The organism is Leclercia sp. GHBNCSD (assembly GCF_055805075.1).
This window is the reverse complement of sequence record NZ_JBQVYO010000001.1, coordinates 1,832,796-2,294,168: the sequence shown is the minus strand read 5'-3', so window position 1 is coordinate 2,294,168 and position 461,373 is coordinate 1,832,796. Positions and strand designations below refer to the sequence as shown.

At 56.4% G+C, this 461,373-nt stretch carries 413 protein-coding genes, 11 tRNA genes, 9 rRNA genes, 5 pseudogenes, 1 riboswitch and 1 other annotated feature (1 of these 440 cut by a window edge); of the genes and pseudogenes, 211 read left to right on the top strand and 227 right to left on the bottom strand.

Going from position 1 to position 461,373, the window contains the following annotated elements:
* Window positions 1-61, bottom strand: the beginning of a protein-coding gene (locus tag ACT3IC_RS11065; RefSeq protein WP_103177367.1) for a DUF2500 domain-containing protein. Its footprint begins 299 nt before the window's first position; 61 of the gene's 360 nt are visible here — the first part of the coding sequence; its start codon is at window positions 59-61; its stop codon lies beyond the left edge, outside the window.
* Between the two features lie 127 nt (window positions 62-188).
* Between ACT3IC_RS11065 and ACT3IC_RS11060 the strand changes: the two genes are divergently transcribed.
* Window positions 189-815, top strand: a complete 627-nt coding sequence (locus ACT3IC_RS11060) for a lysoplasmalogenase (RefSeq protein ID WP_103177368.1) — start codon at window positions 189-191, stop codon at window positions 813-815.
* Between the two features lie 72 nt (window positions 816-887).
* Entirely contained in the window at window positions 888-3,074 is a 2,187-nt protein-coding gene (zntA, locus tag ACT3IC_RS11055; protein WP_473477438.1) for a Zn(II)/Cd(II)/Pb(II) translocating P-type ATPase ZntA, read from the top strand.
* A gap of 81 nt (window positions 3,075-3,155) precedes the next feature.
* Here zntA and ACT3IC_RS11050 read toward each other — a convergent pair whose 3' ends face one another.
* The 4 genes from ACT3IC_RS11050 to tusA form a co-directional block, all read right to left on the bottom strand.
* A complete protein-coding gene (locus ACT3IC_RS11050) occupies window positions 3,156-4,442 on the bottom strand; it encodes a TRAP transporter large permease (RefSeq protein WP_103177370.1) in 1,287 nt (428 codons plus the stop codon).
* A 10-nt stretch (window positions 4,443-4,452) separates the two neighbouring features.
* A complete protein-coding gene (locus tag ACT3IC_RS11045; RefSeq protein WP_103177371.1) occupies window positions 4,453-4,962 on the bottom strand; it encodes a TRAP transporter small permease in 510 nt (169 codons plus the stop codon).
* A 12-nt stretch (window positions 4,963-4,974) separates the two neighbouring features.
* Window positions 4,975-5,946 carry a TRAP transporter substrate-binding protein gene (locus ACT3IC_RS11040; protein ID WP_159340205.1) on the bottom strand — a complete coding sequence of 324 codons (972 nt, stop codon included), beginning with the start codon at window positions 5,944-5,946 and terminating at the stop codon, window positions 4,975-4,977.
* Between the two features lie 259 nt (window positions 5,947-6,205).
* The gene (gene tusA, locus ACT3IC_RS11035; protein WP_103177373.1) at window positions 6,206-6,448 is read right to left on the bottom strand and encodes a sulfurtransferase TusA; all 243 of its coding nucleotides are present in this window, start codon (window positions 6,446-6,448) and stop codon (window positions 6,206-6,208) included.
* A 315-nt stretch (window positions 6,449-6,763) separates the two neighbouring features.
* Between tusA and ACT3IC_RS11030 the strand changes: the two genes are divergently transcribed.
* A complete protein-coding gene (locus tag ACT3IC_RS11030; protein WP_103177374.1) occupies window positions 6,764-7,429 on the top strand; it encodes a 7-cyano-7-deazaguanine/7-aminomethyl-7-deazaguanine transporter in 666 nt (221 codons plus the stop codon).
* 72 nt (window positions 7,430-7,501) lie between these two features.
* A complete protein-coding gene (locus ACT3IC_RS11025) occupies window positions 7,502-8,059 on the top strand; it encodes a DcrB family lipoprotein (protein WP_103177375.1) in 558 nt (185 codons plus the stop codon).
* Window positions 8,060-8,063: 4 nt separating this feature from the next.
* On the opposite strand, the pseudogene ACT3IC_RS11020 reads toward ACT3IC_RS11025, so the two are convergent.
* Window positions 8,064-9,303, bottom strand: a pseudogene (locus tag ACT3IC_RS11020) (MFS transporter).
* 108 nt (window positions 9,304-9,411) lie between these two features.
* On the opposite strand from ACT3IC_RS11020, the gene ACT3IC_RS11015 reads away from it, so the two are divergent.
* From ACT3IC_RS11015 to acpT, 19 genes are all read left to right on the top strand, one after another.
* On the top strand, window positions 9,412-10,485 hold the full coding sequence (locus tag ACT3IC_RS11015) for an AI-2E family transporter (RefSeq protein ID WP_103177377.1): 1,074 nt from the start codon (window positions 9,412-9,414) through the stop codon (window positions 10,483-10,485).
* Window positions 10,486-10,583: 98 nt separating this feature from the next.
* A complete protein-coding gene (locus ACT3IC_RS11010; RefSeq protein WP_159340204.1) occupies window positions 10,584-11,648 on the top strand; it encodes a methyltransferase in 1,065 nt (354 codons plus the stop codon).
* Window positions 11,649-11,705: 57 nt separating this feature from the next.
* The gene (locus ACT3IC_RS11005) at window positions 11,706-12,428 is read left to right on the top strand and encodes a beta-ketoacyl synthase chain length factor (protein WP_159340203.1); all 723 of its coding nucleotides are present in this window, start codon (window positions 11,706-11,708) and stop codon (window positions 12,426-12,428) included.
* Window positions 12,425-13,240, top strand: a complete 816-nt coding sequence (locus ACT3IC_RS11000) for a lysophospholipid acyltransferase family protein (RefSeq protein WP_231736567.1) — start codon at window positions 12,425-12,427, stop codon at window positions 13,238-13,240. The genes ACT3IC_RS11005 and ACT3IC_RS11000 overlap by 4 nt, the downstream gene beginning before the upstream one ends.
* Window positions 13,221-13,478 carry a phosphopantetheine-binding protein gene (locus ACT3IC_RS10995; protein ID WP_106995276.1) on the top strand — a complete coding sequence of 86 codons (258 nt, stop codon included), beginning with the start codon at window positions 13,221-13,223 and terminating at the stop codon, window positions 13,476-13,478. The genes ACT3IC_RS11000 and ACT3IC_RS10995 overlap by 20 nt, the downstream gene beginning before the upstream one ends.
* Before the next feature lie 12 nt (window positions 13,479-13,490).
* Window positions 13,491-13,745 carry an acyl carrier protein gene (locus ACT3IC_RS10990; RefSeq protein WP_156655328.1) on the top strand — a complete coding sequence of 85 codons (255 nt, stop codon included), beginning with the start codon at window positions 13,491-13,493 and terminating at the stop codon, window positions 13,743-13,745.
* A gap of 6 nt (window positions 13,746-13,751) precedes the next feature.
* On the top strand, window positions 13,752-14,327 hold the full coding sequence (locus ACT3IC_RS10985) for a COG4648 family protein (protein ID WP_156655329.1): 576 nt from the start codon (window positions 13,752-13,754) through the stop codon (window positions 14,325-14,327).
* Window positions 14,320-15,678, top strand: coding sequence for an AMP-binding protein (locus ACT3IC_RS10980; RefSeq protein ID WP_473477431.1), 1,359 nt, complete (start codon window positions 14,320-14,322; stop codon window positions 15,676-15,678). Before ACT3IC_RS10985 ends, ACT3IC_RS10980 begins: the two co-directional genes overlap by 8 nt.
* On the top strand, window positions 15,665-16,018 hold the full coding sequence (locus tag ACT3IC_RS10975; RefSeq protein ID WP_156655331.1) for an ApeI family dehydratase: 354 nt from the start codon (window positions 15,665-15,667) through the stop codon (window positions 16,016-16,018). Before ACT3IC_RS10980 ends, ACT3IC_RS10975 begins: the two co-directional genes overlap by 14 nt.
* The gene (locus ACT3IC_RS10970) at window positions 16,009-17,700 is read left to right on the top strand and encodes a glycosyltransferase family 2 protein (protein WP_473477428.1); all 1,692 of its coding nucleotides are present in this window, start codon (window positions 16,009-16,011) and stop codon (window positions 17,698-17,700) included. The genes ACT3IC_RS10975 and ACT3IC_RS10970 overlap by 10 nt, the downstream gene beginning before the upstream one ends.
* 3 nt (window positions 17,701-17,703) lie before the next feature.
* Complete coding sequence (locus ACT3IC_RS10965) at window positions 17,704-18,126, top strand: acyl-CoA thioesterase (RefSeq protein ID WP_156655333.1); 423 nt, start codon at window positions 17,704-17,706, stop codon at window positions 18,124-18,126.
* The gene (locus tag ACT3IC_RS10960) at window positions 18,123-18,728 is read left to right on the top strand and encodes a LolA family protein (protein ID WP_159340200.1); all 606 of its coding nucleotides are present in this window, start codon (window positions 18,123-18,125) and stop codon (window positions 18,726-18,728) included. Before ACT3IC_RS10965 ends, ACT3IC_RS10960 begins: the two co-directional genes overlap by 4 nt.
* Window positions 18,697-21,012 (top strand): MMPL family transporter, encoded by a 2,316-nt coding sequence (locus ACT3IC_RS10955; RefSeq protein ID WP_159340199.1) that lies wholly within the window; start codon window positions 18,697-18,699, stop codon window positions 21,010-21,012. The genes ACT3IC_RS10960 and ACT3IC_RS10955 overlap by 32 nt, the downstream gene beginning before the upstream one ends.
* Window positions 21,013-21,014: 2 nt before the next feature.
* Window positions 21,015-21,596, top strand: coding sequence for a DUF3261 domain-containing protein (locus ACT3IC_RS10950; protein ID WP_156655518.1), 582 nt, complete (start codon window positions 21,015-21,017; stop codon window positions 21,594-21,596).
* Between the two features lies 1 nt (window position 21,597).
* Window positions 21,598-22,764, top strand: coding sequence for a beta-ketoacyl-[acyl-carrier-protein] synthase family protein (locus ACT3IC_RS10945; protein WP_156655336.1), 1,167 nt, complete (start codon window positions 21,598-21,600; stop codon window positions 22,762-22,764).
* A complete protein-coding gene (locus ACT3IC_RS10940) occupies window positions 22,761-23,234 on the top strand; it encodes a hotdog family protein (RefSeq protein WP_156655337.1) in 474 nt (157 codons plus the stop codon). The genes ACT3IC_RS10945 and ACT3IC_RS10940 overlap by 4 nt, the downstream gene beginning before the upstream one ends.
* Complete coding sequence (locus ACT3IC_RS10935; RefSeq protein ID WP_156655338.1) at window positions 23,231-23,962, top strand: 3-ketoacyl-ACP reductase FabG2; 732 nt, start codon at window positions 23,231-23,233, stop codon at window positions 23,960-23,962. The genes ACT3IC_RS10940 and ACT3IC_RS10935 overlap by 4 nt, the downstream gene beginning before the upstream one ends.
* Window positions 23,959-25,188: a beta-ketoacyl-ACP synthase gene (locus tag ACT3IC_RS10930; protein WP_159340197.1), complete on the top strand. Its 1,230-nt coding sequence runs from the start codon at window positions 23,959-23,961 to the stop codon at window positions 25,186-25,188. The genes ACT3IC_RS10935 and ACT3IC_RS10930 overlap by 4 nt, the downstream gene beginning before the upstream one ends.
* A 2-nt stretch (window positions 25,189-25,190) precedes the next feature.
* The gene (gene acpT, locus ACT3IC_RS10925) at window positions 25,191-25,772 is read left to right on the top strand and encodes a 4'-phosphopantetheinyl transferase AcpT (RefSeq protein ID WP_103177378.1); all 582 of its coding nucleotides are present in this window, start codon (window positions 25,191-25,193) and stop codon (window positions 25,770-25,772) included.
* Window positions 25,773-25,777: 5 nt separating this feature from the next.
* On the opposite strand, the gene ACT3IC_RS10920 is transcribed toward acpT, so the two are convergent.
* Window positions 25,778-26,284 (bottom strand): phenolic acid decarboxylase, encoded by a 507-nt coding sequence (locus ACT3IC_RS10920; RefSeq protein WP_103177379.1) that lies wholly within the window; start codon window positions 26,282-26,284, stop codon window positions 25,778-25,780.
* 99 nt (window positions 26,285-26,383) lie between these two features.
* Here ACT3IC_RS10920 and ACT3IC_RS10915 point away from each other — a divergent pair, with 99 nt between their 5' ends.
* The 3 genes from ACT3IC_RS10915 to ACT3IC_RS10905 all read left to right on the top strand — a co-directional run bounded on the left by ACT3IC_RS10915 (window position 26,384) and on the right by ACT3IC_RS10905 (window position 28,850).
* Complete coding sequence (locus tag ACT3IC_RS10915) at window positions 26,384-27,250, top strand: LysR family transcriptional regulator (RefSeq protein WP_103177380.1); 867 nt, start codon at window positions 26,384-26,386, stop codon at window positions 27,248-27,250.
* A gap of 48 nt (window positions 27,251-27,298) precedes the next feature.
* A complete protein-coding gene (locus tag ACT3IC_RS10910) occupies window positions 27,299-28,093 on the top strand; it encodes an SDR family NAD(P)-dependent oxidoreductase (RefSeq protein ID WP_103177381.1) in 795 nt (264 codons plus the stop codon).
* Window positions 28,094-28,187: 94 nt separating this feature from the next.
* On the top strand, window positions 28,188-28,850 hold the full coding sequence (locus ACT3IC_RS10905) for an HAD family hydrolase (protein ID WP_103177382.1): 663 nt from the start codon (window positions 28,188-28,190) through the stop codon (window positions 28,848-28,850).
* A gap of 53 nt (window positions 28,851-28,903) precedes the next feature.
* Here ACT3IC_RS10905 and ACT3IC_RS10900 read toward each other — a convergent pair whose 3' ends face one another.
* From ACT3IC_RS10900 to ACT3IC_RS10890, 3 genes are all read right to left on the bottom strand, one after another.
* Complete coding sequence (locus ACT3IC_RS10900) at window positions 28,904-29,929, bottom strand: TerC/Alx family metal homeostasis membrane protein (RefSeq protein ID WP_103177383.1); 1,026 nt, start codon at window positions 29,927-29,929, stop codon at window positions 28,904-28,906.
* A 158-nt stretch (window positions 29,930-30,087) separates the two neighbouring features.
* Complete coding sequence (locus ACT3IC_RS10895) at window positions 30,088-30,486, bottom strand: ion channel (protein WP_103177384.1); 399 nt, start codon at window positions 30,484-30,486, stop codon at window positions 30,088-30,090.
* A gap of 127 nt (window positions 30,487-30,613) precedes the next feature.
* Window positions 30,614-31,807 carry a BaiN/RdsA family NAD(P)/FAD-dependent oxidoreductase gene (locus ACT3IC_RS10890; RefSeq protein WP_159340196.1) on the bottom strand — a complete coding sequence of 398 codons (1,194 nt, stop codon included), beginning with the start codon at window positions 31,805-31,807 and terminating at the stop codon, window positions 30,614-30,616.
* Between the two features lie 230 nt (window positions 31,808-32,037).
* Between ACT3IC_RS10890 and pitA the strand changes: the two genes are divergently transcribed.
* The 3 genes from pitA to ACT3IC_RS10875 all read left to right on the top strand — a co-directional run bounded on the left by pitA (window position 32,038) and on the right by ACT3IC_RS10875 (window position 34,491).
* Window positions 32,038-33,534, top strand: coding sequence for an inorganic phosphate transporter PitA (gene pitA, locus ACT3IC_RS10885; protein WP_103177385.1), 1,497 nt, complete (start codon window positions 32,038-32,040; stop codon window positions 33,532-33,534).
* Between the two features lie 176 nt (window positions 33,535-33,710).
* Window positions 33,711-34,100, top strand: coding sequence for a polymorphic toxin type 44 domain-containing protein (locus ACT3IC_RS10880; RefSeq protein WP_201304749.1), 390 nt, complete (start codon window positions 33,711-33,713; stop codon window positions 34,098-34,100).
* Window positions 34,078-34,491, top strand: a complete 414-nt coding sequence (locus tag ACT3IC_RS10875) for a hypothetical protein (protein ID WP_159340195.1) — start codon at window positions 34,078-34,080, stop codon at window positions 34,489-34,491. Before ACT3IC_RS10880 ends, ACT3IC_RS10875 begins: the two co-directional genes overlap by 23 nt.
* A 38-nt stretch (window positions 34,492-34,529) precedes the next feature.
* Here ACT3IC_RS10875 and uspB read toward each other — a convergent pair whose 3' ends face one another.
* Entirely contained in the window at window positions 34,530-34,865 is a 336-nt protein-coding gene (gene uspB, locus ACT3IC_RS10870) for a universal stress protein UspB (RefSeq protein ID WP_032615027.1), read from the bottom strand.
* Window positions 34,866-35,150: 285 nt separating this feature from the next.
* On the opposite strand from uspB, the gene uspA reads away from it, so the two are divergent.
* Complete coding sequence (gene uspA / locus ACT3IC_RS10865; protein WP_103177386.1) at window positions 35,151-35,588, top strand: universal stress protein UspA; 438 nt, start codon at window positions 35,151-35,153, stop codon at window positions 35,586-35,588.
* A gap of 54 nt (window positions 35,589-35,642) precedes the next feature.
* Here the strand turns inward: uspA and rsmJ are convergent, their stop codons facing one another.
* Window positions 35,643-36,395 (bottom strand): 16S rRNA (guanine(1516)-N(2))-methyltransferase RsmJ, encoded by a 753-nt coding sequence (gene rsmJ, locus ACT3IC_RS10860; RefSeq protein WP_159340194.1) that lies wholly within the window; start codon window positions 36,393-36,395, stop codon window positions 35,643-35,645.
* Window positions 36,396-36,402: 7 nt separating this feature from the next.
* On the bottom strand, window positions 36,403-38,445 hold the full coding sequence (prlC, locus tag ACT3IC_RS10855) for an oligopeptidase A (protein ID WP_103181001.1): 2,043 nt from the start codon (window positions 38,443-38,445) through the stop codon (window positions 36,403-36,405).
* A 203-nt stretch (window positions 38,446-38,648) separates the two neighbouring features.
* Here prlC and ACT3IC_RS10850 point away from each other — a divergent pair, with 203 nt between their 5' ends.
* The 3 genes from ACT3IC_RS10850 (at window position 38,649) to ACT3IC_RS10840 (ending at window position 41,386) form a co-directional block, all read left to right on the top strand.
* Window positions 38,649-39,491: a 23S rRNA (adenine(2030)-N(6))-methyltransferase RlmJ gene (locus ACT3IC_RS10850; protein ID WP_103177388.1), complete on the top strand. Its 843-nt coding sequence runs from the start codon at window positions 38,649-38,651 to the stop codon at window positions 39,489-39,491.
* Between the two features lie 70 nt (window positions 39,492-39,561).
* A complete protein-coding gene (gene gorA / locus ACT3IC_RS10845; protein ID WP_103177389.1) occupies window positions 39,562-40,914 on the top strand; it encodes a glutathione-disulfide reductase in 1,353 nt (450 codons plus the stop codon).
* 202 nt (window positions 40,915-41,116) lie between these two features.
* The gene (locus ACT3IC_RS10840; protein ID WP_103177390.1) at window positions 41,117-41,386 is read left to right on the top strand and encodes a monooxygenase; all 270 of its coding nucleotides are present in this window, start codon (window positions 41,117-41,119) and stop codon (window positions 41,384-41,386) included.
* Window positions 41,387-41,402: 16 nt separating this feature from the next.
* Here ACT3IC_RS10840 and ACT3IC_RS10835 read toward each other — a convergent pair whose 3' ends face one another.
* Complete coding sequence (locus ACT3IC_RS10835) at window positions 41,403-41,807, bottom strand: hypothetical protein (RefSeq protein WP_103177391.1); 405 nt, start codon at window positions 41,805-41,807, stop codon at window positions 41,403-41,405.
* Window positions 41,808-41,997: 190 nt separating this feature from the next.
* Between ACT3IC_RS10835 and ACT3IC_RS10830 the strand changes: the two genes are divergently transcribed.
* Entirely contained in the window at window positions 41,998-42,720 is a 723-nt protein-coding gene (locus ACT3IC_RS10830; RefSeq protein WP_103177392.1) for a hypothetical protein, read from the top strand.
* Between the two features lie 238 nt (window positions 42,721-42,958).
* On the top strand, window positions 42,959-44,608 hold the full coding sequence (locus tag ACT3IC_RS10825) for an alpha,alpha-trehalase (RefSeq protein ID WP_103177393.1): 1,650 nt from the start codon (window positions 42,959-42,961) through the stop codon (window positions 44,606-44,608).
* 12 nt (window positions 44,609-44,620) lie between these two features.
* On the opposite strand, the gene ACT3IC_RS10820 is transcribed toward ACT3IC_RS10825, so the two are convergent.
* A complete protein-coding gene (locus tag ACT3IC_RS10820; RefSeq protein ID WP_103177394.1) occupies window positions 44,621-46,219 on the bottom strand; it encodes an STY4199 family HEPN domain-containing protein in 1,599 nt (532 codons plus the stop codon).
* 151 nt (window positions 46,220-46,370) lie between these two features.
* Between ACT3IC_RS10820 and ACT3IC_RS10815 the strand changes: the two genes are divergently transcribed.
* A complete protein-coding gene (locus tag ACT3IC_RS10815) occupies window positions 46,371-46,895 on the top strand; it encodes a GNAT family N-acetyltransferase (RefSeq protein WP_473477416.1) in 525 nt (174 codons plus the stop codon).
* Between the two features lie 32 nt (window positions 46,896-46,927).
* Here the strand turns inward: ACT3IC_RS10815 and ACT3IC_RS10810 are convergent, their stop codons facing one another.
* Window positions 46,928-47,686, bottom strand: a complete 759-nt coding sequence (locus ACT3IC_RS10810) for an SDR family NAD(P)-dependent oxidoreductase (RefSeq protein WP_473477413.1) — start codon at window positions 47,684-47,686, stop codon at window positions 46,928-46,930.
* 119 nt (window positions 47,687-47,805) lie between these two features.
* Between ACT3IC_RS10810 and ACT3IC_RS10805 the strand changes: the two genes are divergently transcribed.
* The 3 genes from ACT3IC_RS10805 to ACT3IC_RS10795 all read left to right on the top strand — a co-directional run bounded on the left by ACT3IC_RS10805 (window position 47,806) and on the right by ACT3IC_RS10795 (window position 51,394).
* Window positions 47,806-48,705, top strand: coding sequence for a LysR family transcriptional regulator (locus tag ACT3IC_RS10805; RefSeq protein ID WP_103177397.1), 900 nt, complete (start codon window positions 47,806-47,808; stop codon window positions 48,703-48,705).
* A gap of 53 nt (window positions 48,706-48,758) precedes the next feature.
* Window positions 48,759-49,799: an inner membrane protein YhjD gene (gene yhjD / locus ACT3IC_RS10800; RefSeq protein ID WP_371816542.1), complete on the top strand. Its 1,041-nt coding sequence runs from the start codon at window positions 48,759-48,761 to the stop codon at window positions 49,797-49,799.
* A 272-nt stretch (window positions 49,800-50,071) separates the two neighbouring features.
* Window positions 50,072-51,394: an MFS transporter gene (locus ACT3IC_RS10795; protein WP_103177399.1), complete on the top strand. Its 1,323-nt coding sequence runs from the start codon at window positions 50,072-50,074 to the stop codon at window positions 51,392-51,394.
* A 68-nt stretch (window positions 51,395-51,462) separates the two neighbouring features.
* On the opposite strand, the gene ACT3IC_RS10790 is transcribed toward ACT3IC_RS10795, so the two are convergent.
* Both ACT3IC_RS10790 and pdeH read right to left on the bottom strand, forming a co-directional pair.
* Entirely contained in the window at window positions 51,463-53,502 is a 2,040-nt protein-coding gene (locus ACT3IC_RS10790; protein ID WP_156655344.1) for an AsmA family protein, read from the bottom strand.
* A 121-nt stretch (window positions 53,503-53,623) separates the two neighbouring features.
* Window positions 53,624-54,394, bottom strand: a complete 771-nt coding sequence (gene pdeH / locus ACT3IC_RS10785; protein ID WP_103177401.1) for a cyclic-guanylate-specific phosphodiesterase — start codon at window positions 54,392-54,394, stop codon at window positions 53,624-53,626.
* 232 nt (window positions 54,395-54,626) lie between these two features.
* Between pdeH and kdgK the strand changes: the two genes are divergently transcribed.
* Window positions 54,627-55,556, top strand: a complete 930-nt coding sequence (gene kdgK / locus ACT3IC_RS10780) for a 2-dehydro-3-deoxygluconokinase (RefSeq protein ID WP_103824715.1) — start codon at window positions 54,627-54,629, stop codon at window positions 55,554-55,556.
* A gap of 60 nt (window positions 55,557-55,616) precedes the next feature.
* Here the strand turns inward: kdgK and ACT3IC_RS10775 are convergent.
* The 13 genes and pseudogenes from ACT3IC_RS10775 to pepQ form a co-directional block, all read right to left on the bottom strand.
* Window positions 55,617-57,029, bottom strand: a pseudogene (locus ACT3IC_RS10775) (M16 family metallopeptidase); the annotation flags it as partial.
* A 225-nt stretch (window positions 57,030-57,254) separates the two neighbouring features.
* Window positions 57,255-58,541: a C4-dicarboxylate transporter DctC gene (dctA, locus tag ACT3IC_RS10770; RefSeq protein WP_114316450.1), complete on the bottom strand. Its 1,287-nt coding sequence runs from the start codon at window positions 58,539-58,541 to the stop codon at window positions 57,255-57,257.
* A 158-nt stretch (window positions 58,542-58,699) separates the two neighbouring features.
* Window positions 58,700-60,706, bottom strand: a complete 2,007-nt coding sequence (gene hmsP / locus ACT3IC_RS10765) for a biofilm formation regulator HmsP (protein ID WP_210406389.1) — start codon at window positions 60,704-60,706, stop codon at window positions 58,700-58,702.
* A 186-nt stretch (window positions 60,707-60,892) separates the two neighbouring features.
* The gene (gene birA / locus ACT3IC_RS10760) at window positions 60,893-61,855 is read right to left on the bottom strand and encodes a bifunctional biotin--[acetyl-CoA-carboxylase] ligase/biotin operon repressor BirA (RefSeq protein ID WP_156655347.1); all 963 of its coding nucleotides are present in this window, start codon (window positions 61,853-61,855) and stop codon (window positions 60,893-60,895) included.
* On the bottom strand, window positions 61,852-62,880 hold the full coding sequence (murB, locus tag ACT3IC_RS10755; protein WP_325941895.1) for a UDP-N-acetylmuramate dehydrogenase: 1,029 nt from the start codon (window positions 62,878-62,880) through the stop codon (window positions 61,852-61,854). Before murB ends, birA begins: the two co-directional genes overlap by 4 nt.
* A gap of 136 nt (window positions 62,881-63,016) precedes the next feature.
* Window positions 63,017-63,132 (bottom strand): 5S ribosomal RNA (rrf, locus tag ACT3IC_RS10750).
* Window positions 63,133-63,327: 195 nt separating this feature from the next.
* Window positions 63,328-66,231 (bottom strand): 23S ribosomal RNA (locus tag ACT3IC_RS10745).
* A gap of 209 nt (window positions 66,232-66,440) precedes the next feature.
* Window positions 66,441-66,515: transfer RNA gene (locus ACT3IC_RS10740), tRNA-Glu, on the bottom strand.
* 87 nt (window positions 66,516-66,602) lie between these two features.
* A 16S ribosomal RNA gene (locus ACT3IC_RS10735) occupies window positions 66,603-68,142 on the bottom strand.
* Together the 16S, 23S and 5S rRNA genes with 1 tRNA gene alongside form the textbook arrangement of a ribosomal RNA operon.
* A 377-nt stretch (window positions 68,143-68,519) precedes the next feature.
* Complete coding sequence (hemG, locus tag ACT3IC_RS10730; protein ID WP_103177408.1) at window positions 68,520-69,062, bottom strand: menaquinone-dependent protoporphyrinogen IX dehydrogenase; 543 nt, start codon at window positions 69,060-69,062, stop codon at window positions 68,520-68,522.
* Window positions 69,063-69,073: 11 nt separating this feature from the next.
* Window positions 69,074-70,525, bottom strand: a complete 1,452-nt coding sequence (gene trkH, locus ACT3IC_RS10725; RefSeq protein WP_103177409.1) for a Trk system potassium transporter TrkH — start codon at window positions 70,523-70,525, stop codon at window positions 69,074-69,076.
* A gap of 40 nt (window positions 70,526-70,565) precedes the next feature.
* Window positions 70,566-71,180, bottom strand: coding sequence for an IMPACT family protein (locus ACT3IC_RS10720; protein WP_263950163.1), 615 nt, complete (start codon window positions 71,178-71,180; stop codon window positions 70,566-70,568).
* Entirely contained in the window at window positions 71,180-72,511 is a 1,332-nt protein-coding gene (gene pepQ / locus ACT3IC_RS10715; RefSeq protein WP_103825363.1) for a Xaa-Pro dipeptidase, read from the bottom strand. The genes ACT3IC_RS10720 and pepQ overlap by 1 nt, the downstream gene beginning before the upstream one ends.
* A gap of 187 nt (window positions 72,512-72,698) precedes the next feature.
* Here pepQ and fadB point away from each other — a divergent pair, with 187 nt between their 5' ends.
* Entirely contained in the window at window positions 72,699-74,888 is a 2,190-nt protein-coding gene (gene fadB, locus ACT3IC_RS10710) for a fatty acid oxidation complex subunit alpha FadB (RefSeq protein ID WP_473478909.1), read from the top strand.
* A 9-nt stretch (window positions 74,889-74,897) separates the two neighbouring features.
* Window positions 74,898-76,061 carry an acetyl-CoA C-acyltransferase FadA gene (gene fadA / locus ACT3IC_RS10705; RefSeq protein WP_336997053.1) on the top strand — a complete coding sequence of 388 codons (1,164 nt, stop codon included), beginning with the start codon at window positions 74,898-74,900 and terminating at the stop codon, window positions 76,059-76,061.
* Between the two features lie 183 nt (window positions 76,062-76,244).
* On the opposite strand, the gene fre is transcribed toward fadA, so the two are convergent.
* Window positions 76,245-76,946, bottom strand: coding sequence for an NAD(P)H-flavin reductase (gene fre / locus ACT3IC_RS10700; protein ID WP_103825360.1), 702 nt, complete (start codon window positions 76,944-76,946; stop codon window positions 76,245-76,247).
* 43 nt (window positions 76,947-76,989) lie between these two features.
* Complete coding sequence (gene ubiD / locus ACT3IC_RS10695; protein ID WP_159340433.1) at window positions 76,990-78,474, bottom strand: 4-hydroxy-3-polyprenylbenzoate decarboxylase; 1,485 nt, start codon at window positions 78,472-78,474, stop codon at window positions 76,990-76,992.
* A gap of 183 nt (window positions 78,475-78,657) precedes the next feature.
* On the opposite strand from ubiD, the gene rfaH reads away from it, so the two are divergent.
* Window positions 78,658-79,149 carry a transcription/translation regulatory transformer protein RfaH gene (rfaH, locus tag ACT3IC_RS10690; RefSeq protein ID WP_103177417.1) on the top strand — a complete coding sequence of 164 codons (492 nt, stop codon included), beginning with the start codon at window positions 78,658-78,660 and terminating at the stop codon, window positions 79,147-79,149.
* Here rfaH and tatD read toward each other — a convergent pair.
* The 9 genes from tatD to udp all read right to left on the bottom strand — a co-directional run bounded on the left by tatD (window position 79,146) and on the right by udp (window position 87,013).
* Window positions 79,146-79,928 carry a 3'-5' ssDNA/RNA exonuclease TatD gene (gene tatD / locus ACT3IC_RS10685; RefSeq protein WP_103177418.1) on the bottom strand — a complete coding sequence of 261 codons (783 nt, stop codon included), beginning with the start codon at window positions 79,926-79,928 and terminating at the stop codon, window positions 79,146-79,148. The two genes, rfaH and tatD, sit on opposite strands and share 4 nt — an antisense overlap.
* Window positions 79,929-79,969: 41 nt before the next feature.
* The gene (tatC, locus tag ACT3IC_RS10680; RefSeq protein ID WP_103177419.1) at window positions 79,970-80,722 is read right to left on the bottom strand and encodes a Sec-independent protein translocase subunit TatC; all 753 of its coding nucleotides are present in this window, start codon (window positions 80,720-80,722) and stop codon (window positions 79,970-79,972) included.
* A gap of 2 nt (window positions 80,723-80,724) precedes the next feature.
* Window positions 80,725-81,252, bottom strand: a complete 528-nt coding sequence (tatB, locus tag ACT3IC_RS10675; protein WP_103177420.1) for a Sec-independent protein translocase protein TatB — start codon at window positions 81,250-81,252, stop codon at window positions 80,725-80,727.
* 3 nt (window positions 81,253-81,255) lie between these two features.
* On the bottom strand, window positions 81,256-81,510 hold the full coding sequence (gene tatA, locus ACT3IC_RS10670) for a Sec-independent protein translocase subunit TatA (protein WP_103177421.1): 255 nt from the start codon (window positions 81,508-81,510) through the stop codon (window positions 81,256-81,258).
* 76 nt (window positions 81,511-81,586) lie between these two features.
* Window positions 81,587-83,227: a ubiquinone biosynthesis regulatory protein kinase UbiB gene (gene ubiB, locus ACT3IC_RS10665; RefSeq protein ID WP_103177422.1), complete on the bottom strand. Its 1,641-nt coding sequence runs from the start codon at window positions 83,225-83,227 to the stop codon at window positions 81,587-81,589.
* Window positions 83,224-83,829, bottom strand: coding sequence for a ubiquinone biosynthesis protein UbiJ (gene ubiJ, locus ACT3IC_RS10660; protein WP_103177423.1), 606 nt, complete (start codon window positions 83,827-83,829; stop codon window positions 83,224-83,226). The genes ubiB and ubiJ overlap by 4 nt, the downstream gene beginning before the upstream one ends.
* Before the next feature lie 13 nt (window positions 83,830-83,842).
* On the bottom strand, window positions 83,843-84,598 hold the full coding sequence (gene ubiE, locus ACT3IC_RS10655) for a bifunctional demethylmenaquinone methyltransferase/2-methoxy-6-polyprenyl-1,4-benzoquinol methylase UbiE (RefSeq protein WP_103177424.1): 756 nt from the start codon (window positions 84,596-84,598) through the stop codon (window positions 83,843-83,845).
* A gap of 89 nt (window positions 84,599-84,687) precedes the next feature.
* Window positions 84,688-86,112, bottom strand: coding sequence for a DNA recombination protein RmuC (gene rmuC, locus ACT3IC_RS10650; RefSeq protein ID WP_103177425.1), 1,425 nt, complete (start codon window positions 86,110-86,112; stop codon window positions 84,688-84,690).
* Window positions 86,113-86,251: 139 nt separating this feature from the next.
* On the bottom strand, window positions 86,252-87,013 hold the full coding sequence (gene udp, locus ACT3IC_RS10645) for a uridine phosphorylase (protein WP_045417628.1): 762 nt from the start codon (window positions 87,011-87,013) through the stop codon (window positions 86,252-86,254).
* Between the two features lie 251 nt (window positions 87,014-87,264).
* Between udp and ACT3IC_RS10640 the strand changes: the two genes are divergently transcribed.
* From ACT3IC_RS10640 to ACT3IC_RS10625, 4 genes and pseudogenes are all read left to right on the top strand, one after another.
* Window positions 87,265-88,068, top strand: coding sequence for a dienelactone hydrolase family protein (locus ACT3IC_RS10640; protein WP_103177426.1), 804 nt, complete (start codon window positions 87,265-87,267; stop codon window positions 88,066-88,068).
* 243 nt (window positions 88,069-88,311) lie between these two features.
* Window positions 88,312-88,809: pseudogene (locus tag ACT3IC_RS10635) on the top strand (Hcp family type VI secretion system effector).
* Complete coding sequence (locus ACT3IC_RS10630; RefSeq protein ID WP_103177428.1) at window positions 88,806-89,174, top strand: tlde1 domain-containing protein; 369 nt, start codon at window positions 88,806-88,808, stop codon at window positions 89,172-89,174. The pseudogene ACT3IC_RS10635 and the gene ACT3IC_RS10630 overlap by 4 nt, the downstream one beginning before the upstream one ends.
* Window positions 89,174-89,617 carry a Shiga toxin A subunit gene (locus ACT3IC_RS10625; RefSeq protein WP_214422507.1) on the top strand — a complete coding sequence of 148 codons (444 nt, stop codon included), beginning with the start codon at window positions 89,174-89,176 and terminating at the stop codon, window positions 89,615-89,617. The genes ACT3IC_RS10630 and ACT3IC_RS10625 overlap by 1 nt, the downstream gene beginning before the upstream one ends.
* Before the next feature lie 63 nt (window positions 89,618-89,680).
* Here the strand turns inward: ACT3IC_RS10625 and metE are convergent, their stop codons facing one another.
* Entirely contained in the window at window positions 89,681-91,942 is a 2,262-nt protein-coding gene (gene metE / locus ACT3IC_RS10620) for a 5-methyltetrahydropteroyltriglutamate--homocysteine S-methyltransferase (RefSeq protein WP_159340427.1), read from the bottom strand.
* Between the two features lie 117 nt (window positions 91,943-92,059).
* On the opposite strand from metE, the gene metR reads away from it, so the two are divergent.
* Complete coding sequence (gene metR / locus ACT3IC_RS10615) at window positions 92,060-93,013, top strand: HTH-type transcriptional regulator MetR (protein ID WP_156240006.1); 954 nt, start codon at window positions 92,060-92,062, stop codon at window positions 93,011-93,013.
* On the opposite strand, the gene ACT3IC_RS10610 is transcribed toward metR, so the two are convergent.
* The 3 genes from ACT3IC_RS10610 to pldB all read right to left on the bottom strand — a co-directional run bounded on the left by ACT3IC_RS10610 (window position 92,901) and on the right by pldB (window position 95,701).
* Window positions 92,901-93,800, bottom strand: a complete 900-nt coding sequence (locus ACT3IC_RS10610) for a carboxylate/amino acid/amine transporter (protein ID WP_103177432.1) — start codon at window positions 93,798-93,800, stop codon at window positions 92,901-92,903. The two genes, metR and ACT3IC_RS10610, sit on opposite strands and share 113 nt — an antisense overlap.
* Before the next feature lie 82 nt (window positions 93,801-93,882).
* Window positions 93,883-94,683, bottom strand: a complete 801-nt coding sequence (gene yigL / locus ACT3IC_RS10605) for a sugar/pyridoxal phosphate phosphatase YigL (protein WP_103177433.1) — start codon at window positions 94,681-94,683, stop codon at window positions 93,883-93,885.
* Window positions 94,684-94,708: 25 nt separating this feature from the next.
* Window positions 94,709-95,701, bottom strand: a complete 993-nt coding sequence (gene pldB, locus ACT3IC_RS10600; RefSeq protein ID WP_103177434.1) for a lysophospholipase L2 — start codon at window positions 95,699-95,701, stop codon at window positions 94,709-94,711.
* A gap of 109 nt (window positions 95,702-95,810) precedes the next feature.
* Between pldB and rhtB the strand changes: the two genes are divergently transcribed.
* Window positions 95,811-96,431: a homoserine/homoserine lactone efflux protein gene (rhtB, locus tag ACT3IC_RS10595; RefSeq protein ID WP_103177435.1), complete on the top strand. Its 621-nt coding sequence runs from the start codon at window positions 95,811-95,813 to the stop codon at window positions 96,429-96,431.
* Here the strand turns inward: rhtB and rhtC are convergent.
* From rhtC to pldA, 3 genes are all read right to left on the bottom strand, one after another.
* Window positions 96,428-97,048: a threonine export protein RhtC gene (rhtC, locus tag ACT3IC_RS10590; RefSeq protein WP_103177436.1), complete on the bottom strand. Its 621-nt coding sequence runs from the start codon at window positions 97,046-97,048 to the stop codon at window positions 96,428-96,430. The genes rhtB and rhtC overlap by 4 nt on opposite strands.
* A 61-nt stretch (window positions 97,049-97,109) precedes the next feature.
* Window positions 97,110-98,939 carry an ATP-dependent DNA helicase RecQ gene (gene recQ, locus ACT3IC_RS10585; protein WP_103825341.1) on the bottom strand — a complete coding sequence of 610 codons (1,830 nt, stop codon included), beginning with the start codon at window positions 98,937-98,939 and terminating at the stop codon, window positions 97,110-97,112.
* A 91-nt stretch (window positions 98,940-99,030) separates the two neighbouring features.
* Window positions 99,031-99,891, bottom strand: a complete 861-nt coding sequence (pldA, locus tag ACT3IC_RS10580) for a phospholipase A (RefSeq protein ID WP_103177438.1) — start codon at window positions 99,889-99,891, stop codon at window positions 99,031-99,033.
* 156 nt (window positions 99,892-100,047) lie between these two features.
* Between pldA and yigI the strand changes: the two genes are divergently transcribed.
* Both yigI and rarD read left to right on the top strand, forming a co-directional pair.
* Entirely contained in the window at window positions 100,048-100,515 is a 468-nt protein-coding gene (gene yigI / locus ACT3IC_RS10575) for an acyl-CoA thioesterase YigI (protein WP_103177439.1), read from the top strand.
* A gap of 51 nt (window positions 100,516-100,566) precedes the next feature.
* A complete protein-coding gene (rarD, locus tag ACT3IC_RS10570) occupies window positions 100,567-101,463 on the top strand; it encodes an EamA family transporter RarD (protein WP_114316424.1) in 897 nt (298 codons plus the stop codon).
* Between the two features lie 90 nt (window positions 101,464-101,553).
* Here rarD and corA read toward each other — a convergent pair whose 3' ends face one another.
* From corA to lptM, 8 genes are all read right to left on the bottom strand, one after another.
* Window positions 101,554-102,504, bottom strand: coding sequence for a magnesium/cobalt transporter CorA (gene corA / locus ACT3IC_RS10565; protein WP_039031208.1), 951 nt, complete (start codon window positions 102,502-102,504; stop codon window positions 101,554-101,556).
* Window positions 102,505-102,652: 148 nt separating this feature from the next.
* A complete protein-coding gene (gene ysgD, locus ACT3IC_RS10560) occupies window positions 102,653-102,709 on the bottom strand; it encodes a YsgD/CorL family protein (RefSeq protein WP_212743980.1) in 57 nt (18 codons plus the stop codon).
* A 149-nt stretch (window positions 102,710-102,858) separates the two neighbouring features.
* Window positions 102,859-105,021, bottom strand: a complete 2,163-nt coding sequence (gene uvrD / locus ACT3IC_RS10555; RefSeq protein WP_473477392.1) for a DNA helicase II — start codon at window positions 105,019-105,021, stop codon at window positions 102,859-102,861.
* 107 nt (window positions 105,022-105,128) lie between these two features.
* Entirely contained in the window at window positions 105,129-105,845 is a 717-nt protein-coding gene (gene yigB, locus ACT3IC_RS10550) for a 5-amino-6-(5-phospho-D-ribitylamino)uracil phosphatase YigB (protein ID WP_103177442.1), read from the bottom strand.
* Window positions 105,845-106,747 (bottom strand): tyrosine recombinase XerC, encoded by a 903-nt coding sequence (gene xerC, locus ACT3IC_RS10545; RefSeq protein ID WP_156655353.1) that lies wholly within the window; start codon window positions 106,745-106,747, stop codon window positions 105,845-105,847. The genes yigB and xerC overlap by 1 nt, the downstream gene beginning before the upstream one ends.
* Window positions 106,744-107,451, bottom strand: coding sequence for a DUF484 domain-containing protein (locus ACT3IC_RS10540; protein WP_103177444.1), 708 nt, complete (start codon window positions 107,449-107,451; stop codon window positions 106,744-106,746). Before ACT3IC_RS10540 ends, xerC begins: the two co-directional genes overlap by 4 nt.
* Complete coding sequence (dapF, locus tag ACT3IC_RS10535; protein WP_114388254.1) at window positions 107,448-108,272, bottom strand: diaminopimelate epimerase; 825 nt, start codon at window positions 108,270-108,272, stop codon at window positions 107,448-107,450. Before dapF ends, ACT3IC_RS10540 begins: the two co-directional genes overlap by 4 nt.
* Before the next feature lie 32 nt (window positions 108,273-108,304).
* A complete protein-coding gene (lptM, locus tag ACT3IC_RS10530; RefSeq protein ID WP_103177446.1) occupies window positions 108,305-108,508 on the bottom strand; it encodes an LPS translocon maturation chaperone LptM in 204 nt (67 codons plus the stop codon).
* A 136-nt stretch (window positions 108,509-108,644) separates the two neighbouring features.
* Here lptM and cyaY point away from each other — a divergent pair, with 136 nt between their 5' ends.
* Entirely contained in the window at window positions 108,645-108,965 is a 321-nt protein-coding gene (gene cyaY, locus ACT3IC_RS10525) for an iron donor protein CyaY (protein ID WP_103177447.1), read from the top strand.
* A 91-nt stretch (window positions 108,966-109,056) separates the two neighbouring features.
* Here the strand turns inward: cyaY and cyaA are convergent, their stop codons facing one another.
* Window positions 109,057-111,603: a class I adenylate cyclase gene (gene cyaA / locus ACT3IC_RS10520; RefSeq protein WP_159340426.1), complete on the bottom strand. Its 2,547-nt coding sequence runs from the start codon at window positions 111,601-111,603 to the stop codon at window positions 109,057-109,059.
* Between the two features lie 345 nt (window positions 111,604-111,948).
* On the opposite strand from cyaA, the gene hemC reads away from it, so the two are divergent.
* From hemC to ACT3IC_RS10495, 5 genes are all read left to right on the top strand, one after another.
* Window positions 111,949-112,890 (top strand): hydroxymethylbilane synthase, encoded by a 942-nt coding sequence (gene hemC / locus ACT3IC_RS10515; RefSeq protein ID WP_103177450.1) that lies wholly within the window; start codon window positions 111,949-111,951, stop codon window positions 112,888-112,890.
* On the top strand, window positions 112,887-113,627 hold the full coding sequence (hemD, locus tag ACT3IC_RS10510) for a uroporphyrinogen-III synthase (protein ID WP_159340425.1): 741 nt from the start codon (window positions 112,887-112,889) through the stop codon (window positions 113,625-113,627). The genes hemC and hemD overlap by 4 nt, the downstream gene beginning before the upstream one ends.
* A 22-nt stretch (window positions 113,628-113,649) precedes the next feature.
* A complete protein-coding gene (gene hemX / locus ACT3IC_RS10505) occupies window positions 113,650-114,828 on the top strand; it encodes a uroporphyrinogen-III C-methyltransferase (RefSeq protein WP_159340424.1) in 1,179 nt (392 codons plus the stop codon).
* A gap of 2 nt (window positions 114,829-114,830) precedes the next feature.
* Complete coding sequence (gene hemY / locus ACT3IC_RS10500; protein ID WP_103825327.1) at window positions 114,831-116,030, top strand: protoheme IX biogenesis protein HemY; 1,200 nt, start codon at window positions 114,831-114,833, stop codon at window positions 116,028-116,030.
* Between the two features lie 159 nt (window positions 116,031-116,189).
* Window positions 116,190-117,395 (top strand): MFS transporter, encoded by a 1,206-nt coding sequence (locus ACT3IC_RS10495; RefSeq protein ID WP_473477383.1) that lies wholly within the window; start codon window positions 116,190-116,192, stop codon window positions 117,393-117,395.
* Window positions 117,396-117,896: 501 nt separating this feature from the next.
* Here ACT3IC_RS10495 and ACT3IC_RS10490 read toward each other — a convergent pair.
* The 17 genes from ACT3IC_RS10490 to trxA form a co-directional block, all read right to left on the bottom strand.
* Window positions 117,897-117,973, bottom strand: a tRNA-Pro gene (locus ACT3IC_RS10490).
* A gap of 44 nt (window positions 117,974-118,017) precedes the next feature.
* Window positions 118,018-118,103, bottom strand: a tRNA-Leu gene (locus ACT3IC_RS10485).
* Between the two features lie 21 nt (window positions 118,104-118,124).
* Window positions 118,125-118,200 (bottom strand) — tRNA-His (locus ACT3IC_RS10480).
* A 74-nt stretch (window positions 118,201-118,274) separates the two neighbouring features.
* Window positions 118,275-118,351, bottom strand: a tRNA-Arg gene (locus ACT3IC_RS10475).
* 105 nt (window positions 118,352-118,456) lie between these two features.
* Window positions 118,457-119,839, bottom strand: coding sequence for a bifunctional threonine/serine APC transporter ThrP (gene thrP / locus ACT3IC_RS10470; RefSeq protein WP_103177455.1), 1,383 nt, complete (start codon window positions 119,837-119,839; stop codon window positions 118,457-118,459).
* Window positions 119,840-120,107: 268 nt separating this feature from the next.
* Window positions 120,108-120,848, bottom strand: a complete 741-nt coding sequence (wecG, locus tag ACT3IC_RS10465; RefSeq protein ID WP_159340422.1) for a lipopolysaccharide N-acetylmannosaminouronosyltransferase — start codon at window positions 120,846-120,848, stop codon at window positions 120,108-120,110.
* Window positions 120,849-120,860: 12 nt separating this feature from the next.
* Window positions 120,861-122,213 (bottom strand): ECA oligosaccharide polymerase, encoded by a 1,353-nt coding sequence (wzyE, locus tag ACT3IC_RS10460; RefSeq protein ID WP_103177457.1) that lies wholly within the window; start codon window positions 122,211-122,213, stop codon window positions 120,861-120,863.
* Window positions 122,210-123,289 carry a TDP-N-acetylfucosamine:lipid II N-acetylfucosaminyltransferase gene (locus ACT3IC_RS10455; protein ID WP_473477380.1) on the bottom strand — a complete coding sequence of 360 codons (1,080 nt, stop codon included), beginning with the start codon at window positions 123,287-123,289 and terminating at the stop codon, window positions 122,210-122,212. Before ACT3IC_RS10455 ends, wzyE begins: the two co-directional genes overlap by 4 nt.
* Window positions 123,286-124,536, bottom strand: a complete 1,251-nt coding sequence (wzxE, locus tag ACT3IC_RS10450; protein ID WP_214422512.1) for a lipid III flippase WzxE — start codon at window positions 124,534-124,536, stop codon at window positions 123,286-123,288. Before wzxE ends, ACT3IC_RS10455 begins: the two co-directional genes overlap by 4 nt.
* A gap of 1 nt (window position 124,537) precedes the next feature.
* Window positions 124,538-125,668, bottom strand: a complete 1,131-nt coding sequence (gene rffA / locus ACT3IC_RS10445) for a dTDP-4-amino-4,6-dideoxygalactose transaminase (RefSeq protein WP_420193853.1) — start codon at window positions 125,666-125,668, stop codon at window positions 124,538-124,540.
* Window positions 125,669-125,672: 4 nt separating this feature from the next.
* Window positions 125,673-126,350: a dTDP-4-amino-4,6-dideoxy-D-galactose acyltransferase gene (gene rffC / locus ACT3IC_RS10440; protein ID WP_473477376.1), complete on the bottom strand. Its 678-nt coding sequence runs from the start codon at window positions 126,348-126,350 to the stop codon at window positions 125,673-125,675.
* Window positions 126,347-127,609: a UDP-N-acetyl-D-mannosamine dehydrogenase gene (gene wecC, locus ACT3IC_RS10435; protein WP_473477373.1), complete on the bottom strand. Its 1,263-nt coding sequence runs from the start codon at window positions 127,607-127,609 to the stop codon at window positions 126,347-126,349. The genes rffC and wecC overlap by 4 nt, the downstream gene beginning before the upstream one ends.
* Window positions 127,606-128,736, bottom strand: coding sequence for a non-hydrolyzing UDP-N-acetylglucosamine 2-epimerase (wecB, locus tag ACT3IC_RS10430; RefSeq protein WP_103177463.1), 1,131 nt, complete (start codon window positions 128,734-128,736; stop codon window positions 127,606-127,608). Before wecB ends, wecC begins: the two co-directional genes overlap by 4 nt.
* Before the next feature lie 57 nt (window positions 128,737-128,793).
* Window positions 128,794-129,840, bottom strand: coding sequence for an ECA polysaccharide chain length modulation protein (gene wzzE / locus ACT3IC_RS10425; protein WP_473477370.1), 1,047 nt, complete (start codon window positions 129,838-129,840; stop codon window positions 128,794-128,796).
* Window positions 129,841-129,852: 12 nt separating this feature from the next.
* Complete coding sequence (wecA, locus tag ACT3IC_RS10420) at window positions 129,853-130,956, bottom strand: UDP-N-acetylglucosamine--undecaprenyl-phosphate N-acetylglucosaminephosphotransferase (RefSeq protein WP_103177465.1); 1,104 nt, start codon at window positions 130,954-130,956, stop codon at window positions 129,853-129,855.
* Between the two features lie 240 nt (window positions 130,957-131,196).
* A complete protein-coding gene (gene rho / locus ACT3IC_RS10415; protein ID WP_001054528.1) occupies window positions 131,197-132,456 on the bottom strand; it encodes a transcription termination factor Rho in 1,260 nt (419 codons plus the stop codon).
* Between the two features lie 337 nt (window positions 132,457-132,793).
* Window positions 132,794-133,123: a thioredoxin TrxA gene (trxA, locus tag ACT3IC_RS10410; protein ID WP_006179218.1), complete on the bottom strand. Its 330-nt coding sequence runs from the start codon at window positions 133,121-133,123 to the stop codon at window positions 132,794-132,796.
* 144 nt (window positions 133,124-133,267) lie between these two features.
* On the opposite strand from trxA, the gene rhlB reads away from it, so the two are divergent.
* Together rhlB and gppA are read left to right on the top strand one after the other, a co-directional pair.
* Window positions 133,268-134,533 carry an ATP-dependent RNA helicase RhlB gene (rhlB, locus tag ACT3IC_RS10405; protein ID WP_103177466.1) on the top strand — a complete coding sequence of 422 codons (1,266 nt, stop codon included), beginning with the start codon at window positions 133,268-133,270 and terminating at the stop codon, window positions 134,531-134,533.
* 4 nt (window positions 134,534-134,537) lie between these two features.
* Window positions 134,538-136,022, top strand: a complete 1,485-nt coding sequence (gppA, locus tag ACT3IC_RS10400) for a guanosine-5'-triphosphate,3'-diphosphate diphosphatase (RefSeq protein ID WP_473477366.1) — start codon at window positions 134,538-134,540, stop codon at window positions 136,020-136,022.
* Window positions 136,023-136,067: 45 nt separating this feature from the next.
* On the opposite strand, the gene rep is transcribed toward gppA, so the two are convergent.
* Window positions 136,068-138,089, bottom strand: coding sequence for a DNA helicase Rep (gene rep / locus ACT3IC_RS10395; RefSeq protein WP_180210060.1), 2,022 nt, complete (start codon window positions 138,087-138,089; stop codon window positions 136,068-136,070).
* A 112-nt stretch (window positions 138,090-138,201) separates the two neighbouring features.
* Here rep and ppiC (ACT3IC_RS10390) point away from each other — a divergent pair, with 112 nt between their 5' ends.
* Both ppiC (ACT3IC_RS10390) and ppiC (ACT3IC_RS10385) read left to right on the top strand, forming a co-directional pair.
* Window positions 138,202-138,483, top strand: coding sequence for a peptidylprolyl isomerase PpiC (ppiC, locus tag ACT3IC_RS10390; RefSeq protein ID WP_103825311.1), 282 nt, complete (start codon window positions 138,202-138,204; stop codon window positions 138,481-138,483).
* A gap of 49 nt (window positions 138,484-138,532) precedes the next feature.
* The gene (gene ppiC / locus ACT3IC_RS10385; RefSeq protein ID WP_008501570.1) at window positions 138,533-138,814 is read left to right on the top strand and encodes a peptidylprolyl isomerase PpiC; all 282 of its coding nucleotides are present in this window, start codon (window positions 138,533-138,535) and stop codon (window positions 138,812-138,814) included.
* A gap of 86 nt (window positions 138,815-138,900) precedes the next feature.
* Here the strand turns inward: ppiC (ACT3IC_RS10385) and ilvC are convergent, their stop codons facing one another.
* Window positions 138,901-140,376 carry a ketol-acid reductoisomerase gene (ilvC, locus tag ACT3IC_RS10380; RefSeq protein WP_156655362.1) on the bottom strand — a complete coding sequence of 492 codons (1,476 nt, stop codon included), beginning with the start codon at window positions 140,374-140,376 and terminating at the stop codon, window positions 138,901-138,903.
* Window positions 140,377-140,527: 151 nt separating this feature from the next.
* Between ilvC and ilvY the strand changes: the two genes are divergently transcribed.
* A complete protein-coding gene (ilvY, locus tag ACT3IC_RS10375) occupies window positions 140,528-141,418 on the top strand; it encodes an HTH-type transcriptional activator IlvY (RefSeq protein WP_103181002.1) in 891 nt (296 codons plus the stop codon).
* Here the strand turns inward: ilvY and ilvA are convergent.
* From ilvA to ilvL, 7 genes are all read right to left on the bottom strand, one after another.
* Window positions 141,415-142,959: a threonine ammonia-lyase, biosynthetic gene (ilvA, locus tag ACT3IC_RS10370; protein WP_473478906.1), complete on the bottom strand. Its 1,545-nt coding sequence runs from the start codon at window positions 142,957-142,959 to the stop codon at window positions 141,415-141,417. The two genes, ilvY and ilvA, sit on opposite strands and share 4 nt — an antisense overlap.
* Window positions 142,960-142,961: 2 nt before the next feature.
* Window positions 142,962-144,812 (bottom strand): dihydroxy-acid dehydratase, encoded by a 1,851-nt coding sequence (gene ilvD, locus ACT3IC_RS10365; protein ID WP_103177471.1) that lies wholly within the window; start codon window positions 144,810-144,812, stop codon window positions 142,962-142,964.
* 60 nt (window positions 144,813-144,872) lie between these two features.
* Window positions 144,873-145,802: a branched-chain-amino-acid transaminase gene (gene ilvE / locus ACT3IC_RS10360; RefSeq protein WP_103177472.1), complete on the bottom strand. Its 930-nt coding sequence runs from the start codon at window positions 145,800-145,802 to the stop codon at window positions 144,873-144,875.
* A 16-nt stretch (window positions 145,803-145,818) separates the two neighbouring features.
* Complete coding sequence (gene ilvM / locus ACT3IC_RS10355; RefSeq protein ID WP_473477361.1) at window positions 145,819-146,088, bottom strand: acetolactate synthase 2 small subunit; 270 nt, start codon at window positions 146,086-146,088, stop codon at window positions 145,819-145,821.
* A complete protein-coding gene (ilvG, locus tag ACT3IC_RS10350) occupies window positions 146,085-147,731 on the bottom strand; it encodes an acetolactate synthase 2 catalytic subunit (RefSeq protein ID WP_103177474.1) in 1,647 nt (548 codons plus the stop codon). Before ilvG ends, ilvM begins: the two co-directional genes overlap by 4 nt.
* A 2-nt stretch (window positions 147,732-147,733) precedes the next feature.
* Window positions 147,734-147,784 (bottom strand): peptide IlvX, encoded by a 51-nt coding sequence (gene ilvX, locus ACT3IC_RS10345; RefSeq protein ID WP_197090613.1) that lies wholly within the window; start codon window positions 147,782-147,784, stop codon window positions 147,734-147,736.
* Window positions 147,785-147,870: 86 nt separating this feature from the next.
* Window positions 147,871-147,969 carry an ilv operon leader peptide gene (gene ilvL, locus ACT3IC_RS10340; RefSeq protein ID WP_001311244.1) on the bottom strand — a complete coding sequence of 33 codons (99 nt, stop codon included), beginning with the start codon at window positions 147,967-147,969 and terminating at the stop codon, window positions 147,871-147,873.
* Between the two features lie 342 nt (window positions 147,970-148,311).
* Between ilvL and ACT3IC_RS10335 the strand changes: the two genes are divergently transcribed.
* A complete protein-coding gene (locus ACT3IC_RS10335; RefSeq protein ID WP_159340420.1) occupies window positions 148,312-149,832 on the top strand; it encodes a YifB family Mg chelatase-like AAA ATPase in 1,521 nt (506 codons plus the stop codon).
* A gap of 25 nt (window positions 149,833-149,857) precedes the next feature.
* Here the strand turns inward: ACT3IC_RS10335 and ACT3IC_RS10330 are convergent, their stop codons facing one another.
* A complete protein-coding gene (locus ACT3IC_RS10330) occupies window positions 149,858-150,196 on the bottom strand; it encodes a MaoP family protein (RefSeq protein ID WP_039031246.1) in 339 nt (112 codons plus the stop codon).
* Between the two features lie 118 nt (window positions 150,197-150,314).
* On the opposite strand from ACT3IC_RS10330, the gene hdfR reads away from it, so the two are divergent.
* On the top strand, window positions 150,315-151,136 hold the full coding sequence (gene hdfR / locus ACT3IC_RS10325) for an HTH-type transcriptional regulator HdfR (RefSeq protein ID WP_156655365.1): 822 nt from the start codon (window positions 150,315-150,317) through the stop codon (window positions 151,134-151,136).
* Between the two features lie 100 nt (window positions 151,137-151,236).
* Here hdfR and ACT3IC_RS10320 read toward each other — a convergent pair.
* The 8 genes from ACT3IC_RS10320 to btuB all read right to left on the bottom strand — a co-directional run bounded on the left by ACT3IC_RS10320 (window position 151,237) and on the right by btuB (window position 159,520).
* A tRNA-Trp gene (locus tag ACT3IC_RS10320) sits at window positions 151,237-151,312 on the bottom strand.
* 50 nt (window positions 151,313-151,362) lie between these two features.
* Window positions 151,363-151,439, bottom strand: a tRNA-Asp gene (locus ACT3IC_RS10315).
* A 55-nt stretch (window positions 151,440-151,494) separates the two neighbouring features.
* Window positions 151,495-151,610: ribosomal RNA gene (rrf, locus tag ACT3IC_RS10310) — 5S ribosomal RNA — on the bottom strand.
* Between the two features lie 64 nt (window positions 151,611-151,674).
* Window positions 151,675-154,578, bottom strand: a 23S ribosomal RNA gene (locus tag ACT3IC_RS10305).
* A gap of 209 nt (window positions 154,579-154,787) precedes the next feature.
* Window positions 154,788-154,862 (bottom strand) — tRNA-Glu (locus ACT3IC_RS10300).
* Between the two features lie 87 nt (window positions 154,863-154,949).
* A 16S ribosomal RNA gene (locus ACT3IC_RS10295) occupies window positions 154,950-156,489 on the bottom strand.
* Window positions 156,490-156,870: 381 nt separating this feature from the next.
* On the bottom strand, window positions 156,871-157,722 hold the full coding sequence (gene murI, locus ACT3IC_RS10290) for a glutamate racemase (RefSeq protein ID WP_103177477.1): 852 nt from the start codon (window positions 157,720-157,722) through the stop codon (window positions 156,871-156,873).
* The gene (gene btuB, locus ACT3IC_RS10285) at window positions 157,667-159,520 is read right to left on the bottom strand and encodes a TonB-dependent vitamin B12 receptor BtuB (protein ID WP_159340315.1); all 1,854 of its coding nucleotides are present in this window, start codon (window positions 159,518-159,520) and stop codon (window positions 157,667-157,669) included. The genes murI and btuB overlap by 56 nt, the downstream gene beginning before the upstream one ends.
* A 66-nt stretch (window positions 159,521-159,586) precedes the next feature.
* Window positions 159,587-159,761: riboswitch (cobalamin riboswitch) on the bottom strand.
* A 103-nt stretch (window positions 159,762-159,864) separates the two neighbouring features.
* Here btuB and trmA point away from each other — a divergent pair.
* Complete coding sequence (gene trmA, locus ACT3IC_RS10280; protein ID WP_214422517.1) at window positions 159,865-160,971, top strand: tRNA (uridine(54)-C5)-methyltransferase TrmA; 1,107 nt, start codon at window positions 159,865-159,867, stop codon at window positions 160,969-160,971.
* A 78-nt stretch (window positions 160,972-161,049) separates the two neighbouring features.
* On the opposite strand, the gene ACT3IC_RS10275 is transcribed toward trmA, so the two are convergent.
* Both ACT3IC_RS10275 and fabR read right to left on the bottom strand, forming a co-directional pair.
* Window positions 161,050-161,409 (bottom strand): YijD family membrane protein, encoded by a 360-nt coding sequence (locus ACT3IC_RS10275; protein WP_103177480.1) that lies wholly within the window; start codon window positions 161,407-161,409, stop codon window positions 161,050-161,052.
* A 10-nt stretch (window positions 161,410-161,419) separates the two neighbouring features.
* Entirely contained in the window at window positions 161,420-162,058 is a 639-nt protein-coding gene (gene fabR / locus ACT3IC_RS10270) for an HTH-type transcriptional repressor FabR (protein ID WP_032615233.1), read from the bottom strand.
* Window positions 162,059-162,254: 196 nt separating this feature from the next.
* Here fabR and sthA point away from each other — a divergent pair, with 196 nt between their 5' ends.
* Window positions 162,255-163,655, top strand: a complete 1,401-nt coding sequence (sthA, locus tag ACT3IC_RS10265; RefSeq protein ID WP_103177481.1) for a Si-specific NAD(P)(+) transhydrogenase — start codon at window positions 162,255-162,257, stop codon at window positions 163,653-163,655.
* Here sthA and oxyR read toward each other — a convergent pair.
* The 4 genes from oxyR to argC all read right to left on the bottom strand — a co-directional run bounded on the left by oxyR (window position 163,638) and on the right by argC (window position 168,083).
* Complete coding sequence (gene oxyR, locus ACT3IC_RS10260) at window positions 163,638-164,555, bottom strand: DNA-binding transcriptional regulator OxyR (RefSeq protein WP_103177482.1); 918 nt, start codon at window positions 164,553-164,555, stop codon at window positions 163,638-163,640. The genes sthA and oxyR overlap by 18 nt on opposite strands.
* Window positions 164,556-164,847: 292 nt before the next feature.
* The gene (argH, locus tag ACT3IC_RS10255) at window positions 164,848-166,221 is read right to left on the bottom strand and encodes an argininosuccinate lyase (protein ID WP_103177483.1); all 1,374 of its coding nucleotides are present in this window, start codon (window positions 166,219-166,221) and stop codon (window positions 164,848-164,850) included.
* A 74-nt stretch (window positions 166,222-166,295) separates the two neighbouring features.
* Window positions 166,296-167,072, bottom strand: a complete 777-nt coding sequence (gene argB / locus ACT3IC_RS10250) for an acetylglutamate kinase (RefSeq protein ID WP_103177484.1) — start codon at window positions 167,070-167,072, stop codon at window positions 166,296-166,298.
* 6 nt (window positions 167,073-167,078) lie between these two features.
* Entirely contained in the window at window positions 167,079-168,083 is a 1,005-nt protein-coding gene (argC, locus tag ACT3IC_RS10245) for an N-acetyl-gamma-glutamyl-phosphate reductase (RefSeq protein ID WP_473477351.1), read from the bottom strand.
* An 88-nt stretch (window positions 168,084-168,171) separates the two neighbouring features.
* On the opposite strand from argC, the gene argE reads away from it, so the two are divergent.
* The 3 genes from argE to ACT3IC_RS10230 all read left to right on the top strand — a co-directional run bounded on the left by argE (window position 168,172) and on the right by ACT3IC_RS10230 (window position 173,166).
* Window positions 168,172-169,323, top strand: a complete 1,152-nt coding sequence (gene argE / locus ACT3IC_RS10240; RefSeq protein ID WP_103177486.1) for an acetylornithine deacetylase — start codon at window positions 168,172-168,174, stop codon at window positions 169,321-169,323.
* 247 nt (window positions 169,324-169,570) lie between these two features.
* Window positions 169,571-172,222 carry a phosphoenolpyruvate carboxylase gene (ppc, locus tag ACT3IC_RS10235; protein ID WP_103177487.1) on the top strand — a complete coding sequence of 884 codons (2,652 nt, stop codon included), beginning with the start codon at window positions 169,571-169,573 and terminating at the stop codon, window positions 172,220-172,222.
* A 95-nt stretch (window positions 172,223-172,317) separates the two neighbouring features.
* Complete coding sequence (locus ACT3IC_RS10230) at window positions 172,318-173,166, top strand: helix-turn-helix transcriptional regulator (protein ID WP_103177488.1); 849 nt, start codon at window positions 172,318-172,320, stop codon at window positions 173,164-173,166.
* On the opposite strand, the gene ACT3IC_RS10225 is transcribed toward ACT3IC_RS10230, so the two are convergent.
* Genes ACT3IC_RS10225 through ACT3IC_RS10205 form a run of 5 tightly spaced genes read right to left on the bottom strand, consistent with a single transcriptional unit; the run spans window position 173,153 to window position 178,116 of the window.
* Window positions 173,153-173,500 (bottom strand): PTS fructose-like transporter subunit IIB, encoded by a 348-nt coding sequence (locus tag ACT3IC_RS10225; protein WP_371816563.1) that lies wholly within the window; start codon window positions 173,498-173,500, stop codon window positions 173,153-173,155. The genes ACT3IC_RS10230 and ACT3IC_RS10225 overlap by 14 nt on opposite strands.
* A gap of 11 nt (window positions 173,501-173,511) precedes the next feature.
* Complete coding sequence (locus tag ACT3IC_RS10220; protein WP_159340312.1) at window positions 173,512-174,387, bottom strand: [formate-C-acetyltransferase]-activating enzyme; 876 nt, start codon at window positions 174,385-174,387, stop codon at window positions 173,512-173,514.
* Window positions 174,353-176,650: a formate C-acetyltransferase gene (locus tag ACT3IC_RS10215; protein ID WP_159340311.1), complete on the bottom strand. Its 2,298-nt coding sequence runs from the start codon at window positions 176,648-176,650 to the stop codon at window positions 174,353-174,355. Before ACT3IC_RS10215 ends, ACT3IC_RS10220 begins: the two co-directional genes overlap by 35 nt.
* A 51-nt stretch (window positions 176,651-176,701) precedes the next feature.
* A complete protein-coding gene (locus ACT3IC_RS10210) occupies window positions 176,702-177,022 on the bottom strand; it encodes a PTS fructose-like transporter subunit IIB (RefSeq protein WP_103177492.1) in 321 nt (106 codons plus the stop codon).
* Between the two features lie 14 nt (window positions 177,023-177,036).
* A complete protein-coding gene (locus tag ACT3IC_RS10205; protein ID WP_263950145.1) occupies window positions 177,037-178,116 on the bottom strand; it encodes a PTS fructose transporter subunit EIIC in 1,080 nt (359 codons plus the stop codon).
* A gap of 314 nt (window positions 178,117-178,430) precedes the next feature.
* On the opposite strand from ACT3IC_RS10205, the gene ptsP reads away from it, so the two are divergent.
* Genes ptsP through gldA form a run of 3 tightly spaced genes read left to right on the top strand, consistent with a single transcriptional unit; the run spans window position 178,431 to window position 182,725 of the window.
* Window positions 178,431-180,932, top strand: a complete 2,502-nt coding sequence (gene ptsP, locus ACT3IC_RS10200; RefSeq protein WP_473477346.1) for a phosphoenolpyruvate--protein phosphotransferase — start codon at window positions 178,431-178,433, stop codon at window positions 180,930-180,932.
* 14 nt (window positions 180,933-180,946) lie between these two features.
* A complete protein-coding gene (gene fsa / locus ACT3IC_RS10195) occupies window positions 180,947-181,609 on the top strand; it encodes a fructose-6-phosphate aldolase (protein ID WP_156240032.1) in 663 nt (220 codons plus the stop codon).
* Between the two features lie 12 nt (window positions 181,610-181,621).
* Window positions 181,622-182,725 carry a bifunctional L-1,2-propanediol dehydrogenase/glycerol dehydrogenase gene (gldA, locus tag ACT3IC_RS10190; protein ID WP_159340308.1) on the top strand — a complete coding sequence of 368 codons (1,104 nt, stop codon included), beginning with the start codon at window positions 181,622-181,624 and terminating at the stop codon, window positions 182,723-182,725.
* Between the two features lie 111 nt (window positions 182,726-182,836).
* Here the strand turns inward: gldA and katG are convergent, their stop codons facing one another.
* The 4 genes from katG to metB all read right to left on the bottom strand — a co-directional run bounded on the left by katG (window position 182,837) and on the right by metB (window position 189,846).
* Entirely contained in the window at window positions 182,837-185,008 is a 2,172-nt protein-coding gene (katG, locus tag ACT3IC_RS10185) for a catalase/peroxidase HPI (protein ID WP_159340307.1), read from the bottom strand.
* A gap of 144 nt (window positions 185,009-185,152) precedes the next feature.
* The gene (gene metF, locus ACT3IC_RS10180; RefSeq protein ID WP_032615268.1) at window positions 185,153-186,043 is read right to left on the bottom strand and encodes a methylenetetrahydrofolate reductase; all 891 of its coding nucleotides are present in this window, start codon (window positions 186,041-186,043) and stop codon (window positions 185,153-185,155) included.
* A gap of 207 nt (window positions 186,044-186,250) precedes the next feature.
* The gene (locus ACT3IC_RS10175) at window positions 186,251-188,683 is read right to left on the bottom strand and encodes a bifunctional aspartate kinase/homoserine dehydrogenase II (RefSeq protein ID WP_159340306.1); all 2,433 of its coding nucleotides are present in this window, start codon (window positions 188,681-188,683) and stop codon (window positions 186,251-186,253) included.
* Between the two features lie 2 nt (window positions 188,684-188,685).
* A complete protein-coding gene (metB, locus tag ACT3IC_RS10170) occupies window positions 188,686-189,846 on the bottom strand; it encodes a cystathionine gamma-synthase (protein ID WP_159340305.1) in 1,161 nt (386 codons plus the stop codon).
* A 278-nt stretch (window positions 189,847-190,124) separates the two neighbouring features.
* Between metB and metJ the strand changes: the two genes are divergently transcribed.
* Window positions 190,125-190,442 carry a met regulon transcriptional regulator MetJ gene (gene metJ / locus ACT3IC_RS10165; protein ID WP_015966498.1) on the top strand — a complete coding sequence of 106 codons (318 nt, stop codon included), beginning with the start codon at window positions 190,125-190,127 and terminating at the stop codon, window positions 190,440-190,442.
* A 48-nt stretch (window positions 190,443-190,490) separates the two neighbouring features.
* On the opposite strand, the gene rpmE is transcribed toward metJ, so the two are convergent.
* Window positions 190,491-190,703, bottom strand: a complete 213-nt coding sequence (gene rpmE, locus ACT3IC_RS10160; protein ID WP_103177500.1) for a 50S ribosomal protein L31 — start codon at window positions 190,701-190,703, stop codon at window positions 190,491-190,493.
* A gap of 201 nt (window positions 190,704-190,904) precedes the next feature.
* Here rpmE and priA point away from each other — a divergent pair, with 201 nt between their 5' ends.
* From priA to rraA, 7 genes are all read left to right on the top strand, one after another.
* Window positions 190,905-193,100 carry a primosomal protein N' gene (gene priA, locus ACT3IC_RS10155; protein WP_473477339.1) on the top strand — a complete coding sequence of 732 codons (2,196 nt, stop codon included), beginning with the start codon at window positions 190,905-190,907 and terminating at the stop codon, window positions 193,098-193,100.
* A 134-nt stretch (window positions 193,101-193,234) separates the two neighbouring features.
* Window positions 193,235-194,260 (top strand): DNA-binding transcriptional regulator CytR, encoded by a 1,026-nt coding sequence (gene cytR / locus ACT3IC_RS10150; protein WP_103177502.1) that lies wholly within the window; start codon window positions 193,235-193,237, stop codon window positions 194,258-194,260.
* A gap of 93 nt (window positions 194,261-194,353) precedes the next feature.
* Window positions 194,354-195,355, top strand: coding sequence for a cell division protein FtsN (gene ftsN, locus ACT3IC_RS10145; protein WP_159340303.1), 1,002 nt, complete (start codon window positions 194,354-194,356; stop codon window positions 195,353-195,355).
* Between the two features lie 94 nt (window positions 195,356-195,449).
* Window positions 195,450-195,980, top strand: a complete 531-nt coding sequence (gene hslV / locus ACT3IC_RS10140; protein WP_032615282.1) for an ATP-dependent protease subunit HslV — start codon at window positions 195,450-195,452, stop codon at window positions 195,978-195,980.
* 9 nt (window positions 195,981-195,989) lie between these two features.
* Complete coding sequence (gene hslU, locus ACT3IC_RS10135) at window positions 195,990-197,321, top strand: HslU--HslV peptidase ATPase subunit (RefSeq protein ID WP_103177504.1); 1,332 nt, start codon at window positions 195,990-195,992, stop codon at window positions 197,319-197,321.
* Between the two features lie 64 nt (window positions 197,322-197,385).
* Window positions 197,386-198,312, top strand: coding sequence for a 1,4-dihydroxy-2-naphthoate polyprenyltransferase (gene menA / locus ACT3IC_RS10130; protein WP_103177505.1), 927 nt, complete (start codon window positions 197,386-197,388; stop codon window positions 198,310-198,312).
* Between the two features lie 91 nt (window positions 198,313-198,403).
* The gene (gene rraA / locus ACT3IC_RS10125) at window positions 198,404-198,889 is read left to right on the top strand and encodes a ribonuclease E activity regulator RraA (RefSeq protein ID WP_103177506.1); all 486 of its coding nucleotides are present in this window, start codon (window positions 198,404-198,406) and stop codon (window positions 198,887-198,889) included.
* Window positions 198,890-198,924: 35 nt separating this feature from the next.
* Here the strand turns inward: rraA and ACT3IC_RS10120 are convergent, their stop codons facing one another.
* From ACT3IC_RS10120 to zapB, 3 genes are all read right to left on the bottom strand, one after another.
* A complete protein-coding gene (locus tag ACT3IC_RS10120; protein WP_473477334.1) occupies window positions 198,925-199,251 on the bottom strand; it encodes a hypothetical protein in 327 nt (108 codons plus the stop codon).
* 59 nt (window positions 199,252-199,310) lie between these two features.
* A complete protein-coding gene (locus tag ACT3IC_RS10115; RefSeq protein ID WP_103177508.1) occupies window positions 199,311-199,979 on the bottom strand; it encodes a hypothetical protein in 669 nt (222 codons plus the stop codon).
* 92 nt (window positions 199,980-200,071) lie between these two features.
* Window positions 200,072-200,311: a septal ring assembly protein ZapB gene (gene zapB / locus ACT3IC_RS10110; protein WP_103177509.1), complete on the bottom strand. Its 240-nt coding sequence runs from the start codon at window positions 200,309-200,311 to the stop codon at window positions 200,072-200,074.
* 402 nt (window positions 200,312-200,713) lie between these two features.
* Between zapB and ACT3IC_RS10105 the strand changes: the two genes are divergently transcribed.
* From ACT3IC_RS10105 to fpr, 4 genes are all read left to right on the top strand, one after another.
* Window positions 200,714-201,559, top strand: a complete 846-nt coding sequence (locus ACT3IC_RS10105; protein ID WP_103177510.1) for an MIP/aquaporin family protein — start codon at window positions 200,714-200,716, stop codon at window positions 201,557-201,559.
* 21 nt (window positions 201,560-201,580) lie between these two features.
* Window positions 201,581-203,092: a glycerol kinase GlpK gene (gene glpK, locus ACT3IC_RS10100; RefSeq protein ID WP_103177511.1), complete on the top strand. Its 1,512-nt coding sequence runs from the start codon at window positions 201,581-201,583 to the stop codon at window positions 203,090-203,092.
* Between the two features lie 96 nt (window positions 203,093-203,188).
* Complete coding sequence (glpX, locus tag ACT3IC_RS10095; protein WP_103177512.1) at window positions 203,189-204,199, top strand: class II fructose-bisphosphatase; 1,011 nt, start codon at window positions 203,189-203,191, stop codon at window positions 204,197-204,199.
* A gap of 96 nt (window positions 204,200-204,295) precedes the next feature.
* Window positions 204,296-205,042, top strand: coding sequence for a ferredoxin--NADP(+) reductase (gene fpr, locus ACT3IC_RS10090; RefSeq protein WP_159340301.1), 747 nt, complete (start codon window positions 204,296-204,298; stop codon window positions 205,040-205,042).
* Here fpr and ACT3IC_RS10085 read toward each other — a convergent pair whose 3' ends face one another.
* Entirely contained in the window at window positions 205,043-205,462 is a 420-nt protein-coding gene (locus ACT3IC_RS10085; RefSeq protein ID WP_159340300.1) for a DUF805 domain-containing protein, read from the bottom strand.
* A gap of 113 nt (window positions 205,463-205,575) precedes the next feature.
* Between ACT3IC_RS10085 and ACT3IC_RS10080 the strand changes: the two genes are divergently transcribed.
* Both ACT3IC_RS10080 and tpiA read left to right on the top strand, forming a co-directional pair.
* The gene (locus ACT3IC_RS10080; protein ID WP_103177515.1) at window positions 205,576-206,172 is read left to right on the top strand and encodes a DUF1454 family protein; all 597 of its coding nucleotides are present in this window, start codon (window positions 205,576-205,578) and stop codon (window positions 206,170-206,172) included.
* Between the two features lie 110 nt (window positions 206,173-206,282).
* Window positions 206,283-207,050 carry a triose-phosphate isomerase gene (gene tpiA, locus ACT3IC_RS10075; protein WP_103177516.1) on the top strand — a complete coding sequence of 256 codons (768 nt, stop codon included), beginning with the start codon at window positions 206,283-206,285 and terminating at the stop codon, window positions 207,048-207,050.
* Window positions 207,051-207,131: 81 nt separating this feature from the next.
* On the opposite strand, the gene ACT3IC_RS10070 is transcribed toward tpiA, so the two are convergent.
* The 6 genes from ACT3IC_RS10070 to cpxP form a co-directional block, all read right to left on the bottom strand.
* Complete coding sequence (locus ACT3IC_RS10070) at window positions 207,132-208,436, bottom strand: SLC13 family permease (RefSeq protein WP_103177517.1); 1,305 nt, start codon at window positions 208,434-208,436, stop codon at window positions 207,132-207,134.
* Between the two features lie 58 nt (window positions 208,437-208,494).
* Window positions 208,495-209,253 (bottom strand): CDP-diacylglycerol diphosphatase, encoded by a 759-nt coding sequence (locus ACT3IC_RS10065; RefSeq protein ID WP_103177518.1) that lies wholly within the window; start codon window positions 209,251-209,253, stop codon window positions 208,495-208,497.
* Window positions 209,254-209,363: 110 nt separating this feature from the next.
* Complete coding sequence (locus ACT3IC_RS10060; protein WP_103177519.1) at window positions 209,364-210,353, bottom strand: sulfate ABC transporter substrate-binding protein; 990 nt, start codon at window positions 210,351-210,353, stop codon at window positions 209,364-209,366.
* Between the two features lie 214 nt (window positions 210,354-210,567).
* Entirely contained in the window at window positions 210,568-211,530 is a 963-nt protein-coding gene (pfkA, locus tag ACT3IC_RS10055) for a 6-phosphofructokinase (protein WP_103177520.1), read from the bottom strand.
* Between the two features lie 175 nt (window positions 211,531-211,705).
* Window positions 211,706-212,611: a CDF family cation-efflux transporter FieF gene (gene fieF / locus ACT3IC_RS10050; protein ID WP_103177521.1), complete on the bottom strand. Its 906-nt coding sequence runs from the start codon at window positions 212,609-212,611 to the stop codon at window positions 211,706-211,708.
* A 153-nt stretch (window positions 212,612-212,764) separates the two neighbouring features.
* Window positions 212,765-213,265, bottom strand: a complete 501-nt coding sequence (gene cpxP, locus ACT3IC_RS10045) for a cell-envelope stress modulator CpxP (RefSeq protein WP_103177522.1) — start codon at window positions 213,263-213,265, stop codon at window positions 212,765-212,767.
* Between the two features lie 150 nt (window positions 213,266-213,415).
* Between cpxP and cpxR the strand changes: the two genes are divergently transcribed.
* Window positions 213,416-214,114: an envelope stress response regulator transcription factor CpxR gene (gene cpxR, locus ACT3IC_RS10040; protein WP_039032144.1), complete on the top strand. Its 699-nt coding sequence runs from the start codon at window positions 213,416-213,418 to the stop codon at window positions 214,112-214,114.
* On the top strand, window positions 214,111-215,484 hold the full coding sequence (cpxA, locus tag ACT3IC_RS10035; RefSeq protein WP_103177523.1) for an envelope stress sensor histidine kinase CpxA: 1,374 nt from the start codon (window positions 214,111-214,113) through the stop codon (window positions 215,482-215,484). The genes cpxR and cpxA overlap by 4 nt, the downstream gene beginning before the upstream one ends.
* Window positions 215,485-215,517: 33 nt before the next feature.
* On the opposite strand, the gene yiiM is transcribed toward cpxA, so the two are convergent.
* The 4 genes from yiiM to rhaS (ACT3IC_RS10015) form a co-directional block, all read right to left on the bottom strand.
* On the bottom strand, window positions 215,518-216,201 hold the full coding sequence (yiiM, locus tag ACT3IC_RS10030; RefSeq protein ID WP_103177524.1) for a 6-hydroxyaminopurine reductase: 684 nt from the start codon (window positions 216,199-216,201) through the stop codon (window positions 215,518-215,520).
* Window positions 216,202-216,267: 66 nt separating this feature from the next.
* The gene (sodA, locus tag ACT3IC_RS10025; RefSeq protein ID WP_103177525.1) at window positions 216,268-216,888 is read right to left on the bottom strand and encodes a superoxide dismutase [Mn]; all 621 of its coding nucleotides are present in this window, start codon (window positions 216,886-216,888) and stop codon (window positions 216,268-216,270) included.
* A 185-nt stretch (window positions 216,889-217,073) separates the two neighbouring features.
* Window positions 217,074-217,922, bottom strand: coding sequence for an HTH-type transcriptional activator RhaR (rhaR, locus tag ACT3IC_RS10020; RefSeq protein ID WP_103177526.1), 849 nt, complete (start codon window positions 217,920-217,922; stop codon window positions 217,074-217,076).
* Between the two features lie 73 nt (window positions 217,923-217,995).
* A complete protein-coding gene (gene rhaS / locus ACT3IC_RS10015) occupies window positions 217,996-218,832 on the bottom strand; it encodes an HTH-type transcriptional activator RhaS (RefSeq protein ID WP_103177527.1) in 837 nt (278 codons plus the stop codon).
* Window positions 218,833-219,132: 300 nt separating this feature from the next.
* On the opposite strand from rhaS (ACT3IC_RS10015), the gene rhaB reads away from it, so the two are divergent.
* The 9 genes from rhaB (at window position 219,133) to rhaM (ending at window position 228,959) form a co-directional block, all read left to right on the top strand.
* Complete coding sequence (rhaB, locus tag ACT3IC_RS10010; RefSeq protein ID WP_290567611.1) at window positions 219,133-220,602, top strand: rhamnulokinase; 1,470 nt, start codon at window positions 219,133-219,135, stop codon at window positions 220,600-220,602.
* Entirely contained in the window at window positions 220,599-221,858 is a 1,260-nt protein-coding gene (rhaA, locus tag ACT3IC_RS10005) for an L-rhamnose isomerase (RefSeq protein WP_159340296.1), read from the top strand. The genes rhaB and rhaA overlap by 4 nt, the downstream gene beginning before the upstream one ends.
* A 96-nt stretch (window positions 221,859-221,954) precedes the next feature.
* Window positions 221,955-222,785 carry a rhamnulose-1-phosphate aldolase gene (gene rhaD, locus ACT3IC_RS10000; protein ID WP_103177530.1) on the top strand — a complete coding sequence of 277 codons (831 nt, stop codon included), beginning with the start codon at window positions 221,955-221,957 and terminating at the stop codon, window positions 222,783-222,785.
* Between the two features lie 81 nt (window positions 222,786-222,866).
* The gene (gene rhaS, locus ACT3IC_RS09995) at window positions 222,867-223,853 is read left to right on the top strand and encodes a rhamnose ABC transporter substrate-binding protein (RefSeq protein WP_103177531.1); all 987 of its coding nucleotides are present in this window, start codon (window positions 222,867-222,869) and stop codon (window positions 223,851-223,853) included.
* A gap of 68 nt (window positions 223,854-223,921) precedes the next feature.
* The gene (locus ACT3IC_RS09990) at window positions 223,922-225,424 is read left to right on the top strand and encodes a sugar ABC transporter ATP-binding protein (protein ID WP_325941980.1); all 1,503 of its coding nucleotides are present in this window, start codon (window positions 223,922-223,924) and stop codon (window positions 225,422-225,424) included.
* Window positions 225,424-226,428: an ABC transporter permease gene (locus tag ACT3IC_RS09985; RefSeq protein WP_103177533.1), complete on the top strand. Its 1,005-nt coding sequence runs from the start codon at window positions 225,424-225,426 to the stop codon at window positions 226,426-226,428. The genes ACT3IC_RS09990 and ACT3IC_RS09985 overlap by 1 nt, the downstream gene beginning before the upstream one ends.
* Window positions 226,425-227,429 (top strand): ABC transporter permease, encoded by a 1,005-nt coding sequence (locus ACT3IC_RS09980; protein ID WP_103177534.1) that lies wholly within the window; start codon window positions 226,425-226,427, stop codon window positions 227,427-227,429. Before ACT3IC_RS09985 ends, ACT3IC_RS09980 begins: the two co-directional genes overlap by 4 nt.
* 70 nt (window positions 227,430-227,499) lie before the next feature.
* Window positions 227,500-228,648, top strand: coding sequence for a lactaldehyde reductase (gene fucO / locus ACT3IC_RS09975; RefSeq protein WP_103177535.1), 1,149 nt, complete (start codon window positions 227,500-227,502; stop codon window positions 228,646-228,648).
* Entirely contained in the window at window positions 228,645-228,959 is a 315-nt protein-coding gene (gene rhaM / locus ACT3IC_RS09970) for an L-rhamnose mutarotase (RefSeq protein ID WP_103177536.1), read from the top strand. The genes fucO and rhaM overlap by 4 nt, the downstream gene beginning before the upstream one ends.
* Here rhaM and ACT3IC_RS09965 read toward each other — a convergent pair.
* The 4 genes from ACT3IC_RS09965 to ACT3IC_RS09950 form a co-directional block, all read right to left on the bottom strand.
* On the bottom strand, window positions 228,947-230,221 hold the full coding sequence (locus tag ACT3IC_RS09965; protein ID WP_114388311.1) for an MFS transporter: 1,275 nt from the start codon (window positions 230,219-230,221) through the stop codon (window positions 228,947-228,949). The genes rhaM and ACT3IC_RS09965 overlap by 13 nt on opposite strands.
* A gap of 44 nt (window positions 230,222-230,265) precedes the next feature.
* Entirely contained in the window at window positions 230,266-232,389 is a 2,124-nt protein-coding gene (locus ACT3IC_RS09960) for an alpha-galactosidase (protein WP_473477317.1), read from the bottom strand.
* A gap of 104 nt (window positions 232,390-232,493) precedes the next feature.
* Complete coding sequence (locus ACT3IC_RS09955; RefSeq protein ID WP_103177539.1) at window positions 232,494-233,489, bottom strand: LacI family DNA-binding transcriptional regulator; 996 nt, start codon at window positions 233,487-233,489, stop codon at window positions 232,494-232,496.
* A 19-nt stretch (window positions 233,490-233,508) separates the two neighbouring features.
* The gene (locus tag ACT3IC_RS09950) at window positions 233,509-234,057 is read right to left on the bottom strand and encodes a helix-turn-helix domain-containing protein (protein WP_103177540.1); all 549 of its coding nucleotides are present in this window, start codon (window positions 234,055-234,057) and stop codon (window positions 233,509-233,511) included.
* 103 nt (window positions 234,058-234,160) lie between these two features.
* On the opposite strand from ACT3IC_RS09950, the gene ACT3IC_RS09945 reads away from it, so the two are divergent.
* Window positions 234,161-234,820: an AzlC family ABC transporter permease gene (locus ACT3IC_RS09945; RefSeq protein ID WP_103177541.1), complete on the top strand. Its 660-nt coding sequence runs from the start codon at window positions 234,161-234,163 to the stop codon at window positions 234,818-234,820.
* Complete coding sequence (locus ACT3IC_RS09940) at window positions 234,820-235,143, top strand: AzlD domain-containing protein (protein WP_103177542.1); 324 nt, start codon at window positions 234,820-234,822, stop codon at window positions 235,141-235,143. Before ACT3IC_RS09945 ends, ACT3IC_RS09940 begins: the two co-directional genes overlap by 1 nt.
* A 41-nt stretch (window positions 235,144-235,184) precedes the next feature.
* Here ACT3IC_RS09940 and ACT3IC_RS09935 read toward each other — a convergent pair whose 3' ends face one another.
* Window positions 235,185-235,397, bottom strand: coding sequence for a YdgH/BhsA/McbA family protein (locus ACT3IC_RS09935; protein ID WP_103177543.1), 213 nt, complete (start codon window positions 235,395-235,397; stop codon window positions 235,185-235,187).
* A gap of 114 nt (window positions 235,398-235,511) precedes the next feature.
* Window positions 235,512-236,312 (bottom strand): formate dehydrogenase accessory sulfurtransferase FdhD, encoded by an 801-nt coding sequence (fdhD, locus tag ACT3IC_RS09930; protein WP_270094519.1) that lies wholly within the window; start codon window positions 236,310-236,312, stop codon window positions 235,512-235,514.
* 439 nt (window positions 236,313-236,751) lie between these two features.
* Between fdhD and fdnG the strand changes: the two genes are divergently transcribed.
* The 11 genes and pseudogenes from fdnG (at window position 236,752) to ACT3IC_RS09875 (ending at window position 256,316) form a co-directional block, all read left to right on the top strand.
* On the top strand, window positions 236,752-239,802 hold the full coding sequence (fdnG, locus tag ACT3IC_RS09925) for a formate dehydrogenase-N subunit alpha (protein ID WP_139156309.1): 3,051 nt from the start codon (window positions 236,752-236,754) through the stop codon (window positions 239,800-239,802).
* Between the two features lie 12 nt (window positions 239,803-239,814).
* Window positions 239,815-240,717 (top strand): formate dehydrogenase subunit beta, encoded by a 903-nt coding sequence (gene fdxH, locus ACT3IC_RS09920; RefSeq protein WP_103177556.1) that lies wholly within the window; start codon window positions 239,815-239,817, stop codon window positions 240,715-240,717.
* Window positions 240,714-241,349, top strand: a complete 636-nt coding sequence (gene fdoI, locus ACT3IC_RS09915; RefSeq protein WP_103177557.1) for a formate dehydrogenase cytochrome b556 subunit — start codon at window positions 240,714-240,716, stop codon at window positions 241,347-241,349. The genes fdxH and fdoI overlap by 4 nt, the downstream gene beginning before the upstream one ends.
* On the top strand, window positions 241,346-242,275 hold the full coding sequence (gene fdhE, locus ACT3IC_RS09910; RefSeq protein WP_156655390.1) for a formate dehydrogenase accessory protein FdhE: 930 nt from the start codon (window positions 241,346-241,348) through the stop codon (window positions 242,273-242,275). The genes fdoI and fdhE overlap by 4 nt, the downstream gene beginning before the upstream one ends.
* A gap of 159 nt (window positions 242,276-242,434) precedes the next feature.
* Window positions 242,435-244,120 (top strand): ShlB/FhaC/HecB family hemolysin secretion/activation protein, encoded by a 1,686-nt coding sequence (locus ACT3IC_RS09905; RefSeq protein ID WP_159340291.1) that lies wholly within the window; start codon window positions 242,435-242,437, stop codon window positions 244,118-244,120.
* Between the two features lie 2 nt (window positions 244,121-244,122).
* On the top strand, window positions 244,123-244,635 hold the full coding sequence (locus ACT3IC_RS09900; RefSeq protein ID WP_159340316.1) for a toxin-activating lysine-acyltransferase: 513 nt from the start codon (window positions 244,123-244,125) through the stop codon (window positions 244,633-244,635).
* A gap of 19 nt (window positions 244,636-244,654) precedes the next feature.
* Complete coding sequence (locus ACT3IC_RS09895) at window positions 244,655-253,186, top strand: hemagglutinin repeat-containing protein (RefSeq protein ID WP_473477310.1); 8,532 nt, start codon at window positions 244,655-244,657, stop codon at window positions 253,184-253,186.
* A 332-nt stretch (window positions 253,187-253,518) separates the two neighbouring features.
* Window positions 253,519-254,013, top strand: a complete 495-nt coding sequence (locus tag ACT3IC_RS09890) for a DUF2569 domain-containing protein (RefSeq protein WP_156655394.1) — start codon at window positions 253,519-253,521, stop codon at window positions 254,011-254,013.
* Between the two features lie 63 nt (window positions 254,014-254,076).
* Window positions 254,077-254,404 (top strand): annotated as a pseudogene (locus tag ACT3IC_RS09885) (VENN motif pre-toxin domain-containing protein); the annotation flags it as partial.
* A 238-nt stretch (window positions 254,405-254,642) separates the two neighbouring features.
* On the top strand, window positions 254,643-255,593 hold the full coding sequence (locus ACT3IC_RS09880) for an alpha/beta hydrolase (protein ID WP_473477306.1): 951 nt from the start codon (window positions 254,643-254,645) through the stop codon (window positions 255,591-255,593).
* Between the two features lie 162 nt (window positions 255,594-255,755).
* Entirely contained in the window at window positions 255,756-256,316 is a 561-nt protein-coding gene (locus ACT3IC_RS09875) for an Ail/Lom family outer membrane beta-barrel protein (RefSeq protein WP_103177562.1), read from the top strand.
* Between the two features lie 68 nt (window positions 256,317-256,384).
* Here the strand turns inward: ACT3IC_RS09875 and fabY are convergent, their stop codons facing one another.
* The 6 genes from fabY to ACT3IC_RS09845 form a co-directional block, all read right to left on the bottom strand.
* Window positions 256,385-257,326: a fatty acid biosynthesis protein FabY gene (gene fabY / locus ACT3IC_RS09870; protein WP_032615389.1), complete on the bottom strand. Its 942-nt coding sequence runs from the start codon at window positions 257,324-257,326 to the stop codon at window positions 256,385-256,387.
* Between the two features lie 44 nt (window positions 257,327-257,370).
* Window positions 257,371-257,808 carry a D-aminoacyl-tRNA deacylase gene (gene dtd / locus ACT3IC_RS09865; RefSeq protein ID WP_103177564.1) on the bottom strand — a complete coding sequence of 146 codons (438 nt, stop codon included), beginning with the start codon at window positions 257,806-257,808 and terminating at the stop codon, window positions 257,371-257,373.
* A complete protein-coding gene (locus tag ACT3IC_RS09860; RefSeq protein ID WP_114316354.1) occupies window positions 257,805-258,686 on the bottom strand; it encodes a virulence factor BrkB family protein in 882 nt (293 codons plus the stop codon). The genes dtd and ACT3IC_RS09860 overlap by 4 nt, the downstream gene beginning before the upstream one ends.
* Window positions 258,680-259,279, bottom strand: a complete 600-nt coding sequence (yihX, locus tag ACT3IC_RS09855) for a glucose-1-phosphatase (protein ID WP_180210423.1) — start codon at window positions 259,277-259,279, stop codon at window positions 258,680-258,682. Before yihX ends, ACT3IC_RS09860 begins: the two co-directional genes overlap by 7 nt.
* A gap of 119 nt (window positions 259,280-259,398) precedes the next feature.
* On the bottom strand, window positions 259,399-260,199 hold the full coding sequence (locus ACT3IC_RS09850) for a DeoR/GlpR family DNA-binding transcription regulator (RefSeq protein WP_156655399.1): 801 nt from the start codon (window positions 260,197-260,199) through the stop codon (window positions 259,399-259,401).
* 34 nt (window positions 260,200-260,233) lie between these two features.
* Window positions 260,234-261,130, bottom strand: coding sequence for a sugar kinase (locus ACT3IC_RS09845; protein WP_156655400.1), 897 nt, complete (start codon window positions 261,128-261,130; stop codon window positions 260,234-260,236).
* A 155-nt stretch (window positions 261,131-261,285) separates the two neighbouring features.
* On the opposite strand from ACT3IC_RS09845, the gene yihU reads away from it, so the two are divergent.
* The 7 genes from yihU to ompL all read left to right on the top strand — a co-directional run bounded on the left by yihU (window position 261,286) and on the right by ompL (window position 270,024).
* Window positions 261,286-262,176 carry a sulfolactaldehyde 3-reductase gene (yihU, locus tag ACT3IC_RS09840; protein ID WP_159340287.1) on the top strand — a complete coding sequence of 297 codons (891 nt, stop codon included), beginning with the start codon at window positions 261,286-261,288 and terminating at the stop codon, window positions 262,174-262,176.
* Window positions 262,177-262,193: 17 nt separating this feature from the next.
* Window positions 262,194-263,069: a sulfofructosephosphate aldolase gene (gene yihT / locus ACT3IC_RS09835; protein ID WP_180210425.1), complete on the top strand. Its 876-nt coding sequence runs from the start codon at window positions 262,194-262,196 to the stop codon at window positions 263,067-263,069.
* A gap of 14 nt (window positions 263,070-263,083) precedes the next feature.
* On the top strand, window positions 263,084-264,325 hold the full coding sequence (gene yihS / locus ACT3IC_RS09830; RefSeq protein ID WP_159340286.1) for a sulfoquinovose isomerase: 1,242 nt from the start codon (window positions 263,084-263,086) through the stop codon (window positions 264,323-264,325).
* 17 nt (window positions 264,326-264,342) lie between these two features.
* Complete coding sequence (locus ACT3IC_RS09825) at window positions 264,343-266,367, top strand: alpha-glucosidase (protein WP_420193781.1); 2,025 nt, start codon at window positions 264,343-264,345, stop codon at window positions 266,365-266,367.
* A gap of 45 nt (window positions 266,368-266,412) precedes the next feature.
* Window positions 266,413-267,795, top strand: coding sequence for an MFS transporter (locus tag ACT3IC_RS09820; RefSeq protein WP_103177573.1), 1,383 nt, complete (start codon window positions 266,413-266,415; stop codon window positions 267,793-267,795).
* 42 nt (window positions 267,796-267,837) lie between these two features.
* Window positions 267,838-269,262, top strand: coding sequence for an MFS transporter (locus ACT3IC_RS09815; RefSeq protein ID WP_156655409.1), 1,425 nt, complete (start codon window positions 267,838-267,840; stop codon window positions 269,260-269,262).
* Window positions 269,263-269,337: 75 nt separating this feature from the next.
* Window positions 269,338-270,024 (top strand): porin OmpL, encoded by a 687-nt coding sequence (ompL, locus tag ACT3IC_RS09810; protein ID WP_159340284.1) that lies wholly within the window; start codon window positions 269,338-269,340, stop codon window positions 270,022-270,024.
* Between the two features lie 79 nt (window positions 270,025-270,103).
* On the opposite strand, the gene typA is transcribed toward ompL, so the two are convergent.
* A complete protein-coding gene (typA, locus tag ACT3IC_RS09805) occupies window positions 270,104-271,927 on the bottom strand; it encodes a ribosome-dependent GTPase TypA (protein WP_103177576.1) in 1,824 nt (607 codons plus the stop codon).
* Window positions 271,928-272,315: 388 nt separating this feature from the next.
* On the opposite strand from typA, the gene glnA reads away from it, so the two are divergent.
* The 4 genes from glnA to ACT3IC_RS09785 all read left to right on the top strand — a co-directional run bounded on the left by glnA (window position 272,316) and on the right by ACT3IC_RS09785 (window position 276,620).
* Window positions 272,316-273,725 carry a glutamate--ammonia ligase gene (gene glnA, locus ACT3IC_RS09800; protein WP_103177577.1) on the top strand — a complete coding sequence of 470 codons (1,410 nt, stop codon included), beginning with the start codon at window positions 272,316-272,318 and terminating at the stop codon, window positions 273,723-273,725.
* A 188-nt stretch (window positions 273,726-273,913) separates the two neighbouring features.
* Window positions 273,914-274,963, top strand: coding sequence for a nitrogen regulation protein NR(II) (gene glnL / locus ACT3IC_RS09795; protein ID WP_103177578.1), 1,050 nt, complete (start codon window positions 273,914-273,916; stop codon window positions 274,961-274,963).
* An 11-nt stretch (window positions 274,964-274,974) separates the two neighbouring features.
* Window positions 274,975-276,387: a nitrogen regulation protein NR(I) gene (glnG, locus tag ACT3IC_RS09790; RefSeq protein ID WP_103177579.1), complete on the top strand. Its 1,413-nt coding sequence runs from the start codon at window positions 274,975-274,977 to the stop codon at window positions 276,385-276,387.
* Window positions 276,388-276,497: 110 nt separating this feature from the next.
* Window positions 276,498-276,620 (top strand): YshB family small membrane protein, encoded by a 123-nt coding sequence (locus ACT3IC_RS09785; RefSeq protein ID WP_139156310.1) that lies wholly within the window; start codon window positions 276,498-276,500, stop codon window positions 276,618-276,620.
* A gap of 74 nt (window positions 276,621-276,694) precedes the next feature.
* On the opposite strand, the gene hemN is transcribed toward ACT3IC_RS09785, so the two are convergent.
* Window positions 276,695-278,068 (bottom strand): oxygen-independent coproporphyrinogen III oxidase, encoded by a 1,374-nt coding sequence (gene hemN / locus ACT3IC_RS09780; RefSeq protein ID WP_473477298.1) that lies wholly within the window; start codon window positions 278,066-278,068, stop codon window positions 276,695-276,697.
* Window positions 278,069-278,256: 188 nt separating this feature from the next.
* Window positions 278,257-278,769, bottom strand: a complete 513-nt coding sequence (gene yihI / locus ACT3IC_RS09775) for a Der GTPase-activating protein YihI (protein ID WP_103177582.1) — start codon at window positions 278,767-278,769, stop codon at window positions 278,257-278,259.
* Window positions 278,770-279,350: 581 nt separating this feature from the next.
* Here yihI and yihA point away from each other — a divergent pair.
* Window positions 279,351-279,977 (top strand): ribosome biogenesis GTP-binding protein YihA/YsxC, encoded by a 627-nt coding sequence (yihA, locus tag ACT3IC_RS09770; RefSeq protein WP_103177583.1) that lies wholly within the window; start codon window positions 279,351-279,353, stop codon window positions 279,975-279,977.
* Between the two features lie 99 nt (window positions 279,978-280,076).
* On the opposite strand, the gene spfP is transcribed toward yihA, so the two are convergent.
* Together spfP and polA are read right to left on the bottom strand one after the other, a co-directional pair.
* Window positions 280,077-280,124 carry a small protein SpfP gene (spfP, locus tag ACT3IC_RS09765; RefSeq protein WP_071892919.1) on the bottom strand — a complete coding sequence of 16 codons (48 nt, stop codon included), beginning with the start codon at window positions 280,122-280,124 and terminating at the stop codon, window positions 280,077-280,079.
* Window positions 280,125-280,289: 165 nt separating this feature from the next.
* Entirely contained in the window at window positions 280,290-283,082 is a 2,793-nt protein-coding gene (gene polA / locus ACT3IC_RS09760; protein WP_473477294.1) for a DNA polymerase I, read from the bottom strand.
* 436 nt (window positions 283,083-283,518) lie between these two features.
* Here polA and ACT3IC_RS09755 point away from each other — a divergent pair, with 436 nt between their 5' ends.
* Window positions 283,519-284,427, top strand: a complete 909-nt coding sequence (locus ACT3IC_RS09755) for an acyltransferase (RefSeq protein WP_159340282.1) — start codon at window positions 283,519-283,521, stop codon at window positions 284,425-284,427.
* A gap of 15 nt (window positions 284,428-284,442) precedes the next feature.
* On the opposite strand, the gene dsbA is transcribed toward ACT3IC_RS09755, so the two are convergent.
* The 3 genes from dsbA to ACT3IC_RS09740 all read right to left on the bottom strand — a co-directional run bounded on the left by dsbA (window position 284,443) and on the right by ACT3IC_RS09740 (window position 286,425).
* Window positions 284,443-285,066: a thiol:disulfide interchange protein DsbA gene (dsbA, locus tag ACT3IC_RS09750; RefSeq protein ID WP_159340281.1), complete on the bottom strand. Its 624-nt coding sequence runs from the start codon at window positions 285,064-285,066 to the stop codon at window positions 284,443-284,445.
* 27 nt (window positions 285,067-285,093) lie between these two features.
* Window positions 285,094-286,080 carry a serine/threonine protein kinase gene (locus tag ACT3IC_RS09745; RefSeq protein WP_473477290.1) on the bottom strand — a complete coding sequence of 329 codons (987 nt, stop codon included), beginning with the start codon at window positions 286,078-286,080 and terminating at the stop codon, window positions 285,094-285,096.
* A gap of 75 nt (window positions 286,081-286,155) precedes the next feature.
* Window positions 286,156-286,425, bottom strand: a complete 270-nt coding sequence (locus ACT3IC_RS09740) for a YihD family protein (RefSeq protein WP_039032193.1) — start codon at window positions 286,423-286,425, stop codon at window positions 286,156-286,158.
* A 68-nt stretch (window positions 286,426-286,493) separates the two neighbouring features.
* Between ACT3IC_RS09740 and mobA the strand changes: the two genes are divergently transcribed.
* Window positions 286,494-287,078, top strand: a complete 585-nt coding sequence (mobA, locus tag ACT3IC_RS09735; protein WP_103177588.1) for a molybdenum cofactor guanylyltransferase MobA — start codon at window positions 286,494-286,496, stop codon at window positions 287,076-287,078.
* Complete coding sequence (mobB, locus tag ACT3IC_RS09730; protein WP_103177589.1) at window positions 287,075-287,581, top strand: molybdopterin-guanine dinucleotide biosynthesis protein MobB; 507 nt, start codon at window positions 287,075-287,077, stop codon at window positions 287,579-287,581. Before mobA ends, mobB begins: the two co-directional genes overlap by 4 nt.
* Before the next feature lie 88 nt (window positions 287,582-287,669).
* On the opposite strand, the gene rrf (ACT3IC_RS09725) is transcribed toward mobB, so the two are convergent.
* The 5 genes from rrf (ACT3IC_RS09725) to ACT3IC_RS09705 form a co-directional block, all read right to left on the bottom strand.
* Window positions 287,670-287,785: ribosomal RNA gene (gene rrf, locus ACT3IC_RS09725) — 5S ribosomal RNA — on the bottom strand.
* A 196-nt stretch (window positions 287,786-287,981) separates the two neighbouring features.
* Window positions 287,982-290,885, bottom strand: a 23S ribosomal RNA gene (locus tag ACT3IC_RS09720).
* A gap of 167 nt (window positions 290,886-291,052) precedes the next feature.
* Window positions 291,053-291,128 (bottom strand) — tRNA-Ala (locus ACT3IC_RS09715).
* Window positions 291,129-291,164: 36 nt separating this feature from the next.
* Window positions 291,165-291,241 (bottom strand) — tRNA-Ile (locus ACT3IC_RS09710).
* Between the two features lie 70 nt (window positions 291,242-291,311).
* Window positions 291,312-292,851 (bottom strand): 16S ribosomal RNA (locus ACT3IC_RS09705).
* A 478-nt stretch (window positions 292,852-293,329) separates the two neighbouring features.
* On the opposite strand from ACT3IC_RS09705, the gene ACT3IC_RS09700 reads away from it, so the two are divergent.
* Complete coding sequence (locus ACT3IC_RS09700) at window positions 293,330-294,022, top strand: FadR/GntR family transcriptional regulator (protein WP_103791332.1); 693 nt, start codon at window positions 293,330-293,332, stop codon at window positions 294,020-294,022.
* Window positions 294,023-294,042: 20 nt separating this feature from the next.
* Window positions 294,043-295,470 (top strand): multidrug transporter subunit MdtD, encoded by a 1,428-nt coding sequence (mdtD, locus tag ACT3IC_RS09695; RefSeq protein ID WP_159340386.1) that lies wholly within the window; start codon window positions 294,043-294,045, stop codon window positions 295,468-295,470.
* Here the strand turns inward: mdtD and rbsR are convergent.
* The 7 genes from rbsR to kup form a co-directional block, all read right to left on the bottom strand.
* On the bottom strand, window positions 295,436-296,428 hold the full coding sequence (rbsR, locus tag ACT3IC_RS09690) for a ribose operon transcriptional repressor RbsR (protein WP_103177593.1): 993 nt from the start codon (window positions 296,426-296,428) through the stop codon (window positions 295,436-295,438). The two genes, mdtD and rbsR, sit on opposite strands and share 35 nt — an antisense overlap.
* A 3-nt stretch (window positions 296,429-296,431) precedes the next feature.
* Entirely contained in the window at window positions 296,432-297,361 is a 930-nt protein-coding gene (rbsK, locus tag ACT3IC_RS09685) for a ribokinase (RefSeq protein ID WP_103177594.1), read from the bottom strand.
* 107 nt (window positions 297,362-297,468) lie between these two features.
* Window positions 297,469-298,359, bottom strand: a complete 891-nt coding sequence (rbsB, locus tag ACT3IC_RS09680; protein WP_032615470.1) for a ribose ABC transporter substrate-binding protein RbsB — start codon at window positions 298,357-298,359, stop codon at window positions 297,469-297,471.
* A 27-nt stretch (window positions 298,360-298,386) separates the two neighbouring features.
* On the bottom strand, window positions 298,387-299,352 hold the full coding sequence (gene rbsC / locus ACT3IC_RS09675) for a ribose ABC transporter permease (RefSeq protein WP_103177595.1): 966 nt from the start codon (window positions 299,350-299,352) through the stop codon (window positions 298,387-298,389).
* Between the two features lie 4 nt (window positions 299,353-299,356).
* Window positions 299,357-300,862 (bottom strand): ribose ABC transporter ATP-binding protein RbsA, encoded by a 1,506-nt coding sequence (gene rbsA, locus ACT3IC_RS09670; protein ID WP_103177596.1) that lies wholly within the window; start codon window positions 300,860-300,862, stop codon window positions 299,357-299,359.
* 7 nt (window positions 300,863-300,869) lie between these two features.
* On the bottom strand, window positions 300,870-301,289 hold the full coding sequence (rbsD, locus tag ACT3IC_RS09665) for a D-ribose pyranase (protein ID WP_103177597.1): 420 nt from the start codon (window positions 301,287-301,289) through the stop codon (window positions 300,870-300,872).
* Between the two features lie 196 nt (window positions 301,290-301,485).
* A complete protein-coding gene (gene kup, locus ACT3IC_RS09660) occupies window positions 301,486-303,354 on the bottom strand; it encodes a low affinity potassium transporter Kup (protein ID WP_473477284.1) in 1,869 nt (622 codons plus the stop codon).
* A 223-nt stretch (window positions 303,355-303,577) separates the two neighbouring features.
* Here kup and ravA point away from each other — a divergent pair, with 223 nt between their 5' ends.
* Both ravA and viaA read left to right on the top strand, forming a co-directional pair.
* A complete protein-coding gene (gene ravA / locus ACT3IC_RS09655) occupies window positions 303,578-305,074 on the top strand; it encodes an ATPase RavA (RefSeq protein ID WP_103177599.1) in 1,497 nt (498 codons plus the stop codon).
* A complete protein-coding gene (gene viaA, locus ACT3IC_RS09650; RefSeq protein ID WP_103824227.1) occupies window positions 305,068-306,519 on the top strand; it encodes an ATPase RavA stimulator ViaA in 1,452 nt (483 codons plus the stop codon). The genes ravA and viaA overlap by 7 nt, the downstream gene beginning before the upstream one ends.
* Here the strand turns inward: viaA and asnA are convergent, their stop codons facing one another.
* Window positions 306,520-307,512, bottom strand: a complete 993-nt coding sequence (gene asnA / locus ACT3IC_RS09645; protein WP_103177601.1) for an aspartate--ammonia ligase — start codon at window positions 307,510-307,512, stop codon at window positions 306,520-306,522.
* Between the two features lie 150 nt (window positions 307,513-307,662).
* Here asnA and asnC point away from each other — a divergent pair, with 150 nt between their 5' ends.
* The 13 genes from asnC to ACT3IC_RS09580 all read left to right on the top strand — a co-directional run bounded on the left by asnC (window position 307,663) and on the right by ACT3IC_RS09580 (window position 319,155).
* Window positions 307,663-308,121: a transcriptional regulator AsnC gene (gene asnC / locus ACT3IC_RS09640; protein ID WP_032615488.1), complete on the top strand. Its 459-nt coding sequence runs from the start codon at window positions 307,663-307,665 to the stop codon at window positions 308,119-308,121.
* 90 nt (window positions 308,122-308,211) lie between these two features.
* Window positions 308,212-308,661 carry an FMN-binding protein MioC gene (gene mioC, locus ACT3IC_RS09635; RefSeq protein WP_103177602.1) on the top strand — a complete coding sequence of 150 codons (450 nt, stop codon included), beginning with the start codon at window positions 308,212-308,214 and terminating at the stop codon, window positions 308,659-308,661.
* 373 nt (window positions 308,662-309,034) lie between these two features.
* Complete coding sequence (gene mnmG, locus ACT3IC_RS09630; RefSeq protein WP_103177603.1) at window positions 309,035-310,924, top strand: tRNA uridine-5-carboxymethylaminomethyl(34) synthesis enzyme MnmG; 1,890 nt, start codon at window positions 309,035-309,037, stop codon at window positions 310,922-310,924.
* A gap of 105 nt (window positions 310,925-311,029) precedes the next feature.
* On the top strand, window positions 311,030-311,653 hold the full coding sequence (rsmG, locus tag ACT3IC_RS09625) for a 16S rRNA (guanine(527)-N(7))-methyltransferase RsmG (RefSeq protein WP_103177604.1): 624 nt from the start codon (window positions 311,030-311,032) through the stop codon (window positions 311,651-311,653).
* Between the two features lie 615 nt (window positions 311,654-312,268).
* Entirely contained in the window at window positions 312,269-312,649 is a 381-nt protein-coding gene (atpI, locus tag ACT3IC_RS09620; protein WP_103181004.1) for a F0F1 ATP synthase subunit I, read from the top strand.
* Between the two features lie 8 nt (window positions 312,650-312,657).
* The gene (gene atpB, locus ACT3IC_RS09615; protein ID WP_103177605.1) at window positions 312,658-313,473 is read left to right on the top strand and encodes a F0F1 ATP synthase subunit A; all 816 of its coding nucleotides are present in this window, start codon (window positions 312,658-312,660) and stop codon (window positions 313,471-313,473) included.
* Between the two features lie 49 nt (window positions 313,474-313,522).
* Window positions 313,523-313,762 carry a F0F1 ATP synthase subunit C gene (gene atpE / locus ACT3IC_RS09610; RefSeq protein ID WP_000429386.1) on the top strand — a complete coding sequence of 80 codons (240 nt, stop codon included), beginning with the start codon at window positions 313,523-313,525 and terminating at the stop codon, window positions 313,760-313,762.
* 52 nt (window positions 313,763-313,814) lie between these two features.
* Window positions 313,815-314,285, top strand: coding sequence for a F0F1 ATP synthase subunit B (gene atpF, locus ACT3IC_RS09605; protein ID WP_032615498.1), 471 nt, complete (start codon window positions 313,815-313,817; stop codon window positions 314,283-314,285).
* Window positions 314,286-314,299: 14 nt separating this feature from the next.
* Window positions 314,300-314,833 carry a F0F1 ATP synthase subunit delta gene (atpH, locus tag ACT3IC_RS09600; protein ID WP_103177606.1) on the top strand — a complete coding sequence of 178 codons (534 nt, stop codon included), beginning with the start codon at window positions 314,300-314,302 and terminating at the stop codon, window positions 314,831-314,833.
* Between the two features lie 12 nt (window positions 314,834-314,845).
* Window positions 314,846-316,387: a F0F1 ATP synthase subunit alpha gene (atpA, locus tag ACT3IC_RS09595; RefSeq protein ID WP_103177607.1), complete on the top strand. Its 1,542-nt coding sequence runs from the start codon at window positions 314,846-314,848 to the stop codon at window positions 316,385-316,387.
* A 50-nt stretch (window positions 316,388-316,437) separates the two neighbouring features.
* Entirely contained in the window at window positions 316,438-317,301 is an 864-nt protein-coding gene (gene atpG / locus ACT3IC_RS09590; protein WP_103177608.1) for a F0F1 ATP synthase subunit gamma, read from the top strand.
* A 31-nt stretch (window positions 317,302-317,332) separates the two neighbouring features.
* Window positions 317,333-318,715, top strand: coding sequence for a F0F1 ATP synthase subunit beta (atpD, locus tag ACT3IC_RS09585; RefSeq protein WP_103177609.1), 1,383 nt, complete (start codon window positions 317,333-317,335; stop codon window positions 318,713-318,715).
* Window positions 318,716-318,735: 20 nt separating this feature from the next.
* Entirely contained in the window at window positions 318,736-319,155 is a 420-nt protein-coding gene (locus ACT3IC_RS09580) for a F0F1 ATP synthase subunit epsilon (protein ID WP_039032217.1), read from the top strand.
* Between the two features lie 340 nt (window positions 319,156-319,495).
* Here the strand turns inward: ACT3IC_RS09580 and ACT3IC_RS09575 are convergent, their stop codons facing one another.
* Window positions 319,496-321,586 carry a right-handed parallel beta-helix repeat-containing protein gene (locus tag ACT3IC_RS09575; protein WP_156655419.1) on the bottom strand — a complete coding sequence of 697 codons (2,091 nt, stop codon included), beginning with the start codon at window positions 321,584-321,586 and terminating at the stop codon, window positions 319,496-319,498.
* A gap of 343 nt (window positions 321,587-321,929) precedes the next feature.
* Between ACT3IC_RS09575 and glmU the strand changes: the two genes are divergently transcribed.
* From glmU to ACT3IC_RS09535, 8 genes are all read left to right on the top strand, one after another.
* Window positions 321,930-323,300, top strand: a complete 1,371-nt coding sequence (gene glmU / locus ACT3IC_RS09570) for a bifunctional UDP-N-acetylglucosamine diphosphorylase/glucosamine-1-phosphate N-acetyltransferase GlmU (RefSeq protein WP_103177611.1) — start codon at window positions 321,930-321,932, stop codon at window positions 323,298-323,300.
* Between the two features lie 179 nt (window positions 323,301-323,479).
* Window positions 323,480-325,309: a glutamine--fructose-6-phosphate transaminase (isomerizing) gene (glmS, locus tag ACT3IC_RS09565; protein ID WP_103177612.1), complete on the top strand. Its 1,830-nt coding sequence runs from the start codon at window positions 323,480-323,482 to the stop codon at window positions 325,307-325,309.
* A gap of 322 nt (window positions 325,310-325,631) precedes the next feature.
* On the top strand, window positions 325,632-326,672 hold the full coding sequence (pstS, locus tag ACT3IC_RS09560) for a phosphate ABC transporter substrate-binding protein PstS (protein ID WP_103824239.1): 1,041 nt from the start codon (window positions 325,632-325,634) through the stop codon (window positions 326,670-326,672).
* Window positions 326,673-326,800: 128 nt separating this feature from the next.
* Complete coding sequence (gene pstC / locus ACT3IC_RS09555) at window positions 326,801-327,760, top strand: phosphate ABC transporter permease PstC (RefSeq protein ID WP_103177614.1); 960 nt, start codon at window positions 326,801-326,803, stop codon at window positions 327,758-327,760.
* The gene (gene pstA, locus ACT3IC_RS09550) at window positions 327,760-328,650 is read left to right on the top strand and encodes a phosphate ABC transporter permease PstA (RefSeq protein ID WP_103177615.1); all 891 of its coding nucleotides are present in this window, start codon (window positions 327,760-327,762) and stop codon (window positions 328,648-328,650) included. Before pstC ends, pstA begins: the two co-directional genes overlap by 1 nt.
* Window positions 328,651-328,697: 47 nt before the next feature.
* Entirely contained in the window at window positions 328,698-329,471 is a 774-nt protein-coding gene (pstB, locus tag ACT3IC_RS09545; protein WP_103177616.1) for a phosphate ABC transporter ATP-binding protein PstB, read from the top strand.
* 14 nt (window positions 329,472-329,485) lie between these two features.
* Window positions 329,486-330,211: a phosphate signaling complex protein PhoU gene (gene phoU, locus ACT3IC_RS09540; protein WP_103177617.1), complete on the top strand. Its 726-nt coding sequence runs from the start codon at window positions 329,486-329,488 to the stop codon at window positions 330,209-330,211.
* A gap of 157 nt (window positions 330,212-330,368) precedes the next feature.
* Entirely contained in the window at window positions 330,369-331,517 is a 1,149-nt protein-coding gene (locus ACT3IC_RS09535; RefSeq protein ID WP_412531202.1) for an esterase, read from the top strand.
* A gap of 36 nt (window positions 331,518-331,553) precedes the next feature.
* Here the strand turns inward: ACT3IC_RS09535 and yieH are convergent, their stop codons facing one another.
* Window positions 331,554-332,219: a 6-phosphogluconate phosphatase gene (gene yieH, locus ACT3IC_RS09530; protein WP_103177619.1), complete on the bottom strand. Its 666-nt coding sequence runs from the start codon at window positions 332,217-332,219 to the stop codon at window positions 331,554-331,556.
* A 168-nt stretch (window positions 332,220-332,387) separates the two neighbouring features.
* Between yieH and adeP the strand changes: the two genes are divergently transcribed.
* Window positions 332,388-333,722, top strand: coding sequence for an adenine permease AdeP (adeP, locus tag ACT3IC_RS09525; RefSeq protein WP_139156311.1), 1,335 nt, complete (start codon window positions 332,388-332,390; stop codon window positions 333,720-333,722).
* A gap of 49 nt (window positions 333,723-333,771) precedes the next feature.
* Here the strand turns inward: adeP and ACT3IC_RS09520 are convergent, their stop codons facing one another.
* The 13 genes and pseudogenes from ACT3IC_RS09520 to ACT3IC_RS09460 form a co-directional block, all read right to left on the bottom strand.
* Window positions 333,772-334,338 (bottom strand): NADPH-dependent FMN reductase, encoded by a 567-nt coding sequence (locus ACT3IC_RS09520; protein ID WP_103177621.1) that lies wholly within the window; start codon window positions 334,336-334,338, stop codon window positions 333,772-333,774.
* Between the two features lie 38 nt (window positions 334,339-334,376).
* Entirely contained in the window at window positions 334,377-335,123 is a 747-nt protein-coding gene (locus ACT3IC_RS09515) for a 4'-phosphopantetheinyl transferase family protein (protein ID WP_103177622.1), read from the bottom strand.
* Between the two features lie 143 nt (window positions 335,124-335,266).
* Window positions 335,267-336,229: an HTH-type transcriptional regulator YidZ gene (yidZ, locus tag ACT3IC_RS09510; protein WP_473477271.1), complete on the bottom strand. Its 963-nt coding sequence runs from the start codon at window positions 336,227-336,229 to the stop codon at window positions 335,267-335,269.
* Window positions 336,198-337,373 (bottom strand): MFS transporter, encoded by a 1,176-nt coding sequence (locus ACT3IC_RS09505; RefSeq protein WP_103177624.1) that lies wholly within the window; start codon window positions 337,371-337,373, stop codon window positions 336,198-336,200. Before ACT3IC_RS09505 ends, yidZ begins: the two co-directional genes overlap by 32 nt.
* A 132-nt stretch (window positions 337,374-337,505) precedes the next feature.
* The gene (tnaB, locus tag ACT3IC_RS09500) at window positions 337,506-338,762 is read right to left on the bottom strand and encodes a low affinity tryptophan permease TnaB (protein ID WP_473477268.1); all 1,257 of its coding nucleotides are present in this window, start codon (window positions 338,760-338,762) and stop codon (window positions 337,506-337,508) included.
* Between the two features lie 90 nt (window positions 338,763-338,852).
* On the bottom strand, window positions 338,853-340,268 hold the full coding sequence (gene tnaA, locus ACT3IC_RS09495) for a tryptophanase (protein WP_103177626.1): 1,416 nt from the start codon (window positions 340,266-340,268) through the stop codon (window positions 338,853-338,855).
* Window positions 340,269-340,496: 228 nt separating this feature from the next.
* Window positions 340,497-340,571, bottom strand: a complete 75-nt coding sequence (gene tnaC / locus ACT3IC_RS09490; protein ID WP_103181005.1) for a tryptophanase leader peptide — start codon at window positions 340,569-340,571, stop codon at window positions 340,497-340,499.
* Between the two features lie 198 nt (window positions 340,572-340,769).
* Entirely contained in the window at window positions 340,770-342,134 is a 1,365-nt protein-coding gene (gene mnmE, locus ACT3IC_RS09485; protein WP_103177627.1) for a tRNA uridine-5-carboxymethylaminomethyl(34) synthesis GTPase MnmE, read from the bottom strand.
* 74 nt (window positions 342,135-342,208) lie between these two features.
* Window positions 342,209-343,852, bottom strand: coding sequence for a membrane protein insertase YidC (yidC, locus tag ACT3IC_RS09480; protein WP_103177628.1), 1,644 nt, complete (start codon window positions 343,850-343,852; stop codon window positions 342,209-342,211).
* A gap of 2 nt (window positions 343,853-343,854) precedes the next feature.
* Window positions 343,855-344,112 carry a membrane protein insertion efficiency factor YidD gene (gene yidD, locus ACT3IC_RS09475; RefSeq protein ID WP_072036746.1) on the bottom strand — a complete coding sequence of 86 codons (258 nt, stop codon included), beginning with the start codon at window positions 344,110-344,112 and terminating at the stop codon, window positions 343,855-343,857.
* Window positions 344,076-344,435: a ribonuclease P protein component gene (rnpA, locus tag ACT3IC_RS09470; protein ID WP_014072458.1), complete on the bottom strand. Its 360-nt coding sequence runs from the start codon at window positions 344,433-344,435 to the stop codon at window positions 344,076-344,078. The genes yidD and rnpA overlap by 37 nt, the downstream gene beginning before the upstream one ends.
* A gap of 16 nt (window positions 344,436-344,451) precedes the next feature.
* Window positions 344,452-344,592: a 50S ribosomal protein L34 gene (gene rpmH / locus ACT3IC_RS09465; protein ID WP_003849659.1), complete on the bottom strand. Its 141-nt coding sequence runs from the start codon at window positions 344,590-344,592 to the stop codon at window positions 344,452-344,454.
* 230 nt (window positions 344,593-344,822) lie between these two features.
* Window positions 344,823-344,873, bottom strand: a pseudogene (locus tag ACT3IC_RS09460) (hypothetical protein); the annotation flags it as partial.
* Window positions 344,874-345,195: 322 nt separating this feature from the next.
* On the opposite strand from ACT3IC_RS09460, the gene dnaA reads away from it, so the two are divergent.
* The 11 genes from dnaA to ACT3IC_RS09405 all read left to right on the top strand — a co-directional run bounded on the left by dnaA (window position 345,196) and on the right by ACT3IC_RS09405 (window position 358,485).
* Window positions 345,196-346,596: a chromosomal replication initiator protein DnaA gene (gene dnaA / locus ACT3IC_RS09455; protein ID WP_103177629.1), complete on the top strand. Its 1,401-nt coding sequence runs from the start codon at window positions 345,196-345,198 to the stop codon at window positions 346,594-346,596.
* A gap of 4 nt (window positions 346,597-346,600) precedes the next feature.
* Window positions 346,601-347,704: a DNA polymerase III subunit beta gene (gene dnaN, locus ACT3IC_RS09450; RefSeq protein WP_103177630.1), complete on the top strand. Its 1,104-nt coding sequence runs from the start codon at window positions 346,601-346,603 to the stop codon at window positions 347,702-347,704.
* Entirely contained in the window at window positions 347,704-348,777 is a 1,074-nt protein-coding gene (gene recF, locus ACT3IC_RS09445) for a DNA replication/repair protein RecF (protein WP_159340382.1), read from the top strand. The genes dnaN and recF overlap by 1 nt, the downstream gene beginning before the upstream one ends.
* 28 nt (window positions 348,778-348,805) lie before the next feature.
* Window positions 348,806-351,217 (top strand): DNA topoisomerase (ATP-hydrolyzing) subunit B, encoded by a 2,412-nt coding sequence (gene gyrB, locus ACT3IC_RS09440; protein WP_103177632.1) that lies wholly within the window; start codon window positions 348,806-348,808, stop codon window positions 351,215-351,217.
* 193 nt (window positions 351,218-351,410) lie between these two features.
* Entirely contained in the window at window positions 351,411-352,223 is an 813-nt protein-coding gene (gene yidA, locus ACT3IC_RS09435) for a sugar-phosphatase (RefSeq protein WP_156653641.1), read from the top strand.
* 250 nt (window positions 352,224-352,473) lie between these two features.
* Window positions 352,474-353,163 carry a D-galactonate utilization transcriptional regulator DgoR gene (gene dgoR, locus ACT3IC_RS09430; protein ID WP_103177634.1) on the top strand — a complete coding sequence of 230 codons (690 nt, stop codon included), beginning with the start codon at window positions 352,474-352,476 and terminating at the stop codon, window positions 353,161-353,163.
* Complete coding sequence (locus tag ACT3IC_RS09425; RefSeq protein WP_103177635.1) at window positions 353,160-354,038, top strand: 2-dehydro-3-deoxygalactonokinase; 879 nt, start codon at window positions 353,160-353,162, stop codon at window positions 354,036-354,038. Before dgoR ends, ACT3IC_RS09425 begins: the two co-directional genes overlap by 4 nt.
* Entirely contained in the window at window positions 354,022-354,639 is a 618-nt protein-coding gene (locus tag ACT3IC_RS09420) for a 2-dehydro-3-deoxy-6-phosphogalactonate aldolase (protein WP_159340381.1), read from the top strand. Before ACT3IC_RS09425 ends, ACT3IC_RS09420 begins: the two co-directional genes overlap by 17 nt.
* Complete coding sequence (gene dgoD, locus ACT3IC_RS09415) at window positions 354,636-355,784, top strand: galactonate dehydratase (RefSeq protein WP_103177637.1); 1,149 nt, start codon at window positions 354,636-354,638, stop codon at window positions 355,782-355,784. The genes ACT3IC_RS09420 and dgoD overlap by 4 nt, the downstream gene beginning before the upstream one ends.
* 85 nt (window positions 355,785-355,869) lie before the next feature.
* Window positions 355,870-357,207 (top strand): MFS transporter, encoded by a 1,338-nt coding sequence (locus tag ACT3IC_RS09410; protein WP_159340380.1) that lies wholly within the window; start codon window positions 355,870-355,872, stop codon window positions 357,205-357,207.
* A gap of 51 nt (window positions 357,208-357,258) precedes the next feature.
* A complete protein-coding gene (locus ACT3IC_RS09405; RefSeq protein ID WP_473477259.1) occupies window positions 357,259-358,485 on the top strand; it encodes a DUF3748 domain-containing protein in 1,227 nt (408 codons plus the stop codon).
* Here ACT3IC_RS09405 and ACT3IC_RS09400 read toward each other — a convergent pair whose 3' ends face one another.
* Entirely contained in the window at window positions 358,486-358,818 is a 333-nt protein-coding gene (locus ACT3IC_RS09400) for a YceK/YidQ family lipoprotein (RefSeq protein ID WP_103177639.1), read from the bottom strand.
* Window positions 358,819-359,062: 244 nt separating this feature from the next.
* Window positions 359,063-359,136, top strand: a sequence feature (ROSE (Repression Of Heat Shock gene Expression) occurs in the 5'-region of heat shock genes and acts as an RNA thermometer to modulate expression.).
* Between ACT3IC_RS09400 and ibpA the strand changes: the two genes are divergently transcribed.
* The 3 genes from ibpA to ACT3IC_RS09385 all read left to right on the top strand — a co-directional run bounded on the left by ibpA (window position 359,130) and on the right by ACT3IC_RS09385 (window position 361,956).
* Complete coding sequence (gene ibpA / locus ACT3IC_RS09395) at window positions 359,130-359,540, top strand: small heat shock chaperone IbpA (RefSeq protein WP_032615564.1); 411 nt, start codon at window positions 359,130-359,132, stop codon at window positions 359,538-359,540. It overlaps the preceding feature by 7 nt.
* Before the next feature lie 137 nt (window positions 359,541-359,677).
* Window positions 359,678-360,106, top strand: a complete 429-nt coding sequence (ibpB, locus tag ACT3IC_RS09390; RefSeq protein WP_103177640.1) for a small heat shock chaperone IbpB — start codon at window positions 359,678-359,680, stop codon at window positions 360,104-360,106.
* A 188-nt stretch (window positions 360,107-360,294) separates the two neighbouring features.
* Window positions 360,295-361,956 carry a putative transporter gene (locus tag ACT3IC_RS09385; protein ID WP_156653644.1) on the top strand — a complete coding sequence of 554 codons (1,662 nt, stop codon included), beginning with the start codon at window positions 360,295-360,297 and terminating at the stop codon, window positions 361,954-361,956.
* Here ACT3IC_RS09385 and ACT3IC_RS09380 read toward each other — a convergent pair.
* Genes ACT3IC_RS09380 through ACT3IC_RS09370 form a run of 3 tightly spaced genes read right to left on the bottom strand, consistent with a single transcriptional unit; the run spans window position 361,953 to window position 365,124 of the window.
* A complete protein-coding gene (locus ACT3IC_RS09380; protein WP_473477254.1) occupies window positions 361,953-363,437 on the bottom strand; it encodes a sulfatase in 1,485 nt (494 codons plus the stop codon). The genes ACT3IC_RS09385 and ACT3IC_RS09380 overlap by 4 nt on opposite strands.
* A gap of 9 nt (window positions 363,438-363,446) precedes the next feature.
* Window positions 363,447-363,770, bottom strand: coding sequence for a PTS sugar transporter subunit IIB (locus ACT3IC_RS09375; protein ID WP_103177643.1), 324 nt, complete (start codon window positions 363,768-363,770; stop codon window positions 363,447-363,449).
* A gap of 28 nt (window positions 363,771-363,798) precedes the next feature.
* Window positions 363,799-365,124, bottom strand: a complete 1,326-nt coding sequence (locus tag ACT3IC_RS09370; RefSeq protein WP_103181006.1) for a PTS sugar transporter subunit IIC — start codon at window positions 365,122-365,124, stop codon at window positions 363,799-363,801.
* Between the two features lie 477 nt (window positions 365,125-365,601).
* Here ACT3IC_RS09370 and ACT3IC_RS09365 point away from each other — a divergent pair, with 477 nt between their 5' ends.
* The 4 genes from ACT3IC_RS09365 to ACT3IC_RS09350 all read left to right on the top strand — a co-directional run bounded on the left by ACT3IC_RS09365 (window position 365,602) and on the right by ACT3IC_RS09350 (window position 368,998).
* Window positions 365,602-367,017 carry an aryl-sulfate sulfotransferase gene (locus tag ACT3IC_RS09365; protein ID WP_325941850.1) on the top strand — a complete coding sequence of 472 codons (1,416 nt, stop codon included), beginning with the start codon at window positions 365,602-365,604 and terminating at the stop codon, window positions 367,015-367,017.
* A 181-nt stretch (window positions 367,018-367,198) separates the two neighbouring features.
* Complete coding sequence (locus ACT3IC_RS09360; protein WP_103177645.1) at window positions 367,199-367,546, top strand: YidH family protein; 348 nt, start codon at window positions 367,199-367,201, stop codon at window positions 367,544-367,546.
* Window positions 367,536-367,898, top strand: coding sequence for a DUF202 domain-containing protein (locus ACT3IC_RS09355; protein ID WP_103177646.1), 363 nt, complete (start codon window positions 367,536-367,538; stop codon window positions 367,896-367,898). Before ACT3IC_RS09360 ends, ACT3IC_RS09355 begins: the two co-directional genes overlap by 11 nt.
* A complete protein-coding gene (locus tag ACT3IC_RS09350; RefSeq protein WP_473477250.1) occupies window positions 367,895-368,998 on the top strand; it encodes an anaerobic sulfatase maturase in 1,104 nt (367 codons plus the stop codon). The genes ACT3IC_RS09355 and ACT3IC_RS09350 overlap by 4 nt, the downstream gene beginning before the upstream one ends.
* A gap of 1 nt (window position 368,999) precedes the next feature.
* Here ACT3IC_RS09350 and dsdA read toward each other — a convergent pair whose 3' ends face one another.
* From dsdA to tisB, 4 genes are all read right to left on the bottom strand, one after another.
* Complete coding sequence (dsdA, locus tag ACT3IC_RS09345) at window positions 369,000-370,298, bottom strand: D-serine ammonia-lyase (RefSeq protein WP_473477247.1); 1,299 nt, start codon at window positions 370,296-370,298, stop codon at window positions 369,000-369,002.
* 62 nt (window positions 370,299-370,360) lie between these two features.
* Window positions 370,361-371,545 carry a multidrug efflux MFS transporter EmrD gene (emrD, locus tag ACT3IC_RS09340; RefSeq protein ID WP_473477244.1) on the bottom strand — a complete coding sequence of 395 codons (1,185 nt, stop codon included), beginning with the start codon at window positions 371,543-371,545 and terminating at the stop codon, window positions 370,361-370,363.
* 186 nt (window positions 371,546-371,731) lie between these two features.
* On the bottom strand, window positions 371,732-372,178 hold the full coding sequence (locus tag ACT3IC_RS09335) for a GNAT family N-acetyltransferase (protein WP_473477241.1): 447 nt from the start codon (window positions 372,176-372,178) through the stop codon (window positions 371,732-371,734).
* Between the two features lie 73 nt (window positions 372,179-372,251).
* Complete coding sequence (gene tisB, locus ACT3IC_RS09330; RefSeq protein ID WP_039032257.1) at window positions 372,252-372,341, bottom strand: type I toxin-antitoxin system toxin TisB; 90 nt, start codon at window positions 372,339-372,341, stop codon at window positions 372,252-372,254.
* Between the two features lie 524 nt (window positions 372,342-372,865).
* Between tisB and ivbL the strand changes: the two genes are divergently transcribed.
* From ivbL to ilvN, 3 genes are all read left to right on the top strand, one after another.
* A complete protein-coding gene (gene ivbL, locus ACT3IC_RS09325; protein WP_103177650.1) occupies window positions 372,866-372,964 on the top strand; it encodes an ilvB operon leader peptide IvbL in 99 nt (32 codons plus the stop codon).
* A 107-nt stretch (window positions 372,965-373,071) separates the two neighbouring features.
* Window positions 373,072-374,760: an acetolactate synthase large subunit gene (ilvB, locus tag ACT3IC_RS09320; RefSeq protein WP_156653651.1), complete on the top strand. Its 1,689-nt coding sequence runs from the start codon at window positions 373,072-373,074 to the stop codon at window positions 374,758-374,760.
* Between the two features lie 3 nt (window positions 374,761-374,763).
* Window positions 374,764-375,051 (top strand): acetolactate synthase small subunit, encoded by a 288-nt coding sequence (gene ilvN / locus ACT3IC_RS09315; protein WP_039032259.1) that lies wholly within the window; start codon window positions 374,764-374,766, stop codon window positions 375,049-375,051.
* A gap of 1 nt (window position 375,052) precedes the next feature.
* Here the strand turns inward: ilvN and ACT3IC_RS09310 are convergent, their stop codons facing one another.
* Entirely contained in the window at window positions 375,053-375,844 is a 792-nt protein-coding gene (locus ACT3IC_RS09310; RefSeq protein WP_263950111.1) for a DeoR family transcriptional regulator, read from the bottom strand.
* A 323-nt stretch (window positions 375,845-376,167) separates the two neighbouring features.
* Here ACT3IC_RS09310 and rbsK (ACT3IC_RS09305) point away from each other — a divergent pair, with 323 nt between their 5' ends.
* From rbsK (ACT3IC_RS09305) to ACT3IC_RS09270, 8 genes are all read left to right on the top strand, one after another.
* Complete coding sequence (gene rbsK, locus ACT3IC_RS09305; protein ID WP_103177653.1) at window positions 376,168-377,088, top strand: ribokinase; 921 nt, start codon at window positions 376,168-376,170, stop codon at window positions 377,086-377,088.
* Window positions 377,089-377,117: 29 nt separating this feature from the next.
* Entirely contained in the window at window positions 377,118-378,434 is a 1,317-nt protein-coding gene (fucP, locus tag ACT3IC_RS09300) for an L-fucose:H+ symporter permease (protein ID WP_473477237.1), read from the top strand.
* A gap of 11 nt (window positions 378,435-378,445) precedes the next feature.
* Window positions 378,446-379,456, top strand: coding sequence for an aldose 1-epimerase family protein (locus ACT3IC_RS09295; protein WP_473477234.1), 1,011 nt, complete (start codon window positions 378,446-378,448; stop codon window positions 379,454-379,456).
* Window positions 379,457-379,538: 82 nt separating this feature from the next.
* Window positions 379,539-380,129, top strand: a complete 591-nt coding sequence (uhpA, locus tag ACT3IC_RS09290) for a transcriptional regulator UhpA (protein ID WP_263950109.1) — start codon at window positions 379,539-379,541, stop codon at window positions 380,127-380,129.
* Window positions 380,129-381,634, top strand: a complete 1,506-nt coding sequence (gene uhpB, locus ACT3IC_RS09285) for a signal transduction histidine-protein kinase/phosphatase UhpB (protein ID WP_103177657.1) — start codon at window positions 380,129-380,131, stop codon at window positions 381,632-381,634. The genes uhpA and uhpB overlap by 1 nt, the downstream gene beginning before the upstream one ends.
* On the top strand, window positions 381,627-382,946 hold the full coding sequence (gene uhpC / locus ACT3IC_RS09280) for an MFS transporter family glucose-6-phosphate receptor UhpC (RefSeq protein ID WP_473477231.1): 1,320 nt from the start codon (window positions 381,627-381,629) through the stop codon (window positions 382,944-382,946). Before uhpB ends, uhpC begins: the two co-directional genes overlap by 8 nt.
* Before the next feature lie 140 nt (window positions 382,947-383,086).
* Window positions 383,087-384,478: a hexose-6-phosphate:phosphate antiporter gene (gene uhpT / locus ACT3IC_RS09275; protein ID WP_103177659.1), complete on the top strand. Its 1,392-nt coding sequence runs from the start codon at window positions 383,087-383,089 to the stop codon at window positions 384,476-384,478.
* Between the two features lie 162 nt (window positions 384,479-384,640).
* Window positions 384,641-385,645 (top strand): alpha/beta fold hydrolase, encoded by a 1,005-nt coding sequence (locus ACT3IC_RS09270; RefSeq protein ID WP_473477228.1) that lies wholly within the window; start codon window positions 384,641-384,643, stop codon window positions 385,643-385,645.
* On the opposite strand, the gene ACT3IC_RS09265 is transcribed toward ACT3IC_RS09270, so the two are convergent.
* On the bottom strand, window positions 385,633-386,535 hold the full coding sequence (locus ACT3IC_RS09265) for a LysR family transcriptional regulator (protein ID WP_103177661.1): 903 nt from the start codon (window positions 386,533-386,535) through the stop codon (window positions 385,633-385,635). The two genes, ACT3IC_RS09270 and ACT3IC_RS09265, sit on opposite strands and share 13 nt — an antisense overlap.
* A gap of 100 nt (window positions 386,536-386,635) precedes the next feature.
* Between ACT3IC_RS09265 and ACT3IC_RS09260 the strand changes: the two genes are divergently transcribed.
* The 3 genes from ACT3IC_RS09260 to nepI all read left to right on the top strand — a co-directional run bounded on the left by ACT3IC_RS09260 (window position 386,636) and on the right by nepI (window position 388,967).
* Complete coding sequence (locus ACT3IC_RS09260; RefSeq protein WP_103177662.1) at window positions 386,636-387,088, top strand: DUF1198 domain-containing protein; 453 nt, start codon at window positions 386,636-386,638, stop codon at window positions 387,086-387,088.
* Between the two features lie 96 nt (window positions 387,089-387,184).
* Window positions 387,185-387,712, top strand: coding sequence for an SRPBCC domain-containing protein (locus tag ACT3IC_RS09255; protein ID WP_103177663.1), 528 nt, complete (start codon window positions 387,185-387,187; stop codon window positions 387,710-387,712).
* A gap of 64 nt (window positions 387,713-387,776) precedes the next feature.
* The gene (nepI, locus tag ACT3IC_RS09250; RefSeq protein WP_156653656.1) at window positions 387,777-388,967 is read left to right on the top strand and encodes a purine ribonucleoside efflux pump NepI; all 1,191 of its coding nucleotides are present in this window, start codon (window positions 387,777-387,779) and stop codon (window positions 388,965-388,967) included.
* A 37-nt stretch (window positions 388,968-389,004) separates the two neighbouring features.
* On the opposite strand, the gene ACT3IC_RS09245 is transcribed toward nepI, so the two are convergent.
* The 6 genes from ACT3IC_RS09245 to ACT3IC_RS09220 all read right to left on the bottom strand — a co-directional run bounded on the left by ACT3IC_RS09245 (window position 389,005) and on the right by ACT3IC_RS09220 (window position 394,955).
* Entirely contained in the window at window positions 389,005-389,910 is a 906-nt protein-coding gene (locus ACT3IC_RS09245; protein ID WP_103177665.1) for a DMT family transporter, read from the bottom strand.
* A gap of 132 nt (window positions 389,911-390,042) precedes the next feature.
* Window positions 390,043-391,422, bottom strand: coding sequence for a carbohydrate porin (locus ACT3IC_RS09240; RefSeq protein ID WP_473477224.1), 1,380 nt, complete (start codon window positions 391,420-391,422; stop codon window positions 390,043-390,045).
* Window positions 391,423-391,585: 163 nt separating this feature from the next.
* Window positions 391,586-391,888 (bottom strand): PTS lactose/cellobiose transporter subunit IIA, encoded by a 303-nt coding sequence (locus ACT3IC_RS09235; RefSeq protein WP_072250852.1) that lies wholly within the window; start codon window positions 391,886-391,888, stop codon window positions 391,586-391,588.
* An 11-nt stretch (window positions 391,889-391,899) separates the two neighbouring features.
* Window positions 391,900-393,285 carry a glycoside hydrolase family 1 protein gene (locus ACT3IC_RS09230; RefSeq protein WP_103177667.1) on the bottom strand — a complete coding sequence of 462 codons (1,386 nt, stop codon included), beginning with the start codon at window positions 393,283-393,285 and terminating at the stop codon, window positions 391,900-391,902.
* A gap of 17 nt (window positions 393,286-393,302) precedes the next feature.
* Window positions 393,303-394,628 carry a PTS sugar transporter subunit IIC gene (locus tag ACT3IC_RS09225; protein WP_103177668.1) on the bottom strand — a complete coding sequence of 442 codons (1,326 nt, stop codon included), beginning with the start codon at window positions 394,626-394,628 and terminating at the stop codon, window positions 393,303-393,305.
* 12 nt (window positions 394,629-394,640) lie between these two features.
* Window positions 394,641-394,955: a PTS sugar transporter subunit IIB gene (locus tag ACT3IC_RS09220; protein ID WP_103177669.1), complete on the bottom strand. Its 315-nt coding sequence runs from the start codon at window positions 394,953-394,955 to the stop codon at window positions 394,641-394,643.
* A 294-nt stretch (window positions 394,956-395,249) separates the two neighbouring features.
* On the opposite strand from ACT3IC_RS09220, the gene ACT3IC_RS09215 reads away from it, so the two are divergent.
* The gene (locus tag ACT3IC_RS09215; protein ID WP_103177670.1) at window positions 395,250-396,197 is read left to right on the top strand and encodes a LacI family DNA-binding transcriptional regulator; all 948 of its coding nucleotides are present in this window, start codon (window positions 395,250-395,252) and stop codon (window positions 396,195-396,197) included.
* 36 nt (window positions 396,198-396,233) lie between these two features.
* Here the strand turns inward: ACT3IC_RS09215 and ACT3IC_RS09210 are convergent, their stop codons facing one another.
* The gene (locus ACT3IC_RS09210; protein ID WP_103177671.1) at window positions 396,234-396,530 is read right to left on the bottom strand and encodes a YicS family protein; all 297 of its coding nucleotides are present in this window, start codon (window positions 396,528-396,530) and stop codon (window positions 396,234-396,236) included.
* Window positions 396,531-396,852: 322 nt separating this feature from the next.
* On the opposite strand from ACT3IC_RS09210, the gene ACT3IC_RS09205 reads away from it, so the two are divergent.
* Entirely contained in the window at window positions 396,853-397,272 is a 420-nt protein-coding gene (locus ACT3IC_RS09205) for a GNAT family N-acetyltransferase (protein ID WP_103177672.1), read from the top strand.
* Here ACT3IC_RS09205 and ACT3IC_RS09200 read toward each other — a convergent pair.
* Window positions 397,269-397,928, bottom strand: coding sequence for a TetR/AcrR family transcriptional regulator (locus ACT3IC_RS09200; RefSeq protein ID WP_156653660.1), 660 nt, complete (start codon window positions 397,926-397,928; stop codon window positions 397,269-397,271). The genes ACT3IC_RS09205 and ACT3IC_RS09200 overlap by 4 nt on opposite strands.
* Before the next feature lie 78 nt (window positions 397,929-398,006).
* Here ACT3IC_RS09200 and ACT3IC_RS09195 point away from each other — a divergent pair, with 78 nt between their 5' ends.
* The 6 genes from ACT3IC_RS09195 (at window position 398,007) to ACT3IC_RS09170 (ending at window position 403,179) form a co-directional block, all read left to right on the top strand.
* Window positions 398,007-399,506: an MDR family MFS transporter gene (locus ACT3IC_RS09195; protein WP_156653661.1), complete on the top strand. Its 1,500-nt coding sequence runs from the start codon at window positions 398,007-398,009 to the stop codon at window positions 399,504-399,506.
* Window positions 399,507-399,623: 117 nt separating this feature from the next.
* Window positions 399,624-399,884, top strand: a complete 261-nt coding sequence (locus tag ACT3IC_RS09190) for an antitoxin (protein WP_156653662.1) — start codon at window positions 399,624-399,626, stop codon at window positions 399,882-399,884.
* 3 nt (window positions 399,885-399,887) lie between these two features.
* Window positions 399,888-400,286, top strand: a complete 399-nt coding sequence (locus ACT3IC_RS09185; protein WP_263950106.1) for a type II toxin-antitoxin system VapC family toxin — start codon at window positions 399,888-399,890, stop codon at window positions 400,284-400,286.
* A 194-nt stretch (window positions 400,287-400,480) separates the two neighbouring features.
* Entirely contained in the window at window positions 400,481-401,284 is an 804-nt protein-coding gene (gene nlpA / locus ACT3IC_RS09180; RefSeq protein WP_263950105.1) for a lipoprotein NlpA, read from the top strand.
* Between the two features lie 127 nt (window positions 401,285-401,411).
* Window positions 401,412-402,191 carry an MBL fold metallo-hydrolase gene (locus tag ACT3IC_RS09175; RefSeq protein ID WP_214421461.1) on the top strand — a complete coding sequence of 260 codons (780 nt, stop codon included), beginning with the start codon at window positions 401,412-401,414 and terminating at the stop codon, window positions 402,189-402,191.
* A 25-nt stretch (window positions 402,192-402,216) separates the two neighbouring features.
* Window positions 402,217-403,179, top strand: a complete 963-nt coding sequence (locus ACT3IC_RS09170) for a GlxA family transcriptional regulator (protein ID WP_214421462.1) — start codon at window positions 402,217-402,219, stop codon at window positions 403,177-403,179.
* Window positions 403,180-403,198: 19 nt separating this feature from the next.
* On the opposite strand, the gene ACT3IC_RS09165 is transcribed toward ACT3IC_RS09170, so the two are convergent.
* From ACT3IC_RS09165 to ACT3IC_RS09150, 4 genes are all read right to left on the bottom strand, one after another.
* Window positions 403,199-404,287: an AAA family ATPase gene (locus tag ACT3IC_RS09165; RefSeq protein ID WP_159340366.1), complete on the bottom strand. Its 1,089-nt coding sequence runs from the start codon at window positions 404,285-404,287 to the stop codon at window positions 403,199-403,201.
* A 144-nt stretch (window positions 404,288-404,431) separates the two neighbouring features.
* The gene (locus ACT3IC_RS09160; RefSeq protein ID WP_103177681.1) at window positions 404,432-405,391 is read right to left on the bottom strand and encodes a YbgA family protein; all 960 of its coding nucleotides are present in this window, start codon (window positions 405,389-405,391) and stop codon (window positions 404,432-404,434) included.
* 102 nt (window positions 405,392-405,493) lie between these two features.
* Window positions 405,494-405,904 carry a hydroxyisourate hydrolase gene (uraH, locus tag ACT3IC_RS09155; RefSeq protein ID WP_114385495.1) on the bottom strand — a complete coding sequence of 137 codons (411 nt, stop codon included), beginning with the start codon at window positions 405,902-405,904 and terminating at the stop codon, window positions 405,494-405,496.
* 96 nt (window positions 405,905-406,000) lie between these two features.
* The gene (locus tag ACT3IC_RS09150) at window positions 406,001-406,729 is read right to left on the bottom strand and encodes a MerR family transcriptional regulator (protein WP_473477218.1); all 729 of its coding nucleotides are present in this window, start codon (window positions 406,727-406,729) and stop codon (window positions 406,001-406,003) included.
* Between the two features lie 117 nt (window positions 406,730-406,846).
* Here ACT3IC_RS09150 and ACT3IC_RS09145 point away from each other — a divergent pair, with 117 nt between their 5' ends.
* Window positions 406,847-407,371, top strand: a complete 525-nt coding sequence (locus ACT3IC_RS09145; RefSeq protein ID WP_103177683.1) for a lipocalin family protein — start codon at window positions 406,847-406,849, stop codon at window positions 407,369-407,371.
* A gap of 94 nt (window positions 407,372-407,465) precedes the next feature.
* Here ACT3IC_RS09145 and ACT3IC_RS09140 read toward each other — a convergent pair whose 3' ends face one another.
* Window positions 407,466-407,765: a helix-turn-helix domain-containing protein gene (locus ACT3IC_RS09140; RefSeq protein WP_103177684.1), complete on the bottom strand. Its 300-nt coding sequence runs from the start codon at window positions 407,763-407,765 to the stop codon at window positions 407,466-407,468.
* Window positions 407,762-408,112 (bottom strand): type II toxin-antitoxin system RelE/ParE family toxin, encoded by a 351-nt coding sequence (locus ACT3IC_RS09135; protein ID WP_103177685.1) that lies wholly within the window; start codon window positions 408,110-408,112, stop codon window positions 407,762-407,764. The genes ACT3IC_RS09140 and ACT3IC_RS09135 overlap by 4 nt, the downstream gene beginning before the upstream one ends.
* A gap of 110 nt (window positions 408,113-408,222) precedes the next feature.
* Between ACT3IC_RS09135 and ACT3IC_RS09130 the strand changes: the two genes are divergently transcribed.
* Window positions 408,223-408,660 carry an acetyltransferase gene (locus ACT3IC_RS09130; protein ID WP_263950102.1) on the top strand — a complete coding sequence of 146 codons (438 nt, stop codon included), beginning with the start codon at window positions 408,223-408,225 and terminating at the stop codon, window positions 408,658-408,660.
* Between the two features lie 72 nt (window positions 408,661-408,732).
* Here the strand turns inward: ACT3IC_RS09130 and ACT3IC_RS09125 are convergent, their stop codons facing one another.
* Both ACT3IC_RS09125 and ACT3IC_RS09120 read right to left on the bottom strand, forming a co-directional pair.
* Window positions 408,733-409,344, bottom strand: coding sequence for a hypothetical protein (locus tag ACT3IC_RS09125; protein ID WP_473477213.1), 612 nt, complete (start codon window positions 409,342-409,344; stop codon window positions 408,733-408,735).
* A 238-nt stretch (window positions 409,345-409,582) separates the two neighbouring features.
* Entirely contained in the window at window positions 409,583-409,870 is a 288-nt protein-coding gene (locus tag ACT3IC_RS09120; protein WP_473477210.1) for a SymE family type I addiction module toxin, read from the bottom strand.
* Between the two features lie 124 nt (window positions 409,871-409,994).
* Here ACT3IC_RS09120 and ACT3IC_RS09115 point away from each other — a divergent pair, with 124 nt between their 5' ends.
* Window positions 409,995-410,186, top strand: a complete 192-nt coding sequence (locus ACT3IC_RS09115; protein ID WP_263950099.1) for a toxin-antitoxin system HicB family antitoxin — start codon at window positions 409,995-409,997, stop codon at window positions 410,184-410,186.
* A gap of 13 nt (window positions 410,187-410,199) precedes the next feature.
* On the opposite strand, the gene ACT3IC_RS09110 is transcribed toward ACT3IC_RS09115, so the two are convergent.
* A complete protein-coding gene (locus ACT3IC_RS09110; RefSeq protein WP_473477207.1) occupies window positions 410,200-411,057 on the bottom strand; it encodes a BrxR family transcriptional regulator in 858 nt (285 codons plus the stop codon).
* A gap of 179 nt (window positions 411,058-411,236) precedes the next feature.
* Here ACT3IC_RS09110 and ACT3IC_RS09105 point away from each other — a divergent pair, with 179 nt between their 5' ends.
* A complete protein-coding gene (locus tag ACT3IC_RS09105; RefSeq protein WP_164725120.1) occupies window positions 411,237-411,407 on the top strand; it encodes a hypothetical protein in 171 nt (56 codons plus the stop codon).
* Between the two features lie 359 nt (window positions 411,408-411,766).
* On the opposite strand, the gene ACT3IC_RS09100 is transcribed toward ACT3IC_RS09105, so the two are convergent.
* A tRNA-Sec gene (locus ACT3IC_RS09100) sits at window positions 411,767-411,861 on the bottom strand.
* A 282-nt stretch (window positions 411,862-412,143) separates the two neighbouring features.
* On the opposite strand from ACT3IC_RS09100, the gene ACT3IC_RS09095 reads away from it, so the two are divergent.
* Both ACT3IC_RS09095 and yicI read left to right on the top strand, forming a co-directional pair.
* The gene (locus tag ACT3IC_RS09095; RefSeq protein WP_473477204.1) at window positions 412,144-413,538 is read left to right on the top strand and encodes a glycoside-pentoside-hexuronide family transporter; all 1,395 of its coding nucleotides are present in this window, start codon (window positions 412,144-412,146) and stop codon (window positions 413,536-413,538) included.
* A 12-nt stretch (window positions 413,539-413,550) separates the two neighbouring features.
* Window positions 413,551-415,869, top strand: a complete 2,319-nt coding sequence (gene yicI / locus ACT3IC_RS09090) for an alpha-xylosidase (RefSeq protein WP_473477201.1) — start codon at window positions 413,551-413,553, stop codon at window positions 415,867-415,869.
* Window positions 415,870-416,325: 456 nt separating this feature from the next.
* Here the strand turns inward: yicI and ACT3IC_RS09085 are convergent, their stop codons facing one another.
* A complete protein-coding gene (locus ACT3IC_RS09085; protein ID WP_473477198.1) occupies window positions 416,326-418,026 on the bottom strand; it encodes an AsmA family protein in 1,701 nt (566 codons plus the stop codon).
* A gap of 119 nt (window positions 418,027-418,145) precedes the next feature.
* Window positions 418,146-419,537: a nucleobase:cation symporter-2 family protein gene (locus ACT3IC_RS09080; protein WP_159340418.1), complete on the bottom strand. Its 1,392-nt coding sequence runs from the start codon at window positions 419,535-419,537 to the stop codon at window positions 418,146-418,148.
* A gap of 225 nt (window positions 419,538-419,762) precedes the next feature.
* On the opposite strand from ACT3IC_RS09080, the gene gltS reads away from it, so the two are divergent.
* Window positions 419,763-420,965: a sodium/glutamate symporter gene (gltS, locus tag ACT3IC_RS09075; protein ID WP_156653678.1), complete on the top strand. Its 1,203-nt coding sequence runs from the start codon at window positions 419,763-419,765 to the stop codon at window positions 420,963-420,965.
* Here the strand turns inward: gltS and recG are convergent, their stop codons facing one another.
* Genes recG through gmk form a run of 5 tightly spaced genes read right to left on the bottom strand, consistent with a single transcriptional unit; the run spans window position 420,966 to window position 426,829 of the window.
* The gene (recG, locus tag ACT3IC_RS09070) at window positions 420,966-423,047 is read right to left on the bottom strand and encodes an ATP-dependent DNA helicase RecG (protein WP_159340417.1); all 2,082 of its coding nucleotides are present in this window, start codon (window positions 423,045-423,047) and stop codon (window positions 420,966-420,968) included. It abuts the gene before it with no gap.
* Window positions 423,048-423,050: 3 nt separating this feature from the next.
* Window positions 423,051-423,740, bottom strand: coding sequence for a tRNA (guanosine(18)-2'-O)-methyltransferase TrmH (trmH, locus tag ACT3IC_RS09065; protein ID WP_159340416.1), 690 nt, complete (start codon window positions 423,738-423,740; stop codon window positions 423,051-423,053).
* Between the two features lie 4 nt (window positions 423,741-423,744).
* A complete protein-coding gene (gene spoT, locus ACT3IC_RS09060; protein ID WP_103177696.1) occupies window positions 423,745-425,856 on the bottom strand; it encodes a bifunctional GTP diphosphokinase/guanosine-3',5'-bis pyrophosphate 3'-pyrophosphohydrolase in 2,112 nt (703 codons plus the stop codon).
* 19 nt (window positions 425,857-425,875) lie between these two features.
* Entirely contained in the window at window positions 425,876-426,151 is a 276-nt protein-coding gene (gene rpoZ / locus ACT3IC_RS09055; RefSeq protein WP_039030179.1) for a DNA-directed RNA polymerase subunit omega, read from the bottom strand.
* 54 nt (window positions 426,152-426,205) lie between these two features.
* Entirely contained in the window at window positions 426,206-426,829 is a 624-nt protein-coding gene (gene gmk / locus ACT3IC_RS09050; protein WP_103177697.1) for a guanylate kinase, read from the bottom strand.
* Window positions 426,830-427,079: 250 nt separating this feature from the next.
* Between gmk and ligB the strand changes: the two genes are divergently transcribed.
* Window positions 427,080-428,750, top strand: coding sequence for an NAD-dependent DNA ligase LigB (ligB, locus tag ACT3IC_RS09045; RefSeq protein ID WP_473477192.1), 1,671 nt, complete (start codon window positions 427,080-427,082; stop codon window positions 428,748-428,750).
* On the opposite strand, the gene ACT3IC_RS09040 is transcribed toward ligB, so the two are convergent.
* The 3 genes from ACT3IC_RS09040 to ACT3IC_RS09030 form a co-directional block, all read right to left on the bottom strand.
* Entirely contained in the window at window positions 428,747-429,364 is a 618-nt protein-coding gene (locus ACT3IC_RS09040; protein ID WP_103177699.1) for a trimeric intracellular cation channel family protein, read from the bottom strand. The genes ligB and ACT3IC_RS09040 overlap by 4 nt on opposite strands.
* Before the next feature lie 165 nt (window positions 429,365-429,529).
* Complete coding sequence (locus ACT3IC_RS09035) at window positions 429,530-431,467, bottom strand: acyltransferase family protein (RefSeq protein ID WP_473477189.1); 1,938 nt, start codon at window positions 431,465-431,467, stop codon at window positions 429,530-429,532.
* A 173-nt stretch (window positions 431,468-431,640) separates the two neighbouring features.
* Window positions 431,641-432,504 (bottom strand): YicC/YloC family endoribonuclease, encoded by an 864-nt coding sequence (locus tag ACT3IC_RS09030; protein ID WP_103177713.1) that lies wholly within the window; start codon window positions 432,502-432,504, stop codon window positions 431,641-431,643.
* 125 nt (window positions 432,505-432,629) lie between these two features.
* Between ACT3IC_RS09030 and rph the strand changes: the two genes are divergently transcribed.
* Window positions 432,630-433,346 (top strand): ribonuclease PH, encoded by a 717-nt coding sequence (rph, locus tag ACT3IC_RS09025; protein WP_103177714.1) that lies wholly within the window; start codon window positions 432,630-432,632, stop codon window positions 433,344-433,346.
* Window positions 433,347-433,413: 67 nt separating this feature from the next.
* Window positions 433,414-434,055 (top strand): orotate phosphoribosyltransferase, encoded by a 642-nt coding sequence (gene pyrE / locus ACT3IC_RS09020; protein WP_103177715.1) that lies wholly within the window; start codon window positions 433,414-433,416, stop codon window positions 434,053-434,055.
* 70 nt (window positions 434,056-434,125) lie between these two features.
* On the opposite strand, the gene slmA is transcribed toward pyrE, so the two are convergent.
* The 3 genes from slmA to coaBC form a co-directional block, all read right to left on the bottom strand.
* Complete coding sequence (slmA, locus tag ACT3IC_RS09015; RefSeq protein ID WP_103177716.1) at window positions 434,126-434,722, bottom strand: nucleoid occlusion factor SlmA; 597 nt, start codon at window positions 434,720-434,722, stop codon at window positions 434,126-434,128.
* A gap of 116 nt (window positions 434,723-434,838) precedes the next feature.
* Window positions 434,839-435,297, bottom strand: coding sequence for a dUTP diphosphatase (dut, locus tag ACT3IC_RS09010; protein WP_168191994.1), 459 nt, complete (start codon window positions 435,295-435,297; stop codon window positions 434,839-434,841).
* Window positions 435,275-436,486 carry a bifunctional phosphopantothenoylcysteine decarboxylase/phosphopantothenate--cysteine ligase CoaBC gene (gene coaBC / locus ACT3IC_RS09005; protein ID WP_156655424.1) on the bottom strand — a complete coding sequence of 404 codons (1,212 nt, stop codon included), beginning with the start codon at window positions 436,484-436,486 and terminating at the stop codon, window positions 435,275-435,277. The genes dut and coaBC overlap by 23 nt, the downstream gene beginning before the upstream one ends.
* 174 nt (window positions 436,487-436,660) lie before the next feature.
* On the opposite strand from coaBC, the gene radC reads away from it, so the two are divergent.
* The 4 genes from radC to mutM all read left to right on the top strand — a co-directional run bounded on the left by radC (window position 436,661) and on the right by mutM (window position 438,853).
* Entirely contained in the window at window positions 436,661-437,326 is a 666-nt protein-coding gene (gene radC / locus ACT3IC_RS09000) for a RadC family protein (RefSeq protein WP_473477185.1), read from the top strand.
* A 218-nt stretch (window positions 437,327-437,544) separates the two neighbouring features.
* Window positions 437,545-437,781: a 50S ribosomal protein L28 gene (rpmB, locus tag ACT3IC_RS08995; RefSeq protein ID WP_002436699.1), complete on the top strand. Its 237-nt coding sequence runs from the start codon at window positions 437,545-437,547 to the stop codon at window positions 437,779-437,781.
* A gap of 22 nt (window positions 437,782-437,803) precedes the next feature.
* Window positions 437,804-437,971 (top strand): 50S ribosomal protein L33, encoded by a 168-nt coding sequence (gene rpmG, locus ACT3IC_RS08990; RefSeq protein WP_013094893.1) that lies wholly within the window; start codon window positions 437,804-437,806, stop codon window positions 437,969-437,971.
* A 72-nt stretch (window positions 437,972-438,043) separates the two neighbouring features.
* Entirely contained in the window at window positions 438,044-438,853 is an 810-nt protein-coding gene (gene mutM, locus ACT3IC_RS08985; RefSeq protein ID WP_214421470.1) for a bifunctional DNA-formamidopyrimidine glycosylase/DNA-(apurinic or apyrimidinic site) lyase, read from the top strand.
* A gap of 40 nt (window positions 438,854-438,893) precedes the next feature.
* Here the strand turns inward: mutM and coaD are convergent, their stop codons facing one another.
* The 7 genes from coaD to ACT3IC_RS08950 form a co-directional block, all read right to left on the bottom strand.
* Window positions 438,894-439,373 carry a pantetheine-phosphate adenylyltransferase gene (gene coaD / locus ACT3IC_RS08980; protein ID WP_103177719.1) on the bottom strand — a complete coding sequence of 160 codons (480 nt, stop codon included), beginning with the start codon at window positions 439,371-439,373 and terminating at the stop codon, window positions 438,894-438,896.
* A 3-nt stretch (window positions 439,374-439,376) separates the two neighbouring features.
* Complete coding sequence (locus ACT3IC_RS08975; RefSeq protein ID WP_473477181.1) at window positions 439,377-440,147, bottom strand: glycosyltransferase family 2 protein; 771 nt, start codon at window positions 440,145-440,147, stop codon at window positions 439,377-439,379.
* A complete protein-coding gene (gene waaA / locus ACT3IC_RS08970; RefSeq protein ID WP_103181012.1) occupies window positions 440,147-441,421 on the bottom strand; it encodes a lipid IV(A) 3-deoxy-D-manno-octulosonic acid transferase in 1,275 nt (424 codons plus the stop codon). The genes ACT3IC_RS08975 and waaA overlap by 1 nt, the downstream gene beginning before the upstream one ends.
* A 154-nt stretch (window positions 441,422-441,575) precedes the next feature.
* On the bottom strand, window positions 441,576-443,210 hold the full coding sequence (locus ACT3IC_RS08965; RefSeq protein WP_159340410.1) for a sulfatase-like hydrolase/transferase: 1,635 nt from the start codon (window positions 443,208-443,210) through the stop codon (window positions 441,576-441,578).
* 18 nt (window positions 443,211-443,228) lie between these two features.
* Entirely contained in the window at window positions 443,229-444,200 is a 972-nt protein-coding gene (locus tag ACT3IC_RS08960; protein ID WP_103177722.1) for a glycosyltransferase, read from the bottom strand.
* Window positions 444,201-444,208: 8 nt separating this feature from the next.
* The gene (locus ACT3IC_RS08955; protein WP_103177723.1) at window positions 444,209-445,192 is read right to left on the bottom strand and encodes a glycosyltransferase; all 984 of its coding nucleotides are present in this window, start codon (window positions 445,190-445,192) and stop codon (window positions 444,209-444,211) included.
* A gap of 124 nt (window positions 445,193-445,316) precedes the next feature.
* Window positions 445,317-446,687, bottom strand: coding sequence for an O-antigen ligase family protein (locus tag ACT3IC_RS08950; RefSeq protein ID WP_159340409.1), 1,371 nt, complete (start codon window positions 446,685-446,687; stop codon window positions 445,317-445,319).
* A gap of 256 nt (window positions 446,688-446,943) precedes the next feature.
* Between ACT3IC_RS08950 and ACT3IC_RS08945 the strand changes: the two genes are divergently transcribed.
* Window positions 446,944-448,047, top strand: a complete 1,104-nt coding sequence (locus tag ACT3IC_RS08945) for a glycosyltransferase family 4 protein (protein WP_103177725.1) — start codon at window positions 446,944-446,946, stop codon at window positions 448,045-448,047.
* Here ACT3IC_RS08945 and ACT3IC_RS08940 read toward each other — a convergent pair.
* The 5 genes from ACT3IC_RS08940 to rfaD are packed head-to-tail and all read right to left on the bottom strand — an operon-like array spanning window position 448,026 to window position 453,196.
* Complete coding sequence (locus tag ACT3IC_RS08940) at window positions 448,026-449,135, bottom strand: glycosyltransferase family 4 protein (RefSeq protein ID WP_103177726.1); 1,110 nt, start codon at window positions 449,133-449,135, stop codon at window positions 448,026-448,028. The genes ACT3IC_RS08945 and ACT3IC_RS08940 overlap by 22 nt on opposite strands.
* Window positions 449,132-450,235 (bottom strand): putative lipopolysaccharide heptosyltransferase III, encoded by a 1,104-nt coding sequence (gene rfaQ, locus ACT3IC_RS08935; RefSeq protein ID WP_103177727.1) that lies wholly within the window; start codon window positions 450,233-450,235, stop codon window positions 449,132-449,134. The genes ACT3IC_RS08940 and rfaQ overlap by 4 nt, the downstream gene beginning before the upstream one ends.
* Window positions 450,228-451,211 (bottom strand): lipopolysaccharide heptosyltransferase RfaC, encoded by a 984-nt coding sequence (gene rfaC, locus ACT3IC_RS08930; RefSeq protein WP_103177728.1) that lies wholly within the window; start codon window positions 451,209-451,211, stop codon window positions 450,228-450,230. Before rfaC ends, rfaQ begins: the two co-directional genes overlap by 8 nt.
* Window positions 451,212-451,214: 3 nt before the next feature.
* Window positions 451,215-452,261, bottom strand: coding sequence for an ADP-heptose--LPS heptosyltransferase RfaF (gene rfaF, locus ACT3IC_RS08925; protein WP_103177729.1), 1,047 nt, complete (start codon window positions 452,259-452,261; stop codon window positions 451,215-451,217).
* Between the two features lie 2 nt (window positions 452,262-452,263).
* On the bottom strand, window positions 452,264-453,196 hold the full coding sequence (gene rfaD, locus ACT3IC_RS08920; RefSeq protein ID WP_103177730.1) for an ADP-glyceromanno-heptose 6-epimerase: 933 nt from the start codon (window positions 453,194-453,196) through the stop codon (window positions 452,264-452,266).
* A 215-nt stretch (window positions 453,197-453,411) separates the two neighbouring features.
* On the opposite strand from rfaD, the gene kbl reads away from it, so the two are divergent.
* The 3 genes from kbl (at window position 453,412) to ACT3IC_RS08905 (ending at window position 456,586) form a co-directional block, all read left to right on the top strand.
* Window positions 453,412-454,608, top strand: a complete 1,197-nt coding sequence (gene kbl / locus ACT3IC_RS08915) for a glycine C-acetyltransferase (RefSeq protein ID WP_159340408.1) — start codon at window positions 453,412-453,414, stop codon at window positions 454,606-454,608.
* A 9-nt stretch (window positions 454,609-454,617) separates the two neighbouring features.
* Window positions 454,618-455,643 carry an L-threonine 3-dehydrogenase gene (gene tdh, locus ACT3IC_RS08910; protein WP_103177732.1) on the top strand — a complete coding sequence of 342 codons (1,026 nt, stop codon included), beginning with the start codon at window positions 454,618-454,620 and terminating at the stop codon, window positions 455,641-455,643.
* A 139-nt stretch (window positions 455,644-455,782) separates the two neighbouring features.
* Window positions 455,783-456,586 carry a glycosyltransferase family 2 protein gene (locus ACT3IC_RS08905; protein ID WP_473477176.1) on the top strand — a complete coding sequence of 268 codons (804 nt, stop codon included), beginning with the start codon at window positions 455,783-455,785 and terminating at the stop codon, window positions 456,584-456,586.
* Between the two features lie 21 nt (window positions 456,587-456,607).
* Here the strand turns inward: ACT3IC_RS08905 and ACT3IC_RS08900 are convergent, their stop codons facing one another.
* The 3 genes from ACT3IC_RS08900 to gpmM are packed head-to-tail and all read right to left on the bottom strand — an operon-like array spanning window position 456,608 to window position 460,396.
* A complete protein-coding gene (locus ACT3IC_RS08900) occupies window positions 456,608-457,552 on the bottom strand; it encodes a divergent polysaccharide deacetylase family protein (protein WP_103177734.1) in 945 nt (314 codons plus the stop codon).
* Between the two features lie 3 nt (window positions 457,553-457,555).
* Window positions 457,556-458,839 (bottom strand): murein hydrolase activator EnvC, encoded by a 1,284-nt coding sequence (envC, locus tag ACT3IC_RS08895; RefSeq protein WP_103177735.1) that lies wholly within the window; start codon window positions 458,837-458,839, stop codon window positions 457,556-457,558.
* Between the two features lie 9 nt (window positions 458,840-458,848).
* Window positions 458,849-460,396, bottom strand: coding sequence for a 2,3-bisphosphoglycerate-independent phosphoglycerate mutase (gene gpmM, locus ACT3IC_RS08890; protein ID WP_156653693.1), 1,548 nt, complete (start codon window positions 460,394-460,396; stop codon window positions 458,849-458,851).
* 248 nt (window positions 460,397-460,644) lie between these two features.
* On the opposite strand from gpmM, the gene ACT3IC_RS08885 reads away from it, so the two are divergent.
* On the top strand, window positions 460,645-461,076 hold the full coding sequence (locus ACT3IC_RS08885; RefSeq protein ID WP_103177737.1) for a rhodanese-like domain-containing protein: 432 nt from the start codon (window positions 460,645-460,647) through the stop codon (window positions 461,074-461,076).
* Window positions 461,077-461,090: 14 nt separating this feature from the next.
* The gene (grxC, locus tag ACT3IC_RS08880) at window positions 461,091-461,342 is read left to right on the top strand and encodes a glutaredoxin 3 (protein ID WP_103177738.1); all 252 of its coding nucleotides are present in this window, start codon (window positions 461,091-461,093) and stop codon (window positions 461,340-461,342) included.
* Window positions 461,343-461,373 lie beyond the last annotated feature (31 nt).

Genomic DNA, 461,373 nt, shown 5'->3' with positions numbered 1-461,373 from the left:
ATGACGCGGCAACGACGATAATTGCCAGAACGATAATAAAAAAGAGCGGCATCTTGCTCATTAGACAATCCTTAAGACCAGGCTGAAATCAGGATAGCGTGCCACGCTGTGCATTGCTATTGGCCCGTCTGCACCACTACACTGAAGTGAAACTGTTTATTCAACAATAACAGATACAGGGACTTAATATGCTTTGGTCATTTATCGCTGTCTGTTTCTCCGCATGGCTGTATGTCGATGCGTCCTACCGCGGCCCTGCCTGGCAGCGCTGGCTGTTTAAACCCGTCACCCTCCTGCTGCTACTGCTGCTGGCCTGGCAGGCGCCGATGTTCAACGCCATCAGCTATCTGGTGCTCGCAGGGCTCTGCGCATCGCTGGTGGGCGATGCCCTGACCCTGCTGCCGCGCCAGCGCCTGCTCTATGCCGTGGGGGCGTTTTTCTTATCGCATCTGCTCTACACCATCTATTTCGCCAGCCAGATGACGCTCTCCTTCTTCTGGCCGCTGCCGCTGGCGCTGCTGGTCGTTGGCGCGGTGCTGATAGCGGTGGTCTGGACGCGTCTGGAGGAGATGCGCTGGCCAATCTGTACGTTTATCGCCATGACGCTGGTGATGGTGTGGCTGGCGGGCGAGCTGTGGTTCTTCCGTCCGACGGCCCCGGCGCTGTCGGCCTTTGTGGGGGCCACGCTCCTGCTGCTGAGCAATATTGTCTGGCTGGGCAGTCATTACCGTCGCCGTTTCCGCGCCGATAATGCCATTGCCGCCGCCTGCTATTTTGCCGGGCACTTCCTGATCGTGCGTTCGCTCTATATTTAACGCTTGACTCTGGAGTCGACTCCAGAGTGTATGCTGCGGTTAATGAGAAAATTATCATTGCCGGAGAGTGCCATGTCGACTCCAGAAACACCGAAAAAAGTGCCGCAGTTCGCGGCGCTTAAACTCGCCCCCCTTCCTGCTAAAGAGGCCTGTTGTAGCGTGGATCACACTCCACCGCAGGCCGAAACCGTGCTGCCTGCCGAGGGCGAGCGTTACAGCTGGGTGGTCAATGGCATGGACTGCGCCGCCTGCGCGCGCAAAGTGGAAAACGCCGTTCGCCAGGTGGCGGGGGTGAACCATGTCCAGGTGCTGTTTGCCACGCAAAAGCTGCTGGTTGATGCCGCAAGCAACGTCAGCGGCCAGGTCGAGGCCGCGGTAGTGAAGGCAGGCTACACGCTGCGCAATGAAAACGCGCCGGTCGAAAAATCCTCCATGCTGCGCGATAACCTCCCGCTCCTCACGCTGATAGTGTTGATGGCCCTGAGCTGGGGTCTGGCGCAGGTTAACCCTCCCCTGGGCAATATCGCCTTTATCGCCACCACGCTGGTCGGGCTCTGGCCGGTGGCCCGTCAGGCGCTGCGTCTGATGAAGAGCGGCAGTTGGTTCGCCATTGAGACGCTGATGAGCGTCGCCGCCATCGGGGCGCTGTTTATCGGTGCCACGGCGGAAGCGGCGATGGTGCTGCTGCTGTTTTTAACCGGCGAACGGCTGGAGGGCTGGGCGGCGAGCCGGGCGCGCAAAGGGGTGAGCGCGCTGATGGCGCTGAAACCGGAAACCGCCACGCAGATAATCAACGGCGAGCGCAAAACGGTGCCCATTGCCGGGCTGCGCCCGGGGGATGTGATCGAAGTCGCCGCTGGTGGACGCCTGCCCGCCGACGGGACGCTGCTTACCGCCGCCGCCAGCTTTGATGAAAGCGCCCTCACCGGCGAGTCCATCCCGGTCGAGCGCACCGCGGGTGAAAAGGTGCTAGCGGGAGCCACCAGCGTCGATCGTCTGGTCGAGCTGACGGTCTTGTCGGAGCCGGGCGAGAGCGCCATCGACCGCATCCTGAAGCTGATTGAAGAGGCGGAAGCGCGCCGCGCCCCGGTGGAGCGCTTCATCGACCGCTTCAGCCGCCTCTATACCCCGGTGATTATGCTCATCGCCCTGCTGGTTGCCGTAGTGCCGCCGCTGCTGTTCAGCGCGCCCTGGGAGGGCTGGATCTACAAGGGGCTGACCCTGCTGCTGATTGGCTGTCCATGTGCGCTGGTGATCTCGACGCCAGCGGCGATCACCTCCGGGCTGGCAGCCGCAGCGCGACGTGGCGCGTTGATTAAGGGCGGCGCGGCGCTGGAGCAGCTGGCGCAGGTGCAGCGGGTGGCCTTCGATAAAACCGGTACCCTGACGGTCGGCAAACCTCAGGTGACGGGCATTTATCCGCTCGACAGCGGCGAAAACGACCTGCTGGCGCTGGCGGCGGCGGTAGAGCAGGGTTCCACCCACCCGCTGGCGCAGGCGATTGTGCGTGAAGCAAAAGCCCGCGGGCTGACGATTGCGGCGGCGACCGCGCAGCGGGCGCTAATGGGCTCCGGGATTGAAGCCGAGGTCGCGGGCAGTAAAGTGCTGATTTGCGCCGCGGATAAATTCCCTGCCCCGCACCTGGCGGTGCAAACCACTACCCTGGAGCAGGCCGGACAGACGGTGGTGACGGTGGTTCAGGAGGGCGTGGCCAAGGGACTTATTACGCTGCGCGACACCCTACGGGATGATGCGAAAGAGGCCGTGCAGGCCCTGCATCAACTGGGGATCAAAGGTGTGATTCTCACCGGGGATAACCCGCGCGCCGCCGCGGCCATTGCCGGCGAACTGGGGCTGGATTTCCGGGCGGGGCTGCTGCCCGCCGATAAAGTGCAGGCGGTGACGGCGCTGAATGACACCGCGCCGCTGGCGATGGTAGGAGACGGTATTAACGACGCCCCGGCAATGAAGGCGGCAACCCTTGGCATTGCAATGGGCAGTGGCACCGATGTGGCGCTGGAGACCGCCGACGCGGCCCTCACCCACAACCGCCTGAGCGGGCTGGCGCAGATGATCAGCCTCGCGCGCGCCACCCGCGCCAATATCCGGCAGAATATTACTATCGCGCTGGGGTTGAAGGGAATTTTTCTGGTGACCACCCTGCTGGGCATGACGGGATTATGGCTGGCAGTGCTGGCGGATACCGGGGCGACGGTGCTGGTGACGGCCAACGCGCTGCGGTTATTGCGCCAGAGGTAAAAAAAAGCCCAGTGGCGGCTGCGCCTTACCGGGCCTACGATTTTCCAGGCCGGGCAAGCGCAGCGCCGCCCGGCCCCATCGTTACTGCATTCCCAACGTGTGCGGCAACCACAGCGATATTGCCGGAATGTAGGTCACCATCCCTAACACTATCAGCAGCATGGCATAGAACGGCAGCATCTCCTTCACTACGGCTTCGATCTTCTGCTTGCTCACCGCGCTGGCGACAAACAGCACCGATCCTACCGGCGGGGTAATCAGGCCGATCCCGAGGTTAACCATCATGATCATGCCGAAGTGCACCGGATCGATACCCAGGGCGTTGGTCACCGGCAGCAGGACCGGCGTCAGGATCAGGATGATCGGCGCCATGTCCATCAGGGTGCCAATCAGCAGCAGCATGATGTTGAGGTACATCAGAATGACGTACTTGTTATCCGACAGCGACGTAAAGAATGCGGTGATGCGCATCGGCAGCTGCATGTAGGTCATCACCGCGCCAAAGGCCGCGGCAAAGCCAATCAGGATCATCACGATGGTGACCGTTTTGACCGTGCGGCACATCAGCTTCGGCAGCTCGTTCCACTTATAGTCGCGATAGATAAACATGGTGACAAAGAAGGCCCACAGGCAGGCGACCGCCGCAGACTCCGTTGCGGTAAAGATACCCGACAGGATCCCGCCGAGAATAATCACCACCGTCATCAGGCCCCACAGCGCATCCAGCATGGTTTTTAACGCCTGCTTGAACGGAATGCGCTCCCCTTTCGGGTAGCCGCGCTTGCGCGCGAAGCATAAACAGAGCGCCATCAGCCCCATGCCCAGCAGCAGACCCGGCAGTACGCCCGCGATAAACAGCGTGGCGATAGAGACCGTGCCGCCTGCCGCCAGGGAGTAGATCACCGAGTTGTGGCTCGGCGGGATCAGAATCGCCTGCACCGAGCCGCTGGCGGTGACCGCCGCCGCATATTCGCGCGGATAGCCCTTCTTCTCCATCTCCGGGATCATCACGGTCCCGATGGAGGCGGTATCCGCCACCGAGGAGCCGGAAATAGCGCCGAAAAAGGTCGAAGCGACGATATTCACCAGCGACAGCCCGCCGCGAATAAAGCCGACAAAGATATAGGCGAAGTTAACCAGCCGCCGGGCAATGCCCCCTTCCGCCATGATCGCCCCCGCGAGGATAAAGAACGGGATCGCCAGCAGGGTAAATTTGTTCACCCCGCTGGTGATTTGGATCATTAATGCTTCCAGCGGCAGATCAATCCACAGCGCGCCAGCCACGGCGCTTAAGCCGACGGCAAAGGCCACCGGCATCCCCAGCGCCAGCAGAATGGCGAGGGTGAATAACAAAACAAAGGCATCCATTGTTCACCCCTTAACTGTGGTTGCCGATCAGCACGACCGGGCGACTTTCCTGAGAGCCAAACAGCAGGCGCTCAAGCACAAACAGGATCAAAATCGCCGACCCCACCGGCAGCGGCAGATAACTTTCGCCGGAGGTCAGGATCGGAAACTCCGCGACCGGCTGGTCCCAGAGTTCAATGCACAGCAGGTAGCTGTACCAGAACATGATGCCGGAGATGACCAGCATCAGCAGATCCACCACCCGTGCGCAGACCGTTTTCAGTGAGTCTGGCAATCTGTCTGTGAGCATGTTCACCGCAATATGTGAGCCGGCGCGGTAGCTCACCGCCGCGCCGATAAAGGTGAACGTCACCATGCAGATAATGGCAATCGGCTCCGGCCACGACTCACCGCGGTTGAGTACGTAGCGCGAAAAGATGCCAATCGGGATAACGATGGTCATCACCAGCAGCGACAGCCCGGCAATGGCCATCGCCAGCAGGTAGAGACGGTCCATCCATTTCAGATAGAGTTCGGACATAAATACTCCGGCTTACTTAACGTCAGCGATGGCTTTCATCAGATCCTGATGTTTTTCACCATACTGGGCGCGCACCGGCTCGGTCGCTTTGACGAACACCGCCTTATCGATGTCATGGAACTGCACGCCGCCCGCCTTCATCTTCGCCAGCGCTTCGTCGTTGTAGGCCTGCCACAGCTTACGCTGCTCCATCTGCGCTTCACGGGCCAGGGTCTTAATTTTTTCCTGCTCGTCGGCGCTCAGCTTGTCCCACTTCATTTTGGAGTAGAGCAGCATTTCCGGAGTGATAAAGTGGCCGCTCAGGGTGTAGTTTTTGGCCACCGGCATGTAGTTGTGGGCGATATAGGTCGGTGGGTTATTCTCAGCGCCGTCGATAACGCCGGTCTGCATGCCGCTGTAGACTTCACTTACCCCCATCGCCACCGAGTTGGCGCCCATATCTTTCAACGTCGCCAGCGCCACCGGGCTGCCCTGAACGCGGATTTTCTTACCTTTCAAATCTTCCGGTTTAACAATCGGATCTTTGGTGATCAGGTTACGGGTGCCGGAGTCCATCCAGCCGAGGAAGACCAGCTTCGATTTCGGGTTCGCCGTCAGTTTTTCGCCGATCTGCTTACCGATGTCGCCGTCGATCACTTTGTGCATATGGTCTTCATCGCGGAATACATACGGCAGGGTAAAGACTTCGATATCCGGCAGGATGGCCGCAACCGGCGCCATGGAGACGCGGATCATATCGATGGCGCCCATCTGCGCCTGCTCAATCATCTGCTTTTCATCACCCAGTACGCCGCCAGGGAAGACTTTGATCTCCAGCTTGCCGTCGGTTTGTTGTTTAAGTTTTTCACCCATATGCTCCACCGCCACCACGTTCGGGTAGCCTTCAGGATGCACATCAGCAGCTTTAATGGTTTGAGCAGAGACAGAGGCAGCAAAAGCAGACAGACACAGAGCGGCCAGCAACGGCTTGATGGTCGTTTTCATTGAGTCAACTCCAGGGTATGAGGTAAGCGTTGGAACGGCGTTTTAGTTTTCAGCTTCAAAACTAGCCTAAGGCCTGGAAAACGAGGGTGAAGCGCCTCACAAAAAAGCGCTAAAATTTGAAACAATGGTTCAAATTGGTGATGGAGTTCAAACGAATGGCCTTTCAGGCCCGTGCAGGAGGGCGTGCCGGAGGGCGGCTACGCCTTACCCGGCCTACGCGTAGGCCCGTGCAAGCGCAGCGCCGCCGGGCAAAATGGCATTAGCCTTTGCGGATCAGATAGCGATAGGGCAGCGAGGCGGTTTCCTGTGCCAGCAGCTCATGTTCCATAAAGGTACAAAAGCCGGGAATATCGCGGGTGGTGGCCGGATCGTCGGCAATAATTAATAGCGTCTCGCCGGTTTGCATCGTGCGCACGGTTTTGCGCACCATCATCACCGGTTCCGGGCAGCGCAGGCCCTGGGCGTCAAGAGTATGGTCTGGGCTGGAAAACAGATCGGTCATCGTCGTCTCGTTCAGATAAAAAACGGCAGTAGTTTACGCCCCAGACCGGGCAAAGCAAACCAGGTTAACGATTGCGTAAAAATTAGCCGTTGCAAAGCACAATGAAAGCAGTATGATGCGGCCGGTTTTCAGAATCTGTTCCAACAGGCGTTATTGTTGAAGCCAGTCTGGAGACGGACAGCGCGCAAAAACCGGAGCGTACATAGAGTACGTGAGGATTTTGAGCACTGCCCGGATTCAGAATGGCGAATAAAATAGCCTGATGGCCAGATTCATATTGGGTTCCCTCACCCCAACTTATAAAAAGGTCACAATATGACGCAGTTCTCTCAATCGCAGCGCGTAAAAGCGTTGTTCTGGCTTTCGCTTTTCCATCTGCTGGTGATTACCTCCAGTAACTACCTGGTACAGCTGCCGATCTCCATTTTTGGTTTTCATACCACCTGGGGCGCGTTCAGTTTCCCGTTTATCTTCCTTGCGACCGATCTTACCGTCCGTATCTTTGGCGCACCGCTCGCCCGACGCATTATTTTTGCCGTCATGCTTCCGGCGCTGTTTGTGTCGTACGGGATCTCCTCGCTGTTCTATATGGGAAGCTGGCAGGGCTTTGAGGCGCTGACGCACTTTAACCTTTTTGTCGCCCGTATCGCCGCCGCCAGCTTTATGGCCTATGCGCTTGGGCAGATCCTCGACGTGCATGTCTTTAACCGCCTGCGCCAGAACCATCTCTGGTGGATGGCGCCGACCGCCTCCACGCTGTTTGGCAACGTCAGCGATACGCTGGCCTTTTTCTTTATCGCCTTCTGGCGCAGCCCGGATGCGTTTATGGCCGAACACTGGATGGAAATTGCCCTCGTGGATTACGCCTTCAAGGTGCTTATCAGCCTGGTCTTCTTCCTGCCGATGTACGGCGTACTGCTGAATATGTTGCTGAAAAGATTCGAGGATAAATCTGAAATTTCAGCATTACGGGCAGGTTAAAGGTTCCCCTGAACAGTTGTGATAAGATGGATTGATGCGCCGTTATGGCCGTTTATCGAAAGGAAGAATGTAATGCGCAATCTGGTTAAATATGTCGGGATTGGCCTGCTGGTGATGGGGCTTGCCGCTTGTGATAACAGCGACACGAAAGCACCTGCTCAGGCTGCGTCTGCGGAAAGCAACGCCACGGGTCAGCCGGTCAGCCTGATGGATGGCAAACTCAGTTTCTCACTGCCCGCGGATATGACCGATCAGAGCGGCAAGCTGGGTACGCAGGCGAACAATATGCACGTCTATTCCGATGCCACCGGGCAGAAAGCGGTGATTGTGATCGTCGGCGACGACACCAGTGAAGACCTGGGCGTGCTGGCGAAACGTCTGGAAGATCAGCAGCGCAGCCGCGACCCGCAGCTGCAGGTGGTCACCAACAAAGCCATCGATCTGAAAGGCCACACCCTGCAACAGCTGGACAGCATTATCTCTGCCAAAGGCCAGACCGCTTACTCATCCGTGGTGCTGGGTAAAGTGGACAACAAGCTGCTGACCCTGCAGATCACGCTGCCTGCTGACGACCAGCAGAAAGCGCAAACTGCCGCAGAGAACATCATCAATACCCTGGTGATTCAGTAAGTCATCACGATGAAATGGCCTCCTCCGGAGGCCATTTTTTTAGCCGCCACGTCAGCAGTAACGCCACCGCCACCAACCCCGCCGCCGCCAGATAGATAACCGGTACCCCGGCCCACGCCATCACCAGCCCGGCCAGCGGCCCGGTCACCCCCAGCGACATATCCATAAACACCGTATAGGTCGCCAGCGCCGCCCCCTGGTTCTGCTGCGGTACCGCTTTGACCGCCACCACCCCCAGCGCCGGGAAGACCAGCGAGAAGCCTGCCCCCGCAAGGAACACCCCGATCCGCGCCATCCACGGCGCCTCAGCGATGCCGGTCAGCAGCAGGCCGAGGATCTCAACGCTAAAGCAGATCATCGCCACGTTCAGTCCGCCCAGCCGGTTGATGCCGTTGGGGAACAGCAGGCGGGTGCCGACGAAGGCGCAGCTAAAGAGCGTCAGCGCGAAGGCCGCGCCGTCCCAGCCTTTATCGGCGTAAAACAGCGTAATGAAAGTGGCGATAACCCCAAAACCTGCCGAACCGAGCGCCAGCGCCATGCCGTAGGGCCAGACGCGCCCCAGCACCGTGCGAAACGGCATCGGCTTGCCTTTGCTGGCCTTCACTTTCGGACGTGGCAGGGCGAAGAGGATCGCCAGCAACGCCACCCCCATAATGGTCAACGCCAGCCCGCTCAGGCCGGTGTAGCGATAGCAGAGCACGCCAAGGGGCGCGCCCATCGCCATTGCGCCATAGGTGACGATGCCGTTCCAGGAGATCACCCGCCCGATGTGCGAAGCTCCCACTACCCCCACGCCCCACAGCGTTGAGCCCGTTCCGGCAAGGCTTTGTCCGATGCCTAAGATCACCCGGCCAAAACAGAGCAGCGCCAGGCTGACCACCGGCCAGGCGCTGGTCAGCCCGGCCAGGAAATAGCTCACCCCGCTCAGGAAGCAGCCGCACAGCCCCAGCACCACAATGCTCTTGGGCCCGAACAGATCGGCATAGCGCCCGGCATAGGGGCGGCTTAACAGGGTGGCGAAGTATTGCAGGCTGATGACCAGACCCGCCCAGAAGGCGCTAAAGCCCATAATGTCATGCACATAGCCCGGCAGGACGGCAAGCGGCAGGCCGATGGTCAGGTAGCTGGCAAAGTTGAAAATCACGACGGAAACAATACGCAGGTTGAGGCGCAATCCACTCAGTGCCGGTTCGGCGGCAGGTTCGGGCATCAGGTTCACCAGAATTTTTACAACAGTGTTTCACTATTACCACGCCAGGGAGAGAAATGCAGCAGCGACTTTAAGATTAACGGCGTCAGCCGAAGCGCTGCGGGCGCACTACACTTAGGAGCATCTTATAAGAGGAATAATCATGATAATCACGCCGCCCGATAAAACGGGTCTTCCACCCGCTGATAAAGCGGGTCTCCATATTTTAATGAAGCTGGCCTGTCTGGTGGTGATCCTGGCAGGCATTCACGCCGCAGCAGATATTCTCGTTCAGCTATTGCTGGCGCTCTTTTTCGCCATCGTCCTTAACCCCCTCGTCACCTGGTTTTTGCGCCGGGGGGTAAGCCGCCCTGTTGCCATCACCATTGTGGTGGTGGTAATGCTGATTGGACTGACGGCGCTGTTTGGGGTGCTGGCGGCCTCGCTCAATGAATTTGCCGCCATGCTGCCGAAATACAACAAAGAGCTGACGCGCAAGATTGTCGATCTGCAGCAAATGTTCCCGTTCCTCAACCTGCACATCTCCCCGGAGCGGATGCTGAGACGGATGGACTCGGAAAAGGTGATGACCTTTGCCACCGCGCTGATGACTCAGCTTTCCGGGGCGATGGCCAGCATTTTGCTGCTGGTGATGACCGTGGTCTTTATGCTGTTTGAAGTGCGCCACGTGCCGTACAAGATGCGTTTTGCCCTCAATAATCCGCAGATCCATATCGCCGGTTTACACCGCGCCCTGAAGGGCGTGTCGCACTACCTGGCGCTGAAAACGCTGCTGAGTTTGTGGACCGGGGCCATTGTCTGGCTGGGGCTGACGCTGCTGGGGGTGCAGTTTGCCCTGATGTGGGGCGTGCTGGCCTTCCTGCTGAACTATGTGCCTAATATCGGCGCGGTGATCTCCGCCGTACCGCCGATGATCCAGGCGTTCCTGTTCAACGGTTTTTACGAATGCATGATGGTGGGGGCGCTATTCCTTATCGTCCACATGGTGCTGGGCAATATCGTTGAGCCGCGAATGATGGGCCACCGGCTGGGAATGTCCACTCTGGTGGTCTTCCTGTCGTTATTGATCTGGGGCTGGTTGCTCGGCCCGGTGGGGATGTTACTTTCCGTGCCGCTCACCAGCGTCTGTAAGATCTGGATGGAGACCACCCGGGGCGGCAGCAAACTGGCGATCCTGCTTGGGCCAGGCAGACCAAAAAGCAGGCTGCCGGGATAGCGTCTCCCCTTTTAGCGCGCGCGGTGCGGTAAACTTATACGTCGGGTCAGCAATGGCCCGACGTTCTCTGTTCTAACCGGCGAAAGGTGACGTAATTCATGTACGAGAAGGACACGCTCAGCGCGCTTGAGGCCATCACCGAAGCGCAACGCATCGCGTTTGCCCCCATGCTGTTTCAGACCGCGCGCTGTCTGCGTCATTTCGGGGTGCTCGCCTTGCTGGACAAACAGGGCCAGCACGGCGCGACGCTTGACGAGATCGTCGCTAACTGCACGCTCAGTGAGTATGGCGCGGGCGTGCTGCTGGATATGGGATTAAGCGGACGGATCGTGACCCGCAGCGACGGACGTTATTATCTGGCTAAAATCGGCCACTACCTGCTGCATGACAGCATGACCCGGGTCAACATGGATTTCACCCAGGACGTATGCTACCAGGGACTGTTTCACCTTGCCGATTCTCTGCAAGGGGAAAAGCCGGCGGGACTGACGGTCTTTGGCGACTGGCCAACCATCTATCCGGCCCTCTCTGCCCTGCCCGAGCAGGCACAGCGGAGCTGGTTTGCTTTCGATCACTTCTATTCCGACGGCGCATTCGACGCCGCCCTGCCCCTTATATTCGCAAGCAGGCCGACAAAATTGTACGATGTCGGCGGCAATACGGGTAAATGGGCGCTACGCTGCTGTAGATACGATGAAAATGTCGCCGTTACGCTGCTCGATTTGCCGCAGCAAATTGCACTGGCCCAGGAAAATATCGCAAAAGCAGGATTATCTCATCGTATTGAGTTCCATCCTGTCGATATGCTTAGCGACGCTGAACTGCCGGATGACGCGGATGTCTGGTGGATGAGCCAGTTTCTGGACTGCTTCTCTCCCGATCAGATTGTGACCCTGCTAAGCAACGTGGCGAAGGTGATGAAGCCGGGTGCCCGCCTGTGCATTCTGGAGCTGTTCTGGGATGCGCAGCGATTCGAAGCGGCCGCCTTCAGCCTGAACGCCACCTCGCTCTATTTCACCTGTATGGCGAACGGCAACAGCCGTTTTTACAGCGCAGAAAAATTTTATCACTATCTGGAAAAAGCAGGATTCCGGGTAGAAGAGCGGCATGACAATCTCGGGGTGGGCCACACCTTATTGATTTGCCAGAAATATGAACAGTAACGCCGCCTGAGTGACAGGGGCGTGACCGGATGACGGGTTTATCGCGGACGCGCGCAGATGAAATTTGCACTTAACATTCTCGACTGGCAAGCCAGAGCGCCAGGCCTTTGCGATGCCAGTCAGTGGCAGGCATGGTCACAGGGCTCGCACGCCATCGATCCCGCCGCGCCGCAGGCAAAACTGTCCGAACTGCCGATGATGACCGCCCGCCGCCTCAGCTCTGGCAGCAAGCTGGCGGTGGAGTGCGGAATGGCGATGGTGCGCAAGCACGCCATTGACGCCGTGGTCTACACCAGCCGTCACGGTGAGCTGGAGCGAAACTACCGCCTTCTGCATGCGCTGGCGACCGGACAGGATCTCTCCCCCACCGATTTCGCCATGTCGGTGCACAACTCCGCGGTGGGGAATCTCACCATCGCCGCGCGTCAGCCGATCGTCTCGTCGTCCCTCTCCGCCGGAATGGATACCTTCCAGCAGGGTCTCATTGAGGTGCTGAGCCTGCTGCATGCCGGGTATAAGCGGCTGTTAATGGTCGATTTCGACGGCACCCTGCCCGATTTTTACCGCCCCGCGCTGCCGGAACAGATGCCAGGCTGGCCCTATGCTCTGGCGCTGGTCATTGAAGCCGGCAACAGCCTGCGCTGTGAAACCCGCGCCGCCCGTTATCCGGACGAACTCCCGCTGCCGCAGAGCCTGCTGTTCCTGCGCCACTACCTGCGCGACGATGCGCAGTTTGACGTGCCCGGCGAGCGCCTGCTGTGGCAGTGGACGCGGGCATGAGAGCGATTAAGGCGGCGTGTGGCCGCGGCTGGCGATTGGTGATGACCGGCCTGTGCTTCGTGCTGTTTGGCGTGGGCGGACTGCTGCTGTCGCTGGTGTGGTTCAATCTGTTGAACCTGGTGCAGCGCGATCGCGCCCGTCGCCGTCGCCTCGCCCGCCGCAGCATCGCCGCCAGCTTCCGCACCTTTTTAACCGTGGCGCGCGCCCTGGGCGTGCTCGATTACCGTTTCGATAACCTTGAGGTCCTGCGCCAGGAGCGCGGCTGCCTGGTGGTGGCGAATCATCCGACGCTTATCGACTACGTGCTTATCGCCTCGGTGATGCCGGAAACCGACTGTCTGGTGAAAGGCGCTCTGCTGCGGAACCCCTTTCTCAGCGGTGCGATCCGGGCTGCGGATTACCTGATCAACAGCGAAGCCGATACGCTCTTAAGCGCCTGTCAGCAGCGGCTGGGCCAGGGCGACACCCTGCTGATTTTCCCGGAAGGGACGCGTACGCAGGTGGGAAAAGCCATGACGTTGCAGCGCGGGGCGGCGAATATTGCCGTGCGGTGCGCCAGCGATCTGCGGGTGGTACTTATCCACTGCAGTGAGCATCTGCTCGATAAACAGAGCCAGTGGTATGACATACCGCCAGACAAGCCCTTTTTTACGGTTGATGTCCGTGAGCGGGTGAATATTGATGATTTTTACGATGCGGCAGTCCACGAGCCCGCGCTGGCGGCCCGACAGCTCAACCGGCACCTGCAGCATCGCTTAACATCCGGTCTCAAATCTTTGTCAGGAATGAATGATGCAAGCGCTCTACCTTGAAATTAAAAATCTAATTATTACCACCCTCAATCTGGACGAATTGACCGCAGAGGATATCGATACGGATGCCGCGCTGTTTGGCGATGGGTTGGGCCTTGACTCAATCGATGCCCTTGAGCTGGGCCTGGCGGTAAAAAACCAGTACGGCGTGGTGCTGTCTGCGGAAAGCGAAGAGATGCGCCAGCACTTCTACTCCGTTGCCACGCTGGCCTCTTTCATCACTGCCCAACGCGCCTGAGACTGAACTGAAATGACGACTGAACACAAATCCGTTTACCAGGAAGTGACTTCCCTTCTGATCACCCTGTTTGAAGTCGCCCCCGAGGATATAACGCCGCAGGCGCGACTGTATGAGGATCTGGAGCTGGACAGCATCGACGCCGTCGACATGGTGGTTCACCTGCAGAAGCGAACCGGCGCCCGTATCAAGCCGGACACCTTCAAGTCGGTGCGTACCGTGCAGGACGTGGTGGATGCGGTAGAAAAACTGCTGGGCGAAGCGTAACGCATCATGCGTGGCGGAAAGTCATTTCCGGTCATCCCGCTGCTGACGGGATTAATGCTGCTCGGCTGGCCCTTCCTGGTGGGCTTTGGGCTGGCGCACAACAGGCTGCACTGGCTGCTGCCGCTGATGGCCGTCCTGCTGCTGTGCCGTTTTAACCAGGCGCGGCGCAACGCCGGGCCGCTGCGCTATGTGATCCAGAGCGTGGCCCTGGTGGGCATCCTCCTCTGTGCGGCAAGCTATCTGCTGAACGCGCACCACTGGCTGCTGCTCTATCCGGTGGTGGTGAACCTGGCCATGCTGGCGGTGTTTGGCGGCTCGCTCTGGACGACGATGCCAATAGTGGAGCGGCTGGCGCGCCTGCGCGACCCCCATCTTCCCCCTGCTGGTGTGCGCTACACCCGCGTCGTGACGCGGGTATGGTGCGGCTTTTTCATTTTTAACGGCAGCGTGGCGCTGTTCACCGTGTTGCATGGGGATATGCGGCTCTGGACGCTGTGGAACGGCATGATCGCCTACATCCTGATGGGAACGTTAATGGCAAGCGAGTGGCTGGTACGTCAGCGGATGATGAAAGATGCATAACCCCCTGCCGCTGAGCCAGTGGCTGAACGCTCCCCGTCCGGACGACACCCCTGTCGCCTGGTCCGGCGATTATCGCTGGACGCTCGGGGAGTTACGCCACGACGTCATCACCCTGACGGCCTCTTTACAACAGCAGGAAGGTGAGCGCTGGGCGCTCTGCTTCGAGGACTGCTATCTGTTTATCGTCGCCCTGCTGGCAACGCTGCATGCGGGCAAAACGCCGGTGCTGCCCGGACACAGCCGGGAATCGCTGCTGGAAGAGCAACAGGCGCTGTTCAGCGGCGTGCTGAGCGACAGGACGCTGAACATCCGCGGCCCGCTGCAGGTGATCGGCTCTGCCCGCCGCCGTGCCGCCGCCTTTACGCCGCTGCCGGACATCGGGAATACCCGCGCTATCGAGCTGTTCACCTCCGGCTCGACCGGAAAGCCTGAGCGTATTATCAAGACCATCGCCCAGCTCGATGGCGAAGCCCGCCTGCTGGCAGCCCGCTTTGGTGCGCGGCTGCACGGTTGCGCTGTCGTCTCCTCGGTGGTGCCGCAGCATCTCTACGGCCTGACGTTTCGCATTGTGCTGCCGATGGCGCTGGGGATGGCGCTGCACACGGCGATGCTCACCCATGCCGAGCAGCTGGCGGCGCTCGATCCCACACAGCGCTACCTGTTTATTAGCAGCCCGGCATTTCTGAAGCGGCTCGATCCTGCCCTCACCCCGCCGCCCGTCGCGGTGTTAGTTTCGGCCGGGGGTGTACTGGCGTGGCCGTCGGTCTGCGATACCCACCGCTGGCTGGGATGCTGGCCGGATGAAATTTACGGCAGCAGCGAAACCGGGGTTCTCGCCTGGCGCTATCGCCAGGCAGAGGCAAACCTCTGGCAGCCCTTCCCTGGCGTCACCTTTCACCGCGATAATGAGGCCCTGCGCGTCACCTCGCCGCTTACGGATGCGGACGGCGTGCTGCTCGACGATATTCTGCACTTCGGGGATAACGGTCAGTTCAGCCTCGTCGGCCGCCGGGGCCGGGTGGTGAAAATCGAAGAGAAGCGCATTTCGCTCAATGAGATCGAACAGCGTCTGCTGGCGCTGGAGGGCATCTACGAAGCGGCGGCGCTGCCTGTCACCCGCGGTGGGCGGCAGGGGATTGGCGTCCTGCTGGTTCTGAGCGACACCGCGCGTCAGCAGCTGCACCAGCGCGGCAGTAAAGCGCAGATCCTCGCCTGGCGACGCGCCCTGCGCCCCTGGCTCGAACCGGTCGCGGTACCCCGCTACTGGCGCATTCTTGATGAAATGCCGGTGAACAGTATGAACAAGCGTGTCTATGCGCAGCTACAGGAGTTATTTGATGAACATCCCTGAGATCGGGCGCCACCAGGCACAGCCTCAGCACCTTGAGATCGTCCTGCATCTCGATCCGGCGCTGTTCTGGTTCCAGGGCCATTTTGCCGTGCAGCCGCTGCTGCCGGGAGTTGCCCAGGTGGACTGGGTGATGCACTACGCCACCACGCTGCTGGCGCCGGAATACCGTTTTCACACTATTCAGCACGTGAAGTTTCAGGCGCCGCTGCTGCCGGAGGCCACCGTGACGCTGGTTCTCGACTGGAACGCGGCGCGCCAGATGCTCACTTTTAGCTATCTGCGGCACGACGGCGAGCTGCGCCACACCGCCAGCAGCGGGAAGATTCGCTTATGCCGTTAACCTTCCGCCCCTGCATCCTCATCCCCTGCTATAACCACGGGGCGATGATGGCAAGCGTGCTGGCCCGCCTGGCGCCGTTTCAGCTGCCGGTGATTGTGGTGGACGACGGCAGCGACGCCAGCACCCGTCAGGCACTGGATCGCCTGGCCGCCGACAATGCGCAGGTAACGCTGGTGCGGCTGACCCACAACAGCGGCAAGGGCGCGGCGGTGATCCGCGGGCTGAAGGTCTGCGCCGGAGCCGGTTTTAGCCATGCGGTACAGGTGGACGCCGACGGCCAGCACGCGCTGGAGGACATTCCCCGGCTGCTGGCGCTGGCCGAACGCCACCCGACAGCGCTTATCTCCGGCCAGCCGCTCTTTGATGATTCGATCCCCCGCTCGCGGCTGTATGGCCGCTGGGTCACTCACGTCTGGGTCTGGATCGAAACGCTCTCATTGCAGCTCAAAGACAGCATGTGCGGCTTTCGGGTCTACCCGGTGGAGGCCACGCTCCAGCTGGCAAACCGCGTCTCCCTCGGTAAGCGAATGGATTTTGACACCGAAGTGATGGTGCGCCTCTACTGGCAGGGCAATACCAGCTATTTTCTGCCCACCCGGGTGACCTACCCTGAGAATGGCCTCTCCCATTTCGATGCCCTGAACGATAACCTGCGCATCTCCTGGATGCATACCCGGCTGTTCCTCGGCATGCTACCGCGTATCCCTTCCCTGCTGTTACGCCCTCGCCGCCAGCACTGGGCGCAGCAGCAGGAGGTCAAAGGTCTCTACGGCATGCGCCTGATGCTGCGGGTCTGGCAGCTGCTTGGCCGCCGGGCGTTTACCCTCCTGCTCTGGCCGGTGATTACCGTCTACTGGCTGACCGCCCGTCCGGCGCGGCAGGCCTCCCGGCAGTGGATCGCCCGGGTCAGTGAGACGCTGGCGAGACGCCAGCAGCCAAAACCTGCGCGCCTGAACAGCTTTTTCCACTTCCTGCGCTTCGGCAACGCCATGCTGGATAAGGTCGCCAGCTGGCAGGGCGAACTCAAACTGGACCGGGACGTGCTATTTGCGCCCGGCGCACGGGAAAAACTCGATCTGACGTCGCCGCAGGGCAAACTGCTACTGGCCTCCCATCTGGGTGACGTTGAAGCGTGCCGCGCCCTGGCCCAGCTTAAAGGGGGCAAAACCATCAACGCGCTGGTGTTCAGCGATAACGCCCAGCGTTTCAAACAGATTATGCAGGAGATGGCGCCCCAGGCCGGGCTGAACCTGATACCGGTGACCGATATTGGCCCGGAAACGGCCATCCTGCTGAAAGAGAAGATCGATCGCGGGGAATGGGTGGCGATCGTTGGAGATCGGATCGCCGTCGATCCGCAGCGCGGCGGAAACTGGCGCGTGGTATGGAGCGATTTTATGGGCCAGCCCGCGCCGTTCCCCGAGGGGCCCTTTGTCCTCGCCTCGCTGATGCGCTGCCCGGTGGTGCTGATCTTCGCCCTGCGCCAGCAGCAGAAGCTGCATATCCACTGCGAAGACTTTGCCGATCCGCTGCTGTTACCGCGCAGCGAGCGCCAGCAGGCGTTACAGCAGACCGTCGACCGTTATGCCCAACGGCTGGAGCACTTTGCGCTGCAGGCTCCGCTCGACTGGTTTAATTTTTTCGATTTCTGGCGTCTGCCGGATGCCCACGAGAAGGAGTAAAGGGTGCTGACCGATCCGCGCTTTACCACTGAAGTAGAGCTGACCGTACCGTTTCACGACGTCGATATGATGGGCGTGGTCTGGCACGGCAACTATTTTCGCTACTTTGAGATAGCCCGCGAGGCGCTGCTCAACCAGTTCGATTATGGCTATCGCCAGATGAAAGCCTCTGGCTATCTCTGGCCGGTGGTGGATACCCGGGTGAAGTACCGCGATGTCCTCACCTTTGAGCAGCGCATCCGCGTCCGGGCCCATATCGAAGAGTTCGAGAACCGCCTGCGCATCGCCTACCAGATTTTTGACGCCACCAGCGGCAAGCGGACCACCACCGGCTACACCATTCAGGTGGCGGTGGAGGAGCAGAGCCGCGAGCTCTGTTTTGTTAGCCCGCCAGTGCTGTTTGAGCGCATGGGAGTGACGCCATGAAGTGGTTACCCCTGCTTGCCCTGCTGGTCAGCCCCTGGGTCAGCGCCGTGACGCTGGATGAATTACAGCAGCGCTTTACCGAACAGCCGGTGGTGCGTGCCCACTTTGAGCAGCTCCGCACCATTAAAGATCTGCCCCAGCCCCTGCGTTCGAACGGCGAAATGCTGATCGCCCGGGATAACGGCCTGCTGTGGGAGCAAAAAGCGCCCTTCCCGATGACCCTGCTGCTGGACGACAACCGGATGGTACAGACCATTAACGGCCAGCCGCCGCAGATCATCACCGCCGATAATAACCCGCAGATGTTCCAGTTCAACCACCTGCTGCGCGCCCTGTTCCAGGCGGATCGCAAGGTGCTGGAGGAGAACTTCCGTATCGACTTTAAGGATCTCGGCAATGGCCGCTGGTCGCTGGTGTTGACCCCGATCACTACGCCGCTGGACAAGATTTTCACCTCACTCGATCTGGGCGGTGAGACCTATCTGGAGTCCATTGTGCTGAACGACAGGCAGGGCGACCGCACCGATATTACCCTTTCCCGCCACCAGCTCACGCCCGCCAGCCTGACCGATGACGAACGCCAACGCTTTGCCGCCCCGTAATGGCCGCCGCCCGGCGCTGATATGGGGAATAATCTGCCTGGCACTGCTGGCGGTACTGCTGACGCTGTTACCCGGGGCGCGGCTGAACAGCAGCGTGCTGGCGATGCTGCCCAAACAGAGCCTGGGCGCCATTCCCCCCGCCCTGAACGACGGTTTTATCCAGCGACTTGACCGCCAGCTGGTGTGGCTGGTCAGCCCCGGTAACGCGCCCGATCCGCAGGTGGCGCAGCAGTGGCTGAGCCTGTTGCAGACATCCGGTTCCCTGCACGCGGTAAAAGGGCCGATGGACGCCGCCGGGCAAAAAGCCTGGGGCGACTTCTTCTGGCAGCATCGTAACGGCCTGATCGACCCTGCCACCCGTGCGCGGCTGCAAAACGGCGGCGAGGCGCAGGCCCAGTGGATTTTGTCCCAGCTTTACTCCGCTTTCTCTGGCGTCAGCGGCAAAGAGCTGCAAAACGACCCGCTGATGCTGATGCGCGGCTCGCAGCTTTCCCTTGCCCAAAACAGCCAGAAACTGCGGCTGATGGACGGCTGGCTGGTAACGAAAGATGAGGCGGGCAATTACTGGTATCTGCTGCACGGCGAGCTGGCCGGTTCGTCGTTCGATATGCAGCAGACCCACCGGCTGGTGACCACGCTTCACGATCTCGAAGGCCAGTTGAAAACGCGTTATCCCCGGGCGCAGCTGCTGTCGCGCGGGACGGTGTTTTATAGTGACTACGCCAGCCAGCAGGCGAAACGGGACGTCTCCACGCTGGGCGTTGCTACCCTCCTGGGCGTGATAGGGCTGATTGTGGCGGTGTTCCGCTCCCTGCGCCCGCTCCTGCTGTGCCTGCTCTCTATCGCTATCGGCGCACTGGCGGGCACGGTGGCGACCCTGCTGCTGTTTGGCGAACTGCATCTGATGACCCTGGTGATGAGTATGGGCATCATCGGCATCTCGGCGGATTACACGCTTTATTACCTGACCGAGCGAATGGTGCACGGCAGGGAACAGTCGCCGTGGCAAAGCCTGGCAAAAGTGCGCAATGCCCTGCTGCTGGCGTTGTTCACCACCGTGGCGGCCTATTTCATCATGATGCTGGCACCCTTCCCGGGTATCCGCCAGATGGCGGTCTTTGCCGCCGCGGGCCTGAGCGGTGCCTGTCTGACGGTGATCTTCTGGCATCCGTGGCTGTGTCGCGGCTTACCGGTGCGCCCGGTGCCGATGAAAACCCTGATGCTGCGCTGGCTGGCGGCCTGGCGCGATAAACGCCTGTCGGTGGGCCTGCCGGTGGCGCTGGCGGTTATCGCCCTTGCGGGGATCGCGACGCTGCGGGTGGACGATGATATCGCCCAGCTTCAGGCCCTGCCGCAGGCGATTCTCGCCCAGGAGAAAGCCATTACCGCCCTGACCGGCCAGCGGGTCGATCAAAAATGGTTCGTGGTCCATGGCGACTCGGCCCAGCAGACCCTGGAGCGGCTGGAGGCGTTTACCCCGGCGCTGGGTCAGGCGCAGCAGGCGGGCGAGCTGACCGCCTGGCGTAGCCTGCCGCTGAACTCGCTGGCGCAACAGGCGCGCGATCTGGCCCTGCTGCACAAGGCGGCGCCGGCGGTGACCGGGGTGCTGCAAAGCGCAGGGCTGACCACCGTGTCGCCGGATCTGCGTCCAATGCCGGTGGGGGTTGATGCCTGGCTTGCCAGTCCGGCCAGTGAAGGGTGGCGTCTGCTGTGGCTCACGCTGCCCGGCGGCGAGAGCGGCGTGCTGGTGCCGGTGGATGGGGTGAAAAACAGCCCGGCGCTGGGCAAACTGGCGGAGCAATATCCCGGCGTGGTATGGGTCGATCGCAAGGCCCGTTTTGACAGCCTGTTTGCCCTCTACCGCACCCTGCTGACCGGCCTGCTGGCGGTGGCGCTGGCAACAATCGCCTGTGGCGCGATGCTACGCCTCGGCTGGCGCAAGGGATTGATCACCCTGGTGCCCTCCCTGCTGTCGCTGGGCTGTGGCCTGGCCGCGCTGGCGGCTACGGGCCATCCGGTTAACCTGTTTTCACTCCTGGCGCTGGTGCTGGTCCTCGGCATCGGGATCAACTACACGCTATTCTTCAACAACCCGCGCGGCACGCCGTTAACCTCCCTGCTCGCCATCACCCTGTCGATGATGACCACCCTGCTGACCCTCGGCATGCTGGTCTTCAGCACCACCCAGGCCATCGGCAGCTTCGGGATTGTGCTGGTCAGCGGCATTTTCACCGCCTTTCTGCTGGCTCCGCTGGCGATGCCGGACAAAAATGAGAGACCATGATGATGACCCCTTTTTATCGCGCCGCCCTTCTGATCGGCGCGCTGCTGCTGGCCGGTTGCAGCCATACAGCCCAGAAGCGTGACGATACCCGCCCACAGGCGTGGCTCCAGCCGGGTACCCGGGTGACGCTGCCGCCGCCGGGCATTACCCCGGCGCTCAGTTCCCAGCAGCTGTTGACCGCCAGCGTGAACGGCAATACCCAGTCGCTGCTGGTGATGCTGAACGCCGATGGGCAGAAAGTGACCCTCGCGGGACTCTCGTCGGTGGGGATCCGTTTGTTCCTCGCCACCTATAATGAAACGGGCATCCATACTGAACAGTCGATTGTTGCGCCAGCGCTTCCTCCGGCCAGCCAGGTGCTGGCGGACGTAATGCTTAGCCACTGGCCCCTCGACGCCTGGCTGCCGCAGTTGCCTAAAGGCTGGACGTTGAAGGATAAAGGCGACCGGCGTGAGCTGCGCAATGGTGACGGCAAGCTGGTGACGGAGATTATCTACCTGCAGCGCAAAGGCAAGCGCATGCCGATTAGCATCGAACAGCACGTGTTCCACTACCACATCACCATTCAATATCTGGATGACTGAGATGATCTACATTTCTGCCGTTGGCCTGCTCAACGCCCTGGGCAACGCACCTGATGAGATTGCCGCCAACCTGACGCGCGGCGTGGCGCCCGGCATGCGGCTGCGCAGCGGCTGGTTACCGGGTCAGGAGGCGGTGCTGGGGGGTGTCGATGCCGAACTGCCCGCGATCCCGGACCGCTTTGCCCGCCACCGCTCGCGTAATAATCAGCTTCTGCTGGCGGCGCTGGCGCAGATCCAGCCTGCGGTGGACGAGGCCATTGCCCGCTACGGTCGCGACCGGGTGGCGGTGGTGCTCGGCACCAGCACCTCCGGGCTCGATGAGGGCGACACGCATGTGCGCCTGTCGATGGCCGGCGAAGCGAGTCCCCACTGGCGCTACGCGCAGCAGGAGCTGGGCGATCCGTCGCGCTTTCTGGCGAACTGGCTGGATCTTGACGGCCCGGCCTGGACGCTCTCGACCGCCTGCTCCTCCAGCGCGCGGGCGATGATAAGCGGACGTCGGCTGATTGATTCCGGGCTGGTGGATGTCGCGCTTGTCGGCGGCGCCGATACGCTGAGCCGGATGCCGGTAAACGGTTTTAACAGCCTCGAATCCCTTTCCACCACCTTGTGCGAGCCCTTTGGCCGCGACCGCCGGGGGATCACCATTGGCGAAGCGGCGGCGCTGATGCTGCTCACCCGGGAGCCGCAGCCGGTGGCGCTGCTGGGCAGCGGCGAGTCGAGCGATGCGTACCATATTTCTGCCCCCCATCCGCAGGGCGAAGGGGCCATTAACGCCATTAACCAGGCGCTACACGACGCCGGAATGACGCCGGATGACGTGGGCTACATCAATCTGCACGGCACGGCGACGCCGCTCAATGACCAGATCGAATCCCGGGTGATCCACGACCTGTTTGGCGAGGCGGTGCCCTGCAGTTCAACCAAGCACCTGACCGGGCATACGCTGGGCGCGGCGGGGATCACCGAGGCGGCGCTGAGCTGGCTGATTTTAACCCGCGGCCTGCCCCTGCCCGCCCAGGATTTCAGCCGCTATGCGCCGGATCTGACCCTTGCACCCTGCGGCGTGCTGCATCAGCCAGGGACGCTGCAAAAACCGGTGATTTTGTCTAATTCGTTCGCCTTTGGCGGCAATAACGCCAGTATTCTGCTCGGGAGAGTGTCATGAGCTATTTATTACCGGCAGACTACCTGCCCCACGATGCCCCCATGCTGCTGCTGGAATCGGTCGAGAGCGTCAGCGCCGACACCGCCGTCTGTCGGGTCAGCGTCACGCCCGAGGGGGTGCTGGCGCCATTTTTGAATACCGAGGGCGATCTACCGGGCTGGTACGCCCTTGAGCTGATGGCCCAGACCGTTGGCATCTGGTCTGGCTGGCACCGTGAACAGAAGGGCCAGGAGAGCAGTTCGCTCGGCATGATACTGGGCGCGCGGGAGCTGGTCTGTGCCGCGGGGCGCTTTCCGGCCCGTAGCGTGTTAACCATCACCGCCACGCTGCTGATGGAAGATGAGCGCTTCAGCAGCTTCGAGTGCCTCATCACCGCCCATGGCGACACGCTGGCGACCGGGCGCGTCAATACCTTCCAGCCCAGCCAGCAGGAGCTGGCATCACTGTTTAAACCAGGAGTGAATCCATGAGTCGTTCTGTTCTGGTCACCGGCGCCAGCAAAGGCATTGGCCGGGCTATCGCCCTTAAACTGGCCGCGGACGGGTTTACCGTCGGCGTGCATTACCACCGCGACGCCGCAGGTGCCGGGGCCACCCTGGAGGCGATCGAACAGGCCGGCGGAAACGGGCGTCTGCTGGCGTTTGACGTGGGCGACCGGGCGCAGTGCCGTGAGGTGCTGGAGGAGGATATGGCGACGCATGGCCCCTGGTATGGCCTGGTAAGTAACGCCGGCATCGCCCGGGATGGCGCGTTTCCGGCGCTCAGCGACGAGGACTGGGACAGCGTGATCCACACTAACCTCGACAGCTTTTACAACGTCATTCATCCCTGCATGATGCCCATGATCGCTGCCCGTCAGGGTGGACGGATTATTACGCTGTCGTCGGTTTCCGGGGTGATGGGCAACCGCGGCCAGGTGAACTACAGCGCGGCCAAAGCCGGCATCATCGGCGCCACCAAAGCCCTGGCGGTGGAGCTGGCGAAGCGCAAAATCACCGTCAACTGCATCGCGCCTGGGCTGATTGATACCGGAATGATCGAGATGGAAGAGGCCGCGCTGAAAGAGGCGATGGCCGCGATCCCGATGAAACGGATGGGTCAGGCGGACGAGGTGGCCGGGCTTGCCAGCTACCTGATGTCGGATATCGCGGGCTATGTGACCCGCCAGGTTATCTCCATTAACGGGGGAATGTTATGACGCGTCGGGTGGTGATCACAGGCATGGGCGGCGTCACCGCCTTTGGGGAAACGTGGGCATCGGTTGCTGCCCGCTTACGTGAATACAAAAACGCGGTGCGCAGGATGCCGGAGTGGACGGTCTATGACGGCCTGCACACCCTGCTGGCCGCGCCGATCGATGATTTTACCCTGCCGGATCACTACATCCGCAAGCGCATCCGCGCCATGGGTCGCGTGTCGCTGCTGTCGACCCGCGCCACCGAACTGGCCCTGGCGCAGGCGGGGCTGCTTGACGATCCGATTCTTACCCAGGGTGAAACCGGCATTGCCTATGGCTCGTCCACCGGCAGCACCGGCCCGGTCAGCGAATTCGCCACCATGCTCACCGAGAAGCACACCAACAACATCACCGGCACCACCTACGTGCAGATGATGCCCCACACCACGGCGGTGAACACCGGCCTGTTCTTCGGCCTGCGCGGGCGGGTGATCCCCACCTCCAGCGCCTGTACCTCCGGCAGCCAGGCGATTGGCTATGCCTGGGAAGCCATCCGCCACGGTTATCAGACGGTGATGGTGGCAGGCGGTGCCGAAGAGCTTTGCCCGTCGGAAGCGGCGGTGTTCGATACCCTTTTCGCCACCAGCCAGCGCAACGACGCGCCGGATGCCACCCCCTCACCCTTTGATGTGCAACGCGACGGGCTGGTGATTGGTGAAGGGGCAGGTACCCTGATTCTGGAAGAGCTGGAGCATGCGAAGGCGCGCGGCGCCACCATCTACGGCGAAATTGTCGGTTTCGCCACCAACTGCGACGCGTCGCATATCACCCAGCCGCAGCGGGAAACTATGCAGATCTGCATGGAGAAGTCGCTGAAGATTGCCGGGCTGAGCCCGCAGGATATGGGCTATATTTCGGCGCACGGCACCGCCACCGACCGGGGCGATATCGCCGAAAGTCTGGCCACCGCCGCGGTGTTCGGCGACAGTGTGCCAATTTCATCGTTAAAGAGCTATTTCGGCCATACCCTGGGGGCCTGTGGCGCGCTGGAGGCGTGGATGAGCCTGCAGATGATGCGTGAGGGCTGGTTCGCCCCGACCATCAATTTAAGAGAACCGGACGAGCAATGCGGCACGTTAGATTATATTATGGGTGAAGCCCGTCACATTGACTGCGAATATATTCAAAGTAATAACTTCGCGTTCGGCGGCATTAATACTTCCATAATCATTAAACGCTGGGCGTGACTATGTACCAGTTTCTTCTGGGAAAGATTTCTACCCTCAGCGCTGACTCTCTGGCGTCAGCGCTTTCTGAGCAGGCGCCGCAGGGCGCGCGCCGACTCCCCTGGCTGGCTGGCCGGGCGCTGCTCGCCCGGGCCTTATCGCCCGCCCCGGTACCGGAAATTGTCTTCGGTGAACAGGGCAAACCGGCCTTCGTCGATGCCAGACCCTATTGGTTTAACCTGAGCCACAGCGGGGACGATATCGCCCTGCTGTTAAGCGACGAAGGCGAAGTGGGCTGCGATATCGAAGTGATCCGTCCGCGGGATAACTGGCAGGCGCTGGCTAACGCCGTCTTTAGCCTCGCCGAACATGATGAGCTGGAGCGGGAGGCACCTGAGGCAAAACTGTCGGCCTTCTGGCGCATCTGGACGCGTAAAGAGGCGATCGTCAAACAGCGCGGCGGCAGCGCCTGGCAGATTGTCAGTATCGACAGCACCTTAAGATCGGCGCTCTGCGTCAGCCACTTTCAGCGCGGCGAACTCAGCCTTGCGGTCTGTACGCCAACGCCCTTCACCCTCCATAACGGCGCACTTCAGCTTCTGTAACCCGCTTATTTCAAATTATTCGGAAAGTCTGCCGGCAGCTCGCTGGCAGCACAGTCAATGACAGCATCGTTATTGGCACCGCAGTCGCGCACAAAGGTAATGGTGGCGAACTCATCAATGACCTCGGTTGGGTAGGCCGGGCCCGCCTCGCGATAAGAGACCATCAGCGGAATATGATCGTTCTGGAAGCAGACGGTTTTTTCCGGGTTATTCATCACCCAACGCGGGAAGAAGATCGTGCCGTGGAACAGCTTGTCGCCGAGGTTCACAATCAGGCTCACATCGGTACCGGTCGGTTCAGTCCACGAAATTTTATAAATACTCTCGCCCACACGAACGATATAAGCCTGCTGATCTTTTACCCAACGGTTTGCCACGATCCCGCTATGAATACGGTAGTCGAGCGTCTGCTCGTTTTTGACATAAATTTCGTAGTTCCAGCCGTTATCGTAGGTATATACCAAATGTTTGCCGACGAAACCGCTCAAATCATGTTTATCAAACTGGCTCATAATCTTTCTCCTCTGTTTTAATGAACCCATCTTACGCCTGCAAAAATTGGATGAATAACGCTATGATTTAATCAAATTCATCCAAAAATTAGATTATTTATGCACAAAACTACCCTTGAGCAGTGGTCGCTGCTGGAACGCGTCGTTGAGTTGGGCAGCTTTGCCCGCGCCGCAGAGGAGACGCATCGCAGCCAATCTTCCGTCAGTTATAACCTGGCATTGTTGCAGGAGCGGCTGGGCGTGGCGCTTCTGGTCCAGGTGGGGCGTAAGGCGGTGCTGACCCCGGAAGGAGAGCTGCTGTTAAATCAGGTCAAACCGCTGCTAAACGCCTTTACCCTGCTGGAGACGCGCGCCACGACGCTACGCAACGGGATGCGTACCCGACTGGATGTGGTGGTGGACAGCATTTTCCCTCGCCGTCATCTGTTTGCCATTCTGCGCCAGTTTCAACAGCGCTATCCGCAAACCGAGGTGCATCTGACCGAAATACTTGAGAACACCGGCGAGGCGCTGGCCCAGAGCGAAGCCGACGTGATGGTGCTAACCCGCCGCCAGGATGTGACCGGGCGCGGCGAGTGGTTGATGAATATCGACTTTGTCGCCGTGGCGCATCGGGAACATCCGCTGTTTGAACACGACACGCCGCTCACTGATGAAATGCTACGCTCCTGGCCACTCATCCAGATCGCCGGGCAGAACTACGCCGCGCCTCCCGGCGGCGAAGCCTGGACCTTCTCCACCATCGACGCCGCTATCGATGCGGTGATGTATCAGGTGGGGTATGGCTGGCTGCCGGAAGAGCGAATTCAGCAACAGCTGGAAACCGGTGTGCTAAAAACGGTGCCCCTGAGCCACGGCACGCGCCGTGCTACACCGCTGCATCTGATTGTAAAACGCACGCTCGCCCCGCTCGACGAACAGGTGGAAACCTTACTGCACCTCTTCAGCCAGCCGTCGCAAAGGTGAACTGCTACGCTTAATGGTCTGAACTTCAAATATGACAAGGAGCAGACCGTGAAAATCGATCTTACGGGAAAAGTGGCGTTAGTGACCGCCTCCACAGGCGGCATTGGCTTCGCCATTGCCAGAGGGCTGGCGGAGAGCGGTGCAGAGGTGATTGTTAACGGACGCAGCGTCGACTCGGTCAACCGGGGCATCCAGCAGCTGCAGCAGCAGATACCGGGCGTTCAGGTGCGGGCTGCCATTGCCGACCTCAGTTCGCAGGAAGGGGTGGATGCTCTGCTCCGGGTCGCTTCGGGCGTCGATATCCTCGTCAACAATGCCGGGATCTACGGCCCTCAGGATTTTTACGCTACCGACGACGAGACCTGGAATCACTACTGGCAAACCAACGTGATGTCCGGTGTACGGCTATCGCGCGCCCTGCTGCCCGGCATGGTGCAAAAAGGCTGGGGCCGGGTGGTCTTTATCTCCTCCGAGTCGGCCTGCAATATTCCGGCGGACATGATCCACTATGGGGTCACCAAAACCGCCCAGCTCTCTCTGGCGCGCGGTCTGGCAAAGTTTGTCGCCGGGAGTGGCGTCACCGTGAACAGCGTCCTGCCTGGCCCGACGATGTCGGACGGCTTTGCTGAGATGATGAAAGACGAAATAGAGAAAACCGGCAAGTCCCTGGAGACGCTGGCAAAAGAGTTCGTGATGGCCAATCGCCCAAGCTCGGTGATCCAGCGAGCCGCCACGGTAGACGAAGTGGCGAACATGGTGGTTTACGTCTGTTCCCAGCAGGCATCCGCCACCTCCGGCGCGGCGCTGCGCGTGGATGGCGGCGTGGTGGACGATATTATCTAGCGCTGCCGATGGCTACCCGTCCGCTGGCGGGTGGCATCTGACGCTAAAGCAGGTAAACTGAGGACAGAATGTGAATTTACGCTAAGACTCTGTTATGACCAATATGATTGCCGATGAGGCGATGGCAAAATCCAGCGTCCTCTCCGTGTTCGACTTTGATGGCACGCTGACCCATCACGACAGCTTTATCCCCTTCTTACGCTTTGCGTTCGGTAAGCGCTACTTTGCCGGTCGCCTGGTGCGGATGGCCTTGCCCACCATTCACTGCGTACGCCGCAAGCTGACCCGTGATGAACTGAAAGAGGTGCTGATCAAAACCTTCCTGACCGGCGTGGATGAGCACTGGCTGCGTGAGCAGGCAGAGCGGTTCTGCGAAAAGTACTGGGATAAACTGATGCGCCCCCAGGGGGTGCTGGCGGTGGCGGCGGAAGTCAACTCCGGCGCGGAAGTGACCATCTGCTCTGCCTCGCCGGCGCTGGTGTTGCAGCCATGGGCCGACAAGCTCGGCATTAAGCTTATCGGTACCCAACTGGAGGTGAAAGAGGGCAAGCTGACCGGGCGGATCACCGGCCATAACTGCCGCTGTGCGCAGAAGGTGGCCCGGCTGGAGAGCGTGTACGGCAGCCTGACCAATTACCACGTGCGCGCCTGGGGCGACACCCGGGGCGACCACGAGCTGCTGGCGGCGGCGCAGGATCCGCACTGGCGCCATTTCCATCCGCCGCGCGCGCGCCGCAATTCACCGATCAAGCCGTAAAAGATGCCGGGTGTTGTAGGCCCGGCAAGCGTAGCGCCGCCGGGCAAAATCCGTCAGGCTTCCCGTTTCCCCGGGAAGAGCAGGCTCGCCAGAATCCCCGCTGCCAGTACGCCCAACACCACCAACAGACTCGCCGTAGCGCCGATACCGTAGCCGTGGTGCCAGAAGTGATCCGTCGCGTTCAGACCGAGCTTAAAGGCGACGAAGAAGAGCAGCGCGATCACCGCTTTCTCCAGATGCACCAGATACTGCTTCAGCGCCTCCAGCACGAAGTAGAGGGTACGCAGGCCGAGGATGGCGAACATCATGGCGCTGTAGATAATCAGCGGCTCGCGGCTGACGGCGATGATCGCCGGCACCGAGTCAAAGGCGAACATCACGTCTGACAGCTCCACCACCGCCACACAGAGCAGCAGCGGCGTGGCATAGCGCTTCGCCTTCTTCACCCGTCCCACCATCACATCCTGGTTTTCAGGCTTGGCCAGCTCGGCATCCACCTCTTTCTGGCTGAGAAGAAACGCGTTACCGGTGATTTTTGGCCAGATCGGATAGAAGCGTTTTACCGCGCGGTAGGCCAGATGCTGGGAGTAATCCTCAATCTCGTCCTGCTCTTCGCCGCGTTTAAGCATCATCACCGCCGTCCAGGCCACAATCAGGGCAAAGACCACTTCAACGTATGGCCCCAGGCTCAGCAGGCTGGTGCCGATGGCGACGAAGATCCCGCGGAAGACAATCGCGCCAATCACCCCCCAGTAGAGCACCCGGTGACGATACTGATCCGGCACGCCAAACCAGGCGAAGATCGCCATCATCACGAAGAGGTTATCAACGGAGAGCACCTCTTCCAGGGCGTAACCGGTGAGGAACAGGCTCGCCACTTCGGCGCCGTGATGCACGTAAAGGAACCCGGCGAACGCCATCGCCATCATCACCCAGAAGAGAGACCAGAGTGAGGCGCTTTTTAGTGAGATCGGTTTGTCATGGCGATGCATGAAGAGGTCGATAAACATCGCCCCGACAGCCATAACCACAAAAACAACAACGGTTTCCGTCGGGAAACCGAGATGAGCAGAGGACATAGACAACCCTTTTTGAAGACAAAATACACACCATGCAGACTGGCGAGGCCAGTAAAGAAAAAAAAGGGACCGTTTACCGGCTTCTCCCCTTAAAACGCATAACCCTGCGTGAGGGAGTGTACTTTACCTCACATTGCGGAGGTTCTGCCATCGGCGCTTTACTGGCTCATGCCGCGCAGCCGCTGCAGGACGGCCACCAGCACCGCCACCGACCAGCCAACCATCAGCGCGCCAACCAGCCCTTCCACTCCGCCAGTCAGTCGCCAGTGTTCCGGCAACGTGACGTCGCCATATCCCACTGTAGCGTAGCTGACCAGCGAGAAATAGAAGCTGGTGTTCCAGTCATTAAACGCGCCGACATAGCGATAAAAAACGGCAAACAGGCTGGCTTCAAGCAGATGGGCAAACAGGGCAGTCATGATGATAACGATATTGCGGAACACCACGCGCATCACCGATTCCACATTCAGGTTGATGAATTTCAGGATAAAAAACATCCATGTGGAATGAATGATCACCGTCAGGTTGATCAAAATAATAATGCTCACAAGCTGCATATCACACTCTCTGAAAGGTAACGCAATACGCCCTGCTCAGCTGAACAGGGCGTAAAATAGCGGAACGTTTGAGATGCAGTGTAGCGGATGGGGGCGAAGTACAGGGTGCAATAGTTGCGCCGGAATACTACCTTTCGGCCAGCGCCTCTGCACAGGCCCAGGCGCTGGCCCACGCCCACTGGAAGTTATAGCCACCCAGCCAGCCGGTAACGTCCATGACTTCGCCGATAAAATAGAGTCCAGGCACGTTGCGGACCTCCATGGTGCGCGAAGAGAGTTCGTTAGTGTCCACACCCCCCAGCGTCACTTCCGCGGTGCGATAACCTTCGGTGCCGTTGGGTTGTACGCGCCAGGCGCTTAAGGTTTCGACCAGCGCCTGCTGATCGCGGCTGTTGAGCTGCTTGAGTGACACATCAGGAATTTGCCCCAGCTGCTGCAGGCACTCCACCAGCCGTTTCGGCAGCTGTATCGCCAGGGTGTTTTTCAGGCTCTGGTTAGGGTGCGCCGCACGCTGCTCATTGAGGAAGCTCTCCAGATCGCAATCCGGCACTAAATTGATGGTGACGAACTCACCCGGCTGCCAGTAGCTGGAGATTTGCAGCACCGCCGGGCCGGAGAGGCCACGATGGGTGAACAGCAGATTCTCCCGAAACACCGTACCGTCTTCGGCGGTAATCACCGACGGCACCGACACGCCGGAGAGGGTCTGCAGCTGTTCCAGCAGCGGCTTATGCAGGGTGAATGGCACCAGTCCGGCACGGGTCGGGAGTACCTTCAGCCCAAACTGCTCGGCAATTTTATAGCCAAACGGCGTGGCACCCAGCCCCGGCATGGAGAGCCCGCCGCTGGCGATCACCAGCTTATCTGCGCACACGGTTTCGCCATTAAGCTGCAGCGTGTAACCTGCCTCATCACGCGCCACATCCAGCACTTCGCTGCGAAGTCGCAGGGTAACCTGACCTTTTTCACACTCCGCCACCAGCATATCGACGATTTGTTGCGCGGAATCGTCGCAAAATAATTGCCCCAGCGTTTTCTCATGCCAGGCGATACCATGTTTACCGACGAGGTCGATGAAGTCCCACTGGGTGTAGCGCGCTAACGCAGATTTGCAAAAATGACGGTTCTGGCTCAGATAGGCCGTAGGTTCGATATAAAGATTAGTAAAGTTGCAGCGGCCCCCACCAGACATCAGGATTTTACGACCTGGCTTTTTGCCGTTATCGAGCAGCAGAACCCGGCGTCCTGCCTGTCCGGCCATCGCCGCACAGAATAAACCCGCCGCACCTGCGCCAATAATGATGGCATCGTACTTTTCCACGTCTCGATCCTCCCGGTTTTCAGGGCGCGAATTGTAAAGTTTCCTCAAGAAACGCACCAGCGTAAAAATCTGTAATTTCATGCATTTCTTTGAAATTTAAAAAGTAATTCTTTTGCTGCTACGCTTATGTCAGTAAGCAAATCAAAAAAAGGCTATATTTCACTTTGCCCGTTGCGCATTTGTCCTGGATAATGCGCCGCGTTCATGTCCTCAAAATGGCGTAACGTCCTATGCTACATTTGTTTGCTGGCCTGGATTTCCATACCGGGCTTTTACTTTTGCTTGCTCTGGCCTTTGTATTGTTCTACGAAGCGATTAACGGCTTCCACGATACTGCAAACGCAGTGGCAACGGTTATCTACACCCGGGCATTACGATCGCAAGTTGCGGTGGTGATGGCTGCAGTGTTTAACTTCTTTGGCGTTCTTCTTGGAGGTCTGAGCGTAGCCTACGCCATTGTGCATATGCTGCCAACGGATCTGCTGTTGAATGTCAGCTCTGGTCATGGTCTCGCCATGGTCTTCTCCCTGCTGTTTGCTGCAATTATCTGGAACCTCGGTACCTGGTATTTCGGCCTGCCAGCATCCAGTTCCCACACGCTGATCGGCGCTATCATCGGTATTGGTTTAACCAATGCGCTGATGACCGGTACGTCTGTGGTGGACGCCCTGAACATCCCTAAAGTTCTGGGTATTTTCGGTTCACTGATTATCTCCCCGATTGTCGGTCTGGTTGTGGCGGGTGGCTTGATCTTCCTGCTGCGTCGTTACTGGAGCGGTACGAAAAAACGTGCCCGTATCCACCTGACGCCGGCCGAGCGTGAAAAGAAAGACGGTAAGAAGAAGCCGCCATTCTGGACGCGTATCGCCCTGATCATCTCTGCTATCGGCGTGGCTTTCTCGCACGGCGCTAACGATGGTCAGAAAGGCATTGGTCTGGTGATGCTGGTGCTGATCGGCGTGGCCCCGGCGGGCTTCGTGGTGAATATGAATGCGTCCGGTTACGAAATTACCCGTACCCGTGACGCCATCAACAACGTCGAGACCTATTTCCAGCAGCGTCCTGACCTGCTGAAGAAAGCGACCGGCGTTGACCAGCTGATCCCTTCTCCGGAAGCGGGCGCGACCCAACCGGCGGAGTTCCATTGCCATCCGGCTAATGCGATCAGCGCCCTGGAGCGCGCAAAAGGCATGCTGACGGACGTTGAAAGCTACGACAAGCTCTCCGTAGAGCAGCGTGGCCAGATGCGCCGCATCATGCTGTGCATCTCCGACGTCACCGACAAAGTTTCTAAGCTGCCTGAAGTCTCTGCCGACGACAAACGTCTGCTGAAGAAGCTGAAAGTCGACATGCTGAACACCATCGAGTACGCACCGATCTGGATCATCATGGCGGTCGCGCTGGCGCTGGGTCTCGGTACGATGATCGGCTGGCGTCGCGTGGCGACAACCATCGGCGAGAAGATCGGTAAGAAAGGCATGACCTATGCCCAGGGGATGTCCGCTCAGATGACGGCGGCAGTCTCTATCGGTCTGGCCAGCTACACCGGTATGCCGGTATCCACTACCCACGTTCTCTCTTCGTCCGTGGCGGGTACCATGCTGGTTGATGGCGGCGGTCTGCAACGCAAAACCGTGACCAGCATTCTGATGGCCTGGGTATTTACCCTGCCGGCATCGATTCTGCTGTCCGGCTGTCTGTACTGGATCTCCCTGCAATTCCTGTAATCGCAGGCAGGTTACGCGAAGAGCGGGTCAGGTAACTGGCCCGCTTTTTTTATGGGTGCGATTTAAGCTTATTCCATTGTTAATATAAGGAAAATCTGAACATTTTTTGTTCACTCCGTTGACAGGGAAATCATTATCATGCCGGGTGCAATTAATTATCATGCAATGGAGAATGTATGGCTTCTGTACCTACCCCTGGGCCCGGCTCAATCGTCATCGTTAACAATATGCGCGAAGCGCGTCGACATGGCATGTCGCGCAATATGGCAACGCCTTCTACCTATTATTGGTTTTATCAAAAGGTCAGAAATGGTGGGCCATGGGACTACAAAAAATTCGATCCGTACTACGCAGCATTTGGTAATTTCAATTTCGGGGCTGCCGGTACGGCTGCAGGTATTCCTGCAAATATCCTCCTGATGGGCGCGGGATGGGCTCAGGGGCGTGCGGGTACATCGAAAGCTGAATGGGGAAAATGGTATGAAAAGCCCCCTTACGGAGATGATCCGACAGACCAGCGCAATATCAGAGAAGGAATAGAATATGCCATTCAAAACGGCTATTAAATGGACCCACCGGTTTGTCACGCTTGCGCTACTAATTCTGGTCTTAGGGTTCATGTGGCTAAACCACCAGCCCGATCCGCGAAAGGGTGATGAACTGCAAAGGATTTATAAATTATCTGACAGCGTCTGGCTCTATATGACGGTTAACGATAAGGGTGGTGCAACGGTACCCATAATCTACCGTTACTATCTGTCAAAAGAGATACGCGGGGAAAAGAGGGACATTATTCGAAAGCTTGCCATGCGCGTTCCGGTACTTGAGGGAACAGGCACAATCACTGATGCCAGCATAGGGAGTAACGGCGAAGTGAACATCTCCTACAGTGGGAAAATATTCTCAGTGCAGAAAGATATCTCAAACCTTCGGTTTACGGTTTTACCCGATAAGTGACAAAAGGAAGGCGAGGTTTGACCCGCCTTCCTCTGCGCTCAATGCCAGATGAGGAGAGCAATCATGCTCACCACCACCAGGCCGCACAGTGCGCTGGTCAGGATGAACTGACGACGCAGGCGCTCACAGCGACGGATAAACTCATCATCATGATGATCGCGATAACGCTGGGCGTAGATATACCACACCAGGCGCATCTGTTTGCTGGGCTGCCCGTGCGAGGTAAAGAATCCCCCGCCGTCCACATATTGATAAAGCAACGGATCGCAGCCACGAAGTACCACTAATAGCGCGCGCAAGGATGAGAAATAACGCGCCATATTTACAATGCAAACCACACATAACGCCCAAAACAATGCGACGGTGCTAATCATACTTCCTCCCCGGCGTCCGCCCTCGAAGCAACGCTTCGGGACTACCGCACCCCAATGCCCTGACAGACGGTTCAGTGATAGAGAGACTCAAAAGCCGATCGGCTTCACATTTTATTATCCGAACGGCTTATTCAATAGTGTAGGAGATCCGTTAATTTTTTTGCCACAAGGTTAATCGTTATCAACACCAATGCTTGAAAATTTTGTTTAACTGGGCCGTAATGAAAGCAGGTAGACGACTGCTACACGCATTGGTCATCGATAACTTAAGGAAGGAGTAACACTATGGCTTATAAACATATTCTGATCGCTGTTGACCTCTCCCCGGAGAGCAAAGTGCTGGTTGATAAAGCGGTATCCATGGCGCGTCCGTACAATGCGAAAGTTTCCTTAATTCATGTGGACGTAAACTACTCCGATCTCTATACCGGCCTGATCGATGTGAATCTGGGGGATATGCAGAAGCGTATCTCCGAAGAGACCCACCATGCACTGACCGAGCTTTCCACCAATGCGGGCTATCCGATCACCGAAACCCTGAGCGGCAGCGGCGACCTGGGCCAGGTGCTGGTCGATGCGATTAAGAAATACGATATGGATCTGGTGGTCTGCGGCCATCATCAGGACTTCTGGAGCAAGCTGATGTCATCCGCCCGTCAGCTGATTAACACCGTACACGTTGATATGCTGATTGTGCCGCTGCGCGACGAAGACGACGAGTAAGGCGGGATTGCCTGAATGTAGGCCGGGTAAGGCGAAGCCGCCACCCGGCTTTTTTTATTCCGGGGTACCGGAATAGATATCAAACCGGTGCCCTTTGGTCACCACCGCATTGGTCGTCGCAACCTCCGCCAGTGGCGGCGCGTAATCCGGGCGCTTCACCACCACGCGCTTCGTAGCCAGCAGACGCGCAGGCGCCAGCAGGCCATCCGCATCGAGATCCGGCCCCACCAGCGACTGAAACACCCGCATCTCTTTCTTCACCAGCGCGCTTTTCTGCTTATGCGGGAACATCGGGTCGAGATAGACCACCTGCGGGCGTGGGGTGATATCGGTCAGCGCCGTCAGGCTTGAGGCGTGGATCAGCTGTAACCTCTCCTGCAACCAGCCGCCGATTTCCGGATCGGCATAGCCACGGGTCAGGCCGTCATCCAGCAGCGCGGCCACCACCGGATTGCGCTCCAGCATCCGCACACGACAGCCTACCGAGGCCAGCACAAAAGCGTCGCGCCCGAGTCCCGCCGTGGCATCCACCACGTCCGGCAGGTAGCTGCCCTTAATCCCGACCGCTTTGGCCACCGCTTCGCCGCGTCCGCCGCCAAACTTGCGCCGGTGCGCCATCGCCCCACCAACAAAATCGACGAAAATGCCGCCGAGTTTGGGCTCGTCGCGCTTGCGCAGCTCCAGATGGTCCGGGGTCATCACTAGCGCCATCAGGTTTTCTTCATCGTGCTCCAGCCCCCAGCGGGCGGCAAGAACAGATAAGGCGCCATCTCCGGCGCCTGTTTCATCTACTAAGCAGATTTTCACGAATCAACTAACCCTTGATCCCGTAATGCTCCAGCATCGCATCCAGCTGCGGTTCGCGGCCACGGAAGCGTTTGAACAACTCCATTGGCTCTTCAGAACCGCCGCGGGTCAGGATGTTATCCAGGAATGACTGACCGGTTTCGCGGTTGAAAATCCCCTCTTCCTCGAAGCGGGAGTAGGCGTCTGCCGCCAGCACGTCTGCCCACAGGTAGCTGTAGTAGCCCGCCGCATAGCCGCCCGCAAAGATATGGCTGAACGCGTGCGGGAAGCGTCCCCAGGCCGGGCCTGGAATAAGGGCAACCTGCTTTTTGATCTCCGCCAGGGTTTCGAGGACCTTCGCCCCCTGCTCCGGGCTGAACTCCGCATGCAGACGGAAATCGAACAGACCGAACTCCAGTTGGCGCAGGATAAACATTGCCGCCTGGTAGTTTTTCGCTTCCAGCATCTTATCCAGCAGCGCTTTTGGCAGCGGCTCGCCGGTCTCATAGTGGCCGGAGATAAACGCCAGCGCGTCCGGCTCCCAGCACCAGTTTTCCATAAACTGGCTCGGCAGCTCCACGGCATCCCACGGTACACCGCTGATACCGGCAACGCCTGCCGCTTCAATGCGGGTCAGCATGTGGTGCAGACCGTGGCCGAATTCGTGGAACAGAGTGATCACTTCGTCATGGGTGAACAACGCAGGTTTGCCGTTAACCGGACGGTTGAAGTTACAGGTCAGATAAGCAACCGGCTTTTGCAGCGAGCCATCCGCTTTACGCATCTGCCCTACGCAGTCATCCATCCAGGCGCCGCCGCGTTTATTTTCGCGGGCGTAGAGGTCGAGATAGAAGCTGCCGCGCAGTTCGTTCTGGTCGTCGTACAGTTCGAAGAAGCGCACGTCGTCGTGCCACACTTCCACATCGTTGCGCTCTTTGGCGGTGATGCCGTAAATGCGTTTCACCACTTCGAACAGGCCGTTAACGGCTTTGTTTTCCGGGAAGTACGGACGCAGCTGCTCATCGCTGATGCTGTAGAGATGCTGCTTCTGTTTCTCGCTGTAATACGCGATATCCCACGGCTGCAGCTCATCGACGCCGAATTCCGCTTTGGCAAAGGCGCGCAGCTGGGCCAGCTCTTTCTCGCCCTGAGGACGAGCGCGTTTGGCCAGATCGGTTAAGAAATCGAGTACCTGCTGCGGGTTTTCGGCCATTTTGGTAGCAAGAGATTTATCTGCGTAGCTGTCAAAGCCCAGCAGCTGCGCCAGCTCGTGACGCAAGGCAAGAATTTCCGCCATCACCGGGGTGTTATCCCACTTCCCGGCGTTCGGGCCTTGATCGGACGCGCGGGTGCTGTAGGCGCGATACATCTCTTCACGCAGGGCCTGGTTATCGCAGTAGGTCATTACCGGCAGATAGCTCGGGATATCCAGCGTCAACAGATAACCGTCCTGCTCTTTCGCTTCGGCTTGCGCTTTTGCTGCCGCCAGGGCGCTTTCCGGCATGCCAGCCAGCTCCGCTTCGTCGGTAATCAGCTTCGTCCAGCCCATGGTGGCATCCAGCACGTTATTGCTGTACTGGTTGCCCAGCTCAGACAGGCGCGTCGCGATTTCGCCGTAGCGCTGCTGCTTCTCTTTTGCCAGACCAATGCCCGACAGTTCAAAATCGCGCAGCGCGTTATCGACAGCCTTTTTCTGCGCGATATTCAGCGTCGCATAGTGATCGCCCTCGCGCAGGTCGCGGTACGCTTTGTAGAGCCCTTCGTGCTGCCCGACCCAGGTGCTGTACTCCGACAGCAGGGGCAGGGTTTGTTCGTAGGCCTCACGCAGTTCCGGGCTGTTTTTCACCGAGTTCAGGTGGCTGACCGGGGAAAAGATGCGGCCGAGCACATCATCCACTTCCGCCAGCGGCTGACACAGGTTTTCCCAGGTATAAGGGGCGCCATGCGCTACCACGCTCTCAACGGCGGCACGGCAATCGTCCAGTGCTTTGGTGACAGCGGGAACAACATGTTCAGGCAAAATGGAGGAAAACGGTGGCAACGAAAAAGGCGTCAGTAATGGATTGGTCATAAGCACTGTCCTGTTAAATGAGTGAATGAAGCGCGCATCCTGCGCGAGCATATTGTTTCCAGGATGGGGTTAAGTGTAGTGAATTTCAATGGCTGAGGTGACAGAAAAACAGCCGCCGCGACGGTGCGTGCCGGGCCTGCGGGTAATCTGTGCCGTTCTGCTGTAAACTGTGCTCAATCGACATTATCGGAACATATCTACCCATGCTCAGTTATCGCCACAGCTTTCACGCGGGCAACCACGCCGACGTTCTTAAACACACCGTACAGAGTCTGATCATCGAGGCGCTGAAAGAGAAAGATAAGCCTTTTCTCTATCTGGACACCCATGCCGGCGCGGGCCGCTATCAGCTGAGCGGCGAGCATGCCGAGCGCACCGGAGAGTACCTCGAAGGCATCGCCCGCATCTGGCAGCAGGATGACCTGCCGGCGGAGCTGGAACCCTATATCGGCGTGATCAACCATTTTAACCGCAGCGGCCAGTTACGCTACTACCCGGGTTCGCCGCTTATCGCGCGCCAGCTGCTGCGCGAGCAGGACAGCATTCAGCTGACTGAACTGCATCCAAGCGACTACCCGCTGCTGCGCTCTGAATTCCAGAAAGACAGCCGCGCGCGCGTGGAGAAATCGGACGGCTACCAGCAGCTGAAAGCGAAGTTGCCGCCGGTTTCCCGTCGCGGTCTGGTGCTGATCGACCCGCCATACGAAATCAAAAGCGACTACCAGGCGGTGGTTGCGGGTATCAACGAGGGCTACAAACGCTTTGCCACCGGCACCTATGCGCTGTGGTATCCGGTGGTGCTGCGTTCACAGATCAAACGCATGATCAAGGATCTGGAAGCGACCGGCATCCGTAAGATCCTGCAAATTGAGCTGGCCGTTCGCCCGGACAGCGATCAGCGCGGCATGACCGCGTCCGGCATGATTGTGATTAACCCGCCCTGGAAGCTCGAAGCGCAGATGAATAACGTCCTGCCGTGGCTGCACAAAAAGCTGGTCCCGGCCGGTACCGGCCATACTACCGTTAGCTGGATCGTGCCAGAGTAATCGCAGTCATCGATGGAAACTATTGATTTCAGGTATACAATCGCGGCAATTAACGATTAAGGATAAGACCATGACCAAGCATTACGATTACATCGCTATCGGCGGCGGCAGCGGCGGTATCGCCTCGATTAACCGTGCGGCCATGTACGGCCAGAAGTGCGCGCTGATTGAAGCAAAAGATCTCGGCGGCACCTGCGTTAACGTCGGTTGTGTACCGAAAAAGGTGATGTGGCATGCGGCGCAGATCCGCGAGGCCATCCATCTCTATGGCCCGGATTATGGTTTTGATACCACCATTAATAACTTCGACTGGGATCGTCTGATCGCCAGCCGTACCGCCTACATCGATCGTATTCACACCTCCTACGATAACGTGCTGGGCAAGAATAATGTCGATGTGATCCGCGGTTTTGCCCGCTTTGTCGATGCGAAGACGATCGAAGTCAACGGTGAAACGATCACCGCCGATCATATCCTGATCGCTACCGGTGGCCGCCCGAGTCATCCAGCTATTCCGGGTGCGGAATACGGTATCGACTCCGACGGTTTCTTTGAGCTGCCTGCCCTGCCGAAACGCGTTGCCATCGTTGGCGCGGGTTACATCGCCGTGGAGCTGGCGGGCGTGATTAACGGCCTCGGCGCCGAAGCGCACCTGTTTGTGCGTAAACACGCCCCGCTGCGCAACTTCGATCCGCTGATCGTCGATACCCTGGTGGAGGTGATGAATGCCGAAGGCCCACATCTGCATACCGAAGCCATTCCGAAAGCGGTTGTGAAAAACGCTGACGGCAGCCTGACCCTTGAGCTGGAAGATGGCCGCAGCCAGACCGTTGATTGCCTGATCTGGGCCATTGGCCGTGAACCCGCAAACGACAACTTCAACCTGGCCGTCACGGGTGTCAAAACCAATGAGAAAGGCTATATCGTTGTCGATAAGTTCCAGAACACCAGCGTACCGGGCATCTACGCCGTGGGCGATAATACCGGCGCCGTTGAACTGACCCCTGTTGCTGTCGCCGCGGGTCGTCGTCTTTCCGAGCGTCTGTTTAACAACAAACCGGAAGAGCACCTGGATTACAACAACATCCCGACCGTGGTCTTCAGCCACCCGCCAATCGGTACCGTCGGTTTAACCGAGCCTCAGGCGCGAGCGCACTATGGCGACGACCAGGTGAAAGTGTATAAATCCGCCTTCACCGCCATGTATACCGCGGTCACGTCTCACCGTCAGCCGTGCCGCATGAAGTTAGTGTGCGTCGGCCCGGATGAGAAGATTGTCGGCATTCACGGTATCGGCTTTGGTATGGATGAGATCCTGCAGGGCTTTGCGGTCGCGCTGAAAATGGGTGCGACCAAGAAAGACTTCGATAATACCGTAGCTATTCACCCAACGGCGGCAGAAGAGTTCGTGACCATGCGTTAGTTCGCCTTGTCAGCGAGTATGCACGTTTAAAAACCGGCCCTCAGTGGCCGGTTTTTTATGCACCCTCCCCCACCGCCACGCCGCTGCTGGCGCAGATGTACATACGGTAACAAAATTCACCGGTAATGACGGCAGGCCTGGCTACGCTTAAAAAGTATTAAGCGCTTACCTGGATCGATTAATTAAGATTAGAGAAAAGAGTATGCAAGTGAAGATCAACGCAAAAAGGCTGGCTAAATTCCATCTGATTCTTGCCCTGGTATGGGCGATGTTAACCATACCCACCCTTCTGTGGTGGAAAAACAGTATTCTTTGGGTCTCTCTGATGAGTATTTACGCCATTGTGGTTTCGCATCTGGCGGCCTATAGCGCGGCCCATGCGGAAAAAGCGGCCAGCAATGCCCTGAATCAAAGCGAAGAGACCCGGCAAAAGACTGATGAAATAGCAGGCGATCCACGTCAGGCGCACTGATCGTGCCTCACCGGTGTCAGGCAAACAGGATCTGCCCGACGCCGGTACACTCCTCAAAAATAAACATTCTGCGTGGCATATTTAACAGGCGCATTCCCGCCACCTGGCAATAGCGTAAGCGGATCGGCTGCGTAACCACGCTATTTGATAAAAAGACATTGCGCATATCGCAATTTTCAAAACAGAGCTCGTCGATATAACAGCGGTTAATTAATAAACTGCTGAACTGTATATTGCGGAACACACTCTGCTTCAGATTACAGCGGAAAATAATGGCGTTGTTCTCTCCTTCAAAAATATCCAGCCATGCTAAATGGTGGCTTTCCAGCAGCCCCTGCAGTTCTGTTATAGTGGATTGATAGCCGCTCGGCTTTGCAAAAGAAAAAGGCATAGCGCCCTGACGCTTCGCGTTAAGGTTCATAAGGATTTCCTGTTTGAGCGCGTCATCAGAGACGATGACGACGAGGTGAAAGGCCTTAATTACTTATTTGCGCGTAGCGAAACAATGGCGATTTTGGACACTTATTTGCAGAGTTGGCCAATAAAAGAAAAGTCGAATACACAGCGTTATTAAACAACTACAAAAATAATTTACCTTAAGGGGATATTTAATGCCAATCAGCAAAAGTAAGAACGCTATTCTGGTGTTTGAATCACCGTGGAAACTCGATGATTATGATGCCAACCGCTCATCCGTGCTGCCGTTCGTGCACGGAATTGCCAAAATGCATGGCGACACTGAGGTCTACTCTCTGAATTTTTATAATAAAAAGAGCTTCGAGATTGCGCTGGATTGCCTGTGCCGTCAGAAATTTGATAATACCCTCGTCTATATTGCGGCGCATGGCAGTAAAACCCGTATCGGCGATGTTTCTCTCACCGACATCCTTGACGCCATTAATGATAAATCCCGGAAGTTCAACATCAAAGGTTTGATGCTGGGCTCATGTTTTGCGGGCAGCGACCCCCATTTACTGGAGGCGTTTCTGGAAGGTAGCAAACTGACCTGGTGCGCCGCCTATTCCTCTTCATGCTACTGGTTGCAGGGCACGATGCTTGACTGCGCTCTTCTCCATAGCGCCCTTAATATCGAAGATGCGCATTATAAAACGCATGAAGAGATGCAGGAGGCGTTTGCTGAGGCTATTGCCCACTTCGCCCCAAATGCCAACATCGGGACCGACAGTAATGAGCAACCTGTCGCGCTATCAGCATCCCTACAGATCGTAATTCAGCCTGAAGGCCGGGGTTTCCGCGCCCGTCTCTCCTCTGAAGAGATTTTTGACCGCGCGAAAGCCTGGCGCTTCAACGAGGAGACAGAAGAAGCCCTCTGATTCATACTCTGTTGCAAAGCGAATGATCCGAATTTTAGATCGCCTGCGCACTGCTGGATTGCCCGTTTATTGCCTGCAATAACATCAACATGCCTCCAGTAGTGCCCGTTTTGCCCCGCCAGTAAAATGTGATCTACCGCACATATACCTCTTCACAGACCGAAGCGAATGTCTAAGATTAGTAAGCAACCGGATAAAACCAGACCTGAGACTACGCAAACCGGAGGTCCTGACCACCATGTTCAACCAGAAAATACGCACTGTAGAGACCGTAGAGTTCGACATAGAACAAGAACTTCTCTACGAAATCGATCCCTGCGAGTTAAAACTGGATGAAATGCTCGAGGCGGAACCGGAACCTGAAATGATTGAAGGGCTGCCCGCATCCGATGCGCTCACCCCTGCCGATCGCTACCTTGAACTCTTCGAGCATGTTCAGTCGTCGCGACTGTTTGAAGACAGCAAAACCTTTCCAGACTGTGCGCCGAAAATGGATCCGCTGGATATCCTTATCCGCTATCGCAAGGTGAGACGACACCGCGACTTTGACCTGCGCCAGTTTGTGGAAAACCACTTCTGGCTGCCAGAAGTGCTGTCGAGCGAATATGTATCGGATCCCTCTTTCTCGCTCAAAGACCATATCGACAACCTGTGGCCGGTACTGACCCGGGAGCCGCAAGATCATATCCCGTGGTCGTCACTGCTGGCGCTGCCGCAGGCCTACATCGTCCCCGGCGGGCGATTCAGCGAGACCTACTACTGGGACTCCTATTTTACCATGCTGGGGCTGGCCGAAAGCGGTCGCCACGACATGCTCAAGTGCATGGCGGATAACTTTGCGTGGATGATTGAAAAGTACGGTCATATTCCTAACGGCAACCGCACCTACTATCTGAGCCGCTCGCAACCGCCGGTGTTTGCCCTGATGGTGGAGCTGTTTGAAGAGGATGGCGTGCGCGGTGCCAAACGCTATCTGGACCATCTGAAGATGGAGTACGCCTTCTGGATGGACGGCGCAGAGTCGCTGCTGCTCAACCAGGCTTACCGCAGTGCGGTACGTATGCCGGACGGCTCTCTGCTCAACCGTTACTGGGATGACCGTGACACTCCAAGGGATGAATCCTGGATAGAGGACGTTGAAACCGCCCGTCACTCCGGGCGTCCACCTAACGAGGTCTATCGCGATCTGCGCGCCGGGGCTGCCTCCGGTTGGGACTACTCCTCCCGCTGGCTGCGGGATCCGAGCCGGCTGGCGAGTATCCGCACCACGCAGTTTATCCCTATCGATCTCAACGCGTTCCTGTTCAAGCTGGAGAGCGCCATCGCCAATATTTCAGCCTCAAAAGGGGATAAAGAGACTGCGGATCGCTTCCGCCAGAAAGCGAGCGATCGCCGCGCGGCGGTTAACCGCTATCTGTGGGATGAGGAGAACGGCTGCTATCGCGATTATGACTGGCGCCGGGAGCAGCTGGCGCTCTTTTCCGCGGCCAGCATCGTGCCGCTGTATGTCGGTATGTGTACCCATGAGCAGGCCGAACGGTTATCCGACGCGGTAAAAGCGCGTCTCCTGACGCCGGGCGGTATCCTTGCCACCGAGTATGAAACCGGGGAGCAGTGGGATAAACCTAACGGCTGGGCGCCATTACAGTGGATGGCGATCCAGGGATTCAAACAATACGGCAATGATTCTCTGGGGGATGAGATCGCGTGGAGCTGGCTGCACACGGTAAACCATTTCTACAAAATGAATCACAAGCTCATCGAGAAGTACCACATCGCCAGCAGCCAGCCCCGGGAAGGGGGCGGGGGTGAGTATCCCCTGCAGGACGGTTTTGGCTGGACTAACGGCGTGGTGCGCAGACTCATTGGCCTGTACGGGGAGCCGTAGCTCCCCGCGTTGTCAGCGGATCACCTCATAAATGGCTGTATGAATCGTCTGCCATTTTTTGGTACTGGCGTCCGGCTGGGCCTGTGCCCGCCGCTTCGCCTGATCCATCTCGCGTCGCTGGCGTTCTACCACCGCCGGAACGGTACAAAATGCCTGCAGATACTCTTTACGCAGATCCGTCAGCGGTTCGCCCGCTGACATCGCGTGTGCGAGGGTGTTGATAAACTGTCGGCAGGGCTTCGCCTGCCCCATCTGCAGACGATAGCGCATCAGGATATCCAGCACCTCCCGATGTCCCACCGACAGGGCGTGCTCTGTCCAGGAGAGCTTCCACTCCATTCCCGCCTTCAGAAACAGCAGCGCCACGCGGGTATCGTTCCTGTCAATCGCTGCGCGGAAGTTATTCTCATCCCAGGTGACGCCCATGCGCGTCAGCGTTTCGCGGGAGGAGGGCGACTCACGCATCTCTTCCGCCGCCGTTTGCACAGGAGGCGAGGTGGTACTGGCCGCCTGGGTCGGCGTGCTGCTTTCCATTAATAGCCAGGTACCCGCCGCCAGCATTCCCATCACCATCACCCCCACCGCCCCCCACAGTCCCACCGAGATCAGATGATCGCGTTGCTCCGGGGTGCGCGCGGGCCGACGGTTCGGTTTATCGATAGCGTCGCGCACCTCAAAAATGTCATCGCCGGTGGCCCGGCTTTTTTCTCGCGCATTTTCCCAGAAGAGCTCCAGCTCGTGGTTATTCTCTGCCATCAACCCCGTCGGGTTTACGGCGGTACGGCCTTCGTTAAAGGCACGCTGAACGGGGCCGGCAATCTGGGCGTAGTAGTTGTCCAGCAGCAGGATTTGCGCAGAGGTCAGCGGCTGCCGGGCAATGATGTTGTTGCGGATCAGGCGGATATCATCAAGAAAGGAGTGGAGCGTCTTACGCGGTTCCACCATCAGCGTCAGCAGAGCGGGATCGCTGAACAGCGCCGAATAAGAGCGGGAGTACTCTTTCTTGTCCACCAGCATCAGCGCCAGCTCGCTAAACATCATGCCGCCGAGGGCATCGTTGCGCTCGCCCTGCTGCAGCCAGCGGCGAACCCGATCGGCACCGAAGAGCGTTTTGAGGTGATTGTTCAGGCGCGTTGGATCTGGCCAGGCCTGCATAATCAGCCCTTTAATCATCAATTCCAGCGCACGTACCTGTTTCCGGGCTTGCTGTTGCTGAAGCTCATCGCCCGGGCTCATTTCGGTACTGTAGGTCAGCAGCGGCTGCTGCAAACGCAGGTGTTCCAGGGCCGTCACAAAGCGCGTCGCGGCAATCAGCTGGTTGTCGCTCACATCCTGCCCGCTCTCATACTGCGGCACCCGCTGCTGCAAAAGCCGCAATTGCAGGGTGAATTGTGAGAGCTCCGCATCGTTGAGGTTCAGGCGTTTTGCCACGCTCGCCCAGCCCCCCAGCGCCAGCCTGGCGGAATCCAGCTGCTCAAGGAACCAACGGGGATCTTTGCCTTCGGCAACATGCACCTTTAACAGGAGCAGGATCTCCACAGAGGCCTGACGAATAATTCCCAGACAGCGTTCAAACTGCTCGCGGATCACGTGCGATTTACTGAGGGTCATCATTATCCTTAACTGCCGCGCAAAGATTCAGGCGCAGCGAACGGAGAGCGGTTGTTTTTTAAGTGGTTATACCAGATTAAACATACCCGATAACCGGCACTATTTCAGTGATAATGTTAATATCATTTACAAAAGCTCCCGGAGATCTGGCATGCCTGTGCTGCACACCCCGCGTTTAACCTGTTCCCCACTGCAGGAAGAGGACTGGCCCTTTTTTCTCTCCCTGCAACAACACCCCGATGTGATGCGCTACGTGGCCGAAGCCCGTCCGGAAGAGGCCATTCGCGAAACGTTTACCTCTCGCCTGCCCGCGTGGTCTCCAGGCAGTGATCACTGGCTGTGCCTGGTGGTGCGCGATCACAATCAGACCCCGCTTGGGGTCACGGGCTATATTCATCGCGATGATGATTGTGCCGAAGTGGGGTTCCTCTTTGCCCCGCAGTCGCAGAGCAAAGGTTACGGCTTTGAATCCTTACAGGCGGTGTGCGATTACGCCTTTATGCAGGGAGGTATCCGCCGTTTGACCGCTACGGTGACGGCGGGCAATGTCGCCTCTAAACGTCTGCTGGAAAAAGTGGGCTTTGTGCTGGAAGGTGAACTGCGCGAAAGCTACTGGCTGGCAGGTGAGTGGCACAACGACTGGCTGTTTGGGCTGTTAAGAAAAGAGTACTGCTAAGCGTGCCGCGGGGCTCCCTCCCCGGCACCTGATTACAGGAACATCCCTCCGGAGACCTCAATGCGCTGCGCATTCATCCAGCCGAGTTCGTCGCTGAGCAGCGCCGCAATCGCATCGCCGATATCGTCCGGTAACCCAACGCGGCCCAGCGCTGTCTGGGAGGCGATCTGCTGATTGATCGCTTTGTTATCGCGTACACGACCGCCGCCAAAATCGGTTTCGATAGCCCCGGGAGCGATGATGTTGGCGGTGATCCCACGCGCGCCGAGCTCCTTAGCCTGATAACGGGTGAGCACTTCCATCGCGCCTTTCATCGCTGCATAGGTGCTGGAGCCCGGTAGCGCAAAACGGGCGAGGCCGGAGGAGACGTTCAGGATCCGCCCGCCGTTTTCCATCAGCGGTAATAGCCCCTGGGTCAGAAAGAAGGGACCTTTGAAATGGATGTTCATGACTTCATCGAACTGCGCTTCCGTGGTCTCCATATAAGGGGCATATAAACCCACGCCTGCGTTGTTCAACAAATAATCGAAGGTGTTACGCTGCCAGACTGAATGCAGTTTCTCACTTACCTCAGTGATGAACCGTTCAAATCCGGTAATATCACCGACGTTCAATTGCAATGCCGCCGCTTTTACCCCTTTTTGCTCAATTTCGTGCACAACGTCGAGCGCCTCCTGCTCACTCCGGTTGTAGGTCAGCAGGATCCCGACACCCTTTGCTGCCAGCTTCAGCGCCGCGTTTTTACCGAGCCCGCGGCTGCCGCTGGTCACTATTGCTATACGTTCAGTCATAAGAAACCTCGTTTCGGCTGTTGTGATGATTGAGAAAGAGCTTATTAGGTGATAGAAAATCAATAAATGCGCTACGCAACGCTTCACTGTTTCAAAATAAACAACAATGAGCGCTCCCTATGGATAAAATTCACGCAATGCAGTTATTTATTCGCGTCGCTGAACTGGAGAGTTTTTCCCGCGCCGCAGATTCAATGGGCCTGCCTAAAGGTAGCGTATCGCGCCAGATTCAGGCGCTGGAGAACGGGCTTGGCACCCAGCTGCTGCACCGTACCACGCGTCGGGTCAGCCTGACGCAGGACGGTATGGTCTACTACGAGCGGGCCAAAGATCTGCTGACCAATATGGAAGAACTGGATGGTCTTTTTTTGCACGACCCTGCCAGCGTCAGTGGAAGAATACGCGTCGATATGCCGGCCAACGTTGCGCGAAATTTAGTCATCCCCAAACTGCCGCTCTTCCTGCAACAGTACCCCGGCATTGAACTGGAGCTGAGCAGCAGCGACCGGCTGGTGGATGTGATTCGGGAAGGATTTGATTGCGTGGTGCGCGTCGGCACCCTGAAAGATTCCGGCTTAATTGCCCGCCCGCTCGGCAGGCTGTCGGTGATCAACTGCGCCAGCCCCGATTATCTGTCGCGTTTTGGCTATCCCGACGGGCTGGATGATTTAACCTCCCATGCGGTGGTGCATTACGCAACGCATCTCGGCACCCGGCCCCAGGGGTTCGAATATTACGATGGTGAGGCGACCCACTGGGTTAAGACCGGCGGTGTCCTGACGGTCAACAGCACCGAGACTTACCATGCCTCCGCCCTCGCCGGGCTGGGAATTATTCAGGTGCCGCGGGTAGGCGTGCGTGACGCCCTGCGGGCCAAAAAGCTGCTGGAGATCCTTCCGCAGTACCGCGCCAGGCCCATGCCGGTGTCGCTCATTTATCCCCACCGCCGCAACCTCTCCCGCCGGGTGCATCTGTTTATGGCGTGGCTCACGGAAATCATGAAAACCTACGTTGACTGAGCGCAGGCTATAATTGCAATGAACTCTCGCTAACGATAAGGAAAACGTGACTGATGCCGGATAGCAGCCAGCAACGTCCCACCCAGGATCTGGACTACGAGCCGATTAAGAAACTGGAAAATAGCCCGCCCCCGGCGCCAGATGAACCCAAAATTACCGCCGTGCGTAAAAGGGGCAGCCTGCTCGACAAGGCGAAAGATCTCATCCAGCTGATCCAACAGCGGCCGATGATTGCTCACCTGCTGCGCGCCGCCGAGCGTTTTAACGATCGGTTGGGCAACCAGTTTGGCGCTGCAATCACCTACTTCTCCTTCCTGTCGATGATCCCCATCCTGATGCTCTCCTTTGCGGCAGCGGGGTTTGTGCTGGTGTCGCACCCGACGCTGTTGCAGGACATCTTCAGCAAAATCCTGCAAAACGTCAGCGATCCGACGCTAGCCTCGACCCTGAAAAGCACCATCAACACCGCCGTCCAGCAACGTACTACCGTCGGGATAGTCGGTTTGTTTGTGGCGCTTTACTCCGGCATCAACTGGATGGGCAACCTGCGTGAAGCGATCCGCGCCCAGTCGCGCGACGTCTGGGAGCGTAAGCCGCAGGACCAGGAGAAAATCTGGATTAAGTATTTCCGCGACTTCGTCTCGCTGATCGGGCTGCTGGTGGCGCTGGTTATCACCCTCTCCATCACTTCCGCGGCAGGCTCGGCGCAGCAGATGATCATCTCCGCGCTCTATCTCGACACCATCGAGTGGCTGAAGCCAGTTTGGCATCTGGTGGGGTTAGGGATCTCGATGCTGGCGAACTACCTGCTCTTCTTCTGGATTTTCTGGCGCCTGCCGCGTCATCGCCCTCGCCGTAAGGCGCTGATCCGCGGCACGTTCATTGCCGCTATCGGCTTTGAGGTCATTAAAATCGTGATGACCTACACCCTGCCGTCGCTGGTGACCTCCCCGTCCGGGGCGGCATTCGGCTCCGTGCTGGGGTTGCTGGCCTTCTTCTATTTCTTCGCCAGACTGACCCTCTTCTGCGCGGCATGGATCGCCACCGCCGAGTACCCGGATGACCGGCGAATGCCCGGTAAAAGCCACCGGTAATTCCCCTATCGGGCTGAATAAGAATGAAATATATCAGCCCGATTCATCATTTCAGCATATAAATCCAGCCTGTAACTTTTATTTAACCGAAAACCAGTTATATATTCCAACTTTTTATTTCTGTGAAGCATTTCATAGATGTGATTCTTCTGGTCCGAAAATTATCCGCTTTTTGCTCTCTTTTTCACCGGCCGCTGCGTTTGTTACAGATTGAAATATCGCTTTTGCTGTGCGTAATATGGCCTTTCGTTCGCCAAAAATAAGAAAAGTTTATGCAAGCCACAGCCACAACACTTAATTCAGAGCAGGAAAACGCCCCGGTTAACTCGCGCAATAAAGTCGTCGTCGCGTCACTGATTGGCACCGCCATTGAATTCTTCGACTTCTATATTTACGCCACCGCTGCGGTTATCGTTTTCCCGCATATCTTCTTCCCGCAGGGCGACCCGACGGCGGCCACGCTACAGTCGCTGGCAACCTTCGCCATCGCCTTTGTTGCGCGCCCTATCGGCTCGGCCCTGTTCGGTCACTTCGGCGATCGCGTCGGGCGTAAGGTAACCCTGGTTGCTTCGCTGCTGACCATGGGTATCTCTACCGTTGCCATCGGCCTGCTGCCGACCTATGAAACCATCGGGATTCTGGCCCCGCTGCTTCTGGCGCTGGCCCGTTTTGGCCAGGGTCTGGGACTGGGCGGGGAATGGGGCGGCGCGGCGCTGCTGGCCACCGAAAATGCCCCGCCACGCAAACGTGCGCTGTATGGATCCTTCCCACAGTTGGGCGCGCCGATTGGCTTCTTCTTTGCCAACGGCACCTTCCTGCTGCTCTCCTGGCTGCTGACTGACGAGCAGTTCATGACCTGGGGCTGGCGTATTCCGTTTATCTTCTCGGCGGTGCTGGTGCTGATTGGCCTCTATGTGCGCGTCTCCCTGCACGAGACCCCGGTGTTTGCCAAAGTGGCCGCCGCGAAAAAACAGGTAAAAATCCCGCTGGGCACGCTGCTGACCAAACACGTTCGCGTGACCGTGCTCGGCACCTTCATCATGCTGGCGACCTACACGCTGTTCTATATCATGACCGTCTATTCCATGACCTTCAGCACCACGCCTGCGCCGGTGGGCCTGGGCCTGCCGCGTAACGAAGTGCTGTGGATGCTGATGATGGCGGTTATCGGTTTTGGCGTGATGGTGCCGATTGCGGGCCTGCTGGCCGACCGTTTTGGCCGTCGCCCGAGCATGATTGTGATCACTTCGCTGATTATTCTGTTTGCGCTGTTCGTCTTCCCGCCGCTGCTCGGTTCCGGTAATCCGGCGCTGGTGATGGCGTATCTGCTGATTGGCCTGAGCCTGATGGGGCTGACATTCGGTCCGATGGGCGCGCTGCTGCCAGAGCTGTTCCCGACCGAAGTGCGTTACACGGGCGCCTCCTTCTCCTATAACGTCTCTTCGATTCTGGGTGCGTCCGTGGCGCCGTATATCGCTACCTGGTTACAGGCGAATTACGGTCTGCAATACGTAGGGATCTACCTGGCGGCGATGGCGGCACTGACGCTGATTGCGCTGCTGCTGACTCACGAGACTCGCCATCAGTCATTGTGATCCTTAATGCCGGGTGGCGCTGCGCTTACCCGGCCTACATTCTCCTGTAGGCCGGGCAAAGCCTCCCACTATTTCTTCATCTGCGACAGAATGGTTTGACACTGATTGGCCTGCCCCTCAGACGGCGAGATGAGCGCCAGCAGCGCTGCAGCAGGGGTAACCAGGGTCGCCAGCGCAGCGGCCACCGCACCACGAGCAATTAACGGCCCCGCCTTCACCCCCGCATCCGGATCTTTAAAGCTACCACGCACGTACAGCGGCGAGCGCAGCGTCACGATGCGAATGCCTTTACTTTCCGGGTTGATGGTGAGATCCAGCTGTTCCGAGGCCATACTGGCGGTGCCGGTGACGTTGATCACCGCGTTTTCAGTATCGAAGGCGAAAATCTGCGGCCGTGCGACGCCGTTGACCAGGTCAATATTGGCGGCTGCGCAGTTTACCCGCACCTCGTCGTCGCCAAAGATCTGGCCGACGATGAAGTTCCCGACGTTCAGACCCAGAATTTCCATCAGGTTACGGCTCACCAGCCCGTCGTTCATCAGCAGCTTCAGATTGCCGTTACCGTTCCCCAGCAGGGCCGCAACAGAGTTGCCGGTACCGCGAATTTTGGCATCGCCATTCATCTCCCCCAGGGTTTTCTGCATCAGCTCCACATCCGGCATCAGCTCCTTCAGCTTCAGCCGTCGCGCCTGAATATCGGCCTGGCCCCGCATCGGATTTTTATCGCCTTCAAGATGGATATTTGAGGAGATGGTGCCGCCAGCCAGACCAAACTTCAGCGGCTCCAGACGCAGGTCGGCGTTTTTCAGGAGGATATGGGTAGAAAGATTACTGATAGGCAGGCTGCTGCCATGCTCGATCCGCCGCCCTTTGAAGCGCACGTCCGCATCCATTACGTCCCACTTATCGGTTTCGAAGCGGTCGTTCGGCAGCACTTTGCCGGACGGCGGTGCCTGCTTGCGTACCTCCTCCGCTTTGGTGCCTTTACCGGAGTCGACGCCAATCAGCGGCCCGAGGTCCGCCAGCCGCAGCTGACGCGACTCCACATCCCCTTCCAGCTTCGGCCGCGGTTTGCCGGTGGTGTAGGTCAGCGAACCGTGGATATCGCTGTCACCGATCCGGCCATTAAAGTTGCGGTAATCGTAGACCGAGGCCTCTTCCGAGTTGATCTTCGCCACCAGCCGACCATCGGTTTCAAACGGCGGCGTATCAGGCAGCAGTACGCCGGTCAGCTCATAAAGTTCGCCCAGCGAATCCCCGGCAAATTTCAGCTTCAGATCGACGCCGCCCATCTTCATTGGGTCGTTCACCGTACCGACAAAAGCCACCCGGGTATTGCCGGAGCGGAAGTCAGCCTGCACCGGGAAGGGGGTGCCTTCGCTGCGCAACGCCAGCATACCGCCAATTTTACCGGTGCCGCGCAGCGGCTGATCGTTGTAGCGCCCTTCCGCCTTCAGGCCAAAGACGTAATCGCCGACCTTATCCTTTTTGCCTTTATCGCCAGTCACTTCGCTGAAGGGTACCGGCTTGCCCAGCGGATCGACGAAGATCTCCATCTGTGCTTTGCTGACCGCGTCGTTCACGTCGATCCGCCCACGATCGAACAGAATATTATCGAGGCGGAAAGACCAGGACGAAGGCTGGGCATCAGGATCTTTTTCTTTATCATCGCCTGCCAGATCGAAGGTCCAGTTATTGGTCTTCTCCGACAGGCGGATCAGCCGGGCATCTGGCTGTTGCAGTTTGATCCACGGCAGATAGACCGTTTTGGTAAGCAGTGCCAGCGGCGCAAGGGTGGCCTCCACGCGCGGGAGATGCACCATGGTGATTTCAGGAATGTCCGGCGGGTTGCCGAGAATAACGTCGTTAGCGTGAACGTGCGGCCAGGGTATCCAGCTGCGCCAGCCCGTTTCGCCCTTCTGCCGCTCCCATACCACGCCCAAGTCCCCGCGAATAGCGAAAGGACGGTTAAGTTCGGTCGAGACTTTCTGGTTGATGGTCGGTTTGAGGCGGTTCCAGTCAAATGTCGCGATCACGACAATCAGCACCACAATCAGCAACAAGAAGACTCCCCCTGTCCAGGTGATAATCTTCGCTGTTTTTGTCATCCCATACTCCCTTTCAGTAATCACTTGCCTTTCATGAATATAGTCCAGGCATGCGGAAAGGGGGCGGCAGCGTCCGGTAATAACGCGTTAACCACGCGCTATTACGGGAAGCTGCTGGGTTTTACAGGGTGATGATTACGTTGTCGAGCGTCTCCATCGACACCGGGCGGGAGAGGAAATAGCCCTGGGCGGCAGCGGCGGGTGAGTTCTGTACATCGCGCCACTCTTCCAGCGTCTCGACGCCTTCGACGATAACCCCCTGGCAGTAGCGGTTCATCAGTTGCAGCAGAAGCGTGAACAGATTGCGCCCTTCCGGCGTCTGGCGCAGCATAATGAACAGATCGCGCGCCACTTTGATGTAATCGTAACGCACTTCGCTCAGGGCGGAGAAGTTCGCCATACCGGTGCCAAAGTCGTCCAGCCACAGCGGACCAAACTCACACATGGTGGCAAACGAGGAGTCCTGCGGCAGACGAACGTGCTCCACCAGCTCAAAGCGCAGCCACGGCAGCCGCTGGATCAGCTTCTGTAGGCTCTCATCCTGCCGCACCGCCAGCAGAGTTGGGCCATCGACGTTAACCGAAGCCAGAATGTTGTTGTCGGCGAAAAAGTTTTGTCTCACCGCCAGCATGGCGAGCTGCTCCTCCAGGATATCCAGACGATGACGCACGGGGACTTCCGCGAAGTAGCGATCCGGTGCAATCCGCTGTGCCGGGTTTGAAGGATGGGTCACGACGGTCAGGATCTCAATCGCCATCAGCTTACCGTCGGTACGGTAGATCGGCTGATAAGTATAAGCGCGCTCACATTGCAGCCAGTAGCGGTGTTCCTGTAAGTTCTCAATACTCGCTTCAGGGATGCTCAGCAGCTGGATGTCCTGCCTTAACTTCATTTCAGATGTCCTGTTGAATGGGAAAGAGCCTGTCGGGACTGGTCAAAGGATTATCGGCTCCTGGTAAGAGAACTTTATGTCCGGTTGCGGACGAAAATGAAAATCTGAGATATCAAACCCGTCAGGAACTTGTCCGAGTTCAAAAAAATAATGGAACGTCGTTTTAATACAGTTGACCGCTTCCGGCCTCCAGCGCAAACTAACCGCAGTTTAATTATCCAGGTTCACGACTATGTCCAAAAAAATTGCCGTGATCGGCGAATGTATGATCGAACTCTCCCAGAAAGGCGCGGAAGTCAGCCGCGGCTTTGGTGGCGACACCTTAAATACCTCCGTATATATTGCTCGTCAGGTCGATGCTGACGCGCTGGCGGTAAACTATGTTACGGCGCTGGGCACCGACAATTTCAGCCAGCAGATGCTGGACGCATGGCAGAGTGAAAATGTCGATACTTCCCTGACCCAGCGGATGGAAAACCGCCTGCCGGGCCTCTATTACATCGAGACCGACAGCACCGGCGAGCGCACCTTCTATTACTGGCGTAACGAAGCTGCCGCCAAATTCTGGCTGGAGAGCGACAGCGCGGCGCAGATCTGCGAAACGCTGGCCCATTTCGACTACCTCTATCTGAGCGGCATCAGCCTTGCGATCCTCAGCCAGAGCAGCCGTGAAAAACTGCTCTCCTTGCTGCGCGAATGCCGCGCCAACGGCGGGAAGGTGATTTTCGACAACAACTACCGTCCACGCCTGTGGGCCAGCCGCGAAGAGACGCAGCAGGTCTATAGCCAGATGCTGGAATGCACCGATATCGCTTTCTTAACCCTCGACGACGAAGATGCGCTGTGGGGCGAGAAGCCGGTTGATGAGGTGATTGCGCGTACGCAGGCCGCCGGTGTCAGCGAAGTGGTAATTAAGCGCGGGGCAGATTCCTGCCTGGTGGCGATCGCCGGAGAAGCGGTTATCGAAGTACCTGCGGTGAAGCTGGCGAAAGAGAAAGTGATTGATACGACCGCGGCGGGTGACTCCTTCAGCGCCGGCTATCTGGCGGTGCGTCTGACGGGCGGTACGCCGGAAGCGGCAGCGCAGCGCGGCCACCTGACCGCCAGCACGGTGATCCAGTATCGCGGCGCCATCATTCCACGCGAAGCGATGCCTGCTTAAGGGCTGTATCCATTAAAAAAGGCAACTTACGTTGCCTTTTTCCTTTTACTGCGCGCGTGCCATAATTTCGTTCCACGTCGCCTGCAGCTCCTTCATATCATATTCAGGTTCACCTTTCGGCTGCATTAAAATTAGCGACATATCCTGAGAAAGCTGCTGACGCAGATCCTGGCTCAACATATCCGCGGTCAGGCTGTTAAGGAAATCCTGGCGCAGCTTCTGATACTGTTCCGGCGCGATATCCACCACCTGATTTTGCAGGGAGCGAATACGCTGGCTGATCAGGATATCGGTATCGGTACGGGCATAGGTGGCGAACAGTTTTTGCAGCTCAATATTTTTCTGCGCCACCAGCGCGTTGAACTCCTCTTCGCTCAGGCCATTATCACGTACTTTCGCCAACTCTTTTGCCACTATCGCCATATTGGCGTTCAGCTTGTCGCCCGGCGACTCAACATTAATGGCGCACTGGGCGCGCTGGAACAGCACCCGGCAATCAAAGCCCAGACCAATATCTTTGGCGTTGTTCTTACTCAGGGTTTGCTGAACATGCCAGAACAGCGCTTCACGGGCTAAATCGGCGCGCCAGTAGCGCAGCAGCGCGGCAGACTCACGAATCGGCTGCCACGGGCTGTCCCACATGATGGAGAGACGATCCTGGCGCACGGCATCGGTCATGATGCTCACCGGCTCTGCGCGCAGAGGTGAAAGCGTTGGCACCGGCGCTGGCGTGTTACGTTTGCCTTTCAGCTCGCCGAAGGTTTTGCCAATCTGCTCAATCACCGCGCGGCTATCAATGTTACCGACCACAATCAGGGTCATGGCATCCGGGGTATACCAGGTCTGGTAGAACGACTTCACCTGTTCAATATCAACCGGTTGCTTTAGCGGCTCTGCCGGATCGTGGCCCAGCAGCGCCGAACCTTTCAGACGATAGCGCCACCAGCCCTCTTTGGTATCCGCAGGCCAGGTCGCCACCATGTCGCTGTTGCTCAGGGCGTAATTCACCGTCTCAGGGGTAATGGACACGTTACCGGCGGTATCTGACAGCCAGGTCAGCGCCTCTTTAAGCAGATCGTTGCGGTTGTTTGGCAGGCTGAGGTTAAACATGGTGTAGTCGTAGGAGACGACAGCAGGCGGCAGCGGGCGTTTCGGATCGATACCCTGTTGCCACAGTGAACGGGCCTGTACAGCCTGAAGGCTACCGCTTTGGGTCAGAGCCAGTCGGGGCAGGAAATGACTGAAACCGCTCTGTTGCGTACTCTCGGTCAGGGAGCCGGTATTGACGGAAAGGCGGATTTCAATGCGGTCGCTGGGGCGCTGTGGGGTGGCTAAAACTTGCCACTGAAAACCGTTAGACAGCGTTCCCTGTTGCCAGGCCGGGTCCGGCTGGAGCGCGTCAGCCTGCACGTAACTGGCTGCTGCCATCATGAGCAAACCGCCGGTTAAGAGTCGAATTTTTGTGCCCTGCATGTGAACCCCTGATCAACATTCCTGGTAACAAAGAGTGCCACACGCCCTGTCGCACTCTAAATATGATGTACAAAACACTCCGATTAGACCGCGCATGAAACGAAACGTCACGGCATGAAGTGAAATTTACCCGAAATAAATCTTATCGAATTATGACAAGTATGCTGGGCCATTATGCGCAGGAGCCCGCACCCCGACAAGGGAATGCGGGCCTGAGGGAAGATTTTAGGAGGACAAACCGTGTGTTTTGCCGTCTGGCGCACGATTATTCAGCGTATCGTCGAGCTTTTTGTGGTCCAGCTCTTTTACCCACTTCGCCACGACTACTGTTGCCACGCCGTTACCGACCAGGTTGGTCAGCGCACGGGCTTCAGACATAAAGCGGTCGATACCGAGGATCAACGCCAGGCCGGCCACCGGCAGATGTCCCACCGCGGAAATGGTTGCCGCCAGGACGATAAATCCGCTCCCCGTGACCCCAGCCGCCCCTTTTGAGGAGAGCAGCAGCACAACCAGCAGCGTAATTTGATGGAAGATATCCATATGGCTGTTAGTGGCCTGGGCGATAAACACCGCCGCCATCGTCAGGTAGATCGATGTCCCATCCAGGTTAAAGGAGTAGCCGGTGGGGATCACCAGCCCGACGACCGATTTACGGCAGCCCAGCTTCTCCATCTTATCGAGCATGCGCGGCAGCGCCGATTCGGATGAGGAGGTGCCCAGCACAATCAGCAGCTCTTCACGGATGTAGCGAATGAACTTGAAGATGCTGAAGCCGGTCGCGCGGGCGATGCTGCCCAGCACCACCACCACAAACAGTATACAGGTGATATAGAAGCAGACGATCAGCTGGCCCAGCTGCACGAGGGTACCGACACCATATTTACCGATGGTGAAGGCCATTGCCCCGAAGGCGCCAATGGGTGCCAGACGCATAATCATGTTGATGATGCCGAAAATCACCTGCGAGAAGCTTTCAATAACGTTAAAAATCAGCTGACCTTTGCTGCCGAGGCGATGCAGGGCAAAACCAAACATCACGGCGAACAGCAGCACCTGCAGGATATTCCCGCTGGCGAAGGCGCCAATCACGCTGCCGGGGATCACATCCAGCAGGAAGGCGACCACACCCTGATCTTTCGCCTGCTCGGCATAGACCGCCACCGCTTTTGCATCCAGCGTCGAGGGGTCAACGTTCATGCCCGCGCCGGGCTGCACGACGTTAACAATCACCAGACCAATGATCAGCGCGAGGGTACTGACGACTTCGAAATAGAGCAGCGCCACTGCACCCGTACGGCCAACGGCTTTCATGCTTTCCATGCCTGCGATACCGGTCACGACGGTGCAGAAAATAACCGGCGCGATCACCATCTTAATCAGCTTAACGAAAGCATCGCCAAGCGGTTTCATCTGGGCGCCTAATTCAGGGTAGTAATGACCAAGCAGAATACCAATGGCAATGGCGGTTAATACCTGAAAGTAAAGACTTTTGAAGAGAGAGGTTTTCATAAGATGTCCTTGGGAAGAAAAGCCGCAGGAAATGTAGGGTTACCCGTTACCTGCGGCCTTAAAATACCACCCATAAATCAGGACAGATAGAAGTTCAGGCTGAAATTGAAACGCAAATGTTAAGAAATTTGAGCTGACTCGCACAATCCAGCAACATTTCAGTCATCAGCGCTATTGGCATTGTGTTTAAGATAGCGACTCTCAAAAATATCGCCAGGAACGGCTTTATCGAACAGATATCCTTGCCCGCACTCTACCCCGGCATCGGCCAGCCAATGACGCTGGGCTTCGGTTTCGATCCCTTCGGCAATAATGCTCAGCTTCAGGCTACGCGCCAGCTGGATAATCGCCTCGACCATGCTGCTGTCTTCCGGCAGCCCCTCCACAAACGCCTTATCAATCTTCAGTACATCTACCGGCAGGGTTTTCATATGTTGCAGCTGGCGCAGACCAGCGTATCCCATGCCAAAATCGTCCAGCGCGATGCGCACCCCGGCATTCCGCAGCGGGCGGAGTATCGCTACCGCTTCGTTAGGATCGTCAATTCGGCGGCTCTCGGTCACTTCCAGAATGAGGGTATCCGGCTTAATCCGATAGCGGAGAATCATCGCCAGCAGGTCCGGAACCATGTTGGGGTGCATTAGCTGGAGCGCCGACAGGTTAACCGATAGCGGCATCATCACCCCACGCGACTGCCAGGCTGACAGCAGACGACAGGACTCTTCCAGTACCCAGTGCCCCACCGTCACAATCAGGCCGCAATTTTCAATACGGTCGATCAGCCCTTCCGGAAGCGCCCAACTGCCATCGGGCTGACGCATCCGCAACAGCGCTTCGGCGCTATGGACCTCACCGGTACGCAGATCGACCTGCGGCTGTAGCCAGATGGCAAAATTGTTGCTGTCCAGCGCGGTCAGAATATCGTTCTCTTCTGAGAGCCGCTGCTGCGCTTTCTCCATCTGCTCGGGCTCAAAGAACTGAATCTGATTCTTACCCTTCTGCCGGGCGGTAAACGCGGCGGAAAAGGCCCGGCGGTAAAGTTGCTCTGCGGTCAGGTTGCCGTAAAACATGGCGATACCAATACTGGCGCTCGGGCGCAGCTGGATCCCCTGAACCGGCAACCGCTCATTGATAACAGTAAGCACTTGCTGACCTAATGTGATGGCATGCCACGGCTCCTTGACGCCATTAGCGATAATCACGAAGTCGTAGCCGCTTACCTGCGTCAGTACCATCCGCGGCGCAAGCACGGATTTCAGCTTTTCAACCAGCGTCAGCAAGACCATCTCTCGCTGGCTCTCTTTCAGCACGCCGGCGGTATCCTGCAATGTTTCACAGGCCACCACTATCAGCGCCATGGTCTGCTGCCGCTTCACCGCCTGCTCCAGCATCACCATCAGAAACGCCTTGTTGGGCAGTTCCGACACCGGGAAACGGGTGGCATTGTGGTTGAGCTCATCATGCTGGCGCAGCATACGCTGCTGGTTGAGGTTGTAGCTGCGGACCAGCATGCCAATTTCGTCGTCGTGATGCAGGCGCGGCAGGGCAAGCTGGTGCCCCATCTGTTGCTGCGGCGAGAGGGTATCCAGCTCCCGGGCAATGCGACGCAGCGGATGGACGATGAGACGGTTTATGCACCAGGTCAGCGCCACGGTAAGCATCAGCGTCAACAATAAGTAAGTGGTTACCAACGTCGAGATCCAACTGATGACAAATTTGTACATCCGCCAGGAGTCAGACTGTAGCACCAGATAGGCCAGCGGCTGCGGGTTCGCCGGACGCTGCAACGAATAGACCGGAAGGGAGATCTGCACCGGCATTTCAAACAGCCGCTTCATCATCACCGGTACCGGATGCTCCGGGATAAAGTTCATGCGTAGCGCCTGAAACTGATTCGGCAGCACAACATCCGCCTGGCTGACGACCCCTGCCGGCTTGATGCTTTTGATAATGGACTCCGCCTGAGGAATATCACCCTTCAGAATAGCGGCAGAGAGAGGCTCACGGATTGAGCGGGCGATGCTCTCGAGTTGCGTAGCCGTGTTGTAGCGATTTTGCTGAATGGCATGAAACAGCAAAATAACGCAAAAGACGAAAACAAACACCATAGTGACGGCAGTGACCATCGCCATTTGTTTGATAGTTAAAGAGCGGCTGACACGCAAAATGGATCTCCAGAAACGCGAAAGGCAGGTTAATCAACTGTTACCCTGCTGCTTTCAGAGTATACCTTATCGGGAACTGTTTAAGAGAGTGTAACCAGGCGTTTAGGGATTATTCTGGTTGCCGCTTCGCACGGGGGATGGCGGCGGTATAGCTGAAGAACCGGGGAGCCCGCGGCTCCCCGCAATTTATTCGGCGCTGCGCAGTGAAATCTCGCCGCCGACCCATGGTTTAATCACGCCATCCTGCTCCAGCAACAGCGCGCCCTGCTCGTTGATACCGCGCGACGTGCCGTAGACCTCTTTGTCGCCGATGATCAGCTTCACCGCACGGTGAGCAAAGTTATCCAGCTTTTCCCAGCGGGGCAGGAACGGGGCTAAACCTTCCTGTTCGAAGATTTTCAGCGAATGGCGTAGCTCGTTAATCACCTGCACGGCAAGGACATTGCGATCGATGGCGATCCCTGCTTCCTGCAGGTTGATCCAGCCCTGATTAATATCTTCGGCCTGTACATTGCGCATCACCAGATTTATCCCCGCACCCATTACGATCTGCGCGGCATCACCGGTTTTCCCGGTCAGTTCTACCAGAATACCAGCCAGTTTGCGATCGTTCAGATAGAGATCGTTTGGCCACTTCACGCGCACTTTGTCGGCGCCCAGCGACTGCAACACTTCTGCCAGCACAATGCCAATCACCAGACTGAGGCCGATGGCGGCGGCGGGACCTTGTTCCAGACGCCAGTACATGGAGAGATAAAGATTGGCACCAAAAGGCGAAAACCATTTACGTCCCCGGCGGCCACGACCCGCCTGTTGGTATTCTGCCACGCAGCAGTCGCCGGACTGTAGCGTGTCAAGCCGGTCGAGCAGATACTGGTTAGTAGAGTCAATTACCGGCAGAACGGCAACGCTGCTGTCGGTGATCTGACCGCTGATAAAGGCTTCGTCCAGGAGCTGAACCGGCTCCGGCAGACTGTAGCCTTTGCCCGGCACGGTAAAGACATCCACTCCCCAGTCACGCAGGGTCTGAATATGTTTATTGATGGCGGCGCGGCTCATTCCCAGCTGTTCGCCCAGCTGTTCACCGGAATGGAAATCGCCATCAGCCAGAACAGAGATAAGCTTCAGGGGAACGGTATGATCCTTCATGCAATGGCCTCCACCGCATTAACTTCACCGTGATGGCCGATAAAGCGCACCTCCGGCTCCAGCCAGACATCAAATTTCTCACCCACATGCTGGCGCACCTGATGGGCCAGCTGCACGACATCACGGCTGGTCGCATTGTTTTCGTTGATAAGCACCAGGGCCTGCTGACGATGTACCGCTGCGCCGCCACAGGTTGTGCCTTTAAGCTGACACTGATCGATCAGCCAGCCCGCAGCCAGCTTAACGCTGCCATCTGCCTGCGGATAGTGTGGCGCCTGCGGCCACTGGGCGAGTAAGGTTTCGGCTTTTTCACCGGAGATAACCGGATTTTTGAAGAAGCTTCCGGCGTTACCGTTCACTTTCGGATCGGGCAATTTACTCATTCGCATATGGCAAACCGCGTCGAAAATCTCTTTTGCAGTGACCGTGGCAGGATCCAGACGAGCGAGATCGCCGTAGGTCAGGACAGGCTGCCAGTTTTTGGTCAGGCGCAGACCAACCGCAACGATGACATATTTCTCCTGATACTCATGTTTGAAAATGCTGTCGCGATAGCCAAAGCGGCACTGTTCCGCACTTAAACGCAGCGGATTACCCGTTGCCAGCTCGATACAGTCGACATAATCACAAACATGTTTGAGTTCGATGCCATAGGCACCGATATTCTGAATAGGAGATGAACCCGCACAGCCAGGGATTAGCGCCAGGTTTTCCAGACCCGGCATATTATTTTCAAGGGTAAACTGCACCAGGCGATGCCAGTTCTCCCCGGCTCCCACGTGCAAACGCCAGCAATCCTGCGCCTCTTCAACTTTAATCCCGCTGATGCGGTTAACGATCACCGTACCAGAAAAGTCTTCCAGAAAGAGAACGTTACTGCCTTCGCCCAGAATAAGAACAGGGAGGTGGTGTTGCGTGGCGTGATTCCATGCGGCCAGCAGTTGCTGCGCATCGTCGGCCCGCACGATCTGTCGGGCATTTCGGTCAATACCGAAGGTGTTCCAGGGCTTAAGGGAGTGATTCATAGACGCTATCCAGATGCAAAAACCGGGATAGTTTACCGTATATGGAATCGGTTAGGGGGATAACTTTAAAGACGGGATAGAATACGCAGAAACGCAAAAAGCCCATCCGTGAGGATGGGCTTTCGGCTTGTTTGATGCCTGGCAGTTCCCTACTCTCGCATGGGGAGACCCCACACTACCATCGGCGCTACGGCGTTTCACTTCTGAGTTCGGCATGGGGTCAGGTGGGACCACCGCGCTACAGCCGCCAGGCAAATTCTTGGTGCTCTGTACGCAATACTTTATCGCATCAGCCGCGTTGGCCGCGCTCGTAAAGTCAGTCACATACTTCAGTATGCTCCTTCCTTTCCTTCGCTTGCCGCCTTGCTGCTGCGCAAACTATTGTGTACTTAACTCTGAATCAATGCTGAAAATCTCTCAAACCCACCGAAACAGCTTCGGCGTTGTAAGGTTAAGCCTCACGGTTCATTAGTACCGGTTAGCTCAACGCATCGCTGCGCTTACACATCCGGCCTATCAACGTCGTCGTCTTCAACGTTCCTTCAGGACCCTCAAAGGGTCAGGGAGAACTCATCTCGGGGCAAGTTTCGTGCTTAGATGCTTTCAGCACTTATCTCTTCCGCATTTAGCTACCGGGCAGTGCCATTGGCATGACAACCCGAACACCAGTGATGCGTCCACTCCGGTCCTCTCGTACTAGGAGCAGCCCCCCTCAATTCTCCAGCGCCCACGGCAGATAGGGACCGAACTGTCTCACGACGTTCTAAACCCAGCTCGCGTACCACTTTAAATGGCGAACAGCCATACCCTTGGGACCTACTTCAGCCCCAGGATGTGATGAGCCGACATCGAGGTGCCAAACACCGCCGTCGATATGAACTCTTGGGCGGTATCAGCCTGTTATCCCCGGAGTACCTTTTATCCGTTGAGCGATGGCCCTTCCATTCAGAACCACCGGATCACTATGACCTGCTTTCGCACCTGCTCGAGCCGTCACTCTCGCAGTCAAGCCAGCTTATGCCATTGCACTAACCTCCTGATGTCCGACCAGGATTAGCTGACCTTCGTGCTCCTCCGTTACTCTTTAGGAGGAGACCGCCCCAGTCAAACTACCCACCAGACACTGTCCGCAACCCGGATTACGGGTCTACGTTAGAACACCAGCCATTAAAGGGTGGTATTTCAAGGACGGCTCCACGCAGACTGGCGTCCACGCTTCAAAGCCTCCCACCTATCCTACACATCAAGGACCAGTGTTCAGTGTCAAGCTATAGTAAAGGTTCACGGGGTCTTTCCGTCTTGCCGCGGGTACACTGCATCTTCACAGCGATTTCAATTTCACTGAGTCTCGGGTGGAGACAGCCTGGCCATCATTACGCCATTCGTGCAGGTCGGAACTTACCCGACAAGGAATTTCGCTACCTTAGGACCGTTATAGTTACGGCCGCCGTTTACCGGGGCTTCGATCAAGAGCTTCGCGTTGCCGCTGACCCCATCAATTAACCTTCCGGCACCGGGCAGGCGTCACACCGTATACGTCCACTTTCGTGTTTGCACAGTGCTGTGTTTTTAATAAACAGTTGCAGCCAGCTGGTATCTTCGACTGATTTCAGCTCCACCCGCAGGGGCTTCACCTACATATCAGCGTGCCTTCTCCCGAAGTTACGGCACCATTTTGCCTAGTTCCTTCACCCGAGTTCTCTCAAGCGCCTTGGTATTCTCTACCTGACCACCTGTGTCGGTTTGGGGTACGATTTGGTGTTACCTGATGCTTAGAGGCTTTTCCTGGAAGCAGGGCATTTGTTGCTTCAGCACCGTAGTGCCTCGTCATCACACCTCAGCGTTAACAAGGTACCGGATTTACCTGGAACCTCCGCCTACATGCTTAAACCGGGACAACCGTCGCCCGGCCAACATAGCCTTCTCCGTCCCCCCTTCGCAGTAACACCGAGTACAGGAATATTAACCTGTTTCCCATCGACTACGCCTTTCGGCCTCGCCTTAGGGGTCGACTCACCCTGCCCCGATTAACGTTGGACAGGAACCCTTGGTCTTCCGGCGAGCGGGCTTTTCACCCGCTTTATCGTTACTTATGTCAGCATTCGCACTTCTGATACCTCCAGCATGCCTCACAGCACACCTTCGCAGGCTTACAGAACGCTCCCCTACCCAACAACACATAGTGTCGCTGCCGCAGCTTCGGTGCATGGTTTAGCCCCGTTACATCTTCCGCGCAGGCCGACTCGACCAGTGAGCTATTACGCTTTCTTTAAATGATGGCTGCTTCTAAGCCAACATCCTGGCTGTCTGTGCCTTCCCACATCGTTTCCCACTTAACCATGACTTTGGGACCTTAGCTGGCGGTCTGGGTTGTTTCCCTCTTCACGACGGACGTTAGCACCCGCCGTGTGTCTCCCGTGATAACATTCCCCGGTATTCGCAGTTTGCATCGGGTTGGTAAGCCGGGATGGCCCCCTAGCCGAAACAGTGCTCTACCCCCGGAGATGAATTCACGAGGCGCTACCTAAATAGCTTTCGGGGAGAACCAGCTATCTCCCGGTTTGATTGGCCTTTCACCCCCAGCCACAGGTCATCCGCTAATTTTTCAACATTAGTCGGTTCGGTCCTCCAGTTAGTGTTACCCAACCTTCAACCTGCCCATGGCTAGATCACCGGGTTTCGGGTCTATACCCTGCAACTTAACGCCCAGTTAAGACTCGGTTTCCCTTCGGCTCCCCTATACGGTTAACCTTGCTACAGAATATAAGTCGCTGACCCATTATACAAAAGGTACGCAGTCACACCCGAAGGTGCTCCCACTGCTTGTACGTACACGGTTTCAGGTTCTTTTTCACTCCCCTCGCCGGGGTTCTTTTCGCCTTTCCCTCACGGTACTGGTTCACTATCGGTCAGTCAGGAGTATTTAGCCTTGGAGGATGGTCCCCCCATATTCAGACAGGATACCACGTGTCCCGCCCTACTCTTCGAGTTCACAGCAAGTGTGCTTTCGTGTACGGGAGTATCACCCTGTACCCTGCGACTTTCCAGACGCTTCCACTAACACACAAGCTGATTCAGACTCCGGGCTGCTCCCCGTTCGCTCGCCGCTACTGGGGGAATCTCGGTTGATTTCTTTTCCTCGGGGTACTTAGATGTTTCAGTTCCCCCGGTTCGCCTCGTTAACCTATGTATTCAGCTAACGATAGTGCAACGAATTGCACTGGGTTTCCCCATTCGGACATCGCCGGGTCAAGGGTTCATATCACCTCGCCGGCGCTTTTCGCAGATTAGCACGTCCTTCATCGCCTCTGACTGCCAGGGCATCCACCGTGTACGCTTAGTCGCTTAACCTCACAACCCGAAGCTGTTTCACTTCGTGTTGTGAAAATTTGAGAGACTCGAACACACCGCATTTCTGTTCTTATTACGGAGAACAGACACAGTGTGTCGTTTCAATTTTCAGCTTGATCCAGATTTTTAAAGAGCAAATATCTCAAACATGACTCTGAAGTCAGTTTTGAGATACTGATTGGTTGTGCCTTTCACTCACACCCAGCAAGTGGCGTCCCCTAGGGGATTCGAACCCCTGTTGCCGCCGTGAAAGGGCGGAGTCCTAACCGCTAGACGAAGGGGACACGAGGTGTCACGACTTCGCAGCCGTCTTGCTTTCTACTTTCTATCAGACAATCTGTGTGGACACTACAAAGGCAGGTTCTTTAAGGTAAGGAGGTGATCCAACCGCAGGTTCCCCTACGGTTACCTTGTTACGACTTCACCCCAGTCATGAATCACAAAGTGGTAAGCGCCCTCCCGAAGGTTAAGCTACCTACTTCTTTTGCAACCCACTCCCATGGTGTGACGGGCGGTGTGTACAAGGCCCGGGAACGTATTCACCGTAGCATTCTGATCTACGATTACTAGCGATTCCGACTTCATGGAGTCGAGTTGCAGACTCCAATCCGGACTACGACGCACTTTATGAGGTCCGCTTGCTCTCGCGAGGTCGCTTCTCTTTGTATGCGCCATTGTAGCACGTGTGTAGCCCTACTCGTAAGGGCCATGATGACTTGACGTCATCCCCACCTTCCTCCAGTTTATCACTGGCAGTCTCCTTTGAGTTCCCGGCCGGACCGCTGGCAACAAAGGATAAGGGTTGCGCTCGTTGCGGGACTTAACCCAACATTTCACAACACGAGCTGACGACAGCCATGCAGCACCTGTCTCAGAGTTCCCGAAGGCACCAAGCCATCTCTGGCAAGTTCTCTGGATGTCAAGAGTAGGTAAGGTTCTTCGCGTTGCATCGAATTAAACCACATGCTCCACCGCTTGTGCGGGCCCCCGTCAATTCATTTGAGTTTTAACCTTGCGGCCGTACTCCCCAGGCGGTCGACTTAACGCGTTAGCTCCGGAAGCCACGCCTCAAGGGCACAACCTCCAAGTCGACATCGTTTACGGCGTGGACTACCAGGGTATCTAATCCTGTTTGCTCCCCACGCTTTCGCACCTGAGCGTCAGTCTTTGTCCAGGGGGCCGCCTTCGCCACCGGTATTCCTCCAGATCTCTACGCATTTCACCGCTACACCTGGAATTCTACCCCCCTCTACAAGACTCAAGCCTGCCAGTTTCAAATGCAGTTCCCAGGTTGAGCCCGGGGATTTCACATCTGACTTAACAGACCGCCTGCGTGCGCTTTACGCCCAGTAATTCCGATTAACGCTTGCACCCTCCGTATTACCGCGGCTGCTGGCACGGAGTTAGCCGGTGCTTCTTCTGCGAGTAACGTCAATCACTGCGGTTATTAACCACAATGCCTTCCTCCTCGCTGAAAGTACTTTACAACCCGAAGGCCTTCTTCATACACGCGGCATGGCTGCATCAGGCTTGCGCCCATTGTGCAATATTCCCCACTGCTGCCTCCCGTAGGAGTCTGGACCGTGTCTCAGTTCCAGTGTGGCTGGTCATCCTCTCAGACCAGCTAGGGATCGTCGCCTAGGTGAGCCATTACCCCACCTACTAGCTAATCCCATCTGGGCACATCCGATGGCAAGAGGCCCGAAGGTCCCCCTCTTTGGTCTTGCGACGTTATGCGGTATTAGCTACCGTTTCCAGTAGTTATCCCCCTCCATCAGGCAGTTTCCCAGACATTACTCACCCGTCCGCCACTCGTCACCCGAGAGCAAGCTCTCTGTGCTACCGTTCGACTTGCATGTGTTAGGCCTGCCGCCAGCGTTCAATCTGAGCCATGATCAAACTCTTCAATTTAAGTTTGATGCTCGTGAATTAAACTTCGTAATGAATTACGTGTTCACTCAGAGACTTGGTATTCATTTTTCGTCCGAGGACGTTAAGAATCCATGTCACTTTGAGTGCCCACACAGATTGTCTGATAAATTGTTAAAGAGCAGTGCCGCTTCGCTTTTTCGCTGCGGCGCGGGGTGTGCATATTACGCTTCCCCGCCTCAAAGTCAAGCGATTATTTTCGCTTTTCTCCGTGAGGTTCTTACCGAACCCCGCTGACCCGGCGGCGTGTTTGCCGTTGTTCCGTGTCAGTGGTGGCGCATTATAGGGAGTTATCTGACGGTGACAAGCAGAAATCTTAAAAAGTTTTCCGTTCGCTTACTTTTCGACCTTTGCGACTATTAATGCCGCGAATTGCGGGTTAATTGCGCAATTTCCCGGGCGAAACTGGAGACCTGGGACCAGTCGGTATAGACCACCTCTTTACGGGTATCCGTTTCGCCGCCTGTCATCTTCATAATAAGGCGAATCATAAAGCGATCGTACCAGCGGTAGCGCGGATAACGCAGCGCCCCCGCAAAGACAGCACAGGCAGTTGGCTTCCAGGGTGAGTTCAGTAAAAACTTGCGCGTGTAGCTGTTGGTTTGCGGCGTGCGCTTTTCCGCTTTACGCGCCACCAGATTCACAGAGTAGAAAGCGCCAGGCAGGCTATTCAGCATTGCCGTATGCTTTTTCACGAAGCGATCCACCGCAGGATGGAAATGACCGTAACGAATCGAGGCGCCAATCACCACGCGGTCATACTCCTGCCACGCAATCTCTTCTGTGCGGTTCAGATTGACGACATCCGCATAGATACCCTGCTCTTTTAACTCAGAAGCCAGAAAAGCGGCAATCTCCCGCGTCTGCCCGTCGCGCGTTGAAAATAGAATTAATGTTTTCACAAACGGCTCCCTTATTCGCGCCAGAATGTTGGTGTCAGGAGAACCAACAGCGTAAAGACCTCAAGACGCCCGAACAGCATATTGGCAATCAGGATCCACTTCGCGGTTGGGTTCATACTGGCAAAGTTGTCTGCGACCACGCCAAGGCCCGGCCCCAGGTTGTTCAGTGTGGCGACCACGGAGGCAAACGCCGAAAAGTCATCCACGCCCGTCGCGATGATCGCCAGCATGCTGACGATAAAGACCAGCGCGTAGGCAGAGAAGAAGCCCCACACCGCCTCCAGAATACGCTCCGGCAGTGCGCGGTTGCCCAGTTTGATGCTGTAAACCGCATTCGGGTGTACCAGACGCTTAAGCTCGCGGTTCCCCTGTTTAAAGAGCAGCAGAATGCGGATCACCTTCAGGCCACCGCCCGTCGAACCGGCACAGCCGCCGATAAAGGCCGAACAGAGCAGCAGCACAGGCAGGAAGAGCGGCCAGCGCGCGATACTGTCGGTGGTGAACCCTGCGGTGGTCGCCATCGATACCACCTGGAAGAAAGCCTGATTAAGGGTGGTGACCGCCGAGTCATAGACATCGTGTAGCCACAGCACCAGGGTACAGATAGCCACCAGCGTCAGCTGCACGCCAATGAACATGCGGAACTCCGGGTCGCGCCAGTACACCTTCAGGTTACGGCCGCTTAACAGCGAGAAGTGCAGGCCGTAGTTACAGCCGGAGATAAGCAGGAAGATAGCAATGATGGTATTGATTGTAGGGCTGTCAAAATAGCCGACGCTGGCATCATGGGTTGAGAACCCACCAATGGCGATGGTCGCAAAACTATGGCCAATGGCATCAAAGGCTGGCATCCCGGCGAACCACAGCGCCAGCGCACAGGCGACCGTCAGCAGAACATAGATCAGCCATAACGTTTTGGCCGTCTCGGCAATACGCGGGCGCATTTTATTATCTTTCAGCGGCCCCGGCATTTCGGCACGGTAGAGCTGCATCCCCCCGACGCCCAATATTGGCAGGATAGCTACGGCTAATACGATGATCCCCATACCGCCGAACCATTGCAGCATCTGCCGGTAAAAAAGGATGGCATGAGGTAATGAGTCCAGCCCCACCAGGGTGGTGGCTCCGGTGGTGGTCAGCCCGGAAAAGGATTCGAAGAAGGCATCGGTGATCGTCAGGTTGGGTTGTTCCGAGAAGATGAAGGGTAATGCCCCCACGCTGCCCAGCACGGTCCAGAACAGCACCACGATCAGGAAACCTTCCCGGGATTTCAGCTCCCCTTTCTGACGGCGGTTAGGCCACCATAGCAGGGAGCCAATCATCAGCGCGACGAAAAAGGTCTGCGTAAAGGCGCGGCCCGCACCATCCCGATAAATAAGCGCTACCAGTCCCGGGAGGATCATCGTCCCGGAGAAAAGTATGACCAGCAATCCAACAATTCGGGTTATGGCACGAAAATGCATCTCTGCCGCTTCCTTTGGTATTCAATAAGTAGGGTGGGGATTATTCTTCAATCGGCCGCAATTGCAACGAACCACGACTAAAATCAGCCAGTTTTGCTGAGAATGCCGGAAGCGCCGCCTGGGGTAATGCCACCCGCAAGTGCACCATCGCCTGGTAGTCACTGTGTACGATCAGGCCCTGATACTGCTTTAGCAAGGCCTCGATGCCGGATAACTGGGCGTAATCGCACAATAAAGTATATTCGGTAAGTGGCGTTTTGCGGATAGTCGTCAGCTGATTAAGCGCCTGCTGGACGCCGCCGCCATAGGCCTTGACCAGCCCACCCGTCCCCAGTAACACGCCGCCGTAGTATCGCACCACGACGGCGGTGATTTCGCCAACGCCGCTGCCCATGAGCTGAGAGAGCATGGGTTTGCCCGCCGTGCCCGCCGGTTCACCATCATCCGAGAACCCGAGCTTTTGCGAGTCGTCAGGCGGCCCGGCCACCCACGCCACGCAATGGTGGCGGGCGTCGGGATGCTCCGCTCTTACTGACTCTACAAACGCCTTCGCCGCCTCCACGCCGTCGGTATGCGCCAACAGCGTGATGAAACGGCTTTTCTTGATCTCTTCCGTAAAGGTGACCGGCGCTGCCGGTATGAGCCAGCTTTCCATTACGCCAGCTTCAGATCTCGCGTCATGTTTTCAGTACCGTTCTCGTGGATCACCACGTTATCTTCGATACGGATCCCACCAAACGGCTTCAGCGCTTCGATTTTCTGCCAGTTGAAGTGTTTGCTGAACTGCCCTTCACGCCACGGCGCCAGCAGCGACTCTATAAAGTAGATGCCCGGCTCGATGGTCAGCACCATACGCGGCTGGAGGATGCGGGTGCAGCGCAGGTAAGGATATTTGGACGGCGCCGCCAGATGTGTTCCTGTGTCATCCTGCATAAAGCCAGCGGTATCATGAACCTGCAGACCCAGCGGATGACCGATCCCGTGCGGCATAAAGGGCCCGGTAAGGTCGTTTTCCACCATCGCCTCTTCGCTCATATCGCTGACGATCTGGTGCTTACGCAGCAGCTTCGCGATGCGCTGATGGAACTGAATGTGGTAATCCACGTAGCTCACCCCGGCCTTCATCGTGGCGATCAGGGCCAGCTGCTCTTCATTCACATCTTTGATCAGTTGGGCGAACTCGGTATCGCTGTTCCCGGCCCAGGTACGGGTCAGGTCAGCGGCATAGCCGTTGTACTCCGCACCGGCATCCAGCAGGAAGCTGCGCATTTCGGACGGCGCGCGGTGATCGAGTTTGGTGTAGTGCAGCACCGCCGCGTGCTCATTCAGCGCCACGATGTTGCTGTAGGGCACGTCGGTATCACGATGGCCGGTGGCCGTCAGGTAAGCCAGGTTAATGTCAAACTCGCTCATGCCGGACAGGAAGGCTTCGTGTGCCGCACGATGACCGTTGACCGCGGTTTTTTGCGCTTCACGCATGCACGCCAGCTCATAGTCGGTCTTATAGGAGCGGTAGTAGTGCAGATAGTCGATAACGCCTTTCGGGTTAATGTTATCGGCGGCGATCTCCAGACCGCGCGCACGTTCCGGCACCGGGCCAATATAGGCAATGTTGCCGCGAGCAGCAGGTAACTGGCTGCCAATGCCGTCCGCTTTCGGCAGGGCGATTACCTCAATATCTTCCGTCCAGAAGGAGGTCGGCAGCGGTTCCACGTTGTGCCAGTAATCCACCGGCAGGTAGAACCACAGTTTCGGCTTGTTCACGCCATCCACCAGCAACCAGCAATTGGGAACCTGGGTTACCGGCACCCAAGCTTTAAATTGCGGGTTCACCTTGAAGGGATAGGCGTGATCGTCGAGAAAGACATTAAACAGCTCCCCGGAGTGGATGAGCAAAGCATCCAGCTTAAAGCGAGCCAGTACGTCGCGGGTACGTTCCTGTAACGTAACAATATGATTTTTATACAGCGCGGCCAGTGAGTCCATCGTTCTTCCTTTCGTTTTGACCTCAAGTATCCGCATCTTAGCACACCTCAGAAAGGCTGCGTGATCTCCGCCGATCGTGATCAGGCCTACAATTATTTAATGAGTAATTTGCATTTCATTAACACAAATCCCACACTCCGAATCATCTGGTATGACCAGATCCAATTGCTGGATTCAGGAGACCGACATGCTCTACAAAGGCGACACCCTGTACGTAGACTGGCTGGAAGGTGGCATTGCCGAACTGGTGTTCGACGCCCCCGGCTCAGTGAACAAGCTTGATACCGCAACCGTGGCCAGCCTTGGCCAGGCGCTGGATGTACTTGAAAAGCAATCCGACTTAAAAGGTCTGCTGCTGCGTTCCGAAAAAGCGGCATTTATCGTCGGCGCAGACATCACCGAATTCCTCTCGCTGTTCCTGGTACCACAGGAGCAGCTGAGCCAGTGGCTCCATTTCGCTAACAGCGTCTTTAACCGTCTGGAAGATCTGCCGGTCCCGACCCTTTCTGCGGTTAATGGCTATGCGCTGGGTGGCGGCTGTGAATGCGTGCTGGCGACCGATTATCGTCTGGCGACGCCGGATCTGCGCATTGGTCTGCCTGAAACGAAGCTGGGCATCATGCCGGGCTTTGGCGGCTCGGTACGTCTGCCGCGCCTGCTGGGTGCCGATAGCGCCCTGGAAATTATTGCCGCGGGTAAAGATGTCAGTGCCGATCAGGCGTTAAAACTCGGTCTGGTGGATGGCGTCGTTAAGCCGGAAAAACTTCATGAAGGGGCACTGGCGATACTGCGCCAGGCGATTAACGGCGATCTCGACTGGAAAGCAAAACGCCAGCCGAAACTGGAGCCGCTGCACTTAAGTAAAATTGAAGCCACCATGAGCTTCACCATTGCCAAAGGCATGGTGATGCAGACGGCGGGTAAACACTATCCGGCGCCCATCACCGCGGTGAAAACCATCGAAGCCGCCGCACGTCTGGGCCGTGACGAAGCACTGAAATTAGAAAACCAAAGTTTCGTTCCGCTGGCTCACACCAACGAAGCGCGTGCCCTGGTGGGTATTTTCCTCAACGATCAGTTCGTGAAGGGCAAAGCGAAGCAGCTGACTAAAAACGTTGAGACGCCAAAACAGGCTGCGGTGCTGGGTGCGGGCATTATGGGCGGCGGTATTGCGTATCAGTCGGCATGGAAAGGCGTGCCGGTTGTCATGAAAGATATCAACGACAAATCCCTGACGCTGGGCATGACGGAAGCGGCCAAGCTGCTGAACAAACAGCTGGAGCGCGGCAAGATCGACGGTCTGAAGCTCTCCGGGGTGATCTCTACTATTCATCCGACGCTGGAATACAGCGGTTTCGATCGCGTGGATGTGGTCGTCGAAGCGGTAGTTGAAAATCCGAAAGTGAAAAAAGCGGTGCTGGCGGAAACTGAAGAGAAGGTTCGCCCGGAGACTGTGCTGGCATCCAACACCTCTACCATACCAATCAGCGAACTGGCCTGCGTGCTGAAGCGCCCGGAAAACTTCTGCGGTATGCACTTCTTTAACCCGGTACACCGTATGCCGCTGGTTGAAGTGATTCGCGGAGAAAAGACCTCCGATGAAACGATCGCCAAAGTGGTGGCGTGGGCCAGCAAGATGGGCAAAACCCCGATTGTGGTGAATGACTGCCCGGGCTTCTTCGTCAACCGCGTGCTGTTCCCCTACTTTGCCGGTTTCAGCCAGCTGCTGCGCGACGGGGCGGATTTCCGCAAGATCGATAAAGTGATGGAAAAACAGTTTGGCTGGCCAATGGGCCCGGCCTATCTGCTGGATGTTGTCGGCATTGATACCGCCCATCACGCCCAGGCAGTAATGGCGGCTGGTTTCCCGGCGCGGATGCAGAAAGATTACCGCGATGCCATCGACGCACTCTTTGAATCGAATCGCTACGGTCAGAAAAACGGCCTCGGCTTCTGGCGTTATAAAGAAGACAGCAAGGGCAAACCGAAGAAAGAGGAAGATGCCACCGTGGACAGCCTGCTGGCAGAGGTCAGCCAGGCGAAGCGTGATTTCAGCGACGAAGAGATCATTGCCCGCATGATGATCCCGATGGTCAATGAAGTGGTGCGCTGTCTCGAAGAGGGCATTATCGCCAGCCCGGCGGAAGCCGATATGGCGCTGGTGTACGGCCTGGGCTTCCCTCCGTTCCACGGCGGCGCGTTCCGCTGGCTGGATACGCTCGGCAGCGCCCGCTATCTGGATATGACGCAACAGTACGAGCATCTCGGCCCGCTGTATCACGCCCCGGAAGGTCTGCGTGCCAAAGCGCGTCACAACGAAGCGTACTATCCCCCGGTTGAGCCTGCCCGTCCGGTTGGCGCAATCAAAACGGCTTAAGGAGTCACAATGGAACAGGTTGTCATTGTCGATGCAATTCGCACCCCGATGGGCCGTTCGAAGGGCGGCGCATTTCGTAACGTGCGCGCGGAAGATCTCTCCGCACATTTAATGCGTAGCCTGCTGGCGCGCAACCCGGCGCTGGAAGCCACCGCGCTGGACGATATCTACTGGGGCTGCGTACAGCAGACCCTGGAGCAGGGTTTTAACATTGCCCGTAACGCCGCGCTGCTGGCGGAAATCCCGCACTCAGTACCGGCTGTCACCGTCAACCGCCTGTGCGGTTCGTCGATGCAGGCCCTGCACGATGCGGCACGCATGATCATGACCGGCGACGCGCAGGTGTGCATGATTGGCGGTGTGGAACACATGGGTCACGTGCCGATGAGCCACGGCGTCGATTTTCATCCCGGCATGAGCCGTACCGTGGCGAAAGCCGCGGGCATGATGGGGCTGACGGCAGAGATGCTCTCCCGTCTGCACGGCATCAGCCGTGAAATGCAGGACAGCTTTGCCGCCCGCTCGCACGCCCGTGCCTGGGCCGCGACGCAGTCCGGCGCCTTCAAAAATGAGATCCTGCCGACGGGCGGCCACGATGCCGATGGCGTGCTGAAACAGTTCTACTTCGACGAAGTGATCCGTCCAGAAACCACCGTTGAAGCGCTCTCCACGCTGAAACCGGCCTTTGATCCGGTGACCGGCACCGTGACGGCGGGCAGCTCTTCCGCCCTCTCCGATGGCGCTGCCGCCATGCTGGTCATGAGCGAAAGCCGCGCCCGCGAGCTGGGTCTGACGCCGCGCGCCCGTATCCGCTCGATGGCGGTAGTGGGCTGCGATCCGTCGATTATGGGTTACGGCCCGGTACCGGCCTCAAAGCTGGCGCTGAAAAAAGCCGGGCTTTCCACCAGCGATATCGACGTGTTCGAGATGAACGAAGCCTTCGCCGCGCAGATCCTGCCGTGCATTAAGGATCTGGGCCTGATGGATCAGATCGACGAGAAGATTAACCTCAACGGCGGCGCCATTGCGCTGGGTCACCCGCTGGGCTGTTCCGGGGCGCGTATCAGCACCACGCTGATTAACCTGATGGAACGTAAAGATGCTCAGTTTGGTCTGGCGACTATGTGTATCGGCCTGGGTCAGGGGATCGCGACGGTGTTTGAGAGGGTGTAATCGAAGAATATTCCCCTAAATCATTCGCGTTGCATCGCGGCGGCAACTGCGCGAATCCCCGGGAGCATAGTTAACTATGTGACCGGGGTGAGCAAAGGCAGCCAACAAAGAGGCAGCGTGAATGATGACGGGGAAAGTTTTAGTTGCCGTTTTCCCGCCTGTCAGGGGCGGGTTTTTTTCATCTCAAATAAAGGCAAATGCGTCGCCAAACAGACGATCTTCACGCGCGCCACGCTCGTTGCAGAACAGGTCACGGGCAATTTTCGCCATTTCGAAACGACCGGCAATATAGATATCGTGATTTACCAGGGTGCCATGATCCTGCAATACCGCCGTTAACACGGTGCCGCTGCGGCCGCGCCATCCCTCTTCCGGCTGCTCCACCACCGGCTCAACGCGCAGGTTTGGATGGGTCACGCTCAGCGCTTCCAGCTCGGACAGATCGTAAAGGTGCTTCGACTCGCGGCCACCCCAGTAGATGGTGATATCCCGGTCCGGATTACGCGCCAGCGCCGTCAGCAGGATAGAGCGCGCGTAGGAGAAACCGGTGCCGCCGGCAATCAGGATGAGCGGACGCTCTTCGTCATCGCGCAGCCAGGCTTCCCCGTGAGGCATATCAACTTCAATCACGTTCTCTTTCAGAATGCGATCCATCACCGCCATCGCATACAGGTTGAGCTCCGACGCCCCAATGTGCAGCTCGATAAACTCTTGCTCATCCGGCGTGGAGGCCATTGAGAAAGGGCGCTTATCCCGTTCATCCATCACCACCATCAAATACTGGCCAGCGCGGAAGGAGAACGCCGATTCAGGTACTAAACGGACGCGATATACAGTGTCGGTGATAGCGTCTACCGAGGTCACTTTACAGCTTAAGGTTGTCATTCGCTCTCTCTGTCGGGAAGTCTATAGGGCATAACGGGCGCATTCAGGCGTCTTTACCGTTATTCATTATGGCCAGTTCATCCCAGATCGCGTCAATTCGCGCAGTCACCTCAGGATCCTTTTTGATCGGTCGACCCCATTCACGTTGGGTTTCGCCGGGCCATTTATTGGTGGCATCCAGTCCCATTTTTGAGCCAAGACCGGAAACCGGCGAGGCAAAATCCAGGTAATCAATTGGCGTGTTTTCGACTAACACGGTATCGCGTGCCGGATCCATACGGGTGGTAATGGCCCAGATTACGTCATTCCAGTCTCGGGCGTTGACGTCATCATCGCAAACGATCACAAACTTGGTATACATAAACTGGCGCAGGAAAGACCATACGCCCATCATCACCCGTTTAGCGTGACCCGCATACTGCTTCTTAATGGTTACTACCGCCAGGCGATAAGAGCACCCTTCCGGCGGCAGATAGAAATCAACGATCTCCGGGAACTGTTTTTGCAGAATAGGCACAAACACTTCGTTGAGCGCCACGCCCAGTACGGCAGGTTCATCTGGTGGACGGCCGGTATAGGTGGAGTGGTAAATCGCATCTTTCCGCTGGGTAATGTGCGTCACGGTAAATACCGGGAAGTTGTCTATTTCATTGTAATAGCCGGTGTGGTCGCCATACGGCCCTTCCGGGGCCATCTCTCCAGCTTCGATGTAGCCTTCGAGGACGATTTCAGCGCTGGCGGGCACTTCCAGATCGTTAGAAACGCACTTCACCACTTCGGTTTTGGTGCCACGCAGTAACCCGGCAAAGGCATATTCCGACAGCGTGTCGGGCACCGGCGTCACTGCGCCGAGTATAGTGGCCGGATCGGCACCCAGCGCCACGGAGACCGGGAAGCGTTCGCCCGGATGCGCAGCACACCACTCCTGGAAATCAAGCGCGCCGCCGCGGTGCGACAGCCAGCGCATAATGAGTTTGTTTTTACCGATCAGCTGCTGACGGTAGATCCCAAGATTCTGGCGCTCTTTGTGCGGCCCGCGCGTTACGGTCAGGCCCCAGGTGATCAGCGGGGCGGCGTCTTCTGGCCAGCACTGCATGATGGGAATTCGGGTCAGATCGACCGCATCGCCTTCCACGATTTTCTGCTGGCAGGGGGCACCACGCAGCCGTTTGGTCGGCATGTTCAACACCTGCTTAAACTGCGGCAGCTTATCAAAGAGATCGCGAAAACCTTTTGGTGGCTCAGGCTCTTTCAGAAAAGCCAGCAGCTTACCTACTTCACGCAACGCGCTGACATCCTCCTGCCCCATCCCCATCGCCACACGCCTGGGTGTGCCAAACAGGTTACAGAGCACCGGCATGGTGTAGCCTTTCGGATTTTCAAACAGCAGCGCTGGCCCACCGGCACGCAGGGTGCGGTCGGCAATCTCTGTCATCTCCAGATAAGGATCGACAGGCAGGGTAATACGTTTGAGTTCGCCCTGCTTTTCCAGCAGTTCCAGGAAGTCGCGTAGATCGTTGTATTTCATGCAGTTAGTCAAGCTCTCTCTGTATGCGGTTCATTATACGGCGTAAGACTGCGTGATGCTGTATTTTTGTTAAATTAGCGTGAAGATTCACGGCTTCTTCTGCGTACTGCCATTATAATCAGCTTAGCGATCCCGCCAGGGTTTTGATATGCTTGCCGGCATAACAAGCGGAAAAGAGTCATTATGCGGGCCTGGTATTTACTGTATTGCAAGCGTGGGCAACTTCAGCGTGCTCAGGAACATCTGGAACGCCAGGCAGTGAACTGTCTGACGCCTGTGATCACGCTGGAAAAAATGGTTCGCGGTAAACGTACAACCGTCAGCGAGCCGCTGTTTCCTAACTATCTGTTTGTTGAATTCGACCCTGAAGTGATCCACACCACCACCATCAATGCGACACGCGGCGTCAGCCACTTCGTGCGCTTTGGCGTTCATCCGGCCACGGTGCCCTCTTCCGTCATCCACCAGCTCTCGGTTTATAAACAGCCAGAAGGCATGACCGATCCTGATACGCCCTTCTCCGGCGATGATGTGGTGATCACCGAAGGGGCGTTCGAAGGGCTGGTAGCGATTTTCGCTGAGCCGGATGGGGAAGCCCGCTCCATGCTGCTGCTGAACTTGCTGAATAAAGAAGTGAAGCAGAGCGTGAAAAACACCAGTTTCCGCAAAGTTTAAAAGTCGACGCCAAACAGACGACGCACGTTGTCATCCGTCTGCGCAGCCAGCCACTGCGTCTCTTCGCCGCGCCAGTGGGCCACCCGCTCAAGTATATGGCCCAGCCAGGCTGGCTCATTACGCCTTGAGGCCGGTTTAGGGCTGAGATCGCGCGGCAGCAGGTACGGCGCATCGGTCTCAATCAGCAGGCGTTCGGCAGGAATAACCGGTAACAGTTCACGCAGCGCCAGCCCGCGCCGTTCATCGCAGACCCAGCCGGTGATCCCCAGATATAAGCCACGATCCAGACAAGCTATCGCCTCCTCACGCGTGCCGGTAAAACAGTGCAGCACCGCGCCGGGCAGTTTATCCAGCCAGGGTTCCAGCAACGCCAGAAAGCGTTCGTGAGCGTCACGGCAGTGCATAAATACTGGCATACCCAGCTCCGCGGCCAGTGCAAGCTGGGCGCTAAAGGCATGCTCCTGCTCGGTGGGGGTGGAGAAGTTGCGATTAAAGTCGAGGCCACACTCTCCGATTGCCACGACCTCAGGCGAGGCGGCTAACGCCCGCAGCGTATCTGCGCTCTCTGTCGTCCACTGGCTGCTGTCGTGAGGATGAACGCCTGCCGTTGACCAGCAGCGATCGTAACGTTGCGCCAGCTGCTGCGCCTGCTCACTTTCATGCAGGTTGGTGCCCGTCAGCAGTAAGCCCTTTACCCCGGCAGCGAAGGCCCTGGCAACGACCTCATCGCGATCCTGGGCAAACTGGGGACTGGTCAGGTTCAGACCGATATCAAACATACTCGCTCCCATATGACAACCGCCCTGGCGGGCGGTTGGTTTTATTCTTCTGACTCTTCCTCGTGATCTTCACGTCGCTTTCCAATATAGAAGCGCGAGAAGAAGACGCCGACCTCAAACAGGCAATACATCGGGATTGCCAGCAGGGTTTGCGAGAAGACATCCGGCGGCGTTAGCATCATGCCAATGACGAAGGCACCCACCAGAATGTACGGACGCTTTTTACGCAAGTCTTCCGGCGTGGTGATCCCCACCCAGCAGAGCAGCACGATGGCAACCGGCACCTCAAACGCCACGCCGAAGGCCATAAACAGCGCCATCACAAAGCTCAGATAACTGGCAATGTCCGTCGAGACCTGGACCCCTACCGGCGCGGTGTTTGCCAGGAAGCCAAAGGCCAGGGGGAAAACCACGAAGTAGGCGAAGGCCATGCCGATATAAAACAGCAGCGAGCTGGAGACCAGCAGCGGGATCACCAGACGGCGTTCATGCTTATACAGCGCAGGGGCAATAAAGGCCCAGACCTGGTAAAGGATCACCGGGGCAGAAGCAATCAGCGACACCCAGAAGGTCAGCTTAATCGGCGTGAAGAAGGGCGACGCGACATCGGTCGCAATCATGGTTGCACCCAGCGGCATCTGTTTAATCAGCGGCGCAGAGACCACCTGATAGATGTCGTTGGCGAAATAGACCAGGCCTATAAAAATGAGGAAGACCGCAATAATGCAGTTCAGCAGGCGCTTACGCAGCTCGATCAGGTGCGTAATCAGCGGTTGAGTTTCATCTACTGCCATATTTACGCTTTATCACTCGACGAGGGGGACGCATCAGCGACGGGGGCAGGCTTCTTCTCTGCGGACGCTGGCGTCGGTTCTGAATTTTTGATCACCGGCTCTGAAGGCGTCTGTTCGGGCGCACTGGCCTGGTGTTCTGCGGTAGCAGGCGTCACGCCTTCGTGCTGCGCTTCGTTATCTTTGACCAGCGGATTGCGAATGGTGTTGGCTTCATCACTCGCTTTTTCCGGGTCGTTAACGCTGTAGGAGCGCTTCATGGATTCCGCCGCTTCGCGCAGTTCATCCATGGAGGCTTTGAGTTCCGGCGTCAGGTTATCCATGCTCGCCTTCTCCACTTTTTTCAGGCTGTCCTGAAACTCCTGCAGCTTAAGCTCCTGCGCCAGCTCGTTTTGAACCGTTGTCGCAAGCGAACGTAGCGCCCGCACCCAGCCTGCAATTGTTTTTACTGCCACCGGCAAACGCTGTGGCCCCAGTACAATGAGGCCAATCACGAATACCAGCAGCAGTTCGCTAAAACCAATATCAAACACGGATTACACCTGCTCGTTATCGTGGCGTTTAGCATTTTCCTTTTTGACGTCGTCTGGTTTATCGGCGATAGATTTAGCAGTGAAATCCGCGTCCTGGCTGGATTTGTCCTGCTTCTCGTCATCGTCTTTGATCGCTTTCTTGAAGCCTTTGATGGAGGCGCCAAGATCGGAACCGATAGAACCCAGTTTTTTGGTACCGAAAAGCAGCACGACGATGACGGCAATAATCACCAATTGCCAGATACTGATACCACCCATACTTCTTCCTCAGTTGTAGATGATAAATTAATCAGGCCGCATTATACGTTATGCGGCCCTGCGATAGCGATGCAATTCAGCGTGTTTTACGCCATCCTGCCAGCCAGACCACCACTCCACCGGCCATCAGCCAGGCGGGCATCAACTCCCAGTCAGGACGGTTGATTAGCAATAGCGTGCCGCTTAACAACAGCGTGGCGCCTATGCCAAACAGATACCGTGACTGGCCCTGACGCACATGATTGGTTTGCAGCTCACGAGCGATTTTATCTACGCTATGTTGCAAGTTTTTGCTCTGACGCAAACTGTCGTACACCAGTTCCGGCAGTTCGGGCATTTTTTCGATCCAGAAAGGTGCTTTCTCTTTCAGGGAGCGGACCAGGGCAGGCAGCCCAACCTGGTCTTTGATCCAGGACTCAAGGAACGGTTTTGCCGTTTTCCATAAGTCTAACTGAGGATAGAGTTGCCGCCCCACCCCTTCAACGTAAAGTAATGTTTTCTGAAGTAAAACTAATTGCGGCTGCACTTCCATATTGAAGCGTCGGGCGGTATTGAACAGGTTCAGCAGCACATGGCCAAACGAGATCTCCGCCAGCGGTTTCTCGAAAATAGGCTCACAAACCGTCCGAATAGCGAACTCAAACTCTTCGACGTTGGTGTCCGGAGGAACCCAACCGGAGTCGACGTGCAGTTCAGCCACTTTACGGTAATCGCGATTGAAGAAGGCGATAAAGTTCTCGGCCAGATAGCGCTTATCTTCTTTGTTCAGCGAGCCGACGATACCGCAGTCAATGCCGATGTATTGCGGATCTTCCGGGTGCTCGTAACTCACGAAGATATTGCCGGGGTGCATGTCGGCATGGAAGAAGCTGTCGCGGAACACCTGGGTAAAGAAGACCTGTACGCCACGCTCGGCCAGCAGCTTCATGTTGGTGCCCTGCTTTTCGAGGGTCGCGACGTCCGATACCGGGATGCCGTAGATGCGCTCCATCACCATCATGTCCTGGCTGCAATAGTCGGAGTAGACCTCCGGCACATACAGCATCGGGCTGTTTTCAAAATTGCGGCGCAGCTGAATCGCGTTCGCCGATTCACGCAGCAGATTCAGCTCATCAATCAGCGTCTTTTCATATTCACGCACCACTTCCATCGGACGCAGGCGACGGCCATCAGGCAACAGACGCGGCACCCAGCGAGCCAGACGGTAGATGAGTCTCATGTCGGCTCTGATGATCGGCAGAATATCCGGGCGGATCACCTTGATGACCACCTCTTTGCCGTTCTCTTTCAGCCGCGCGGTGTGAACCTGGGCGATAGAGGCCGAAGCCAGCGGTTGGATGTCGAAGTCATCGAACCAGCTTTCTACCGGGATATCACCCATCGCCTTTTCGATCTGCCGCTTTGCCAGCCGGCCATCGAACGGGGCGACTTTATCCTGCAGCAGAGCCAGCTGATCGGCAATCTGGGGAGGGAAGAGATCGCGGCGGGTCGAGAGCATCTGGCCGAACTTGATCCATACCGGACCCAGCTCCTGCAACGCCAGCCGCAGCCGCTCACCGAGCAGCTTGTCTTTATGGCGATTTGGCATCCAGAATAGCGTTTGCCGCCAGAGGCGCAGCGGCAAGGTAATACGCATTCGAGGGATCAACTCATCGAGCCCGTAGCTCAAAAAGGTGCGGATGATAAAATAGAGGCGCCGAATTTCACCTGGCGTCATTTGCCCTCCAGCTTTTCAAGCCTTTTAGTCAGTGCATCAACCGAACGTTCAACCGCGGCGGTTTCTTCTGCAAACCATGCTGCTTCCAGCGGCCCGGGAGCCATGCGCCACTCTTCGGTAAGCACCTCCGCAGCATAGCGCTGCTGACGCTGAAAACCTTTTTTCAGCAATGAGGCACCGCCGCGCAGCACTTTACTGATCCCCTCTGCGGCAATATCGCCCGTCCAGGGAGCCAGCAGTTCAGCCGGATCAAATTCCGCCAGGTCAGCCAGCGAAACGAAGTTTTGTACCACCTGGATATCGCCGTCGACTTCCAGCTCACCGCTACGGATGAGGGCGGTGAGCTGCTGGCGATCGCGCAGTTTAGGCAGCGTACTCATATGGGTGATAACAGAGCAGTCAGCCTCGCCCTCCCACTCGCCCAGCACGTCGAGCTGACGCTCGCTAAATACCAGCACCAGCGGGGTCGAAAACTCTTTTACCACCACGCGCAGCACTTTACCGTTCAGTCGCTGGCGTGCCGTTTTGAGCGCGGGCGAGCGATACAGAAAGGTATTGAGTACGTTTTCAACACCGGCTGTGATCAAGGGTTTAAACGGCATCTGCCACCTCCACTCAGAACTTGTACCCGCGATGCAGGGCGACAACGCCCGCGGTCATGTTGAAGTAATCAACATTGTCAAAGCCCGCATCCTGCATCATAGCCTTTAACGTGTCCTGGTTAGGGTGCATACGGATGGACTCGGCCAGGTAGCGATAGCTGTCGGCATCGTTAGCAACCACTTCACCAATGCGCGGCAGAATGTGGAAAGAGTAAGCGTCGTACGCTTTGCTCAGGGGCTCAATAATCGGTTTAGAGAACTCCAGCACCAGCAGGCGTCCACCCGGTTTCAGCACGCGGTACATGGAACGCAGCGCTTTCTCTTTATCGGTGACGTTACGCAGACCGAACGAGATGGTGATGCAGTCAAAAGTGTTATCCGGGAAAGGCAGCGCCTCGGCGTTCGCCTGGACGTACTCAACGTTGCCGACCACACCGAGATTGCGCAGTTTCTCACGCCCCATTTTCAGCATGGAGTCGTTGATATCAGCCAGCACAACGCGGCCTGTTTCCCCTACCAGACGCGAGAATTTCGCGGTAAGGTCGCCGGTCCCGCCCGCCAGATCAAGCACGGTTTGCCCACGACGCACGCCGCTACAATCAATAGTGAAGCGCTTCCACAAGCGATGAATGCCGAATGACATCAGGTCATTCATTACATCGTACTTCGCCGCCACGGAATGGAATACGTGGGCCACCATGTCAGCTTTCTGCGCTTTAGCGACAGTCTGAAAGCCAAAGTGCGTTGTGTCTTGTGAATCTTCAACCATCTCAGAGCCTGCTTATCAATCAAATGTACGAGAAGTGTAACAGATTGGGCGAATTTGCCCTACGATTCAACCACCCCAGGAATAACGCCCTACAGGTCTGCCGACGCGTGTGCCTCTGCTAACGTATTGTTTGTCTTTTGAACATCGCCCTCGCCACGCAACCGGTACTCTTCATCCTGCGCGGTGGCCTGCTCGACTAAATCCGGATTAATCTCGCGTTTAACCTCCACGCCAAGGCTGCGGAACGATTCGGCCTGAGCCAGCAGATTGCCGCGACCGGAGGCCAGCTTTTTCATCGCCTGACGATAGTTATCCTGGGCGCGATCCAGACTCTGCCCAACGGACGACATGTCATCGACGAACAGGCGCATTTTGTCGTACAACCGGCTGGCGCGATCGGCAATCTGCTGGGCATTGCGGCTCTGATGCTCGTAGCGCCAAAGATTAGCAATGGTACGCAGCGCCACCAGCAGCGTGGTCGGGCTGACCAGCATAATGTTGTTTTTTAACGCTTCGGAGATCAGCTCCGGCTGGCGGTCCAGCGCCAGTAAGAAGGCGGGTTCAACCGGGATAAACATAAGCACATAGTCAAGCGAACGCAGGCCGGGTAACTGCTGATAATCTTTACGCCCCAGCAGGCGAATGTGGTTCCGCACCGAGGCGATATGCTCCTGCAACGCCGTCTCGCGGGTGTAGTCGTCCTCGGCATTAAAGTAACGCTCATAGGCCACCAACGTCATTTTGGCATCGATGACCACATCCTTCTCCTGCGGCAGGCGGACAATGACATCCGGCTGCATCCGCGCGCGAGATTCTGTTTCGATACTGACCTGGGTCTGATATTCATGCCCTTCACGCAGGCCGGAAGCTTCCAGTACGCGGGTCAACACCACTTCGCCCCAGTTGCCCTGGGTTTTATTGTCGCCTTTCAGCGCCCGGGTCAGGTTGATCGCTTCCTGGGCCATCTGGGCATTTAGCTGCTGGAGATTGCGAATTTCATGGGCCAGCGTGTGTCGCTCCCGCGCCTCCTGGCCAAAGCTGTCCTGCACCTGGCGACGAAAACCGTCCAGCTGTTCGCGCAGGGGAGTCAGCAGACCGTTCAGGCTCTGACGGTTTTGCTCGTCAACACGGCGGTTGCTCTGCTCAAAGATGCGGTTCGCCAGGTTTTCGAACTGCTCGCTCAGGCGCTGTTCGCTGTTGATCATCTGGCGGATTTTATCTTCCGCATGCAGTTGGGTGGATTCCAGGCGGGTGGTGACTTCGCGCAGGTCGGCTTCCAGCGAGGTATTGATATCCCGCAGATTACGCAGTTCGTTATTGAGTAGCTCGCACTCGTCGCGCCAGTGTCCGCTTTGCGCCGCCTGTTGTTTCAGCGCGCTTAAGGCAGCCACCATCTCCTCACGTTCGGCCAGCTGATCGGCTTTTTGCTGAGCATGCTGATAGCTGGCGAACAACCAGCCCACGCCGACGCTGACCAGCGCGATAACGACATAAAAAAGGATGGAAATATCCACGACGCCCCCTGCATCAAGGTATGACCCGCACAAAATAGAATTGTGCTGTATAAACGTCCAGTTTGAAAAGGGTTTTCTGCGAGGGGCTACGCAAAGAAAAAGGCCGAACGGGTCGGCCTTTGGCAAAGAAAAGGAGTAATTACAGCAGGCGGCGGGCCGCTTCCACCACGATTTTCACCGCGTGGCTTTCGGTCTGCTTCATGGTCTCGGCGTTCGGGATCTCTTGCTGGGTACGGTTCACAATGACACCCGCAACCATACCGGCACGCAGACCCTGGCTTGCACACATGGTCAGCAGCGTAGCGGATTCCATTTCATAGTTCATAACGCCCATAGACTGCCACTCTTCCATCGAGCCTTTGAAACGGCTGACCACGCGACCGGAGAAGGTATCGTAGCGCTCCTGGCCCGGGTAGAAGGTGTCTGAGGAGGCGGTCACGCCAACGTGAGTGGTTGCGCCGACGGATTTCGCGGCTTCCACCAGCGCGGTGGTGCACTCGAAATCGGCCACTGCCGGGAACTCCATCGGGGCAAAGTGCAGGCTCGCGCCGTCCAGACGCACGGACGCGGTGGTGACCAGTACGTCGCCAACGTTGATGTGCGGCTGGATCGCACCGGTCGTACCGATACGCAGGAAAGTACGGATGCCCAGCTGTGCCAGCTCTTCAACGGCAATAGAGGTAGACGGGCCACCGATACCGGTTGAGCAGACGATCACCGCTTTGCCATCCAGCTCTGCCCGCCAGGTCGTGAATTCGCGATGGGCTGCCAGCTTAACCGGCTTATCCATCAGCGCGGCGATCTTTTCCACACGCTCAGGATCGCCAGGGACGATAGCGAGCGTAGCCCCTTGTAAATCATTTTTAGTGAGGCCGAGATGAAAAACATCAGACTTAGACATAGAAAACTCCTCTGTGGGTCAGTTTGTCAGCAGAAGCAAAGCGGTACTTTACCGGAGCATATAGCTTAATTTCGTGACAGATATCACCGCGAATGAAATTGATTGCATTTAATTACCATGAAATAGTGATTAACATCACATTAACGACTTATATCGTTATCTGTTGCACAAAAGATAGCCTGTTTCGGGCACTGTGGATTGTTAACCTGCGGACTATATTTACTTTTGCGCTAATTGGTACGGAGAATGCCATGACTGGAACATCTGGATTTGCCCCTGCTGCTGATCTGCAAGCCTCAACCGTTGTCACTACCCCCGACGAGGCGATTACCGCCGGGGAGACCTCGATTCCGACCCAGGGCGATAATATGCCTGCTTACCATGCCCGGCCCAAAAATGCGCAAGGGGCATTGCCGATCGTCATCGTGATTCAGGAAATTTTCGGCGTACATGAGCATATTCGCGATATCTGTCGCCGCCTGGCGCTGGAAGGCTATCTGGCGGTCGCGCCGGAGCTCTACTTCCGTCAGGGCGATCCGAACGAGTACAGCGACATCCCTACCCTGTTCAGCAATCTGGTCAGTAAAGTGCCGGACGCGCAGGTGCTGGCGGATCTCGATCATGTCGCCAACTGGGCAGCGCGCAACGGTGGCGATCCTCATCGTCTGCTGGCGACCGGTTTCTGCTGGGGCGGACGGATCAGCTGGCTCTATGCCGCCCATAACCCGCAGCTGAAAGCAGCCGTGGCGTGGTATGGCAAACTGGTCGGCGAGAAAACCCTGAACTCACCAAAGCATCCGGTGGATGTGGCTACCGATTTAAACGCCCCCGTGCTGGGGCTCTATGGCGCCGAAGACACCGGCATTCCACTGGATACCGTCGAGACGATGCGTCATGCCCTGCGGGCGGCGAACGCAACGGCGGAGATTGTGGTCTATCCGGGAGCGGGTCACGCGTTTAATGCCGATTACCGTCCGAGCTATCACGAAGAGTCAGCGAAGGATGGCTGGCAGCGGATGCTGGCGTGGTTTGCGCAGTATGGCATTAAAAAATAATACCCTTACGCCCGGCACGTCTGCCGGGCGTACAATCCATGGTTATTAATTCCAGCAATATAAACATCTATTTATATATTCTACAGAGAGGATCACTATTTAAATAACAATCGCCTCCCTGATTTTGTGAGCCATCATAAATTACAAACGCTTTAGGAAATTAACCATACAGTTATGCTTTTCTCTCCTGTATGTGGGGCGTACGCTGGCATCCATATTACTTGCCAAACAGGAGGTTACAGGATGGCTATACCGGTATATCTTTGGTTAACAGACCATACAAGAAATCAGGTTAAAGGTTCAGTTGATATACAAGGAAGAGAAGGAAGCATTGAGATTATAGAGTTTATGCATTCTGTCGATCTTCCCACGGACAACCTTACAGGTAAAATTACTGGCAAACGTATCCATGGTGACTTTGCTTTAATCAAAGAAATTGATAGCTCATCGCCTTACCTTTATAAAGGCGTATCTACTGGTCAAAAATTTAAGCAAGCAGAGCTTAAGTTTTTCCGTATCAATTATAATGGTCAGGAAGAGGAATATTTCCGTATAATGATGGAAAATGTCAGGGTTCATGGAATAGAACCGTTAATGTTCGACATTAAAAATACCACCTTTGAAAGGCACAATCACCTTGAAGCCTTTTATTTAGCTTATTAAATAATCACATGGCACTATCTGGATGGAAATATTATTCATACAGACAGATGGGATGCTGAGGAGGAGGCTACGGTATGACGTGGGTTTATAAAGTAAGTTCGCACTCATTTTATCTGGATGGCACTTATCAGTTTGATGGTCAGTATGCAGGTAGGCCTGGGTTTAAAAACGACTCAGCAAATGAATGTGTAAAAAACAAAGGCCCGCTACCAAGAGGAACGTATACAATAGGACCCGCTTTTTATCATTCTAAAACCAAAGCATGGACAATGAGATTAACTCCCTACGCCGGGAACGATATGTGCGGTCGGGATGGCTTCATGATACATGGGGAAAGTTCATTGCATCCGGGAGAGGCATCCGACGGATGTATCATCCTAACTTTATCCAGTCGTAAAATCATTGCTGCAAGCAGTGATAAAATACTCGTTGTGGAGGATTAATGCTTAATAAAAAATCTCTCTACCTATTGATTATTTATCCTTTTCTTACGCACGCAAATAATAATGGATGTGCTATTGTCGGTGCGTCAATGGAGACCGCTTTATTCAATGCCATTTCGCGAGACTTACAAATTGATACGTCGACTATTCAGCGAAACAAAACAACCATTAAAATTATTGACCTTTCTCCTGTATCAAAACTGTACGCGCAATCATTAGCAAAAATCGATTATGAAATGGCTGTGGCACAGGGAAAAGCGACAATACCCGAGGGTGCTTACCTGGACAGTTATTATGAAAACAACACTCAATCCCTCACTGTAAAATACACTTATATCAACAAGAAAAAAAAGGAAGATATATTCATTGCTTCTGGCCTTATAAATGACGATGAATGCTCAGTCAGGTTTAATGGTTATATGGTAATAGCAAGAGAGTTTTAATTATTCAGGAAGGTCGTACGTAGGCCGGGCAGCCACACGCCGCCCGGCAAACGTGCGCCAGGGTTAACCCTGACGCAAATTCTGCGCCGCCTTCACCATGTTCGCCAGTGCGGCGCGCGTTTCAGGCCAGCCGCGGGTTTTCAGGCCGCAGTCCGGGTTCACCCACAGGCGCTCTGCCGGAATGCGCTGAGCCGCTTTTTGCAGCAGGGCTTCAATCCACTCTACGCTCGGGACGTTCGGGGAGTGAATGTCATAGACGCCCGGGCCGATCTCGTTCGGGTAGTCGAACTCTTCAAACGACTCCAGCAGCTCCATATCCGAGCGTGAGGTTTCGATGGTGATCACGTCGGCATCCAGCGCGGCGATGGAGTCCATGATGTCGTTGAACTCGCAGTAACACATGTGGGTGTGGATCTGGGTCTCATCCTTCGCCACCGCAGCGTTGATGCGGAAGGCTTCCACCCCCCACTTCAGATAGGCATCCCAGTCGCTGCGACGCAGCGGCAGTCCTTCGCGCAGTGCCGGTTCGTCAATCTGAATGATGCCGATACCGGCGGCTTCCAGATCCGCCACTTCGTCACGCAGCGCCAGCGCGATCTGCTTCGCGATGGTCTCACGCGTCACATCCTCACGCGGGAAGGACCAGCAGAGAATGGTCACCGGCCCGGTCAACATGCCTTTTACCGGTTTGTCGGTCAGGGACTGGGCATACTTCGCCCACTCAACGGTGATCGCTTCCGGGCGGCTGACGTCCCCGATCACCACCGGCGGCTTCACGCAGCGGGAGCCGTAGCTCTGCACCCAGCCATTCTGGGTAAAGACGAAACCGTCCAGATGCTCACCGAAGTACTCCACCATGTCGTTACGCTCGGCTTCGCCGTGGACCAGCACATCCAGCCCCAGGCGCTCCTGCTCCACAATCGCCTGCTTGATATGTTCGGCGATGCCGGTGCGGTAGTTGCCAGCGTCCAGATTGCCCTTTTTGAAGTCCAGACGCAGGCCACGGATCTCGGTGGTCTGCGGGAAGGAGCCGATAGTGGTGGTTGGCCAGGCCGGGAGTTTAAAGCGGGCACGCTGGGCTTCAGCACGCACCTCATAAGGACTCTGACGCTGGCTCTCCTTCGCGGTGATGGCGGCCAGACGTTTCTCAACCGCCGGGTTGTGCACGCGGGTAGAGTGGCGGCGGGCCTGAATTGGCGCGCTCCATGCGGTAATCGCCGCCGTATCGCCGCTGTTCAGCGCATCGCGCAGCAGGGCCAGCTCTTCGCATTTTTGTAGGGCAAAGGCAAACCAGCTCTTCACTTCGGCATCCAGACGGGTTTCGACGCTGAGGTCGATCGGGCTGTGCAGCAGGGAGCAGGATGAGGCGATCCACAGATCGCGTTTACCAACGATCTCTTTAATCTGACCATATTTTTCTGTCAGATCGGCGCGCCAGACGTTGCGACCGTTCACCAGCCCGGCAGAGAGCAGCCAGTCGGACGGCAGACGGGAATGGAGTTCTGCCACGTCATCTTTACCGTGCACCAGATCAACATGCAGCCCCTGCACCGGCAGCGCAGTGATGGTATCGAGATTTGGCGTCACGCCTTCGAAATAGGTGGTGAGCAGCAGCTTCACCTGGCCCGCGAGGGCGTCGTATGCCGGTTTGAAGGCATCCAGCCATGCCTGCGGCAGCTCCAGCACCAGCGCCGGTTCGTCGATCTGTACCCACTCAACGCCGCGTTTCGCCAGTTCGCCCAGCACCTGCTGGTACACCGGCAGGATCTCATGCAGCAGGCTCAGGCGATCAAACTGTTCGCCCTTCACTTTACCGAGCCACAGGTACGTTACCGGCCCCAGCAGAACAGGTTTCACCTGATGGCCGAGGGCCAGGGCTTCGTCCACCTCATCCAGCAACTGGGTCCAGGTCAGTCTGAACTGCTGGCCCTTCACGAACTCCGGCACCATGTAGTGGTAGTTGGTGTTGAACCATTTGGTCATCTCTGCCGCCGCCGCGGGTTCACCCGTTGGCGCACGGCCACGGCCAATGCGGAACAGGGTGTCGATATCTACCGAGCCATCGTTGTTCTGATGACGAGCCGGCACGTTGCCCAGCAGCAGGCTGGTCGTCAGAACATGGTCGTACCAGGCGAAATCGCCCACCGGCAGCAGGTCAATGCCCGCCTGCTTCTGCTGATCCCAGTGGCGGGCACGGAGTTCGCGTCCCACCGCCAGCAGTTCATCACGGGTGGCGTTACCCGCCCAGTAGCTTTCGAGCGCTTTTTTCAGCTCGCGGCGCAGGCCGACGCGCGGGAAACCGAGGGTATGGTTGCGAATTGTCATGATGTGCTCCTTATGGAATTTTCAGTATTTAGCCGTCCAGATGTTTACACTTCCATAATGTGTAGGTACTGTATATTCCTCAAGCGCAAATTGTTCATGGCGAAGTGAAGGACATTCATGATCGAGATAAAACACCTGAAAACGCTCCAGGCGTTGCGGAACTGCGGCTCTCTTGCGGCGGCGGCGGCGGCGCTGCACCAGACGCAATCCGCCCTTTCCCACCAGTTCAGCGATCTGGAACAGCGCCTTGGCTTTCGTCTGTTTGTGCGTAAGAGTCAGCCGCTACGCTTCACGCCGCAGGGTGAGATCCTGCTGCAGCTGGCGAATCAGGTGTTGCCGCAGATCGCCAGCGCGTTGCAGGCCTGCCATGAGCCCCAGCAAACCCGGCTGCGCATCGCCATTGAGTGCCACAGCTGTATCCAGTGGCTGACACCCGCGCTTGAGAACTTCCGCCAGAGATGGCCGCAGGTGGAGATGGACTTTAAATCCGGCGTGACCTTTGACCCGCAACCGTCACTCCAGCAGGGCGAGCTGGATCTGGTCATGACCTCGGATATTCTGCCGCGCAGTGGCCTGCACTATTCGCCGATGTTTGATTTTGAAGTTCGCCTGGTGCTGGCCCCGGATCATCCACTGGCTGCCAGAACGCGCATTACGCCGGAAGATCTGGCGACCGAAACGCTGCTGATCTACCCGGTCCAGCGCAGTCGTCTGGATATCTGGCGTCACTTTCTTCAGCCGGCGGGTATCAGCCCGCAGCTGAAAAGCGTGGACAATACTCTGCTGTTAATTCAGATGGTGGCGGCCCGCATGGGTATTGCCGCGTTACCACACTGGGTGGTGGAGAGCTTTGAACGCCAGGGCCTGGTGGTGACCAGAACCCTGGGCGAGGGATTGTGGAGCCGGTTGTACGCCGCCGTACGCGATGGCGAGCAGCGTCAACCGGTTACCGAGGCCTTTATTCGCTCAGCGCGGAATCACGCTTGCGATCATCTGCCGTTTGTCCGGAGCGCGGAGCGACCCAACGGCGATGCACCCACAGTGAAGCCAGGATCACCGTCCCCCCAATAATGAAGCTCGGCCAGTGCGGTTGTTCCTGCCAGATGGCGAGGTTCACCAGCAGGCCTGCCGGGACGTGAACGTTGTTCATAATCCCGAGCGTTCCGGCGTCAACCTGCGTGGCGCCGTAGTTCCACATGAAGTAACCCAGCCCGGATGCCACCACCCCCAGCCAGACCAGCACGCTCCACTGCACCGTCGTGGTCGGCAGTTTTTGTGGGTTCCCCAGCATAAACCACGCCGCGACCGCCACAATCGCCGCCCCCATATAAAACCAGGCAAAGGCGTTGTGCTGCGGCATCGGACGGGTTTCCATCAAACGCTTATACCCCACCATGCCGATGGCAAAGCTGATGTTGGCGAGCTGGACAAACATCAGCCCGGTCCAGAAGTGGTCGCTCACTTTGTCGTAGCGAATGATCGCCGCACCCACCACCGCCAGCGCCGCGCTCAGCAGGTAGCCCCAGCGCAAACGGCGTTTGCTCAGCAGATCGTAAATCAGCGTGATATAGAGCGGCGTGAGCACGGTAAACAGCAGGAATTCCGATACCGACAGGTAGACGTAAGCGCGGAAGCTGAACAGGTACATGATGCCGAGCTGCATCGCGCCTACCAGCATGTACAGCAGAAGGGTTTTCAGCGTTTGTCCGCGCGTACGCAGGAACGGCAGGAACACCAGCGCCGCCAGCCCTACGCGCATCAGCACCGAGAAATAGCTGTCGACATATCCGGCGAGATATTCACCGATAAGGCTAAAGGAGAAGGCCCACAGAATAGTGGTGATAATGAGTAGCGCCACAATGCTTGTCTCTTGAAAAGATGGACAGGCATTGTAGCGAACTCCGCGGTTGACAACTGAACGTTAAACAACCAAATGAAGATTATTCAAGAAACAGCTTACGCAGATATTTTGGCACCGCGTTATCGCCGTTAGTGCCGATCACTTCCAGCTCCGGGTGCAGATCTTTCAGGCGCTGGTGGGCGTTTTCCATGATGCAGCCCTTGCCCGCCATGGAGAGCATTTCGGCGTCGTTCATGCCGTCGCCAAAGGCGATGCAGTCCTTAAGATCAAAGCCCAGGCGTTTGGCTACCGCTTCAAGGGCATGCCCCTTGGAGACGCCGCCCGCCATCACTTCCAGGCAGGTCAGCGTGGAGAAGCTAACGTTAACCCGATCGCCCCAGCGGGCGTTAATCGCCTGCTCCAGCGGCAGCAGCGCTTCGTGGCTGTCGGTGGTGAAGAACACCTTGCTGATGCCTTCCGGCTCCAGCAGACCCGGCTCATACAGCGAATAGTTGAATACCGCCTCTTTAAAGAAACGCATCTCGTCCGGGCGGTGACGGTTCATAAACCACTCGTCGTCGCGATAGACGTTGGTGATGATGTCGGGGTTGTTGTGCATGATCCCGAACAGATCGGTGGCGATGTCGCGATCGAGGTTATGGGTGAAGATCAGATTACCGTCCAGATCGTGCACGCGGGCGCCGTTGGAGGTGATCATATAGGATTTGATCTCCAGATTATCGCGGATCTGCCCCACATCAACGTGGTGGCGACCGGTGGCGAAGACAAAATTCACGCCTCGGGCGGTCAGGAGTTTCAGGGTCTCTTTCGCGTAGGGCGATAAAGTGTGATCGGGGGAGAGCAGCGTGCCATCTAAATCAGACGCGACAACCTGGTACATAGAAAAATTTAACCTCTGGTGAATATCAGTTATGCCTGTCGAAAAAGTCGACGATGGCGTGGAGTGCGACCGATCGCATGGCGTCCTTTTCGAAAAGGATCTCATGGTACGCGCCGTTTATGACCAGCGGTTTACCCCCTTCGCAAGGGTGACCGGCTGCGGCCCGGCGTTCACAGAAGCGGTCGTGCATGCGGTTATCCACCACCCGCTCCTCTTCAGCCTGAAGGATGAGCGTGGGCGTATCGTCCTGACCGGCACCCGCCAACACCTCTTCACCCGCCAGAATACCTTCGCGTACCCAATGCCAGGTGGGGCCGCCAACGCGCAAGCGCGGCTCATCGGCATAGAAACGCAGGTTGCGGCGATAACGCTGCTGGCTGTGGGTTAAGACGTTGATGGCAAACGGCAAAGCCCGCCAGCGTCCTGTTCCGATGGCGTAGCCTTCACGAATGCGCTGATGGCCCTCAGCCCAGTCGAGAAGATGGCGCACCATCCAGTCCGGAAAACGTATCACAATGCCATACATCGGCGCGGTAAGCGCAATGGCATCGCACTGGTGATCGTAGCGCTGCAAAAAGAGCGTAGAGATGGCGCCGCCCATGGAGTGCGCAAGAATATAGCGCTTGCGCCACGGGCCGGGCTGCACTTCCTGCTGCCAGAATGCGGCCAGATCGTCGACGTAATCGCTGAAGTTTTCCACGTGGCCACGATGGGTATCCGGCAACATCCGACCGGAAAGTCCCTGCCCGCGATGGTCGATAATTAACACATCAAAACCCAGATGGAACAGATCGTACGCCAGCTCGGCATATTTGATGTAGCTTTCGATACGTCCGGGGCAGACGACAATCACCCGGTCATTTTTTTCATCACGGAAACGAACGAAGCGTACCGGGATATCCCCAACGCCCGTAAACTCATCTTCCTCGCGCTGGCGCCAGAAATCGGTCAACGGTCCCATGGAGAAAGCAGCAAATGCCTTTTCTCGCGTTTCCCAGTCCTTATTCAGCTGAAACATCGGGTTTACGCCCCTGTAAGCCAAGGAATATCGTTTTTTTGTGACAGGCCGTAAAATGACGCAACATTAGCGTATTGTGGCATAAAAATAGACGATTCGGGAGTTTCAAATGACCTTTGAGTGGTGGTTCGCCTACCTGCTGACATCCATTATCCTCAGCCTTTCACCGGGCTCAGGGGCGATCAATACCATGACCACCGCCATGAACCACGGCTATCGCGGCGCAGCGGCGTCCATTGCCGGCTTGCAAACCGGGCTGGCTATTCACATTGTGCTGGTCGGCGTGGGGCTCGGCACGCTCTTCTCCCGTTCGGTGCTGGCCTTCGAAGTGCTGAAATGGGCCGGGGCAGCCTATCTGATCTGGCTGGGTATTCAGCAGTGGCGCGCCGCAGGGTCCCTTGACCTCAACACGCTCGCCCAGACGCAAAGCAGGGGAAAACTGTTTAAGCGGGCGGTATTTGTGAACCTGACCAACCCGAAGAGCATCGTCTTTCTTGCCGCCCTGTTTCCGCAGTTCATCGTGCCGCATCAGCCCCAGATCATGCAGTACGTGGTGCTCGGCTTGACCACTGTTGTGGTCGATATCATTGTGATGATTGGCTATGCGACGCTGGCTACGCGGATTGCGGCATGGATTAAAGGGCCTCGTCAGATGAAGGCCCTGAATAAAGTGTTCGGTTCGCTGTTTATGCTGGTGGGTGCGCTGCTGGCATCAGCAAGGCACGCTTAACGCGACAGGATCAGGTGAATGCCGAAGCCGGCGAATAACGCGCCGGCAACGCCGTCAATCCACTTCGCCAGACGTTGGTAGCCGCGTCGCATGGAGGGTAACGCAAACAGGCTTGCCACCACGGTGAACCAGGCAAACGTCTCCAGGACGATCAGCAGGAAGATGCCCCAGCGCGCCCCGGCACCGACATCCTCACCCACGAACAGTGAAAATACCGAGCCGAAATAGATAATGGCTTTTGGATTAGCGAGGTTCGTCAGCAGCCCTTTCACAAAGCTGCGTCCGCTGGCTGCCAGCTCCATTTTAGGCTCAGACGCTTCGTTATCCTCTTTTTTGAACGCCCCGCGCAGCATCTGATAGCCCATCCAGCACAGATAGAGACCGCCGCCGACCATAATGATGTTATGCAGCCAGGCCATCTTAGCGAGGATCAGGTTCAGGCCCAGCAGGGCCAGGGCAGCCCAGACCATAACGCCAAGGGTAATGCCCAGCACGCCCATCATCGCCTCTTTGCGCGAACGGCTCACCGCCGTTTGGGACACGAAGAAAAAGTCGGGGCCAGGGCTCATCAGCGCCACAATATGCACCAGCGCCACGGTCAGAAACAGGGTTAACATAATTAACTCGCGGGGAAATAGTTCAGGGAGCAATCATCCTGGCACTTTTTTGCCGGGCTGACTACTCCTCATCATCACCATCGGTATGAGAACGAATAAGCGCCATAAACTCTTTGCCGAAGCGCTCCAGTTTGCGGGTGCCCACGCCGTTGACGCTGAGCATTTCGCTGGCGCTAAGCGGCATCTGCTCGGCCATCTCAATCAGCGTGGCATCGTTGAACACCACATAAGGTGGGATATTCTCTTCGTCGGCGATGGCTTTGCGCAGCTTACGCAGCTTGGCAAACAGCTTACGGTCATAGTTGCCGCCGTAGGATTTCTGCATCACACGCGGTTTCAGCGCCACCACGCGCGGCACGGCGAGCTGCAATTCGACTTCGCCGCGCAGCACCGGACGGGCGGCTTCGGTGAGCTGCAGCGCGGAGTGCTGGGCAATGTTCTGGGTGGCAAAGCCCAGGTGGATAAGCTGGCGGATCACGCTGACCCAGTGCTCATGGCTCTGATCGCGGCCAATGCCATACACCGGCAGCTTGTCATGCCCCATCTCGCGGATGCGCTGATTGTTGGCGCCGCGCAGCACTTCCACCACGTAGCCCATCCCGAAGCGCTGATTGACGCGGCCAATGGTGGAGAGCGCCTTGCGGGCGTCCATCAGCCCGTCATACTGCTTCGGCGGGTCGAGGCAGATATCGCAGTTGCCGCACGACTCCTGGCGCCCCTCGCCAAAATAGTTCAGCAGCACCAGACGGCGACAGGTTTGCGCTTCGGCAAAGGCGCCCATCGCGTTGAGCTTGTGACGCTCGATATCCTGCAACTGCCCCTGCGGTTTCTCTTCCAGACAGCGACGTAGCCAGGCCATATCCGCCGGATCGTAGAAGAGCATCGCCTCGGCGGGCAGGCCGTCACGCCCGGCACGGCCTGTCTCCTGGTAGTAGGATTCGATATTGCGCGGAATGTCGAAATGCACCACAAAGCGCACGTTCGGCTTGTTGATACCCATACCGAAGGCGACGGTCGCCACCACAATTTGCAGATCGTCGCGCTGGAATTTCTCCTGCACGTCGGCACGGATGTGGTTTTCCAGCCCCGCATGATAGGCCGCGGCGCTGAAGCCGCGGCTTTGCAGACGGGCGGCGGTGTCTTCAACCTTCGCCCGGCTGTTGCAATAGATAATGCCGGATTTACCGCGCTGCTCCTGGACGTAGCGCAGGAGCTGATCGAGGGGCTTAAATTTCTCCATCAGCATATAGCGGATATTCGGGCGGTCGAAGCTGCTGACCTGGATCAGCGGATCGTTGAGCCCCAGCAGACGGACAATATCCTGCCGGGTGGTGTCGTCGGCGGTAGCGGTAAGGGCCATAAACGGCACCGACGGGAAGCGCTGACGCAGCTGACCGAGGGCGGCATACTCCGGGCGGAAATCATGCCCCCACTGGGAGATACAGTGCGCTTCGTCTACCGCCAGCAGTACCGGGTTCCAGTGCGCCAGATGCTCAAGGAAGTTATCCAGCATCAGACGCTCCGGAGCGATATAGAGCAGACGAACCTGCCCGGTGCGGCACCCGGCCATCACCTCCTGCTGCTGCTCGCGGGTCTGGGTAGAGTTGAGGCAGGCCGCCGCCACGCCGTTCGCCAGCAGCTGGTCGACCTGGTCTTTCATCAGCGAGATCAGCGGTGAAACCACCACCGTCAGGCCATTCAGTACCAGCGCGGGAACCTGATAGCACAGCGATTTACCGCCGCCTGTCGGCATGACCACCAGACAGTCACGCCCCTCAAGGGCCGTGTTGATGATGGTTTCCTGGCCCGGGCGGAACTGGTGATAGCCAAAGGTTTCATGCAAAACCTGTTTAGCCAGCGACTCCTGATTAACGACTTCCGCCTGCACCACATCAACCCCATTTGCCCGAAATTAAAACAGGCGCTATTTTCAGCGCCTGCGAGAGAAACTTCAACGTTTAAGAGAAAAACATTCGAGGAGGCTAGAAAAGATCGTTCAGCATCACGCCCACACCCACGCGGGTCTGGTTGAAGTTGTAGTCGATGAGGGATTCGCCATAGCCGCTGTAGACCTGGGTATACAGACGAACATGTTTGGTCAGCGGGTAGCTGACGCCCATCTCTGCGCCGCCATAGCCGGTGTTCCAGTTGTACTGCCCTTTCACACTCAGCACCGCTTCGCCCAGCTGATAGCCCACCCGCAGCTGGTAGTAGCCCATGTATTTGGTGATATCCGGGTTATCGTCGATGTTACCCACTACATACCAGGGCTTCACCTCCACCAGCCAGTTGCCGTTCTGCGCCATCAGGCGGCTATAGATACGGTTCCAGCTGCGCGAGGTGGGATCGGAGCGACCGTTGGATTGATGGTTGTAGCCAAATTCCACGTCCCGCAGCGTCCAGCCCGCCAGCGAGTAGTCGGTGGCGAAGCCAAGGAACAGCTGCGGCTCGTAGTTGGTCTCACGGAACGGCGACGATTCATCGCTGTTAGATAACTGCCACCATGACTTCTGCGTATAGGAGGCGCCCAGAATGGAATTCTGCCCCAGAATCCCGCGCCACAGCGGGAAGGCGAGACTCAGCTGGAATTTCACCTCATCTTTCTGCGAATCGTCGGCCCAGTCATAGGTTTTGATCGCCTCTTTATTGAGGTCGCTGGTCACGGTATAGATCAGGTAATTGCTGTCGTAAGGATAGAGCGTAAAAGGATTATCGTGCTCCTCCAACAGGTTAGCGATGATGCTGCCCCGCACGGCAGGCACCTCCTGAGTTGTCGCGTCCTGCGCAAATGCCGAAAGAGGCAGCGCAGCCGCCGCCATGAGTACGGCCTGATATGTCCGCATCGGTGTTGCTCTCCTGCAAAGCGTTTTAATGAGAAATATTTTGATCCCTTTTAGCATATTTAATGATGAGTGGCTTCACCTGTGCTCCGAATCTGGCAATTCAATTTGATGGGGCATAAAATCAACATTCTTTTAACAATAAGGATGTGACGTGTTATGTCTGCCACGCTTACTGCCGAAGAAGCGCTGAAGCTTGTCGGCGAGATTTTCGTCTACCACATGCCGTTCAACCGTGCTCTGGGGCTGGAGCTTGAGCGCTACGAAAAAGATTTCGCCCAACTGAGCTTTAACAATCAGCCAATGATGGTCGGTAACTGGGCTCAAAGCATTCTGCATGGCGGCGTTATTGCCTCCGCCCTCGACGTTGCAGCCGGTCTGGTCTGCGTTGGCAGCACCCTGACCCGCCACGACACCATTAACGAAGATGAGCTGCGCCAGCGCCTGTCGCGAATGGGAACCATCGACCTGCGCGTCGATTATCTGCGTCCGGGTCGCGGCAATCGCTTCACCGCCAGCAGCAGCCTGCTGCGTGCAGGCAATAAAGTCGCCGTCGCCCGCGTGGAACTGCATAACGAAGAGCAGCTCTATATCGCCAGCGCAACTGCCACTTATATGGTGGGTTGAGAGGGTAAAATCAGGTAAAATTGCGTGACATATTTGTAACGGATTTTCCTGATGGATGCTAAACAGACGCGGCAGGGCGTTTTACTCGCGCTTGCCGCTTATTTTATCTGGGGTATCGCGCCCGCCTACTTCAAGCTGATTCACTACGTTCCTGCCGATGAAATTCTCACTCACCGCGTGATCTGGTCGTTTTTCTTTATGGTGGCCCTGATGAGCGTAAGCCGTCAGTGGTCAGGGGTGAAAACGCTTCTGCAAACGCCTAAGAAAATTTTCCTGCTGGCGCTCTCCGCCGTATTGATTGGCGGCAACTGGTTGCTGTTCATCTGGGCGGTGAACAACCAGCATATGCTGGAGGCGAGCCTCGGCTATTTCATTAACCCGCTGGTGAATATCGTGCTGGGGATGTTGTTCCTCGGCGAGCGCTTCCGTCGGATGCAGTGGCTGGCGGTGCTTCTCGCCTTTTGTGGCGTGCTGGTTCAGCTGTGGACCTTTGGCTCGCTGCCGATCATCGCTCTGGGGCTGGCGTTCAGCTTCGCCTTTTATGGTCTGGTACGTAAAAAAATCGCCGTCGAAGCGCAAACCGGGATGCTGTTTGAAACCCTGTGGCTGCTGCCAGTGGCCGCCATTTATCTGTTTGCTATCGCCGACAGCAGCACCAGCCATATGGGCAGCAACCCGTGGACGCTGAACGTGATGCTGATGGCCGCCGGTGTGGTCACGACCATCCCGCTGCTCTGCTTTACCGGTGCGGCAACGCGCTTGCGCCTGTCAACGCTGGGCTTCTTCCAGTATATCGGCCCGACGCTGATGTTCCTGCTGGCGGTGCTGTTCTACGGTGAAGTACCGGGGGCAGATAAGATGGTGACCTTTGCGTTTATCTGGGTGGCGCTGGCGGTGTTTGTGGCGGATGCGATTTATACCCAGCGCAGGACGCGCAGAGGGCTGTAGTGCTTTTTTGCCGGATGGCGCTTCGCTTATCCGGCCTACGGGTTCGCGCTTTTCCAGGCCCGGTAAGCGTAGCGCCACCGGGCGCAACACTCACAACCAGTTACGGCGCTTGAAGTAGAGATACGGCGCCAGCCCGGCAAGCACCATAAAGACAATCGCCCCCGGGTAGCCAAAGCTCCACTTCAGCTCCGGCATAAACTCGAAGTTCATCCCGTAGCTGGACGCCACTAAGGTAGGCGGCAGGAAGACCACCGAAACCACCGAGAAGATCTTGATGATGCGGTTCTGCTCGATGTTGATAAAGCCCATCGCCGCCTGCATCAGGAAGTTCACCTTCTGGAACAGGGATTCGTTGTGCGGCAGCAGGGATTCGATATCGCGGAGGATCTCACGCGCCTGCTCCAGCTGCCCACCCGGCAGACGCGCCTTGCGCACCAGGAAGTTCAGCGCGCGCTGGGTATCCATCAGACACAGACGGACTTTCCAGCCGATATCTTCCAGCTCTGCCAGCGTTGACAGCGCTTCATCGTACTCATCGCCCTGATGCCCTTCCATGATCACCCGGCTCAGCTCTTCCAGATCGCTGTAGATGTTCTCAATCTCATCCGCCAGCTGTTCGATTTTGGTTTCAAACAGGTCAAGCAGCAGCTCATAGGCGTTGCCGTCCACCATCGCCTGGTTACGGGCACGCATACGGTAGAGGCGGAACGCAGGCAGTTCACGCTCGCGCAGGGTAAACAGGCGGCCATCGCGGATGGTGAATGCGACGGTGGAGTTACCGGCGTGATCTTCGGCATCTTCAAAGAAGAAAAAGGAGTGAATATGCAGGCCGTCTTCGTCTTCAAAGAAACGGGCCGATGCTTCGATGTCTTCCAGTTCCGGGCGGGTGGCCAGGCTTTGTCCGAGCTCAGATTGTACGCGCAGGCGTTCGTCGTCATCCGGTTCGACCAGATCCACCCAAACGGCATCAATGAGGGGTTGTGACTCTTCAGCTTCAAGCCGAATCAGTCGGTTTTTTTCCAGTTGAAATGCGCTCAGCATGACCGGGACTCCCAATGCAAAAAATATCGGACAGTTCGGTGGGCACACAGAAACAATTTGGGTTTCAGACCATTAAACAGCCTGACTCAGCGCGACGGGAAGAAGTGTCGCTGACAACCACTAAGGCCATCAGCGTGAGGAGATAGCCTTAGGAGTTGTTCCTGGATGACAGGGAATTGAGCCAGTATCTACTGGGTGTGTCCAAGGCGAATGTCCTCTTAGCGTAATCGTGCGCGCATGTTACGCCAGCAGTCACGGCGGCGTCAACTCGCAACGGAACGCTGAAGGGTAATAAATAGCCTTATACATATAAGGCTAGCAGACAGTTACAAAATAGTGATATTTTTCTGAAAGTTACACGGTTTCCAGCCTGGCGTAAGCGGCCACAAGCCATTTGATGCCCTGCCCCTGGAACGCCACCTGCAGACGGCTGTGCTCGCCACTGCCTTCCAGATTGACGATGGTGCCTTCGCCAAATTTGGCATGGCGAACGCGCTGGCCCAGCTTAAAGCCGCTGTCGCTTTCCGAGACCGGCATCCCCAGACGCTGATGGCTCACCGGGCGGCTGATGCTTGCGCGCAGGCGTACCTCTTCCACACACTCCTCCGGCAGCTCGCCGACAAAGCGTGACGGGCGGTGATAGACCTCTTTGCCGTACAGACGGCGGGTTTCGGCATAGGTCAGGGTCAGCTTTTGCATCGCGCGGGTCACGCCCACATAGGCCAGACGACGCTCCTCCTCCAGACGTCCGCCCTCATCCAGCGACATCTGGCTCGGGAACATCCCCTCTTCCATGCCGACGATAAATACCTGCGGGAACTCCAGACCTTTGGCCGAGTGGAGGGTCATCAGCTGCACCGCGTCCTGCCAGGTGTCGGCCTGCCCTTCGCCCGCTTCCAGCGCGGCATGGGACAGGAACGCCTGCAGCGGCATCAGGTCTTCATCTTCTTCGTTGTAGCTGAACTGACGCGTGGCGGTCACCAGCTCCTCTAAGTTCTCGATACGGGTCTGGCCTTTCTCGCCTTTCTCCTGCTCATACATCATGCGCAGGCCGGAGTCTTTGATCACCCGGTCGGTCTGAACGTGCAACGGCATGTCGGCGGTTTCCTGGGCCAGAGCTTCGATCAGCTCCAGGAAGCGCTGCAGCGCACTGGCTGCGCGTCCGGCAAGCGCTCGCTCCTGCAGCAGCTCGCGACACGCCTGCCACAGCGTCAGCTGGCGATCCCGGGAGGTCTGACGCACCACGTCGAGGGTGCGATCGCCGATGCCGCGGGTTGGCGTGTTGACCACGCGCTCGAAGGCTGCGTCGTCGTTGCGATTGGCGATCAGACGCAGATAGGAGAGCGCGTCTTTGATCTCCTGACGTTCGAAGAAGCGCATGCCGCCGTAGATGCGGTAGGGCATGCTGGCCTGTAGCAGCGCCTCTTCCAGCACACGCGACTGGGCGTTACTGCGATAGAGGATGGCGCATTGCTCCAGCGCCCCGCCGTTGTCCTGCCAGGTTTTGATCCGGTTGACCACAAAGCGGGCTTCATCCAGCTCGTTAAAGGCGCAGTAGAGGGAGATCGGCTCGCCGTCGATGCCCTCGGTCCAGAGCTTTTTGCCCAGGCGCCCGTTGTTATTTTCAATCAGGGCGTTGGCGGCGCTCAGAATGTTGTTGGTGGAGCGGTAGTTCTGTTCCAGGCGAATGGTCTCTGCGCCCGGGAAATCCTTCAGGAAGCGCTGGATGTTCTCGACCTGCGCGCCGCGCCAGCCGTAGATCGACTGGTCGTCGTCGCCGACGATCATCACTTTGCTGGAGTCGCCCGCCAGCAGGCGGATCCAGGCATACTGAATGTTGTTGGTATCCTGGAATTCATCGACCAGGATGTTGGTAAAGCGTTCGCGATAGTGCTGCAGAATATGCGGTTTGTTGAGCCACAGTTCATGAGCGCGCAACAGCAGCTCGGCAAAATCTACCAGTCCTGCGCGATCGCAGGCTTCCTGGTAGGCCTGGTAGACCTTCTGCCAGGTCTGCTCTATCGGGTTACCAAAGCTCTGGATATGGTGCGGACGCAGCCCTTCGTCTTTCTGGCTGTTGATGTACCACATCGCCTGACGCGGCGGCCACTGCTTCTCGTCGAGGTTCATCGCCTTGATCAGGCGCTTCAGGAGACGCAGCTGGTCTTCGCTGTCGAGGATCTGAAAGTCCTGCGGCAGGTTAGCGTCCAGGTGGTGCGCACGCAGCAGGCGGTGCGCCAGCCCGTGGAAGGTACCCACCCACATGCCGCCCTGGCTGGTGCCCATCAGCTGGGCGATACGGTGGCGCATCTCCGCCGCCGCTTTGTTGGTGAAGGTCACCGCCATAATGGAGTATGGCGAACAGTTCTCCACGCTCTGCAGCCAGGCAATACGGTGCACCAGCACGCGTGTCTTACCACTGCCCGCCCCAGCCAGTACCAGCATGTTGGTGCGCGTCGCGGCAACCGCGTCACGCTGTTTGTCATTGAGGCTGTCGAGCAGGTAAGAAACGTCCATTGGCACCGTCACGTAGTAATCAGGAACACTGCAAAACGCCCGCTGGCGCTTCGCTTACCGGGCCTTCGACCGCAAAACCCTGGTAATTTATACAATATTACTGGTGATTATATCAGCGTGGTGAGGGATGCCAACCGTGAAATTTCCAGGTGCGGCAGCAGACGGCTGTCCAGCGTAGTCATCAGATCGGCATTTTCAGGCTTGATCCAGCAGGCCTGCATGCCGCAGCGGATCGCCCCAGCAACATCGGTGGTCAGGTCATCGCCCACGTGAAGAATATTCCCCAGCGGCAGGTCGAGCTTCTCCGCCGCCAGATGGTACATATCGTTAAAGGGCTTCGAGCGCCCATGCGGGCCTGCGCGCAGCACAAACTGGAAGTAGTCGCCAAGGCCGAACAGTTCCGGCTGGGCATTGCCGTTGGTGATAGCCACCAGCGGCCACTTTTCGGCAAGCGCAGCCAGCGTGTCGTGCGTCTCCTGCGGGACGTCGATACGGCTGCGCCATGTCGCGAAGTGCGCCATCGAGGCTTCTGCGCCAAGCGCGGCCTCGGCAGCGGTCAGACCCGCGTTGAGCATAGCCAGCTCAACGGCCCGACGGCGCCATTCCGTCACATCGTGATAGATTTCCGGCTCGGTCTGCCGTAACGCCTGGCGAAGACGGTGAAACTCTTTGTTTTCCAGCGCTTTTAACGCCGGATGATAGTTTTGTACAAAGGCCAGTGCTTCCTGCTCGGTTCGCAGGATCACCTGACGGTTGTCGTAAAGGGTGTCATCAAGGTCAAACGTCAGGGCAGAGATTTGGCCTAATGGACGATAAAAACGCATTATTTCCCCCGTTTGGCGCGTGGATGCGCCGCGTCGTACACCGAGGCAAGGTGTTGAAAATCGAGATGGGTATAGATTTGGGTGGTGGACAAGTTGGCGTGGCCCAGCAGCTCCTGGACGCCACGCAGGTCACCGCTGGACTCCAGCATGTGGGTGGCGAACGAATGGCGCAGTTTATGGGGATGGACATGGCTGTTCAGCCCCTGCTTAATCCCCCACTCGGCAAACCGTTTTTGCACGTTACGCGCCGAGATGCGCTTGCCGAGCTTCGAGAGGAAGAGCGCCTCCTCTTCGGTACCAAACAAGCCGCGCAGATCGAGCCAGTGCTCAATCCACACCACGGCATTGCGGCCAATGGGCAAGCGCCGCTCTTTGCTGCCTTTGCCCATCACCCACACTTCCCCGGTATCCAGATCGAGATGTTTGATATCCAGGTTAACCAGCTCGGAAAGACGCAGGCCGGCGCCGTACATCACTTCCAGCATGGCGCGGTCACGCACCGCCAGCGGATCGTTGAGATCGATATCCAGCAGGCGGTTAACGTCATCCACGTCGATATTTTTGGGCAGATGGCGCGGCGCTTTCGGGGCGGCGATCCCTTTGGCCGGATTGGCGCTGAGTTCGCCCTGGCTGACCAGCCAGTCAAAGAAGCTGCGCAGTGCCGAGAGCCGAAGCGCAAGGCTGGCCGGGCCTAGCCCTTTACGGCGGCTGCGCACGGCAAACGTGCGCACCGTGGCGGCATCACATTGTTGCCAGCTCGTCAGGCCGATTTCATCGGCTAACTGCATGATGGCATCAAGCTGACGCTGATAGTTCAACAGGGTGATCGGGCTGAGCTGGCGCTCAACGCCCAGATAGCGCAGAAAACGGGTAACGGCAGGTGCCAGCTGAGCGTCCGTCATACGCGTTCAATCCAGCGCTCCAGCAGCTCGGGCAGCATCTGCGCAATTTCCTGCAGCAGCTGTGTGCCTTGTCCCTGCTGGTAATGATGCGGATCGCGGCTGGTAAACAGCATTACACCAAGCTCGCCGTCGCGTCCCATCAGCGACATGGCTACCGACCCGATGGCTTTGGCCTCTGGCAGCACCACCAGGAGTTCAGGACCATTCAGCTGTCCAAGATAGTGGTCCGCTTGTCCCATACGCTGAATGCGCAGCGGCTCAAACGCCTGACGCGACAGGGCCAGATGGGTAAAACGTGAGGGTGCGCCAATGCGCCAGCGGTCCGGGAAGAGGCGTATCGTGGCACCCGCCAGCCCCAGATCCCGCGCCCAGCGATGCAAACGGAGAAGAAATTCGTCCAGGCTGCTGGCCGACGCCAGCCGGGATTGCAGGTGCAGGAGGCGATAGAACAGCCCTTCATTACTGCTCGCCTGCTCCATCAGCAGGGAGATGTTCTCTTCAAGATGGTTTATATGGTTGCGCGCGCGCGCCATATGCCACTCAACCAGCGAGACCGTGCCGCGGATCGGGTGCGGGACGCGCATCTCTTCAACGACACGCGCATTGCGAATAAAGAAATCAGGATGGCGCAACAGGTAATCAACAACCGCCCGGTCGTCCATTGCCGTCAGCGTCTCCTGCAGTTCTTCTCCTGGTTGTTTCATAGATGGATAAACCCGTCATAAACTTGTGTCGCCGGGCCGGTCATATAGAGCGGCTGGCCCGGGCCTTTCCAGGCGATATCGAGACGCCCGCCTGGTAAATCCACGCGAACCTCTGGTGCCAGTAAACCCTGCGTAATCCCCACCGCAACGGCCGCACAGGCACCGCTGCCGCACGCCTGCGTCTCGCCTGCGCCACGTTCAAAAACGCGCAGACGGATGTGTTCGCGGGTGAGAACCTGCATAAATCCAATGTTGGCGCGTTCCGGAAAACGCTCATGGCTCTCCAGCACCGGGCCGAGGGTTTCGACGGGCGCCGTCGCCACGTCATCAACCTGAATCACGCAGTGCGGGTTCCCCATGGAGACCACGCCGCACAAGACTGTCTGTTCCGCCGCGCGCATGATATAGGTCTTTTCCGCTTTGTTGGCGCGGAACGGCACCTGCGAGGGTTCGAAGTTCGGCTCGCCCATATTCACCCGCACCAGCTCGTCGTCGGTCACGCTCAGTACCATCCGTCCGTTGGCGGTGCTGACGCGAATATCGCGCTTGTTGGTGAGCCCCTTCAGACGGACAAAACGGGCAAAACAGCGCGCGCCGTTGCCGCACTGGGAGACTTCGCTGCCGTCGGCATTAAAGATACGATAGTGAAAATCGAGATCCGGATCGTAGGGCGGCTCAACCACCAGCAGCTGATCAAACCCCACCCCCAGGTGCCGATCGGCCAGACGGCGGATCAGCTCCGGGGAAAAGAAGACATTCTGCGTTACCGCGTCGACGACCATAAAGTCATTGCCAAGGCCATGCATCTTAGAAAACTGCATTATTTACTCCATTGCGCGGACAGGAGCGCTTGTCAGTAATTGACCTGGCTTGGACCGTTGTTATCGCCACGATCGTTACGATCCGGCATCGTGGTTTGCACTGGGCTTTCCACTTTTTTGGTCGGCGGTGGTGCGGTTTCATCTGCTGGCGGGAAATAGAGCGGCCCTTTCAGACCACATCCGGTCAGGCTAAACAGCGTAAGGAGAACGGCAAGCGTTCGAAAAACGTTTTTCATTATCATGTTGCCTGTAAGTTCAAATCTGTTTTCTATCATCGCAGGAGAAGGCACAAAAGCAAGAGTTTGCCGCTAACCTGCAACCGGAATTATTTAGCGTTATACTGCCGCCATCACGAAAAACAGGAACAGAACCATGAATGACAGTGAATTCCATCGCCTCGCCGATAACCTGTGGCAAACCATCGAAGAACGCCTGGATGACTGGGATGGCGACAGCGACATCGATTGTGAAATCAACGGCGGCGTGCTGACCATCAGCTTCGAAAACGGCAGCAAAATCATTATTAATCGCCAGGAGCCGCTTCACCAGGTCTGGCTCGCCACCAAACAGGGCGGCTACCACTTCGACCTGAAAGGCGACGAGTGGATTTGCGATCGCAGCGGTGAGACCTTCTGGGATCTGCTTGAGCAGGCTGCGACGCAGCAGTCGGGTGAAGAGGTGAGCTTCCGCTAAGGCTGTTTTGCCGGATGGCGCTTCGCTTATCCGGCCTACGGGTTCGTGCCTTTGTAGGCCCGGTAAGCGTAGCGCCACCGGGCAATGGCCGTCAGGAGAAATACTGCTGCAACAGCGGGGTACTGACGTCCTGTCTGTCAGGGACGACCGGGGTAATCGCCTGGGTGCGGAACGGGATCACCTGCGCACGGCCATCCACCTTCACAATCTGATAGAACTGCGGCAGGTTGAAGTTGATAAAACTTGAGCCGTAGGTGAAGCGGTCATGGGAAGAGGAGTAGAAGCGGCTGACGTCGCGCACCAGCTCCTCTTTGCTGCCTTCACAGTGGTGATACACTTCGGCGCGGTTGGTTTCGTCGAGGATGTAGATATTGAACCCGGCATCCTCCCCCGTCTCCTCAAAGAAGAACTGAATAATCCCTTCACTGGCGAAGCCGTCCACCACCTGCGGCAGTTTAACGTGGTTGGTCTCAACCTGTACCGACAGACCGTGCAGTTTGTTGTGCGAAATGGCGCCGTAAAACTCAATGGCGTTTTCCAGCTTCTGCACCGAGACGTTCAGACGTTCAAAGAAGAGGCCCCAGGTCTGGCCGGAGACGCGCAGCGCTTTAAAGCGCCCGGTTTCCTGACGGGTACTGGAGAGGCGCAGATCGATACATTCAGAGACCAGCTGCTGTACGCGGGTACGGATCAGGCCGCGCAGATGCTGGCTGTAACAGAAGACCTCGACGCTGTCCGGCGGCGCGGCATCCTGGTGCATTTTACCGAGAATCGTTTTCAGCGCTTCGATCATCGCCTGCTCGCCGTTGAAGTGCAGGGTACGCACTTCGTTCCACGAGTTGCGGTAGAGCAGATCGACGCTGCCCACCAGGCAGTTTTGCTGCTCGCCAAAGCTGAAGACGTCCAGCTTGCGGAAATCAAAATGGACCACCTGATTGCGGAAGGCCGCCGTCGGGTCATATTCCAGGTTGACGATAATCGCCAGATGGCGAATTTCGCACGGACTGTATAGCGCTTTCGGCGTAGGCGCAGGCAGACGCAGCGGGAAGTGGTGCGACACATCGGCGACCATTTCCTGCAGCTTGGCTAAATCGACAATCTCGTTACCTTTAATAAACAGACGCGTGCGGGAGGTCAACAGGCCGTTGAACCAGGCCCACGCCACCAGCTTGTTCAGGTAACGGTTATATTCCAGCGGCTGATGGCTGATGATCGAATCCATGCTCGGCGCGCGGTTATACAGATACCAGCCGGTACGGTTCGCACGACCCGGTGGAACATAGATAAAGGTCAGGTTCGGTTCAGACAGGTCCGGCGAAATCTGTGGGTTCACCAGCGTCACTTTACCCGGCAGCGCTTCAAACGCCGCGTACAGCTTACGGGTCAGCACCCCGATGTCCTGCGGGCTGGCGGAAACGCTGAGGTTGTTACGACGGGCAAAGCGGATCAGGTTACGGTAGCTCTGCATCATCGCATCGAGCAGTTCGTTGTGCGCTTCACGCACCTGATCGATCTTCCAGTTGGCGCGGTTATCGAGCATCGACAGGCGCTCTTCGTCCCATCCCCACTCTTTAACTAACTGACTGACCACTTCACGACGCCAGCCGACGCAGGCGCGTTCGCGGCTGAGCTTCTCACAAACTTTAAGATAGAAACATCGACGGACCAGATCGAGACGGGTCGGATCGTCGATGGCTTTCAGGTATTCGGTGACGCGCTCAAGCATCATGCAGTAGGCATCAAGACCGAAAGAGACGATCTCGCCATCATGCAGACGCTGTTTAATGTCTTTCGCCAGCAGGCGCGGGGTTGGGTATTCCCAGGAATAGGCTTCGAGCAGCAGCGTTTTCAGCACCGCTTTGTACGGGGAATCGATACTTTTATAGAGCTGCCACAGGCTGGCGCCAAAGTACTCTTCCGCAGAGAGCGAGCTTAAGCCCCCCAGGTCCAGCCACTCGTTTGGCGTCAGGACACCCTGGGCATAGAGCTTCATGACGTAATCGTCGTAATGCTCCTCTTCGTCGCACGGCACCATACTCCACAGGATACGCTTCCCGGCCAGGCGCACGGCGGTACGGTAAAATTCATCCAGCAACAGGATGTGCTGGGTCGAGCCGCAGTCTTCGCCCCCCAGACTGCCGCTTTCATTATGGCGGAAACGGTTTTCATCAATCAGGAAGAAGCTGACTTCCACGCCGAGCGATGCCGCCCAGCTCTCCAGCAGGCTGCATTTACGCTGCAGCAGTTGACGTTCTTCATTATCAAGCCAGGATTGATGGCAGACCCAGATATCGAGATCCGACGAGCAGCTTTGCCCCACCGAAGAGGTGCTGCCCATGGTGTAGACGCCGGTGATAGGCAGTTCGCCTTTTGGCGACTCCTGCGCCGGCATACCGCGATAGAGTTCCAGCTCTTTCAGATAGTGCTGTTGGGTATCATCAGGCGTGAAAAGGCAGATGCCTTTGGGAACGTTACCATCGAGGTAACCTGGCATCAGCGGATGGTGATAATGCAACAATGTCGGCAGCAGACTGTAAACCTGCTGGAAAGCAGGTCCCATTGCAGCAAGCGCGCGATCGACGCGCAGTTGATTGATGGCATCCAGTCGCTGTTTCAGAGTCTCAATATAGAGGTACAAGACGTATCGCCTGATGTTCAGAAAGCGCTCACCTTCAGCAAGACCGAGGATTACGCGTTCACAGTATTTCGAAAGTAGCCGTCACCCTTTTTCGCCCTTATCTTTATGGTCATGGAGACGAAAAAATGGTCTAAAACGTGATCAATTTAACACCTTGCCGTTTGACCGTAAAGAAAGATGCGCTACATACAAGTGTAGCACCGTTCTGAACGTGTAAATTCCTGAATACGGCAGCAGGCAACCTGAATCGCTGCCCTGTCCTGAACCCCTTCTACGTCCGTAAACCTGACAGTCCTGAGACAACAATGTTAGGATGGTCAGCAGACGATTAAGACGGTAACAAGCATGTTAGACAATGTTTTAAGAATTGCCACACGCCAAAGCCCCCTTGCGCTCTGGCAGGCACATTATGTTAAGCAGCGCCTTGAGGCCTGCCATGCAGGTTTGCGTGTAGAGCTGGTGCCGATGGTGACGCGCGGCGATGTCATCCTTGATACACCGCTGGCGAAAGTGGGCGGGAAAGGTCTGTTCGTAAAAGAGCTTGAACTGGCACTGCTTGAAGGTCGCGCCGATATCGCGGTTCACTCCATGAAGGACGTCCCGGTTGATTTCCCTGAGGGGCTGGGTCTGGTCACCATTTGCGAGCGGGAAGATCCACGCGATGCCTTTGTCTCGAATCACTACGACTCCCTGGATGCTCTGCCACAAGGGAGCATCGTTGGCACGTCAAGTTTACGCCGCCAGTGCCAGCTGGCCGAGTATCGCCCGGATCTCATCATCCGCTCCCTGCGCGGTAACGTCGGCACCCGCCTGAGCAAGCTGGATAATGGTGAATATGACGCCATTATTCTGGCGGTAGCTGGCCTGAAACGCCTGGGCCTGGAGTCGCGTATCAAGGCGGCGCTCTCCCCGGAACAGTCGCTGCCGGCCGTGGGCCAGGGCGCGGTGGGCATTGAGTGCCGGCTCGACGATACCCGTACCCATGCGCTGCTGGCACCGCTCAATCACGACGAGACCGCAATCCGCGTGCAGGCGGAGCGCGCCATGAATACCCGCCTGGAAGGGGGATGTCAGGTGCCGATTGGCAGCTATGCTGAATTAACAGATGGCGAACTGTGGCTGCGCGCGCTGGTTGGCGCGCCGGACGGTTCGCAGATGGTACGCGGCGAACGTCGCGGCAAACCGCAGGACGCCGAACAGCTGGGTATTTCGCTGGCGGAAGAGCTACTGGATAACGGCGCCCGTGAAATTCTCGCGGATGTCTATAATGGAGAACCCCCGGCATGAGTATTCTCGTCACCCGCCCTTCTCCCGCAGGAGATCAGTTAGTGAGCCGTCTGCGCGCACTGGGGCAGGTGGCGTGGAGCTTTCCGCTGATTGAGTTTTCCCCGGGCCGGGAACTTCCCCTGCTCGCGGGCCATCTTGCCGCGCTGCGGGCCGATGACATGCTGTTTGCCCTGTCGCAACATGCCGTGGCATTTGCCCACGCCCGGCTGCAGCAGGAAGGCCAGCGCTGGCCGGATGCGCCACGCTATTTCGCTATCGGCAGAACCACCGCCCTGGCGCTGCATACCGAAAGTGGCAAAGAGATTCGCTATCCGCTGGATCGGGAAACCAGTGAAGTGTTGCTACAATTACCTGAATTACAAACCGTTGTGGGAAAGCGCATTCTGATTTTGCGCGGCAACGGTGGGCGGGAACTGCTGGGCGACACGCTGCGCGAGCGCGGAGCAGAAGTGACATTTTGCGAATGTTATCAACGTTGTAATAAATACTATGACGGTGCAGAAGAGGCGATGCGCTGGCAGTTGCGCGGCGTCACTACCCTTGTGGTGACCAGCGGCGAAATGTTGCAACACCTCTGGTCGCTGATCCCACAATGGTATCGTGAAAACTGGTTACTCCGCTGTCGGCTTCTGGTCGTCAGTGAGCGTCTGGCGAACCTCGCCCGGGAACTGGGCTGGCAAGATATTCGGATCGCTGATAACGCCGACAACGATGCGCTGCTGCGCGCATTACAATAACCTCTCATAATGGGAAGCCATAATGACGGAACAAGAAAAATCCTCCGCCGTGGTTGAAGAGACCAGGGAGACTGTGGACACCACGCCACAGCCAGAAACGACAGAGAAAAAGCATGGCAGCAATAAAACCAGTCTGGCGTTAAGCGCGATTGCCATCGCCATTGCGCTGGCCGCTGGCGTCGGTCTGTATGGACTGGTGAAAAAACAAGCGACCAATCAGGTTGCCACGAACGACGAACTGGTGACGCAAATCACCGCCCTGCAACAGGCGCAGCAGTCGCAAAAAGCCGAGCTGGATGGGGTGCTCAAACAGCAGGCCGATCAGCTGGCCGCCGCCACCCGTAAGCAGGACGAGCTGACCAAACAGCTGGATGAAATGCAGCAAAAAGTGGCGGCTATTTCCGGTACCGATGCCAAAACCTGGCTGCTGGCGCAGGCTGATTTCCTGGTCAAACTGGCCGGGCGCAAGCTGTGGAGCGATCAGGATGTCACCACCGCTGCCGCGCTGCTGAAAAGCGCCGATGCCAGCCTGGGCGACATGAACGACCCAAGCCTGATCACTGCCCGCCGGGCACTCACTGCGGATATCGCCAGCCTGTCGACCGTATCGCAGGTGGATTATGACGGCATCATCCTGAAAGTGAATCAGCTGTCGAACCAGATCGATAACCTGCGTCTGGCAGATAATAACGACGACGACTCCCCGATGGATTCCGACAGCAGCGAACTCTCCAGCTCATTGAGCGAGTGGCGCATCAACCTGCAAAAAAGCTGGCAGAACTTTATGGACAGCTTTATCACCGTTCGCCGCCGCGATGAGACCGCCGTGCCGCTGCTCGCGCCGAATCAGGACGTCTACCTGCGCGAGAACCTGCGTTCACGTCTGCTGGTGGCCGCGCAGGCTGTGCCTCGCCATCAGGAAGAGACCTACAAGCAGGCGCTGGATAATGTCTCCACCTGGGTACGCGCTTACTACGATACCGACGATGCCACCACTACCGCTTTCCTCGAAGAGGTGGACAAGCTGAGCCAACAGAACATCACCATGAACGTTCCGGATAAGCTGGAGAGCCAGCCGATTCTGGAGAAGCTGATGCAGACGCGCGTGCGTAACCTGCTGGCACAGCCGGGCGAAGCGGCGGAGCAGTCTCCTGCCCCAGCTCCAGCTCCCGCCCCTGACAGCGCACCGCAAGGAGAGTAATTATGTTAAAAGTTTTATTACTCTTCGCACTGCTGCTCGCCGGGATCGTGCTGGGTCCTATGCTGGCGGGTCATCAGGGCTACGTGCTGATCCAGACCGATAACTACAATATCGAAACCAGCGTCACCGGGCTGGTGATCATTTTGATCCTGGTGATGGTGGCATTTCTGGCGATCGAGTGGATCCTGCGCCGCATCTTCCGTACCGGGGCCCATACCCGCAGCTGGTTTGTCGGCCGCAAGCGCCGCCGTGCCCGTAAGCAGACCGAACAGGCCCTGCTGAAACTGGCTGAAGGGGACTATCAGCAGGTTGAGAAGCTGATGTCGAAGAATGCCGATCATGCTGAACAGCCGGTGGTCAACTATCTGCTGGCGGCGGAAGCCGCACAGCAGCGCGGCGACGAAGCACGCGCCAATCAGCATCTGGAGCGTGCCGCCGAGCTGGCTGAAAACGATCCGATCCCGGTTGAGATCACCCGTGTGCGCCTGCAGCTGGCGCGTAACGAAAACCATGCCGCCCGTCACGGCGTCGATCGCCTGCTGGAGATCGCGCCGCGTCATCCAGAGGTGCTGCGTCTGGCTGAGCAGGCCTATATCCGCACCGGCGCGTGGGGCTCGCTGCTGGACATCATCCCGTCGATGGCGAAAGCCGACGTCGGCGATGAAGAGCAGCGCGACAGCCTGCAACGTCAGGCATGGATCGGGCTGATGGACCAGGCGCGAGCCGATCAGGGTAGCGATGGCCTGAAGGCCTGGTGGAAAAATCAGAGCCGCAAAACGCGCCAGCAGGTGCCCCTGCAGGTGGCGATGGCGGAACACCTGATTGAGTGTGACGATCACGATACCGCCCAGAGCATCATCCTTGATGGCCTGAAACGCCAGTACGACGATCGTCTGGTGATGGTGATCCCACGCCTGAAAACCAATAATCCGGAGCAGATCGAGAAAATGCTGCGCCAGCAGATCAAAACCGTGGGCGATCGCCCTCTGCTGTGGAGCACTCTGGGTCAGTCACTGGCCAGACATGGCGAATGGAAAGAGGCCAGCCTCGCCTTCCGCGCCGCGTTAAAACAGCGCCCGGATGCGTTCGATTATGCCTGGCTGGCGGATACGCTGGATAAACTGCATCTGCCGGAAGAGGCTGCCGAAATGCGCCGCGACGGTCTGCTGCTGACATTACAGAACAATCCCCCGCAGCAATAATTGCACAGGAGGCCTGACGGCCTCCTTTTTTATTTGCTACATTCTTAGCATCTTCTTCAGAGACCCACTCCGCCAATGTAACGATCTCCTTTCATTGAACATTTTTTCTGTACACGCCTTTTACGGCGTGGATTAAATTGTTTTTGAAAGGATCGTTTCATGAACACGCTTTTGTATGCGCTTTTTCACGCGCTGCGCTGTCATCGCTGGCTGCGCCTGCTGGCCTGCGCTTTTCTGTTTACCTCTGTGGGAAATGGCTTAACCCAGGTGATGGTCTTTGGTCTGCTGCTGGAGTGGCAGGCTCCCGCCTCTTTACTGACCCTGGCATATCTGTTTGCCCTGCTACCGGGATTTCTGGGCAGCCTCGTCGGGGAGAAGTTCTGTATGCGTTTTTCACCCATCGGCCTGCTGCTCCTGACAGAGTGGCTGGGTCTGCTCGCCCTGCTGTTTCCCCTGCTGGGCATTCAGTTTCACAGCATGGTAGCGCTGCTGGCGGTGCAGTCCACCGAGGCCTTTCTGACGGGCATGAGCTGGCCCGCGCTGGCCCTGCTGTTCCGGCGAGGATTGTCCGAAGCCGAGCTGCCTGCGGCGACCTGCCTGGAGACGATGATTTTTGCTTCGCAGGTGCTACTGGGCACCGGGCTGGGTATGGTGCTGTTTCATCATCTGCCCGCGCTGGCACTGCTGGGGATCGACGCGCTCACCTTTGCGGGCTCCTTGCTGTTGCTGCGCCTCACTGGCAGCGCGTTGCCTTCTCTGGCGCCTGAGCAGGCAGCAGAAACCGAAAGACCGGTGGCGATGCGCTGGCAGGCACTGGGAGCGCAGCAAAAACGCAGCCTGTTGCTGCTTCCTGCCCTCGCCGCCGTGGGTTCACCCGCTATGGCGCTGCTGCCTGCACTGGCGCAGCAGATCGAGCCGAATGATGCTGCCGGGCTGGCCCTGCCTCTGCTTTTTGCCCGCAGCATGGGGCAACTGTGCGGCCCGCTGCTGCTGAAAAGAGAGAGCCTGCCCCGCTACGCCGGGCAAAACCGCCTCCTGCTGACCTGCCTCGGCCTCTTTTTACTTGCCTACGGGACGATCCCGCTGCTATCGGGGATGCAAGCGCTGGGGGTCGTTTTTGTCGCCCATCTCGCTTCGAACGTCGTTTTTGCGGTGGGCACTTTTAGCCTGTTAAGCAGCTTTCAGGCTGACCTGATCTCCTCGGCCAGCGGCAGGGCCTGGCGATGGCAAACCGCCAGCGCATCGCTCTTTACCGGCCTCACGGCACTGGTTGCTGACGTGCTGGGGCCGCTACAGGCGCTGTATGGCGTTTCGGGCTGTGCCCTGCTAATGGTGGTGGGGATCCTGACGCGCTACTGCAGATAAGGCATAAAAAAACGCCTGCTAAAAAGCAGGCGTTAAACAGGTCTGTTTGACAACTTGTGGTGCTTCACTCAACGTTGTGTCCAGGGTGTTTGATGAGGCCGAAGCGACATCTGTCAGTGGACGATAAGCACCGTAAATGGCTCTGCGTCATTCCGGAGTTTATGAGGCACTAAGGCGAACATAAGAGGTGGAATGAGCATCTACACGCATATTATTGCATGCAATGTGCCAATGTTGCATTACGAAGTTGTATGTATCTCAACTTTTTAAGATAAAAGGAAATTATCCCTGTCAGTCAGGAAACGGGCGGCAGAATGGGCCAATAATCAGGCCAAAGTGTCTCCAGGAAGAGACAGGCTGACGGATAAAGCGATATATTGATTCATTTCAATAGGTTATATGTCACTTATTCACGACAGGCCAGGATATCGCTGTCGGCAATAAACAACAGGGGCAGGAAAAGCAGAAAACAAAAAACCCCGCCGAAGCGGGGTTCAAAATTGGTCGGCGAGAGAGGATTCGAACCTCCGACCCACTGGTCCCAAACCAGTTGCGCTACCAAGCTGCGCTACTCGCCGATATACTGCTTTTTTGAATTTTTAGTTCAATTCATTAAAAGTCGTGGTGCGAGGGGGGGGACTCGAACCCCCACATCCTAAGGACACTAACACCTGAAGCTAGCGCGTCTACCAATTCCGCCACCTTCGCAATTCACAACTCTTTAAATAATGGGGTGGCTAATGGGATTCGAACCCACGACAACTGGAATCACAATCCAGGGCTCTACCAACTGAGCTATAGCCACCACTACTTGATTCTTTACTCTTTCACGCGGTTCTGCCTACTTAACAGACCACCGCAGCTCCAGCACCGGGTGAATGGTGCGCCCGACAGGATTCGAACCTGAGACCTCTGCCTCCGGAGGGCAGCGCTCTATCCAGCTGAGCTACGGGCGCTTAGCGCCGTTGCGGGGCTGGATATTACGGAGGTCTCGGTCTGCTGTCTAGTGCTTTTTTAAAATAAATGCGCGTTTGCTTAGACTTTGCGCACTTTGCCGCATATTACTGCGTTTTGACCCTTTCCACGTGTCGCCCCAGGCCAAAAAGCCTGTATCCCGCGCTAACGGCCGCCAGGAATATCGCCCCGACATACAGCGACATGCGGGTGTCTTCGTTGAAGTACATGCCGATCAGCACGCAGATCAGGAACGCCATCGTTAAATAGTTAGCCCATGGGAAGAGAATGGAGCGGAACGGATGGCTGGCAATCGCGTTTTTATGCGCCTGACGAAAACGCAGCTGGCTAATCAGGATCACAAACCACGGCACCATACCTGGCAGAACGCTGGCGCTGTAGACATAAACGAAGACACGCTGCGGGTTCGGGATGATGTAGTTCAGGCATGACCCCACCAGCAGAATAATAATCGAGATGGCAACGCCCACCACCGGCACTCCGGCGCCGGAGACTTTCCCCACCGCCGCCGGCAGCTGACGGTTGTTCGCCAGCGCGTAGAGCATACGCCCGCAACTATACATGCCGCTGTTACAGCCGGAGAGCGCCGCCGTCAGCACCACAAAGTTGATAATCGCCGCCGCTGCGGTAATGCCGATTTTGGCAAAGGTGAGCACGAACGGGCTGCCGTTACTGCCAATCTCATTCCACGGGAAGATAGTGACGATGACAAAAATCGCGCCGACATAGAAGATGAGGATACGCCACAGCACCTTGCCGACCGCGCTGCGCAGGGTCACCTGCGGGTTTTTCGCCTCCCCGGCAGTGATCCCGATAAGCTCAACCCCCTGATAGGACGCCACCACAATGCAGAGCGCCGTCAGGAAGCCCTTCCAGCCGCCAGCAAAGAAGCCGCCGTGTTCCGTCAGGTTGCCAAAGCCAATCGCCTGGCCCCCGTTACCCAGGCCGAAGAAGATCACCCCCACGCCGATGACAATCATCACGATAATGGTGGTTACTTTAATCATCGCAAACCAGAATTCGATCTCACCGTACAGACGCACGGCGGCGAGGTTCGCCAGCGCCACCAGCCCCACGGCGATAAGCGCAGGTATCCACTGTGCCATCTCCGGGAACCAGAACTGCACGTAGACCCCAATGGCGGTGATCTCCGATATGCCCACCGCCATCCACATAAACCAGTACGACCACGCCGTGAGATAGCCAAAAAACGGGCTTATGTAGCGATGCGCATAAACGGCGAACGAACCGGCGACCGGCTCGAGGAACAGCATCTCCCCCATGGAACGCATGATAAAGAAGACGAACAGCCCGGCGATGATATACGCCAGCAGGACCGACGGCCCGGCCCATTTCAGGGTGCTGGCGGAGCCCATAAACAGGCCCACGCCAATCGTCCCGCCAAGGGCGATAAGTTCGATATGACGAGCTTCCAGCCCACGCTGAAGCTCCGGTTTTTTCTCTGACATAAATCCTCGGTTGTGCTTGCGACTCTCCCGGCCTGCGCCGGTTATTGTTATAGGTACAGATGCGCTATCACAGGCTGTGCGTAATGGACCGTTTATGTTTACGGTTGATGCAAAAACAGCCTGGTACGGTAGTGACGGAGGGGAATGGTTTCTTAAATTTTGTGAAATGGCAAACGATGCGTTAAAAAAATGAATGTATTGTTGAGAAAAGCAGCAGATTTACGGGCGTATTGCAGCGCGAGCAGTATATCGCGCTGCGATTCAGATATTACAGGCGTCCGGAGTAGTGCCAGCCGAGATAACGCAGCAGACGGAGCTGGCGGGTGATCCGGCTCGGCTGGGATAACAGGCGATAGAGCCACTCCAGCCCCAGGTTCTGCCACACTTTTGGCGCGCGCTTTACGTGGCCGGTAAAGACATCGTAAGTGCCGCCCACGCCCATATAGAGCGCATCCGGATAGACCTGACGGCAGTCGCGCATCAGGATCTCCTGGCGCGGTGAACCCATCGCGACGGAGATGATCTTCGCCCCGCTGTCTCGAATACGGGCAAATAGCGCCTGCTGCTCGTCAGGGCTGAAATAGCCGTCCTGGCTGCCGACGATATTCACCTGCCACTGGTCACGCAATTTCTGCTCGGTTTGCGCCAGCACCCCAGGTTTGCCGCCGACGAGGAAGACTGGCGTACCGTCTGCCCCCGCCCGCGCCATCAGCGCTTCCCAGAGATCGGCCCCCGCGACGCGAGAGATGTTCGCCCCCGGGTACTTCTTACGCACGGAGCGCACCACGCTTATCCCGTCCGCATATTTAAATTCGGCCGCCTCGATGAGGTCGCGCACCTGGGCGTTATCCTCAAGGGTAAGCATTTTTTCTGCATTGATGGCCACCAGCGTGCCGGTTTTGATCCCGTCCCCGGCACAGAGATAGTCCAGCGCATGCTGCATATCACGCCAGCCAATCAGCTTCAGGCCCCGCAAGTCATACTGCGGTGCTGAGGTATTATCAGTCATTATTATCCTTACTCAGACTCGCGAAAGCGCCCTGCCGTTTACCGGTTCGCGCTTATGCACTAACCCGGCGCTGTCGAACAGCCAGTACAGCAGCTTCGCCATCAGCAGACAGGCGCCAAAAACCACCATGAAAAAGACCACGCGGGAGACGAACGAATCCAGCCCTTCTCGCGCCAGTACGATCATATTGAAAATGGCACCGAAACAGAAACTATGCAAAATCGCTGCCTTATAGCGGTTGGTCTCCTGATTGCCCAGCGTATAGAGCCAGTCGAACCATTTTATAATCAGCCCAACGGCAATCGCCCCAGGCAGGATAAACCAGCCGCCGCCCATCACCACCAGCGAACCTATCAGCGTCGGTGAGATTGCCAGCCCGGAGTGGTTGTTCAGCACTTCCCAGGTAAAGTAGTTTGCCGTATTCAGCACCACGCCCGGTCTGTCCGGCCACAGCCAGGTGGGGATAAAGACATAAAAATCGCGAACAATGGGCGCCAGCCCCTGAAAATCGATTTTGTCGTAGTTCTGCAGCAGCAGGGCTAAGTTTTCCCACGGCGAGAAGGTGTCGCGGGTGAGGTACAGGAAGGTGTAAAACGCTTCGTCGCCGCTGACATCCATGCCGTAGCGCTTCAGCGCCAGCCAGAACATCCCCACAATCCCCAGCACACCCGCCGCAGCCAGCATCCACAGCGAGATCCAGCCGCGAATAATGCCGATAAACAGGAAGATCGCGAAGGCGATAATGATGTTTGCACGCGTGCCGCCGACAATCATATAGGTCAGCAGGCCAAACGCCACGGTACTGACCAGGAAGAAGAGCCACGCCCGGGCATCCTGACGCAGGAAATAGATCACCAGCATCGCCGGAATGAAGAAATAGAAGAAACGCTTAAGCGCCACCCCGGAGACTTCGCTGGAGAAGATCTGGCTGTAGGAGTGCAGCTTGAACAGCAAAAAGCCGTTGTGCATGAAGAAGATACCGACAGTGACAAGGGCAATGCCCATCAGCATCATCCAGGTCAGATGCGTCTCAACCCGGTTCATGGTGAACAAAGGCCGTCGCGATGCGTCGCTGCTGGCCGGTTTCAGCCGCGTCTTATAGGCGACGTAATAGACCCCATAGAAGCAGGTGGCCGACAGCAGCGCCTGCATCAGGATCTCCGGCGGTACGACGGCCACATCGAAGCGGAACACCAGCACGCTGGTCAGCGGGAAGCCGAAGTAAAAGGTCAGCAGAAACAGCAGCGAGAAGAAGACGTTGAAGTTAAAGCGCACCCGGCGGAATTCAAACCACGTCAGCGTGGCGATAAACAAGGCGCTCAGAAGCCAGATGACCAGCAGGCCGCTAAATTGCAACTGGCTCATGCATTCTCTCCTGAGGCGATCCGCAGCGCCTGGTGCCACGGCGTAAGGTAGTTCGGGCTGAAGAAGTCGATGGCGTTTTTATCCACCTGCGCAAGCTGTCGCTGGGCTTCACGCACCACCTCTTCGTTCAGGTCATCAGTGGTAAACAGCACCGGAATGTGCTGTTCGGCCATGTCCTGCCAGAACGGGTTTTCGCGATTAAGCACACAGGGAATGCCCGCCTGGATCAGCAGACAGAGCGTGCCGATCCCCTGCTGGCGCGCAAAAATGAAATAGCCCAGATCGCACTGACGCAGCAGGGCGAGATAGTCCTCAAAGGCCAGCTTATCGCTGAGGATCTGCAAATTGTCCGGGCTGAATAATGCCTGTCCACTCTGACGGACTTCATCGATGTATGCCGCGTTATTAGCAGGATAGCCCATCGGCACGATCACGTTGACCGTATCGCCAAACTGCTGATGAACCGCCTTCAGGGCCGCAATATGTTCGTTACTGCGATCTCCAGAGTTACCCACCAGAATCGTCAGTTTACCCTCCCGTTTCACCTCCCGGGCTAACCCGTTCAGCGACGGGTCCATGCGGGTCGGAAAATAGAGCAGCTCACCGCGCACGTTCGGATGCTGTTTTGCGAAATAGTTTAAATCGCCGCGGGTGGCAAAGATGCAGCCCACCCGCCCCTGCGCCATACGCCGCAGCGGGTAGAAGAGACGGAACTTCCAGCCCCGGGAGACTTCATACAGGTCGGCGCCCCAGATATGCCAGTTAAACTGCGCGGGCCTGATCCCACCACTCAACAAGGCCAGCCACAGGCCGGTATTAAACTGCCCGTGAAAAAAGAACCGCTGCTGGCGGTTGGCTTTGGCTTTGGCGATCACCGCTTTCGCAAGCGTGGCTTTGTCCGGCCAGAAGGTCAGCTGCATTGCCGGGAAGGCGGCGCTAAGGCCGGTGTCCTTACCCACCACCATAAATTCGCGCGCCAGCGCGCTGCCGGGAGCCAGTTCATCATTAAAGAACCGCAGTACGGTCTGGTTATGGTGTGGGATATCCGATCCCAGGACGTGAATCAGTGCAGTCATGCGCGTTTATGCCAAAGTAAAAAGACGCCGCAACAGGCAGCAAAATAGACAATATAGGTGGCCATATAGGCCTGAGCCGCTCCCAGCGCGCCATGCGCGGGGATCAACCAGTGAGAGAATGCCGTCAGCAACGCAAACTGGCTGATTTCCGCCAGAATGTAGAGCCGCAGCGACGCTTTAGCAATCACCAGATAGCCAAAGACGTAAGCGCCTACTTTCAGTACGTCCCCCACCAACTGCCAGGCGAACAGGTCGCGCATCGCGGTAAATTTGGCGGAAAACAGCAGCCAGATGGCGACATCGCGCAGCAGCCAGACGGTAAAGCTGGCAACCGCCACCGCCGGTAAGACGAAGCGCAGCGAACGGAGGATCTCGCGGGTGATCTCCTGCCGGGCGGTGAGCCGTGAGAGCGTGGGCAGCAGGTAGACGCTAAAGGAGGCGGTAATAAACTGCAGATAGGCATCGGAGATGCTGCTGACCCCCTGCCAGATCCCCACCTCATCCCAGCTGTAGTGCGCCGCCAGCAGGTTTCGCATCATCACGTAGGCCACCGGCAAGGTGACGGAGGTGATAAGCGCCATCAGGGTAAATTTGCCCAGCTGCCCCGCCAGAAGCCGATCCCATCCGGGCTTCAGATAGTGCAGCGGAATTGTGCCCCTGCGCATCAGCATAAACGCCGCCGGAACGACCACCAGCGCGGGCACCAGCGCCAGCCCCAGCAGTGCGCCTTCATAGCCGCCCAGCCGGTAGCAGACGTAATAGGCAACCACCCCGATGACGCTACCGACGATGAGCGCCAGCGCATTGCCGGCAGCATCGCGAAAGCCTTTCATCAGCGCCAGCAGCAGGTTCGCCCAGGCGATGCCCATCTGCACCAGCGCCACCAGCCTTACCAGACCCTGATAGCCCGTGTGACCGAACAGCCCCTGGCTGATGGGTGCAGCCGCCAGTAAAAAGACGACCGCCAGCAGGGTGGAAAAGCCCAGCACCATCGCTGATGAGGTACCCACCACCGTGCGTAATTGCGCCTTATCGTCATGATATTGCGCCACGTACTTGGTCACGCCGTTAAAGATCCCCGCCCCGGCCAGTACACCGAGGACGGTGACCAGCTGGCGAAAGTTCCCCGCCTGCCCGACACCCGCCGGGCCAAAGGAGACGGCCAGCAGTTTTACCACCAGCAATCCCGCGCCGATCTTGACGAGTGTGGACGCGGCGGTCCACACCGATGCTTTCGCCAGAGACATATCAGCCGAAATAACTCAGAAGGGTATTGATCACCGTGCGCTGGTTGACCGCCGCGAGGTTGTAGAACAGCGGTAAGCGGAGTAACCGCTCACTTTCTTTGGAGGTAAAGCGATCTTCACCCACGAACTGACCAAAGGCTTCCCCCGCCGGGCTGGAGTGCAGCGGAATATAGTGGAACACCGCCAGAATTTCGGCCTCTTTCAGGTATGCAATAAGCGCGCTGCGATCGTCGTTATCCCGCAGCTTGATATAGAACATATGGGCGTTATGGACGCATTCTGCCGGAATGGTCGGCAGCTCGATACGGCCCTTGCGCGCCAGGGGAGCCAGCGCATCGTGATAGGTCTGCCACAGCGCCAGACGCTGCTGGTTGATACGGTCTGCCGCCTCCAGCTGTGCCCACAGGTACGCCGCCTGCAGATCCGCCATCAGATAGCTGGAGCCGATATCGCGCCAGGTGTACTTATCCACCTGCCCACGGAAGAACTGGCTGCGGTTGGTCCCTTTCTCGCGGATGATCTCCGCGCGCTCCACCAGGGCGCGATCGTTAATCAACGTCGCGCCGCCTTCTCCGCCTGCGGTGTAGTTTTTGGTTTCGTGGAAGCTGAAGCAGCCGATGTGCCCGATGGTGCCCAACGCGCGGCCCTTGTAGGTGGACATTACTCCCTGTGCGGCATCTTCCACCACGTACAGGTTATGCTTTTTGGCAATCGCCATGATGGTGTCCATCTCGCACGCCACCCCGGCATAGTGTACCGGCACGATGGCGCGGGTCTTGTCGGTGATCGCCGCTTCAATCAGCGTCTCGTCAATGTTCATGGTATCCGGACGGATATCGACAAAGACGATTTTCGCCCCGCGCAGCACGAAAGCGTTGGCGGTGGAGACAAAGGTGTAGCTCGGCATGATCACTTCGTCGCCAGGACCAATGTCCAGCAACAGGGCCGCCATCTCCAGCGAGGCGGTGCAGGAGGGGGTCAGGAGGACTTTCGCGCTCTGAAAGCGCTGCTCCATCCACTGCTGGCAACGGCGCGTATAGCCGCCATCGCCGCAAAGTTTGCCGCTGCCCATCGCAGACTGCATGTAATCGAGTTCGGTGCCCACCACAGGAGGCGCATTAAATGGGATCATCTTGTCACCTGTATAGCCAGTAAGCGGTCGTTTCGATGTTGCCGCCGCTTGCGATATAACGTTTAAGCGCGGCGGTGTTGCCCATCTGGGTCGCCACCCGCAAAGTAGAAATCTGCTGTTGCTGCGCCCAGTGCAGCGCCGCCTGCATTAACTTCTCGCCCATGCCGCGCCCGGCCAGCAGACCGATACGCGCCTCGTTGTCGCTGAGCTTGCGCAGGGAGACAAAGCCCTGGATGGCGCTATCCGGCGCGCGGAACACCAGGCAGAGATGGTCGAAGGTGCCTTTTACCGCATTCTCGATCCACTGGGCATAGAAGCGACCGCTGTCGTCAGGCGCGTACCAGGGGGCGCGAAAGCGGCTCTGCGCAAAGGCCTGAGCAGCCAGCTGGCGCAGCGCCGGGATATCCTGCTCCATCGCAGGTTCCGCGCCAGGGCAAGCGTGTTGCGTCACGGTAATGGCGAGATCGACTTCGCCTTCCACCAGCCTGAAGCCCTGCGCCTGTAACGCGTCCAGCCAGTCGGCGCGGGTGGCCGGAATTTTAGCCTGCACCCGCTGCCAGGCGTCCAGCCCGGAAGCCGTCAGCAGCGGAGCATCATCAGAGAGGCGCACAAGCGCCGTGGGAAGGGCAAAAAACTCGCTTTCCCACTCCAGCGGCTGTAACGCACCGTGGAGCTGACTCAACGCCAGACCCCTTTGGTATCAACGATAAATTCCTGACGGACGGCCTCGCCCTGGATCGCTTTAAACTCGTTATGGTCCACCAGCAGCACCAGCACATCGGCGGTTGCCAGCGCCTCTTCAACGCTGGTCAGGGTGCAGTGGCCAGCCAGTTTTTTCGGCAGTTCATGAATATTGGGTTCCACCACCTGCGTTTCACCGCTGTGCCAGTCGGCAATCATCTCAGCAATTTCCATCGCCGGGCTTTCACGCAGATCGTCAATGTTCGGCTTAAAGGCGAGACCAAAACAGGCGATGGTCACCTCGTTCGCGCGCTTGCCGCTTTGGGTCAGGTAATCTGCCAGGGTGGCTTTCACCTGGTTCAGTACCCAGTGCGGCTTGCTGTCGTTAACTTCGCGGGCGGTACGGATAAGACGCGCCTGCTGGGGGTTCTGCGACACGATAAACCACGGGTCGACCGCGATGCAGTGGCCGCCTACGCCCGGCCCGGGTTGCAGGATATTCACGCGCGGATGGCGGTTCGCCAGACGAATCAGTTCCCAGACGTTAATCCCCTGATCGGCGCAAATCAGCGACAGCTCATTAGCAAACGCAATGTTCACGTCGCGGAAGCTGTTTTCGGTGAGTTTGCACATCTCAGCGGTACGGGAGTTGGTCACCACGCACTCGCCTTCGAGGAAGATGTTATACAGCTCGCTGGCGCGGGCGGAACAGACCGGAGTCATGCCGCCAATAACCCGATCGTTTTTAATCAGTTCGACCATCACCTGCCCCGGCAGCACGCGCTCCGGGCAGTAGGCGACGTTGATATCGGCCTGCTCGCCCGCCTGCTGCGGGAAAGTCAGATCCGGGCGCGCCTCAGCCAGCCACTGGGCCATTTGCTCGGTGGCACCCACCGGTGAGGTGGATTCGAGGATCACCAGCGCGCCTTTTTTTAGTACCGGGGCGATGGATTTCGCTGCCGCTTCGACATAGGCCATATCCGGCTCATGCTCGCCTTTGAATGGCGTCGGCACAGCAATCAGGTAGGCATCGGCAACCACTGGTGTGGTACTGGCCCTGAGGTATCCCCCTTCAACGGCGGTTTTTACCACCTTGTCGAGATCTGGCTCAACGATATGAATTTCACCCTTGTTGATCGTCTCAACCGCATGCTGGTTGATATCAACACCCACTACCTGTTTTTGACGGGAGGCAAATGCCGCCGCCGTGGGCAGCCCAATGTAGCCAAGACCAATGACAGAAATGGTAGTAAAACTCATAGCGATACCCGATTGTGTTTAAGTGCGTACAAAATGCGGTCACAGGCCTGGCCATCACCATACGGGTTATGGGCCCGGCTCATGGCCTGATACTCTTCGTTGTTATGTAGCAGGCGCGTCACCTCTTCCACGATGGCTCGTGAATCGGTCCCCACCAGCCTTACCGTCCCCGCTTTAACCGCTTCAGGACGCTCGGTGGTTTCACGCATCACCAGCACCGGTTTCCCCAGTGAAGGCGCTTCTTCCTGAATTCCGCCTGAGTCCGTCAGGATCAGCCAGGCATGGTTCATCAGCCAGACGAATGGCAGATAGTCCTGCGGCTCAATAAGTATGACGTTTTTGACATGCCCCAGGATGCGGTTGACCGGCTCGCTGACATTAGGGTTCAGATGCACCGGATAGACGATCTGGACATCTTCGTTACGCGCGGCGATTTCAGCCAGCGCATGGCAAATTTGCTCGAAGCCCTGGCCAAAACTTTCCCGCCGGTGTCCGGTGACCAGAATCATCTTTTTACCGTTAGCGAGAAACGGATACTGTTCGGCCAGTTGCCCACGCAGGCTGTCGTTCGCCAGCACCCGGTCGCGCACCCAAATCAGCGCGTCGATCACCGTGTTGCCGGTGACAAAGATGTGCTGGTCGTTAACGTTTTCGCGCAGCAGGTTCTGACGGGAGTTCTCGGTTGGCGCAAAGTGATACATTGCCAGATGCCCGGTCAGGGTCCGGTTCGCCTCTTCTGGCCACGGGGAGGAGAGATCGCCCGTGCGTAAACCGGCTTCGACATGTCCAACCGGAATACGTTGATAGAATGCCGCCAGACTGGTGGCGATGGTGGTGGTGGTATCGCCGTGCACCAGCACGACATCCGGCCTGAACGACTCCAGAATAGGTTTTAAACCTTCCAGAATACGGCAGGTAATTTCGGTTAGCCCTTGCCCCGGCTTCATAATATTGAGGTCGTAGTCGGGAACAATGGAAAAGAGTTTTAGGACCTGATCCAGCATCTCCCGATGCTGCGCGGTAACGCAAACTTTCGCCTCAAAATAAGGGTCGCTTGCCAGCGCATGGACCAGAGGCGCCATCTTGATGGCTTCCGGCCTTGTACCAAAGACAGTGAGTACTTTCACATCGATTCTCTTCGATTAAGCGATGAAGGCCAGCAGCCTTCATCGTAGACGGCGTTCTTAAATTTTGCGACGACGGGTTAATGCCACGCCTGCGCCAATTAAAGCACCCACAATCCCCCACATAATCATCAGGAATACGCGACGTGGACTATCGCGTTTTACAGGTTCTTCAGGTGTTCGCAAATAACGATAGGTCTGAAAACGCGGGTCCAGTGTCGGACCGACGTTGAGGGTGTTGAGCATGGCGCGGTTCTGGTCGTAATCGAGGTCAAAATCTGGCCCAACGGCCTGCAGATTTTCCAGGCGCGCCTGGAGCATAGGACGCCCCAGCAGGAACATTTCAGAATCGGGCAGTTCATCGGCAGGCACATCGGTTTCACTGCGCGAGATATTGCTCTTTTCAGCAATCTTCAGCGCCTGATCGAGGTTATGTACCCGGCGGTTAAAGATGGCTTTGGCGACCTCTTCCTGACGTTTGACCTGCGCTTTCATCTGCACGGTACGCGCCGCCCAGGCGCCTTTCAGCTCATCATTAAGGTGGCTTGCTGCGCGCTGGCTGGCGAAAGCGACATACTGACGCAGCAGGTTATTCGCGTCCGGCGCGGTTTCAGCGATCAGCTTGACGCTGTCGTTGATGTTGCGCAGCGGATCACCCGCCATAAACTGAATGTTGTTGATCAGCTCATCCAGCAGGGCTGCATCGGCTTTGCTGTTGCCGACCATTCTCTGTTTGAAATAGTCGGTCTGGTTCCAGAAATCACGGCGCGTATCCCAGGAGGCGAGCTGCATAACAAACTCTTTGTAGGACTCGTCCATTACCGAAGTCTGGTCGGCGGTCGCAGGATTCGCTTTTACATCCAGATTCTGCAGAAACTGTTGCTGAGAGTAGAAACCTCCAAGCATATTCACCGTAGGACGGTCGGTAATCGCCGTCGCACTCCACTCTTGTCTGGCGAAAAAGGTATAGGCCAGAGCGATAAGTGCAAAGCCCAGCGCAATACCTGCAATCCAAAACTTGCCCGCCCATAACACGCGGAACAAGCCACGAACATCCAGCTCATTCTCAGTTACCACTGATTTTGCTCCCGCCAACGGTTGAGTCATTACAGTCCCGATTTACTTAGTTAAAGTTGGGTTATTGCCATTATTTCTACGCATACGGCGTTTTACGCGTTTAATAAAGCGCGCTACTTTCCATGCGCGTTTAATACAGTAGCCGTACAGGAAAAATGCAAGCAAGAATAATACCAACATTACCCATTCAGGAATGAAATGTGCATATTCTGCGGCAACGCCAATCCCGGCTAACAGCGCAGCGGCCAGCGTAATCAAGACAAATGCCTGTCGTGAGGTGAAGCCGGCACGCATAATAAGATGATGAATATGCTGGCGGTCTGGGGAGAAGGGACTCATGCCTTTACGCAGACGGCGGTACATTATTGCCACCATATCCATCAATGGAATGGCGATGATCCACAGTGCCGTCACCGGACTGATTGGATGGGTGTTACCCTGAGTAGTTTCCAGCAGGATCCAGATGATGGTAAAGCCAATCAGCGTACTGCCGGCATCCCCCATAAAGACCTTGTAGCGACGTCCCAGGACACCGAGGTTAAGGCAGATATAAGGCAGAATGGCGGCGATCATCGCGAAGCACCACATCGACAGGCTGTACTGGCCATCAAACCAGAGGATGATGCCGATAGCCGCGAAGGAGACGCTGGAGAGCCCACCAAGCAGACCGTCAATGCCGTCTACCATGTTAAAGGCGTTAATCGCCGCCCATACGGCAAACAACGTCAGGAAGTAGCCGAATGGCCCCAGTACCATCTCCCAGGTGCCAAAGATGTAGCCCAGGCTGCTGAGATAGAGTTTCCCTACCACCATCATGATGACGCCGATAGCCGCCTGAACCGCGGCGCGGAATTTGACGCTGATATCGTATCGGTCATCCAGCGCGCCAACCAGCACCAGCACGCCGGCACAGGCCAGATAGAGTGCCGCATGAGGGATATAATAATCCGCAATGGCGAAGGTGAAGCAGATACCCGCGTAAACCGAGATCCCACCAACCAGCGGAATCAAGCCTTGATGGCGTTTACGATAATTGGGCTTATCCACCAGTCCGACTCTCTTCGCGACCTTACGGGCGAGGAATAAAAAACAGGTGGTAAAAAGAAAAATACTGATTAGCTCAGTCACCGCAGTGAGTAGATTCACAATGGATGCTCTCAACAAATGTTAATCCCGAAAGTATAACCTTGAAGGCTCGGCTCAAGAAGGAAAAAGCAGGCCTCGCCCAAGTCCCTTTGTTTATTTTTCAGACAATTACTTTTCTGCTTTGACGAACATTCCGATTTTCGTCCCCGGCAGTATAATTTGACAGCTTACTGTTACAGCGTATAAGCCATAAAAGAAAAACGCCACGTTAAAACGTGGCGTTTCGGCGCTTTATTTATATTACGAGCGTTTCATCATATCGAAGAAATCATCGTTAGTTTTCGTCATCGCCAGCTTGTTAATGAGGAACTCCATCGCGTCGATTTCACCCATTGGATGGATAATTTTGCGCAGGATCCACATTTTCTGCAGCTCTTCCTGAGTGGTGAGCAGCTCTTCTTTACGGGTACCGGAACGGTTGTAATCGATAGCCGGGAAGACGCGTTTTTCAGCGATTTTACGCGACAGGTGCAGTTCCATGTTGCCTGTACCTTTAAACTCTTCGTAAATCACTTCATCCATCTTCGAACCGGTGTCGATCAGCGCGGTTGCGATGATGGTCAGGCTGCCGCCCTCTTCCACGTTACGCGCAGCACCGAAGAAACGCTTCGGACGATGCAGGGCGTTGGCATCCACACCACCGGTCAAGACTTTACCGGACGCTGGAACCACGGTGTTGTAGGCACGCGCCAGACGGGTGATGGAGTCAAGCAGGATGATAACGTCTTTCTTATGCTCAACCAGACGCTTCGCCTTCTCGATAACCATTTCAGCGACCTGAACGTGGCGGGAGGCAGGTTCGTCAAAGGTCGACGCTACCACTTCACCTTTCACCAGACGCTGCATCTCGGTCACTTCTTCCGGACGTTCGTCAATCAGCAGTACCATCAGTACGCAGTCTGGGTGGTTATAAGCGATGCTCTGCGCGATGTTCTGCAGCAGCATGGTTTTACCCGCTTTTGGCGGCGCGACAATCAGACCACGCTGACCGCGACCAATCGGCGAAGCCAGATCCAGAACGCGAGCGGTTAAATCTTCGGTAGAACCGTTACCACGCTCCATGCGCAGGCGAGAGTTCGCGTGCAGCGGCGTTAAGTTTTCGAACAGGATCTTATTGCGCGAGTTTTCCGGCTTATCGTAGTTAACTTCGTTAACTTTCAGCAGCGCAAAGTAGCGTTCACCCTCTTTAGGAGGACGAATCTTACCTGAAATGGTGTCACCAGTGCGGAGGTTGAAACGGCGGATTTGGCTGGGAGAAACGTAGATATCATCAGGACCGGCGAGGTAGGAGCTGTCTGCAGAGCGGAGGAAACCAAATCCGTCCTGCAATATCTCCAGCACACCGTCGCCAAAGATATCTTCGCCACTCTTTGCGTGCTGCTTCAGGATGGCAAAAATGATGTCCTGCTTGCGCATACGAGCCTGGTTTTCCAGCCCCATATTTTCGCCGAGAGTGATCAGCTCAGAAACCGGCGTATTCTTTAATTCGGTAAGATTCATAATGGTGTGGGTTCTTAAACTCGGGGTAATACTCGAACTTAATTTGTGAATGGTATGGCAGGGTCATCCATGCCTGTTAACGGCTATCAACTCATGTCTGTTCGCTGTCTGCTCACAGGGAAAGCACAGAACTGAAACGACAAGACGGATTGAGTGACAAGCCCGGAATCTATCCACTTCTCGCACTGTTTATGTCAACAACGGGAAGTATCGGGTAAAACAAGATTCAAACAACAAGGTATGTTTAAAACGAAGTCATAGGTAACTTAGCACGACTCAAGCCGGGCGTCCAGAGATCCAAACAATTTAGAAACCCTGGACGCACAGACGAGAAGCCTTACGCCAGATTGGCGTCCAGGAACTCTTTCAGCTGACCTTTGGACAGGGCGCCCACTTTGGTCGCTGCTACTTCACCGTTTTTAAACAGCAGCAGAGTCGGGATGCCGCGGATGCCATATTTTGGCGCGGTGCCCGGGTTCTGGTCGATGTTCAGTTTAGCCACGGTCAGTTTGCCCTGATATTCGTCGGCGATCTCATCCAGAATCGGGGCGATCATTTTGCAAGGACCACACCATTCAGCCCAGAAATCGACGAGGATCAGCCCGTCAGCTTTAAGTACGTCCGTGTCAAAACTGTCGTCAGTCAGGTGAATAATTTTATCGCTCATATATAACTCCACAGGAATAAGCCTGGCGCGTTGATCTTGCATCCATCAACGACCTGTTGATGTCGCATTAACCAACTAAAGGTTGACTTTATTTCACCGGATACGCTTTCGTAAAGCAATAGTAAGCTGATATTCTACCACACTATGAGCAAAACACATTTAACAGAACAGAAGTTTTCCGACTTCGCCCTGCACCCAAAAGTGATCGAAGCCCTTGAAACAAAAGGGTTTCATAACTGCACGCCCATTCAGGCTCTCGCCCTTCCGCTGACGCTGGCGGGTCGCGACGTTGCAGGGCAGGCGCAAACCGGTACCGGCAAAACGATGGCGTTTTTAACGTCAACGTTTCATTATTTACTCTCTCATCCGGCAATTGCTGACCGTAAAGTTAACCAACCGCGCGCGCTGATTATGGCACCGACGCGAGAACTGGCGGTACAGATCCACGCTGATGCAGAACCCCTGGCGCAAGCTACCGGCCTGAAACTTGGTCTGGCCTACGGCGGTGACGGTTATGACAAACAGCTGAAAGTGCTGGAAAGCGGCGTCGATATTCTGATCGGCACCACCGGCCGTCTTATCGATTACGCGAAGCAGAACCACATTAACCTCGGCGCTATCCAGGTTGTGGTGCTGGACGAAGCCGATCGCATGTACGATCTCGGCTTTATTAAAGATATCCGCTGGCTGTTCCGTCGCATGCCTGCCGCTAACCAGCGTCTGAATATGCTGTTCTCGGCCACGCTCTCTTATCGCGTCCGTGAACTGGCGTTCGAACAGATGAACAACGCCGAATACGTCGAAGTGGAACCGGAACAGAAAACCGGCCACCGTATTAAAGAAGAGCTTTTTTACCCTTCCAACGAAGAGAAAATGCGTCTGCTGCAGTCGCTCATTGAAGAAGAGTGGCCGGATCGCGCCATCGTTTTCGCCAATACCAAACATCGTTGTGAAGATATCTGGGGCCACCTGGCTGCGGATGGACACCGTGTTGGTCTGTTGACGGGCGATGTCGCACAGAAAAAACGTCTGCGCATTCTTGAAGAGTTTACCCGTGGCGATCTCGATATTCTGGTTGCAACGGACGTTGCCGCGCGCGGTCTGCACATCCCGGCGGTTACGCACGTCTTCAACTATGACCTGCCGGACGACTGCGAAGATTACGTTCACCGTATCGGGCGTACCGGTCGTGCGGGTGCAAGCGGTCACTCCATCAGCCTGGCCTGTGAAGAGTACGCGCTGAACCTGCCTGCGATTGAGACCTATATCGGCCACTCAATTCCGGTCAGCAAATATAACCCGGAAGCGCTGTTGAGCGAGCTTCCACCGCCGAAGCGCCTGACCCGCGCGCGTTCTGGCAATGGTCCGCGCCGTAACAGCGCACCGCGTAATCGTCGTCGTTCAGGCTAAAAATATGCTCCGGTCTACCTCGCTCTATGCAGCTATTGATTTAGGTTCAAATAGTTTTCATATGCTGGTTGTACGCGAGGTGGCGGGCAGTGTTCAAACCCTGACGCGTATAAAGCGCAAGGTCCGCCTCGCGGCGGGCCTGAGTGCTGATAATCAGCTCTCTCCAGAAGCCATGGAGCGCGGCTGGCAATGTCTGCGTCTTTTCGCCGAACGTCTGCAGGATATCCCTTCTCAGCAAATCCGCGTCGTCGCTACCGCAACCCTGCGTCTGGCGGTGAATGCCGGTGAATTTATTGCCACTGCTCAGCAGATCCTTGGCTGCCCGATACAGGTGATCAGCGGTGAAGAAGAAGCCCGTCTGATTTATCAGGGGGTAGCGCATACCACGGGCGGTGACGAGCGTCGTCTGGTGGTGGACATCGGTGGTGCAAGCACTGAGCTGGTCACCGGTAATGGCGCCCAGGCGACATCCCTGAACAGCTTATCGATGGGTTGTGTCACCTGGCTTGAACGCTACTTCACCGATCGCAATCTGGCGCAAGAAAACTTTGATGACGCGGAAAAAGCCGCGCGCGAAGTGCTGCGTCCGGTGGCCGATGAACTGCGTTATCACGGCTGGAAAGTCTGCGTTGGCGCGTCCGGCACCGTTCAGGCGTTGCAGGAAATCATGATGGCGCAGGGGATGGATGAGCGCATCACGCTGGCGAAACTTCAGCAGTTAAAACAGCGCGCGATCCTCTGCGGCCGCCTGGAAGAGCTGGAAATTGAAGGGCTAACCCTTGAGCGCGCGCTGGTCTTCCCGAGCGGGCTGGCGATCCTGATTGCCATTTTCACCGAACTGAATATTCAGTGCATGACCCTTGCGGGCGGCGCGCTGCGGGAAGGTCTGGTCTACGGCATGTTGCATCTGGCGGTCGATCAGGATATTCGCGACCATACGCTGCGCAACATCCAGCGGCGATTCATGGTCGATATTGAACAGGCGCACCGGGTAGCGAATCTGGCGACACGTTTTCTCGAACACGTCGAAAATGAGTGGCATATTGAGCCCATCTGTCGCGAATTACTGCTTAGCGCCTGCCAGCTCCATGAAATTGGCCTGAGCGTCGATTTCAAACAAGCGCCGCTGCACGCGGCGTATCTGGTGCGCAATCTCGATTTGCCCGGCTTTACCCCGGCGCAAAAGAAATTGTTGGCCACGCTGCTGTTAAACCAGACCAACCCTGTCGATCTCTCTTCGCTCCACCAGCAAAATGCGGTTCCGCCGCGCGTGGCGGAACATCTGTGCCGTCTGCTGCGTCTGGCGATCCTCTTTGCCAGCCGTCGCCGGGACGATCTCTTGCCGGCCATCACGCTGAAAGCGGAAGGAGAGAAGCTGACGCTAACTTTGCCGGAAAACTGGCTCGATACGCATCCGCTGGGTGCCGAAATGCTGGTACAGGAGTCCCAGTGGCAGAGCTACGTACACTGGGCGCTTGAGGTTCATTAATTACGATGATATGCCCGGTAGCGCTACGCATACCGGGCCTTCAGGCTAGCGGTTTTTCGCTTTTTCCATCATGGCGCGAATATTGGCGATGCTGGCCTGCCCCTTGTGCATCCGCTCTTCGGCGGTGATGACCTTACGTTCCTGCTCCCAGAGTACGTCATCCTGAGGTAACTCCAGCAGGAAGCGGCTCGGCTCCGGACGCACCAGCTCTCCATACTGACGCCGCTCCTTACACAGCGTAAATGTCAGCTCTTTTTGCGCCCGCGTGATGCCTACATAGGCCAGACGACGCTCTTCATCGACGTTATCCTCATCGATGCTGCTCTGGTGCGGCAGCAAGCCCTCTTCCATGCCCACCAGATAGACATACGGGAACTCAAGCCCCTTCGAGGCATGCAGGGTCATCAGCTGCACCTGATCCGCCTCCTCTTCGCTTTCACCACGCTCCATCATATCGCGCAGGGTAAAGCGGGTAACCACCTGGGTCAGGGTCATCGGTTCATCGATCTCCGTCCCTTCCAGCATCTCAGTCATCCAGGTGAAAAGCTGGTTGACGTTCTTCATCCGCATCTCGGCCGCTTTCGGGCTGGCGGAAGTTTCATACAGCCAGGATTCATAGTCGATGCCGCGGATCAGATCCCGCACCGCATTAATCGGCTCCCGCTCGCTGAGCTGCTGGATCTCGCGCAGCCAGTGGGTAAAGCGGGTCAGCGATTCATAGCCACGCCCGGTTAAGGTCTGGCTCAGACCCATATCGAAACTGGCCGTTAACAGGCTCTTGTTGCGGGTCATCGCCCACTCGCCCAGTTTTTGCAGTGTCGCCGGGCCAATCTCACGCTTCGGCGTATTGACGATCCGCAGGAAAGCACTGTCATCGTCCGGGTTGGTCAGTACCCGCAGGTAGGCGAGCAGATCCTTGATTTCCGGGCGCGAGAAGAACGAGGTTCCGCCGGAAATTTTGTACGGGATGCGGTTCTGCATCAGCATCTTTTCAAAGACGCGCGACTGGTGATTTCCGCGATAGAGAATGGCGTAATCTTTGTAGTTGGTTTTGTTCACGAAGTGATGGGCAATCAGTTCGCCCGCCACGCGCTCGGCTTCGTGATCTTCATTGTTGGCGCTGAGCACCTTCAGCTCCGTGCCGTATCCCAGTTCGGAAAAGAGGCGTTTTTCAAACACATGTGGGTTATTGGCGATCAGGATGTTGGCCGCCTTCAGAATACGCCCGGATGAGCGGTAGTTCTGCTCCAGCTTGATCACCTGCAGCGCCGGGAAGTCCTTACTGAGCAGGACCAGGTTCTGTGGACGAGCGCCGCGCCAGGAGTAGATCGACTGGTCATCGTCACCCACCACGGTGAAACGCGCCCGCTGACCCACCAGCAGTTTCACCAGCTCGTACTGGCTGGTGTTGGTGTCCTGATATTCATCCACCAGCAGGTAGCGGATCTTGTTCTGCCAGCGCTCACGCACCTCTTCATTGCTTTGCAGCAGCAGCGTGGGCAGCAGGATCAGGTCGTCAAAGTCGAGCACGTTGCAGGCTTTGAGATGATCGTTATACAGGCTGTAGCAGTGGGCGAAGATCCGATCCCGCTCCCCTTTGGCGCTTGCGGCGGCCTGGGCAGGGCTCATCAGATCGTTTTTCCAGTTTGAGATCGTGGAGATCAACTGCTGCAGCACCACTTTGTCATCTTCGATCAGCCCTTCGGTCAGCTCCTTGAGCAATGCCACCTGATCGGTATCGTCAAACAGCGAGAAGTTGGCTTTCATCCCCAACGCCGCATATTCGCGCTTTATGATATCCAGCCCCAGGGTATGGAAGGTGGAGATCATCAGGCCGCGGGCCTCTTTGCGCCCTAACGTCTGCCCGACACGCTCTTTCATCTCGCGCGCCGCTTTGTTGGTAAAGGTCACCGCGGCGATGTGGCGTGCCTGATAGCCGCAGCCGCGGATCAGGTGGGCGATTTTGTTGGTGATGACGCGGGTTTTACCGGAACCCGCCCCTGCCAGCACCAGGCATGGTCCAGTAACGAATTCGACCGCTTGTTGTTGTCCAGGGTTTAAACGCATGGGAATATTGCTCAATCTTCGAACGGGGTGGGGATTGTAGCAGAAAGCCGGGCGCAGATTTACCGGCTAATGATAAAGTGAACAAAACGCGATTAACCCCGAGAGCAGAACCATGAAAAAGAGCGCAGCGGCCCTGCACATTCTGGTAAAAGAAGAGAAGCTGGCGCAGGAGATCCTTGCCAAACTGGAACGCGGCATCAGCTTCGATCATCTGGCGAAGCGCTACTCTAAATGTCCCTCCGGGCGCAACGGCGGCGATTTAGGGGAATTTAAGCAGGGTGTGATGGTGGGCCCTTTCGATGAGGCGGTTTTTAGCTGCCCGCTGCTAAAACCCTACGGCCCGGTCAAAACGAAGTATGGCTACCATATCATTAAGGTGCTGTATCGCCGCTAACGCGTGGTATATTGCGCCCCGATTTAACTCAACCCTTCAAGGCACGATCATGGCAAAAACAGCAGCAGCACTGCATATTCTTGTTAAAGAAGAGAAACTGGCTCTGGATCTTCTGGAGCAGATTAAAAACGGCGCCGACTTCGGCAAGCTGGCGAAGAAGCACTCTATTTGCCCGTCAGGCAAACGCGGCGGCGATCTGGGTGAATTCCGCCAGGGTCAGATGGTTCCGGCGTTCGATAAAGTGGTCTTCTCCTGCCCGGTGCTGGAGCCAACCGGCCCGCTGCACACTCAGTTCGGTTACCACGTTATTAAAGTGCTGTACCGCAAATAAAAAGCCGGGTGGCGGCTTCGCCTTACCCGGCCTACTTGATACAGCTTTGTAGGTCGGGTAAGCGCAGCGCCACCCGACATGAGGTTTTAGCCTGCTACTGCGATACGTTTCATATCGGTCATATAGCCACGCAGTTTGTGACCTACTTTCTCGATCTCGTGGCTGCGAATCGCTTCGTTCACGTCACGCAGTTGGGCATTATCTACCGCACCTTCGGCAATCGCTTTGCCCAGATCGCCTGGCTGCAGGGTGGTCATGAACTCTTTCAGCAGCGGTACGCAGGCATAAGAGAACAGGTAGTTACCGTATTCAGCGGTATCGGAGATAACCACGTTCATCTCATACAGACGCTTACGGGCGATGGTGTTCGCAATCAGCGGCAGCTCGTGCAGGGATTCATAGTAAGCAGACTCTTCGATGATGCCGGAATCCACCATGGTTTCGAACGCCAGCTCAACGCCCGCTTTCACCATCGCAATCATCAGAACGCCTTTATCAAAGTACTCCTGCTCGCCGATTTTGCCTTCATACTGCTCAGCGGTCTCAAACGCGGTCTTACCGGTCTCTTCGCGCCAGGTCAGCAGTTTCTTATCGTCGTTGGCCCAGTCAGCCATCATGCCGGAAGAGAACTCGCCAGAGATGATGTCGTCCATATGTTTCTGGAACAGCGGTGCCATGATGGTTTTCAGCTGCTCGGACAGGGCGAAGGCACGCAGTTTCGCCGGGTTAGACAGACGGTCCATCATCAGGGTGATGCCGCCCTGCTTCAGCGCTTCGGTGATGGTTTCCCAGCCGAACTGAATCAGTTTTTCCGCGTATGCCGGGTCAGTACCCTCTTCCACCAGCTTATCGAAGCAGAGCAGAGAACCGGCCTGCAGCATGCCGCACAGGATAGTCTGCTCGCCCATCAGGTCAGACTTCACTTCGGCCACGAAGGAGGATTCCAGCACGCCCGCACGGTGGCCGCCGGTAGCTGCTGCCCATGCTTTGGCGATCGCCATCCCTTCGCCTTTCGGATCGTTTTCCGGGTGAACCGCGATCAGGGTCGGCACACCGAAACCACGCTTGTACTCTTCGCGCACTTCGGTACCCGGGCATTTCGGTGCCACCATCACGACGGTGATGTCTTTACGGATCTGCTCGCCCACTTCAACGATGTTGAAGCCGTGGGAATAACCCAGCGCCGCGCCATCTTTCATCATAGGCTGTACGGAACGCACAACGTCAGAGTGCTGTTTGTCTGGCGTCAGGTTAACAACCAGATCTGCCTGCGGGATCAGCTCTTCGTAGGTACCCACTTTGAAGCCGTTTTCGGTCGCTTTGCGCCAGGAAGCACGCTTCTCAGCAATCGCTTCTTTACGCAGGGCGTAAGAGATATCCAGGCCGGAGTCGCGCATGTTCAGGCCCTGGTTCAGACCCTGTGCGCCACAGCCGACGATGACCACTTTCTTACCCTGAAGGTAGCTTGCGCCATCGGCAAATTCATCGCGCGCCATAAAGCGGCATTTGCCCAGCTGCGCCAGCTGCTGGCGCAGGTTCAGTGTGTTGAAGTAGTTAGCCATGGTGATACCTCGTGATGTTGTGTGTCTTATTGTTCGGTTCGCTGTTCAGCGAGAATGTACCCACATTACAACAGGAAATTTATTGCGGAAATTGATATATTCACAACGTCACGTTGCAATATTTGCAATGTAAAATGGGGGAGTGGAATCGGTGGATTTACGCGATCTAAAAATGTTTTTGCATCTGGCGGAAAGCCGCCATTTTGGCCGCAGCGCGCGGGCGATGCATGTCAGCCCCTCCACGCTTTCCCGCCAGATCCAGCGTCTGGAAGAGGATCTCGGCCAGCCGCTGTTTGTGCGTGATAACCGCACGGTGACGCTCACCGAAGCGGGGGAAGAGTTGCGTACGTTTGCCCAACAGACGTTATTGCAGTATCAGCAGCTGCGCCACACCATCGACCAGCAGGGGCCCTCTCTGTCCGGCGAGCTCCACATCTTCTGCTCGGTGACCGCCGCCTATAGCCATCTTCCCCCCATTCTTGACCGCTTCCGCGCGGAACATCCCTCGGTTGAAATTAAACTCACCACCGGCGATGCCGCCGATGCGATGGAAAAGGTGGTGACGGGTGAAGCGGATCTGGCCATTGCCGGCAAACCGGAAACCCTGCCGGGGGCGGTGGCCTTCTCGATGCTGGAAAATCTGGCCGTAGTACTGATCGCTCCGGCGCTGCCCTGCCCGGTGCGCAACCAGGTGTCGGTGGAGAAGCCCGACTGGTCAACGGTGCCCTTTATCATGGCCGATCAGGGGCCGGTGCGTCGTCGCATTGAGCTGTGGTTCCGTCGTCAGAAAATCAGCAACCCCTCCATCTATGCGACAGTGGGCGGCCATGAGGCGATGGTCTCAATGGTGGCGCTCGGCTGCGGCGTGGCGCTGTTGCCGGAAGTGGTGCTGGAGAACAGTCCGGAGCCGGTGCGCAATCGCGTGATGATTCTGGAGCGCAGCGACGAGAAAACGCCTTTTGAGCTTGGCGTCTGCGCACAAAAAAAGCGGCTGCATGAGCCGCTTATTGATGCGTTCTGGAAGATATTGCCCAACCACTAGCCCGCCAGGAAGAAACGGAACGCCGGGTTGTGGGTTTCGTCATGACACTCGTAGCCCAGTTCGTTCAGCCGCGTTTCGAAATCCGGCTCGTGCTCGCCCAGTTCAAACGCCGCCAGTACCCGACCGTAGTCGGTGCCGTGGCTGCGGTAGTGGAACAGGGAGATGTTCCAGTGCGTGCCCAGGGTATGCAGGAACTTCAGCAGCGCACCCGGCGACTCCGGAAACTCAAAGCTGAACAGACGCTCCCGTAACGGTTTAGACGGACGCCCGCCCACCATGTAGCGCACGTGCAGCTTCGCCATTTCATCATCAGAGAGATCCACCACGCTGTAGCCACCTTCATGCAGCAGGCTGAGGATCTCTTTGCGCTCTTCCAGACCGCGGCTTAAACGCACGCCGACAAAAATGCAGGCATCTTTAGCATCGGCAAAACGGTAGTTGAACTCGGTTACCGAACGGCCGCCCAGCAGCTGGCAGAACTTGAGGAAGCTGCCCTTCTCTTCCGGGATGGTCACCGCCAGCAGCGCCTCACGCTGCTCACCCAGCTCGCAACGCTCGGAAACGTAGCGCAGGCCGTGGAAGTTGACGTTAGCGCCGGAAAGGACATGGGCCAGACGCTCGCCGCGAATATTGTGCTGGGCGATATATTTTTTCATCCCCGCCAGCGCCAGCGCGCCGGACGGCTCTGCCACCGCGCGCACATCCTCGAAGAGATCTTTCATCGCCGCGCAGATCGCATCGCTGTCGACGGTGATGATGTCGTCGAGATACTCCCGGCAGACGCGGAAGGTCTCATCCCCGATGCGTTTCACCGCCACACCCTCGGCAAACAACCCAACGCGCGGGAGATCGACCGGATGCCCGGCATCCAGCGCCGCCTTCAGGCAGGCAGAATCTTCCGCTTCCACGGCAATCACTTTGATCTGCGGCATCAGCTGTTTGATGAGTACCGCCACGCCCGCCGCCAGGCCACCGCCGCCGACCGGAACAAACACCCGGTCAAGATGGGCATCCTGCTGCAGCAGTTCCAGCGCCAGGGTACCCTGCCCGGCAATCACCATCGGGTGATCGAACGGCGGCACCCAGGTGAAGCCCTGCTGCTGCGCCAGCTCAATGGCTTTGGCTTTCGCTTCGTCAAAATTGGCGCCGTGGAGCAGCACTTCACCGCCAAATCCCCGCACCGCATCGACTTTGATATCCGCCGTGGCAACCGGCATTACGATCAGCGCTTTTAACCCCAGACGCGCAGACGAGAACGCCACGCCCTGGGCATGGTTGCCCGCAGACGCCGTGATCACCCCACGCGCTTTTTGCTCATCGTTCAGCCCGGCCATCATCGCGTAAGCGCCGCGCAGCTTAAAGCTGTGTACCGGCTGACGGTCTTCACGTTTTACCAGAATGACGTTATCGAGGCGCGCCGAGAGCTTGTCCATTTTTTGCAGCGGCGTGACCTGCACCGCTTCATAAACCGGCGCGCGTAGTACCGCCCTGAGATATTCCGCCCCCTCGGGGGCGGCGGATAAGGGTTGGGATTCGGCCATCATTAGCCCCCAAGTTTAGATTTATCGCGCACTGCGCCTTTATCTGCACTGGTCGCGAGGGTCGCATATGCGCGCAGGGCGAAGGAGACTTCACGCTGGCGATCTTTCGGCGTCCAGGCTTTATCCCCACGCGCTTCCTGTGCTTCGCGGCGGGCTGCAATTTCCTGGTCGCTCAGTTTCAGCTGAATACCGCGATTCGGAATATCGATTTCAATCAGGTCGCCATCTTCGATGATCGCGATGTTGCCGCCGCTGGCCGCTTCCGGCGAAACATGGCCAATAGAGAGACCGGAGGTGCCGCCGGAGAAGCGACCGTCGGTGATCAGCGCACAGGCTTTACCGAGGCCCATCGATTTCAGGAAGGTGGTCGGGTAGAGCATCTCCTGCATTCCAGGCCCGCCTTTCGGCCCTTCGTAGCGGATCACCACGACATCGCCTTCAACCACTTTGCCGCCGAGGATCGCTTCTACCGCCTCATCCTGGCTCTCGTAGACTTTTGCCGGACCGGTAAATTTCAGAATGCTGTCATCAACGCCTGCGGTTTTAACGATACAGCCGTTTTCCGCAAAGTTGCCGTACAGAACCGCCAGGCCACCATCTTTGCTGTAGGCATGTTCCAGCGAGCGGATACAACCCTCTGCGCGATCGTCATCCAGACTGTCCCAGCGACAATCCTGCGAGAACGCCTGGGTGGTACGGATACCGGCCGGACCGGCGCGGAACATCTTTTTCACTGACTCATCTTTGGTCAGCATCACGTCATACTGATCCAGCGCCTGCGGCAGCGTCAGGCCCAGCACGTTTTTCACATCGCGGTTCATCAACCCGGCGCGATCCAGCTCACCGAGGATCCCCAGCACGCCACCGGCACGGTGAACATCTTCCATGTGATATTTCTGCGTGCTTGGCGCAACCTTACACAGCTGCGGCACTTTGCGGGAGAGCTTGTCGATATCACTCATGGTGAAATCGATCTCCGCTTCCTGCGCGGCGGCCAGCAGGTGCAGAACGGTGTTAGTGGAACCGCCCATAGCGATATCCAGCGTCATGGCGTTTTCAAATGCCGCTTTGCTGGCGATATTGCGGGGCAGCGCGCTGGCATCGTCCTGCTCGTAGTAGCGTTTGGTCAGCTCAACGATGCGTTTACCGGCATTGATAAACAGCTCCTTACGATCGGCGTGGGTCGCCAGCAGCGAGCCGTTACCCGGCTGAGATAAGCCCAGCGCTTCGGTCAGACAGTTCATCGAGTTGGCGGTGAACATCCCGGAGCAGGAGCCGCAGGTCGGGCATGCTGAACGTTCAACCTGTTCGCTCTGCTCGTCGGAGACTTTCGGGTCCGCGCCCTGAATCATCGCGTCAACCAGGTCGAGCTTGATGATCTTATCGGAGAGCTTGGTTTTACCCGCTTCCATTGGGCCGCCGGAGACGAAGATCACCGGAATGTTCAGGCGCAGGGAGGCCATCAGCATCCCCGGGGTGATTTTGTCGCAGTTAGAGATACAGACCATGGCATCGGCACAGTGGGCGTTCACCATGTACTCCACCGAGTCGGCAATCAGCTCGCGCGACGGCAGTGAATAGAGCATGCCCCCGTGCCCCATTGCGATCCCGTCATCCACGGCGATGGTGTTGAACTCTTTTGCCACGCCGCCGGAGGCTTCAATCTGCTCGGCAACCAGCTTCCCGAGGTCGCGCAGGTGCACGTGGCCCGGCACAAACTGGGTAAAAGAGTTGACCACGGCGATAATCGGTTTCCCGAAATCGGCATCGGTCATTCCGGTAGCGCGCCACAGCGCGCGGGCACCCGCCATATTGCGGCCGTGAGTGGTGGTGGCGGAACGGTACTTAGGCATGCGTTATTTACTCCCGTCTATCTGGTAAATGGGACGGTGCGTGCCGTCCCATATTTATGCTTATGGATTAACCTGGTCCAACCAACCCCATTTATCTTCGGTTTCGCCGGTGAAGAGGCCGAAGAAGGCTTCCTGGATACGTTTAGTGACCGGGCCACGGCGGCCTTCACCGACCTGGATGCCGTCGACGCTGCGTACCGGGGTGATCTCTGCTGCGGTACCGGACATGAACACTTCATCGGCCAGATACAGTGATTCACGGGACAGCACCTGCTCGCGCACTTCAATGCCCAGATCCTGCGCCAGTTTGATAATGGCGTCGCGGGTGATCCCTGGCAGGGCGGAAGAGGTGAATGGCGGGGTGAAGAGGACGCCATCTTTCACTTCAAACAGGTTCTCACCCGCACCTTCAGAGATATAGCCGTTCACATCCAGGGCGATACCTTCCTGATAACCGTGACGGCGCGCTTCGCTGCCTACCAGCAGGGAGGAGAGATAGTTACCGCCCGCTTTGGCTGCGGTCGGGATAGTGTTTGGCGCCACACGGTTCCAGGAGGAGACCATCGCATCGATCCCCTGTTCCAGCGCTTCGGCGCCCAGGTATGCTCCCCACGGGAACGCGGCGATGATCACATCGGTGGTGTAACCGGCTGGCGGGTTGACGCCCATACCCACATCACCCACGAAAACCAGCGGACGAATATAGGCGCTGGTCAGGTTGTTTTTACGCAGCACCGCGCGGCAAGCTTCCATCAGCTCGTCGACGCTCTGAGAAACAGGGAAGCGATAAATTTTGGCTGAATCACGCAGACGTTGCATGTGTTCACGATGACGGAACACCACCGGGCCTTTGTGTGAGTCGTAGCAACGGATACCTTCAAATACAGAAGTACCGTAGTGAAGCGCATGGGACATCACGTGGACTTTAGCGTCCTCCCAGCGAACCATCTCACCATTGGACCAAATGAAATCAGCTTTTTTCGTCGTCATTTTTCTTCCTTTGCGCTCAGGCGCGAATTTGTTGTGTTTGTGATGAAGCGGCACGCTGCTGGATATCAACCCGGGCGACGTCGACAAGTTTGCTCAACTGGCTAAACAGTAATTCGACGGGGCGCTGACTGACAACGGTCAATTCAATATTTATGTTCTGCGCGTCGGTGGCGGTTTCCATGTTCATCGAACAGATCTGGAACCCACGATGGCGCACCACGCGCAATACACGTTCTAACGTTTCCGGGTTGAAGCGAGCCTGAACGGCGACCTGATGTTGCATCATGATAATTTCTCCAGCATTTGTGAGTTACTGGCGCCGGGCGGCACCAACGGCCAGACATTCTCAAGCTCGTCGATTGAGACATGAAGCAGGTAAGGCCCCTTGCTGGACAACATTTCATCAAGTGCCGCTTCAACCTGGTCTTTACGGGTGATGTGCTGGCCAGGGATGCCGAAGGCGCTGGCCAGAACGAGGAAATCGGGGTTATCGGTCAGGGTGGTTTCGCTGTAACGCTCCTGGAAAAAGAGCTGCTGCCACTGGCGAACCATGCCCAAACGTTGGTTATCCAGCAGCACGATCTTCACCGGCAACTGCTTACGCTTGATGGTGCCGAGCTCCTGTACGTTCATCATGAAGGAGCCGTCACCGGAGATGCAGATGACCGTATCGTCCGGGCGCGCTACCTGCGCCCCAACGGCGGCAGGCAGACCAAAGCCCATCGTGCCTAAGCCGCTGGACGTGATGAAATTTTCCGGGCGCGTGTAGGTCATGTGCTGGGCTGACCACATCTGGTGCTGGCCCACGTCGGTGGTGACTACGCTGTCGGCTGGCTTACGATCCGACAGCTGTTTCAGCAGCAGCGGCGCATAGATAGCTTCACCCGGATGGTCATAGCGCCAGGCATGTTCGCGGCGCATCGCTGCCGCATGCTGACGCCAGGCGTCAATCGCTAATGGCTGTTGCAACGCAGGCAACACCGCGTTGAGATCCCCTTGCAAAGCCACATGCGCCTGACGGAGCTTATTCATCTCTGCCGGATCGATATCCATATGAATAACTTTTGCATTCGGCGCGAAGGTATTCAGCTTGCCAGTGACACGATCGTCAAAGCGCGCGCCCACAGCGATCAACAGGTCGCACTCCTGCACCGCAAGGTTGGCCGCTTTCGTGCCGTGCATCCCCAACATACCCAGATAGTACGGGTAGTCGGCATCCACCGCGCCCAGCCCTTTCAGTGTGCAGGTCGCGGGCATTTGGGTAACCGCGATAAATTCACGCAGGGCTGGAACGGCCTGCGCCATCCCAACGCCGCCGCCTACGTAGAGGATCGGTTTTTGCGCGTGGGTCAGCATCTGGCTCGCTTCATCTGCTTCGGTATGCGGGAAATCATCGGCGTTCTCAACGGTAGAGAAGTGAGGCTCCAGCTCGCCCAGCGCAACTTGGATATCTTTAGGAATATCAACCAGAACCGGACCAGGACGGCCTGAGTTTGCCACCTCAAATGCCTCCGCCATGACGCGAGGCAGCTCTTCGAGTGACTGGACGAGGAAGCTGTGTTTCGTACACGCCAGTGACAAACCGAGAACGTCCACTTCCTGGAAAGCATCGGTGCCGATGAAGGGAGAGGCAACCTGACCGGTGATGGCCACAACGGGAACGGAATCGAGCAGTGCGTCAGCCAGACCGGTGATGAGGTTGGTCGCGCCCGGGCCAGAGGTCGCCATACAGACGCCAGTTTTCCCCGTAGCACGCGCATAACCGATGGCCGCCATTGCTGCGCCCTGCTCGTGTCGGCACAACAGATGTTCCACGCCGCCGTCATACAGAGCATCGTAAATCGGCATAATTGCACCACCCGGGTAACCGAATACTGTCTCGACTCCCTGCGCTCGCAACGCATGTACTACCCATTGTGCGCCATTCATAGTTACTTCCCCGTCGTAAATCGGGAGAAACAGAATTTTATGCTGTTACTCATCCTCTGCTCCTCGCTTATGTTTTAAGGTCATAAAAAAACCCCCGGACCTTTCGGTGCGGGGGTCTTAGTTCGTTAAGGCTTGATTATTAAGCCTTTCCTCGTCCAAGTGCAGCCCCGCACGGTGGGATAATAATCACCACCACGCTAATCACGACCAGGCTAATCACTCGTAGAAGGGCTGTCATTTGCTGTTCTTTTTGCATCTTGTTCGAAGGAATACCTAAAGAGTTATCACAGATATCGAATCAAACACAACATTTTTTTATAATTCATTTGCTTATTACGCTAATAGTTTAGATAAAAATCATTGTTTTTTATGACAAAAATAGAAAATGAATTATTTTCATTTTTTCCTGGGCAATGAGGGTGAGAAGACAAGCTTATTACCCTTTTGCGAGCAGGCCTCCATGGTGATGAAAACATTACAATTAAGGGAAAATATTCATGAACAGGCCACGTAAAAACGCGAACTGACGGTAAAAATCGCGTCGGACAGATGACATAGTGGCACGACAAGGAGGCCATTTATGTCATTGTCGGTTGTCTATACCCGCGCTGCATTAGGCGTTGAAGCACCGCTTATTTGCGTAGAAGTTCATCTCAGTAATGGCCTGCCTGGCCTGACGCTGGTCGGCTTGCCCGAAACTACCGTTAAGGAGGCCAGAGACCGGGTACGCAGCGCGATCATCAATAGTGGTTATACCTTCCCGGCCAAAAAGATCACCATCAATCTGGCCCCAGCCGATCTCCCTAAGGAAGGGGGACGATACGATTTACCTATCGCCATCGCGCTTCTCGTCGCCTCTGAGCAGCTCTCCTCCTCCAGGATAAGCGCATATGAGTTTGTGGGTGAGCTGGCGCTTACAGGCACGTTAAGAGGGGTTCCTGGCGCGATATCTGGCGCTCTGGCGGCTATACGCGCCGGGAGAGAGATTATCGTCGCCAGAGATAATGCTGCTGAAGTCAGCCTTATTGAAGAAAAAGGCTGCCTGGTTGCTGAACACCTCCAGGAAGTATGCGCTTTTCTTGAGGGATGTCATGAGCTGGCCGCGCCCGTTGGGGAGCCGTTTGTTGCCGAACATAACGAGTGTGACATCAGCGATATCATCGGCCAGGAACAGGGTAAGAGGGCGCTGGAGATCACCGCAGCTGGTGCGCATAACCTGCTGCTCATTGGCCCACCCGGCACCGGCAAAACCATGCTCGCGAGCCGGCTCAACACTCTGCTGCCGCCACTCAGTAACCATGAGGCGCTGGAAAGCGCGGCTATCGTAAGCCTGGTCAGCGCCACATCAATGTATAAACAATGGCGTCAGCGCCCTTTCCGGGCCCCGCATCATAGTGCCTCGCTGGTAGCCATGGTGGGTGGAGGTGCAATCCCCGGGCCGGGAGAGATCTCACTGGCACATAATGGCATTCTGTTTCTGGACGAATTGCCCGAGTTTGAGCGTCGCGTGCTGGACGCCTTACGCGAGCCCATTGAATCCGGGCAAATTAATATCTCCCGCACGCGCGCCAAGATCAGTTATCCGGCACGCTTCCAGCTTATCGCCGCCATGAACCCCAGCCCAACGGGGCACTATCAAGGCAATCATAATCGCTGCTCGCCCGAGCAGACGCTCCGCTATCTGGGTCGCTTGTCCGGGCCATTCCTCGACCGCTTCGATCTATCGCTCGAGATCCCACTCCCGCCGCCAGGCTTACTAAGCCAGGCGCATAAAACGGGGGAATCAAGCCTCACCGTGCGAAACCGAGTGATTGCCGCACAGGAGAGGCAGCTGGCAAGGCAGAAGAAACGTAACGCGCATCTGGATAACGCTGAGATCCGCACTTTTTGCCGGCTAGCGGCAGATGACGCGCTGTGGCTGGAGGAGACACTTACCCATTTTGGTCTGTCAGTACGTGCGTGGCAGCGGTTGTTAAAAGTTGCCCGTACTATTGCCGATCTGGAGGAGTGTGAAAATATTGAACGCAGGCATCTACAGGAAGCGCTGAGCTATCGCGCTATTGACCGCCTGCTGCTACACCTGCAAAAGATGCTGGCATAAAAAAAGGGGCCTTAGCCCCTTTTTATTAATCGTCTGAATCGGTGTAGTCTTCCGCACCTTCCATCTGTGGTTTACCACCAGACAGAGTATGGAAACGCTTTGGACGCTTGATACGCGCCATATATTTGATCCATACGCGCTCCGCTTCCGTTACTGGCTCGCGCTCGCCACGGCAGACGGCAACAAATGATTTTTCGTCTTCAGTGGAGGGTTCACGTTTTCCCAAATCCAGTTCATTGAAGGCATAACCATGGCGCTCAAGCAGTTGTGCCTCTTTGATGGTGAAATCACCATGGCGAGAAAATCCGCGTGGATAATTTTTGTTGTCGAAAAAACGATTAGTCGTCGTAAAGCTTTCCGCCATCCTACACGCTCCTATATCTTTGGCCGAGCTATTTATGGCGCGGAGTATTAGTTACGCTTGACAGAGCGTCAAACAAAACATTTAAATCATAACGACAAATAATTTTGCGGAGAATACCGTGGATACGGAATTGCTAAAAACTTTTCTCGAAGTGAGCAGAACTCGCCACTTTGGGCGCGCCGCAGAAGCGCTTTATCTGACGCAGTCGGCAGTGAGCTTTCGTATTCGACAGCTTGAAAATCAGCTCGGTGTAAACCTTTTCACCCGCCATCGCAACAACATCCGCTTAACGCCAGCGGGAGAGAAACTTCTGCCGTATGCCGAAACGCTCATGAACACCTGGCAGGCGGCACGTAAAGAGGTTGCTCATACCTCAAAGCATAATGAGTTCTCTATCGGTGCCAGCGCCTCGCTATGGGAGTGCATGCTTAGCCCGTGGCTGAGTCGGCTATATCGCTCTCACGGGCATCTGCAGTTTGAGGCGCGTATTGCGCAACGGCAGTCGCTGGTTAAGCAACTGCATGAAAGACAACTGGATCTTCTGATCACTACCGAAGCACCAAAAATGGATGAATTTAGCAGCCAGGTTCTCGGCCAGTTCAGTCTGGGACTCTATGCGGCGGAACCTTCCGCTCTGAAAAGCGACCTGAATTATCTGCGCCTTGAATGGGGCCCCGATTTCCAGCCGCATGAGGCGGGGTTGATTGCAGCGGACGATGTTCCAGTCCTGACAACCAGTTCTGCTGAAATAGCCTGCCAACAACTCGCAGCGCTTAAAGGTTGTACCTGGCTGCCACAACGCTGGGCCAGTAATAAACCAGGCCTGTATGCGGTCACCGATTCAGCCCTGCTCCAGAGGCCGCTATACGCTATCTGGCTTCAGAACAGTGACAAACAGGGGCAGATCAAAGATCTACTTAAAATCAGCGTGATGGAGTGAATCAGCCTGTTGCAGGGACGCAATTAAAGGCTTAAAGAGGGGAAAGTTGAAATATTACAGGCAAAAAAAAATCCTTCGCCGAAGCAAAGGATTCTTTATATGGCAGGGGCGGAGAGACTCGAACTCGCGACACCCGGTTTTGGAGACCGGTGCTCTACCAACTGAGCTACGCCCCTAAATTTCTTACTACTAAGCCTGCTAATGTAGCAGGCTTAGTTTAAATAATTGGCGGAACGGACGGGACTCGAACCCGCGACCCCCTGCGTGACAGGCAGGTATTCTAACCGACTGAACTACCGCTCCACCGAATACTTCTACAACTACCGGTTTATTGCCCCGGTTTACTACGTAATTTGATGCCTGGCAGTTCCCTACTCTCGCATGGGGAGACCCCACACTACCATCGGCGCTACGGCGTTTCACTTCTGAGTTCGGCATGGGGTCAGGTGGGACCACCGCGCTACAGCCGCCAGGCAAATTCTGTAATCTGTATCAGCTGAAAATCTTCTCAAATCCACCGAAACAGCTTCGGCGTTGTAAGGTTAAGCCTCACGGTTCATTAGTACCGGTTAGCTCAACGCATCGCTGCGCTTACACACCCGGCCTATCAACGTCGTCGTCTTCAACGTTCCTTCAGGACCCTCAAAGGGTCAGGGAGAACTCATCTCGGGGCAAGTTTCGTGCTTAGATGCTTTCAGCACTTATCTCTTCCGCATTTAGCTACCGGGCAGTGCCATTGGCATGACAACCCGAACACCAGTGATGCGTCCACTCCGGTCCTCTCGTACTAGGAGCAGCCCCCCTCAATTCTCCAGCGCCCACGGCAGATAGGGACCGAACTGTCTCACGACGTTCTAAACCCAGCTCGCGTACCACTTTAAATGGCGAACAGCCATACCCTTGGGACCTACTTCAGCCCCAGGATGTGATGAGCCGACATCGAGGTGCCAAACACCGCCGTCGATATGAACTCTTGGGCGGTATCAGCCTGTTATCCCCGGAGTACCTTTTATCCGTTGAGCGATGGCCCTTCCATTCAGAACCACCGGATCACTATGACCTGCTTTCGCACCTGCTCGAGCCGTCACTCTCGCAGTCAAGCCAGCTTATGCCATTGCACTAACCTCCTGATGTCCGACCAGGATTAGCTGACCTTCGTGCTCCTCCGTTACTCTTTAGGAGGAGACCGCCCCAGTCAAACTACCCACCAGACACTGTCCGCAACCCGGATTACGGGTCTACGTTAGAACACCAGCCATTAAAGGGTGGTATTTCAAGGACGGCTCCACGCAGACTGGCGTCCACGCTTCAAAGCCTCCCACCTATCCTACACATCAAGGACCAGTGTTCAGTGTCAAGCTATAGTAAAGGTTCACGGGGTCTTTCCGTCTTGCCGCGGGTACACTGCATCTTCACAGCGATTTCAATTTCACTGAGTCTCGGGTGGAGACAGCCTGGCCATCATTACGCCATTCGTGCAGGTCGGAACTTACCCGACAAGGAATTTCGCTACCTTAGGACCGTTATAGTTACGGCCGCCGTTTACCGGGGCTTCGATCAAGAGCTTCGCGTTGCCGCTGACCCCATCAATTAACCTTCCGGCACCGGGCAGGCGTCACACCGTATACGTCCACTTTCGTGTTTGCACAGTGCTGTGTTTTTAATAAACAGTTGCAGCCAGCTGGTATCTTCGACTGATTTCAGCTCCACCCGCAGGGGCTTCACCTACATATCAGCGTGCCTTCTCCCGAAGTTACGGCACCATTTTGCCTAGTTCCTTCACCCGAGTTCTCTCAAGCGCCTTGGTATTCTCTACCTGACCACCTGTGTCGGTTTGGGGTACGATTTGGTGTTACCTGATGCTTAGAGGCTTTTCCTGGAAGCAGGGCATTTGTTGCTTCAGCACCGTAGTGCCTCGTCATCACACCTCAGCGTTAACAAGGTACCGGATTTACCTGGAACCTCCGCCTACATGCTTAAACCGGGACAACCGTCGCCCGGCCAACATAGCCTTCTCCGTCCCCCCTTCGCAGTAACACCGAGTACAGGAATATTAACCTGTTTCCCATCGACTACGCCTTTCGGCCTCGCCTTAGGGGTCGACTCACCCTGCCCCGATTAACGTTGGACAGGAACCCTTGGTCTTCCGGCGAGCGGGCTTTTCACCCGCTTTATCGTTACTTATGTCAGCATTCGCACTTCTGATACCTCCAGCATGCCTCACAGCACACCTTCGCAGGCTTACAGAACGCTCCCCTACCCAACAACACATAGTGTCGCTGCCGCAGCTTCGGTGCATGGTTTAGCCCCGTTACATCTTCCGCGCAGGCCGACTCGACCAGTGAGCTATTACGCTTTCTTTAAATGATGGCTGCTTCTAAGCCAACATCCTGGCTGTCTGTGCCTTCCCACATCGTTTCCCACTTAACCATGACTTTGGGACCTTAGCTGGCGGTCTGGGTTGTTTCCCTCTTCACGACGGACGTTAGCACCCGCCGTGTGTCTCCCGTGATAACATTCCCCGGTATTCGCAGTTTGCATCGGGTTGGTAAGCCGGGATGGCCCCCTAGCCGAAACAGTGCTCTACCCCCGGAGATGAATTCACGAGGCGCTACCTAAATAGCTTTCGGGGAGAACCAGCTATCTCCCGGTTTGATTGGCCTTTCACCCCCAGCCACAGGTCATCCGCTAATTTTTCAACATTAGTCGGTTCGGTCCTCCAGTTAGTGTTACCCAACCTTCAACCTGCCCATGGCTAGATCACCGGGTTTCGGGTCTATACCCTGCAACTTAACGCCCAGTTAAGACTCGGTTTCCCTTCGGCTCCCCTATACGGTTAACCTTGCTACAGAATATAAGTCGCTGACCCATTATACAAAAGGTACGCAGTCACACCCGAAGGTGCTCCCACTGCTTGTACGTACACGGTTTCAGGTTCTTTTTCACTCCCCTCGCCGGGGTTCTTTTCGCCTTTCCCTCACGGTACTGGTTCACTATCGGTCAGTCAGGAGTATTTAGCCTTGGAGGATGGTCCCCCCATATTCAGACAGGATACCACGTGTCCCGCCCTACTCTTCGAGTTCACAGCAAGTGTGCTTTCGTGTACGGGAGTATCACCCTGTACCCTGCGACTTTCCAGACGCTTCCACTAACACACAAGCTGATTCAGACTCCGGGCTGCTCCCCGTTCGCTCGCCGCTACTGGGGGAATCTCGGTTGATTTCTTTTCCTCGGGGTACTTAGATGTTTCAGTTCCCCCGGTTCGCCTCGTTAACCTATGTATTCAGCTAACGATAGTGCAACGAATTGCACTGGGTTTCCCCATTCGGACATCGCCGGGTCAAGGGTTCATATCACCTCGCCGGCGCTTTTCGCAGATTAGCACGTCCTTCATCGCCTCTGACTGCCAGGGCATCCACCGTGTACGCTTAGTCGCTTAACCTCACAACCCGAAGCTGTTTCACTTCGTGTTGTGAAAATTTGAGAGACTCGAACACACCGCATTTCTGTTCTTATTACGGAGAACAGACACAGTGTGTCGTTTCAATTTTCAGCTTGATCCAGATTTTTAAAGAGCAAATATCTCAAACATGACTCTGAAGTCAGTTTTGAGATACTGATTGGTTGTGCCTTTCACTCACACCCAGCAAGTGGCGTCCCCTAGGGGATTCGAACCCCTGTTGCCGCCGTGAAAGGGCGGAGTCCTAACCGCTAGACGAAGGGGACACGAGGTGTCACGACTTCGCAGCCGTCTTGCTTTCTACTTTCTATCAGACAATCTGTGTGAGCACTGCAAAGGCAGGTTCTTTAAGGTAAGGAGGTGATCCAACCGCAGGTTCCCCTACGGTTACCTTGTTACGACTTCACCCCAGTCATGAATCACAAAGTGGTAAGCGCCCTCCCGAAGGTTAAGCTACCTACTTCTTTTGCAACCCACTCCCATGGTGTGACGGGCGGTGTGTACAAGGCCCGGGAACGTATTCACCGTAGCATTCTGATCTACGATTACTAGCGATTCCGACTTCATGGAGTCGAGTTGCAGACTCCAATCCGGACTACGACGCACTTTATGAGGTCCGCTTGCTCTCGCGAGGTCGCTTCTCTTTGTATGCGCCATTGTAGCACGTGTGTAGCCCTACTCGTAAGGGCCATGATGACTTGACGTCATCCCCACCTTCCTCCAGTTTATCACTGGCAGTCTCCTTTGAGTTCCCGGCCGGACCGCTGGCAACAAAGGATAAGGGTTGCGCTCGTTGCGGGACTTAACCCAACATTTCACAACACGAGCTGACGACAGCCATGCAGCACCTGTCTCAGAGTTCCCGAAGGCACCAAGCCATCTCTGGCAAGTTCTCTGGATGTCAAGAGTAGGTAAGGTTCTTCGCGTTGCATCGAATTAAACCACATGCTCCACCGCTTGTGCGGGCCCCCGTCAATTCATTTGAGTTTTAACCTTGCGGCCGTACTCCCCAGGCGGTCGACTTAACGCGTTAGCTCCGGAAGCCACGCCTCAAGGGCACAACCTCCAAGTCGACATCGTTTACGGCGTGGACTACCAGGGTATCTAATCCTGTTTGCTCCCCACGCTTTCGCACCTGAGCGTCAGTCTTTGTCCAGGGGGCCGCCTTCGCCACCGGTATTCCTCCAGATCTCTACGCATTTCACCGCTACACCTGGAATTCTACCCCCCTCTACAAGACTCAAGCCTGCCAGTTTCAAATGCAGTTCCCAGGTTGAGCCCGGGGATTTCACATCTGACTTAACAGACCGCCTGCGTGCGCTTTACGCCCAGTAATTCCGATTAACGCTTGCACCCTCCGTATTACCGCGGCTGCTGGCACGGAGTTAGCCGGTGCTTCTTCTGCGAGTAACGTCAATCACTGCGGTTATTAACCACAATGCCTTCCTCCTCGCTGAAAGTACTTTACAACCCGAAGGCCTTCTTCATACACGCGGCATGGCTGCATCAGGCTTGCGCCCATTGTGCAATATTCCCCACTGCTGCCTCCCGTAGGAGTCTGGACCGTGTCTCAGTTCCAGTGTGGCTGGTCATCCTCTCAGACCAGCTAGGGATCGTCGCCTAGGTGAGCCATTACCCCACCTACTAGCTAATCCCATCTGGGCACATCCGATGGCAAGAGGCCCGAAGGTCCCCCTCTTTGGTCTTGCGACATTATGCGGTATTAGCTACCGTTTCCAGTAGTTATCCCCCTCCATCAGGCAGTTTCCCAGACATTACTCACCCGTCCGCCACTCGTCACCCGAGAGCAAGCTCTCTGTGCTACCGTTCGACTTGCATGTGTTAGGCCTGCCGCCAGCGTTCAATCTGAGCCATGATCAAACTCTTCAATTTAAGTTTGATGCTCGTGAATTAAACTTCGTAATGAATTACGTGTTCACTCAGAGACTTGGTATTCATTTTTCGTCCGAGGACGTTAAGAATCCATGTCACTTTGAGTGCCCACACAGATTGTCTGATAAATTGTTAAAGAGCAGTGCAACGCGGCTTTCGCTCACCGTTGCGAGGTCCCGTATATTACGTTTTCCTCATTCAGAGTCAAGCGATTATTTCGCGCTTTTCTCTGCCGGGTATTCATCGCTGAACCCCGCTGACCCGGCGGCTTGCGTGCCGTTGTTCCGTGTCAGTGGAGGCGCATTATAGGGAGTTCTCCGGCGCTGACAAGAGCTAATTTAAAAAAACTTTTCAACTGTCTTTTTTTTGCGCAAAAACGTGCTACACCGCTAGTTTTTCGAGCGTTTCGAAGCCATAACGATGTAAAACGGGTAAAAGTTGCTCAGTCTCAGCGGTCAATGCCATGCAATAAGCGATATTTGCGTCGGCAGATTTTGCGTCTGGCGCTTCATGTTCAAGTAGCCACGCTGTGCGACGGGCAATCGCTGCCCCTGAATCCACCAGCCGGGTGCCTTCCGGAAGTACGGCCAGCAGCTCTTCCTGTAGCAAAGGGAAATGCGTGCAACCCAGCACCACCGTATCCGGCGGCTCCGCCATCCGCAGCCATGGACGCAGAATACGGCGCAGCTCTTCCAGCGAGACCGCTTTGCCGTGCAGTTTAGCTTCCGCCATCTCAACCAGCTCGGCAGAACCTAACATCGCAATCTGGCATTCATTTGCGAAGCGTTCGATCAGTTCGCGGGTATAAGGCCGCTTAACCGTACCGCGCGTTGCCAGAAGCCCCACCACGCCATTTGCCGTCAGGCGCGCAGCAGGTTTGATCGCCGGCACCACGCCCACAACCGGGAACGGGAACTTTTCGCGTAGTGCCGGGAGGGAGACCGTACTGGCGGTGTTGCAGGCAATCACCGCCAGTGCGAGGGGATACTGCTGTTGCACAGCGGTAACGATCTCAACGACGCGTTCAACAATAAACGCTTCGCTCTTTTCCCCGTAGGGGAAAGCCACGTTATCGAAGGCATAGATGTAATGAAGATCCGGCAGAAGTTGCCGAATCTCATCATAGACTGAAAGCCCACCGACACCGGAGTCAAACACCAGTACGGTGGGACGTGGGTCAGAAGGTGTAGCTGCCAGACAAGGTGTATTCCCGTCCTGCAGTTTCGTAGCCATAAACTGTCTCGTAGTCTTTATCGAACAGGTTGGCTATTTTACCACGAACTGTAAGGTGAGAGGTGACAGGATATGAAACAGCGAGATCCCACAAACTTACCCCACCCATTTTCACTCGCTCTGAGGTGAACGTATCAGGATCGTACGCTACATCATAACGGGTACCCAGGTAGCGGTAGGCCAGATTCCAGTCGAGATCCCACACCTGCGTATCCAGCTGATACTTCACCTGCTGCTTCGAACGGCGGGCAAGCACTTCGTTCGTTTTGGCATTGCGCGGATCCACGTAGTCATAAGAAATCTGATGGCCTACCGGGCCAGTATCAAACTGCGCCGTGGCTTCAATACCTTTGATACGTGCTTTATCAACGTTGTAGTAGCGGAACGTACGCGGGTCGCTGCTGATCAGGTTGTCGATATCGTTACGATAACCCGATACACGCCAGGTCACCGGGCCGGTCAGCCCCTCGAAACCGCCTTCCCACTGCTTGCTCTCTTCCGGTTTCAGATCCGGGTTGCCGTAGCTCGCACTGTGGATTTGGCTCATGGTCGGTGCTTTATAGGCGGTGCCGTAGGACGCGATGATGCGATAACCGTCAATGAACTCCCATCCGGCGCTGGTCTGCCAGGTGTTATGGTTACCAAAGTTAGAGTTGTCATCATTACGCGCGGCCGCTTCCAGGGTCACGCTATCGAACTGCTGCAGGGCGGACAGGAATACCCCAGTGTTGCGCTGCTCATAGCCTTTATCCAGATAACCCGTTCCCGCCTGGGTTTTTTGCTTCTGCCAGTCCAGACCGGCGCCGATATTGCCGTGGCCCACCGTGACGGTGTTCATCCACTGGGCCGTGTACTGCTTAACGTCATCCATGGTAGCAGAGGAAGCATAGCGGCCTTTGCTCGGATCGTAGTTCTGGTCTTTACTGCGACCGTAACCGGTCACCAGCTGTGTCTGGTAAATCCCCTGGTGATAGCGCAGGCCGGTGTCCCAGTTCTGGCTGTAAAGCTGACGGGTATCAGGCAGGCCATCGACCATAAAGTTGTTGTCATAATGCTCATAGCCGTCATACGCCGTACGGTTGTCATAGCCGAGGCCACGCACGAAACCGCTCAGGCTGTCAGTGAATTGCTGCTCAACCGAGCCAAACAGCGACTTACTCATAAAACCGTCACGGTCGGGCTGGCGTGGCGCATCCGCCGCATCAATATCAAAGCCGCGGGTATAGGTATAGTTACCGCCCAGGGTAATTTTGGTTTTATCCAGCACCTGCTGGAAGGAACCATCATAGGATTGATAGCCTTTCGAGCCGACGCTGGCGGTGATTTCCGCCCCTGGCGTGTCCCGACCCGTAATGATGTTAATCACGCCGCCAATCGCATCTGAACCATACAGGGCCGAACGCGGGCCACGGATGTATTCAACACGCTGAATAAGCGAAACGGGGATTTGGCTGAGATCCGGTGAATTACTGATCCCGGCGTTATTCAGTGGAATGCCATCAATCAGCACCAGCACATGGCGGGATTCCGTGCCGCGAATAAAGGTAGAAGAGGTGGCACCTATTCCACCGCTTTGGGCGATATCAACGCCCGGTAAGCGCGACATCACTTCAACGACGCTTTTAGCCTGCCAACGCTCGATATCTTCCCGGGTAACGACAGAACTCGGAGCCAGAACGGTATTTGCAGGTTGTGCAACACGGTTTGCCGTCACCACCAACGAGTCTGCGCCATCCTGCGCCCAGCCCGAAAATGCCGTGACGGAAAGCGCCGTCAACAGCGATACTTTTTTAATCATTGTAAAAGCATCCACAATATAAGAAGGATGCCGCAGGCCTCATCGATAGCACGCGATGATGAAACCAAATGCGACGTGATCCCGGCAGGTCTTCGGGCTAGGTGGCGTTTAGTGGATGTAGACTTCCCATTTTCACAGTGTCTGTTAACTCATCCCGCCAGTCTTTACCGCTGCGCGTCAGCTCCAGATTTGCACTGGATTCCCTTTTCACTCATAAGAGACCGGAAACATAATGCTACATTTAGACACGTATAGATGTCCAGACTGCCGTTGACCATTAAGGCTGGACATCCCCTGTACAATCCCTACAATCCCCGCGTAATTCATCATCAACAGGAAGCATCATGACTCCAGAACACCTCCCGACAGAACAGTACGACGCGCAACTGGCAGAGAAAGTCGTCCGTCTGCAAAGTATGATGACGCCTTTTGCTGCGCCTGCGCCTGAGGTGTTCCGCTCCCCGGTTAGCCACTATCGTATGCGTGCCGAATTCCGCATCTGGCACGACGGCGACGACCTGTACCACATCATTTTCGATCAGCAGACCAAAAGCCGGATCCGCGTGGACAGTTTCCCGGCGGCCAGCGAGCTGATTAACCAGTTGATGACGCTGATGATGGATGGCGTGCGCAATAATCCGCTGCTGCGCCATAAGCTCTTCCAGATTGACTACCTGACCACCCAAAGCAATCAGGCCATCGTCTCGCTGCTGTACCATAAGGCGTTGAACGACGAGTGGCGCCAGGCCGCAGAAGCCCTGCGTGATGCGCTGCGCGCGCAGAACATCAATGTGCATCTGATTGGCCGCGCGACCAAAACCAAAATCGCGCTGGATCAGGACTATATAGACGAGCGCCTGCCGGTGGCGGGGAAAGAGATGATCTACCGCCAGGTGGAGAACAGCTTTACGCAGCCGAACGCTGCCATGAACGTGCAGATGCTGGAGTGGGCGCTGAACGCCACCGAGGGCGCAACCGGGGATCTGCTGGAGCTGTACTGCGGTAACGGCAACTTCTCGCTGGCGCTGGCGCGTAACTTCGACCGCGTACTGGCCACCGAAATCGCCAAGCCGTCGGTCGCCGCCGCGCAATACAACATTGCAGCGAACCATATTGATAATGTGCAGATCATTCGCATGTCGGCGGAAGAGTTTACTCAGGCGATGAAGGGCGTAAGGGACTTTAATCGTCTGCAGGGGATCGATCTGAAGAGCTACCAGTGTGAGACCATTTTCGTCGACCCGCCACGTAGTGGGCTGGACAGCGAAACGGAGAAGATGGTGCAGGCGTACCCGCGTATTTTGTATATCTCCTGTAATCCGGAGACCTTGTGCCAGAACCTGGAAACATTAAGCCAGACGCACAAGGTTGAACGTCTGGCTCTGTTCGATCAGTTCCCGTACACGCACCATATGGAGTGCGGAGTGTTACTGACGGCTAAAAACGCATAGGCCGGATAAACGAAGCGCCATCCGGCGCTTTTTGGCAGGTGGCGCTGCGCTTACCTGCCCTACAGAACAGCAAGATGATTACTCTGGCAGCTGCTGCTTACGGTTACGCATTTTAATGCCAATCCAGAACACCAGCGCCACTGACAGCACAGCCGGCAGGAAGTTAGAGCCAATGTCCGGATACTCTGCGCGCACCACGGTGCTATACAGCAGGACGCCCAGTACAAAGAACGCCGCCGACAATGCCGGTAACCCCACCGGCATGGTGCGATTCTGATAACGCTGATGCAGACAGTACACCGTCAGCACCAGAGAGATCATCGGGAAAACCGAGAACGGTACAATAGAGCTAAAAAGCGCTGCGAACGTACCGTTAATGGATAAGCCAGCGATCAATGCCAGCAATAATGTTCCTTTATCCTGTCCTGTCTGTTTCATTACTCACCTTTCACTCATCGGATTGATGCGCCAGTTTTTCTTGTTCACGGCGATACCAGTAATAAGCCCCTTTAGAGATCATCCGCAGTTGCAATACCAGTCGCTCTTCGAGTTGCTTGCGTTGTTCAACGCTCACATCCAGTGCTTCGGCGCCCGCACTGAAGACTATTGTTACCATCGCCTCGGCCTGCGCCTCAGTGAAGGCGCGCGGCATATGGTTTTCGAGTTCAAGATAGTCGGCAAGTTCCGCAATAAAATGCTGAATCTCGCGGGCCACGGCGGCACGAAACGCGGCCGAGGTGCCTGAGCGTTCCCGTAACAATAAACGAAACGCGTTGGGATTATTGCCGATAAACTCCATAAAAGTGGAAACAGAGGTGCGGATCACGCTACCCCCTTTGGCGATACGCTGACGCGCCTGGCGCATCAGCTGGCGCAGCATCAGCCCGCTCTCATCCACCATGGTCAGACCCAGTTCATCCACGTCACGGAAATGACGATAGAAAGAGGTAGGCGCAATCCCGGCTTCGCGTGCGACCTCGCGCAGGCTCAGACTGGCAAAACTTCGCTCAGCACTCAGTTGACTGAATGCAGCCTCTACCAGCGAACGCCGGGTTTTCTCTTTTTGTTGTGCTCTTACGCCCATCACGATAGTTGAATCCTTCCAAAGGCCCGCAGGCACTATACCAGAGAATAAAATTAATCGGATTACCTGGCTTACAGAATGAAGGTTTACATGTTGTTTGTGCTCCACCGCGCGAAAAGAGCACAACGATAATTGGGTTATCCTGTCAATGATGTTACTATTCTGTTGCTTTTATGTATAAGAACAGGTAAGCCTTACCATGTCACATTCCTACGATTACGACGCAATTGTTATTGGTTCCGGCCCCGGCGGCGAAGGCGCTGCTATGGGACTGGTTAAACAGGGAGCCAGAGTAGCGGTTATTGAGCGCTACCATAACGTTGGCGGCGGCTGTACCCACTGGGGCACTATCCCTTCCAAAGCCCTCCGCCACGCCGTCAGCCGCATTATTGAATTTAACCAGAACCCTCTTTACAGCGATCACTCCCGTCTTCTTCGTTCCTCCTTTGCCGATATTCTGAATCACGCGGATAACGTGATTAATCAGCAGACGCGCATGCGCCAGGGTTTTTATGAGCGCAACCACTGCGAAATTCTGCAGGGCAGCGCGCATTTTGTGGATGAACATACGCTGGCGCTGGAGTGCCATGACGGTTCTGTTGAAACCATCACCGCAGAGAAATTTGTGATCGCCTGCGGCTCACGCCCGTATCGCCCGGCTGATGTCGATTTCTCTCACCCGCGCGTGTACGACAGCGACTCCATTCTGAGCCTGCACCATGAGCCGCGCCACGTACTCATCTACGGCGCCGGGGTGATCGGCTGTGAATATGCCTCTATCTTCCGCGGTATGAACGTGAAGGTCGACCTGATTAACACCCGCGATCGTCTGCTGGCCTTCCTCGATCAGGAGATGTCTGACTCGCTCTCGTATCACTTCTGGAACAGCGGCGTGGTGATTCGTCACAACGAAGAGTACGAGAAGATTGAAGGCTGTGATGATGGCGTCATCATGCACCTGAAATCGGGTAAAAAGCTGAAAGCCGACTGCCTGCTGTATGCCAATGGCCGTACAGGTAACACCGATTCGCTGGCGCTGGAAAACATCGGTCTGACCACCGACAGCCGCGGGCAGATCAAGGTGAACAGCATGTACCAGACCGCCCTGCCACATATCTATGCCGTCGGGGATGTGATTGGTTATCCAAGCCTGGCGTCAGCGGCGTATGACCAGGGGCGCATTGCGGCTCAGGCGCTGGTGAAAGGCGAAGCGACAGCACACCTGATCGAAGATATCCCGACGGGCATTTACACCATTCCGGAGATCAGTTCTGTAGGGAAAACCGAGCAGCAGCTGACGGCCATGAAGGTGCCTTACGAAGTGGGTCGTGCCCAGTTTAAACATCTGGCGCGGGCGCAAATCGTGGGAATGAGCGTCGGTACGCTGAAGATTTTGTTCCATCGCGAGACGAAAGAGATCCTCGGCATTCACTGCTTCGGTGAACGTGCGGCGGAAATCATCCATATCGGCCAGGCGATCATGGAGCAAAAAGGTGGCGGTAACACCATCGAATACTTTGTTAATACCACCTTTAACTACCCGACCATGGCGGAAGCCTATCGGGTAGCGGCGCTGAACGGCTTAAACCGCCTGTTTTAAGGTGCTGTCGAAATGGCCATCCATTGCACCACGGATGGCCTCCGCCAGCTGCTCATAGCGGCTGCGCAGCGGTGAACCCGGACGATAAACCAGGCCAATGGTACGCCGCGGCTCCGGCTTGATGCATGGCAGATAGACCACGCCATCACGCTTATGTTCGCGCGGCACGGCCAGCGCAGGCAGCAGCGTAATACCGCTTCCTGCCGCCACCATGTTACGCAGCGTTTCCAGGCTGGTTGCGCGGAAGTGGGTATCTTCATCGGCACCGGCTTCAAAACAGAAGCCCATCGCCTGATCGCGCAGACAGTGACCATCTTCCAGCATCAGCAGCTTTTCACCGGCCAGATCGGCCATCGGCACGCGATCGCGGCTCGCCCATGGATGATCTTCATAGATCGCCAGCATCATCGGCTCATCAAACAGCGGCACTTCGATAAAGGCTTCGCTCTCTTTGACCAGCGCCAGAATGGCGCAGTCGAGCTTACCGCTATCTAACTGCGCCAGCAGCTGATGGGTTTGCGCTTCATGCAGGTACATTTCGAGTTTAGGGAACGTCTGATGCAGCATAGGAATAATATGCGGCAGCAGGTATGGGCCAACGGTTGGGATCAGGCCAATATGCAGCGGGCCGGACATTGTCTCCCCCTGCTGGCTTGCCATTTCCTTGAGCACTTTGACCTCGCGCAACACGGTGCGCGCCTGATCCACCAGCAGAAGGCCTGCCTGGGTGAACAGCACTTTACGACTGGTGCGCTCCAGCAGCATCACGCCAAGCTCGTCTTCCAGCTTACGAATCTGACCGCTAAGGGTAGGCTGGCTGACGTGGCAGGAGTCTGCCGCGCGGCGAAAATGGCGGTGTTCGGCTAACGCCACCAGGTATTCAAGATCACGAATATTCATTATTCATCCTCCGTCGCCACGATAGTTCATGGCGATAGATAGCATAGCAACGAACGATTATCCCTATCAAGCATTCTGTTGAATAATGCATCACAGAGACGAGGCGGCACCGATTACCCTTGAAGTCCTGTCCCGTCTTACGAGTTTCTCTCAAAACTCGCACAACTAAAGCCAACGTGAACTTTTGCGGACCCCGTGGTCCGCTTTTTTTTTGCGTAAAAAAGCCCAACACAGGGTTGGGCTTTGGTTTGTAGGTCGGATAAGGCGAAGCCGCCATCCGACATATCAGGCATTACACCAGACGGGTTTTCGCATCCGCAATGGCCTGTGCCACCTGCTTCGGCGACACGCCGCCTTTTGCGGCACGCTTGTCCAGACAAGACTGCAACGCCAGGATCGGGTAGACATCGTCGCCAATCACGTTACTGAATTTTTGCAGATCGGCAAGCGGGAGATCTTCCAGCGCTTTGCCCTGACGAATCGCTTCCACGACCGCTTCACCGACAATATGGTGCGCTTCACGGAACGGAACGCCTTTCGCCACAAGATAGTCCGCCAGCTCGGTGGAGTTGGCATAGCCCTGCTGGGCCGCTTCCTGGCAGCGCGGGCGTTTCACCTGAATGCCGTCCAGCACCAGGGCCGCCATATGCAGACAGTCCAGCCAGGTGTCGAGCGCGTCGAACAGCCCTTCTTTGTCTTCCTGCATATCTTTGTTGTAGGCCAGCGGCAGACCTTTCAGGGTCATCATCATCCCGGTCAGTGCACCCTGCACACGGCCACACTTACCGCGGATCAGCTCCAGCGCATCCGGGTTTTTCTTCTGCGGCATGAGGGAAGAGCCGGAGGTCACGCGATCAGACAGCTCAACAAATCCGGCTTCACCGGAGTTGAAGAAGATCAGATCTTCGGCGAAGCGCGACAGATGGACCATGCCGATAGAGGCGTTGGAGAGCAGCTCCAGCACGTGGTCACGGTCGGATACACTGTCCAGGCTGTTACGGGTCGCAGAGGCAAAGCCCAGCCAGCCCGCCAGCTGTTCGCGGTCGATTTCATAGGCGGTGCCGGCCAGCGCGCCGCTGCCCAGCGGGCTCACGTCCAGACGCTTTAAGGTGTCCTGCAGACGGCTTTCATCGCGCGCCAGCATCTCGACATAGGCCAACGACCAATGAGCAAAGGTGACAGGCTGCGCACGCTGCAGGTGGGTATACCCCGGCATCACCGCATCCTGGTTATTCTGCGCGGTCTCCACCAGCGCGCTCTGCAACTGACGGTTAGCCGCCAGCAGTTCCGCCACGGTCTCTTTACACCACAGCTTCAGATCGGTTGCGACCTGGTCGTTACGGCTACGGCCAGTGTGCAGCTTTTTACCCAGTTGGCCGACTTTGTCGATCAGTTTGCCTTCCACCCAGCTGTGAATATCTTCGGCATCGCTTTCAAGGATTTGCTGCGGGTTAAGACGCACCTCTTCCAGCAGATTGTTCAGCGCCTCTTCCAGCTGCAGCTGTTCGTCTGCGGTCAGCACGCCAACGGTGACCAGCGCTTTGGACCAGGCCACAGAGCCGACGATATCCTGTTCGGCCAGGCGGTAGTCGAAGCGCAAAGAGTCGTTGAACTGTTTGAACCGTTGATCCGCTGCCTGTGTAAAACGCCCACCCCAAAGTGCCATAACATCGTTCCTTTATTCGTTAGTTCTGCCGGGTGGCGCTGCGCTTACCCGGCCTACGGTCATTCATTAAAAACTTACGCTAGAATACGCGTGCCAATCGGCGTGCCGTTAAACAGCGCCGGAAGCTGCTCCGCGTGACGCCAGGAGGCGATATCCACCGGACGGCCCAGCGTGCGCGCCGCATCCAGCGCGGCGTTCACTTTGACAATCATGCCGTCAGTAATAATGCCCTGATCAATCAGCTGCTCGGCTTTTGCCGCGGTCATCTCCGCAATGCGCTGGCCTTTGCCGTCCAGAATGCCGCTCACGTCGGAGAGCAGGATCAGGTCTGCGCCCAGCGTTGCCGCCAGGGCGGTTGCCGCCTGGTCAGCGTTGACGTTCATCAGTTGCCCCTCTTCGGTCACACCGATAGAGCTGACGACAGGCAGGAAACCGCCTTCCAGCAGCGTATTGATCAATTTTGGCGAACCCGGCTGGGCCAGGCCAACGTGGCCAAGCTCTTCATCGAGCTGGGTCACCTTAACGCTGTCGCCATCGCCCAGGTAGAGACCGACAGAGGCGATATGGTGTTTCTTCGCCCATGCCAGCAGGGTTTTGTTTGCCGTACCCGCCAGCGCACCGGTAATGATGTCGATCTGATCGGCAGGCGTCACGCGCAGGCCGTTCTTCTTTTTCACCGGCAGGTTCAGGCCTTTCATTAACTCATCGACCACACAGCCGCCGCCGTGAACAATCACCAGCGGGCGTTGATGTGATTCGCGATAGTTGACCAGCGCGGTAAACAGACGCTCCAGCGCCTCTTCGCTGTCCAGCAGTACACCACCAAGCTTGATAATTAATGGGTTCATCATCACACCTTAAATAAGAGACTGCGTTTCAGCATAGCCAAAACGAATATTTGCGCACTGCATTGCCTGGGCGGCAGCGCCTTTCAGTAAGTTATCTTCTGCGGCCACCACAATCAGGTGCTCGCCCTGCACGGCAAAACCGATGTCGCAGAACGGCAGGCCGACCACATTTTTCAGCGCGGGCACGCCTTTGTCATAGAGACGCACCAGCGGTTTATCCGCATACGCCTGGGTAAAAGCCTCGCTCACCTGCTCTTTGGTCACGCCAGGCTTCAGGCGGCAGGTGATAGTTTCGAGGATCCCACGCGGGAAACTGCCCAGGTGCGGCGTGAAAATCACCTCCGCGCCCAGATGGGTTGTAATTTCCGGGTGGTGGCGGTGGTTAAACACACCATATGGTTGCAGGCTCACTTCACAGAAGCTGTTGGAGATAGCCGCTTTGCGTCCTGCCCCGCTCACGCCGCTGGTGGCGTTGATCACTGGCCACTGGTTCAGATCCAGCAGACCCGCGTCGATCAACGGCTTCAGGGAGAGCTGCGCCGCCGTCGGGTAGCAACCCGGTACGGCAATCAGGTTCGCTTCTTTCAGTTTATCTGCGCTCCACTCCGCCAGACCGTAGACTGCCTGTTCAAGCAGGTCCGGGTGCTGATGGGTGAAACCGTAGTATTTTTCATAGAACGCGGCGTCGTTCACGCGGAACGCACCGGAGAGATCGAACACCACGCAACCGGCCGCCAGGAACTGCGGCGCCAGATCGTGGCTGACTTCGTGAGCGGTGGCTAAAAACACCACATCCACGCCGTCGGTAAATTCGCTGATATCCGACATTGGCTGCAATGGCAGATCGACAATCCCTTTAAGCTGCGGATGTAAATTGGAAATTAACTTTCCTGCATCATTGCTTTGCGCTGAGACAGTCAAAGCGGTTATGGTCATATGAGGATGGCGATTCACGTAGCTTACAAGCTCTGCGCCCGCATAACCGCTAGCGCCTACAATCAGCGTATTCAACATCGGGTTCCTTTATGCTCAACGTTAATGTATTTTTATTCACATTTATTGCATGAATATTGATACTATCACGACCTAAGGTGTGTCAACAATGAAAATGAATTTACCGCCATTTATCGAGATCTACCGCGCCCTGATTGCCACGCCGTCCATCAGCGCAACGGAAGAAGCGCTGGATCAGAGTAATGAGACTTTAATCAATCTGCTGGCAGGCTGGTTCAGCGATCTCGGGTTTAAGGTGGAGGTTCAGCCGGTGCCGGGAACCCGTAACAAATTTAACCTGCTCGCCAGTACTGGCCAGGGTGCGGGCGGCCTGCTGCTGGCAGGGCATACCGACACCGTGCCGTTTGATGACGGACGCTGGACGCGCGATCCCTTCACCCTGACCGAGCACGACAACAAGCTCTACGGGCTGGGCACTGCTGACATGAAAGGCTTCTTCGCCTTTATCCTCGACGCGCTGCGTGACGTCGACGTGACAAAACTGAAAAAGCCGCTCTATATTCTGGCTACCGCCGACGAAGAGACCAGCATGGCCGGGGCACGCTACTTCTCGGAAAACACGGCGATTCGCCCGGATTGCGCCATCATCGGCGAGCCGACATCCCTGCAACCGATTCGCGCGCATAAAGGCCATATCTCTACGGCGGTGCGCGTGCTGGGCCAGTCCGGCCACTCCAGCGATCCGGCGCGCGGCGTTAACGCTATTGAACTGATGCACGACGCCATTGGCCGCATCATGACGCTGCGCGACGACCTGAAGGAGCGGTATCACTACGATGCCTTCACGGTCCCTTACCCGACGCTGAACCTCGGCAGCCTGCACGGTGGTGATGCCTCTAACCGTATCTGCGCCTGCTGTGAACTGCATATGGATATTCGCCCGCTGCCGGGCATGACCCTGAACGACCTCGACGGCTTGCTGAACGAAGCGTTGGCCCCGGTGAGCGAGCGCTGGCCGGGTCGCCTGACGGTCTCTGAGCTGCATCCGCCAATCCCGGGTTACGAGTGCCCGCCGGACCATCAGCTGGTGGAAGTGGTGGAAAAACTGCTCGGCGAGAAAACCGACGTGGTGAACTACTGCACCGAAGCGCCGTTTATTCAGACCCTCTGCCCGACCCTGGTGCTTGGCCCAGGCTCTATTAACCAGGCCCACCAGCCGGATGAGTACCTGGAAACCCGCTTTATCAAGCCAACCCGCGAACTGATCGCTCAGGTTGTGCATCACTTCTGCTGGCATTAATGACTGTTCCCCTCTTTCGCGAGAGGGGAAAAATCTCATGATCTTCGTCACATTCTCATAAGCATCTCTTATCTGACGCAAAGCGAATTAAATTTCGTAAATTGCCCCTATTTATTCGTTTGCTGAACCGTTTTCGCAGCAATTGACGACGGGGGTTTTACGTGGCTTTATAAAGGGAGATGACAAAATAATGTCCGCGAGATGGCTTTACGGGCATAAACAAAAATGATGGGGTGACTGGGTTTTTATGAACGAACAATATTCCGCGTTGCGTAGTAATGTCAGTATGCTCGGCAAGGTGCTGGGAGATACCATCAAGGATGCGTTGGGCGAGAACATTCTCGATCGCGTTGAAACAATCCGTAAGCTGTCCAAATCTTCCCGCGCGGGTAACGAAGCCAATCGTCAGGAGCTGCTCACCACGCTGCAGAACCTCTCCAACGACGAACTGCTCCCTGTTGCCCGAGCCTTCAGCCAGTTCCTGAACCTGGCAAACACCGCCGAGCAGTACCACAGCATTTCGCCGAATGGCGAAGGGGCCAGCAACCCGGAAGTGATTGCCCGCACGCTCAGAAAACTCAAGGACCAACCCGATCTTAACGAAGCCACCATCAAAAAGGCCGTCGAGTCCCTGTCGCTGGAGCTGGTGCTCACCGCCCACCCGACCGAGATCACCCGTCGTACCCTGATCCACAAAATGGTGGAAGTGAATAACTGCCTGAAGCAGCTGGATAACAAAGAGATCGCTGATTACGAACGTAACCAGCTGATGCGCCGTCTGCGCCAGCTGATTGCCCAGTCCTGGCATACCGATGAAATTCGTAAGCACCGCCCAAGCCCGGTTGACGAAGCCAAATGGGGCTTTGCGGTGGTGGAAAACAGCCTGTGGGAAGGGGTGCCAAACTACCTGCGCGAGCTGAACGAGCAGCTGGAAGAGAACCTCGGCTACCGCCTGCCGGTGGATTTTGTGCCGGTACGCTTCACCTCCTGGATGGGCGGCGACCGCGACGGCAACCCGAATGTGACTGCCGACATCACCCGCCACGTACTGCTGCTGAGCCGCTGGAAAGCCACAGACCTGTTCCTGAAAGATATTCAGGTGCTCATCTCTGAGCTGTCGATGGTTGAAGCCACGCCGGAACTGCGCGAGCTGGCCGGCGAAGAGGGTGCCAGCGAGCCGTACCGTTATCTGATGAAAAAACTGCGCGGCCAGTTGCTGGCAACGCAGGCCTGGCTGGAAGCCCGCCTGAAAGGCCAGCGTCTGCCGAAGCCGGAAGGACTGCTGAGCCAGAACGAGCAGCTCTGGGATCCGCTGTATGCCTGCTATAAATCGCTGCAGGCCTGCGGTATGGGCATCATCGCCAACGGCGAACTGCTCGACACCCTGCGCCGCGTGAAGTGTTTTGGCGTGCCGCTGGTACGTATCGACGTGCGTCAGGAGAGCACCCGTCACACCGAAGCGCTGGGCGAGCTGACCCGCTATCTTGGCATTGGCGACTATGAAAGCTGGTCAGAAGCTGACAAACAGGCCTTCCTGATCCGCGAGCTGAACTCCAAGCGTCCGCTGCTGCCGCGCAACTGGGAGCCAAGCAACGAAACTCGCGAAGTGCTCAACACCTGCAAAGCGATCGTTGATGCGCCGAAAGGATCGGTGGCCGCCTATGTGATCTCCATGGCGAAGACCCCATCCGACGTGCTGGGTGTTCATCTGCTGCTGAAAGAGGCGGGCATCGACTATGCGCTGCCGGTGGCACCGCTGTTCGAAACCCTTGATGACCTGAACAACGCTAACGACGTGATGACCCAGCTGCTGAATATCGACTGGTATCGCGGCTTTATTCAGGGCAAACAGATGGTGATGATTGGCTATTCCGACTCCGCAAAAGACGCGGGCGTAATGGCAGCATCCTGGGCGCAGTATCAGGCGCAGGACGCACTGATCAAGACCTGCGAGAAAGCCGGTATTGAACTGACCCTGTTCCACGGTCGCGGCGGCTCTATCGGTCGTGGCGGTGCGCCAGCGCATGCGGCGCTGCTTTCCCAGCCGCCGGGCAGCCTGAAAGGCGGTCTGCGTGTGACCGAACAGGGCGAGATGATCCGCTTCAAGTACGGCCTGCCGGAAGTGACCATCAGCAGCCTGTCGCTCTACACCAGCGCCATTCTGGAAGCCAACCTGCTGCCGCCGCCGGAGCCGAAAGAAGCCTGGTGCCATATTATGGACGAGCTGTCAGATATCTCCTGCGATCTGTACCGCGGCTACGTGCGTGAAAACAAAGATTTCGTCCCTTACTTCCGCTCGGCTACACCGGAGCAGGAGCTGGGTAAACTGCCGCTCGGCTCCCGTCCGGCCAAGCGTCGCCCGACCGGTGGCGTAGAGTCCCTGCGTGCCATCCCATGGATCTTCGCGTGGACGCAAAACCGCCTGATGCTCCCGGCCTGGCTGGGTGCCGGTGCCGCGCTGCAAAAGGTGGTGGACGATGGCAAGCAGAGCGAACTGGAAACCATGTGCCGCGACTGGCCGTTCTTCTCTACCCGTCTGGGCATGCTGGAGATGGTCTTCTCCAAAGTCGACCTGTGGCTGGCGGAATACTACGACCAGCGCCTGGTGAAACCCGAGCTGTGGAAGCTGGGTAAAGAGCTGCGCGAGCTACTGGAAGGCGACATCAAAGTGGTGCTGGCTATCGCCAACGATTCCCACCTGATGGCCGATCTGCCGTGGATTGCGGAGTCTATCCAGCTGCGTAACATCTACACCGACCCGCTGAACGTTCTGCAGGCAGAGCTGCTGTACCGTTCACGTAAAGCGGAAGAAGAGGGCCAGGAGCCAGATCCGCGCGTGGAACAAGCGCTGATGGTCACCATCGCGGGCGTTGCGGCGGGGATGCGTAACACCGGCTAAGCGTAAACCTGATGTAATCAGGCCACACTATGTGTGGCCTTTTTTTATGCTTACAGGTAAGGTTTTGGCTTTGTTGCAACGGGAGAAGGTAAATTATGCAGCCAGATATCAGTCACATACTGGCAGAATTAATTGGTAGCCCTGTGCGGCTGGGTCATGTTCATTTTGCCAGCTCACCTTCTCCGGCCCCTGCCCTTGCATTACAGGTTGATTTCCCACGCCTTGAAATTATCCTGGAGGGCGTCGTTGAGGAGAGCGCCGCACCGGCGTTACAGCAGTACGACATCCTGTATATACCCGCGGGCGGATGGAATTTCCCTCACTGGCGACAGCCTGCGACAACCTTGAGTATCCTCTTCGGCAAACAGCAGCTCGGTTTTAGCGTCCTGCAATGGGATGGCGTCATGCACCGCAATCTGGCTAAACAACATGTTGCCCGGCGCGGGCCGCGCATTGGTTCTTTTCTGCTACAAACGCTGCACGAAATGCAGATGCAGCCGCAGGAACAGCAGACCGCGCGCCTGGTCGTCGCCAGTCTGCTGAGTCATTGCAACGACCTGCTTGGCAGCCAGATCCAGACGGCATCGCGCAGCCAGGCGCTGTTCGACGCTATTCGCAGCCACATCGATGATAATTACGCTTCGCCGCTTACCCGGGAATCTGTAGCCCAGGCGTTTTATATCTCACCCAACTACCTGTCGCATCTTTTTCAAAAAACCGGTGCGGTGGGCTTTAATGAATACCTGACGCATATCCGTCTTGAACACGCGCGTCAGTTACTTAAGGGCTATGATCTGAAAGTGAAAGAGGTGGCGCACGCCTGCGGATTTGTCGACAGCAACTATTTTTGTCGGCTGTTTCGTAAGAACACGGAACGTTCCCCGTCAGAGTATCGTCGCCAGTATCATAGCCAGTTGACCGGTAAGGCCGTTAAGTCAGATTAACCTGCGTGTGCTGAGGGGCGGTTAACAACTTCCGCACGGCGCTCATTACCTTGTGCGGCTCGCGCAGAAAGGCGTTGATACCACATTTCACATAACGACAATATTCAAAGCGTTCGCTACCCGCCAGTTCAATATCGGTGATTAACAGTGCCAGATCGGCACGATGGATATCCTCTTCTGTCAGCTCGTTTTCAATCCCTAACGCCCCCTGGGTTTCGATACGGACAGCCCAGTTCTCTTGCTGACAAAGTTTTTCCAGACGCTCGGCGGCCATGTAGGTGTGCGCCACGCCGCTCACGCAGGCTGTTACCGCCACCAGTTGTCTTCCCGTCATGACTGACATTGTTAACCTCCCACGGTTACCTGAAAACCTGCACGTTCTGCCAGCAGGCGTATGGCGGCAATCTCATTCGCATCCGGCGCGGCCACATCACGCATTAACCATGTTTGCCCTAGCAGACGGTATTTTGGTTCGCCATATTGATGAAAAGGCAGTAAATGCAGCTGCCGTATCCCTGAGGGTATCAGAAATTCCAGCACGCGCGTGATGTTGGTCCTGTGCAGTGTGTAGCCCGGAATAAGCGGAACCCGGGGGATGACATTGACCCCTTCTGCCGCCAGGCTGCGCAAGTTCTGTAACACACGGGGCAAATTCATATTCACGATAGCCCGCGCCTGCTCTGGTTCCATGATCTTCAGGTCGAACAGCACTTCATCGCACTGTTGCGCCAGCGGCAGCAAACGCGACAACGGCGCATCACCCGCCGTCTCGATTGCGGTATGCACGCCATAACGGCGCAAACGTTGCAAAAATTGTGTGGCGAAAGGCGCCTGCATCAGTACTTCTCCGCCTGACAGCGTGACGCCGCCGCCGGAAGCGCGAAAGAAAACATCGTCTTTCATCACCTCCTGTTCCAGCTCGTCGAGCGTCACATCCCGGCCGATCCGCTCAAACGCCCCCGAAGGGCACTCATCGGCATCGCGTAAACAGGGCGCGCAATGCAGGCATTTGCTCTCCCGGCGTACGGTTTCGATTTTTGGCGACATCGATTCAGGGTTGGCGCACCACGGACAGGTATGCGGGCACCCTTTAAAGAAGACCACGGTACGTATGCCGCGCCCGTCATTCAGGGAGTAACGCTGGATATTGAAGATGCGCGCCACAGGCGCGCGTGTCTCAATGACCTCACAGCTGATGCGCGGTGCGGCGGATAATGTCATCCTGGATCTCCTTCGACAACTCGACAAAGAAGGCGCTGTATCCGGCAACCCTGACCACCAACCCGGCAAAATCCTGTGGGCGCAACTGGGCTTCACGCAGCGTATCTCCATTCACCACGTTGAACTGAACGTGCTGTAGTTTGAGCTGGGTAAACGCGCGCAGGAAATCGGCCAGCTTTTGCAGCCCGGCATCGCCCTCAAGCGTCGCCGGAGTAAATTTCACGTTGAGCAAAGTGCCATTGGAGAGCAGATAATTATCCAGCTTACTGACGGATTTCAGCACCGCCGTAGGCCCCTGCATATCCTGACCGAGCATCGGTGAGAGACCGCCATCCGCGAGCTGCTCCCCTGCCAGCCGACCATCTGGCGTAGCTCCCACTACGGCACCTAGCGGGACGTGCGCCGACACCGTATAAGAGCCCGGCGTGAATTGCCCACCTCTTGGATTGCGATATTTTTCGACCTCTTTGCAATAATGGCGCAGCAGTTCCGCACTAATATTGTCAACTTCGTCGATATCATTGCCATATTTATCGAAGCGGTTGATCAGACGCGCCCGGATTTTTTCTCCTTCCGGAGTGGCAAAATTGGCTTTCAATAGTGCCAGTAGCTCATCAAAACTTAAGCGCTGCTGCTCAAACACCATCCCTTTTAATGCATGTAGCGAGTCGCTCAGGTTGGCGATCCCAATGCCCTGCACACCGGAGAAGTTATAGCGGGCGCCGCCGTCGGTGATCTCTTTTCCGTTGTCCAGGCAATCGCTGATAAAGGAGGAGAGCAGCGGCACTGGCGCCCAGTCCCGATGCCCGATATCGCAGATATTGCTCCCTTCAACCATCAGGGCAATGTAATGGTTTATTTTGTGGCGAATATCGTCGAGCAATTCTTCATAGGTCAACCCGGCATTACCTTCGTTCTCCTGCATGGCGATTTCCATGACTTTCAGCAGGTTAAACATGGCGATATCGTGTAAACCGTAAGTTTTGCCCGGTATAGAAAGCTCAACGCAGCCAACAACGGCGTAATCCCTGGCATCTTCCAGCGACACGCCACGATTAAGGAATGCGGGCACCACCACTTCATCGTTAAAAATCTGTGGGATGCCGGTACCGAGGCGGATAGTCTCTGCCGTTTTCAGCAGGAAGGGCCTGTCGATCAGCTCGTTGACGCGTACGCCAAGATTGGGTTGCGGTAGCTGAACGCTCTGGTAGGCGTCCAGACAGAGAAATGACAATACGTTCACCGCGCTGCGGCCATTTTCGGTCAGGCCGCCTAACAGCGCGGTATAACCGGTCGGAAACCCGGCGAAATAGCGGGCGCTACTGGTGGAGCGTAGCAGCACCACGTCATTACATTTTACCCAGAGCGATTCCAGCAGCTCTTTGAGGAACGCGGCGTCTTCGCCCTGGGTGAGCGAAGCCTGGTAGAACGGCAGCATATATTGGTCGAAGCGACCAATGGAGAGCGAACTGGCGTTCGATTCATACTGCAAAATAATGTTCATATACCAGAACAGCTGACACGCCTGCCAGAAGGTCTGCGGCTTATGCTGCGCGTTATGCCGCGAGATCTCAGCGATGGTCAGTAGCTCCTGACGACGCGCGGCATCCGGGCAGTTTGCCGCCATCTGATCCGCCAGCAACGCATAACGCAAAATGTGGCGTTGGGAGGCTTCAAGCAGCAACAAGACGGCCTGGTAGAAGATGTTTTGTGGATCTTGCGCGCAGTGCGCGCGCATCTGGGCCACTAAGGCGCCCAAACCGTTATTCAACAAGCGCGGATAGTCGATGATAATGTGGCCCTGGCCTTTATCCGTCTGGTTAATACTGAATATTTGGGTGCCAACGGCGGCTTTTACCTCATCCGTCATCTGGCTGTTGATGAAGTCTTTCATCGAACGTTTTTCCCAGTAGGGATAAAGTTGTTCGCGATAGGTTTGCTTATCCTGCTCGCTGATTTCAAAACGGTCCTGAGGGCGGGTGGGGAATTGATCCAGCTCTTTCAGCAGCCAGTAGGGATCCATTTCCGGAGACATAATCCCGGCGCGCGGTTTCACCGTGCGGTTACCGGCAATCAACTCCTCATCACGAATCGCAATTTCTACGTGGTCAAGAATATACGCCGTCGCTTTCGCCCGGCGTATCATTACCGGTTCACCTTCCGTTTGTTGATGACTGGCGGTGTAAAGCACTGCGCGTTCGAGCGAAATCTCTCGTGGGTGAGCAAATAGCGCGTCTTTCAGGCGTTGGATACGGTTCGTCATGAGGACACTCCGGTAGAGGAAAACACTCCCGCCCCTCAGGGCGGGTGGAGATCAGGCAGTTTGCGCCAGATGCGCATCAATTTTGTTCATGATCGCTTCGGCGCGTTTTACCGCGTCGCTGATGTTGACGCGCACGATGGTTTTTCCAGTGAAGCGCTCTTCAAATTTGATGCCGATGTCTTTGGTCAGAATGACCATATCCGCCGCGGCGATCTCTTCGGCTGTAAGCTCATTCTCCAGACCAATCGAGCCCTGCGTTTCGACTTTGACTTCCCAGCCTTTCGCTTTCGCCGCGCTTTCAAGCGCTTCCGCAGCCATGTAGGTATGCGCTACGCCAGATGGACATGCGGTTACTGCAACAATTCGGGTCATGCTCTCTTCCTCACTCAGTTAATTTCAAAATCCAGATCCAGGTCGTCATCTTTTTGCGCAACCTGAGTCGTGTTCTTACGCGCCAGACTCTTCAGCACATTGACGCTCACTGCCGTTACCACCGCACCGACCACAATCGCAGCGATATAGCCCAGCTTGCCTTCCACGACGGGCAGCACAATCAGGCCGCCCCATCCGGCGTAACACTGCGCTCCAAGCATTGCCGCGGTCACGGCGCCACAGACGGAGCCCAGCATGATCGAGGGGATAACCCGCAGGGGATCGGCGGCGGCAAAAGGAATCGCCCCTTCGGTGACGCCAACACAGCCCATCACCAGAGCCGCTTTCCCGGCTTCACGCTCTTCGCCGCTGAAATTTTTACGGTTAATCAGCGTTGCCAGGCCCAGCCCCAGCGGCGGCACACAGATGCCAACCGCGGCAATCGCCACGACGGTATAAACCCCCTGAGCCACACAAATCAGCATGAAGGCATAGGCAACTTTGTTGATGGGCCCACCCATATCGAAGGCCAGCATCAGCCCCATGATCACGGCCAGTACGACGATGCTTCCCTGCTGCATATCTTGCAGCCACTGGGTTAAGCCAGTTGTGAGCGCGCCAACAGGTTCACCCAACCCCCACATCATGATGCCTGCAGTAATAAAGGTGCCGATGATGGGGATGATGAAGATGGGCATGACGGAGCGCAGAACTTTCGCTACGGGCAGCTTTTTCAGGTAATAGACGACGATACCGCCCAGTACCCCGGCAATAATCGCCCCGAAGAACCCGGCGCCGAAGCTGTTGCCAACCCAGGCCGCAATGGCGCAGGGCGCCAACGCCGCGCGCTCAGCAATGGAATAACCGATGTAGGCGGCCAGGAATGGCACCATCAGCGTGAGTCCGGCAACACCAATATCAAACAGTTTTTTCAGATTGGGATCGGTCGCGGCATCCGGCACCGCGCCCTTGCCGTAGAGCATTACGGATATCGCCAGCAAGATACCGCCCGCCACGACAAAGGGGATCATATGCGATACCCCTGTCATCAGATGCTGTCGCGTGTTTTTAAGAATCTGCACCAGTTCTTTCATAGGTCGCTCCCGGGCTATGTTTGGCCCAAATCCATAACGATGTTGTGGCAAACAATAGGCAATCCGGCGGGGTACAGACAGTGGATAAAAACGCCATTTACTGGATTTTTGTAATATAGAAAGAAAAATGCGATCCGCCTCTTAATTTCTTCTCCTTCTGACTCGCGCCCGATAAAAGGCGTGTTGTGAACAAAGTCTCACTTCCAGCGAGACATTACATTTGTCCAGTTTTTGGCAGAAATGTCACATAGCGCGCATCCTCGCCACACTCGTATGCTGATTGCCATGTATGACTCGTGATTTCAGGAGTGGTTATGGCTCTGGTGGTGGAATTTACCTGTGATTTGCCTAATGGCGTTCATGCGCGGCCGGCAAGTCATGTTGAAACGCTGTGTAATTCATTTACGTCACAGATTGTGTGGCACAACCTGCGTAGCGGCCGGAAAGGCAGTGCGAAAAGCGCGCTGGCGCTGATTGGCACCGACACGCTGGCAGGGGATGCTTGCCGTCTGCTTATTACTGGCGCGGATGAACAGGATGCGCATCAGCAACTTGAAAGGTGGTTTAAAGAAGAGTTTCCTCACTGCGATGCTCCGCTGGCTGCCGCCATCAGTACCGAACTCTCCCCGCTCCCTGAGTCCTTAACGCGCCTTAATCCCACGTTGTTTCGCGCGCTGGCGGTTTGCAGCGGTAGCGCCCAGGGGGTCTTAACGCTCCTGACCTCCCTTGATCTCAACGCGTTAACCGATTTACCCACTGCCGGAACCCAGGAAGAGGAACAGTCGGCGCTGGATAATGGCCTGAAGCTGCTGGTTAAAAACATTGAGCTGCGCATGCTGGATAACGACAGTACGGCCAGCGCCATTCTGGAGGCGCATCGTTCGCTGGCCACGGACGCCTCGCTGCGCCAGCATCTTCTGGCAGGCATTAATGAAGGGTTAAGCTGCGCGCAGGCCGTGGTTAAGACCGCCAGCCATTTTTGCGCAGAGTTTGCCCGCTCCAGCAGCAGTTATCTTCAGGAGCGCGTGCTGGATGTACGCGATGTTTGCTATCAGCTGTTGCAGCACATCTACGGCGAGCAGCGCTTCCCGGTGCCGGGCCAGCTGACGCAACCGAGTATTTGCCTGGCTGACGATCTTACTCCCGGCCAGTTTCTCGAGCTTGATAAAACGCTGCTGAAAGGGTTGCTGTTAAAAAGCGGCGGCACCACGTCGCACACCGTTATTCTTGCACGTTCCTTTAATATTCCGACGCTGGTGGGGGTTGATAGCGAAAGCCTGCTCCAGTGGCGCAACCAGCCGGTATTTATTGACGGCAATGCCGGCGCGGTGGTGGTGAACGCCAGCGAAGCTGTGGCGCGTTATTACCAGCAGGAAGCGTATGTTCAGCAAGCCCTGCGTCAGCAGCAGAGCGTCTGGCTGAACCAGGAGGCGCGAAGCGCGGATGGCCTGCGTATTGAGGTGGCTGCCAACATCGCGCATGCGCTGGAAGCCCAGACAGCCTTTGGCAACGGCGCAGAAGCGGTCGGTCTTTTCCGCACTGAAATGCTCTATATGGACCGCGCCAGCGCGCCGTGTGAAAACGAGCTTTACAACATTTTTTGCCAGTCGCTGGAGAGCGCAGGTGGGCGCAGCATCATCGTGCGCACGATGGATATCGGTGGTGATAAACCAGTGGAGTACCTGAACATCCCGGCGGAGAACAACCCATTCCTGGGCTATCGCGCGGTACGTATTTACGAAGAGTACGCCGCGCTCTTCACGACTCAACTGCGGGCGATCCTCCGCGCATCAGCCCACGGCAGGCTGAAGATCATGATCCCGATGATCTCCTCAATGGAAGAGATCCTGTGGGTCAAAGAGAAGCTCGCTGAAGCAAAACAGCAGCTGCGCAGCGAACAGATCCCCTTTGATGAAAAAATCCCGCTCGGCATCATGCTGGAGGTGCCGTCCGTGATGTTCATCATCGATCAGTGCTGCGAAGAGATTGATTTCTTTAGTATCGGCAGCAACGACCTGACGCAATATCTGCTGGCGGTGGACCGCGATAACGCCAAAGTCACCCGTCACTACAACAGCCTGAACCCGGCGTTTCTGCGCGCACTGGATTATGCCGTGCAGGCAGTCCACCGCCAGGGAAAATGGATTGGCCTGTGCGGCGAGTTGGGCGCCAAAGGCTCAGTCTTGCCGCTGCTGGTCGGCCTGGGGCTGGATGAAATCAGCATGGGTTCACCCGCGATCCCGACAACCAAAGCGCGTCTCGCTCAGCTGGACAGCCGCGCCTGCCGTCAGTTGCTTAATCAGGCAATGAATTGCCGCACCTCGCTGGAAGTTGAACATCTGCTGGCGCAGTTCCGTATGAATCAACAGGACACGCCGCTGGTGACCCCGGTCTGCATTTCGCTGGATAACGACTGGCGCAGTAAAGAAGAGGTGCTGAAAGGCATGACGGATAATCTGCTCCTCGCCGGGCGCTGCCGCTATCCGCGCAAGCTGGAGGCCGATCTCTGGGCGCGTGAAGCCGTGTTCTCTACGGGCCTCGGCTTTAGCTTCGCCATCCCTCACAGCAAATCTGAACATATTGAACAGTCGACCATTAGCGTCGCCCGATTAAAAACCCCGGTGCCATGGGGCGAGGAGGAGGCCCAGTTCATTATTATGCTCACGCTCAATAAACATGCCGCTGGTGACCAGCACATGCGCATCTTCTCGCGCCTGGCGCGCCGGATTATGCATGCCGATTTCCGCAACGCGCTGGTCAATGCCAGCTCCGAAGAGGCTATTGCCACCCTGCTGCAACATGAATTAGAACTGTAAAACGAGGAAGAGTCATGGAACTGTATCTGGATACCGCCAACGTGGCGGACGTTGAACGCCTCGCCCGCATCTTCCCCATTGCTGGCGTCACCACCAATCCGAGCATTATTGCCGCCAGCGGTGAGCCGCTCTGGGAAGTCCTGCCGCGCCTGCAGAACGTCATCGGCCCGCAGGGCATCCTGTTTGCCCAGACAATGAGCCGCGACGCCGAAGGTATGGTTGCCGAAGCCAGACGCCTGCGTAAAGCGATCCCTACTATCGTGGTCAAAATTCCGGTTACCGCTGAAGGGCTGGTTGCAATTAAAGCCCTTAAAAAAGAGGGTATTACTACGCTCGGCACCGCAGTTTACAGCGCCTCACAAGGTTTGCTGGCGGCGTTAGCCGGGGCGAAATACATCGCGCCCTACGTCAATCGCGTGGATGCCCAGGGAGGCGACGGGATCCGCACGGTACAGGAGCTGCAAAGCCTGCTGGAAATGCATGCACCAGAGAGCAGCGTGCTGGCCGCCAGCTTCAAAACGCCACGTCAGGCGCTGGACTGCCTGCTCGCCGGTTGTGAAGCGATCACCCTGCCGACTGATGTAGCGCAACAAATGCTCAATACGCCAGCGGTAGAGTCAGCCATAGACAAGTTTGAGCAGGACTGGAAAAACGCGTTTGGTAGCCTCAACCTGTAAAGGAGACATAGGATGGATCGTATTATTCAATCACCTGGCAAATACATTCAGGGTGCAGATGTGCTCTCACGCCTCGGCGACTACCTGAAACCGCTGGCGGCGCGCTGGCTGGTGGTGGGCGATAAATTTGTGCTGGGCTTTGCGGAAGAGACGCTGCGCCAGAGCTTTAAACAGGCGGAACTGTACGTAGAAATCGCGCCATTTGGCGGCGAATGTTCACAGAACGAGATCGACCGGCTGCGCAAGCTGGCGAAAAGTGCAGATTGCCAGGCAATCCTCGGCATCGGCGGCGGTAAAACACTGGATACCGCTAAAGCACTGGCGCATTTCATGGATGTCCCGGTCGCCATCGCCCCGACCATTGCCTCTACCGATGCACCCTGCAGCGCGCTTTCTGTTATCTACACCGACAGCGGGGAGTTTGATCGCTACCTGATGCTGCCGCATAACCCGAACATCGTGATTGTGGATACCAAAGTGGTGGCAGGGGCGCCTGCACGTCTGCTGGCAGCCGGCATCGGCGACGCGCTGGCAACCTGGTTTGAAGCCCGGGCCTGCTCACGCAGCGGCGCTACCACCATGGCGGGAGGCAAATGCACCCAGGCCGCGCTGGCGCTGGCCGAACTGTGCTACAACACCCTGATTGAAGAGGGTGAAAAAGCGATGCTGGCGGCAGAGCAGCATGTGGTGACTCCTGCCCTTGAGCGGGTCATTGAAGCCAACACCTATCTGAGCGGCGTCGGTTTTGAAAGCGGTGGCCTGGCAGCGGCCCACGCCATTCATAACGGCCTGACCGCCATTCCGGACGCCCATCATTACTATCACGGCGAGAAAGTGGCGTTTGGCACGCTGACCCAGCTGGTGCTGGAGAATGCCCCGGTTGAAGAGATTGAAACCGTCGCGGCACTCTGCCACAGCGTAGGGTTGCCCATCACGCTGGCGCAGCTGGATATTACCGAAGATATCCCCGCCAAAATGCGCCTGGTGGCGACAGCAGCCTGTGCGAAAGATGAAACCATCCATAACATGCCGGGCGGGACAACGGCGGATCAGGTGTATGCCGCCTTGCTGGTGGCCGACCAGTACGGTCAGCGTTTTATGCAAGAGTGGGAGTAGCCCTTATTGCCGGGTGGCGGCTGCGCCTTACCCGGCCTACAAAACCCGTAGGCCCGTGCAAGCGTAGCGCCGCCGGGAAAAAAAATCCCCGCCGAAGCGGGGATTTTCTGTTTACAGCAGATCGAACCGGTCGAGGTTCATCACTTTCACCCATGCCGCGACAAAGTCGTTCACGAACTTCTCGTGGGCATCGCTGCTGGCGTAAACCTCCGCCAGGGCACGCAGCACGGAGTTAGAACCGAACACCAGATCGGCACGGCTCGCCAGATATTTGACTTCCCCGCTCACACGATCGCGCCCTTCGAACAGCTCGCTGGATTCATCGGTGGCTTTCCACTGTGTGCCCATATCCAGCAGATTGACGAAGAAGTCAGTGCTGAGTACGCCCACACGGTCGGTAAAGACGCCGCTCTTACCGCCATCAAAGTTAGCGCCCAACACGCGCAGCCCACCCAGCAACACCGTCATCTCTGGCGCGGTCAGCGTCAACTGCTGCGCTTTATCAATCAGCAACGATTCGGTGGTGGAAACGTCAATCGCCGCCCGGTAGTTACGGAAACCATCGGCAACCGGCTGCAGCAGCGTAAACATGCCGATATCGGTCTGATCCTGACGCGCGTCGACACGGCCTGGCGTAAACGGTACGGTAACGTTGAAGCCCGCCGCTTTCGCCGCCTGCTCAACGCCCACCACACCGGCCAGCACGATGATGTCCGCCAGCGATGCTTTATGCGCCGATTTATAGATCCCTTCCAGCACCGGCAGTACGCGCGCGGCGACGGCGTTGACATCCCAGCTACGCTGCGGTGCCAGCGCCAGACGTGCGCCGTTGGCCCCGCCACGCTTATCGCCACCGCGGAAGGTGGAAGCCGACGCCCATGCCACCGACACCAGCTCGCTCACCGACAGGCCAGAAGCCGCAATGTCCGCCTTCAGGCTTTCGATATCTTCAGCAGTCGGGTGGAAGAACGGCTGCGGCAGCGGATCCTGCCAAATCAGCTCTTCTTTTGGCACTTCCGGCCCGATATAACGGGAAATCGGCCCCATATCACGGTGGGTCAGTTTGAACCATGCGCGGGCGAAGGCTTCGTTAAAGGCCTGTGGATCGTTGAGGAAACGACGGGAAATTTTGTCGAATTCCGGATCGAAACGCAGCGTCAGGTCGGTCACCAGCATGGTCGGTTTACGTTTTTTCGACGGGTCGAAGGGATCCGGCATAATTTCCGGCGCATTTGACGCTTCGAACTGGATAGCACCAGCCGGACTGCGGGTTTGCACCCAGTCGTATTTGTAGAGATTTTCGAAGAAGTAGTTGCTCCACTGGGTCGGCGTCTGGGACCAGATCACCTCCAGGCCGGAGGTAATGGCGTCCGCCCCGATACCGGTACCGTGGGTGCTGGCCCAGCCCAGGCCCTGAGCCTCAAGCGGGCCGCCTTCCGGATCGACACCCACATGGCTGGCTTCCCCTGCCCCGTGGGTTTTACCCAGCGTATGGCCGCCTGCGATCAGCGCGACGGTCTCTTCATCGTTCATCCCCATGTTGCCAAAGGTGGCGCGGATAGCCGCTGCCGCCGACAGCGGTTCACCGCTGGCGTTGGGCCCTTCAGGGTTAACGTAAATAAGCCCCATCTCGGTGGCGCCAATGGCGCTTTTCGCCAGGCTTTCCGGATGGCGATGCTCCAGCCAGGCTTTCTCATCGCCCCAGTTAACGTCCAGATCTGGTTCCCAGACATCTTCGCGTCCGGCACCAAAGCCGAAGGTTCTGAAGCCGGAGTTCTCCAGCGCCACGTTGCCCGCAAGAATAAACAGATCGGCCCAGGAGATTTTCTGGCCATATTTTTGTTTGATCGGCCACAGCAGACGACGCGCCTTATCGAGGCTGACGTTGTCCGGCCAGGAGTTAAGCGGAGAGAAACGCTGTTGACCGCGGCCTGCGCCGCCGCGCCCGTCGACAGAGCGATAGGTGCCCGCACCGTGCCACGCCATGCGAATGAACAGACCGGCATAGCTTCCCCAGTCTGCAGGCCACCACGGTTGGGAATCGGTCAGGAGCGCTTTCAGATCGCCTTTCAGAGCGGAGTAATCCAGCTTGCTGAATTCTTTGCGGTAATTGAAATCTTTGCCTAGCGGGTTGGAACGTTCGGAATGCTGGTTGAGAAGATCAATACGAAGTTGTTTAGGCCACCAGTCCCGGCTGTTGGTGCCGGCACCTGCACTCTTGTCATAACTGCCCTGATGGAAAGGGCACTTACCTGAATTCTGGTTCTCGTCGGACGTACTCATCGCTCTGCTCCCTCTATGGTTTTATCGTTAGGATATACACCACCGGGAACAAGAGATAATTGAAACAATCCACAGATTTGATAGTTAATACCGTTGTTATCCGGCTGAAATAAAAAAGCCCTCATCTTACTGAGGGCCTGGTCTTTACAGACCCGGGCGAACCCCTAACGTATGGCAGATCGCGTAGCTCATTTCGGCGCGGTTGAGGGTATAGAAATGGAAATCCTTCACCCCTTCGCGGCTTAAAATCTTCACCATATCCATGGCGATACTGGCACCCACCAGCTTGCGGGTTTCGGCGTCATCGTCCAGGCCTTCATACATCTTCGCCATCCAGTGCGGGATGCGCACGTTGGTCATGTCGGCAAATTTCTTGGCCTGCTTAAAGTTAGAAACCGGCAGGATGCCAGGGATAATTTCCACGTCGATGCCGGCAGAGACGCAGCGGTCACGGAAACGCAGATAGCTTTCAACATCAAAGAAAAACTGGGTGATGGCGCGATTGGCACCCGCATCCACTTTGCGTTTCAGGTTGAGCAGGTCCGCCTGGGCGCTTTTCGCCTCCGGGTGCACTTCCGGGTAAGCCGCCACGGAGATGTCGAAATCGCCCACCTCTTTCAGCAGCGCTACCAGATCGGTCGCGTACATATCCGGCTTACCGCTGCCCGGCGGCAGGTCGCCACGCAGGGCCACGATGTGGCGGATACCGTTATTCCAGTAATCCTGGGCGATGGTGCGCAGCTCGTCGCGGGTGGCATCGATACAGGTCAGATGCGGGGCAGCCTCCAGACCGGTACGATCCTTAATGCCCTTGATGATACTGTGCGTGCGGTCGCGCTCGCCGGAGTTGGCGCCGTAGGTCACGGAGACAAATTTGGGTTTCAGGCTGCTCAGGCGATCGATAGAGGCCCACAGGGTCTGCTCCATTTCACTGGTGCGCGGCGGGAAAAATTCAAAAGAGACGTTAATCTGGCCGTTTACTTCAGCCAGGCTCTGATTCAGGGCTTCCCGCTGGTTGGCGTGAAAAAAGCTCATACCTTACCTCATCAATCGCGTGTCGTTGTTTGTTATGCTTCGAACTTCTATACGTTTAGACGTCCAGATGTAAAAATGACGGAAAAGCGGACTGGCGTCAACTGAAAATATCACCATTGACGGTGAGGAATGCTCAGGGAAGTTGAAAAAAGTTCAGGATGGGAAAAAAGAAGGCCCGGTAAGCGTTGCGCCACCGGGCATAGGGCTTTACAGCAGCTGCGCCAGACGGTTGATATCGGACTGGATCGCCCCGGCGGTCACGTCGCGGCCCGCACCTGGACCACGGATCACCAGCGGGTTATCGCGATACCAGCGGCTTTCAATGGCGAAGACATTATCGCACGGCAGCAGCGCCGCCAGCGGATGTTCCGGGCGGACAGCCTCAACCCCAACGCGCGCCTTGCCGTTGGCATCAAAACGCGCCACGTAGCGCAGCACCAGACCCATTTCGCGCGCCGCTTCCAGCCGCTGTAGCATCTGCTCGTTCAACGCTTCACCGTTCTCGAAGAAGTGATCCACAGACCCCTCTTCGCAGCCCGCCGGCACCAGCGACTCCACGCGAACCTGACCCGGCTCGATGTCGTAGCCCGCTTCACGCGCCAGGATTACCAGCTTACGCATCACGTCTTTCCCTGAGAGGTCAACGCGGGGGTCAGGCTCGGTCAGCCCCTGCTGCCACGCCTGATCCACCAGGTCGGTGAACGGCACGGTGCCATCAAACTGCAGGAACAGCCAGGAGAGCGTCCCGGAGAAGATACCGCTGATCGCCAGAATGCTGTCGCCGCTATCGATCAGATCGCGCACGGTGTGATTCACCGGCAGACCGGCACCAACGGTGGCATTGTAGAGCCAGTGACGGCCCGTTTTTTCAAAGGCGTCATGGATTTGACGATAGTTACGGGTATTGCTGGCGCCCGCCAGCTTGTTAGCGCTGATGACGTGGAAGCCGTGGCTGGCGAAATCAAGATATTGATCGGCCAGCTGCTCGCTGGCGGTGACATCCAGCACCACCAGATCATCATAGGGGTGGGCGCGCATCCACAGGAAGAGCGACTCTTCATCCTGTTCGATGGCTTCATCGTTGAAGAAGGCCAGCGCACGGCTGGCGTCCAGCCCTTCATAACTGAGCAGGCTGCGGCGGCTGTCCACCACGCCCGCCAGTATAAATTCAAAACCGGTACGCGCTGACAGCGTGGTTTGCTCGCGGGCAAACAGCTCCAGCCAGCGGGAACCGATATTCCCTTTCCCAAACAGCATCAAACCGATGCGTTTTTCGGCGCGGAACAGCGACTGGTGCAGGCCCTGGATCAGACTCTCCGTTGGCCCGGTGCGCATGACCGCCACCAGGCTGATGCCCTCCTCGGACTGCCAGGTAAATTCAACCGGCTGCCCCTTCAGCTGCTGCCAGAAACGGTGGCAGTGCAGTGGGTTACGGGTGACGCCCGCGCCCACCATCGCAATCAGCGCCAGCCCCTGACGCAGGCGAAGCTCGCCCGGCAGGCCCGCTTCATCCAGAATCTTCAGCGCGCTGTCGGCCACTTCGGCGGTGTAGCAGAACTGCAGCAGGTGACGATCGGTATGCACACCCACGGCCAGCGGGCGCACCTGGGCACGCTTGAGGATCAGGTCGATCTCTTTATGCGCCAGTTTGAAATCGTGGCCGGCGGGAACGAGGAACTCAATCAGGCAGATATCGTCATGGCTGGTGACAATACGCGCCCCCGTGCCGGAAGCCAGCACGCGCTCAATGCGGGTGGAACCCTGATCCGGCGTATAGCTACAGCGCAGCTGCAGATCGATATCGCTGCCGGAAACCGGCTGCAGGGTACGGGCGTGGAGAACCGGGGCCGCCAGACGGGCCAGCTCGCTGGCTTCATCGAGACGCAGCAGCGGCAGCAGGCAGGCATCTTTAACCTTACGCGGATCGGCGCTATAGACGCCCGCCACGTCGCTCCAGATCGTGACGCGCGACACGCCCGCCAGCGCACCAATCTGCGTTGCGGAGTAGTCGGAGCCGTTACGCCCCAGCAGCACGGTTTCACCCGCATTGCTGCGGCTGATAAAGCCGGTCACGACAATACGTTTATTCGGATGCTGCACCAGCAGCTGCTGGAGCAGCGGATAAGAGAGGCCTTCATCAACCTGTGGCTGAGCGCCACGTTCGGCACGCAGGAAGTCCCGCGCGTCCAGCCATGCGGCCTCCAGCCCCTGCTGTTGCAGAACCGCCGCCATCAGACGGGCAGACCACACTTCACCGTGGCCCACCACCTCGGCGTAAACGGCATCGGTCACGCCGCTGTCGAGTAACGCGGCCAGCCGCTCCAGATCCTGGATAAAGTGGCTGATCAGGCCATCGGCCACGTCGGCAGGCAGTAACCCGGCGATCAATTCACTCTGATAACGGCGTAACGCTTGTTGAACCTGATGCGCAGAGAGACGATCGGTCTGGCTTAACTTCAGCCAGCTAATCAACTGGTTGGTGGTGCTGCCCGCCGCAGAGACAACCATCATGTCCCCCGGCATCGAATACTCTGCCATGATCCCCGCGACCCGCAGGTAACATTTCACATCAGCAAGACTACTACCACCAAACTTGTGCAGCTGGCGACCCTTCGCCCCTGCCTGCGCTATCACACTCATGATTACCCCTTGGCTGCGATCCGGAAGCCATTTTCCAGATCGGCAATTAAATCTTCACAATCTTCAATACCGGTTGAGATACGCAACAGCGTCTCGGAGATCCCGGCGGCGGCACGCGCTTCTGGCGCCATGCCCGCGTGCGTCATGGTGGCGGCGTGGGAGATCAAACTTTCAACCCCACCTAAAGATTCCGCCAGCGTAAACAGTGACAGCCCGCTCAGGAAGCGACGTAGCGTCTGCTCATCGCCATCCAGCTCAAAACTTAACATCGCGCCAAAACCCTTTTGTTGACGCGCAGCAATCTCGTGTCCCTGATTCTCCGGCAGCGACGGGTGATAGAGCTTTTTCACCAGCGGCTGGGTCTTCAAGAAATCGACAATCGCCTGGGCATTACGCTGCGCCACATCCATACGCGGCGACAGGGTGCGCAGACCACGCAGCAGCAGATAGCTGTCGAACGCGCTACCGGTGACGCCGATGTTATTCGCCCACCATGCCAGTTCAGTGACAACCTCCGGCTCTTTCGCAATCACCACCCCGGCAACCACGTCCGAGTGGCCGTTCAAATATTTGGTGCATGAATGCAATACCAGGTCTGCTCCCAGTGCCAGCGGGTTCTGTAGCGCCGGACTGAGGAACGTATTATCCACTACACTTATCGCTCCCGCATCCCTTGCAAGCTGACAAATTTTTGCAATGTCCACGACGCGCAGCAATGGATTGCTCGGACTTTCGATTAATACCAGCTTCGGTTTTTCTGCCAGCGCCTGTTTCAGCGCCTGCTCATCACCCTGATCGACAAACAGCACGCGATAGCAGCCACGCTTCGCCAGGCTGTCAAACAGGCGGTAGCTGCCGCCGTAACAGTCGTGCGGGGCCACCAGCAGATCGCCAGGTTTCAGGAACACCGTGGTCACCAGGTGAATAGCCGACATGCCGGTATTGGTCATCACCGCACCTGCGCCACCTTCCAGCTCCGCCAGCGCGCGCTGGGTGACATCACGCGTAGGGTTACCACGGCGCGAGTAGTCATGGGCGCGTGGTTCATTAAATCCGGTGAAGTTATAGGTACTGGAGAGGTGAATCGGCGGGACAACGCAGCCGTACTGTTCGTCATCATTCAATCCGCTACGCACTGCGATGGTGGCCTGTTTACGCGTCATGGTGAAGGCTTCCTGGCTTAATGGATGAAAAGTCAGGCACCAGAGTAAACATTGATTATATGGACGTCAATACATCTGGACATCTAAACTTCTTTGCGTATAGATTGAGCAATGCGCAAATAGCCGTTAAAATTATATGCTTTAGCGCATACCGCAGAGGCAATATCCGTGTCACAACGGCATCTCTACGGTAAACTACGCGCGATTATGGCTCGAACCCCGGCGTATCGCTGCGGTGTCAGCCTCATATTAATGACAGAGAGGATTAAAGGTATCTCATGGCTGAATGGAGCGGCGAATATATCAGCCCATACGCTGAGCACGGTAAGAAGAGTGAACAAGTAAAAAAAATTACGGTTTCCATTCCTCTGAAGGTGTTAAAGATCCTCACCGATGAACGCACGCGTCGTCAGGTGAATAACCTGCGTCACGCTACCAACAGCGAACTGCTGTGCGAAGCGTTCTTGCACGCCTTTACCGGTCAACCGTTGCCGAACGATGAAGACCTGCGCAAAGAGCGTAGCGATGAAATTCCGGAAGAGGCAAAGGTGATCATGCGTGAGCTGGGTATCGACCCGGAGACGTGGGAATACTGATTTACAGATACAAAAAAAGCGCCTTGCGGCGCTTTTTTTTCGGGAAACTTACTTGGAACCCGGGATGCTGAAACGCTTGTTGAAGCGGTCAACACGGCCACCGGTTGCAACGTCACGCTGCTTACCAGTGTAGAACGGGTGGCACTGGCCGCACACGTCCAGGTTCAGATCGTGACCCACGGTGGAGCGGATCTGGATAGAGTTACCGCAAGAGCAGTTTGCAGTAATCATTTCGTATTTAGGATGGATATCTTTTTTCATGGGAGAACCTCAGTTAAGGCCGCGTCGCTCTTCCAGCCCTAACGCCAGACACCACGCGATGTTGAATGTAAGTTCTTTGATGCAAAGTGCACCAAAGGCGGCGAATCATACAGAATTTAACCAGGGTATGCAAACTGATCCGCACGCCGCCTTTCACTAATGTGTATACTAACGCGCCACTTTTCAAGTCAGGAAGATTCGATGCCCGTTGCTCACGTTGCCCTGCCCGTTCCGCTTCCCCGTACCTTTGACTACCTGCTGCCAGACAACATGCAGGCTGAGGCGGGCTGTCGCGTGAATGTGCCGTTTGGCAAACAGCAGCGGGGGGGTATTGTCGTCTCCGTAAGCCAGCACAGCGAGTTGCCTCTCAGTGAACTCAAAAGCGTGGTCGAGGTGCTGGACAGCGAGCCGGTCTTTTCCGCCAGCGTCTGGCGACTGCTCCTGTGGGCGGCCGACTATTATCATCATCCCATTGGCGATGTGCTGTTTCACGCCTTACCCATTCTGCTGCGACAGGGCAAAAGCGCCAGCCATGCGCCGATGTGGTACTGGTTTGCCACCGAGCAGGGCCAGGCGGTAGATATTAATAGCCTGAAACGCTCCCCGAAACAGCAGCAGGCACTGGCGGCGTTACGCCAGGGCAGGATCTGGCGGCATCAGGTTGAGAGCCTCGACTTTAACGACGCGGCGTTGCAGAGCTTACGTAAAAAAGGGCTGAGCGAACTGGCCTGCGAAGCCCCAGCGCTTATCGACTGGCGCGACGGCTTTAGCGTCGCGGGCGACCGGCTGCGGCTCAATACCGAACAGGCGACCGCCGTAGGGGCGATCCACAGCGCGTCCGATCGCTTCTCAGCCTGGCTGCTGGCGGGCGTGACCGGTTCCGGTAAAACTGAAGTCTATCTGAGCGTACTGGAAAATGTGCTGGCTCAGGGCAAGCAGGCGCTGGTGATGGTGCCGGAAATCGGCCTGACCCCGCAGACCATCGCCCGTTTTCGCGAGCGCTTTAACGCCCCGGTCGAGGTGCTGCACTCCGGCTTAAATGACAGCGAGCGCCTGAGCGCCTGGCTGAAAGCGAAAAATGGCGAAGCGGCAATCGTGATTGGCACCCGCTCATCCCTGTTTACACCCTTTAAAAATCTCGGGGTGATCGTCATCGACGAAGAGCACGACAGCTCTTATAAACAGCAGGAAGGCTGGCGCTATCACGCCCGCGACCTGGCGGTCTATCGCGCCCACAGCGAACAGATCCCAATCATTCTCGGCTCCGCGACCCCTGCGCTGGAGACGCTGCATAATGTGCGCCAGCGAAAATACCATCTATTACGCCTGACGCGGCGGGCGGGTAATGCCCGTCCTGCCATGCAGCACGTACTGGATCTGAAAGGTCAGCCGGTGCAGGCCGGGCTAGCCCCGGCGCTGATCGCCCGCATGCGCCAGCATTTGCAGGCCGACAACCAGGTGATTCTGTTTCTCAACCGGCGCGGCTTTGCCCCGGCGCTGCTGTGCCACGACTGCGGCTGGATCGCTGAATGCCCGCGCTGCGATCACTACTATACCCTGCATCAGGCCCAGCACCATTTGCGCTGTCACCACTGCGACAGCCAGCGACCGGTGCCGCGCCAGTGTCCTTCCTGCGGCTCGACCCATATGGTGCCGGTCGGTCTGGGCACCGAGCAGCTGGAGCAGGCGCTGGCCCCCTTCTTCCCGGGCGTGGCTATCTCACGTATCGATCGCGACACCACCAGCCGCAAAGGTGCCCTTGAGCAACAGCTGGCGGAAGTGCATCGCGGCGGGGCGCGTATTCTGATCGGTACCCAGATGCTGGCCAAAGGACACCACTTCCCGGACGTGACCCTGGTGGCGCTGCTGGATGTCGACGGGGCGCTCTTCTCGGCTGATTTCCGCTCCGCGGAGCGCTTTGCCCAGCTCTATACCCAGGTGGCAGGCCGTGCCGGGCGCGCCGGTAAACAGGGCGAGGTGGTGCTACAAACCCACCACCCCGAGCATCCGCTGCTGCAAACCCTGCTGCATAAAGGCTACGACGCCTTCGCCGAACAGGCGCTGGCGGAGCGTCAGACCCTGCAACTGCCACCGTGGACCAGCCATGTGATTATCCGCGCCGAGGATCACAACAACCAGCAGGCGCCGCTGTTCCTCCAGCAGCTGCGCAACCTGCTGCAGGCCAGCCCGCTGGTGGATGATCAGCTGTGGATTTTAGGTCCGGTTCCGGCCCTGGCCCCCAAGCGCGGCGGACGCTATCGCTGGCAAATCCTGCTGCAACACCCTTCCCGGGTGCGGCTACAGCATATCGTCAGCGGCACGCTGGCGTTGATTAATACCCTGCCGGAAGCGCGTAAAGTGAAGTGGGTCCTGGACGTTGATCCTATCGAAAGCTAAAAAAGGGTGGGAGGCGGATCGAAAAATTAAACACGACTCACACTTTTTATGAAAATTCTGTAACCGCTTCCATTCGCAATCTGATAAAACTGACACAGTCAGAAGTGCGGTGATACGCCTGCGAGGAGAAGAAGTTGAAGTCCAGGAAAGAGGTTGCCTCGGCGACCATGAAAGATGTTGCCCTGAAAGCAAAAGTCTCAACGGCAACGGTATCCCGAGCATTAATGAATCCCGACAAAGTCTCTCAGAGCACGCGTAACCGTGTTGAGCAGGCTGCGCTGGAGGTGGGTTATCTGCCCCAGGCTATGGGCCGTAACGTCAAACGGAACGAATCCCGCACCATTCTGGTCATTGTGCCCGACATCTGCGATCCCTTTTTCAGCGAAATTATCCGCGGTATCGAAGTGACCGCCGCCGCGCAGGGCTACCTGGTGCTGATTGGCGACTGCGCGCATCAGAATCAGCAGGAAAAGACCTTCATTGACCTGATTATCACCAAGCAGATCGACGGCATGCTGCTGCTCGGTTCCCGCCTGCCCTTTGATGCCAGCATTGAAGAGCAACGCAATCTGCCGCCGATGGTGATGGCCAACGAGTTTGCCCCTGAGCTGGAACTGCCTACCGTCCATATTGATAACCTCACCGCCGCCTTCAACGCCGTGAATTATCTGCAGGAGCTGGGCCATAAACGTATCGGCTGTATCGCCGGACCGGAAGAGATGCCGCTGTGCCACTATCGCCTGCAGGGCTATGTTCAGGCGCTGCGCCGCACCGGGGCGACAGTGGATCCGCACTATATCGCCCGGGGCGATTTTACCTATGCCGCAGGCGGCCTGGCGCTGGAAAAACTGCTGTCGTTGCCGCAGCCGCCGACCGCGGTGTTCTGTCACAGCGACGTGATGGCGCTGGGCGCGCTCTCCTATGCCAAACGGCGCGGTCTGAAAGTGCCGAAAGACCTCTCAATCATCGGCTTCGATAATATTTCTCTGTCTGAATTTTGCGATCCTCCGCTCTCGACGGTGGCGCAACCCCGCTATGATATTGGCCGGGAAGCGATGCTGCTGTTACTGGATCAGCTGAACGGACAAACAGTTAGCAGCGGCTCCCGTTTACTGGACTGTGAATTGATCGTCAGAGGTTCAACCCAGGCCCTGACTTAAAGTAAACGCCTTTCAGACGTCCTCATCTGGTCAAAGGCCCGTCGCTTAAGTAACATGACGGGCTGACAAACGAAAAAATACAGCGAAACGATAGTGGCACAACGAGATTATGTACGTCGCGGCCAGCCGGCACCTTCGCGACGCAAAAAGAGTAGCTCACGGAAACCGCAACGCAGCAGCCTGCCCGCAGTCTCACCGGCTATGGTGGCGATCGCGGCGGCGGTCCTGGTGGCATTTATCGGCGGCCTCTGGTTCATTACGCACCATAAAAAAGAAGAAGCAGAAGCGCTGCAGGGCAATAAAGTGGTCGGCAATGGCTTGCCCCCTAAACCGGAAGAGCGCTGGCGCTATATTAAAGAGCTTGAGAGCCGCCAGCCGGGCGTACGTGCGCCTACCGAACCCTCTGCGGGTGGCGAAGTGGTGGATCCTAACCAGTTAACCAACGAACAACGTCAGCTGCTGGCACAGATGCAGGCCGATATGCGCCAGCAGCCTACCCAGCTCAACGAAGTGCCGTGGAATGAGCAGACGCCAGCACAGCGTCAGCAAACGCTGCAGCGCCAGCGCCAGGCGCAGCAACAAATTCAGCAGCAACAGCAGCAGCAGTGGGCGCAGTCCCAGACGGTACAGCAGCCGAAAACACAGCAGCGGGTGACGGAACAACCGTACCAGCAGCCTAAGGTGGCACAGACGCAACCGGCGCAACCGGCGCAACAGCCGAAGACGCAGCCTGCGAAGCAAAATAGCAACACGCAGCCGTATCAGGATCTGCTGCAAACCCCTGCGCATACCACCGCGCAGCAGCCGAAAGCCGCGCCGGTCACCAAAGAGACCGAGGCGCCGAAGCAAACGGCTGAGAAGAAAGATGAACGTCGCTGGATGGTGCAGTGCGGTTCCTTTAAAGGCGCAGAGCAGGCGGAAACCGTACGTGCTCAACTGGCCTTTGAAGGCTTTGACTCACGCATTACCACCAATAACGGCTGGAATCGCGTAGTGATCGGCCCGGTTAAAGGCAAAGACAATGCCGATGGCACCATCAGCCGTCTGAAGATGGCAGGTCACACAAACTGCATTCGACTCGCTTCCGGGGGTTGAAACCCCCAAAATCCCCCCCATCTATCATTCTATTCAGCCCTGAGCACTGGCTCAGGGCCTCTATTTTCCGAATGTGTAACCAGGGGGTCTGCTCGTGACAACAATAGTAAGTGTACGCCGTAACGGCCAGGTGGTGATTGCCGGTGATGGCCAGGCCACGCTGGGTAATACCGTCATGAAAGGCAACGTGAAAAAAGTGCGTCGTCTGTATAACGACAAAGTGATCGCCGGTTTTGCGGGCGGTACTGCGGACGCCTTCACGCTGTTTGAGCTGTTTGAACGTAAACTGGAAATGCATCAGGGCCATCTGGTGAAAGCTGCCGTTGAGCTGGCGAAAGACTGGCGTACCGACCGTATGCTGCGCAAGCTGGAAGCACTGCTGGCGGTGGCCGATGAAAATGCCTCGCTGATCATCACCGGTAACGGTGACGTGGTGCAGCCAGAAAATGACCTGATTGCTATCGGTTCCGGTGGCCCGTACGCCCAGGCCGCCGCCCGCGCGCTGTTGGAAAACTCCGATCTGGGCGCACGCGATATCGCTGTGAAGGCGTTGGATATTGCAGGTGATATCTGCATCTATACCAACCACTTCCACACCATCGAAGAATTGCCGTCTAAGGCGTAAGGATTTCTCATGTCTGAAATGACCCCACGCGAAATTGTCAGCGAACTGAACAAACACATCATCGGCCAGGATAACGCCAAGCGTTCTGTGGCAATTGCCCTGCGTAACCGCTGGCGTCGTATGCAGTTGGATGAAGTGCTGCGCCATGAAGTGACGCCAAAAAACATTCTGATGATCGGCCCAACCGGTGTTGGTAAAACCGAAATCGCCCGTCGTCTGGCTAAACTGGCCAACGCACCATTCATCAAAGTCGAAGCGACCAAGTTCACCGAAGTGGGCTATGTCGGTAAAGAAGTGGACTCTATCATCCGCGATCTGACCGACTCTGCCATTAAGATGGTCCGCGTCCAGTCCATCGAAAAAAACCGCTATCGCGCTGAAGAGATGGCGGAAGAGCGCGTGCTGGATGTGCTGATCCCACCGGCGAAAAACAACTGGGGCCAGGCAGAACAGCCTGCTGAGCCATCCGCTGCGCGCCAGGCGTTCCGCAAAAAACTGCGTGAAGGCCAGCTGGATGACAAAGAGATTGAGATCGAGCTCGCCGCCGCGCCAATGGGCGTGGAAATTATGTCTCCGCCAGGTATGGAAGAGATGACCAGCCAGCTGCAGTCCATGTTCCAGAACCTGGGCGGGCAGAAGCAAAAGCCGCGTAAGCTGAAAATCAAAGACGCGATGAAGCTGCTGATTGAAGAAGAAGCGGCGAAGCTGGTAAACCCGGAAGAGCTGAAGCAGGACGCTATCGACGCGGTTGAACAGCACGGTATCGTGTTTATCGATGAGATCGATAAAATCTGTAAGCGCGGCGAATCCTCCGGCCCGGACGTTTCCCGTGAAGGCGTACAGCGCGATCTGCTGCCGCTGGTTGAAGGCTGCACCGTCTCCACCAAGCACGGCATGGTGAAAACCGATCACATTTTATTTATCGCCTCTGGCGCGTTCCAGGTTGCCAAGCCGTCGGATCTGATCCCGGAACTGCAGGGCCGTCTGCCGATCCGCGTTGAGCTGCAGGCGCTAACCACCGAAGACTTCGAGCGCATCCTGACCGAACCAAACGCCTCCATCACCGTGCAGTACAAAGCGCTGATGGCGACCGAAGGGGTGAATATTGAGTTCACCGAAGACGGGATCAAGCGTATCGCCCAGGCCGCATGGCAGGTTAACGAGACCACCGAAAACATCGGTGCGCGTCGTCTGCATACCGTGCTGGAACGCCTGATGGAAGATATCTCTTATGATGCGAGCGACCTGAATGGTCAAAGCATTAAAATTGATGCCGACTATGTGAGTAAGCACCTTGATGCTTTAGTAGCAGATGAAGATCTGAGCCGTTTTATCCTATAATCGCGGCAATTGCATTTTCATCACAAATGATGGGGCTGAAAGGCCCCATTTTTATTGGCACATAATTACTATGACTGAAATCAGCCGTACGCAGGCCTGGCTGGAAAGCCTGCGTCCTAAAACGCTCCCTCTCGCCTTCGCCGCCATTATTGTTGGCACTACCCTCGCGTGGTGGCAGGGGCATTTCGACCCGCTGGTGGCTGCCCTGGCGCTGCTGACCGCCGGGCTTCTGCAAATTCTCTCTAACCTCGCTAACGATTACGGGGATGCCGTCAAGGGCAGCGATAAGCCCGACCGCATCGGGCCATTGCGGGGAATGCAGAAAGGGGTGATCACCCAGGAGGAGATGAAACGGGCGCTGATTATCACCGTCGCGCTGATCTGTCTTTCCGGGATTGCGCTGGTGCTGGTGGCCTGTAAAACCCCGGCGGATGCGGTCGGCTTCCTCGTGCTCGGTCTGCTGGCGATTGTCGCGGCCATCACCTATACCGTCGGCACCCGCCCTTACGGTTACATCGGGCTGGGGGATATCTCCGTGCTGGTCTTCTTCGGCTGGCTGAGCGTGATGGGCAGCTGGTATCTGCAGGCGCACTCGTTAATTCCTGCCCTGTTCCTGCCAGCCACCGCCTGCGGCATGCTGGCGACGGCGGTGCTGAATATCAACAACCTGCGCGATATCGACAGCGATCGTCAGAACGGTAAAAACACCCTGGCGGTGCGGTTAGGCGCGGTGAATGCGCGCCGTTACCATGCCTGCCTGCTGATGGGTGCCCTGCTCTGTCTGGCGCTGTTTAACCTGCTTTCCCTGCACAGCCTGTGGGGCTGGCTGTTTGTGCTCGCCACGCCGCTGCTGGTTAAACAGGCGCGCTACGTGATGCGCGAGCAGAGCGCCTCGGCCATGCCGCCAATGCTGGAACGCACGGTAAAAGGCGCACTGCTGACTAACCTGTTGTTCGTGATAGGGATTATTCTTAGTCAGACGCTAAATTAGCTGACAAATATCAATTAACAATTGATGATTTTGCCAACAATGCAATTCGCGCGATATACTGAAAACACTCGCAGCAACTGAACTTAAGCCTATGAAATACGATACCTCCGAGCTTTGTGACATCTACCAGGAAGATGTCAACGTCGTAGAACCGCTGTTTTCCAACTTTGGAGGACGGTCGTCGTTTGGCGGACAGATCATCACGGTGAAATGTTTTGAGGACAACGGGTTGCTGTACGATCTGCTCGAACAGAACGGCCGTGGACGCATTCTGCTGGTTGATGGCGGCGGCTCCGTGCGTCGCGCGTTAATCGATGCAGAACTTGCCCGTCTCGCCACCCAGAACGAGTGGGAAGGCATTGTGGTCTATGGCGCGGTGCGTCAGGTGGATGACCTCGAAGAGCTGGACATCGGCATTCAGGCGATTGCCGCTATTCCGGTAGGTGCCGCAGGTGATGGCATTGGCGAAAGCGACGTGCGCGTCAATTTCGGCGGGGTGACCTTCTTCTCCGGCGACCATCTTTATGCCGATAATACCGGCATTATCCTGTCTGAAGATCCGCTGGATATTGAGTAGAAAAAAAGGCCATCTGTTATGTAGATGGCCTTTTTTTAATTATCTTTATTCGTATCGTAATGAGTAATGTGGAGTTCAAACACCCCCTTCTTTTCCTCTACCGCTATGCTCATTGTTGCATGACGATCCGGATAGTTATCAATCCAGGTTTCAAGCTTTTCGTGCATCCTCTGAAGATCACTCTTTTGGATACCGGTGAAAGTGAGTGTACTGATCTGCAAACCACTCCCTTCAACGGTTTGCTTCGTGAAATACCAGTTTTCTGTGATCCTTGGTGCATCCTTGAGTGGTTTGGGCGTTAATAAGTAATATTGAATTAGATTGCCTTGTTTATAATATTCATCAGAAAAGATTCTGGTCATTATTACGCAATAGAGCACGGCCACCAGAACGAATAGAAAAATGATGACATGCCTACATTTCATATACGAACCTCCCTGACGACGGAAGGATCAGATACTGGCACAATAGAATCCATAAATGCAGGCAAATGGCCCGGGAATGGTTGGTGTTTTAGGCGCTTATCCTTAGGGTCTGGAAACAGTAAGGGAAGGACACTTTTATTTTTAAATTGCCCAACGGGGCCATAGTAGTCCCAGATGCGATAAGCTTTCTCTTTGGAACAAATGTCCAGGAAAGGTGTGTAATCTGCATAGTTAACGGCCTGGCAGAAACCAAAAAGATTAGAAACTAAATCTTCTGCGCTGTAACCGCTATCCGTAATCAGAATATAGGGCCAAAAACCCTGCAAGGATTCAAAGCTGTGAGAAGTACTCATAAAAATGGATAAGGCGACTCCTCTTAAGACCTCTTCGCTTAAGCCTCTCCGCACTAAAAAACGTCTGTATATCCCGGTTGTCGTATTTAATCCTGCGATGTTCCTGGACATGCTTTGATGATAATGGATTTCAAACCAGTCAGCGCCTCCTGCGCCAGGCATTATCATTTGTTGCCATAATCGTTCAGCACCGAAGGGATTTGCGTGCCCTAAGTCTATCCATCCCAGATTTTCTGTATAAATGAGGCCAGAGGGAGTATTACGGGTAATATATCGGTCAGAATTATCAATAATATCGCTTCGCTTTGTCATCTCGCATTCATTATGAGTAACATGTTGAGCGATCTTATTCCTGCAAAATAAAAAAGGCATCCATTGTGGATGCCTTTTTCAGGAATTCGGAATCAGACCTCTTCCATGCGCCCGAGCAGAGCATGCAGACGATCCTGCCAGCCGTTCTGCTGTTCGCGCAGCTGGTGGTTTTCACGTTCCAGCTCTTCACGACCATGCTGAGCAGTCTGAATTTCCTGCGACAGCGCGTTGTTTTTTTCTTTCAGCTCTTCGATTTCCATCTGCAGCAGGGTGATGGTATCAATCGCCTGCTGTACTTTCGATTCCAGTTTCTCAAACACTTCTAACGACATAATGCTACCTCTCCTGAATTTGCAAGGCGACGCTTGACGTAAACGCGCACAACACCTGGTGTCGATTGTATGGAGCCCCGCCCTCCCTGTCCAGCGGCAGACCGCGCAGATTGCGGTTTGCAACACTTTTCAGTCTCCTCCTGGTGCATTCGCGCCATATACCCCTAAATTGTTAACACTTTAGTTAATAGAAAGCTTACTCCCCCTTTCGCTTACAGCAGTTCTCGCCCGCTTCATGGCGCGTTATCGCTCATTTTGTTGACGCGGCACACACATTTTAAGTTCGATATTTCTCGTTTTTGTTCGTTAACGATAAATTAACACTATGTCTACAGGACATCGTGCCGGTCATGGCGACCGTCGCGCCAACAATAACCATTAATCATTTTTCAGGATCCGATTATGAGTGAAACATCAACCTTAAAAGGCCAATGCATCGCAGAGTTCCTGGGTACTGGGTTGTTGATTTTCTTTGGCGTAGGATGTGTGGCTGCACTGAAAGTGGCGGGTGCCAGTTTCGGTCAGTGGGAAATCAGTGTGATCTGGGGTCTGGGCGTGGCGATGGCTATCTACCTGACGGCGGGTGTTTCGGGTGCGCACCTCAACCCTGCGGTCACCATCGCGCTGTGTCTGTTTGCCTGCTTCGACAAACGCAAGGTTGTGCCTTTTATTGTGGCGCAGTTTGCTGGTGCGTTTTGTGCAGCGGCGTTAGTTTACGGGCTCTATTACAATCTGTTTATCGACTTCGAGCAGACGCACCATATGGTGCGTGGCAGTACCGAAAGCCTTGAGCTGGCGGGGATCTTCTCCACCTATCCTAACCCGCACATTAACTTTGTGCAGGCCTTCGCGGTGGAGATGGTGATCACCGCCATCCTGATGGGTACCATCCTGGCGCTGACCGATGACGGCAACGGCATTCCGCGCGGTCCGCTGGCGCCGCTGTTGATTGGCCTGCTGATTGCGGTGATCGGCGCATCGATGGGACCGCTGACGGGCTTCGCCATGAACCCGGCCCGCGACATCGGACCGAAAGCTTTCGCCTTTATTGCCGGCTGGGGCGACGTTGCCTTCACCGGCGGCAAGGATATTCCTTACTTCCTGGTGCCGCTGTTCGGCCCTATTGTAGGTGCTGCGCTGGGAGCATTTGGCTATCGTAAGCTGATTGGCCGCCACCTGCCGTGCGACACCTGTGTCACAGAGGAGAAGGACGCCACCTCTGCCACACAACAAAACGCTTCGCTGTAATCTGACTACGGGACCACAACTATGACCGACAAAAAATATATCGTTGCGCTCGACCAGGGCACGACCAGCTCCCGCGCTGTCGTTATGGATCATGACGCGAACATCGTCAGCGTGTCGCAGCGCGAATTCGAGCAAATCTATCCTCGTCCAGGCTGGGTTGAACACGACCCGATGGAGATCTGGGCGTCGCAAAGCTCGACGCTGGTTGAAGTGCTGGCGAAAGCCGATATCAGTTCCGATCAGATTGCGGCAATTGGCATCACCAACCAGCGTGAAACGGCCATCGTCTGGGAACGCGAAACCGGTAAACCGATTTACAACGCCATCGTCTGGCAGTGCCGCCGCACAGCGGACATCTGCGAGAAGCTCAAGCGCGACGGCATGGAAGAGTACGTGCGTAGCGCCACTGGCCTGGTGGTGGACCCCTACTTCTCCGGCACCAAGGTAAAATGGATCCTCGACCACGTCGAAGGCTCTCGTGAGCGTGCCAAACGCGGTGAACTGCTGTTCGGCACCGTGGACACCTGGCTTATCTGGAAGATGACCCAGGGGCGCGTCCACGTCACCGACTACACCAACGCCTCGCGCACCATGCTGTTCAACATCCACGATCTGGACTGGGATGACAAAATGCTGGACGCGCTGGACATCCCGCGCGCCATGCTGCCGCAGGTACGTAAGTCGTCTGAAGTGTACGGTCAGACCAACATCGGCGGTAAAGGCGGCACCCGTATTCCAATCGCCGGGATCGCCGGTGACCAGCAGGCGGCGCTGTTTGGCCAGCTGTGCGTGAAAGAAGGGATGGCGAAAAATACCTACGGCACCGGCTGCTTTATGCTGATGAACACCGGCGAGAAGGCAGTGAAATCGGAGCATGGCCTGCTGACGACTATCGCCTGCGGCCCGCGCGGCGAGGTGAATTACGCGCTTGAAGGCGCAGTGTTTATGGCCGGAGCCTCTATCCAGTGGCTGCGCGATGAGATGAAGCTTATCAGCGACGCCTTCGACTCGGAGTATTTCGCCACCAAGGTGAAAGACACCAACGGCGTGTACGTCGTGCCGGCCTTTACCGGGCTGGGCGCGCCCTACTGGGATCCCTATGCCCGCGGGGCGATTTTCGGCCTGACGCGTGGGGTAAACTCTAACCACATCATCCGCGCCACGCTGGAGTCGATTGCCTATCAGACCCGTGACGTGCTGGAAGCGATGCAGGCTGACTCCGGCATTCGTCTGCACGCCCTGCGCGTGGATGGCGGCGCAGTGGCAAACAACTTCCTGATGCAGTTCCAGTCCGACATTCTGGGTACCCGCGTGGAACGCCCGGAAGTGCGTGAAGTGACGGCGCTGGGTGCGGCCTATCTTGCCGGCCTGGCGGTTGGCTTCTGGCAGAACCTGGACGAACTGCAGGAGAAAGCGGTCATCGAGCGCGAATTCCGTCCGGGTATCGAAACCACCGAGCGTAACTACCGTTATAGCGGCTGGAAAAAAGCCGTGAAACGCGCGCTGGCCTGGGAAGAGCACGACGAGTCATAATACCTCCCCCTCACCCCGTCGGGGTGAGGGGTCCAAACCGCCTCTCCCACTCTGTGATAAACTTCGTGCAATTCCTTTTGATTGCACGAGTATCTGATGAAACGTGAACTTGCTATCGAGTTTTCCCGCGTAACCGAGGCCGCCGCTCTGGCAGGCTACAAGTGGCTTGGCCGTGGTGATAAAAATACTGCTGACGGCGCAGCCGTCCATGCCATGCGCATCATGCTTAACCAGGTCAACATCGATGGCACCATCGTGATTGGTGAAGGTGAGATCGACGAAGCCCCCATGCTGTTCATCGGTGAAAAAGTCGGTACCGGTAACGGCGATGCGGTGGATATCGCGGTAGACCCCATTGAAGGCACCCGCATGACGGCCATGGGCCAGGCTAACGCCCTGGCAGTACTGGCGGTGGGCGATAAAGGCACCTTCCTCAACGCGCCCGATATGTATATGGAGAAGCTGATTGTCGGCCCTGGCGCAAAAGGGGTCATCGACCTCAATCTGCCGCTGGCGGAAAACCTGCGTAATATCGCCGCCGCGCTTAATAAGCCTCTTGGCGAACTGACGGTCACCATTCTGGCGAAACCGCGTCACGATGCGGTCATCGCCCAGATGCAGCAGTTAGGCGTGCGCGTCTTTGCTATCCCCGATGGCGACGTGGCGGCCTCCATCCTCACCTGCATGCCGGACAGCGAAGTCGACGTGCTGTACGGTATCGGCGGCGCACCGGAGGGGGTGGTTTCTGCCGCGGTGATCCGCGCCCTCGACGGCGATATGCATGGCCGTCTGCTGGCCCGTCATGACGTAAAAGGCGATAGCGAAGAGAACCGCCGCATCGGTGAGCAGGAGCTGGCCCGCTGCGCGGCGATGGGGATTGCAGCCAATACCGTGCTGCGTCTGGATGATATGGCGCGCAGCGATAACGTTATCTTCTCGGCGACCGGCATCACCAAAGGCGATCTACTGGACGGCATCAGCCGCAAAGGCAATATGGCGACCACCGAAACGCTGCTGATCCGCGGTAAATCACGCACCATTCGCCGCATCCAGTCGATTCACTATCTCGACCGTAAAGATCCGGACGTGCAGACCCACATTCTGTAAAACCGTTTGATCAATAGAGCTTTCCGGCCCGCCTGGGCTGGAAATCTCCCTCTCAGGTAAGGAAGATAGAACCCGAGATCAGTACAGGAGAACATCATGGCAGACTGGGTAACAGGTAAAGTCAAAAAGGTAGAGTTCTGGACCGATGCGCTATTTAGCCTCACCGTACATGCGCCCATCCAGCCTTTCACGGCCGGGCAATTTGCCAAGCTGGGGCTGGAGATCGACGGCGAACGCGTGCAGCGCGCCTACTCCTATGTCAACGCGCCGGATAACCCGGATCTCGAGTTCTACCTTGTCACCGTTCCCGATGGCAAACTCAGCCCGCGCCTGGCGGCACTGAAACCCGACGATGAGATCCAGATTGTCAGCGAAGCCGCAGGCTTCTTCGTGCTGGATGAAGTGCCAGACTGCGAGACGCTGTGGATGCTGGCAACCGGTACCGCCATCGGCCCTTACCTGTCGATCCTGCAATACGGGCAGGACCTGGATCGCTTTAAAAATATCGTTCTCGTGCATGCCGCGCGCTACGCCGCAGACCTGAGCTACCTGCCGCTGATGCAGGAACTGCAGAAGCGTTATGAAGGGAAAGTGAAAATCCAGACGGTAGTGAGCCGTGAAACGGTGGCGGGATCGCTCCACGGGCGCGTACCGGCCCTGATTGAAAATGGCGAGCTGGAAGCCGCCGTGGGTCTGAAGATGGAGGCCGACACCAGCCACGTGATGCTGTGTGGCAACCCGCAAATGGTGCGTGATACCCAACAGCTCCTGAAAGAGACCCGGCAAATGACCAAGCATTTACGCCGTCGGCCGGGCCATATGACCGCAGAACATTACTGGTAATTAGCGGTACTTTACGTCGATCGTATCTTTACCATATTTATTCTCGCCCTGGGTGCCCACAAACGCGCCCAGGTCGACAATGATCATCACAAAAATAATGGTAGGGAGCAGCCTGCCCACCACCCACGGCAGCATGGAGGGCAGCATCGACCAGTTGCCGGCCAGCAGCATCCACGCCAGTATCACCAGCAGCGCCCACAACCCCGAACGCCCACGATCGTGCAGCCGTTTTACTAACACCGCCGCGGTCGGCCACAGCAGCGACACCAGCGCGAAGGCCGCCGTCTGGGTGCTCAGCCAGGCGTTATTGGCAAAAATAAACAGAGCCAGCATGGCGACAATCCATACGCCAATCCAGATCCAGAAATCACGGCGTCCAATACGCCCTTTGAATGAAAACAACCACTGCTGTATGGTCATGTCAGGTTCCTGAGAGTCATCGCGGCGCGTAGTTTACCCTGGAGTCGCCTCCTTTTGACAAGCCAGCCGGATCCCGTTTTAATCGTGGGCAGTAACATTCAGAGACTTTATTGATGAAGATGTGGTTTCACCTTATTTGGCTGGGTTTAACACTGTTGGGTGCAAGCGCACCTCTGCATGCTGCTGAGACTTCCGTATCGGCTACCGCACCCTATGTGATGCCGGGCGCGCCGACCTTTGATCAGTCTATCAGCCTGTTCCGTGAAGCTTTCAATCAGGATAATCCAAAGCTGCCGCTCAATGAGTTTCGCTCCATTGATGGCACCCGCGACACCCCGAACCTGACCCGGGCTGCCAGCAAAATTAATGAGAATTTGTACGCCTCGACGGCGCTTGAGCGCGGAACCCTCAAAATCAAGAGTATGCAGATTACCTGGCTGCCGATTCAGGGGCCGGAGCAGAAAGCCGCCAAAGCTAAAGCGCTGGAGTATATGAGCGCCATTTTACGCGCCTTTACCCCTGCCCTGACCAAAGCCCAAAGCCAGCAAAAGCTGCAAAAGCTCCTCACAGCTGGTAAAAACAAGCGCTATTACGCCGAAACGGAAGGCGCGGTTCGCTATGTCGTGGCAGATAACGGCGAAAAGGGGCTGACCTTCGCTGTTGAACCGATTAAGCTGGCGCTATCTGAGGCACTCGGCGGGTCGAATTAATGACAAAAAGCAAAGCCTTTCGAGGGAAAATCTCTATACTGATTCACAGACCATGCTGCCCTGTTGGGCGGCCATATTCCTTAATTCGCTCTTGAGCGTGGAGAATTGAAATGCGACATCCTTTAGTGATGGGTAACTGGAAACTGAACGGCAGCCGCCACATGGTAAACGAGCTGGTAGCTAACCTGCGTAAAGAGCTGGCTGGTGTGACTGGCTGTGCTGTTGCTATCGCTCCGCCGGATATGTACCTGGATATGGCTAAGAAAGCGGCTGACGGCAGCCACATCGTTCTGGGTGCCCAGAACGTTGACGTTAACCTGTCTGGCGCGTTCACCGGTGAAACCTCCGCTGAAATGCTGAAAGATATCGGCGCAAAATACATCATCATCGGCCACTCTGAGCGTCGTACCTACCACAAAGAGTCCGACGAGTTCATCGCGAAGAAATTCGCTGTGCTGAAAGAGCAGGGTCTGATCCCGGTTCTGTGCATCGGTGAAACCGAAGCAGAAAACGAAGCGGGCAAAACCGAAGAAGTCTGTGCACGTCAGATCGACGCAGTCCTGACCACTCAGGGCGCAAGCGCGTTCGAAGGTGCGGTCATTGCTTACGAGCCAGTATGGGCGATCGGTACCGGCAAATCTGCCACCCCAGCACAGGCTCAGGCCGTTCACAAATTCATCCGTGACCACATTGCGAAAGCAGACGCGAAAGTTGCTGAGCAAGTGATCATCCAGTACGGCGGTTCCGTAAACGCATCTAACGCAGCAGAACTGTTCACCCAGCCGGACATCGACGGCGCGCTGGTTGGCGGCGCATCCCTGAAAGCAGACGCTTTCGCGGTGATCGTTAAAGCAGCAGAAGCAGCGAAACAGGCGTAAGAGCATCTGTGGCGGGTGGCGCTTCGCTGACCCGCCCTACGATACTCCAGGCCCGGTAAGCGCCAGCGCTACCGGGCTTTTTTACAGCCGTCCCAGCAGGCTAAACCACAGATAATCCAGCGGCAATAGCACCAGATAGGTTGCCACCGCCAGCGCCAGACAGAGCAGCATCCCCGCCCGCGCAGGCACTCTTCCCAGCCCCATCGCCACCACAATCGGCGACGCCTGATACGGCAGCAGCGGCGTGGAATACCCCAGCACCTGAATCATAATCACCGACAGCAGCGGAAAGCCGGTGGCGTCCGAGAAGCTTTGCGCCAGGGTGGTATACAGCGCCGGTACGCCGTTGGCGGTCATAATGAAATTCAGGGCGGTGGTGATGCCGGTCAGGGCCAGGAAACTGGTGAACGGCGCATCGGCATCCAGGGGCATTACCCGCATCAGTGCCTCGCCCACGGCACTGCCAATACCGGTTTGCGTCACGGTGATCGCCAGCCCGAGAATACCCGCCACATAAATACAGGTGCGCATATTCACCCCCGCCGAGAATTCATCCCCGGTGATAAAGCCAACCCGCGGCAGCATCACCACAATCGACGCCGCAAGCCCGGTCCATGCCGGTCCAATGCCGTGCCAGCTTTCGGTTACCCACATCACCAGCACCACCGCCAGCAGCCAGGCGAGGCGCTTTTCGTCGCGGCCCATCGGCTCTGGCGGGGTCAAATCCTTCACCGGTTTTGGCGCGCCGGGGAACAGCCAGCAGATCAGGCCGATCAGGACCAGACCCTTGAGAATACCCAGCACCGGAGTATGCAGCAGCAGGTACGGAACATAGTTAAGATGGATGCCGTAAGAGCCTTCCGCCGCCCCGCTCATCACCAGGTTAGGAACGTTGGCCGGAAGGATGGTGGCCGAAAGCTGGAAGGTGCCAAACCCCACCGCCAGCGCCAGGCCGAACCACGCCCGGGAGCCGTCGGCAATGCCCGCCCGCTTCGCCATCGCCGCCACGATGGGCATCAGCAGCGCAATACGCCCCATATTGGAGGGCATCACAAACGCCAGCGCATAGGTGAGCAGCACTACGCTTGCCACCATCAGCGGCCAGGAGTCGGTCAGCCTGGCCGACAGCGCCCGCGCCGCCCTGTCCGCCAGCCCGGTTTTGCGGATCGCCACCCCCAGCACAAATCCGCTGAACACCAGCCAGAACGCTGACGAGGCAAAACCGCCAAAAATCACCTCCGGCGGGGCGATACGCGCGATCATCGCCGCGGTAAAGAACAGCAGCGCAGTGAGGAATTCCGGCAACAGCGAGGTGGCCCACAGGATGATGGTGACGACGATAATCAGCGAGGGCAGAAACAGCGGGTGAGTGAACCAGAGCGACATGCCTGTCTCCTGTAGAATTTTTCAGCAAGTCTACGGCGACAGGCAGGGCGAGTAAACGCTATTTATGGTGGGGTTCATTCAGGATAGTGCATTGATGATCCTGCAATTCCTCAGCAGAAGCGCGGTTAAGCGCCAGCAAATTGCGCGCCGTTGCCAGTAATACAAACGATCCGTCCGCCTGCTGCGCCATCGCCAGCGCAAAACGCCCCATATGGTCGCGCGCTTCCGGCAGCTCTTCTGCCAGCATCATAAACGGGCTGCGTTTCACCAGCTCCGCTTCCGTCACCCGACGCGCCAGGTATTCATGCCCCTCCAGCCCACCGGGGAACGGCAGCCACTGGGTGCTGATTTGCCCCTGACTAACATTGAGCTTCTCGCGCACGTCCGGGCGCAGGCAGGAGATATGGATATGAAAATGGTTTTGCGTGCGGCCGGTCGGGGAGTTGATGGTCAGTGAAACTGCACTGTCGGGCACGTTGCTCCCCCGCTTCATGCTCATAAAGTGGCGCGACTGCCACGCCAGCCAGAAGAAATTGGGCGTATGAGCCTCGGTCAGGAGCGGGCTTTCGGTACCGTTGATGCGGTACGTGGGCATCAGCAGATATTGCAGCGGCCCGTTGCGATCTTTAAACACCACATATCCCGCATCCGTTTTTACCAGCGCACAGGGCGCCGGGTTACGGTTCTGCATCTGACCAGGCACACACTGGTCGAGAACGATATGCCGCAGCGCGTTTGGGTTACCCGCTTTCAGCCAGAACCCGCCACCTGCCGCGAGCGCAATCACAACCAGTACCAACACGATTATTTTTTTCACAGCGCATTCCCTGTATCCACCTGACGCCAAAGAGTAACGCATAAAAGTGACCAAATAAAAAACCCGGTGGATTTCTCACACCGGGTCCCGTGTCGTTCTTCAAAAAATGCTTAACGCTTGCTGATCTGATCGAAGGTGCCGCCATTCGAGAAGTGATCTTTCTGCGCTTTCGTCCAGCCGCCGAAGACCTCATCGATAGTGAAGAGCTTCAGTTTCGGGAATGTGTTCTCATATTTTTTCGCCACCGCCTCATCACGTGGCCGGTAGAAATTCTTCGCGGCAATCTCCTGGCCTTCCGGGGAGTAAAGGTATTTCAGGTAGGCTTCCGCCACGGCCTGGGTGCCTTTCTTATCCGCCACTTTATCGACCACAGAGACGGTTGGCTCAGCCAGAATGGATTCGCTTGGGGTGACAATTTCAAATTTGTCTTTACCCAGCTCGTTCGCCGCCAGCAGCGCTTCGTTTTCCCAGGCAATCAGCACGTCACCAATGCCGCGTTCAACGAAGGTGTTGGTTGCGCCGCGTGCGCCGGAATCCAGCACTTCGACGTTTTTAAACAGCGCTTTCACGAAATCCTGCGCTTTAGCCTGATCGCCATTGTTCTGGTGCAGGGCGTAACCCCAGGCTGCCAGGTAGTTCCAGCGTGCGCCGCCAGAGCTTTTTGGGTTTGGAGTGATGACCGATACGCCCGGCTTAACCAGATCGTTCCAGTCATGAATCTGTTTCGGGTTGCCTTTGCGAACCAGGAAAACGATGGTGGAGGTATACGGCGCGGAGTTATCCGGCAGGCGTTTGATCCAGTTTTTATCGATACGGCCGCGTTCCGCGATAGCGTCCACGTCATACGCCAGCGCCAGGGTCACGACGTCGGCTTCAATGCCGTTAATCACCGAGGTCGCCTGCTTGCCGGAGCCACCGTGGGACTGGCGGATCACGACGTTATCGCCGGTTTCCTGTTTCCAGTGTGCGGCGAACGCTTTGTTGTACTGCTCGTACAGTTCACGCGTCGGATCGTAAGACACGTTCAGTAGCTGAATATCCTTTGCCAGAACGCTGGTCGATGCCAGCAATAACGTTAAACCTACGCCCCATTTATTCATCGCCCAACTCTCTTAATGTTGTGTTTGATGAATGCAGGGTGCCAGAAAGCGAACCAATGATTAAAGAATAAAAAAAGATTGGCTATAACACAGGGGAATAAAAAGAGGGTATGAGCGCACAAAAAAAGCCGGGTGGCAGCTACGCCTTACCCGGCCTACGAACCATGCTTTTGTAGGCCCGGTCAGCGCAGCGCCACCGGGCAACAGCCGCCGATCAGTACAGCTTTTTCGCGCACTCCAGCCAGTCACCTTTGAATGGACGCTTCATATTTTCAATAGCGTCGATGATGTCATGGTGAACCAGTTTTTCGTTCTGAATACCGACGCAACGACCGCCAAAGCCCTGCTGCAGCAGTTCAATCGCGTAAGCGCCCATACGGGATGCCAGGATACGGTCGTAAGGACCCGGAGAGCCGCCACGCTGGATGTGACCGAGAACGGTCGCGCGGGTTTCGCGTTTGGTTTCAGCTTCGATGTACTTCGCCAGCTCGTCAACGTCACAGATGTGCTCGGTGATGGCTACGATGGCGTGTTTTTTACCTTTAGCGATACCGGCTTTGATCTCGTTAACCAGATCTTCACGGCTGAATTCCACTTCCGGCACCACGATAAACTCACAGCCGCCGGCAATCGCCGCCGCCAGGGTCAGGTCGCCACAGTAGCGGCCCATCACTTCGACGATGGAGATACGCTGGTGAGAAGAAGAGGTGTCGCGCAGACGGTCAATCGCCTCTACCACGGTGCCCAGCGCAGTGAAGTAACCGATGGTGTAGTCGGTACCTTTGATGTCGTTGTCGATGGTGCCTGGCAGACCGATGCATGGGAAGCCCATTTCGGTCAGGCGTTTTGCCCCCATGTAGGAACCGTCACCGCCGATAACAACCAGCGCGTCCAGGCCGCGTTTTTTCATGTTCTCGATAGCCACTTCACGGATGCGCTCATCGCGGAATTCCGGGAAACGCGCGGAGCCCAGGAAGGTACCGCCACGGTTAATCATGTCGGACACGCTGTAGCGGTCGAGCTGCACCATGCGATCTTCATACAGGCCCAGATAACCGTCATAGATACCAAAAACTTCCAGACCTTCCGTCAACGCTGCGCGCACTACACCACGAATTGCTGCGTTCATGCCGGGCGCATCACCGCCGCTTGTCAACACACCGATTTTCTTAATCATGACTACCTCTGAACTTAGGAATGCAAAAATGAAATCTGTTGCCGGAAGACGTCCTATCGACCAACGAATAGTGCAAATAGTATATCAATCACTTCCCGCTGAATTGATTCAGGTCAGACCAAATGGCGGTTATTTTTCCACAAAATGCTGCCCCGGTTCACTTTTTTACAACGAATTACGAAAGCTCAAAATGTCCATTACCTGGCTTAGGTACGACTGAGCAGGGATCCTGGTGAATAATGACATCTGACCCCGGGAAACGCTGCAAAATCGCCTGCTCAACCTGTTCCGCCACCAGATGGGCCTGAACGAGCGGCAGGTTATCTTCCATTTCTAAATGAATCTGAATAAAGCGGGTCGGCCCTGACTGCCGCGTGCGAAGATCGTGAGCGCCGCTGACACCGGGCCAGGAGGTCACAATTTCAAAGATTTCATGCCGTTCTGCGTCTGGCAGTGCGCGGTCGAGCAGGGATTGCACTGCATCGTACCCCATACGCAACGCACTGTATAAAATATAGAATCCAATCCCTAACGCAAATAACGCATCGGCCCGGTGCCAGCCATACCAGGCCAGACCGAGCGCAATAAGAATCGCACCGTTCATCATAACATCAGACTGATAATGAAGCATATCCGCCCGTACCGCCTGGCTCTGCGTTTTACGCACCACCCAGCGCTGGAACGTCACCAGAATTAATGTGCTTATAAGTGCAATAACGGTAACGACCACGCCGACGCCGGGATCTTTCATCGGCGATGGGGTATATAGGTGCTGAATGCCAGTCAAAAAGAGGAACAGCGCCGAACCGGAAATAAACATGCTTTGCGCCAGCGCCGCCAGCGACTCCGCTTTGCCATGACCAAAGGTATGCTCTTCGTCCGCTGGCTGTAACGAGTAACGCACCACCCACAGGTTCGTCACCGAGGCGGCAATATCCACCAGGGAGTCTACCAGCGCCGCCAGAATACTGACCGAACCGGTATACCACCACGCGAAGATTTTAATGACTAACAGGCACGACGCCATGACCGTCGCGGCGATTGCCGCCCGGCTCACCAGCCGTCCATAGGATTGATTCATAAACACTCCTGTCACGCTATGCCGCTAGTATAACGGATGCGGAGGAGTCAATAAGATGAATAAACGGTTAACGCATTTTAATGATGGGCAAAAAAAACCCCCACATCATGTGGGGGAAGACAGGGATGGTGTCTATGGCAAGGAAAACAGGGTTTACTGGTTACTACGGGTGTTGCTACTAAAAAGCGTCGATTCAGCGTTCTTCTGCATCCGGGCAACCTCGCGCAACTGGTCCATACGTTGCTGGTGTTTCTGGTTCAAAACCGCTTGCTGCTCTGGCGTTAGCAGGTGAAACATCTGGTTGCGGACCCGGGCCATTTCGACCTGGCGGGCAACCTGTTCCTGCGCCATTTTGTTTGCCTGAGCGCGCACAGCGTTTTCGTCAAAATTTTCTGCGGTGACAAGGCGGTGCATTGTCTCCATTTCGCTAACATTAACAGGGGGCTGGTCATGACGAGCCCGCTGCATCAGATCTCGCATCTGTTGACGCTGATGTTCGGTTAAACTTATGCCGTCAAACATGTGGCCCTGGCCGTTTTGCTGCGCAATGCCCTCTGCTGAGGAACGGTTATCGCCGGTGATAGCTCCAGCAGCCTGGCTAAATGCACTAAACGCCAGCGTTGAGGCCATGACGGCAGCGGTAACTATGCGCATCACTTACTCCCAAAATCTTTCGTGTCGCGATTCAACGAGAGACAGTCTACGATTCAGGCTGCAAACATGCGTCAGGGGGTGTAAAACAACGTAAAGTCATGGATTAGATAGCCTTGATGACGTAATTTCTGCCTCGGAGGTATTTAAACAATGAATAAAATCCTGTTAGTTGATGATGACCGAGAGCTGACATCCCTTTTAAAGGAGTTGCTCGACATGGAAGGCTTTGACGTGTCGGTTGCCCATGATGGGGAGCAGGCGCTGAGTCTACTCGACGATAGCATCGACTTGCTTTTGCTCGACGTCATGATGCCGAAGAAAAACGGTATCGACACCCTTAAAGAGCTGCGCCAGACACACCAGACCCCCGTTATTATGCTGACCGCGCGCGGCAGCGAACTTGACCGCGTACTCGGCCTTGAGCTGGGCGCTGATGACTATCTGCCAAAACCGTTTAACGACCGTGAACTGGTGGCGCGTATTCGGGCGATCCTGCGCCGTTCCCACTGGAGCGAGCAGCAGCAAAACACCGACAACGGTTCACCGACGCTGGAAGTCGACTCCCTGAGCCTCAATCCAGGCCGCCAGGAAGCGAGCTTTGACGGCCAGGCGCTGGAGCTGACCGGCACCGAATTCACCCTGCTTTATCTGCTGGCGCAGCATCTGGGCCAGGTGGTGTCGCGTGAACATCTGAGCCAGGAAGTGTTGGGTAAACGCCTGACGCCGTTCGACCGCGCCATCGATATGCACATCTCGAACCTGCGCCGTAAGCTGCCGGAGCGCAAAGATGGTCACCCGTGGTTTAAAACCCTGCGTGGACGCGGCTATCTGATGGTTTCCGCTTCATGATAGGTAGCTTAACCGCCCGCATTTTCGCCATCTTCTGGCTGACGCTGGCACTGGTTTTAATGCTGGTTTTGATGTTGCCAAAACTCGACTCACGCCAGATGACGGAGCTCCTCGACAGCGAGCAACGTCAGGGTGTGATGATCGAGCAACACGTAGAAGCAGAGCTGGCCACCGATCCGCCCAATGATTTGATGTGGTGGCGCAGGCTGTTTCGCGCTATCGAAAAATGGGCGCCTCCCGGCCAACGCCTGCTGCTGGTGACCAGCGAAGGTCGCGTGATTGGTGCGGACCGCAATGAAATGCAGATCATCCGTAACTTCATTGGCCAGGCGGATAACGCCGATCACCCGCAAAAGAAAAAATATGGTCGGGTGGAGATGGTGGGGCCGTTCTCCGTCAATGACGGGGAGGATAATTATCAGCTCTACCTGATCCGCCCGGCGAGCAGCTCCCAGTCCGACTTTATCAATCTGCTGTTTGACCGCCCGCTGCTACTGCTGATTGTCACCATGCTGGTGAGTTCACCGCTGTTGTTGTGGCTCGCATGGAGCCTGGCGAAGCCGGCGCGCAAACTGAAAAACGCCGCGGATGAAGTGGCGCAGGGCAACCTGCGACAGCACCCGGAACTGGAAGCCGGGCCGCAGGAGTTCCTGGCGGCAGGGGCCAGCTTCAACCAGATGGTGACGGCGCTAGAGCGGATGATGACGACCCAGCAGCGTCTGCTTTCTGATATCTCGCACGAGCTGCGTACCCCGCTGACGCGCCTGCAACTTGGCACCGCCCTGCTGCGCCGCCGCAGTGGTGAGAGCAAGGAGCTGGAGCGTATCGAAACGGAAGCCCACCGTCTGGACAGCATGATCAACGACCTGCTGGTGATGTCACGCAATCAGCAGAAAAACGCGCTGGTCAGCGAAACGATGAAGGCTAACCACCTCTGGGGCGAAGTGCTGGATAACGCCGCCTTCGAAGCGGAGCAGATGGGTAAATCGTTCACCGTTAATTTCCCGCCGGGCCCGTGGCCGCTGTACGGTAACCCGAATGCGCTGGAAAGCGCGCTGGAGAATATCGTCCGTAACGCCCTGCGCTACTCGCATACCAAAATCGAGGTGGCGTTCTCGGTGGATAAAGACGGCATCACTATTAACGTGGATGACGATGGTCCTGGCGTCAGCCCGGAAGATCGCGAGCAGATTTTCCGTCCGTTCTACCGTACTGACGAAGCCCGCGACCGTGAATCTGGCGGCACCGGACTGGGTCTGGCGATTGTCGAAACCGCCATTCAGCAGCATCGCGGCTGGGTGAAAGCGGACGACAGCCCGCTGGGTGGATTGCGTTTAACCCTCTGGCTGCCGTTGTATAAACGTTCGTAGTTGTCGCCTGTTATGCCGGGTGGCGGCTTCGCCTTACCCGGCCTGGTTTCCCCACAATCTGCGGGAATTATTCTCGATCTTCCCGCTTAAACGCCGTTTCTGCATGGTTCTGGTCCAGCTTGTTGACAGGCCCGCCGCCGCCAGCAGACGCTGATACTGTTCGTCGTCAAACGGCATATGCCAGGCGATAGCGCAGGCGTCATGTACCGATACGTCGCTCAGGCGTGACACCAGCTTCAGGGGCGCATCCGCCGATACCTGCCCTGCCAGCACCACCCGATAGAGCCAGCCGGTTTTCGCCGCGTTCTGCATCTGCGTAGCCATATCGCTGATGCCGAAATGGAAGTTGAGTTTGAAGCACGGCGAGCGCGGCTGGGTCACCTGGATCAGGGCATCCCCCCAGCGAAAGATGTCGCCGATAAAGACGTTCTCCTCCGTCAGCCCCTCGGTTGAGAGGTTTTCGCCAAACGCCGGGGCGACAAACAGATCGGCCTGAGCGGGAAATTCCCTTGCCCAGTGCTGATAGTGCTCCCGCGGATAGTGGCACAGCGCGCGGTCGGGCCCGCCGTGGATCTTCTTTTCCGCCTGCTCGTCACCTGCCAGTCCAAGGTCGGTTAAGGTCAGCTCACCGTCGACCTGCACTTTAGCAATTGCGCTCGGGCGGCTGCCGTCGTAGTCCCTTACCTTGCCTGTAAACACATTCACCGGGTAATGCATCTCTACTCCTTCAGATACAAAAAAAGCGAGTCATCAGACTCGCTTCTCACAGAAGGCTTTGCAACCTTATTTTTTAGCAGCGAAACGTGCCGCAGCTTCGTCCCAGTTGACGACGTCCCAGAAGGCTTTGATGTAGTCCGGACGACGGTTCTGGAATTTCAGGTAGTAAGCGTGTTCCCACACGTCCAGACCCAGGATTGGGAAACCGGATGCGCCAGAGATCGCTTCGCCCATCAGCGGGGAGTCCTGGTTAGCCGTAGAGACTACCGCCAGTTTGTCGCCTTTCAGAACCAGCCACGCCCAGCCGGAGCCGAAACGGGTAGCAGCCGCTTTTTCAAACTCAGCTTTGAAGTTCTCAACGGAGCCGAAGTCGCGCTCAATAGCGGATTTCAGGTCGCCCTGCAGAGTAGTACCGGTTTTCAGGCCTTTCCAGAACAGGCTGTGGTTAGCATGGCCGCCCGCGTTGTTGCGCAGGACGGTTTTCTTGTCGGCTGGCAGTTGATCCAGTTTGGTGATCAGCTCTTCAACCGGCAGGCTCGCGAATTCTGGCAGGCTTTCCAGCGCCGCGTTGGCGTTGTTAACGTAAGTCTGGTGGTGTTTGGTGTGATGGATTTCCATCGTCTGCTTGTCGAAATGCGGCTCCAGGGCGTCGTAAGCGTACGGCAGGGATGGCAGGGTATAGCTCATAATCATCTCCATTATTGTCGGGCGGCAAACGTGTTAATGCCGCGTAAGCAGTTGGTTCATTATAGTTAATTAAATGATATTGAAAATGTTTATCAATGCCGTAGTTTTAATAAGGTTATAACTTTTCGTTATGTCACTGATCTGGCGGGGGCTGCGGAGAAGTCAGGGGTAGAGCCGGGATTCTATTACGCGGCGTTATGGCTGCGGTGGCGCCACTGAACCGGGGTCATCCCCACTTCGCGGTTAAACACCACCGAGAAGTAGTTGCTGTCCTCAAAGCCGCACTGCATCGCCACTTCACTCACCATCAGCTCGGTATGCTGCAGCAGATACTGGGCGTGGCAGATCCGCAGCTGACGCAGATAGTGGTTCACCGTCATGCCGGTCTGGGTTCGGAACTGCTGGCGCAGGGCGCGCTCGCTGCACTGCTCCTGCTCGCAAAACTTCTCCAGCACAAAGCTGCGGTTCAGGCTGCCAGACAGCGCGGTGATGAGCTTATCCAGCAGCGCTTCCGGCTCGCTGGCGGTCGGGTTGTCCGGGGCGTAGCGGTAGCGTTTGAGCATGATCACCAGCTGGGCAAACAGCAGCTCCGCCAGGTCATAGCCGTGGGGATCGTCCTTCAGGCTCTCCTGCTCCAGTTGGGCAATGATCTGGCGCACCTGAGTCATACCGTTGCTGCCAAGCCGCCAGTGTGGTGCTCCGCGGGCGTTCATAAAGCCGGGGATGTTGGCTCCCCAGTCCACGTTGAGCTTCAGCCGGTCGGGGCAGTAGATGATGTTCTGCAGCACCAGATCGTTCACCGAGGCGTAGGCGTGTTTGTCTTCCGCGCGGATGTAAAACAGGTCACCGCGGGTAATACGGTAGGGGCGATCGTTGAGGATATGCAGGCCGTTGCCGCGCCACACCAGCACCAGCTCGCAGAAGTCGTGGGTATGTTCGGCAAAGACATTCTGCGGATAGCGGTCCGCCACCGCGACGGCCTGAGCAGCGGATGCAAAAAAATCGGCTCTGCGAAGAATCAACTGTCCTGCCACGTCACAACCTCACCGGGGAATAACCTGACATTATTACCCGCTTTGCGGCAATAAAACGGTGATTTTCCTCGCGTTACTGAAGTGAAGCATCCCGGCCCTGGCGAATATCGCGCGGCGACCAGCTAAATTCCCGGCGAAACAGGGTCGAAAAGTGGTTACTGTCGCCGAAACCGCAGCGATAGGCGATATCCGTGACGCTATCATCGGTATGGCGCAGCAGATGCCGCGCTTTAATCAGCCGCAGACGGTTCAGGTAGCGCTGCGGCGTCTGCCCGGTGTGCTGTTTGAGCTGGCGATGCAGGGTGCGCAGCGAGAGAGAAAAGTTATCCGCCAGCGTCTCCCAGCAGACATCCTCCGCGTAGTGATCTTCCAGCCAGGCCATCAGCTGGTTGAGGCGGGCGTCATTATCCGCCGCCCCTTCGACCAGGCTGCCGCGGCGCAGCAGCACCAGCAGTTGCATAAAGAGGATTTCACGGCTGGCGAGGGCGTGGGTCTCCTGCCCCTCTTCAGCCTGCTCCATCTGGCTCACCAGCTGGCGCACCTGTTGCAGCGTGGCCTGGTTCACCCGCCAGTGCGACGGATAGTGCCCGTCCAGCTCCTGGGGCAGGAGCTGGTTCAACCCCGACAAAAACTGGAACGCCTCCGGGGAGCGATAGAGCACGTTGGTCAGGCACAGGTTATCGGTATGTTCATACATGTGCCGGTCATGATCGCGCACGAAGCAGACCGTTCCGCCGCTGATGGTGTACGGCTGGCCGTTGAAGACGTGGATACCCGTACCGTGCTCCACGATCACAATCTCATGAAAATCATGATGATGTTCCGGAAAGGCAGCCTGGGGCAGCCGCGGCTCAATCGCCACAGGCGAGTGGCCTGAAGGAAAAAAATCCACGCTGTGCAGTACGGTCATAACGGGTCACCAGATGATAAGAGTTCTCAAAATAGTAATTTAGGGTTCCCCGCCTCACCTTAAATTTTCGACAGCAAATGGCGCAAACCCTGTCGCTTTTTCAAGAAGCGGCGGGAAAGATCTGGAAATGCGGTCACCGTCACATCGCCTGCAAGTGCCGTTAAAAACGGAAAATGTGAACTCTCTCACGTTCATCTTTGCTTTCTTGCCAGCGCCTGAAATGCGCTGTCAGTAGCAAGAAGGTCGCCTTCCCTTCCCTTTTTTACACTGTCCGGCAATGACTTCAGGAAGGACCGGACCATGACTTTTCGCCATTGTGTGGCTGTCGATTTAGGCGCATCCAGCGGCCGGGTGATGCTGGCAAGCTACCACCGCGAGGCGCGCACGCTTCAGCTTCGCGAAATCCACCGTTTCGTTAACTGTCTGCAAAAGCGGGACGGCTTTGACTGCTGGGATATCGACACCCTGGAAGCGGAGATCCGCACCGGGCTGAATAAGGTTTGTGAAGAAGGCATTCGCATCGACAGCATCGGGATTGATACCTGGGGCGTGGATTATGTTCTGCTGGACAGCAACGGCCAGCGCATCGGCCTGCCGGTCTCCTACCGCGACAGCCGCACCGACGGGGTAATGGCGCACGCGCTGGCGCAGTTGGGCAAGGCGGAGATCTATGGCCGCAGCGGCATCCAGTTCCTGCCGTTTAATACCCTCTATCAGCTGCGTGCCCTGGTTGAACAGCAGCCGGAGCTGGTGGCGAAGGTCGCCCACGCCCTGCTGATCCCGGACTACTTCAGCTACCGCCTTACCGGCCAGATGAACTGGGAATATACCAACGCCACCACCACCCAGCTGGTGAACATCAATTCCGATACCTGGGACGAGAACCTGCTCAACTGGACCGGCGCGCCGCGCGACTGGTTTGGCACGCCGACCCATCCGGGCAATGTAATCGGTCACTGGATTTGCCCCCGGGAGAATGCCATCCCGGTGGTGGCCGTCGCCAGCCATGACACCGCCAGCGCGGTGATCGCCGCCCCGCTAGCCTCAAAAGATGCGGCGTATCTCTCCTCCGGCACCTGGTCGCTGATGGGCTTTGAGAGCAAAACCCCCTACACCAGCGATAGCGCGCTGGCGGCCAACATCACCAACGAGGGCGGCGCAGAGGGCCGCTACCGGGTGCTGAAAAACATTATGGGGCTGTGGCTGCTACAGCGGGTGCTGAAGGAAAAAGGTATCAGCGACCTGGCTGCCCTGATCGCTGAGACGGAAATCCTGCCGTCGTGCCGCTTCCTGATCAACCCCAATGACGACCGCTTTATCAATCCGGCCAATATGAGCGCCGAGATTCAGGCCGCCTGCCGCGAAAGCGCGCAGCCGGTGCCGGAGAGCGCCGCCGAGCTGGCGCGCTGCATCTTCGACAGCCTCGCCCTGCTCTATGCCGAGGTGCTGCACGAGCTGGCCACCCTGCGCGAGAAGCCGTTCAGCCAGCTGCACATCGTGGGCGGCGGCTGCCAGAACCAGCTGCTCAACCAGCTGTGCGCCAACGCCTGCGGCATCACGGTGTTAGCCGGGCCGGTCGAGGCCTCCACCCTCGGCAATATTGGCATTCAGCTGATGACCCTCGACGAACTGAACAACGTCGACCAGTTCCGCCAGGTGGTGACCGGCAACTATGGCCTGACCACCTTTACCCCTCATCCCGATCATGAGATTGCCCGCTACCGAGCGCAGTTTCAGCAACAACGACCGACAAAGGAGCTTTGCGCATGACCACTCAACTTGAACAAGCCTGGGAACTGGCTAAACAGCGTTTCGCCGCCGTGGGCGTGGATGTCGAGGAGGCTCTGCGTCAGCTCGACCGTCTGCCGGTCTCTATGCACTGCTGGCAGGGTGATGACGTCGCCGGTTTTGAGAACCCGGGCGGGGCGCTGACCGGCGGTATTCAGGCCACCGGTAACTATCCGGGCAAGGCGCGTAACGCCGCCGAACTGCGGGCGGATCTGGAGCTGGCCCTGAGCCTGATCCCGGGTCCTAAGCGCCTGAACCTGCACGCCATCTATCTGGAATCCGACGAGCCCGTCGAGCGTAACGCCATCAAACCAGAACATTTTAAAAACTGGGTCGAGTGGGCGAAAGCTAACAAGCTGGGGCTGGATTTTAACCCCTCCTGCTTCTCGCATCCGCTGAGCGCCGACGGCTTTACCCTCGCCCACGCCAACGACGAGATCCGCCAGTTCTGGATCGACCACGTGAAGGCCAGCCGCCGCGTGTCGGCGTACTTTGGCGAGCAGCTTGGCACCCCATCGGTGATGAATATCTGGATCCCGGACGGGATGAAAGACATCACCGTTGACCGCCTCGCCCCACGTCAGCGCCTGCTGGCGGCGCTGGATGAAGCCATCAGTGAAAAGCTCGACCCGGCGCACCACATCGATGCCGTGGAGAGCAAGCTGTTCGGCATTGGCGCCGAGAGCTACACCGTGGGCTCCAACGAGTTCTACATGGGTTACGCCACCAGCCGCCAGACCGCGCTGTGTCTGGACGCGGGTCACTTCCATCCGACTGAAGTCATCTCCGACAAGATCTCCGCCGCGATGCTCTATGTGCCGCACCTGCTGCTGCACGTCAGCCGTCCGGTGCGCTGGGACAGCGACCACGTGGTGCTGCTGGATGACGAAACCCAGGCCATCGCCAGCGAAATTATCCGCCATGACCTGTTTGACCGGGTACATATCGGCCTCGACTTCTTTGATGCCTCCATCAACCGCATCGCGGCGTGGGTGATCGGCACCCGCAACATGAAGAAAGCCCTGCTGCGCGCTCTGCTGGAGCCCACCGCCGAGCTGCGCGCGCTGGAAGCCGCGGGGGATTACACCGCGCGTCTGGCCCTGCTGGAAGAGCAAAAATCACTGCCGTGGCAGGCGGTATGGGAGATGTACTGCCAGCGCAACGACGCCCTGGCGGGCAGCCAGTGGCTGGATAACGTCCGGGCGTATGAGCAGGACGTATTAGCCAGTCGCACGTAAATAACATTGCCGGGTGGCGCTTCGCTTACCCGGCCTACGTTTAGCTGTAGGCCCGGCAAGCGAAGCGCCACCGGGCGTTTTCAAAGGAATCAAAAAATGCAGACCATCACCCAATCCTGGTTCGTCCAGGGCATGATCAAAGCCACCTCCGACGCCTGGCTGAAAGGCTGGGACGAGCGCAACGGCGGCAACCTGACGCTGCGCCTGGATGACGCGGATATCGCCCCGTTTGAAGCGGATTTCCACGCCAAACCGCGCTATATCGCCCTGAGCCAGCCGATGCCGCTGCTCGCCAACACGCCGTTTATCGTCACCGGTTCCGGCAAATTCTTCCGCAACGTACAGCTCGATCCCACCGCCAATTTAGGGGTGGTAAAAGTGGACAGCGACGGCGCGGGCTACCACATTCTTTGGGGGCTGACTGACGAAGCGGTGCCAACATCTGAACTGCCGGCCCACTTCCTCTCCCACTGCGAGCGCATCAAAGCCACGGGGGGAAAAGACCGCGTGATCATGCACTGCCACGCCACCAACCTGATCGCCCTGACTTTTGTGCTGGAGAACAACTCAGACGTCATCACCCGTCAGCTGTGGGAAGGCAGCACCGAGTGTCTGGTGGTGTTCCCGGATGGCGTGGGCATTCTGCCGTGGATGGTGCCGGGTACCGACGAAATCGGCAGCGCCACGGCGGTGGAGATGCAAAAACATTCGCTGGTGCTGTGGCCGTTCCACGGCGTGTTCGGCAGCGGCCCGACGCTGGACGAAACCTTTGGCCTGATCGATACCGCCGAGAAGTCTGCGGAAGTGCTGGTAAAAGTTTATTCAATGGGTGGCATGAAGCAGACCATCACCCGGGAAGAACTGATTGCGCTGGGTAAACGCTTTGGCGTTAATCCTGTGCAGTCAGCGTTAGATCTCTACAAATAAGAACATCGCGCCCCGCTCATTGAGACGGGGCGAATCTACACCTGCAAACCCTACAAAACTCAATTAAGTGGAGTAAAAGCAATGAAAATAAAGACAAGCTTGATCCTCACCGTTGCCGCCCTGGCGTTGTCCGGTTCTGCTTTAGCTGAAGTGAAAATCGCCCTGGTGGCGAAATCCTTAGGTAACGGCTTCTTTGAAGCGGCAAACGTGGGTGCCCAGGAGGCAGCTAAAGAGTTGGGGGATGTCAAAGTCATCTATACCGGGCCGACCACCACCACCGCCGAAGCCCAGATCGAAGTCCTCAACGGGTTGATCGCTCAGGGTGTCGATGCGATCGCTATCTCCGCCAACGATCCTGACGCCGTGGTGCCGGTGCTGAAAAAAGCGATGCAGCGCGGGATCAAAGTGGTCTCCTGGGATTCCGGCGTGGCGAAAGCCGGGCGCCAGATCCACCTCAACCCTTCTAATAACGCGCTGATTGGCGAGACCAACGTCAAGCTGGCGGCCGACGCGCTGAAAGCGCTGAATGTGGAGAAAGGCGACGTGGCGGTGCTGAGCGCTACCCCTACCTCTACTAACCAGAACACCTGGATTGCCGAGATGAAAAAGGTGCTGCCGCAGTACCCGTCCGTCAATCTGGTGACCGTGGCCTATGGCGACGATCTCTCTGACAAGAGCTACCGCGAAGCGGTTGGCCTGCTTAAAACCTACCCGGATCTGAAAGTGATCGTCTCCCCGTCGTCAGTCGGTATCGTGGCGGCGGCGCAGGCGGTGAAAGATCAGGGCAAGATCGGCAAAGTGTACGTCACCGGCTTAGGGTTGCCGTCTGAAATGGCGGGCGCGGTGAAATCCGGCGCCAGCAAGAGCTTCGCCATCTGGAACCCGATTGACCTCGGTTATGCCGCGACTTACTTAGCGGATGATCTGGTGAAAGGCACGGCGACCAAAGACGAAGCCAGCATGGGCAAACTGGGCAAAGTGAAGCTGGATGCCGACGGCAACGGCGCGATGGCGGAGCCGTTCGTTTACGATGCCAGCAACATTGATAAGTTCTCAAAAATCTTCTGATGCGTTTTGTAGGCCGGATAAGCGTAGCGCCATCCGGCCTACAAAATCCCCTATGGTGGAGAACTATCATGACCCCATTACTGGCACTCAACGGCATCACCAAAGTTTTCCCTGGCGTGCGTGCCCTTGAAAACGTGCAGCTTGAACTCTGGCCCGGCAAAGTCACCGCCCTGATCGGTGAAAACGGCGCGGGCAAATCGACGCTGGTGAAAGTGATGACCGGCATCTACCAGCCCGACGAGGGCGAAATCCTCTATAAAGCGATCCCCATCCAGCTGCCGACCCCTGACGCGGCGCACAAGGTGGGTATTACCGCCATCCACCAGGAGACCGTGCTGTTCGATGAGCTGTCGGTCACCGAAAATATTTTTGTCGGTCAGTATCTCTATAAAGGCTTTTTCAAAAAGCTCGACTGGCCGGAGATGCACCGCCGGGCGCAGGCGATCCTCACCCGTCTGGAGGTGCAGATTGACCCGCGTGCGACGCTGAAAACCCTGAGCATCGCCCAGCGGCATATGGTGGCGATTGCCCGTGCGCTGTCGTTTGATGCCCAGGTGGTGATCCTCGATGAACCCACCGCTGCCCTGTCGCAGCATGAAATTCTCGAGTTCTATCAGATTGTCGAACGCTTAAAGCAGGAGGGAAAAGCCATCCTCTTTATCTCCCACAAGTTCGACGAGATTTTTGAGCTGGCGGATCACTACACCATCCTGCGCGACGGCGTATTTGTCGGCGCCGGGGCCATCAACGACATCACCGAAGAGCGGATGGTGGCGATGATGGTGGGGCGCGCCATTACCCAGACCTTCCCGAAGGTGGAATGCGAAAAAGGCGACACGGTGCTGGAGGTGAAAAATCTCTGCCACCCGACCGAGTTCGCCAATATTTCCTTTACCCTGCGCAAAGGCGAAATCCTCGGCTTCTATGGCCTGGTAGGCGCCGGGCGTACCGAGCTGATGCAGGCGCTCTCCGGCGTCTCGCGCCCCTCCTCCGGCAGCATTGTGCTGAACGGCAAAGCGCAGCATTTCCGCCAGCCGGCGGACGCCATCAAAGCCGGGATCGTCTGCGTGCCGGAAGAGCGCCAGAAGCAGGGAGCGATTATCGAGCTGTCGATTGCCCAGAACATCAGCCTGCCGCAGCTTGGCAAACTCAACGCCAGCGGCGTGCTGAACGACGCGCGCGAGTGGCAGCTGGCGGATGAATATGCAAAGCGGCTACAGGTGAAAGCCTTTAGCTGGAAACAGGCGGTGGAAACCCTCTCTGGCGGCAACCAGCAGAAAGTGGTGATTGGCAAATGGCTGGCGACCCATCCTGACGTCATCATTCTGGATGAACCGACCAAAGGGATCGATATCGGCTCCAAAGCGGCGGTGCATCAGTTTATGTCCGAGCTGGTCGGTCAGGGGCTGGCGGTGATCATGGTCTCCTCTGAACTGCCGGAAGTGATGGGCATGGCCGACAGGATCATCGTCATGCATGAAGGGTTAATGGTGGCGGAGTATCAGGCGGGGGGCGCGACGGCGGAAACCATCGTCAGCGCCGCCAGCGGTGCCAGACAGGAGGCCGCATAATGGTGCAACAACTGCTTAAACACCGCGAGGCGCTGCTGGCGGCGGTGATTGTGCTGATGGTGATCGCCATCGGCACCCGCGTCCCGTCGTTTATCGCGCCGGGTAACCTGGTGGAGATGTTTAACGACACCTCGATTCTGATCATCCTCGCCCTCGGCCAGATGATGGTGCTGCTCACCAAAGGCATCGACCTGTCGATGGCGGCGAACCTGGCGCTGACCGGGATGATTGTCGCCCTGATTAACTTTCATTACCCCGAGGTGCCGGTCTGGGTGCTGCTCATTCTGGCGACGGCCCTGGGCCTGCTGATGGGCGTTATCAACGGTCTGCTGGTGTGGAAGATGGGCATCCCGGCGATTGTGGTGACGCTTGGCACCATGAGCATCTACCGCGGGATTATCTTCTTGCTCTCCGGCGGGGGCTGGGTCAACTCCAACCAGATGGGGGCGGATTTCCTCGGCCTGCCGCGTGCGTCGGTGCTGGGTTTACCGGTGCTGAGCTGGTGCGCCATCGCCGCCCTGCTGCTGGTGGGCTATTTCCTGCGCTACAGCCGCACCGGGCGGGCGCTCTACACCGCAGGCGGTAACGCCACGGCGGCGTACTACACCGGGATCAACGCCGGCAAAATGCAGTTTGTCAGCTTCTGCCTCTCCGGGGCGCTGGCCGGGTTCTGCGGCTATCTGTGGATCTCGCGCTTCGCGGTGGCCTATGTCGACGTGGCGAACGGCTTTGAGCTTCAGGTGGTGGCGGCCTGCGTGATCGGCGGCATCAGCACCATGGGCGGCACTGGCCGGGTGTTAGGTTGCCTGTGCGGGGCGCTCTTCCTCGGCGTCATCAACAATGCCCTGCCGGTGATCGGCGTATCGCCGTTCTGGCAGATGGCGATTTCCGGGACGGTGATTGTGATTGCGGTGCTGCTCAACGAACGCGGCAACAAGCGCAAAGGACGGCTGATCCTGCGCGATGCGGCGCTGGCACGTCAGAAACAGGCGGTAAGATCATGAGTAAAGTGATGACCTCTGAAGAGATGAAAAATACCCCGGCTCCGGCGGGCATTTTCCAGCGCCTGCTGTGCTGGGAGGGTTTTCTGCTGGCGGTCACCCTGGCGGTGTTCGTGGGCAATGCCCTGGCCTCCCCGTACTTCCTGAATATCTGGAACCTGTCGGATGCGACCTTCAACTTCACTGAAAAGGCGATCATCGTGCTGCCGATGGCGATGCTGATTATCGCCCGGGAGATTGACCTGTCGGTGGCCTCCACTATCGCCCTGAGCTCCACGGTGATGGGCTTTTGCGCGGCGGCGGGGCTGGATACACCGTGGCTGGTCTGCGTGGGGTTAGGGGTTGGCCTGCTGTGCGGGCTGTTCAACGGCCTGCTGGTGACCCGCTTTAACCTGTCGTCGATTGTGATCACCATCGGCACCATGAGCCTCTATCGCGGCATCACCTACATTCTGCTGGGTGACCAGGCGCTTAATACCTGGCCGGAGAGCTTCGCCTGGTTCGGCCAGGGATACGTCTGGGGTGCGCTGTCGTTTGAGTTCGCGCTGTTTATGGTGCTGGCGGTGGTGTTTGCCTTCGTGCTGCACAAAACCAACTTCGGGCGTCGTACCTACGCCATCGGCAATAACCCCACCGGGGCATGGTATTCCGGCATCAACGTCAAGCGTCACAATCTGATCCTCTTCGCCCTGGTGGGGCTGATGGCCGGGCTGGCCTCGGTGCTGCTCACCTCGCGTCTGGGCAGTACCCGCCCGACGATTGCGATGGGCTGGGAGCTGGCGGTGGTGACCATGGCGGTGCTTGGCGGGGTCAATATTCTCGGCGGTTCCGGCAGCATGGTAGGCGTGATTATCGCCGCCTTCCTGATGGGGCTGGTCACCTTCGGCCTGAGCCTGCTCAACGTGCCGGGCATCGTGATGTCGGTAATTATCGGCGCAATGCTGATTGTGGTGATCTCCCTGCCGATCATCACCCGCCGCGTAATGCAGCGAAGACGGATCTAGTGCCGGGTGGCGCTGTGTACAAGCGCAGCGCCGCCGGGCATAAAAATCACCGTAATTAAGGAGAATTATCATGAGCTTTATGTTGGCGCTGCCGAAAATCAGCCTGCACGGCGCAGGCGCAATCGGCGATATGGTTAAGCTGGTGGCAAACAAACAGTGGGGCACCGCGCTGATTGTCACCGACGGTCAGCTGGTAAAAATGGGCCTGCTCGACAGCCTGTTTACCGCCCTCGACGCAGAGCAGATGTCGTATCATCTGTTTGACGCGGTCTTCCCGAATCCGACGGAAGAACTGGTGCAGCAGGGCTTTGCCGCTTTCCAGGATGCGCAGTGCGATTACATCATTGCCTTCGGGGGCGGCAGCCCGATCGACACCGCCAAAGCGATTAAAATTCTCACCGCCAATCCTGGCCCGTCTACCGCTTATTCCGGCGTCGGCAAAGTGCTCAACCCCGGCGTGCCGCTGGTGGCCATCAACACCACCGCAGGTACGGCGGCAGAGATGACCAGCAATGCGGTGATCATCGACTCTGCCCGTCAGGTCAAAGAGGTGATTATCGACCCGAACATCATCCCGGATATCGCCGTGGATGACGCCAGCGTGATGCTCGATATTCCGGCCTCCGTCACCGCCGCCACCGGGATGGACGCCCTGACCCACGCCATCGAAGCCTATGTCTCCGTCGGCGCTCACCCCCTCACCGATGCCAACGCGCTGGAGGCGATTCGCCTGATCGCCCACTGGCTACCGGAGGCGGTCGACAACGGACATAACCTGGAGGCGCGCGAGCAGATGGCCTACGGCCAGTATCTGGCAGGTATGGCCTTTAACAGCGCCGGGCTGGGGCTGGTGCATGCCCTGGCCCACCAGCCGGGCGCCACGCACAACCTGCCGCACGGCGTGTGCAACGCCATCCTGCTGCCGATCATCGAAAACTTTAACCGCCCGAACGCCGTGGAACGCTTTGCCCGCGTGGCCCAGGCGATGGGCGTGGATACCCGCGAGATGAGCGACGAAGCGGCCAGCATGGCGGCGATCAACGCCATCCGCACCCTGAGCAGTCGCGTCGGTATTCCATCCGGCTTCAGCAAGCTGGGCGTCACCAAAGCCGACATCGAAGGCTGGCTCGACAAAGCCCTCGCCGACCCCTGCGCCCCCTGCAACCCACGCAGCGCCAGCCGCGACGAGGTGCGCGAACTCTATCTGGAGGCATTATGATCCGCAAAGCCTTTGTGATGCAGGTGAACCCTGACGCACACGAGGAGTATGAACGTCGCCACAACCCCATCTGGCCCGAGCTGGAAGCGGTGCTGAAAGACCATGGCGCCCACCACTACGCCATTTATCTCGATAAAGAACGTCACCTGCTGTTTGCCACGGTGGAGATCGAATCGGAAGAGCGCTGGAATGCGGTGGCGAACACCGATGTCTGCCAGCGCTGGTGGAAATATATGGGGGAGGTGATGCCCGCTAACCCGGACAACAGCCCGGTGAGCACCGGGCTGAAAGAGGTGTTTTACCTGGCCTGATGTGTTAACGCTGCCGCGTTCGCGGCAGCGATCTCCCGCTTACTGCTCAACGTAAACGCCGACAATACCGTCACCGCCAGCACAAAACAGCCCAGCATCAGGTAGGTATCCTGGAAGCCGATCCGGTCATACATATTCCCGGCAAAGGCGGAGAGAAAAATCGCCGCCAGCTGTTTGGCGAAGTTGAAGCCAATCAGGTAGATGGTTGCGGACAGCCGGGTATCGAACACCCCCGTGATGTACTTGAACGCCCCCACCAGCAGGAACGGGACTTCCAGCGCGTGGAGCATCTTCAGGGCCACCACTTCGACGGCGGTGGTGGCAAATGACGAACCGATAATACGCGTCGCCATGATCACCCCGGCAATCAGCAGCGTATTTTTCGCGCCAATGCGGTTTATGATCCACGGTGAGCAGAACATGATGATGGCGTTGCAAATCTCTCCGGCAGTGGTCGCAAAACCGAACGCACGCGTGCCCTCCTCCGGCGTGGCGAAGAAGGTTTTAAAGAAGGTGGCGAACTGCTGATCGAAGACGTCATAGACGCAGGCCACGCCAATCACGTACAGAATAAACATCCACATTTTGCGCTGGCGGAACAGGTTGATGACGGTTTTGACGGTGATCTGCGGCTGGTTCGCGCCAAGGGCATTCATCACCTGCGCGGTCTGGTTCGGCTTCGGTTTAGCCACCACCAGCAGCAGCATCAGGACCAGCGCCGCGGCGGAGCCCATCCAGAAGACATACGACGGATCGATGCCAAACAGGATGCCGCCCGTCGAGGCGCACAGCCCCCAGCCGAGGCAGCCAAACATGCGCGCCTTGCCGTACTCAAAGAAGCTGTTGCGGCTTACGCGCTCAATATAGGCCTCAATGGCGCCCGATCCCGCCGAGAAGACAAAGCCGATATAGACCCCACCGCTCAGCGCCCCGAGCCAGATGTTGGTCTTCAGCAGCGGGGCGAAGACGTAGAGGAAAAAGGGCGCGAAGAGAAACAGCAGGACCGCGATGATCCACAGCAGATGTTTTTTCAGCCCCAGCTTGTCCGACACCACCCCCAGCACCGGCTGGAATGAGATGGCAAACAGCGAGATGCAGGAGAAGACGATCCCGGTATGGGTTTTATTCAGACCAATGATATCCGACAGCCAGATCGGCAGGAACGGAAAGCAGGTGGCCATGATGAAGAAGTAGAGAAAGAAGAACGACCCGAAGATCCAGAAGTTCGGATTGTCTTTATGGGTACAGGCAGTCGTGTTCATTATTTTTATCCTCAACTCAGGGCCGGTTGCCCGGCCCGTTACCCTTATACGCGTTCAACGCCAATCAGAATGGCGGTTTCCGGATCCAGAACCGGCAGGGCCAGCCCCGCCTGCATCAACCATTCGCCGCTCACCGTTTGCGGCGCCTCCATCCAGGCCGGCAGCTTGCGCATGGTGTGCCCTCCCTCCCCGGTCAGGCGGATATTGGGATGATCGAGCAGCGTGATGCGGTACCGGGCGTTGGCCGCCAGCCCCGGCATACGCAGCGGCATCATCAGGGTGTAGTCCGGCATCGCCATCTGGCTGACAATAAACAGCCCCTGACGCTGATCCGCGCTCACAATTCCCTGCGCCAGGGTGGTGCTGTCCGGCATATCCACCCGCCACTGGGTGCCGTGGTGGATCACCTCGCGCCACTGCTTATGCAGGGCCGCGTAGTGCCGGTAGCCTTCGCGCTCCTGCTCATCCACGGCGAGGGGATCCAGCTCCAGCCCCATATGGCCGAACAGCGCCGTCAGGCCCCGGAAGGCGATGCTGTGCTGGCGGAAAGTGGCGTGACATTTATGATGACCGATGTGCGCGCCCATCACCTCCGGCGGGAAGAAGTAGCTCATGCCACGCTGGATAGTATTACGTTCCAGCGCGTCGTTGTTATCCGAGGCCCAGAAGCGATGGCAGCGGGTCAGCACTTCATAGTCAATACGCCCGCCGCCGGAGGAGCAGGATTCAAACTCCACGTGCGGGAAGCGCTCGCCCAGGATATCCAGCAGGCGGTAGAACTGGCGGGTCTGGGCATCGGCCGCGGCCTTACCGTTATGGCCCGGCTGCACCAGCTCGCGGTTCATGTCCCACTTCACATAGTCAACCTGATGCTCACCCAGCAGCCAGCTCATGCGCTCCAGCAGGTAGTCGAAAGCGGCAGGAATGTTGAGGTTCAGCACCCACTGGTGGCGGCCGGTGGCCTGTTCATACCCCGGCAGGGCCAGCACCCAGTCCGGGTGGGCGCGACAGAGATCGGAGTTCGGGTTAATCATCTCCGGCTCAACCCAGATGCCAAACTCCATCCCGAGATCTTTGACGTGGTTGATCACCGGCGTCAGGCCGTTGGGGTATTTCTGCTCGTCGAGATACCAGTCCCCCAGCGCGGCATGGTCGTCATTGCGGCCTTTGAACCAGCCGTCGTCGATGATAAAGCGCTCCACCCCCAGCGAGGCCGCTTCATCCGCCATCCGCATGATGTATTCCGGGTCGTGGTTAAAGTAGATCCCCTCCCAGGTGTTGAGATGCACCGGGCGCGGTTTGTTCTCCGGAAAGCGGATGATGTTGGCGCGCAGATAGCGGTGGAACTGCTGGCTCATACCGTTCAGCCCGTGCGCGGAGTAGCTGGCATAAAGGCGTGGCGTCCACAGGGTTTCCCCCTCCTCCACCGCCATTTCCCCCGGCAGGTAAAGCGCTTCGGCCTGCAGATAACGGCGGCCATCGGTTTTGGCCTCCGCGCGCAGGCGATGGTTGCCGCTCCAGCCCAGATGCACGCCCCAGACGTCACCCTGCATTTCGCTAAAGCCCGGCGTGCCGCCGATCAGCGCCGGGAAATGCTCATGGGAGCTGCGGCCCCGGCGGTTTTCAATCACAAAGCTGTCGTGCTCCAGCAGCAGGCGATGCGGCTGAAATTCGCGGATCCAGCGGCCATGAAAGGCCATCACTTCGCGGGCACGCTCCGCCAGCGGCAGGGTGACAGCCAGGCGCTCCACCTGCCACGGCTGGCTTTTGAGGTTAGTCAGGCCGTGACGAACCGCCAGCACGCCGCTGTCATCAAGGGCTATCTCGCTGGTCAGACGCAGGCCAGCGATCTCATCTTCGGCGGTGAGAGTCAGACTTTGCCCCTGCTGCGCGACGGCCACGGTCCGAAACCGTGGCGAACCATCCAGACCCTGACGGTGGCCTTCAATGCCCGGCGCGCCAAACAGGCCGTGGGCAAGCTCCGCCATCAGCGTCACCGGCGAGTCAACGTCAAGCCGGCCGTTAGCAATCGGGCGGGAAAGCGTGGCCGCATCTTGCGGCGAAAAGTGGCGAAGGTGTGGCCCCCAGTAAAGAATTTCGGCGAACGGATGGGTTTTGATCATCACATCCACCGTTTCGCTCGCGAGTCGTAAAATAGCCTCTTGCATCGGACATCTCCTGTCATCGGGATATCCTGAGTGTTGATCCGAAACGTTTCGGATACAAACCAAAACGTTTCGGATTTGTGATCGGGTTTAGAAATTAGGGAGAATTATGCCGTCTGGCCCGGAGAGAATTCCGGTTGCCATAACACCTGAAGCTGGCTTATTTCGCTGCCATTAATCAGTTGCAGCACCATATCGGCGATCTGCTTACCCACGCCCTGACGGGTGGACTGGATCACCGCCGCCACGTCGATATCGACAATGCTGTCCTGCGGCAGGCCGTCATACACCACCAGCGACACGGCATGCTCGCCGGTTAAGCGTCCCATCTGCGCCAGCGCCATCGCCGCACCATCGCCGTGAGTGTTGCAATCGGTGACGATCGCTGTCGGGGGCGCATCCAGCGCCAGCAATTGTTGGGTAGTGGTATAGCCTGCGCGGCGTGAAGGCGGCATGGTGCGCAGCCATTCGCTGGAGAGTCCGGCCTCTTTCAGGGCATCGAGATAACCCTGACGGCGCTGAGTGATAAAAGCCTGATTGTGGCTTTCGCCCAGGTACGCGATGCGTTGATGCCCGCGCGCAATCAGGTGCTGGGTGGCAGTATGCGTGCCCGCATAGTTATCAAAGTCGAACCAGGCATAGGGCTTTGGCAGATGGCTGCGCCCGAGCGCCAGGAAGGGGAACCCGGCGGCCTGCAACTGCTCCAGACGCGGATCGTTATCCAGCGTATGGGCCACAATCAGCGCATCCACACGACGGCTCTGCACCATCCGCATATAGCTGTGTTTATCAGCCAGATCGTCGTCGGCAATGAGCAGTAAGTCGATCTCATGACGCGCTAATTGGTGGCTAATTTCGCCGACCATGTCCATAAAGACGCTGTTATTGAGCGGAACGGGATGAACCGGAAAGACCAGCCCCACGGCGTCGATCTTGCCCATCTTCAGACGCCGGGCAAAGGTATTCGGGCGATAGCCGCGCCGCTGCGCTTCAGCCTCCACGCGGGCCCGCGTCTCGCTGGAAACGTCATAATAGCCGTTGAGGGCGCGGCTTACCGTCGTTACCGACAGTCCCAGTTCTTTAGCAATGGCTTTAAGCGACATGATTATCCGTGTCTTTGGGTTAGTTTTGTTCCGCCACCATGAGCGCATACGTATCGGGCTCAAGGGCTTTGAAGAGATGCGGCTGGTCGGCAGGATAGCAAATATAGTCCCCTGGCCCCAGCTCCTCGGGCGATTCGGTCAGGCCAATCAGCGCCCGCCCCTTCATCACAATAATATGCTCAACCGAACCCGGCGGGTGCGGATGGGAGATACGATCCGCGCCGGGCTGGGCCATCAAAATATAGATATCGCGTCGGGCGCCCGGCGGGCATGCCGCCAGTAAAATGGCCTCATAGTTTGCCTGTTCCGCCACCACTTTTGTGCCTTCACCCAGGCGGATCACCTGGGTGGCAGGCTGCTGCGGTTCAAGCAGGCGGGCAAACGGAATATCCAGCGCCACACAGAGCGACCATAACGTTTCGAGGCTGGGGTTGCCGTTACCGGACTCCAGCTGGGAGAGCGTGGATTTGGCGATCCCGGCACGGCGGGCGATCTCCGCCAGTGAAAGCCCGGTCCGCGTGCGCTCTCGCACCAGACTTTTGGCGATCACGCTAATTGGCTGCGTCATAAAACGATCTCACACACTGTTAAAACGAACGAATCGTTCATCTTGATAAACGATCTTATTGCGTTCATTATAATGGATACTCGTTCGATATGGCTAAATTTGTATGAAGCACACATTCTCTTGTCTCAATGGCGACACGGTCAAAGCCATCATCCTGGTCTGTCTGGCGGTGGGCGTCGTGGGGATGTCCTACGGCTCGCTGGCGATGGCGTACGGTTTTCCGCTGTGGGTGCCGTTTGTTCTCTCCATTTCGGTGCTGGCGGGCGCCTCGGAATTTATGTTTATCGGCATTGTCGCCAGCGGCGGTAATCCCCTTGCCGCGGCCGCCGCCGGGCTGCTGGTCAATGCCCGCCACGTACCATTTGGCGTAACGGTGCGTGAGCTGGTGGGCAAACGCGGCGCCAGCTTGCTGGGCTGTCACATTATGAATGACGAAAGCGTGGTCTTTGGCCTGTCGCAAAAAACGCCGGAACAGCGTAAAGCCGCCTACTGGCTCTGCGGCCTGGGGGTGGCCATCATCTGGCCGCTGGGCACCCTGCTGGGAGCGATGGTCGGCAAACTGCTGCCGGAGCCGGAGACCATCGGGCTGGATGCGGTCTTCCCGGCCATTTTGCTGGCCTTAGTCGTGCCCGCCTTTAAAAACCGCACCACGCTGATTCGCGCCTGTAGCGGGGCGGCGTTGTCCCTGGCCGCGGTGCCGTTTGCGCCGGTGGGGCTGCCGGTGCTGCTCTCCCTGCTTGGCCTCGCGGCGAGGAAGAAATAATGGAAAATATAACCGTCTTTATTCTCGGCATCGCCCTGCTTTCCGCAGGCACCTACCTGATGCGTCTCGGCGGGGCGAAACTGGGCAGCCGGTTAGCGCTGTCTGAACGCTCCCAGGCGCTGCTCTCGGATGCGGCAACGGTGTTGCTCTTTTCGGTGGCGCTGGCGACCACCTTCTATGAAGGAGAACATTTCGCCGGGATGGCGCGGGTGTTGGGTGTGGCCTTTGCGGTGTTCCTCGCCTGGCGCAAGGTGCCGTTGATTTTCGTGATTGTCGCGGCGGCGGTGGTTACGGCGCTATTACGTCTGGCGGGCATAAACTAAAAAAGCGCCCCGGGGGCGCTCTTTCGACAGATGCTGTGTGCTTATTTGTTCAGTTCAGCGGTCATGTGTACACGGTTACCGGAGAAGGCCTGGGTAATGGTGTAAGAGGAAGCGCCTGCCTGCTCAGCCTGAGCGGCAATTTTCGCTTCCGCGCCATCAATGGTGCTGGCGGATGCGGTGACGGACTGGGCAGCGAAAGAACCGAAAGAAGTAGCCAGAGCGATAACAGCGACAAAAATTTTGATGCTTTTCATGATAGTGACCCTTTCAATAAGTTGTTGGTGTAAGGCGTCGTGCCTTGATGTGATAAATAATAGGCCTCATCACCAACAACTGATAGCGGAAGGATTTGCTTACTTCATTCAAAATTACTGATCAACAATCAACCGCTGCGGATGGGTATAGACCGTGGCTCTTCCCGGCTTGCAGAATCCCACCAGCGTCAGGTTGCAACGCTCTGCCACCTCAACCGCCAGCGTGGTGGCTGCGGATACCGCAAAGAGGATCTCTACGCCGCACATCGCCGCTTTTTGCACCATCTCGTAGCTGGCCCGGCTGGAGACCAGCGCGGCCCCCTGCTGCCAGGCGACGCTTTCTCCCGCCCGGCGGCCCAGCAGTTTATCCAGCGCCACATGGCGTCCGACATCTTCATGCCCGCCAGCAATCTCACCCGACGGCAGAACCCAGGCGGCGGCGTGCGTACATCCACTCAGATTGCCCACCGGCTGTACCGAGTTGAGATTTTGCAGCGCGATATCGAGGTTCGCCAGGGTGAAAGTCTGGCTGAAGGGCAGCGGCGTGATGGGCTTACCGATGTCGTTCAGCTGCTCCACGCCGCATACGCCGCAGCCGGTGCGCCCGGCCAGCGCGCGACGGCGCTCTTTAAGAGCCATAAAGCGTCGGCTGGAGAGTTCAATCTGCACTTCGAGACCATTGCACACAGATATCACCTCCATGCCGTAGATCTCACGCGGGTGCTCAATGATGCCTTCAGACAACGAAAAGCCGATGGCAAACAGCGCCAGATCTTTGGGGGAGGCCATCATCACCACATGGGAGATACCATTATAAACCAGCGCGACGGGCACCTCTTCCGCCAGAAAATCGGGAGTCGGGAGGCTAATCTGAGGGGGTCTGTGTACCCGGCGTTCTGCCACACCGGCAGGCAGTGACGTAAGGTGGGTATCACCATTTTGTTTCAACACAACGCATTTCCTGAGCAACCACGTGGGGAGGCCTGCTATTGCACCATACTTTTCCGGCCTGGCGCATAGTATGGATCAATTTTTACCGCTCTGTCCGCGCAACTTTACCTGAGGGACAAACCCGACGCATGAACAGGTTTGTAACAGTTCGGGGGCACCATGTGATCAATATCACATTTTATAATCATCACCGTGATAATACGTTCACTTTGTTTTAACGCCGTTGGAACAAGCGTACCGACATTGTGGTATTCTGGCATACCCCTCGTGGAAATGAGGGTTTAACGCAAATTTTCAACTTTGCGGTCAAAAAATCAACCGTGAAGTAAAACAATAATGACCCCAAATAATTCGCGCAGGCGTGAAGAGTGAAGGGTAGCAATGTCGAAACAAGGAGTGACCCATGCAGGTCAGCAGAAGGCAGTTCTTTAAGATCTGCGCTGGCGGTATGGCAGGCACCACGGCAGCAGCACTGGGCTTTGCGCCCGGCGTCGCGCTGGCGGAAACGCGGCAGTATAAACTGCTGCGCACCCGCGAAACCCGTAATACCTGTACATACTGCTCCGTCGGCTGTGGGCTGTTAATGTATAGCCTCGGCGACGGCGCGAAAAACGCCAAAGCATCTATTTTCCATATTGAAGGGGACCCGGATCATCCGGTTAACCGCGGCGCGCTCTGCCCGAAAGGGGCCGGTCTGGTGGACTTTATTCACTCCGAAAGCCGCCTGAAATATCCTGAGTATCGTGCGCCAGGTTCAGATAAATGGCAGCAAATCAGCTGGGAAGAGGCATTTGACCGCATCGCCACACTGATTAAAAAAGATCGCGATGCCAACTTTATTGCCCAGAATGCAGATGGCGTAACGGTAAACCGCTGGCTCTCCACCGGCATGCTGTGCGCCTCGGCCTCCAGCAACGAAACCGGCTATTTAACCCAGAAATTTACGCGCGCACTCGGTATGCTCGCGGTCGACAACCAGGCGCGTGTCTGACACGGACCAACGGTAGCAAGTCTTGCTCCAACATTTGGTCGCGGTGCGATGACCAACCACTGGGTCGACATCAAGAACGCCAACCTTATTGTGGTGATGGGCGGTAACGCCGCTGAAGCGCACCCTGTTGGGTTCCGCTGGGCGATGGAAGCCAAAATCCACAACGGTGCGAAACTGATTGTGATCGATCCCCGCTTTACGCGTACAGCGTCGGTGGCGGATTTCTACACCCCTATTCGTTCAGGTACTGACATCACTTTCCTGTCAGGCGTACTGCTGTACCTGATGACTAACGAAAAATATAACCGCGAATACACCGAAGCCTATACCAACGCCAGCCTGATCGTGCGTGAGGATTACCACTTCGAAGATGGCCTGTTCAGCGGTTACGACGCCGAAAAACGCAAGTACGACAAAACCAGCTGGAACTACGAGCTGGACGAGAATGGCTTTGCGAAGCGCGACACCACCCTGCAACACCCGCGCTGCGTGTGGAATCTGCTGAAAGAGCACGTTTCCCGCTATACGCCGGAGGTGGTCGAAAACATCTGCGGGACGCCGAAAGCGGACTTCCTGAAGGTGTGCGAGATGATCGCTGAAACCAGCGTTCACGATAAAACCGCGTCGTTCCTGTATGCCCTCGGCTGGACGCAACACTCCATCGGCGCGCAGAACATTCGTACCATGGCGATGGTTCAGCTGCTGCTCGGCAACATGGGGATGGCAGGCGGCGGCGTGAACGCCCTGCGCGGCCACTCCAACATTCAGGGTCTGACCGACCTCGGCCTGCTGTCGCAGAGCCTGACCGGTTACATGAGCCTGCCAAGCGAAAAACAGACCGACCTGCAAACCTACCTGACGGCCAGCACCCCGAAACCGCTGCTTGAAGGCCAGGTGAACTACTGGAGCAACTATCCGAAGTTCTTCGTCTCGATGATGAAAGCCTTCTTCGGTGACAAGGCGACGGCGGAAAACAGCTGGGGCTTTGACTGGCTGCCGAAGTGGGACAAAGGCTACGACGTTCTGCAGTACTTCGAGATGATGCACCAGGGCCAGGTCAACGGCTATATCTGCCAGGGCTTTAACCCGGTTGCCTCGTTCCCGAACAAGAACAAGGTTGTGGCATCCCTGTCGAAACTGAAGTTCCTGGTCACCATTGACCCGCTCAATACCGAGACCTCGACCTTCTGGCAGAACCACGGCGAATCGAACGACGTCGATCCGTCGACGATTCAGACCGAAGTGTTCCGTCTGCCATCCACCTGCTTCGCGGAAGAGAACGGCTCTATCGTTAACTCCGGTCGCTGGCTGCAGTGGCACTGGAAGGGTGCAGACGCCCCGGGCATCGCCATGAACGACGGCGAGATCCTGGCCGGTATCTTCTTACGTCTGCGTAAGATGTACGCGGCTGAAGGCGGCGCGAACCCGGAACCGGTGCTGAACATGACCTGGAACTACTCGACGCCGGAGAATCCATCCCCGGAAGAGGTGGCGATGGAGAGCAACGGTAAGGCGCTGGCAGACGTTATCGACCCGGCCACCGGGGCGGTGCTGGCGAAGAAAGGCGATCAGCTGAGTACCTTTGCCCATCTGCGCGACGACGGCACCACCTCCAGCGGCTGCTGGATCTTTGCCGGTAGCTGGACGCCGAAAGGCAACCAGATGGCTAACCGCGATAACGCCGACCCGTCGGGCCTCGGCAATACGCTGGGCTGGGCATGGTCGTGGCCGCTGAACCGCCGCATTCTCTATAACCGTGCCTCTGCTGACCCGCAGGGCAACCCGTGGGATCCGAAGCGTCAGCTGCTGAAGTGGGACGGCGCGAAGTGGGGCGGCGTGGATATTCCGGACTACAGCACCGCGCCTCCGGGCAGCGATGTCGGGCCGTTTATCATGCAGCCTGAAGGGATGGGACGCCTGTTTGCTATCGATAAGATGGCGGAAGGGCCATTCCCGGAACACTACGAGCCGTTTGAGACGCCGCTGGGCACTAACCCGCTGCACCCGAACGTGGTCTCTAACCCGGCCGCCCGTATCTTTAAGAGCGATTTCGAGGCGTTGGGCAAAAAAGACAAGTTCCCGTATGTGGGCACCACTTACCGTCTGACCGAGCACTTCCACTACTGGACCAAGCACGCGCTGCTGAACGCCATCGCGCAGCCGGAGCAGTTTGTGGAGATCGGCGAGAAGCTGGCGAACAAGCTCGGCATCGCCCATGGCGACACCGTGAAGGTCTCCTCTAACCGCGGCTACATCAAGGCCAAGGCAGTGGTGACCAAGCGTATTCGCACGCTGAACGTTCACGGTCAGGAGGTGGATACCATCGGTATTCCGATTCACTGGGGTTATGAGGGCGTGGCGAAGAAAGGGTTTATTGCCAACACCCTGACGCCGTTCGTCGGCGATGCGAACACGCAGACGCCGGAGTTTAAGGCCTTCCTCGTGAACGTGGAAAAGGTGTAACGGAGACGACTTATGGCTTATCAATCGCAAGACATCATTCGTCGTTCCGCGACTAACGGGTTCACCCCCGCGCCCCAGGCGCGGGACCACCAGCAGGAAGTGGCGAAGCTTATCGACGTAACCACCTGTATCGGCTGTAAAGCCTGTCAGGTGGCCTGTTCAGAGTGGAACGACATCCGTGACGAAGTGGGTCACAACGTCGGGGTTTATGATAACCCCGCCGACCTGACCGCCAAGTCCTGGACGGTAATGCGCTTCTCGGAAGTGGAGCAGAACGACAAACTGGAGTGGCTGATCCGCAAAGATGGCTGTATGCACTGTGCGGATCCGGGCTGCCTTAAGGCGTGTCCGTCGGAAGGAGCGATCATTCAGTATGCCAACGGCATCGTCGACTTCCAGTCCGAGCAGTGCATCGGCTGCGGCTACTGCATCGCCGGCTGCCCGTTCGACGTGCCGCGCATGAACCCGGAAGACAACCGCGTCTACAAATGCACGCTGTGCGTTGACCGCGTGAACGTCGGCCAGGAGCCGGCGTGCGTGAAGACCTGCCCGACCGGCGCTATCCACTTTGGCTCCAAAGAGGATATGAAAACCCTGGCGGGTGAGCGCGTAGCCGAGCTGAAAACCCGCGGCTACGACAACGCGGGCCTGTACGATCCGGCCGGTGTTGGCGGCACGCACGTCATGTACGTGCTGCACCACGCCGACAAGCCGAATCTGTACCATGGCCTGCCGGAGAACCCGGAGATCAGCGCCACCGTGAAGTTCTGGAAAGGTATCTGGAAGCCGCTGGCAGCGGTGGGCTTTGCTGCCACCTTCGCCGCGAGCATCTTCCACTACGTGGGTGTCGGTCCGAACCGTGCGGAAGAGGAAGAGGACAACCTGGATGAAGAGAAAGACGAGGTGCGCAAATGAAAAGACGTGACACCATCGTGCGCTACACGGCGCCGGAACGTATCAACCACTGGGTCACCGCCTTCTGCTTCATGCTGGCGGCGATAAGCGGGCTGGGGTTCTTCTTCCCCTCCTTCAACTGGCTGATGCAGATCCTGGGTACGCCGCAGCTGGCGCGCATCCTGCACCCGTTCGTGGGTGTGGTGATGTTTGCCTCGTTCATCATCATGTTTTTCCGTTACTGGCACCATAACCTAATCAATCGGGATGATATCTTTTGGGCGAAGAATATTCGTAAGATCGTCGTCAACGAGGAAGTGGGTGACACCGGGCGTTATAACTTCGGCCAGAAGTGCGTATTCTGGGCGGCGATTATCTTCCTGGTCCTGTTGCTGGTGAGCGGCGTGATCATCTGGCGTCCGTACTTTGCGCCTGCTTTCTCAATCCCGGTAATCCGATTTGCGTTAATGCTGCATTCATTTGCCGCAGTGGCGTTAATTGTGGTTATCATGGTGCATATCTACGCCGCCCTCTGGGTGAAAGGCACCATTACCGCGATGGTGGAGGGCTGGGTTACCAAAACGTGGGCGAAGAAACATCACCCGCGCTGGTACCGCGAAGTCCGAAAGACAACGGAAAAGAAAACTGAATGAGTATTCGCATAATCCCGCAAGATGAGCTGGGTTCGAGCGAGAAACGCACGGCGGAAGTGATTCCGCCGTTACTGTTCCCCAGACTAAAAAACCTCTACAACCGCCGCGCGGAACGCCTGCGTGAGCTGGCTGAGAGCAACCCGCTTGGCGACTATCTGCGCTTTGCGGCGCTGATCGCCCACGCCCAGGAAGTGGTGCTGTACGACCATCCGCTGCAGATGGACCTGACCGCGCGCATTAAAGAGGCGAACGAGCAGGGCAAACCGCCGCTGGATATCCACGTTCTGCCGCGCGACAAGCACTGGCATAAGCTGCTGCATTCGCTTATTGCCGAACTGAAGCCTGAGATGAGCGGCCCGGCGCTGGCGGTGATCGAGAATCTTGAGAAAGCCTCCGAGCAGGAGCTGGAGCAGATGGCGAGCGCGCTGTTTGCCTCTGATTTTGCCTCGGTCAGCAGCGATAAAGCCCCGTTCATCTGGGCTGCCCTGTCGCTCTACTGGGCGCAAATGGCGAGCCTCATCCCGGGTAAAGCCCGCGCTGAATATGGTGAAGCCCGCCAGTTCTGCCCGGTGTGCGGTTCGATGCCGGTCTCCAGCATGGTGCAAATTGGGACCACTCAGGGGTTGCGCTACCTGCACTGCAACCTGTGTGAAACCGAGTGGCACGTGGTGCGCGTGAAGTGCAGCAACTGTGAACAGACCCGCGATCTGCACTACTGGTCGCTGGAAAATGAACAGTCCGCGGTGAAAGCCGAGAGCTGCGGCGATTGCGGCACCTACCTGAAGATTTTGTATCAGGAAAAAGACCCGAAAGTGGAGGCCGTCGCCGACGATCTTGCCACGCTGATACTGGACGCCAAAATGGAGCAGGAGGGCTTTGCCCGCAGCTCTATTAACCCGTTCCTGTTCCCGGGTGAAGGGGAGTAATCTCCTGTGAGAGTGCCGGGCGGCGCAAGCTTGCCCGGCCTACAGTACGTGCACGCTGCATTTTAGGATTCTGTTTACCTTCTCTGTATAGATAATCCGCCTCTCCTTCTTCACTATTGCCCCCCTAAAAAATTACATTTTGTAAGGGATGGTATCGAAATGGAACTTCGACGCCTGGCGACGTGCATACCGATTTTCCTCAACAGCGCTTTATTCTGCCTTACGACGGCTACTAACGCTGCGCCAGGGGATGGGCAGTTTATCCTTCAGCAGCAACGCCAGCAGGTGCTGGAAGCGCAACTGAACCCACCTGTGCCGGATGTCCGGCTTGCCACTACCGTGGAAGACGGCGCAAGCGCAGCGTTTCCTGACGAATCTCCCTGTTTCGTTATCCATGATGTCACGCTTACCGGTCAGGAAGCCCTACCGCCCTGGTTGCTATTGCAGCGCCTCGCCGATCGTGCGGTCGGCAGATGCCTGGGCGCACACGGCATTAATCAGCTGATGAGTTCGCTTCAGAACCGGCTGATATCTCACGGCTGGACGACCGCACGCGTGCTGGCTCCTGGACAGGATATTAAAAATGGTCATTTAAAGCTGGCCGTTATCCCGGGAACCATTCGGCACGTCACCTTTACCGATGACAGCAGCCGCTGGCTTTGGCTCTATAGCGCCTTTCCGGCTCATGACGGCAATTTGCTGGATCTGCGGGACATTGAGCAAGGGCTGGAAAATCTGCAGCGCCTGCCCACCGTGCAGGTGGAGATGGAGATTGTTCCCGCCGAGCAACCTGGCGAGAGTGATATCATTATCTCCCGCCAGCAGAGCAAATTCTGGCGGCTTGGTCTGTCGTTGGATGACGCAGGTTCGACGTCAACCGGGCGCTATCAGGGGGGACTCACCCTCTCACTGGATAACCCGCTGGCGTTGAGCGATCTGTTCTGGTTTTCCGTTAACCACGATCTGCAAACCGGGCCGGAAAAAGGTAACCAGAACCTTAGCGCCCACTGGTCTGTTCCGGTGGGCTGGTGGGCCTTTTCTCTTACCGGCAGCGATTATCACTATCACCAGACGGTGGCCGGGCTGAGCGACGATTACCGTTATAGCGGTAAGAGCCAGAGTCTGGTGGCGCAACTCAGCCGGGTTCTGCACCGCAGCAGCGCGCAAAAAACCTCATTCACCTGGGACGTCGAGAGTCGTACGACGCGTAACTACATCAGCGACACAGAAATTGAAGTTCAACGCCGACACGTCTCCTCATGGAAAGCCGGGCTCCAGCATCGCCACTACCTTGGCCCGGCAACGCTGGATGCCGGAATAAGCTATCAACGCGGTACTCGCTGGTTTGGCGCTCAGCCAGCGCCAGAAGAGATGTTCGGTGAAGCCACGGCGCTAAGCCGCATTCTGCGTACCGATGCACGTCTGAGTCTGCCGTTTGCGCTGGTCAACCAGCGTTTCCGTTACGACATTGCATGGCAGCGTCAGACCAGTAATACGCCGCTCACCACGCAGGATCAGTTCTCTATCGGCGGTCGCTGGACCGTCCGCGGTTTCGATGGGGAACGCACGCTAAATGCCGATCGCGGCTGGCTGGTGCGTAACGATCTCTCTTGGCAGATCCCTCTTCCGGACACCGAATTCTATCTGGCTGCCGATTACGGCGAAGTGGCAGGCAAAGGAACGGAATACCTGACCGGAAACCACCTCGCCGGGGGGGCCACCGGGCTGCGCGGCACACTGTGGAAAGTGGGCTTTGACATGTTTGCCGGCGTTCCGTTCTCTCGTCCAGAAGGCTTTAAAACCAGCCCCGCCACCTTCGGCTTTAACCTGAATATGGCGTTATGACGATGCGCTACGGTGAATTTACGGTCCACTGCCCGCTGGTGCTGGGCAATACCCTTAATGAAGCGGAAGCCTTTGGCGCATCGGTCTGGCTTTGGATGCACTCTTTCAACCACCGGGATGCTCCGCTGCACGTGCTGCCCGTTGTCCTTCTACCGGTTATCAAACGTCAGCAGTACGTGCTGGTGGAAAAGGAAGGCCGCCCGATCTTTTTTCTGAGCTGGGCATGGATGAACGAAGAGGCTGAACATCGCTATCTCAACGACGCGACGGTTGTCCTGCCGGAAGCCGACTGGTGCAACGGGGATCGGTTGTGGTTTCGCGACTTTATCGCCCCCTTTGGCCATACGGAAGCCCTGTTCCGCCTGTTGCGCGAGGAGATTTTCCCGCATCAGATTGGCCGCTCGCTATGGCATCGCGGCGGTGAAAAGGGGCGTCGTATCAGAACCTTTTATGGCAAACGGGTGACGCGCGACACGCTGCTGGACTGGAAAAAGACGCATCCGCTGCACGGATAAAAAATAAAAGGATTTTCACATGAACAAACTTCTTTACCGTATCGTCTTCAACAAAGCGCGCGGCATGCTGATGGTGGTATCGGAGCTTGCCCGTGGCTGTTCCGGCAGCGCGCCCTCTTCCGGGATTTCGCATAACCACCAGTGCCTTATCTGCCGTATAGGTGCGATTAGCCTCGGTCTGTGGCTGGCAAGCGGTGCGATAGCGGTACAGGCGGCCGGGATTGTGGCAGATCAATCAGCGCCGAATAAACAGCAGGCGACCATCATCAGCACCGCCAATGGTACACCGCAGGTGAATATCCAGACGCCATCTCCAGGAGGCGTCTCCAGGAATACTTATAGCCAGTTCGACGTTGGCCAGAACGGGGTCATCCTTAACAACTCTCATAAAAATACCGCTACTCAGCTTGGCGGAATGGTCGCTGCCAACCCATGGCTGGCCAAAGGCGAGGCGAAAATTATCCTCAACGAGGTTAACGCTCGCAATCCAAGCCAGCTTAACGGCTTTATCGAAGTGGCAGGCCAAAAAGCGGACGTGGTCATCGCCAGCCCGTCGGGCATTACCTGTAATGGCTGTGGATTTATCAATGCCGGACGCGCCACGCTCACCACCGGTACCGCGCAGATGCAGAACGGAAAGATAACCGGCTATCAGGTTGAGCAAGGTGAAATTCACATTAACGGCAACGGGCTGGATTCAACCGGCCAGAACCACACCGATATTATTGGTCGTGCGGTGAAGGTAAACGCCGCCATTCATGCTCAGGATTTACGTGTGACAACCGGGCGTAACCGCGTCGATGCTGCTCATGAACAGATCGACGCGCTCGCGGATAACGGCACGGCAAAACCCAGCCTGGCGCTGGATGTCTCGCAAGTGGGCGGCATGTACGCGGGGAAAATTCGCCTTCGCGGGACGGAAAAAGGCGTCGGCGTACGTAATGCGGGCAACATCGGCGCAGAAGCCGGAATGGTCACCCTCTCCGCCGATGGACAAATCCAGAACAGCGGCGCCGTCTGGTCTTCAGAAGATATTGCCATCTCTGGCACCGCCGAGGTGCAGAACAGCGGATCTATCGCCGCTCAGCATAATGTCAGCCTCACAGGCAAAACGATTACCAACACCGGTACCTTGGCCGCAGGCGTTCAGCCAGACGGCACAATGGGCAGCGGTGGAGATCTGATGCTCAGCGCCAGCGGTAAGCTAGAACTGCACGGACAGAATCTGGCCGGTGGTAACCTGAACGCCTCCGGCCAAGGTTTGGACGCTTCCGGCAGCCTGACGCAGGCGAAAAACATTACCCTCAACTCTGGACAAGGCGATCTAAGTACCGCCAGCGCACAGATTGTGGCGGATGACACGCTTAGCGCCATAACGCCCGGCACCCACGATAACCGCAGCGGCCTGCTGGCTGCCGGGAAACTCACGCTTACGGCGAAAGCGTTACTGAACCAGAAAGGTCAGATCAGCCAGAGCGGGACAGAGGCGCTGGCACTCAACCAACAGGGCGGAATCGATAACCGCGACGGCATGATTGCCGCCAATGCCGCGATAACTGTGAATACCGCCTCGCTGGATAACCGTAAAGGCCACATTCTGGCGGCTGAGATGGGCAGTCTTTCATTGCAGACAACCGGCGGAGTGGATAACCACGAGGGCGTGCTGGCTGCCGCGCAAAACGTCAGCGTGACGACAGACACATTGCGCAATGACGACGGGCTTATCAGTGCTGAAAACGGCCACATCGCACTCACCAGTAAAAACCAGGTAACGAACGTCGGCGGGCAAATCGCTGCCCGCAGCACCCTGGCCCTCGACAGCGGCGCACTGAATAACGACGAAGGGCTTATCCAGTCCGGCGCAGGAATGGCCATCAATACTCACGGTAGCCGCCTTTCAAACAAAAATACCCTCGCCACGGGGGGCATCGTCAGTGTTGGTGAGCTGAATATTCACGCCAGCGCCATCGATAACCAGCTCGGCGCCATCCACGCAGGGGGAGCACTGAACGCCAGTACCGAAACGCTGGACAACACGCAGGGAGTGCTGGTCTCTGGCGATAACGCGCGTCTGGAAACGGCCGGGATCGTCAATCAGCAAGGGACTCTGGTTGCTCAACGCGATCTCAGCCTTACGGCGCAACGGCTGGATAACGACAGCGGCGGGCTGGTGCAGAGCGGTGGCGATCTCACGCTAAACAGTGAACATATCAGCAACCGCGACAGCGGGGACGCGGGCGGGATCGTCAGTCAGGGAAATATGTCGATCACCACAAACGACCTGCAAAACAATACCGGGGTCGTGCTGGCAGGAAAAGGGGCGACGGTGAACGCCGCCCGCTTCAGCAATATCGCTGGCAAGCTGGTCGCACTGGAGGCGCTGAAGCTCGCAACACAAAGCGATACGGATAACCGCGAGGGGATTATTCAGGGCACAGGCATCTCCCTTGATACGCACGGCCATCTGCTGAATAACCAGCAGGGCACGCTCTATAGCCTGGCGGCGATGCAGCTGGCAACGGGTGAGCTGAACAACCAGAACGGCACACTCGGGGCGAAGGGCGACGTTACGCTGAAGGCAACTTCGCTGGACAACCGTACCGGTGGGCGCGTGGTAAGCGAACAGGCGATCGCGTTGGATCTTGAGCGTGTGGATAACCAGCAGGGTGAGATACAGTCTCTCGGCAACCTGATGGTTAACGCCGTATCCGGGCTTATCGACAACACCCTGGGGCTGATGCGCAGCGGCGCTACGGTGACGCTTCACGCCGCTTCCCTGGTTAACCGCAACACCCAGGCGGCGGAGAAAGGTATAGAGGGGCTGGAGATAAAAATCGTCAGCCAGCAGCTCGATAACACCCAAGGAACGGTGCTTTCCGGCGATACGCTGGATATTGCTAACGCCGGAACCCTTGATAATACCCAGGGCGAACTGTCTGCCGCAGGGGAACTGTCGCTGAGCGGTGCGGCTCTGCGCCTTGTCAACACTGGCGGCGTGACGTTAGCCGGTGAGAAGGCCACCATTGACGCGGAGGAGCTGACGGGAGATGGGCGATTGCTTTCGCTCGGGGAGATGACCATCAACACGCGTCAGGCCTTTGACAACCAGGGGGATGTCATCGCCAATGATAATCTCACCTTTACCACGCTGGGCAGCGTGACCAACAGCGGCAACCTGCTGGCAGGTGAGAAGCTTAACTTCAGCGCCGCCAGCCTGCTGAATACCACGACTGGTGAGATTGCCGCTGGCGCGACGTGGCTTACGGTCACCGCTGATCTCAACAATTACGGCCTTATCGACGGTAGCCAGACGTGGCTTAAAGCAGGCACGCTGACCAACGCCGGAACGGGTCGCATCTATGGCGATCATCTTTCACTCCAGGCGGCCACGCTAAACAACCTCGCGCAAGGTGAAAAAGCGGCAACCATCGCCGGTCGTCAACGCGTGGACATCGGTGCGGACACAATCAACAACCGCGACCACGCGCTTATCTACAGCGATGGCGCGCTGGCTATCGGCGGTCAGGTGAACGAAAACGGCTTTGCCACCGGCCAGGCACGCACGTTGAACAACCACAGCGCGACCATTGAATCTGCTGGCGATATGATCCTTTCTGTCAGCCAGCTCAATAACATCAACGATCATTTCAGTACCGAAATGCAGTGGATCTCCACCGAGCAGATGCACGAGTACCAGCATAAGGGATCGCCTGACCGCTGGGACGCCAGCACTGAAGGCGTGTTTGTCGACCGCAACTCTGCTGACAAGCTGTTGAACCTCAACACGCCGGATGATACCGGGGCCAATAATGACAACTTTTACGAGTACAACTATACCCGCACCATTGAAGAGGAGGTGATTGTAGAGAGCGACCCGGGCAAGATCCTCTCGGGCGGCCAGATGGTCATCAGCGCGAACCACGTTCTGAACGACAAAAGCCAGATTGTGGCGGGAGGAACGCTCGGTATCTTCGCCGATACGGTAGATAACGTGATGCCAGAAGGCAGCCGGTGGATCAGCGATGAAGGTTCCGTGACCCACTACAGCCGTAAGTCCAAAAAAGGCGGCGACTCGCAGGGCAAAAGCACCTCAGACTATGTGCCACCCACGGTGATCCAGTCGATTACCCTCTCACCCGGCAGGATGGACGGCAACAGCCAGGCCGAAGGTAGCGGCATGACCCTCTCCCCCGCCACCGCACGCGGGACAGATGCCGTGCTCAATGGAACCGGTGACCTGTCCGTCGGTGTGGATGTGGCCTCGCCGGAATCACCTGCCAGCGATACGTCAGGAAAATGGATCGAAACGCCTGCCAGCGGCGCGGAGAATGGCGTGATCCGCGCGATCGCTCCCGATACACGTCTGCCGGATACCAGCCTGTTCAACACCCTACCGGCGCCGGAGGCCCATTATCTGATTGAAACCGATCCGCGATTCACAAACAATAAAATGTGGCTGGGTAGCGACTACATGCAGGACGCATTCGCGCTGAACCATGACAACATGCACAAACGTCTGGGTGACGGTTACTACGAACAGCGGCTGGTTCGTGAGCAGATTATTGCCCTGACAGGCGGCCGTTACCTGGGCGATCACCGTGACGACGAAACACAATTCAGAGCGCTGATGGATGCAGGCATTGCCTTCGGCAAGGCGCATCAGCTCATACCTGGCGTGGCGCTCACTGCCGAACAGATGAGCCTGCTGACAGAAGATATGGTGTGGCTGGTCAATACCCGCGTGCAGCTTGCAGATGGAAGCTGGCAGACGGTAATGGTGCCGCAGGTGTATGTTCGCGTACAGCCGGGCGACGTTAACGGTTCTGGCGCGCTGATGGGTGGCCAGAACGTAGTGATGAACCTGAACCGCGATCTGGTGAACAGCGGTACGCTTCATGGCCGGGAGGTGGTACAGCTTAGCGCAGACATGCTTACCAACCGCGCCGGCACGATTCAGGGAGCGGACGTCAGCCTGCTGGCCCGCACGGATATCAACAATATCGGCGGTACGATTTCCGGCCACAATTCAGTGCTGGCGACTGCCGGACGTGATATCAACCTCACTACCACCACCCGCAGCGCAGAAAGCACGACCGGTAAAAACAGCTTTGAGCGCACCACTATTGAGCGCGTGGCGGGTATCTACGTGCAGGGGGATGACGGCAAGCTGGTGCTAAACGCGGGGCAGGATCTCAACCTGACCGCCGCGCAGGTCGTTAACAGCGGCAGCGACGGCCAGACGATACTTAACGCCGGACGCGATCTGAACCTTGCCACCGTGACCACCTCAGCCAGCGATAACCTGACGTGGGATAAAGATAACTGGCTGAAGCAGGCCGCCCTGCAGCAGGTGGGCAGTGAGGTGGCGGGCGAAGGCTCGCTCCTGATGATGGCCGGACGCGACGTTAACGCCGAAGCAGCCTCCGTCGAGGCGGGCAAAAGCCTCGGCGTCAGCGCAGGTCGCGACATTTCTATCGTGGCCGCCACCGATCGCAGCGAATTCGAGTCGCACCATAAATCCACCAGCAGTAGCAGCGCATTCTCTAAAAAAACCATTACTACCCACGATGTGGTGAACAGCGAGACAGCGCAGGGCTCCCTCTTCAGCGGCGACAGCGTAACCATGCAGGCAGGACGTGACCTGCTCGTTCAGGGCAGCGATGTTGTCGGGGATAACGATCTCCGCCTCTCGGCGCAGAACAACCTGACCATTACCACAGCGGAAGAGCGCAGCCAGGAGAGCCATCAGCGGCAGGAGAAAAGGTCCGGCTTCTCCGGTACGGGCGGCATCGGCTTTAGCTACGGCAGCAACACCCTGAAGGTGACGGATGATGCGCAGGATGTATCTCACCGGGGCAGCACAATCGGCTCGGTTAATGGCGACGTCACGCTGACTGCCGGTAATGCGCTTCAGGTGAACGGCTCCGATCTGGTTGCCGGTCACGACATGACGCTGGCAGGTAAAGAGGTGCGCATCGTCGCTGCCACGGAGAGCAGCAGCCAGACCCATACGGTCGAGCAAAAATCCTCAGGCCTGACGCTGGCCCTGTCCGGCAGCGCGGGCAGTGCGCTCGACAGCGCCGTACGTACAACGACACGCGCCAGCGAAGCCGACAGCGGTCGTCTGGCGGCCCTCCAGGCAGTGAAAGCGGGGCTTTATGGTGTGCAGACGTCACAGGCGTTACGCCTGGACCAGGCCACCGGCGACCAGAAAGGCAACGATAACACCGTGGGCATCAGCCTTTCTTACGGTGCTCAGTCATCGAAAACGACTCAGCCCCGTGAACAGACGCACGCCAGCGGAAGCAGCCTGACCGCCGGGAACAACCTCACCGTGGTAGCCACCGACGGCGATGTGCTGGTACAGGGCAGCAGCCTTGCGGCAGAGAACGACATGCTGATTCAGGCCAGCCGCGACGTAAACCTTATCTCCGCACAAAACACCTCCCGGCTCGACGGTAAAAATGAGAGCCACGGCGGCAGCGCGGGGATGGGTATTGGCTATGGCTCCGGCGGTGCGGGCATTAATTTCTCTGCTGGCCTCAATGCCGGTAAAGGTAAGGAGAAAGGCAATTCCACCACTTACACCGAAACCACGCTGAACACCGGGAATAATCTCGTGATTGTGAGCGGGCGCGACACCACCCTGAGAGGCGCACAAGCCAGCGGGGAACACATAGTGGCGGACGTTGGCCGCAATCTTACCCTGCAAAGCCAGCAGGACACCGACAGCTATAACAGCACTCAGAAGGGCATCAACGCAGGCGGCAACTTCAGCCTCGGGACGATGACCGGCTCGGGTGGCATCAGCGCCAGTCGCGATAAAATGGACAGCGATTACAAATCAGTGCAGGAGCAGACCGGGCTCTTCGCGGGTGACGGCGGCTTTGATATCCGCACGGGCGGCCACACCCAGCTGGATGGCGCCGTTATTGCCTCCACCGCGGCAGCTGAAAACAACCGCCTCGACACCGGGACCCTGGGCTGGCGGGATATCCGCAACCACGCGGAGTATTCGGTTGAGCATCAGAGCGCGGGCTTCAGTTCGGGCGGGGCCAGCATCGGCGGCCAGTTCACCGGCAATATGGCCAGCAACCTGCTGGCCGGCATTAACAACCATGACAGCGCCGAAGGCACCACCCGCTCCGCCGTCGCGCAGGGCGATATCATCATCCGCGACCCGGCCAGCCAGAAGCAGAATACCGCCCGCCTCTCCCGCGACACGGCGAATGCCAACGATACCGTCGATGTTATCTTCGACAAAGCGCGCGAGCAGCGCAGGCTCGACGAGGCGCAGCTTATCAGCGATATCGGCAGTCAGATGTCGGACATTGCCCGCACCGAAGGCCAGATTGCGCAGCAAAAAGCCATGAAGGACCCCGCCGCCCTGCGTGCCGCCGAAGAGCAGCTCAGGGCCGGAGGCAACGCCAGCCCGACGCCGGAGGAGATTGCGGAACAGGCGGGCCGCACGGCGATGGCGGAGTACGGCACCGGCAGCGACATCCAGCGGGCCATCCAGGCCGCCACCGCCGCCGTGAAGGGTGCGGCTGGCGGAGATATAGCGGGTGCGCTGGCCGGGGCAGCTGCGCCGTACGTGGCGGAGGTTATCGGGCACCGTTCCGGGCTGGAAGACGGTATGGAAAAAGCCGCGGCCCACGCGGTGGCGAATGCCGCCCTCGCCGCCATGCAGGGGCAGAGCGCCCTGGCGGGCGCAGCAGGTGCCGTGGCCGGGGAGCTGGCAGGTTCGATTGCGAAGGAGATGTACGGGAAGGAGGTGGCTGAGCTGAGTGAAAGCCAGAAACAGACCATCAGCAGCCTGGCGACCATCGCGGCGGCTATTGCGGGCGGCCTGGCGGGTGACGGTACGGCTGCGGCAGTGGCCGGGGCGCAGAGCGGGAAGACGGTGGTTGAGAATAATTCGCTGGCGCATGTCCTGGCGGCTATAGAGGCCAACAAGCCGGGAACCGTTGATTCATGGACAAAAGAGCAGCAGGAGCAAATCAGGGAAGCGTGCAGTGGTGGAACACCGGTGTCGTGTGAAACAGCGGTAGCTGCAATGGGAAGTGCAATGGCGTGGCCGCTATTGCCGGGAGCCGCAGCTACGACCAGCCTGATTGGGGCCGGTGCCAATGCAGGCGTGGGCATGCTGATTAATCATGAAATAAATCCGAATGACGTCATTCTGGGTTACTGGACTGGTGCATTGACAGCCGGAACAGGCTTGTGGGGCACTATGGCAGTAAATGCAGGCAGCGGAGCGACGTCCAGTTACCTGAAAGAAGATGATCCGTTAATTGGTGGAGCAATGAGCGGTATGGCTTCCGGGCTGGGTTATGGTGCCGGTAAGGTGCTTCAGGGGCAACTCGATAAGTTTATTAACCCAAACTGGAAAAACTGGGGATGGGTTGATGTTGGCATGGGTATATCCAAACCTTTGCCGTTAGATCCGTTGCCAGGAGTTGCAGGAAATATATTCGGTTCCGGGACAACTGAATTTTCAAATGACCAGGCCGGAAAATGGATTAATGTTCATTCGGAGGCGCAGAAATGAAAAGTAAAAAAATTAATTGGTTATTTACTTTCTTGTATCTCAACTTAGCTCTTGTGCTAGTTTTTTCCCTATGGTTTATGCTCGTCCAGATTGGGACAGAGTTCTTTTATTCATTGTATTACTCAGTTAATTTTAGCTTTCTAAATATTAACTTTATAAAAGCAATAAAAACTGGCGTATTTTGTGGGGTTCTTTCAGGGTCTGGCTGTTGGTGGATTTATTACCAACGCTACAGGAAAAGTAAAAAAAGATGACATAGCAATCCCCATCCATGTGATGGGGGTACAAAACCAAACATTATCGCCACACCATGAATGAACGAGGGAATAAAAATGGAATGTATAAAATGTAAAATCATAGAAGCAAACAAAACGTCTGGATTGTGTGATGCTTGTGAGAAAGAGGAATTAAGCAAAATTAATGGACTACTGTATCTTCCTGCTTTGGGGCTCATCTTGGGTGTTATTGGTAGTGCTATTGGACTTTACAGCTTCACCATGACTGCATTCAATCATTTTAATGAAATTGGTTTTTTATCTTATTACGCTATGGGAGCATTTTCGTTTCTGATATATGGATTCATTATTTCTCTTTATGCAGCATGGTTGTTTTTTAGACACAAAAAAGGAACTCGAAAAATAATGATCACTTATTATGCAACAGGATTAATTATTGCTCTCTACTTTACTGTATTACCTGCTATTCTTTTTAACGTGCAGCTGAATTCAGATGACATAAGATTATTAGTAAGTGGAATACTTGGTGTGGTTATATGGATGCCTTATTTTATTTTTTCCAAAAGAATTAATATGGTTTTTTGTCGATAACTATATCTAACTTAATGACTTTGTTGTTGAGAATAACTTAATGAAGAAAAGTAAGGATACGCGTACGTGGCGGAGGTCATCGGGCACCGTTCCGGGCTGGAGGACGGCATGGAAAAAGCCGCGGCCCACGCGGTGGCGAATGCCGCCCTCGCCGCCATGCAGGGGCAGAGCGCCCTGGCGGGCGCAGCAGGTGCCGTGGCCGGGGAGCTGGCAGGCTCGATTGCGAAGGAGATGTACGGGAAGGAGGTGGCTGAGCTGAGTGAAAGCCAGAAGCAGACCATCAGCAGCCTGGCAACCATCGCGGCGGGTATTGCGGGCGGCCTGGCGGGTGACGGTACGGCGGTGGCCGGGGCGCAGGGCGGGAAGACGGTAGTTGAGAATAATTCGCTGGCGCATGTGCTGGCAGCGATAGAGGCCAACAAGCCGGGAACGGTTGATTCCTGGACAAAAGAGCAGCAGGAGCAAATCAGGGAAGCGTGCAGTGGGAACGCACCTGTATCCTGTGAAACCGTTGTATTCGCATTTGCGAGCCGCTTTCCAGATTCTAATCCTCATCACAATCCTCTGTTTTCATCTGCATAAAACCAGGCTATAACGCTGTGTATCCATACAGGAAAAGGGAGGCATCTATGGCACTGGAAAAAGGTATTAATAAACTGGTTCAGGAGTTTATCGCCGCAGGGCGACCTTCTTCTCGTCGCCAGAATATTGATGACCGGAGAGCGGGTTACGTTGCCAGTACGGTGCTTGCCGGAGAGAAAGAAACCCGTGTACAGGTGACAAAGCTTGAACTCGACGGAATTATTTTTCGCATATTCTCACCGCTCAATGCACCCGCAACGCTGCCTGCCGTTATCTATTATCATGGGGGTTGTTTTGTTAGTGGCGGCTTCGATACGCATGATAACCAGCTGCGTCAGCTGGCGTATTACGGCAACTGCCGGGTCATTGCGGTGCAATACCGGCTCGCACCAGAGCACACCTTTCCGGCTGCTCACGATGACGCTGAGAAAGGGGCAAACGTGCTCTGGCAAAACGCCGAACGGTTGGGGGTGGATAAAAACCGTATCACCCTTTGCGGAGACAGCGCGGGCGGACACCTGGCCCTGGTCACTGCGCTGCGGCTCAAAACCACGGGTTTGTGGCAGCCTGCACAGCTGATTCTTATCTATCCTATGCTCGACGCAACGGCCTGTTTTGAAAGCTACACCCGCAATGGTTCGGACTACGTGATTACCCGCGACACGCTACTCAGCGGTTACGACATGTATCTTCTTCATACCGAGCGCCAACATCCTGAAGCCAGCCCATTGTGGCGGGACGATTTTTATGGCCTGCCGAAAACTCATATCATTACCGCCGAATATGACCCATTGTGCGACGAAGGCGAAGCCTTGCATCATCACCTGATCGATCAAGGGGTGAACTCTACCTGTCAACGCTGGTCTGGCGTGATCCACGGCTTCTTTCAACTGGGTGGGATTAGCCAGGCGGCCCGGGATGTTATTCAGGATATAGCCTGGCGAGCGAGTACCGCAGCAGGGTCTCTGCATGGTGAGCAGACAAAGAAAACGAATTAAGAAATCCCACATTGGTGATAAAGCAATTAAGGTTTGCACCCGCAAAGCTAGCAACGCAAAATAAATCGCCCAAGGCAGTGTGATAAAGGGAAAATAATCTTCACGCTCCCCTCTTACCATCATTATTAAATATTTAGTTTCTTTGATTAATGGATTACATCAATGAATAAAAGCGCTCTGGTAATTTTACTGGCTGCCTCTCTGACCAGCAGCCTGGCCTTTGCAAATCATCACACCTTTTCTTTAGGCTACGCGCACAGCGACGTAAAAGATTTTGACAACCTGAACGGCGTTAACGTCCAGTATCGCTATGAATTTGATTCACCGATCGGCCTTCTTGGCTCTTTTACCTGGATGAAAACGCACACTAAACAAGATTATTTAGCAACCCGCGACATTGTTCACAATGATATAGACGTAAATTACTACTCTTTGCTGGCAGGACCGGCGTACCGCATTAATGACTATGTTTCACTCTATGCCCTCGGCGGTACCGCATGGGTAAAAGCGTCCGGGAATACCCGCTGGGTGAATTATGGTCATAATGAAGTGCACCATGACGGTATTTCCGAGAGATCAGCGTCTTTCGCCTGGGGAGTGGGAATGGTGATGAACCCGGTCGATAATCTCTCCATTAATCTCGGCTATGAAGGCACAAAAGCCAGTATGGATCGCGACTATTCAATTAATGGTTTTAACGTGGGCATGGGCTATCGTTTTTAAGTCATTAGCCTGACGATATGAAAATGAGAGTTACCTCTTTTACCACCGGTAACTCTCGAACCCGGACACTACTCCTCCTCGTTCCCGCCCTCTTCATACGCGCCATACGGCTTCGCAGGAAGAACGATATAGGTCCCCTCAAACACCGCGCCAGGCGTTTCATCGCCGAACAGTTCGACCTGCATCTGCACACGTGCCTTGCGGCCTCGCGCCAGGCGGTCGAGATCGCCACCCAGGGCACCCAGGTCGGCGACTGCGCTCGGCTTGCCGCTGATTGGCGCGCTGTAGCGAATATGGGCGTCGGCCAGAATGATGGTGCCACCAAGATGGCGCTCGCGCAGCATGAGCCAGATAAGCCCCCAACCGGTGAGCGTCGCCAGCGAGAAGAGGCTGCCGGCAAACAGGGTGTGGTGCGGGTTCTGGTTGCCGATCTCCGGCATGGTGGTGATAAATTTTTGCCCGGTGTACTGCTGAATGCGCACCCCCATCTTTTCGCTCAGGGGGATGTGCTGATACCAGGCCTGCTGTAGCTGTCCACACCAGTCGGCGCGGTGCAGAATATCATCCAGCGAGGCGATGGGTTTGATCATCAAAAAATGACGAATCGGGGTGGTTTGCGGGGTGGTGATTTCGCCCTGGTTTATGAAACCCAGCTTGGCAAAAAACTCTACCGCGTCTTCGCGCGCGCTACAGGTGACGCGCTTAACACCCTCCTGGCGGGCTACGGACTCCAGCGTCATCGCCATTAATGTGCCCAAACCTTTATCCTGTACGGAAGGGTGCACCGCCATAAAGCGGATAGAGGCTTCATTATCGGCATTGATATAGAGCCGCCCAACCGCGACAAGATTGCCCTCTTCATCCATCACCATCTGGTGATGCGCCATCGCGTCCCAGGCGTCGCGTTCCGACCCTTTCGGCTGATGTAATGGCTTACGTAACATCTCCCAGCGGAACTGGTAGTAAAGCGCTAACTCTTCTTCCGTTTGCGGTACTCGAAGGTGATACATAGCTGTACTCTCTCTGGTTACCCGCGGCCATACCGTCAGCTCACTCATATCTGGAGCCAGAAAGTGACAGGGCCATCATTTACCAGCGAAACCTGCATATCCGCAGCGAATCGTCCGGTCTGTGTATGCATCTCTTGCTGGCGGCAACGCTCAACAAAGTATTCATAGAGCGCTTCAGCCCGATCCGGCGCCGCCCCTTTAGAAAAGCTGGGGCGCATGCCGCGCTCGGTATCAGCCGCCAGCGTAAACTGTGACACCACCAGCACGCTGCCACCCGCCTGCTGGACGTTAAGGTTCATCTTGCCATCCGCATCGCTGAAGATGCGGTAACCCAACACGCGTTCACATAAGCGGTTGGCTTTTTGCTCGTCGTCATCCCTTTCGACACCTAACAGGACTAAAAGTCCCGGACCAATTTCACCCGTCACTTCCCCCTCCACGGTGACGCTGGCACGGGTTACGCGCTGAATCAATGCAATCATGGTTGGTCTGCTTCTCGTTGTTTTTCGGCTTCTGCTGCTTTTTTTAGCTCGCGGTATACCCCGAGAGTGACAGTAATTTCCGCGCCAAGCAAGACGATACACCACGTCCAGTAAACCCAGAGGAACAAAATGGGGATCACCGCCAGCACGCCATAAATCAGTTGATAGGAGGGGAACATGGTGATGTAAAGCGCGAATCCTTTCTTGCCCAGTTCAAACAGCAGAGCGGCAACCAGCGCGCCCACCATCGCATCCCGGTTAGGCACGCGCGTCGTAGGCACAATACTGTATAGCAGCCAGAAAGCGAGCCAGGAGAGGAACAGCGGAAAGATCCGCAGCACATCGTCAATCACGCTGTTGAGATCGCTGGCCCAACGCAAAGAGAGCAGATAGGAACTGATCGCCAGACTGGCTCCAGCCAGTAATGGCCCCAGGGTCAGGATCATCCAGTAGACCGCAAACGAGTAAACTTTAGGCCGTGCGCGGGTGCTGCGCCAGATAGTGTTCAGGGCACTATCAATGGCATACATCAGCAACAGCGCAGTGACAATAAGACCCACCGCACCGACCGCCGTCATCTTGCTGGAGTTAGCAACAAACTGCTCAATGTAGTTCTGGATGACATCCCCGGTTGCCGGCATAAAGTTGGCAAAGACAAAATGCCGCAACTGCAGGCTGACATCCGAAAACATCGGAAAGGCGGCGAAAAGCGCAAAGATGACCGCGACCAGCGGCACCAGAGAGAGCAACGACACATAGGCAAGGTTACCTGCCAGCGTGGTCATGTTGTCCTCATCGATGCGGTGCCAGAGAAGTTTTAGCCACGCACGCAGCGGCCTGGTGTGGTGGCTGGCTTTTTGATGAACGTTTTTTAGCATAACTGCTTCGCAAAGTAGTTCGGTATCGTCTCTTTTCCGGTCACCAGAATTGACGTGATACCTGCCTGGTTAGCTCCCTCTATATTATCGACGTTATCGTCAAAAAAGACGGCATCGGCGGCAGAGAATCCTTCCGCCTGCAGAACGGCCTGATAGATGCGCGCCTCCGGCTTACGCATTCCCATCTCCTGAGAGAGATAGATCTTGTCCGCAGCCGCTTTCACTTCGGGATACTCTTCTGGCCAGAAGGTGGTGTGCAGACGATTGGTGTTGGAAAGTACCACCACCCGATGCCCCTGCTCGCGCAGTTTGTGCATGATGGCAATCACTTCAGGGCGGATACCGACAAAGACCGCCTGCCATCCATGGGAAAATTGCTCGTAACTGAGGGGGAGGGCCATCTCATGGCAGAGCTTTTCGGCAAAAACTTCATCCGAAATCTCACCGCGCTCATGCTGATGAAAAGCCTCGCCCATCGTAAAACTTTGTTTAAGCGTCGCCAGCGGCACGCGACTGAAATTACTCCAGGCGCCCAGCACGCGATTGAAGTCGATATCGACAATTACGTTTCCTAAATCAAAGATATAGAGCATTTCTCTCTCCTTGTTTGCCGTGAAAAGTAACTGTAGCGGGAAAGGAGATGTTTGGCTATGCGCCAGCTTCAGCTTAAAGAAAGGAACGGCCCGACGCTCACCGTCGGACCGGAAGAGGGTTAACCCGCCTGCTGTTCGTCGTTTGAATTGACTTCAATGACTTCAACTTTGCTCGATTTAAGGTGCGTTTGTAGCGCGGAGCCGGGTAGCTCGTCAGTAAAGAGCGCCGTCGCCTGCGCCACGTTACCAATTTCAACCGCAGCAGAGGCGTGATATTTCGTATGATCGGCCGCCAGTAAGATATGCCGGGCGTGGGCCATCATGGTTTTCACCACGCTGGCTTCATTGACATCGAACTCCATCATCGCGCCGTCTTGCTCGATCGCGCCGACGCTGGTCACCAGATAATCTGCGCGAAAGCCAGAGATGAACGCCGTGGCGGCAGGCCCGATAATGCCTCCATTGTGCGGGCGCAGCGTGCCGCCGGGGACCATCACCTCAAAACGTGGATTCTTATAAAGAATGTGCGCCACCCGCAGGCTGTTGGTGATGATGCGCAGATGATTATGGTTAAGCAGCGCCCGGGCAACGTGCTCCACGGTCGTCCCGATAGTGATAAAGATGGTTGAGCCATCGGGAATGTAGTCGGCAATGGCTTCGGCTATCGCCCGCTTCTCTTCGGTCATGGAGACTTCGCGCTGCTCGAAGGCGGTGTTAACTACGCTGGATGCCCTGCCCGCGCCGCCATGATGACGCGTAATCAGCCCCTGCTGACTCAGCTTGCGAATATCCCGGCGCACCGTTTGCGTGGAGACATCCAGCAGTTGCGCCAGTTCATCAATGTTCATATAGCCACGGTCGGCAATCAGCGTTAGCAGCTGATCGTGACGCGGGTTGCCGGTCAGTTCGGTAAGGCTCATGGGCTGTCCTCTGAAAACCATCACGCCCCGCATTTTATACAAAAAGTGACAAAAAAGAGCGGGTTTGATCACAGTCAGGTATACCAGCCCGTCCGCCAGGCTTCGTGCATTTCAATGCTGCAACAGCGCTGGCGAAGCGTACCGCTTCCAACGGAGATTGCTTTTGCCCCAGGCCAACCGCCAGCGCACCGTGGAAAACATCCCCCGCCCCGGTGGTATCAACCACCTCTACCTCAAAGCCCGGCTGATGACATAGCGCGCCGTTCTCCAGCCAGAAGCAACCGTCTCGCCCCTGAGTGACATACACATGTCCATTTGTGAGCGTTTGTGCTTTTTTCAGCGCCTCTTCGACTTCCTCCCGCTGCGTTAAACGCCGCAGTCCCGGCGCAGAGAAGGCTGCGTGATCGCTTAAGGTAATCAGCTCCGCGATATCCTGCGGGGTGACATCCGCATCAAGCAGGGTCGGCACACCCTGCTGGCGGGCAAGGGTAAACGCCTCTCTGGCCCCTTCATGCCAGCGCACGTCTGCTAATACGACGTCCCACTGAGAGAAGTCGATTTCATGCAGCCAGTCTGCCGAAGCAGGGAGATCCGGGCTGGGATAGTTGGCAATAATGCGTTCTCCGCCTGCATCCACCAGCACGGCGGACTGGGACGAGCGGGCACCTTTCACGACGCGCGTATAGCGGGTATTCACCCCCAGGGATTCCAGCTCCGTGAGCAATCTTGTCCCGGTATCGTCGTCCCCCACCCGGCCAATAAAATCCACCTTCGCGCCCAGCTTTGCCGCCGCCACCGCCGCGGTTGCTGCCGGGCCGCCGCCCACTTCCGTATAATTTTTTGCGACATATTTCCCACCTTCCTTTGGTAAATCATCGAGATACCAGATGCGATCCAGCACGGTGATGCCAACACAAACGATGCGAGTCATGGTGATTCCTTCTGCGTTTTCTGTTGCGCTCATTTTAATTTCACCAAATGTTTAAAAAGTGACCCATGTCTATTTTTTGACTATAAATTACAAATACGATCAAAAACAGACAACATAAACGCGCAAAAATTGACACGATATGACAGGAGAGAGGCATGTCAGCAATCGCATTTATCGGTTTAGGGCAGATGGGCGCGCCAATGGCGAAGAATCTGTTGAAGCAAGGCCACCAGCTTCATGTCTTTGATGTGAACCCCCAGGCGGTTCAGACGCTGGTTGCAAGCGGTGCCCAGGCAGCAACTACGCCCGCGCAGGCTGCAATGGACGCCGAATTCGTTATCACCATGCTGCCCAACGGTGATCTGGTGCGCAGCGTACTGTTCGGCGAGCACGGCGTGTGCGAAGGGTTATCCCGCAATGCGCTGGTGATCGATATGTCCACCATTCATCCCCTGCAAACCGACGCCCTGATCCGCGACATGGCTGAACGCGGCTTCAGCCTGATGGATGTGCCCGTCGGGCGCACCTCTGACCACGCCATCGCCGGCACGCTGCTCCTGCTGGCAGGCGGTACGGCGCAGCAGGTTGAGCGCGCTACCCCCGTCTTAATGGCGATGGGCAATGAGCTGATTAACGCCGGCGGGCCGGGCATGGGCATCCGCGTGAAGCTCATCAATAACTACATGAGTATCGCCCTGAACGCCCTCTCTGCCGAGGCGGCCGTGCTGTGTGAAGCCCTCGGCCTCTCTTTCGAGGTGGCGCTGAAGGTGATGAGCGGCACCCCTGCGGGCAAAGGCCACTTCACCACCTCCTGGCCGAACAAGGTGCTGAAAGGGGATCTTTCTCCCGCCTTTATGATCGACCTTGCACATAAAGATCTGGGGATCGCCCTGGACGTGGCCAACCAGCTCCACGTTCCGATGCCGCTGGGCGCCGCCTCCCGCGAAGTTTACAACCAGGCCCGCGCCGCCGGGCGTGGGCGCGAAGACTGGACAGCCATTCTCGAACAGGTTCGCGCATCCGCCGGGCTGAAAAAATCACACTGATACGAAAGGACTGAGGAATGACGATGTACACCCTGAAAGATATCACCCGACCTTCCGGCGGTTTTGCCATGCTGGCCGTCGATCAGCGCGAAGCGATGCGCCTGATGTTTGCTGCGGCAGGCGCGCCGGTGCCGGTCACGGACCAGCATCTGACAGATTTTAAGGTCAACGCGGCGAAAATTCTGTCGCCATACGCCTCCGCGATCCTCGTCGACCAGCAGTTCTGCTATCGCCAGATCGTGGAGCAGCAGGCGGTTGCGAAAAGCTGCGCGATGATTGTGGCCGCTGACGAGTTTATTCCGGGGAACGGTATTCCTGTCGACAGCGTGGTGATCGACAAGAATGTCGACGCGCAGGCGGTCAAACGCGATGGCGGCAAGGCGCTGAAGCTGCTGGTGCTGTGGCGCAGCGACGAAGATCCGCAGCAGCGTCTGGAGATGGTGAAGGCGTTCAACACGCTGTGTCACGACAACGGTCTGTTGAGCATTATCGAGCCGGTGGTGCGTCCGCCGCGCCGCGGTGCCGCGTTTAACCGCGAGCAGGCGATTATCGACGCGGCCAAAGAGCTGGGAGACAGCGGTGCCGATCTCTACAAAGTGGAGATGCCGCTGTTTGGCAAAGGCACGCAGCAGGCGCTGCTGGCGGCCTCGCAGAAGCTCAACGAACAGATCAACATGCCCTGGGTCATCCTCTCCTCCGGCGTGGACGACAAGCTCTTCCCGCGCGCCGTAAGCGTGGCGATGCAGGCGGGCGCGTCAGGCTTTTTAGCTGGTCGCGCCGTCTGGTCATCAGTGATTGGCCTGCCGGACACCGGGCTGATGCTCCGCGATATTTCTGTACCAAAACTACAGCGTCTGGGCGAGATCGTCGACGAAATGATGGCCCGCCGTTAAGAGAGGACCCGAATATGAAATGGTTTAACACCCTGAGCCATAACCGCTGGCTCGAACAAGAGACCGACCGCATTCTCGACTTCGGCAAAAACGCCGCCGTTCCCACCGGCTTTGGCTGGCTGGGCAATAACGGCCAGGTTCGCAGCGATATGGGCACGCATCTGTGGATCACCGCCCGTATGCTGCACGTCTACGCGGTGGCCGCCAATATGGGGCGCCCGGGTGCATACGCCCTGGTTGAGCATGGCATCAATGCCCTGAACGGCCCGCTGCGCGACAAACAGCATGGCGGCTGGTACGCCTGCGTTAACGATGAAGGGGTGATGGATGCCTCCAAGCAGGGCTATCAGCACTTCTTCGTGCTGCTCGGCGCGGCGAGCGCCGTTACCACCGGACATCCGCAGGCGCGCAAGCTGCTGGACGACGCCATCGAGGTGATTGAGCGCTACTTCTGGAGCGAACAGGAGCAAATGTGCCTGGAATCCTGGGACGAAGCCTTCAGCAAAACGGAAGATTACCGTGGCGGCAATGCCAATATGCACGCTGTGGAAGCCTTCCTCATCGTCTATGACGTCACCCACGATCGCAAATGGCTCGACCGCGCCCTGCGCATCGCCTCGGTGATTATTCACGACGTGGCGCGCAAGGGTGAGTATCGCGTTAACGAGCATTTTGACACCAACTGGAACCCGATCCGCGACTACAACATCGATAACCCTGCCCACCGTTTCCGCGCCTACGGCGGTACGCCGGGACACTGGATTGAGTGGGGCCGTCTGATGTTGCATCTGCGCGCCGCACTGGAAGCCCGCTTTGAAACCCCGCCAGCGTGGCTGCTGGAAGACGCAAAAGGACTGTTCCACGCCACCATCCGCGATGCCTGGGCGCCGGACGGGGCCGACGGCTTCGTCTACTCCGTCGGCTGGGATGGTAAGCCTATTGTGCGCGAACGCGTGCGCTGGCCGATCGTCGAAGCGATGGGCACGGCCTATGCCCTCTATACCGTGACCGGCGAGGCGCAGTACGAAGCCTGGTATCAGAAATGGTGGGATTACTGCATCAAATACCTGATGGATTACGAGAACGGATCCTGGTGGCAGGAGCTGGACATCAACAACGAAGTGACCACCAAAGTCTGGGACGGCAAGCAGGATATTTACCATCTGCTGCACTGCCTGGTGATCCCCCGCCTGCCGCTGGCCCCGGGCTTAGCCCCTGCCGTAGCCGCCGGATTACTGGATAGCCAGGCCAAATAATAAAGACGGAGTTTTCTATGCGTACCCTACACAATATTGATCTGAAAAATAACGAACATGGCTTCACCCTGCGCTGGCAGGACCGTCTGATTTTATCCCACTCCACCGATGAACCTTGCCTGTGGATCGGCGCGGGCGTTGCCGATATCGAAATGTTTCGCGGCAACTTCAGCATCAAAGACAAGCTCAACGAAAAAATCGCCCTGACGGACGCGACCGTTACACAGCAAAGCGCAGGCTGGGCGATCCGCTTCACCCGTGGCGATGCGGTAAGCGCCACGCTGCTGGTAGATCTTGATACGGAAGGCCGCCTGACGTTAAAGCTCAAAAACGATGCCACCCGCCATAACCGCATCTGGCTGCGGCTGGCGGCCCAGCCTGAAGATCATATCTACGGCTGCGGGGAGCAGTTCTCCTACTTCGACCTGCGCGGCAAGCCGTTCCCGCTGTGGACCAGCGAACAGGGGGTGGGCCGCAATAAGCAGACTTACGTGACCTGGCAGGCCGACTGCAAAGAGAACGCGGGCGGGGATTACTACTGGACCTTCTTCCCGCAACCCACCTTTGTGAGCACCCAGAAGTACTACTGCCACGTGGATAACAGCTGCTACATGAACTTCGACTTCAGTGCGCCAGACTTCCACGAGCTGGCGTTCTGGGAAGATAACGCCACGCTGCGCTTCGACTGCGCAGAAACCTATGTCGATCTGCTGGAAAAACTCACCGGCCTGCTGGGGCGTCAGCCGGAGCTGCCGGACTGGGTTTACGACGGGGTGACGCTGGGCATTCAGGGCGGCACCGACGTGTGCCAGCAGAAGCTCGACCTCATGCGCGAAGGTGGCGTGAAGGTGAACGGCATCTGGGCGCAGGACTGGTCCGGCATCCGCATGACCTCCTTTGGCAAACGCGTGATGTGGAACTGGAAGTGGAACAGCGAGCTCTATCCGCAGCTCGATGAGCGTATTGCGCAGTGGAAACAGGAAGGGGTGCAGTTCCTCTCCTATATCAACCCCTACGTCGCCAGCGACAAAGATCTCTGCGAAGAGGCGGCAAAACGCGGCTATCTGACCAAAAATGCCGACGGCAAGGAGTACCACGTCGAGTTCGGCGAGTTCTATGCGGGCGTCATCGACCTGACCAACCCGGAAGCCTACGGCTGGTACAAAGAGGTGATCAAAAAGAACCTGATCGAACTGGGTTGCGGCGGCTGGATGGCCGATTTTGGCGAATATCTGCCAACCGATACCTTCCTGCACAACGGCGTCAGCGCGGAGATCATGCATAACGCCTGGCCTGCCCTGTGGGCGAAATGTAACTACGAGGCGCTGGAAGAGACCGGCAAGCTCGGCGAGATCCTGTTCTTCATGCGCGCGGGTTATACCGGCAGCCAGAAGCACTCGGTGATGATGTGGGCGGGAGATCAGAACGTCGACTGGAGCCTGGACGACGGTCTGGCGTCCGTCGTACCTGCTGCGCTGTCTCTGGCGATGACCGGTCACGGGCTGCACCACAGCGACATCGGCGGCTATACCACCCTGTTCGAGATGAAACGCACCAAAGAGCTGCTGCTGCGCTGGTGCGATTTCAGCGCCTTTACGCCGATGATGCGTACCCACGAAGGCAACCGTCCTGGCGACAACTGGCAGTTCGATGGCGACGCCGAAACCATCGCTCACTTTGCGCGTATGACCACCGTCTTCACCACCCTGAAACCGTATATCAAAGCTGCCGTCGCGCAGAACGCGAAAAGCGGCCTGCCGGTGATGCGCCCGCTGTTCCTGCACTATGAAGAGGACGCGCGCGCCTACACGCTGAAATACCAGTATCTGTTTGGCCGCGATCTGCTGGTGGCGCCCGTGTATGAAGAGGGCCGCCATGACTGGTCGCTCTATCTGCCGCAGGACAGCTGGGTCAATGCGTGGACGGGTGAAACCTGCCAGGGCGGTGATGTGACCGTTGAGGCCCCACTCGGCAAACCGCCGGTCTTCTATCGCCAGCAAAGCGAATGGGCAGATCTGTTTAGCACCTTACGTCATATCTGATAAGGCTCGCCCGCAGGGAGACCTGCGGGCAGACGGAGAACAATAATGAGTCAACATACTTCTGATCCGGCAACCCTACGCCTGCCGTTTAAAGAAAAACTCGCCTATGGGATGGGCGATCTCGGCTCTAACATCCTGCTGGATATCGGCACGCTCTATCTGCTGAAGTTCTACACCGATGTGCTGGGCCTGCCGGGGACCTACGGCGGGATCATCTTCCTGATTGCCAAGTTCTTTACCGCCTTCACCGATATGGGCACCGGGATCATGCTCGACGCCCGGCGCAAGATCGGCCCGAAAGGAAAATTCCGCCCGTTCGTACTGTATGCCGCCTTCCCGGTGACGCTGCTGGCGATTGCCAACTTCGTCGGCACGCCGTTTGAAATCACCGGTAAAACGGTGATGGCGACGGTGCTCTTCATGCTGTACGGCCTGTTCTTCAGCATGATGAACTGCTCTTACGGCGCGATGGTGCCCGCCATTACCAAAAACCCGGACGAGCGCGCCTCGCTGGCCGCCTGGCGTCAGGGCGGTGCCACGCTTGGCCTGCTGCTCTGTACCGTCGGTTTTGTCCCGGTAATGAACCTGATTGAGGGCAATGACCAGCTTGGCTATATCTTTGCCGCCACCCTTTTCTCGCTGTTCGGGCTGTTCTTTATGTGGTGGTGCTATAAGGGCGTGACCGAGCGTTACGTCGAAACGCAGCCTGCTAATCCGGCGCAAAAACCGGGACTGTTGCAGTCGTTTCGCGCCATCGCCGGGAACCGTCCGCTGTTTATTCTCTGCATCGCCAACCTCTGCACGCTGGGTGCCTTTAACGTCAAGCTCGCCATTCAGGTTTACTACACGCAGTACGTGCTGAACGACCCGATCCTGCTGTCATACATGGGCTTCTTCAGCATGGGCTGTATTTTTATCGGCGTCTTTATGATGCCCGGCGCGGTGCGGCGCTTCGGCAAGAAAAAGGTCTATATCAGCGGGCTGATGATTTGGGTGGCGGGCGATCTGCTCAACTACTTCTTCGGCGGTGGCTCGGTGAGCTTTGTGGCGTTCTCCTGTCTGGCCTTCTTTGGCTCCGCATTTGTGAACAGCCTGAACTGGGCGCTGGTGTCCGATACCGTGGAATATGGCGAGTGGCGCACCGGCGTGCGCTCTGAGGGGACGGTTTACACCGGCTTTACCTTCTTCAGGAAGGTATCCCAGGCACTGGCGGGCTTCTTCCCGGGGATGATGCTTACGCAGATCGGCTATGTGCCCAACGTGGTGCAATCCGCCGGGACCGTTGAAGGGCTGCGGCAGCTGATATTTATCTACCCCAGCCTGCTGGCAGTCATCACCATCGTGGCGATGGGCTGTTTCTACAACCTCAACGAAAAGATGTATGTGCGCATCGTGGAAGAGATCGAACTGCGTAAACGTACGGCATAAATGACGAGATGGAGCGCCCTATGGGCGCTCTGAGGATCGACCATGACACATAACACTGATCCGTTAACCCTGAAATTGAGCCTGCGAGAGAAGTGCGCCTACGGGATGGGCGATTTTGGCTCGAATCTGATGCTCTGTATCGGCACGCTCTATTTGCTGAAGTTTTACACCGACGAACTGGGCATGCCCGCGTTCTATGGCGGCATTATTTTTTTGGTGGCGAAGTTCTTTACCGCCTTTACCGACATGCTGACCGGCGTGCTGGTGGACTCCCGGCGAAATATCGGCGCACGGGGAAAATTCCGGCCCTTTATTCTCTATGCTTCGGTACCCGTTGCGCTGGTTGCTGCGGCGCAGTTTATGGCTAACGACTTTAGCCTGACGGTGAAAACGGCTATCGCCACCGTGCTCTTTATGATGTTCGGCCTCTGCTATAGCCTGATGAACTGCGCCTACGGTGCGATGGTCCCGGCCATCACCAAAAACCCGAACGAGCGCGCGCAGCTGGCGGCGTGGCGTCAGGGCGGCGCAACGGTGGGGTTGTTGCTCTGCACCGTCGGCTTTATGCCCATTCAGGCGCTGTTCGTCAGCCAGCCCTCCCTCGGCTATCTGGTTGCCGCTCTGGTGTTTGTCACCGGCGGGCTGTTCTGCATGTGGTGGTGCTATAGCGGCGTGAAAGAGCGCTATGTGGAGATCACACCCGATCACCATAAACCCGGCATTCTGAAATCGTTCTGCGCGATTTTCCGCAACCCGCCGCTGCTGGTCTTATGCATCGCCAACCTCTGTACCCTTGCCGCCTTTAACATCAAGCTGGCGATTCAGGTCTATTACACCCAGTACGTGCTGAACGATCTGCACCTGCTGTCGTGGATGGGCTTTTTCAGCATGGGCTGTATTCTGGTCGGCGTGTTTCTGGTGCCCGGCGCGGTTAAGCGTTTCGGCAAAAAACCGGTTTACCTGGGCGGGCTGACGCTATGGGCGGTGGGCGACGTGCTGAACTTCTTCTGGGGGAGCAACTCCCTGCTGTTTGTGCTCTTTTCCTGTATGGCCTTTTTCGGCACCGCTTTCGTCAACAGTCTGAACTGGGCCCTGGTGCCGGATACCGTTGATTATGGCGAGTGGAAAACCGGCATTCGCGCCGAAGGGTCGGTTTATACCGGCTATACCTTCTCGCGCAAAATCTCCGCGGCCCTCGCCGGTTTCTTGCCTGGCATTATGCTGACCCAGATCGGTTACGTGCCCCATGCGGTGCAGAGCGCAGGCACGCTGCTGGGGCTGCGCCAGCTTATTTTTCTCTGGCCCTGCGGCCTGGCGATTATCGCCGCCATCACGATGGGACTCTTTTATAAACTCAACGAAGCGCGCTTCGCCTTTATTATTGAGGAGATTGCAAACCGAAAAAAACCATCAGCGAATACCCCTGAGATAACCACCAACGATAAAGCGTCAGCAGTCACTTTATAACAATAAATCCGGCCATTAATCCCTTCCCTCTCTATGGGAGGGGTGGCCTTTCTTTATCTGTTACATGGATAAGTTATGAAAAGAATCATTACTGTACTGATCGTGTCGTCTGTCTCCTGCCCGGTATTTGCCGGGGCGTATGTCGAAACACGAGAAGCATACAATACGGCCTCCGAGCTACATGAGGTGATCCTGCGAGCCGGCTATAACTTCGATATGGGCGCGGGGCTGATGTTCACCAACGCTTATAACGTGGGGAAATGGGATGAGCTTAAGCACAGCTATAACGAAATAGAGGGGTGGTATCCGCTCTTTAAACCCACCGACAAACTCACTTTCCAGCCGGGCGGTTTAATTAACGACAGCAGCGCAGGGTCGGGCGGCGCTGTTTATTTAGATACCAACTACAAATTTACGGATGGGTTCAATCTGACGTTCCGCTATCGCTATAACCACAACAATTACGATACGCCGGACTATAACGGGCAGATGGATAAGAACGACACGCACGAGTTTGCTAACTACTGGAATTTTAAAGTGGCGGATGCGTTTTTCTACACCTTTGAGCCGCACTTTTTCCAGCGGGTAAATGATTACCACAGTAAGAATGGCAAAGATCACCACTGGGAAATAACGAACAAGTTCAGCTATAAAATCGACAGAAACTGGCTGCCGTACCTCGAACTCCAGTGGCTGGACAGATGGAATGATTACAACCGCGAGCAGTACCGAATCCGTCTGGGCGTGCGGTACGCGTTCTAATAAAAAAGCCGCTGATCGCTCAGCGGCTTTTTACCTGCCGGGAGGCGCATGCGCTTACCCGGCCTACAGACTGACTGTATTAATCTTCTTTTGAACCGCGCATTGCACGTTTACGATCGTTTTCAGTCAGGTGACGTTTACGGATACGGATAGACTGTGGTGTTACTTCTACCAGTTCGTCGTCATCGATGAATTCCAGAGCCTGCTCCAGCGTCATCTTAACCGGTGGAACCAGAACCGTTGCTTCGTCAGTACCGGACGCACGCATGTTGGTCAGTTTCTTACCGGTCAGGCAGTTTACCGTCAGGTCGTTAGAACGGCTGTGAATACCGATGATCTGGCCTTCGTAAACTTCTGCACCGTGACCCAGGAACAGCTTACCGCGATCCTGCAGGCTGAACAGGGCGAACGCAACCGCTTTACCCTGACCGTTGGAGATCAGAACGCCGTTGTTACGCTGGCCCACTTCGCCCGGACGAACGTCGTCGTAGTGGCTGAAGGTGGAGTACAGCAGACCGGTACCGGAAGTCATGGTCATGAACTCAGAACGGAAGCCGATCAGGCCACGGCTTGGGATCACGTAGTCGAGACGTACGCGGCCTTTGCCATCTGGATTCATGTTTTTCAGGTCGCCTTTACGCTCACCCAGAGCCTGCATTACAGAACCCTGATGCTGCTCTTCAACGTCCAGCGTCACGTTCTCGAATGGCTCTTGTTTACGGCCATCGATTTCACGGAAGATAACTTTCGGACGGGAAACCGCCATTTCGAAACCTTCACGACGCATGTTTTCGATCAGAACAGACAGGTGCAGCTCACCACGACCAGAAACGCGGAATGCATCAGCGTCTTCGGTTTCTTCAACGCGCAGCGCAACGTTGTGCACCAGCTCTTTGTTCAGGCGGTCAAGGATCTGACGAGAGGTAACGAACTTACCTTCTTTACCACAGAACGGAGAGGTGTTGACGTTGAAGAACATGGTTACGGTCGGCTCATCAACAGACAGCGCTGGCAGCGCTTCCACATTCTGCGGGTCGCAGATGGTGTCAGAGATGTTCAGCTCGCCCAGACCGGTGATAGCGATGATGTCGCCAGCTTCCGCAATGTCGCTCTCGATACGCTCAAGGCCCAGGTGAGTCAGCACTTTACCGACTTTACCGTTACGGGTTTTACCTTCGCTATCGATGATAGTGACCTGCTGGTTTGGCTTCACTTTACCGCGCTTGATACGACCAATGCCGATTACACCAACGTAGTTGTTGTAGTCCAGCTGAGAGATCTGCATCTGCAGGGTACCGTCGAGATCGACGTTTGGTGCCGGAACATGGTCAACAATCGCCTGGTACAGCGGGGTCATGTCTTCAGCCATGTCTTCGTGGTCCAGACCAGCGATACCGTTCAGCGCAGACGCATAAACGATCGGGAAGTCCAGCTGTTCGTCGGTCGCATCCAGGTTAACGAACAGGTCGAAGACCTGATCAACAACCCAGTCAGGACGCGCGCCAGGACGGTCAACTTTGTTGATTACCACGATTGGCTTCAGGCCATGGGCGAATGCTTTTTTGGTTACGAAGCGCGTCTGCGGCATTGGGCCGTCAAATGCGTCAACCACCAGCAGCACGGAATCCACCATGGACATCACGCGCTCAACTTCACCACCGAAGTCGGCGTGCCCTGGGGTATCAACGATGTTGATACGGTAGTCATTCCATTTGATCGCGGTGTTTTTAGCGAGGATGGTAATCCCACGCTCTTTCTCCAAATCGTTGGAGTCCATCACGCGTTCTTGAGTTTCGGCACGCGCATCGAACGTACCGGATTGCTGCAGCAGCTTATCAACCAGGGTAGTTTTACCATGGTCAACGTGCGCGATGATGGCGATATTACGCAGATTTTCGATCACAACTTTGCCTCAGGCATTAGAAATAGCGCGTTATTGTACACGGATTAATCGCACTACAAAACAGGATCACAAACATCCCCCGCAAACAAGTATCGCAGAGATGCTTTGTGATCGCTTTCACGGAGCGGTAAAAGGGCACTTTAACGTAAATTGCACCAATATGGTGCTCAATGTTCACATTGAAGCACTATAATGGTGCAACAAAACCACCGTGGTGCAGCCCTTTTGCACTACGGTGCGCATGATAGCGCCTTTTTGGGGTGTTTTAAAAGTTGGCACAGATTTCGCTTTATAAAAAATACGGCAACAAAAGGCACCACCGCCTGCCTTATACAGAATTTGAAGACCTCGTTACCACGACGACAATGACCAATCTGGAGAGTTAAGTATGTCCGCTGAACACGTTTTGACGATGCTGAACGAACATGAAGTGAAGTTTGTTGATCTGCGCTTCACCGATACCAAAGGTAAAGAACAGCACGTCACTATTCCTGCTCATCAGGTGAATGCCGAATTCTTTGAAGAAGGCAAAATGTTTGACGGCTCCTCCATTGGTGGCTGGAAAGGTATCAACGAATCCGACATGGTTCTGATGCCTGACGCATCTACTGCCCTCATTGACCCGTTCTTCGAAGAGTCTACCCTGATCATCCGTTGCGATATTCTTGAGCCAGGCACCCTGCAGGGTTACGACCGCGACCCACGCTCTATCGCTAAACGCGCTGAAGAGTATCTGCGCTCCACCGGCATCGCAGACACCGTTCTGTTCGGGCCAGAGCCAGAGTTCTTCCTGTTCGACGACATCCGTTTTGGTGCGACCACTTCCGGTTCCCACGTTGCTATCGATGATATCGAAGGCGCATGGAACTCATCCACCAAATACGAAGGCGGTAACAAAGGTCACCGTCCAGCCGTTAAAGGCGGTTACTTCCCGGTTCCACCGGTTGACTCTTCCCAGGACATCCGTTCTACCATGTGTCTGATTATGGAAGAGATGGGTCTGGTTGTTGAAGCCCATCACCATGAAGTTGCAACTGCTGGCCAGAACGAAATCGCCACCCGTTTCAACACCATGACCAAGAAAGCGGACGAAATTCAGATCTACAAATACGTTGTTCACAACGTTGCGCACCGCTTCGGTAAAACCGCGACCTTCATGCCAAAACCAATGTTTGGCGACAACGGTTCCGGTATGCACTGCCACATGTCCCTGTCCAAGAACGGGACTAACCTGTTCGCTGGCGACAAGTATGCGGGTCTGTCCGAGCAGGCACTGCACTACATCGGTGGTGTTATCAAACACGCTAAAGCGATCAACGCCCTGGCGAACCCAACCACTAACTCCTACAAGCGTCTGGTCCCAGGCTACGAAGCGCCAGTAATGCTGGCCTACTCTGCCCGTAACCGTTCTGCTTCTATCCGTATTCCGGTGGTAGCTTCTCCGAAAGCACGTCGTATCGAAGTGCGCTTCCCGGACCCAGCTGCTAACCCATACCTGTGCTTCGCAGCACTGCTGATGGCGGGTCTGGACGGTATCAAGAACAAGATCCACCCGGGCGAAGCAATGGACAAAAACCTGTACGACCTGCCGCCAGAAGAAGCGAAAGAGATCCCACAGGTTGCCGGTTCTCTTGAAGAAGCCCTGCTGGCGCTGGACGCAGACCGCGAGTTCCTGACTGCGGGCGGCGTGTTCACTGACGAAGCGATCGATGCTTACATCGCACTGCGTATGGAAGAGAACGACCGCGTTCGCATGACGCCGCACCCAGTTGAGTTCGAACTGTACTACAGCGTCTAATCTTCAATCCCTGTCGCGCGGCCTTTTCCGCGCGAGATTGATAGCCGTTTTTTTTGTTGCCGTGGAAACTTTTCAGCCCATCTTCGGATGGGCTTTTTTCACCGCCAACAAGCTGATCTGACGCGTTTTTCGCCGTAAAAACGCTATACTGCACTAAAATAGTGCAAACAACTCCAGGAGACTGCTGAATGGCAACTGGCACGCTGCCCGATGCTGGGCAGATCCTCAATTCTCTTATCAACAGCATTTTACTGGTCGATGACGATCTGGCGGTGCATTACGCCAATCCCGCGGCCCAGCAGTTACTGGCGCAAAGTTCACGCAAACTGTTTGGCGCGCCGCTGCCCGAGCTGTTGAGTTATTTTTCCCTGAATATCGGCCTGATGCAGGAGAGTCTGCAGGCGGGGCAAGGTTTTACCGATAACGAAGTGACGCTGGTGATCGACGGACGCTCGCATATTCTGTCGCTGACCGCACAGCGGCTGCCGGAAGGGCTCATTCTGCTGGAGATGGCGCCGATGGATAACCAGCGTCGCCTGAGTCAGGAGCAGCTCCAGCATGCTCAGCAGATTGCGGCCCGCGATCTGGTGCGCGGCCTCGCCCATGAGATCAAAAATCCGCTCGGCGGCCTGCGCGGCGCGGCGCAGCTGCTCACCAAAGCCCTGCCCGACCCGGCGCTGGCGGAATACACCAACGTCATCATTGAACAGGCCGACCGCCTGCGGAACCTGGTGGATCGCCTGCTGGGACCGCAGCAACCCGGGATGCATGTCACCGAAAGCATTCACAAAGTGGCGGAGCGCGTCGTCAAGCTGGTGTCGATGGAGTTGCCGGATAACGTCAGGTTAATTCGGGATTACGATCCCAGCCTGCCGGAACTGCCGCACGATCCCGACCAGATTGAACAAGTTTTACTGAATATCGTGCGCAACGCCCTGCAGGCGCTGGGGGCGGAAGGCGGAGAGATTATTCTGCGTACCCGCACCGCCTTTCAGCTCACCCTGCACGGCACACGCTACCGTCTGGCGGCCCGCATTGATGTGGAAGATAACGGTCCGGGCATTCCTTCCCATTTACAGGACACGCTGTTTTACCCGATGGTCAGCGGCCGTGAAGGCGGGACCGGGCTTGGCTTATCGATTGCCCGTAATTTGATAGATCAGCATTCCGGCAAAATTGAATTTACCAGTTGGCCGGGTCATACCGAGTTTTCGGTTTACCTGCCAATCAGGAAATAGAGGGTTAGGTTATGCAACGAGGGATAGTCTGGGTAGTTGATGACGATAGCTCCATCCGCTGGGTGCTTGAACGGGCGCTTACCGGAGCAGGTTTAAGCTGCACCGCTTTTGAGAGCGGTGCCGATGTGCTTGATGCACTCACCACCAAAACCCCGGATGTGCTGCTGTCCGATATCCGTATGCCGGGAATGGATGGGCTCGCGCTGTTAAAACAGATCAAGCAGCGTCATCCGATGCTTCCGGTCATCATAATGACCGCCCACTCTGATCTGGATGCTGCCGTCAGCGCCTACCAGCAGGGGGCGTTCGATTATCTGCCAAAACCGTTCGATATTGACGAAGCGGTGGCGCTGGTTGAACGCGCCATTAGCCACTATCAGGAACAGCAGCAGCCGCGTAATGCCCCGGTTTTCGGGCCTACCACCGATATCATTGGTGAAGCGCCGGCGATGCAGGATGTGTTTCGCATCATTGGTCGCCTGTCACGCTCCTCCATCAGCGTGCTGATTAACGGCGAGTCAGGCACCGGGAAAGAGCTGGTCGCGCATGCCCTGCATCGCCACAGCCCGCGCGTCAAAGCCCCGTTTATCGCCCTGAATATGGCGGCGATCCCCAAGGATTTGATTGAGTCCGAGCTGTTCGGCCATGAAAAAGGGGCCTTTACCGGCGCTAACACCATCCGTCAGGGTCGCTTTGAGCAGGCCGACGGCGGGACGCTGTTCCTGGATGAGATCGGTGATATGCCTCTCGACGTTCAGACACGTCTGCTGCGCGTGCTGGCGGACGGCCAGTTTTACCGCGTGGGCGGCTACGCCCCGGTCAAAGTGGATGTGCGTATTATCGCCGCCACCCACCAGAACCTGGAGCTGCGCGTCCAGGAGGGCAAATTCCGTGAAGACCTGTTCCACCGCCTGAACGTCATTCGCGTACACCTGCCGCCGCTGCGTGAGCGCCGGGAAGATATCCCGCGCCTGGCGCGTCATTTCCTGCAGGATGCCGCCCGGGAACTGGGCGTGGAAGCCAAGCTGCTGCACCCGGAAACCGAAGCGGCGCTGACGCGTCTGGCCTGGCCGGGTAACGTGCGTCAGCTGGAAAATACCTGCCGCTGGCTGACGGTGATGGCTGCCGGCCAGGAGGTGTTGATTCAGGATCTGCCGCCCGAGCTTTTCGAAACCCACGTTCCGGAAAGCAGCACCGGCCAGAGCCTGCCCGACAGCTGGGCGACACTGCTGGCGCAGTGGGCCGATCGCGCGTTGCGCTCCGGTCATCAGGACCTGCTCTCCGAGGCGCAGCCCGAAATGGAGCGCACGCTGCTGACCACCGCGCTGCGCCATACCCAGGGCCACAAGCAGGAGGCGGCACGCCTGCTCGGCTGGGGGCGCAATACCCTGACGCGTAAGTTAAAAGAACTGGGGATGGAGTGATCGCCTCCCCCTGTGTAAAGAGAGTTAATTAAGCGCAAAGTGATGCTATTTTGCGCTTTACTGTACTGATGAGTTGAGTATGATCTTGCCCGGAAAATGGGGGGGTCATCATGCTGGAATCGATCGTGAATTTGTTGTCTGGCGGCCTTGAAGCCAGCGCAGCAGCGGGACATACACCACAAACGGCCATTGCAGCTGTGCTGTGTGCGGCGCTGGTGGGGTTGTTTAGCTAGCACTTCGCTTACCCGGCCTACGAAAGCGCGAAATGTAGGCCGGGTAAGGCGAAGCCGCCACCCGGTAATGCGGCTTAAATCACCCGCGAGAACTGCTGCATACGGGCTTTCTGCCGCAGATAGGCATCGAAGCACATACAGATATTACGAATCAACAAACGCCCTTTCGGCGTAACTTCAATCGCACTCTCCGTCACCTCCACCAGCCCATCTTTCGCCAGCGGCGCCAGCAGCTTCATATCTTCCGCAAAGTAATCTTTAAAAACGAGATCCCACTGCGCTTCCACCGCGCGGAAGTCGAGACGGAAGTTACAGATTAGCGCCTTGATCACGTCCCGGCGAATACAGTCGTCGCGGGTTAACGCGATGCCGCGCCACAGCGCGTTGCCGGTCTCATCCACCTGCTGATAGTAGAGCTTCAGCTCTTTCTGGTTTTGCGCATAGCAGTCGCCAATCATGCTGATGGCCGACACGCCCATCCCCAGCAGGTCCGTATCGCCCTGGGTGGTGTAACCCTGGAAGTTACGATGCAGAACGCCTTCTCGCTGGGCAATCGCCAGCTCGTCATCCGGTCGGGCAAAGTGATCCATGCCGATGAACTGGTAGCCGGTCTGGGTTAACGATGTGATGGTTTCCTGCAGGATATCCAGTTTTTGCTGCGCGGATGGCAGATCGGCATCTTTGATTTTGCGTTGGGCAGCAAACAGCGTCGGCAGATGCGCATAGTTGAAGACGCTCAGGCGGTCCGGGTTGAGTTCCGCCACGCGCTTCAACGTGTAGGCGAAACTTTCTGACGTCTGCTTCGGCAGGCCATAAATCAGATCGATATTGGTGGAGGTGAAGCCAATCTCCCGGGCATGATTTAACAGAGCGAAGATGAACTCTTCATCCTGCTCACGGTTAACCAGCCGCTGGACCTCTTTATTAAAGTCCTGCACGCCCATACTCAGCCGGTTAAACCCTTCGGCACGCAGATGATCGAGCACATCAAGCTCGATTTCCCGCGGGTCTACTTCGATAGAGATTTCAGCATCGCCATTGAAGCGGAAGTTATTCCGCAGCAGGGTCATCAGACGGCTGATTTGCGCTTTATTCAGGTAGGTCGGCGTACCGCCGCCCCAGTGGAGCTGGCTGACGTGACGACCGGCGAACTGCGGCGCGCGATGCAGGATCTCCTGCTCAAGCGCATCCAGATAGTGATCCGCCTTGTGCTGCTGGCGGGTCACAATTTTGTTGCAGCCACAGAAATAGCAGAGCTTGTGGCAGAACGGGATATGAACATACAGAGAGAGCGGGCGGTCAGGATAACGCGCTACCGCCTGCTGAAACTGGGTTTGACCGAACGCGTCGGAAAACTCCAGCGCAGTGGGATACGAGGTATAACGCGGCCCGGAATAGTTATATTTCTGGATCAGGGCCAGATCCCAGTCGATGGTTGCTACAGACATGCTCACTCCTTCCGTTGGTGTCGCGTTCGTATACGGCGGCCCGTTCTGCCCCCTGTGCGGGCCATGAATCGGGTGCGCAGCCACTTCTGTCGCCGCGACAACCGCCGTAGTTTAACGAATAACCACACCAGATAACATATAACCGGAAGGGTTATTAGCAGGACAATAGAACCTGCCGGGTGCAAATGTTAGTTTCCACCTTTCAACAGGCGCATCATATCTTCCTGTTTCTCTTCTTCTTCCTCTTCGTCTTCATCGTCGTAAGAGAGGCCAAGCTTCTGCATCAGTTCATCGATGCGATCCAGTTTGGCATCTACCCATGACTGCTCTTCGGCATTCAGGGTTTCGCCCTCTTCAAGACGTTCCAGCAGCGCGTCCAGGCGCTCATCATTCTCCAGCAAATCCAGCTCAGCCTGCGGTGAAAGCATAGGTTTCTCGCTCTTCGGTTTGTGCTGCCTGGTGACCGGGGCATCGGTCACGCCTAATGGAACCGGTTTTTTACTGCCGATACGCGGGTCTTTCTGCTGCTTGTTATTCGCAGACGCGCCCGAAGTACCGCCACTCGCGCGGCTACCCGCAGCATGACCACGATGTTTTTTCTCGCGTTTGCGATCGCGCGCTTCCTGATTCAGTTCTTCGCGCGTTTTGCGGCGTGCTTTAGCAGGACGTTTAGCGCCTGCAGCGGAGGTCGGTTTTTTCATGTGTTTTGTCTTAAAGTCGTTTTCTTGAGTATAGAATTGCGGCGAAATCTAGCAGAAAGCAAGCAAAGAAAAAAGGCGACAGAGCAATCTGTCGCCTTTTTTCCTGACTCACAACCCATTACGGGTCTGACAATCCCTGTTTGCTTACGACTCACCCTGTCTATCCATTAGCAGGTACCGTCCGTGATAGGTTCCATTTCCCTTTGTAACGCCTCCAAGGCGTACGTCTTCCTGACTTTCCTGTGTCTTCGCCTCCTGGCGCTCCTGACCCTAATCCTTAAGTCTGGTTCCTGTCGGCATCCTCGCCGTTGAACGCTACTTTACCGTTTCCGGCTAAACGCACAAGCCACAAACGCGCTTTTACCGAGTATTTCAGACTAAGACTAAAAGTTAATAGGTTGATTTTAATCGTTTTGATTTTTTAATGCGCTGCGATTTTTCTTAAATATCCCATAGTAAAAATGGCAGATCTCTCACAAAGCTCAGGGTTTTTACTTACAGCCGGGTTGCCGATGGGAAAAGCCTTTTCTCTCTGTTCAGGTATAATCCCCCCAACGTTACGAATTTCTGGAGACAACCACGTGACCAACCTGAATTATCACCAGACGCATTTTCTCCTCAGTGCGCCTGATATTCGCCATTTACCCGCCGATACGGGTCTTGAAGTGGCATTTGCTGGCCGGTCCAACGCGGGGAAATCCAGCGCTCTGAATACCCTGACCAATCAGAAAAGCCTGGCGCGTACCTCTAAAACGCCTGGCCGCACCCAGCTGATTAACCTGTTTGAAGTCGCACCGGGCAAGCGCCTGGTGGATTTACCAGGCTACGGCTATGCAGAAGTTCCGGAAGAGATGAAACTCAAGTGGCAGCGCGCGCTGGGGGAATATCTTGAAAAACGTCTGTGTCTGAAGGGCCTGGTCGTCCTGATGGATATTCGTCATCCGCTTAAAGATCTCGATCAGCAGATGATCCACTGGGCCGTAGAGAGCGGGATTCAGGTGCTGGTACTGCTCACCAAAGCCGACAAGCTGGCCAGCGGCGCGCGTAAAGCGCAGGTGAATATGGTGCGTGAAGCCGTGCTGGCGTTTAACGGCGACATCCAGGTAGAGGCGTTTTCTTCGCTGAAGAAGCAAGGCGTGGACAAACTGCGTGAGAAACTGGATATCTGGTACAGCGAGCTGGAACCCGCGTCAGAAGCGGATGAGTAAAGATGAGCGCGGCGATGTCCGCGCTTTTTTTTGCGCTGACCTTTTCTTTGCCGCAATAAAAAACGCCCCAGTCATTACTGACTGGGGCGGCTAAAATATTCAGCCAAATCCGATTACGTGAAGTAAAAGGTCTGAAAGATAGAACATCTTACCTCTGTACCCTACGTGGATAACTCTACCCTTTTTTGAACTACAGACAAAGCACTTTTTGTAGTTTTTTTTCATTCTTTACATAGGGAATTCTAATGATCGTCACAAAACGTTCATGGATATGTTGCTTACTTACAGAAAGTGTTCATATCCCAGAAAGCGTTAGTGAGCCTGATCCCAGTTTTCTCCCTGGCCGACTTCCACCAGCAACGGCACATCCAGTTTGACGCTGTTCTCCATCAGTTCATGGATCTTTTTCGAGACCGGCTCCAGATCGTCTTTATGCACCTCAAACACCAGTTCATCGTGTACCTGCATGATCATCCGCACCCGCGGCTGCTCTTTCTCCAGCCAGGCGTCAACGGCGATCATTGCACGTTTGATGATATCTGCCGCCGTCCCCTGCATCGGGGCGTTGATTGCCGCACGTTCGGCACCGGCACGGCGGGCCGCATTACTGGATTTGATGTCCGGCAGATAGAGGCGACGCCCTTCCAGGGTTTCGACATAGCCTTTTTCTTTTGCCTGGGCGCGCGTGTTCTCCATATATTGCAGCACGCCCGGGTAGCGCTCGAAATAGAGATCCATATACTTCTGCGACTCTTTGCGCGGAATATTGAGCTGGCGGGAGAGGCCAAAGGCGCTCATGCCGTAGATAAGGCCAAAGTTGATCGCCTTCGCGCTGCGGCGCTGTTCCCCGGTGACGCTCTCCAGTGGCATACCAAACACTTCGGCTGCCGTGGCCCGGTGAATATCCTGCCCTTCAGCAAAGGCGGTCAACAGCCCTTTATCCCGGGAGAGGTGCGCCATGATGCGCAGCTCAATCTGTGAATAGTCAGCAGAGACGATGACGTAATCCTCTGGCGCAATAAACGCCTGACGGATACGGCGCCCTTCTTCATTACGCACCGGAATGTTTTGCAGGTTAGGATCGGTTGAGGAGAGTCGCCCGGTAGCCGCTACCGCCTGATGGTAAGAGGTGTGTACACGGCCCGTTTTTGGGTTGATCATCAACGGCAGCTTATCGGTGTAGGTCGATTTTAGCTTTGCCAGCCCACGATACTGAAGGATCACTTTTGGCAGAGGATAGTCCAGCGCCAGCTCCTCAAGCACCTCTTCAGAGGTGGACGGCGCCCCGCCCGGCGTTTTCTTCAGCGGCTTGATACCCTGCTTTTCAAACAGGATGGTCTGCAGCTGTTTAGTGGACGAGAGATTAAACGGCTCGCCGGCGATCTCATGCGCTTTTTGTTCCAGCTCGTGCAGACGCAGGGCGATCTCTTCTGAGTGCTTGTGCAACACAGCCGGATCGATTTTCACGCCATTGCGCTCGATGCGGGACAGAACCGGCACCAGCGGCATCTCGATATTCTGGAACACGTTCAGTGGCCCGGCGTGTTTTTGCAGCTTCGGCCACATCTTTAAATGCAGTTGCAGCGTGACGTCAGCGTCTTCTGCCGCATAGTGCCCCGCCTCTTCCAGGGCGATCTGGTTAAAGGTCAGCTGATTCTTGCCCTTACCGGCGATCTGCTCAAAGGTGACGGTTTTATGCTTCAGCCAGCGGTCGGAGAGCGAATCCATATCGTGACGACCGGCGACGCTGTCGAGGATATAGGACTCCAGCATGGTATCGAACGCAATGCCGCGCAGTTCGATACCGTAGTTTTGCAGGATACCGCGATCGAACTTCAGGTTTTGCCCTACCTTCAGCGCTTTTTCATCTTCAAGGATCGGCTTAAGGAGTTCGAGCACGCGCTCACGGGTAAGCTGCTCTGGCGCGTCCAGATAGTCGTGGGCAACCGGCACATAGGCGGCAACGCCCGGCTCTGTGGCAAATGACAGCCCCACCATATTGGCGGAGACATTATCGAGGCTGTCGGTTTCGGTATCGAAAGCGAATACCGGTGCCTGCTGTAACTTTTCAATCCAGCGTTGCAGCTGCGCTTCATCCAGAATGGTTTCGTAATGCTCAGAAGAGAGCACGCTGGCTTCTTCTTCCGGCTCCTCTTCTGCATCGATCACCAGGGTCTCTTTTGGCTTAGCTACTGGTTTAGCCCCTTTCGCCTGCAGCCATTTCCCCGCTTCGACATCGGTTATCCAGCGTTTGAACTCGTACTGCTTAAACAGGCCCAGCAGCTCTTCAACGGCAGGTTGCTGCACTTCAAGCTGTTCACAGGTCAGATCCAGCTCGACGTCTGTTTTGATGGTTGCCAGCTGATAAGAGAGGTAGGCCACCTCTTTGTTCTGCTCAAGCTTAGCGGCCATGGTTTTGGCACCGCGGAAGGTCAGCCCGGCGATTTTATCCTGCTCGCTATACAGCGTATCCAGCCCGCCCAGACCTTGCAGCAGCGCCTGGGCCGTCTTTTCGCCCACGCCCGGTACGCCAGGAATGTTATCGGAGGAGTCACCCATCAGCGCGAGGAAGTCGATGATCAGTTCCGGCGGCACGCCATACTTAGCGACGACCTCTTCCGGCCCAAGAATGGTATTGGTCATGGTGTTAATCAGGGTGATCCCCGGCGTGACCAGCTGAGCCATGTCTTTATCGCCGGTGCTGATCAGGACCGGGCGGCCCATTTTCTCTGCTTCACGCGCCAGCGTACCGATAACATCGTCCGCTTCAACGCCCGAGACGGCCATCAAAGGCAGCCCCATCGCTTTTACCATCTTATGCAGAGGCTCAATTTGCGCGCGCAGATCGTCCGGCATCGGCGGACGATGAGATTTGTAATGCTCGAACAGCTCATCCCGGAAAGTTTTGCCTTTCGCATCGAAGACCACGGCGGCATGGCTTGGCTGATACTGCATGATCAGGCTACGCAGCATGTTCAGCACACCATACATTGCGCCCGTAGGCTCTCCTGCGCTGTTGGTCAGCGGAGGAAATGCGTGATATGCCCGATAGAGGTAAGACGAGCCGTCGACGAGAATAAGCGGATTTTCGGGGATCTGAACCATAATGTCCGTGCCTTTAAGTAATTTATGAATAAAGGATGCCACAGAAGGATGAAAACATCAGTTTTTCACGGCCAATACAGCCAAAGATTTTGTGATCCTGAGGATCGCTCGCAAATTAAAACTGTGGATAAGTTTGTGAATATTTTCTGTAACCTGGATTAAATGTGCTTAATGAGGATCGATGAGATAATTATTGAACTTACTAATCAATAAGTTATGATTTGATCACGATCTCATATTTTCGGTTGATGACAATTTACTCCATGTGGATATAAGCCACGCAGGATCGACATAACAGGATTTTTCTCCACAGCGCATACAAATCAGCTTGCCCGCCAAGTTAAAGCGCCATCCTTTAACCGTTTTCTGGTAAAATCAGCGCCCGGTGCCTGTTTATCAGGCGCCATCCATAGCTAACTACCTGAAAAAATTCATCATGTCTAGACTCCTGGCTGCGATCACCCTCTTCTTAAGTATCGCATTAACTATTCTGGTCACCATCGCCTGTTCTGTGCCGATCATCATCGCCGGAATAATTAAACTGCTATTACCGATCCCCGTTGTCTGGCGTGCCGTATCTGCATTCTGTAACGTTATGATGTACTGCTGGTGTGAAGGTCTGGCGGTGCTTCTGCGTCTTAATCCACATCTGAAATGGGATGTTCAGGGTCTGGAAGGACTTAACAAGAAAAACTGGTATTTGCTTATCTGCAACCACCATAGCTGGGCCGATATCGTGGTGTTATGCGTACTGTTCCGCAAACACATTCCCATGAATAAGTACTTCCTTAAACAGCAGCTCGCCTGGGTACCCTTTATTGGGCTGGCCTGTTGGGCGCTGGATATGCCGTTTATGAAGCGCTATTCCCGTAGCTATCTGATCCGCCATCCTGAACGCCGCGGCAAAGATGTTGAAACGACACGCCGCTCCTGCGAGAAGTTTCGCGCGCACCCCACCACCATCGTCAATTTTGTGGAAGGCTCTCGCTTTACCGAAGAGAAAAAGCAGCAAACCCGCTCACCGTACAGCAACCTGCTGCCGCCAAAAGCGGCGGGGATCGCCATGGCGCTTAACGTACTGGGCCAACAGTTCGACAAATTACTGGACGTGACGCTCTGTTATCCGGAAAACGACAGGACGCCGTTTTACGATATGCTCAGCGGCAAGTTAACCCGGATTGTGGTGCGTATTGATCTGGTGCCTGTGGCAGAAGAGCTACATGGGGACTATGTTAACGATAAGAACTTTAAGCGACGTTTCCAACTCTGGCTGAATACGTTGTGGACGGAAAAAGACGTGCTAATCGACAGGATTAAAGCCCAATACAACAACGCCGGTCATTGACCGGCGTTTTCTTTATTACTTCTTCTCAACCAGATACTTCACGGTGTCGGCATACTGCTGCACGAAGATGTCCATGCTGCTGGTATCCATCCCCTGCATATTCAGCTGGTACTTACCGTTAACATACATGGCTGGAACACCACGCAGTTGCAGATCGGCGGCCGCTTTTTCCTGCTGTGCCACGAGAGATTTCACGACAAAGCTGTTCCAGGCTGCATCGTATTCTTCACCCTTAACGCCTGCATCAACGAATACCTTACGGATATCAGCAGTGGTCTGTACAGACTGGGTTTTCTGCACGGCTTCAAACATCGCTGCAGTAATTTTGTCTTCCACGCCCAGGGCCATAGCGACTGCCCACGCCTGCGTTAAGTCTTTGCCCAGCGGGCCAAGGAACTCAACGTGATACTTGGTCATTTTGGTGCCTTCAGGCAGCTTCTTTTTCACGTTCTCGGAAACATGCAGAACCTGCTCGAACTCATAGCAGTGCGGGCAATAGAATGAGAAGAACTCCAGTACCTGAGGTTCTCCAGCTACAGGTTTGTCGAGGGTAATATACTGTTTACCATCGGTGAACTGTGCAGCCGAAGCGCTAAATGCCAGAATCATACCTGCCAGCGCCAGCCATATTTTTTTCATGATCAACTCTCTCCTGGATGTGTTCGATTAATACATTGGCGTTAATTGCAAAGGGGGTTCCTGCAGAACCTTTACCTGTTCAATAAATGTGGATATCTGGTTACGCCAGTAATCTTCTCCGGTAAGCCACGGGAAGTTTCTGGGAAACGCGGGGTCGTCCCAACGCCTGATTAACCATGCAAGATAATAAACAAAACGCATGGCGCGTAAAGGTTCGATTAATGCAATTTCGTCTGAATTAAAAGGGGTGAACTCCTCATAGGCTTCGATAATCGTCCCAAGCTGCATCCGCTGCTCAGCCTTATCGCCATTCAGCAGCATCCAGAGATCCTGAATCGCCGGTCCCATTCTCGCATCATCGAGGTCGACAAATAATGGTCCGTCACGCCAGAGGATATTTCCGGCATGGCAATCACCGTGCAGGCGCAGCGTTTTGACGTTGTTATCCCAGCGCGCTGTGACGGCGTTAATTAAATTATCCGTTGCGGCCAGAAATTCAGCTTTCAGCCCTGAGGGGATGAGCGTGGAGGTTTCAAATACCTGACGCGGTTCGAGCAGATATTCCGCAATGCCGATTGTGGGACGCGAAGTAAAGGCGCTTTTCTTACCCGTCTGATGTATGCGCCCTAAATAACGGGCAACCCATTCCATCTGATCGATATTATCGGCTTCAAATTGCCGGCCACCGAGGCTTGGGAAAACGGCAAAATAAAAACCCTGGTGCGACAGTAGCGTCTGACCATTGAACTGAAGAGGTGCGGCAACGGGAACGTCATCGGCTACCAGGTCGAGGGCGAACTGATGCTCTTCCTGGATCTGATCGACTGACCAGCGCTGCGGGCGATAAAATTTCACGACGAAGCGCTGACGATCCTCATCCTGAAACTGGTAGACGCGGTTTTCATAGCTGTTTAATGGGGTCAGACCTGAGTCCACCCGGATGCCCTGCTCAAACAGAGCATCCATAATGGTATCCGGGTGTAAGGTCTGGAAAGTAAAGGCCTGGTCGTTCATCCGATCATCCGGAAATTATACGAATGATTGAGGATATCATTTAACGGCGATTACGGTGGCGCCTCTTACAAGCTTTTACTCTTTAATTACGCCACGTGCGCGCAGCAGGGCTGTTTTGAAATCCTCTTCGTAATCTTTCTGAATACCGGGAATGACAGCATCTTTACCAGAATCGCGCATTTTCAGGTGATAGATCAGGATGTCATCGGAAAGGTCGGCCAGTTCGCCTTCATAACCTGACTCCTGCGCCAGTTTCTGTAAGAATTGCACGAGGTTAAGCTCTGGCTCTTTTTGCCAGGCTGGCTGGAGAAGTTCAATAACTTCATTCAGACGTTTACATTTCATGGTAATACTCCTTTCATTGAGAGTGACACGTTAGCAGGGTCAATCCCACAATAAAAGAGGCGATATTGTTGAGCCAGATAAGCACGATCACGGGTGTGGTGTTAGCCGGCGGCAAGGCATCCCGCATGGGGGGAGTCGATAAGGGCCTGCAGACGTTGAACGGCACACCGTTATGGCAGCACGTGGCACACACGCTGAGTAAACAAGTGAGTACGCTAGCCATCAGTGCTAACAAAAACCTCGCCGTTTATCGGGAAAGTGGACACCCCGTCTATCCCGACTCGCTGGCTGATTACCCGGGGCCGCTGGCGGGGATGCTTTCTGTTATGCAGCAGTGCGATGCCGAGTGGTTTCTGTTTTGCCCCTGCGATACACCGTTTATCCCCTATTGTCTGGCTGAGCGCTTTGTTAAACACAGGGAAACGTCAGCGGTTGTCTGGGCGCATGACGGCGAACGCGATCATCCAACCATTGCGCTAATGCACCGTCAGCTGATGCCGGAATTAAAGAACTACCTGGCGGCGGGAGAGCGTCGGGTGATGGTCTTTATGCGACAAGCTGGCGGACATTCTGTCGATTTTAGCGATATGAAACAGGCGTTTATTAACATCAATACTCTCGAACAGATAGACACTATGCAGAGGCACAAATGATACCTGTTTTAGCGATCGCCGCCTGGAGCGGTACGGGGAAAACCACCCTGTTAAAAGCCATTATCCCGGCGCTCTGCGCCAGAGGTGTACGCCCCGGGCTTATCAAACACACTCATCACAATATGGATGTCGATATTCCTGGTAAGGACAGCTATGAACTGCGCAGAGCTGGCGCGGCACAAACCATTGTTGCCAGCAGTAAACGTTGGGCCTTAATGACCGAGACACCGGACGCAAACGACCTTGATCTGCCTTACCTTATCAGCCGGATGGATCATTCGACGCTGGATCTGGTCCTGGTAGAGGGTTTTAAGCATGAACCGGTGGCAAAGATCCTGCTGTTTCGCAGCGATACCGGACATGAGGTTAATGAGTTAACGCTTGATGAGCATGTTATCGCGGTGGCCAGTGATATTTCACTGTCGCTTCAGGTACCGGTCCTGGATATCAATAATGCGGAGGAGATCGTCGGGTTCATTCAACAATGGATGAGGTCAAAGTAGGCCGGGTAAGGCGAAGCCGCCACCCGGCTTTTTTAACGCCCAACGCAAAAAGCCCATCCGTGAGGATGGGCTTTCGGCTTTAATTGATGCCTGGCAGTTCCCTACTCTCGCATGGGGAGACCCCACACTACCATCGGCGCTACGGCGTTTCACTTCTGAGTTCGGCATGGGGTCAGGTGGGACCACCGCGCTACAGCCGCCAGGCAAATTCTTGGTGCTCTGTACGCAATACTTTATCGCATCAGCCGCGTTGGCCGCGCTCGTAAAGTCAGTCACATACTTCAGTATGCTCCTTCCTTTCCTTCGCTTGCCGCCTTGCTGCTGCGCAAACTATTGTGTACTTAACTCTGAATCAATGCTGAAAATCTTCTCAAATCCACCGAAACAGCTTCGGCGTTGTAAGGTTAAGCCTCACGGTTCATTAGTACCGGTTAGCTCAACGCATCGCTGCGCTTACACACCCGGCCTATCAACGTCGTCGTCTTCAACGTTCCTTCAGGACCCTCAAAGGGTCAGGGAGAACTCATCTCGGGGCAAGTTTCGTGCTTAGATGCTTTCAGCACTTATCTCTTCCGCATTTAGCTACCGGGCAGTGCCATTGGCATGACAACCCGAACACCAGTGATGCGTCCACTCCGGTCCTCTCGTACTAGGAGCAGCCCCCCTCAATTCTCCAGCGCCCACGGCAGATAGGGACCGAACTGTCTCACGACGTTCTAAACCCAGCTCGCGTACCACTTTAAATGGCGAACAGCCATACCCTTGGGACCTACTTCAGCCCCAGGATGTGATGAGCCGACATCGAGGTGCCAAACACCGCCGTCGATATGAACTCTTGGGCGGTATCAGCCTGTTATCCCCGGAGTACCTTTTATCCGTTGAGCGATGGCCCTTCCATTCAGAACCACCGGATCACTATGACCTGCTTTCGCACCTGCTCGAGCCGTCACTCTCGCAGTCAAGCCAGCTTATGCCATTGCACTAACCTCCTGATGTCCGACCAGGATTAGCTGACCTTCGTGCTCCTCCGTTACTCTTTAGGAGGAGACCGCCCCAGTCAAACTACCCACCAGACACTGTCCGCAACCCGGATTACGGGTCTACGTTAGAACACCAGCCATTAAAGGGTGGTATTTCAAGGACGGCTCCACGCAGACTGGCGTCCACGCTTCAAAGCCTCCCACCTATCCTACACATCAAGGACCAGTGTTCAGTGTCAAGCTATAGTAAAGGTTCACGGGGTCTTTCCGTCTTGCCGCGGGTACACTGCATCTTCACAGCGATTTCAATTTCACTGAGTCTCGGGTGGAGACAGCCTGGCCATCATTACGCCATTCGTGCAGGTCGGAACTTACCCGACAAGGAATTTCGCTACCTTAGGACCGTTATAGTTACGGCCGCCGTTTACCGGGGCTTCGATCAAGAGCTTCGCGTTGCCGCTGACCCCATCAATTAACCTTCCGGCACCGGGCAGGCGTCACACCGTATACGTCCACTTTCGTGTTTGCACAGTGCTGTGTTTTTAATAAACAGTTGCAGCCAGCTGGTATCTTCGACTGATTTCAGCTCCACCCGCAGGGGCTTCACCTACATATCAGCGTGCCTTCTCCCGAAGTTACGGCACCATTTTGCCTAGTTCCTTCACCCGAGTTCTCTCAAGCGCCTTGGTATTCTCTACCTGACCACCTGTGTCGGTTTGGGGTACGATTTGGTGTTACCTGATGCTTAGAGGCTTTTCCTGGAAGCAGGGCATTTGTTGCTTCAGCACCGTAGTGCCTCGTCATCACACCTCAGCGTTAACAAGGTACCGGATTTACCTGGAACCTCCGCCTACATGCTTAAACCGGGACAACCGTCGCCCGGCCAACATAGCCTTCTCCGTCCCCCCTTCGCAGTAACACCGAGTACAGGAATATTAACCTGTTTCCCATCGACTACGCCTTTCGGCCTCGCCTTAGGGGTCGACTCACCCTGCCCCGATTAACGTTGGACAGGAACCCTTGGTCTTCCGGCGAGCGGGCTTTTCACCCGCTTTATCGTTACTTATGTCAGCATTCGCACTTCTGATACCTCCAGCATGCCTCACAGCACACCTTCGCAGGCTTACAGAACGCTCCCCTACCCAACAACACATAGTGTCGCTGCCGCAGCTTCGGTGCATGGTTTAGCCCCGTTACATCTTCCGCGCAGGCCGACTCGACCAGTGAGCTATTACGCTTTCTTTAAATGATGGCTGCTTCTAAGCCAACATCCTGGCTGTCTGTGCCTTCCCACATCGTTTCCCACTTAACCATGACTTTGGGACCTTAGCTGGCGGTCTGGGTTGTTTCCCTCTTCACGACGGACGTTAGCACCCGCCGTGTGTCTCCCGTGATAACATTCTCCGGTATTCGCAGTTTGCATCGGGTTGGTAAGCCGGGATGGCCCCCTAGCCGAAACAGTGCTCTACCCCCGGAGATGAATTCACGAGGCGCTACCTAAATAGCTTTCGGGGAGAACCAGCTATCTCCCGGTTTGATTGGCCTTTCACCCCCAGCCACAGGTCATCCGCTAATTTTTCAACATTAGTCGGTTCGGTCCTCCAGTTAGTGTTACCCAACCTTCAACCTGCCCATGGCTAGATCACCGGGTTTCGGGTCTATACCCTGCAACTTAACGCCCAGTTAAGACTCGGTTTCCCTTCGGCTCCCCTATACGGTTAACCTTGCTACAGAATATAAGTCGCTGACCCATTATACAAAAGGTACGCAGTCACACCCGAAGGTGCTCCCACTGCTTGTACGTACACGGTTTCAGGTTCTTTTTCACTCCCCTCGCCGGGGTTCTTTTCGCCTTTCCCTCACGGTACTGGTTCACTATCGGTCAGTCAGGAGTATTTAGCCTTGGAGGATGGTCCCCCCATATTCAGACAGGATACCACGTGTCCCGCCCTACTCTTCGAGTTCACAGCAAGTGTGCTTTCGTGTACGGGAGTATCACCCTGTACCCTGCGACTTTCCAGACGCTTCCACTAACACACAAACTGATTCAGACTCCGGGCTGCTCCCCGTTCGCTCGCCGCTACTGGGGGAATCTCGGTTGATTTCTTTTCCTCGGGGTACTTAGATGTTTCAGTTCCCCCGGTTCGCCTCGTTAACCTATGTATTCAGCTAACGATAGTGTGACGAATCACACTGGGTTTCCCCATTCGGACATCGCCGGGTCAAGGGTTCATATCACCTCGCCGGCGCTTTTCGCAGATTAGCACGTCCTTCATCGCCTCTGACTGCCAGGGCATCCACCGTGTACGCTTAGTCGCTTAACCTCACAACCCGAAGCTGTTTCACTTCGCGTTGTGAAAATTTGAGAGACTCGAACACACTTAACGTGTGTCGTTTCAATTTTCAGCTTGATCCAGATTTTTAAAGAGCAAAACTTCGCAGCGCACCCTTGCAGGTACACTCTGAAGTTTTCAGGTTTTCGCAGTAAAGATGGTGGAGCTATGCGGGATCGAACCGCAGACCTCCTGCGTGCAAGGCAGGCGCTCTCCCAGCTGAGCTATAGCCCCATCGTGGTTAATCTCTTCAAATTTGCGTTGCAAATTTGGTAGGCCTGAGTGGACTTGAACCACCGACCTCACCCTTATCAGGGGTGCGCTCTAACCACCTGAGCTACAAGCCTGCAGAGATTTTTTACTGCTAATTTTCATCAGACAATCTGTGTGAGCACTGCAAAGGCAGGTTCTTTAAGGTAAGGAGGTGATCCAACCGCAGGTTCCCCTACGGTTACCTTGTTACGACTTCACCCCAGTCATGAATCACAAAGTGGTAAGCGCCCTCCCGAAGGTTAAGCTACCTACTTCTTTTGCAACCCACTCCCATGGTGTGACGGGCGGTGTGTACAAGGCCCGGGAACGTATTCACCGTAGCATTCTGATCTACGATTACTAGCGATTCCGACTTCATGGAGTCGAGTTGCAGACTCCAATCCGGACTACGACGCACTTTATGAGGTCCGCTTGCTCTCGCGAGGTCGCTTCTCTTTGTATGCGCCATTGTAGCACGTGTGTAGCCCTACTCGTAAGGGCCATGATGACTTGACGTCATCCCCACCTTCCTCCAGTTTATCACTGGCAGTCTCCTTTGAGTTCCCGGCCGGACCGCTGGCAACAAAGGATAAGGGTTGCGCTCGTTGCGGGACTTAACCCAACATTTCACAACACGAGCTGACGACAGCCATGCAGCACCTGTCTCAGAGTTCCCGAAGGCACCAAGCCATCTCTGGCAAGTTCTCTGGATGTCAAGAGTAGGTAAGGTTCTTCGCGTTGCATCGAATTAAACCACATGCTCCACCGCTTGTGCGGGCCCCCGTCAATTCATTTGAGTTTTAACCTTGCGGCCGTACTCCCCAGGCGGTCGACTTAACGCGTTAGCTCCGGAAGCCACGCCTCAAGGGCACAACCTCCAAGTCGACATCGTTTACGGCGTGGACTACCAGGGTATCTAATCCTGTTTGCTCCCCACGCTTTCGCACCTGAGCGTCAGTCTTTGTCCAGGGGGCCGCCTTCGCCACCGGTATTCCTCCAGATCTCTACGCATTTCACCGCTACACCTGGAATTCTACCCCCCTCTACAAGACTCAAGCCTGCCAGTTTCAAATGCAGTTCCCAGGTTGAGCCCGGGGATTTCACATCTGACTTAACAGACCGCCTGCGTGCGCTTTACGCCCAGTAATTCCGATTAACGCTTGCACCCTCCGTATTACCGCGGCTGCTGGCACGGAGTTAGCCGGTGCTTCTTCTGCGAGTAACGTCAATCACTGCGGTTATTAACCACAATGCCTTCCTCCTCGCTGAAAGTACTTTACAACCCGAAGGCCTTCTTCATACACGCGGCATGGCTGCATCAGGCTTGCGCCCATTGTGCAATATTCCCCACTGCTGCCTCCCGTAGGAGTCTGGACCGTGTCTCAGTTCCAGTGTGGCTGGTCATCCTCTCAGACCAGCTAGGGATCGTCGCCTAGGTGAGCCATTACCCCACCTACTAGCTAATCCCATCTGGGCACATCCGATGGCAAGAGGCCCGAAGGTCCCCCTCTTTGGTCTTGCGACGTTATGCGGTATTAGCTACCGTTTCCAGTAGTTATCCCCCTCCATCAGGCAGTTTCCCAGACATTACTCACCCGTCCGCCACTCGTCACCCGAGAGCAAGCTCTCTGTGCTACCGTTCGACTTGCATGTGTTAGGCCTGCCGCCAGCGTTCAATCTGAGCCATGATCAAACTCTTCAATTTAAGTTTGATGCTCGTGAATTAAACTTCGTAATGAATTACGTGTTCACTCAGAGACTTGGTATTCATTTTTCGTCCGAGGACGTTAAGAATCCATGTCACTTTGAGTGCCCACACAGATTGTCTGATAAATTGTTAAAGAGCAGTGCAACGCGGCTTTCGCTCACCGTTGCGAGGTGGCGTATATTACGCTTTCCTCTTTCAGAGTCAAGCGATTATTTTCGCTTTTCTCTGCCGGGCATTCATCGCTGAACCCCGCTGACCCGGCGGCTTGCGTGCCGTTGTTCCGTGTCAGTGGAGGCGCATTATAGGGAGTTCTCCGGCGCTGACAAGCGTAAAATTAAAAAAAACTACCAACCGTGTTTTTTTTCGCCAAAAGCCTCATCTTTTAGCCAGAAACGGTGCTAATTGCTGTTTTCGTCACCACAACCCGCCTGCAGGTGGCATACTTACTGGCATCAAGATTTAAGGAATATGCTTTATGCCTTTAAGCGCGCAACAGCTGGCGGCACAAAAAAACCTTTCCTATGTGCTGGCAGAAAAACTGGCACAGCGGATCCTGGCAGGTGTTTACATGCCTGGCAGCATCCTGCCGGGCGAACTGGAACTGGGGGAACAGTTTGGCGTGAGCCGAACGGCCGTTCGTGAAGCTGTGAAAACGTTAACCGCGAAAGGAATGGTGCTGCCCCGTCCGCGCATCGGTACGCGCGTGATGCCTCAGGGCAACTGGAACTTCCTCGATCAGGAGCTGCTCTCCTGGTGGATGACGGAAGATAACTTCCAGCAGGTTATTGATCACTTCCTTGTTATGCGCAGTAGCCTGGAGCCGCAGGCCTGCTTGCTGGCCGCAACGATCGGAACGGCAGAGCAAAAGGCCCGACTAAACACCCTGATGGATGAGATGGTTCATCTGAAGAAAAACTTTAACCGGGAACGCTGGATAGATGTGGATATGGCCTGGCACGAGCATATCTATGAGATGAGCGGTAATCCGTTCCTGACCTCTTTTGCCTCGCTCTTTCACTCTGTCTATCACACCTACTTTACCTCTATTACCCAGGATGAAGTGGTTAAGCTGGATTTACATCAGGCCATTGTCGATGCCATTCAGGACAGTGACGGGCCACGCGCCATGGCAGCCAGCCAGGCGCTGCTTGCCCCACCAGCACGGTAGCCATAACAACAGGAACTCGAATGACAGTAAAAAAAGCACGCAGTATGGCGGGCCTGCCGTGGATAGCGGCAATGGCCTTCTTTATGCAGGCCCTGGATGCGACCATCCTTAATACTGCCCTTCCCGCAATAGCCCAAAGCCTGAACCGTTCTCCGCTGGCGATGCAGTCAGCCATCATCAGTTATACCCTGACCGTTGCGATGCTGATCCCGGTGAGCGGCTGGCTGGCCGATCGCTTCGGCACCCGCCGTGTCTTTATGCTGGCGGTAACGTTGTTTACGCTGGGCTCGCTGGCTTGCGCACTCTCCAGTTCTCTGGGAGAGCTGGTTGTCTTCCGGGTAATCCAGGGGATAGGCGGCGCGATGATGATGCCGGTTGCGCGCCTGGCCCTGTTACGGGCCTACCCGCGCAGCGAGCTGTTGCCGGTGCTTAACTTTGTCACCATGCCGGGCCTGGTCGGGCCGATCCTCGGACCGGTACTGGGTGGCGTGCTGGTCACCTGGGCCAGCTGGCACTGGATATTCCTCATTAATATTCCGATTGGGATCGCCGGGCTTTTCTATGCCCGCAAATTTATGCCGAACTTCACCACCCCACGGCGTAAATTTGATATGGGCGGGTTTTTCCTGTTTGGCCTGAGCCTGGTGCTGTTTTCAAGCGGTATGGAGCTGTTCGGTGAGAAAGTGGTGGCGACCTGGCTGGCTATCTCCATCATTTTCAGCGGCATCGTTCTCTTCCTTCTTTATATCCGTCACGCGCGCCGTCATCCGACGCCGCTTATTTCGCTGTCGCTGTTTAATACTCGAACTTTCTCGGTGGGTATTGCCGGCAACATTGCCTCACGGTTGGGTACCGGTTGTGTTCCTTTCCTTATGCCGCTGATGCTACAGGTCGGGTTTGGTTACCCGGCACTGATTGCGGGCTGCATGATGGCGCCTACGGCGGTGGGCTCGATCCTCGCCAAATCCGGCGTGACGCAATTGCTGCGCCGGCTGGGCTACCGCAGGACGCTGGTTGGCGTGACGATATTTATCGGTGTGATGATTGCACAGTTCTCACTGCAGTCGGCGGCGTTGCCGGTATGGCTGCTGATCCTGCCGCTGTTTGTGCTGGGGATGGCGATGTCCATCCAGTTCACGTCGATGAACACCATTACCCTTGCCGATCTCAACGACGAGAATGCCAGCGGCGGTAACAGCGTGCTGGCGGTGACACAACAGCTGTCGATCAGTCTGGGGGTGGCGGTAAGTGCGGCAGTACTGCGTTTTTATGAAGGGTTCGACAGCACAAATACTGTCGAACAGTTTCACTTCACCTTTATCACCATGGGCGTGCTGACGGTGATCTCGGCGCTGGTCTTTATGCTGCTAAAACCGAAGGATGGTCGTAATCTTATTAAAGATCGGCACAAACCTAAACAGACCCCCGTTCCATCAGAACAGGAGTAAGCTGCAGCCGCTGTTGTTGCAGAGCGGGCTGGGCGATACGGTGGATCAGGACATCAACCGCCAGCTCGCCCAGTTCATCTTTTGGCTGATGGATGGTGGTGAGCGGCGGCGTCATATACTGCGCCAGTTCGATATCGTCATACCCCACCACGGCGATATCGTCCGGGATACGCAGTCCCGCCTGATAAAGCGCCTTGTAAGCCCCTACCGCCATCGCATCATTACCAATAAAGACCGCCTGCGGGCGCTCCTTCTGGGCCAGTAGAGCCTGCATCGCCTCAAACCCGCCGCTAAATTCAAAGTCACCGGTGATTTGATAGCCCTCAGGCACCGGCAAACCGGCACGCGCCATCGCCACCAGGAACCCTTCCAGCCGCAGGCGGGCGGGGGTTTTATCCAGCGGACCGGTAATACAGGCGATGCGGGTGTGGCCTTTATCAATCAGATGCTGTGTCGCCATGTCCCCGCCCAGCAACGAGTTATCCTGGATGAGATCGCTGGTACCGTCGAACGGCGCCCAGTCCATCATCACCGTGGGAACGGAGGGGTAGCGCTGCATAATCTCGGGGGAGGGTTGGTGCGTTTCGGTGCACAGCAATAGCAATCCGTCGACGCGCTTTTGCATCAGCGTCTCCAGATTGCGGTTCATCCGCTGTTCGTCGCCTTCGGTATTGCATAACACCAGGCTGTAGCCACGCTCAAAACAGCTGCGCTCAACGCCGCGCACCAGTTCAGAATAAAAGGGGTTGGTACTGGCCGTAATGAGCATGCCAATGGTACGCGTCTGGTTGAGTTTCAGACTGCGCGCCAGGGCGGAAGGCGCATAATTGAGGGATTTAACGGCAGCCTCGACCTTCTCCCGAATCGCGTCGCTGACGAAGCGATCGTTATTGATGACGTGGGAGACCGTCGAAGTAGAGACGCCCGCCATGCGGGCGACATCTTTCATTGTGGCCAAGCGTTACCTCTGCTGACTTAAAAATTCATCGATCTCATTACGCCATGGTACAGAAGGCTGTGCACCTGGACGGGTCACCGCAATGGCCGCCGCCGCATGGGCAAAGCGGATTGCGTCATCCAGGTGTTCGCCTTCCAGCAGCGCCGTCACCAGCGCACCATTAAAGGTGTCGCCCGCAGCGATGGTATCGACAGCTTTCACCTTAAAGCCAGGAATGCGACGCCCTTCTCCCTCAACGCTGGCCCATACGCCGCGGCTGCCAAGAGTAATGATGACCGTGTGGATGCCTTTGTCGTGCAGGGCTTTCGCCGCGCGCGCCGCATCCTCATCGTTTTCAACGCGAATGCCCGTCAGCTTTTCGGCCTCGGTTTCATTCGGGGTAATAATGTCCACCAGCGCCAGAAGCTCGTCTGATAATACACGGGCTGGCGCGGGATTTAGTACGACAGTGGTATGATTTTCATGAGCAATTTTCGCTGCCGCCAGCACGCTTTCTACCGGGGATTCCAGCTGCATCAGCAGGGCGTCGGCACTGGCGATAAGCGCATGTTGCGCCGCCACTCGTTCAGGTATCAGCGCCGCGTTTGCCCCCGCATGAATACCGATGACATTCTCACCTTCTCCGTTGACAAAAATCAGCGCCACGCCGGTTGATTCACCGTCCACCACGCTCACTGGCGCAATATCGATGTTGTCGCTTTCCAGCTGCTGGCGAACGCGATCCCCGGTATCGTCATCGCCGGTACAGGCGATAAAGGCGATGTTCGCCCCGCTACGTCCGGCAGCGACCGCCTGGTTCGCGCCCTTGCCGCCAAAGGCGACCTGGTAGCGATGACCCGTTACGGTTTCGCCCGGTGTCGGGAAAGCGTCAAGGTTAAGAATGTGATCGGCATTAATACTGCCAAGGACGACGAGCTTACCTGCGGTTTTCATAGTTGAAGTGTCCATCAGAGAGTGCCACCGGGATGCCCCGGTGGCGTATGCCACTCTTTTCTTTATATGTTGTCCCTCAGGCAGCCTGCGACTGCCTGAATCGCATATTACTGCTTGATGACCAGTTTCAGGTCAACAGGGTATTTGGCCTGAACTTTCTCGCCCTTCAGCACTTTGTCAGCAGTCTGCACGCCAGTGGCGCCGATCTGCTCTGGCAGCTGAGCGATGGTCGCAGCCAGTTTGCCATCGTTTACCGCTTTTTCACCATCAGGCGTGCCGTCAAATCCAACCACCATCACATCAGATTTACCCGCAGTCTGCAGTGCACGCAGCGCGCCCAGCGCCATTTCATCGTTCTGTGCGAATACCGCTTTAACGTCCGGGTGCGCGGTCAGCAGGTTCTGCATGACGTTCAGGCCCTTAGTACGGTCGAAGTCTGCCGGCTGGCTGGCCAGTACGTTGAATTTGTGGGCAGCAACCGCCTGCTGGAAGCCTTCGCCACGCTCACGCGCTGCGGAAGTCCCGGCGATACCCTGCAGTTCGATAACCTTGGCGCCCTCGCCTGCTTTTTTGGCGATGTAGTCACCGGCGATTTTGCCGCCCAGCACGTTATCAGAGGCAATGTGGCTGACCACTTCGCCTTTAGATGCCTGACGGTCCAGGGTGATCACCGGGATGTTAGCCTGGTTCGCCATCTTCACAGCGTTACCTACCGCATCGGAATCGGTCGGGTTGATCAGCAGAATTTTGGTGCCGCGAACGGTTAAGTCCTGCACGTTAGCCAGCTCTTTTGCCGGGTTGTTCTGGGAGTCGAGGATCACCAGGTTGTAGCCCAGTTTGTCGGCCTCTTTCTGCGCGCCATCCTTCAGGGAGACGAAGAACGGGTTGTTCAGGGTAGAAACCACCAGCGCGATGGTATCTTTCGCCATGGCGTTTGCACTCACGGTTGCGCTCAGCGCGACAGCAGAAACCAGGGTAGCCAGTTTTTTCATGTTCATATCAAAGATGTCCTGTAGTGTCGTCAGTTACTGTTTTTTGTTGTCTACCAGTACCGCCAGCAAAATCACTACCGCTTTGACGATCATCTGGTAATAGGAAGAAACACCTAACAAATTCAATCCATTATTCAGGAAGCCGAGGATCAGCGCACCGATCAGCGTACCGACGATGCGGCCTTTCCCCCCGGCCAGGCTGGTGCCGCCCAGCACGACCGCGGCGATGGCATCCAGCTCATAGCCCGTACCGGCGGTCGGTTGCGCAGACGAGAGACGCGCCACTTCGATAATCCCCGCCAGCGAAGCCAGCAGGCCGCTCAGGGAGTAGACGATAACTTTGACTTTATTGACGCTGATACCGGACAGACGCGTCGCCGCTTCGTTCCCCCCCAGGGCATAGATATAGCGGCCCAGGCGGGTGTGATGCAACATGTACCACGCCGCGAGGAAGACTAACCCCATGATCCAGACCGGCGTCGGGATACCCAGCGGGCGGCCAATACCGAACCAGCCAAACAGATCGGCGTTGTCGGTAAAGCCGGTGTTAACCGGGCTGCCGTTGGTGTAAACCATGGTCACACCGCGCAGCAACAGCATCATCACCAGGGTAGCAATAAACGCCTGAACACGACCTTTCGCCACAATAACACCGGTAACAGCCCCAATAGCCGCACCCAGCGCCAGCGCCGCTGCAACGGCCACCAGCGCGTTGACTTCAATCCCTACAATTGAAGCAGCAACCGCGCCGGTGAGCGCCAGCAGGGAACCGACGGACAGATCGATACCCGAGGTCAGAATCACCAGCGTCATGCCCACCGCCATAATGGCGTTCACGGACGTCTGCTGGAGAATGTTGAACAGGTTATTAACGGTAAAAAAGTTCGGGCTCATGGTAGAGACAATCGCGATCAGCACCAGCAGGGCAATCAGCGATTTTTGTTCCATCAACCATGCCTTCGTGAAATAACGGCGTCCAGAAACAGCCTGGGTAGTCATCTTCTTACTCCTGATCCACGCGATTAAGCTTGCCCACAGCGGCAGCCATCAGAATTTCCTGGGTGGCCTGCTCGCGACTGAATTCACCGCCGAGATGCCCTTCATGCATGACGATAATGCGATCGCTCATGCCTAATACCTCTGGCATCTCGGAAGAGACCAGAATGATGCTTAGCCCGTCAGCCTTAAACTGGTTAATGAGCTGGTAAATCTCTTTTTTGGCGCCAACGTCCACGCCGCGCGTCGGTTCATCAAGAATCAGCACCTTCGGACGGGTCATCAGACCGCGGGCAATCGCCACTTTCTGCTGATTCCCGCCGGAGAGCAGCCCGATAGCCTGTTCCATCGACGGGGTTTTAACATTAAAGAGGCGGATAAAATCGCTGACTGCCTGCTGCTCGTCTTTATGCTTCAGACCACCGCCGCTGCGGCTGAAGTAGCGTAGCGCGGTTAAGGACATGTTCTCTTTCACCGACATGCCCAGTACCAGGCCATCGCGCTTACGGTCTTCGGAGATATAGACGATACCGTTCGCCAGGCCATCCTGCGGAGAACGGGTGACAACTTCATGACCATCAAGGGTGACATAGCCGCTGGTGCGCGGGTTGGCGCCATACAGCACCTTCATCAGCTCGGTACGCCCGGCGCCCATCAGCCCGGCCACGCCGAGGATCTCCCCCTGACGCAGGGTAAAGCTGACATCATGCACCCCAGGGCCAGACAAATTGTCGACCTTCAGGCGGATCTCGCCCGGCGCTTTATCGATACGTGGATACTGGTCTTCCAGCTTACGTCCCACCATCATCTCAATCAGCGTATCTTCGGTGAGGGTCACCACTTCACGCTCGGCAATAAACTGCCCGTCGCGGAAGACGGTGACGTCATCGCAAATCTCGAAGATCTCTTTCATACGGTGGGAGATATAGACAATGCCGCGCCCCTGCGCTTTCAGCTCGCGGATCACGCGGAACAGGGAGTCGGTTTCGGTATCGGTGAGGGCGTCGGTCGGTTCATCCATCACGATAACCCGGGATTCGAAACTCAGGACCTTGGCGATTTCGACCATCTGCTGATCGCCGATAGAGAGTTCGCCCACCAGACGATCGCTCTTAAAGCGCAGATTCAGCTTCGCCAGCAGTTTGTCGGCTTCGGCATACATCTGTTTCCAGTCGATTTTGCCAAAGCGGTTAACAAACTCACGCCCCAGGAAGATGTTCTCCGCGATGGAGAGCTGCGGGATGAGGTTCAGCTCCTGGTGGATGATGCCTATCCCGGCTTCCTGGGAGGATTTCGGGCCGTTGAAGGTGGTCTCTTTTCCCAGCCACAGCAGCGAACCGGCATCGCGTTGATAGATCCCGGTCAGCACTTTCATCATGGTGGATTTGCCAGCGCCGTTTTCGCCCACCAGCGCCATCACGCGCCCGGCGTAAACATTCAGCGCGGCCCCGGAGAGGGCTTTGACGCCCGGGAACGATTTATCGATCCCTTTCAGTTGCAGTAGTGCGTCCATGATGGCCTCAGAAGGTGACGCCAGCACAGAGAATGATATTCGCATACGGGGAACACTCCCCGCTGCGAATCACCGCCTGGCTGTCAGCGGTATTTTTCTTGAACTGCTCGTGCGTTATGTAACTTATTTTTATGGTGTTTCCCTGGTGTTGTTGCAGTTGCTTGATATGGCCAAGCAACGTTTCGTGGAGCTGCGGATTATGTTGTTTGATTTCCGTTGCGAGAATGGCTTCCTCAACCTGCATCTCGGTTGTCACCACATCCAGCACCTGCATAAACGTGGGCACGCCCTGCGTTAATGCCAGATCAATACGCGTTGTGCTGTGGGGAATGGGTAAACCCGCATCACAAACTACCAGCGTATCGGTATGCCCGAGACGGGAGATGACCGATGAGACTTCAGAGTTGAGTACCGTGCCTTTCTTCATTTTCTTGCTCCACTAGCGAAACGTTTCGCTGACATCAGTTTTATCTTACCGATGCGCAGAAAACCACCATGACGTAACAGATTTGTGATCGTTGTCGAAACGTTTCGCTAAGTGAAATGGGGAGATAAATATGGCGGTCAGGCAGGGGTTTTGTAGGCCGGGTAAGCGAAGCGCCACCCGGCATTTTCAGGAGGGATTAAATCTCGACTTGCGTCCCCAGCTCAATCACGCGGTTAGGCGGGATCTCGAACTGGTCAGGCGCGCGCAGGGCGTTACGCTGGAGAATAAGATAGAGCTTCCCACGCAGGCGCAGATACCACGGGCGTTTGCCGATGATCAGCGACTCGTGGGACATAAAGAACGAGGTCTCCATCATCCGGCAGCTTAAACCCTCCAGACCGCAGCGGTGGAACACCTCTTCCACGTTCGGGGTTTCACGCCAGCCGTAGCTGGCCACCACCCGCCAGAAGGTGGGCGACAGCTGCTCTATCTGCACCCGGCGGACGTTATGCACATAGGGCGCTTCCTCGGTACGCAGGGTCAACAGGATCACCCGCTCGTGCAGCACTTTGTTGTGCTTGAGGTTGTGCATCAGGGCAAACGGGATCACGTTCAGCGCGCGCGACATATAGACCGCAGTGCCGGGTACGCGCACCGGCGGAGATTTCTCCAGCGAGGCAATCATCGCCTCCAGAGAATTACCGTGTTCATGCATCCGGCGCAGCAGGCGGAAACGCTCGCTCTTCCAGGTGGTCATCACAATGAACATCACCAGACCCAGCGTCAGCGGCAGCCAGCCGCCGGAGACAATCTTGTCGAGGTTCGCGGAGAACAGCGGCACGTCAATACAGAGGAAGCCGACCAGAATCATCCCCACAAGGAATTTATTCCAGTGCCAGTTCCGGTACGCCACCGTGGTAGAGAGGATCGAGGTCAGCACCATCGTACCGGTAACGGCAATACCGTAGGCCGCCGCCAGGTTACTGGAGTGCTCGAAGCTGACGATAACAATTACCACCGCGACATAAAGCAGCCAGTTAACGAAAGGAATGTAGATCTGGCCCGACTCCATCTCGGAGGTATGGATGATACGCATTGGCGACAGATAGCCCAGACGCACCGCCTGGCGGGTCAGGGAGAAGACGCCGGAAATCACCGCCTGAGAAGCAATCACCGTCGCCAACGTCGCGAGGATCAGCATCGGCACCAGCGCCCAGTCCGGCGCCAGCAGGAAGAACGGGTTTTTAATCGCTTCCGGATGTTTGAGCAGCAGCGCCCCCTGGCCGAAGTAGTTCAGCACCAGCGACGGCAGCACCACTAAAAACCAGGCCACGCGAATAGGCAGCTTACCGAAGTGGCCCATATCGGCATAGAGCGCTTCAACACCGGTAATAGAGAGCACCACCGCGCCCAGCGCGATAAACGACACGGTTTTGTATTCGAGGAAGAAATGCACTGCCCACATCGGATTCAGGGCATGCAGCACTTCCGGGTTAGCAATGATGCTGCGTAACCCCAGCGCCGCCAGGATCAGGAACCAGGAGAGCATAATCGGCGCGAAGAGTTTGCCCACCAGCCCGGTACCGTGTTTCTGAATAACAAACAGCAGGGTCAAAACAAGTATGGCCAGCGGGACAACCCACTCATCAAGATGCGGCGCGATAATCTCAAGCCCCTCTATCGCCGACAGCACCGAGATAGCAGGGGTGATCACCACTTCACCATAGAAGAAGCTGCCACCCACCAGGCCAATGATGACCAGGAACGAGGTCATTCTGGCGGACGTATTGCGTCCGGCAAGCGACATCAGGGTCAGGATCCCACCTTCACCGGCGTTATCTGCACGCATCACGAAGGAGAGATATTTAACAGAAACCACCAGGATCAGCAGCCAGAAGATCAGGGACAGAAAACCAAACACAGCGTCGCGTTCAACGCCAAATCCAAACTGACCGGACAAACATTCGCGCAGCGTATAAAGCGGGCTGGTGCCGATATCACCGTAGACAACGCCGATCGCCGCGAGCGTAATTGCGGGTAATGATTGCTTATTATCAGTGCTCATAGACTAGTCTTTTCGTTTAAATAACAAATGTGTGCTTAGTCCCTTGGCCCACAAAAAGCGCACAGTATGCACGATTAATCTTAGAATCGTACCCCTAAATGCCACCTCATTAACGTAGCGCAAAGAAAATAGCACCGTGGTTCAGTCTATTACCAGCCCGGAACGAAACGTCTATACTCGCTTCAATTAGCCGGGGGTACGGCGAAAGGATGCAAAAACAATTATGGCTCACACTCATTTATTAGCAGAAAGAATTTCCCGTCTCAGCGGTGCACTGGAGAAAGGGCTCTATGAACGTAGCCACGCCATTCGCCTCTGTTTACTGGCGGCGTTGAGCGGCGAAAGCGTATTTCTGCTGGGGCCGCCCGGCATCGCAAAAAGCCTGATTGCCCGCAGGCTGAAGTTCGCTTTTCAGCACGCCAGGGCGTTTGAATACCTGATGACCCGCTTTTCCACGCCGGAAGAGGTCTTTGGTCCGCTCTCCATTCAGGCGTTAAAAGATGAAGGGCGGTACGAACGGTTAACCACCGGCTATCTGCCGGAAGCGGAAATTGTCTTTCTCGATGAGATCTGGAAAGCCGGCCCGGCGATCCTGAATACCCTGCTTACCGCCATTAACGAACGCCGGTTTCGCAACGGCGCGCATGAGGAGAAAATTCCGATGCGCCTGCTGGTGGCAGCATCCAACGAACTGCCCGAAGCCGACAGCAGCCTCGAAGCCCTGTATGACCGTATGCTGATCCGCCTGTGGCTCGATAAGGTGCAGGACAAAGCGAACTTCCGCTCGCTGCTGACCAGCCAGCAGGATGAAAACGATAACCCGGTGCCTGCCGCATTGCAGGTGACGGACGAGGAGTATCAGCAGTGGCAGCAGGACATTGGCAAAATCACCCTGCCTGATGCGGTGTTCGACTTGGTCTTTATGCTGCGCCAGCAGCTTGATGCCCTGCCGGGGGCGCCTTACGTCTCCGATCGCCGCTGGAAGAAAGCCATCCGCCTGCTGCAGGCCAGCGCGCTGTTCAGCGGTCGCGATGCGGTGGCGCCAATCGATCTGATCCTGCTGAAGGATTGCCTCTGGCACGACGCCAGCGGCATGAATCTGATGCAGCAGCAGCTGGAAATATTGATGACCGGACACGCGTGGGGACAGCAGGAGATGTTGAACCAGCTCGGGGCCATTACCCAGCGCCGCCTTCAGCTTCAGCAGCAGCAGAGCGACAAAACCGCCCTGCGCGTTATCCGTCAGAGCGGCATGTTCGCCCGTCGCCCACACTATGAATTACCGGCAGAACTGAGTGATACCACCCTGACGCTGCTCCTCCAGCAGCCGCTCAAGCTCCACGATATGCAGGTAATTCACATCACCCTCGAGCGGGAAACGCTGGCGCAGTGGCTGACCAAAGGCGGCGAGATCCGCGGCAAACTCAACGGCATTGGTTTCGCCCAGCCGCTCAACATGGAAGTGGACGGCAGCCTGCATCTGGTGATCCGCGACGTCAGTTTGCAGGGATCGCGTCTTGCGCTGCCCGGAACCGCGTCGGAAAGCGTGCCGGAAGAGATCAAACAGCAGCTGGAAGCGCTGGATAATCAGTGGCACCTCCAGCACACGCGCTTCAGCGAGCAGCAAAAATGTCTGTTCATCCACAGCGACTGGCTGGGGCGGATTGAAGCCAGCCTGCAGGATGTGAGCGCGCAGATCAAACAGGCGCGTCAATGCTGACGCTGGATACCCTCAACGTCATGCTTGCCGTCGGCGAGGAGGGCATGATCGAAGAGATCATCCTCACTCTGCTGGCCTCGCCGCAGCTGGCGATCTTTTTCGAAAAATTCCCGCGCCTTAAAACCGCCATTACCGACGATCTTCCTCGTTGGCGGGAAAATCTCCGTAAAAGGCTGAAAGATACCCGCGTCCCGCCGGAACTCACCGAAGAGGTGATGTGTTATCAGCAGAGCCAGTTACTCTCTACCCCCCAGCTTATCGTCCAGCTGCCGCAGATTTTAACCCTGCTGGACAAGGTTCACTCCCCCTTTGCCGGCCAGGCGCGGCAGCTGGTGGTGGATAACGCCACCTTTACCCCCGCCCTGCATACCCTCTTTTTACAGCGCTGGCGGCTGAGCCTGGTGGTGCAGGCCACCTCCCTGAATCAGCAGTTACTGGAAGAGGAGCGCGAACAGCTGCTCAGCGAAGTACAGGAGCGGATGACCCTGGCCGGGGCGCTGGAGCCGGTACTGGTGGAGAATGAAAATTCCGCCGGTCGCCTCTGGGATATGAGCGCCGGTCAGCTCAAACGGGGGGATCATCAGCTTATCGTTCGCTACGGCGATTTTCTGGCACAGCAGCCGGAGCTGATGCAACTGGCGGAACAGCTGGGCCGTTCGCGGGAGGCGAAGTCGGTGCCAAAAAAGGATGCCCCGCTGGAAACCTTCCGCACCCTGGTGCGCGAACCGGCGACGGTGCCGGAGCAGGTGGACGGACTGCAGCAGAGCGATGACATTCTGCGCCTGCTGCCGCCAGAGCTGGCGACCCTCGGCATCACAGAACTTGAGTACGAATTTTACCGTCGGCTGGTGGAGAAGCAGCTCCTCACTTACCGTCTGCAAGGCGATGCCTGGCGGGAGAAGGTGAGCCAGCGCCCGGCTGTGCATCAGGATTTCGACGAACAACCCCGCGGGCCGTTTATCGTCTGCGTGGATACGTCCGGTTCGATGGGAGGATTCAACGAGCAGTGCGCCAAAGCCTTCTGTCTGGCCCTGATGCGCGTGGCGCTCGCCGACAGACGACGTTGCTTTATCATGCTGTTTTCCAGCGAGGTGGTGGGCTACGAACTCTCGGGCCAGCACGGTCTGGAGCAGGCGATCCGTTTCTTAAGCCAGCGCTTTCGCGGCGGTACCGATCTCGCCAGCTGTTTTCGCGCCATTATTGAGCGGATGCAGGGCGGCGAGTGGTATGACGCCGACGCGGTGGTGATTTCAGACTTTATTGCCCAGCGGCTGCCGGAAGAGGTGGTGAGTAAGGTGAAGGTACTGCAGCAGGTCCACCAGCATCGTTTTCATGCCGTGGCGATGTCCACACATGGAAAACCCGGCATCATGCGCATCTTCGATCATATCTGGCGCTTTGATACCGGGTTGCGTAGCCGCCTGCTGCGGCGCTGGAAACGCTAATTACAGCAGGGCGTCGACGCTGTCACGAACCTGCTGCGGCCATACGCCACACTGAACCTGGCCGATATGGGAGAGTTGCAGCAGTAACATGGTCAGACGAGACTGGCCGATACCGCCGCCGATGGTCTGCGGCATCTCGCCACGCAGCAGCGCCTGGTGCCACTCCAGCTTAAGGCGATCTTCATCACCGGTAATAGCCAGCTGGCGCTTCAGCGCCTCGGCATCCACGCGGATCCCCATGGAAGAGAGTTCAAACGCATCTTCCAGCACCGGGTTCCAGACCAGAATATCGCCGTTCAGGCCCGCCAGGCCGCTCTCGCCTTCGCTGCTCCAGTCATCATAATCCGGCGCACGTACATCGTGACGCTGACCATGAGACAGCTTGCCGCCGATCCCGATCAGGAATACGGCCCCTAACTCTTTGGCGATCGCACGCTCACGCCCTTTGGCATCCAGATCCGGGAAGCGGCTCAGCAGCTCCTGGCTGTGAACAAAGTGGATCGTCTCCGGCAGGAACGGGGTCAGGCCAAACTCTTTGCTGACCGCAGCCTCGGTGGCTTTGATCCCGGCATAAATGGCTTCTACCGTCGCTTTCAGCGTACCGGTATGACGTTCGCCATCACCCATAACGCGTTCCCAGTCCCACTGGTCAACGTAAACAGAGTGAATCGCGGTAAGACGGTCTTCATCGGGGCGAAGGGCTTTCATGTGCGTGTAAAGCCCTTCGCCCGCGCTGAAGTCGTGTTGTCCCAGGGTTTGACGCTTCCACTTCGCAAGGGAATGGACCACTTCGAACTGGGCGTCTGGCAGTGTTTTCACTTTCACTTGAACCGCTTTTTCGCAACCAGACAGGTTGTCCTGCGTCCCGTCGCCCACGCGGCTTAAGATAGGTGCCTGGACTTCAACCAGGCCCAGCTTCTCTTCCAGCTGGCGGGAAAAGTGGGATTTAACGAAACTGATCTGGCGTTGTTGTGCGATGTAAGCGGTTTTCATTATTTATACTCCTGCGTCCTGTTGGCATTGATTAAGCAACAAAAAAGAGCCTCTTTCAATAATCCAACAATAAAACTCCCGACTCACTTTTAAATCGATAAAATTACCCGCTAAAATAGAGTGATTCATTAATCTTCATAAGAAAAAGCTATGGAAAATTATCAGATCGACAATCTGGACCGCGGCATCCTCGAGGCGCTGATGGCTAACGCACGTACTGCCTACGCAGAACTGGCAAAACAGTTTGGCGTCAGCCCGGGGACCATTCACGTGCGCGTAGAGAAGATGAAACAGGCGGGGATCATTACCGGCGCCCATATTGACGTCAGTCCGAAACAGCTGGGGTATGACGTCTGCTGTTTTATCGGCATCATCCTTAAGAGCGCTAAAGACTACCCTTCAGCGCTGGCAAAACTGAATGCGCTGGATGAAGTGACCGAGGCCTACTACACCACCGGCCACTACAGCATCTTTATTAAGGTGATGTGCCGATCGATCGACGCTTTGCAACAGGTACTTATCAACAAGATCCAAACAATCGATGAAATTCAGTCCACCGAGACGTTGATCTCCCTGCAGAACCCGATCATGCGTACCATCCGCCCGTAGCCGGGCAAAATAATTACCACATTTTCCACAGGTAGATCCCAGCTCGTTCACAGCGTACAATGTCCTCCTGTTTATCTGAGCGAGCGATCAATGGCGGACATTACTCTTATTAGCGGCAGCACCCTTGGCGGCGCTGAATATGTCGCGGAACACCTGGCCGAAAAGCTGGAAGACGCGGGCTTTTCTACTGAAACGCTGCATGGACCGTTATTAGAGGATCTCCAGCTGGACGGGATCTGGCTGTTGATCACCTCCACCCACGGTGCGGGGGATCTTCCGGATAACCTTCTTCCTTTATATGAAGAGTTAAAAGAGCAGCAGCCCGACCTGACGAACGTCCGGTTTGGTGCCATTGGTATTGGCAGCCGGGAGTACGACACCTTCTGCGGCGCCGTTGAGAAGGTCGAGACCGAACTGAAGTCCTGCGGGGCACAACAGATCGGTGAAACGCTGAAGATCAACATCCTCGATCATGATATTCCGGAAGATCCAGCCGAACTTTGGCTGGCGGAATGGAAAAATTTACTCAAAACAGATTAAAGATCGTGCGATCAGATGTGGATAACTCTGGTTAAAAGCTTGGATCAACCGGTAGTTATCCAAAGAACAACCCGTGATGACTTTTTGTGCTGTGTATAACATCACGATCTGATCCCAGCTTATACGTCGCAGGATCACCGATCATTCACAGCAAACGATCCTCTCTAAGCACATGATCTTCTTTGGGAGATCCGGCTTATCCACAGAAACCCGCGATCCTAATAAGAGATCACAATAAAACAGATCTCTAAATAAAAAGATCTTCTTTTTAATAGCCAGGATCCCAGTGCTTTCTCGAACGACTAAAGTTGAGTAGAATCCACGGCCCGGGCTTCAATCCATTTTCTTACCGCTTTACGCGAGGCAGACCACCATGTTTTATCAGGATCCTTTTGACGTCATTATCATTGGCGGGGGTCATGCAGGCACCGAGGCCGCAATGGCCGCGGCGCGAATGGGTCAGCAGACCCTGCTTTTGACACACAATATCGACACGCTAGGACAGATGTCCTGTAATCCGGCGATTGGCGGCATTGGGAAAGGACACCTGGTAAAAGAAGTGGATGCACTTGGCGGCCTGATGGCAACCGCGATCGATCATGCGGGTATCCAGTTTAGGATACTAAACGCGAGCAAAGGCCCCGCCGTTCGGGCGACCCGTGCTCAGGCGGACCGCGTGCTCTACCGCCAGGCCGTACGCACCGCGCTGGAGAATCAGCCGAACCTGATGATCTTCCAGCAGGCGGTTGAGGATCTGATTGTGGAAAACGATCGTGTCGTTGGCGCCGTGACCCAGATGGGTCTGAAGTTCCGTGCCAAAGCCGTCGTGCTGACCGTCGGGACCTTCCTTGACGGCAAAATTCATATCGGACTGGACAACTACAGCGGTGGCCGTGCTGGCGATCCGCCGTCCATTCCCCTTTCACGCCGTCTGCGCGAGCTGCCGCTGCGCGTCAGCCGCCTGAAAACCGGTACGCCACCGCGTATCGACGCCCGCACCATTGATTTCAGCGTGCTGGCCCAACAGCACGGCGATAACCCGATGCCGGTCTTCTCGTTCATGGGTAGCGTGGATCAACATCCGCGCCAGGTGCCGTGCTATGTCACGCACACTAACGAGAAAACACATGACGTGATCCGCAGTAACCTCGATCGCAGCCCGATGTATGCCGGTGTGATCGAAGGGATCGGCCCACGCTACTGCCCGTCGATCGAAGACAAGGTAATGCGCTTCGCCGATCGTAACCAGCACCAGATCTTCCTGGAGCCTGAAGGGCTGACCTCCAACGAGATCTACCCGAACGGTATCTCCACCAGCCTGCCTTTCGACGTGCAGATGCAGATCGTCCGTTCCATGCAGGGGATGGAGAATGCGAAGATCGTCCGTCCGGGCTATGCCATTGAGTATGACTTCTTCGATCCACGTGACCTGAAGCCAACCCTGGAGAGCAAATTTATCCAGGGGCTCTTCTTCGCCGGTCAGATCAACGGCACAACCGGTTACGAAGAGGCTGCCGCTCAGGGGCTGCTGGCTGGTCTGAACGCCGCGCGCTTCTCGGCCGAAAAAGAGGGCTGGGCGCCGGGTCGTTCTCAGGCTTATCTGGGCGTACTGGTGGACGACCTCTGCACCCTAGGCACCAAAGAGCCGTACCGCATGTTTACCTCCCGCGCGGAATACCGTCTGATGCTGCGTGAAGACAACGCCGACCTGCGCCTGACCGAAATCGGTCGTGAGCTGGGGCTGGTGGATGATGCACGCTGGGCGCGCTTCAACGAGAAGCTGGAGAACATCGAGCGTGAACGTCAGCGCCTCAAATCGACCTGGGTCAACCCAACAGCCGAGTCTGTAGACGAAGTGAATGCTCACCTGTCTGCGCCGCTCTCCCGTGAAGCCAGCGGGGAAGATCTGCTCCGCCGTCCGGAGATGACCTACGACCAGCTAATCCAGATGACGCCGTTTGCGCCGGGTCTGGAGGATGTCCAGGCTGCTGAACAGGTCGAAATCCAGGTGAAATACGAAGGCTATATCGCCCGTCAGCAGGATGAGATCGAGAAACAGCAGCGTAACGAGAGTACGATCCTGCCCGCCACGCTGGATTACCGTCTGGTTAACGGCCTCTCCAACGAGGTGATCGCCAAGCTGAATGACCATAAACCGTCGTCTATCGGCCAGGCATCGCGTATTTCAGGCGTCACGCCTGCGGCCATCTCCATTCTGCTGGTGTGGCTGAAAAAACAGGGTATGCTGCGCCGCAGCGCTTAATTGTAAGAACTGCCCGGTGGCGCTGCGCTTACCGGGCCTACAGAATTCCGTAGGGCGGGCTCGCGTAGCGCCACCCGCCCACACCTATCTCAACAGGTATTCGCCGTGCTCAACAAACTCACTCGTCTGCTGGAACAAGCCGGTATTTCGCTCACCGATCACCAGAAAAATCAGCTGGTGGGGTATGTCGACATGCTGAACAAATGGAACAAGGCCTATAATCTCACCTCGGTTCGCGATCCGAACGAGATGCTGATTCGTCACATCCTCGACAGCATCGTGGTGGCGCCGCATCTCAAAGGAGAGCGTTTTATCGACGTGGGAACGGGGCCGGGTCTGCCAGGTATTCCACTCTCTATCGTTCGTCCCGAGAGCCATTTCACGCTGCTGGACAGCCTGGGCAAGCGCGTACGCTTCCTGCGTCAGGTTCAGCATGAACTGAAGCTGGAAAACATTTATCCGGTGCAGAGTAGGGTAGAGGCGTTCCCCGCCGAGCCGCCATTTGATGGTGTGATCAGCCGGGCCTTTGCCTCGCTCAATGACATGATCGACTGGTGTAAGCATCTGCCTGCGGAAAATGGCCGCTTCTATGCCCTGAAAGGGGTGCTGCCGGAAGACGAAATCGCGCAGATGCCTGAAGGTTTTGAGGTGGAAGAGGCGATTAAATTGCATGTTCCCCAGCTGGAAGGCGAGCGTCATCTGGTGATCGTTAAGCCAAAATATTTTTAAAAATATAATAAAAAATGTGGAATTTGTGCTGTTCTTAGGATGTTAAAAATTACGCGACAGGCTAAGAAATAGACAAGGTTAATTTAACCACTTTTTTACTGGGGATTTTCTTTGGGTTAACCTGGACATGTAGTTAACCCAAAAGATAATAAACACCGAAAATATCAGCTTGCTAAAAGTAGGGAAGAGTAATCAGATTGTAATGTTAAATATTTATTAAAAATGTCAATAAAAGGTTTTTGTTGTATACAGGGCTGTTTTGAGAATAGTTGCTGAAATTAATCTTTAATATCATAAAGATGAAATATAACGTTTTACCGCTTTAATTTATTCGACCTTATCGTAAATGTGTATTTTGTGATCTCGTGCACGCTTTATCGTCAACGTTTCCGCGTTGTTTGCAGTTTTGACGCGCCATTCATAGTTTGACGAAAAGTTAAGAAATAGCGCCGGGGAAAAATATTTAAACATTTATTCACCTTTTCGCTACTTATTGTTTGAAATCACGGGGACGCACCGTATAATTTGTCCGCTTTTTGCTGCTTGACTCTGAGCCTTAAAGAACGTTTTATACGACACGCGACATACCTCGAAGTGAGCAGGAGTAAAAACGTGATATCAGTGTCGCTCTTGAGTCGAAACGTTGCTCGTAAGCTTCTGTTCATTCAGTTTCTGGCGGTGATGGCAAGTGGATTGCTGTTCTGCCTCAAAGACCCCTTCTGGGGCATCTCTGCGGTAAGCGGAGGTTTGGCAGTGGTTGTGCCAAACATGTTGTTTATGATTTTTGCCTGGCGTCATCAGGCGCATACACCTGCCAAAGGCCGCATGGCCTGGTCCTTCGCCCTCGGCGAAGTGTGTAAGGTGTTGCTGACCTTTGCCCTCCTGGTGGTGGCGCTGGCGGTTTTTAAAGTGGTATTTTTGCCGCTGATAGTGACGTGGGTTTTGGTGCTGGTGGTACAAATTCTGGCGCCAGCTGTAATCAATAACAAAGGGTAAAAGGCATCATGGCTTCAGAAAATATGACGCCGCAGGATTACATAGGTCACCATCTGAACAACCTTCAGTTGGACTTACGTACATTCTCGCTGGTGGATCCGCATAACCCCCCAGCCACCTTCTGGACGATTAATATCGACTCCATGTTCTTCTCGGTGGTACTGGGTCTGTTGTTCCTGGCCATTTTCCGCGGCGTTGCGAAACGTGCGACCAGCGGCGTTCCAGGGAAATTCCAGACGTTTATCGAAATGATCATTGGCTTTGTCCACGGTAGCGTCAAAGACATGTACCACGGTAAGAGCAAGGTAATTGCACCGCTGGCGCTGACCGTCTTTGTCTGGGTCTTCCTGATGAACCTGATGGACCTGCTGCCGATCGACCTGCTGCCGTTTATCGGCGAGCATATCTTCGGTCTGCCTGCGCTGCGTGTGGTGCCGTCTGCTGACGTGAACATCACCCTGTCTATGGCGCTGGGCGTATTCATCCTGATTCTTTTCTACAGCATCAAAATGAAAGGTGTAGGCGGCTTCGTGAAAGAGCTTACCCTGCAGCCGTTCAACCACTGGGCGTTTATTCCGATCAACCTGATTCTGGAAGGCGTTAGCCTGCTGTCCAAACCGATTTCCCTCGGTCTGCGACTGTTCGGCAACATGTATGCGGGTGAGCTGATTTTCATTCTGATCGCGGGTCTTCTGCCGTGGTGGTCACAGTGGGTTCTGAATGTGCCGTGGGCCATTTTCCACATCCTGATCATTACGCTGCAAGCCTTTATCTTCATGGTTCTGACGATCGTCTATCTGTCGATGGCGTCTGAAGAGCACTGATTCTTTACCAACACTACTACGTTTTAACTGAAACAAACTGGAGACTGTCATGGAAAACCTGAATATGGATCTGCTGTACATGGCTGCCGCTGTGATGATGGGTCTGGCGGCTATCGGTGCTGCGATCGGTATCGGCATCCTCGGGGGTAAATTCCTGGAAGGCGCAGCGCGTCAGCCAGATCTGATTCCTCTGCTGCGTACTCAGTTCTTTATCGTTATGGGTCTGGTGGATGCTATCCCGATGATCGCTGTAGGTCTGGGTCTGTACGTGATGTTTGCTGTCGCGTAGTAAGTCGTTTAAACCCTAAGCCACAGTTGTAAATTTAAAGAGGTATTGTGCTGTGAACATGAACGCAACAATCCTCGGCCAGGCCATCGCGTTTGTTATCTTTGTCTGGTTCTGCATGAAGTATGTATGGCCGCCTTTAATGGCTGCCATCGAAAAACGTCAGAAAGAAATTTCTGACGGCCTGGCTTCTGCAGAACGCGCTAAGAAAGATTTGGACCTTGCACAGGCCAACGCGACCGACCAGCTGAAAAAAGCGAAAGCGGAAGCCCAGGTAATCATCGAGCAGGCGAACAAACGTCGTTCTCAGATCCTGGACGAAGCGAAAGCTGAAGCAGAACAGGAACGTACTAAAATCGTGACACAAGCGCAGGCAGAAATTGATGCCGAGCGTAAACGTGCTCGCGAAGAGCTGCGTAAGCAGGTCGCGATTCTGGCTGTTGCTGGCGCCGAGAAGATCATCGAACGTTCCGTGGATGAAGCTGCTAACAGCGACATCGTGGACAAACTTGTCGCTGAACTGTAAGGAGGGAGGGGCTGATGTCTGAATTTGTTACGGTAGCTCGCCCCTACGCCAAAGCAGCTTTTGACTTTGCTATCGAACACCAAAATGTCGATCGCTGGCAGAACATGCTGGCGTTTGCCGCTGAGGTAACGAAAAACGAACATATGGCTGAGATGCTTTCTGGCGCCCTGGCGCCTGAAACCCTCGCCGATTCGTTCATCGCCATTTGCGGTGAGCAGCTGGACGCCAACGGCCAGAACCTGATTCGGGTAATGGCAGAAAATGGTCGTCTGAAAGCGCTCCCGGATGTTCTCGAGCAGTTTGAGCACTTGCGTGCCCTCAGTGAAGCCACTGTTGAAGTTCACGTAACTTCTGCGACTGAACTGAGTAACGAACAGCTTGCGAAAATCACCGCCGCGATGGAAAAACGTCTGTCACGCAAAGTGAAGCTGAATTGCAATATCGATAAGTCTGTAATGGCAGGCGTAATCATCCGTGCGGGTGATATGGTCATTGATGGCAGCGTACGCGGCCGTCTTGAGCGCCTTGCAGACGTCTTGCAGTCTTAAGGGGACTGGAGCATGCAACTGAATTCCACCGAAATCAGCGAACTGATCAAGCAGCGCATTGCTCAGTTCAGTGTTGTGAGTGAAGCTCACAACGAAGGTACTATTGTTTCTGTAAGCGACGGTGTTATCCGCATCCACGGCCTGGCCGATTGTATGCAGGGTGAAATGATCTCCCTGCCGGGTAACCGTTACGCTATCGCACTGAACCTGGAGCGCGACTCCGTAGGTGCAGTTGTGATGGGTCCTTACGCTGACCTCGCCGAAGGCATGAAGGTTAAGTGTACTGGCCGTATTCTTGAAGTTCCAGTTGGCCGCGGCCTGCTGGGTCGCGTGGTGAACACCCTGGGTGCGCCAATCGACGGTAAAGGTCCGGTTGAGCACGATGGCTTCTCCCCAATCGAAGTTATCGCACCGGGCGTAATCGATCGTCAGTCCGTCGACCAGCCGGTACAGACCGGTTATAAATCCGTTGACGCCATGATCCCAATCGGCCGTGGCCAGCGTGAGCTGATCATCGGTGACCGTCAGACCGGTAAAACCGCGATGGCAATCGATGCGATCATCAACCAGCGCGATTCCGGCATCAAATGTGTGTACGTAGCTATTGGCCAGAAAGCGTCCACCATCTCTAACGTGGTGCGTAAACTGGAAGAGCACGGCGCGCTGTCCAACACCATCGTTGTTGTGGCGACCGCTTCTGAATCTGCTGCACTGCAATACCTGGCACCGTATGCCGGTTGCGCAATGGGCGAATACTTCCGTGACCGCGGTGAAGATGCACTGATCGTATACGATGACCTGTCTAAACAGGCTGTTGCTTACCGTCAGGTTTCCCTGCTGCTCCGTCGTCCACCTGGACGTGAAGCATTCCCGGGCGACGTATTCTATCTGCACTCCCGTCTGCTGGAGCGTGCATCCCGCGTTAACGCGGAATACGTTGAGAACTTCACCAAAGGTGAAGTGAAGGGTAAAACGGGCTCTCTGACCGCTCTGCCGATCATTGAAACCCAGGCGGGTGACGTTTCTGCGTTCGTTCCGACCAACGTAATCTCCATTACCGATGGTCAGATCTTCCTGGAAACCAACCTGTTTAACTCCGGTATTCGTCCGGCGGTTAACCCGGGTATCTCCGTATCCCGTGTGGGTGGTGCAGCGCAGACCAAGATCATCAAGAAACTGTCCGGTGGTATCCGTACCGCACTGGCACAGTATCGTGAACTGGCAGCGTTCTCCCAGTTTGCATCCGATCTTGACGATGCAACCCGTAAACAGCTTGACCACGGTCAGAAAGTGACCGAACTGCTGAAACAGAAACAGTATGCCCCTATGTCAGTCGCACAGCAGGGCCTGGTACTGTTCGCAGCAGAACGTGGTTATCTGGGGGATGTAGAACTGGCGAAAATCGGTAGCTTTGAAGCCGCACTGCTGGCTTACGCTGACCGTGACCATGCTCCACTGATGCAAGAGATCAACCAGTCCGGTGGCTATAACGACGAAATCGAAGGCAAGCTGAAGAGCCTGCTCGATTCCTTCAAAGCAACCCAGTCCTGGTAACGTCTGGCGGTCTGTCTTAGGACAGACCGCAAGGCATTGAGGAGAAGCTCATGGCCGGCGCAAAAGAGATACGTAGTAAGATCGCAAGCGTCCAGAACACGCAAAAGATCACTAAAGCGATGGAGATGGTCGCCGCTTCCAAAATGCGTAAATCGCAGGAACGTATGGCGGCCAGCCGTCCTTATGCAGATACCATGCGCAAAGTGATTGGTCACCTTGCGAGCGGTAATCTGGAATATAAGCACCCTTACCTGGAAGAACGCGACGTTAAGCGCGTGGGCTACCTGGTGGTGTCTACCGACCGTGGTTTGTGCGGCGGCTTGAACATTAACCTGTTCAAAAAACTGCTGGCGGATATGAAAGCATGGTCCGATAAAGGCGTTCAAAGCGATATCGCGATGATCGGCTCTAAGGGCGTCTCTTTCTTTAATTCCGTAGGCGGCAATATCGTCGCCCAGGTGACCGGTATGGGTGATAACCCGTCCCTGTCCGAACTGATCGGTCCGGTTAAAGTGATGTTGCAGGCCTATGATGAAGGCCGTCTGGACAGGCTGTACGTTGTAAACAACAAATTTATTAACACCATGTCACAGGTTCCGACCCTCACTCAGCTGCTGCCGTTACCGGCATCAGAAGATGAAGAGTTACAGCATAAAGCCTGGGATTACCTGTATGAACCGGATCCAAAACCGCTGCTGGATACCTTGCTGCGTCGTTATGTTGAATCTCAGGTTTATCAGGGCGTGGTAGAAAACCTGGCTAGCGAGCAGGCCGCACGTATGGTGGCGATGAAAGCCGCTACCGATAATGGTGGCAGCCTGATCAAAGAGCTGCAGTTGGTATACAACAAAGCTCGTCAGGCCAGCATTACTCAGGAACTCACCGAGATCGTCTCGGGGGCCGCCGCGGTTTAACCAGGTTTACGAATTACGTAGAGGATTCAAGATGGCTACTGGAAAGATTGTCCAGGTAATCGGCGCCGTAGTTGACGTCGAATTCCCTCAGGATGCCGTACCGCGCGTGTACGATGCTCTTGAGGTTCAGAATGGTAACGAAAATCTGGTGCTGGAAGTTCAGCAGCAGCTCGGTGGCGGTATCGTGCGTACCATCGCCATGGGTTCTTCCGACGGTCTGCGTCGTGGTCTGGAAGTAAAAGACCTTGAGCACCCAATTGAAGTACCAGTAGGTAAAGCAACCCTGGGTCGTATCATGAACGTCCTGGGTCAGCCGATCGACATGAAAGGCGATATCGGCGAAGAAGAGCGTTGGGCTATCCACCGTTCAGCACCTTCCTATGAAGAGCTGTCCAGCTCTCAGGAACTGCTGGAAACCGGCATCAAAGTTATCGACCTGATGTGTCCGTTTGCGAAGGGCGGTAAAGTTGGTCTGTTCGGTGGTGCGGGTGTAGGTAAAACCGTAAACATGATGGAGCTGATCCGTAACATCGCGATCGAGCACTCCGGTTACTCCGTGTTTGCGGGCGTAGGTGAGCGTACTCGTGAGGGTAACGACTTCTACCACGAAATGACCGACTCTAACGTTCTGGATAAAGTATCCCTGGTTTACGGTCAGATGAACGAGCCACCTGGAAACCGTCTGCGCGTTGCGCTGACCGGTCTGACCATGGCTGAGAAATTCCGTGACGAAGGTCGTGACGTACTGCTGTTCGTCGACAACATCTACCGTTACACCCTGGCCGGTACGGAAGTATCCGCACTGCTGGGTCGTATGCCATCAGCGGTAGGCTACCAGCCGACCCTGGCGGAAGAGATGGGTGTTCTGCAGGAACGTATCACCTCAACCAAAACCGGTTCTATTACCTCCGTTCAGGCGGTATACGTACCTGCGGATGACTTGACTGACCCATCCCCAGCAACCACCTTTGCGCACTTAGACGCAACCGTGGTACTGAGCCGTCAGATCGCGTCTCTGGGTATCTACCCGGCCGTTGACCCGCTGGACTCCACCAGCCGTCAGCTGGATCCACTGGTAGTAGGTCAGGAACACTACGACACCGCGCGTGGCGTACAGTCCCTGCTGCAGCGTTATCAGGAACTGAAAGACATCATCGCCATCCTGGGTATGGATGAACTGTCTGAAGAAGACAAACTGGTGGTAGCACGTGCGCGTAAGATCCAGCGCTTCCTGTCCCAGCCGTTCTTCGTAGCAGAAGTATTTACCGGTTCTCCGGGCAAATACGTTGCGCTGAAAGACACCATCCGTGGCTTTAAAGGCATCATGGAAGGCGAATACGATCACCTGCCGGAGCAGGCGTTCTATATGGTGGGTTCCATCGACGAAGCCGTAGAAAAAGCCAAAAAACTTTAACGCCTTAATCGGAGGGTGATATGGCAATGACTTACCACCTGGACGTCGTCAGCGCAGAGCAACAAATGTTCTCTGGTCTGGTCGAGAAAATCCAGGTAACGGGTAGCGAAGGTGAACTGGGTATTTTCCCGGGTCACGCCCCGCTGCTCACCGCCATTAAGCCTGGTATGATCCGCATCGTTAAACAGTTCGGTCATGAAGAGTTTATCTATCTGTCTGGCGGCATTATTGAAGTGCAGCCTGGTAGCGTGACCGTACTGGCTGATACCGCAATTCGTGGCCAGGATCTCGACGAAGCGCGAGCTCTGGAATCGAAGCGTAAAGCAGAAGAGCACATTAAGAGCTCTCATGGCGACGTGGATTACGCTCAGGCGTCTGCAGAGCTGGCCAAAGCGATCGCGAAACTGCGCGTTATCGAGTTGACCAAAAAAGCGATGTAACACCGGCTTGAAAGCACGAAAGCCAGTCTGGTCTCCAGACTGGCTTTTTTTATGGATCTGTTTCATTAAATCTGAAACTAAAACGATGTTTTATTATTTTGTGATTTAGCTCACAAAAAGATTGATCGGCAGAATTGTCAGGAGTAGACTTCGTTTTGTGATGAATGTCACATAACTGAACTCCAAAAATATCAGGATGCCATCATGAAAACGATCAACAAAATCATCGCCCTTTTCAGCAACATGAGCGTCTCTTTCGGTACGTTCAACCACTAAGTGCTGATATGCCGGGTGGCGCCACGCTTACCGTAGTGTGATAAGCGAAGCGCCTCTCTGGTACCTACATTTTTACCTGCGTTTTATCCAGTTCCTTCCCTTCACTGTTCACGCTTTTACCCTTCGCGATAAAGTAGTTCGTGTTATCAACGTTTCCTGTCACCGCATCGTCGTACTCGCCTGGCTGATTACGGATCGATACGTTGCCGGTAAAGGTTCCCTGGGTTGTCACATCGCCGTATGGGCTTGGACGGAAGATGTAGTTAAAGCGCTGGTTATCCACCGCGATATTGTTCTCCACCACCAGCCTGCCGGGGTTAAAGTTATCGGTGAAGCCGTCCAGGTGATTGCCCGTGGCTTTGCTGTTGCGGATCTGATGCGCCACAGGCTGCCCTTCTCCGCCGAGCTTAAAGCCGTTACTGGTATTGTTGCTGGCAACCGAGTTCTCGATCACGACCACGCCGTTTGCGCCATCTTCAATCTTGTTGAACAGGTCAAAACCGTCGTCGATATTGTCGTGGGAATAGCAACGCTCCAGCCGGTTACCTTCCCCTACCCGCATTTTCACCGCGAAGCCATCGGCGTTAATCTTGCCGGGATCTTCATTGGCGTAAGATTCAGAATCCACAACCCGGTTATAGCTTGCCCATAATGGCCGGCCAATCTTATCCGGGGAGGAGATCTGGATCCCGGTATCGTCATTGCGGTAGGCCGTGACGCGCTCGATCAGGTTATGGCTACCCTGAACGCGCAGACTTTTGCCGGTCACGTCGATACCGTTGATATGCCAGTAGCTGGCATCAAGCAACAGGCCGTGGATCACCACTTTCCCGTCTGCCTGCAGGGTTTTGAGTTTATCGCTGCTGCCGCTGGCAGCGACGGGGATCTCACTCTGCGGGTAATCGCCGCTTTTCAGCACCAGCTTGCCGCCGGGCGCCAGCAGGGCGATGGCGGTGGCGAGATCCAGTGGCGCATCGGCAGTGCCTTGTGCATCCGCTTTTCCGTCCGGAGCGGCATACAGGTGCGTCGTATCTCTGTCTGCAATGCGTTCGACGGTGAGCTGCTGGTTCACTGGCGTGCCATGAGCAGGCGTAAAGGTCACCGTGAAGGTGCTGGTCTGCTCCAGGCGGGCTGGCAGGGTGTACATCTCGCCTGCTTTCACCGCTTTCTCATTACCGATCACCACTTCGTTTTGTCTTACGCTAAATACCCCGTCCTCATTAGCGCGCGCCTGCAGCAGGTAATCAGGCGAAGCGCTGACCGTACCGGACGCCAGCTGCACCACGACCGGCAGTGGCTCTGCCTGCCAGGGCTCCGAAGGCACGGTATGGGCGCTGGTGGTGATGAGCGAGGCGTTAGTGACCGTAATTTTGGCATTGCGGGAGGCAAAAAAGCCGACGTAATAGTGGTCCTTGTTCTGTACCGAAATCAGGTCAGCGCGCGGCACGCGCTTGCTCACCCAGGTGTCGCTGTCCAGCGGGGCCCAGGCGGTAATAAAGCCGTCGTCGGTGCGCTGGAGTTTCAGGCGAAATTCCGGCGTCTGGCTCAGATCCACCTCTTCCTTGTAACTCTGTTTTTTAATGGCGGCTCCGGCATCACCCCACGGATGGCTGATCCCCTCCCGGGTGATAGCCTGCATTTTTACCCGCTGATGGTCTTTTTTATCCTGTGTCATGATGGCGTTCATCACCTGATTCGATGCCGCCGGAAACTCTTCATAACCCATTTTTAGCGGTTGCTGGCGCGGGTTGCCGAGGACATCACGCACCAGCAGTCCGGCGCCCTCCTGCGCGGCAGGTTTCGCGCCATTCTCCGGCCCAAACTGATCGACCCGGACAGTGGCCTGCAAAACGAAATTTTCTCCCGTTGGCAGCTCGGTATAGAAAAACGTTAAGCCGTCGTGAGAGTTGGCGATTTTGCCGCCCCGGCTTTCCAGGGTGATGGCTTTTGCCAGGTCAGCGCTCTCCTGGGGCGAGAGCTTTTTCCCGTCGATGGTCACATCATTGACGCCGATTTTCTCGGGCAGCACGTTGGAGGAAAAATTCAGATCCGTTGATTGCCCAAAGGCAATGGCTTTCCAGACATGAGGTTGTTCTGTTGCCATAGCGGAAAAGGCGCTAAACATCATCAGGGCCAGAGGTATTTTAGACTTCATCTTATTCTCCTGAGTAATAATTGAGCGCTATTATCATCAGAATAAAACAGTGTTTCTTTTTTGTGTGTCACACATTCAGATAATTAAAACAGTGTTTTGCTTATAACAGGCTTTATTAATAGAGCGAAAAAATAGCTAACATGTTGGGAGGGCTGGAGAGTTCGCTAAAGGGCGCTATATTTCACAGGCAAAGCCCTTTAATCTGCGGTAAAAAGGACCTTTAATTTGCCCGAAACAGGCAACGTTGTGCGTTTTACCGCCACTCCATTTTTTGGCGCAAAATATGTAGAATTTTCAACGCCAAAGGGTTTTACTTTTCACTCAAATTACAGTCAGGACGTGTATGTTGAACACAGCAATGAGCGTGGTCATCCTTGCCGCAGGCAAAGGCACCCGCATGTATTCCGATCTTCCTAAAGTGCTGCACACCCTTGCAGGGAAAGCGATGGTGCAGCATGTCATTGACGCCGCTAACGATCTTGGCGCCAGCCAGGTGCATCTGGTCTACGGTCACGGCGGCGATCTGCTGAAGCAGACGCTACGCGATGACAAACTCAACTGGGTTCTGCAGGCAGAACAGCTGGGCACCGGCCACGCCATGCAGCAGGCCTCCCCGTTCTTCTCTGACGACGAAGACATCCTGATGCTCTACGGCGACGTGCCGTTGATCTCCGTTGAGACGCTGACCCGCCTGCGTGCTGCAAAACCGCAGGGCGGGATCGGTCTGCTGACCGTTAAGCTGGACGATCCAACCGGTTATGGCCGTATCACCCGTGATAACGGCAAGGTGACGGGCATCGTTGAGCACAAAGATGCCACCGAGGCACAGCGTGAAATTCAGGAAATTAACACCGGCATTCTGATCGCCAACGGCGCGGACATGAAGCGCTGGCTGTCACAGCTGAACAACAATAACGCCCAGGGCGAATTCTACATTACGGATATCATCGCGATGGCGTATCAGGAAGGCCGCGAGATCGCTGCCGTTCATCCGGATCGCTTAAGCGAAGTGGAAGGGGTGAACAACCGTCTTCAGCTGTCCCGTCTGGAGCGCGTATATCAGTCCGAGCAGGCTGAAAAGCTGCTGCTGGCGGGCGTGATGCTGCGCGATCCAGCGCGTTTCGATCTGCGTGGGGTGCTGAGCCACGGGCGCGACGTCGAAATCGATACTAACGTTATTCTGGAAGGCAACGTAACGCTGGGTAACCGCGTCAAAATTGGCGCCGGTTGTGTGATTAAAAACAGCGTCATTGGCGACGACTGCGAAATCAGCCCTTATAGCGTGGTTGAAGATGCTCATCTCTCCGCCGCCTGCACTATCGGGCCGTTCGCCCGTCTGCGTCCGGGCGCTGAGCTGCTGGAAGGCGCACATGTCGGCAACTTCGTCGAAATGAAAAAGGCGCGTCTGGGCAAAGGCTCGAAAGCTGGCCATCTGACCTATCTGGGCGATGCGGAGATTGGCGATAACGTGAATATCGGCGCCGGGACTATCACCTGTAACTATGACGGTGCGAACAAGTTTAAAACCATTATTGGTGACGACGTGTTTGTGGGATCGGATTCACAGCTGGTGGCGCCAGTGACGATTGGTAAAGGCGTAACCATTGCGGCGGGCACGACCGTTACCCGCAATGTGGCGGAGAACGAGCTGGTGTTAAGCCGTGTGCCGCAGGTGCATAAGCAGGGCTGGAAACGCCCGGTGAAGAAAAAGTAAGTGGATTATTTCCTCTCCCCCTCCGGGAGAGGGTTCGGGATGAGGGGATAACATAATCCCCCGCCCATCAGCAGTACCCATAAATATAACCCCACTCTCTACAAGGCTCGGGGCGCCCGGAAAGGGCAAAACAGGTCAGCGACAACGCAGGCGAAAGCCTCTATTCGGAATCTAAAACTATGTGTGGAATTGTTGGCGCAGTCGCGCAGCGTGATATTGCTGAAATCCTTCTCGAAGGTTTACGTCGTCTGGAATACCGTGGTTATGACTCTGCCGGTCTGGCAGTGGTGGATGCAGAAGGGAATATGACCCGTCTGCGTCGCCTCGGTAAAGTAAACATGCTGGCACAGGCCGCGGAAGAGAACCCGCTGCACGGTGGCACAGGTATTGCCCATACCCGCTGGGCGACCCACGGTGAACCTTCGGAAGGCAACGCGCACCCGCACGTCTCTGAACACATTGTGGTGGTGCATAACGGCATCATCGAAAACCATGAACCGCTGCGTGAAGAGCTTATCGCGCGTGGTTACACCTTCGTCTCTGAAACCGACACCGAAGTGATTGCCCACCTGGTTCACTGGGAGCTGGAGCAGGGCGGTACGCTGCGTGAGGCCGTACTGCGTGCGATCCCACAGCTGCGCGGCGCCTACGGCACCGTGATCATGGACAGCCGCGACCCATCTACCTTGCTGGCAGCCCGCTCTGGCAGCCCGATGGTGATTGGCCTGGGGATGGGTGAGAACTTTATCGCCTCCGATCAGCTGGCGCTGCTGCCGGTGACCCGTCGCTTTATCTTCATGGAAGAGGGCGATATTGCAGAAGTGACCCGCCGTGACGTCAAAATCTTTGATAAATCTGGCGAGCCGGTAAAACGTCAGGATATCGAATCCAACCTGCAGTACGACGCGGGTGATAAAGGCGCTTACCGTCACTACATGCAGAAAGAGATCTACGAGCAGCCGAATGCCATCAAAAACACCCTGACCGGGCGTATCAGCCACGGCGAAGTGGATTTGAGCGAACTGGGGGCTAACGCCAACGAAATGCTGGCAAAAGTTGAGCACATTCAGATCGTGGCCTGCGGCACCTCTTACAACTCCGGTATGGTTTCCCGCTACTGGTTTGAAGCGCTGGCAGGCGTGCCGTGCGACGTGGAGATCGCCTCCGAGTTCCGCTATCGCAAATCAGCCGTGCGTCGTAACAGCCTGATGATCACCCTGTCTCAGTCCGGCGAAACCGCTGATACCCTGGCGGCGCTGCGTCTCTCCAAAGAGCTGGGCTATCTGGGCTCGCTGGCCATCTGCAACGTACCGGGCTCCTCGCTGGTGCGTGAGTCTGACCTGGCGCTGATGACCAAAGCCGGTACCGAAATTGGCGTGGCCTCCACCAAAGCGTTCACCACCCAGCTGACGGTCCTGCTGATGCTGGTGGCGAAACTGGCCCGTCTGAAAGGTCAGGATGCGGCGATTGAGCACGATATCGTGCACGGTCTGCAGGCGCTGCCGAGCCGTATTGAGCAGATGCTCTCCCAGGACAAGCGCATTGAAGCGCTGGCGGAAGATTTCTCCGACAAGCATCACGCCCTGTTCCTGGGTCGTGGCGATCAGTATCCGATTGCTCTGGAAGGCGCGCTGAAGCTCAAAGAGATCTCCTATATCCACGCTGAAGCCTACGCGGCAGGTGAGCTGAAACACGGCCCACTGGCGCTGATCGATGCGGATATGCCGGTTATCGTGGTGGCACCGAACAACGAACTGCTGGAAAAACTGAAGTCCAACATCGAAGAAGTCCGCGCCCGTGGCGGCGTGCTCTATGTCTTCGCGGATCAGGATGCTGGCTTTACCAGCAGCGACAACATGCACATCATCGAGATGCCGCATGTGGAAGAGGTCATTGCTCCTATCTTCTATACCGTTCCGCTGCAGCTGCTGGCTTACCACGTTGCGCTGATCAAAGGCACTGACGTCGACCAGCCGCGTAACCTGGCGAAGTCCGTTACCGTAGAGTAATCCTCTCAGGCTCCACCTTTGGGTGGAGCTTTTTTTATCCTTCCTGCCCGTTTTTTCGCCTGCTTTTTTGCCCTGCGTTCTATGACAATCTGTCATCTTCGGCTATTTTTTTCAGTGTCACAGAAAGAAAATTTTTCTGAAATCAATGCGTCATATTTCGCTTTAACTTATTGATAAAGATGCTTTAATTTGCTTAATTTTCTGCGCAATTTTCGTTGTCATAAAACTGTCATAATTCGTACATTTATCTGTCACCTCTTTGTCCTATTTTGCTCATCGTAGCCACTAAACAACGATTTACGAAAATCTTGCAGGAGACATTATGAAAGTTATGCGTACCACTGTCGCAACTGTTGTCGCCGCGACCTTATCGATGAGCGCGTTCTCTGTATTTGCAGAGGCAAGCCTGACTGGCGCTGGTGCAACCTTCCCTGCGCCGGTGTATGCCAAATGGGCTGATACTTACCAGAAAGAGACTGGTAACAAGGTGAACTACCAGGGTATCGGCTCCTCCGGTGGCGTTAAACAAATTACCGCAAATACCGTTGATTTCGGCGCATCTGATGCTCCGCTGTCGGATGAGAAACTGAATCAGGAAGGCCTGTTCCAGTTCCCGACCGTTATCGGTGGTGTTGTGCTGGCGGTAAATATCCCTGGCCTGAAGTCCGGCGAGCTGGTGCTGGATGGTAAAACCCTGGGTGATATCTACCTCGGCAAAATCAAAAAATGGGATGACGAAGCCATCACTAAACTGAACCCGGGCGTGAAACTGCCTTCGCAGAACATCGCTGTGGTTCGTCGTGCTGACGGCTCCGGTACCTCCTTCGTCTTCACCAGCTACCTGGCGAAAGTGAACGAAGAGTGGAAATCCAAAGTCGGTTCCGGCTCTACCGTTAACTGGCCGACCGGCCTGGGCGGTAAAGGTAACGACGGTATCGCCGCGTTCGTACAGCGTCTGCCAGGCTCAATCGGCTACGTAGAATACGCTTACGCCAAGCAGAACAACCTGGCGTACACCAAACTGGTTTCTGCCGACGGCAAACCGGTCAGCCCAACTGAAGAGAACTTTGCTAACGCGGCTAAAGGCGCTGACTGGAGCAAATCTTTCGCTCAGGATCTGACCAACCAGAAAGGCGACAATGCATGGCCAATCACCTCTACCACCTTCATCCTGGTCCACAAGGATCAGAAGAAGCCAGAGCAGGGTGCTGAAGTGCTGAAGTTCTTCGACTGGGCATACAAAAATGGCGGCAAACAGGCTAACGACCTGGATTACGCCAGCCTGCCGGACAGCGTGGTTGAGCAGATTCGTGCTGCATGGAAAACCAACGTGAAAGACAGCAGCGGTAAAGCGCTGTACTAACAGGATATTTTTGACGAAGATGGCGGGTGGCGCTAGCGCTAACCCGCTCTACGGTTCCGACTGTAGGCCCGGCAAGCATAAGCGTCACCGGGCATATTCGTAAGACGTCTCAAACAGAAGAGTAATTTATGGCTGCAACCAAGCCTGCATTTAACCCTCCGGGTAAAAAAGGTGACATGATTTTCAGCGCGCTGGTAAAACTGGCTGCGCTGATTGTGCTATTGCTGCTGGGCGGCATTATCGTGTCCCTGATTTTCTCCTCCTGGCCGAGCATCCAGAAATTTGGTTTCTCCTTCCTGTGGACCAAAGAGTGGGATGCGCCGAACGATATCTACGGTGCGCTGGTGCCTATCTACGGCACGCTGGTGACCTCGTTTATCGCGCTGCTGATTGCGGTGCCGGTGAGCTTCGGTATCGCCCTGTTCCTGACCGAACTGGCGCCAAACTGGCTGCGACGCCCGCTGGGTATTGCCATTGAACTACTGGCGGCCATTCCAAGTATCGTTTACGGCATGTGGGGTCTGTTTATCTTCGCTCCGCTGTTCGCGACCTATTTTCAGGAGCCGGTAGGTAACGTCCTTTCCGCCATCCCGTTTGTGGGCGCGCTATTCTCCGGTCCGGCTTTCGGTATCGGCATCCTGGCGGCTGGCGTGATCCTCGCCATCATGATTATTCCGTACATTGCGGCGGTCATGCGCGATGTCTTCGAACAGACCCCGGTGATGATGAAAGAGTCGGCCTACGGTATCGGCTGCACCACCTGGGAAGTTATCTGGCGTATCGTCCTGCCGTTCACCAAAAATGGGGTAATCGGCGGCATTATGCTGGGTCTGGGTCGTGCGCTGGGTGAAACCATGGCAGTGACCTTTATCATCGGTAACACCTACCAGCTCGACAGCGCCTCGCTCTATATGCCGGGTAACAGCATTACCTCGGCGCTGGCAAACGAATTCGCCGAAGCGGAATCGGGCCTGCACGTTGCCGCGCTGATGGAACTGGGCTTAATTCTGTTTGTTATCACCTTCATTGTTCTGGCGATCTCCAAACTGATGATCATGCGCCTGGCGAAAAATGAGGGGGCACGCTAATGGCTACGCTCGAAATGCAAAATACCGCGGAGCTGGCGGAATCCCGCCGCAAAATGCAGGCGAAACGCCGCATGAAAAACCGCCTCGCCCTGACGCTCTCCATGGCGACCATGGCGTTTGGTCTGTTCTGGCTGATCTGGATCCTGTTCTCCACGGTGGCGCGTGGTATCGACGGCATGTCGTGGGCGTTGTTTACCGAAATGACACCGCCGCCAAATACGGCAGGTGGTGGTCTGGCGAACGCCCTGGCGGGCAGCGGCCTGCTGATCCTCTGGGCGACCGTCTTCGGCACGCCACTTGGCATCATGGCGGGCATTTACCTGGCGGAGTATGGCCGTAAATCCTGGATTGCTGAAGTGATTCGCTTCATTAACGACATCCTGCTCTCTGCCCCATCGATTGTGGTCGGCCTGTTCGTCTACACCATCGTGGTGGCGCAGATGGAACACTTCTCCGGCTGGGCGGGTGTGATTGCGCTGGCGCTGCTGCAGGTGCCTATCGTTATTCGTACCACCGAGAACATGCTGAAACTGGTGCCGGACAGCCTGCGTGAAGCGGCCTACGCACTGGGTACGCCAAAGTGGAAGATGATTTCTGCCATCACCCTGAAAGCCTCCATCTCGGGGATCCTGACAGGTGTGCTGCTGGCCGTTGCCCGTATCGCCGGTGAAACGGCACCGCTGCTCTTTACCGCGCTCTCAAACCAGTTCTGGAGCACGGACATGATGCAGCCGATCGCCAACCTGCCGGTGACGATCTTTAAATTTGCGATGAGCCCGTTTGCCGAATGGCAGTCACTGGCCTGGGCCGGGGTACTGATTATTACCCTATGCGTACTGTTACTGAACATTCTGGCGCGCGTTATTTTCGCGAAGAAGAAACACGGTTAATTATTGACGGCGTGGCACGCTGCGGCGCCGGATGAGGAAATGAGTCAATGAGTATGGTGAATACTGCTCCGGGTAAACTTTCGGTTCGTGACCTGAACTTCTACTACGGTAAGTTCCATGCCCTGAAGAACATCAACCTGGATATTGCTAAAAACCAGGTTACCGCGTTCATCGGTCCGTCTGGCTGCGGTAAGTCCACGCTGCTGCGTACCTTTAACAAAATGTATTCGCTTTATCCGGAGCAGCGCGCCGAAGGCGAGATCCTGCTGGATGGCGACAACATTCTGACCAATACCCAGGATATCGCTCTGCTGCGCGCGAAAGTGGGTATGGTGTTCCAGAAGCCTACGCCATTCCCGATGTCGATTTATGACAACATCGCCTTTGGCGTGCGCCTGTTCGAGAAGCTCTCCCGCGCCGATATGGATGAACGCGTGCAGTGGGCTTTGACCAAGGCCGCATTGTGGAACGAAACCAAAGATAAACTTCACCAGAGCGGGTACTCTCTCTCCGGTGGTCAGCAGCAGCGTCTGTGCATTGCGCGCGGTATCGCCATTCGCCCGGAAGTGTTGCTGCTGGATGAGCCGTGCTCAGCGCTGGACCCGATCTCCACCGGGCGTATTGAAGAGCTGATCACCGAGCTGAAGGCGGATTACACCGTGGTGATCGTGACCCACAACATGCAGCAGGCTGCCCGTTGTTCCGACCACACAGCATTTATGTACCTGGGCGAGTTGATTGAGTTCAGTAAAACGGACGACCTGTTCACCAAGCCTGCGAAGAAACAAACAGAAGACTACATCACCGGACGCTACGGCTGATTCAGGAGTGCGCAATGGATAATCTCAATCTTAATAAACATATTTCCGGCCAGTTTAACGCAGAGCTGGAGAGTATCCGCACCCAGGTGATGACCATGGGCGGTATGGTAGAGCAGCAGCTTTCTGACGCGATCACCGCAATGCATAACCAGGACAGCGAGCTGGCGAAGCGCGTGGTGGAAGGCGACAAACACGTCAACATGATGGAAGTGGCGATCGATGAAGCCTGCGTGCGCATTATCGCCAAGCGTCAGCCGACAGCGAGCGACCTGCGTCTGGTGATGGCGATCATCAAAACTATCGCCGAGCTGGAACGTATTGGCGACGTGGCGGACAAAATTTGCCGCACCGCGCTGGAGAAGTTCTCCCAGCAGCACCAGCCGCTGCTGGTGAGCCTGGAGTCGCTGGGGCGCCATACCGTGCAAATGCTGCACGACGTGCTGGATGCCTTTGCGCGTATGGATCTGGATGAAGCGGTGCGTATCTATCGGGAAGACAAGAAGGTCGACCAGGAGTACGAAGGCATCGTGCGCCAGCTGATGACCTACATGATGGAAGATACGCGAACCATCCCAAGCGTACTGACCGCGCTGTTCTGCGCCCGTTCTATCGAGCGTATCGGTGACCGTTGCCAGAACATTTGCGAATACATCTTCTACTTCGTGAAGGGCCAGGATTTCCGCCATGTGGGTGGCGACGAGCTGGACAAGATGCTGGCGGGTAAAGATCCGAAAGAGTAATGCCATCCTCTCATCACGCCAGTACTTACTGGCGTGATTATTTCTGGTGCAATCACATTATTTACCTTCATCCGTTGCCTGACGACCGAAACGCGCTAACGTGGGACGAAAAAACAGCAAAGGATGGAACATGAAAAAATCATTAGCATGCCTGGCTATGGCAATCAGTATTGGAATAAGTACTGGAATGCCGGTTAACGCCGCCCCCTTTCCTGCCACACCCGATCCGGCGATGCCGGTTAGCCACTATGTCACGCAGGTTAATACGGATAAAAGTATTACCTTTCGCCTGTTTGCACCTGCTGCGAAGCGGGTCTCCGTGGTGACGGGATCGATGCCGGAAACCTGGGTTTCCCATGATATGACGAAAGATAAAAACGGCGTCTGGTCATGGAAAAGCGAGCCTATGGCTCCGAACCTGTATGAATATTTCTACGATATTGATGGTTTTCGCTCCAGCGACACGGGCAGCCGCTATCCAAAACCCCAGCGCCAGGTCAATACCAGCCTGATTCTGGTCCCCGGCAGCATTCTGGACGATCGTCCGGTTCCCCATGGCGATCTGACCACCCTGACCTGGCATTCGCAGGCGCTCAACGCTGAACGCCGCGTCTATGTCTGGACCCCGCCGGGATATAACGGTAAAGGCGAACCGTTACCGGTTCTCTATTTCTATCATGGGTTTGGGGATACCGGCCTTTCAGCCATCGATCAGGGCCGCCTGCCGCAAATCATGGATAACCTGATGGCCGAGGGTAAAATCAAACCTATGCTGGTGGTCGTGCCCGACACGGAGACCGACATTCCGGAGGCGATTCCTGAAAACTTCCCGCCTGCCGAAAGACGCAAAACCTTTTATCACCTCAACGCTAAAGCGGCAGATCAAGAGCTGATGAGCGAGATAGTTCCGCTGATTGATACCCGCTTCAACGTGCGTAAAGAGGCGGAGGGCCGCGCGCTGGCGGGTCTGTCGCAGGGGGGATATCAGGCGCTGGTGTCCGGAATGAATCACCTGGACAGCTTTGGCTGGCTGGGAACCTTCAGCGGCGTTACCACAACTACCGTACCTGACGCGGGCGTAGCCGCAAGATTTAAGCAGCCCGATGTTATCAACGGACAGCTGCATAATTTTACGGTAGTGGTAGGAGAGCATGATTCGGTTACCGGAAAAGATATCGCCGGGCTGAAAGCGGAGCTGGAAAAGCAGGGCATCAAATTTGACTACAAGCTGTATCCCGGACTGAATCACGAAATGGACGTCTGGCGTCCGGCCTATGCGGAATTTGTACAAAAACTCTTTAAGTAAAAATATCAGCCCTCCCCGTTCGGGGAGGGCATTTGCTTAGCGGGTAATATTCCAGCCGCGTGCCTTCCAGAGTGCCGGCAGCTGCGCCAGATCGGTAAAGGTCGTGACTTTCGGATGGTCGAGCGGCGGGTTATGCGGATCGGCGCAGAAGTAGAACACCTCCATGCCCGCGGCGATCCCCGCCTGCGCGCCTGCGCTGGAGTCATCCACCAGGATGCAGTTCTCCACGTTGACGTTCATCGCTTTCGCCGCATGGAACATCATGGCCGGATCGGGCTTCCAGCGCTGAATATCGTAGCCGCTGAACAGTTTTTCCGGGAAATGGTGCAGCATCTGCAACTTGCCAAGGGAGTGCTGCATTTTGCTCACCGGGCCGTTAGAGACTACGCACATCGGCACCGCCATGGCATCCAGCAGGGCGCTGGCCCCGGCGATCGCTTCCAGTTCCGAGTCGAAAAGGCGTGCGACCTCGGCGCGGTAAACAGGCTCCAGATCCGCTTTCGCGAGGCTGACGCCGTGTTCGGCATTAATGATGTCGATGATCTCGTAGAGCTTTACGCCCTTAAAGCGTTTGAAGGTCTCTTCGAGATCGAGCGTGATACCAAATTCCTGGAACATGGTGACATACGCCCGGGAACAGATGACCTCACTGTCGACCAGCGTACCGTCGCAGTCGAAAAATACCGCATCAATCTGAGACATGCCTTTCCCTTTCTTAACAAGTTTAACGTTTACGTAATGCATAACGGTGTGACGCAATCGTTGCCGTATAAGCAGATGCAATGAAAAAAAGTACCTCACAACCGCCCTTATTGTCGCATTTTGGTATAGGATAGCGACGGATTTTCCCTCCCTGTTCGGAAATAGATAATGAGTCAACAACACACTACCCAGTCTTCTGGCGCGGGTTTGCTTGAGCGCGTGTTTAAACTGCGCGAGCACGGCACGACGGCACGCACCGAAGTGATCGCCGGTTTCACCACCTTCCTGACGATGGTCTATATCGTTTTCGTGAACCCACAAATTCTGGGCGTTGCTGGCATGGACACCAGCGCCGTCTTCGTTACGACCTGTCTTATCGCCGCCTTCGGCAGCATCCTGATGGGGCTGTTCGCTAACCTGCCGGTTGCCCTGGCACCGGCGATGGGCCTCAACGCTTTCTTCGCCTTCGTCGTGGTTCAGGCGATGGGCCTGCCGTGGCAGGTGGGCATGGGCGCCATCTTCTGGGGCGCGGTCGGTCTGCTGCTGCTGACCATTTTCCGCGTGCGTTACTGGATGATTGCTAATATCCCGGTCAGTCTGCGCGTAGGTATCACCAGCGGTATCGGCCTGTTTATTGGCATGATGGGGCTGAAAAACGCCGGCGTGATCGTGGCGAACCCGGAGACCCTGGTCAGTATCGGTAAACTCACCTCCCACAGCGTGCTGCTGGGTGTGCTGGGCTTCTTCATCATCGCGATTCTGGCCTCACGCAATATCCATGCGGCGGTGCTGGTGTCGATTATTGTCACTACCCTGCTGGGCTGGATGCTGGGCGACGTACATTACAACGGTATCGTCTCCGCGCCGCCGAGCGTCTCCACGGTGATTGGCCACGTCGATCTGGCGGGCTCGCTGAACCTGGGTCTGGCCGGGGTGATCTTCTCCTTCATGCTGGTGAACCTGTTTGACTCCTCCGGGACGCTGATTGGCGTGACCGACAAGGCCGGTCTGGCGGATGAGAAGGGCAAATTCCCGCGCATGAAGCAGGCGCTGTTTGTGGACAGCATCTCCTCCGTCACCGGCTCCTTTATCGGTACCTCCTCTGTGACCGCCTACATCGAATCCTCTTCCGGGGTCTCCGTGGGTGGCCGTACCGGCCTGACCGCTGTCGTCGTCGGCCTGCTGTTCCTGCTGGTGATCTTCCTCTCTCCGCTGGCCGGTATGGTGCCGCCCTACGCTGCCGCAGGCGCGCTGATTTACGTGGGTGTGCTGATGACCTCCAGCCTGGCGCGCGTGAAGTGGGATGACCTGACCGAAGCGGTGCCGGCGTTTATCACTGCGGTGATGATGCCGTTCAGTTTCTCCATCACCGAAGGCATTGCGCTGGGCTTTATCTCTTACTGTGTTATGAAGGCGGGAACCGGGCGCTGGCGTGAAATCAGCCCGTGCGTGATGGTTGTTGCGCTGCTGTTCATTCTGAAGATTGCGTTTATCGACGCGTAATAAAAAAAGCCCTTTTCTCAGAAAAGGGCTTTAATTTTTGTCCCTTCTTTTACGCTTTTACCCGCTGGATATACTTCCCGAACGCGCTCAGCTGTCCGCTCAGGTGATCCAGCGTGCTCTGGTCAATCACTTCACCCGTCTGCGGATCGACCTTGTTCTGAATCACGCCACCCATAAATTCCGGTTTGTTCATTACCATCGCGTCGAGGAAGACCAGGATCTGGCGCAGATGATACTGGCAGCGCGCACCGCCAATCGCCCCCATTGAGCTGGTCTGGATCAGCACCGGCTTGCCTGCCAGCGGCTGCTCCGGCAGACGAGAAAGCCAGTCGATAGCGTTCTTTAAGCCACCCGGCACGGAGTAGTTATATTCCGGAGTCACGATCACCACGCCGTCTGCCTGGCGGATCTGTTCTGCCAGCGCTTCTACGGCAGCAGGGAATCCCTCTTCCTGCTGTATATCGGCGTCGTACAGCGGGATATCGCCGATCGACGGCAGGGCGCTAATTGCCATCCCCTCAGGCGCCAGCTTCGGCAGAGTGCGGGCAACCATGCCGTTAAATGAACCTTTGCGCAGGCTTCCCAGTAACGTAACAACATTCAACGTATCAGACATCACTACTCCTTCTTCATCATGATGGCCCTGCTGAAGGGTCAGGTAAGGGTAATCGCTTTCTCCGCCGGTAAACTGGTGAGTCGCATCAGGCGTGCTGCCGGCTCGTTGGCGCGGGCAGGAACATCCGGCAGACCGTTCCATCCAAGGCGGCTATCGAATGCCCAGATTTTTAACCGTTCAATAACCGGGGTGACGGCAACAGACCAGATCAGCACATCTTCGGCATCGCTTAAGGCTTCCACCTGCGCGGCTCTGGATGCCCGTAGACGACCTGAGCCCGGTAACAGTTGTAGCAGGCTGGCGCAGTCGCTGGCGTCGCCTGACAGTTTACGAATGCTCTGGCGCAGGGTAATGAGCTGTGCTCTGGCTTCGTTGGGGTCGTTCTGATTACGCACCCATAAGTTCTCGTTGCTGGACAAGGGGTAGGTGTCGTGAGCGTGGGTACCATCCATGCTGCGAATGGTCCGCTGCAGCTCCATATCCAGGCCGCAGTCGCCTTCCGTGGTCAGCGCCAGACCCACGATATTGCCGGCGTAGGCAATAGAAAAACGGGGAAGCGCAGGATCGGCAAAAACCGGGCGACCCTCAGGTTCGGTAATTACGTCCGGCAGCTCGCTGGTGCCGTAAAGCATAAACATCAGTTCAGCAAGCAGCGATCGGGAAGCCAAAAATCGCGCCCGACGATGTTCCGGAAGCTTCCGCGCTTCGATATGACAGGATGGAGAGAGTCTGGTCGAAACCAGCCGCCCCTCGGTCAGCGTCCCTCTTGCAAAATGCGTTGCCATTTTTCGCTCCATGATAATGGTCAATAGACGGGTTAAACGTTTACATCATTATCGCTTAACTGATCTACTGTTTTAATGGCTAAATGGGGGTAAGGGAAGTTTTGCAGCGGAACTTTACACTTTCTTAGCCAAAAACCGGACCATTAGCGCAATGGAGAACCATACAGCGCCTTAATGGTTTCTCTCAGCCAGAGGATTTTAGGGTTGTGGCTGTTACGCTTATGCCAGATCAGGGTGAAGGGAACGGTGAGCTTTTGCGCCTGCGCTTCATCGATGGGGATTGGCAGGGTAACCAGCTTCCGCTGGTGGAGCTGATTATAGTGATGGCAGTAGTGCGGCGCGGTGGCAATATAATTATGGCCCGGCTGCGCCGCCATAAACATCGACTGCTCGAATCCAGGCAGGCTCATGGCGATATTACGCGTACGTCCCATCTCTCTCAGCACCTCATCCAGCGCCCAGGTGTCGCTCCGCTCCCAGAAGATGCTGATATGCGGATAGCGCAGGAAGGTCTCCAGATCCCACGTCTCCTGAAGGGCTGGATGGTCCTCACGCAGATAGACGCACGGACGGTCGCTGAAGAGAATTTCGTAGTCGATAAACCACGGCATCAGCTTCAGTAACTCCCGGGAGCGCGGGTGCGTTTCACGTCCGGTAAAACCGAGATCGACCTCCCCGCGGGTAATGGCGTCCAGCGAATCGTAATCCCAGTGGCGCATCTTCACGGTCGCCTGTGGGTAACGCTGATTCACCTGTTCCAGTAGCGCGTTAAAGCGGATCAGCATCAGCGGCGTTTCCGCCGCCAGCTCAAAGGTCAGGCCGCCGGGAGAGTCATGGTGGAATTTATCGAGGATCTGGTTGCCAATCTGCATCCAGTCGGCCAGATCCTGTTCCAGACTCATCGTCAGCGGAGTAGGCAGCAGCCCCAGAGGGGTCTTTACAAACAGCGGATCGTCGAACCAGTCGCGCAGCTTCGCCAGTGATTTACTCACCGCGGACGGGGTAACGTTCATCCGTTTCGCGGCTTTGGTGACGCTGCGTTCCTGCAGCAAAAGCTGCAGGCACAACAACAGGTTAAGATCGAGACTGCTGAGGTGCTTCTTCATGATGTGCTGCGGGCCGGATGACCATAAGTAGGGTGATGCTGAGCATGCTACAGCCAATCAGAACCCCGATCAGCATATTCAGTGCATTCAGCCCGATTATCGCCGCCAGCCAAATCCACAGCGACGAGCCGCAGACCTGAGTAATACCCAGCACCGAGCTTGCCACTCCCGCTCGCAGCGCAAACGGCCCTAATGCCTGGCTCATTGCCACGCCAAACCCCATCGAGAACCCGGCGCAAACCAGGGTAATACCGGCCAGCATCAGGGCAGGAGAGCTGGCTGTCGCCAGCACCACGCCCGCCGCCAGGAACAGTACCTGCGAGGTCAGTATCAGCGTGCGCTGGCGGAAGATATTCAGTGCAAACGGCGCCGAAAAGGAGACGACCATGCTGACCAGCGCGGTTAACGCCATCACTGTGGAATACTCGCCTCGATCGAAACCCATGATTTCCATTAATAACACCGGGGAAGCGTTTACATAGGTCAGGATCACCGCCACGCTCAGGGTGGTGATCAGCAGCCGGCTAATGAAGAAGCGGTTAAGCAGCGTCTCCTCCGGCGGAACCGACGCCGTGTGACCAGGGTTTTGCGCTCCCGGATGGGTCTCTTTCAGCACCGCGATAGAGAGGATAAAAACCAGCATTCCCATCGCCGCCATGGCCCAGAAGAGGCTCTGCCACGGGAATTGCAGCATGATCAGGTAGCCCACCACCGGTGCCAGCACCGGAATAATACAGGTGATACCGTTTATCATGGAGAGCACCTTGGCGCGTCGCTGGGTGCTTAAGGTGTCACGCAAAATCGCAAACGCCACCACGTAGCAGCCGCCCGCGCCGATGCCCTGGATAAAGCGCCCGGCCAGAAACAGCGTACTCTCCTGCGCCAGAGAGCAGAGCACCGATGCCAGGGCAAAAATCACAGCCCCGGTAATGGCGACGGGCTGCCGTCCGGCTTTATCGGCAATCTTTCCGGCAAACACCATCGATGACGCCATCCCCGCGAGGTAGGCTGAAAACGCGATATGCAGCTGCGCTTCGCTGGCGCCCAGATCGCGGGCGATGTGCGGCAGCCCCACCAGATACATATCAATGCCCGATGGATAAAGCAGCACCAGCGCAAAACTACAAAACAGAAAACGAGCCATAAACCCCCCATAAATGCAGGCATGAAGCATAGGGGGAGAAGGAAGGTTTAGCGAGTTGCCATTTGGACAAAGGTGATTTCCTGGCAGGAAAGCCACCTCAGCGTGAGGTGGCTTACAGGAACGCAGGCAGGATCAACCGAAGCGCGGCAGGAAATTAAAGGTATTACCGAACCAGCAAAAAATGACCACGACCCCGAAGAGGATCACCAGAGAAGGGATCGCCATCCCGCCCCAGACGGTAAACATCTTATCCGGGAATTTCTGTCTCGCTTTCAACGCGAGCAGGGCCGGGACAATGACCGCCCATAGGGTTGCACACAGCCCGGCACCGCCAATTCCGTAGATAAAGCCGTTCGGGAAGATAAGGTAGAGCAAAGTGGGCGGCAGGAAGGTCAGCATGATTGTCTTCAGACGACCGGAGGGGGAATTATCCAGTTTAAAGAGGTCGGCAAGGTAATCGAACAAGCCTAGCGTGACGCCAAAGAAGGAGCTGGCGACGGCTAAATTGGAGAACACCAGTAAGCAAAATTCGATGACCCCGTGCTGGCGGGTGCCAAGGAAAGATTTCACCAGCGAATCGACGTTGCCCCCGGATGAGATGATCTCGTTGAAGCTGTCGCGGGTGATATTCCCCATCGTGCAATACAACCAGAACAGATAGATAAAAAGCGCCAGCAGCGAGCCAAACACAAGGCTTTTTATCAGTTTATCTTTCCGCTTCCCATAGCAGATGATCAGGCTGGGAATATTGCCATGAAAACCAAACGACGCCAGGCAGACGGGCAGGGCCATAAAGATATAGGGGAAGTAGCTGGTATTGCTGGCAGAGGTAACGTTGCTGTCTCGTAATATCGAGTAATCAACCTGAAAGAAAAATGACCCAAAAACAACGATAAAGGCGATGATCTTAATGCCTAAAAACAGCGAGGTAATCCTGCTGGCGGCTAATGAGCTGAACCACAACACCGCCGCGACAAAGAGCGCCGTACTGACACCCACAATGCGCGGGTTCACATGCGTGCCCTGATTCATGGCGATGGTTTCACTTATGATTGCGCCATTGGCCGAGATATAGGCATAGGTCAGGATATAAAGCACAAAGGCGACCGTGAAACCACTTACGATATTCCATTTATTGCCAAGCAGATCTTTGGTGACCGTATTAAAACTTGAACCGACAGGGTAGTTTAAATTTGCTTCCAGCAATAATAACCCGGAGTGAAGCATTGAAAACCAGGCAATAATTAAAATAAAGGCACCCCAAAAAAACCATGCCCCTGCCAAATCCACGGGTAAAGCAAACATCCCCCCGCCAATAACTGTACCTGCTATAACCATGACACCCCAAACCGAAGAGTGTTTAGTCTCTAATTCTAAAGCGTTATCCATGGTGCCCCCATCAATTATGGTAAGCCTGATGTTATTGATATATTTACTTTGTGGGTGGCTAACATTATTTAGCCACCCGGGGACAGAAGGTTAAACTTCTTTGAGTTTTGCAGTGAAGTGGCGTAATACTTTAGGTTCGTAGGTGAAGGTTAACCCTTTTATATTCTTCGCATTTTCTTTAACGTGTTTAAAGGCTTCGACGATGAAATCCATATGCGATTGCGTATACGTGGCCCGCGGAATCGTTAAACGCAGCAGCTCTGCCGGGCAAGGTAATTGTTTACCTGTTTTCGGATCGCGGCCTAATAAGAACGAACCGATCTCAACTGCGCGGATACCCGCTACTTTATAGAGCTCACAGGCCAGCGCCTGCGCCGGGAACTGTTCTGCTGGAATGTGCGGCAATAACTTACCCGCATCCACGAAGGCAGCATGGCCCCCCGCCTGCTGGCAAACCACCCCGATAGCTTCCAGGCCGTCAACCAGGTACTGCACCTGATTAATCCGGTAGGCCAGCCAGTCCTGGCCCATGCCATCATGCAGGCCGACAGCCAGACGCTCCATCGCGCCACCTTCAAGGCCACCGTAAGTCGGGAACCCTTCCTGAACGACGCACAACGTTCTGCACTCGGTGTAGACGTCGAAGTAGTCATCGTTCTTGATGCACAGCAACCCGCCCATGGGCACCATGGCATCTTTCTTGGCGGACATCGCCAGCATATCCGCGTACTTATAGGTTTCCCGGGTTATTTCCGCGATAGTCCAGTCTTTATATTCCGCTTCGCGTTTCTGAATAAACCAGGCGTTTTCTGCGAAGCGCGCCGAATCCATGACGACCGGGATATCGTATTTTCTGGCAATCGCATACATCGCCTTCAGGTTCGCCAGCGACACTGGTTGCCCACCGGCGGAGTTGCTGGTGATGGTTGCGACAATATAAGGCACGTTACTCGGCCCCACCTCTTCGATGCCGTTTTCCAGGCCCTGCAGGTCAAAATTGCCTTTAAAATCGTAACGGACGCCGGTATCGAATGCTTCCTTAATATAGACGTTGCGGACGGTGCAGCCATTTATCTGGCTATGACCCTGTGTGGTATCAAAGAAGTAGTTCGAGAAGGCGACCATTTTCGAGCGATCTAATCCCTTCTCCTGCTCGCGTTTTTTGATTAACACAGGAATATAAATCTGCTCGGCGCCGCGCCCCTGATGGGTCGGGATAGTATATTGATAGCCGAAAATTTCTTTCACCGCGTCGGACAGCGCATAGTAACTCCGGCTTCCGCTATAGGCTTCGTCACCGCGCAGCATGGCGGCCTGCATATTTTGTGTGACAGCGCCAGTGCCGCTGTCGGTCAGTAAATCAATAAACACGTCTTCGCTATCCAGCAGGAAAGGGTTCATCCCGGATTTAATAATAGCGTTTTCGCGATGCTCCCTTGTGGTGCGTTTAACTGGCTCAATAACTCTGATGCGAAATGGCTCTGGTAAATGTTTGAAGTTTTCCATTATATCATTCCTGTTTTTATTGCAGCGGTGCTGGTGGCTATTTTAATAACCATTAATACAGGCATGCCTGGGCCTGCCATACCGCTACGCAACCGGGAGAATATATTTCACCGACAGAGACGTGCAGAGGCACAATTGCAGCCTTATGGGCGCAATGATTTCAGGCATACCGGATAAATAGAGTGTTAATCTATTCAGGTTGCATAGAGAATGAGAAGCGAAGGGAGATTAAGGATGGTGATTGACAATTTTATTGTCAATATTGAACCACTTAGAAGTGATATATGTATTTAAGATAATCATCATTGATTTATCCTCATTAGACACGCTACTACACTATTCGAATGAGAATATTTGTCTATGCGCGGTGATATTAATTGTGATTGTAATCACAGAGAATATAACAGGCGTATTTGGTATTTATTCAGGTAATATGAGAAAAGAAAAAGCCGCAATAACAGCGATGCTATTGCGGCTTTTTTGCAGTTAACTGCAACGGGTTTATTTCCCGATGCAGAAGCTGGAGAAGATGCGACCCAGCAGATCGTCCGAGGTAAACTCCCCGGTGATCTCGCTTAACGCCTGCTGCGCCAGACGCAGCTCTTCTGCCAGCAACTCTCCGGCCCAGGCGCCGAGCAGCTGCGCTTTACCCTGATCCAGATGCTGTGCCGCCTCTTCCAGTGCCTGCAGATGGCGACGACGGGCGAGGAAGCCGCCCTCCATGCTGGTATCAAAGCCCATGCTCTGCTTCAGATGGTTGCGCAGCTCATCCACACCCTCGCCGGTGCGCGCCGACAGACGGATAAGTGAGTGACCATTCACATCGCTGATACCCAGCGTTTCGCCGGTGACGTCCGCTTTGTTACGCACCACGGTGATCGGCAGTTTTGCCGGCAGGCGGGCGATAAAGTCTGGCCAGATCTCGGCCGGGTCAACGGCGGCGGTGGTAGTCCCGTCGACCATAAACAGCACCCGGTCGGCCTGCTCGATCTCCTGCCAGGCGCGCTCGATACCGATGCGCTCCACTTCGTCACTGGCATCGCGTAAGCCCGCGGTGTCGATGATATGCAGCGGCATACCATCGATATGAATATGTTCCCGCAGCACGTCGCGGGTGGTACCAGCAATGTCGGTAACAATTGCCGCTTCGCGCCCCGCCAGGGCATTCAGCAGGCTCGATTTCCCGGCATTAGGGCGACCAGCAATCACCACCTTCATCCCTTCGCGCAGCAGGCTGCCCTGACGCGCCTCGGCACGTACCGCGTCGAGATCGTTCATCACCGCGTTAAGCTGGGCTTCGATTTTGCCATCGGAGAGGAAGTCGATCTCCTCATCCGGGAAATCAATGGCTGCTTCCACGTAGATCCGCAGGTGAGTAAGTGCTTCCACCAGATGGTTAACGCGCGCGGAAAAGGCGCCCTGCAGCGAGTTCAGCGCCGAGCGCGCGGCCTGTTCAGAGCTGGCGTCGATCAGGTCGGCAATCGCTTCTGCCTGGGCCAGATCCAGCTTGTCGTTCAGAAACGCCCGCTCGGAGAACTCGCCCGGTTTAGCGATGCGTACGCCCGGCAGGGTCAGAATGCGTTTCAGCAGCAGGTCGAGGATCACCGGCCCGCCGTGGCCCTGCAGCTCGAGCACATCTTCGCCGGTAAAGGAGTTCGGGCCCGGGAACCAGAGTGCGATGCCCTGATCCAGCGCCGTTCCGTCGCTATCTTTAAAGGGCAGATAATCGGCATAGCGTGGCTTTGGCAGTTTACCCAGCACCGCTTCTGCCACCTCGCGCGCCTTCAGGCCGGAGATACGCAGAATGCCCACACCACCGCGTCCCGGTGGGGTTGCCTGGGCGACGATAGTGTCGTTATGGCTCATGGTTTGTCTCTTCTTAACGCAATAAAAAAGGCGGTCTGATGACCGCCTTTATTTTAGCTACAGCCTACTTGGGATCAGGAGCTTTTCTTTTCGCGGCTATGCAGGCCACGTTTTTCCAGACCACGGTAGATCAGCTGTTGCTGAAGGATGGTTACCAGGTTGCTGACGATATAGTACAGCACCAGACCTGACGGGAACCACAGGAAGAACACGGTGAAGATGACCGGCATAAAGGTCATGATCTTCTGCTGCATCGGGTCGGTCACGGTGGTCGGCGACATCTTCTGGATGAAGAACATCGTCACGCCCATCAGGATCGGCAGGATGTAGTACGGGTCCTGTGCGGAGAGGTCATGGATCCACAGCGCGAATGGCGCGTGGCGCAGCTCAACGGAGCCCATCAGCATGTAGTAGAGCGCAAGGAAGATAGGCATCTGGATCAGCAGCGGGAAGCAGCCACCCAGCGGGTTCACTTTCTCGGCTTTGTACAGGGCCATCATCTCCTGGCTCTGACGCTGCTTGTCATCGCCCAGACGCTCACGCATCGCCTGAATCTTCGGCTGTAGCATACGCATCTTCGCCATGGAGGTGTACTGCGCTTTGGTCAGCGGGTACATGATGCCACGAACGATAAAGGTGATAACGATGATGGAGAAGCCCCAGTTACCCAGGAAGCTGTGGATCCACTTCAGCAGCTTGAACAGCGGCTGAGAGATGAACCACAACCAACCGTAGTCTACGGTCAGGTCCAGGTGCGGCGCCACGGCAGCCATTTTGTCCTGGATTTCCGGGCCGACCCACAGGGTGCTGGCCAGCGTACCGGTTTGACCCGGCTGAACCAGAACCGGCTGAGACTTATAGCCGATAGCGGCAACACCGTTACCCAGGTTCGCGGTATAGAAGTTGTTGGTACCGTCGTTATTCGGGATCCACGCGGTAGCGAAATACTGCTGCAGCATCGCAACCCAGCCGCCTTTGGAGCTGACGTTCAGGTTTTCGTTATCGGCGATGGTGTCGAACTTGTATTTCTCGTATTTCGCGTCTGGCGTAGAGTACGCTGCGCCGCGGAAGGTGTGCAGCGCGAAGTTGCTGCTTCCGGTGTCGCGGTGCGACGGCAGATTGATGGACTGCTTCAGCTGACCAAAGGTCGACACTTCCAGCGGCTTCGCTCCGGCGTTCTGTACGTTATAGCCCACGTTTACCGCAAACTCACCGCGTTTCAGGGTGAAGGTTTTGGTGAAGGTGTTACCCGCGGCGTCGGTGTAGGTCAGCGGAATGGTGATTTCGTTCTGACCATCGGCCAGCACAAAGGTATCGCTGTCTACGTTATACAGCGGACGCGCACCGTTAGCCGGGTTATCCGGGCCATCACGACCGGTCAGGCCGCTCTGTGCCTGATAGATAAACTCAGGCGTGGTTTCCAGCAGCTGGAAAGGTTCGGAAGACTTCAGCTCTTTCGGGTAGGTCAACAGCAGCGCCTGCTCAATATCACCACCACGGGTGTTGATAGTCAGCTCAAGCACATCGGTCTTAACCGTAATCTGTTTCCCCTGGCCACTGGCCGGTACGCCCTGGTCGGCGGCGCTACCCGCTGCGGTGGTCGTTGTCTGCGTGACCTGCTGCTGAGGTTGAGGATTTTTGTCCTGCTCCCAAGCCTGGAAGATCATGAAAGACACGAACAACAAAGCGATGATAAGAAGATTGCGTTGCGAATCCATCGTTAGTGTTCTCTGGTATCAAAAGGTCCTGGAGGGACGGGGTCGTCTCCACCTGGGTGTAAAGGGTGGCATTTTAATACGCGTTTCACCGTCAACCAACTGCCTTTTATCACTCCAAACCTGCGCAATGCCTCAATTCCGTATTGCGAACAGGTCGGTCTGAAACGGCAGTGTGGCCCGAGTAGCGGACTAATCAGGCGTTGATAGACCCGGATAAGGCCGATCAGGACCCGTGAGCCAGGCGACAGTGGCGGCGCCATAATTTTTCCAACGCTTCCGAGAGAGCACGGTTATCGAGGTCGGCAACCCCTTTTTTAGCCACCACCACGAAATCCATAGAAGGCAGTTCATGTTGACGTAAACGGAAGCTTTCACGCGTCAGACGTTTAATCCGATTGCGTTCATGCGCACGCTTAACGTTTTTCTTGGCGACAGTGAGACCGATACGGGGATGCCCCAGCGAATTTTGGCGGCCGAGAATGGTGATTTGCGGCGTGCCAGCCCGTTGTGGCTGCTGGAAGACGAAAGTGAAATGAGTGGGAGTTAACAAACGTAACTCCCTGGGAAATGCTAGCTTAACCACTCAGGGGTTAGCTTAATTACTTGGAAACGGTCAGACGTGAACGGCCTTTAGCACGACGACGTGCCAGAACCTGACGACCATTTTTAGTAGCCATACGAGCACGGAAGCCGTGAGAACGGTTGCGCTTCAGTACAGACGGTTGAAAAGTGCGTTTCATGGCGATTTCTACCTAAACTTGAATAAATTCAATGACTTTTTGTGGAGTCCGAACGAATAACGAACGATGGACGCCGAAGCCATGGGTGATTAAAGAGGCCGGATTGTAATAATTGTACACTCCGGAGTCAATTCTCTTTCCTTATTTCCCGCGTCTTTCCGCACGTTTTTAGCGTGCAAATTGAGCAGCGTCAGACGCAGGAAATCGAGTCCCACGCGCCGGGTGGGGAATTATACGGGCTCCCGGGCAAATCGCAAGGATCGTCCAGGATCTTCGTTAGATCATTTAAGCAAAAATTTGTCGCTACTCATTAATTTTTCCAATATGCGGCCTAAATCGCGGGGTCGCTTCGCCAGGATCGTTTACACTTACCCCGTTTCGATCCTCCTGTGGATAAATCGGGAAGAAACTGTGAGAAACAGAAGATCTCTGGCTCAGTTTAGGCTATGATCCGCGGTCCTGATCGCGATCCCAGGATCCAGAGCAGGTAAAAAAAACCGCAGACAGCGGTTCGCACGTCCCCCTAAACGCCGGGTTCTTTCGACGTGTGTCTACAATCATGACTATTCAATAGCTTTCTTTTTTGTTCGAGTGGAGTCCGCCGTGTCACTTTCGCTTTGGCAGCAGTGTCTTGCCCGATTGCAGGATGAGTTACCAGCCACAGAATTCAGTATGTGGATCCGCCCGTTGCAGGCGGAACTGAGCGATAACACGCTGGCTTTGTATGCGCCAAACCGTTTTGTGCTCGATTGGGTCAGGGACAAATACCTCAATAACATCAACGGACTGCTAAACGAATTTTGCGGTGCCGATGCCCCACAGCTGCGTTTTGAAGTGGGCACTAAACCGGTCACCCAAACCCTCAAAGAGACCGTTAACGTCGCCGCTGCGCCCGCGCAGACCGCGCAGGTTCAGATGCCGCGCGTCGCGCCTGCGCCGCGTGCGGGCTGGGATAACGTCCCGGCACCGGCAGAGCCAACCTACCGCTCTAACGTTAACGTCAAACACACCTTTGATAACTTCGTCGAAGGTAAATCGAACCAGCTGGCCCGCGCGGCGGCGCGCCAGGTGGCGGATAACCCGGGCGGCGCCTATAACCCGCTATTCCTTTATGGCGGTACCGGTCTGGGTAAAACGCACCTGCTGCATGCGGTAGGCAATGGCATCATGGCGCGTAAGCCCAATGCCAAAGTGGTGTATATGCACTCCGAGCGCTTCGTTCAGGATATGGTAAAAGCCCTGCAAAACAATGCGATCGAAGAGTTTAAACGCTATTACCGTTCCGTTGATGCGCTGCTGATCGATGACATCCAGTTCTTTGCCAATAAAGAACGATCCCAGGAAGAGTTTTTCCACACCTTCAATGCGCTGCTGGAAGGCAATCAGCAGATCATTTTGACCTCGGATCGCTATCCAAAAGAGATCAACGGTGTGGAAGATCGTCTGAAATCGCGCTTCGGCTGGGGCCTGACCGTGGCGATCGAGCCACCGGAGCTGGAAACCCGCGTGGCGATCCTGATGAAAAAGGCCGACGAGAACGACATTCGTCTGCCGGGTGAGGTGGCGTTCTTTATCGCCAAGCGTCTGCGTTCCAACGTTCGTGAGCTTGAGGGCGCACTGAACCGCGTTATTGCTAACGCCAACTTTACCGGACGGGCGATCACCATCGATTTCGTGCGTGAGGCGCTGCGCGATCTGCTGGCGCTGCAGGAAAAACTGGTCACCATCGACAATATTCAGAAGACGGTGGCGGAGTACTACAAAATTAAAGTGGCAGATTTGCTGTCTAAACGTCGTTCCCGCTCGGTGGCGAGACCGCGTCAGATGGCGATGGCGCTGGCAAAGGAATTAACCAACCACAGTCTGCCGGAGATCGGCGATGCGTTTGGTGGCCGTGACCATACCACCGTGCTGCACGCCTGCCGTAAGATCGAGCAGCTGCGTGAAGAAAGCCACGACATAAAAGAAGACTTCTCCAATTTAATCAGAACATTATCATCGTGATGCTATGAAATTTACCGTTGAACGTGAACATTTATTAAAACCGCTGCAACAGGTGAGTGGCCCATTAGGCGGCCGCCCGACGCTGCCTATTCTTGGTAACCTGCTGCTGCAGGTGGCAGACGGCACGCTGTCGCTGACCGGGACCGATCTCGAGATGGAAATGGTCGCACGTGTGACGCTTTCTCAGCCTCACGAAGCGGGCGCAACCACCGTTCCGGCGCGTAAGTTCTTTGATATCTGCCGCGGACTGCCTGAAGGGGCAGAGATTGCCGTGCAGCTGGAAGGCGACCGTATGCTGGTGCGCTCTGGCCGCAGCCGTTTTTCGCTCTCTACGCTGCCTGCTGCTGACTTCCCGAACCTGGACGACTGGCAGAGTGAAGTCGAATTCACCCTGCCACAGGCCACCATGAAACGCCTGATTGAAGCTACCCAGTTCTCTATGGCGCATCAGGACGTTCGCTACTACTTAAACGGCATGCTGTTCGAAACCGAAGGGGAAGAGCTGCGTACCGTTGCCACCGATGGTCACCGCCTGGCGGTCTGCTCCATGCCGGTTGGCGTAACGCTGCCGAACCATTCGGTGATCGTACCGCGTAAAGGCGTGATTGAGCTGATGCGTATGCTCGACGGCGGCGAAACCCCGCTGCGCGTGCAGATTGGCAGCAACAACATCCGCGCCCACGTGGGCGACTTCATCTTTACCTCCAAGCTGGTAGATGGCCGCTTCCCGGATTATCGCCGCGTATTGCCGAAGAACCCGGACAAAACGCTGGAAGCGGGCTGCGATATCCTCAAGCAGGCCTTTGCCCGCGCGGCAATCCTCTCCAACGAGAAGTTCCGCGGCGTGCGTCTGTATGTGAGCGAAAACCAGCTGAAGATCACGGCCAACAACCCGGAACAGGAAGAGGCCGAAGAGATTCTGGATGTCACCTATGCCGCAGGCACCGAGATGGAAATCGGCTTTAACGTCAGTTACGTGCTGGATGTGCTGAACGCGCTGAAGTGCGAGAACGTGCGTATTCTGCTGACCGACTCCGTGTCGAGCGTACAAATTGAAGATGCTGCCAGCCAGAGTGCGGCTTATGTTGTCATGCCAATGAGACTGTAATGTCGCTCACCCGCCTGTTGATCCGCGACTTTCGCAATATCGAAAGCGCGGATCTTGCTTTATCCCCCGGCTTTAACTTCCTGGTTGGCGCCAACGGCAGCGGCAAAACCAGCGTGCTGGAAGCCATCTATACGCTCGGCCATGGCCGGGCGTTTCGCAGTTTGCAGATTGGCCGCGTCATTCGCCACGAGCAGGACGCGTTTGTGCTTCATGGCCGTTTACGGGGCGAAGAGCACGAGACCGCCATCGGCCTGACCAAAGACAAGCACGGTGACAGCAAGGTACGCATCGACGGCACCGACGGGCACAAAGTGGCCGAGCTGGCGCTGCTGATGCCCATGCAGCTAATCACCCCCGAGGGGTTTACTTTACTCAACGGCGGCCCCAAATACAGAAGAGCCTTCCTCGACTGGGGATGCTTTCACAACGAAGCCGGTTTCTTTAACGCCTGGAGCAACCTCAAGCGGCTGCTGAAACAGCGCAATGCCGCGCTGCGCCAGGTGACCCGCTACGCCCAACTGCGGGCGTGGGATAAAGAGCTGATCCCGCTGGCGGAGCAGATTAGCCGCTGGCGTGCGGAGTACAGCGCCGGGATCGCGGAAGACATGGCGGACACCTGCCAGCAGTTTTTACCCGAGTTCTCCCTGAGCTTCTCCTTCCAGCGCGGCTGGGAGAAAGAGACAGATTATGCCGAGGTGCTGGAGCGAAGCTTCGAGCGCGATCGCATGCTGACCTACACCGCGCATGGCCCGCACAAGGCGGATTTCCGCATTCGTGCCGATGGCGCGCCGGTGGAAGACACCTTATCACGCGGGCAGCTTAAACTTCTGATGTGCGCCCTGCGCCTGGCGCAGGGCGAGTACCTAACCCGTGAGAGCGGGCGACGCTGTCTGTATCTGATTGATGATTTTGCCTCGGAACTTGACGACGCGCGGCGCGGGCTGCTTGCCAGCCGCTTAAAAGCCACACAGTCCCAGGTTTTCGTCAGTGCGATTAGCGCTGAACACGTAATAGACATGTCGGACGAAAATTCGAAGATGTTTAACGTGGAAAAGGGTAAAATAACGGATTAACCCAAGAATAAATGAGCGAGAAACGTTGATGTCGAATTCTTATGACTCCTCCAGTATCAAAGTCCTGAAAGGGCTGGATGCGGTGCGTAAGCGCCCGGGTATGTATATCGGCGACACGGATGACGGCACCGGTCTGCACCACATGGTATTCGAGGTGGTAGATAACGCTATCGACGAAGCGCTCGCGGGTCACTGTAAAGACATTATCGTCACCATCCACGCCGATAACTCTGTTTCCGTACAGGATGATGGCCGTGGCATTCCGACCGGCATCCACCCGGAAGAGGGCGTCTCTGCGGCGGAAGTGATCATGACCGTTCTGCACGCGGGCGGTAAGTTCGATGATAACTCCTATAAAGTGTCCGGCGGTCTGCACGGCGTGGGCGTCTCTGTCGTTAACGCCCTGTCGCAGAAGCTGGAGCTGGTGATCAACCGCGAAGGTAAAATTCACCGTCAGGTCTATACCCACGGCGTGCCGCAGGCACCGCTGGCGGTAACGGGCGAGACGGAGAAAACCGGTACCACGGTCCGTTTCTGGCCGAGCCTCGAAACCTTCTCCAACGTGACCGAGTTCGAATATGACATCCTGGCGAAGCGTCTGCGCGAGCTGTCATTCCTGAACTCCGGCGTCTCGATTCGCCTGCGCGACAAGCGCGACGGCAAAGAAGACCACTTCCATTACGAAGGTGGTATCAAGGCGTTCGTTGAGTATCTGAACAAGAACAAAACGCCAATTCACCCAAATATCTTCTATTTCTCCACCGAAAAAGATGGTATCGGCGTGGAAGTGGCGCTGCAGTGGAACGACGGTTTCCAGGAAAACATCTACTGCTTCACCAATAACATTCCGCAGCGCGACGGCGGTACGCACCTGGTCGGCTTCCGTACGGCGATGACCCGTACCCTGAACGCCTACATGGACAAAGAAGGCTACAGCAAAAAAGCGAAAGTCAGCGCCACCGGTGACGATGCCCGTGAAGGCCTGATCGCCGTTGTCTCCGTGAAGGTACCGGATCCGAAGTTCTCCTCCCAGACCAAAGACAAGCTGGTCTCCTCTGAGGTGAAATCGGCGGTTGAACAGCAGATGAACGAGCTGCTGAGCGACTACCTGCAGGAAAACCCGTCCGACGCCAAAATCGTCGTCGGTAAAATTATCGATGCGGCGCGTGCCCGTGAAGCGGCGCGTAAAGCCCGTGAAATGACCCGTCGTAAAGGCGCGCTGGACTTAGCAGGCCTGCCGGGCAAACTGGCGGACTGCCAGGAACGCGACCCGGCGCTGTCCGAACTGTACCTCGTGGAAGGGGACTCTGCGGGCGGTTCTGCGAAGCAGGGCCGTAACCGTAAGAACCAGGCGATCCTGCCGCTGAAGGGTAAAATCCTCAACGTTGAGAAAGCGCGCTTCGACAAGATGCTCTCCTCTCAGGAAGTAGCAACCCTGATCACCGCCCTGGGCTGCGGTATTGGCCGCGACGAGTACAACCCGGACAAGCTGCGCTATCACAGCATCATCATCATGACCGATGCGGACGTCGACGGCTCGCACATTCGTACCCTGCTGCTGACCTTCTTCTACCGTCAGATGCCGGAGATCGTTGAGCGTGGCCACGTCTACATTGCCCAGCCGCCGCTCTACAAGGTGAAAAAAGGCAAGCAGGAGCAGTACATCAAAGATGACGAGGCGATGGATCAGTACCAGATCGCTATTGCTCTTGATGGCGCCACCCTGCACGCCAACTCAAGCGCCCCGGCGCTGGCGGGCGAGCCGCTGGAGCGTCTGGTCTCCGAGTACAACGCCACCCAGAAGATGATTGGCCGCATGGAGCGCCGTTATCCAAAAGCGCTGCTGAAGGCGCTGGTTTACCAGCCGACCCTGAACGAAGCCGATCTCGATAACGAGCAGGCGGTGACCCGCTGGGTAAATACCCTGGTCAGCGAGCTGAACGAGAACGAGCAGCACGGCAGCCAGTGGAAGTTCGATATTCAGCAGAACGCCGCCCAGCAGTTCGAGCCGGTGATCCGCGTGCGTACCCACGGCGTGGATACTGACTATCCGCTGGAGCATGAGTTCGTGACCGGCGCGGAATACCGTCGTATCTGCACCCTCGGCGAGAAGCTGCGTGGCCTGATTGAAGACGATGCGTTCATCGAACGTGGCGAACGCCGTCAGCCGGTTGCCAGCTTCGAGCAGGCGCTGGAGTGGCTGGTGAAAGAGTCCCGTCGTGGCCTCTCCATTCAGCGCTATAAAGGTCTGGGCGAAATGAACCCGGATCAGCTGTGGGAAACGACCATGGATCCGGAAAGCCGCCGCATGCTGCGGGTTACCGTTAAGGACGCGATTGCTGCCGACCAGCTGTTCACTACCCTGATGGGCGATGCGGTTGAACCCCGTCGCGCCTTCATCGAAGAGAACGCCCTGAAAGCGGCGAATATTGACATCTAAGCCGTTTGTTCCCCGGTGGCGCTGCGCTTACCGGGGCTACAGGTTTCGTAGGCCCGGTACGCGTCAGCGTCACCGGGCTTTTCTTTAGATGCAAAAGAGGAATTTCCTCTCCAGACCCCATCCCCTTTCTTACCGTGTTTTTTGAGCGGAATCGCGCTAGCATGAGGAAAGACTCATTCCAACCGGGGATCTCATGGCTATCAAACTCATTGCAATCGATATGGACGGCACGCTGCTGCTGCCAGACCACACCATCTCTCCTGCCGTTAAAAATGCGATTGCCGCAGCCCGGGAGAAGGGCGTGAACGTGGTGCTTTGCACCGGTCGCCCATATGCGGGGGTGCATAACTACCTGAAAGAGCTGCACATGAACGAGCCAGGAGATTACTGCATTACCTACAACGGTGCGCTGGTGCAGAAAGCGGCCGATGGCAGCACGGTGGCGCAGACGGCGCTGAGCTATGAAGACTATCGCTATCTGGAACAACTCTCCCGCGAGGTAGGCTCGCACTTCCACGCCCTCGACCGCACCACGCTGTACACCGCGAACCGCGACATCAGCTACTACACGGTACATGAATCCTACGTCGCCACCATCCCGCTGGTGTTCTGCGAAGCGGAAAAAATGGATCCCGAAACCCAGTTCCTGAAGGTTATGATGATCGATGAGCCCGCCATTCTCGACCAGGCCATCGCCCGCATTCCGGATGAGGTAAAAGAGAAGTACACCGTGCTGAAAAGTGCGCCGTACTTCCTCGAAATCCTCGATAAACGCGTCAATAAAGGCACCGGCGTGAAGTCGCTGGCCGAAACGCTGGGGATCAAGCCGGAAGAGATCATGACGCTCGGCGATCAGGAAAACGACATAGCGATGCTGGAATATGCTGGCTTAGGCGTGGCGATGGAGAACGCGATCCCGTCGGTGAAAGAGGTGGCTAACTTCGTCACTAAATCTAACCTCGAAGATGGCGTGGCCTACGCGATTGAGAAGTTTGTGCTGAATTAAAGCCTGGCAAAATACGCGCTCCCGAACCCGCACTCGTTGCGGGTTTTTTTATCCCCTCAAGAACCTTTCTTTAACATTCCTTTCACTGATTGCTCTTTTTGTGATCTGGATTGTAGTACAACACAATGTGATTGTACTACATTACGACCACAGCAATGACGAATGGCATCACGTTTGTACTGCAAAATTGAGGCGAAATTCAGCGGTCGCGGTAAAGTAGGGGCGGACCTACAGAGCACAAGGACTCTCCATGACTCTCAATAAAACCGATCGCATCGTCATCACGCTGGGCACTCAAATCGTGGGTGGCAAGTACGTTCCTGGGTCACCGCTGCCCGCCGAGGCAGAGCTGTGTGAGGAGTTTGAAACCTCACGCAACATCATCCGGGAAGTGTTCCGTTCGCTGATGGCGAAGCGGCTGATTGAAATGAAGCGTTATCGCGGCGCCTTTGTTGCCCCGCGTAACCAGTGGAACTACCTCGATACCGAGGTTTTGCAGTGGGTGCTGGAAAACGACTACGACCCACGGCTGATTGGCGCGATGAGCGAGGTGCGAAACCTGGTGGAGCCGGCAATAGCCCGCTGGGCGGCGGAACGCGCAACCTCTGGCGACCTCGCGCAAATTGAGGCGGCCCTGAACGATATGATCGCCAATAACCAGGATCGGGACGCCTTTAACGAGGCGGATATTCGCTACCACGAGGCGGTGTTGCAGTCGGTGCATAACCCGGTGCTACAGCAGCTTAGCGTGGCGATCAGCTCGTTACAGCGAGCAGTTTTTGAACGAACCTGGATGGGTGATGAGGCCAACATGCCGAAGACGCTCCAGGAACATAAAGCGCTGTTCGATGCGATACGCCATCAGGACAGCGATGCGGCAGAGCAGGCGGCGCTCACCATGATCGCCAGCTCGACACGAAGGCTGAAGGAAATCACATGACATCTCGCTACATCGCAATTGACTGGGGATCGACCAATCTGCGCGCCTGGCTCTACCAGGGCGAGCAGTGCCTGGAGAGCAGGCAATCAGAAGCAGGCGTCACGCGCCTGAACGGTAAATCTCCTGAAGCGGTGTTAGCAGAGGTGACACAAAACTGGCGCGACGGCGCCACGCCGGTGGTAATGGCAGGCATGGTTGGCAGCAACGTGGGTTGGAAGGTTGCACCATATCTGCCGGTTCCTGCCTGTTTCTCCGCTATTGGCGAACAGTTAACGTCTGTTGGCGACAATATCTGGATAATTCCGGGGCTATGCGTCTCCTGCGACGATAATCACAATGTGATGCGCGGTGAAGAAACCCAACTCCTCGGCGCGCGCACGCTCTCTCCTTCTTCTGTCTATGTCATGCCCGGTACGCACTGCAAATGGGTGCAAGCCGATGCTGAGCAGATCGCTGATTTTCGCACCGTGATGACCGGTGAATTACACCATTTACTGCTGAAGCATTCGCTGGTGGGGGCGGGGCTGCCGGAGCAGACAGCCTCGCCGGAAGCATTTGCCGCCGGGCTTGAGCGTGGGATCGCTTCCCCCGCCGTTTTGCCGCAGCTTTTTGAGGTTCGCGCCTCGCACGTGCTGGGAACCCTTCCCCGCGAGCATGTGAGCGAATTTTTATCGGGCCTGCTGATTGGCGCAGAAGTCGCCACCCTGAGCGAACAGTTCGCTGGGCAGCAGTCCATCACCCTCGTCGCGGGTTCATCGCTGACCGCTCGTTACCGCCAGGCGTTCCACGCCATCGGGCGTGACGTGGCGGCGGTGGAGGGCGACACGGCATTTCAGGCAGGAATAAGGAGCATCGCTCATGCAGTGGCAAACTAATCTTCCCCTTATCGCGATTCTGCGCGGCATCACCCCTGACGAGGCCATTGCCCACGTTGGTGCGGTGATCGACGCCGGGTTCGACGCGGTGGAAATCCCGCTCAACTCCCCGGAATGGGAAAAAAGCATTCCGGCGGTCGTGGATGCGTTTGGTGACAAAGCGCTGATCGGCGCGGGGACCGTATTACAGCCGGAGCAGGTGGACAGCCTGGCGAAGATGGGCTGTAAGCTCATTGTGACGCCCAATATCAACCCTGAGGTGATCCGCCGCGCTGTGGGCTACGGCATGACGGTTTGTCCCGGATGCGCCACGGCGACAGAAGCCTTTACCGCTCTCGATGCGGGCGCACAGTCGCTCAAAATCTTCCCGTCGTCGGCCTTTGGCCCGGATTACATCAAAGCGCTGAAAGCGGTGTTGCCCGCCAGCGTACCGGTCTTTGCCGTGGGCGGCGTCACGCCCGAAAACCTGGCCCAGTGGATGAACGCGGGCTGTGTAGGGGCCGGTCTGGGTAGCGATCTCTATCGCGCCGGGCAGTCCATTGAGCGTACCGCACAGCAGGCGGCAGCATTTGTAAAAGCGTATCGAGAGGCAATGCAATGAAAATAACCAAACTCACCACCTACCGTTTACCGCCGCGTTGGATGTTCCTGAAAATCGAAACCGACGAAGGGGTGGTTGGCTGGGGCGAGCCGGTGATTGAAGGCCGTGCGCGCACCGTTGAAGCGGCGGTGCATGAGCTCGGCGAATATCTGATTGGTCAGGATCCGGCGCGTATTAACGACCTGTGGCAGGTGATGTACCGTGCGGGCTTCTACCGCGGCGGCCCAATCCTGATGAGCGCCATCGCCGGTATCGACCAGGCGCTGTGGGATATCAAAGGCAAAGTGCTGAACGCCCCGGTCTGGCAGCTGATGGGGGGCCTGGTACGCGACAAAATCAAAGCCTACAGCTGGGTGGGCGGTGACCGTCCGGCGGAAGTGATCGACGGCATTAGCAAGCTGCGCAGCATCGGTTTCGACACCTTCAAACTTAACGGCTGCGAAGAGATGGGCGTGATTGATAACTCGCGGGCGGTGGATCGCGCGGTAAATACCGTGGCGCAAATCCGTGAAGCCTTCGGCAACGAGATTGAGTTTGGTCTCGATTTCCACGGTCGCGTCAGCGCGCCGATGGCGAAACTGCTGATCAAAGAACTGGAGCCGTACCGTCCGCTGTTTATCGAGGAGCCGGTGCTGGCCGAGCAGGCCGAGTACTACCCGAAACTGGCGGAGCAGACGCACATTCCGATCGCGGCGGGCGAACGCATGTTCTCGCGCTTCGAGTTTAAACGCGTGCTGGAAGCGGGCGGGATTGCGATCCTGCAACCGGACCTCTCCCACGCGGGCGGCATCACCGAATGCTACAAAATTGCCGGGATGGCAGAAGCCTATGACGTGGCCCTGGCACCGCACTGCCCGCTGGGCCCGATTGCGCTGGCAGCCTGTCTGCACGTGGACTTTGTCTCGCGCAACGCGGTATTCCAGGAGCAGAGTATGGGCATTCACTATAACAAGGGCGCGGAACTGCTCGACTTTGTGAAGAATAAAGAAGACTTCAGCATGGAAGGCGGTTTCTTCAAACCGTTAACGAAGCCGGGCCTTGGCGTGGAGATCGACGAAGCCAAAGTCATTGAGCTGAGTAAAAATGCGCCGGACTGGCGTAATCCGTTATGGCGTCACGAGGACGGCAGCGTAGCGGAATGGTGATCACCACGCCGTAGGCCCGGTAAGCGCAGCGCCACCGGGCAACAATCTCACAGACAAAAATATAACCCTCTGTAAATTACAGGGCATGGTGAGCGGCCTCGCTATGCCCAAAATCTGGAGACAGATTGCGATGGATATTCCAGTTACAGCTACCAAAACCGGGCGTCGCCGCTACCTGACGCTGATGATGATCTTTATTACCGTGGTCATCTGTTATGTCGACCGCGCCAACCTTGCCGTGGCTTCGGCCCATATTCAGGAGGAGTTCGGCATTACCAAAGCGGAGATGGGCTACGTCTTCTCGGCGTTTGCCTGGCTCTATACGCTATGCCAGATCCCGGGCGGTTGGTTCCTCGACCGCATCGGCTCGCGCCTGACCTACTTTATCGCTATTTTCGGCTGGTCCGTGGCGACCCTGTTCCAGGGTTTTGCTACTGGCTTAATGTCGCTGATTGGCCTGCGCGCGATCACCGGTATTTTCGAAGCGCCAGCATTCCCGACCAATAACCGCATGGTCACCAGCTGGTTCCCTGAACATGAGCGCGCCTCTGCCGTCGGGTTCTATACCTCCGGGCAGTTTGTTGGTCTGGCGTTCCTGACCCCGCTGCTGATCTGGATCCAGGAGCTGCTGAGTTGGCACTGGGTGTTCATCGTCACCGGCGGGATCGGCATCATCTGGTCGTTTATCTGGATTAAGGTCTATCAGCCGCCGCGCCTGACCAAAAGCATCAGCAAAGCCGAGCTGGATTATATTCGCGATGGCGGCGGTCTGGTGGATGGCGATGCGCCAGTGAAAAAAGAGGCGCGCCAGCCGCTGACCAAAGCTGACTGGAAGCTGGTCTTCCACCGTAAGCTGGTGGGCGTTTACCTTGGCCAGTTTGCGGTGACCTCCACGCTGTGGTTCTTCCTGACCTGGTTCCCGAACTACCTGACCCAGGAGAAAGGCATCACCGCGCTGAAGGCGGGCTTTATGACCACCGTGCCGTTCCTGGCGGCCTTCTTTGGCGTGCTGCTCTCCGGCTGGCTGGCGGATAAGCTGGTGAAAAAAGGGTTCTCCCTCGGCGTGGCGCGTAAAACGCCGATCATCTGCGGGCTGCTGATCTCCACCTGCATCATGGGCGCAAACTACACCAACGATCCGGTATGGATTATGACCCTGATGGCGGTGGCCTTCTTTGGGAATGGCTTTGCCTCCATCACCTGGTCGCTGGTGTCGTCGCTGGCCCCGATGCGTCTGATTGGTCTGACCGGCGGGGTGTTTAACTTCGTTGGCGGCCTGGGCGGGATCACCGTTCCACTGGTGATTGGCTACCTGGCGCAGGACTACGGTTTTGGCCCGGCACTGGTCTATATCTCCGCGGTGGCCCTGATTGGCGCGCTCTCCTACATCCTGCTGGTGGGCGATGTTAAACGGGTAGGCTAATCTCCTGCAATGCTATACCCTGATGCGACATCCGCGCATCAGGGTATCCTCATGAAACAAATCACTTTCGCTTCCCGCAACCATCAGCTCACCAATACCCGTACCTGGACCGCAGACAGCCAGTGGCTGGCTTTTGACGTCCGGCCTTCCGGGGCGTCGTTTACCGGCGAAACCATTGAAAGAGTGAATGTTAAAACCGGTGACGTCGAAGTGATCTATCGCGCCAGTAACGGCGCGCATGTGGGGGTTGTCACCGTCCATCCGACGGCTGATAAATACGTTTTTATCCACGGCCCGCAACATCCCGACGCCCACTGGCAGTACGACTTCCATCACCGTCAGGGGGTGGTTGCAGAGCGCGGGCAGGTGAGCAATCTTGATGCGATGGATATCACCCCGCCTTTCACCTCCGGCGCGCTGCGCGGTGGCAGTCATGTTCATGTGTATAACCCGGACGGGCAGTTCGTCAGCTTTACCTATAACGACCATGTGTTGCACATGCTCGATCCGACGCTGGATTTACGTAACGTGGGCGTGGCCGCGCCTTATGGCCCGGTGACCCCTGCGGGCCACCATCCGCGGGAGTATGCCGGTACGCACTGGAGCGTGCTGGTCAGCCGTACCACCCCCGCGCCACAGCCGGGCAGCGATGAGATCAACCGTGCCTACGAAGAGGGCTGGGTCGGTAATCATCAACTGGCTTTTATCGGCGATACCCTTACCGCCAGCGGCAAGAAGGTGCCGGAGCTGTTTATCGTTGACCTGCCGAAAGAGGAACAGGGCTGGAAACAGGCGGGCGATCTACCGCTTCAGGGCACGGCAGATCGCATGCCCGCCCCGCCTGCCGGGGTCATGCAGCGCCGTTTAACCTTTACTCACGGCAACCGCTATCCGGGGCTGGTGAACGTGCCGCGCCACTGGGTGCGCAGCAACCCCCAGGCGACGCAAATCGCGTTCCTGATGCGGGATGATAACGGCGTGGTGCAGCTGTGGCTGATCGCCCCTGAAGGGGGTGAACCCCGTCAGCTTACCCATAACCCAAGCGATATTCAGTCGGCCTTTAACTGGCATCCGGCGGGCCATTCACTGGGATTTGTGCTGGAGGATCGCATTGCAACCTGTGATGCGGCGTCTGGTGCTGTGACATTTTTGACGTCCGATCACGGCAATCCGCCGTCGGGTGATGCGGTGATTTACTCTCCGGATGGGCACACCATTGCCTGGATGGAGGAGATCGACGGATTCCGGCAGCTGTGGGTGACAGAGACCGGACGCTAATCAGCGAGAGGGCATCCCGGCGGGCGGGATCACGGCGTTGGTCGCCAGGGTCTCTTGCTCGCTTTGCTCCACGCGGGAGCGAACGGATTTATCGGTGCGGAAGAGGTCCCACGGCAGCAGCAGGGTATCGACCACCGCGGTAAATGGCATATCGAGCACCACCAGCGATTTCGTTCCCCAGTGGGTATCGTCGTCAGCCAGCATAGTCGCGCTGGCTCGCGTGCCGGGATAGGTTCCTTCTTTACCGCCGGTGTGAGACATCACGCTCGAACACCCGCAAAGCACAACCACTGCGCTGAACGTCGTCAGTTTTATCAGAACATTTTTCATCATCAGTTAGTCATCATCAATGGCACGGCATAAACCTGCTACCGGGTTTATAACGGGCCATTCTCAAAATGAATAGTTGAAAAGTACCGCTCTGTGGCACCTATCGCATTTTAACCTTACGTGCTGTAGACCCAGTCTATTCCAGTACCCGTAAAGTGCAAAAAATTCTCGCAACGGCATGCTTGAAAAGATCGCAAACGGACCCATTTTAAGGATGTATCGATGAACAAACGTGCCTGAGGGGCGTTTGGGATACTCCTGCCTGTCCATGGTGGAAGGCGACAATTCTTGCTGATTTCAGGAGTTTTAACTGTATGCGTAACTTTGATCTTTCTCCGCTTTATCGTTCAGCCATTGGCTTCGATCGTCTGTTCAACCATTTAGAAAACAACCAAAGCCAGAGCAATGGCTACCCTCCATACAATGTTGAACTGGTTGACGAAAACCATTATCGCATTGCGATTGCCGTGGCCGGTTTCGCTGAAAGCGAACTGGAGATCACCGCTCAGGATAACCTGCTGGTGGTGAAAGGCGCTCATGCGGGCGAGCAGAAAGAACGTACCTACCTCTATCAGGGCATCGCGGAACGTAACTTTGAACGTAAATTCCAGTTAGCTGAGAACATCCACGTTCATGGCGCGAACCTGGTTAACGGTCTGCTCTATATCGATCTGGAACGTGTTATCCCGGAAGCGAAAAAACCGCGCCGTATCGAAATTAATTAATTGTCCGGGTCGCTTTCGCGGCCCAAATATAAATGCTTGCCGATATCGGGAGCATATGTGAATCCATAAGGATTTGCAGGAACAAATGTGTACAAAAATAAATTGTACCGAACTCGCTTCTCAGAAGGAGATTTAGTATGCGTAATTACGATTTATCCCCGCTGCTGCGTCAGTGGATCGGTTTTGACAAACTGGCCTCCGCGCTGCAAAGCACCACCGAAAGCCAGACCTTCCCGCCGTATAACATCGAAAAGAGCGACGATAACCACTATCGCATTACGCTCGCAGTGGCCGGCTTCAGCCAGCAGAACCTCGATATTCAGCTGGAAGGCACACGCCTGACGGTAAAAGGCACCCCGGAAAAACCAGCAACCGAAACCAAATGGCTGCACCAGGGGCTGGTGACCCAGCCGTTCAGCCTGAGCTTTACCCTGGCTGAACATATGGAGGTGACGGGCGCCACCTTCACCAACGGGCTGCTGCATATCGACATCACCCGCAACGTGCCGGAAGCGATTGCTCCGCAGCGGATCGCCATCAGTGAACGTCCGGCGTTGAACAGTTAATAGACTGTGTCGGGGGGCGCTACGCTCACCCGACCTACAAGACCCGCAGGCTCGCGCAAGCGAAGCGTCGCCGGGCAAAATCAAAGCCCCGCCCCGGCGGGGCTTTTTTGTGCGCCATCGCCCATACAACCCGCCTGCGCTCTGCGAAAATCCCTGCTAATTATATTGTTATTCACAGGGATGCTGTCATGAGTGATATAGCGTTAACGGTCAGTATTCTGGCGTTGGTTGCGGTGGTCGGGCTGTGGATAGGCAATGTCAAAATCCGCGGCGTCGGGTTCGGCATTGGCGGCGTGCTCTTTGGCGGGATTTTTGTCGGCCATTTTGCCGACCAGCTTGGCATTACGCTCAGCGCGGAAATGCTGCACTTCATTCAGGAATTTGGCCTGATCCTCTTCGTTTACACTATCGGCATCCAGGTCGGGCCCGGCTTTTTCGCCTCGCTGCGCGTCTCTGGCCTGCGGCTTAATCTTTTTGCGATGGGGATTGTGGTGATGGGGGGGCTAGTCACCGCCCTGCTGCATAAACTCTTCGCCATTCCGCTGCCGGTGGTGTTGGGCATTTTCTCCGGGGCGGTAACCAATACTCCCGCGCTGGGTGCCGGGCAGCAAATCCTGCGCGATCTGGGCATCGCCCCCGACATCGTCGATCAGATGGGGATGAGCTACGCCATGGCCTACCCGTTCGGCATCTGCGGCATCCTGCTCACCATGTGGCTGATGCGTATCCTGTTTCGCGTTAACGTTGAACAGGAAGCCCGGGAGCATGAATCTACCCTTACGAACGGACAGGCGCTGATTAAAACCATCAACATCCGCGTCGACAACCCCAACCTCAACAACCTGCCGATTCAGGATGTGCCGATCCTTAACAGCGCCAATATTATCTGCTCCCGCCTGAAGCGCGAGCAGACCCTGATGGTGCCGCTGCCCGGCACGGTGATCCAGATAGGCGACCTGCTGCATCTGGTGGGGCAACCGGCGGACCTGCATAACGCCCAACTGGTGATTGGCCAGGAGGTCGATACCTCTCTTTCTACCCGCGGCACCGATATGCGCGTCGAGCGCGTGGTGGTGACCAACGAGAAGGTATTAGGCAAGAAAATCCGCGAACTGCAGGTAAAAGAGCGCTACGACGTGGTGATCTCTCGCCTGAACCGCGCCGGGATCGAGCTGGTGGCCAGCCCGGACGCCAGCCTGCAGTTTGGCGACATCCTTAACCTCGTCGGGCGCCCGGCCTCCATTGACGCCGTCGCCAATATGGTAGGCAACGCACAACAAAAACTGCAGCAGGTGCAGATGCTACCGGTGTTTATCGGTATCGGACTCGGCGTCCTGCTCGGCTCTATCCCCCTCTATGTACCGGGGTTCCCGGTGGCGCTCAAGCTGGGGCTGGCAGGCGGGCCGTTGATTATGGCACTGATCCTCGGTCGTATCGGCTGTGTCGGTAAGCTCTACTGGTTTATGCCTCCGAGCGCCAACCTTGCCCTGCGTGAGCTGGGGATCGTGCTGTTTCTGGCGGTGGTGGGGCTGAAATCTGGCGGGGATTTCGTCGAGACGCTCGCCCGCGGTGACGGCGTCAGCTGGATTGGTTACGGCATCCTCATTACCGCCGTCCCGCTGATCACGATGGGCATTCTGGCGAGGCTTCTGGCGAAGATGAACTACCTCACCCTCTGCGGCATGCTGGCCGGTTCGATGACCGATCCCCCGGCGCTGGCCTTTGCCAACAACCTGCACGCCACCAGCGGGGCGGCGGCGCTCTCCTACGCCACGGTCTATCCGCTGGTGATGTTTATGCGCATTATCACACCGCAGCTACTGGCGGTGCTGTTCTGGGGGATAGGTTAAACCTCTAACCCCAGCCTGGCGAACTGCTCTGCCGGGGCGTCGCTCTCATGTAGCAGACGCACCAGCAGGGCAATCATCCGCGCTTCGATGGCTTTATCTTCTATCGGGCACTGCTGGTGCGGGTCGGTGTGTAAATCGAACAGTAGATTACCGACGCGGTTCACCCCGGGGTATTTTTCCTGAGCCGGAATACGCAGCGTTTTGACCCCTTTGGTAAAGCGGAAGGGGGGCGCCAGCGCGATCGCCTCCAGCTCATCCGGGGTAAAGCGGGTATTCATCTTGATGGGCATCAGGGTGTAGTTGGCGATGTCATTCTCACGGCCAGGCAGTGCGGCGCGCATATAGACATAGCGCCCGTCCGTGACGTTGACATGGCCGCTGAAGACCCCAAACAGCGCAGCGTCACGCACCGGGGTATCATCTTCAAGAATGCGGGCTAACGGACGGCCCTGAACGTCAGGTGGAATGGGCTGGTTGAAGAACTCCAGCAGCGTCGGCGCCCAGTCAATCATCTGCACCAGCGCATCTCGCTGCACCCCCTGATGACCGCTGCGCGGATCCCAGATAAATAGCGGGTTATTCGCCACTTCGTTGTAATAGGGCATCTGGTTTTTCGCCCACCAGCCATGCTCCCCGAGCAAAAAGCCGTGATCGGTGCCGACGATGAGCATCGTATCGCGCCACAGATCGTGGCGGTCCATCAGGTCCAGAATGCGCCCCAGGTTGCGATCGCACATGGAGACCAGGGCGCGATAGCGGCAGCGAATATGCTCTACCGCCTCCGGGCTCTCTTCCACTTTACCGCGGGGCCAGTCGTAGTGCGGGCCGTTCCAGGCATCCAGGTATAACGAGAGGTACGCCTCGGTGGTATAAAACGGCTCGTGGGGGTCGAAGGTTTCCACCTGCAATAGCCAGCTATCCTGGTGATGGTTCTTGTCGATGAACTCGCATCCGGCGTTAAAGACCTGGGTTTGCGGGAAGTCCGCCTCCTGCTGAATGTAGTCGCGGTTGACCCAGTCGTGTCGCCAGAGCCCGGAGACCCCGCCCCCGGTTTGTTTCTGGGGCACGCGCAGCACCTCCGGGATGGCCGGGTCGGCGACGCTGGCCTTCCAGTGATCCCCCTCCTGGCCACGGATAATTTCCCATGAGCTGTAGCGGTTATGGTAGTTGCCGCCGCCATCCTCCCAGTAGTGCAGGTGGTCGCTGATCAGGTGGGTATAGATGCCCGCTTTTTTCAGTAGCTCCGGCATGGAGTCGTCGAACGGCTCCAGCGGCCCCCATTCCCGGTGCAAAAAATTATACCGGCCAGTATGTAACTCGCGACGTGCGGGCATGCAGGGCATACTGCCAACATAGCTGTTGTTGAAGGTGGCGCAGCGGGCCGCCAGACGCTGGAAATTTGGCGCCTGGGTGATCATATCCCCGTAAGGCGGCAGATAGTGCTTATTCAGGCTGTCGAAGAGCAGAATGATCGCTTTCATCGTCGCTCCTTAACGGGCCTTTACCAGATGCGGGAAATGCTCTTCAACCACGGCGTAGATCTGCTTCCCGATGGTCTCTCCGTCCATAATATTTTCGATGGGGATCAGATACTGCCCGTGCCGCGGATCGAGGCTTACCACATCAATCAGTTTTTTCGAAATGGCATAGATATCGGCCCATTCGGTGAACCCACCGACTTCGCCGGCGGCGGTGTGCTCCATGGCGAAATCAATGTCATATTTAGCTAACGCTTTTTTTACCACCGTCTGCAACATCACGCTGCTGCCGACACCGTAGCCGCAAACAAACAGAATATTAATTTTGTCTTTCATAACGATATCCTTTTCACAATGAGATGAGTTAGCCCGCATAAGGCCCAAGATGGAACGTTAAGGCAATAAACTTAAGTACTTCGCAAATCGCTGGCCATAAGGTCGCCCAGTCGAAAATACCGGTCCAGCCCACCCCTTCCGCAGCGAGGCCAGTTAAGGGAATTGCCCATACGGTGCCGAAGGTTTGAATAATTCCCAGCAGGAAAGTACAAATAATAACGGCGCGGTAACCGCCCAGCCGGTTGGCTAATACGCCGATCGGGCCGCCCGCAAAAAATAGCGGCACAAAACCGGGCAATACCATAATCGGACTATGGGTAAGCAGCAGGATCCCCATCGAAAAAATCGTGCCGAAGGTACAGAAAATAAAACCAAGGGTGGCGGCATTCGGGGAGAAGGGAAGTAATGCTGCAACATCGACAGCGGGAATCGCGTCGGGAATTAAACGATCCTGCCAGCCTTTAAACGAGGCGTTAATTTCCCCGACCATCATACGAACGCCCTGGAGCAGGATCACCATATACATGGAGAACTGCAGGCCGAGATTAATAATGTAGATATACCAGGGCTTACCTTTTGCCATGACCTGAACGTTATCGATGCCGGTCGTCAACAGGAACCCGCCGACGAACACGGTCATGACAATGGCGATGGAGGTAACGTTATGGTTAAAAATCGCCAGCCAGCCGGGTAGCTTCATATTCTCGGCATCCTGCTTCTCGGCGTCGCCAAAGAGGTGGGCGAATTTCGAGAAAAACCAGATCCCCAGCATCTGGTTATGGGCAATGGTAAAGCCGGCATTATTGGTGATTTTCGCTACCGGTTTGGCTATCAGGGTAGTCGCAAACGCCCAGAATACGCCGGTTAAAATCCCGGCGATAATAATCGACGGTACCCAGCCAAAGCCCAGCCAGAAGACGATCAACCACAGCACTGCCTGAGAGTGAGACACCCCGGTATTGCCGGTGAGGAAAATGCCTTTCACCTTTGTGTAGCGGCCAAGTAAGACCAGCACCAGGTTGGTAAAAAAGGCCAGCACAAACACATAACCTACAAAACCGAAATTATCGCCGAGTGCAATCTGGGTTGCTGCTTTCATGGCATAGGAATCCATTAAATAGCCATGAATGCCATAAGATTTACTGACCGCATCGGCAACGGGTTTAAATGTGGCTGAGAACTGAAATCCGCCAAAGAGCACCATCATTAATCCCACCATGGCGCTAACCATACCGGTAATAATTTTGATCGGCGATTTCCTGTCGAGGGCATAACCCAGCCCTACCAGCAACCCAATTAAAATAGCGGGTTCAGTTAAAAAAGATTGTATTACTGAAATGAAGTCTGAAAACATAATGCAGTCAACCTCCGTGATATTCGCTTCCAGATTAATAAAATCCACTTTTTTGTTGCTTCTTATTTAATAACGGAACGACTAGTGGTGATAAAGGCAAACATTTTTGGCAGCAAATGCACTTTAATAATCATATTTAGTCATTAGAAGATTGATTTTGATTTTTTGTGATTCTATTTGCAAAATTACTGATGTATTACTTTCGATTATTTAAATTTCTATTCGATAAGCTTTTTATATATACAATGGATTTGTGAATAAGCCGGGATGCCCTTATTGGATGATTCAATATATAAACGGTCAATAATTTAACCTTAATTATTGAGGTGGGAAGTGTTTTGAAGATATATTTAGTAAATTAAAGGCGACGATTTTATTTTGCGGGCTCAGCCACAAAATTATATTAAACCGAAGTATAAGTTAGCTTTCGCACGGCCAAGTAATTTTCCAATCATTATTAAACAAAGGAATGAAAAAATGAACGCAACCTATACTGTTAATCTGAATCCCTACGATAAAAACAAACTGTGCGCATTAATTTCTATTGCTAGTACCGAGGCGGTACGCTTTGACTACACCGTCAAGGGTAAAACGGTGAACACCAGTTTTCATTACGGCACCGATCAATACAGCGTTAATCCAGAGATTGTCGTGGTGGGGTTGTATGCCAATTATTTAAATTCGGTCACGTTGAATCTTTATACCGCTGACAATGCCGTAGAAACCCTCCTTATATCGATATCAACAGAGGGACAGGACTATGGCGAAGTGCCCCTGTCGCTGGCAATCAATATTGCTGACGGCACGATGGCAGAGAATACCTTAGGGCAGGGTTGGTTTGTCACCAGCGCGTGGAATGGCTATGACATCAATGGCGATCTGCGTATTACCGGCCTGTTCCCCTGGATGTACGGCAACCTAAAAATTATTGAAAACTCGCTCTGGTCAGCCGAAGCCAGTGAAACCTGGGATCCCGACAAGCATGCTTTTGCGCCAACACTGTACCGCTTTAACCTTGCCGGTAAGGTCACGCAAACCTACTCTGCTCCAGCGGGTTACGGTTTTCATCACGACATCACTACTGACGGGCAAGGCAATCTCTGGGTGTTAGGCTCGCTGCTGGATGGTTGGAGTGACGAGCAAAAACTGGAGTGCATCCTCTATAAATACGACATCAACAGCGGGGCGTTGCTCTGGCAACGTGATTATTCCCGGGAATTTATGGGTGCCACGGTGCTGGATAATACCGACACCAACGACGTGCATTTCAATAGTCTGGAATATGTCGCAGAGACCGGGCAACTGATGATCAATTCCCGCTCCAGTTGTACTGTGCTGGGACTTAATAGTGCCTCCGGGGATCCGGAGTGGATTATTGATAACCCAGCTTTTCCTGTGCTGAATAGCGCCCTGAATCTGCAGGTGGTGGATGAGGATAACTTCAGCTATCCCAACGGCGAGCATGCCGTCTTTGTCACACACAACAGCCGGTACCAGGCGTGGCGGGGTGAAAACAAGTTCGTTGTCTCCCTGTTCAATAACAACTCCTGCGCAGATGAACAGGGCAAGGAACTGGTCCGGACGATTGAATCGGACCCGGTTACTTATACCGCTGCCGCACTGGATTCCTTACCTACCATTCTTGCCATAGATTTAACCGCCTCGACGGTTCAGCGCCTGGATCAGTTTCATTTCCCAGGCCAGCGCAGCGAACTCACATCATCGGTATTTGATGTCGGGAACGAATATTACAATGTTTATTTTGGTGCCGAACAATCTTTCTTCGTTTTTGATACCGATAATAATATTGGTGTGTCGGTTTACAATATTGATACCGGCTTAGGCTATCGCGGCAGAATATTTACTTACGATGAGCTGCGCTCATTAATCTAAAATTAACCTTAGCGGCAAGATAAGGCTTGGTGTTACTTGCCGCCTTTACACCCCCTGTAACCCGTTCCCCTGGCTGTGGTTATACGGCTGTCACCACCGGATCCTGCGGGTGGGAATGACTTCTCTGTATACGTTACTATTGCCTGAGTTTTATTCGATGAGCAGCCAGACAGGAGTAGTTATGAAAATTTCCCGCCTCGGCGAAGCGCCGGATTATCGCTTCTCGCTGGCAAACGAGCGCACCTTTCTGGCCTGGATCCGTACCGCCCTGGGCTTTCTGGCAGCCGGTGTCGGCCTTGACCAGCTGGCACCCGACTTTGCCACGCCGGTGATCCGCCAGCTGCTGGCGCTGCTGCTGTGCCTTTTTTCCGGAGGGCTGGCGATCTACGGCTACCTGCGCTGGCTGCGCAATGAAAAGGCGATGCGCCTGAAAGAAGACCTGCCCTATACCCACAGCCTGCTGATTATCAGCCTGATCCTGATGGTGGTGGCGGTGATTGTCATGGGACTGGTGCTCTATGGCGGATAATCGCAAAGCCCGCCGCCTGGCCGATCCGGGACTGCAGCCGGAGCGGACCTCGCTCGCCTGGCTGCGCACCCTGCTGGGCTACGGCGCCCTGATGGTGCTGGCGGTTAAACACAACTGGCAGCAGGCAGGGCAGCTGTTCTGGGTGGCGCTGGGTGTACTGGCAATCGCGGCGCTGATCCTCTGGTATTACACCCGCAGCAGGGCGCAAATGGATGTTTCTCTGTATGATTTTTCATCATCCCGACCGGTGCATATTAAATTTTTGATCGCCCTCGCAGTGTTATCCCTCGCATTACTGTTTGCTGCTAGCCATGTCCACCATCTCATTACTTTTATCAGGGGTATTACATGACAGGATGTCAGGTTATGGCCAAGCCAGCCAGCTCACGATGCAACCTGAATTGCCGCTACTGTTTTTATATCGATAAGCCTCAACAGGCGATCATGGATGACGCCACCCTGGAAACCTTTATTCAACAGCATATCGCCGCCCAGCCCGGACCAGAGGTACAGTTCGCCTGGCAGGGCGGGGAACCGACCCTGTGCGGGCTGGATTTCTTTCGTCGTGTCGTGGAACTGCAACAGCGGCATGGCGCAGGAAAACGTATCCACAACGCTTTTCAGACCAACGGCATCCTGCTCAATGACGCCTGGTGTGTATTTTTTCGTGAACAGGGCTGGCTGGTGGGTATCTCTCTCGATGGGCCTGCGGCGCTGCATGATGCTTACCGCGTCAGCCGCAGCGGCAACCCTACTCATCATAAGGTGCTGGCGGCGATAGAGAAGCTGCGAGCGCATCAGGTGTCGTTTAATCTTCTGACGGTCATCAACCGGCAGAACAGCGGCCAGCCGGAGCGCATGTATCGCTATTTGCGCGCGCTGGGCACGCCGTATCTGCAGTTTCTTCCCCTGCTGGAGCACGACAACCCGGAATCAGTCAGCGATGCGCAGTGGGGAGCATTCCTGTCGTCGGTGTTTGATATCTGGGTGCGGGAGGATATTGGTCGCATCTTTGTGCAGCTTTTCGACTCGACGTTAGGGGTCTGGTGCGGCTATCCGTCGCAGATCTGTTCCCTCGCCGTCACCTGCGGCCACGCCTTCGCGCTGGAGGCGCAGGGCGATCTCTATCAATGCGATCACTATGTCTACCCCGAGTACCGGCTGGGTAACATCCACCAGACGCCGCTGGCAGAGCTTAATAACAGTGAGGCGGCCATCGCCTTTGGCCAGCGTAAAAAAACCACTTTACCCGGTGAGTGCCAGGCCTGCCCGGCGCTTTACCTGTGCAACGGCGACTGCCCGAAACACCGGGTGGAGGGCAAAAGCGCGCTGTGCGCGGGGTATCTGGCGTTCTTTCGCCATTGTGCCCCGCATATGCGGGTGATGCGCGATCTTATCCGCCATCACCGTTCGCCCATCGAGTTAATGACCCTGTTACGCCAGAGCCAGTAAGTTACCGCCCTTTCGCCAGATATTTCGCCATCTCCTCGTCCGGCACCATGCCGCCGCCGGTGGCCCACACCAGGTGGGTGGCGTTGTCAAGCGCATAATGCCCGGCAGTGGCGAGACGTACCGGCCCGACCATTCCCGCCAGCGCGGAGGGCTCAAGAAGAATCTGCTCCTCCTGCGCCAGCCAGCTCAGCATGTCATACATGCTCTGATCGGAGAGGGTATAGAACCCGTCGAGCAGGCGCTCCATGGCACGGCCAACAAAACCGGACGCGCGGCCTACCGCCAGGCCATCGGCCGCGGTGAGGTTATCGATCCCCAGATCCTGCACGGCAATCTGGTCATGTAGCCCGGTATAAACCCCCAGCAGCATGCACGGCGAATGAGTAGGTTCGGCAAAGAAGCAGTGCACATGGTCGCCAAAGGCCAGCTTCAGCCCAAACGCCACGCCGCCAGGGCCGCCGCCGACGCCGCATGGCAGATAGACAAACAGGGGATGATCCCTGTCCACCACCCGGCCCTGGTCAGCAAACTGCGCTTTCAGTCGTGCGCCTGCCACGGCATAGCCTAAAAACAGGGTGCGGGAGTTTTCATCGTCGATAAAGAAGCAGTTCGGATCGCTTTCGGCCGCTTTGCGGCCTTGCTCCACCGCCACGCCGTAGTCCTGCTCATATTCCACCACCGTCACGCCGTGGCTGCGCAGTTTCGCTTTTTTCCATTCCCGGGCGTCGGCGGACATATGGACCGTCACCTTAAAGCCGATGCGGGCGCTCATGATGCCGATGGACATCCCCAGGTTGCCGGTCGACCCCACGGCGATGCTGTACTGGCTGAAGAAATCTTTGAAGCGCGGCTCCAGCAGGATGCTGTAATCCTCCTCCGGCGGTAACAGGCCCGCGGCGAGGGCCAGTTTTTCCGCGTGGGTCAGCACCTCATAGATGCCGCCGCGGGCTTTGATGGAGCCGGAGATCGGCAGATGACTGTCTTTTTTCAACAGCAACGTGCCGGGAAGGGTGATATCGAACGCTGTCTCCAGCCGCTTGTGCATCCCCGGTATGGCGACCAGCTCCGATTCGATAATCCCGTTTGTGGCCGCCGTTTCCGGGAACGCTTTCGCCAGGTACGGCGCAAACCGCGCCAGGCGCGCGTGGGCATCATCCACGTCGGCCTGGGTCAGGCCAACGTGCGGCAACCCTTCGGCCAGCGTGGTGGCTTTGGGGTTAAGCCAGGTGGTCTCTTTCAGGGCGATCAGCGCATTGAGCAGGGGATATTGCGCGATTAATGTCTGGGTCTGTGGCGTCATAGGTTCCTCGCAGGCGTTATCCCCTTAAGAAAACAGGAAACGGACGCGAGGGCAAGTGAACGCTACACCGCCTGCTGGTGATGTGAGGCGCGGGAGGCCAGCGGCAGCCAGCACAGCACAATCAGCAGCCCCATTAAGGTCATCAGCAGACCAAGGCTGGCCTGTCCGTTTTGCGGCATCATCGCCGAGAGCCAGGCCAGCGCGCCGGAGCCGATATTCTGCAACCCTCCCACCAGCGCCCCGGCGGTGCCCGCGAGGAACGGGAAGGGCTCCATCGCGCCGCTGGTCGCCAGCGGGAAGAGCATCCCCGCGCCAAAGAAGAAGAGCGCAGCCGGGATCAGCAGGGTCCAGACATTCATCACCCCGAACAGCCCCGGGATCCACATCATCAGCCCCGCCAGCAGGCAGCTTGCCACCGACTGCCACATCAGGGTGGTAAAGCGTTTATTGGCGCGTCCGGCAAACCATGCGCCGAAGAACGCCGCCGGGATCGGCAGAATAAACAGAATACTCACCACCATACTGCTGAGACCCAGCCCGGCGCCCAACAGCACGCCCGAACTGGCTTCGAATACGGCGATACCCGCCAGGCCGCCAATCAGCATCAGCACGTAGCAGTTAAACGCCCCATTGCCGAAAAGGATTTTGTAGCTGGTGAGCAGTCTGGTGCGAGGCGCCTCAGCGGGCCGGGTTTCCGGTATCCAGCGCGCCATGCTGAAGGTGACGATGGCGCACAGCACCAGCAGGAAGCCATAGCAGGCCCGCCAGGACCAGACGGTATCCAGCAGGCCGCCAATCAGCGGCGCCAGCAGCGGGCTCACCAGGATGCCCATGCTCAGCAGGCTATTGGCGTGACGCAGCTGGCTCCCCTGATACATATCCCGCGGCAGCGTGCGTGCCATCACCCCGCCGACGCCGGTGCCGACGCCCTGCAACGCGCTGGCGGCAATCAGCACGCTCAGGCTGTGGGTGGTCATGGCGATGACCGTCGCGATCATAAAAATCGTCATGCCGACCAGGATCACCGGGCGGCGACCCACGCGGTCCGAAAGCGGGCCGTAGACGAGCTGCGATACCCCATAGGTCAACAGATAGGCGCCCATCACGCTCTGGATTGCCCCTTCGCGCACCTGGAGTGCCTTCGCCATGCCCGCGATGGCCGGGATATAGATGGTTTGCGCCATCTGACCGACGGCGACCAGCAAGATCAACATCAAGAGTAAATTAACGTTCCGCTGTTTTTTCATGTCGCTGAATACTTTTGCCAAAAGTGAGAAATAAAGAATAAGTAACTACGCATTCCCATAAATGCGCGAGGAATCTACCACAGGAAAATGACAAGTTAAGTACCCGGCTGAATAACGGGAAGGGGCAAGAAGGCAGGATTTTTAAACGACAGCGGCAACGAATGTTGCCAGCGTTAATTCATTTGCTTAAACCGCGCAGAATAGCCGATGCGTGATGCGCGGTTCATCCATCACCAGCGTAAAACCAGCGCGCTGATAGAAGGTCCAGGCGGCCTGCGGCGCATGGGTATTGAGAAAATCGAACCAGATGCTGGCATCGGCCATCACCACACCGAGCAGCTGCCTGCCAATGCCCTGTCCACGACAGCTTTCGCTGATATAGAGATGGCGAATGCGACCGGTCCGCGGCTGCTGGCTGAACGGATCGCGGTTTAGTCCGCAAATTCCTACCAGCTTGCCATTGAGAAACGCACCCAGCAGCTTTTCGCCGGGGGCATTGAAGCGGTTTTCGCCGCGCTGCCAGTTCTCTTCCAGCCTGCGCAGCATGTTGAAATTAAGCGCGACGCTCTCGGCCTTAAGCGCGATATACCCCGGTTCGTCCGGCGTAACGGGTTCAATTAGCAAACGCGACATAGCATTCCCTCGTTATTATCGTTGTTAAAGAGGGGCGGTTTCCCGCCCCTCTTCGGTGCGACTTGAACCTGAATTACTTCACGTATTTCAGGACAGCATCAAGCAGTTGCAGTGCTGCAACAATGAGTTTGAGGATAAGTACAACCATATCCACTACGCTCATACGCGTCTCCTCTGGTTAAGGAGCACGATGCTGGCGTACCTTTCCGCCGCCTGTGACCAGCACCTTTGTTGACGTAACACAGTGTGCTCAGTTGGGGAGTGGAGGCGCTGACGGCACCACCCGTTTCAGCCAGGACTTCGTTGCGCCGGTGTACTACGAGCGGCTCCCCTCACACCCTGTGAACACCACCAGTATAGATAAATACTGTATATATGAACAGTAATTTATGGACAAAACGTGAAGGGCGATCCATACTCAAATGCGTCAAAATCCGTGCCCCAAATTGCGCGTTCCTGTGCGATCGCGTATACTTCGGGCGTTGACGTAACACAGTGTGCTCTGCGGTCACCAGCCGCAAACGCTGTAAAAAAAACCTCGCTCCGGCGGGGTTTTTTGTTTTCATCACCTAATAAACGAAACGTGATCCCTGACGCATTTTTGCGCAGATGAAAATATTTCCATTGTCACGCCTGAAAACCTGTGTTTGTATAAATTCTATCAATGATTCCAGAGACAGGTTCCTAATGACCTCTTCCATGCTGACCTCGACCCTACTAAAAACTGCGCAACCAGCCGCAGTGGTCGTCGTGCGTGTGGTGGTCGTCGTCGGCAATGCGCCGTAGGGACTGGATCAACACACGATTCCAAACCCCGCCGGCGCAAACCGGCGGGGTTTTTCGTTTAAAGCCCCCCGGAAAGTCGGCTCAGATCACAATAAGAGGACTGGAGCATGGCAAGTTCGGGCACAACATCACACAAGACGCGTTTCACAGGCGCGCAGTTAATCGTTCATCTGCTGGAACGTCAGGGCATTACCACGGTTGCGGGTATCCCTGGCGGAACGGTACTCCCGCTGTATGACGCCTTAAGCCAGAGCACGCAGATCCGTCACGTGCTGGCGCGACACGAACAGGGCGCAGGCTTTATCGCCCAGGGCATGGCGCGTACCCAGGGCAAACCGGCGGTTTGCATGGCCTGTAGCGGGCCGGGGGCCACCAACCTGGTGACCGCCATCGCCGACGCGCGTCTCGACTCCATTCCGTTAGTCTGCATTACCGGCCAGGTGCCTGCCTCGATGATCGGCACCGATGCGTTTCAGGAAGTGGACACCTACGGCATCTCTATCCCCATCACCAAGCACAACTATTTAGTGCGCGATATCAGCGAATTACCGCAGGTTATCAGCGATGCGTTCCGTATCGCCCAGTCCGGTCGTCCGGGTCCGGTGTGGATAGACATTCCTAAGGATGTGCAGACCGCTGAAATTGAGATCGAGGTACTGCCAGAGCCAGGCACCCGTGCGCCATCGCCGGCATTCAGCGCGGAGAGCGTGCGCGAGGCGGCGGCGATGATTAACGCCGCCCAGCGTCCGGTGCTCTATCTGGGCGGCGGGGTGATCGACGCGCCTGATGCGGTGCGTACCCTGGCAGAAAAGGCCAACCTGCCAACCACCATGACCCTGATGGCGTTGGGTATGCTGCCCAAAGCGCACCCGCTGTCGCTGGGTATGCTCGGGATGCATGGCGCGCGCAGCACCAACTTTATTCTGCAGGAAGCTGACCTGCTGATTGTTCTCGGGGCGCGTTTTGATGACCGGGCGATCGGCAAAACCGAGCAGTTCTGCCCGAACGCCAAAATCATTCACGTGGATATCGACCGCGCGGAGCTGGGCAAAATCAAGCAGCCGCACGTGGCGATCCAGGGCGACGTTGACGAGGTGCTGGCGCAGCTGCTGCCGCACATCGACGCCACTCCGCGCACCGCGTGGCGTGAGCAGGTTACCGGTCTGCAGCAGGAGTTCCCGGGCGCTATCCCGACCGGCGGCGATCCGCTGAGCCACTACGGGTTGATTAACGCCGTGGCCGCCTGCGTGGACGACAGCGCCATTATCACCACCGATGTGGGACAGCATCAGATGTGGACCGCCCAGGCCTATCCACTGAACCGTCCACGTCAGTGGCTGACCTCCGGCGGGCTGGGGACCATGGGCTTTGGCCTGCCTGCGGCAGTGGGCGCGGCGCTGGCGAATCCGGACCGCAAGGTGATCTGCTTCTCCGGCGACGGCAGCCTGATGATGAACATCCAGGAGATGGCCACCGCGGCGGAAAACCAGCTGGATGTGAAAATCATTCTGATGAACAACGAAGCGCTGGGCCTGGTGCATCAGCAGCAGAGCCTGTTCTACAAGCAGGGCGTCTTTGCCGCCACCTATCCGGGGATGATTAACTTTATGCAGATTGCCGCCGGGTTTGGCCTGCACACCTGCGATCTGAATGCCGAAGAGGATGCGCAGGCCGCACTTCAGGCGGCGATCTCGCGCCCAGGCCCGGCACTGATCCACGTGCGTATCGATCCACAACAAAAAGTTTATCCGATGGTACCGCCGGGTGCGGCCAATACAGAAATGGTGGGGGAATAAGCCATGCAGAAGCAAAATGATAATGTCATTCTGGAACTCACCGTCCGCAACCACCCAGGCGTCATGACCCACGTCTGCGGGCTGTTTGCCCGCCGGGCGTTCAACGTGGAAGGCATCCTCTGTTTACCAATCCAGGGCAGCGAGCACAGCCGTATCTGGCTACTGGTGAATGATGACCAGCGTCTGGAGCAGATGATGGCCCAGATCGACAAGCTGGAAGATGTGGTGAAAGTGGTGCGTAACCAGTCCGATCCGACCATGTTTAACAAAATTGCGGTGTTCTTCGAGTAACTTACTCCCCGGCGGCGTCCGGGGTGATGATTTTCACAAAGCCGTTCCGGCAGTGGGCCGGGTAGTCTGCCGGAAGCGGGCGGTCGCTGATCAGCACATCAAATGCCGACAGCGGCCCGATGCTGGCGGGGGCCACTTCATCAAACAGGGCGTAACGGGCCAGCAGGATCTTGCGGATGCCATGTTGCATGGCTTTGCGCTTGGTGGCGAGATCGTCAAGGTTAAACCAGGTAACCCCATAGTGATCATGCACGCCGCTGGCGGAGATAAACACCTTGCGCGGGTTCAGGGAGTCCAGTATCGACGGGTTGCTGGTGTCATAAAACGCATCGCTTTTTGCCCGGTAGGTGCCGCCACACAAAATGGCGGTGGCGTTGGGCTTCTCATTAAGCGCCATAAATACGCGATGGGAATAGCAGATGCCGGTAAAGGTAATGTCGTCGGGGATCATGCTAATCACCAGCGGCATCTCCGGGCCATTATCAAAAAAGACCAGGTCGTTTTCCGCCACCATGCCCGCCGCCAGAATGGCGATAGGCAGATCGTCGGGGTGGTGAGTCTGGCTGCGTACCACCGGTGCGGCAGGCGCGGTGGCCGGTTTATTAACCATCACGATATAGCCGCCCAGCAGGGTCAGGGGCAGCACGGTCTCATGGTTATCCGGGCTGAGATCGCGACGGATAGTCATAACGGAGACTTCAAGCATCCGGGCGGCATCTTTCAGATGGATGCGGTCGGTTTTTTTTAACAGCTCCACCAGACGCCGGATTCGTTCTTTTTGCTTCGTCTCCATTCACCCTCTCCGCACAGTAGGATGTTCCTTTAAACACATGCATGATGCGTCAGGAACATTTTTGTTGCGTCATACTATACTGCCGCCCGGCCGGAAAGAAAAGCCGCTTCTGAAACTGTCATTATCATCCAATCTGTTGTAATTAATGATTTAATTTTAAATTCCCGACATTGCTTTTCACTTTTAACTCCGCGCGAAGATTAAACATTAACCGACGTCAATGGATCCGCTAATCGCGATCGCAGTCACAAATGATACGAAAATAACATGATAATGTTACGATAATATCATTGTTGAGTGATTGTTTCAGAGAGGTAGTAAACATGGATATCGCGGTTATCGGCTCCAACATGGTGGATCTCATCACCTATATCAATCAGATGCCGAAAGAGGGCGAAACCCTTGAAGCCCCGGCGTTTAAAATTGGCTGTGGCGGCAAAGGCGCGAATCAGGCGGTGGCGGCGGCCAAGCTCAATTCGAAGGTGATGATGCTGACCAAAGTCGGTGACGATATTTTTGCCGATAACACCATCCGCAATCTGGAGTCCTGGGGCATCAACACCACCTATGTGGAAAAAGTGCCATGCACCAGCAGCGGCGTGGCGCCCATCTTTGTGAACGCCAACTCCAGCAACAGCATTCTGATTGTGAAAGGCGCCAATAAATTCCTCTCGCCGGAAGATATCGACCGCGCGGCAGAGGATCTGAAAAAGTGTCAGCTGATTGTTTTACAGCTTGAAGTGCAGCTGGAGACGGTTTATCACGCCATCGAGTTTGGTAAAAAACACGGTATTCAGGTGTTATTAAATCCGGCCCCGGCATTACGTGAATTAGATATGTCCTATGCCTGCAAATGTGATTTCTTTGTGCCGAATGAAACCGAACTGGAAATTCTGACCGGCATGCCGGTAAATACCTACGAAAATATCTGCCTCGCGGCGCGTTCGCTGGTAGATAAAGGGCTGAATAATATTATTGTCACCATGGGTGAAAAAGGGGCGCTATGGATGACGCGCGACCGGGAAGTTAAAGTCCCGGCCTTTAAAGTAAATGCCGTCGATACCAGCGGGGCCGGTGATGCCTTTATCGGCTGCTTCGCCCACTACTATGTCCAGAGCGGCGACGTTGAAGCCGCCATGAAAAAAGCCTCCCTCTTTGCCGCCTTCAGCGTCACCGGGAAAGGCACCCAGTCTTCTTACCCCAGCATCGAACAATTCAATGAGTTTCTGGCATTGAACGAATAATAAAACCCTGCGAAATAAAAGGTAGCACTATGAACGATAAAAACATCATTCAGATGCCTGACGGCTATCTGAATAAAACCCCTCTGTTCCAGTTTATTTTGTTATCCTGCTTATTCCCATTATGGGGATGCGCTGCTGCTTTAAATGATATTTTAATTACGCAGTTTAAAAGCGTCTTTGCACTCAGCAATTTTGCCTCGGCGCTGGTGCAAAGCGCATTTTATGGCGGTTATTTCCTGATAGCTATTCCGGCCTCGCTGGTAATTAAAAAGACCAGCTATAGAGTGGCGATCTTAATCGGATTAACGCTCTATATCGTAGGCTGTACGCTCTTTTTCCCGGCCTCGCACATGGCAACCTACACCATGTTCCTGGCGGCCATCTTTGCCATCGCGATTGGTCTGAGCTTCCTCGAAACGGCGGCTAATACCTACAGCTCAATGATCGGCTCGAAAGCCTATGCCACGCTGCGCCTGAACGTTAGCCAGACCTTCTACCCGATTGGCGCTGCCGCAGGCATCCTGCTGGGTAAATATCTGGTCTTCTCCGAAGGCGACAGCCTGGAAAAACAGATGGCAGGCATGAACGCCGAGCAGATCCACAACTTTAAGATCCTGATGCTGGAGAACACGCTGGAGCCTTACAAGTATATGATTATGGTTCTGGTGGTGGTGATGGTTCTGTTTCTGTTAACCCGCTTCCCCACCTGCAAAGTGGCGCAAACCACGGAGCGTAAGCGCCCGTCGGCGATGGATACCCTGCGCTACCTCGCCACCAATGCCCGCTTCCGTCGCGGTATTGTGGCGCAGTTCCTCTATGTGGGCATGCAGGTGGCGGTGTGGTCATTCACCATCCGTCTGGCGCTGGAACTGGGCGATATCAACGAACGCGACGCCTCCAACTTTATGGTCTACAGCTTTGCCTGCTTCTTCATCGGCAAGTTCATCGCCAACGTTCTGATGACCCGCTTTAACCCGGCGAAGGTGCTCATTATGTACTCGGTGGTCGGCGCGCTGTTCCTGGCCTATGTGGCGCTGGCGCCAGGCTTTAGCGCGGTTTACGTTGCGGTGTTGGTCAGTATTCTCTTCGGGCCATGCTGGGCCACTATCTACGCCGGAACCCTGGATACCGTGGACAACGAACATACCGAAATGGCGGGCGCGGTGATCGTGATGGCGATTGTGGGTGCGGCAGTCGTGCCTGCGGTGCAGGGCTATGTCGCCGATCTGTTCCACTCGCTGCAGGCCTCTTTCCTGGTCTCGATGCTGTGCTTTGTCTACGTGGGCGTCTATTTCTGGCGTGAGAGCAAAGTGCGCCGTGAACTGACCGAAGCCACCGCTTCCTGAGGAGAAACACCATGACGCAACTTCCCCTGTGGCGCGCGCTCTTTACCGAACAGCCGCGCACCCTGCTGCAAAACGATGACTTCACGGTGACGGCGTTTCGCTACGCCAGCGGCGTGGAGGGGCTGCGGGTGCAAAACAGCCGCGGCCACCTGGTGATCCTCCCCTGGCTGGGGCAGATGATCTGGGATGCGGAGTTTGATGGCCGCGACCTGACGATGCGCAATATGTTCCGCCAGCCCAAAGCGGCAAAAGAGGTGGTGGAAACCTATGGCTGTTTTGCCTTCCACTCGGGCCTGCTGACAAACGGCTGCCCGTCCCCGGAGGATACCCATCCGCTGCACGGCGAAATGCCCTGCGCGCCAATGGATGAAGCCTGGCTGGAGCTGAAGGGCGACAGTCTGACGGTGACCGGACGCTATGAATATGTGATGGGCTTCGGTCATCATTATCAGGCGCAGCCGGCGGTGACGTTACGTAAAGCCAGCGCCCTGTTTGAGATCACCATGGCGGTAACCAACCTGGCGACGGTGCCCATGCCGCTCCAGTACATGTGCCATATGAACTATGCGTATGTTGAGGGGGCCACCTTCAGCCAGAACGTCCCGGATGAAGCCATTCAGCTGCGCGAGTCGATCCCGGCGCACGTTAAACCTACCGAACAGTGGCTGGCGTTCAACCAGCGTGTACAGCAGGGCGAAGCGACCCTGAAGACCCTCTCTGAACCGCAATTTTACGATCCGGAGATTGTCTTCTTCACCGACCAGCTCGATCGTTATACGGATAGCCCGGAATTCCGCATGATCGCCCCGGATGGCGTCACCTTTGTTACGCGTTTTGCCAGCGCCGAACTGAACTACGCCACCCGCTGGATACTCTACAACGGCGATCAGCAGGTGGCGGCGTTCGTGCTTCCGGCCACCTGCCGCCCGGAAGGGTTCCTGGCGGCACAGCACAGCGGCAGCCTGATTTCGCTGGCTCCGGCCGAAACCCGCCGCTTTACGGTGACCACAGGCATCCTCTGACGGCACGAATCGTTCATCGCTTGAACAGTAACGCGCTTATCGCTAAGGTAAGCGCGTTTTTTAATCCCGCCAGGAATGCACCATGACCACCATCGCCCTTATCGACGATCACCTTATCGTCCGCTCCGGATTTGCCCAGCTGCTGAGCCTGGAGCCCGATTTTCAGGTGGTGGCCGAGTTCGGCTCCGGCCGCGAGGCGCTGGCCGGCCTGCCGGGATGCGGGGTGCAGGTCTGTATCTGCGATATCTCAATGCCGGACCTCTCCGGGCTGGAGCTGCTGAGCCAGCTGCCGAAAGGAATAACGACCATCATGCTCTCGGTTCACGACAGTCCGGCGCTGGTAGAGCAGGCGCTGAACGCGGGCGCGCGCGGGTTTCTCTCCAAACGCTGCAGCCCGGACGAGCTGATTGCCGCCGTGCGCACCGTCGCCACCGGCGGTTGCTACCTGACGCCAGATATCGCCCTCAAGCTGGCGGCCGGACGCCAGGACCCGCTTACCCGACGCGAACGCCAGGTGGCGGAAAAGCTGGCTCAGGGAATGGCGGTGAAAGAGATCGCCCTTGAGCTTGGCCTGTCGCCAAAAACCGTACACGTTCACCGCGCCAACCTGATGGAAAAACTGGGCGTCAGCAATGACGTTGAGCTGGCGCGCCGCATGTTTGACGGCTGGTAATGCACGCCTTTTTCTCCCGGCTGGTGGCGGTGGTCGCCAGCTTCTTTATCTTCTCCGCCGCCTGGTTCTGCCTGTGGAGCATCAGCCTGCACCTGGTAGAACGCCCGGAGCTGGCGGTGTTGCTGTTCCCTTTCGGCCTGCGGCTGGGGCTGATGCTGCAATGCCCGCGCGGCTACTGGCCGGTTTTATTGGGTGCAGAGTGGCTGATGCTGATCTGGTTGTCGCAGGAAGTCGCCCTCGCGTATCTGCCCTTATTGATGACCGGAAGCCTGCTCACGCTCCTCCCGGTTGCGCTTATTTCCCGCTATCGTCACCAGCGCGACTGGCGCACCCTGCTGCGCCAGGGGGCGGCGCTGATTGCCGCCGCGCTGCTGCAATCCCTGCCGTGGGTGGGCGAAAAGGAGATGCTGAACACCCTGCTGCTGACCCTGACCGGCGGCCTGACCCTGGCCCCGACCTGCCTCGTCATCTGGCATTACCTCACCAGTACCGTCTGGCAGCCCCTTGGCCCGGCGTTGGTTTCTCAGCCCGTCAACTGGCGCGCCCGGCATCTCATCTGGTATCTGCTGCTGTTTGTGGTGAGCCTGTGGTTGCAGCTTGGCCTGCCCGCAGAGCTGTCGCGCTTTACGCCGTTTTGTCTGGCGCTGCCGATCATCGCACTCGCCTGGCATTACGGCTGGCAGGGGGCGTTGATCGCCACGCTGATGAACGCCATCGCGCTGATTGCCAGCCAGACCTGGCACGATCACCCGGTGGATCTGCTGCTCTCTCTGCTGGCCCAGAGCCTGACCGGGCTGCTGCTCGGCGCGGGCATTCAGCGTCTGCGTGAGCTGAACCAGTCCCTGCAAACCGAGCTGTCGCGCAATCGCCGCCTGGCAGAACGCCTGCTGGAGACCGAAGAGAGCGTGCGCCAGGAGGTGGCGCGTGAACTGCACGACGACATCGGCCAGACCATTACCGCCATTCGTACCCAGGCGGGTATCGTCCAGCGTCTGGCGGCGGACAACGCCGGGGTGAAGCAGGGCGGGGCGCATATCGAACAGCTCTCGCTGGGCGTGTATGACTCGGTGCGTCGCCTGCTGGGCAGGCTGCGTCCGCGCCAGCTGGACGATCTGACCCTGGAACAGGCGGTGCGCTCCCTGATGCGTGAGATGGAGCTGGAGAGCCGCGGCATCGTCAGCCATCTCGACTGGTGCATTGATGAATCATTGCTGAGTGAAGGCCAGCGCGTCACGCTGTTTCGCGTCTGTCAGGAAGGGCTGAACAATATCGTCAAACACGCCAACGCCAGCGCGGTGACGCTGCAGGGCTGGCAGCAGGATGAAAGCCTCAGGCTGGTGATTGAAGACGATGGCTGCGGCCTGCCGCCGGGCTCAGGGCAACAAGGCTTTGGCCTGGCGGGGATGCGCGAACGCGTGAAGGCGCTGGGCGGCACGCTGACTATCTCCTGCACACACGGGACGCGCGTCAGCGTCAGTTTACCGCTTCGGAGTCACCATGTTTAAACCCCCTGTCGATGCAGTCCCGTTAAGCGATAAGGCGGAAATCGACGCCCGCTATCGTTACTGGCGACGCCATATTCTGATCACCCTCTGGCTCGGCTACGCGCTGTTCTACTTCACCCGCAAAAGCTTTAACGCCGCCGCGCCGGAGATCCTCGCCAGCGGGGTGATGACCCGCACCGATATCGGCCTGCTGGCGACGCTGTTTTACATCACCTATGGCCTGTCGAAGTTCTTCTCCGGCATCGTCAGCGACCGCTCCAACGCCCGCTACTTTATGGGTTTTGGCCTGATCGCCACCGGGGTGGTGAACATCCTGTTCGGCTTCTCCACCTCGCTGTGGGCCTTCGCCCTGCTGTGGGCGCTGAACGCCTTTTTCCAGGGCTGGGGCGCGCCGGTCTGTGCCCGCCTGCTCACCGCCTGGTATTCGCGCAACGAGCGCGGCGGCTGGTGGGCGATCTGGAACACCGCCCATAACGTCGGTGGGGCGCTGATCCCGATGGTGGTCGGTGCCGCAGCGCTGCACTACGGCTGGCGCGCGGGGATGATGATTGCCGGTTGTCTCGCGATCCTCGCCGGGCTGTTTCTCTGCTGGCGTCTGCGCGATCGGCCGCAAACCGTGGGTCTGCCGGCGGTGGGCGACTGGCGGCACGACGCGCTGGAGATTGCCCAGCAGCAGGAGGGGGCCGGGCTGTCCCGCCAGGCGATCCTCACCCGATATGTGCTGAAAAACCCCTATATCTGGCTGCTGTCGCTCTGCTACGTGCTGGTCTACGTGGTGCGCGCGGCGATCAATGACTGGGGCAATCTGTACATGTCCGAGACGCTGGGTGTGGATCTGGTCACCGCCAACTCGGCGGTGACGATGTTTGAGCTGGGCGGGTTTATCGGCGCGCTGGTGGCGGGCTGGGGCTCGGATAAGCTCTTCAACGGCAACCGTGGTCCAATGAACCTGATTTTTGCCGCCGGGATTTTGCTCTCGGTCGGTTCCCTGTGGCTGATGCCGTTTGCCAGCTACGTGATGCAGGCGGCGTGCTTCTTTACCATCGGCTTCTTTGTGTTTGGCCCGCAGATGCTGATCGGCATGGCGGCGGCGGAGTGCTCCCACAAGGACGCGGCAGGGGCGGCGACCGGTTTTGTCGGGCTGTTCGCCTATCTCGGGGCATCGCTTTCCGGCTGGCCGCTGGCCAGGGTGATCGACACCTGGCACTGGAGCGGGTTCTTCGCGGTGATCGCCATCGCGGCGGGGATTTCGGCCCTGCTGCTGCTGCCGTTCCTTAACGCCCAGGCCCCGCGTGAAGCCAGTGTGATGTGATGCGCCTCACCTTTTCACCGCGAGTGGCGCGAAACTAAGAAATTTTCCCGGTTCCGCCTGGACGCTGTCTCAGGCATCTCTCCTGGCTGATTTTTACAATGCCTGCCATTCGCAGGTAAAAATCAGCTCAGGAGCAAACCATGCTGGCCTTCCTCAATCAGGTGCGCAAGCCGACCCTGGATCTGCCGCTCGATGTGCGGCGCAAAATGTGGTTCAAACCCTTCATGCAGTCCTACCTGGTGGTCTTTATCGGCTACCTGACCATGTATCTGATCCGCAAAAACTTTAACATCGCGCAGAACGACATGATCTCGACCTACGGGCTGAGCATGACCCAGTTGGGGATGATTGGCCTCGGTTTCTCCATCACCTACGGGGTGGGGAAAACCGTTGTCTCGTACTATGCGGACGGCAAAAACACCAAGCAGTTTCTGCCGTTTATGCTGATCCTCTCCGCCATCTGTATGCTCGGCTTCAGCGCCAGCATGGGCGCGGGCTCCGTCAGCCTGTTCCTGATGATCGCCTTCTACGCCCTGAGCGGTTTCTTCCAGAGTACCGGCGGGTCGTGCAGCTACTCCACCATCACCAAATGGACCCCGCGCCGCAAGCGGGGCTCGTACCTCGGCATGTGGAACATCTCCCACAACCTCGGCGGGGCGGGTGCGGCAGGGGTGGCGCTGTTCGGCGCGAACTACCTCTTCGACGGCCACGTGATCGGCATGTTTATCTTCCCGTCGATTATCGCCCTGATCGTCGGCTTTATCGGCCTGCGCTTCGGCAGCGACTCCCCGGAATCATACGGTCTGGGTAAAGCCGAAGAGCTGTTTAACGAAGAGATCAGCGAAGAGGACAAAGAGACTGAAGAGAACGAGATGACCAAATGGCAGATCTTTGTTGAGTACGTGCTGAAAAACAAAGTGATCTGGCTGCTCTGCTTCTCCAATATCTTCCTGTACGTGGTGCGCATCGGTATCGACCAGTGGTCGACCGTGTATGCCTTCCAGGAGCTGAAGCTCTCCAAAGAGGTGGCGATCCAGGGCTTCACCCTGTTTGAAGTAGGCGCGCTGGTCGGCACCCTGCTGTGGGGCTGGCTCTCGGATCTCGCCAATGGCCGTCGTGCGCTGGTGGCCTGCGTCGCGCTGGCGCTGATTATCGCCACGCTGGGTATTTATCAGCATGCCAGCAACCAGTACGTCTATCTCGCCTCCCTGTTCGCGCTCGGCTTCCTGGTCTTTGGTCCGCAGCTGTTGATCGGCGTGGCGGCGGTAGGTTTTGTGCCGAAAAAAGCGATCGGCGCTGCCGATGGGATTAAAGGCACCTTCGCTTACCTGATCGGCGACAGCTTCGCCAAGCTGGGTCTGGGGATGATTGCCGACGGCACGCCGATCTTCGGCCTCACCGGCTGGGCAGGTACCTTTGCGGCGCTGGATGCGGCAGCCATCGGCTGTATCGTCCTGATGGCGATGGTTGCGGTGCTGGAAGAGCGCAAGATCCGCCGCGAAAAACGCGTACAACGTTTGAAAGCAGCCTGAGTATGCAGGTAACTTTTTGCCCGGCGTGATGCCGGGCTTTTTTACATTCTCACCCCGATTACCTTACCCCGCTTTACACATCCGCTCCGTCCTATGCTCTACAGTTTTAGTTTGCTGCCGCCTTTCGCGCAGCCTTAGCCCCTTTGCTAACGGAGAGCTTGCATGTTGACCCGACGATTGTCCTGCCTTGCGCTGTTGATGGCGCTGGCAACCCCCGCAATGGCTGCGGATACCCCCACCTACGGCGAAAAGCTGGAAGGTTTTGACTACGCCTGGCCGGTAAAACACTTCACCTTCACCTCGCAAAATCAGTCGCTGGATATGGCCTATCTGGACGTGAAGCCGGAAAACGCCAACGGCCGGACCGTGGTGCTGATGCACGGTAAAAACTTCTGCGCCGGCACCTGGGACGGCACCATCCGCGCCCTCACCGCCAGCGGCTATCGCGTGGTGGCACCCGATCAGGTCGGTTTCTGCAAATCCACCAAGCCGGAGCGCTATCAATACACCTTCCAGCAGCTGGCGGATAACACCCATGCCCTGCTGAAAGAGCTGGGGATCGATCGCGTTACCGTTATTGGTCACTCCACCGGCGGCATGCTGGCGACCCGCTACGCGCTGATGTGGCCCCAGGAGGTGGAACAGCTGGTGATGGTCAACCCGATTGGGCTTGAGGACTGGAAGGCGCGCGGGGTGCCGCACATTACGGTCGACCAGTGGTATCAGCGCGAGCTAAAAACCAGCGCCGACGGCATCCGCCAGTACGAGAAAAACACCTACTATGCAGGGGAGTGGAAGCCGGAGTACGAGCGTTGGGTCACCATGCTCGCCGGGCTGAACAACGGGCCGGGAAAAGAACGGGTGGCCTGGAACTCGGCGCTGCTCTACGACATGATCTACACCCAGCCGGTGATGTATGAATTCAGCGAACTGAAGATGCCGGTATTATTGATGATCGGCACGAAGGACAATACCGCCATCGGCAAAGATCTTGCCCCGCCGGAGATCCGCAAAACGCTTGGCAACTACGCGGTGCTGGGTAAGGAGACGGCGAAGCGTATCCCACACGCCACGCTGGTGGAGTTTGACGATATGGGCCATGCCCCGCAGATGCAGGATCCGCAGCGTTTCCATGAGGCGCTGCTGAAAGGGCTTCAGGCGCGCTGACTGGTCTTAAGCATTAGCTCGCGCAACCAGGCCTGCGCGGGATTGCGGTGCGTTCTGCCGTGCCAGGCCATGCTTTTGGTAAAGCCTGGCACGGAAACGGGTGTCTCGCAGACGAACATCTCCGTCTGATTTTCGGCGATGCGTGATGGTACGGTGGCAATCATATCGCTGAGAGCCAGCACGTCCGGTAGTACTAAAAAATGGCTCACCGAAAGTCCCACACGCCGCATTCGACCAATTTTCTCCAGCACGCTATCGGTCACCCCGCGAAAACCGTCTCCCTCGTAAGAGACCAGCACATGCTCTAGGGCGCAAAAACGTGCCAGCGAAAGCGGTTTGCCCGCGTCCGGATGGTCGGCACGCATCATGCAAACGTACCGTTCATCATAAAGTGCGCGACTATGCAATTCGGCCGGCGTGGTGTGTGGAGTGATCAGCGCCACGTCAACGCTGCCCCGCTCAAGCTGGCTGACCAGACGGTCGGATTCCACCGGTACCACCCGCACGCGGATGGCGGGCGCTCGTATCTTAAGGGCTGCGATAAAGGGCACCATTACTGCCCGCAATGCGTAGTCGGTGGCGGCAACGGTAAAGGTCATGCTGGCGCTCAGGGGATCGAAGCCGGTGGGCTGCAGCAGCACGTCGATATCCGCCAGAATACGTTTTACCGGGGCGGCCAGCTCTTCGGCGCGCGTGGTTGGCACTATGCCGTGCGGGGCGCGGATAAACAGCGGATCGTCAAAGTAATCGCGCAGGCGGTTGAGCATGCCGCTGACCGCGGGCTGGGTCAGGGATAAGCGTGATGCCGCGCGGGTGACGCTGCGCTCATCCATCAGAGCATCCAGAGTTTTCAAAAGATTCAAATCCAGCGTGCGGATATCCGTTTTCATAGTCCTCTACTACCTGTTTTCAGTACATTAATACGACGTTGTCCGCTGTCGACGCGCTGCGTTTCCCGATATTATGCTCGACTAACCGTAAGGAGAATTCATGGTCTGGATAATGCTGGCTACGCTTGCCGTGGTATTTGTGGTGGGCTTTCGCGTCATGACGTCGGGCTCCCGGCGCGCCATTCGTCGTCTCAGCGAACGGCTGGGGATCGCCCCTGTGCCGCTGGAGTCGATGATCGATCAGTTTGGCAAAAGCGCCGGCAATGAGTTTATCCGCTACCTTGAACGTCCTGACGAGGCGCATCTGCTCAATGCCGCGCAGGTGCTGCTGATCTGGCAGGTGTGCATCGTCGACAGCAGTGAAAACAACCTGCAGAACTGGTATCGCCTGCTGCGCAAGGCGCGTCTTGCCGCGCCGATCACCGATGCGCAGGTTCGCCTGGCGCTTGGCTTTATGCGCGATATGGAGCCGGATCCGTACGAACTGAATGCCTTCCAGCTGCGTTATAACCAACTCTTCCTGCCGGAAGAGGGGGTCTTCTTCCTGCACTGATATCACGCCTCGTGATGAGGATTATAAATCATCGTCATTAGATTTATACCACTAACCGGCGCACCATCACCCCATTAACAAACGATGAGGTGAACCATGAATCAATCCGCCATTATCTGGCCGCAGGAGTACCTGCCGGGCACTACCGATAATTTTGCATCCAACGAAATCATCGTCGCTGGGCTGACCGCGCAGGCCGTCTGGGACCAGCTGAACGACACCCGTCTGTGGCCGGAGTATTACAGCAATGCCGAGGATATTCGCTTTCACGACGGCAGCGGCCCGCTGCTCAGCGACGGCGCGCGCTTCCGTTTCACAACCTTCGGCTTTCCGGTAGAAGCGCAGGTTACGGAATATGTGCCGCCGGTCGCAGGCCAGGCCGCGCGCATCGCCTGGCACGGCTGGGTAGAGGGCGATGCCAGCTCACGTCTGGATGTGATCCACGCCTGGCTGTTTGAAGATTTACCGGGAAATCGCGTGCGCATCCTGACCCAGGAGTCGCAGAAAGGCGTTCCTGCACAAGAGCTGGCGCGCACCGTGCCGAATCCAATGATTAACGGGCATCAGGAGTGGATCGTCGGGCTGGCGAAGGCGGCAATGCAAGAAAAGTTGTCGAAACGTTAAATATGTCACACTTTTGATGATAAACTGCGCGACTTTTCCGCACGTTTTTATCTCAGGTGATGCCATGACAGAACATATCCAGCCCACGATTCAACCGCAGGCCAAAACGGTTTCTCGCCCGAACTGGTCGGCGGTTTTTTCCGTGGCGTTTTGCGTCGCCTGCCTGATTACCGTGGAGTTTTTGCCGGTCAGCCTGCTGACGCCGATGGCGCAGGATCTGGGCATATCTGAAGGGCTGGCGGGCCAGTCGGTTACCGTTACTGCGTTTGTGGCGATGTTTGCCAGCCTGTTTATCACCCAGGCGATCGGCACCGTTGACCGTCGCAAAGTGGTGATCCTGTTCAGCGTGCTGCTGACCCTCTCCTGCCTGCTGGTCTCTTTTGCTGATAGTTTCACCCTGTTGCTGTTAGGGCGCGCCTGCCTCGGGCTGGGACTCGGCGGCTTCTGGGCGATGTCCGCCTCGCTCACCATGCGACTGGTGCCGGCGCGCACCGTGCCGAAAGCGCTGTCGGTGATCTTCGGTGCGGTCTCCATCGCGCTGGTGATTGCCGCGCCGCTCGGCAGCTTCCTCGGGGGGATCATCGGCTGGCGCAACGTCTTTAACGGTGCTGCGGTGATGGGCGTGCTCTGTATTCTGTGGGTCTGGAAAGCGCTGCCGTCGCTGCCGGGCGAAGCCGCGCACCACAAGCAGAACATGTTCAGCCTGCTGAAACGCCCGGGTGTGCTGGCGGGGATGACCGCCATCTTTATGGCCTTCGCCGGACAGTTCGCCTTCTTCACCTATATCCGCCCGGTGTTTATGACCATGGCCGGGTTTGACGTCGATGGCCTGACGCTGGTGCTGTTAAGCTTCGGTATCGCCAGCTTTGTCGGCACCTCGCTGTCGGCGCAGTTCCTGAAACGCTCCCTGAAGGTGGCGCTGGCGGGGGCGCCGCTGGTGCTGGCGGTCAGCGCGCTTGTACTGATTCTGTGGGGCAGCGACAAATGGGTTGCCTCGGCGATCGCGATTATCTGGGGCTTTGCCTTTGCGCTGATTCCGGTGGGCTGGTCGACCTGGATCACCCGCTCGCTGGCCGATCAGGCGGAAAAAGCCGGGTCCATTCAGGTGGCGGTGATCCAGCTGGCGAATACCTGCGGTGCGGCGTTGGGCGGCCTGGCGCTGGATAATTTAGGGCTCACCTCACCGGTGGTGATTTCCGGCACCCTGATGCTGCTGACGGCGCTGCTGGTGGCCGGGAAGGTGAAGGCGCAGTAAGTTTTTGGCCCTCTCCCCGCCGGGAGAGGGCATCAGGCTACGACGATGTCTGAGCCCTTCTTCTCGAATCCATCGAAATCAGCACCACCGACGACACAATCAGCAGCGTGCCCAGCCAGTCTGGCAGGGTAAACGCCACCCCCAGTAAAATCACCGACAGCAGGGCGCTGCTCAGCGGCTCGGCGCAGCTCAGAATGCTCGCCTTTGGCCCGCCAATCATCTGCGCGCCTTTCAGATAGAGGCTGAAGGTCACCGACGTGCCGATCACCACCAGATAGAAGAAGGCCAGCAGCAGGCTGCCGTCGACCACGAAGGTGGTGTCGCGCCCGGCATAGAACGGCGTCAGCATTAACCCGGCCAGCAGCATACTCCAGCCGACAATCGGCAGGGTGCCGTAGCGGGCAATCAGCGCCGAGGGGTAAGTGGTATAGAACGCCGCGGAGAAGGCGGAGGCGATGCCCCAGCAGAGCGCGGCAGGGGAGATGGTCAGCGAAGTCGGATCGCCGTGAGTGACCAGTAAAAAGGTGCCGATGAGCGAGGTCATGATCGCCGCCAGCACGAAAATCCCCGGACGCTTTTTACGCGCCAGCGCAAACCACGCCACGATAATGGTCGGGGAGAGGAACTGCAGCACGGTGGCGGTGGCGGCGTTGGATTTTTCAATCGTCACCAGGAAGGTGAGCTGGACGATCAGCGCCCCGAAGAGCGAGAAAATCAGCAGGCTGAGGGCATCTTTGCGATTTTTGATGACCGAGAAAATCTTGTCGCCGTGAACGAATGAGAGTGTCAGCAGGATCACGCCGGCAAACAGCAGGCGAACCATGGTGAGGTAAGGCGAGGAAATATGACTTTTCTCCATGATGTACTGCGCGCAAACCCCTGAGCTGCCCCATAAAATGGCGGCGATCAGGACGTTCAGCATCCCTTTACGTGTGGAACCCATGTTCTCCCCTGCGATATTGGCTTTTCAAAGGCCAGCAGCATAACACGGGGCCTGCCGGGTGGCGCTACGCTTACCCTGCCTACAAAACTTTGTAGGCCCGTGCAAGCGCAGCGCCGCCGGGCGCAGCAGGGGTTAGAACCAGGCTTCCCACATTGCGCCGACGTTGAAGTCGTCGAGCGTTTCGTCTTTGGTGTTGTTCACGCGGGCGGTGCGTTCGTTATCCACCTTGCCGCCGGTGACGTAGAAGCGCAGCATCGGACGGAATTCCGGGCCCATAGCGATAGACATGTTCTGCGACAGGGTCAGCTTCCAGCCTTTGTTATCGCCGCCGTTGTCGTAATCAACGTGCTGCCAGCCCGCTTCCAGCCAGGTGGAGTGAACGTCGTTCCACCAGTGCATTGGACGCACGATGGCGTTGTAGTTCTTACGGTTGTCGGTGTTGTCACGGCTGTTGTCATAGTCGTGGAAGGCCAGAATGTACTCCACCTGGGTCGCCGGGGTGAACTTGTGCAGCCCTTCGAAGCTGGCGTACACCGTGGTCAGATCCTCGGTTTTGTTGAACACGCTGTTGTCAGAGTTATCAGAGTAACGGGCGATCACTTTGTTCACGCCGCTGTCGTTGGTGTGGCTCAGCACCACGCCACCCTGCCAGGCGTTAGTACGCTCTTCGGTGTCGATGGCTTTGGAGTCAAAGCCGTAGTTGGCGTACAGCTCCAGATCGATCGGGCCGAACTTCATGCCGTGAATTTTGGAGGTGGCCGCGTAGTTGCCCTTGTCGCCGGTGCCGGAGCCGCCGGTACAGGTGATGCGCGACGGGTTCGCTTCATCGTCCATCACTTCCGGACTACAGGATTCCACTGCCGCCACGGTGGCCACGTCAAACTGCACGCCACCGATGTCGAAGTTCTTCACCCCGGCACCCTGGCCATCGTGGTTCATCCAGAAGTAATCGTTGATGCCCTGTTGCGGACGCTGGTGGAAGTCACGACCCGCCCAGATATAGGCGTTCGGGTTGGATTCCAGGATATTGGTCACACCGGCGTAGGCTTTTTTCAGGTTAACTTCGTCGCCCCAGTGGTCAATCATCACGTTGACGTCCCAGATGGCGCCGTTGTCGCCCTTGAAGGCTTTGGAAAGCTGGAACTCGCCGCCGTTACTTTCGTTACCCAGACGACCAATCGCCGAGGCGCCGTTATAGGAGCCATCTACGGCAACGTATTTCTGATCGGCGGCCTGGAAGTGGGCGCCGTAACGGGCATAACCGGTAAATTTAATGCCGAACGGGATCGCCATATCCGGAGACTGCGCGGCGCTTTGCGGTTCGTTGATGACGTCGGCTTTTTTCGCTACCGCGGCATCCATTTTTGCCTGGCGTTCTGCCAGGGCTTTATCCACCGCTTTGGCGACAATGGCGTCGATTTGCTCCTGCGTAAATTCTTGTGCGAGTACCGTCATTGGGCAAAGCGCGGCGATAACCGCCATTGTTAATGGAAGTTTTTTAATCATATTCATGGTTATCTCAATATATATTTAAATTTTATTCAGACAATAACCATCCCGTTCCGCATTGACAAAATATGTCGCTATCATCAGAACAAGTTGATTTTATTTTTTTTCGGGCACAGAGGGTTTACACTATTATCGTAAAGCTATCTCCATCACTGATATTTAAATATTAGCGCTGGTATAAATGAATAATCTCTTCGGATAATTCACGGGCCAGCAGCGAGTTCATTAAATGATCCTGAGCATGCACCATAATTAAGGTCATCGGCTGACGGGCTTCGCCTGCGTCCTGTTCGATGAGTTTGGTCTGCATATGGTGCGCCTGGCGCGCGTAGCCATCGGCTTCGCGCAGCAGGCTTTTTGCTTCGTCAAAGTTGCCCTGCCGCGCAGCATGCAGTGCTTCAAAGCACAGGCTGCGCGACTGACCAGCATTGACGATGATTTCCATTACTGCTTCTTCTAAGGCAATCATCATCTTCCACTCTATTTATCGAAACTATTATTCAGAGAGGTTTCGGCAAACCATTCTCCGCTCTTTTTAATGGTGCGTTGCTGCGTTTCTAAATCGAGCTGGACAAAGCCATATCGGTTTTTATACGCATTGCACCACGACCAGTTATCAATAAATGTCCACATATGGTAGCCAAGACAATTACAGCCTTCGCTAATGCCTTTATGCAGCCATTTAAGATGTTCAGAAATAAACTCGATACGATATTGGTCGTTAATCTGACCGTTCTCAATAAAACGCTGCTCGTTTTCAACTCCCATACCATTTTCAGAAATAAAACAGCGTGGGTTGCCGTAATTATCGCGCAGGTTAATAAGAATATCGTAAATACCTGGCTCGTAGATTTCCCAGCCGCGATGCGGGTTCATTTTGCGGCCCGGCATCTCGTAGCTGTCGAAGAACCACTCCGGCATAAACGGCGCGTTGGGATTAATGGCCGTATCACGGCACTTCACCCGACGCGGCTGGTAGTAGTTAATGCCCAGCAGGTCGATTTTACCGTCGGCAATCAGCGCGCTGTCCTCTGGCAGACAGGCAGGCAACTGATCGTGCGCTTTCAGCATCGCTACCAGATCTGCCGGGTATTCACCGCACAGCACCGGGTCGAGGAAGCTGCGGTTAAACAGCAGATCGCAATGGTGCGCAGCTTTCACGTCCGCCGGGTTCTGCGAACGCGGATAGGACGGCGTCAGGTTCAGTACGATGCCGATCTCACCGGCATAATGCCCGGCGCGGAAGGCGCGAACCGCCTGCGCATGAGCCAGCACGGTGTGATAAGCCACGGTGGCGGCGCGACGGAAATCGACCACGTTCGGGTAGTGGAAGTCATACAGATACCCGCCCTCTACCGGCACAATCGGCTCGTTAAAGGTAAACCAGTGCATTACCCGATCACCAAAAAGCTCAAAGCAGGTTTCTGCGTAGCGGGCATAGGCCGCGACCACATCGCGGTTTTCCCAGCCGCCAATCTCCTGCATCGCCATCGGCATGTCGAAGTGGAACAGGGTGATGAATGGCGTAATGCCCTGGGCGATCAGTTCGTCGATCACCTGGTTGTAAAACGCCACCGCTTCCTGGTTCACTTCACCGGTACCTTCCGGGATCAGGCGCGCCCAGCTTATCGAGGTGCGAAAGCTATTGTGGTTCAGCTGCTTTAACAGCTGAATGTCGGCTTTCCAGTGCTGATAAAACGTGGAGGTATTCTGCGGCCCCACCCCGTTGTGAAAGCGATTTGGCTGTGTGGCGAACCAGTGATCCCAGGTGGTTAATCCTTTGCCGCCGCCCTGGCTTTCCCCTTCGGTTTGCAGTGCAGAACAGGCGCTACCCCACCAGAAGTTTTCGGGAAATGCATATTTCATAAAACGTCCTCTTTGACTTAATTGCCGACGGTCTCTGCTGCACCTACGGACGCCTGCGCTTTCTGCTCTTCGGTTTTCACCAGGGAGCGCTCATAAGCACGCAGGAACGGTAAATACATCAGCGCCGACATCACCATACAAATGACGCACATCACCACCGGACTCAGGGCCCAGTTTGCCGCCCAGGAGGCGCCAATCGGAGCCGGCGTCGTCCACGGCGTCAGCGACACAACCTGTGCCAGCCAGCCGAGTTTGGTGGCGGTATACGCCAGACAAGCGTTGATCATCGGAACGAACACGAACGGAATAAACAGCATCGGGTTCATGATGATCGGCGCACCGAACAGAATCGGTTCGTTGATATTAAAGAAGCTTGGCACGATGCCCATTTTGCCGATGGTGCGCAGGTGCGTTGCACGGCTACGCAGCAGCAGGAAGGCCAGCGGCAGGGTAGAGCCCACGCCGCCAATCAGCAGGTAGTGATCCCAGAAGCCCTGCAGATAGACGTGCGGCAGTGCTGCGCCGGCAGCCAGTGCGGCCTGGTTGGCAGAAAGGTTAGCCATCCAGAACGGGTTCATGATGCCGGTGACAATCAGCGCGCCGTGGATGCCGGCAAACCAGAAGATCTGGCACAGCAGCACAGAGAGCAGAATGGCAGGCAGGGAGTCAGAGGCGGAAACCAGCGGCTCCAGCAGGTGCATAATCGCCTGCGGAATGATCATCCCGGTTTGCGCTTCGATAAACAGGTTCAGCGGGTGCAACGTACCGATTATCACCACCACCGGGATCAGGATCTCAAACGAGCGCGCCACGCCGGTCGGCACTTCCTTCGGCAGGCGAATAGTGACGTTATGATCCTTCAGCCAGGCGTAGACGCGGGTGGCATAGATAGAGGTGATCAGCGCGGTGAAGATCCCCTGGCCCGACAGATACTGGGTGGAGATTTTACCGTCGGCATACGGCGCGGCGACCAGCAGGAATGCCATAAAGGCCAGCAGGCCGGACATAACCGGGTCGAGATTAAACTGGCGGCCCAGGCTGGCGCCAATCCCTACCGAGATAAAGAAGGTCATCACGCCCATGCTGAGGTTAAACGGCAACATCAGCTGGTCGCGGTAGGTTTCAGAGAAGTCCAGCCAGCCGCGGGCAAAGCTGTTGGTGGTATCCGCGGAGAACGGCGGGAAGATGAACACCAGCATAAACGAGCCGATGATCATAAACGGCAGCGCGGCGGTAAATCCGTCGCGGATGGCAATCACGTACTTCTGCTGGCCCAGCTTGCCTGCCAGCGGCGCGATGGACTGCTCAATGACGGCAACCATAGATTGATATAACGAACTCATGAGAACACCTTCTTAGTGTGCCGCTTCGATGAGCGACAGAGCATAGTCCAGCACTTTATCGCCACGTTGCATACCGTAATCCATTGTATCGATGGACTGAACGGGTATGCCCTGAGTGGCAGCCTTATCTGAGAGCGTTTTTAACATGTATTTGACTTGCGGTCCGAGAAGCACGACCTGATATTGCGGAAACTGTGTATCAAATTCTGAAACACCGTACGCATCGATTTTGACGGGGAGTCCGCGTTCTTCCGCGGCTTCGACCATTTTCCGTACCAGCAGACTGGTGGACATCCCGGCAGAACAGCACAGCATAATCTTGAACATCGACAACCATCCTCAAAATGTAAATAGTTATTGCGGAGATGATTGGATAACATATGGAAACCGGTTTCCATGCATATAAGACAGAAGTGTGACAGCCATCAAGATCCATTACTTATAGGGGCTGTTTATCGGATTTGGGTCACATATTTTGGCTGCTTTTACATCACTAAGAGTGGAAACGGAAAATCGGTTTCCATAGAAAACGGAAACAGATATACTCCTGAGTGGCTATAATATGAGCCGAAGTGGAATCAGGAATTACAGGGGCCTGGAGAGACCTGTCAGGGGATAAAGATGTCTACAATCAACGATGTATCACGTCTGGCCGGGGTGTCCAAAGCCACGGTATCACGGGTGTTGAGCGGGTCGCGCGGCGTGAAGGAAGCCAGCCGTCAGGCCGTACTAAAAGCAGTTGAAGAGCTGAACTACCGGCCAAACGTGATTGCCCAGTCGCTGCTGAGCCAGACAACCGGTTGTATCGGCGTGATTTGCGCCCACGACAACATCAACCAGACTACGGGTTACCTTTACGCGCTGGAAAAACACCTTAGCCAGCACCAGAAGCACCTGCTGCTTCGCTTCGCCAACACCAAAGCCGAAGTCATGGGCGCGCTGGATGAACTCTCCTGCGGGCTATGCGATGACATTCTGATTATCGGTGCCCGTTTTCCACTGCATATCGATCAGGAGAATGTCATCCTGGTGGACTGCATGGAAACCGGTAACGTCAACAGTATCCAGTATGACCACGCTTTTGCCGCGGAAACCGCCTGTAATTTCCTCGCCAGCCAGGGGCGACGCCAGATTGCCCTGATCCATCCGTACGGCAGTGGTTTTGCCGATCAGGTGCTGCTGGGCTACAAGCATGGGCTGGAAAAGAACTTCCTGCCGTTTAATCGCAACCTGGTCTTTATGGAAGCCACCTCATCCTCCGTGGCCCTGCAGGAGCTGCTCAATAACGCCTCTACGCTCAATTTCAACGCCTTACTGGTGGCCGACGAGCAGGAAGCGCAGCGGGTGATCCCCCAGCTCCAGGCGTTCAACCGATCGGTGCCGGGCGACATCATGGTCTTCAGTCTGGCGGGTTCACTGCATCTGCCGGGTATTCCGACCATTCCGGCGATTGAGTACTCAATGGATGCCATGGCGGCACGGATCGTCAGCTGGCTGAATGAGAAGACCCAGATGCTGGGTTCGTATGTGCTGCGCGGGGATTTAATTATTCCGGATGTGCGTCGCTAAAAAATTAAGGGGGCTGCATGGCCCCTTTATGCGTAATCAGTAATCCTCCATGCAGTCCACCTGACTGACGGCATCCCAGTAACCTTCCTGATTGTTCCGCTCCATCGCCACCACCGCGTTTTTGACCAGCATCTGATTCGCCTCAGACGCCATAATCATCGCCTGCCACTCTTTATCGGTTTGCTTGCGTTGCGGGGCACAGGCTTTTTTCACATCCTTTAAAACCGCCTGTTTCATCTGCTCTAGCTTTGCCGGATCGTTCATCTCCTGAGCATGAACGAAGGCGGCGAAAAGCAGGCAGACGATGAGGCAAAACAGGTGCGCTGACTTCATGGAAACCTCCGGAAAAAAACACACACGTTTATGAAATATATCGTTACATCCGCCGTTGCGACCCAAGCCGAAAGTATTAATTTTGCCAATAGTTGCGCAGGGGTACGACTAAGCGTAGCCGCAGAATTTGCCGGAGAGGGAAGCGCAGAAGAAAAATGTGTGACGGCTGGCGGGTGACAGGTAACAAGGGGTGATAGTGCTCGCAAAGGCAATTTTTCGTTGATTTCAGTTACATTTTTTAACCCATACAGGACCAGAATTTGGCGTTTGTATCCCGGGCGGAGTATGCGATAGTCGATCTGCAACGTAACGGGGGATTGATATGCAACTGAGTATTACCGACACCATTACCGAACACGAGCAGGAAGAGTTACTCCAGCTACTGCGGATCTATAACAGCCAGTTTATTGATTTTTCCCGCGTGGGAAGCGATCTCGCCGTCTATGCCCGCGATGACAGCGGCAACATGCGCGGCGGACTCATCGGCAATCGCCAGGGCGAGTGGTTGAATATCAAATACCTGTGGGTATCCGATGAATTGCGTGGAAGCGGGCTTGGCAGCCAGTTGATGCATGCCGCTGAAGAGGAGGCCCGGAAGCAGGGATGCCGACATGCACTGGTGGACACTTTCAGTTTCCAGGCGCGTCCGTTTTATGAAAAGCAGGGCTATAAGCTGGAAATGACGCTCAACGATTTTCCCTACCCGGGAATACAACGACATTACCTGTCGAAGGCGCTTTAACCGCCAATACCACTGCCCATCACCGCCAGAGCATGGCGCACAATACGTTCCGGCGAGAGGGCGCTTAACCTCTCGTCATTGCGCATGCGCGAAAAGGGCACCAGCACCAGACTCAACAGCGTGGTGAATAAAAGCTCCGGCGCCAGATCGCGGTTCAGTTTACCCTCCTGCTGCCAGCGGGCAACGGTATCCAGCGTCCCCTGATATTTCTCATCGCCAAAGCGGGCCTGCAGATGCGCGCGCAGTACCGGCATTTCACCGATCACCTCCTGCATCCACAGCGGCGCGAACCAGTGATGCTTTACGGCCAGTTCGGCCAGCTTTTCCACCATCAACCTCAGGGCGGTAACCGGATCGTCCGGGTGAGCGTTGAAAAGCGTCGCGATGGCGCTGCGAAGCGGCAGAAAACGCTCCTCGATCATCGCATCAAGCAGTTGTTCCCGGGAGTTGAAGTAGTAGTGCAGCATCGCTGGCGTCACGCCCGCTTCTTTGGCAATGGCATTAAGCGAGGTGCGGGCAATACCCTGGCGCGCAAAGAGATCGAGGGCGATATCCAGCAGCTGTTCCCGGCTGGTGGCGGTGGGTTTACTTCCGCGTGGGCGTCCGGGACGGCGAGCCTGTGGCGTAGGGTCGGAATTATCTTTATGTGCTGACATGCGCGGAGGATCCCTTGACCTGATTCATAACTTCATTAAATATTAATTACCCAATTAATTAATTTCAAGCGGTGTTTTATGGTCTCCGATTCAACAACGCAAACCAAAAACGCGCCCCCGGTGCGGCTGCTCTTCAGCGCGCTCCTGCTGGTGATGCTGCTCTCGGCTCTCGATCAGACCATCGTCTCCACGGCGCTGCCCACCATTGTGGGCGAGCTGGGAGGCCTGGATAAACTCTCCTGGGTCGTGACGGCCTATATTCTGAGCTCCACGATTGTGGTGCCGCTGTACGGTAAGTTTGGCGATCTCTTTGGCCGCAAAATCGTGCTGCAAATCGCGATTGTCCTGTTTCTGGTGGGCTCCGCCCTGTGCGGGCTGGCGCAGAATATGACCCAACTGGTACTGATGCGCGCCCTGCAAGGGCTGGGCGGCGGGGGACTGATGGTGATCAGTATGGCGGCGGTGGCTGACGTTATTCCCCCCGCGGAGCGTGGCCGCTATCAGGGCTTATTCGGCGGGGTCTTTGGGCTCGCGACGGTGATTGGTCCGCTGGTCGGTGGTTTTCTGGTGCAGCACGCCTCCTGGCGCTGGATTTTCTACATCAATCTGCCGCTGGGCCTGTTTGCCCTGCTGGTGATTGGCGCGGTCTTCCGCGGCAGCGCGAAGCGCAACAAACATGAGATCGACTATCTGGGGGCGATTTACCTTAGCATGGCCCTGCTGTGCATCATTCTGTTTACCAGCGAAGGGGGCACGGTACGCGAGTGGAGCGACCCGCAGCTGTGGTGCATTCTGGCCTTTGGCCTGACGGGTATCGCCGGGTTTATCTACGAAGAGCGTCTGGCGTGGGAGCCGATTATTCCCCTGTCGCTTTTCCGGGATCGCAGCTTTCTGCTGTGCAGCCTGATTGGCTTTATTATCGGTATGTCGCTGTTTGGCTCGGTCACCTTCCTGCCGCTCTATCTGCAGATTGTCAAAGAGGCGACCCCGACTGAAGCCGGTTTACAGCTGATCCCGCTGATGGGCGGACTGCTGCTGACCTCAATTATCAGCGGGCGCATTATCAGCCGCACCGGGAAATACCGCCTGTTCCCCATCCTCGGTACCCTGCTGGGTGTGGTCGGTATGGCTCTGCTCACGCGGATCACCATCGAATCACCGATCTGGCAGCTTTACCTGTTTACCGGCGTGCTGGGGGCGGGGCTGGGGCTGGTGATGCAGGTGCTGGTGCTGGCAGTTCAGAACAGCGTCTCATCCAGCCAGTATGGTGTGGCCACTTCAGGCGTAACGTTGTTCCGCTCCATCGGCGGGGCGATTGGCGTGGCGCTGTTTGGCGCGGTCTTCACCCACGTATTGCAGTCGGGCCTGATGGCGCGGATCCCCGAGGGGACCGAACTGCCGCGGGAGATGAACCCCACCGCCATTCATCACCTGCCGGATGCCCTGCGCCTGGACTACCTGGACGCCTTTGGCTCCGCCATTCATGCGGTGTTTTTGATGGCTGCCGCGATCATGGTGCTGGCCTTTGTCCTGTCGTGGTTCCTGCGTGAGGCGCCGCTGCGCAAGCGGGAGGCGTAAAGTTAGCGGGTCAGCTATTTGTTGCGAGTCGCTTTCCGAATTTTGACGCTCTGGCTTGTCATTCCCGACGCTGCTGGCGCATGCTTTGTCCTGGTTAATAAATCAGCAGAGGTTGCGATGGAACGTAAAGCAAAACTGTTCAAAAAAGGGCGAAACCAGGCGGTTTTACTGCCTGCTGAGTTCGCGTTTGATGCGGAGAGTGTCTGGATCCGGCGGGATGAAGAGGGGAATGTTGTGTTGAGGGCTATGTCAGAGAAGGAACGGCACAGGGAAAATTTTTTGCGTTTACTGAAGCAGACTCATGTCCCTGATTCTTTCCTGAGTAAAGAGGAACGCAATCAGAGCTATACGACAAGAGATCCTTTTGAAGGATTATAGAAAATGCTGCATATGCTGGACACTAACATAGTAAGCCATCTCGTGAGGCAGCATCCAGGAGTGGTAAATCACTATTCCCGGTTGGCGCCAGAAGATATGTGTATTTCAAGCGTAGCGGAGGCTGAGCTGCTTTACGGCGTTGCCAAAAAGCAAAGTCTTAGATTGCACGAAACCATCTCGGAATTTCTTAAAACTATCACCGTTTGCGACTGGGACAGTGACGCCGCGGCAATATACGGCAAGCTGCGCGCCGAAATGGAAAAGCGCGGGAAAGTCATGGGCGATCTCGATCAGTTGATCGCAGCGCACGCAATCAGCCGGGGCACAACGATTGTGACTAACGATCAGGCTTTCGCCATGGTGCAGGAACTGACAGTCGAAGACTGGACTACCGCAGCCTGACTCCCCCCACCCGGTGGCGCGACGCTTACCGGGCCTGCGACAGTTCTCCGTCTCAGCACGTAGGCCGGGCAAGCGCAGCGCCGCCCGGCAAAACCCGCATATAACTTATCCTTCTTATTGATTCCTTTTCGTTTTTTAACCTGCCGCTGGGTTGCCGATATAGTCGATAAAACATTTCTCAAAAGGACTGACCGGTGAAACTTCGATTGGGTGCTCTTCTTCTTGCTGGCCTGCTGCTGGCGGGCTGCGACCAAAGCGGCAGCGATGCTAAACACATTAAGGTCGGCGTGATCAACGGCGCCGAGCAGGACGTGGCGGAAGTCGCCAAAAAAGTGGCGAAAGAGAAGTTCGGCCTCGACGTTGAGCTGGTGGGCTTTAGCGGCTCGCTGCTGCCAAACGACGCCACTAACCACGGTGAGCTGGACGCCAACGTCTTCCAGCATCGCCCATTCCTGGCGGAAGACAACAAAGCACACGGCTACAAGCTAGTGGCAGTGGGGAACACCTTTGTCTTCCCGATGGCGGGTTATTCCCGCAAGATCAAATCGGTCTCTGAACTCAAAGATGGCGCAACCATCGCCATTCCGAACGACCCCACCAACCTGGGCCGTGCGCTGTTGCTGCTGCAAAACGAAAAGCTGATCGCCCTGAAACCGGACGTTGGTTTACTGCCGACGGCGCTGGATATCACCGCCAACCCAAAAAACCTGAAAATCATGGAGCTGGAGGGGGCGCAACTGCCGCGCGTGCTGGACGATCCGAAAGTGGATGTGGCGATTATCAGCACCACCTATCTCCAGCAAACCGGGCTGTCGCCGGTGCATGACAGCGTCTTTATCGAAGATAAAAACTCGCCTTACGTGAACATTGTGGTGACGCGGGAAGATAATAAAGATGCCCAGAAGGTGAAGGAGTTTATCCAGGCGTACCAGTCGCCAGAGGTCGCGAAGGCGGCAGAGTCCATCTTTAACGGCGGGGCAGTGCCGGGCTGGGAATAAATCATCATGCCGCTCACTGCGGCATGAAGATAAGTTGGCCCAATCCCATCGTTGAATGCCCTTTAGCCCACATTCTGCCGTTCCTCCTCCGGCTATTCTTTCTGCAATACAGACCGGAGGAGAGCTCATGAACATCACCCACATTCGTAACGCGACACAGCTTATCACCTATGCCGGAAAGCGCTTTCTGGTTGACCCGATGCTGGCACCTAAAGGGACTTACCCCGGCTTTCCGGGCACTGCCCGGGAGGCGATCCGCAACCCGATGGTGGAACTGCCCTGTGCGATTGAAACCCTGCTGGATGTCGATGCCGTTATCGTAACCCATACCCACCCCGATCACTGGGATCAGTACGCCATCGAGCGGATCGCCAAAGACAAACCGATCTTCGTGCAGAACGAAGATGACGCGCAGCTGCTGCGCAGCCAGGGCTTCACCCAACTCAGCGTGCTGACGGACAACAGCCCGTTTGGCGATATCCAGCTAAGTAAAACCGACGGCGGCCAGCACGGTACCGATCGCGCCTATGCGGTGCCGGAGCTGGCGGAGCGGCTGGGCGAAGCCTGCGGCGTGGTGTTTCGTCATCCTGACGAAAAGACGCTCTGCATTGTTGGGGATACGATCTGGCGCGAGGCGGTAGCAACCGACCTGCAAAAACATCAGCCGGATGTGGTGGTCATCAACGCCGGTTATGCCCACGTGATCGGGTTTGGGCCGATCATCATGGGTCAGGAGGATGTGCTGAATATCCACTTCCTGCTACCGCAGGCGAAAATTGTGGCGGTCCATATGGAGGCCATCAACCACTGCCTGCTGACCCGCAGCGCGTTGCGCCAGTATGCAGAGGATAATCAGGTCAGCGACGTGCTGAGCATTCCTCAGGACGGTGAATCCGTTATATTCTGAGGCAATCAGGGGAAAGGAGAGATCAATGCCGCTTACTCACGTTGCCATTGTCGCCGTGGACGGGTTCAGCCCGTTCCACTACTCCGTCCCCTGCATTCTGTTTGGGGATACCGTTTCCGGTAAAAAGCGTTTTAATGTGACGATCTGCGCCGAAAAGCCCGGACTCCTGACCTCGCCTGACGGCTTCGCGCTCAACGCAACGCAGGATTATTCTGCCATCGGGCAGGCCGATATCGTGGTGGTGCCTTACTGGCAACACGTACTGGCGCGTCCCCCGCAGGCGCTGCTCGACAGCCTGGTGCAGGCCAAAGACCACGGGGCGGAGATCGTCGGGCTCTGTCTGGGGTCATTTGTTCTCGGCTATGCCGGTATCCTGGACGGCAAACGCGCGGCAACCCACTGGGAGTTCGAACGCCAGTTTCAGACGCTTTTCCCGAACGTGCAGCTCGATATCAACGCGCTGTACGTTGATGACGACCGCATCATCACCTCTGCCGGTACCGCCGCCGCGCTGGACTGCTGCCTGTACATTATCCGTCAGCGCTTTGGCGGCGTGGTGGCCAACCAGATTGCCCGGCGGATGATCGTGCCGCCCCACCGCGAGGGCGGGCAGGCGCAGTTTATCGCCCAGCCGGTGCCGGAAACCACCCGCGATGCGCGGATCAACTACCTGATCGACTATCTCCAGCGTAATATCAGCCAGCCGCTCAGCCTGGATGCGCTGGCAGAGAGCGTGGCGATGAGTCGCCGCACCCTGACCCGCCATTTTATGAAAGCCACCGGGATGAGTGTGGCCTCGTGGATCACCGCCGAACGCCTGCGGCGTAGCCAGCTGTTGCTGGAGAGCAGCAATCTGCCGATAGAGGCGGTGGCAGAGCAGGTGGGCTATCTCTCAGCCGTAACCTGGCGTCAGCAGTTTAAGGCCCGCTTTGGCGTCAGCCCGGCGGAGTGGCGCAAAACCTTCCGCACGCAGGCCCAGGCCGGATAAGCGTAGCGCCATCCGGCATTTACCCCAGCCGCGCCATTCTCGTCTCGCCTTCCACCATCGACAGCTGATACAGCGAAAACGATCGATGCTTCTCAATGAGGTTCGCCAGCTCCGGCGAGTGGCTGGTGAGCCAGATCTGCGAATAGCGGCTGGCCTCAGCAATCAGGCTAGCCAGAGCAGGCAGCATCTGCGGATGCAGGCTGTTTTCCGGTTCGTTGAGGGCGATAAAAGCGGGCGGGCGCGGGCTGAGCAGGGCCACCGCCAGACAGAGAAAACGCAGCGTGCCGTCGGAAAACTCTGCGGGCTCCAGCGGCCGGCTTAAGCCTTCGCGCTGCATCATCATCCGGAAACGTCCGCCCGTATTGTCGCTGTAAAAGACGCAGCCGGGGAAAGCCTGGTCGAGAATACGCATCAGCAGCATCTCGTCACCAATCTCGACGATAGTCTGAAACGCGGCCGCCAGGTTTGCGCCGTCGCTGGCCAGCACTGGCGAACGGAACCCCACCTGCGGGGCGCGCATCGCCGAACCGGATGAAACAGAAAACTCATGATAAAAACGCCAGTTACGCAGGGATTCGCGCATCTGCGACACCTCGGGGTAGAGGTGCGGCTCGCCGAGCTGGCCGAAGACCGATTCGTTCTCATACAGGGTGCCGCTGTGGGTCACCTTCTCGTGATGAACATTATTCAGAAACACGGTCTGGTTTTTGCGCTGCATCAGGCGTGCGGAGGGACGCCGCTGATGGCCACTCAGCCAGATGGACTCCTCTTTGATGACCGGATCGAGCTGAAACTGCGAGGGATAAGGCAGCTTTTCGACAAAACCCACCTGCAGTTCATACTCGTAAGTTTCGGTTTCCACCGCCAGATTCATCCGCCGCAGCTGGTCGCTGCGGGTTTTGCCTGCCCAGAACACCTTCAGAATGCCGCCTTCATTCGCCAGCGCCTGGGAAAACTGCCCCTGCGCCGCGCTGTGCATCAGGTGGATGGCTTTATAGATATTCGATTTTCCGCTGCCGTTCGGGCCGAAAACGATATTGAGCTGCTCCAGATCCAGCGACATGTCGCGAATCGAACGGTAGTTTTGAATGTGCAGGGTGTTGATCATGGGCAGACCCTTTTGCGGCTTAAACCTGTATAAAGTTACAGTATTTTAAGCAAACTGCAAAAAAAAGACGACAGTGAGGGTGTCGTCTAAACGGGGTACTGCTTTGGGCCTCTCGGGGTCAATGGGGCCTTCGCATTGTGAATTTCAGGCTACAGCGAGACGCAGACCTAAATCATCCGGGTAGGGATCAAAGTAGTTTTGCGTCATCAGGTACTGGTCAGGATATTCCGCCAGATAGTGCTTCAGCAGCGTGAGCGGGGCGAGAATAGGCAGTAATCCGTCACGGTAATGCAGGATCACGTCGCGCAGTTCGCCGCGCTGGCGGCTGTTAAGCTGGTTACGGAAATAGCCCTGAATATGCATCAGGACGTTAGTGTGGTTTTTGCGCGAGGCGGGTTGCTTCAGGATCGCCATCAGCTTTTCGCGGTACGCCTCGAAGAAAGCGTTCAGATCTTCCCACTCGTGCAGCGAAGCGACAAACGGGCCAATCTCCCGGTAGCCTGCCTGATGATGGGCCAGCAGCTGGAGTTTGTAACGACTGTGGAAGTCCAGCAGCGCGCGGCGCGTCAGGCCATTGGCGCGCAGGGTGTTCAGTTCGTGAAGGGCAAAGACGCGCTCAACAAAATTCTCCCGCAGTACCGGATCGTGCAGGCGTCCATCCTCCTCCACCGGTAGCCATGGCCAGGTTTCAAGGAGCGCAGCGGTGAACAGCCCGACACCCTCCTTGCGGCCCCGGTTGCCGTTTTCATCATAAAGCCGCACGCGTTCCATGCCGCAGCTGGGGGATTTGGCACAGACGATAAAGCCAGCAAGATCGCCGATTTTTGGCAGATAACCCGCCGCAAAATCGGCCATCTTCTGCGTAACGTCTTCGTGAGGCGCTTTGCTGAACCGCATCTGCGTCTCACCGCTGTCGGTCAGGACCAGGCGCAGCGCCGGACGAGGCGTCGGCAGACCAATAGCCATTTCCGGACAGACGGGCCTGAAGTTGACCCACTGGGCCAGCTCATCCATGACAAAGCCCATACGCTTATGACCGCCGTCGAAGCGAACGGCGGAACCGGTTAAACATCCGCTAATACCCAGTACAGGTTTCGTTGTCATGGTGTGTACCTCCAGAGCCTATATCTAAAAGTTACACAACTTGACTATTTTGTCCAAGTATTGGCGAAACTATTTTTTAATGTGTATACATATCAACGATTTTTAGCTGCCCTTATAGGTCGAGTAACCGTACTGGCTGAGCAGCAGAGGGATGTGCAGCTTCTCGTTGGTGCGGGTCACGGTAAACAGCACCGGGATCTCCGGGAAGAATGACTGCAGCTTATTCGCCTGGAAGTACTCTGCGGTTTTAAACGTCACTTTATAGACGCCAGGTTGCATGTCCTGATCGTCTGGATAGAGCGACTTGATGCGGCCATCCTGGTCGGTTTTGCCGCTGGCAACAGGGGTCCATTTGTCCTGCTGCTGTTTTTCCAGCGTGACGCTGACGCCCGGCGGCGGCGTACCGGTTTGCTGGTCAAGAATATGCACGCTCAGCGTACCGACAGGGGCGCTAAAGGCGACAGGAGCAAAGGCCATAGAGGCCAGGATCAGCAGAGGGGCACTTTTTTTCATTGGGTTTTCCTGTGGAGTAGTAAGTCACAGGAAAACGTTAGCATTTGCCGCGCGGGAAAATATTCAACTTTTCGTGACAATTCCCGCAGGAGAAAATCATCGGAGGATAATCACCTCAAGGGAAACCTGCTGCTGCCATTGCTCAACCTGCCTTTTGCGCGCGGCATTGAGCTTACCGCTAGTGACCAACAGCCACTTGCGGTCCGGGAAGATCTCCGGCGCCAGAGCGGCAGGGGGAATGGGCAGGAGGTTGATACGGTGGCCCTGGCCGGTGCGCGCTAAGGCTTCGAGCCAGATTTCGCACGGGTCGTTCAGGTGCCAGCCGCCGAGCAGAAGGTTGTCGCCCGGCGCTTTCTTATCGCCCTCAAGGCAAAACGAGGTATAGGCGATGATAATGCCATCGAGGATCTCGCGCAGGGTCATGGCGGCGGGAACGTTCGCCGAGACCTGGCTACGCAGGGGGCGTAACACCTTCGCGACCAGCTCTGGCCGGGGGTACTCGCGGCCGGCATCGTAAATCATCTGGCGCAGGGATTCGATTTTGCCCGCCTGCAGACGGTCCAGCATGTTCTGTTGCAGCGTTTGCCAGTTATTGGTACGGCTCGGAGCAGGGCGCTCCAGCAGCGGCTTCACCTGGCCAATCGGGACGCCTTTTTTCACCCAGTCGAGGATTTTCAGCGCCTGTTGGACATCCTCCTCGCTGTACTGGCGATGGCCGCCCTCCGTGCGCTGCGGCTTGAGTAAACCGTAGCGGCGCTGCCACGCCCGCAGGGTGGTGGCGGTGATCCCGCTGAGTCTGGCGAATTCGCCGATGGAGTAGGCCATGTCTGCGTCCGAAGGAAAGGATTAATCTCAATATACTACGAATATTTGCCTGCGGGATGAAGCACCAGAGCGGTGCACTACACTTTACATCCAGACGCGCAAATGAAAGGAGCTCTCATGAAACTATGGCCTGTTGTGACCGGTGTCGCCATTGCGCTGACCCTGGTTGCCTGTAAATCCCCTACGCCGCCGAAAGGCGTGCAGCCGATAACCAACTTTGACGCCAGCCGCTATCTCGGCAAATGGTACGAAGTCGCCCGCCTGGAAAACCGCTTCGAACGTGGTCTGGAGCAGGTTACCGCCACCTACGGCAAGCGCAGCGACGGGCAGATCAGCGTTATCAACCGCGGATACGATCCGGTGAAACGCAAGTGGAACGAGAGCGAGGGGAGAGCCTCCTTCACCGGCGCGCCGACCACCGCCGCGCTGAAGGTTTCGTTCTTCGGCCCGTTCTACGGCGGGTATAACGTCATCAAGCTGGACGATAACTACCAGTACGCGCTGGTCAGCGGCCCGAACCGCGACTACCTGTGGCTGCTGTCGCGCACCCCGACCATTCCGGACGCGGTGAAAGAGGATTACCTCAATACCGCACGCAGCCTGGGCTTCCGGGTCGATCAGCTGGTATGGGTGAAGCAGTAAATATCGTGCTTACCGGGGCGGTAAAAGCGGACCCGCAGATGCCGCCCTCTCCTGTGGGGAGAGGGATAAAAAGGACTGGCTCGCCAGGAATTGACTAAATGTGAAACGCCACGCGTTTTCCGTTCGGGAGTTCAACATCCAGGCTTAGTTTACCGCCCATCGCCTCGATATAGCGTTTTAGCGTGGTGATTTTCAGTTCATTGCCACGCTGCTCAAGCTGGGTGATAGCGGGCTGGCTGATGCCCATCACTTCCGCAACGTGTTTTTGCGATAGTTTCAGTTCCTCGCGCATCATTTGCAGGCCCGTTTCCAGAATCATTTCGTCGGCCATTTCTTTGATGCGTTTTTGGCTTTCAGGGGAACGCGAAGCGATCGCTTCATTCAAGGTTTTCAATTTCTTGTCTCCATTGCTGCCAGGTGAGCCGAAAATTCATCATCTGCAATACGAATGAGTCGTTCATAGAATTTTTTGTCATGACTTTTATCGCCTGCGCAAAGCACAATAGCCTGACGCACGGGATCGAAAGCAAAAAATGCACGAATCGGACGGCCATAATATTGAATACGTAATTCTTTCATATTGTTATGTCGCGAGCCTCTGACTGTATCGGCATAGGGACGTGGAAGGCGGGGACCATAGGTTTGCAGGTTTATGAGAGCTGCAAATACCTTTTCCTGAACGCCTTGTTCTTGATCTTCCAGCCACGCTTCAAACACTTCTCCTAAGATTACCGTCCACATGTTGTCATCCTTGATAAGTTGTAGCTTATACCAGGGAATGTATAAGCTACAACTTATAAATGCACGTGCTGTTGCTTGATGTAGATTCGTTTTTCGACCATGCTCGCATCATGAAAATCGAATCCGCATTCCCCTCACAATTTGACCGTCTTGTCGCGATCTGGGAGTCTTCCGTTCGCGCCACTCACCACTTTTTGCAGGAGAGCGATATCGCGACATTACGCCCGTTATTGCTTAACGCCTATTTACCGAACTTAACCGTTGTTATTGCGCGGGATGAAACCGGCGTCATTCATGGCTTTTTAGGTGTGGATGAGAACCGCATTGAAATGCTGTTTGTTGATGATGCGAGCCGGGGGAAAGGCGTCGGCACGCTGCTGCTGAGGCACGCCATTGAACACTTTGGCGCCAATGAAGTGGATGTGAATGAGCAGAACCCGCAGGGGGTTGGGTTTTATCGCTATATGGGGTTTGAGCAGGTCGGGCGAACGGAGCGGGACGGGCAGGGGAATCCGTTTCCGCTGCTGCATATGCGCTATAAGGGTTAATTAAAGCGCGTACTACCCCTTCGCCCCTATGGGGGGAGGGGAAATAACCCCTTAACCCTTTCCTGAAGCCGATCAGTTACTCGTAATTTGCCCCACGATCACGCCACGCACTTTCTCACCGTCGAAGGAATAAGAGACGGTATTGCTTTGGGTAAATCCCTCCTGAACGGGGGTATCCTGATAGAAAAGAACAGCCTCCTTTTTTATAACCTCATTATTTCCAAATGACTGAGCGATATCCTGACGAGTGGTATCAAGCAAAGATATCTTCCCTATGGAAACGCGAATGGATTCTGGCGATGCCACACACTCTTTATGATTGCCGTCTTTAGCTATCGCAATAGCAGTGAGTAACCCCCTCCCCATTTCATTATCGGAAATGAACCAATAATTTACGCCGTCTTGTGAATGCAGGCAGAGCCAGCGAGCAGAGCTGTCTGTCTGAATAGGTATGTCAGCAATATCCGTCAGGGAAGTCGCCTCCATTTGTATGGCTTTGTTGCCGATAGTAATGGTGGGAGAGATAGGCTGTTGTGATACAACTTCTTGGGAATAGAGGTCATCCCGGTAATATTGCTCCGCAAAGCCTGTCATTTTGGCCGCGAAAGCGTGATGGCAGGCTGAAAGTAATATAAGAGTCAGGAACGATAAGCATTTAATTTTGACATTAGCTATTGTTTTCATGTCTGGCACTCATTCTGATTTGTATCGTCGTGAGTATACCGGGCTACTTACTGGCCGCTTGCCAGTCTTTGTTTATAAAATTCTGATTTTTGCCTGGTGATGGGTTTGAGATGAAGGTTACGGGCTGCGGCAGTTGTTCGGTTTTGCTGAACAACTGCATATCTGCTTTGGTTTCGCGTCTGCCGAAACTGTAAGCCTGACTTACAGGTTAAGTAAGAATCAGGTGATCAGCCTGTGATTACACCATGGACAGCGCCCCTTCAATCCCTCTCAGCTTCTGCTGCGCCTGCTTTAATTCGGTGAGAAGTGCCTTCTCATGCGGGTTGTGCGACATCACAACGATGCAGCCATCCATGACTTTCACTGTGACTTTATCTCCGGTATCAAATCCCGCCGCACGCAGCCATTTGCCGGAAAGGATCAGATTTGGCGTACTGCGATCGAGACCTTGCGGGCGATATCCCACAATTAATGTACGCTCAGTTCCGGTTGCGGTGGTGTCTGGGGTAGAATGCGAATCAGCCATAATCAACTCCTTGATAGTTGGTGAGGTTAGACGCTACCGTGTGTTCCTGCACACTGGGGCGTTGATAAAATTGGAGGTTTAGGTGGCCTCCTATATGGTTCAGATTAGATGGATAGGTGGCTCCATGTCAATCATAGCGCGCGAAAAAAAACCAAAAGGCGGTGGGCAATCTCCGCAGTTTAAAATGCGTATTGATCCGGCATTGAAAGAACAGTTGGATGCTGTGGCTGCGGAAGAAGGGGTGAGTCTCGCCAGTTGGTTGAAGGAGCTGGCGAGGGAGGCTTTACGTGCGAAAGGGATAAAGCCTTTAGGCTAGTAAAAAATGTGATTCATTCTGTAGGAGCAAGAAACATGAAATCTTTTTTTGCATACTGAGCATGATTTTTTAGATGCAATTGGTAGATATCAGAATTTAATATTGCGTCAAAAGAGCAGTCAACATTCCATGCTCGAAGATAAAATCCTGCTGTCGCTTCACGTACTTTAACAAATAAAGAACCCCTAATCATTCTATATTCGTATTCAATTGTGTCTTTGAATTTTATTCTTGGGTGTGGAACAATTTCTAATTCAAGAATATTATTCCATTCTAGATCATCACCTATAGTCTCTCCTTTGTCAGCATTTACATTGATTAGGTTAGCTTTAGTTATTCTCGATGGTGAAAAGCTAATGAATTTCTTGTATTTGCTATCATAAGCACGTACATATATTTTTAAGCCATCATCGAAAAGACTATGGGGGGTAATAATTCTCTTTGATGGCCCACTTGTAATAGAGAGATATTCAATTTCTACTTTCTTTTTTTGAGTAATGGCTCTAGTTATTGGAGCAAATGCTTCTTTGCTAGGTATATTAAGACGTTGACATCTATATACATAGTTAATGTCTGTTTTTTCTATTTTCTCAGCTTTTATCCAGCAAAGAATATCAATATCACTTAAATTATAGTAAGGAGAAAAACTCTCATCGTTTATAATATGTTTTTTTGTCTTTGAATCGAAGTAACTGTTTTTACTTTCAGTAATCTCGATATATTTATTTATATCTCTTGTAGCCGATGCTTCTTTGATATTAAACGCCTCCATTAATGAAGACCGGGACACCTCGCCTTTATATATTAAGGAAAACTCAATGTATCTAAGTCGATCACTGTCATGTGGTATAAAAGCTGATATCGGATTCATGCTACCCTCCGTAGGACGTGTTATGCTAAAGCAATACTACATATAGTATTCATGATAGAACAAAGATCAGATTGATGCTATAGATGCTATCAAAATGATCTAACTTTCGCTTGATCCTTCATGGATCCTAGGTATAATCCTAAATAATGATAAAAAGTCACTATGTTGAGGAAATGAGAATGGCAGTTAACAAACCATACGGTGATGGCAAGCGAATCGGTGCTGTGCGTGAACGGAGCCAGTGTCAAACCCCAAGCGGTCATTGGGTCAAACGTGATACAGAAACTGGGCGTTTTATGGATGTGAAAGCGGACAAAACTCCGTTTAAAGGAGTCCGAAAAGAAAAATAGCCGTTACCGGTGGAACGATAACGGCTACTTGTGGTGCTAGTCACTAAAGTGGTGGAACACATTTAGTGAGGATGCTATACGGGAGGTCTCCATCCCGGAGCATAATTCTAAAGCTAAAAAATTATACTCTTTTAGCACCATTTTATCCAGAGATCCCTCCCCAACACAGTTGGGAGATTCTTATGAATCGTTCAAAGATTGTACGTGTTTGCTCTTACGTCCGTTTTCGCTTAGGTCGTTTTGAACATGTATGCGCACATTGGCGTTCATTGCCGCATTAAGGTATTAAGAAAGGGAGGAGAGAAATCTCTTCCTTTTTTATTGTTCAAATAAAAAAGATTTCTAAAAGAGGAAGGCATTGGCGGAAGATCACAGGAGTCGAACCTGCCCAGGACCGCTGGCGGCCCCAACTGGATTTGAAGTCCAGCCACCTCACCGGAGATGACGATCTTCCGCGCCTCGATTGCTACATGGAGGCGGGGCGCATTATAGCTACTTTCAATCATTTACCCCATCTTTTCCCTCACTTATTTCACCCCTTTTTTGACCTGCGTTATCCCTCCAGCGTAAACCTTAAGAAAATCCTCAGCTTACATTTTCCGCGCCCGCACTTTTACCGCGATCACAAAAAACAAGAAACGTAAAAAAGTAACCAGAAAACGCAATACCTGCCCGTGGGTGAATGGTTTACAAAAAATGTAACCGGTCTCAGCGCCCTACGCGTGAAGGAAAAACAATGAAAAGCGAAGTCTTATCCGTCAAAGAGAAAATTGGTTACGGCATGGGTGACGCCGCAAGTCACATCATTTTCGACAACGTTATGCTCTACATGATGTTTTTCTATACCGATATCTTCGGTATCCCCGCCGGGTTTGTCGGCACCATGTTCCTGCTGGCGCGTGCGCTGGATGCAGTCTCCGACCCCTGCATGGGGCTGATAGCCGACCGCACCCGCAGCCGTTGGGGTAAGTTCCGCCCGTGGATACTGTTCGGGGCGATCCCGTTTGGTCTGGTCTGCGTGCTGGCCTACACCACGCCGGACCTCAGCCTGAACGGCAAAATGATCTACGCTGCCGTCACTTACACCCTACTGACCGTGCTCTATACCGTGGTCAACATCCCGTACTGCGCCCTGGGTGGGGTGATCACCAACGACCCGACGCAGCGTATCTCCCTCCAGTCCTGGCGCTTTGTGCTGGCGACGGCGGGAGGCATGCTCTCCACGGTGCTGATGATGCCGCTGGTGAATATGATTGGTGGCGAGAATAAGGCACTCGGCTTCCAGGGCGGTATCGCGGTGCTGTCGGTGGTAGCGTTCCTGATGCTGGCGTTCTGCTTCTTCACCACCAAAGAGCGCATCCAGGTGCCGCCGAGCACCACCTCCATGCGCGAAGATCTGCGCGACATCTGGAAGAACGACCAGTGGCGCATCGTCGGGCTGCTTACCATCCTCAACATTCTGGCGGTCTGCGTGCGCGGCGGGGCGATGATGTATTACGTCACCTGGATCATGGGCTCGCCAGAACTGTTTGTCGCCTTCCTCACCACCTACTGCGTCGGCAACCTGATTGGCTCCGCACTGGCGAAACCGCTTACCGACTGGAAGTGCAAGGTCAGCGTCTTCTGGTGGACCAATGCCCTGCTGGCGGTGGCGAGCGTGGCGATGTTCTTCGTGCCGATGCAGGCCAGCATCACCATGTTCGGCTTTATCTTCGTGATTGGCGTCCTGCACCAGCTGGTGACCCCGATCCAGTGGGTGATGATGTCCGACACCGTCGATTACGGCGAGTGGACCAACGGCAAACACCTCACCGGCATCAGCTTTGCGGGCACGCTTTTCGTGCTCAAGCTGGGTCTGGCGCTGGGCGGGGCGTTAATCGGCTGGATGCTGGCTGGCGGCGGCTACGATGCCGCAGCCAAAACCCAGAACAGCGCCACCATCAGCATTATCATCGCCCTGTTTACCCTGGTACCCGCCGCTTGCTACCTGCTGAGCGCGGTGATTGCCAAACGCTACTACAGCCTGAAGACGCCATTCCTGGTCAAAATCATGAACGATCTGGCGCAGGGCGCGCGACGTAACGAGCAGGAATTTAACACCCTGCCGGTCAGCAAAGAATTGCAGAACTAAGAGGACGAAAGCATGAAAATCAGTGATGGAAACTGGCTAATTCAACCGGGTCTGAACGTGACCTATCCGGTTCAGGTATTCGATGTGGAGCAGCAGGGCAACGACCTGGTGGTCTATGTGGCGCCACGCGACGTGCGCGAGCGCACCTGGCAGCTCGACACCCTGATGTTCACCGTGCGCCTGTTTGCGCCGCAGGAGGGGATTGTCGGGGTGCGTATCGAGCACTTCCAGGGGGCGCTGAATAACGGCCCGCACTACCCGCTCAACGTCCTGAAAGACGTTAACGTGCAGATTGAAAACAACGCGGAGTTTGCTGAGCTGAAAAGCGGCAACATCAGCGTGCGCGTCACCAAAGGCGAGTTCTGGTCGCTGGATTTCTTCCGCAACGGACAACGCATCACCGGCAGCCAGCTGAAAAACAACGGTTACGTGCAGGACGGCAATACCGATCGCAACTACATGTTTGAGCGTCTGGATCTGGGCGTGGGTGAAACCGTCTATGGCCTGGGCGAGCGCTTTACCGCCCTGGTGCGCAACGGCCAGACGGTCGAAACCTGGAACCGCGACGGCGGCACCAGCACCGAGCAGTCGTACAAAAATATCCCGTTCTACCTCACCAACCGCGGCTACGGCGTGCTGGTGAATCACCCGGAAAACGTCTCCTTTGAAATCGGCTCCGAGAAGGTGTCGAAAGTGCAGTTTAGCGTCGAGGGTGAATATCTGGAGTACTTCGTCATCGACGGCCCGACGCCGAAAGAGGTGCTCAATCGCTATACGCAGTTCACCGGGCGTCCGGCGCTGCCGCCAGCGTGGTCGTTCGGGCTGTGGCTCACCACCTCGTTCACCACCAACTACGACGAAGCGACGGTGAACAGCTTTATCGACGGCATGGCGGAGCGCGACCTGCCCCTGCACGTCTTCCACTTCGACTGCTTCTGGATGAAGGCCTTCCAGTGGTGCGACTTTGAGTGGGACCCGGTTACCTTCCCGGACCCGGAAGGGATGATCCGCCGCCTGAAGGAGAAAGGGCTCAAGGTCTGCGTGTGGATCAACCCCTACATCGGGCAGAAATCCACGGTATTTAAAGAACTGAAAGAGAAGGGCTATCTGCTGAAACGTCCGGATGGCTCCCTGTGGCAGTGGGATAAATGGCAGCCGGGGTTGGCGATCTACGACTTCACCAATCCGGAGGCTTGTGCCTGGTACGCCGACAAGCTGAAAGGCCTGGTGGATATCGGCGTCGACTGCTTTAAAACCGACTTTGGCGAGCGCATTCCGACCGACGTGCAGTGGTTCGACGGTTCCGATCCGCAGAAAATGCACAACCATTACGCCTACATCTATAACGAACTGGTGTGGAACGTGCTGAAAGAGACGGTGGGCGAGGAAGAGGCGGTGCTGTTTGCTCGCTCGGCCTCGGTGGGGGCGCAACAGTTCCCGGTTCACTGGGGCGGCGACTGCTACGCCAACTATGAATCGATGGCCGAAAGCCTGCGCGGCGGGCTGTCGATCGGGCTCTCCGGATTCGGGTTCTGGAGCCACGATATCGGCGGGTTCGAAAACACCGCCCCGGCGCACGTCTACAAACGCTGGTGCGCGTTCGGGCTGCTCTCCAGCCACAGCCGCCTGCATGGCAGCAAATCCTACCGGGTGCCGTGGGCGTATGATGACGAGTCCTGTGATGTGGTGCGCCACTTTACCCAGCTGAAATGCCGGATGATGCCGTACCTTTATCGTCAGGCGGCGCTGGCCCGCGAGTTCGGCACGCCGATGCTGCGGGCGATGATGCTCGAGTTCCCGGACGATCCGGCCTGCGACTATCTCGACCGCCAGTATATGCTGGGCGATGCGGTGATGGTGGCGCCGGTATTCAGCGAGGCGGGCGACGTGCAGTTTTACCTGCCGGAAGGGCGCTGGACGCACCTGTGGCATAACGACGAATTGCAGGGCAGCCGCTGGCACAAACAGCAGCACGATTTCAAGAGCCTGCCGGTCTACGTGCGCGACAACACCCTGCTGGCGCTGGGTAACAACGACCAGAAACCGGACTACGCCTGGAACGAAGGCACCGCCTTCCAGCTGTTTAACCTGGCCGATGGCGCCACGGCGGTAAGCGAAGTTCCTGCGGCGAACGGTGCCGTGGCCTTTACCCTGACCGCGACGCGCAGCGGCGATGCCGTCACCCTGAAAGGGAGCGGCGAGGCGCGGAACTGGACGGTCTGCCTGCGCAATGTGCCGCAGATTAGCGGCGTGAAAGGCGCATCTCACATCGGTAGCGAGTGGGGCGTGGTGGTGAAAGCCGAAGGGGATGAGGTGGTGGTTCACCTCTGAGTTGTCTGGAAAAGCCCGGTGGCGCGTTGCTTGCCGGGCCTACGGATCGCGCAGGCTGTGGGTTGTGTAGGCCGGGTAAGGCGAAGCCGCCACCCGGCAATGCAGCGCGCTCTGATGCCCGGCGGCGCTGCGCTTGCCGGGCCTACGGGTCGTGCATGCTGTGGGTTTTGTAGGCCGGGTAAGGCGAAGCCGCCACCCGGCAATGCAGTGCGGTCTGATGCCCGGCGGCGCGTTGCTTGCCGGGCCTACGGATCGCGCAGGCTGTGGGTTTTGTAGGCCGGGTAAGGCGGAGCCGCCACCCGGCAATGCAGCGTGGTCTGATGCCCGGTGGCGCTGCGCTTACCGGGCCTACGGATCGTGCAGGCTGTGGGTTTTGTAGGCCGGGTAAGGCGAAGCCGTCACCCGGCAATGCAGTGCGGTCTGATGCCCGGCGGCGCTACGCTTACCGGGCCCACATTATGGTGCGGGTGGTGGTGCCACCGTATTTACCGCCCCGCCCGTCATCGTCTGGGTCACCTGTTGCTTATCCATATTTACCGCATTCAGCTTGCCGTTAACCGTCGGTTTTAACGGGGAATCTTTCTGCACGTTGCCGCTGGCGGTGAGCTGAAGATTGCCGTCGCCGGACACCGGCAGCGCTGGCCAGCCCCACTGCTGGATAATGTTCAACGGCACGCCGCGCCCGGTCAGATTAACGGTAGTCTGGCGCACCGGGGTCTGCGATACGCTGGCCTTCGCTTCCAGGATCCCTTTCTCGGTAAAGGCGCTCAGTTCATTGATGGCAATCGTCGAGGCGTTGGCGGTAAGCGACAGCGACGGACGGCGCACGTCCACGCGATTAAAGGTGGCGGCCGCACCGTTCAGGGTGGCAGTGCCTGACCAGACCCCCCACTCGCGATCTTTCGCCAGTTGCAGGTTGGTGCCATAGCCGTCGAGCGCGGTGATCTGCCACGGGAAGGCGGCGTCGACATCGATCACCAGGTTACGGCTCAGGCCGAATTTGCGCAGCGTGACGCTGTGCAGCCACTCCGGCAGGGTCGTCATCCACTGTGTTTTCCAGTTTTCCGGCAGGGTGTATTCCAGCCCGGCGACGGCGACATCATCCAGCACCAGGGCTTTACCGCTGCGCAACCAGTTGCCGGAGGTGCGTACCATCCCGCCTTCCCAGCGTGAGGTGAACTGGCGCAGGGCGATCCCTTGCGGGGAGAATTCAGCGTTCAGGATGGGATCGAACAGATGCAGTGAACCGTAGATAAACTCACTGGCGTTCATCGACAGGCGGCCATCCTCGCTTTGCCAGTCGCCCTGGCTGAGGGTCAGGTTGCGCAGGCTTAAATCAAGATCGGTCACCGCCCAGTCCGGCCCCTGCAGACGGGCGTCGGTCACGTCGAGGCGGCCAATCTGCAACGATGGCAGGGTAGTAATCGGGGCAAAAAAGTCGGACAGGGATTTATCACTCTGCAGGCGGATCTCATTCAGGCGCATGTTGTCCACCTTCCAGCCGCCGTTGGCGTCGCGACGCGCGGTGCCGGTGAGCGAGCCCCGGGCCATATCTGCGCCGATGGTGGTCAGCACCACCTCTTTACCGTTCAGTTCACCTTCAATCAGCACGTTGCTGGCCGGGACGCCGTTCAGCGTCAGCGACCCGGCGCTGATCTGGATCTGCGCTTTTTTCCCCAGCACGTTGCCCGCTTCGGGGTCCCAGGGGCGCACGCCGCCGGTCACCTTCTGGGCGCTGAGATCCCATTCAGTGTTCGGGCTGTTAAACGCCATGTTGTTCAGCAGCAGGCGATCGGCCTGGAAGGGGAGCGGGGCAGTCTGGGGCGAGAGGTTCAGCGTGCCGTCAAACAGGGTGATGGTATCCATGTGCAGCGGATCGGTGAGCTGACGGCTGCTCACGCCGATATCCACCATTTTGGCGACCAGCGTCGCGGGTTGGCCGTCGCGCCCGAATGTGACGTTTTTCAGCACCAGGTGCGTGGGCGACGAGAAACGGTGATCCATCAGGTCGAAATTGAGTTCGTAATCGGTGTTTACCGTGATCCAGCTGCTGACGTGCGCTGCGCCCCAGCGCGTTTGTACAAGGATATAGAGCGCGAGGATCGCAATAAGCAGAACGGCCAGAATACCGACGAGAAGCTTTCCAATAAATTTCATGGTCTTCCATCACGTAAAACGAACATAAAGGAGTTATGCACGATTTATACGCAATGCTCAAGGCGGGAATGGTGTAATTACGTGTCACGGCAGCAGTTGCCTGCTGCCGTAAAGGGAGATCAGTTCTTTTCTGGCGGGAAAATCAGGTTCAGGACGATAGCGGTGATCCCACCGGCGGCGATGCCGGAAGAGAGCAGGTTCTTCACCCAGTCCGGGGCAAACTGCAGGATCAGCGGCTGCTGAGAAACACCCAGACCCACCGCCAGCGACAGGGCGATGATCATGATAGCGCGGCGGTTCAGCGGCTCGCGGGAGACGATACGCACCCCCGATGCCGCGATGGTGCCAAACATCACCAGCGTTGCGCCGCCCAGGACCGGCTCAGGAATGTGCTGCACAAAGCCGCTCACCGCAGGGAACAGGCCCAGTAAAACCAGCATCAGCGCCACGACAAAGCCCACGTAGCGGCTGGCAACGCCGGTCAGCTGGATCACGCCGTTGTTCTGGCCGAAGCAGGAGTTCGGGAAGGTGTTGAACACGGCGGAGACAAACGAGTTCAGACCGTTTGCCAGCACGCCGCCTTTCAGGCGCTTCATATACAGCGGGCCAGAGACCGGCTGCTCAGAGACGTCAGAGGTCGCGGTAATGTCGCCGATGGTTTCCAGCGAGGTGATCATAAACACCAGCATCAGCGGCAGCAGCAGGCTCCAGTCAATGCCCAGGCCGTAGTAGAGCGGCGTCGGCACCATGATCAGCGGGCTGTCGGTCGGCGCAACAGACTGCGGCAGCATGCCCATCGCCCAGGCGGCCAGGTAGCCTGCCGCCATGGCGATCACCAGCGAGGCGACGCGCAGGTACGGGTTACGCTGACGGTTAAGCAGAATAATGATCGCCAGCACGATGCCCGCCAGCAGCAGGTTTTTCGGGGCGCCGAAGGTGTGGTCGTTCATCGCCGCGTAGCCGCCGCCGATGGAGGTCAGACCCACCTGAATCAGCGACAGGCCGATAATCATCACCACTACGCCGGAGACCAGCGGGGTAATAATGCGGCGCGCCAGGTGCAGAACGCGGGAGATCACCATCTCGGTGCAGCTTGCCAGCATCAGGGTGCCGAACAGCGCCGCCATCATGGTAGGCACATCCGCGCCGCCGGTTTTCAGCGCTGTACCGCCCATGATCAGCGGGGCAACAAAGTTAAAGCTGGTACCCTGAATCGACAGCAGACCGGAGCCCACCGGCCCCCAGGCTTTAATCTGAATGATGGAGGCCACGCCCGAGGCAAACAGTGACATGCTGATAATGTGCTGGGTGTCCTGCGCCGGTAAACCGAGAGCCTGGCAGATCAGCAGAGCGGGGGTAATAACGGCAACAAACATCGCCAGCAGATGCTGACAGGCGGCAAACAAGGTCTGCGCCAGCGGCGGACGGTCTTCAAGACGGTAAATCAGTTCACTGTTTTGCGTCTGCGCAATCGGTTGCGCATCCTGCTGTTCAATGGCGTTAACGGACATCTGCTGCAAACCCCTGGAGGAAAAGCGGGCATTTTAGCCGAGTGGATGAGAAAAGCAAACGATTGCTAACAAAAAACGTTGATAAATTCACCCGTCCAGGACGGCTTTTTCTGTCCTGATGCGGCAAAGTTCATTACACTCCTGCTCCCGATTGCGCTTATAACACGCAAACGTTACAGGAAAACGCGCATGTTGATGGAGCACGTGCCTTAAAAGGAGCCCACTATGATTCATCTCGATACGTTGTCGACCCTCGTTGCGGCAACTCTCGTTTTACTGCTTGGCCGTAAACTGGTTCACAGCGTTCCCTTCCTCAGAAAATACACCATCCCGGAGCCCGTTGCGGGCGGATTGCTGGCCGCCATCGCGCTGCTGGTGCTGAAAAAAAGCATGGGCTGGGAAATCAACTTTGATATGACCTTAAAAGACCCGCTGATGCTGGCCTTTTTCGCCACTATCGGCCTGAACGCCAACCTCTCCAGCCTGCGGGCAGGCGGGAAGGTGCTTGGGGTGTTCTTAATTGTGGTGGTCGGTCTGCTGGTGATGCAGAACGCCATCGGCATCGGCATGGCGTCGCTGCTGGGGCTGGACCCACTGATGGGCCTGCTGGCCGGTTCGATTACCCTGTCGGGCGGTCACGGTACCGGCGCGGCCTGGAGCAAGCTGTTTGTTGAACGCTATGGCTTCCAGAATGCCACCGAAGTGGCAATGGCCTGCGCCACCTTCGGGCTGGTGTTGGGCGGCCTGATCGGCGGACCGGTCGCGCGCTTTCTGGTGAAGCGCTCCACCAACCCGAATGGCTGCCCGGACGATGAGTTGACGCCATCGGCATTTGAAAAGCCGGACGTCGGACGCATGATCACCTCCCTGGTGCTGATTGAAACCATCGCCCTGATCGCCATCTGCCTGACGGTGGGCAAGGTGATTGCGCAATTGCTGGCTGGCACCGTGCTGGAGCTGCCGGTCTTTGTCTGCGTATTGTTTGTGGGGGTGATCCTCAGCAACGGCCTGGCCCTGATGGGCTTTTATCGCGTCTTTGAGCGGGCGGTGTCGGTGTTGGGCAACGTCTGCCTGTCGCTGTTCCTGGCGATGGCGCTGATGAGCCTGAAGCTGTGGGAGCTGGCCTCGCTTGCGCTGCCAATGCTGGCGATCCTGATCGTGCAGGCCCTGTTTATGGCGCTGTACGCCATGTTCGTTACCTGGCGGATGATGGGTAAAAACTACGATGCGGCGGTGCTGGCGGCCGGCCATTGCGGCTTTGGTCTGGGGGCCACGCCGACGGCGATCGCCAACATGCAGGCCATTACCGAGCGTTTCGGTCCGTCGCATATGGCGTTTCTGGTGGTGCCGATGGTGGGGGCGTTCTTTATTGATATCGTCAACGCGATCGTGATTAAGCTCTATCTGATGCTGCCTATCTTCGGCTGATCAGGCGTTCGAGTAACGCCCGGTCTCTGGCATCCAGCGATCGATTAACGCTGCCGCCTGTTCGGGGTAGCGTTCATGAATATGGCGTGCCAGACGCTGAACTTCGGGGATCATGCCCTGATCGCGCATCAAATCTGCTACTTTAAACTCGGCGTTACCGGTCTGACGGGTGCCGAGCAACTCTCCCGGCCCACGGATCTCCAGATCCTGTTGCGCAATCACAAAGCCGTCATTGCTGTCGCGTAACACCTGCAAACGTTTTTGCGCTGTTTTCGACAGCGGGGCTTTATAGAGCAATACGCAGTGCGAGGCCACCGCGCCACGTCCGACGCGGCCACGCAGCTGGTGCAGCTGCGCCAGACCCAGACGTTCCGGGTTTTCGATGATCATCAGGCTGGCGTTAGGCACGTCCACCCCCACTTCAATCACCGTGGTGGCAATCAGCAGATGCAGTTCGCCCTGCTTGAAGGCCTGCATCACCGCCTGTTTTTCCGCAGGTTTCATCCGGCCATGCACCAGCCCGACGTTCAGCTCCGGCAGGGCCAGCTTTAACTCTTCCCACGTGGCTTCTGCCGCCTGCGCTTCCAGCAGATCGGACTCTTCAATCAGGGTACAGACCCAGTAGGCCTGACGCCCTTCCTGCAGGCAGGCGTTGCGCACCCGATCGATGATGTCGCTGCGGCGCGTATCCGGGATGGCGACGGTGGTCACCGGCGTGCGGCCCGGGGGCAGCTCGTCGATAACGGAGGTATCGAGATCGGCATAGGCGGTCATCGCCAGGGTGCGGGGAATGGGCGTGGCGGTCATGATCAGCTGGTGCGGATGATAACCCTGCTGGAGACCTTTCTCCCACAGCGCCAGACGCTGATGCACACCAAAACGGTGCTGCTCGTCGATAATCACCAGCGCCAGACCGTGGAACTGCACCTGTTCCTGGAAGATGGCATGGGTGCCGACAATCATCTGCACCTGACCGCTGGCAATCGCCTCCTGCTGTGCCTGTCGCGCTTTACCTTTTTGTTTACCGGCAAGCCAGCCCACCTCCACGCCGAGCGGTGCAAACCAGGCGCGGAAATTGTTGGCGTGCTGTTCGGCCAGCAGTTCGGTAGGCGCCATCAGGGCGACCTGTCTGCCGTGGGCAATGGCGCGTAATGCGGCCAGGGCGGCCACCAGCGTTTTGCCCGAGCCTACGTCGCCCTGCACCAGGCGCATCATCGGTACGTCCAGCGCCATATCATGCTCGATCTCGGCGGTGACGCGGGCCTGCGCCCCGGTGGGTTTAAACGGCAGCGAGGCCAGAAGCCTCTCTTTTAAATCGTTACGGGCCGGGAGCGGCAGGGCGTGAAAACGCTGTGCCCCGGCGCGCAGCGCCAGCATGCTCAGGTTGTGCGCCAGTAGCTCTTCGAGAATAAGACGTCGCTGCGCCGGGTGTTGCCCGCTCTCTAAATCGCTCAACAGCAGTGAGGGCGGCGGGCGATGGAGAGTACGCAACGCATCCGGCAGGCTCATCATCCCCTGCGCCAGCTCCGGCGGCAGAAGTTCGGCAATGGCACAGGTGTCCAGCAGCTCCAGCGCCTGATCGGTCAGCTTGCGCAGCGTCGCCTGCTTAACGCCTTCGGTGGTCGGATAGACCGGCGTCAGCGTCTCCTGCATCTCCGGCGTGCTGAGATCGCCCTGCACGCGGTACTCCGGGTGGATCATCTCCGCGCCATATTTCCCGCGTTTGGCTTCGCCATAGGCCAGCACCCGTCGTCCAGTGGCGAGGCTGTTTTTCATTGCCGCATTGAAGTTAAAAAAGCGCATCGTCAGGATGCCGGAGCCGTCGCTGATCTGGCAGGTCATCATCCGGCGACCGCCGAAGGTGATGTTGCAGTTCAGGACTTCGCCTTCAACGGTGGCGTAAATGCCAGGCAGGAGTTCACCAATCTGGTAAAGCTGAGTGCGGTCTTCGTAACGCAGGGGGAGGTGCAGGAGGAGATCCTGCACGGTATGCAGGCCAATTTTCGCCAGTTTGCTGCTCTGGGCTGCGCCAACACCCGTCAGGGAATTGAGCGGCACAGCATCCAGCAGACGGCCCTGCATAATTTACTTCGCCGCCTGCATCGTCGCCCACCACGTCGCATCGGCTTCAATCTCGCCCTGCAGATTCACGTGGGGGTACGGTAATTTTTTCTGCTTCGCCACTCTGGCCAGCACCGGATAACCGCCTTCAAACAGCAGGCGCTGCTGCTCATCGTCCGGCAGCATACTGTTCTCGCGTTTGTACATCCCGGCATTTTGCCGCTGACGCTGGGCTTCATACAGAATGAGGGCGGAGGCCACGGAGACGTTCAGCGACTGCACCATGCCGATCATCGGAATGATGATGTCCTGATCCGCCAGATCTAAGGCTTCCTGGGTGATCCCCGTCTTCTCCTGACCCATCAGAATGCAGGTCGGGCGGGTGTAATCAATTTCACGGAAATCGACGGCTTTGTCGGAAAGGTGGGTCGCCAGAATCTGCATGCCGCGCCCTTTCAGATGCGAAATGGCTTCGCCAATAGTGTCGTGGGCTTTGACCTGTACCCAGCTGTTGCTGCCTGCGGCAGCCGAGGCCATAGGACGCATCCGCGTCCCCTTCCAGACGGCGTGCACTTCATGCACGCCGACGGCATCAGCGGTACGAACGATAGCAGCAACGTTATGAGGTTTATGCACCTGCTCCATGCACACCGTCAGATCGGGCTGACGCCTGGCGAGCATTTCGCAGATCCGGGCATAACGCGTTGAGTTCATAAAACTAGTTTCGGTTACGGGTGACTTTAATGACGTCAGCCATCACGCGGATTTTACGCATGATATTCGCCAGATGCACACGGTCACGCGCGGTCAGACGAATAAAGGCGCTGTAGACCCGGCCATCCTTCTCTTCGGTATTCAGGCTATGAATATTCGAAGAGGCGGTATTGATCGCCGCGGTCAGGTTCGCCAGCGCGCCCTGGTGGTTGAACATATCTACCTTGATCTCGGTGATAAATTCCTGCTCGGTCTCTTTATCCCACTCGACCGCCATAAACTTCTCTGGCTCTTTCTGATAGCCGCGGATGTTACGACAGGATTCGTGATGGATAACCAGACCTTTACCCGGGCTGACGTGGGCGATAATCGGATCGCCAGGGATAGGGCGGCAGCACTTGGCAAAGGTGATCAGTACGCCGTCGGCGCCCTTGATCGGCAGATGACCGTGGCTGGTTGATGACGGCTGCGGCACCGAGGTTTCACCCTGCTGCAGGTTCTTCGCCACCACCACGCTCATCGCGTTGCCAAGACCGATCTCTGCCAGCAGGTCATCAAGCGAGGCGAGCTTCATACGCTCCAGCTCGTGCTGAATGCTCTCTTTCGGGATCTCAGCCAGCTTGCGGCTACCCCCCAACGCATGGTTGAGCAGACGACGACCCAGGCTGACGGAGTCATCGCGTTTGAGGTTCTTCAGCAGCTGACGGATCTTGGCGCGCGCTTTCGAGCTCACGACGAAGTTGAGCCACGCCGCGTTCGGACGCGCGCCTGGGGCGGTAATGATTTCTACCGTCTGGCCACTGGTCAACGGCTGTGACAGCGGATACGGCTGCCTGTCGACGCGTGCCCCCACGCAGGCATGACCGATATCGGTATGCACGGCGTAGGCGAAGTCGACCGGCGTGGCACCAGCAGGCAGCTCGACAATGCGCCCTTCTGGTGTGAAAACGTAAATCTCATCCGGGAAGAGATCGGATTTAACGCTCTCGATGAATTCAAACGAGCTACCGGCGCTCTGTTGCAGCTCCAGCAGGCTCTGCATCCAGCGCTGGGCGCGGATTTGCGCGGTAGTGCTGGTTTCGCCGTGCTCTTTGTAGGCCCAGTGCGCGGCAACACCCATCTCCGCCATCTGATCCATATCTTCGGTACGAATTTGCACCTCAACCGGCACGCCGTGCGGGCCAATCATCGAGGTGTGCAGAGACTGATATCCGTTCGCTTTTGGAATGGCGATATAGTCTTTCATTCGGCCCGGACGCGGCTTATAGAGGCTGTGCATCTGACCGAGCACGCGATAACAGGTGTCGGCGTCATGAACGATCACGCGGAAGGCGTAGATATCCATGATCGAGTGAAAACGCTGCTCTTTAAGCACCATTTTGCAGTAGATAGAGTACAAATGCTTTTCGCGACCGCTGACGCGACAGGGAATACCGGCTTCCTGCAAACGCCCTTCGATTTCCGAGAGGATCTTCTGAATCATCTCTTTACGGTTGCCACGCGCGGCTTTCACCACCTCTTTGATCACACGGAAGCGGTTCGGGTACAACGCTTCAAAACCCAGCTCTTCCAGCTCGGTTTTAATGTGATGAATACCTAAACGGTGCGCCAGTGGGCTGTAGATTTCGAGGGTTTCACGGGCAATACGGCGACGTTTGTCCGGGCGAAGCGAGCCCAGCGTGCGCATATTGTGGGTACGGTCGGCAAGTTTGATCAGAATGACGCGGATATCCTGCACCATCGCCATGATCATCTTGCGAAAGTTTTCGGCCTGCGCCTCTTTCTTGTCGCGGAAATTCAGCTTGTCAAGCTTAGAGACCCCTTCCACTAGTTCGGCAACGCTTTTGCCAAACAGCTGTTCCATATCCTGGTAGGTGGCAGGGGTGTCTTCGATCACGTCATGCAGCAGGGCGGCCATCAGTGTTTCATAGTCGAGTTTCATCTCGGCCAGAATACAGGCCACCGCTACCGGGTGCGTGATATAGGGTTCACCGCTTGAACGTGTCTGACCCTCGTGAGCGTCACGTGCAACGAGATACGCCTGCTGGAGACGTTTAATCTGATCTACCGGCAGGTAGGTTTGAATCAGTTGATTCAGGCTTTCAAACAGATACAAGGGCGACCCGCAGGTTTAATTAACGACGACCTTCAGCAATGGCGGTAACGGCCTGCAGTTCTGCGGCTTCCTGCTCTTGCTGCTCCTGGCGCTCACGAACATCGAGGATCTGGCTGTTGATCAGGCCTTCTTCGATTTCGCGCAGTGCGATAACGGTAGTTTTATCGTTTTCTTCCGGTACCAGTGGATCTTTACCGCCTGACTGCATCTGACGAGCGCGACGCGCGGCGACCAGCACCAGGTCAAAACGGTTACCAATTTTCTCTACAGCGTCCTGAACAGTTACGCGTGCCATACTTAAAATGCTCCACAGATGAAGAAATGACTGGGCATGATACTGAATGTGGGTTCAGTCTGCCAACAGTTTGGTGATTAATGCGTCATGTCGCTGCTTCTGGCGGCTCATACGCAGACGTTCGGCGCGAAGGATAGTTTTGAGATCGCTCAGGGCGGCGTCAAAATCATCATTCACAATCAGGTAATCATATTCGGCGTAATGGCTCATTTCCGCAACTGCCTGGGCCATACGTTTTGCGATAACCTCTTCGCTATCCTGGCCGCGGCCACGGAGACGGCGATCCAGCTCATCTTTCGATGGCGGCAAAATAAAAATGCTGCGTGAATCGGGCATTTTCTGGCGAATCTGCTGCGCGCCCTGCCAGTCGATATCCAGGAATACGTTTACGCCGGTCGACAGCACTTGCTCGATGGTTTCACGCGAGGTGCCGTAATAGTTACCGAAGACCTCAGCGTGTTCAAGAAACGCATCTCTGCCAATCATCGTTCTGAATTCATCGTGATCGACAAAGAAATAGTGTTCACCGTGTACTTCACCCGGACGCGGCGCGCGCGTGGTGTGAGAAACAGAAACCTGCGTATCGTACAACGGTTGGGTTTTTAACAGCGCCTGAATCAGGCTGGATTTACCCGCGCCACTTGGGGCAGAAACAATATAAAGCGTGCCTTGAGCCATGAGAGTCTTTGTATGTTGATAGCGTTGAAGTCCTACATACGGGCTTATTATACACGTCGCCGCTTCGTGACGTAGCCTTTGTCACACTTTTTCCGCATTCCGGTTGATTTTTGCGTACCTTTTTCCGGTTTTATGGGGCGTTTGCTGCAACAAAGATTTAATTCTGAGATTGCCTCGTAAAGTCGTTTTTTGCCTCTCGCCTGCGGCTGTGCTTCGCGTTATACCCCCTGCAAAACAGGGAGGAGTGACGATGTGGCGATATTTTAGCGTGCTGTTAGCAATCTGGAGCAGTGCCGGTCAGGCGATATGCCCGGTCTGGTCGCCTACCCAGGCAGAGCAGGAGATAGCCAGGCTCAGCGCGCAAATAGCACGCTGGGATAAGGCGTACTGGCAACAGGGCACCAGCGACGTCAACGACGAAGTCTATGACCAGCTGGCGGCAAGGCTTAAACAGTGGCGGCACTGCTTTGGCGACGAACAGGCGGCAGACGTACCGGTGGCTGCGGGTGGTTCGGTCAGGCACCCGGTCGGCCACACTGGAGTCGCGAAGATAGCCGATAAAACAGCGCTCCGCCAGTGGATGCAGTCGCGTCGCGATCTCTGGATCCAGCCAAAAGTGGATGGTGTGGCGGTCACGCTGGTCTACCGCCAGGGTCAACTGGTGCAGGCCACCAGCCGTGGCGACGGACTTAAAGGCGAAGACTGGACGGAGAAAGTAAAACGCATCGCCTCGGTTCCCGGGCAGGTAAAAGGCCCGCTTGCCAACAGCGTGTTGCAGGGGGAGCTCTTTTTACTGCGCGATAACCATATCCAGAAGCAGATGGGTGGGATGAATGCGCGGGCAAAAGTCGCCGGGACGATGATGCGACACGATACCGGCGCAGGGCTGGATAAGATCGGTATTTTCATCTGGGCATGGCCGGACGGCCCCGCCTCGATGCCTGAACGGCTACAGGCATTAACCCAGGCAGGGTTCACCCTTACCGGGTTATGGACGCATAAAGTCAGTTCGCTGGAGTCAGCAGAAAAAATACGCGAACGCTGGTTTACATCGCCCCTGCCGTTTGTGACCGATGGGGTCATCATCCGCTCGGCGCAGGAGCCTCCGGGTCACCGCTGGCTTCCCGGCGAGGGCAGTTGGGTCGTGGCGTGGAAATATGCGCCGGTCGCCCGGGTTGCCGAAGTTCGGGCCATCAATTTCACCGTGGGGCGTACCGGCAGGATCGCGGTGGTTGCCATCCTGGAGCCCGTACAGCTTGATGATAAGCAGGTGCAGCGCGTAAACCTCGGGTCAGTGGGACGCTGGCAGGCGCTGGATATTGCGCCGGGGGATCAGATCCAAATTAGTCTGGCCGGGCAGGGGATCCCGCGCGTGGATAACGTTGTCTGGCGGGGGAGTGACCGCCGCAAACCCGTGCCGCCAGAAAGGCGTTTTACCCCGCTCACCTGTTTTTATGCCACGCCGGAGTGCCACGGGCAGTTTATGGCCCGGCTGAAGTGGCTGAGTTCGTCGTCGGTGTTAAATATCGCCGGGCTGGGTGAGGCTGGCTGGCAGACGCTGCATCAGGCGCACCACTTTGAACATCTCTTTTCCTGGCTGGCGCTCAGTCAGGAGCAGTTGCAACACACACCCGGCATAACGTCAGAGCGGGGCCTGCGGCTCTGGCATCAATTCAATCTGGTTCGCCGTCAGCCTTTTACCCGCTGGCTGGATGCGCTTGGCGTTCCCCTGCCGCGAAGGGCCCTGCGCGCGCTTAGCGATCGGCAGTGGCAGCAGTTACTGGAGAGAGATGCGTTACGCTGGCATCAGGTGCCGGGCATCGGCCCGGAAAAGGCGCACAGGCTGGTGGATTTTGTTCATCATCCCACCGTTAACGCCCTGGCTTCCTGGCTGGGTGAACAGGGCGTAGAGGGCTTTTAGTGACTATCGTGGGTGTAATAAAAAACGGGTAATCCCAGTTTCAGACGCAGCGCCAGCATGCGGGCGGTAAAGCCAAATAAGAGCGTGGAGATGATCACCACATCCTGATTGCTCACGTAATGCTGCAAAGCGACATAGAGCACGGCGGAGGCGAAAGAGACGCCAGCGTAGAGTTCTTTCTGAAAGACCAGCGGGATGCGTTTACAGAACATATCGCGCAGCACGCCGCCAAAGACGCCGGTGATCACCGCCGCGATAGTGGCGATCACCGGGCCCTGGCCCATATCCAGCGCGACCTGGGCGCCAATAATGGAGAAGACGATCAGGCCGAGGGCATCCAGCACCAGAAACAGACGGCGCAGATGGGGCATAACCGGGGCGGCAATGGTGGTCAACACGGCGGCGACGGCCACAATAATCACATACTCAGGATGTTGGACCCAGCCGAGCGGATAGTGGCCCAGCAGGATATCCCGAACGGAGCCGCCACCCAGCGCCGTGGCAGTGGCAATAATAATGACGCCGAAGGTGTCCATACGACGACGTCCGGCGGCGAGGGCGCCGGTCATGGCTTCAGCGGTGATACCGATCAGATACAGGATATGCAGCAGCATGTTACCCCCAGAAATAAGAGCGTCAGGGTAACGTTTTGTGCTCTGGCTCACGATTTAGATTTTCTTGTGCGATCGAATATGCATTAGATTATCTAATGCCACTTTGGCTTAAAGAGGGCTATTACCTGTTTTTAACATAGATATTGCATTAGATTAATTTGGCCTTTAACGCTGCTGGGGGCTAAAAATCTGCCGGAACATCGGCACCAGCATCTTATTCCCGGTTTCGCTGAGGTGGTTATCGTCGAAATACCATGGTTGTAAATTCTTACTGCCCATGCAGCGGCCCGCCGTACAGAGCCAGGCGGTGGGATCGAGCACCTGAACGCCACACTGTTTTGCCGCCCGCGCCTGCGCCTGCAAAATAACGGCGTTTTGTTTGGCGTAAGTCGCGACGGGTATGGATAAGTCGTGCGTGGTTTTCCCGGTCATCAGGCGATGAGATAACGTGCGGGGAACGTTTTGCGCCATCTCGGGGATCGGATTCACCAGATAAACAGGACGCGTACTGTTGAGCGAGCATGCCATATCAACGATGGCATCAGAGTACTGACGCAGGTAGTCCTGCTTGTTTTGCTGCCCGGCCCCGAAGGTGACAAGCTGCTTTTCGGCATAGTGCGTCAGGCGGTTCACAATCACCACCGGTACGTCCGGCGCGTAATCCTTCAGCCTTGAAGGGAGAGAGCGGTTAAATTCCCCGCATCGATTGCGCGCCCCCAGTTCGCCCCTTGCCAGCGTCGGACAGCCAGAGTAGGTGATCCCGATAACAGAGCCCCTACCTTGCGCCGCTTCTGCCAGCGCGGTTGCGGTGGCTTCCGCATGGCTGTCGCCAATGATGATGGCGACGGGCTTCCCTGTGCCATAGGCGCTCAGGTGCGTTTTAGGATTGGCAGCGTAGTTTTTGTTGGTGGCTTCCAGCGCGATTTTATTGACGAGCGGGTCGGGCTGGCTGACCACGATCTGGTTTTTCACCAGATAGCTGAACAGCCAGGCGACACCTACGCAGGCAAAGAGGATCAACCAGAAAGCGCGGCTTGAACGCTGGCTAAGGTAATTTTTGCCGGGTTGCTCAATCAGCACCCACGACAGCCAGCCGATGGCGAAGGAGAGCGCAATCGCGCTCATGACCCACAGCCCGTTGTGCTGCTTTCCGCTGTAGAGCAGAACCACCGCCACAGGCCAGTGCCATAAATAGACGGAGTACGAGCTCAGCCCCGCCCAGCGAAAATTACGGTCGAACAGGCTCACCAGCGGCTGGTAGTCGCTGTAGATCACCAGCATCGCGCCCGCGACGGGCAGTAAGGTCAGCGGTCCTGGCCAGGCATGCTCAGCGGTGATGAAAAAGAGTGACAGCAGGATCAGCGTGTAACCCGCGATTGCCGCAACCGGGCGAAGCATCAACGGCATCACAAAGCGCTGTGAGGCATACCACACCACTCCACCGCACAACATCTCCCAGGCGCGATAAGGCATCAGGTAGAAGCTGGTGGCCGCAGCGTTGGGCGTGTGGGTGACACTCACGATAAACAACGCAACGGTGAGTATGGCCAGGCATAAGCCGGTGTTCAGTTTTTTTCTGAGGGGATAGAGCCCCATCATAATGAAGGGTAACACCAGGTAAAATTGCCATTCAACGGACAATGACCAGGTATGTAAAAACCAGTTCTCATGGGAGTCGGGAGCAAAATAGTCCCCGGACTCTTTGTTAAGTTTCAGATTGGATATAAATAAGGCAGCATAGCCAATATAATTTCCGAGTTTCTGGTACTCATTTGTTGGCAACCAGAAAAAGGTCGTCGCGGCGACGATCAGACACATCGCCAGCAGCGCGGGAATTATTCTTTTACAGCGCGCGGCATAAAACTGAATAAGGTTGAAGCTATTTCGCTCAAGGCCTGTGGCGATGATTTTGGTCATCAAGAAGCCGGAGATAACGAAAAACACATCCACACCAGCGAAACCGCCGGGCAGCAGGGTGGCAGTAAAGTGATAAAACACTACAGAAAGAATGGCTATTCCGCGCAGCAGGTTAATGTCCTGCCGGAAATCGCGGTCAACTGAGAGGCTGGAGGCTTCCTCTAAGGATAAGTTGATGTTTGCCATTATGTTTCCTGAGAGGAAAGATAAGAATATTGAGTGCGGCGTGCATTCTAACAAAAATAGAAAAGGAGTTCTTATATTCTGATGCGCAGGTGGGATTCAGGACATACTTAAAGTCATTAATTGACAATGGTCCCTTAGCGGGACCATTAATAGCGAAAAACGCGCGCTAATGTTTATTCGATATTCTGAATCTGTTCGCGCATCTGCTCAATAAGCACCTTCAGTTCAATCGCAGAGTTAGTGACTTCGGCGTTGATAGACTTGGACGCCAGCGTGTTCGACTCGCGGTTGAATTCCTGCATCATAAAGTCGAGACGACGGCCCACGGCCTCTTTCTTCTTCAGGATGTTGTAGGTCTCTTTGACGTGCGCTTCCAGACGATCCAGCTCTTCCGCCACATCGATACGCTGGGCCATCAGCACCAGCTCCTGTTCGAGACGGTTGTTTTCCAGCTGGACTTCGGCATCTTCCAGTTTGGCGACCAGACGCTCACGCTGCCACTGCAGAATCTCCGGCATATGGGCGCGGACTTTCGCCACTTCACCGCTAACGCCTTCCAGGCGTTGCTCGATCAGCGCTTTCAACGCCTGACCTTCGGTTTCACGGGCTAAAATGAAATCGTCCAGCGTGCTGTCCAGCGCGGTAAGGATCTCAGCGGTAATGGCGTCCAGATCCTGTTCGCCTGCCGCCATCACGCCAGGCCAGCGCAGAATATCCACCGGGTTAATTTCGCCTTCGTCGCTCTGCATTTTGACCCAATTAGCGGCGTTCACCAGCTGTTTAGCCAGTTTCTCGTTCAGGATCAGCTCACCTTGCGCGCTCGCATCGGGCTCAAAACGCAGGTTGCATTCAATCTTTCCGCGGGTCAGGCGAGCGCGGATACGCTCACGCACGACAGGCTCAAGGCTGCGGAACTGTTCTGGCATACGGAAATAGGTTTCAAGATAGCGTTGGTTTACCGAGCGCATTTCCCAGGTAGCGCTGCCCCAGCTACCCTTGATTTCACGGCGGGCGTAGGCGGTCATACTGCGGATCATAGACTTTTCCGTTTTCAGAGGAGAGATGGGGGGATTATAGCTTTCGGGGCTTTCTCAGGATAGGAATAAGCGCGTTTAATCCGTATAATGCGCAGCCACATTCGTTTCAAGCCGGAGATATCATCATGCGTCCATCAGGTCGTAGCGCCAACCAGGTGCGCCCCGTCACCCTGACCCGTAACTATACAAAACACGCTGAAGGTTCCGTGCTTGTTGAATTTGGTGACACCAAAGTCCTGTGCACCGCCTCCATTGAAGAAGGCGTACCGCGCTTTCTGAAAGGCCAGGGGCAGGGCTGGATCACTGCCGAATATGGCATGCTGCCACGCTCCACCCACACCCGTAACGCCCGCGAAGCGGCGAAGGGCAAGCAGGGCGGTCGCACCATGGAGATCCAGCGTCTGATCGCGCGTGCGCTGCGCGCCGCTGTTGATCTGAAAACCCTGGGCGAGTTCACCATCACCCTGGACTGCGACGTGATCCAGGCGGACGGCGGCACCCGTACTGCCTCTATTACCGGAGCCTGTGTGGCGCTGGCCGATGCCCTGAACAAACTGGTTGCGGCCGGTAAACTGAAAGCGAACCCGCTGAAAGGCATGGTGGCGGCGGTATCAGTAGGTATCGTCAATGGCGAAGCGCTGTGCGATCTGGAGTACGTTGAAGACTCCGCGGCAGAGACCGACATGAACGTGGTGATGACCGAAGATGGTCGCATCATCGAGGTACAGGGCACGGCAGAAGGCGAGCCGTTTACCCACGAAGAGCTGCTCTCTCTGCTGGCGTTGGCCCGAGAGGGGATCGAATCTATCGTAACGACGCAGAAGGCGGCGTTAGAAAATTGATTTTAAAGGCGACTGATGAGTCGCCTTTTTTTTGCCTGTAAGAGAGAAAAGAGAAAGGAGCGAATCCATGAAACCGTATCAGCGCCAGTTTATTGAGTTTGCGCTTAGCAAGCAGGTACTTAAGTTTGGCGAATTTACGCTGAAATCCGGGCGCAAGAGCCCCTATTTCTTTAACGCCGGGCTGTTTAATACCGGGCGCGATCTGGCACTGTTAGGCCGCTTCTATGCCGAAGCGCTGGTGGATTCCGGGATCGAATTCGACCTGCTGTTTGGCCCGGCGTACAAAGGTATTCCGATTGCGACCACCACCGCCGTGGCACTGGCGGAGCATCACGATCGCGATGTGCCGTACTGCTTTAACCGCAAAGAGGCCAAAACCCACGGCGAAGGCGGTAATCTGGTCGGTAGCGCGTTGCAAGGTCGGGTGATGCTGGTAGACGATGTGATCACCGCAGGCACCGCCATCCGTGAATCGATGGAGATTATCCAGGCGAATAACGCCACGCTGGCGGGCGTGCTGATCTCGCTGGACCGCCAGGAGCGCGGACGTGGCGATATCTCCGCCATTCAGGAAGTGGAGCGTGACTACAACTGCAAAGTGACCTCAATCATCACCCTGAAAGATCTGATTGCCTGGATGGAAGAGAAGCCGGAGATGGCAGAGAGCCTGGCGGCAGTGCGCGCCTATCGCGAAGCGTACGGCGTATAAGTCAATGGCCCGGTGGCGCGACGCTTACCGGGCCTACGAAAACCGTAGGCCGGATAAGGCGGATACAGGGTTACTGCAACTGCGCGGCCACGAGCGGCCAGCGGGCATCAAAATCGTCCGTCGGACGATATTTGAATTCACTGCGCACAAAGCGGGAGAGCATCCCTTCACAGAAGGCCAGAACTTGCCCGGCAAGCAGTGATTCATCCGTGGTGAAGCCTTCCCCTTCGCGCATTTTCTTTTCGCGTAATACCTGGCGCAGCTGCGCCTCAATACGTTCGAAAAGCTGGTTAATACGCCCCTGCAATCTGTCCTGTTCAAACATCAGCGCGTGGCCGGTCAGGATACGGGTTAACCCCGGATTGCGCTCGCCGAAACCGAGGATCAGCAGGACAATCAGACGCAGCCGTGCGGTGGTGTCTTTTTCATCCTTCAGAATCAGGTTGATACGCGTGATCAGGCTATCTTCGATAAACTCGATCAGGCTGTCGAACATCCGCGTTTTGCTGGGAAAATGACGGTACAGCGCCGCTTCCGACACGCCCACAGAAGCGGCCAGTTTTGCGGTGGTGATGCGTTGACTGCCATCGCTGGATTCAAGCATCAGAGCCAGAGATTGAAGTATTTCTTCGCGACGATTCCTTTTCGCTGTTTGTTTTTCTGCCATGTTACAAAATACCCCTGAAAATAATCACTAGTCAGGCTGACGTCCACACAACGACCGCAAACGGCTGTTTGCGGTTTGTTATTACGTTATACGTTGTGGGATGCGTATAGCCGGGTTTATTTACGCCCGGAATGGCCGAAGCCGCCTTCGCCGCGATCGGTCGCGTCGAAATCTTCTACCAGATTAAATTCAGCCTGTACCACCGGGACGAACACCATCTGGGCGACACGCTCGCCGGGTTGAATGGTGAAGCTCTCCTGGCCACGGTTCCAGACAGAAACCATCAGTTGACCCTGATAGTCAGAATCGATAAGACCCACCAGGTTGCCCAGCACGATACCATGCTTATGACCCAGGCCGGAACGCGGCAGGATCACCGCCGCCAGAGAGGCGTCGGCAATGTGGATCGCAAGGCCGGTCGGCAGCAGCGTGGTAGCGCCGGGTGCCAGTTCTACGGCGTCGTCGAGGCAGGCACGCAGGTCAAGACCGGCAGAGCCGGAAGTGGCATAGGTCGGCAGTGGAAATTGCTGACCAACACGCGGGTCCAGAATCTTAACGTCGATTTTTTTCATCATAACGGGTAACGATCTCGTCCAGTAATTGTTGGCCCAGGAGTTCCTTGCGCTCAAGCGGTAAGACTTTATCTCCATCCTGCCAGAAAAGGTGCAATGCGTTGCTGTCGCTGTTGAATCCTTGTGAGGCCAGCGATACGTCGTTCGCGCAAATCAAATCGAGGTTTTTGCGGGTACGTTTTTGCCGGGCATATTCTTCCACATTATTCGTTTCAGCGGCAAACCCAACGACGTAAGGGCGGCGATCTTTTAATGCCGCGACCCCGGCTACGATATCGGGGTTTTTCACCATTTTTATCGTGATTTCATCGCCTTGCTTTTTGATTTTCTCATCGGCTATGGCGGCAGCACGATAGTCCGCCACGGCAGCACAGCCGATAAAAATCTGCTGCTGCTGCGCATGGGCCTGAACCGCGGCGTCCATTTCCAGCGCGGTAGTGACGTCGATGCGCTGCACCCCTGGAGGCGTTGGCAGCGAAACCGGGCCGCTCACCAGCGTCACCTTTGCCCCGCGCGACGCGGCGGCGGCGGCAATCGCAAAGCCCATCTTGCCGGAGCTTTGGTTGGTGATATAGCGCACCGGATCCAGCGGTTCACGCGTCGGACCCGCGGTAATCATGATGTTGAGATGTTGCAGATCGTTGACAGGTGAAAAATGACTCGCGGCCAGATCCACAATCGCCAGCGGATCCAGCATGCGGCCCGGACCCACATCGCCACAGGCCTGGCTACCGCTATCCGGCCCCCAGATTAACAGCCCGCGAGAGGCGAGGGTCGCCAGGTTATGCTGCGTTGCCGCGTTGCGGTACATCTGCTGGTTCATGGCCGGGACCACGGCAACGGGCGCCGGAGTGGCCAGGCAAATAGTGGTAACCAGGTCGTTAGCCATGCCGGCGGCAACGCGGGCGATGAGATCGGCGGTGGCGGGGGCGAGGATGACTAAATCGGCCCATTTACCCAGCTCAATATGGCCCATTGCGGCTTCTGCCGCCGGATCGAGCAGGCTGTCCGACACCGGGTAGCCTGAAACGGCCTGCAGGCTCAGCGGCGTAATGAACGCTTTGCCCCCTTCGGTTATTGCCACCCGCACGTCCGCCCCGCGCTCGCGTAAACGGCGCACCAGTTCCGGCGTTTTATAGGCTGCAATGCCGCCGCTCACGCCAAGAACGATTTTTTTACCGGCCAGGCTCATCATGATTCTTTCCTGTTGGGTTCAGCTGAGAGGCGGGCATTTTATCACAATCCGAAAAGCATCGTGCTGTTGTCCATCCGCCACTTTGCGAGGCGCTACGCAATACGAAAAACAGAGCCTCGTGAGGCGACAGGTGCTGTGGCAGCATAGCGTGGTGATGGAGAAGGAGAGGGTATGGAGACACTATCCCCGCTGCTGCCGCGGGAGAAAATGCTAAGGGATGGCGCGACACGGCTGACGGACGAAGAGCTGCTGGCGCTCTTCCTGCGTACCGGGACGCGGAGTAAAAACGTGTTTGCGCTTGCCAGAGATCTGTTGCAGCATTTCGGCTCGCTGCACGGTTTGTTATCCGCAGAGCTGAAGGATTTCAGGCGGGTCGAGGGAATTGGCCTGGCGACATTCGCCCAGCTGAAAGGGATTGCGGAGCTTGCCCGCCGTTATTACTGCTCGGGGATTCGGAGCATCAATCCGCTAAAAGACCCGCAGATGACCCGGGAGTTTGTGCGCAGCCAACTGGCGGAAGAGGAGCGCGAGATCTTTATGGTTATCTTCCTCGATAACCAAAACCGGGTGCTGAGACACAGCCGGTTATTTTCGGGAACCCTGCGCCACGTTGAGGTGCATCCTCGGGAAATTGTGCGCGAAGCGATAAAAGTGAATGCCGCGGGCGTGATCCTCGCGCATAATCACCCCTCAGGGCGCGCCGAACCGAGCAAAGCCGACAGAGACGTGACCGCACGCATCATTAAATGCTGTCAATTCATGGACATTTGTGTTCTTGATCATCTGGTTATTGGCCGCGGAGAGTACGTTTCGTTTGCCGAACGTGGGTGGATTTAAGCCATTTCTCGCGATCCATCGGGATCTTTGTCTGTTCGGGACTTGAGCACATCCGCGAGTCAGCGTATACTACGCCACCTTTGAGAATCTCGGGTTTGGCAATTGGGCCTGGCAATCGATGGTTCACTAAGAACTACGCGATGACCGGGCTGTAAAGCCTGACGAGGCGCCGATACCCCATACGAAGCTCGAGCTAATTTGATTTTTGGAGAATAGACATGTCCCGAGTCTGCCAAGTTACTGGCAAGCGTCCGGTGACCGGTAACAACCGTTCCCACGCACTGAACGCGACTAAACGCCGTTTCCTGCCGAACCTGCACTCTCACCGTTTCTGGGTTGAGAGCGAGAAGCGTTTTGTCACCCTGCGCGTATCTGCTAAAGGTATGCGTGTAATTGATAAGAAAGGCATCGATACAGTTCTGTCTGAACTGCGTGCCCGTGGCGAAAAGTACTAAGTACTTAAAGAGGAAATAAATCATGGCTAAAGGTATTCGCGAGAAAATCAAGCTGGTTTCTTCTGCTGGTACAGGTCACTTCTACACCACCACGAAGAACAAACGTACTAAGCCGGAAAAACTGGAACTGAAAAAGTTTGATCCAGTTGTACGCCAGCACGTTATGTACAAAGAAGCTAAAATCAAATAATTTTAGATTCCTTGTATTGAAAAACCCCGCATCTGCGGGGTTTTTTGCATTCTGCATCTCAACGGAGGAACCATGCCTGAATTACCTGAGGTAGAGACCAGCCGCCGTGGCATTGAGCCTCATCTGGTCGGTGCGACCATTCTTCACGCTGTTGTCCGTAACGGTCGTCTTCGCTGGCCGGTCTCTGACGAGATCCATGCGCTAAGCGATAAACCGGTTCTCAGCGTACAGCGCCGCGCAAAGTACCTGCTGCTTGAGTTGCCTGACGGTTGGATCATCATCCACCTGGGCATGTCCGGGAGCCTGCGCATCCTCAGCGAAGAGTTGCCCGCAGAAAAACATGACCATGTCGATCTGGTGATGAGCAACGGCAAAGTGCTGCGCTATACCGATCCGCGTCGTTTTGGTGCCTGGCTGTGGACCAAAGAGCTGGAAGGGCATAATGTGCTGGCGCACCTCGGGCCGGAGCCGCTCTCTGACGCGTTTAACGCGGAGTACCTGAAGGCGAAGTGCGCGAAGAAGAAAACCGCCATTAAACCCTGGCTGATGGATAACAAGCTGGTGGTCGGCGTGGGCAATATCTACGCCAGCGAATCGCTGTTTGCCGCCGGGATCCATCCCGATCGGTTAGCCTCATCGCTGTCGGCGCAGGAGTGCGAGCTGCTGGTGCGGGTGATCAAAGCCGTACTGCTGCGTTCGATTGAGCAGGGCGGAACTACCCTGAAAGACTTCCTGCAAAGCGACGGCAAGCCGGGCTACTTCGCTCAGGAGCTACAGGTCTATGGCCGTAAAGATGAGCCGTGTCGGGTCTGTGGCACACCGATTGTGGCAACGAAGCATGCCCAGCGGGCAACGTTCTATTGCCGTCAGTGCCAGAAATGATGCGGAGGCCCGGTAAGCGCAGCGCCACCGGGCAAAACATTTATTTCAGCTTGTCCATCAGCGCCTGATGCACGCTGGCGGGTAAGAAATGGGTGACGTCACCTGCGTGGCGCGCCACCTCTTTGACCAGCGAAGAGGAGATAAACGACCACTCTTTGGACGGCATCAGAAAGACACTTTCCAGTTCAGGCATCAGATGGCGGTTCATATGCGCCAGCTGCATCTCATATTCAAAATCGGCCACCGCGCGCAGTCCGCGAATCAAGATATTGGCCTGTTGAGCGCGGGCAAAGTTCGCCATCAGATCGCTAAAGCCCACGACCTCCACATTGGGTAAGTGCGCGGTCGCGGCTTTCGCCAGCGCAACCCGCTCATCGAGATCGAACAGGGGCTTTTTGCTGGGGCTGGCGGCAATCGCCAGAATCACCGTATCAAACATGCTTGCGGCACGCGTGACGATATCGATATGGCCGTTGGTGACAGGATCAAAGGTACCCGGATAAATCGCTTTTGTGCTCATGGCTCACGCTTTCTCAGAGTAGCCGCGGCTCAGCGCCCACAGCTCGGTGTATTTATTAAAAGTATACTGGGCATTAACCACCGCCAGTAACCAGCCCTGTTTACCGTCCAGCACGCCGCCACGTAGCACCAGCGTCTTCAGAAACGCGCCGACGGTGTGGCTGAAAATCCCAGCCAGCGAGGTTTTCTTGCCGCGCTGATGGCGCTCCTGGGCCCACGCCGTGGCGTAATTAAGCTGTTTACGCTGAAAGCTGGCGAAATCACGGCAGGTCAGATGCAGGAGGTCGCCATCGAGGGCAGTCACTGGCGCACCGTCGCAGGCCAGCGACTCATGAACCAGGTTATCGTTGTACTGATAGCGCGTCCGCGGATAAAGACGCATAACGCGATCGGGATACCAGCCGCTGTGACGCATAAAGCGGCCAAGGAAATAGTTTCGCCGGGCGATGCTGTAGACAACATCAGGCTGAGGGGCCGCCAGTACGCGCTGGATGGCCTGTTTAAGCTCTGGGGTTACACGCTCGTCGGTGTCGATCATCAGGACATAATCGCTGGTGGCGTACTGCTGCGCCCGCTGGCGCTGAATACCATAACCCTGCCAGTCGGCATCGATATGGACCTGTACGCCGGCTGCGCGGGCGATGTTAACCGTGTCGTCGCTACTGCCGGAGTCGAGCAGGATCAGCTCATCGGCCCATGCCACAGAGGCGAGGCAATCCGGCAGCAGGTCAGCGGCGTTTTTGGCGATCATCACCACCGACAGACGCGCAGACATCAGTGGCTCCGCAGGGGCAGGTAAGGTTGCAGCAGCTGCAGCAGGCGGGTCAGCGCCCCCTGGTTCTGATGCAGCACTTCGACAGCGTGACGGCCATACCACAGACGATAATCTTCGTCGGTCAGCAGGTTTGAAACCTCTTTTTCGATGGCGTTCGCATCGGTGACAGTAATCAGCCCGTCCGCCTGCTGCAGTTTGGCGCAGATATCTTTGAAGTTGAAGGTATGCGGCCCCATCAGCACCGGGATGGCGTGCGCTGCGGGCTCCAGCGGGTTATGCCCGCCACGCTCCACGAGGCTGCCACCCACAAAGGCCAGATCGGCAATACCGTAAAGCAGCATCAGCTCACCCATGGTATCGCCAATCACTACCTGGGTGCTGGCGGACGGGATCTCACCGCTGCTGCGCATCGTGAAGCTGAATCCGCCCTTTTGCACCATCTCGCGGGCATCTTTAAACCGTTCAGGATGACGAGGCACGAGGATCAGCAGCAGGTCCGGGAAGCGTTCAAGAAGCTGGCGGTGCGCCTGCAGGATAATTTCTTCTTCACCGTCGTGGGTACTGGTGGCGATCCACACTTTGCGGCGCGGCGCCCACTGGCGACGCAATGTGACTGCCCGGGCAGCCAGCTCCGGGGTAACAGAAATATCAAACTTCAGGCTGCCGGTGACCGCCAGCTGGTTGCGCTTCAGGCCCAGCGACAGGAATCGCGCGCCATCTTCTTCGTTTTGTGCCGCAATCAGGGTGATCTTGCTCAGCAGGCGGCGCATAAAGTTGCCCAGCTTGCCGTAGCCCTTCGCGGAGCGTTCTGACAGGCGAGCGTTAGCCACCACCAGGGGAATTTTGCGGGCGTGCAGGGCAGAAATCATGTTCGGCCACAGTTCGGTTTCCATTACGATCACCAGCTTAGGGCGCACGGTGTTAAGGAAACGGTTCATGGCACAGGGTAAATCATACGGCAGATAGACGTGATGCACATCTTTGCCAAAAGCGGACATGGCGCGTTCGGAACCGGTAGGCGTCATGGTGGTGACGGTGATCGGCAGCGACGGATAGCGGTGGCGCAGGGCGCGGACCAGCGGAATGGCGGCCAGCGTTTCACCCACCGAAACGGAATGGAGCAGGATACCGTCCGGCGCAACTTTGTTGCGGCAATAACCATAGCGTTCAGCCCAGCGTTTACGGTAGGCAGGCGCTTTACGGCTACGCAGCAGCAGTCGTAGCCACACCAGTGGCTGAATAATATAGAGCAGAGCGGTATACAACAATTCCAAGCGATTATCCGTTTTTTCAGTTTCGGCGGGCAAATTCTAAGCATTTAGGCCGTTTAAAGCTATCCCTTTGGCGTGTTTGCTCAGCCATTTGCCTGCGTTACGTGCGTTCACAGATAAAAAAACGGGCATTCGCTGCCCGTTTTTTTGTTTCTGCTTAACGTTCCGCTTCCGGCAACGCGTTCAGGTGGTAGGTGACACGCTCCGACAGTCCCCGAATATCACCCCCGGTGATGAAGTAGCTGTCGTCTTTCTGGTTCGGATTACTGACCGTATACCCCAGCATTTTGTTGATCAGCGTCGCCATCTGGTAATGGTTGAGCGGCATCTGCGGGCTGATGGCGCTCATCGCATACGCCGGATCGTTACTGAAGTAGAGGAACGGCACCTGGGCAATCGGCATCTCGACGATAGAGTGACCAAACAGACCGCCATCACCCACGCGCTCCCCGTGATCCGAGGTGATAAAGACCAGCACCGGCAGCTTTGATTTCGCCATGGCGGTACGGATCGCCGAAGCCAGCTCTCTGTCGTACAGGCGAACGGCATCATCGTACTCGTTTTTCTTCTGCGCCACGTCGTCATCGAGACGTGGGGTAGAGAATTTGGCGAAGCCTTGCGGGATGTTGCGCTCGTAAGGGATGTGCGGCGCACGGCTGTTCAGCACCATCAGGAACGGTTTGTTCCAGTCCAGCTTAGCCTGCTCAACCGAAGGGGTCAGCACCACATCGGCACCCACGTCCGGCGCCGGGCGGATCTGCGTATCTTCCCACAGGTCAATGTCGTGAATACCGATCCAGTTGCTCAATCCTTCCAGGCCTTGGGCGGAGATAAACGCCGTCTGGTAGCCCTGTTTTTTGGCATTAGTGAAGATATTGGTCGACTTCGACTTATAGGCGCCGTAGTTATCCGGCTCACGCAGGTTGTTCACCAGCATCGGGATTGCCACGCGGGTCGAGACCGCGTTAGAGACGATCAGACGCCCGGTCCCCTGATACTGCTGCATCAGCGCTTTCAGCTCCGGGGTGGTGTCACGTTCATAGCCCAGGGCGCTGACGTGGTGCGGGTTCAGGCTCTCACCAATCGCCAGGATGATGGAGTATTTCCCGGCCTGACTACCCTCAACCGGCGTGACCTTATAGGGCGCATAATGCGTGAGGCTCTGGTTTTCGCCGGAAATGGCTTCCGGGATCAGGCGAATGGCACTGAAGCTCATGGCGGACAGACCGTTACGCAGTAAGGAGTGGCGCAGATCCGGGTTGAATTTATACATCTGCCCGTCGATGGCTTTATAGAACTGGCCGACAAACATCACCATGATAGCCAGCAGGCAAGGCATGGCGACCCACTTATGCCACTGCGGCGCGAGGCGGCGGGTAAAGACCAGCGCAAAGAGCACCGCGACGGCCATGATGACAAAGTAAATCCCAAGCGATCCGAGGCTGTCCGTAATGCCGCTGGCGATATCTTTGGTTTCGACAAAGGCCAGCCATACTTCGCTCGGGCCGTAAAACTGACCGTAGAACTGGTAATAGACCGCTTCCGATATCTGGACGATAAAGGTGACGGCCAGCAGTAGCCGGGTCAGGAAGAAGCGGGCGCTAATGGCCGCCAGCAGGGAGATAATCAGGTACAGCGACATGTCGCTGGATTTCGGCTGATAAACATGGTCTTTCAGCAGGATGATGATTTCACAGAGTGAAAACAGCACCAGGAAAACCAGGGTTAACACCACGGTGCGCAGGATATTGCGGCGCGGCGTGAGGGGCGAGAGTAAGGATGCTTTAAACATGAACGGACTCAATGTAACTCAAAACTTTTTAGTGAGCGGGCGAATGGCTTTACCAAAACCAAAACGCAGGGCGCGGATCAGAGTAGGGCGTTTATGCAGTCCTTTACGCCAGATATCCTCAAACAGATTAAACCAACGCGCGGCGACCGCTTCGCGGGAATAAACCTGCAGACGTTTATCGCCCTGTTCACGCATCTGACGATAGAGTTCAGGGGTATTCTTCAGGCGCATAATGGCCTCGAAGGCTTCATCAGGCGTTTTGGCGATCAGGTAATCAAGCTCACTTTCGCGGATAGCACGGTACGAGGGTTCGTCATCGCAGATCATTACCGTTTTGCCGAGCCAGTTGTTAATCAGCTTGCTGGCAGGTTTACGCGTCAGCTTATGGTCATGGGATTTACGGAAGCTGATACAGACGTCGACGTCCTGATAGTTGGTCCAGTTATCGAAGGAGATGCGCAGGTCGATGCCCTGTTCAGCAAGGCGCTGCTTAAATTCGTCGCTACGGAAGGCCTCCGGGAAGCTGTCCACGCGGCCAAAAAAGGCCACGGTTTTGACAGTTTCATCGGTACGTTCGCGCGGTTTCACGCCGGGTTGCGGCCAGTAGGGTACAAAGACGCCATTGCTGCGGTTGCCCGCTTCCGGATTCTGATCCACCACCACGTCGGCGCCAATCACCGGTGGACGATCGGCACGGGCGACGACGGTGACGCCACGCCAGGGTTTAACGCGCGATCCAAAATCATCGTTATGCATCAGGTTGATGGCATCCGGGCGACACTCTGAGCCAAAAGAACACTCAATATCGTCGCCGTAATAGTGCTTCAGCGCCAGGGTGGTCTGGAACGTCCAGCCGCCGCGCCCGCCGCAGTAAAAGCGCTCCGGGATGGTGTCCGGGTTCACGCGGTTATCCAGCAGCGTCTGGAAATCTGCGTAGTTTTTAGCGATGAAATCAGCGCGGGAGACTGCGTGTAATTTAAGTTTGCTCATAATATCCGTTAGCCGATGATTTTCTTAAGGCGGAAGTAACGACGTCCCAGACGCCAGCGCTGGCGTAAGCCGCGCGCGTTTTGCCAGATCATCGACCAGATGCCGCGATCGAACAGTTCCTGAGTAATTTCGCGTTTCTTCGCGCTGTCTTCGATATTGTTAATGCTATGCAAAATACCCAAACCCTCTTTGGCGATTTGCCACTGACAGGCCGGGACACGCTTTACCTGCTCCGGGTAGCGCTTATTGATGGCGTCCAGCATTTCGAGGATCTTCATATAGTGACGTGACGAACGCATGCGGGTGTCGTCGGTACCTGGCGTATGGGAGACCGATGCAGAGTGGATCAGATAGTCGTAATAGACTTCGTCAATGTATTGCACCCGTTTCGCGGTCAGCAGTACTTCCGTGGTCCAGGGGATATCCTGATGGCGCAGGCCATGTTCGAAGGTAAAACCCTGTGCCTTGATAAAGGCGTGGCGATAAATATTCAGCCAGGTGACATGCAGGAATTTGCGCGAGGCCAGCGCCATCTGCAACCATTCGGGGCCATCCAGTACGCCAGTGGAGGCCAGCTTATCGGACGGGAAAATTTTTTTCGACGGACGGCCATCGTCATAAATATAGGTGCCGTTGCAGGTCGCGACATCCAGCTGGCCCGCAAAGGCGATCTCCAGCAGGCGCGGGTACATGCCAGGGTAAATAACGTCATCAATATCCGGGAAGGCAACGTATTCGCCGGCCGCCGCGGCCAGACCGGTGTTGCGCGCGGCTGATACGCCGCCATTAGCCTGGTCGATAACCTTAAAATGGGTAAATTCGTTGGCGTAGCGGGAAATAATTTCAGCTGAGCGATCCGTCGATCCGTCATTAACAATAATCAATTCCAGACTGGATAAATTCTGCTGTTTAATGCTGTCAAAAAAAGCGCTCAGGAATTTTTCGCCGTTATAAACGGCAACGATGAGACTTAATTGAGGCGTTTCAGACATGCTTTCTCCGTAAAAATACGCAACAATAAAAGGGTATAACCATCACATGCAACGGCATTTCGACAGCCGGCAGGCTAAAGCGTTCCACGCCAGGGTGTTAAACACCGCTGGCGTGACGTCTTCATCAGGATGTTAACTTCTCGGTCGGTGCAGGGCGTAGGGCGCACATACCAACCAGCAGGCCGGTCAGCAGCATATACTGCTCAAGGTAGTGATCTTTAAGGTTGTGATCGACCATGGTCCGGCAGAAGAAGCCGACGGTAAAGAGCAGCAGGAACATCCCCACCATCATGTTGCCGCGACGAAACTCCCGCCAGCCGATATACCAGCAGCCCACCAGCAGGATCAGCCAGCCGGCGATACCTATCACACCATTCTGAATACCAAATTCGATCAGGCCGTAGTGGCTATGGGGGATATTAATACGGTTATCCTGGGTATCCCGGCGTAATACATAACGGAAGGCCTCTTTTCTGGCCCCCATGCCTGCCGGATGTTCGGCAATCAGTTTCCAGCCCTGATGGAAAAAGCTGGCCCGACAACCATTGGAATGGTTCATAGGTACACCGAGACTGTTAACCGGTACCGTTCCGTCTGTTTTATTGTAACAAAAGCTAGTAAAGGGAGCGTTCCAGCCCGCTATGGCATCACTTTCCAGATTTTGCCAGCGTGGGTCTGTTTTCCAGGAAGCGTAACCGAGTAACACCGAGGCAATAGTAATGCCCACAAGAATGCCACCTGTAACGATAACCCGGCTGCGCCGCATGTTGTGCATGCTCAGCAGGATAAAGGTAGAGAAAATGCTGCCGACCAGACCGATGGTGCCCCAGCGGGTGTCCACCAGTGCGGTACACACCAGATTACTTAACAGCATTAACGCCAGTACTGAGGTTTTCAGGCGCAGGAAGCGTTGATGCAACAGACCACGCGCCAGCAGCTCGGCCATCAAAAAGCCGGTGATCATGTTGACCTGGAAGCTCATGCGGGTGCGGTTATAAACAATCCGTGTTTCACCCCAGTGTATATAGCCGTCGCGCCAGTAGAGCCAGAGTGAATCCAGCAAATGAACGCAGACCACGCCCCAGAAAAAGAGGATCACCAGCGTAAAGAAGCGGGCGGCGGTGATGGAGGGATAGGTTCGTTGGATCGCCGGTAATAATACCAGCCCTGCACAGAACAGTAATACCGGGCGTAGCCACTGACCGCTCCAGGCAGAAACCATCTCTTTAATATCTGGTGCGACAAAAAAACCATTAATCACAATAAAGAAAGTTAACGCCCATACCACGATAAGAACGAACTTAATTTTGCTTAAATTCAGCCGTTGTCTGGTTGCGTTATTGCTAAAAAAGAGACCAAGAGCGACCGCGACAATGGGATAAATCAAACCATTACGGTGAAACGGCAGCTGATCGTTAGGAATAGGCCAGACAAAACATAAGGCCAGTACAGCAAGGACTAACAGGCCTGTCAGAATGTTACGAGTATTTGTCATATTTTTTGGGCTGGTTAAGGATTTTTCGGTTCTTGACCGGCTGGTTAACAAGGCAGTGAGTGATTTCCACGGTTTTTCAGTGGGAAATAAAAAGCCAGAGAAAATTATCACAAATACCTGACCTACAGAAGGACAATGTTTGTAAGCAAGAATAATCCATATCACGCTTTCCAGTGCCTGGGCTTTATGTATTACCGGGGCTGTAACGTATATAATTTGTTGTTATGCCAGCTAATGCACAATAACCAGGAAAAGTATGCATATTGTTCACACTGAAGCCGACGGGGGTAAGGGCGGCCAGCCGTTACGCATTATTAATGAGTCCCTTGGGATGATTCAGCGTGGCCATCAGGTGACCATACTTTGCCCGGAGAGTGCGCCGCTGCATGGCCTGGCGCGCGATGCCGGGTTAACGGTGGTCACCATGCCGCTTCGGCGCAAGAACCTTCAGAACCTGCAGCAGCTGCGCGGCTGGCTGAAAGAGAACCGTTCATCCATTGATGTCATAAATAGTCATAATTCCGCCGATACCTGGCTGGTGGCGCTGGCCAATCTTACCCTCTCAAACCCGGTGCCGCTGGTGCGTACCCGCCATGCTTCCGGCGTGCCGCGCAACAACTGGACTACCCGCTGGCTGTTTCGTAAAGCCTGTTCGCATATCGTCACTACCGGGGAGGCGCTACGCCAGCAGATGGCCGATATCGGCGTGCCGATGAACCAAAGTACATCTGTACCGAGTGGCGTGGATACGCAGCGTTTTCATCCGGCGGATAAGCAACAGGCCCGCGCATACTGCGGCCTGTCGCAGGGGGATTTCTGGCTGGGGGTGGTGTCACATCTGCGGCCTAATAAAGGCCATAGCGTACTGCTACGCGCCCTGGCCGCCATTGATCATCCGCAGATCAAACTGGCGATAGTGGGAGAGGGGCCGCATAAAGCGACGCTGGAGCAGGAGATTATCGACCTGGGATTACAGGCGCGCGTAGTGATGGCGGGGCACCGGAGCGATCCTGAGCGCTGGTTCCCGGCGTTTGATGTTGCGCTTAGCCCGTCGCACGATATGGAAGGCGTCCCGCAGGGGGTGCTGCAGTCGCTGGCCTCGCGGATCGCCACCATCGCCACCGATGCGGGCGGCACGGCAGATGCCGTGATCGACGGCAAAACCGGTATTTTGATCGCCCAGCGCGATGAAACGGCGCTGCGCGAGGCGATTGTGAAACTGTATGAGGATGCTTTGCTGCGCCAAACGCTGGCGCAGCAGGGCTATGATTACCTGTGCCGCCATTTCACTCGTGAATGTATGCTTGCCTCAATGGAAAAGGTCTTTTCCAACGCGGCTCAACGCAGCAGTTCGCGATAGAGCGCCTGCAGCGCTTTCGCCATCCGCTCCAGGGTATAAGGCTCAGCAGTAGCGCGTGCTGCTGCTGAATAATCCACACCCTGGTCACGGCCCTGAAGCCAGAGGCTTATCGCCTGCTGATATCCGTCACTGTCGAGCGCGTCGCGCACCCAGCCGTTCACCCCTTCTTCAATCCACTCTGCCGCGCCGCAGCCATGGCTGGTGAGCAGCGGCAGGCCGCAGGCCAGCGCTTCGACACAGACATTCGGGAAGGGATCGTAGAGCGTCGGCAGGATCAGCGCGTCGGCGGTGCCGTAGACCTGGCGCACATCGGCGACCGGCCCCAGAAAACGCACCCGGGAAGCGACGCCGAGCGTCTGCGCCAGCTTTTCGAATTTGTGGGCGTGCTTGTCCCGCCCGGCAACCAGCAGCCAGACCTCAGGGTGAGGCACAATGGCGCGCAGCGCCGTCGCCACCCCTTTACGGCTGAAGCCGGAGCCGACATAGGCCAGAACCGGCGCATGCTGCGGAATACCCAGGACGTCCCGCTGGGAGAGCGTGCGCACATCCGGGCTGAAGTGGGTCGTATCCACACCGTTGTAGATCACCGTCAGCTTGTCATCGGCCAGGCCAAAACGGCGGGCGATATCGTCCCGCACCATTTTCGAGTTGCAGATCACTTTGCGCAGCGCAGGATGGGTAAACATCTGCGCTTCCGCCCGCAAAATATAGCGATGGTAGCGGCTCAGGGACTGCGCCCAGCGCGCCAGCGGCGACTGGATGCGGTTGTACTGCTCAAGCCAGGTTGCGTGTACGCCATCCCCGGCGCGGAAGATGGTCGCCCCGGGAATACGTTCGTGGCTCTGCACGATATCGAACTGCGTAAACTGCGCCGCCGCGGCGTCGGCAAAACCCGACTCGCGATCGAGACGGTTACGGAATGATGGATTAACCGTCAGCGTTTTCCAGCCGGCGGCATCCTCCCACTGGCGGGCGATCAGCGTGACGTCGAGAGCCGTATCCTGCGCCAGCACGTTCAGCGCGCGGGAGACGAAGCGCTCCGCGCCGCCGTTGGGGTTATAGGTCTGTCGGACGATAGCGAGCTTCATGCCGGGTTTTCCAGCAGCAGCGTATCGATGGCGCTCAGCACCATTTGCGGGGTGATCGCCGTAATGCAGTCGGAGACGCCGCTGTCGCCGCAGCCCGCTTTACCGCACGGCTGGCAGGTAAACCCAGCCACAATCACGCGGTAGTTCACTCCCCACGGCGCCCACTTAATCGCTCCGGTCGGGCCGAAGATGGCGACGGTCGGTGTGCCCACCGCGCTGGCGAGGTGCATCGGCATGGAGTCAACGCCGAAGTAGATCCGCGCGTGCTTCATCAGCGCGCCCAGCTCTTTCAGGTTTAGCTGACCGCTTAAATCAAACACCGGCTGGGTGAGCGCAGCCCGCAGCGCATCCATATAGTCGGTCTCTTCTTTTGACGGCGCGGCGGAGAGGATAACCGGCAGGCCGCGGGCCGCCAGGTTATCAATGGTCGCCGCCAGCTTTTGGATATCCCAGGCCTTAAACATCCAGCGCGACGTGGGGTGCACCAGAATGTAAGAGCCGCTGCTCAGCCCAAAGCCGGCCAGTTTTTCGGCAATCGACGCTTCCGCCGCATCGCCCGGTACAAACAGGGTGTGCTTGTCTGCATCGGTCTGGGGATGGATGCCGATCCGCCGCAGCGCATCGAGATTCACCTCCACCATATGGCGGCTGTTATCCTGGATCGCCGGGTAGAGGGTGGTGAAGGATTTCACCCAGCGGCGACGCGCCAGTCCGCCGCGTTTATCGGGCTTAAAGCCGACGGAGACGCGCGGCTTCAGACGGCGCGCCAGACGCGCGCCGTGCCAGTGTTCGGTGAGGTTGATCAGCACGTCATACTGACGCGCTTTCAGGGTCTTCAGCAGCGCACGATACAGACGGAACTGCGCGAACCAGCCCTTTTTACGCCAGTTACGCCCGATGGTATGCACCTGGTCGATAAACGGATGGCTGGTGAGCATCGCCTGGGTGTCGTCATACACCAGGGCATCCACTTCCACATCGGGATAGTTCGTTTTCAGTACCGTAAAGACCGGCGAGGTCAGCAGGACGTCACCGTGGTGACGCAGCTTTACGATCAGCACGCGCTTCGGTGGGCGCTCCGCTGAGAAAAAATCAGACATAGGCTCTCTCTGCTGCCAGCAACGGCTCTAATTGCGCAAAAACCGCAGCGGCGGAAAGGTCGCTCAGCTGCGATGAATGTTCCGGGCGGCAGATATATTGATTTTTGCCATAGCCGCCAATCAGACCCGGGTCCGTCGGGCCGTAAAGCGTAATATTAGGACGATCCAGCGCCGCCGTCAGGTGGCTGAGACCGGTATCCACCGACACCACCGCCGTCGCGCCCGCCAGCTGCTGCGCTACGCCATCCAGCCTCATCCGGGGCAGCACGTCCACGTAATCAAAGCCTTCCGCCAGACGCTTCGCCCGCGCCTCTTCGTGCGGGGCGCCCCACGGCAGCCTGATGCGCAGGCCCGCACTGCTCAGCAGGCCGATAAGATCGCGCCAGTGGGCTTCCGGCCAGTGTTTGTCATCCCGGGTGGTGGCGTGCAGGAAGATAAGATAAGGCGCGTGTGGCTTTGCATCGTGCAGGAAATGCTGCGAAATGGCGTAATCCCCCTGCAGTTGCGGTTTTGCATAGCCAAGGCTCTTTGCGAACAGCTCCCGGGTGCGCTCCACGGCATGCTGCTGCTTCGCGATCGCGTGGCGACGATTGTAGAACAGGCTCGCCAGCGGTTCACGGGCGCTCTGCCAGTCCATACCGTGCTTTATGCCGTGGGCCAACCGGGTGACCAGCGCCGCGCTTTTTACCAGCCCCTGGGCGTCGATGATCGCATCGTAATGGTGGGCCTGCAGCGCGTCGCGAAAGGCCTTACGCTCGGCCTTAATCGGTGCGGAAAACCACGCTTTGCGCCAGCGGCGGATCGCCACCGGTATAACCCGATCTACGGCAGCATGCCAGGTGGGGATCTGGGCGAAACCCTCTTCCACCACCCAGTCGAAACGGATACCCGGAATAGCCTGCATGGCGTCAGTGAGCGAGGGCAGGGTATGCAGCACATCGCCCATTGAGGAGGTTTTAACGATCAATACCCGCATCCGTTATCCTTCTTCGCTCAACAGCAGTTCGTTAAGCTCGTCGAGGACACGCTGCGGAGTGATGTCGATCAGGCTCTGGTGGTAGCCTTCAGCGGCGTCACCTTTACGGACTTTGTGGTAGCCGGTGATCAGGCGGATCACGCGCGCTTTATGCGACAGCGGCGGCGTGAAGTCCGGGCTGCTCGGGCCGTACAGCGCCACCAGCGGGCGGTTCAGCGCTGCGGCAACGTGCATCAGGCCGGAGTCGTTCGTGACCACTGCCTTACAGGCTGCCAGCAGGATCACCGCCTGCTCCAGCTGGGTCTCCCCGGCCAGATTGCGGCACCAGGCCTGCTGCTCGATGCTCAGCGCGGCGAGGATTTCATTGCCCACCTCGTGATCTTTCGCCGAGCCGAACAGCACAATCTGATAGCCTTCGTCGATCAGCTGCTTCGCCAGCTCAGCGTAGTGATAGTGCGGCCAGCGCTTCGCCGGGCCGAACTCCGCGCCCGGGCAGAAGCCGATGATCGGGCGATCGGCCTGCAGGCCAAAAGTATTGCAGATCTGGGATTTCTCACCCTCGTTAACCTGAAGCTGCGGCCACAGCAGCGGCTGCGGCAGGTCTTTCGCGCTGCGCATCACCCCTTTGTCGTAGGCCAGCGCCACGTAGCGCTCTACCATCAGCGGCCAGGCCTCTTTGTCCAGTACCCGCGCGTCATTCAGCAGGCCGTAGCGCATCTCGCCGCGCCAGCCGGTGCGGTGCGGAACGCCCGCAAAGAAGGGAACCAGGGCAGATTTAAAGGAATTCGGCAGTACATAAGCGCGATCGTAGCGCTTGTCGCGAAGGCTATGGCCGAGCTTGCGGCGTTCGCCAATTTCCAGCGCCCCGTGGCCGAGCGGCATCGGGATCGCTTCGTTCACTTCCGGCATCCGCGATAACAGCGGACGACACCACGCGGGTGCCATCACGTCAATTATCGCCTGGGGATAGCGCGCCTTGAGCGTGCGATAGAGACTTTGCGACATCATCATGTCGCCCACCCATGACGGGCCTACCACCAAAATTTTCATACTTACGCGTCGCGGTTCAGCCAGGCCATATATTCCGTTACGCCTTCGGCAACGGTCTTGAACGGCTTGTCATAGCCAGCGGCACGCAGGTTGGTCAGATCCGCCTGGGTGAATGCCTGATAGCGGCCTTTCAGCTTGTCCGGGAACGGGATGTACTCAATGGTGCCTTTCTGGTGATACGCCAGCGCGGCGTCAGCCACCGCCTGGAAGGATTCCGCGCGGCCAGTGCCCAGGTTGAAGATGCCGGAGACACCGTTTTCCCAGAACCACAGGTTCACTGCCGCCACATCGCCCACATAGACGAAGTCACGCTTGAAGCCATCGCTGCCTTCGAACAGTTTCGGACTTTCGCCATTATTCAGCTGGGTGTTGAGGTGGAATGCCACGCTCGCCATGCTGCCTTTGTGACCTTCGCGCGGTCCGTAAACGTTGAAGTAGCGGAAACCGACGATCTGGGAGTTCGCTTCTGGCAGCACCTGGCGCACGTATTCGTCGAACAGGAACTTGGAGTAGCCGTAGACGTTCAGCGGCTGCTCATATTCGCGGGACTCGATAAAGTCTGAGGTGCGCCCGCCGTAGGTCGCCGCGGAAGAGGCGTACAGGAACGGAATTTCGCGCTCCAGGCAGTAGTGCAGGATCTCTTTGGAGTACTGATAGTTGTTGTCCATCATGTACTTGCCGTCCCACTCGGTGGTGGAGGAGCAAGCACCTTCATGGAAGATTGCGTCGATATCGCCGAACTCTTCGCCCGCCATAATCTGGATCAGAAAATCTTCTTTATCCATGTAGTCGGCAATGTTCAGATCCACCAGGTTAACGAACTTGGTGCCGTCTTTCAGGTTATCCACCACCAGGATGTCGGTGATGCCTTTGTCATTGAGAGCCTTAACAATATTGCTGCCGATAAAGCCCGCGCCGCCGGTAACGATAATCATAACTGTAACCTTTGAAGTGTGGAGCCCGGGGACAATCCCGGGCACTGATATTCATATCATATCATTAGTATGACCACCCTTCAGCCATTCACCGACTTAGCGCAGGGGTACACGTGATTTATGCTGCAAAAACGATAACTGTTAAAGCGTCATCTCGTATCGGGGTATAGCTTTGGGTAATATGTGCCGAAATTTGCCGAGTCTGGAGAATTGCAATGCGTGGTGATTTTTATAAACAGTTAAACAGTGACCTGGAAACCGCGCGGGCGGAAGGGTTGTTCAAAGAAGAGCGAATCATTACCTCCGCTCAGAAGGCAGATATCACCGTTGCCGACGGCAGCCAGGTGATCAACTTCTGCGCCAACAACTACCTGGGTCTTGCGAATCACCCTGAGCTGATTGCCGCGGCGAAAGCGGGCATGGACACCCACGGTTTTGGCATGGCCTCCGTGCGTTTCATCTGCGGTACCCAGGACAGCCATAAGGCGCTGGAGAGCAAGCTGGCCGCCTTCCTCGGAATGGAAGATGCGATTCTGTACTCCTCCTGCTTCGACGCCAACGGCGGTCTGTTTGAGACCCTGCTCGGCGCGGAAGATGCCATTATCTCCGACGCCCTGAACCACGCTTCCATCATCGACGGCGTGCGTCTGTGTAAAGCGAAGCGTTTCCGCTACGCCAACAACGATATGGTTGAGCTGGAAGCCCGTCTGAAAGAGGCCCGCGAGGCTGGCGCGCGTCATGTGCTGATCGCCACCGACGGCGTCTTCTCGATGGACGGCGTGATCGCTAACCTGAAAGGCGTCTGCGACCTGGCGGACAAATACGATGCGCTGGTGATGGTCGATGACTCCCACGCCGTCGGCTTTGTCGGCGAAAACGGTCGCGGCTCCCACGAATACTGCGACGTCATGGGCCGCGTGGATATCATCACCGGTACGCTGGGTAAAGCGCTGGGTGGTGCCTCCGGCGGCTACACCGCCGCGCGTAAAGAGGTGGTGGAGTGGCTGCGTCAGCGTTCCCGTCCGTACCTGTTCTCCAACTCCCTGGCGCCAGCCATCGTTTCCGCCTCCATTAAAGTGCTGGAGATGGTGGAGTCCGGCGCCGATCTGCGCGACAAACTGTGGGCTAACGCCCGTCTGTTCCGCGAAAAAATGACCGCCGCTGGCTTTACCCTGGCCGGTGCCGATCACGCCATTATCCCGGTGATGTTGGGCGATGCCGTCGTGGCGCAGAACTTTGCCCGTGAGCTGCAGAAAGAGGGGATTTACGTCACCGGTTTCTTCTTCCCGGTGGTGCCAAAAGGTCAGGCGCGTATCCGCACCCAGATGTCTGCGGCGCATTCTCCTGAACAAATTGAGCGTGCGGTGGAAGCCTTTACCCGCATCGGCAAACAACTGGGCGTGATTGCCTGAGGACGCATAATGAAAGCACTATCCAAACTGAAAGCGGAAGAAGGCATCTGGATGACCGACGTTCCAGAGCCGGAAGTCGGTCATAACGATCTGCTGATTAAAATCCGTAAAACCGCCATCTGCGGCACTGACGTGCATATCTACAACTGGGACCAGTGGTCGCAGAAAACTATCCCCGTGCCGATGGTAGTGGGCCACGAATATGTTGGCGAAGTGGTAGGCATTGGCCAGGAAGTAAAAGGCTTCAAAATTGGCGATCGCGTCTCTGGCGAAGGCCATATCACCTGCGGCCACTGCCGTAACTGCCGCGGTGGCCGTACCCACCTGTGCCGCAACACCGTAGGTGTGGGCGTCAACCGTCCGGGCTGCTTCGCAGAATACCTGGTGATCCCGGCGTTCAACGCCTTCAAAATCCCGGACAATATCTCTGACGATCTCGCCTCCATCTTCGACCCGTTCGGTAATGCGGTACACACCGCGCTCTCCTTTGACCTGGTAGGCGAAGATGTGCTGGTGTCTGGTGCAGGCCCAATCGGCATCATGGCAGCAGCCGTGGCGAAGCACGTCGGTGCGCGTAACGTGGTGATCACCGACGTGAACGAATACCGTCTGTCGCTGGCGCGTAAAATGGGCGTTACCCGTGCGGTGGATGTCTCTAAAGAGAGCCTGAACGACGTGATGGAAGAGCTGGGCATGACCGAAGGCTTTGACGTCGGTCTGGAGATGTCCGGTGCGCCACCGGCGTTCCGCACTATGCTCGACACCATGAACCACGGTGGCCGTATCGCGATGCTGGGTATTCCGCCGTCGGATATGTCCATCGACTGGAATAAAGTGATCTTCAAGGGGCTGTTCATCAAAGGTATTTACGGCCGTGAGATGTTCGAAACCTGGTACAAGATGGCAGCGCTGATCCAGTCGGGTCTGGATCTCTCTCCGATTATCACCCATCGTTTCTCCATCGATGAGTTCCAGCAGGGCTTTGACGCGATGCGTTCCGGCCAGTCAGGAAAAGTTATTCTGAGCTGGGATTAAGTTAGAAAGCGCCTGCGGGCGCTTTTTTTCGCTGGTCTCACGTTTTTACGTCCACAAACGGATTGATACTAACTTTTCTTCGCTTTTTTCGCCCTGCGCTTATAGAGTTGGCTAAGGTTTACTTAACTTTACAGCGCATATGTTCAAGCTCACCGTTTGTTTGTTGACCTGTAATTCCGCCCGGCTGCTCCGTGAAGTGCTGCCTCCGTTGATCGTCGTCGCCGATGAAATCATTGTTCTCGACTCAGGCAGTCACGACGGCACATTAGCGATTTGCCAGGAGTATGGCATCACCCCTCATCACCACCCCTATGCCATGCATGGCGTACAGATGAATCACGCCATCGATCTGGCGAGCAATGACTGGGTGTTATGCATGGATAGCGATGAAATTCTGGATGCGGAGACCGTGGATTTTATCCTGCGTCTGAAAGCAGGTGATGAACCCCACCCACAGCTGGCATGGCGTATCGCCCGCTACTGGCATGTGCTGGGGGAAGAGGTGCGCACCATTTATCCCATCTCCTCGCCTGATTTCCCGGTGCGGCTGTTTAACCGGACTCAGGCGCGTTTTAATCAGCGTCCGGTGGATGACAAAGTGGAAGGGGTGATCCAGTCGGCGAAAATACCGGGCCGCGTTCGGCACGACACCTTCTATTCCCTGCATGAGGTGTTCAACAAGCTCAACAGCTACACCAGCCGTCTGGTGAAGTACCAGACCATAAGGCCATCGATTGTCCGTGGCGTCATCAGCGCCATCGGCGCGTTCTTTAAGTGGTATCTGTTTAGCGGCGCGTGGCGTCAGGGAAGAGTGGGGGTGGTGACCGGTCTCTACGCTACCTTTTACAGCTTCCTGAAATATTTCAAAGCCTGGTATCAACACCAGGAGCAAAAAGCGTCCGCGGACAAAAAAAAGCCCGCGGACTCTCGTGTCATTGAGTAGGCCATCCCGCCTGAGGCGGGATTAGCTTTTCTTACCCCAGCCCTGCCACTGCAACTGAACATATTTCACCAGCGTGCTCTGGCTGATGCTTTCGCTAATCACCGAGAAGTAGCGGGTGACGTAAACCGGCTCTGGCGGCTGTTTAGGCGCACAGAGCGTCACGCCACGGAAAGGGTTACGCGGTTTTGTGCCAGGCGCAGCGCCAGCGGGCGGCGTGCTGACCGGTCGGGAGGTATCCACCTGCGGCTCATTGAGCAGGCTGCTCGCCGGTACCAGGGTAATATCCGCAGGCAGGTTGGGCAGCATCTGCTGCAACACGCGAACGGTGGACGGGTGAGGATGTCCGATGGCGATCGCCGAACCCGATCGGCGGGCCACCTGTACGGCACGGTTAAACTGGAAGCGGATATCGGCTTCGTTTTGCGTGTCATCGAGGAACACTTTGCGCTTAATCACCTTCACGCCGGTGCCCTGCGCGGCGCGCATCGCCTGGCTGTTGCCAATGGTCATGCTGTCCAGGAAATAGAGGTTATAGCGCGCCAGCGACTGCATCACTTTCTGCATGCCAAACAGGCTGGAGGTCATGGCGCTGCCCATATGGTTATTCAGCCCCACGGCATAAGGGACTTTGCCATAGGCTTCGCGGATGATGCGTTCGATCTCGTCGCTGGTCATCTCCGGGCGTAGCGTATCTTTTTCCAGCGGCTGTTTACTGAGCGGCGCCATCGGCAAGTGGATCAGCACTTCATGCCCGCTGTTATGGGCTTTGGTGGCCATTTCATGCGCGTGAGGCGCGTTCGGCAGGACGGCGACAGAGATGGCTGAGGGCATCGCCAGGACCTGATTTTCTGTGTGTGGACGATAACCGAAGTCATCGATAACGATAGCGAGTTTACCTGCGTAAACCGGCATCGCCAGCGCCAGTGCGCTGACGAGGGGAAAAACCATACGACGAAATTGAAGCAAAACTTATCTTCCCAACCACGGCTGTGGATTGACCGCCTGACCCTGGCGACGAATCTCGAAATAGAGTGACGGGCGGCCCTGACCGCCACTGCTGCCCACAAGGGCGATAGCCTGACCGGCCCGCACCTGGGTACCAACGCTGACCAGCGCGCTCTGGTTGTAGCCGTAAAGACTCATGTCGCCTTTACCGTGCTCTACCACCACCACCAGGCCGTAGCCCTGTAGCCAGTCGGCGAGGATCACCCGGCCATCGGCGATAGCTTTGACTTCGCTGCCTTCCGATGCACCGATCACAATCCCCTTCCAACGTAGCTCACCCTGCAGCTGTTCGCCATAGCGATGCAGAATAGAACCGCGTACCGGCCAGTAGGCCTGGCCGCGCGGTGAGCCTAAGCCGCCGGTGCGGGACATCAGCGAACGTTCGTTTTCGGTCGGTTTATAGGTGGTGCCTTTGCGGGAGGCTTCCTGCTGCTTGTCACGCACGGCCTGCGCTTCGCGGGCCTCTCTTTCGGCGCGCGCTTTCGCTGCTGCCTCTGCACGGGCGATGCTGTTGCGCAATTTCGATTCGTTAGCGCGCATTTCGCTCAGCTGGCTCTGACCTTCCTGAATGGAGGATTCGAGACCGGCAAGGGTTTTCTTACGTTCGTTGCGCGCCTGCTCCAGCTTGGCTTGCTGCGCCTGCTGATCGTAGAGCAGGGTCTGCTGCTGGCTCTGTTTCTCTTCCAGCTCCGCTTTTTGCGTGGTGACCTCTTCGCGCGTCTGCTTCAGCTGGGCGATGGTCTCCTGGCGGGACTGGTTGAGGTAACCGAAATAGGCCTGCAGGCGCTGGCCGCGCTGGCTCTCTTCACCGCTGAGGATCAGCTGAACGCCGGTGTGTTCGCCCTGGCGAAAGGCTGCGTCTAACTGCGCCGCAAGGTTGCGCTCCTGAGCCGCGCGCTGGCGCTCAAGTTTGGCGATAGACGCATTCATCTCGTCTATTTGTTTATTGAGCTGGGCGAGGGTGTTCTGGGTTTCACGTAGCTGACGTGCGGCCGCGGAGATGGCCTCTTCCTGCTTTTTGAGTTGCGCAAGCAGCGACGAGCGTTGCTGCTGCTGTTGGCGTACCGCCCGCTCTTTAGCGGCGATATCCGCCTGAATGCTTTTGAGCTGATCGCGCTCGTCCGCCTGGGCGGATGCCGCGCACAACAATACGCCAGCGCTGAGTGCGCTGGCGTACAGTAAAGGCCTGACTGATAACCGTAACGGCTTCACGACCCATGTGAATGAAACAATCGCCTTTCCCCTCATGGGGAGGGATTATTCCACGATGAACAGCGGCTTGCCAGTCATCTCTTGCGGGATTTCCATGCCCATCAGGGTCAGCATGGTCGGGGCGATGTCCGAAAGCTTACCGCCATCAACGGATTTCACGGATTTATCACCGACATAAATCAGTGGTACCGGCAGGTTAGTATGCGCGGTATGCGCCTGGCCGGTGGCCGGATCGCGCATCTGCTCGGCGTTACCGTGGTCAGCGGTGATCAGCATCTGGCCGCCTGCGGCTTCCACCGCTTTGGTAACCTGTTCAATGCACAGATCCAGCGCTTCAATGGCTTTGATTGCCGCTTCCATTACGCCGGTATGGCCCACCATGTCGCCGTTCGGGTAGTTACAGATGATGGCGTCGTATTTGCCGCTTTCGATAGCAGCAACCAGCTTCTCGGTCAGCTCGGCGGAGCTCATCTCTGGCTGCAGATCGTAGGTTGCCACTTTCGGGGAGTTGATCAGGATGCGATCTTCGCCTTTGAAGGACTCTTCTACGCCGCCGTTAAAGAAGAAGGTAACGTGGGCATATTTCTCGGTCTCGGAGATGCGCAGCTGGGTCTTGTCGTGCTTCGCCATCCACTCGCCGAAGGTGTTCGCCAGGGAAGAGGGCGGATAAGCGCATGGCGCTTTAATGTCGGCGGCATATTCGGTCAGCATCACGAAATCGCCGAGCTTAACCTCTTTTTTACGGGCGAAGCCGTCGAAATCGGCATTCACGAAGGCGCGAGTGATTTCGCGGGCGCGGTCAGCACGGAAGTTCATGAAAATCAGCGCATCGCCATCTTCCATCGCGGCATCAGCCTGGCCTTCAGCACGGATCACGGTCGCTTTCACGAATTCGTCGTTTTCATCGCGGGCATATGCGGCTGCCAGCGCGGCAACGGCGGTATCTGCCTGGAACTCGCCTTTGGCTTCTACCAGCAGATTGTAGGCCTGCTCTACGCGATCCCAACGGTTGTCGCGGTCCATGGCGTAGTAGCGGCCAATGATAGAGGCTACGCGGCCTTTGCCCAGTGCGGCAAACTTCTCTTCAAAGGCTTTCAGGGAGGATTCAGCGCTGCGTGGTGGGGTATCGCGGCCATCCAGGAAGGCGTGCAGATAGATTTTGTCTGCTCCTTTCTCTGCTGCCAGCTCCACCATCGCCATGATGTGATCTTCATGGCTGTGAACGCCGCCCGCGGAGAGCAGACCCATAATATGCACCGCTTTGCCCGCGGCCGCCGCTTTCTCAACCGCGCCAGTCAGCACCGGGTTAGCAAAGAAGGTGCGTTCTTTAATTTCAACATCCAGACGGGTCAGGTCCTGATAAACAATGCGGCCTGCGCCCAGGTTGACGTGTCCAACTTCGGAGTTGCCCATCTGGCGATCGGGCAGACCCACTTCCAGGCCGGAAGCATCAATCAGGGTGTGCGGACGTTTTGCCCACAGCGCATCCATGACCGGGGTTTTAGCGTTGAAAATGGCGTTATCCTGCTGATCTTCGCGATAGCCATAGCCGTCAAGAATCACCAGTACCATAGGTTTTTTAGAAACCGACATTGCGACAACCTCTTTGCTCAAAAGACAAAAAATTTGCGTAATTTTACTACAGCTGAATCGATCAAATAGCCGCAGAAGATCAAAGAAACCGCGGGGGCAGGGCTAAGGTTAGGCCATTTTTGCTCTTTTTTTTCGTGGCAGTACGCAGAAAATGGATTAGCTTATTGTCGCTGGCTGTATTTGCCACAACGCACAGGTATACTCCTGTCCTGGTTTTTTATTCACTTAGTCGGGAGTCGTTACCCCCCATGCAAGAAATTATGCAATTTGTCAGCCGCCACCCCATACTTTGTATCGCGTGGATTGGTCTACTGGCGGCAGTACTTTTCACCACGTTCAAAGGCCTCACCTCGAAAGTGAAGGTGATCAACCGCGGCGAAGCAACGCGTCTTATCAACAAAGAAGATGCAGTGGTTGTCGATCTGCGTCAGCGCGATGATTTCCGCAAAGGCCATATTGCAGGGGCGATTAACCTGCTGCCGACCGACATCAAAGCTAATAACCTTGGCGAACTGGAAAAGCATAAAGATAAACCGATTATTGTCGTTGACGGCACCGGTATGCAGGCTCAGGAGCCCGCAAACACGCTCGTCAAAGCTGGCTTTGAGAAAGTCACTGTCCTGAAGGACGGTATCTCTGGCTGGAGCGGCGAAAATCTGCCTCTGGTTCGCGGTAAGTAAACAGGAGTCTGAACATGGCCAATATCGAGATCTACACCAAAGCGACCTGTCCGTTCTGCCATCGTGCAAAAGCGCTGCTGGACAGCAAAGGCGTTACCTTCCAGGAACTGCCGATTGATGGCGACGCTGCAAAGCGTGAAGAGATGATTAAACGTAGTGGCCGTACGACGGTTCCGCAGATTTTTATCGATGCGCAGCACATTGGTGGCTGTGATGACTTGTATGCGCTTGACGCGCGTGGTGGACTCGATCCGCTGCTGCGCTAAGGCGTTTTAGGACAATTAAAAAGGGCTTTTC

Coding starts and splice junctions, on each gene's coding strand:
- atpD (WP_103177609.1), top strand. CDS start 317,333: ATGGCTACTGGAAAGATTGTCCAGGTAATCGGCGCCGTAGTTGACGTC.
- ACT3IC_RS09900 (WP_159340316.1), top strand. CDS start 244,123: ATGCGCTACGGTGAATTTACGGTCCACTGCCCGCTGGTGCTGGGCAAT.
- ACT3IC_RS09940 (WP_103177542.1), top strand. CDS start 234,820: ATGGAAAATATAACCGTCTTTATTCTCGGCATCGCCCTGCTTTCCGCA.
- uraH (WP_114385495.1), bottom strand. CDS start 405,904: ATGAAAAAAAGTGCCCCTCTGCTGATCCTGGCCTCTATGGCCTTTGCT.
- xerC (WP_156655353.1), bottom strand. CDS start 106,747: ATGACGGACGCTCAGCTGGCACCTGCCGTTACCCGTTTTCTGCGCTAT.
- ACT3IC_RS11030 (WP_103177374.1), top strand. CDS start 6,764: ATGACGCAGTTCTCTCAATCGCAGCGCGTAAAAGCGTTGTTCTGGCTT.
- ACT3IC_RS10085 (WP_159340300.1), bottom strand. CDS start 205,462: ATGACCATACAGCAGTGGTTGTTTTCATTCAAAGGGCGTATTGGACGC.
- ACT3IC_RS11050 (WP_103177370.1), bottom strand. CDS start 4,442: ATGGATGCCTTTGTTTTGTTATTCACCCTCGCCATTCTGCTGGCGCTG.
- dtd (WP_103177564.1), bottom strand. CDS start 257,808: ATGATTGCATTGATTCAGCGCGTAACCCGTGCCAGCGTCACCGTGGAG.
- uhpC (WP_473477231.1), top strand. CDS start 381,627: ATGTTTAAACCCCCTGTCGATGCAGTCCCGTTAAGCGATAAGGCGGAA.
- gorA (WP_103177389.1), top strand. CDS start 39,562: ATGACCAAGCATTACGATTACATCGCTATCGGCGGCGGCAGCGGCGGT.
- ACT3IC_RS09215 (WP_103177670.1), top strand. CDS start 395,250: ATGTCTACAATCAACGATGTATCACGTCTGGCCGGGGTGTCCAAAGCC.
- ACT3IC_RS10540 (WP_103177444.1), bottom strand. CDS start 107,451: ATGAAACAACCAGGAGAAGAACTGCAGGAGACGCTGACGGCAATGGAC.
- ACT3IC_RS08950 (WP_159340409.1), bottom strand. CDS start 446,687: ATGACAAATACTCGTAACATTCTGACAGGCCTGTTAGTCCTTGCTGTA.
- hemD (WP_159340425.1), top strand. CDS start 112,887: ATGAGTATTCTCGTCACCCGCCCTTCTCCCGCAGGAGATCAGTTAGTG.
- ACT3IC_RS09035 (WP_473477189.1), bottom strand. CDS start 431,467: ATGGCAAACATCAACTTATCCTTAGAGGAAGCCTCCAGCCTCTCAGTT.
- pstA (WP_103177615.1), top strand. CDS start 327,760: ATGGCTACGCTCGAAATGCAAAATACCGCGGAGCTGGCGGAATCCCGC.
- hemY (WP_103825327.1), top strand. CDS start 114,831: ATGTTAAAAGTTTTATTACTCTTCGCACTGCTGCTCGCCGGGATCGTG.
- trxA (WP_006179218.1), bottom strand. CDS start 133,123: ATGAGCGATAAAATTATTCACCTGACTGACGACAGTTTTGACACGGAC.
- pyrE (WP_103177715.1), top strand. CDS start 433,414: ATGAAACCGTATCAGCGCCAGTTTATTGAGTTTGCGCTTAGCAAGCAG.
- ACT3IC_RS10960 (WP_159340200.1), top strand. CDS start 18,123: ATGAAGTGGTTACCCCTGCTTGCCCTGCTGGTCAGCCCCTGGGTCAGC.
- ACT3IC_RS09350 (WP_473477250.1), top strand. CDS start 367,895: ATGACAGGATGTCAGGTTATGGCCAAGCCAGCCAGCTCACGATGCAAC.
- ACT3IC_RS10335 (WP_159340420.1), top strand. CDS start 148,312: ATGTCATTGTCGGTTGTCTATACCCGCGCTGCATTAGGCGTTGAAGCA.
- rhaA (WP_159340296.1), top strand. CDS start 220,599: ATGACCACTCAACTTGAACAAGCCTGGGAACTGGCTAAACAGCGTTTC.
- cpxA (WP_103177523.1), top strand. CDS start 214,111: ATGATAGGTAGCTTAACCGCCCGCATTTTCGCCATCTTCTGGCTGACG.
- ubiE (WP_103177424.1), bottom strand. CDS start 84,598: ATGGTTGAAGATTCACAAGACACAACGCACTTTGGCTTTCAGACTGTC.
- ACT3IC_RS09745 (WP_473477290.1), bottom strand. CDS start 286,080: ATGAACGACCAGGCCTTTACTTTCCAGACCTTACACCCGGATACCATT.
- ACT3IC_RS10105 (WP_103177510.1), top strand. CDS start 200,714: ATGAGTGAAACATCAACCTTAAAAGGCCAATGCATCGCAGAGTTCCTG.
- ACT3IC_RS11025 (WP_103177375.1), top strand. CDS start 7,502: ATGCGCAATCTGGTTAAATATGTCGGGATTGGCCTGCTGGTGATGGGG.
- ACT3IC_RS09195 (WP_156653661.1), top strand. CDS start 398,007: ATGGTCTCCGATTCAACAACGCAAACCAAAAACGCGCCCCCGGTGCGG.
- ACT3IC_RS10810 (WP_473477413.1), bottom strand. CDS start 47,686: ATGACTGAACGTATAGCAATAGTGACCAGCGGCAGCCGCGGGCTCGGT.
- ilvC (WP_156655362.1), bottom strand. CDS start 140,376: ATGGCTAACTACTTCAACACACTGAACCTGCGCCAGCAGCTGGCGCAG.
- rhlB (WP_103177466.1), top strand. CDS start 133,268: ATGAGCAAAACACATTTAACAGAACAGAAGTTTTCCGACTTCGCCCTG.
- ACT3IC_RS09785 (WP_139156310.1), top strand. CDS start 276,498: ATGCTGGAATCGATCGTGAATTTGTTGTCTGGCGGCCTTGAAGCCAGC.
- gyrB (WP_103177632.1), top strand. CDS start 348,806: ATGTCGAATTCTTATGACTCCTCCAGTATCAAAGTCCTGAAAGGGCTG.
- fpr (WP_159340301.1), top strand. CDS start 204,296: ATGGCAGACTGGGTAACAGGTAAAGTCAAAAAGGTAGAGTTCTGGACC.
- ACT3IC_RS10955 (WP_159340199.1), top strand. CDS start 18,697: ATGACGAACGCCAACGCTTTGCCGCCCCGTAATGGCCGCCGCCCGGCG.
- ACT3IC_RS08965 (WP_159340410.1), bottom strand. CDS start 443,210: ATGTTTAAAGCATCCTTACTCTCGCCCCTCACGCCGCGCCGCAATATC.
- yihI (WP_103177582.1), bottom strand. CDS start 278,769: ATGAAAAAACCGACCTCCGCTGCAGGCGCTAAACGTCCTGCTAAAGCA.
- uhpA (WP_263950109.1), top strand. CDS start 379,539: ATGACCACCATCGCCCTTATCGACGATCACCTTATCGTCCGCTCCGGA.
- metR (WP_156240006.1), top strand. CDS start 92,060: ATGATCGAGATAAAACACCTGAAAACGCTCCAGGCGTTGCGGAACTGC.
- ACT3IC_RS09175 (WP_214421461.1), top strand. CDS start 401,412: ATGAACATCACCCACATTCGTAACGCGACACAGCTTATCACCTATGCC.
- ACT3IC_RS09405 (WP_473477259.1), top strand. CDS start 357,259: ATGAAACAAATCACTTTCGCTTCCCGCAACCATCAGCTCACCAATACC.
- nepI (WP_156653656.1), top strand. CDS start 387,777: ATGACAGAACATATCCAGCCCACGATTCAACCGCAGGCCAAAACGGTT.
- wzzE (WP_473477370.1), bottom strand. CDS start 129,840: ATGACTCAACCGTTGGCGGGAGCAAAATCAGTGGTAACTGAGAATGAG.
- rpoZ (WP_039030179.1), bottom strand. CDS start 426,151: ATGGCACGCGTAACTGTTCAGGACGCTGTAGAGAAAATTGGTAACCGT.
- rfaD (WP_103177730.1), bottom strand. CDS start 453,196: ATGATTATCGTTACCGGCGGCGCGGGCTTTATCGGCAGCAATATTGTT.
- dsdA (WP_473477247.1), bottom strand. CDS start 370,298: ATGACGCCACAGACCCAGACATTAATCGCGCAATATCCCCTGCTCAAT.
- ACT3IC_RS10120 (WP_473477334.1), bottom strand. CDS start 199,251: ATGACCAGAATCTTTTCTGATGAATATTATAAACAAGGCAATCTAATT.
- ppiC (WP_103825311.1), top strand. CDS start 138,202: ATGAAAAAGAGCGCAGCGGCCCTGCACATTCTGGTAAAAGAAGAGAAG.
- ACT3IC_RS09365 (WP_325941850.1), top strand. CDS start 365,602: ATGAACGCAACCTATACTGTTAATCTGAATCCCTACGATAAAAACAAA.
- ACT3IC_RS10205 (WP_263950145.1), bottom strand. CDS start 178,116: ATGAAAGAACTGGTGCAGATTCTTAAAAACACGCGACAGCATCTGATG.
- ACT3IC_RS09860 (WP_114316354.1), bottom strand. CDS start 258,686: ATGCTAAAAAACGTTCATCAAAAAGCCAGCCACCACACCAGGCCGCTG.
- ompL (WP_159340284.1), top strand. CDS start 269,338: ATGAAAAGAATCATTACTGTACTGATCGTGTCGTCTGTCTCCTGCCCG.
- ACT3IC_RS09260 (WP_103177662.1), top strand. CDS start 386,636: ATGGTCTGGATAATGCTGGCTACGCTTGCCGTGGTATTTGTGGTGGGC.
- ACT3IC_RS10825 (WP_103177393.1), top strand. CDS start 42,959: ATGTTCAACCAGAAAATACGCACTGTAGAGACCGTAGAGTTCGACATA.
- viaA (WP_103824227.1), top strand. CDS start 305,068: ATGCTGACGCTGGATACCCTCAACGTCATGCTTGCCGTCGGCGAGGAG.
- mobB (WP_103177589.1), top strand. CDS start 287,075: ATGATACCTGTTTTAGCGATCGCCGCCTGGAGCGGTACGGGGAAAACC.
- asnA (WP_103177601.1), bottom strand. CDS start 307,512: ATGAAAACCGCTTACATCGCACAACAACGCCAGATCAGTTTCGTTAAA.
- rbsK (WP_103177594.1), bottom strand. CDS start 297,361: ATGAAAACCGCAGGTAAGCTCGTCGTCCTTGGCAGTATTAATGCCGAT.
- ACT3IC_RS09990 (WP_325941980.1), top strand. CDS start 223,922: ATGACCCCATTACTGGCACTCAACGGCATCACCAAAGTTTTCCCTGGC.
- ivbL (WP_103177650.1), top strand. CDS start 372,866: ATGACCTCTTCCATGCTGACCTCGACCCTACTAAAAACTGCGCAACCA.
- ACT3IC_RS09190 (WP_156653662.1), top strand. CDS start 399,624: ATGGAACGTAAAGCAAAACTGTTCAAAAAAGGGCGAAACCAGGCGGTT.
- ACT3IC_RS09145 (WP_103177683.1), top strand. CDS start 406,847: ATGAAACTATGGCCTGTTGTGACCGGTGTCGCCATTGCGCTGACCCTG.
- yidA (WP_156653641.1), top strand. CDS start 351,411: ATGGCTATCAAACTCATTGCAATCGATATGGACGGCACGCTGCTGCTG.
- dapF (WP_114388254.1), bottom strand. CDS start 108,272: ATGCAGTTTTCTAAGATGCATGGCCTTGGCAATGACTTTATGGTCGTC.
- ACT3IC_RS10060 (WP_103177519.1), bottom strand. CDS start 210,353: ATGAATAAATGGGGCGTAGGTTTAACGTTATTGCTGGCATCGACCAGC.
- ACT3IC_RS10455 (WP_473477380.1), bottom strand. CDS start 123,289: ATGACTGCACTGATTCACGTCCTGGGATCGGATATCCCACACCATAAC.
- ravA (WP_103177599.1), top strand. CDS start 303,578: ATGGCTCACACTCATTTATTAGCAGAAAGAATTTCCCGTCTCAGCGGT.
- ACT3IC_RS10895 (WP_103177384.1), bottom strand. CDS start 30,486: ATGCAGCTTGTGAGCATTATTATTTTGATCAACCTGACGGTGATCATT.
- lptM (WP_103177446.1), bottom strand. CDS start 108,508: ATGAAAAACGTTTTTCGAACGCTTGCCGTTCTCCTTACGCTGTTTAGC.
- yieH (WP_103177619.1), bottom strand. CDS start 332,219: ATGTCTCAGATTGATGCGGTATTTTTCGACTGCGACGGTACGCTGGTC.
- ACT3IC_RS10990 (WP_156655328.1), top strand. CDS start 13,491: ATGACGACTGAACACAAATCCGTTTACCAGGAAGTGACTTCCCTTCTG.
- slmA (WP_103177716.1), bottom strand. CDS start 434,722: ATGGCAGAAAAACAAACAGCGAAAAGGAATCGTCGCGAAGAAATACTT.
- ACT3IC_RS10840 (WP_103177390.1), top strand. CDS start 41,117: ATGCAAGTGAAGATCAACGCAAAAAGGCTGGCTAAATTCCATCTGATT.
- ACT3IC_RS09960 (WP_473477317.1), bottom strand. CDS start 232,389: ATGCAAGAGGCTATTTTACGACTCGCGAGCGAAACGGTGGATGTGATG.
- ACT3IC_RS09095 (WP_473477204.1), top strand. CDS start 412,144: ATGAAAAGCGAAGTCTTATCCGTCAAAGAGAAAATTGGTTACGGCATG.
- rbsB (WP_032615470.1), bottom strand. CDS start 298,359: ATGAACATGAAAAAACTGGCTACCCTGGTTTCTGCTGTCGCGCTGAGC.
- glmU (WP_103177611.1), top strand. CDS start 321,930: ATGTTGAACACAGCAATGAGCGTGGTCATCCTTGCCGCAGGCAAAGGC.
- metF (WP_032615268.1), bottom strand. CDS start 186,043: ATGAGCTTTTTTCACGCCAACCAGCGGGAAGCCCTGAATCAGAGCCTG.
- ACT3IC_RS09265 (WP_103177661.1), bottom strand. CDS start 386,535: ATGAAAACGGATATCCGCACGCTGGATTTGAATCTTTTGAAAACTCTG.
- wecC (WP_473477373.1), bottom strand. CDS start 127,609: ATGAGTTTTACTACCATTTCTGTCATTGGTCTTGGCTACATTGGGCTG.
- zntA (WP_473477438.1), top strand. CDS start 888: ATGTCGACTCCAGAAACACCGAAAAAAGTGCCGCAGTTCGCGGCGCTT.
- ACT3IC_RS09425 (WP_103177635.1), top strand. CDS start 353,160: ATGACATCTCGCTACATCGCAATTGACTGGGGATCGACCAATCTGCGC.
- hemC (WP_103177450.1), top strand. CDS start 111,949: ATGTTAGACAATGTTTTAAGAATTGCCACACGCCAAAGCCCCCTTGCG.
- pldA (WP_103177438.1), bottom strand. CDS start 99,891: ATGCGGACATATCAGGCCGTACTCATGGCGGCGGCTGCGCTGCCTCTT.
- ACT3IC_RS09410 (WP_159340380.1), top strand. CDS start 355,870: ATGGTGAGCGGCCTCGCTATGCCCAAAATCTGGAGACAGATTGCGATG.
- uhpT (WP_103177659.1), top strand. CDS start 383,087: ATGCTGGCCTTCCTCAATCAGGTGCGCAAGCCGACCCTGGATCTGCCG.
- ACT3IC_RS09120 (WP_473477210.1), bottom strand. CDS start 409,870: ATGGCTGATTCGCATTCTACCCCAGACACCACCGCAACCGGAACTGAG.
- ACT3IC_RS10850 (WP_103177388.1), top strand. CDS start 38,649: ATGCTCAGTTATCGCCACAGCTTTCACGCGGGCAACCACGCCGACGTT.
- rfaF (WP_103177729.1), bottom strand. CDS start 452,261: ATGAAAATTTTGGTGGTAGGCCCGTCATGGGTGGGCGACATGATGATG.
- tpiA (WP_103177516.1), top strand. CDS start 206,283: ATGCGACATCCTTTAGTGATGGGTAACTGGAAACTGAACGGCAGCCGC.
- ilvA (WP_473478906.1), bottom strand. CDS start 142,959: ATGGCCGAATCCCAACCCTTATCCGCCGCCCCCGAGGGGGCGGAATAT.
- coaD (WP_103177719.1), bottom strand. CDS start 439,373: ATGAGCACAAAAGCGATTTATCCGGGTACCTTTGATCCTGTCACCAAC.
- trkH (WP_103177409.1), bottom strand. CDS start 70,525: ATGCATTTTCGTGCCATAACCCGAATTGTTGGATTGCTGGTCATACTT.
- atpA (WP_103177607.1), top strand. CDS start 314,846: ATGCAACTGAATTCCACCGAAATCAGCGAACTGATCAAGCAGCGCATT.
- ubiJ (WP_103177423.1), bottom strand. CDS start 83,829: ATGCCGTTTAAACCCTTGATCACAGCCGGTGTTGAAAACGTACTCAAT.
- rep (WP_180210060.1), bottom strand. CDS start 138,089: ATGCGTTTAAACCCTGGACAACAACAAGCGGTCGAATTCGTTACTGGA.
- hemX (WP_159340424.1), top strand. CDS start 113,650: ATGACGGAACAAGAAAAATCCTCCGCCGTGGTTGAAGAGACCAGGGAG.
- mnmG (WP_103177603.1), top strand. CDS start 309,035: ATGTTTTATCAGGATCCTTTTGACGTCATTATCATTGGCGGGGGTCAT.
- atpE (WP_000429386.1), top strand. CDS start 313,523: ATGGAAAACCTGAATATGGATCTGCTGTACATGGCTGCCGCTGTGATG.
- ACT3IC_RS09255 (WP_103177663.1), top strand. CDS start 387,185: ATGAATCAATCCGCCATTATCTGGCCGCAGGAGTACCTGCCGGGCACT.
- ACT3IC_RS10950 (WP_156655518.1), top strand. CDS start 21,015: ATGACCCCTTTTTATCGCGCCGCCCTTCTGATCGGCGCGCTGCTGCTG.
- ACT3IC_RS09200 (WP_156653660.1), bottom strand. CDS start 397,928: ATGTCAGCACATAAAGATAATTCCGACCCTACGCCACAGGCTCGCCGT.
- murI (WP_103177477.1), bottom strand. CDS start 157,722: ATGGCTACGAAACTGCAGGACGGGAATACACCTTGTCTGGCAGCTACA.
- yihS (WP_159340286.1), top strand. CDS start 263,084: ATGAAATGGTTTAACACCCTGAGCCATAACCGCTGGCTCGAACAAGAG.
- ACT3IC_RS09880 (WP_473477306.1), top strand. CDS start 254,643: ATGGCACTGGAAAAAGGTATTAATAAACTGGTTCAGGAGTTTATCGCC.
- glpX (WP_103177512.1), top strand. CDS start 203,189: ATGAAACGTGAACTTGCTATCGAGTTTTCCCGCGTAACCGAGGCCGCC.
- ACT3IC_RS10815 (WP_473477416.1), top strand. CDS start 46,371: ATGCCTGTGCTGCACACCCCGCGTTTAACCTGTTCCCCACTGCAGGAA.
- ACT3IC_RS10920 (WP_103177379.1), bottom strand. CDS start 26,284: ATGAGCCAGTTTGATAAACATGATTTGAGCGGTTTCGTCGGCAAACAT.
- hslU (WP_103177504.1), top strand. CDS start 195,990: ATGTCTGAAATGACCCCACGCGAAATTGTCAGCGAACTGAACAAACAC.
- uspB (WP_032615027.1), bottom strand. CDS start 34,865: ATGATTAGCACCGTCGCATTGTTTTGGGCGTTATGTGTGGTTTGCATT.
- rhaB (WP_290567611.1), top strand. CDS start 219,133: ATGACTTTTCGCCATTGTGTGGCTGTCGATTTAGGCGCATCCAGCGGC.
- yigI (WP_103177439.1), top strand. CDS start 100,048: ATGTCTGCCACGCTTACTGCCGAAGAAGCGCTGAAGCTTGTCGGCGAG.
- fdhE (WP_156655390.1), top strand. CDS start 241,346: ATGAGTATTCGCATAATCCCGCAAGATGAGCTGGGTTCGAGCGAGAAA.
- ACT3IC_RS09420 (WP_159340381.1), top strand. CDS start 354,022: ATGCAGTGGCAAACTAATCTTCCCCTTATCGCGATTCTGCGCGGCATC.
- tatA (WP_103177421.1), bottom strand. CDS start 81,510: ATGGGTGGTATCAGTATCTGGCAATTGGTGATTATTGCCGTCATCGTC.
- dctA (WP_114316450.1), bottom strand. CDS start 58,541: ATGAAAACCTCTCTCTTCAAAAGTCTTTACTTTCAGGTATTAACCGCC.
- ACT3IC_RS09310 (WP_263950111.1), bottom strand. CDS start 375,844: ATGGAGACGAAGCAAAAAGAACGAATCCGGCGTCTGGTGGAGCTGTTA.
- rbsC (WP_103177595.1), bottom strand. CDS start 299,352: ATGACTACCCAGGCTGTTTCTGGACGCCGTTATTTCACGAAGGCATGG.
- yidZ (WP_473477271.1), bottom strand. CDS start 336,229: ATGAAGAAGCACCTCAGCAGTCTCGATCTTAACCTGTTGTTGTGCCTG.
- ACT3IC_RS11045 (WP_103177371.1), bottom strand. CDS start 4,962: ATGTCCGAACTCTATCTGAAATGGATGGACCGTCTCTACCTGCTGGCG.
- rhtB (WP_103177435.1), top strand. CDS start 95,811: ATGACCTTTGAGTGGTGGTTCGCCTACCTGCTGACATCCATTATCCTC.
- ACT3IC_RS09135 (WP_103177685.1), bottom strand. CDS start 408,112: ATGTGGACGGTAATCTTAGGAGAAGTGTTTGAAGCGTGGCTGGAAGAT.
- ACT3IC_RS10935 (WP_156655338.1), top strand. CDS start 23,231: ATGAGTCGTTCTGTTCTGGTCACCGGCGCCAGCAAAGGCATTGGCCGG.
- tdh (WP_103177732.1), top strand. CDS start 454,618: ATGAAAGCACTATCCAAACTGAAAGCGGAAGAAGGCATCTGGATGACC.
- rhaD (WP_103177530.1), top strand. CDS start 221,955: ATGCAGACCATCACCCAATCCTGGTTCGTCCAGGGCATGATCAAAGCC.
- yidD (WP_072036746.1), bottom strand. CDS start 344,112: ATGGCGCCGCCACTGTCGCCTGGCTCACGGGTCCTGATCGGCCTTATC.
- ibpB (WP_103177640.1), top strand. CDS start 359,678: ATGCGTAATTACGATTTATCCCCGCTGCTGCGTCAGTGGATCGGTTTT.
- ACT3IC_RS09030 (WP_103177713.1), bottom strand. CDS start 432,504: ATGATCCGCAGTATGACCGCCTACGCCCGCCGTGAAATCAAGGGTAGC.
- rhtC (WP_103177436.1), bottom strand. CDS start 97,048: ATGTTAACCCTGTTTCTGACCGTGGCGCTGGTGCATATTGTGGCGCTG.
- ACT3IC_RS11040 (WP_159340205.1), bottom strand. CDS start 5,946: ATGAAAACGACCATCAAGCCGTTGCTGGCCGCTCTGTGTCTGTCTGCT.
- ACT3IC_RS09125 (WP_473477213.1), bottom strand. CDS start 409,344: ATGAAAACAATAGCTAATGTCAAAATTAAATGCTTATCGTTCCTGACT.
- ACT3IC_RS09505 (WP_103177624.1), bottom strand. CDS start 337,373: ATGGCTCGTTTTCTGTTTTGTAGTTTTGCGCTGGTGCTGCTTTATCCA.
- ACT3IC_RS09755 (WP_159340282.1), top strand. CDS start 283,519: ATGTCTAGACTCCTGGCTGCGATCACCCTCTTCTTAAGTATCGCATTA.
- dut (WP_168191994.1), bottom strand. CDS start 435,297: ATGATGAAAAAAATCGACGTTAAGATTCTGGACCCGCGTGTTGGTCAG.
- mnmE (WP_103177627.1), bottom strand. CDS start 342,134: ATGAGCCATAACGACACTATCGTCGCCCAGGCAACCCCACCGGGACGC.
- ACT3IC_RS09575 (WP_156655419.1), bottom strand. CDS start 321,586: ATGAAGTCTAAAATACCTCTGGCCCTGATGATGTTTAGCGCCTTTTCC.
- mioC (WP_103177602.1), top strand. CDS start 308,212: ATGGCGGACATTACTCTTATTAGCGGCAGCACCCTTGGCGGCGCTGAA.
- uspA (WP_103177386.1), top strand. CDS start 35,151: ATGGCTTATAAACATATTCTGATCGCTGTTGACCTCTCCCCGGAGAGC.
- ACT3IC_RS09580 (WP_039032217.1), top strand. CDS start 318,736: ATGGCAATGACTTACCACCTGGACGTCGTCAGCGCAGAGCAACAAATG.
- ACT3IC_RS10625 (WP_214422507.1), top strand. CDS start 89,174: ATGCTTAATAAAAAATCTCTCTACCTATTGATTATTTATCCTTTTCTT.
- ACT3IC_RS09890 (WP_156655394.1), top strand. CDS start 253,519: ATGGAATGTATAAAATGTAAAATCATAGAAGCAAACAAAACGTCTGGA.
- ACT3IC_RS10980 (WP_473477431.1), top strand. CDS start 14,320: ATGCATAACCCCCTGCCGCTGAGCCAGTGGCTGAACGCTCCCCGTCCG.
- mutM (WP_214421470.1), top strand. CDS start 438,044: ATGCCTGAATTACCTGAGGTAGAGACCAGCCGCCGTGGCATTGAGCCT.
- fdxH (WP_103177556.1), top strand. CDS start 239,815: ATGGCTTATCAATCGCAAGACATCATTCGTCGTTCCGCGACTAACGGG.
- ACT3IC_RS09115 (WP_263950099.1), top strand. CDS start 409,995: ATGTCAATCATAGCGCGCGAAAAAAAACCAAAAGGCGGTGGGCAATCT.
- ACT3IC_RS09205 (WP_103177672.1), top strand. CDS start 396,853: ATGCAACTGAGTATTACCGACACCATTACCGAACACGAGCAGGAAGAG.
- ACT3IC_RS10495 (WP_473477383.1), top strand. CDS start 116,190: ATGAACACGCTTTTGTATGCGCTTTTTCACGCGCTGCGCTGTCATCGC.
- udp (WP_045417628.1), bottom strand. CDS start 87,013: ATGTCTAAGTCTGATGTTTTTCATCTCGGCCTCACTAAAAATGATTTA.
- thrP (WP_103177455.1), bottom strand. CDS start 119,839: ATGTCAGAGAAAAAACCGGAGCTTCAGCGTGGGCTGGAAGCTCGTCAT.
- ACT3IC_RS08905 (WP_473477176.1), top strand. CDS start 455,783: ATGTTCAAGCTCACCGTTTGTTTGTTGACCTGTAATTCCGCCCGGCTG.
- ACT3IC_RS09400 (WP_103177639.1), bottom strand. CDS start 358,818: ATGATGAAAAATGTTCTGATAAAACTGACGACGTTCAGCGCAGTGGTT.
- wzxE (WP_214422512.1), bottom strand. CDS start 124,536: ATGTCTCTGGCGAAAGCATCGGTGTGGACCGCCGCGTCCACACTCGTC.
- ACT3IC_RS09905 (WP_159340291.1), top strand. CDS start 242,435: ATGGAACTTCGACGCCTGGCGACGTGCATACCGATTTTCCTCAACAGC.
- ACT3IC_RS09080 (WP_159340418.1), bottom strand. CDS start 419,537: ATGTCCGTTAACGCCATTGAACAGCAGGATGCGCAACCGATTGCGCAG.
- ubiB (WP_103177422.1), bottom strand. CDS start 83,227: ATGACGCCAGGTGAAATTCGGCGCCTCTATTTTATCATCCGCACCTTT.
- pdeH (WP_103177401.1), bottom strand. CDS start 54,394: ATGAAGTTAAGGCAGGACATCCAGCTGCTGAGCATCCCTGAAGCGAGT.
- rbsD (WP_103177597.1), bottom strand. CDS start 301,289: ATGAAGAAAGGCACGGTACTCAACTCTGAAGTCTCATCGGTCATCTCC.
- pldB (WP_103177434.1), bottom strand. CDS start 95,701: ATGTTTCAGCTGAATAAGGACTGGGAAACGCGAGAAAAGGCATTTGCT.
- yidC (WP_103177628.1), bottom strand. CDS start 343,852: ATGGATTCGCAACGCAATCTTCTTATCATCGCTTTGTTGTTCGTGTCT.
- ACT3IC_RS10875 (WP_159340195.1), top strand. CDS start 34,078: ATGCCATTCAAAACGGCTATTAAATGGACCCACCGGTTTGTCACGCTT.
- pstB (WP_103177616.1), top strand. CDS start 328,698: ATGAGTATGGTGAATACTGCTCCGGGTAAACTTTCGGTTCGTGACCTG.
- ubiD (WP_159340433.1), bottom strand. CDS start 78,474: ATGAAATACAACGATCTACGCGACTTCCTGGAACTGCTGGAAAAGCAG.
- ACT3IC_RS09815 (WP_156655409.1), top strand. CDS start 267,838: ATGACACATAACACTGATCCGTTAACCCTGAAATTGAGCCTGCGAGAG.
- tnaA (WP_103177626.1), bottom strand. CDS start 340,268: ATGGAAAACTTCAAACATTTACCAGAGCCATTTCGCATCAGAGTTATT.
- ACT3IC_RS09985 (WP_103177533.1), top strand. CDS start 225,424: ATGGTGCAACAACTGCTTAAACACCGCGAGGCGCTGCTGGCGGCGGTG.
- ACT3IC_RS09270 (WP_473477228.1), top strand. CDS start 384,641: ATGTTGACCCGACGATTGTCCTGCCTTGCGCTGTTGATGGCGCTGGCA.
- ACT3IC_RS11010 (WP_159340204.1), top strand. CDS start 10,584: ATGTACGAGAAGGACACGCTCAGCGCGCTTGAGGCCATCACCGAAGCG.
- rbsK (WP_103177653.1), top strand. CDS start 376,168: ATGGATATCGCGGTTATCGGCTCCAACATGGTGGATCTCATCACCTAT.
- ACT3IC_RS09820 (WP_103177573.1), top strand. CDS start 266,413: ATGAGTCAACATACTTCTGATCCGGCAACCCTACGCCTGCCGTTTAAA.
- ACT3IC_RS10835 (WP_103177391.1), bottom strand. CDS start 41,807: ATGAACCTTAACGCGAAGCGTCAGGGCGCTATGCCTTTTTCTTTTGCA.
- rhaS (WP_103177531.1), top strand. CDS start 222,867: ATGAAAATAAAGACAAGCTTGATCCTCACCGTTGCCGCCCTGGCGTTG.
- trmA (WP_214422517.1), top strand. CDS start 159,865: ATGACTCCAGAACACCTCCCGACAGAACAGTACGACGCGCAACTGGCA.
- ilvM (WP_473477361.1), bottom strand. CDS start 146,088: ATGATGCAACATCAGGTCGCCGTTCAGGCTCGCTTCAACCCGGAAACG.
- pepQ (WP_103825363.1), bottom strand. CDS start 72,511: ATGGACTCACTGGCCGCGCTGTATAAAAATCATATTGTTACGTTACAG.
- acpT (WP_103177378.1), top strand. CDS start 25,191: ATGTACCAGTTTCTTCTGGGAAAGATTTCTACCCTCAGCGCTGACTCT.
- ACT3IC_RS08960 (WP_103177722.1), bottom strand. CDS start 444,200: ATGAGCAAACTTAAATTACACGCAGTCTCCCGCGCTGATTTCATCGCT.
- gldA (WP_159340308.1), top strand. CDS start 181,622: ATGGATCGTATTATTCAATCACCTGGCAAATACATTCAGGGTGCAGAT.
- glnL (WP_103177578.1), top strand. CDS start 273,914: ATGGCAACTGGCACGCTGCCCGATGCTGGGCAGATCCTCAATTCTCTT.
- fsa (WP_156240032.1), top strand. CDS start 180,947: ATGGAACTGTATCTGGATACCGCCAACGTGGCGGACGTTGAACGCCTC.
- adeP (WP_139156311.1), top strand. CDS start 332,388: ATGAGTCAACAACACACTACCCAGTCTTCTGGCGCGGGTTTGCTTGAG.
- ACT3IC_RS09895 (WP_473477310.1), top strand. CDS start 244,655: ATGAACAAACTTCTTTACCGTATCGTCTTCAACAAAGCGCGCGGCATG.
- emrD (WP_473477244.1), bottom strand. CDS start 371,545: ATGAAAAAACAGCGGAACGTTAATTTACTCTTGATGTTGATCTTGCTG.
- dsbA (WP_159340281.1), bottom strand. CDS start 285,066: ATGAAAAAAATATGGCTGGCGCTGGCAGGTATGATTCTGGCATTTAGC.
- asnC (WP_032615488.1), top strand. CDS start 307,663: ATGGAAAATTATCAGATCGACAATCTGGACCGCGGCATCCTCGAGGCG.
- kbl (WP_159340408.1), top strand. CDS start 453,412: ATGCGTGGTGATTTTTATAAACAGTTAAACAGTGACCTGGAAACCGCG.
- atpG (WP_103177608.1), top strand. CDS start 316,438: ATGGCCGGCGCAAAAGAGATACGTAGTAAGATCGCAAGCGTCCAGAAC.
- ptsP (WP_473477346.1), top strand. CDS start 178,431: ATGGCTCTGGTGGTGGAATTTACCTGTGATTTGCCTAATGGCGTTCAT.
- gmk (WP_103177697.1), bottom strand. CDS start 426,829: ATGGCTCAAGGCACGCTTTATATTGTTTCTGCCCCAAGTGGCGCGGGT.
- tusA (WP_103177373.1), bottom strand. CDS start 6,448: ATGACCGATCTGTTTTCCAGCCCAGACCATACTCTTGACGCCCAGGGC.
- argC (WP_473477351.1), bottom strand. CDS start 168,083: ATGTTGAATACGCTGATTGTAGGCGCTAGCGGTTATGCGGGCGCAGAG.
- yhjD (WP_371816542.1), top strand. CDS start 48,759: ATGCCGGATAGCAGCCAGCAACGTCCCACCCAGGATCTGGACTACGAG.
- katG (WP_159340307.1), bottom strand. CDS start 185,008: ATGAGTACGTCCGACGAGAACCAGAATTCAGGTAAGTGCCCTTTCCAT.
- ACT3IC_RS09375 (WP_103177643.1), bottom strand. CDS start 363,770: ATGAAAGACAAAATTAATATTCTGTTTGTTTGCGGCTACGGTGTCGGC.
- ACT3IC_RS10945 (WP_156655336.1), top strand. CDS start 21,598: ATGATCTACATTTCTGCCGTTGGCCTGCTCAACGCCCTGGGCAACGCA.
- ACT3IC_RS10820 (WP_103177394.1), bottom strand. CDS start 46,219: ATGACCCTCAGTAAATCGCACGTGATCCGCGAGCAGTTTGAACGCTGT.
- ACT3IC_RS09950 (WP_103177540.1), bottom strand. CDS start 234,057: ATGACGCAGCCAATTAGCGTGATCGCCAAAAGTCTGGTGCGAGAGCGC.
- cpxP (WP_103177522.1), bottom strand. CDS start 213,265: ATGCGCATAGTTACCGCTGCCGTCATGGCCTCAACGCTGGCGTTTAGT.
- yihX (WP_180210423.1), bottom strand. CDS start 259,279: ATGCTCTATATCTTTGATTTAGGAAACGTAATTGTCGATATCGACTTC.
- tatC (WP_103177419.1), bottom strand. CDS start 80,722: ATGGCAGTAGATGAAACTCAACCGCTGATTACGCACCTGATCGAGCTG.
- hemN (WP_473477298.1), bottom strand. CDS start 278,068: ATGTCTGTAGCAACCATCGACTGGGATCTGGCCCTGATCCAGAAATAT.
- ACT3IC_RS09335 (WP_473477241.1), bottom strand. CDS start 372,178: ATGTCGCGTTTGCTAATTGAACCCGTTACGCCGGACGAACCGGGGTAT.
- ACT3IC_RS10275 (WP_103177480.1), bottom strand. CDS start 161,409: ATGAAACAGACAGGACAGGATAAAGGAACATTATTGCTGGCATTGATC.
- ACT3IC_RS09370 (WP_103181006.1), bottom strand. CDS start 365,124: ATGTTTTCAGACTTCATTTCAGTAATACAATCTTTTTTAACTGAACCC.
- ACT3IC_RS10070 (WP_103177517.1), bottom strand. CDS start 208,436: ATGTCGCTCTGGTTCACTCACCCGCTGTTTCTGCCCTCGCTGATTATC.
- ppc (WP_103177487.1), top strand. CDS start 169,571: ATGAACGAACAATATTCCGCGTTGCGTAGTAATGTCAGTATGCTCGGC.
- sthA (WP_103177481.1), top strand. CDS start 162,255: ATGTCACATTCCTACGATTACGACGCAATTGTTATTGGTTCCGGCCCC.
- rpmG (WP_013094893.1), top strand. CDS start 437,804: ATGGCTAAAGGTATTCGCGAGAAAATCAAGCTGGTTTCTTCTGCTGGT.
- ACT3IC_RS10230 (WP_103177488.1), top strand. CDS start 172,318: ATGCAGCCAGATATCAGTCACATACTGGCAGAATTAATTGGTAGCCCT.
- tnaB (WP_473477268.1), bottom strand. CDS start 338,762: ATGGATAACGCTTTAGAATTAGAGACTAAACACTCTTCGGTTTGGGGT.
- rffA (WP_420193853.1), bottom strand. CDS start 125,668: ATGATCCCATTTAATGCGCCTCCTGTGGTGGGCACCGAACTCGATTAC.
- rph (WP_103177714.1), top strand. CDS start 432,630: ATGCGTCCATCAGGTCGTAGCGCCAACCAGGTGCGCCCCGTCACCCTG.
- rhaM (WP_103177536.1), top strand. CDS start 228,645: ATGATCCGCAAAGCCTTTGTGATGCAGGTGAACCCTGACGCACACGAG.
- yihT (WP_180210425.1), top strand. CDS start 262,194: ATGACGATGTACACCCTGAAAGATATCACCCGACCTTCCGGCGGTTTT.
- ACT3IC_RS10940 (WP_156655337.1), top strand. CDS start 22,761: ATGAGCTATTTATTACCGGCAGACTACCTGCCCCACGATGCCCCCATG.
- ACT3IC_RS10080 (WP_103177515.1), top strand. CDS start 205,576: ATGAAGATGTGGTTTCACCTTATTTGGCTGGGTTTAACACTGTTGGGT.
- wecG (WP_159340422.1), bottom strand. CDS start 120,848: ATGACTGATAATACCTCAGCACCGCAGTATGACTTGCGGGGCCTGAAG.
- ACT3IC_RS09240 (WP_473477224.1), bottom strand. CDS start 391,422: ATGAATATGATTAAAAAACTTCCATTAACAATGGCGGTTATCGCCGCG.
- fdoI (WP_103177557.1), top strand. CDS start 240,714: ATGAAAAGACGTGACACCATCGTGCGCTACACGGCGCCGGAACGTATC.
- ACT3IC_RS10970 (WP_473477428.1), top strand. CDS start 16,009: ATGCCGTTAACCTTCCGCCCCTGCATCCTCATCCCCTGCTATAACCAC.
- fabY (WP_032615389.1), bottom strand. CDS start 257,326: ATGTATCACCTTCGAGTACCGCAAACGGAAGAAGAGTTAGCGCTTTAC.
- metB (WP_159340305.1), bottom strand. CDS start 189,846: ATGACGCGTAAACAGGCCACCATCGCAGTGCGTAGCGGATTGAATGAT.
- rbsA (WP_103177596.1), bottom strand. CDS start 300,862: ATGGACGCACTACTGCAACTGAAAGGGATCGATAAATCGTTCCCGGGC.
- ACT3IC_RS09220 (WP_103177669.1), bottom strand. CDS start 394,955: ATGTTCAAGATTATGCTGTGCTGTTCTGCCGGGATGTCCACCAGTCTG.
- glpK (WP_103177511.1), top strand. CDS start 201,581: ATGACCGACAAAAAATATATCGTTGCGCTCGACCAGGGCACGACCAGC.
- dgoD (WP_103177637.1), top strand. CDS start 354,636: ATGAAAATAACCAAACTCACCACCTACCGTTTACCGCCGCGTTGGATG.
- ilvG (WP_103177474.1), bottom strand. CDS start 147,731: ATGAATGGCGCACAATGGGTAGTACATGCGTTGCGAGCGCAGGGAGTC.
- ACT3IC_RS10930 (WP_159340197.1), top strand. CDS start 23,959: ATGACGCGTCGGGTGGTGATCACAGGCATGGGCGGCGTCACCGCCTTT.
- ACT3IC_RS10985 (WP_156655329.1), top strand. CDS start 13,752: ATGCGTGGCGGAAAGTCATTTCCGGTCATCCCGCTGCTGACGGGATTA.
- ibpA (WP_032615564.1), top strand. CDS start 359,130: ATGCGTAACTTTGATCTTTCTCCGCTTTATCGTTCAGCCATTGGCTTC.
- ACT3IC_RS09945 (WP_103177541.1), top strand. CDS start 234,161: ATGAAGCACACATTCTCTTGTCTCAATGGCGACACGGTCAAAGCCATC.
- ACT3IC_RS10330 (WP_039031246.1), bottom strand. CDS start 150,196: ATGGCGGAAAGCTTTACGACGACTAATCGTTTTTTCGACAACAAAAAT.
- pitA (WP_103177385.1), top strand. CDS start 32,038: ATGCTACATTTGTTTGCTGGCCTGGATTTCCATACCGGGCTTTTACTT.
- fadB (WP_473478909.1), top strand. CDS start 72,699: ATGCTCTACAAAGGCGACACCCTGTACGTAGACTGGCTGGAAGGTGGC.
- ACT3IC_RS08940 (WP_103177726.1), bottom strand. CDS start 449,135: ATGAAGCTCGCTATCGTCCGACAGACCTATAACCCCAACGGCGGCGCG.
- atpH (WP_103177606.1), top strand. CDS start 314,300: ATGTCTGAATTTGTTACGGTAGCTCGCCCCTACGCCAAAGCAGCTTTT.
- argH (WP_103177483.1), bottom strand. CDS start 166,221: ATGGCACTTTGGGGTGGGCGTTTTACACAGGCAGCGGATCAACGGTTC.
- rarD (WP_114316424.1), top strand. CDS start 100,567: ATGGATGCTAAACAGACGCGGCAGGGCGTTTTACTCGCGCTTGCCGCT.
- ACT3IC_RS10790 (WP_156655344.1), bottom strand. CDS start 53,502: ATGACAAAAACAGCGAAGATTATCACCTGGACAGGGGGAGTCTTCTTG.
- ACT3IC_RS09210 (WP_103177671.1), bottom strand. CDS start 396,530: ATGAAGTCAGCGCACCTGTTTTGCCTCATCGTCTGCCTGCTTTTCGCC.
- recG (WP_159340417.1), bottom strand. CDS start 423,047: ATGCAGGGCCGTCTGCTGGATGCTGTGCCGCTCAATTCCCTGACGGGT.
- rfaH (WP_103177417.1), top strand. CDS start 78,658: ATGCGGGCCTGGTATTTACTGTATTGCAAGCGTGGGCAACTTCAGCGT.
- yihU (WP_159340287.1), top strand. CDS start 261,286: ATGTCAGCAATCGCATTTATCGGTTTAGGGCAGATGGGCGCGCCAATG.
- rhaS (WP_103177527.1), bottom strand. CDS start 218,832: ATGACCGTACTGCACAGCGTGGATTTTTTTCCTTCAGGCCACTCGCCT.
- rpmE (WP_103177500.1), bottom strand. CDS start 190,703: ATGAAAAAAGATATCCATCCTAAATACGAAATGATTACTGCAAACTGC.
- recF (WP_159340382.1), top strand. CDS start 347,704: ATGTCGCTCACCCGCCTGTTGATCCGCGACTTTCGCAATATCGAAAGC.
- fucP (WP_473477237.1), top strand. CDS start 377,118: ATGAACGATAAAAACATCATTCAGATGCCTGACGGCTATCTGAATAAA.
- ilvB (WP_156653651.1), top strand. CDS start 373,072: ATGGCAAGTTCGGGCACAACATCACACAAGACGCGTTTCACAGGCGCG.
- ACT3IC_RS09245 (WP_103177665.1), bottom strand. CDS start 389,910: ATGGGTTCCACACGTAAAGGGATGCTGAACGTCCTGATCGCCGCCATT.
- tatD (WP_103177418.1), bottom strand. CDS start 79,928: ATGTTTGATATCGGTCTGAACCTGACCAGTCCCCAGTTTGCCCAGGAT.
- ACT3IC_RS09355 (WP_103177646.1), top strand. CDS start 367,536: ATGGCGGATAATCGCAAAGCCCGCCGCCTGGCCGATCCGGGACTGCAG.
- ACT3IC_RS09875 (WP_103177562.1), top strand. CDS start 255,756: ATGAATAAAAGCGCTCTGGTAATTTTACTGGCTGCCTCTCTGACCAGC.
- ACT3IC_RS10175 (WP_159340306.1), bottom strand. CDS start 188,683: ATGAGTGTGATAGCGCAGGCAGGGGCGAAGGGTCGCCAGCTGCACAAG.
- ACT3IC_RS09165 (WP_159340366.1), bottom strand. CDS start 404,287: ATGATCAACACCCTGCACATTCAAAACTACCGTTCGATTCGCGACATG.
- ilvE (WP_103177472.1), bottom strand. CDS start 145,802: ATGACGACGAAAAAAGCTGATTTCATTTGGTCCAATGGTGAGATGGTT.
- ACT3IC_RS10215 (WP_159340311.1), bottom strand. CDS start 176,650: ATGACGAACCGTATCCAACGCCTGAAAGACGCGCTATTTGCTCACCCA.
- ACT3IC_RS09170 (WP_214421462.1), top strand. CDS start 402,217: ATGCCGCTTACTCACGTTGCCATTGTCGCCGTGGACGGGTTCAGCCCG.
- oxyR (WP_103177482.1), bottom strand. CDS start 164,555: ATGAATATTCGTGATCTTGAATACCTGGTGGCGTTAGCCGAACACCGC.
- rfaQ (WP_103177727.1), bottom strand. CDS start 450,235: ATGTCTGATTTTTTCTCAGCGGAGCGCCCACCGAAGCGCGTGCTGATC.
- zapB (WP_103177509.1), bottom strand. CDS start 200,311: ATGTCGTTAGAAGTGTTTGAGAAACTGGAATCGAAAGTACAGCAGGCG.
- ACT3IC_RS09295 (WP_473477234.1), top strand. CDS start 378,446: ATGACGCAACTTCCCCTGTGGCGCGCGCTCTTTACCGAACAGCCGCGC.
- ACT3IC_RS10900 (WP_103177383.1), bottom strand. CDS start 29,929: ATGTCCTCTGCTCATCTCGGTTTCCCGACGGAAACCGTTGTTGTTTTT.
- ACT3IC_RS10720 (WP_263950163.1), bottom strand. CDS start 71,180: ATGGAAAGCTGGCTCATACCGGCAGCGCCGGTCACCTTTACGGAAGAG.
- ACT3IC_RS10905 (WP_103177382.1), top strand. CDS start 28,188: ATGACCAATATGATTGCCGATGAGGCGATGGCAAAATCCAGCGTCCTC.
- kup (WP_473477284.1), bottom strand. CDS start 303,354: ATGAGCACTGATAATAAGCAATCATTACCCGCAATTACGCTCGCGGCG.
- radC (WP_473477185.1), top strand. CDS start 436,661: ATGGAGACACTATCCCCGCTGCTGCCGCGGGAGAAAATGCTAAGGGAT.
- ACT3IC_RS09105 (WP_164725120.1), top strand. CDS start 411,237: ATGGCAGTTAACAAACCATACGGTGATGGCAAGCGAATCGGTGCTGTG.
- ligB (WP_473477192.1), top strand. CDS start 427,080: ATGTGGCGATATTTTAGCGTGCTGTTAGCAATCTGGAGCAGTGCCGGT.
- atpB (WP_103177605.1), top strand. CDS start 312,658: ATGGCTTCAGAAAATATGACGCCGCAGGATTACATAGGTCACCATCTG.
- ACT3IC_RS08975 (WP_473477181.1), bottom strand. CDS start 440,147: ATGTCTGCGCGTCTGTCGGTGGTGATGATCGCCAAAAACGCCGCTGAC.
- yicI (WP_473477201.1), top strand. CDS start 413,551: ATGAAAATCAGTGATGGAAACTGGCTAATTCAACCGGGTCTGAACGTG.
- ACT3IC_RS10830 (WP_103177392.1), top strand. CDS start 41,998: ATGCCAATCAGCAAAAGTAAGAACGCTATTCTGGTGTTTGAATCACCG.
- ACT3IC_RS09185 (WP_263950106.1), top strand. CDS start 399,888: ATGCTGCATATGCTGGACACTAACATAGTAAGCCATCTCGTGAGGCAG.
- btuB (WP_159340315.1), bottom strand. CDS start 159,520: ATGATTAAAAAAGTATCGCTGTTGACGGCGCTTTCCGTCACGGCATTT.
- fadA (WP_336997053.1), top strand. CDS start 74,898: ATGGAACAGGTTGTCATTGTCGATGCAATTCGCACCCCGATGGGCCGT.
- fucO (WP_103177535.1), top strand. CDS start 227,500: ATGAGCTTTATGTTGGCGCTGCCGAAAATCAGCCTGCACGGCGCAGGC.
- tisB (WP_039032257.1), bottom strand. CDS start 372,341: ATGAGCGTAGTGGATATGGTTGTACTTATCCTCAAACTCATTGTTGCA.
- cyaY (WP_103177447.1), top strand. CDS start 108,645: ATGAATGACAGTGAATTCCATCGCCTCGCCGATAACCTGTGGCAAACC.
- ACT3IC_RS10805 (WP_103177397.1), top strand. CDS start 47,806: ATGGATAAAATTCACGCAATGCAGTTATTTATTCGCGTCGCTGAACTG.
- dgoR (WP_103177634.1), top strand. CDS start 352,474: ATGACTCTCAATAAAACCGATCGCATCGTCATCACGCTGGGCACTCAA.
- ACT3IC_RS10915 (WP_103177380.1), top strand. CDS start 26,384: ATGCACAAAACTACCCTTGAGCAGTGGTCGCTGCTGGAACGCGTCGTT.
- yiiM (WP_103177524.1), bottom strand. CDS start 216,201: ATGCATTACCCGGTGAATGTGTTTACAGGCAAGGTAAGGGACTACGAC.
- fieF (WP_103177521.1), bottom strand. CDS start 212,611: ATGAATCAATCCTATGGACGGCTGGTGAGCCGGGCGGCAATCGCCGCG.
- ACT3IC_RS10640 (WP_103177426.1), top strand. CDS start 87,265: ATGACTGGAACATCTGGATTTGCCCCTGCTGCTGATCTGCAAGCCTCA.
- pstS (WP_103824239.1), top strand. CDS start 325,632: ATGAAAGTTATGCGTACCACTGTCGCAACTGTTGTCGCCGCGACCTTA.
- ACT3IC_RS09380 (WP_473477254.1), bottom strand. CDS start 363,437: ATGAAAGCGATCATTCTGCTCTTCGACAGCCTGAATAAGCACTATCTG.
- prlC (WP_103181001.1), bottom strand. CDS start 38,445: ATGACCAATCCATTACTGACGCCTTTTTCGTTGCCACCGTTTTCCTCC.
- cpxR (WP_039032144.1), top strand. CDS start 213,416: ATGAATAAAATCCTGTTAGTTGATGATGACCGAGAGCTGACATCCCTT.
- ACT3IC_RS09225 (WP_103177668.1), bottom strand. CDS start 394,628: ATGAGTTCGTTATATCAATCTATGGTTGCCGTCATTGAGCAGTCCATC.
- ACT3IC_RS10220 (WP_159340312.1), bottom strand. CDS start 174,387: ATGACATTATCCGCCGCACCGCGCATCAGCTGTGAGGTCATTGAGACA.
- uhpB (WP_103177657.1), top strand. CDS start 380,129: ATGCACGCCTTTTTCTCCCGGCTGGTGGCGGTGGTCGCCAGCTTCTTT.
- ACT3IC_RS11015 (WP_103177377.1), top strand. CDS start 9,412: ATGATAATCACGCCGCCCGATAAAACGGGTCTTCCACCCGCTGATAAA.
- ACT3IC_RS10795 (WP_103177399.1), top strand. CDS start 50,072: ATGCAAGCCACAGCCACAACACTTAATTCAGAGCAGGAAAACGCCCCG.
- ACT3IC_RS09085 (WP_473477198.1), bottom strand. CDS start 418,026: ATGAAATTTATTGGAAAGCTTCTCGTCGGTATTCTGGCCGTTCTGCTT.
- rraA (WP_103177506.1), top strand. CDS start 198,404: ATGAAATACGATACCTCCGAGCTTTGTGACATCTACCAGGAAGATGTC.
- ACT3IC_RS09850 (WP_156655399.1), bottom strand. CDS start 260,199: ATGAGCCTTACCGAACTGACCGGCAACCCGCGTCACGATCAGCTGCTA.
- mdtD (WP_159340386.1), top strand. CDS start 294,043: ATGACAGTAAAAAAAGCACGCAGTATGGCGGGCCTGCCGTGGATAGCG.
- ACT3IC_RS10115 (WP_103177508.1), bottom strand. CDS start 199,979: ATGACAAAGCGAAGCGATATTATTGATAATTCTGACCGATATATTACC.
- gltS (WP_156653678.1), top strand. CDS start 419,763: ATGATTCATCTCGATACGTTGTCGACCCTCGTTGCGGCAACTCTCGTT.
- ACT3IC_RS09130 (WP_263950102.1), top strand. CDS start 408,223: ATGAAAATCGAATCCGCATTCCCCTCACAATTTGACCGTCTTGTCGCG.
- yigB (WP_103177442.1), bottom strand. CDS start 105,845: ATGCGTTTTTATCGTCCATTAGGCCAAATCTCTGCCCTGACGTTTGAC.
- coaBC (WP_156655424.1), bottom strand. CDS start 436,486: ATGAGCCTGGCCGGTAAAAAAATCGTTCTTGGCGTGAGCGGCGGCATT.
- argB (WP_103177484.1), bottom strand. CDS start 167,072: ATGATGAACCCATTAATTATCAAGCTTGGTGGTGTACTGCTGGACAGC.
- glnG (WP_103177579.1), top strand. CDS start 274,975: ATGCAACGAGGGATAGTCTGGGTAGTTGATGACGATAGCTCCATCCGC.
- ACT3IC_RS08885 (WP_103177737.1), top strand. CDS start 460,645: ATGCAAGAAATTATGCAATTTGTCAGCCGCCACCCCATACTTTGTATC.
- ACT3IC_RS09740 (WP_039032193.1), bottom strand. CDS start 286,425: ATGAAATGTAAACGTCTGAATGAAGTTATTGAACTTCTCCAGCCAGCC.
- rho (WP_001054528.1), bottom strand. CDS start 132,456: ATGAATCTTACCGAATTAAAGAATACGCCGGTTTCTGAGCTGATCACT.
- trmH (WP_159340416.1), bottom strand. CDS start 423,740: ATGAACTCAACGCGTTATGCCCGGATCTGCGAAATGCTCGCCAGGCGT.
- sodA (WP_103177525.1), bottom strand. CDS start 216,888: ATGAGCTATACCCTGCCATCCCTGCCGTACGCTTACGACGCCCTGGAG.
- ACT3IC_RS09515 (WP_103177622.1), bottom strand. CDS start 335,123: ATGGCAACGCATTTTGCAAGAGGGACGCTGACCGAGGGGCGGCTGGTT.
- kdgK (WP_103824715.1), top strand. CDS start 54,627: ATGTCCAAAAAAATTGCCGTGATCGGCGAATGTATGATCGAACTCTCC.
- fre (WP_103825360.1), bottom strand. CDS start 76,946: ATGACAACCTTAAGCTGTAAAGTGACCTCGGTAGACGCTATCACCGAC.
- corA (WP_039031208.1), bottom strand. CDS start 102,504: ATGCTGAGCGCATTTCAACTGGAAAAAAACCGACTGATTCGGCTTGAA.
- ACT3IC_RS10975 (WP_156655331.1), top strand. CDS start 15,665: ATGAACATCCCTGAGATCGGGCGCCACCAGGCACAGCCTCAGCACCTT.
- ACT3IC_RS10225 (WP_371816563.1), bottom strand. CDS start 173,500: ATGACGGGAAGACAACTGGTGGCGGTAACAGCCTGCGTGAGCGGCGTG.
- ppiC (WP_008501570.1), top strand. CDS start 138,533: ATGGCAAAAACAGCAGCAGCACTGCATATTCTTGTTAAAGAAGAGAAA.
- pstC (WP_103177614.1), top strand. CDS start 326,801: ATGGCTGCAACCAAGCCTGCATTTAACCCTCCGGGTAAAAAAGGTGAC.
- phoU (WP_103177617.1), top strand. CDS start 329,486: ATGGATAATCTCAATCTTAATAAACATATTTCCGGCCAGTTTAACGCA.
- ACT3IC_RS09535 (WP_412531202.1), top strand. CDS start 330,369: ATGGCAATCAGTATTGGAATAAGTACTGGAATGCCGGTTAACGCCGCC.
- ACT3IC_RS09160 (WP_103177681.1), bottom strand. CDS start 405,391: ATGACAACGAAACCTGTACTGGGTATTAGCGGATGTTTAACCGGTTCC.
- ilvL (WP_001311244.1), bottom strand. CDS start 147,969: ATGACAGCCCTTCTACGAGTGATTAGCCTGGTCGTGATTAGCGTGGTG.
- gppA (WP_473477366.1), top strand. CDS start 134,538: ATGCTCCGGTCTACCTCGCTCTATGCAGCTATTGATTTAGGTTCAAAT.
- envC (WP_103177735.1), bottom strand. CDS start 458,839: ATGAGGGGAAAGGCGATTGTTTCATTCACATGGGTCGTGAAGCCGTTA.
- ACT3IC_RS09845 (WP_156655400.1), bottom strand. CDS start 261,130: ATGACTCGCATCGTTTGTGTTGGCATCACCGTGCTGGATCGCATCTGG.
- ACT3IC_RS10630 (WP_103177428.1), top strand. CDS start 88,806: ATGACGTGGGTTTATAAAGTAAGTTCGCACTCATTTTATCTGGATGGC.
- priA (WP_473477339.1), top strand. CDS start 190,905: ATGCCCGTTGCTCACGTTGCCCTGCCCGTTCCGCTTCCCCGTACCTTT.
- rpmB (WP_002436699.1), top strand. CDS start 437,545: ATGTCCCGAGTCTGCCAAGTTACTGGCAAGCGTCCGGTGACCGGTAAC.
- ACT3IC_RS09965 (WP_114388311.1), bottom strand. CDS start 230,221: ATGAACACGACTGCCTGTACCCATAAAGACAATCCGAACTTCTGGATC.
- ACT3IC_RS09360 (WP_103177645.1), top strand. CDS start 367,199: ATGAAAATTTCCCGCCTCGGCGAAGCGCCGGATTATCGCTTCTCGCTG.
- metJ (WP_015966498.1), top strand. CDS start 190,125: ATGGCTGAATGGAGCGGCGAATATATCAGCCCATACGCTGAGCACGGT.
- ACT3IC_RS09385 (WP_156653644.1), top strand. CDS start 360,295: ATGAGTGATATAGCGTTAACGGTCAGTATTCTGGCGTTGGTTGCGGTG.
- ACT3IC_RS09110 (WP_473477207.1), bottom strand. CDS start 411,057: ATGAATCCGATATCAGCTTTTATACCACATGACAGTGATCGACTTAGA.
- polA (WP_473477294.1), bottom strand. CDS start 283,082: ATGGTTCAGATCCCCGAAAATCCGCTTATTCTCGTCGACGGCTCGTCT.
- ACT3IC_RS09040 (WP_103177699.1), bottom strand. CDS start 429,364: ATGCTGCTGCATATCCTGTATCTGATCGGTATCACCGCTGAAGCCATG.
- murB (WP_325941895.1), bottom strand. CDS start 62,880: ATGAATCACTCCCTTAAGCCCTGGAACACCTTCGGTATTGACCGAAAT.
- argE (WP_103177486.1), top strand. CDS start 168,172: ATGAAAATGAATTTACCGCCATTTATCGAGATCTACCGCGCCCTGATT.
- metE (WP_159340427.1), bottom strand. CDS start 91,942: ATGACAATTCGCAACCATACCCTCGGTTTCCCGCGCGTCGGCCTGCGC.
- yigL (WP_103177433.1), bottom strand. CDS start 94,683: ATGTACCAGGTTGTCGCGTCTGATTTAGATGGCACGCTGCTCTCCCCC.
- ACT3IC_RS11060 (WP_103177368.1), top strand. CDS start 189: ATGCTTTGGTCATTTATCGCTGTCTGTTTCTCCGCATGGCTGTATGTC.
- dnaN (WP_103177630.1), top strand. CDS start 346,601: ATGAAATTTACCGTTGAACGTGAACATTTATTAAAACCGCTGCAACAG.
- ACT3IC_RS09935 (WP_103177543.1), bottom strand. CDS start 235,397: ATGAAAAGCATCAAAATTTTTGTCGCTGTTATCGCTCTGGCTACTTCT.
- ACT3IC_RS09825 (WP_420193781.1), top strand. CDS start 264,343: ATGCGTACCCTACACAATATTGATCTGAAAAATAACGAACATGGCTTC.
- ACT3IC_RS08945 (WP_103177725.1), top strand. CDS start 446,944: ATGCATATTGTTCACACTGAAGCCGACGGGGGTAAGGGCGGCCAGCCG.
- birA (WP_156655347.1), bottom strand. CDS start 61,855: ATGAAGGATCATACCGTTCCCCTGAAGCTTATCTCTGTTCTGGCTGAT.
- ACT3IC_RS08955 (WP_103177723.1), bottom strand. CDS start 445,192: ATGTCTGAAACGCCTCAATTAAGTCTCATCGTTGCCGTTTATAACGGC.
- rfaC (WP_103177728.1), bottom strand. CDS start 451,211: ATGCGGGTATTGATCGTTAAAACCTCCTCAATGGGCGATGTGCTGCAT.
- wzyE (WP_103177457.1), bottom strand. CDS start 122,213: ATGAGCCAGTTGCAATTTAGCGGCCTGCTGGTCATCTGGCTTCTGAGC.
- ACT3IC_RS09700 (WP_103791332.1), top strand. CDS start 293,330: ATGCCTTTAAGCGCGCAACAGCTGGCGGCACAAAAAAACCTTTCCTAT.
- ACT3IC_RS10880 (WP_201304749.1), top strand. CDS start 33,711: ATGGCTTCTGTACCTACCCCTGGGCCCGGCTCAATCGTCATCGTTAAC.
- ACT3IC_RS09235 (WP_072250852.1), bottom strand. CDS start 391,888: ATGATTGCCTTAGAAGAAGCAGTAATGGAAATCATCGTCAATGCTGGT.
- ACT3IC_RS09955 (WP_103177539.1), bottom strand. CDS start 233,489: ATGTCGCTTAAAGCCATTGCTAAAGAACTGGGACTGTCGGTAACGACG.
- ACT3IC_RS09980 (WP_103177534.1), top strand. CDS start 226,425: ATGAGTAAAGTGATGACCTCTGAAGAGATGAAAAATACCCCGGCTCCG.
- pfkA (WP_103177520.1), bottom strand. CDS start 211,530: ATGATTAAGAAAATCGGTGTGTTGACAAGCGGCGGTGATGCGCCCGGC.
- gpmM (WP_156653693.1), bottom strand. CDS start 460,396: ATGTCGGTTTCTAAAAAACCTATGGTACTGGTGATTCTTGACGGCTAT.
- rpmH (WP_003849659.1), bottom strand. CDS start 344,592: ATGAAACGCACTTTTCAACCGTCTGTACTGAAGCGCAACCGTTCTCAC.
- ACT3IC_RS09230 (WP_103177667.1), bottom strand. CDS start 393,285: ATGAAATATGCATTTCCCGAAAACTTCTGGTGGGGTAGCGCCTGTTCT.
- ACT3IC_RS10995 (WP_106995276.1), top strand. CDS start 13,221: ATGCAAGCGCTCTACCTTGAAATTAAAAATCTAATTATTACCACCCTC.
- ACT3IC_RS09150 (WP_473477218.1), bottom strand. CDS start 406,729: ATGGCCTACTCCATCGGCGAATTCGCCAGACTCAGCGGGATCACCGCC.
- ilvD (WP_103177471.1), bottom strand. CDS start 144,812: ATGCCTAAGTACCGTTCCGCCACCACCACTCACGGCCGCAATATGGCG.
- uvrD (WP_473477392.1), bottom strand. CDS start 105,021: ATGGACGTTTCTTACCTGCTCGACAGCCTCAATGACAAACAGCGTGAC.
- glnA (WP_103177577.1), top strand. CDS start 272,316: ATGTCCGCTGAACACGTTTTGACGATGCTGAACGAACATGAAGTGAAG.
- ACT3IC_RS11005 (WP_159340203.1), top strand. CDS start 11,706: ATGAAATTTGCACTTAACATTCTCGACTGGCAAGCCAGAGCGCCAGGC.
- ACT3IC_RS10210 (WP_103177492.1), bottom strand. CDS start 177,022: ATGACCCGAATTGTTGCAGTAACCGCATGTCCATCTGGCGTAGCGCAT.
- ilvN (WP_039032259.1), top strand. CDS start 374,764: ATGCAGAAGCAAAATGATAATGTCATTCTGGAACTCACCGTCCGCAAC.
- grxC (WP_103177738.1), top strand. CDS start 461,091: ATGGCCAATATCGAGATCTACACCAAAGCGACCTGTCCGTTCTGCCAT.
- ACT3IC_RS09520 (WP_103177621.1), bottom strand. CDS start 334,338: ATGTCTGATACGTTGAATGTTGTTACGTTACTGGGAAGCCTGCGCAAA.
- glmS (WP_103177612.1), top strand. CDS start 323,480: ATGTGTGGAATTGTTGGCGCAGTCGCGCAGCGTGATATTGCTGAAATC.
- ACT3IC_RS11000 (WP_231736567.1), top strand. CDS start 12,425: ATGAGAGCGATTAAGGCGGCGTGTGGCCGCGGCTGGCGATTGGTGATG.